Source organism: Pseudodesulfovibrio tunisiensis, from assembly GCF_022809775.1.
Taxonomy (GTDB): Bacteria; Desulfobacterota; Desulfovibrionia; order Desulfovibrionales; family Desulfovibrionaceae; genus Pseudodesulfovibrio; species Pseudodesulfovibrio tunisiensis.
The window spans coordinates 2,377,977-2,839,349 of sequence record NZ_CP094380.1 but is presented as its reverse complement, the minus strand read 5'-3'; the positions used below and the strand labels follow the sequence as shown (position 1 = coordinate 2,839,349).

At 61.1% G+C, this 461,373-nt stretch carries 383 protein-coding genes, 5 tRNA genes and 7 pseudogenes (2 of these 395 running past the window's edge); 218 read left to right on the top strand and 177 right to left on the bottom strand.

Annotation, left to right across the window (positions count from 1 at the left end):
- The 3 genes from MPN23_RS13595 to MPN23_RS13580 form a co-directional block, all read right to left on the bottom strand.
- A protein-coding gene (locus MPN23_RS13595) for a FecR domain-containing protein (RefSeq protein ID WP_279388672.1) crosses the window boundary here: on the bottom strand, positions 1–4,827 show its 5' portion. The gene continues 1,803 nt to the left of window position 1, outside the view; the window shows 4,827 of its 6,630 coding nt (coding positions 1–4,827); its start codon is at positions 4,825–4,827; its stop codon lies beyond the left edge, outside the window.
- A gap of 126 nt (positions 4,828–4,953) precedes the next feature.
- Complete coding sequence (locus MPN23_RS13585; protein WP_243544728.1) at positions 4,954–5,310, bottom strand: hypothetical protein; 357 nt, start codon at positions 5,308–5,310, stop codon at positions 4,954–4,956.
- Complete coding sequence (locus tag MPN23_RS13580; protein ID WP_243544727.1) at positions 5,297–6,580, bottom strand: terminase large subunit domain-containing protein; 1,284 nt, start codon at positions 6,578–6,580, stop codon at positions 5,297–5,299. Before MPN23_RS13580 ends, MPN23_RS13585 begins: the two co-directional genes overlap by 14 nt.
- A 54-nt stretch (positions 6,581–6,634) precedes the next feature.
- Between MPN23_RS13580 and MPN23_RS13575 the strand changes: the two genes are divergently transcribed.
- Positions 6,635–7,639: a tetratricopeptide repeat protein gene (locus MPN23_RS13575; RefSeq protein ID WP_243544726.1), complete on the top strand. Its 1,005-nt coding sequence runs from the start codon at positions 6,635–6,637 to the stop codon at positions 7,637–7,639.
- 5 nt (positions 7,640–7,644) lie between these two features.
- Here the strand turns inward: MPN23_RS13575 and MPN23_RS13570 are convergent, their stop codons facing one another.
- Entirely contained in the window at positions 7,645–7,860 is a 216-nt protein-coding gene (locus MPN23_RS13570; protein WP_243544725.1) for a hypothetical protein, read from the bottom strand.
- On the bottom strand, positions 7,857–8,267 hold the full coding sequence (locus MPN23_RS13565; protein ID WP_243544724.1) for a hypothetical protein: 411 nt from the start codon (positions 8,265–8,267) through the stop codon (positions 7,857–7,859). The genes MPN23_RS13570 and MPN23_RS13565 overlap by 4 nt, the downstream gene beginning before the upstream one ends.
- A 201-nt stretch (positions 8,268–8,468) precedes the next feature.
- Between MPN23_RS13565 and zupT the strand changes: the two are divergent.
- A pseudogene (gene zupT, locus MPN23_RS13560) lies at positions 8,469–9,301 on the top strand (zinc transporter ZupT).
- Positions 9,302–9,400: 99 nt separating this feature from the next.
- Positions 9,401–10,402: an asparaginase gene (locus MPN23_RS13555; protein ID WP_243544723.1), complete on the top strand. Its 1,002-nt coding sequence runs from the start codon at positions 9,401–9,403 to the stop codon at positions 10,400–10,402.
- A 414-nt stretch (positions 10,403–10,816) separates the two neighbouring features.
- On the opposite strand, the gene MPN23_RS13550 is transcribed toward MPN23_RS13555, so the two are convergent.
- Both MPN23_RS13550 and chrA read right to left on the bottom strand, forming a co-directional pair.
- Positions 10,817–13,240, bottom strand: a complete 2,424-nt coding sequence (locus MPN23_RS13550; RefSeq protein WP_243544722.1) for a methyl-accepting chemotaxis protein — start codon at positions 13,238–13,240, stop codon at positions 10,817–10,819.
- Between the two features lie 125 nt (positions 13,241–13,365).
- Positions 13,366–14,517, bottom strand: a complete 1,152-nt coding sequence (gene chrA, locus MPN23_RS13545; RefSeq protein ID WP_243544721.1) for a chromate efflux transporter — start codon at positions 14,515–14,517, stop codon at positions 13,366–13,368.
- Between the two features lie 119 nt (positions 14,518–14,636).
- Between chrA and MPN23_RS13540 the strand changes: the two genes are divergently transcribed.
- Positions 14,637–15,752 (top strand): AI-2E family transporter, encoded by a 1,116-nt coding sequence (locus MPN23_RS13540; protein ID WP_243544720.1) that lies wholly within the window; start codon positions 14,637–14,639, stop codon positions 15,750–15,752.
- Between the two features lie 7 nt (positions 15,753–15,759).
- Here MPN23_RS13540 and MPN23_RS13535 read toward each other — a convergent pair whose 3' ends face one another.
- The 3 genes from MPN23_RS13535 to MPN23_RS13525 all read right to left on the bottom strand — a co-directional run bounded on the left by MPN23_RS13535 (position 15,760) and on the right by MPN23_RS13525 (position 18,951).
- Positions 15,760–17,169: a sensor histidine kinase gene (locus MPN23_RS13535; protein WP_243544719.1), complete on the bottom strand. Its 1,410-nt coding sequence runs from the start codon at positions 17,167–17,169 to the stop codon at positions 15,760–15,762.
- Positions 17,170–17,258: 89 nt separating this feature from the next.
- Positions 17,259–17,894 (bottom strand): cyclase family protein, encoded by a 636-nt coding sequence (locus MPN23_RS13530; protein ID WP_243544718.1) that lies wholly within the window; start codon positions 17,892–17,894, stop codon positions 17,259–17,261.
- A gap of 13 nt (positions 17,895–17,907) precedes the next feature.
- Entirely contained in the window at positions 17,908–18,951 is a 1,044-nt protein-coding gene (locus MPN23_RS13525) for a tRNA dihydrouridine synthase (protein ID WP_243544717.1), read from the bottom strand.
- Positions 18,952–19,091: 140 nt separating this feature from the next.
- Here MPN23_RS13525 and MPN23_RS13520 point away from each other — a divergent pair, with 140 nt between their 5' ends.
- The 4 genes and pseudogenes from MPN23_RS13520 (at position 19,092) to MPN23_RS17225 (ending at position 21,327) form a co-directional block, all read left to right on the top strand.
- The gene (locus MPN23_RS13520; protein ID WP_243544716.1) at positions 19,092–19,862 is read left to right on the top strand and encodes a DUF4198 domain-containing protein; all 771 of its coding nucleotides are present in this window, start codon (positions 19,092–19,094) and stop codon (positions 19,860–19,862) included.
- Positions 19,863–20,318: a hypothetical protein gene (locus tag MPN23_RS13515; protein ID WP_243544715.1), complete on the top strand. Its 456-nt coding sequence runs from the start codon at positions 19,863–19,865 to the stop codon at positions 20,316–20,318.
- 126 nt (positions 20,319–20,444) lie between these two features.
- A pseudogene (locus MPN23_RS13510) lies at positions 20,445–21,047 on the top strand (metal ABC transporter solute-binding protein, Zn/Mn family); the annotation flags it as partial.
- Between the two features lie 94 nt (positions 21,048–21,141).
- Positions 21,142–21,327 (top strand): TroA family protein, encoded by a 186-nt coding sequence (locus tag MPN23_RS17225; RefSeq protein ID WP_424450055.1) that lies wholly within the window; start codon positions 21,142–21,144, stop codon positions 21,325–21,327.
- Positions 21,328–21,622: 295 nt separating this feature from the next.
- Here MPN23_RS17225 and MPN23_RS13505 read toward each other — a convergent pair whose 3' ends face one another.
- From MPN23_RS13505 to MPN23_RS13470, 8 genes are all read right to left on the bottom strand, one after another.
- The gene (locus tag MPN23_RS13505; protein WP_243544713.1) at positions 21,623–22,804 is read right to left on the bottom strand and encodes a ChaN family lipoprotein; all 1,182 of its coding nucleotides are present in this window, start codon (positions 22,802–22,804) and stop codon (positions 21,623–21,625) included.
- The gene (locus tag MPN23_RS13500; protein WP_243544712.1) at positions 22,801–23,559 is read right to left on the bottom strand and encodes a DUF429 domain-containing protein; all 759 of its coding nucleotides are present in this window, start codon (positions 23,557–23,559) and stop codon (positions 22,801–22,803) included. Before MPN23_RS13500 ends, MPN23_RS13505 begins: the two co-directional genes overlap by 4 nt.
- A gap of 76 nt (positions 23,560–23,635) precedes the next feature.
- On the bottom strand, positions 23,636–23,947 hold the full coding sequence (locus tag MPN23_RS13495; RefSeq protein ID WP_243544711.1) for a hypothetical protein: 312 nt from the start codon (positions 23,945–23,947) through the stop codon (positions 23,636–23,638).
- A 7-nt stretch (positions 23,948–23,954) separates the two neighbouring features.
- Positions 23,955–27,245: a PAS domain S-box protein gene (locus MPN23_RS13490; RefSeq protein WP_243544710.1), complete on the bottom strand. Its 3,291-nt coding sequence runs from the start codon at positions 27,243–27,245 to the stop codon at positions 23,955–23,957.
- A gap of 159 nt (positions 27,246–27,404) precedes the next feature.
- On the bottom strand, positions 27,405–29,012 hold the full coding sequence (hcp, locus tag MPN23_RS13485; protein WP_243544709.1) for a hydroxylamine reductase: 1,608 nt from the start codon (positions 29,010–29,012) through the stop codon (positions 27,405–27,407).
- Positions 29,013–29,189: 177 nt separating this feature from the next.
- Entirely contained in the window at positions 29,190–29,900 is a 711-nt protein-coding gene (locus tag MPN23_RS13480) for an SIMPL domain-containing protein (RefSeq protein ID WP_243544708.1), read from the bottom strand.
- A 98-nt stretch (positions 29,901–29,998) separates the two neighbouring features.
- The gene (locus tag MPN23_RS13475; RefSeq protein WP_243544707.1) at positions 29,999–30,934 is read right to left on the bottom strand and encodes an NAD-dependent epimerase/dehydratase family protein; all 936 of its coding nucleotides are present in this window, start codon (positions 30,932–30,934) and stop codon (positions 29,999–30,001) included.
- 11 nt (positions 30,935–30,945) lie between these two features.
- Complete coding sequence (locus tag MPN23_RS13470) at positions 30,946–32,703, bottom strand: ABC transporter ATP-binding protein (RefSeq protein ID WP_243544706.1); 1,758 nt, start codon at positions 32,701–32,703, stop codon at positions 30,946–30,948.
- Positions 32,704–32,986: 283 nt separating this feature from the next.
- On the opposite strand from MPN23_RS13470, the gene MPN23_RS13465 reads away from it, so the two are divergent.
- The gene (locus MPN23_RS13465; RefSeq protein WP_243544705.1) at positions 32,987–34,735 is read left to right on the top strand and encodes an N-acetylmuramoyl-L-alanine amidase; all 1,749 of its coding nucleotides are present in this window, start codon (positions 32,987–32,989) and stop codon (positions 34,733–34,735) included.
- A 378-nt stretch (positions 34,736–35,113) separates the two neighbouring features.
- On the opposite strand, the gene MPN23_RS13460 is transcribed toward MPN23_RS13465, so the two are convergent.
- The 3 genes from MPN23_RS13460 to MPN23_RS13450 are packed head-to-tail and all read right to left on the bottom strand — an operon-like array spanning position 35,114 to position 39,899.
- Positions 35,114–38,149: an efflux RND transporter permease subunit gene (locus MPN23_RS13460; protein WP_243544704.1), complete on the bottom strand. Its 3,036-nt coding sequence runs from the start codon at positions 38,147–38,149 to the stop codon at positions 35,114–35,116.
- Positions 38,146–39,258, bottom strand: a complete 1,113-nt coding sequence (locus MPN23_RS13455) for an efflux RND transporter periplasmic adaptor subunit (protein ID WP_243544703.1) — start codon at positions 39,256–39,258, stop codon at positions 38,146–38,148. Before MPN23_RS13455 ends, MPN23_RS13460 begins: the two co-directional genes overlap by 4 nt.
- Before the next feature lie 59 nt (positions 39,259–39,317).
- The gene (locus tag MPN23_RS13450; RefSeq protein ID WP_243544702.1) at positions 39,318–39,899 is read right to left on the bottom strand and encodes a TetR/AcrR family transcriptional regulator; all 582 of its coding nucleotides are present in this window, start codon (positions 39,897–39,899) and stop codon (positions 39,318–39,320) included.
- 311 nt (positions 39,900–40,210) lie between these two features.
- On the opposite strand from MPN23_RS13450, the gene nhaB reads away from it, so the two are divergent.
- Positions 40,211–41,836 (top strand): sodium/proton antiporter NhaB, encoded by a 1,626-nt coding sequence (nhaB, locus tag MPN23_RS13445; protein WP_243547395.1) that lies wholly within the window; start codon positions 40,211–40,213, stop codon positions 41,834–41,836.
- A 104-nt stretch (positions 41,837–41,940) separates the two neighbouring features.
- On the opposite strand, the gene MPN23_RS13440 is transcribed toward nhaB, so the two are convergent.
- Positions 41,941–42,558 carry a hypothetical protein gene (locus MPN23_RS13440; RefSeq protein ID WP_243544701.1) on the bottom strand — a complete coding sequence of 206 codons (618 nt, stop codon included), beginning with the start codon at positions 42,556–42,558 and terminating at the stop codon, positions 41,941–41,943.
- 225 nt (positions 42,559–42,783) lie between these two features.
- Positions 42,784–43,071 carry a DUF4911 domain-containing protein gene (locus MPN23_RS13435; protein ID WP_243544700.1) on the bottom strand — a complete coding sequence of 96 codons (288 nt, stop codon included), beginning with the start codon at positions 43,069–43,071 and terminating at the stop codon, positions 42,784–42,786.
- A gap of 389 nt (positions 43,072–43,460) precedes the next feature.
- On the opposite strand from MPN23_RS13435, the gene MPN23_RS13430 reads away from it, so the two are divergent.
- Positions 43,461–46,274, top strand: coding sequence for a DEAD/DEAH box helicase (locus MPN23_RS13430; RefSeq protein WP_243547394.1), 2,814 nt, complete (start codon positions 43,461–43,463; stop codon positions 46,272–46,274).
- A gap of 370 nt (positions 46,275–46,644) precedes the next feature.
- Here the strand turns inward: MPN23_RS13430 and MPN23_RS13425 are convergent, their stop codons facing one another.
- From MPN23_RS13425 to MPN23_RS13405, 5 genes are all read right to left on the bottom strand, one after another.
- On the bottom strand, positions 46,645–47,067 hold the full coding sequence (locus tag MPN23_RS13425) for a universal stress protein (RefSeq protein WP_243544699.1): 423 nt from the start codon (positions 47,065–47,067) through the stop codon (positions 46,645–46,647).
- Between the two features lie 73 nt (positions 47,068–47,140).
- Positions 47,141–47,755: a glycosyltransferase gene (locus tag MPN23_RS13420; protein ID WP_243544698.1), complete on the bottom strand. Its 615-nt coding sequence runs from the start codon at positions 47,753–47,755 to the stop codon at positions 47,141–47,143.
- Positions 47,756–47,776: 21 nt separating this feature from the next.
- Positions 47,777–48,514 (bottom strand): adenosylcobinamide-GDP ribazoletransferase, encoded by a 738-nt coding sequence (locus tag MPN23_RS13415; protein ID WP_243544697.1) that lies wholly within the window; start codon positions 48,512–48,514, stop codon positions 47,777–47,779.
- Complete coding sequence (locus MPN23_RS13410) at positions 48,511–49,323, bottom strand: SAM hydrolase/SAM-dependent halogenase family protein (RefSeq protein ID WP_243544696.1); 813 nt, start codon at positions 49,321–49,323, stop codon at positions 48,511–48,513. Before MPN23_RS13410 ends, MPN23_RS13415 begins: the two co-directional genes overlap by 4 nt.
- The gene (locus MPN23_RS13405) at positions 49,323–50,201 is read right to left on the bottom strand and encodes a YitT family protein (RefSeq protein WP_243544695.1); all 879 of its coding nucleotides are present in this window, start codon (positions 50,199–50,201) and stop codon (positions 49,323–49,325) included. The genes MPN23_RS13410 and MPN23_RS13405 overlap by 1 nt, the downstream gene beginning before the upstream one ends.
- Before the next feature lie 151 nt (positions 50,202–50,352).
- Between MPN23_RS13405 and MPN23_RS13400 the strand changes: the two genes are divergently transcribed.
- Positions 50,353–50,850 (top strand): PocR ligand-binding domain-containing protein, encoded by a 498-nt coding sequence (locus MPN23_RS13400; RefSeq protein WP_243544694.1) that lies wholly within the window; start codon positions 50,353–50,355, stop codon positions 50,848–50,850.
- 27 nt (positions 50,851–50,877) lie between these two features.
- On the opposite strand, the gene MPN23_RS13395 is transcribed toward MPN23_RS13400, so the two are convergent.
- Complete coding sequence (locus MPN23_RS13395) at positions 50,878–51,558, bottom strand: phospholipase A (RefSeq protein ID WP_243544693.1); 681 nt, start codon at positions 51,556–51,558, stop codon at positions 50,878–50,880.
- A 19-nt stretch (positions 51,559–51,577) separates the two neighbouring features.
- Here MPN23_RS13395 and MPN23_RS13390 point away from each other — a divergent pair, with 19 nt between their 5' ends.
- On the top strand, positions 51,578–52,168 hold the full coding sequence (locus MPN23_RS13390) for a hypothetical protein (protein ID WP_243544692.1): 591 nt from the start codon (positions 51,578–51,580) through the stop codon (positions 52,166–52,168).
- A 22-nt stretch (positions 52,169–52,190) separates the two neighbouring features.
- Here the strand turns inward: MPN23_RS13390 and MPN23_RS13385 are convergent, their stop codons facing one another.
- On the bottom strand, positions 52,191–52,955 hold the full coding sequence (locus MPN23_RS13385) for a TrmH family RNA methyltransferase (protein WP_243544691.1): 765 nt from the start codon (positions 52,953–52,955) through the stop codon (positions 52,191–52,193).
- A 194-nt stretch (positions 52,956–53,149) separates the two neighbouring features.
- Between MPN23_RS13385 and MPN23_RS13380 the strand changes: the two genes are divergently transcribed.
- A complete protein-coding gene (locus MPN23_RS13380) occupies positions 53,150–54,739 on the top strand; it encodes a lytic transglycosylase domain-containing protein (protein WP_243544690.1) in 1,590 nt (529 codons plus the stop codon).
- 85 nt (positions 54,740–54,824) lie between these two features.
- Here MPN23_RS13380 and glyA read toward each other — a convergent pair whose 3' ends face one another.
- Positions 54,825–56,093, bottom strand: coding sequence for a serine hydroxymethyltransferase (gene glyA / locus MPN23_RS13375; RefSeq protein ID WP_243544689.1), 1,269 nt, complete (start codon positions 56,091–56,093; stop codon positions 54,825–54,827).
- Positions 56,094–56,289: 196 nt separating this feature from the next.
- Between glyA and MPN23_RS13370 the strand changes: the two genes are divergently transcribed.
- Positions 56,290–56,934: a DUF2959 domain-containing protein gene (locus tag MPN23_RS13370; RefSeq protein ID WP_243544688.1), complete on the top strand. Its 645-nt coding sequence runs from the start codon at positions 56,290–56,292 to the stop codon at positions 56,932–56,934.
- Positions 56,935–57,037: 103 nt separating this feature from the next.
- On the opposite strand, the gene MPN23_RS13365 is transcribed toward MPN23_RS13370, so the two are convergent.
- On the bottom strand, positions 57,038–59,962 hold the full coding sequence (locus MPN23_RS13365; protein ID WP_243544687.1) for a PAS domain S-box protein: 2,925 nt from the start codon (positions 59,960–59,962) through the stop codon (positions 57,038–57,040).
- 108 nt (positions 59,963–60,070) lie between these two features.
- Here MPN23_RS13365 and MPN23_RS13360 point away from each other — a divergent pair, with 108 nt between their 5' ends.
- From MPN23_RS13360 to MPN23_RS13350, 3 genes are all read left to right on the top strand, one after another.
- On the top strand, positions 60,071–60,640 hold the full coding sequence (locus MPN23_RS13360; RefSeq protein ID WP_243544686.1) for an isochorismatase family protein: 570 nt from the start codon (positions 60,071–60,073) through the stop codon (positions 60,638–60,640).
- On the top strand, positions 60,641–61,987 hold the full coding sequence (locus MPN23_RS13355) for a nicotinate phosphoribosyltransferase (protein WP_243544685.1): 1,347 nt from the start codon (positions 60,641–60,643) through the stop codon (positions 61,985–61,987).
- A gap of 84 nt (positions 61,988–62,071) precedes the next feature.
- Positions 62,072–62,722 carry an IS1595 family transposase gene (locus MPN23_RS13350; protein ID WP_243547368.1) on the top strand — a complete coding sequence of 217 codons (651 nt, stop codon included), beginning with the start codon at positions 62,072–62,074 and terminating at the stop codon, positions 62,720–62,722.
- A 162-nt stretch (positions 62,723–62,884) separates the two neighbouring features.
- On the opposite strand, the gene MPN23_RS13345 is transcribed toward MPN23_RS13350, so the two are convergent.
- The 3 genes from MPN23_RS13345 to MPN23_RS13335 form a co-directional block, all read right to left on the bottom strand.
- Positions 62,885–62,962, bottom strand: a tRNA-Glu gene (locus tag MPN23_RS13345).
- 53 nt (positions 62,963–63,015) lie between these two features.
- Positions 63,016–63,091, bottom strand: a tRNA-Glu gene (locus MPN23_RS13340).
- A 3-nt stretch (positions 63,092–63,094) separates the two neighbouring features.
- A tRNA-Lys gene (locus tag MPN23_RS13335) sits at positions 63,095–63,170 on the bottom strand.
- A 194-nt stretch (positions 63,171–63,364) separates the two neighbouring features.
- Between MPN23_RS13335 and MPN23_RS13330 the strand changes: the two genes are divergently transcribed.
- The 8 genes from MPN23_RS13330 (at position 63,365) to MPN23_RS13295 (ending at position 69,328) form a co-directional block, all read left to right on the top strand.
- Positions 63,365–64,630 (top strand): phenylacetate--CoA ligase family protein, encoded by a 1,266-nt coding sequence (locus MPN23_RS13330; protein WP_243544684.1) that lies wholly within the window; start codon positions 63,365–63,367, stop codon positions 64,628–64,630.
- 120 nt (positions 64,631–64,750) lie between these two features.
- Entirely contained in the window at positions 64,751–65,656 is a 906-nt protein-coding gene (locus MPN23_RS13325; protein WP_243544683.1) for a substrate-binding periplasmic protein, read from the top strand.
- Positions 65,657–65,687: 31 nt separating this feature from the next.
- Positions 65,688–66,299, top strand: a complete 612-nt coding sequence (locus MPN23_RS13320) for a YigZ family protein (RefSeq protein WP_243544682.1) — start codon at positions 65,688–65,690, stop codon at positions 66,297–66,299.
- A 119-nt stretch (positions 66,300–66,418) separates the two neighbouring features.
- Positions 66,419–66,880, top strand: a complete 462-nt coding sequence (locus tag MPN23_RS13315; RefSeq protein WP_243544681.1) for a hypothetical protein — start codon at positions 66,419–66,421, stop codon at positions 66,878–66,880.
- 82 nt (positions 66,881–66,962) lie between these two features.
- Positions 66,963–67,565: a LemA family protein gene (locus tag MPN23_RS13310; RefSeq protein WP_243544680.1), complete on the top strand. Its 603-nt coding sequence runs from the start codon at positions 66,963–66,965 to the stop codon at positions 67,563–67,565.
- 104 nt (positions 67,566–67,669) lie between these two features.
- Positions 67,670–68,440, top strand: a complete 771-nt coding sequence (locus tag MPN23_RS13305) for a TPM domain-containing protein (RefSeq protein ID WP_243544679.1) — start codon at positions 67,670–67,672, stop codon at positions 68,438–68,440.
- Positions 68,441–68,451: 11 nt separating this feature from the next.
- The gene (locus MPN23_RS13300; RefSeq protein ID WP_243544678.1) at positions 68,452–69,090 is read left to right on the top strand and encodes a TPM domain-containing protein; all 639 of its coding nucleotides are present in this window, start codon (positions 68,452–68,454) and stop codon (positions 69,088–69,090) included.
- Positions 69,091–69,172: 82 nt separating this feature from the next.
- A complete protein-coding gene (locus tag MPN23_RS13295; protein WP_243544677.1) occupies positions 69,173–69,328 on the top strand; it encodes a hypothetical protein in 156 nt (51 codons plus the stop codon).
- Here MPN23_RS13295 and MPN23_RS13290 read toward each other — a convergent pair.
- Positions 69,280–70,083 (bottom strand): substrate-binding periplasmic protein, encoded by an 804-nt coding sequence (locus MPN23_RS13290; protein ID WP_243544676.1) that lies wholly within the window; start codon positions 70,081–70,083, stop codon positions 69,280–69,282. The two genes, MPN23_RS13295 and MPN23_RS13290, sit on opposite strands and share 49 nt — an antisense overlap.
- Positions 70,084–70,263: 180 nt before the next feature.
- On the opposite strand from MPN23_RS13290, the gene MPN23_RS13285 reads away from it, so the two are divergent.
- Together MPN23_RS13285 and MPN23_RS13280 are read left to right on the top strand one after the other, a co-directional pair.
- A complete protein-coding gene (locus tag MPN23_RS13285; RefSeq protein WP_243544675.1) occupies positions 70,264–72,726 on the top strand; it encodes a PAS domain-containing sensor histidine kinase in 2,463 nt (820 codons plus the stop codon).
- Between the two features lies 1 nt (position 72,727).
- Complete coding sequence (locus tag MPN23_RS13280) at positions 72,728–73,393, top strand: response regulator (protein ID WP_243544674.1); 666 nt, start codon at positions 72,728–72,730, stop codon at positions 73,391–73,393.
- Between the two features lie 77 nt (positions 73,394–73,470).
- Here the strand turns inward: MPN23_RS13280 and MPN23_RS13275 are convergent, their stop codons facing one another.
- From MPN23_RS13275 to MPN23_RS13255, 5 genes are all read right to left on the bottom strand, one after another.
- Positions 73,471–74,223, bottom strand: coding sequence for an SIR2 family NAD-dependent protein deacylase (locus tag MPN23_RS13275; protein ID WP_243544673.1), 753 nt, complete (start codon positions 74,221–74,223; stop codon positions 73,471–73,473).
- A 91-nt stretch (positions 74,224–74,314) separates the two neighbouring features.
- Positions 74,315–74,743 carry a thioredoxin family protein gene (locus MPN23_RS13270; protein WP_243544672.1) on the bottom strand — a complete coding sequence of 143 codons (429 nt, stop codon included), beginning with the start codon at positions 74,741–74,743 and terminating at the stop codon, positions 74,315–74,317.
- Between the two features lie 66 nt (positions 74,744–74,809).
- Entirely contained in the window at positions 74,810–75,613 is an 804-nt protein-coding gene (locus MPN23_RS13265) for a sugar phosphate isomerase/epimerase family protein (protein ID WP_243544671.1), read from the bottom strand.
- A 75-nt stretch (positions 75,614–75,688) separates the two neighbouring features.
- Positions 75,689–78,970 (bottom strand): efflux RND transporter permease subunit, encoded by a 3,282-nt coding sequence (locus tag MPN23_RS13260; RefSeq protein ID WP_243544670.1) that lies wholly within the window; start codon positions 78,968–78,970, stop codon positions 75,689–75,691.
- Positions 78,967–80,013, bottom strand: coding sequence for an efflux RND transporter periplasmic adaptor subunit (locus MPN23_RS13255; protein ID WP_243544669.1), 1,047 nt, complete (start codon positions 80,011–80,013; stop codon positions 78,967–78,969). Before MPN23_RS13255 ends, MPN23_RS13260 begins: the two co-directional genes overlap by 4 nt.
- Positions 80,014–80,312: 299 nt before the next feature.
- Here MPN23_RS13255 and MPN23_RS13250 point away from each other — a divergent pair, with 299 nt between their 5' ends.
- The 5 genes from MPN23_RS13250 to aspS all read left to right on the top strand — a co-directional run bounded on the left by MPN23_RS13250 (position 80,313) and on the right by aspS (position 86,889).
- The gene (locus tag MPN23_RS13250) at positions 80,313–80,819 is read left to right on the top strand and encodes a hypothetical protein (RefSeq protein WP_243544668.1); all 507 of its coding nucleotides are present in this window, start codon (positions 80,313–80,315) and stop codon (positions 80,817–80,819) included.
- Between the two features lie 13 nt (positions 80,820–80,832).
- Positions 80,833–82,677, top strand: a complete 1,845-nt coding sequence (locus MPN23_RS13245; protein WP_243544667.1) for a hypothetical protein — start codon at positions 80,833–80,835, stop codon at positions 82,675–82,677.
- A gap of 2 nt (positions 82,678–82,679) precedes the next feature.
- Entirely contained in the window at positions 82,680–83,504 is an 825-nt protein-coding gene (locus tag MPN23_RS13240; protein ID WP_243544666.1) for a hypothetical protein, read from the top strand.
- A 243-nt stretch (positions 83,505–83,747) separates the two neighbouring features.
- On the top strand, positions 83,748–84,989 hold the full coding sequence (gene hisS, locus MPN23_RS13235; protein ID WP_243544665.1) for a histidine--tRNA ligase: 1,242 nt from the start codon (positions 83,748–83,750) through the stop codon (positions 84,987–84,989).
- 73 nt (positions 84,990–85,062) lie between these two features.
- Entirely contained in the window at positions 85,063–86,889 is a 1,827-nt protein-coding gene (gene aspS / locus MPN23_RS13230; RefSeq protein ID WP_243544664.1) for an aspartate--tRNA ligase, read from the top strand.
- A gap of 421 nt (positions 86,890–87,310) precedes the next feature.
- Here aspS and MPN23_RS13225 read toward each other — a convergent pair whose 3' ends face one another.
- From MPN23_RS13225 to MPN23_RS13160, 14 genes are all read right to left on the bottom strand, one after another.
- Entirely contained in the window at positions 87,311–88,699 is a 1,389-nt protein-coding gene (locus MPN23_RS13225; RefSeq protein ID WP_243544663.1) for a peptidase U32 family protein, read from the bottom strand.
- Positions 88,700–89,133: 434 nt separating this feature from the next.
- The gene (locus MPN23_RS13220) at positions 89,134–90,171 is read right to left on the bottom strand and encodes an HD-GYP domain-containing protein (RefSeq protein WP_243544662.1); all 1,038 of its coding nucleotides are present in this window, start codon (positions 90,169–90,171) and stop codon (positions 89,134–89,136) included.
- An 84-nt stretch (positions 90,172–90,255) separates the two neighbouring features.
- Positions 90,256–90,486 (bottom strand): competence protein ComEC, encoded by a 231-nt coding sequence (locus tag MPN23_RS13215; RefSeq protein ID WP_243544661.1) that lies wholly within the window; start codon positions 90,484–90,486, stop codon positions 90,256–90,258.
- Between the two features lie 36 nt (positions 90,487–90,522).
- Positions 90,523–91,950, bottom strand: a complete 1,428-nt coding sequence (locus MPN23_RS13210) for a DNA integrity scanning protein DisA nucleotide-binding domain protein (RefSeq protein WP_243544660.1) — start codon at positions 91,948–91,950, stop codon at positions 90,523–90,525.
- A gap of 88 nt (positions 91,951–92,038) precedes the next feature.
- Positions 92,039–92,821, bottom strand: coding sequence for a KdsC family phosphatase (locus tag MPN23_RS13205; RefSeq protein ID WP_243544659.1), 783 nt, complete (start codon positions 92,819–92,821; stop codon positions 92,039–92,041).
- 56 nt (positions 92,822–92,877) lie between these two features.
- Complete coding sequence (locus tag MPN23_RS13200; RefSeq protein ID WP_243544658.1) at positions 92,878–94,098, bottom strand: ABC transporter permease; 1,221 nt, start codon at positions 94,096–94,098, stop codon at positions 92,878–92,880.
- Positions 94,098–94,775 (bottom strand): DUF3431 domain-containing protein, encoded by a 678-nt coding sequence (locus MPN23_RS13195; protein WP_243544657.1) that lies wholly within the window; start codon positions 94,773–94,775, stop codon positions 94,098–94,100. Before MPN23_RS13195 ends, MPN23_RS13200 begins: the two co-directional genes overlap by 1 nt.
- Positions 94,768–95,544, bottom strand: a complete 777-nt coding sequence (larC, locus tag MPN23_RS13190; RefSeq protein ID WP_243544656.1) for a nickel pincer cofactor biosynthesis protein LarC — start codon at positions 95,542–95,544, stop codon at positions 94,768–94,770. Before larC ends, MPN23_RS13195 begins: the two co-directional genes overlap by 8 nt.
- Positions 95,545–95,607: 63 nt before the next feature.
- Positions 95,608–96,360, bottom strand: a complete 753-nt coding sequence (gene larB / locus MPN23_RS13185) for a nickel pincer cofactor biosynthesis protein LarB (protein WP_243544655.1) — start codon at positions 96,358–96,360, stop codon at positions 95,608–95,610.
- On the bottom strand, positions 96,357–97,115 hold the full coding sequence (larE, locus tag MPN23_RS13180) for an ATP-dependent sacrificial sulfur transferase LarE (protein WP_243544654.1): 759 nt from the start codon (positions 97,113–97,115) through the stop codon (positions 96,357–96,359). The genes larB and larE overlap by 4 nt, the downstream gene beginning before the upstream one ends.
- A 14-nt stretch (positions 97,116–97,129) precedes the next feature.
- A complete protein-coding gene (locus MPN23_RS13175; RefSeq protein WP_243544653.1) occupies positions 97,130–98,548 on the bottom strand; it encodes an MATE family efflux transporter in 1,419 nt (472 codons plus the stop codon).
- A gap of 115 nt (positions 98,549–98,663) precedes the next feature.
- Complete coding sequence (locus MPN23_RS13170; protein ID WP_243544652.1) at positions 98,664–99,644, bottom strand: glycosyltransferase family 2 protein; 981 nt, start codon at positions 99,642–99,644, stop codon at positions 98,664–98,666.
- A gap of 69 nt (positions 99,645–99,713) precedes the next feature.
- On the bottom strand, positions 99,714–100,364 hold the full coding sequence (locus tag MPN23_RS13165) for an IS1595 family transposase (RefSeq protein WP_243547368.1): 651 nt from the start codon (positions 100,362–100,364) through the stop codon (positions 99,714–99,716).
- Positions 100,365–100,868: 504 nt separating this feature from the next.
- Positions 100,869–101,705, bottom strand: a complete 837-nt coding sequence (locus MPN23_RS13160) for a ChbG/HpnK family deacetylase (protein ID WP_243544651.1) — start codon at positions 101,703–101,705, stop codon at positions 100,869–100,871.
- A gap of 92 nt (positions 101,706–101,797) precedes the next feature.
- Between MPN23_RS13160 and MPN23_RS13155 the strand changes: the two genes are divergently transcribed.
- The 5 genes from MPN23_RS13155 (at position 101,798) to MPN23_RS13135 (ending at position 105,659) form a co-directional block, all read left to right on the top strand.
- Positions 101,798–102,301 carry a MarR family winged helix-turn-helix transcriptional regulator gene (locus MPN23_RS13155; RefSeq protein ID WP_243544650.1) on the top strand — a complete coding sequence of 168 codons (504 nt, stop codon included), beginning with the start codon at positions 101,798–101,800 and terminating at the stop codon, positions 102,299–102,301.
- A gap of 75 nt (positions 102,302–102,376) precedes the next feature.
- Positions 102,377–103,153: a class I SAM-dependent methyltransferase gene (locus tag MPN23_RS13150; RefSeq protein WP_243544649.1), complete on the top strand. Its 777-nt coding sequence runs from the start codon at positions 102,377–102,379 to the stop codon at positions 103,151–103,153.
- A 33-nt stretch (positions 103,154–103,186) separates the two neighbouring features.
- Positions 103,187–104,797, top strand: a complete 1,611-nt coding sequence (locus MPN23_RS13145; RefSeq protein WP_243544648.1) for an ArnT family glycosyltransferase — start codon at positions 103,187–103,189, stop codon at positions 104,795–104,797.
- A 189-nt stretch (positions 104,798–104,986) separates the two neighbouring features.
- On the top strand, positions 104,987–105,241 hold the full coding sequence (locus tag MPN23_RS13140) for a helix-turn-helix domain-containing protein (RefSeq protein ID WP_243544647.1): 255 nt from the start codon (positions 104,987–104,989) through the stop codon (positions 105,239–105,241).
- A gap of 10 nt (positions 105,242–105,251) precedes the next feature.
- Positions 105,252–105,659 (top strand): hypothetical protein, encoded by a 408-nt coding sequence (locus MPN23_RS13135; RefSeq protein WP_243544646.1) that lies wholly within the window; start codon positions 105,252–105,254, stop codon positions 105,657–105,659.
- A 408-nt stretch (positions 105,660–106,067) separates the two neighbouring features.
- Here the strand turns inward: MPN23_RS13135 and MPN23_RS13130 are convergent, their stop codons facing one another.
- The 5 genes from MPN23_RS13130 to MPN23_RS13110 all read right to left on the bottom strand — a co-directional run bounded on the left by MPN23_RS13130 (position 106,068) and on the right by MPN23_RS13110 (position 112,219).
- Entirely contained in the window at positions 106,068–107,093 is a 1,026-nt protein-coding gene (locus MPN23_RS13130; protein WP_243544645.1) for a type 1 periplasmic-binding domain-containing protein, read from the bottom strand.
- Positions 107,094–107,258: 165 nt separating this feature from the next.
- Positions 107,259–108,329, bottom strand: a complete 1,071-nt coding sequence (locus MPN23_RS13125; RefSeq protein WP_243544644.1) for a GGDEF domain-containing protein — start codon at positions 108,327–108,329, stop codon at positions 107,259–107,261.
- Between the two features lie 356 nt (positions 108,330–108,685).
- Positions 108,686–110,002 (bottom strand): ATP-dependent 6-phosphofructokinase, encoded by a 1,317-nt coding sequence (locus MPN23_RS13120; RefSeq protein ID WP_243544643.1) that lies wholly within the window; start codon positions 110,000–110,002, stop codon positions 108,686–108,688.
- Between the two features lie 116 nt (positions 110,003–110,118).
- Positions 110,119–111,135: a D-glycero-beta-D-manno-heptose-7-phosphate kinase gene (gene rfaE1 / locus MPN23_RS13115; protein ID WP_243544642.1), complete on the bottom strand. Its 1,017-nt coding sequence runs from the start codon at positions 111,133–111,135 to the stop codon at positions 110,119–110,121.
- A gap of 154 nt (positions 111,136–111,289) precedes the next feature.
- Positions 111,290–112,219, bottom strand: coding sequence for a ParB/RepB/Spo0J family partition protein (locus MPN23_RS13110; protein WP_243544641.1), 930 nt, complete (start codon positions 112,217–112,219; stop codon positions 111,290–111,292).
- Positions 112,220–112,316: 97 nt separating this feature from the next.
- On the opposite strand from MPN23_RS13110, the gene MPN23_RS13105 reads away from it, so the two are divergent.
- Positions 112,317–112,739, top strand: a complete 423-nt coding sequence (locus tag MPN23_RS13105) for a hypothetical protein (protein WP_243544640.1) — start codon at positions 112,317–112,319, stop codon at positions 112,737–112,739.
- A 48-nt stretch (positions 112,740–112,787) separates the two neighbouring features.
- Here the strand turns inward: MPN23_RS13105 and MPN23_RS13100 are convergent, their stop codons facing one another.
- The 5 genes from MPN23_RS13100 to MPN23_RS13080 form a co-directional block, all read right to left on the bottom strand.
- Positions 112,788–113,564, bottom strand: coding sequence for a ParA family protein (locus MPN23_RS13100; RefSeq protein WP_243544639.1), 777 nt, complete (start codon positions 113,562–113,564; stop codon positions 112,788–112,790).
- A gap of 414 nt (positions 113,565–113,978) precedes the next feature.
- Positions 113,979–114,986 (bottom strand): NAD-dependent epimerase, encoded by a 1,008-nt coding sequence (locus MPN23_RS13095; protein ID WP_243544638.1) that lies wholly within the window; start codon positions 114,984–114,986, stop codon positions 113,979–113,981.
- Positions 114,987–114,999: 13 nt separating this feature from the next.
- Positions 115,000–115,761: a slipin family protein gene (locus MPN23_RS13090; protein ID WP_243544637.1), complete on the bottom strand. Its 762-nt coding sequence runs from the start codon at positions 115,759–115,761 to the stop codon at positions 115,000–115,002.
- Positions 115,762–115,777: 16 nt separating this feature from the next.
- A complete protein-coding gene (locus tag MPN23_RS13085; RefSeq protein WP_243544636.1) occupies positions 115,778–117,100 on the bottom strand; it encodes an NfeD family protein in 1,323 nt (440 codons plus the stop codon).
- 82 nt (positions 117,101–117,182) lie between these two features.
- Positions 117,183–118,724 carry a YifB family Mg chelatase-like AAA ATPase gene (locus MPN23_RS13080; protein WP_243544635.1) on the bottom strand — a complete coding sequence of 514 codons (1,542 nt, stop codon included), beginning with the start codon at positions 118,722–118,724 and terminating at the stop codon, positions 117,183–117,185.
- Positions 118,725–118,937: 213 nt separating this feature from the next.
- Between MPN23_RS13080 and MPN23_RS13075 the strand changes: the two genes are divergently transcribed.
- The 3 genes from MPN23_RS13075 to MPN23_RS13065 all read left to right on the top strand — a co-directional run bounded on the left by MPN23_RS13075 (position 118,938) and on the right by MPN23_RS13065 (position 122,873).
- Positions 118,938–120,449 (top strand): ATP-binding protein, encoded by a 1,512-nt coding sequence (locus tag MPN23_RS13075; RefSeq protein ID WP_243544634.1) that lies wholly within the window; start codon positions 118,938–118,940, stop codon positions 120,447–120,449.
- Between the two features lie 86 nt (positions 120,450–120,535).
- Positions 120,536–122,473, top strand: a complete 1,938-nt coding sequence (locus MPN23_RS13070) for a methyl-accepting chemotaxis protein (RefSeq protein ID WP_243544633.1) — start codon at positions 120,536–120,538, stop codon at positions 122,471–122,473.
- Positions 122,474–122,558: 85 nt separating this feature from the next.
- Positions 122,559–122,873, top strand: coding sequence for a c-type cytochrome (locus tag MPN23_RS13065; RefSeq protein WP_243544632.1), 315 nt, complete (start codon positions 122,559–122,561; stop codon positions 122,871–122,873).
- 68 nt (positions 122,874–122,941) lie between these two features.
- On the opposite strand, the gene MPN23_RS13060 is transcribed toward MPN23_RS13065, so the two are convergent.
- Entirely contained in the window at positions 122,942–125,074 is a 2,133-nt protein-coding gene (locus tag MPN23_RS13060) for a Tex family protein (protein WP_424450054.1), read from the bottom strand.
- A gap of 241 nt (positions 125,075–125,315) precedes the next feature.
- On the opposite strand from MPN23_RS13060, the pseudogene dapF reads away from it, so the two are divergent.
- Positions 125,316–126,174: pseudogene (gene dapF, locus MPN23_RS13055) on the top strand (diaminopimelate epimerase).
- A gap of 7 nt (positions 126,175–126,181) precedes the next feature.
- Positions 126,182–126,955 (top strand): polysaccharide deacetylase family protein, encoded by a 774-nt coding sequence (locus MPN23_RS13050; protein ID WP_243544631.1) that lies wholly within the window; start codon positions 126,182–126,184, stop codon positions 126,953–126,955.
- A gap of 374 nt (positions 126,956–127,329) precedes the next feature.
- On the opposite strand, the gene MPN23_RS13045 is transcribed toward MPN23_RS13050, so the two are convergent.
- A complete protein-coding gene (locus tag MPN23_RS13045; protein WP_243544630.1) occupies positions 127,330–127,800 on the bottom strand; it encodes a FlxA-like family protein in 471 nt (156 codons plus the stop codon).
- A 198-nt stretch (positions 127,801–127,998) separates the two neighbouring features.
- Between MPN23_RS13045 and MPN23_RS13040 the strand changes: the two genes are divergently transcribed.
- Both MPN23_RS13040 and MPN23_RS13035 read left to right on the top strand, forming a co-directional pair.
- Positions 127,999–130,698: a bifunctional acetate--CoA ligase family protein/GNAT family N-acetyltransferase gene (locus tag MPN23_RS13040; protein WP_243544629.1), complete on the top strand. Its 2,700-nt coding sequence runs from the start codon at positions 127,999–128,001 to the stop codon at positions 130,696–130,698.
- A 3-nt stretch (positions 130,699–130,701) separates the two neighbouring features.
- A complete protein-coding gene (locus MPN23_RS13035; RefSeq protein WP_243544628.1) occupies positions 130,702–131,775 on the top strand; it encodes a glycosyltransferase in 1,074 nt (357 codons plus the stop codon).
- Positions 131,776–132,097: 322 nt separating this feature from the next.
- Here the strand turns inward: MPN23_RS13035 and MPN23_RS13030 are convergent, their stop codons facing one another.
- Entirely contained in the window at positions 132,098–132,487 is a 390-nt protein-coding gene (locus MPN23_RS13030) for a DUF3568 domain-containing protein (RefSeq protein WP_243544627.1), read from the bottom strand.
- A 198-nt stretch (positions 132,488–132,685) separates the two neighbouring features.
- Between MPN23_RS13030 and MPN23_RS13025 the strand changes: the two genes are divergently transcribed.
- The gene (locus tag MPN23_RS13025; RefSeq protein ID WP_243544626.1) at positions 132,686–133,135 is read left to right on the top strand and encodes a hypothetical protein; all 450 of its coding nucleotides are present in this window, start codon (positions 132,686–132,688) and stop codon (positions 133,133–133,135) included.
- A 27-nt stretch (positions 133,136–133,162) separates the two neighbouring features.
- On the opposite strand, the gene MPN23_RS13020 is transcribed toward MPN23_RS13025, so the two are convergent.
- Positions 133,163–134,518: a B12-binding domain-containing radical SAM protein gene (locus MPN23_RS13020; RefSeq protein ID WP_243544625.1), complete on the bottom strand. Its 1,356-nt coding sequence runs from the start codon at positions 134,516–134,518 to the stop codon at positions 133,163–133,165.
- 279 nt (positions 134,519–134,797) lie between these two features.
- Here MPN23_RS13020 and MPN23_RS13015 point away from each other — a divergent pair, with 279 nt between their 5' ends.
- On the top strand, positions 134,798–135,466 hold the full coding sequence (locus MPN23_RS13015) for an SPOR domain-containing protein (protein WP_243544624.1): 669 nt from the start codon (positions 134,798–134,800) through the stop codon (positions 135,464–135,466).
- Here the strand turns inward: MPN23_RS13015 and MPN23_RS13010 are convergent.
- Both MPN23_RS13010 and MPN23_RS13005 read right to left on the bottom strand, forming a co-directional pair.
- Entirely contained in the window at positions 135,453–135,740 is a 288-nt protein-coding gene (locus MPN23_RS13010; RefSeq protein ID WP_243544623.1) for an integration host factor subunit alpha, read from the bottom strand. The genes MPN23_RS13015 and MPN23_RS13010 overlap by 14 nt on opposite strands.
- Before the next feature lie 27 nt (positions 135,741–135,767).
- Positions 135,768–136,193 (bottom strand): HIT family protein, encoded by a 426-nt coding sequence (locus MPN23_RS13005; protein ID WP_243544622.1) that lies wholly within the window; start codon positions 136,191–136,193, stop codon positions 135,768–135,770.
- 369 nt (positions 136,194–136,562) lie between these two features.
- On the opposite strand from MPN23_RS13005, the gene MPN23_RS13000 reads away from it, so the two are divergent.
- The gene (locus tag MPN23_RS13000) at positions 136,563–137,717 is read left to right on the top strand and encodes a hypothetical protein (RefSeq protein ID WP_243544621.1); all 1,155 of its coding nucleotides are present in this window, start codon (positions 136,563–136,565) and stop codon (positions 137,715–137,717) included.
- Here the strand turns inward: MPN23_RS13000 and MPN23_RS12995 are convergent.
- Positions 137,714–138,133 carry a cereblon family protein gene (locus MPN23_RS12995; protein ID WP_243544620.1) on the bottom strand — a complete coding sequence of 140 codons (420 nt, stop codon included), beginning with the start codon at positions 138,131–138,133 and terminating at the stop codon, positions 137,714–137,716. The genes MPN23_RS13000 and MPN23_RS12995 overlap by 4 nt on opposite strands.
- A gap of 125 nt (positions 138,134–138,258) precedes the next feature.
- On the opposite strand from MPN23_RS12995, the gene MPN23_RS12990 reads away from it, so the two are divergent.
- The 3 genes from MPN23_RS12990 (at position 138,259) to MPN23_RS12980 (ending at position 141,434) form a co-directional block, all read left to right on the top strand.
- The gene (locus tag MPN23_RS12990) at positions 138,259–138,546 is read left to right on the top strand and encodes a hypothetical protein (RefSeq protein WP_243544619.1); all 288 of its coding nucleotides are present in this window, start codon (positions 138,259–138,261) and stop codon (positions 138,544–138,546) included.
- Positions 138,547–138,633: 87 nt separating this feature from the next.
- Entirely contained in the window at positions 138,634–139,758 is a 1,125-nt protein-coding gene (locus MPN23_RS12985) for an FIST signal transduction protein (RefSeq protein WP_243544618.1), read from the top strand.
- Positions 139,755–141,434, top strand: a complete 1,680-nt coding sequence (locus MPN23_RS12980) for a PAS domain-containing sensor histidine kinase (protein ID WP_243544617.1) — start codon at positions 139,755–139,757, stop codon at positions 141,432–141,434. Before MPN23_RS12985 ends, MPN23_RS12980 begins: the two co-directional genes overlap by 4 nt.
- Here MPN23_RS12980 and MPN23_RS12975 read toward each other — a convergent pair.
- Positions 141,416–142,102 (bottom strand): response regulator, encoded by a 687-nt coding sequence (locus MPN23_RS12975; RefSeq protein WP_243547392.1) that lies wholly within the window; start codon positions 142,100–142,102, stop codon positions 141,416–141,418. The genes MPN23_RS12980 and MPN23_RS12975 overlap by 19 nt on opposite strands.
- A 222-nt stretch (positions 142,103–142,324) precedes the next feature.
- Between MPN23_RS12975 and MPN23_RS12970 the strand changes: the two genes are divergently transcribed.
- Positions 142,325–142,975 carry an IS1595 family transposase gene (locus tag MPN23_RS12970; protein ID WP_243547368.1) on the top strand — a complete coding sequence of 217 codons (651 nt, stop codon included), beginning with the start codon at positions 142,325–142,327 and terminating at the stop codon, positions 142,973–142,975.
- Positions 142,976–143,090: 115 nt separating this feature from the next.
- Entirely contained in the window at positions 143,091–143,306 is a 216-nt protein-coding gene (locus MPN23_RS12965; RefSeq protein WP_243544616.1) for a hypothetical protein, read from the top strand.
- A 117-nt stretch (positions 143,307–143,423) separates the two neighbouring features.
- Here MPN23_RS12965 and MPN23_RS12960 read toward each other — a convergent pair whose 3' ends face one another.
- The 4 genes from MPN23_RS12960 to MPN23_RS12945 all read right to left on the bottom strand — a co-directional run bounded on the left by MPN23_RS12960 (position 143,424) and on the right by MPN23_RS12945 (position 146,698).
- Positions 143,424–143,924: a hypothetical protein gene (locus MPN23_RS12960; RefSeq protein ID WP_243544615.1), complete on the bottom strand. Its 501-nt coding sequence runs from the start codon at positions 143,922–143,924 to the stop codon at positions 143,424–143,426.
- Positions 143,925–144,154: 230 nt separating this feature from the next.
- A complete protein-coding gene (coaBC, locus tag MPN23_RS12955; protein WP_243544614.1) occupies positions 144,155–145,369 on the bottom strand; it encodes a bifunctional phosphopantothenoylcysteine decarboxylase/phosphopantothenate--cysteine ligase CoaBC in 1,215 nt (404 codons plus the stop codon).
- Between the two features lie 5 nt (positions 145,370–145,374).
- Positions 145,375–145,845, bottom strand: a complete 471-nt coding sequence (locus MPN23_RS12950; protein WP_243544613.1) for a hypothetical protein — start codon at positions 145,843–145,845, stop codon at positions 145,375–145,377.
- A gap of 163 nt (positions 145,846–146,008) precedes the next feature.
- Entirely contained in the window at positions 146,009–146,698 is a 690-nt protein-coding gene (locus MPN23_RS12945; RefSeq protein WP_243544612.1) for a hypothetical protein, read from the bottom strand.
- 156 nt (positions 146,699–146,854) lie between these two features.
- Here MPN23_RS12945 and queA point away from each other — a divergent pair, with 156 nt between their 5' ends.
- The 5 genes from queA to MPN23_RS12920 are packed head-to-tail and all read left to right on the top strand — an operon-like array spanning position 146,855 to position 150,594.
- Positions 146,855–147,970 (top strand): tRNA preQ1(34) S-adenosylmethionine ribosyltransferase-isomerase QueA, encoded by a 1,116-nt coding sequence (gene queA / locus MPN23_RS12940; RefSeq protein ID WP_243544611.1) that lies wholly within the window; start codon positions 146,855–146,857, stop codon positions 147,968–147,970.
- A gap of 3 nt (positions 147,971–147,973) precedes the next feature.
- On the top strand, positions 147,974–148,204 hold the full coding sequence (locus MPN23_RS12935) for a 4Fe-4S binding protein (protein WP_243544610.1): 231 nt from the start codon (positions 147,974–147,976) through the stop codon (positions 148,202–148,204).
- Positions 148,205–149,275 (top strand): 3-methyl-2-oxobutanoate dehydrogenase subunit VorB, encoded by a 1,071-nt coding sequence (locus MPN23_RS12930; protein ID WP_243544609.1) that lies wholly within the window; start codon positions 148,205–148,207, stop codon positions 149,273–149,275.
- Positions 149,276–150,046 carry a thiamine pyrophosphate-dependent enzyme gene (locus tag MPN23_RS12925; protein WP_243544608.1) on the top strand — a complete coding sequence of 257 codons (771 nt, stop codon included), beginning with the start codon at positions 149,276–149,278 and terminating at the stop codon, positions 150,044–150,046. It begins immediately after the preceding gene.
- Positions 150,046–150,594 (top strand): 2-oxoacid:acceptor oxidoreductase family protein, encoded by a 549-nt coding sequence (locus MPN23_RS12920; RefSeq protein ID WP_243544607.1) that lies wholly within the window; start codon positions 150,046–150,048, stop codon positions 150,592–150,594. Before MPN23_RS12925 ends, MPN23_RS12920 begins: the two co-directional genes overlap by 1 nt.
- A 76-nt stretch (positions 150,595–150,670) precedes the next feature.
- Here MPN23_RS12920 and MPN23_RS12915 read toward each other — a convergent pair whose 3' ends face one another.
- On the bottom strand, positions 150,671–151,084 hold the full coding sequence (locus MPN23_RS12915; RefSeq protein ID WP_243544606.1) for a DnaJ family domain-containing protein: 414 nt from the start codon (positions 151,082–151,084) through the stop codon (positions 150,671–150,673).
- Positions 151,085–151,271: 187 nt separating this feature from the next.
- Between MPN23_RS12915 and MPN23_RS12910 the strand changes: the two genes are divergently transcribed.
- From MPN23_RS12910 to MPN23_RS12875, 8 genes are all read left to right on the top strand, one after another.
- On the top strand, positions 151,272–151,565 hold the full coding sequence (locus MPN23_RS12910; RefSeq protein WP_243544605.1) for a hypothetical protein: 294 nt from the start codon (positions 151,272–151,274) through the stop codon (positions 151,563–151,565).
- Between the two features lies 1 nt (position 151,566).
- Positions 151,567–152,619, top strand: a complete 1,053-nt coding sequence (locus tag MPN23_RS12905) for a DUF2157 domain-containing protein (protein WP_243544604.1) — start codon at positions 151,567–151,569, stop codon at positions 152,617–152,619.
- Positions 152,620–152,690: 71 nt separating this feature from the next.
- Positions 152,691–153,791 (top strand): redox-regulated ATPase YchF, encoded by a 1,101-nt coding sequence (gene ychF / locus MPN23_RS12900; RefSeq protein ID WP_243544603.1) that lies wholly within the window; start codon positions 152,691–152,693, stop codon positions 153,789–153,791.
- A 520-nt stretch (positions 153,792–154,311) separates the two neighbouring features.
- Positions 154,312–156,243 (top strand): methyl-accepting chemotaxis protein, encoded by a 1,932-nt coding sequence (locus MPN23_RS12895; protein WP_243544602.1) that lies wholly within the window; start codon positions 154,312–154,314, stop codon positions 156,241–156,243.
- A 540-nt stretch (positions 156,244–156,783) separates the two neighbouring features.
- Complete coding sequence (locus MPN23_RS12890) at positions 156,784–157,500, top strand: ABC transporter permease (RefSeq protein WP_243544601.1); 717 nt, start codon at positions 156,784–156,786, stop codon at positions 157,498–157,500.
- Positions 157,501–157,528: 28 nt separating this feature from the next.
- The gene (locus MPN23_RS12885) at positions 157,529–158,293 is read left to right on the top strand and encodes an ABC transporter ATP-binding protein (protein WP_243544600.1); all 765 of its coding nucleotides are present in this window, start codon (positions 157,529–157,531) and stop codon (positions 158,291–158,293) included.
- 3 nt (positions 158,294–158,296) lie between these two features.
- The gene (locus MPN23_RS12880; protein WP_243544599.1) at positions 158,297–163,246 is read left to right on the top strand and encodes an FtsX-like permease family protein; all 4,950 of its coding nucleotides are present in this window, start codon (positions 158,297–158,299) and stop codon (positions 163,244–163,246) included.
- Positions 163,243–165,237: a DUF6785 family protein gene (locus MPN23_RS12875; protein WP_243544598.1), complete on the top strand. Its 1,995-nt coding sequence runs from the start codon at positions 163,243–163,245 to the stop codon at positions 165,235–165,237. The genes MPN23_RS12880 and MPN23_RS12875 overlap by 4 nt, the downstream gene beginning before the upstream one ends.
- A gap of 318 nt (positions 165,238–165,555) precedes the next feature.
- Here MPN23_RS12875 and MPN23_RS12870 read toward each other — a convergent pair whose 3' ends face one another.
- Positions 165,556–165,846, bottom strand: coding sequence for a hypothetical protein (locus tag MPN23_RS12870; RefSeq protein WP_243544597.1), 291 nt, complete (start codon positions 165,844–165,846; stop codon positions 165,556–165,558).
- Between the two features lie 11 nt (positions 165,847–165,857).
- On the opposite strand from MPN23_RS12870, the gene MPN23_RS12865 reads away from it, so the two are divergent.
- Both MPN23_RS12865 and MPN23_RS12860 read left to right on the top strand, forming a co-directional pair.
- Complete coding sequence (locus MPN23_RS12865) at positions 165,858–167,813, top strand: OPT/YSL family transporter (protein WP_243544596.1); 1,956 nt, start codon at positions 165,858–165,860, stop codon at positions 167,811–167,813.
- Between the two features lie 669 nt (positions 167,814–168,482).
- The gene (locus tag MPN23_RS12860) at positions 168,483–169,217 is read left to right on the top strand and encodes a class I SAM-dependent methyltransferase (RefSeq protein ID WP_243544595.1); all 735 of its coding nucleotides are present in this window, start codon (positions 168,483–168,485) and stop codon (positions 169,215–169,217) included.
- A gap of 100 nt (positions 169,218–169,317) precedes the next feature.
- On the opposite strand, the gene MPN23_RS12855 is transcribed toward MPN23_RS12860, so the two are convergent.
- From MPN23_RS12855 to MPN23_RS12845, 3 genes are all read right to left on the bottom strand, one after another.
- Complete coding sequence (locus MPN23_RS12855) at positions 169,318–170,319, bottom strand: MerR family transcriptional regulator (RefSeq protein ID WP_243544594.1); 1,002 nt, start codon at positions 170,317–170,319, stop codon at positions 169,318–169,320.
- Positions 170,297–170,518 carry a hypothetical protein gene (locus MPN23_RS12850; protein WP_243544593.1) on the bottom strand — a complete coding sequence of 74 codons (222 nt, stop codon included), beginning with the start codon at positions 170,516–170,518 and terminating at the stop codon, positions 170,297–170,299. The genes MPN23_RS12855 and MPN23_RS12850 overlap by 23 nt, the downstream gene beginning before the upstream one ends.
- A gap of 151 nt (positions 170,519–170,669) precedes the next feature.
- Positions 170,670–171,152, bottom strand: coding sequence for a hypothetical protein (locus tag MPN23_RS12845; RefSeq protein WP_243544592.1), 483 nt, complete (start codon positions 171,150–171,152; stop codon positions 170,670–170,672).
- A 252-nt stretch (positions 171,153–171,404) separates the two neighbouring features.
- Here MPN23_RS12845 and MPN23_RS12840 point away from each other — a divergent pair, with 252 nt between their 5' ends.
- From MPN23_RS12840 to MPN23_RS12830, 3 genes are read left to right on the top strand one after another with little or no spacing between them, the layout of a single operon-like run.
- Positions 171,405–172,112, top strand: a complete 708-nt coding sequence (locus MPN23_RS12840; protein ID WP_243544591.1) for a MotA/TolQ/ExbB proton channel family protein — start codon at positions 171,405–171,407, stop codon at positions 172,110–172,112.
- A 9-nt stretch (positions 172,113–172,121) separates the two neighbouring features.
- A complete protein-coding gene (gene tolR / locus MPN23_RS12835) occupies positions 172,122–172,532 on the top strand; it encodes a protein TolR (RefSeq protein ID WP_243544590.1) in 411 nt (136 codons plus the stop codon).
- An 8-nt stretch (positions 172,533–172,540) separates the two neighbouring features.
- Positions 172,541–174,022, top strand: a complete 1,482-nt coding sequence (locus MPN23_RS12830) for a dienelactone hydrolase family protein (RefSeq protein WP_243544589.1) — start codon at positions 172,541–172,543, stop codon at positions 174,020–174,022.
- Between the two features lie 6 nt (positions 174,023–174,028).
- Here MPN23_RS12830 and MPN23_RS12825 read toward each other — a convergent pair whose 3' ends face one another.
- From MPN23_RS12825 to MPN23_RS12805, 5 genes are all read right to left on the bottom strand, one after another.
- Positions 174,029–174,541 (bottom strand): AAA family ATPase, encoded by a 513-nt coding sequence (locus MPN23_RS12825; protein ID WP_243544588.1) that lies wholly within the window; start codon positions 174,539–174,541, stop codon positions 174,029–174,031.
- A complete protein-coding gene (gene pnuC, locus MPN23_RS12820; RefSeq protein WP_243544587.1) occupies positions 174,538–175,164 on the bottom strand; it encodes a nicotinamide riboside transporter PnuC in 627 nt (208 codons plus the stop codon). Before pnuC ends, MPN23_RS12825 begins: the two co-directional genes overlap by 4 nt.
- 51 nt (positions 175,165–175,215) lie before the next feature.
- Complete coding sequence (locus MPN23_RS12815; protein ID WP_243544586.1) at positions 175,216–175,452, bottom strand: hypothetical protein; 237 nt, start codon at positions 175,450–175,452, stop codon at positions 175,216–175,218.
- 84 nt (positions 175,453–175,536) lie between these two features.
- Positions 175,537–177,729, bottom strand: a complete 2,193-nt coding sequence (locus MPN23_RS12810) for a sensor histidine kinase (protein ID WP_243544585.1) — start codon at positions 177,727–177,729, stop codon at positions 175,537–175,539.
- Position 177,730: 1 nt separating this feature from the next.
- Complete coding sequence (locus MPN23_RS12805) at positions 177,731–178,318, bottom strand: DUF4390 domain-containing protein (protein WP_243544584.1); 588 nt, start codon at positions 178,316–178,318, stop codon at positions 177,731–177,733.
- A 178-nt stretch (positions 178,319–178,496) separates the two neighbouring features.
- On the opposite strand from MPN23_RS12805, the gene MPN23_RS12800 reads away from it, so the two are divergent.
- From MPN23_RS12800 to topA, 6 genes are all read left to right on the top strand, one after another.
- Positions 178,497–179,363, top strand: coding sequence for a LytR/AlgR family response regulator transcription factor (locus tag MPN23_RS12800; protein WP_243544583.1), 867 nt, complete (start codon positions 178,497–178,499; stop codon positions 179,361–179,363).
- A 108-nt stretch (positions 179,364–179,471) separates the two neighbouring features.
- Positions 179,472–181,388 (top strand): acetate--CoA ligase, encoded by a 1,917-nt coding sequence (gene acs, locus MPN23_RS12795; RefSeq protein ID WP_243544582.1) that lies wholly within the window; start codon positions 179,472–179,474, stop codon positions 181,386–181,388.
- Between the two features lie 65 nt (positions 181,389–181,453).
- Positions 181,454–181,852 carry a rhodanese-like domain-containing protein gene (locus MPN23_RS12790; protein ID WP_243544581.1) on the top strand — a complete coding sequence of 133 codons (399 nt, stop codon included), beginning with the start codon at positions 181,454–181,456 and terminating at the stop codon, positions 181,850–181,852.
- 33 nt (positions 181,853–181,885) lie between these two features.
- Entirely contained in the window at positions 181,886–183,070 is a 1,185-nt protein-coding gene (gene metX / locus MPN23_RS12785) for a homoserine O-acetyltransferase MetX (RefSeq protein WP_243544580.1), read from the top strand.
- Positions 183,071–183,676: a methionine biosynthesis protein MetW gene (gene metW, locus MPN23_RS12780; protein WP_243544579.1), complete on the top strand. Its 606-nt coding sequence runs from the start codon at positions 183,071–183,073 to the stop codon at positions 183,674–183,676.
- 171 nt (positions 183,677–183,847) lie between these two features.
- The gene (topA, locus tag MPN23_RS12775) at positions 183,848–186,256 is read left to right on the top strand and encodes a type I DNA topoisomerase (protein WP_243544578.1); all 2,409 of its coding nucleotides are present in this window, start codon (positions 183,848–183,850) and stop codon (positions 186,254–186,256) included.
- Positions 186,257–186,627: 371 nt separating this feature from the next.
- Here the strand turns inward: topA and MPN23_RS12770 are convergent, their stop codons facing one another.
- Positions 186,628–186,867 (bottom strand): hypothetical protein, encoded by a 240-nt coding sequence (locus MPN23_RS12770; protein WP_243544577.1) that lies wholly within the window; start codon positions 186,865–186,867, stop codon positions 186,628–186,630.
- A 119-nt stretch (positions 186,868–186,986) separates the two neighbouring features.
- Between MPN23_RS12770 and waaF the strand changes: the two genes are divergently transcribed.
- Both waaF and recQ read left to right on the top strand, forming a co-directional pair.
- Positions 186,987–188,033 carry a lipopolysaccharide heptosyltransferase II gene (gene waaF, locus MPN23_RS12765; protein WP_243544576.1) on the top strand — a complete coding sequence of 349 codons (1,047 nt, stop codon included), beginning with the start codon at positions 186,987–186,989 and terminating at the stop codon, positions 188,031–188,033.
- Positions 188,034–188,219: 186 nt separating this feature from the next.
- A complete protein-coding gene (recQ, locus tag MPN23_RS12760; protein ID WP_243544575.1) occupies positions 188,220–190,421 on the top strand; it encodes a DNA helicase RecQ in 2,202 nt (733 codons plus the stop codon).
- Positions 190,422–190,435: 14 nt separating this feature from the next.
- On the opposite strand, the gene MPN23_RS12755 is transcribed toward recQ, so the two are convergent.
- On the bottom strand, positions 190,436–190,759 hold the full coding sequence (locus tag MPN23_RS12755) for a hypothetical protein (RefSeq protein WP_243544574.1): 324 nt from the start codon (positions 190,757–190,759) through the stop codon (positions 190,436–190,438).
- A gap of 869 nt (positions 190,760–191,628) precedes the next feature.
- Here MPN23_RS12755 and MPN23_RS12750 point away from each other — a divergent pair.
- The gene (locus MPN23_RS12750) at positions 191,629–192,723 is read left to right on the top strand and encodes a glutamate synthase-related protein (protein WP_424450075.1); all 1,095 of its coding nucleotides are present in this window, start codon (positions 191,629–191,631) and stop codon (positions 192,721–192,723) included.
- A 243-nt stretch (positions 192,724–192,966) separates the two neighbouring features.
- Here MPN23_RS12750 and MPN23_RS12745 read toward each other — a convergent pair whose 3' ends face one another.
- On the bottom strand, positions 192,967–194,037 hold the full coding sequence (locus MPN23_RS12745; RefSeq protein WP_243544572.1) for a M24 family metallopeptidase: 1,071 nt from the start codon (positions 194,035–194,037) through the stop codon (positions 192,967–192,969).
- Positions 194,038–194,044: 7 nt separating this feature from the next.
- Complete coding sequence (locus MPN23_RS12740) at positions 194,045–195,406, bottom strand: protoporphyrinogen/coproporphyrinogen oxidase (protein WP_243544571.1); 1,362 nt, start codon at positions 195,404–195,406, stop codon at positions 194,045–194,047.
- 197 nt (positions 195,407–195,603) lie between these two features.
- Here MPN23_RS12740 and MPN23_RS12735 point away from each other — a divergent pair, with 197 nt between their 5' ends.
- The 3 genes from MPN23_RS12735 to pstA all read left to right on the top strand — a co-directional run bounded on the left by MPN23_RS12735 (position 195,604) and on the right by pstA (position 198,391).
- Positions 195,604–196,413, top strand: a complete 810-nt coding sequence (locus tag MPN23_RS12735; RefSeq protein WP_243544570.1) for a phosphate ABC transporter substrate-binding protein — start codon at positions 195,604–195,606, stop codon at positions 196,411–196,413.
- An 84-nt stretch (positions 196,414–196,497) separates the two neighbouring features.
- A complete protein-coding gene (gene pstC / locus MPN23_RS12730) occupies positions 196,498–197,421 on the top strand; it encodes a phosphate ABC transporter permease subunit PstC (protein ID WP_243544569.1) in 924 nt (307 codons plus the stop codon).
- Positions 197,422–197,470: 49 nt separating this feature from the next.
- The gene (pstA, locus tag MPN23_RS12725) at positions 197,471–198,391 is read left to right on the top strand and encodes a phosphate ABC transporter permease PstA (protein WP_424450074.1); all 921 of its coding nucleotides are present in this window, start codon (positions 197,471–197,473) and stop codon (positions 198,389–198,391) included.
- A gap of 74 nt (positions 198,392–198,465) precedes the next feature.
- On the opposite strand, the gene MPN23_RS12720 is transcribed toward pstA, so the two are convergent.
- Positions 198,466–199,356 (bottom strand): LysR family transcriptional regulator ArgP, encoded by an 891-nt coding sequence (locus tag MPN23_RS12720; protein ID WP_243544567.1) that lies wholly within the window; start codon positions 199,354–199,356, stop codon positions 198,466–198,468.
- Between the two features lie 103 nt (positions 199,357–199,459).
- Between MPN23_RS12720 and MPN23_RS12715 the strand changes: the two genes are divergently transcribed.
- The 3 genes from MPN23_RS12715 to MPN23_RS12705 all read left to right on the top strand — a co-directional run bounded on the left by MPN23_RS12715 (position 199,460) and on the right by MPN23_RS12705 (position 202,346).
- Positions 199,460–200,095: a LysE/ArgO family amino acid transporter gene (locus MPN23_RS12715; protein ID WP_243544566.1), complete on the top strand. Its 636-nt coding sequence runs from the start codon at positions 199,460–199,462 to the stop codon at positions 200,093–200,095.
- A gap of 126 nt (positions 200,096–200,221) precedes the next feature.
- Complete coding sequence (locus MPN23_RS12710; RefSeq protein ID WP_243544565.1) at positions 200,222–201,397, top strand: pyridoxal phosphate-dependent aminotransferase; 1,176 nt, start codon at positions 200,222–200,224, stop codon at positions 201,395–201,397.
- Between the two features lie 526 nt (positions 201,398–201,923).
- Positions 201,924–202,346 (top strand): DUF4079 family protein, encoded by a 423-nt coding sequence (locus MPN23_RS12705; protein WP_243544564.1) that lies wholly within the window; start codon positions 201,924–201,926, stop codon positions 202,344–202,346.
- A gap of 5 nt (positions 202,347–202,351) precedes the next feature.
- Here the strand turns inward: MPN23_RS12705 and MPN23_RS12700 are convergent, their stop codons facing one another.
- Genes MPN23_RS12700 through MPN23_RS12690 form a run of 3 tightly spaced genes read right to left on the bottom strand, consistent with a single transcriptional unit; the run spans position 202,352 to position 203,858 of the window.
- On the bottom strand, positions 202,352–202,528 hold the full coding sequence (locus tag MPN23_RS12700; protein ID WP_243544563.1) for a hypothetical protein: 177 nt from the start codon (positions 202,526–202,528) through the stop codon (positions 202,352–202,354).
- A 2-nt stretch (positions 202,529–202,530) separates the two neighbouring features.
- Positions 202,531–203,295, bottom strand: coding sequence for a purine nucleoside phosphorylase YfiH/LACC1 family protein (locus MPN23_RS12695; protein ID WP_243544562.1), 765 nt, complete (start codon positions 203,293–203,295; stop codon positions 202,531–202,533).
- Positions 203,283–203,858, bottom strand: a complete 576-nt coding sequence (locus MPN23_RS12690) for a 5-formyltetrahydrofolate cyclo-ligase (RefSeq protein ID WP_243544561.1) — start codon at positions 203,856–203,858, stop codon at positions 203,283–203,285. Before MPN23_RS12690 ends, MPN23_RS12695 begins: the two co-directional genes overlap by 13 nt.
- 157 nt (positions 203,859–204,015) lie before the next feature.
- Here MPN23_RS12690 and MPN23_RS12685 point away from each other — a divergent pair, with 157 nt between their 5' ends.
- A complete protein-coding gene (locus MPN23_RS12685) occupies positions 204,016–205,209 on the top strand; it encodes a pyridoxal phosphate-dependent aminotransferase (protein WP_243544560.1) in 1,194 nt (397 codons plus the stop codon).
- 185 nt (positions 205,210–205,394) lie between these two features.
- On the opposite strand, the gene MPN23_RS12680 is transcribed toward MPN23_RS12685, so the two are convergent.
- Positions 205,395–205,559, bottom strand: a complete 165-nt coding sequence (locus tag MPN23_RS12680) for a hypothetical protein (protein ID WP_243544559.1) — start codon at positions 205,557–205,559, stop codon at positions 205,395–205,397.
- Between the two features lie 146 nt (positions 205,560–205,705).
- Between MPN23_RS12680 and MPN23_RS12675 the strand changes: the two genes are divergently transcribed.
- Positions 205,706–206,590 (top strand): LysR family transcriptional regulator, encoded by an 885-nt coding sequence (locus tag MPN23_RS12675; protein ID WP_243544558.1) that lies wholly within the window; start codon positions 205,706–205,708, stop codon positions 206,588–206,590.
- Between the two features lie 21 nt (positions 206,591–206,611).
- Here the strand turns inward: MPN23_RS12675 and MPN23_RS12670 are convergent, their stop codons facing one another.
- The 3 genes from MPN23_RS12670 to MPN23_RS12660 are packed head-to-tail and all read right to left on the bottom strand — an operon-like array spanning position 206,612 to position 208,409.
- Positions 206,612–207,352: a hypothetical protein gene (locus MPN23_RS12670; protein ID WP_243544557.1), complete on the bottom strand. Its 741-nt coding sequence runs from the start codon at positions 207,350–207,352 to the stop codon at positions 206,612–206,614.
- 11 nt (positions 207,353–207,363) lie between these two features.
- On the bottom strand, positions 207,364–207,864 hold the full coding sequence (locus tag MPN23_RS12665) for a hypothetical protein (RefSeq protein WP_243544556.1): 501 nt from the start codon (positions 207,862–207,864) through the stop codon (positions 207,364–207,366).
- Positions 207,861–208,409 carry a hypothetical protein gene (locus MPN23_RS12660; protein WP_243544555.1) on the bottom strand — a complete coding sequence of 183 codons (549 nt, stop codon included), beginning with the start codon at positions 208,407–208,409 and terminating at the stop codon, positions 207,861–207,863. The genes MPN23_RS12665 and MPN23_RS12660 overlap by 4 nt, the downstream gene beginning before the upstream one ends.
- Before the next feature lie 190 nt (positions 208,410–208,599).
- Between MPN23_RS12660 and MPN23_RS12655 the strand changes: the two genes are divergently transcribed.
- The 3 genes from MPN23_RS12655 to MPN23_RS12645 all read left to right on the top strand — a co-directional run bounded on the left by MPN23_RS12655 (position 208,600) and on the right by MPN23_RS12645 (position 210,559).
- The gene (locus tag MPN23_RS12655; RefSeq protein WP_243544554.1) at positions 208,600–208,881 is read left to right on the top strand and encodes a hypothetical protein; all 282 of its coding nucleotides are present in this window, start codon (positions 208,600–208,602) and stop codon (positions 208,879–208,881) included.
- A gap of 30 nt (positions 208,882–208,911) precedes the next feature.
- On the top strand, positions 208,912–209,757 hold the full coding sequence (locus MPN23_RS12650; RefSeq protein ID WP_243544553.1) for a deoxyribonuclease IV: 846 nt from the start codon (positions 208,912–208,914) through the stop codon (positions 209,755–209,757).
- 85 nt (positions 209,758–209,842) lie between these two features.
- The gene (locus tag MPN23_RS12645) at positions 209,843–210,559 is read left to right on the top strand and encodes a class I SAM-dependent methyltransferase (RefSeq protein ID WP_243544552.1); all 717 of its coding nucleotides are present in this window, start codon (positions 209,843–209,845) and stop codon (positions 210,557–210,559) included.
- A 15-nt stretch (positions 210,560–210,574) separates the two neighbouring features.
- Here MPN23_RS12645 and MPN23_RS12640 read toward each other — a convergent pair whose 3' ends face one another.
- From MPN23_RS12640 to fdhD, 8 genes and pseudogenes are all read right to left on the bottom strand, one after another.
- Positions 210,575–211,903, bottom strand: coding sequence for a cyclic 2,3-diphosphoglycerate synthase (locus MPN23_RS12640; protein ID WP_243544551.1), 1,329 nt, complete (start codon positions 211,901–211,903; stop codon positions 210,575–210,577).
- A 51-nt stretch (positions 211,904–211,954) separates the two neighbouring features.
- On the bottom strand, positions 211,955–213,154 hold the full coding sequence (gene rocD / locus MPN23_RS12635; protein ID WP_243544550.1) for an ornithine--oxo-acid transaminase: 1,200 nt from the start codon (positions 213,152–213,154) through the stop codon (positions 211,955–211,957).
- 477 nt (positions 213,155–213,631) lie between these two features.
- Positions 213,632–215,882 (bottom strand): annotated as a pseudogene (locus MPN23_RS12630) (vitamin B12-dependent ribonucleotide reductase).
- A 179-nt stretch (positions 215,883–216,061) separates the two neighbouring features.
- Positions 216,062–218,458, bottom strand: coding sequence for a PAS domain S-box protein (locus tag MPN23_RS12625; protein ID WP_243544549.1), 2,397 nt, complete (start codon positions 218,456–218,458; stop codon positions 216,062–216,064).
- A 91-nt stretch (positions 218,459–218,549) separates the two neighbouring features.
- On the bottom strand, positions 218,550–219,494 hold the full coding sequence (locus MPN23_RS12620; RefSeq protein ID WP_243544548.1) for an IS1595 family transposase: 945 nt from the start codon (positions 219,492–219,494) through the stop codon (positions 218,550–218,552).
- A gap of 11 nt (positions 219,495–219,505) precedes the next feature.
- Positions 219,506–220,393 carry a formate dehydrogenase accessory protein FdhE gene (locus MPN23_RS12615; RefSeq protein ID WP_243544547.1) on the bottom strand — a complete coding sequence of 296 codons (888 nt, stop codon included), beginning with the start codon at positions 220,391–220,393 and terminating at the stop codon, positions 219,506–219,508.
- A 228-nt stretch (positions 220,394–220,621) separates the two neighbouring features.
- Entirely contained in the window at positions 220,622–221,836 is a 1,215-nt protein-coding gene (locus tag MPN23_RS12610) for a molybdopterin molybdotransferase MoeA (protein WP_243544546.1), read from the bottom strand.
- Positions 221,837–221,840: 4 nt separating this feature from the next.
- Positions 221,841–222,620: a formate dehydrogenase accessory sulfurtransferase FdhD gene (gene fdhD / locus MPN23_RS12605; protein WP_243544545.1), complete on the bottom strand. Its 780-nt coding sequence runs from the start codon at positions 222,618–222,620 to the stop codon at positions 221,841–221,843.
- A 124-nt stretch (positions 222,621–222,744) separates the two neighbouring features.
- Between fdhD and mobB the strand changes: the two genes are divergently transcribed.
- The gene (gene mobB, locus MPN23_RS12600; RefSeq protein WP_243544544.1) at positions 222,745–223,281 is read left to right on the top strand and encodes a molybdopterin-guanine dinucleotide biosynthesis protein B; all 537 of its coding nucleotides are present in this window, start codon (positions 222,745–222,747) and stop codon (positions 223,279–223,281) included.
- Positions 223,282–223,288: 7 nt separating this feature from the next.
- Here mobB and MPN23_RS12595 read toward each other — a convergent pair whose 3' ends face one another.
- Positions 223,289–223,753, bottom strand: a complete 465-nt coding sequence (locus MPN23_RS12595) for a rubredoxin-like domain-containing protein (RefSeq protein ID WP_243544543.1) — start codon at positions 223,751–223,753, stop codon at positions 223,289–223,291.
- 149 nt (positions 223,754–223,902) lie between these two features.
- On the opposite strand from MPN23_RS12595, the gene MPN23_RS12590 reads away from it, so the two are divergent.
- The gene (locus MPN23_RS12590) at positions 223,903–226,218 is read left to right on the top strand and encodes a bacteriohemerythrin (RefSeq protein ID WP_243544542.1); all 2,316 of its coding nucleotides are present in this window, start codon (positions 223,903–223,905) and stop codon (positions 226,216–226,218) included.
- 84 nt (positions 226,219–226,302) lie between these two features.
- Here the strand turns inward: MPN23_RS12590 and MPN23_RS12585 are convergent, their stop codons facing one another.
- Positions 226,303–227,214: a DMT family transporter gene (locus tag MPN23_RS12585; protein WP_243544541.1), complete on the bottom strand. Its 912-nt coding sequence runs from the start codon at positions 227,212–227,214 to the stop codon at positions 226,303–226,305.
- A 79-nt stretch (positions 227,215–227,293) separates the two neighbouring features.
- Positions 227,294–227,911, bottom strand: a complete 618-nt coding sequence (locus MPN23_RS12580; RefSeq protein ID WP_243544540.1) for a WbuC family cupin fold metalloprotein — start codon at positions 227,909–227,911, stop codon at positions 227,294–227,296.
- Positions 227,912–227,977: 66 nt separating this feature from the next.
- Between MPN23_RS12580 and MPN23_RS12575 the strand changes: the two genes are divergently transcribed.
- Both MPN23_RS12575 and MPN23_RS12570 read left to right on the top strand, forming a co-directional pair.
- Positions 227,978–228,742 (top strand): enoyl-ACP reductase FabI, encoded by a 765-nt coding sequence (locus MPN23_RS12575; protein WP_243544539.1) that lies wholly within the window; start codon positions 227,978–227,980, stop codon positions 228,740–228,742.
- A gap of 1 nt (position 228,743) precedes the next feature.
- Positions 228,744–230,015, top strand: a complete 1,272-nt coding sequence (locus MPN23_RS12570) for a GGDEF domain-containing response regulator (protein WP_243544538.1) — start codon at positions 228,744–228,746, stop codon at positions 230,013–230,015.
- 27 nt (positions 230,016–230,042) lie between these two features.
- Here the strand turns inward: MPN23_RS12570 and MPN23_RS12565 are convergent, their stop codons facing one another.
- From MPN23_RS12565 to MPN23_RS12555, 3 genes are all read right to left on the bottom strand, one after another.
- A complete protein-coding gene (locus MPN23_RS12565; protein ID WP_243544537.1) occupies positions 230,043–230,513 on the bottom strand; it encodes a 23S rRNA (pseudouridine(1915)-N(3))-methyltransferase RlmH in 471 nt (156 codons plus the stop codon).
- Between the two features lie 106 nt (positions 230,514–230,619).
- Positions 230,620–231,276: a metallophosphoesterase family protein gene (locus MPN23_RS12560; RefSeq protein WP_243544536.1), complete on the bottom strand. Its 657-nt coding sequence runs from the start codon at positions 231,274–231,276 to the stop codon at positions 230,620–230,622.
- A gap of 531 nt (positions 231,277–231,807) precedes the next feature.
- A complete protein-coding gene (locus MPN23_RS12555) occupies positions 231,808–233,628 on the bottom strand; it encodes an SLC13 family permease (RefSeq protein ID WP_243544535.1) in 1,821 nt (606 codons plus the stop codon).
- A gap of 208 nt (positions 233,629–233,836) precedes the next feature.
- Here MPN23_RS12555 and MPN23_RS12550 point away from each other — a divergent pair, with 208 nt between their 5' ends.
- On the top strand, positions 233,837–235,543 hold the full coding sequence (locus MPN23_RS12550) for a hydantoinase/oxoprolinase family protein (protein WP_243544534.1): 1,707 nt from the start codon (positions 233,837–233,839) through the stop codon (positions 235,541–235,543).
- Positions 235,544–235,547: 4 nt separating this feature from the next.
- A complete protein-coding gene (locus MPN23_RS12545) occupies positions 235,548–236,885 on the top strand; it encodes a histone deacetylase family protein (protein ID WP_243544533.1) in 1,338 nt (445 codons plus the stop codon).
- A 170-nt stretch (positions 236,886–237,055) separates the two neighbouring features.
- Here MPN23_RS12545 and MPN23_RS12540 read toward each other — a convergent pair whose 3' ends face one another.
- Complete coding sequence (locus tag MPN23_RS12540) at positions 237,056–237,700, bottom strand: peptidylprolyl isomerase (protein ID WP_243544532.1); 645 nt, start codon at positions 237,698–237,700, stop codon at positions 237,056–237,058.
- 42 nt (positions 237,701–237,742) lie between these two features.
- Complete coding sequence (aroE, locus tag MPN23_RS12535; protein WP_243544531.1) at positions 237,743–238,552, bottom strand: shikimate dehydrogenase; 810 nt, start codon at positions 238,550–238,552, stop codon at positions 237,743–237,745.
- 286 nt (positions 238,553–238,838) lie between these two features.
- On the opposite strand from aroE, the gene MPN23_RS12530 reads away from it, so the two are divergent.
- From MPN23_RS12530 to hisG, 6 genes are all read left to right on the top strand, one after another.
- On the top strand, positions 238,839–240,179 hold the full coding sequence (locus MPN23_RS12530; RefSeq protein ID WP_243544530.1) for a glucose-6-phosphate isomerase: 1,341 nt from the start codon (positions 238,839–238,841) through the stop codon (positions 240,177–240,179).
- 3 nt (positions 240,180–240,182) lie between these two features.
- Positions 240,183–241,607 (top strand): ATP-binding protein, encoded by a 1,425-nt coding sequence (locus MPN23_RS12525; protein WP_243544529.1) that lies wholly within the window; start codon positions 240,183–240,185, stop codon positions 241,605–241,607.
- A gap of 68 nt (positions 241,608–241,675) precedes the next feature.
- Positions 241,676–243,055 (top strand): sigma-54-dependent transcriptional regulator, encoded by a 1,380-nt coding sequence (locus MPN23_RS12520; RefSeq protein WP_243544528.1) that lies wholly within the window; start codon positions 241,676–241,678, stop codon positions 243,053–243,055.
- Positions 243,056–243,057: 2 nt separating this feature from the next.
- Positions 243,058–244,221 carry an ATP-grasp domain-containing protein gene (locus MPN23_RS12515; protein ID WP_243544527.1) on the top strand — a complete coding sequence of 388 codons (1,164 nt, stop codon included), beginning with the start codon at positions 243,058–243,060 and terminating at the stop codon, positions 244,219–244,221.
- A gap of 211 nt (positions 244,222–244,432) precedes the next feature.
- The gene (hisI, locus tag MPN23_RS12510; protein ID WP_243544526.1) at positions 244,433–244,807 is read left to right on the top strand and encodes a phosphoribosyl-AMP cyclohydrolase; all 375 of its coding nucleotides are present in this window, start codon (positions 244,433–244,435) and stop codon (positions 244,805–244,807) included.
- Complete coding sequence (gene hisG / locus MPN23_RS12505; RefSeq protein WP_243544525.1) at positions 244,807–245,685, top strand: ATP phosphoribosyltransferase; 879 nt, start codon at positions 244,807–244,809, stop codon at positions 245,683–245,685. The genes hisI and hisG overlap by 1 nt, the downstream gene beginning before the upstream one ends.
- Before the next feature lie 113 nt (positions 245,686–245,798).
- Here hisG and MPN23_RS12500 read toward each other — a convergent pair whose 3' ends face one another.
- The 4 genes from MPN23_RS12500 to MPN23_RS12485 all read right to left on the bottom strand — a co-directional run bounded on the left by MPN23_RS12500 (position 245,799) and on the right by MPN23_RS12485 (position 249,355).
- Positions 245,799–246,413, bottom strand: a complete 615-nt coding sequence (locus MPN23_RS12500; protein WP_243544524.1) for a hypothetical protein — start codon at positions 246,411–246,413, stop codon at positions 245,799–245,801.
- A gap of 92 nt (positions 246,414–246,505) precedes the next feature.
- Positions 246,506–247,051 carry a cyclic nucleotide-binding domain-containing protein gene (locus MPN23_RS12495; RefSeq protein ID WP_243544523.1) on the bottom strand — a complete coding sequence of 182 codons (546 nt, stop codon included), beginning with the start codon at positions 247,049–247,051 and terminating at the stop codon, positions 246,506–246,508.
- Positions 247,048–248,232 (bottom strand): potassium channel family protein, encoded by a 1,185-nt coding sequence (locus MPN23_RS12490; RefSeq protein ID WP_243544522.1) that lies wholly within the window; start codon positions 248,230–248,232, stop codon positions 247,048–247,050. Before MPN23_RS12490 ends, MPN23_RS12495 begins: the two co-directional genes overlap by 4 nt.
- Positions 248,233–248,353: 121 nt before the next feature.
- The gene (locus MPN23_RS12485) at positions 248,354–249,355 is read right to left on the bottom strand and encodes a glycosyltransferase (RefSeq protein ID WP_243544521.1); all 1,002 of its coding nucleotides are present in this window, start codon (positions 249,353–249,355) and stop codon (positions 248,354–248,356) included.
- A 119-nt stretch (positions 249,356–249,474) separates the two neighbouring features.
- On the opposite strand from MPN23_RS12485, the gene MPN23_RS12480 reads away from it, so the two are divergent.
- Positions 249,475–249,675: a heavy-metal-associated domain-containing protein gene (locus tag MPN23_RS12480; protein ID WP_243544520.1), complete on the top strand. Its 201-nt coding sequence runs from the start codon at positions 249,475–249,477 to the stop codon at positions 249,673–249,675.
- A 320-nt stretch (positions 249,676–249,995) separates the two neighbouring features.
- Here the strand turns inward: MPN23_RS12480 and MPN23_RS12475 are convergent, their stop codons facing one another.
- Entirely contained in the window at positions 249,996–251,492 is a 1,497-nt protein-coding gene (locus tag MPN23_RS12475; RefSeq protein ID WP_243544519.1) for a GGDEF domain-containing protein, read from the bottom strand.
- A gap of 220 nt (positions 251,493–251,712) precedes the next feature.
- On the opposite strand from MPN23_RS12475, the gene MPN23_RS12470 reads away from it, so the two are divergent.
- The 5 genes from MPN23_RS12470 to MPN23_RS12450 all read left to right on the top strand — a co-directional run bounded on the left by MPN23_RS12470 (position 251,713) and on the right by MPN23_RS12450 (position 256,783).
- Complete coding sequence (locus tag MPN23_RS12470; protein WP_341540076.1) at positions 251,713–253,368, top strand: glycosyltransferase family 4 protein; 1,656 nt, start codon at positions 251,713–251,715, stop codon at positions 253,366–253,368.
- 19 nt (positions 253,369–253,387) lie between these two features.
- Positions 253,388–253,831, top strand: a complete 444-nt coding sequence (locus tag MPN23_RS12465; RefSeq protein WP_243544518.1) for a 4Fe-4S dicluster domain-containing protein — start codon at positions 253,388–253,390, stop codon at positions 253,829–253,831.
- Complete coding sequence (locus MPN23_RS12460) at positions 253,828–255,591, top strand: aldehyde ferredoxin oxidoreductase N-terminal domain-containing protein (protein WP_243544517.1); 1,764 nt, start codon at positions 253,828–253,830, stop codon at positions 255,589–255,591. The genes MPN23_RS12465 and MPN23_RS12460 overlap by 4 nt, the downstream gene beginning before the upstream one ends.
- A 63-nt stretch (positions 255,592–255,654) precedes the next feature.
- A tRNA-Phe gene (locus tag MPN23_RS12455) sits at positions 255,655–255,730 on the top strand.
- 177 nt (positions 255,731–255,907) lie between these two features.
- On the top strand, positions 255,908–256,783 hold the full coding sequence (locus tag MPN23_RS12450; protein ID WP_243544516.1) for a restriction endonuclease: 876 nt from the start codon (positions 255,908–255,910) through the stop codon (positions 256,781–256,783).
- Positions 256,784–256,933: 150 nt separating this feature from the next.
- Here MPN23_RS12450 and MPN23_RS12445 read toward each other — a convergent pair whose 3' ends face one another.
- Complete coding sequence (locus MPN23_RS12445; protein WP_243544515.1) at positions 256,934–259,420, bottom strand: cytochrome ubiquinol oxidase subunit I; 2,487 nt, start codon at positions 259,418–259,420, stop codon at positions 256,934–256,936.
- A gap of 3 nt (positions 259,421–259,423) precedes the next feature.
- On the bottom strand, positions 259,424–260,464 hold the full coding sequence (locus tag MPN23_RS12440) for a hypothetical protein (RefSeq protein ID WP_243544514.1): 1,041 nt from the start codon (positions 260,462–260,464) through the stop codon (positions 259,424–259,426).
- Positions 260,465–260,611: 147 nt separating this feature from the next.
- On the opposite strand from MPN23_RS12440, the gene MPN23_RS12435 reads away from it, so the two are divergent.
- The 4 genes from MPN23_RS12435 to MPN23_RS12420 all read left to right on the top strand — a co-directional run bounded on the left by MPN23_RS12435 (position 260,612) and on the right by MPN23_RS12420 (position 266,276).
- A complete protein-coding gene (locus MPN23_RS12435; protein WP_243544513.1) occupies positions 260,612–261,385 on the top strand; it encodes a type III pantothenate kinase in 774 nt (257 codons plus the stop codon).
- 113 nt (positions 261,386–261,498) lie between these two features.
- Positions 261,499–262,788: a phosphopyruvate hydratase gene (eno, locus tag MPN23_RS12430; RefSeq protein WP_243544512.1), complete on the top strand. Its 1,290-nt coding sequence runs from the start codon at positions 261,499–261,501 to the stop codon at positions 262,786–262,788.
- A 63-nt stretch (positions 262,789–262,851) separates the two neighbouring features.
- Positions 262,852–263,646 carry a 16S rRNA (guanine(527)-N(7))-methyltransferase RsmG gene (locus MPN23_RS12425; protein WP_243544511.1) on the top strand — a complete coding sequence of 265 codons (795 nt, stop codon included), beginning with the start codon at positions 262,852–262,854 and terminating at the stop codon, positions 263,644–263,646.
- 146 nt (positions 263,647–263,792) lie between these two features.
- A complete protein-coding gene (locus MPN23_RS12420) occupies positions 263,793–266,276 on the top strand; it encodes an ATP-binding protein (protein WP_243544510.1) in 2,484 nt (827 codons plus the stop codon).
- 74 nt (positions 266,277–266,350) lie between these two features.
- Here the strand turns inward: MPN23_RS12420 and MPN23_RS12415 are convergent, their stop codons facing one another.
- Positions 266,351–267,520: a homocysteine biosynthesis protein gene (locus MPN23_RS12415; protein WP_243544509.1), complete on the bottom strand. Its 1,170-nt coding sequence runs from the start codon at positions 267,518–267,520 to the stop codon at positions 266,351–266,353.
- 251 nt (positions 267,521–267,771) lie between these two features.
- Here MPN23_RS12415 and MPN23_RS12410 point away from each other — a divergent pair, with 251 nt between their 5' ends.
- The 7 genes from MPN23_RS12410 (at position 267,772) to MPN23_RS12380 (ending at position 278,113) form a co-directional block, all read left to right on the top strand.
- Complete coding sequence (locus tag MPN23_RS12410) at positions 267,772–269,070, top strand: DnaA ATPase domain-containing protein (protein WP_243544508.1); 1,299 nt, start codon at positions 267,772–267,774, stop codon at positions 269,068–269,070.
- Positions 269,071–269,218: 148 nt separating this feature from the next.
- Positions 269,219–270,382: a DNA polymerase III subunit beta gene (gene dnaN, locus MPN23_RS12405; protein ID WP_243544507.1), complete on the top strand. Its 1,164-nt coding sequence runs from the start codon at positions 269,219–269,221 to the stop codon at positions 270,380–270,382.
- 3 nt (positions 270,383–270,385) lie between these two features.
- On the top strand, positions 270,386–272,779 hold the full coding sequence (gyrB, locus tag MPN23_RS12400; RefSeq protein WP_243544506.1) for a DNA topoisomerase (ATP-hydrolyzing) subunit B: 2,394 nt from the start codon (positions 270,386–270,388) through the stop codon (positions 272,777–272,779).
- Between the two features lie 148 nt (positions 272,780–272,927).
- A complete protein-coding gene (gene gyrA / locus MPN23_RS12395) occupies positions 272,928–275,372 on the top strand; it encodes a DNA gyrase subunit A (protein ID WP_243544505.1) in 2,445 nt (814 codons plus the stop codon).
- 138 nt (positions 275,373–275,510) lie between these two features.
- Complete coding sequence (locus MPN23_RS12390; RefSeq protein ID WP_243544504.1) at positions 275,511–276,305, top strand: tetratricopeptide repeat protein; 795 nt, start codon at positions 275,511–275,513, stop codon at positions 276,303–276,305.
- A 163-nt stretch (positions 276,306–276,468) separates the two neighbouring features.
- The gene (locus MPN23_RS12385) at positions 276,469–277,335 is read left to right on the top strand and encodes an SDR family oxidoreductase (protein ID WP_243544503.1); all 867 of its coding nucleotides are present in this window, start codon (positions 276,469–276,471) and stop codon (positions 277,333–277,335) included.
- A 4-nt stretch (positions 277,336–277,339) separates the two neighbouring features.
- Positions 277,340–278,113 (top strand): HD-GYP domain-containing protein, encoded by a 774-nt coding sequence (locus MPN23_RS12380; RefSeq protein ID WP_243544502.1) that lies wholly within the window; start codon positions 277,340–277,342, stop codon positions 278,111–278,113.
- A gap of 606 nt (positions 278,114–278,719) precedes the next feature.
- On the opposite strand, the gene MPN23_RS12375 is transcribed toward MPN23_RS12380, so the two are convergent.
- Positions 278,720–279,451 (bottom strand): hypothetical protein, encoded by a 732-nt coding sequence (locus MPN23_RS12375; protein WP_243544501.1) that lies wholly within the window; start codon positions 279,449–279,451, stop codon positions 278,720–278,722.
- A 166-nt stretch (positions 279,452–279,617) separates the two neighbouring features.
- On the opposite strand from MPN23_RS12375, the gene MPN23_RS12370 reads away from it, so the two are divergent.
- On the top strand, positions 279,618–280,490 hold the full coding sequence (locus tag MPN23_RS12370) for a DMT family transporter (RefSeq protein ID WP_243544500.1): 873 nt from the start codon (positions 279,618–279,620) through the stop codon (positions 280,488–280,490).
- Between the two features lie 481 nt (positions 280,491–280,971).
- Here MPN23_RS12370 and MPN23_RS12365 read toward each other — a convergent pair whose 3' ends face one another.
- Positions 280,972–281,328: a PilZ domain-containing protein gene (locus MPN23_RS12365; RefSeq protein ID WP_243544499.1), complete on the bottom strand. Its 357-nt coding sequence runs from the start codon at positions 281,326–281,328 to the stop codon at positions 280,972–280,974.
- Between the two features lie 398 nt (positions 281,329–281,726).
- On the opposite strand from MPN23_RS12365, the gene MPN23_RS12360 reads away from it, so the two are divergent.
- The 9 genes from MPN23_RS12360 to MPN23_RS12320 all read left to right on the top strand — a co-directional run bounded on the left by MPN23_RS12360 (position 281,727) and on the right by MPN23_RS12320 (position 291,492).
- Entirely contained in the window at positions 281,727–283,460 is a 1,734-nt protein-coding gene (locus tag MPN23_RS12360; protein ID WP_243544498.1) for an ABC transporter substrate-binding protein, read from the top strand.
- A gap of 73 nt (positions 283,461–283,533) precedes the next feature.
- Complete coding sequence (locus MPN23_RS12355; protein ID WP_243544497.1) at positions 283,534–284,565, top strand: ABC transporter permease; 1,032 nt, start codon at positions 283,534–283,536, stop codon at positions 284,563–284,565.
- 11 nt (positions 284,566–284,576) lie between these two features.
- The gene (locus tag MPN23_RS12350; protein ID WP_243544496.1) at positions 284,577–285,500 is read left to right on the top strand and encodes an ABC transporter permease; all 924 of its coding nucleotides are present in this window, start codon (positions 284,577–284,579) and stop codon (positions 285,498–285,500) included.
- Positions 285,501–285,564: 64 nt separating this feature from the next.
- Positions 285,565–286,659 carry an ABC transporter ATP-binding protein gene (locus MPN23_RS12345; protein WP_243544495.1) on the top strand — a complete coding sequence of 365 codons (1,095 nt, stop codon included), beginning with the start codon at positions 285,565–285,567 and terminating at the stop codon, positions 286,657–286,659.
- 1 nt (position 286,660) lies between these two features.
- Entirely contained in the window at positions 286,661–287,695 is a 1,035-nt protein-coding gene (locus MPN23_RS12340) for an ABC transporter ATP-binding protein (protein WP_243544494.1), read from the top strand.
- A 205-nt stretch (positions 287,696–287,900) separates the two neighbouring features.
- On the top strand, positions 287,901–289,178 hold the full coding sequence (gene purD, locus MPN23_RS12335; RefSeq protein ID WP_243544493.1) for a phosphoribosylamine--glycine ligase: 1,278 nt from the start codon (positions 287,901–287,903) through the stop codon (positions 289,176–289,178).
- 108 nt (positions 289,179–289,286) lie between these two features.
- The gene (gene purE / locus MPN23_RS12330; RefSeq protein ID WP_243544492.1) at positions 289,287–289,769 is read left to right on the top strand and encodes a 5-(carboxyamino)imidazole ribonucleotide mutase; all 483 of its coding nucleotides are present in this window, start codon (positions 289,287–289,289) and stop codon (positions 289,767–289,769) included.
- Positions 289,770–289,961: 192 nt separating this feature from the next.
- Complete coding sequence (locus tag MPN23_RS12325; RefSeq protein ID WP_243544491.1) at positions 289,962–291,068, top strand: DegT/DnrJ/EryC1/StrS family aminotransferase; 1,107 nt, start codon at positions 289,962–289,964, stop codon at positions 291,066–291,068.
- A 22-nt stretch (positions 291,069–291,090) separates the two neighbouring features.
- On the top strand, positions 291,091–291,492 hold the full coding sequence (locus MPN23_RS12320; protein ID WP_243544490.1) for a sugar 3,4-ketoisomerase: 402 nt from the start codon (positions 291,091–291,093) through the stop codon (positions 291,490–291,492).
- Between the two features lie 84 nt (positions 291,493–291,576).
- On the opposite strand, the gene MPN23_RS12315 is transcribed toward MPN23_RS12320, so the two are convergent.
- Together MPN23_RS12315 and MPN23_RS12310 are read right to left on the bottom strand one after the other, a co-directional pair.
- The gene (locus MPN23_RS12315; protein WP_243547390.1) at positions 291,577–292,260 is read right to left on the bottom strand and encodes a queuosine precursor transporter; all 684 of its coding nucleotides are present in this window, start codon (positions 292,258–292,260) and stop codon (positions 291,577–291,579) included.
- 103 nt (positions 292,261–292,363) lie between these two features.
- Positions 292,364–293,197: a hypothetical protein gene (locus MPN23_RS12310; protein WP_243544489.1), complete on the bottom strand. Its 834-nt coding sequence runs from the start codon at positions 293,195–293,197 to the stop codon at positions 292,364–292,366.
- Positions 293,198–293,411: 214 nt separating this feature from the next.
- Here MPN23_RS12310 and def point away from each other — a divergent pair, with 214 nt between their 5' ends.
- The 18 genes from def (at position 293,412) to MPN23_RS12220 (ending at position 314,398) form a co-directional block, all read left to right on the top strand.
- A complete protein-coding gene (gene def, locus MPN23_RS12305; RefSeq protein WP_243544488.1) occupies positions 293,412–293,909 on the top strand; it encodes a peptide deformylase in 498 nt (165 codons plus the stop codon).
- Positions 293,897–294,859 (top strand): methionyl-tRNA formyltransferase, encoded by a 963-nt coding sequence (gene fmt, locus MPN23_RS12300; protein ID WP_243544487.1) that lies wholly within the window; start codon positions 293,897–293,899, stop codon positions 294,857–294,859. The genes def and fmt overlap by 13 nt, the downstream gene beginning before the upstream one ends.
- A 6-nt stretch (positions 294,860–294,865) precedes the next feature.
- Positions 294,866–295,699, top strand: coding sequence for a DUF116 domain-containing protein (locus MPN23_RS12295; protein ID WP_243544486.1), 834 nt, complete (start codon positions 294,866–294,868; stop codon positions 295,697–295,699).
- Positions 295,700–295,779: 80 nt separating this feature from the next.
- The gene (locus tag MPN23_RS12290; protein ID WP_243544485.1) at positions 295,780–296,796 is read left to right on the top strand and encodes a DUF362 domain-containing protein; all 1,017 of its coding nucleotides are present in this window, start codon (positions 295,780–295,782) and stop codon (positions 296,794–296,796) included.
- Between the two features lie 752 nt (positions 296,797–297,548).
- The gene (caiT, locus tag MPN23_RS12285; protein WP_243544484.1) at positions 297,549–299,039 is read left to right on the top strand and encodes an L-carnitine/gamma-butyrobetaine antiporter; all 1,491 of its coding nucleotides are present in this window, start codon (positions 297,549–297,551) and stop codon (positions 299,037–299,039) included.
- 54 nt (positions 299,040–299,093) lie between these two features.
- Complete coding sequence (caiA, locus tag MPN23_RS12280; RefSeq protein ID WP_243544483.1) at positions 299,094–300,230, top strand: crotonobetainyl-CoA dehydrogenase; 1,137 nt, start codon at positions 299,094–299,096, stop codon at positions 300,228–300,230.
- 45 nt (positions 300,231–300,275) lie between these two features.
- The gene (gene caiB / locus MPN23_RS12275; protein WP_243544482.1) at positions 300,276–301,508 is read left to right on the top strand and encodes an L-carnitine CoA-transferase; all 1,233 of its coding nucleotides are present in this window, start codon (positions 300,276–300,278) and stop codon (positions 301,506–301,508) included.
- Between the two features lie 266 nt (positions 301,509–301,774).
- Positions 301,775–303,391, top strand: coding sequence for a crotonobetaine/carnitine-CoA ligase (gene caiC, locus MPN23_RS12270; protein WP_243544481.1), 1,617 nt, complete (start codon positions 301,775–301,777; stop codon positions 303,389–303,391).
- A 119-nt stretch (positions 303,392–303,510) separates the two neighbouring features.
- Positions 303,511–304,362 carry a MaoC/PaaZ C-terminal domain-containing protein gene (locus MPN23_RS12265; protein WP_243544480.1) on the top strand — a complete coding sequence of 284 codons (852 nt, stop codon included), beginning with the start codon at positions 303,511–303,513 and terminating at the stop codon, positions 304,360–304,362.
- 115 nt (positions 304,363–304,477) lie between these two features.
- Positions 304,478–305,251 (top strand): putative electron transfer flavoprotein FixA, encoded by a 774-nt coding sequence (gene fixA, locus MPN23_RS12260; RefSeq protein WP_243544479.1) that lies wholly within the window; start codon positions 304,478–304,480, stop codon positions 305,249–305,251.
- A gap of 10 nt (positions 305,252–305,261) precedes the next feature.
- Positions 305,262–306,203 (top strand): FAD-binding protein, encoded by a 942-nt coding sequence (locus tag MPN23_RS12255; protein ID WP_243544478.1) that lies wholly within the window; start codon positions 305,262–305,264, stop codon positions 306,201–306,203.
- Between the two features lie 813 nt (positions 306,204–307,016).
- Entirely contained in the window at positions 307,017–308,606 is a 1,590-nt protein-coding gene (locus MPN23_RS12250) for a sodium:solute symporter family protein (RefSeq protein WP_243544477.1), read from the top strand.
- A gap of 141 nt (positions 308,607–308,747) precedes the next feature.
- Complete coding sequence (locus MPN23_RS12245) at positions 308,748–310,034, top strand: FAD-dependent oxidoreductase (protein ID WP_243544476.1); 1,287 nt, start codon at positions 308,748–308,750, stop codon at positions 310,032–310,034.
- Entirely contained in the window at positions 310,031–310,318 is a 288-nt protein-coding gene (locus MPN23_RS12240) for a ferredoxin family protein (RefSeq protein ID WP_243544475.1), read from the top strand. Before MPN23_RS12245 ends, MPN23_RS12240 begins: the two co-directional genes overlap by 4 nt.
- A 261-nt stretch (positions 310,319–310,579) precedes the next feature.
- Positions 310,580–310,903: a YhdT family protein gene (locus tag MPN23_RS12235; RefSeq protein WP_243544474.1), complete on the top strand. Its 324-nt coding sequence runs from the start codon at positions 310,580–310,582 to the stop codon at positions 310,901–310,903.
- The gene (gene panF, locus MPN23_RS12230; RefSeq protein ID WP_243544473.1) at positions 310,900–312,369 is read left to right on the top strand and encodes a sodium/pantothenate symporter; all 1,470 of its coding nucleotides are present in this window, start codon (positions 310,900–310,902) and stop codon (positions 312,367–312,369) included. The genes MPN23_RS12235 and panF overlap by 4 nt, the downstream gene beginning before the upstream one ends.
- 459 nt (positions 312,370–312,828) lie before the next feature.
- Positions 312,829–313,536, top strand: coding sequence for a TetR/AcrR family transcriptional regulator (locus MPN23_RS12225; RefSeq protein WP_243544472.1), 708 nt, complete (start codon positions 312,829–312,831; stop codon positions 313,534–313,536).
- A gap of 244 nt (positions 313,537–313,780) precedes the next feature.
- On the top strand, positions 313,781–314,398 hold the full coding sequence (locus tag MPN23_RS12220) for an MBL fold metallo-hydrolase (protein WP_243544471.1): 618 nt from the start codon (positions 313,781–313,783) through the stop codon (positions 314,396–314,398).
- 128 nt (positions 314,399–314,526) lie between these two features.
- Here the strand turns inward: MPN23_RS12220 and MPN23_RS12215 are convergent, their stop codons facing one another.
- The 4 genes and pseudogenes from MPN23_RS12215 to MPN23_RS12200 form a co-directional block, all read right to left on the bottom strand.
- A complete protein-coding gene (locus MPN23_RS12215) occupies positions 314,527–315,573 on the bottom strand; it encodes a tetratricopeptide repeat protein (protein ID WP_243544470.1) in 1,047 nt (348 codons plus the stop codon).
- Positions 315,574–315,778: 205 nt separating this feature from the next.
- Positions 315,779–317,059 (bottom strand): glycosyltransferase family 4 protein, encoded by a 1,281-nt coding sequence (locus MPN23_RS12210; RefSeq protein WP_243544469.1) that lies wholly within the window; start codon positions 317,057–317,059, stop codon positions 315,779–315,781.
- Positions 317,056–318,224, bottom strand: a pseudogene (locus MPN23_RS12205) (glycosyltransferase family protein). The gene MPN23_RS12210 and the pseudogene MPN23_RS12205 overlap by 4 nt, the downstream one beginning before the upstream one ends.
- 166 nt (positions 318,225–318,390) lie before the next feature.
- Positions 318,391–319,500 carry a radical SAM protein gene (locus MPN23_RS12200; protein WP_243544468.1) on the bottom strand — a complete coding sequence of 370 codons (1,110 nt, stop codon included), beginning with the start codon at positions 319,498–319,500 and terminating at the stop codon, positions 318,391–318,393.
- Positions 319,501–319,614: 114 nt separating this feature from the next.
- On the opposite strand from MPN23_RS12200, the gene MPN23_RS12195 reads away from it, so the two are divergent.
- From MPN23_RS12195 to MPN23_RS12185, 3 genes are all read left to right on the top strand, one after another.
- Positions 319,615–320,397, top strand: coding sequence for a polysaccharide deacetylase family protein (locus tag MPN23_RS12195; RefSeq protein ID WP_243544467.1), 783 nt, complete (start codon positions 319,615–319,617; stop codon positions 320,395–320,397).
- Positions 320,394–321,254 carry a GNAT family N-acetyltransferase gene (locus tag MPN23_RS12190; protein ID WP_243544466.1) on the top strand — a complete coding sequence of 287 codons (861 nt, stop codon included), beginning with the start codon at positions 320,394–320,396 and terminating at the stop codon, positions 321,252–321,254. The genes MPN23_RS12195 and MPN23_RS12190 overlap by 4 nt, the downstream gene beginning before the upstream one ends.
- 604 nt (positions 321,255–321,858) lie before the next feature.
- Complete coding sequence (locus tag MPN23_RS12185; protein ID WP_243544465.1) at positions 321,859–323,673, top strand: BCCT family transporter; 1,815 nt, start codon at positions 321,859–321,861, stop codon at positions 323,671–323,673.
- Positions 323,674–324,048: 375 nt separating this feature from the next.
- On the opposite strand, the gene MPN23_RS12180 is transcribed toward MPN23_RS12185, so the two are convergent.
- Complete coding sequence (locus MPN23_RS12180) at positions 324,049–326,961, bottom strand: insulinase family protein (protein ID WP_243544464.1); 2,913 nt, start codon at positions 326,959–326,961, stop codon at positions 324,049–324,051.
- Between the two features lie 216 nt (positions 326,962–327,177).
- Between MPN23_RS12180 and MPN23_RS12175 the strand changes: the two genes are divergently transcribed.
- Positions 327,178–327,816, top strand: coding sequence for a peroxiredoxin (locus MPN23_RS12175; protein WP_243544463.1), 639 nt, complete (start codon positions 327,178–327,180; stop codon positions 327,814–327,816).
- Positions 327,817–328,285: 469 nt separating this feature from the next.
- On the opposite strand, the gene era is transcribed toward MPN23_RS12175, so the two are convergent.
- Both era and MPN23_RS12165 read right to left on the bottom strand, forming a co-directional pair.
- On the bottom strand, positions 328,286–329,194 hold the full coding sequence (gene era, locus MPN23_RS12170) for a GTPase Era (protein ID WP_243544462.1): 909 nt from the start codon (positions 329,192–329,194) through the stop codon (positions 328,286–328,288).
- Between the two features lie 481 nt (positions 329,195–329,675).
- A complete protein-coding gene (locus MPN23_RS12165; protein ID WP_243544461.1) occupies positions 329,676–329,966 on the bottom strand; it encodes a metal-sensitive transcriptional regulator in 291 nt (96 codons plus the stop codon).
- A 378-nt stretch (positions 329,967–330,344) separates the two neighbouring features.
- Between MPN23_RS12165 and MPN23_RS12160 the strand changes: the two genes are divergently transcribed.
- The 3 genes from MPN23_RS12160 to MPN23_RS12150 all read left to right on the top strand — a co-directional run bounded on the left by MPN23_RS12160 (position 330,345) and on the right by MPN23_RS12150 (position 334,854).
- Entirely contained in the window at positions 330,345–331,850 is a 1,506-nt protein-coding gene (locus MPN23_RS12160; protein WP_243544460.1) for a sodium-dependent transporter, read from the top strand.
- A 2-nt stretch (positions 331,851–331,852) separates the two neighbouring features.
- On the top strand, positions 331,853–331,957 hold the full coding sequence (locus MPN23_RS12155) for a MetS family NSS transporter small subunit (RefSeq protein WP_243544459.1): 105 nt from the start codon (positions 331,853–331,855) through the stop codon (positions 331,955–331,957).
- Positions 331,958–334,203: 2,246 nt separating this feature from the next.
- Positions 334,204–334,854 carry an IS1595 family transposase gene (locus tag MPN23_RS12150; RefSeq protein ID WP_243547368.1) on the top strand — a complete coding sequence of 217 codons (651 nt, stop codon included), beginning with the start codon at positions 334,204–334,206 and terminating at the stop codon, positions 334,852–334,854.
- Positions 334,855–335,555: 701 nt separating this feature from the next.
- On the opposite strand, the gene MPN23_RS12145 is transcribed toward MPN23_RS12150, so the two are convergent.
- From MPN23_RS12145 to MPN23_RS12130, 4 genes and pseudogenes are all read right to left on the bottom strand, one after another.
- Positions 335,556–337,193, bottom strand: coding sequence for an AMP-binding protein (locus MPN23_RS12145; protein WP_243544458.1), 1,638 nt, complete (start codon positions 337,191–337,193; stop codon positions 335,556–335,558).
- A 92-nt stretch (positions 337,194–337,285) separates the two neighbouring features.
- Positions 337,286–337,834, bottom strand: a complete 549-nt coding sequence (locus MPN23_RS12140) for a helix-turn-helix domain-containing protein (RefSeq protein ID WP_243544457.1) — start codon at positions 337,832–337,834, stop codon at positions 337,286–337,288.
- 207 nt (positions 337,835–338,041) lie between these two features.
- A pseudogene (locus MPN23_RS12135) lies at positions 338,042–339,689 on the bottom strand (AMP-binding protein).
- A 10-nt stretch (positions 339,690–339,699) separates the two neighbouring features.
- On the bottom strand, positions 339,700–340,260 hold the full coding sequence (locus tag MPN23_RS12130; protein ID WP_243544456.1) for a helix-turn-helix domain-containing protein: 561 nt from the start codon (positions 340,258–340,260) through the stop codon (positions 339,700–339,702).
- Positions 340,261–340,558: 298 nt separating this feature from the next.
- On the opposite strand from MPN23_RS12130, the gene MPN23_RS12125 reads away from it, so the two are divergent.
- The 3 genes from MPN23_RS12125 to MPN23_RS12115 are packed head-to-tail and all read left to right on the top strand — an operon-like array spanning position 340,559 to position 342,797.
- Positions 340,559–341,377 carry a tetratricopeptide repeat protein gene (locus MPN23_RS12125; protein WP_243544455.1) on the top strand — a complete coding sequence of 273 codons (819 nt, stop codon included), beginning with the start codon at positions 340,559–340,561 and terminating at the stop codon, positions 341,375–341,377.
- On the top strand, positions 341,374–342,021 hold the full coding sequence (locus tag MPN23_RS12120; protein ID WP_243544454.1) for an ABC transporter ATP-binding protein: 648 nt from the start codon (positions 341,374–341,376) through the stop codon (positions 342,019–342,021). The genes MPN23_RS12125 and MPN23_RS12120 overlap by 4 nt, the downstream gene beginning before the upstream one ends.
- On the top strand, positions 342,018–342,797 hold the full coding sequence (locus tag MPN23_RS12115) for an ABC transporter permease (protein WP_243544453.1): 780 nt from the start codon (positions 342,018–342,020) through the stop codon (positions 342,795–342,797). Before MPN23_RS12120 ends, MPN23_RS12115 begins: the two co-directional genes overlap by 4 nt.
- A gap of 7 nt (positions 342,798–342,804) precedes the next feature.
- On the opposite strand, the gene MPN23_RS12110 is transcribed toward MPN23_RS12115, so the two are convergent.
- From MPN23_RS12110 to MPN23_RS12095, 4 genes are all read right to left on the bottom strand, one after another.
- A complete protein-coding gene (locus tag MPN23_RS12110; RefSeq protein ID WP_243544452.1) occupies positions 342,805–343,953 on the bottom strand; it encodes a geranylgeranyl reductase family protein in 1,149 nt (382 codons plus the stop codon).
- Between the two features lie 158 nt (positions 343,954–344,111).
- A complete protein-coding gene (locus MPN23_RS12105) occupies positions 344,112–344,270 on the bottom strand; it encodes a hypothetical protein (RefSeq protein ID WP_243544451.1) in 159 nt (52 codons plus the stop codon).
- A 64-nt stretch (positions 344,271–344,334) separates the two neighbouring features.
- Positions 344,335–346,251, bottom strand: coding sequence for a molybdopterin-dependent oxidoreductase (locus tag MPN23_RS12100; protein ID WP_243544450.1), 1,917 nt, complete (start codon positions 346,249–346,251; stop codon positions 344,335–344,337).
- A gap of 579 nt (positions 346,252–346,830) precedes the next feature.
- On the bottom strand, positions 346,831–349,617 hold the full coding sequence (locus MPN23_RS12095) for an autotransporter outer membrane beta-barrel domain-containing protein (RefSeq protein WP_243544449.1): 2,787 nt from the start codon (positions 349,615–349,617) through the stop codon (positions 346,831–346,833).
- Between the two features lie 319 nt (positions 349,618–349,936).
- Between MPN23_RS12095 and MPN23_RS12090 the strand changes: the two genes are divergently transcribed.
- The 3 genes from MPN23_RS12090 to lepB all read left to right on the top strand — a co-directional run bounded on the left by MPN23_RS12090 (position 349,937) and on the right by lepB (position 353,615).
- Complete coding sequence (locus MPN23_RS12090; RefSeq protein WP_243544448.1) at positions 349,937–350,863, top strand: ACP S-malonyltransferase; 927 nt, start codon at positions 349,937–349,939, stop codon at positions 350,861–350,863.
- A 262-nt stretch (positions 350,864–351,125) separates the two neighbouring features.
- A complete protein-coding gene (gene lepA, locus MPN23_RS12085; protein ID WP_243544447.1) occupies positions 351,126–352,931 on the top strand; it encodes a translation elongation factor 4 in 1,806 nt (601 codons plus the stop codon).
- Positions 352,932–352,997: 66 nt separating this feature from the next.
- Positions 352,998–353,615 (top strand): signal peptidase I, encoded by a 618-nt coding sequence (gene lepB / locus MPN23_RS12080; protein WP_243544446.1) that lies wholly within the window; start codon positions 352,998–353,000, stop codon positions 353,613–353,615.
- 82 nt (positions 353,616–353,697) lie between these two features.
- On the opposite strand, the gene MPN23_RS12075 is transcribed toward lepB, so the two are convergent.
- The gene (locus MPN23_RS12075; protein WP_243544445.1) at positions 353,698–354,354 is read right to left on the bottom strand and encodes a cytochrome b/b6 domain-containing protein; all 657 of its coding nucleotides are present in this window, start codon (positions 354,352–354,354) and stop codon (positions 353,698–353,700) included.
- A gap of 3 nt (positions 354,355–354,357) precedes the next feature.
- A complete protein-coding gene (locus MPN23_RS12070) occupies positions 354,358–356,079 on the bottom strand; it encodes a tetrathionate reductase family octaheme c-type cytochrome (RefSeq protein WP_424450053.1) in 1,722 nt (573 codons plus the stop codon).
- A 243-nt stretch (positions 356,080–356,322) separates the two neighbouring features.
- Here MPN23_RS12070 and MPN23_RS12060 point away from each other — a divergent pair, with 243 nt between their 5' ends.
- Positions 356,323–357,012: a Crp/Fnr family transcriptional regulator gene (locus MPN23_RS12060; protein WP_243544442.1), complete on the top strand. Its 690-nt coding sequence runs from the start codon at positions 356,323–356,325 to the stop codon at positions 357,010–357,012.
- A gap of 85 nt (positions 357,013–357,097) precedes the next feature.
- Positions 357,098–358,585: an MltF family protein gene (locus tag MPN23_RS12055; protein ID WP_243544441.1), complete on the top strand. Its 1,488-nt coding sequence runs from the start codon at positions 357,098–357,100 to the stop codon at positions 358,583–358,585.
- A 544-nt stretch (positions 358,586–359,129) separates the two neighbouring features.
- Here the strand turns inward: MPN23_RS12055 and MPN23_RS12050 are convergent.
- Positions 359,130–361,985 (bottom strand): PAS domain S-box protein, encoded by a 2,856-nt coding sequence (locus MPN23_RS12050; RefSeq protein ID WP_243544440.1) that lies wholly within the window; start codon positions 361,983–361,985, stop codon positions 359,130–359,132.
- Positions 361,986–362,339: 354 nt separating this feature from the next.
- On the opposite strand from MPN23_RS12050, the gene MPN23_RS12045 reads away from it, so the two are divergent.
- The 9 genes and pseudogenes from MPN23_RS12045 (at position 362,340) to fliQ (ending at position 368,057) form a co-directional block, all read left to right on the top strand.
- Complete coding sequence (locus MPN23_RS12045) at positions 362,340–363,044, top strand: YggS family pyridoxal phosphate-dependent enzyme (RefSeq protein WP_243544439.1); 705 nt, start codon at positions 362,340–362,342, stop codon at positions 363,042–363,044.
- A gap of 23 nt (positions 363,045–363,067) precedes the next feature.
- Positions 363,068–363,830 (top strand): annotated as a pseudogene (locus MPN23_RS12040) (motility protein A).
- Positions 363,831–363,898: 68 nt separating this feature from the next.
- Positions 363,899–364,717, top strand: coding sequence for an OmpA/MotB family protein (locus tag MPN23_RS12035; protein ID WP_243544438.1), 819 nt, complete (start codon positions 363,899–363,901; stop codon positions 364,715–364,717).
- 2 nt (positions 364,718–364,719) lie between these two features.
- Positions 364,720–365,439 (top strand): OmpA/MotB family protein, encoded by a 720-nt coding sequence (locus tag MPN23_RS12030; RefSeq protein ID WP_243544437.1) that lies wholly within the window; start codon positions 364,720–364,722, stop codon positions 365,437–365,439.
- A gap of 82 nt (positions 365,440–365,521) precedes the next feature.
- Positions 365,522–366,007: a flagellar basal body-associated FliL family protein gene (locus MPN23_RS12025; protein WP_243544436.1), complete on the top strand. Its 486-nt coding sequence runs from the start codon at positions 365,522–365,524 to the stop codon at positions 366,005–366,007.
- A gap of 87 nt (positions 366,008–366,094) precedes the next feature.
- Complete coding sequence (fliN, locus tag MPN23_RS12020; protein ID WP_243544435.1) at positions 366,095–366,619, top strand: flagellar motor switch protein FliN; 525 nt, start codon at positions 366,095–366,097, stop codon at positions 366,617–366,619.
- A 1-nt stretch (position 366,620) separates the two neighbouring features.
- Positions 366,621–367,010, top strand: a complete 390-nt coding sequence (gene fliO, locus MPN23_RS12015) for a flagellar biosynthetic protein FliO (protein ID WP_243547389.1) — start codon at positions 366,621–366,623, stop codon at positions 367,008–367,010.
- Positions 366,988–367,752, top strand: a complete 765-nt coding sequence (fliP, locus tag MPN23_RS12010) for a flagellar type III secretion system pore protein FliP (protein WP_243544434.1) — start codon at positions 366,988–366,990, stop codon at positions 367,750–367,752. The genes fliO and fliP overlap by 23 nt, the downstream gene beginning before the upstream one ends.
- A 35-nt stretch (positions 367,753–367,787) precedes the next feature.
- Positions 367,788–368,057 (top strand): flagellar biosynthesis protein FliQ, encoded by a 270-nt coding sequence (fliQ, locus tag MPN23_RS12005; protein WP_243544433.1) that lies wholly within the window; start codon positions 367,788–367,790, stop codon positions 368,055–368,057.
- Positions 368,058–368,430: 373 nt separating this feature from the next.
- Here the strand turns inward: fliQ and rhtB are convergent, their stop codons facing one another.
- The 6 genes from rhtB to mnmL form a co-directional block, all read right to left on the bottom strand.
- Positions 368,431–369,057 (bottom strand): homoserine/homoserine lactone efflux protein, encoded by a 627-nt coding sequence (rhtB, locus tag MPN23_RS12000; RefSeq protein WP_243544432.1) that lies wholly within the window; start codon positions 369,055–369,057, stop codon positions 368,431–368,433.
- 35 nt (positions 369,058–369,092) lie between these two features.
- Positions 369,093–370,262, bottom strand: a complete 1,170-nt coding sequence (locus MPN23_RS11995) for a glycosyltransferase family protein (protein ID WP_243544431.1) — start codon at positions 370,260–370,262, stop codon at positions 369,093–369,095.
- Complete coding sequence (locus tag MPN23_RS11990) at positions 370,262–370,855, bottom strand: histidine phosphatase family protein (RefSeq protein WP_243544430.1); 594 nt, start codon at positions 370,853–370,855, stop codon at positions 370,262–370,264. The genes MPN23_RS11995 and MPN23_RS11990 overlap by 1 nt, the downstream gene beginning before the upstream one ends.
- The gene (locus tag MPN23_RS11985) at positions 370,855–371,994 is read right to left on the bottom strand and encodes a glycosyltransferase family 4 protein (protein WP_243544429.1); all 1,140 of its coding nucleotides are present in this window, start codon (positions 371,992–371,994) and stop codon (positions 370,855–370,857) included. The genes MPN23_RS11990 and MPN23_RS11985 overlap by 1 nt, the downstream gene beginning before the upstream one ends.
- Before the next feature lie 437 nt (positions 371,995–372,431).
- A complete protein-coding gene (locus MPN23_RS11980) occupies positions 372,432–372,929 on the bottom strand; it encodes a methylated-DNA--[protein]-cysteine S-methyltransferase (protein WP_243544428.1) in 498 nt (165 codons plus the stop codon).
- Between the two features lie 25 nt (positions 372,930–372,954).
- A complete protein-coding gene (mnmL, locus tag MPN23_RS11975; RefSeq protein WP_243544427.1) occupies positions 372,955–373,935 on the bottom strand; it encodes a tRNA modification radical SAM protein MnmL/YtqA in 981 nt (326 codons plus the stop codon).
- A gap of 167 nt (positions 373,936–374,102) precedes the next feature.
- Here mnmL and MPN23_RS11970 point away from each other — a divergent pair, with 167 nt between their 5' ends.
- The 14 genes from MPN23_RS11970 (at position 374,103) to MPN23_RS11905 (ending at position 387,118) form a co-directional block, all read left to right on the top strand.
- Positions 374,103–375,146, top strand: a complete 1,044-nt coding sequence (locus MPN23_RS11970; RefSeq protein WP_279388669.1) for a rod shape-determining protein — start codon at positions 374,103–374,105, stop codon at positions 375,144–375,146.
- 15 nt (positions 375,147–375,161) lie between these two features.
- Complete coding sequence (gene mreC, locus MPN23_RS11965) at positions 375,162–376,010, top strand: rod shape-determining protein MreC (protein WP_243544426.1); 849 nt, start codon at positions 375,162–375,164, stop codon at positions 376,008–376,010.
- Positions 375,991–376,479, top strand: coding sequence for a hypothetical protein (locus MPN23_RS11960; RefSeq protein ID WP_243544425.1), 489 nt, complete (start codon positions 375,991–375,993; stop codon positions 376,477–376,479). The genes mreC and MPN23_RS11960 overlap by 20 nt, the downstream gene beginning before the upstream one ends.
- Entirely contained in the window at positions 376,463–378,340 is a 1,878-nt protein-coding gene (gene mrdA, locus MPN23_RS11955) for a penicillin-binding protein 2 (protein WP_243544424.1), read from the top strand. Before MPN23_RS11960 ends, mrdA begins: the two co-directional genes overlap by 17 nt.
- Positions 378,330–379,436, top strand: a complete 1,107-nt coding sequence (gene rodA, locus MPN23_RS11950) for a rod shape-determining protein RodA (protein ID WP_243544423.1) — start codon at positions 378,330–378,332, stop codon at positions 379,434–379,436. The genes mrdA and rodA overlap by 11 nt, the downstream gene beginning before the upstream one ends.
- A 48-nt stretch (positions 379,437–379,484) precedes the next feature.
- A complete protein-coding gene (locus MPN23_RS11945) occupies positions 379,485–379,859 on the top strand; it encodes a bactofilin family protein (protein ID WP_243544422.1) in 375 nt (124 codons plus the stop codon).
- A 124-nt stretch (positions 379,860–379,983) separates the two neighbouring features.
- A complete protein-coding gene (locus MPN23_RS11940; RefSeq protein ID WP_243544421.1) occupies positions 379,984–380,406 on the top strand; it encodes an ATP synthase F0 subunit B in 423 nt (140 codons plus the stop codon).
- Between the two features lie 24 nt (positions 380,407–380,430).
- Complete coding sequence (gene atpF, locus MPN23_RS11935) at positions 380,431–381,006, top strand: F0F1 ATP synthase subunit B (RefSeq protein WP_424450052.1); 576 nt, start codon at positions 380,431–380,433, stop codon at positions 381,004–381,006.
- Complete coding sequence (atpH, locus tag MPN23_RS11930; protein WP_243544420.1) at positions 381,003–381,554, top strand: ATP synthase F1 subunit delta; 552 nt, start codon at positions 381,003–381,005, stop codon at positions 381,552–381,554. The genes atpF and atpH overlap by 4 nt, the downstream gene beginning before the upstream one ends.
- A 4-nt stretch (positions 381,555–381,558) precedes the next feature.
- Positions 381,559–383,067, top strand: coding sequence for a F0F1 ATP synthase subunit alpha (gene atpA / locus MPN23_RS11925; protein ID WP_243544419.1), 1,509 nt, complete (start codon positions 381,559–381,561; stop codon positions 383,065–383,067).
- Positions 383,068–383,083: 16 nt separating this feature from the next.
- On the top strand, positions 383,084–383,965 hold the full coding sequence (locus MPN23_RS11920) for a F0F1 ATP synthase subunit gamma (protein ID WP_243544418.1): 882 nt from the start codon (positions 383,084–383,086) through the stop codon (positions 383,963–383,965).
- A 16-nt stretch (positions 383,966–383,981) separates the two neighbouring features.
- On the top strand, positions 383,982–385,379 hold the full coding sequence (atpD, locus tag MPN23_RS11915; RefSeq protein WP_243544417.1) for a F0F1 ATP synthase subunit beta: 1,398 nt from the start codon (positions 383,982–383,984) through the stop codon (positions 385,377–385,379).
- 12 nt (positions 385,380–385,391) lie between these two features.
- Complete coding sequence (locus MPN23_RS11910) at positions 385,392–385,817, top strand: F0F1 ATP synthase subunit epsilon (protein WP_243544416.1); 426 nt, start codon at positions 385,392–385,394, stop codon at positions 385,815–385,817.
- A 359-nt stretch (positions 385,818–386,176) separates the two neighbouring features.
- Positions 386,177–387,118, top strand: a complete 942-nt coding sequence (locus tag MPN23_RS11905; RefSeq protein ID WP_243544415.1) for a DUF2806 domain-containing protein — start codon at positions 386,177–386,179, stop codon at positions 387,116–387,118.
- A 184-nt stretch (positions 387,119–387,302) separates the two neighbouring features.
- On the opposite strand, the gene MPN23_RS11900 is transcribed toward MPN23_RS11905, so the two are convergent.
- Positions 387,303–387,396, bottom strand: a tRNA-Sec gene (locus MPN23_RS11900).
- A gap of 151 nt (positions 387,397–387,547) precedes the next feature.
- Between MPN23_RS11900 and MPN23_RS11895 the strand changes: the two genes are divergently transcribed.
- A complete protein-coding gene (locus tag MPN23_RS11895) occupies positions 387,548–387,832 on the top strand; it encodes a hypothetical protein (RefSeq protein WP_243544414.1) in 285 nt (94 codons plus the stop codon).
- A 91-nt stretch (positions 387,833–387,923) separates the two neighbouring features.
- Here the strand turns inward: MPN23_RS11895 and MPN23_RS11890 are convergent, their stop codons facing one another.
- The 4 genes from MPN23_RS11890 to acs (MPN23_RS11875) all read right to left on the bottom strand — a co-directional run bounded on the left by MPN23_RS11890 (position 387,924) and on the right by acs (MPN23_RS11875) (position 393,564).
- Positions 387,924–388,691 (bottom strand): substrate-binding periplasmic protein, encoded by a 768-nt coding sequence (locus tag MPN23_RS11890; RefSeq protein WP_243544413.1) that lies wholly within the window; start codon positions 388,689–388,691, stop codon positions 387,924–387,926.
- A gap of 53 nt (positions 388,692–388,744) precedes the next feature.
- Entirely contained in the window at positions 388,745–390,067 is a 1,323-nt protein-coding gene (radA, locus tag MPN23_RS11885; RefSeq protein ID WP_243544412.1) for a DNA repair protein RadA, read from the bottom strand.
- Positions 390,068–390,093: 26 nt separating this feature from the next.
- Positions 390,094–391,428 (bottom strand): aminotransferase-like domain-containing protein, encoded by a 1,335-nt coding sequence (locus MPN23_RS11880; RefSeq protein WP_243544411.1) that lies wholly within the window; start codon positions 391,426–391,428, stop codon positions 390,094–390,096.
- Between the two features lie 153 nt (positions 391,429–391,581).
- Positions 391,582–393,564, bottom strand: a complete 1,983-nt coding sequence (gene acs, locus MPN23_RS11875; protein ID WP_243544410.1) for an acetate--CoA ligase — start codon at positions 393,562–393,564, stop codon at positions 391,582–391,584.
- Between the two features lie 403 nt (positions 393,565–393,967).
- On the opposite strand from acs (MPN23_RS11875), the gene MPN23_RS11870 reads away from it, so the two are divergent.
- From MPN23_RS11870 to MPN23_RS11850, 5 genes are all read left to right on the top strand, one after another.
- A complete protein-coding gene (locus MPN23_RS11870) occupies positions 393,968–394,912 on the top strand; it encodes a radical SAM protein (RefSeq protein ID WP_243544409.1) in 945 nt (314 codons plus the stop codon).
- 257 nt (positions 394,913–395,169) lie between these two features.
- Positions 395,170–396,513, top strand: a complete 1,344-nt coding sequence (locus tag MPN23_RS11865) for a glutamine synthetase family protein (protein WP_243544408.1) — start codon at positions 395,170–395,172, stop codon at positions 396,511–396,513.
- A gap of 262 nt (positions 396,514–396,775) precedes the next feature.
- A complete protein-coding gene (locus MPN23_RS11860) occupies positions 396,776–397,612 on the top strand; it encodes a class I SAM-dependent methyltransferase (protein ID WP_243544407.1) in 837 nt (278 codons plus the stop codon).
- Between the two features lie 139 nt (positions 397,613–397,751).
- Positions 397,752–400,625 (top strand): hybrid sensor histidine kinase/response regulator, encoded by a 2,874-nt coding sequence (locus MPN23_RS11855; protein ID WP_243544406.1) that lies wholly within the window; start codon positions 397,752–397,754, stop codon positions 400,623–400,625.
- 88 nt (positions 400,626–400,713) lie between these two features.
- Entirely contained in the window at positions 400,714–401,397 is a 684-nt protein-coding gene (locus MPN23_RS11850; protein WP_243544405.1) for a CBS and ACT domain-containing protein, read from the top strand.
- A gap of 612 nt (positions 401,398–402,009) precedes the next feature.
- Here the strand turns inward: MPN23_RS11850 and cobA are convergent.
- Together cobA and MPN23_RS11840 are read right to left on the bottom strand one after the other, a co-directional pair.
- Positions 402,010–403,518 carry a uroporphyrinogen-III C-methyltransferase gene (gene cobA / locus MPN23_RS11845; protein WP_243544404.1) on the bottom strand — a complete coding sequence of 503 codons (1,509 nt, stop codon included), beginning with the start codon at positions 403,516–403,518 and terminating at the stop codon, positions 402,010–402,012.
- A 233-nt stretch (positions 403,519–403,751) separates the two neighbouring features.
- Positions 403,752–406,418 carry a valine--tRNA ligase gene (locus MPN23_RS11840; RefSeq protein WP_243544403.1) on the bottom strand — a complete coding sequence of 889 codons (2,667 nt, stop codon included), beginning with the start codon at positions 406,416–406,418 and terminating at the stop codon, positions 403,752–403,754.
- A gap of 120 nt (positions 406,419–406,538) precedes the next feature.
- On the opposite strand from MPN23_RS11840, the gene MPN23_RS11835 reads away from it, so the two are divergent.
- Positions 406,539–407,783 carry a BPL-N domain-containing protein gene (locus tag MPN23_RS11835; protein ID WP_243544402.1) on the top strand — a complete coding sequence of 415 codons (1,245 nt, stop codon included), beginning with the start codon at positions 406,539–406,541 and terminating at the stop codon, positions 407,781–407,783.
- A gap of 175 nt (positions 407,784–407,958) precedes the next feature.
- Positions 407,959–409,845, top strand: coding sequence for a FapA family protein (locus MPN23_RS11830; protein ID WP_243544401.1), 1,887 nt, complete (start codon positions 407,959–407,961; stop codon positions 409,843–409,845).
- Positions 409,846–409,939: 94 nt separating this feature from the next.
- Here MPN23_RS11830 and dnaE read toward each other — a convergent pair whose 3' ends face one another.
- Positions 409,940–413,488, bottom strand: coding sequence for a DNA polymerase III subunit alpha (gene dnaE / locus MPN23_RS11825; RefSeq protein WP_243544400.1), 3,549 nt, complete (start codon positions 413,486–413,488; stop codon positions 409,940–409,942).
- Positions 413,489–413,709: 221 nt separating this feature from the next.
- Here dnaE and MPN23_RS11820 point away from each other — a divergent pair, with 221 nt between their 5' ends.
- Positions 413,710–414,960 carry an EAL domain-containing protein gene (locus MPN23_RS11820; protein WP_243544399.1) on the top strand — a complete coding sequence of 417 codons (1,251 nt, stop codon included), beginning with the start codon at positions 413,710–413,712 and terminating at the stop codon, positions 414,958–414,960.
- Positions 414,961–415,428: 468 nt separating this feature from the next.
- Positions 415,429–416,670, top strand: coding sequence for an SLC13 family permease (locus tag MPN23_RS11815; RefSeq protein WP_243544398.1), 1,242 nt, complete (start codon positions 415,429–415,431; stop codon positions 416,668–416,670).
- Positions 416,671–416,743: 73 nt separating this feature from the next.
- Here the strand turns inward: MPN23_RS11815 and MPN23_RS11810 are convergent, their stop codons facing one another.
- On the bottom strand, positions 416,744–418,126 hold the full coding sequence (locus MPN23_RS11810) for a M48 family metalloprotease (protein ID WP_243544397.1): 1,383 nt from the start codon (positions 418,124–418,126) through the stop codon (positions 416,744–416,746).
- Between the two features lie 188 nt (positions 418,127–418,314).
- Between MPN23_RS11810 and MPN23_RS11805 the strand changes: the two genes are divergently transcribed.
- The 7 genes from MPN23_RS11805 to selD all read left to right on the top strand — a co-directional run bounded on the left by MPN23_RS11805 (position 418,315) and on the right by selD (position 425,904).
- Entirely contained in the window at positions 418,315–418,791 is a 477-nt protein-coding gene (locus MPN23_RS11805; RefSeq protein ID WP_243544396.1) for a chemotaxis protein CheD, read from the top strand.
- Positions 418,788–419,651, top strand: a complete 864-nt coding sequence (locus tag MPN23_RS11800) for an HDOD domain-containing protein (RefSeq protein WP_243544395.1) — start codon at positions 418,788–418,790, stop codon at positions 419,649–419,651. The genes MPN23_RS11805 and MPN23_RS11800 overlap by 4 nt, the downstream gene beginning before the upstream one ends.
- A gap of 10 nt (positions 419,652–419,661) precedes the next feature.
- Positions 419,662–420,429, top strand: a complete 768-nt coding sequence (locus MPN23_RS11795) for a type 2 periplasmic-binding domain-containing protein (protein WP_243544394.1) — start codon at positions 419,662–419,664, stop codon at positions 420,427–420,429.
- Between the two features lie 54 nt (positions 420,430–420,483).
- Positions 420,484–421,248, top strand: a complete 765-nt coding sequence (locus MPN23_RS11790; protein WP_243544393.1) for a substrate-binding periplasmic protein — start codon at positions 420,484–420,486, stop codon at positions 421,246–421,248.
- A gap of 74 nt (positions 421,249–421,322) precedes the next feature.
- Positions 421,323–421,757 carry a PACE efflux transporter gene (locus MPN23_RS11785; protein ID WP_243544392.1) on the top strand — a complete coding sequence of 145 codons (435 nt, stop codon included), beginning with the start codon at positions 421,323–421,325 and terminating at the stop codon, positions 421,755–421,757.
- Positions 421,758–421,930: 173 nt separating this feature from the next.
- Entirely contained in the window at positions 421,931–424,750 is a 2,820-nt protein-coding gene (locus MPN23_RS11780; protein ID WP_243544391.1) for a bifunctional diguanylate cyclase/phosphodiesterase, read from the top strand.
- 104 nt (positions 424,751–424,854) lie between these two features.
- On the top strand, positions 424,855–425,904 hold the full coding sequence (gene selD, locus MPN23_RS11775; protein ID WP_243544390.1) for a selenide, water dikinase SelD: 1,050 nt from the start codon (positions 424,855–424,857) through the stop codon (positions 425,902–425,904).
- A gap of 150 nt (positions 425,905–426,054) precedes the next feature.
- On the opposite strand, the gene MPN23_RS11770 is transcribed toward selD, so the two are convergent.
- The 3 genes from MPN23_RS11770 to MPN23_RS11760 all read right to left on the bottom strand — a co-directional run bounded on the left by MPN23_RS11770 (position 426,055) and on the right by MPN23_RS11760 (position 428,644).
- Positions 426,055–426,816 carry an ABC transporter ATP-binding protein gene (locus MPN23_RS11770; RefSeq protein WP_243544389.1) on the bottom strand — a complete coding sequence of 254 codons (762 nt, stop codon included), beginning with the start codon at positions 426,814–426,816 and terminating at the stop codon, positions 426,055–426,057.
- Positions 426,817–426,888: 72 nt separating this feature from the next.
- On the bottom strand, positions 426,889–427,668 hold the full coding sequence (locus MPN23_RS11765; protein WP_243544388.1) for an ABC transporter permease: 780 nt from the start codon (positions 427,666–427,668) through the stop codon (positions 426,889–426,891).
- A gap of 1 nt (position 427,669) precedes the next feature.
- Positions 427,670–428,644 carry an ABC transporter substrate-binding protein gene (locus tag MPN23_RS11760; protein WP_243544387.1) on the bottom strand — a complete coding sequence of 325 codons (975 nt, stop codon included), beginning with the start codon at positions 428,642–428,644 and terminating at the stop codon, positions 427,670–427,672.
- A 297-nt stretch (positions 428,645–428,941) separates the two neighbouring features.
- On the opposite strand from MPN23_RS11760, the gene argS reads away from it, so the two are divergent.
- Together argS and MPN23_RS11750 are read left to right on the top strand one after the other, a co-directional pair.
- Complete coding sequence (gene argS, locus MPN23_RS11755; protein WP_243544386.1) at positions 428,942–430,585, top strand: arginine--tRNA ligase; 1,644 nt, start codon at positions 428,942–428,944, stop codon at positions 430,583–430,585.
- A gap of 21 nt (positions 430,586–430,606) precedes the next feature.
- Positions 430,607–431,296, top strand: a complete 690-nt coding sequence (locus tag MPN23_RS11750; RefSeq protein WP_243544385.1) for an SPOR domain-containing protein — start codon at positions 430,607–430,609, stop codon at positions 431,294–431,296.
- A 103-nt stretch (positions 431,297–431,399) separates the two neighbouring features.
- Here the strand turns inward: MPN23_RS11750 and MPN23_RS11745 are convergent, their stop codons facing one another.
- The 3 genes from MPN23_RS11745 to MPN23_RS11735 all read right to left on the bottom strand — a co-directional run bounded on the left by MPN23_RS11745 (position 431,400) and on the right by MPN23_RS11735 (position 434,641).
- Complete coding sequence (locus tag MPN23_RS11745; RefSeq protein ID WP_243544384.1) at positions 431,400–432,803, bottom strand: sigma-54-dependent transcriptional regulator; 1,404 nt, start codon at positions 432,801–432,803, stop codon at positions 431,400–431,402.
- A gap of 104 nt (positions 432,804–432,907) precedes the next feature.
- Positions 432,908–433,807 (bottom strand): TIGR01777 family oxidoreductase, encoded by a 900-nt coding sequence (locus MPN23_RS11740; protein WP_243544383.1) that lies wholly within the window; start codon positions 433,805–433,807, stop codon positions 432,908–432,910.
- 99 nt (positions 433,808–433,906) lie between these two features.
- Positions 433,907–434,641, bottom strand: coding sequence for a metallophosphoesterase family protein (locus tag MPN23_RS11735; RefSeq protein ID WP_243544382.1), 735 nt, complete (start codon positions 434,639–434,641; stop codon positions 433,907–433,909).
- 178 nt (positions 434,642–434,819) lie between these two features.
- Between MPN23_RS11735 and MPN23_RS11730 the strand changes: the two genes are divergently transcribed.
- Positions 434,820–437,504: a cobyric acid synthase gene (locus MPN23_RS11730; RefSeq protein WP_243544381.1), complete on the top strand. Its 2,685-nt coding sequence runs from the start codon at positions 434,820–434,822 to the stop codon at positions 437,502–437,504.
- A gap of 382 nt (positions 437,505–437,886) precedes the next feature.
- On the opposite strand, the gene MPN23_RS11725 is transcribed toward MPN23_RS11730, so the two are convergent.
- The 10 genes from MPN23_RS11725 to MPN23_RS11680 form a co-directional block, all read right to left on the bottom strand.
- Positions 437,887–438,354, bottom strand: coding sequence for a LysM peptidoglycan-binding domain-containing protein (locus MPN23_RS11725; protein ID WP_243544380.1), 468 nt, complete (start codon positions 438,352–438,354; stop codon positions 437,887–437,889).
- Positions 438,355–438,404: 50 nt separating this feature from the next.
- Positions 438,405–439,175: a hypothetical protein gene (locus tag MPN23_RS11720; protein WP_243544379.1), complete on the bottom strand. Its 771-nt coding sequence runs from the start codon at positions 439,173–439,175 to the stop codon at positions 438,405–438,407.
- Positions 439,175–441,589 carry a Lon protease family protein gene (locus MPN23_RS11715; protein WP_243544378.1) on the bottom strand — a complete coding sequence of 805 codons (2,415 nt, stop codon included), beginning with the start codon at positions 441,587–441,589 and terminating at the stop codon, positions 439,175–439,177. Before MPN23_RS11715 ends, MPN23_RS11720 begins: the two co-directional genes overlap by 1 nt.
- Positions 441,590–441,771: 182 nt before the next feature.
- Complete coding sequence (gene glpX, locus MPN23_RS11710; protein WP_243544377.1) at positions 441,772–442,755, bottom strand: class II fructose-bisphosphatase; 984 nt, start codon at positions 442,753–442,755, stop codon at positions 441,772–441,774.
- Positions 442,756–442,765: 10 nt separating this feature from the next.
- Positions 442,766–444,745, bottom strand: a complete 1,980-nt coding sequence (gene tkt, locus MPN23_RS11705; protein WP_243544376.1) for a transketolase — start codon at positions 444,743–444,745, stop codon at positions 442,766–442,768.
- A 26-nt stretch (positions 444,746–444,771) separates the two neighbouring features.
- Positions 444,772–445,212 (bottom strand): ribose 5-phosphate isomerase B, encoded by a 441-nt coding sequence (rpiB, locus tag MPN23_RS11700; protein WP_243544375.1) that lies wholly within the window; start codon positions 445,210–445,212, stop codon positions 444,772–444,774.
- Positions 445,213–445,221: 9 nt separating this feature from the next.
- Positions 445,222–445,536, bottom strand: a complete 315-nt coding sequence (locus tag MPN23_RS11695; protein WP_243544374.1) for a hypothetical protein — start codon at positions 445,534–445,536, stop codon at positions 445,222–445,224.
- Positions 445,533–446,393 (bottom strand): hypothetical protein, encoded by an 861-nt coding sequence (locus MPN23_RS11690; RefSeq protein WP_243544373.1) that lies wholly within the window; start codon positions 446,391–446,393, stop codon positions 445,533–445,535. The genes MPN23_RS11695 and MPN23_RS11690 overlap by 4 nt, the downstream gene beginning before the upstream one ends.
- The gene (locus MPN23_RS11685) at positions 446,390–448,129 is read right to left on the bottom strand and encodes a tetratricopeptide repeat protein (RefSeq protein WP_243544372.1); all 1,740 of its coding nucleotides are present in this window, start codon (positions 448,127–448,129) and stop codon (positions 446,390–446,392) included. The genes MPN23_RS11690 and MPN23_RS11685 overlap by 4 nt, the downstream gene beginning before the upstream one ends.
- A 215-nt stretch (positions 448,130–448,344) precedes the next feature.
- Entirely contained in the window at positions 448,345–449,391 is a 1,047-nt protein-coding gene (locus tag MPN23_RS11680; RefSeq protein ID WP_243544371.1) for a sigma-70 family RNA polymerase sigma factor, read from the bottom strand.
- Positions 449,392–449,777: 386 nt separating this feature from the next.
- On the opposite strand from MPN23_RS11680, the gene MPN23_RS11675 reads away from it, so the two are divergent.
- From MPN23_RS11675 to MPN23_RS11625, 11 genes are all read left to right on the top strand, one after another.
- Entirely contained in the window at positions 449,778–452,195 is a 2,418-nt protein-coding gene (locus MPN23_RS11675; RefSeq protein ID WP_243544370.1) for a homocysteine S-methyltransferase family protein, read from the top strand.
- A 110-nt stretch (positions 452,196–452,305) separates the two neighbouring features.
- On the top strand, positions 452,306–452,800 hold the full coding sequence (locus tag MPN23_RS11670; RefSeq protein ID WP_243544369.1) for a TlpA family protein disulfide reductase: 495 nt from the start codon (positions 452,306–452,308) through the stop codon (positions 452,798–452,800).
- A 1-nt stretch (position 452,801) separates the two neighbouring features.
- Positions 452,802–453,263: an N-acetyltransferase gene (locus tag MPN23_RS11665; protein WP_243544368.1), complete on the top strand. Its 462-nt coding sequence runs from the start codon at positions 452,802–452,804 to the stop codon at positions 453,261–453,263.
- A gap of 18 nt (positions 453,264–453,281) precedes the next feature.
- Positions 453,282–453,815: a hypoxanthine phosphoribosyltransferase gene (hpt, locus tag MPN23_RS11660; protein WP_243544367.1), complete on the top strand. Its 534-nt coding sequence runs from the start codon at positions 453,282–453,284 to the stop codon at positions 453,813–453,815.
- Positions 453,816–453,842: 27 nt separating this feature from the next.
- Positions 453,843–455,111: a DUF3426 domain-containing protein gene (locus tag MPN23_RS11655; RefSeq protein ID WP_243544366.1), complete on the top strand. Its 1,269-nt coding sequence runs from the start codon at positions 453,843–453,845 to the stop codon at positions 455,109–455,111.
- 301 nt (positions 455,112–455,412) lie between these two features.
- Positions 455,413–455,706 carry an AtpZ/AtpI family protein gene (locus tag MPN23_RS11650; RefSeq protein WP_243544365.1) on the top strand — a complete coding sequence of 98 codons (294 nt, stop codon included), beginning with the start codon at positions 455,413–455,415 and terminating at the stop codon, positions 455,704–455,706.
- On the top strand, positions 455,696–456,115 hold the full coding sequence (locus MPN23_RS11645) for an ATP synthase subunit I (protein ID WP_243544364.1): 420 nt from the start codon (positions 455,696–455,698) through the stop codon (positions 456,113–456,115). Before MPN23_RS11650 ends, MPN23_RS11645 begins: the two co-directional genes overlap by 11 nt.
- A 26-nt stretch (positions 456,116–456,141) precedes the next feature.
- The gene (gene atpB, locus MPN23_RS11640) at positions 456,142–456,834 is read left to right on the top strand and encodes a F0F1 ATP synthase subunit A (protein WP_243544363.1); all 693 of its coding nucleotides are present in this window, start codon (positions 456,142–456,144) and stop codon (positions 456,832–456,834) included.
- A gap of 70 nt (positions 456,835–456,904) precedes the next feature.
- Positions 456,905–457,210 (top strand): ATP synthase F0 subunit C, encoded by a 306-nt coding sequence (locus tag MPN23_RS11635; protein WP_243544362.1) that lies wholly within the window; start codon positions 456,905–456,907, stop codon positions 457,208–457,210.
- A 103-nt stretch (positions 457,211–457,313) separates the two neighbouring features.
- Positions 457,314–457,946 (top strand): redox-sensing transcriptional repressor Rex, encoded by a 633-nt coding sequence (locus tag MPN23_RS11630; RefSeq protein WP_243544361.1) that lies wholly within the window; start codon positions 457,314–457,316, stop codon positions 457,944–457,946.
- Positions 457,947–458,104: 158 nt separating this feature from the next.
- A complete protein-coding gene (locus tag MPN23_RS11625) occupies positions 458,105–460,474 on the top strand; it encodes a PAS domain-containing hybrid sensor histidine kinase/response regulator (protein WP_243544360.1) in 2,370 nt (789 codons plus the stop codon).
- Between the two features lie 12 nt (positions 460,475–460,486).
- Here MPN23_RS11625 and MPN23_RS11620 read toward each other — a convergent pair whose 3' ends face one another.
- Positions 460,487–461,373, bottom strand: the 3' end of a protein-coding gene (locus tag MPN23_RS11620; RefSeq protein ID WP_243544359.1) for a S8 family serine peptidase. It continues 1,516 nt past the right edge of the window; only the last 887 of its 2,403 coding nucleotides appear in the window; the start codon falls outside the window, past its right edge — the gene reads right to left on this strand; its stop codon occupies positions 460,487–460,489.

Here is a 461,373-nt window from a genome sequence, read left to right as displayed (position 1 = left end):
CTCGGACCCCATCAGGACCTCGATGCTGGACAAGGAGTCGGTGCCACCCTCTCCATCCGAAGCCGTGCCGCTCGCCAGATCCGCGACCACGCCGGATTCCGCGTTCACGTACAGGGCCGCGTCGGTGCCAGCTCCGCCGTTCAGGGTGTCGTCGCCTGCCCGGCCTTCCAGAGAGTTGTCTCCGCTGTCGCCGGTCAGGGTGTCGTCGAACATGGAGCCGGACAGCCCCTCGAAATTGCTGAACGTGTCCACGCCGTCGCTGCCCATGTCCACCGTGGACTGGGTCAGGTCCGCATTCACGCCAGCCCTTGCGCTGTGAAAGCCGAGAATGTCCATCTCGCCGGTGGAACCGCTTCCCCCGTCCAGATTGTCGCTGCCCAGACCTCCGTCGATGAAATTGTCCGAAGCATCGCCCACGATGATGTCGTCATGATCGGACCCGGTCACGTCCTCGATGGAGATCAGGGTGTCCGTGCCGCCCATGCCGTCGTCGGCCGTTCCCCCCGCCAGATTCACGTTCACGCCGGCCGTGGAGCTCTCGTATCCCACATGATCGTCGCCGCCGCCGCCTTCCATGGTGTCATTGCCGATCCAGCCGCTGAAGTCGTCGGATTCGTCATTGTTGCCGACCATGGAGTCGTTGCCGTCGGAACCTTCGATGCGCTCGACATTGGTCAGGGTGTCCAGAATGTCCGTACCCGAAACTTCCCAGTGATCCTGATTCCAGGTCACGGTCAGGTCCACGCCCTCGACCATCCAGTAGGACACGGAATCCCAGTCGTCCCCGCCGTCCACGGTGTCGTATCCCAACCCGGGCATGAATTCCTGATCGCCTGTCCCGCCCGTGAACTGGTCGTCATGATCCGAACCGATGATCTCGTCGATGTTGCTCAGGGTGTCGGTCTGCCCGTCCACGGTCACGGTGCCGGACCCGTCAGCAAGGTTCGCCACTATGCCGGTTTCGGAAAACTGGTAGGAGACCACGTCCCACCCGATGTCCGAGACATCGTCATACGCACTGCCGCCGTCGATCTGATCGCTGCCGCCCCGGTCGATGAAGATGTTCACCTTGCCGGAATCGCCCAGAAACGTATCGTTCCCCGTGGTGCCCTGAATGCCCTCGATGTCGGAGATGGAATCCGTGTACGAACCGTGCACCACGGTTCCGGCCTGAAGATTGGCGTTCACGCCGTCGGCCCCGGACTTCCAGTAGCTGGCCACGTCCAGTTCGCGGTTGTCGATGTCGTTGTCGCCGCCGTCCAGCGTGTCGTTGCCACCCTGCCCCTCGAAATAGTTGCTGCCGCTGTCTCCGGTGATGCTGTCATCGTACTGCGTGCCCTCCACGTCCTCCATCTGGTAGACGGCATCCGTGCCGCCCTGCCCGTCCGAGGCCGTGTTCTGGGACAGGTCCACGTTCACGCCGGTTTCCGCGTCGTAATAGGACAGGGTGTCCCGTCCCGCGCCGCCCCAGATGGAATCGTCGCCCGCGCCGCCGTCGAAACGGTTGTCTTCGGCGTCGCCCTTCAGGGTATCGTCATGATCCGAGCCGTCCACGGCCGCGATGTTGACCAGTTCGTCATGATCGCCCCAGCCGTCCACGGCCTGATACGAGCCGCCGAAATCCGCGCCGGTCAGGTCCACATGCACGCCCGTGGGGTCGTAGTAGTAGCCCGCGAGATTCTGGATGGAACCGTCCGTGGAACCGCCGTCAATGGTGTCGTTGCCAGCCATGCCCACAAACGCGTTCCACTGATCCGCAGCGCCGTGGAACACGTCCGCAAATCCGGACCCGACCGCCTTTTCAATGGAAGTCAGGGTATCGGTGCCGCCCTCGCCATCCGTGGCGTATCCATCGGACAGATTGACTTCCACGCCGGACGTGGCGTGGGTGTAGCGGACGCGGTCGCTGCCATCGCCGCCGTCGATCAGGTCATCCCCGGCCCGGCCGTCGAAATCGTTGTTCCCGGAATCGCCGGTCAGATAGTCCTGATGCGCCGAGCCTTCGACCCGGTCGATGTTGATCAGGATATCGGTACCGCCCTCGCCGTCCTGCGCCTCGTCAAGATGCAGATCGGCAGTCACGCCGGATGCGGCGTTGCGATACACGGCCCAGTTGTGCGTGCTGGTCCCGCCGTTCAGCGTGTCGTTGCCCGCGCCGCCTTCGAGCCAGTTGGTGTTGCCGTCGCCGATCAGGGAATCGTCATGCCCGGACCCGGTAACGGCTTCGAACCCGGACAGGGTATCGGTGCCACCCGCGCCGTCCGAGGCAATGCCCGTTCCCAGATTCACGACCACGCCGTTGTCCGCGGCAGCGTAGCAGGCCGTATCCGTGCCTTCCCCGCCGGTCATGGAATCGTTGCCCCTGCCGCCGGAGACGGTATCGTTCCCGGCCCCGCCATCCAGACTGTCGTTGCCCGAACCGCCGATGATCAGGTCCTTGCCGCTGCCGCCAGTCACGGCAAACTTGCCGTCCAGCTCCGCGGAACCATCCCAGGACAGGCCGTTGACTTCGGTCAGCATGGCGCCGTTCACGGTCAGCGTCTTCCCCGAGGCCACAAGGGAATCCACGGTCGTCACATGGGTTGCGGCATCCGCCAGATAGATGGCTTCGATGTTGGTGACGTGATCCAGTTCGTTGTCCCCGGTTCCGTTGTCCTCGTAGGACAGGGAATCGGTTCCGGCCCCGCCGTCCAGCGTGTCCTGATCGTTCAGGTAGGACGACATGCTGAACATGTCGTCGCCCTTTCCGCCGTACAGTCCGTTCGCCGCATCGTCCGCGCCGGAGAAGACATCGTCCTTGTCCGTGCCGATCACGGATTCGATGCTGATGAGCTCATGCAGGGAAGTGCCGTCCGTGGCCTCTCCGGTCTGCAGATTCACGGAAAATCCGTTGGTCATGCCGGAATAGTCCAGGGTATCCACATCCGCGCCGCCATTGTACACGTCGGTTCCGGCCCCGGCCTTGAGCAGATCATCGCCGGCTTCGCCAAGCAGTTCGTCGTCGCCGGTGCCGCCGTCCATGGTATCGTTGCCAGCGCCGCCGTACAGGATGTCCGTGCCAGCGCCGCCGAAGAGTTCATCGTTGCCCTCTCCACCGTCCAGCACGTCGTCACTTGCGCCGCCGTCCAGCGTGTCCGCGAGCTTGCCGCCCGTGATATCGTCCTGTCCGGAACTGCCCGTGATGTCGAACGAACCGTCCAGCTCCGCAGAGCCGTCCCAATTCAGGGACGTGGCGGATGCGCCATTCACGGTCAGGGTCTGGCCCGAGGCCACAAGGGAATCCAGCGTGACGACCGTGGTCACGGCCGCGCCCAGCACCACGGTTTCCACATTGCTCACGCCGTTGAGATCGGAGGAGGCCGAGCCATTGTCCGTGAATTGCAGGGTGTCGGTTCCGGTTCCGCCGTTGACCGAATCCGCGGAAGTCAGAGACTGGCCGAAATCAAGCAGATCATTGCCTTCCCCGCCGTCCACCACATCGTCACCGCCGTTCCCGGCCCTGAGCGTATCGTTGCCGCCAAGCCCCATCAGGTCGTCGGACTGCGTTCCGCCGATGAACTCGTTGGCTGACGCGTTCCCGGTCATGGTATTTTCGTAACTTTCCTGCCCCGTGACCTTCCAAACCGTATCCTCGAAGGTCTCGCGCGTTTCCTGATCCCCGGTCTTTTCGTAATAGGAAGGCGAAGCCTCCAGATTCACGGTCAAAGGCCCTTCGAAAACCTCGTTCAGATTCAGACTGGTCCGCTCCTGCTGTCCGGGATCAGTGCCCTGGTCGTCATCATCGTCATCGTCTTCAGGTTCGGGTGGCGGCTGGGGCGGCTGCGCCTGCGGGTCCTGAACCGGCGGCTGGGGCTCCGGAGCAGGCGGCAGAGGCGGAGTCGGATGAGAAAAGAATGTCTGTGTCACATCGAACGGCATGGGCATCTGCAAGGGATTACTCATTACGGGCACTCCGGACGGAAGCTGGCCCGTCTGTCCGGGCTGGCCGGGCTGTTCCTGCTCCTGCTGCCCGGGCTGTTCCAGCTCCTGCTGGCCGGGCTGCTCCAGCTCCTCTTCTTCACCGAGGGGTCCACCTTGCTGTTCGCCTTCCTCGTCCTCTTCGCCTTCCCCCTCACCCTCGCCTTCCTCGTCACCTTCGCCTTCGCCCTCTTCGCCGCCCTCGCCCTCGCCTTCTCCCTCACCTTTGCCTTCCTGCCCCTCGTCTTCCTGCTGATCCTGCTCATCTTCCTCGAAATCCGGAACGCCCTGCTGCAAGGCCTGCGAGGAAAGCTGCTGGAACCGGGCCAGATCCTGAGGCGAGGCCTGCACGACCGGGCCGAGGCCGATGGGCGTGGCCATGACCATGCCGCCGGTACGGGTAATGACCTGCACAGGGCCACCGGCCACAGGTTGCACCATGACCGGCTTGCCGTCGTATTCGAGGACCACGTGGGCTTCCTGTGGGCCGATCTCGTGGGCCGTGGTGGTGCCGCGAATGCCGATGGTGGCCAGCGGCGATTCCAGGCTGAATCCTTCGGGGTTCAGGTCCACGATCTGGCCCGTGACGGACCGGAACGTGCCCTGCACCATCTTGACCACCATTTCCCCGGCCTGCTGGTCCGGGTCGAACACGTATTCGTCGAGATGCACCTTGGAATTCGGTCCCTGAGACAGCAATGCGCCGTCCTGAAACGAAATTTCCACAGCGGATTTGGCTCCGGTGGAAATCACGTCGTCCACGTAAATGGGACTTCCCTGAGTCAGTACTCGGGCTCCGTCAACGCCTTCGGCACGGGCTTCCCCGTGGGCGATGGTAACGGTTCCGATCTGGGTATCGGCTTCGGGCATGGGCACCTCTGGAAATGGATTTTGCTATAATATATAGCACACCCCCCATAGTCCGACAATAGAAAATCCTTCCCGTCCCTGCCCCGCTCAGCCGGGACATTCCCCCGGCTCCACGCCCATTCCGCATCACACCCGCAACTCCATGACCTGAATCGTCAGCATGTTGCCGAACCCCATCAACCCGGCGAATCGACAGAGCTTTTCATCCACGTCAGTACCATGACCGGCCCGCATGCCGAGAATGCGAGCCTTGCCCAGTCTGCGCGTCTCGGCCCGAAGCCAGTTCAGATCGCGACGCAACTCCAAAAATACGGACTTTCTCCACGAATGCATTTCCAGATGCAACTCCACGGCGTCCTCCAGTTCCCGGATTGCCGCGTGACCATAGATGGCATCCCCCCTCCACAGCTCCAGCCAGCGATACCCGCAGTCCGGCACATGGGCCATGCTTCCGGGACGCGACGCCAATTCACGGACGCTCATGAGACCTCCCGAAGGGATTGAAATCATTGCTGGATCGGGACGGACGCACAGCCGGACCGGGCTGACGCAATCCCACGCACAGGTACCGGAACGCGTCCACGGCATGGCTGGTCCAGTCATGCAGCGGCGTGGCGGAAAAGTCGTTCATGCGGTCGTTGAACATCCGCCGATAGTTGCGCAGGGCCTCGATGCCCCGTTCGCAGGCATTCCGGTCGAACCAGCACAGGGGCAACGTGGTGCGCACCGCATTGATTCCGTCCTGCACCGGAATGTTCGGACAGATGTCGAACCGGATGCCCAGCGATCGCGCGGTTTCCAGCCGGGACTTGCCCGTGCCCAGCTCGCGCACGCGGATATCGTGCGGCGCGATGTGCTGGCCGAACTTGTAGCCTTTTTCATCCAGCACTCTGGCGTAGTGCTCCAGCCCCTGCCCATGCGCCTCGTAATAGTCCACAAGGGCGAGCACGCCGCCCGGCCGGGACTGGGCAAACCAGATGGACGTGGAATCGCTCATGCCGAGGTCCCACGCCGTATGCACGGGCAGGGACGGATCGTGCGGCACGTCCGTGATGCGGCCCTGCCGGTCGAGGTCCGCCATGATCGAACCGAAGTACGCACCCCGGATCGCGGCCGTGAAACTGCACTCGAACTCCTGTTCGTACTCCTCGGGACTCATCTCCCGGCGAGCGGCTTCCAATTCGGCAGGATCAAGCAGCCCGGTTTCCGAAGCTCGGTACATGGCTGCAAACCAGTCCGGATTCTTCCGCGCCCGGGTCCATATCTCGTACAGAGCGTTCTTCCCCTGCGGCGTGCCGATGAAGAGCGCCCAGCCCTTGCGGTCGGACAGGGCGGGCCGCACCACCTCGGACCAGACGCGATACGGCATCTGGGCCACCTCGTCGAACACCACGCCGTCCAGATACAGACCGCGCAGGGAGTCCGGATTTTCCGCGCCGAACAGCCGAATGCGCGCGCCGTCCGCAAAATCCGCGCGCAGTTCGCTCTCGTTGAACTTCACGTCGCAATCCGGGTTGCCCCGGCCGCAGTACTGCTTGAGATAATCCCAGACAACGGCCTTGGCCTGCTTGTAGAGCGGCGCAATGTATGCGCCGCGCCAATCGTCCACCCCGGCCTCCCGGGCCGCGCGGATCAGACGGTTCACGGACAGCACGGTCTTGCCGAATCGACGATGGCAGACCAGCACGGAAAACCGGGCAAGACTGCGCTCGATCTCGGCCTGATGCGGCCGGGGAACATACAGCGTATCCATTTGACTGACATCCTTGTTGTTGACGGGCCTGAACGGTCCGGGTATCCCCAAACCATGCGAGTTCCCGTTGTTTCCCTGTGTCTGATTCTCTGCCTGCTGGCAGGGCTTTCGGGCTGTGCCGGACAGCGCCAGCCCCACCCCGGTGCCACCCCCGACCCGGCCCGGTCCGAACGCATGCAGCGCGAAGCCGAGGCTGCGGAGGCGCTGGAAAAGGCCATGCAGCTGTATCACAACGGCGAATTTCTGGATTCCGAGGCAGCCGAGGCGTATCTGAGCCGGGCCATCGAACTGGACCCCACCGAATTGCGCGCCCGGTATTTCCGTGCCCTGACCCTTGCCGCGCTGGACCGCGAGCCCGAAGCACTGGAAGACGTGAACGCCATTGTGGAACGCAAGCCCGACGACCTTTCGGCCCGGTACCTGCGCGGCGTGCTTCTGTTCCGACGCGGGGACTTTCAGGCCGCGCTTGCGGATTTCTCCCACTGCGTCCGGCTGGACTCGGGGCTGGCCGAAGCCTATGCCCAGCGCGGGGCAGCCTATGCCAAGCTCAAGCGCTACGAGGATGCAGTGGACGACTTCACCCAGTCCCTGGCCATGTCGCCAGCCAATTACGAGGCCTATTTCAACCGGGGCCTCGCCAACATGGTGCTGGAACGCAACGAGCAGGCCCTGCACGACTTTTCCCAGGCCGTGACCCTGCGTCCCGACTCGCTTGATGCGATCATGGCCCGGGGCGAGATGCTCCTGCGCCTCAAGCAGTTCGCGACTGCGGCCAGCAATTTCCAACGCGCCGTGTATCTGGACCCGGCAAGCCATGTCGCGCTTTCCAAGCTGGCGGAATGCCTTGCCGGAACAGCCCGCTATGCCGAGGCTGCCGAAGCCGTGGCCAAGGCCGAGGCTCTTGCCCGGGCCGAGGACGATACCGAGGCCGAAGCCGGATACCGTACACGGTTCAGGACCTATGCGCGTGCCGCGAAGAATCCGCCCGCGCCCGAACCTTCCAGGCCGTCCGAACCAGCCAGCCCGGCCGAAACTCCGGAGCCTGCGCCCGCATCCTGATCCGCTCATGACCGGAACGCCTGAAGCACGAGACGGATGGTGATTCCGGCCACGGCCACGGCACATCCCCAGACCATGCGCTCCAGCGTGCGCAGCTTTTCCGCATGCGTGGGACAACGGCGCGACTCGTTGATCTCCCGGATGGCCTCCTGAATGGCCTTGACCCGCTCGTCGATGCGGATCAGCAGCGGCTCCAGATCGGGCCTGATTTCACCGCTCACTTTCCGCCTCCATGCATTGCCCCGCGAATGCCGCGCACGGCTCCGGGCAGATAGTCCCCGATCTTCTTCACGCCCAGCACGGCCGCCACGATCCAGAAGGTGATCCTGAGAAACCATTCGGGCAGGGCCTCCCAGGCCCGAAGCACTTCGGACGCGGCCTCGGGACAGAACCCGGACCAGATGAAAAAGCCGATCCAGGCAAAGAACAGCACGTCGTCCTTCCACCCCGCATTTTCCAACTGCTTCATCTCCCAGTCGTGATTGAATTCCCGATCCGACCTTGCAAGGCGCATCCGATTCTCCATGACAGCCTGCTTCACTTCCTGCTTCTGCCGCATGTGCCCGGTCACGCCTTCCACCGCAGTGGTCAGCAGTCCGGCAATGGCAGCCACGATTCCCACAGCCATGCGCGCTCCCGTTGCTGAAGGTTGTCTCTCCGGTCTCAGGCGAGCATAGGCCCGATTTTTCATGCAGGGCCGCACCGGGCGGTGCGACCGTGAAAAAGGCATGACAATCCGTGTTGACACGCCGGAACAAAGCGGGCCCGGAGGCACGATCTCCCGCGATGCGCGTGACGAAAATCCGGATTTCATGATAGGTTGGCGGGCATGGAGACAAACACCGTACTTTTCGCATTCGGCCTGACCCTGTTTGCGGGGCTGTGCACCGGCATCGGCAGCGCGCTCTGGCCTTTTTCACGCGCCAGACCAACACCCGGTTCCTGTCCCTGTCCCTGGGATTTTCCGCCGGGGTCATGATCTACGTCTCGTTCGTGGAAATCTTCGGCAAGGCCAGAGACGCACTCACCGGCAGCCTCGGCCAGGGCCCGGGAACATGGGCCACGGTGATCGCCTTTTTCGCGGGCATCGCGCTCATCGCCCTGATCGACAAGTTCGTTCCCAACTACGAGAACCCGCACGAACTCCACTCCATCGAGGAAATGGATCAGGGACTGGAAAACCTGCCGAAGAACGAGGCCCACGACTTCGGCAAGCTGCATCGCACCGGCATGTTCGCGGCACTGGCCATCGCCATACACAACTTTCCCGAAGGACTCGCCACATTCACGGCCGCACTCACGGACCCGGCCCTCGGCATCGCCATTGCCGTGGCCATCGCCATTCACAACATCCCCGAGGGCATCGCCGTGTCCGTGCCCATCTTCTACGCCACGGGCGACCGCAGGAAGGCGTTCCTGCTCTCGTTCCTGTCCGGCCTGTCCGAACCCGTGGGCGCGCTGTTCGGCTATCTGGTGCTCATGCCCTTTTTCACGCCCACGCTGTTCGGCGTACTGTTCGCGTCCGTGGCCGGAATCATGGTCTTCATCTCACTGGACGAGCTCCTGCCCGCTGCCGAGGAATACGGGGAGCATCACCTGTGCATCTACGGCGTGGTTGCCGGCATGGGCGTGATGGCCCTGTCCCTGCTCCTGTTCCTGTAGAACCGGGACTCGACAGAGCCGGTTTTTTGCGCCATGTTCCGAAACGGCCCTCCCCTGCCGGGGCAGGCAGCCCAACAATCTCCAACAAACGGCAACACGATGACCGAGACACGTTTACCCGGCGAAATTGCAATCTTTTTCACTGGCGGCACCATAGGCATGTGCCCGGTCAAGGGCGCGCACGGTGTGGCCCCGGGCGGGAATTTCGAGAACCTGCTGAGCGAGATGTCCCCGGACGAGAACCTGCGTCTGCGGCCCATCGACTGGTCGGACAAGCCCAGCCCGCACATGACGCCGCAGGACATGTTCCGGCTGGCCCGGGACGTTGAAGCCGCACTCGCCGAAGACTCCGTGCTTGGCGCGGTCATCCTGCACGGCACCGACGTGCTCGTGGAGTCCGCGTACATGTGCGATCTCGTGGTGGACTCGGACAAGCCCGTGATCCTGACCGGGTCCATGCGCTACTATTCCGAATCCGGGTACGACGGCATCCGCAACCTGATCAATGCGGTGCGCGCCTGCCTGCTGCCCCTGCCCCCGCGCACCGGAGCGTGCGTGCTCATGACCGACCGGCTGTTCGCCGCGCGCGAAGCGGTCAAGGTCAACTCCCTGAACGTGGGCGCCTTCGAGTCTCGCGAGGCTGGCGTCGTGGGCTATGTGGCCGGCACCTCGGTCGTGCTTGCAGGCTGCCCGCTCTCGGCACGGCCCAGACACAAGATCAGCCCGGCTGCCATCGAGCCGGACGTCATGCTGCTGACCTGCTACACCGGGATGAACCGATCACTTATCGATCATGCAAGAAGCCTTGGAATCAAGGGACTTGTCATTGAGGGCTTCGGTGCCGGAAACGTGCCGCCCGCCATTGTCCCGGCCATTGAGGACTGCATTCGGAACGGCATTCCCGTGGTGCTCGCCACCCGCTGCATCGAGGGCGGAGTCTGGCCCGTGTACGGCTACCCCGGCGGCGGGGCCGACCTGCTGGACAAGGGCGTGATCCTCTGCGGCAGACTCGGCGGTCCCAAGGCGCGCGTCCGACTCATGTGCGCCCTCGGACTCACTCGCGACATGAACGCCATCCGCGAACTCTTCGAGGAGGATTGAGGCAGGCCTCCGGCGGCTCAAACCCTTTGAAAAGGGTTTAAGAATCCTGAACTTTCCGGTTCTACGCCGCCTGCAAGGACAAGGGAGCTTGCAAGGCCCGTTCGGCGGCGTAGTTGAGCGCGGAAGGGCCTGACTTGCCCTGTCGAAGAACAGGACTCGGGGAAACAGGCAAAGGGAAAAAAGAAGTCTCTCTCTTTTGAAGCCACCCGTTTCGGAAATTTGAAGAGGCCGGAAGCATGTCCCGACAGGGCATGCATCCGGCCTCTTCAAATTCCCGGAACGGAATGGGGATCCAAGGGGCCTTGCTCCTTGGCGGGTCCGGGCGGCGCCCGGCCCCCCGGGATGGTCGCCGAAGGCATCGAAAAAAGCCGCCCTGCGCTTGCAGGACGGCTTTTCGTTTTTCGATATGCCGGATCAATCTCCGGTCTGCATTCTGCCGATGAGTTCCTTGAGTTCGTTGGCAAGCCGGGCAAGGTCTTCGATGGCCTTGCTGGACTCGTGCATGGCCGTGGCGGTTTCCGAGGAAATGATGTTGATCTCGTCGGTAGCGCGATTGACCTCGTCGCTGGTGGCGGACTGTTCCTCGGCCGCAGTAGCGATGGAGCTGACCTGCTGGGCGGACTGATCCACCACGTTCTGGATTTCCTGCATGGCCTGTCCGGCCTTGATAGCGAGTTCCGTGCTCTTCTGGACCGCGCCCACGGCGTCGTCGGTGGCGCGCACGTTCTGACGCGCCCCGCTCTGGATTTCGTGGACCGCGCTGCCGACCTGCTTGGTGGCGTCCATGGTCTTTTCCGCAAGCTTGCGGACCTCGTCGGCCACGACCGCGAATCCGCGTCCGGCCTCGCCAGCCCGGGCCGCTTCGATGGCCGCATTCAGGGCAAGCAGATTGGTCTGGTCCGCGATATCCTCGATGACCTGCATGATTGCACCGATGCCGTCGGCCTGCCGGTCAAGATCGGCCATGCTGGCCTTGAGCTGTTCCGAGCGCTCCTCGACCTGCCGGATGGAAGAGACGACTTCCTCGACCAATGATCCGCCTTCGGAGGCCATCTCGCGCATGGAATCCGCGTTTTCCGCAGCATCCGAGGCATTGCGGGCCACCTCCAGAACCGTGGCGTTCATCTGCTCCATGGCCGTGGCAGTTTCGGCAACACGTTCGCGCTGCACCTCGCTGCCCCGAGCGGCCTGTTCCACCTGTGCCGCGAGTTCATCGGCAGCCGAGGACAATTGTTCGGCAATGGTTTCGGAATCCCGGGCCACGGTCACGATGGCTTCGTGCTGCTGCATGGCACGCTGTTCGCTCTGCTTGAGCTCCGTGGTTTCGGTCAGGATCGTGAATGCGCCGATGAGCTTGCCGTCCAGATCCTTGAGCGGAGCGGAATCCACCAGCACGTGATATTCGCGCCCCTTGCGGCTGGTGCCCGAACTGGGAACGCCGATGCAGGCTTCGCCCGATGTCAGACATTCGGTCAGGCCCGTGGTTCGCGAGGCATCGCCGTACAGGAATTCGCTCATCTTCATGCCGATGAAATCGGACGGCTCACCCTCCATCTGAAGCAGATCGAGTTCCTGCTGATTGATGAAGGTGATGCGTTCGTCCAGATCAACCACGATGCAGGGCTGGGTCAGGCCCATGAGCAACCCCTGGGACATGCCGAGCTTGATCTTCATCTCCCGGGTCATGTCCTGAACCGCGTGGATGGTCTTGCCGATGCCGTCGTCCACGGCATAGTCGATGGTGGCGTCGTAATTTCCCTTTGCCGCCTCGTTGGAGAAATCGACAAGCTGCCGCAGCGGGCGAACCAGCAGATTGATCATGATGAAGATCACCAGACTGGCGACCAGCACGGCAACTGCGGCGATGATGCCACCCGTGGTCATGACCTTGACATCCACCCCGTGCATCATTTCATGGGCAGTCATGGAAAAGCCGTAGTACCAGCCCCACGGCTCGAAATAGCGGAGAAAAACGGCCTTGTCCTCGCCCTGAAAATCATAGCGGACCACGCCGTGCGTAACGCCCTTGAAGAATTCCCAGGCCGGGTATTCGGAAAGCTTCCTGCCTTCCAGAGAGGGATGCAGCGTGAACACGCTCTTGTCGTTGTAGATGAACCCGTACCCCTTGCCTCCGATCTTGGCGGCCTCCACGGCCTTGTGGAATTCCGGGGTAAGAATTCTGCGGCCCACGTAGATCACGCCCACGATGTTGCCCTTCCAGTCCTTGAGCGGCTTGTACGCGGTCTGGTACCAGGCGTTCACCACGTAGGCGATGCCGTAGTAGGTCTCGCCCTTCATGATGGTCTTGTACACCGGGCTTGTATCCGGGATGTAGGTGCCCACGGCGCGCTGGCCGTCGAGCTTCTTCACGTTCGTGGAGATGCGCAGGAGCTTTCCGGGCAGGACCTGAAAAATGGTGGCCGTGCCGCCGACCTTGGCCTGAACCGAATCCACGAGGTCATAGTTCTGGAAGACCTTTCTGGTGCCGAATTCCAGGGAAGGAATCGTGGCGGACTCCTTTTCCTTGGTGATCTGGTTCACCAGAGTCACGGAAACCGTATCCTCCAGATTGAGCCAGGGCGCGCCCTCGGCCTGAATGGCCTCCTCCATGAGATTGAGATCGGTCCTGACCTTGTCCGCCAGCAGATTGTGCTGCATCTCCATCATGGAATAGATGGACTCGGCAAATGCCTTCATGGATGTCTGACCGAGCGTTTCCAGTGAAGCCTGCACCTGCCAGAGCAGGGCCCCGGTCAGCAGGACGATGGACACCGCGACCATGCCCGCTGCGCCGAGTACAAGCTTGTAGCGAAACGACATTCTAGAGAACAACGACATAGCACCCCCGATGTTGATGGCTCCAACCGCCAGCGGCATTGTTCACGAAAAAAACCTTTAATGACTTAATTCACTTGTAGATAACTTGTAACGCAAGTGTCAACGTTCGCACGTTGATTGGCCGATCAAAACAGCAGGGGGGAAAGCGCGGCACAGGCCAACACCACCCAGAGGATGTCCACGCCCTTGCGCAGGGCCGCGAGCGCAGCCAGCGTGAAAAGCACCTCCAGCACTCCCCAATGCACGTCCATGGCAAAGCGGACGGTCACGGCGGCCATGAGCCCCACAAGGGTGATGAGGCTGCCGTGCAGCACGCGGCGCGCCACGGGCGATGCGGCCAGCCTGTCCGCAAACGGCGTGACCGCGCACAGAAACACCAGCGACGGCCCGAACACGGAAATCGTGGCCAGAATCGCGCCGGGAAATCCGGCCACGGCATACCCCACAAAGGTTCCGGTGATCACGATGGGCCCGGGAGTGAGCTGGCCCAGAGCAATGCCGTCCATGAACGTGGACTGGGACATCCATGCCCGGGCCTCCACGACTTCATGCAGCATCAGGGGCACGGACACATACCCGCCGCCAAACGCGAAGCTGTCGATCTTCATCATGAGCGCGGACAGGCCGAGCAGCTTCGGATCGATCGCGGCCAGAATCGCAAGCAGGCCGAGCAGCCCGGCCAGAAAGATCACGGCCCAGCGCAGATTGGCCCTTGCGCCCGAAACGTTCGATGGGGGTGGTCCGCCCTGATCCCGGCGAAACAGGAACACGGCGAGTGTGCACACCACGACCAGAGCAAGCACCGGGTCACCCTTGAATCCGAGCCATACCCCGGCAAGCACGGCAAGCAGCCATGCCCGGGCCGAATCCAGATACTTGCGGGAAAAATTGAATGCGGCATTGCCGATCAGCGCAATGACCACGAGTTGCAGTCCTGCGAATCCACTTCTGATCCAGACGATATCACGGGCCGAGAAATAGAGGACGGTCAGGCCGAGCATGAGCAGGAACGCAGGCAGGGCGAACCCGGAATAGGCGGCGAGCGCCCCCGCGCCTCCCCGAGCACGCAGGCCCACGTAGGCAGCCATCTGCATGGCCGTGGCCCCGGGAATGAGCTGGGTCACGGACATGCCCAGCCGAAAGGTGCCCTCGTCGAGCCACTCATGCCGCTCCACGGCCAGCCTGCGGATGTAGGGAATCATTGCCGGACCGCCGAATGCGGTCAGGCCGAGGCGAAAAAAACGGAAAAAGAGTTCGAGCAGGGAAGGCTTGATCATGCGTTCCTGCATGACACGGTGACCAGCGCATGGCAACTGTCGATCCGTCATCCCGGTTGAGAAAACGGTTCCCGCCTGCTACAAAATGCCGGAGTCCGCAATCACAACCGGGATACGCCATGTCCTTGCAAACGCCTTCCACCCTTGACCGTGTCGCCCGCATCTTTCTGTGGGCCGTGCTCGTGCTCGGTCTGCTCTGGCTGCTTCAGCAGCTTTCCGACGTGCTTCTGCCGTTTGCCGCGGCATTGGCGCTGGCCTACATGCTCAACCCGCTGGTTTCGCTGGTGCAGCGCGGGGTGAAGAGCCGAGGCGCGGCCGTGGGCCTGACTCTGGTCGGCGTCGTGGGCGGCCTCGGAGCAACCCTGTGGCTGGTGGTTCCGGTCATGGGCCGGGAGTTCGCGCGCATGGGCGCCCTGCTCAAGGGACTGGTCGGCAATTCGGAGCTGGCCCGCAAGGCCGCGGCCAGCCTGCCCCCGGACCTGTGGGAATGGCTGCGCGAACTGGTTCAGCGGCCCGAAGTGCAGGAATTCTTTTCGGATCAGGGATTCGTCAAACTGGCCGAGACAACGGCAAAAAAGGTGCTGCCCGGAGTCTGGGGCGTGATTTCGGGCACGGCGGACGTGGTTCTGGGGCTGGTGGTGATCTTCGTGGTGCTGCTCTATCTGGTCTTCCTGCTCGCGGATTTCGGCAGGATTCGAAGCGGGTGGAAGGACTATCTCCCGGAACGCTACCGCGATGCGACCGTGGAATTCGCAAACGAATTTCTGGACACCATGAACCGCTATTTCCGCAGCCAGTTCCTCATCGCCATGCTGACGGGAATCCTGCTGGCCACGGGATTCGCGCTCATAGGTCTGCCTCTGGGCATTGTTCTGGGACTGGGCATCGGCCTGCTCAACATCGCGCCCTACCTGTCCACCATCGGCATCCTGCCCGTGGCCTTTCTCGGGGCCGTGAACGCGCTGGAGGCCGGCCATTCGGTCTGGCTGGGAATGGGGCTGGCGCTGGGCGTCATGGCTGCGGTGCAGGTGATTCAGGACGGATTTCTGGTGCCGCGCATCCAGGGCAGGAGCATGGGCCTTTCCCCGTGGATGATCCTGCTTTCCCTGTCCCTGTGGGGCAAGCTGCTGGGTTTTCTGGGCCTGATTCTGGCCCTGCCCATGACCTGCCTGTGTCTGGCCTACTACCGACGCTGGCTGGACAGCGCGGGTTCAAGGCCGAAACCAACGGAATGAATCCGGATCACTCCGCAAACTGGACAAGCGGAAGAATGAAATGGAATTCGTTGGCCCCGTTGCGGTAGCTGTATCCGACCTTGCCGTGATGCAGTTCCACCACCTGCCGTACGAAATAGAGTCCCCGGCCTGATCCTTCCTCGCGCTGCACGTTGTCCGCGCGGAATCCGGGCTGGAACACGGTCATGGGATCGTCAAGCTTCAGGGGTGCGCCCGTGGTGGTGACCCACACCTTGACAGCGGGAACCTCCTTGCCGAAGAAATCCTTGATGATCTTCCAGCCGTAGGAAAGATGCTTGCCTCTGGAGCCATCCGGCAGGTTGCCCTCCTCCGTGTACTTGACCGCATTGGAAAAGAAATTCGCCACCACCTGGGAAATCAGGCCCCGGTCCATGACCACGCGCACCACCTGATCCGGCGGGCCGCCCAGTGCACACCCCACCTGTATGCCCCGGTCCTCGAAACTCTGGGCATAGCGTTCGAGCTGCGGCTCCAGCACATGGGTACGCAGGTTGTAGGCATGCTTTTCCAGCACATACCGACCTTCCTCGAAATGCCGCTGCCTGAGCAGGGTCTCCAGAAACATGCTCGTGGCTTCGTAATGGCGGTAGATTTCCTGATACTGGGCCTCGATGCCCGCCGTTGTCCGGGCCAGGGAGTTCCCGGTCCGGATGCAGTCGTCGCTGCCGCACTCGGCCATCAGGGCCAGCACTTCCTGCACCTGAAGATGCAGGTCCTTGATGCCGCGCTGCAATCGGTTGAAATACAGCTTGAAATACATGTTGGGCACGATCACGTTGTGCCCGATGTCCTGCACCAGATTCTTGATGAACGTGATGTGCTCCCGATTCCGGGCCCGAATGATGCGATGATGCAACTGGAACCCGATGCGGTTCACGTATTTTTCCAGAAACAGTTGGACATGGCCGGGCAGATCCCGGCAGGGCGAAAGCTGGAAATTGCCGATGATGTTGTGGGGAGGTTCAAAGGGGAGCAGGTCCGTGTACCCGGGATTGCAGGGAATGGGGATGAACATCGTGTCCCCGGCCTGAACCGGATGCTCGCGAAAGACTTCGTCCCAGCCGCGCGTGGACGGATGGACCGAGGACGGTCCCGAGGTCCCGGCAAGGGAAAAGGTCTCCTCGTCCTCCAGAATGTAGATGGCGCTGTCCAGATCGAACAGGATGCGGGGCAGCATCATGCACACGGCATAGAACATCTGCCGACCGCGCAGCTCCTGACTCAGCTCGAAAAAGATGTTCAGGGCCCGAACCTGAACCATGGAGAAGTCGTACCCGTCATAATCCGCCAGCTTGTCGCGGATGCGTTCGGTCACGTATTCGAAGCGTTCCTCGTCGCTGGACAGATAATGATACGGCTGTGCGATTTCGCCTTCGGGCGGGCCTGATCCGGCCATGGTGCCTCCGCTGCGGATTGAACAGGGGTTTGCTCGATTGTGCGAACTATACAGGCTCGCGAAAGGCGTGACAAGGACAAGCGGAAAAATCAGAACACGATGGCAGCGGCGCGCACCGGGGAACCGTCTCCCCCGGCGATCTTCAGAGGCAGGGCCGTGAACACGAACCCCTCGGACGGCAGTTCGCCCAGATTGGCCAGATTTTCCACGGCCACCAGCCCGGCGCCAAGCACCAGTCGATGCGCCGCGAAATCCCGGCTGTCCAAAGGGTCCGGACTGGGGAAGTCCATGCCGATTCCCTTGAGGTCCAGCCCGGCCAGATACCGGCAGGCCGTGGGCGTCAGGTACTTGTGGTCCCGGAAATACTCGGGCGCCCCCCATTTCGCGTCCCAGCCCGTGCGGATGAGGATGAAGTCCAGCCCTTCCATGCCGGCCAGAGGCGCGAAATCGTCCGCATCGATGAACCGGTTCGGGCTGTGCGTCAGGTCCAGCACCGCGCCCCAGCCCGCAAAGTTTGCCGGGCCGAGCCAGTCCATGGCCGGGGCCTCCGCATGCATGTGCGCGGCAATGTCCACATGCGTTCCCGAATGGGTGCTCATGGACAGATTCGTCAGGGAATACCCGTCCCGCCCGATTTCGCGGACGCGTTGCACGGAAACGCCGTCATCACCCGGATACACGGGCATGTCCGTGACCACGGTGTGGGAAAGATCGATCACGTGCATGGCTCTTCCTCCTTCAGGAAAACAGCAGCGCATTGGGCCGCCGGGAAATCGACATGTCCGGCCGCACGAGTTCGCACAGATTCTCGCGCATCGCGCCCATGGTGGTTCCCTTGCCCAGCCGGGACAGCAGGCTGTGGCCATAGGCGAAATTGGCCGCGTAGTAGATCAGGAACTTCCGATACAGCTTGATGGCGCGGGTCGGGTCGTAATGTCGCTCCAGACTGTCGCACACGCGCAGGCCCAGGTCCAGATAGGGATTGTCCGATTCCGGCACGCCGAGTCCGGTCCACTCGGCGAACAGCCACGGCCGGGCAACGGCCATGCGGCCTATGGACACGCCGTGACAGCCCGTGGCCTCCAGCATCCGGGCACAGTCATCGGGCAGACACACGTTGCCGTTGCCGATCACCGGGATGTCCACGGCCTCGCGCACCAGCCGGATGTGTTCCAGCTCGGGCGGCCGGGTCCGCCTGTCCGGGGCGACCCGGGGATGAAACACCAGACAGTCGACCCCGATTTCCTGAAAGCGCCGGGCCAGAGCCACCGCGCCCGAGGGATCGCTGTCCCAGCCCGTGCGGAACTTGACGAACATCGGAATGTCCACGGCCTCGCGAATGGCCCGGACCACGGCTTCGGCCCGGTCCGGATGGCGGAGCAGGTCGGCCCCGGCATGGCGCTTGACCACGCCGGACACCGAGCACCCCATGTTCACGTCCACCCCGAAGAATCCTTCCCGCTCCACGCGTTTCGCCGCCTCGGCCATTTCCCGAGGATCGCCGCCCATGAGCTGGCACACCAGCCGAGGCAGTTCCTCCTCGCGCCAGCGGAACACGCTCGACCGCGACGGCTTTTCCGTGGGCAGGCCCCGGGCCGTGCACATCTCCGTGAACAGCAGGCCGCACCCGCCGTATCCGTCCAGCACCTCGCGAAACGCCACATGTCCCAAACCGGCCATGGGCGCGAGCCACAGCCGGTTTGCCACCTGCCTGCCCCGGATTTTCAGGGGCCGGGCCAATTGCGCCACAAGCTCGGGGTCAATCGTCTCGAAACCGTTCATGCCCAAGCCTTTACGGCCTTTGCCCTTCCCAGTCCAGCTCTCCGAATAATTTGAACTATCATCCTTTCGTGTCTTTGTTGACATACGTTTTTTAAATTCGTAACAACAAACACCCTTTCAACCACAAAACGGAGTGTTCCATGAAAAAACGCATCGTCTTCACCCTGATGTTCGCTCTGGCCCTGCTCTGCGGTCCGGCCTCGGCACACGAATTCCTTCTCAAGCCCGTGCAATGTACCGCACAGAAAGGGGCCATTGTTCCGTTCAGCGTGGTTTCCGCACACGTATTCATGATCAGCGAGGAAATGGAACCTCCGGCGCAGGTCGAAGTCGAGATGCTGCTGGCCGGAAAGAAGACCGCCCTGTCCCTGACTCCGAACGAAGTGCTCATGACGCTGGACGGCCGCGTCGAGCCGCTGCATGAAGGCACCGCGATCCTTGCCGGACACCGCAAGGGCGTGATCTGGACCCAGACGAAGCGCGGCTGGAAGCAGGCTTCGAAAAAAGGCCTGAAAGGCGTGATCCACAGCGGCAAATACGAAAAATTCTGCAAGACCCTGATGACCGTGGGCAAGCCGGACAACGCATACGGGACCGTTGTGGGCCATGCTCTGGAAATCGTGCCCGTGACCGATCCGACGCAGGCAAAGCCCGGTGACGAGATCGAATTCACCTTCCTGTATCAGGGCAGGCCCTTTGTCCCGGAATCCATGGTCGCCACCTATGACGGGTTCACCCTCACGCCCAACACCTTTGCCTACTTCACCGAGCCCTACGGCGAAGGCCGGGCCAGGCTGAAGATCACGGCTCCCGGCGTATGGATGGTGCGCGTGCAGCACGTGCTGGACCAGCCCACCGAGGAGTACGACTCCCACGTCATGCGCGCGGTTCTGGCATTCGAGGTGAAGTAGATGTTCCGGATCATGAAATTCGCCGCCGTTCCGCTCGGGACGGCGGTCCTTGTCCTGACACTGACCACAGCCGCTCTGGCGCACGGCATGAACTACCACCTCGTGGACGGCACCGCCGCGATCGGATTCCGTGCGGCGTTTACCACGGGCGAGGCCATGTGCTTCTGCGAAACCGAAATATTCGCTCCCGACGAGCCCGAGTCCTATGCCTCCGGCCTGACGGATCAGGAAGGCAGATTCTTCTTCCAGCCGGATCGGCCCGGGGAATGGCGCGCCGTTGTCAACGGCGGCATGGGCCACAGGCTGGCCTTTGCCTTTCCTGTGGACAACGCAGGACATGCCTCGCGCCCGCAGGGTGACACGGGCGACGTTCCCCTCTGGATCAAGGCCGTGTTCGGTCTGAGCCTTCTTGCCAACCTCTTTCTCGGCCTCGGCCTGTTCCGAAGACGACCCTGATCAGGCCGCACACCTCGAGGTCCGGTCCCGCTCCGGCGGGACCGGACCGCCGGGAATCCGCCGACGTTGACACCGGCCCGCGAATTGGTCACATAAAAATGTTTTCATTCCTTGGAGGGATTCCCCATGAAACGTTTTGCATTGCTGACCGCGCTGTGCCTGATCCTGCTTCCGGCCCTTGCCCCGGCCCAGCCCCTGCCCGTGGTCACGGGCATTGAACCCGTCCAGTATTTCGTTCAGCGCATCGGTGGCGACATGGTGGACGTGTCCGTCATGGTCGGTCCCGGGGACGAGCCCCACAGCTACGAGCCCAAGCCCAGCCAGATGACTGCCATTGCCAAGGCCCGGCTCTACGTGGCCATCGGCGTGGGATTCGAAAACGTGTGGCTGCCCCGATTCAAGGCCGCCAATCCCGATCTCGCCGTGGTTCAGGCCGACATGGGCATCACCAAAATGCCCATGGCCGCGCACAGGCACGGGCACGAACACAAGGCCGAATCCGGGCACGGGCATGCCAGCCTCGACCCGCACATCTGGACCTCGCCCGCCCTTGTCCGAAACATCGCGCGCACCATCCACCTTGCCCTTGCCAAGACCGACCCGGCCAATCGCAAGGCCTACGAGGCCAACTACGAAACCTTTCTTCAGGAAGTGGACCTGCTCGACTCGGACCTGCGCCATCTGTTCGCCAAGGTGCCCGAAGGCGCGCCCTTCATGGTCTATCATCCGGCATGGGGCTACTTTGCCCGGGAATTCCACCTGAACCAGATTCCCGTGGAAAAGGAAGGCAAGGCGCCCCGCCCGCCGCGGACTGGCCGAGCTCGTGGACTACGCCCGGGCAAACAGCATCCGCGTCATCTTCGTCCAGCCCCAGTTCTCGGAGAAATCAGCGCGCATCATTGCCGACGCCATCCACGGCAACGTGATCAAGGCCGACCCCATGGCCCACGACTGGGCCGACAACCTGCGAAACGTGGCTGAAGCCTTTCGCAGCTCGTTCGGACAGTAAGGCCTTCGGCGACCCTCCCGGGGGGCCGGGCTCTGCCCGGACCCGCCAAGGAGCAAGGCCCCTTGGATCCCCATCTGTTTCCGGAATTGGAAGAGGCCGGCGGCATGCCCTGTCGGGACATGCCGCCGGCCTCTTCCAATTCCGGAAACGGGGAGACACGAAAAAACGTTCTTCTCCTTGCCCGTGTCCCCTGAATCACGTTCATCGACAGGGCAAAACGGACTGTTTCGCAAGACAGCGGGAAGTCCCAGTACGGTCAGACGCAAAGGATTCCTGAGCCGTTGGCGGCAGCCCGCTACTTCTTTTCCCCGAGTTTTCCGACATTCACGACAACGGCGTCGCAGCCGCGACGGATTTGGAACACGAGTTCCCGGTTCCGTTCATGGGCCTCGGCGCCTGCGCGATGCAGATCCATGAGTTGATCGAGCCGCACGGTTCCGGCCTGTTCCAACACGTCGCCGGGCCGGATTCCGGCCTTGTCCGCACGGGAGTCGCGCGTCACGGCCTCCACGAGCAGGCCACCGCGTCCGGTGGAGGAAATGGTCATGCCCATGCGTGACACATAGGTATCCGGGCTGTGGAAGAACACGTCCGCCTCGGCCGAATCGAACTCGCCGCCACGCCACGGCATGACCGTCAGAATGCGCGCCCCGGGATCGAACCGCCGGATGCGCCGGGCAATGCCCCAGCCATGTTCCACATGCCCGGCCCCGGCAATCACGAGCACGGGCCAGTCATAGCGTCTGTGCAGATTCACGGCCTGTTCCGCCATCTTGGAATCCCACACGGACTGGGCCAGCAGAAATCGGTCGCGCCGGGCCGGATCGTCCTCGCCCGGCTCCCCGTGCTGCTCGAACACCTTGTCGAGCATGGGTATCTGGTCCATGGACGGCATCACGATCTGCTCGGGCAGAAAGGTTCGTTCCTCATCGGTCAGGCGGCCCAGCCCTTCCCGCCCGATCTTTCGGGTCACGGATGGTGGCACGTTCAGTCCTGCCACCGGAACGCTGTTTCGCCGGGCGATTTCGAACAGGGGCGAGAACAGGGGAAAGGGATACCCCCACCTTGTTTTCCATTGCAGTTCCTCTTCCAGCGCCGCAACTTCCACCTGTCCCTTGCCAAAATCGTCCAGAATGTGCCGCATGTCCACGGCCACCATTTCCAGACCAAGGGAAATCGGTTTTCCCGAATCGGAAAACGCTGCGAGAAGGGCTTGCTGAACCTTGTGGTCCCCGATGTTCCGGTGCCCTTCACCGACAAGGATATACTCGGCATCATTGGCCATCTTCACCATTTCCGTGATCGCAAGACGCTCACCGTCCCTGGAGATGAAGTCGCCCCGCTGTGGCAGGAACGTCACGTCCAGAGGCGGCGGTGCAACGGTCCTGACGCAGGCCGAGGCCAGCAGGGAAAGGGACAGAATCAGCACCGGCAGCAAAGGCCGGAGGGTTCCGCAACATTCTTTGCGGTCATTCATGGATCGCTCCGTTGTTTTTTCAAGAAAAGCCATGCACGAGGCATGCGAATGGCCATGGACAACCCGGCGTCATCCTGTTGCGGCGGCTCGGGCAGGCCGGCCGGGTCGTTTCCGGCCAGAAACGCGGCGACTGCCAGAATCATGGCATCCGGGATGTCGTCATGCGCCACTTCCCTGACCAGACAATCCCGACGCACATCAGCATGAAAATCTCGTGCCCCGGGGATCAGGAATTCGAGGATGTCGAGCCGCTCCTCCACGCCGGAAGCATGCTTTTTCGAGTGAAGAAGAGGTGCGCCGACAGCCAGAGCAAAGCAAAGCTCCGGATGCGACTCCAGCACGTTTGCACGCGCTTCCGGATGCAGGGCAAGAAAGGAATCGACATCCTTTATCTTCGGTGCAATCATCCATGATTGCTTGGAAAAACCCTTACCGACAACTTGCCGATTTTTCTTGTTCGCCTCGGCCCACGACGTACAGTCCAGACAAAGTCTGGACATTGGTGAAAAGATGCTGGAGCTTCTTTTGCCGAGCAGCTTGCGGGCCAGCCGGTCCGCATCGCGCGCAGGAAGATCGGGGCCGGGAAGGCCGATGGGGATGTCCACCCAGATGGAGGCTGCATCGGCATGGGCAAGCCAGAGGGAACCGAAGTCCGGGTAGACATCGCCCCCGGACCAGAGTGCCCTTCCCTGTCCGCCTTCGACCCGGACGGCAAGCCATCCGGCGCGGCATCCGTCCACGCCAACGTGTTTCATGCCCGGCAGGATACCGGGACGCAGTGATCATGGCAATGCGGATGCACGGGAAAACAAGGCAGGAAAACACCGACAATCAGGAGGATCGCCCGAACCGCTGATCCATGAGCATGACGAGATGATCCCGTTCCCGGACAAACGCGGCATGCGCGGTGCGCACGCCCTTGTCCATGCCACAGGCCACGGCAAGTTCCCGGGCCCGGGCCGCAGCCCTGTGCGCGCCCACGGACGTGCATACGCTGCCCAATGTCCGGGCAATGCGCGCGGCCTGCTCCCGTTCCTCTCCGCCAACGGCCTGTTCCAGCTCCCCGGTCATGAGGTCCAGCTCGCGACGCGCGGTTTCCAGAAATCCCTGAAACGTGGCGGCGTCCACGCCCACGTCCTGCATGGCCTGCTCAGGCTCCCACACCACATCGTTGCGCGAGGAAGAGGAATCCGCAGCAGTGGGGCCGGACGCCGCCTCCGCCCCCCTCCCCGGACTCCGCAGCCACTTTCCGGACCGGATCCGCAGCAACCGCATCCCGCTCCCCGGTTGCAGTCGGCGGTTCATCCGTTGCCCCAGCCACATCCCCGACCAGCCGATTGATGATCCCGGTCAGCTCGATAAAATCCACGGGCTTGGCCACGTATGCGTTCATGCCCGCCTTGAGGCACCTGTCCCGGAATTCCTTGAGGGCATGGGCCGTGACCCCGACAATGGGAATGTTCGGATTGCGGATCGGCCCGCCGCTCTTTGCCGAGCGCACGGCCTTGGTTGCGGCGATGCCGTCCAGCACGGGCATTTCCACATCCATGAGCACCAGATCGTAATGGGCCTCCTTGAGCAGGGCCAGCACTTCCAGTCCGGTGGACGCAACATCGTATTCGTAACCAAGCTCCTCCAGCCGCAGGGTGGTGACCATGACGTTCACCTCGTTGTCCTCGGCCAGCAGGATGCGTACGGGCCTGCCCAGATTCACGGGTCTGGGCGCGGGTTCGGGCGCGGGTTCCGGCGCAGGGCAGGTATGCCCCTCGGTAAACCAGACCGTGAAGGAAAACGTGCTTCCGGTCCCGACCTTGCTCTGGACGCTGACATCGCCGCCCATGAGCCGGATCAGCTTGCGGGAGATGGCCAGCCCCAGCCCGGTGCCGCCAAAGGCGCGGGTGGTCTGGCTGAAGCTCTGGAAAATGGATTCCAGAAACTCCTCGGGGATGCCGATGCCCGTGTCGCGCACGCTCACGAAGATGCCCTGATCGCGCGGATCGTCCTTTGGCCGGGCCTCGTCCGCTGCGCGGGACACGCGAATGCGCACGTTGCCCCGGCGGGTGAACTTGATGGCGTTGCCCACCAGATTGACCACGACCTGACGCAGGGAAACCGGGTCGCCGTTCACGCATTTGGGCACGTCCGCGTCAATGGCCAGATCAAGGGCCAGCCCCTTCTGATGTGCCTGCACCTCCATGCCCTTGAGCGTGTTGCGCAGGTGGAACGGCAGGTCGAAGTCCACCTTGTCCAGTTCCAGCTTGCGCGCCTCGATCTTTGAGAGGTCCAGAATGTCGTTGATGATTTCCAGAAGATGCTCGGCCGAATCCTTGACCGTCCTGAGATAGTCCTTCTGCTCCCCGGAAAGCCGGGTCTGGAGCAGGATGTCGGTCATGCCCACGATGGCATTCATGGGCGTCCTGATCTCATGGCTCATGGAGGCCAGGAACTCGCTCTTGGCCCGGTTCGCAGCAACCGCATCCTCCCGGGCGCGCAGCAGTTCCTCCTGGGACAGGCGCTGTTCGGTCACGTTGTCCCACGCCCAGATCACGCCCTTGCCCAGTTCGGCGGGGTCAATGGCCTTGGCATACATGCGGCACCAGATTTCCCGGCCACCCTTGGCCCGGAAGGTCTGTTCGGTATAGAACTCGCCCGAGGTTTCCAGCGCATCCCGCGACGCGCGCATGAACATGTCCATGTCGTCCGTGGAATTGAGCAGGATGAACAGGTCGCTGCCCGCAAGCTCCCCGGACGCGTATCCGAATATTTCCGCGCCCCGCTTGTTGATCGTGGAAATGACCCTGTTGCGCGTCATGGCAATGCCCACCAGACTGTTCTCCAGAATGGCCTCGAACTTGGACAGGGACTGGCGGATGCGCGTTTCGGTCTCCTTGCGCACCGTGATGTCGCGCACGTTGGCCAGAATCGCGGGGGTCCCCTTGTAGGTGATGCGGTTCATGTGCATTTCCACGTCGAACTCGTGTCCGTCGTGGGGGCGCCGCGCCTTCCACTCCACGGCCTGCGCCCGGCCATTGATCACGGAACGCCAGATCGAGGAAAGACGGTACAGGGGATTTTCCCGGCTGGAATAGTCACGGGCAAGGGAAAGCTCCGAGGCCTCGATCTCGGACACGCCGTACATCTTGAGCATCCGGTCGTTGACTTCCAGAATCTGCCCGGAGACGGAGTGCAGAATCAGGGCGTCGTGGGACGCGTTGAACACGGTCCTGAGCATGGCCTCGGATTCCATGAACTCGCGGGTGCGCTCCTCGACCCGCAGTTCCAGATCCTGATGCGCCCGGCGCAGGTCGCGTTCCAGCTCCCGCCGACGATTCATGGTCACGACCAGAAACACGATGATCGCGGTCTGGATGCCGCCCAGCACCAGCACGGTCAGAATCTCGTCCCGATATTCGGAATACAGGGTGCGGGGCCGATTGATGATTTCACTGTCCTCGGGCAGCCGCGCAATGCTGATGTTGAAATGCCGCAGCATGGCATAATCGAACATGGGTTGGGTCCAGGTGGACCGGATTACCGGAATGTTGCGCGGATTTCTGCCGGAAAGCACGTGCAGGGCCATCTGGGCCATGGTCTGGCCCTGAGCATAGTTGCTGGCCAGCATGCCCCCGATGATGCCGTGATTCAGATCGTAATCCAGCAGGCCGTAGACCGGAAAGCGACTGTACGAGGAAAGGGCCTCGGCAGCCTCGCCCACGTCCAGAAAACGGCCGTCCCTGTCCCGAAAGAAGATGCCCAGCAGCACGATGGACCCGGGCGGCAGGTTGCGGACCTGTTTCAGCAGATCGTCCGTGGTCAGATTCCCGTTGTACTGGATATCCACGCCCGGAGGAAAATCCCGAAGCTGCTCCCGGATGTTGTCGGCCCATGCCCGGCCCGACGGGGTGTAGTCGTTGACCACGAAGACACGTCTGGTATTGGGATGCAGGCGCAGAGCCATTTCCAGAGTTCCCCGGGCGTCGAATTCCTCGGTCACGCCCGTGAACAGGGGATATCCGTCCAGTTGTTCCGGCTTGAAGAAGTTCACCCCGCAGAACACCACGGGCACCCCGGGAAACAGGGTGGCGTGATAGCGGCGCAGGAACTCGAAGGCATTGTTGTCCGTGGCCAGAATCAGATCCAGAGGCGTGTCCCGGTACTTGTGGGCGAACACCTCGGCCAACTGGCGCATGTACCGTTCGCCGAACAGCACGCGCTTGGTGTCCATGTTCTCCACATGCAGCAGGATGCCCGTTTCCTTGGGCCGCAGCACATCGGTCACGGCCCGAAGCAGTTCTTCGGTCCAGTGGAAGTTCTGATGATAGGAATTGAGCAGCAGAATCTGCTTGCGCTTGCCCTGTTCGGCACGGGCAGTCCCGGTTCCCGGGCAGAGCAGGAACACGGCAAGGCAGAACGCGAAAAGAATGCGGGCGTTGTTTTTCATGGCGTGCCGGGGTTGATCGGTACGCAAGGACTGTAATCGGAAGCCACGCGTTTATCAAGCAGCCGGTTTCCCTGTTCCGCATCGCCCCGATGACAATTCCGCAGAAAAAACGGGCGGACCGCAACCCGGTCCGCCCGCAATGAATCCGATGGGCCCGTATTATCCCAGAATGGCCTTGAGGTCCTGATCCGGCGTGGAAATGGGCTTGATGTCGTAGTTCGCCACCAGGAACTCCAGCACGTTCGGGGTGATGAACGCCGGAAGCGTGGGACCGAGGCGAATGTCCCTGATGCCCAGCGCCAGCAGGCTGAGCAGGATGGCCACGGCCTTCTGCTCGTACCAGGACAGGACAAGGGACAGGGGCAGATCGTTCACGCCGCAGTCGAAGGCCTCGGCAAGGGCCTGAGCAATCCTCACTGCGGAATAGGCGTCATTGCACTGTCCCACGTCCAGCAGACGCGGAATGCCGCCTATGTCTCCGAGCTTCTTGTCGAAGAACCGGAACTTGCCGCAGGCAAGGGTCAGGACAACGCAATCCTCGGGCACCTTTTCCACGAATTCGGTGTAGTAGTTGCGACCGGGCTTGGCACCGTCGCAGCCAGCCACCAGAAAGAAATGGCGGATGTCCCCGGCCTTGACCGCGTCGATCACGGTCCCGGCCACGGACATGACCGCGTCATGACCGAAGCCGACCATGACCGAGCCCTTGTCCGTATCCGCAGGGAACCCGTCCATTTTCAGAGCCTTTTCAATCACCGGAGCGAAATCCTTGCCCACGTGCGCAGCTCCGGGCCAGCCAACAAGTCCGGTGGTGAAAATGTTGTCCATGTAGGAGCCGGGCTTCTGGATGCAGTTCGTGGTCATGAGAATCGCCCCCGGGAACTCGGCGAACTCCTTCTGCTGATTCTGCCACGCCGTGCCGTAATGCCCGTGGAAATGCGGATGCTTCTTCAGCTCCGGATAGCCGTGACAGGGCAGCATCTCGCCGTGGGTGTAAATGCTGATGTCCTTGCCCGCGGTCTGTTCCAGCAGCATGGCCAGATCCTTGAGATCGTGCCCCGACACGAGAATGGCCTTTCCGGCTCTGGCACCCAGCGGAACTTCCGTGGGTACGGGATGGCCGAACGTGCCGGTATTGGCCGCGTCCAGCAGCTCCATGGCCCGAAGGTTGGCCCGGCCGCACTCCAACGCAGCCTCCACGCACTGTTCCAGAGTCAGGTCCGTGGACAGGGTGGCGGCAAGCAGTTCCTCGATGGAGGCATACAGGGCCGGATCGGACTGACCCAGAATCCGGGCATGATCCGCATAGGCGGCAACGCCCTTGAGACCGTAGATCAGGGTATGCTTGAGGGAGCGCAGGTCCGCGTTCGGCTCGGGATCGTTTTCCGGGCTGAAGCGCTCCCCCTGCGCCACCATGTCGGCCTCGGGAATCAGGGTGGCGGCCTCGGGCCAGTCCGGGGTCACGCCCTTTGCGGCCAGCCCGCCCTTGAGTTCCTCGCGCAGGGCCACGGCCTGACGCACCAGCGGCTCGAACCGCTCGGGATCGAAATTCACGTTGGTCAGGGTGGAAAACACGGCCTCGCACACGAAGACATCGGTCTTGTCCGTATCCAACCCGGCCTTGCGCGCCTCCACGGCAACCGCAGAAAGCCCCTTGCAGAAATGGATCAGCAAATCCTGCAACGCGGCCACGTCCGCCTTTTTCCCGCACACGCCGATTCTGGTGCATCCGCCCTTTGCCGTCTGTTCGCACTGGTAGCAAAACATGATTTCCGCTCCTCTGTTTCACGGTTTGTTTCGGTTCAATGCGTCCAGAATTACAGCCTGCAAAAACAATGGAACATGATTTGAGTCAAAAAAACGGACCCTGCGGCTTCCCTTTTTGCACGAAAAAAGGGCCGTCCCTTTCGGAACGGCCCGCAACTCCTCGAATTCAGGAAAAAACTAGTCTTCCAGAAAATAGTCGATGGTGGTGACCACCCTGACCTTCTTCACTTCCGGAGTGAACTGATCCCGATCCTGAAGGCTGAAATAGCCCTGACTGGCCCTGCGGATGGACCCGACACTGGAGCCGGAATCCTGGGCAAACTGCTTGGCGGCCTGCCGCGCGTTGCGCGTGGCCTCTGCAATCATGTCGGGCTTGATGTCGTTGAGCTTGGTAAAGGCGAATGTCGGCCGGTATTCCCAGTTCTGCACCAGCATGACTCCGCGCGACACCAGATCACCGGCAACGGACATGGCCTTCTTGATCTTGGCGATATCCCCGGACCGCACCGTAAGCAGGGCCTGGGCCGTGTACCGCTGGGGAGGCCGCTGATTGGGCATGTTGGCCTGATTGTCCGTGATGCGCGGCGCCGAGGTCAGGATTTCCGCGTCGCCAAGCCCCTGTTGCCCGAGAAACGCGATCACGGCCTTCTGGGATTCCTTGATGCGCTGGTCCAGCTCGGGCAGGGTGTTGGCCCCGGCGCTGAAGCTGATGGGCCACATGGCCAGATCGGCCGGGACTTCGCGCTCGGCCAGTCCCTTGACCGTGACGTACCGGTCCTGCGCCTTGAAATCCACGAGCGCATTGCCCAGAACCAGACAGCCCGCGACCATGCCTGCGGCCAGAAACAGTCCGGCAAGAGTGATGTGAAAGGAATATTTGCGTTCCATGTTGCCTCCGGTCATGCGGATACGTTTGACGTTCAGAAATCTTTTCCAGCTACAGGGGACACCCGGCCGGGGGAAAAGTCAAGAGGAGGCCGAACGGCTCAGCTCCTGCGCCGAATGTCAGCCACGATTCCGGCCACTTCCGAAGTCAGATCCCCTTCCGGTCGATAGCCGAGTTCCCGAATCCTGTCGCAATTCACGCCGAAGCTGTAGTCGTTCATGATGAGATGGTCCACGAGCCGGACATCCAGCATGGGCACGACGCGACGGATGGCTCCCAGCACATCGTCCACGGAATGCGTCGCGGTCGCCACATTGTAGATGCGTCCGTCAAAGGCGTCCTGTGCCAGAATCACCCGGATGGCCCGGACCGCATCCCCGATGTAGGCGTACGGCCTGCGCTGATGCATGGCCGAAGACCAGATCGTCACGGGTTCGCCGCGCACGGCCTGCTGGCAGAACTTGTGCACCGCGGTGTGGTAGCGCATGACCGGAGAGACCCCGAAGATGGTTCCCAGCCGCAGCACCGCGAACCGCAATCCGTCCCGTTCCGCCCGACGAGCCAGAAAAAGTTCCTCGCCCCTCTTGCATTCGGCATAGGGGCTCTGGGGATGAATCTCGGCTTCATCCTCCTCGCGCACCTCGGTCTTGCACGAACCGTAGACGGATGTGGACGAAAGGTGCAGCAGGGGCACTCCGGCCTTCACGCACAAATCCGCCATGCAACGGGTGTAGCCGAAGTTGCACTGCTCCAGTTCCTCGCGGCAGGCAAAACTGTGCGTGGCATCCGTGTTTGCAGCAAGGTGCACCACGGCATCCGGAACTCCCGCAGCCGAGAACCATGCACCGGAGCCATGGAAATCACTCCTGATCTGACGGATGTCCGCCCTGGCTTCGTGCGGCTGCCACGCCTTTCCCGAACGCGAGGCCAGCACCAGCCGGCACTCGGCCCCGGCCAGAGCCTGCGTCAGGGCGGCGCCCACGTATCCGCTGGCCCCGGTAATCAGAATGGTCTTCACGGCGGGAACGGCTGTCATGACGGCTCGGCCTACTCCTCTCCGAACTGCATGCGATACAGCTTGGCGTACAGGTCGCACCGTTCGAGCAGTTCCTCATGCCTGCCCTGATCCACGATCCTGCCATGCTGCATGACCACGATGGAATCCGCGTTCAGAATGGTGGACAGCCGGTGAGCAATGACAATGCTGGTGCGGTCCTGCATCAGATTGTCCAGCGCCTTCTGCACGATGCGTTCGGATTCGGTGTCCAGCGCACTGGTGGCCTCGTCCAGAATGAGCAGAGGCGGATTCTTGAGCAGGGCGCGGGCAATGGTCAGCCGCTGCTTCTGCCCGCCCGAAAGCATGGCCCCGCGCTCGCCGATGACCGTGTCGTAGCCATGGGGCTGCTCCATGATGAAATCATGCGCAAAGGCGGCACGGGCCGCGTTTTCGATCTGCTCCTGCGAGAATTCGCCGGGCGCATAGGCCAGATTGTTGCGGATGGTGTCGTTGAACAGAAAACTTTCCTGAGACACGATGCCCATGTTCAGACGCAGGCTGTCCAGCGTGTACTCCCGCACGTCGCGGCCGTTCAGGAAGATGCCGCCCTTGTCCGGATCATAGAACCGGGGCACCAGATTCACCAGCGTGGTCTTGCCCGAGCCGGAAGGCCCGACCACGGCCACGCGTTCCCCGGCCCGGATGGTCAGGTCGATACCGTCCAGAGCCGGACGATCCGCGCTCTGATAGGTAAAGCTGACGTTCTTCACGGCCAGTTCGTGGAACTCCGGCTCCAGCACCACATCGCCCTGATCCTCCTCCCGGATGTCGGGATTGTCGAAGATGTCGAACACGCGCTCGGCTCCGGCCAGAGCCTGCTGCAACGTGATGTTGTAGGAGCTGATCTTCTTGATGGGCTGATAGATCAATGCCAGGGACCCGATGAACGTGACCAGCTCGCCCGGAGTCATGTTGCCATTGATCACGTACATGCCGCCCGCGTACAGCACGGCAGCGCCGCCCACGGCGGTGATGAATTCCATGATCCGCGAGGAAAGCTCGCTGGCCAGCACCTGCTTGACCAGGGTGCGGGTCAGGGTCCAGATGTTTTTGCGGAACCGGCCCTGCTCCTTGCATTCATTGGCAAACGCCTTGATCACGCGAATGCCGTTGAAGCTCTCCTGCATACGCACGTTCACGTCCGCGATCTGGGACTGACCGCGCCTGCCCAGCTTGCGCATGCGTCGACCGAAGTAGACCACGGGCCAGATGGTGACCGGCAGGATGACCACGGACCATCCGGCCAGAACCGGATCGGTGTACACCGCGTATCCGACAAGAAAGAAGGTCTGCAAGGTCTCGCGCACCAGCATGATCACGGACGGCGCGCTCATGCGCAGCATGGACACGTCGTTGAGCACGCGGGACATGAGCATGCCCACCTGACTTCTTTCGAAATATCTGGAAGGCAGCCGCACGATCTTCTTGTACATGTCGAGCCGCAGATCATTGAGCACGAACAGGCTGGTCGTGTTCATGACATAGGTCTGCAAAAACCGGAACACGCCCTCCACGCTGTACAGGACCACAACGCCCAGCACGCACAGCTTGAGCATGGACACGTCCTGCTTGACCAGCACATTGTCAATGACATGCTTGCCGATCCACAGGGTCAGAGCCGAGGCCGGGGACACGATCAGTCCGGCCACAAAGGCCAGAAGCATACGGAATTTATAGGGCCAGAAATACCCGAGGCATCGAAACAGCAGATGCCGATTGCTGAATTTGTGCAATTTTTCCTGGGGCAAAGAAATCTCCTTGATTGGGCCGCGCGGACCACGCGCTGCGATACCATGCTTCCTGTAATGACTCCGGCCCGGATAGTAAAGCCCGGAACACTGTCCGTCCCTGCCCGATCAGGCGAAAAGTCGAACAACGGCAATTCGGACTCGCCGCACCTTTTTCCACAGGGCTTCGATTCTGTTCTGGACTTTTTTTAGATTTTTCCCGAGAATGCGCCAATACTGTCAACAGGAAGGCCCGGATCGATCCGGGCTCGATCGGATACCGGACCGCAACCCGCGTCCAGCCATGAAACACACCCGGACTTTCCATCCTGCGGGCCTCGGCGCCCTGCTTCTCTGCCTGGTGATCTTCATCTCCGGGGTCTCGGCTCACGCCGAGTCCGCCAAGTACTGCTTCACCAAGGGCTATCAGGAATTTCACGCGCTCAAGAAAACGCGTACCAAGAAAAAATACCGTTCGAACTGGCTCAAGGTGGAAAAATGGTTTTCCCGGGCGCTCAAGGCCGACCCGGACGGCTCCTTTGCGCCCAAGTCCCTCTACTATCTCGGTCGGGTACACGAAGAACTCGGCGTCCAGAGCGGCAGGAAATCCGATTTCAACCGGGCCGAGGACTATTTCGGAAGGGTTGTCGCCCGGTTTCCGCGCCATGGCTGGGCCGACGACTGCCTCTACCGCCGGGCCGTGATCCGCTACAAGCGGTTGAACGACCGCAAGGGCGCACGGCAGGACCTTGCCAAAATCATCACCCAGTATCCGCGGGCGGACATGTATTCCCGCTCCAGGACCCTGCTGTCCCAGCTCGGCGGATACAAGTCCGCAGTGGCCGCGGCCAAGGCATCCCAGAAGCCCAGGCAAAAGCCGACACCCAAAAAGACGACATACCGGGCTCCGGACCCGTCCGGTCAGGCCCATCTGGATCAGGTGCGGTTCAAGTCCAGCGACGACTACACCCGCGTGGTTCTGGAACTCGACGGACGCTCCAAGTACCGCTACCAGCTTCTTGCCCCGTCTCCCAAGCACAATCGGCCCCACAGGCTCTACATCGATCTGGAAAACTCCCGGCTCGGGCACGACGTTCCGGCCAGCACCACGGTGGCGGACGGCCTGCTCAAGCAGATTCGCGCCGGCCAGTTCGACAAGTCCACCACCCGCGTGGTTCTGGATTTCCACGCCCTGCGCGAATACAAGGTCTTTCCTCTGGACAACCCGTTTCGCATCGTGGTCGATGTGTATTCCAACGGAGACGAGACCCCTGTCCCGGCTCAGGCCAGGACCGGCATCACCCCGAAAAAGGATTACCGCCCGCCCAAGGGCAGCAAGCGCATGGCCGGAGACCTGCTGGAACAGCTCGGTCTGACCGTCCGCACCATCATGCTGGATGCCGGACACGGAGGAAAGGACCCCGGCGCCGTGGCAAACGGCCTGCGCGAAAAGGACGTGAACCTCAAGTTCGTCAAGCTCCTCGGCAGGATGCTTGAGGAAAAGGGATTCCACGTTCTGTACACGCGTTCCACGGATACCTTCATCCCCTTGGAACAGCGTACCGCTCTGGCCAATGCCAAGAAGGCGGACATGTTTCTGTCCGTGCACTGCAACGCCAACCGCAACAAGCGGGTGCATGGTCTGGAAACCTACAGCCTGAACCTTGCCAAGACCAATGCGGCCGTGCGCATCGCGGCGCGGGAAAACGCAGTTGATCCGCGCAGCATCAGCGATCTCCAATTCATCCTCACCGATCTGATGGTGAACTCCAAGATCAAGGAAAGTCAGGATCTGGCCAGCGACGTGCAGAAACAGACCGTGTCCTACGTGCGCCGCAAATGGCAGGTCAAGAACATGGGCACCCGCGAAGCCCCGTTCTACGTGCTCATGGGCGCACGCATGCCCTCGGTGCTCGTGGAGCTCGGCTACCTCACCAACCGCACCGAAGCCAAACGGCTCAGGTCCGACAAGTACCTGACCTATCTCGCCCGCGGCATCGTTCAGGGAGTGATTGCCTACAAAGGCAAAATCGAACGGTATGCCATGAAATAGCAATGCCTCCGGCGGCCCCCCCCGGGGGGCCGGGCTCTGCCCGGACCCGCCAAGGAGCAAAGCCCCTTGGATCCCCATCCTGTCTTGAGAATTCGAAGAGGCCGGATACATGCCCTGTCGGGACATGCATCCGGCCTCTTCGAATTCTCAAGACGGGGTAGCTTCAGAAAAACTTGCTTCTTCTTCTTTTGCCTGTTTCCCCTGAGTCCTTTTCCTCGATAGCGCAATCGCCCGCTTTTCCGCATCGCCCTACGCCGCCATACGAGATGGACAAGTTCCCTCATCCTCCACAGGCGGCGTAGAACCAGAAAGTTTGGGAGAGTCCAGAGAACCCTTTTCAAAGGGTTCTCTGGTCGCCGAAGGCAATCACTCCTCTTTTCAGTTCGGGTTCCGGACCTTGTGGAACATGACGTAGAGCACGGGCACCACGATGAGGGTGAGGACTGTGGCAAAGGCCAGCCCGGACATGATGGTGACGGCCATGGCCGAGAAGAAGGCGTCCGCCACCAGCGGGATCATGCCCAGAATCGTGGTTGCCGCGGCCATGGTCACGGGCCGGATGCGGCTGATGGCCGAATCCACGACAGCCTGATACGGGGGCTTGCCCGCAGCGAGTTCCAGCTTGATCTGATCCAGCAGCACCACCGAGTTCTTGATCAGCATGCCGGACAGGCTGAGGAAGCCGAGCAGGGCCATGAATCCGAAGGGTTGCCCCGTGACGAGCAGACCGAGCGTCACGCCGATTACGGCCAGCGGCACGGTCAGCCAGATGATGAGTGGCAGCCGCAGTCCGTTGAAGAGCATGACCGTGGCCAGAATCATGATGAAGAAGGGCAGGCCGAGGCTGGCGGCAAGGGTTTCCTTGGCGTCGCGCGAGTCCTCGTATTCCCCGCCCCATTCCATGGTGTAGCCTGCGGGCAGCTCGATGGCCTCGATATCGGCCCGGATGCGGTTGTGCATCTCGGACGGCAACCCGGTTATCGGTTCGCAGCAGGCCGTGACGGTGAGCATGCGGTTGCGGGTGCGCAGCAGGCCATAATCGGTCACGGTCTCGAACCCGGACACCACTTCCTCCAGCGGCATCATGCGTCCGGCCACCGGACTGAACACCTGCACGTTGCCGATTTCCTCCACGGAAAGGCGTTCACCCTCGGGCGGACGGACCACGATGGGCAGCAGCTTGTCCCCCTCGCGGTATACGCCCACGCGGGAGCCGGAAAAGTTCATTTCCAGCGCCTTGGCCAGATCGGGCCGGGTCACTCCGGCGCGCTTGGCCTGCGCATCCGAGATCACGGGCTTGACAATCTTGACCGGCTGCCGCCAGTCGTCACGCACGGATTCCGCATTGCCCGTGTCGAGCATGATCTGCTGGGCCTGACGTGAAAGGTCGCGGAGCACGAGGGTGTCCGGTCCGCTGAACCGCACCTCGATGGATGCGTCGCGGCCCGGACCGAGCTTGAACTTCTTGAACTTGGGCTCCGCGTCCGGATATTCGTCGGCCACGCGCAACTTGTAGTCCGCCAGAATCGCGTCGATCTGCTCATAGTCCTTCACCTCGATCAGCAGCATGCCGTAGGAGGTGTTGGGATTCTCCGGAGGATAGGTCAGGATGAAGCGCGGCGCGCCCTGACCCGAAAACATGGTCACGGACTTGACCCGGTCGTCCTTGAGAATCTTCTGCTCGATCTCGCCAAGATCCTGGACCGTGGCGCGGATATCCGTGCCCTGCGGCATCCAGTAATGCATGAAAAAGCGCGGCTGGGTGGAATCCGGGAAAAAGCTCTGTTTCACGAATCCGAACCCGAAGATCGCAGCCACGAGCATCACGCCGAGCACGCACATGGTGGGCACGCGGTGATGCAGGCAGAAGGTCAGGAATTTCCTGTAGCTCTGATACAGCCTGCCCGCATAGGGATCGTCACCCTGCGTGGCCTTGGGATGCAGAAACATTTCGCAAAGCATGGGCGTGACGGTCATGGCCGTGATCCAGCTCATCATCAGGGAGATGAAGAGCACGATGAACAGGGAACGACAGAATTCGCCCACACTGTCCTGACTCAGACCGATGCCGGCAAAGGCCATGATCGCGATGATGGTTGCGCCGAGCAGAGGCCATTTGTTCTGATCCACCACGCCGACCGCGGCATGAAGGCGATCCTCGCCCTGCTGGTAGCGGATAAGGATGCCTTCCACCACCACGATGGCATTGTCCACGAGCATGCCCAGCGCAATGATGAGCGCGCCGAGGGAAATGCGTTCCAGGGCCACGCCCGCCATCTGGATGAAGATGAACGAACCGCAGATGGTGACAAGCAGGATGACCCCGATGAGCAGGCCGCTCTGCATGCCCATGAACAAAAGCAGGACCACGATGACGATGACCACGGCCTCGACCAGATTGAGGACGAAGGAGTCCACGGCCTGCTCCACGCGCTGGGGCTGGTTGTAGACCCGGTTGATATCCATGCCCAACGGGGTCGCGGCCCTGAGTTCGGCCAGACGCGCGTCAACAGCCTTGCCCAGATCGACCACGTTGCCGCCGGAGACCACGGAAATGCCCAAAGCCACGGCTGGTTTGCCGTTGTAATGCATGACCTGTGAGGGCGGATCGGCATAGCCGCGCGTGATGTGCGCAATGTCGCGCAGAGGCACCACCTTTCCCGTGGCCGTGTCGTTGATGAGCAGGTCCCCCAGACTCTCCACGGACGCGATTTCCCCGGTCGGGGATATCTCTATGTATTCCCTGCCCACGCGGACCTTGCCGGCGGGAACCACTAAATTACGGTCGGAAAGGGTCGTGAACACGGTATCCAGAGACAGGCCGAGCTGACTCATGCGCGCCCGGGAAATTTCAACGAACACGGTTTCCTGCTGCTTGCCCCAGAGCGTGACCTTGGCCACGTTGTCCACAAGAAGCAGTTCCTTGCGCAGAAACACGGCAAAGTCCTGAAGATCGCGCTGGGAATAGCCCTCCCCGGTCACGGCGAGCAGAATGCCGTACACGTCGCTGAAATCATCCACCACAAGGGACGGCCCGGCTCCGGGAGGAAGCTGGGCCTGTGCATCGCCCACCTTGCGCCGCAGTTCGTCCCAGACCTGTGGCAGGGTCTTCTTGTCAAAGGAGTCCTGTATCTCCACGGTCACGATGGACTGGCCCGGGTTGTTCTGGGACGTGACGCGTTTGAGCTGGCCCAGCTGCTGGGCCGCGCTTTCCACGACATCCGTGACCTCGTCCGCCACCTCGGCGGGCGTTGCCCCGGGATAGTTGGTGATGACCAGTGCCTTCTTGATCGTGAATTCCGGGTCCTCGAGCCGGGACATGTCCAGAAAGGACACGGCTCCGCCGACAAGCAGGGTCAGGGTCAGAACAATGGAAACGGTTCTCTTGCGAATGGAAAATTCCGCGAGGTTCATCCCCTGCCTCCGATGCGACCCTTGAGCACCTTCACCTTCTGGCCTTCGGACAGATAGCTCACCCCGCAGGACACGATGGTGTCGCCGGGCTTCACGCCCTGATCCACCAGAAATTCATCCCTGACAATGCGGCCGACGTTGACCTTGCGGCGAGTGACCGTGTTGTCCGCTCCCAGCACCCAGACATACATTCCGTCCCCGGGTTCGCCCTGAACCGAGGAAACCGGAATGGACACGAGATGCGCACCGTCTGCACCGGGCAGATCGCCCGACACCTGAGCGGTCATGCCCGGATGAATGGACAGCGTCTCGGGATTGGCCATGGACAGGGTCACCTGATAGGTCTGGGTCTCGGGATTGGCCTTGGTCTGAAACTCCTTGATTTTCAGGGGAAACGCCTGACCGGGATAGGATTCGAACCGAGCCTCGGCATTCACGAATCCGGTTCCTTCGCCGGAAAACGCGCGAATCCAGACCGCTTCGGGCACGTCGATTTCGATGTCGAGCGACGCGATGTCTTCGAGCTGGACAATGGCCTCCTTGGCCTGCACGTATTCGTGGTTGTCCACGTATTTCACGGCGATGGTACCACTGTAGGGCGCTTCCAGACTGGTATACTGGAGATTCAGGCGAGCGCGGCGCAATTCCTGTTCCAGAGAACGCACATTGGCCCGGCTGGTCTCGAACGTGCTTTGGGCCGCATCGAATGCAGCCTGTGCAATGGTGTCGGATTCGAGCAGGGCCTTGTTGCGCTCGTAGTTGAGTTTCGCCTCGTTGAGCACGGAACGCAGTCCCTGAAGCTTGGCCTCCAGATCGGCAACGGCAGCCTGATAGTCCCGCTGGTCCAGCATGGCGAGAATCTGCCCCTTTTTCACGAAATCGCCTTCGCGCACGTCGAACTTTTCGATCTGCCCGGCCACGCGAAAGGCCAGAGCCACTTCCCGGGTCGCCCTGACCTTGCCCGGGAATGTCCGCTGCTCCGGACCGGACTGACCGGACACCGTGAAGACGCGAACCGGGCGAATGGGGTCGGCCTTTTTCACCTCTTCCTTGCACCCGGCAAGCAGAAGGGCGACAACCAAGCAGAAAAACAATGCTTTCCTGTTCATATTCTGTTTCCTTTCATCACGTTAATCAATCAGTTGATTAGATTTCAGGTCAAAAAAAATTATGCCATGAACTGGGGAATGCCGTTTTTGGCGATGCCGCTTATGGCTTCGGCATAGTGTTCGGCTTTCTGCGGATCATCGATGTTTGCGCCGCCGCCGAGCAGATAGTCGGAAAAGATCATGCCCACGATGATGGTGAAGGTGATGTGTCGAAATGATGCCGCCTTTTCCTTGGCCATGCCGATGCGGTCCAGAAACGAGGAAAACCGCATCCATCCGTACTCGTCCAGATCCTTGCGCAGGTCGGCCAGTTCGGGCTTGTCCCGGTTCAGTTCCCGCAGTCCCACCAGATAGATGTCCCGATTCTGTCTGGCATTGTCCAGCCAGAGGTGCACGGAATTGTCGCACAGGTCGTACAGGTCCCGGGCATTGGAAATGGAGCTGTCCAGAACCGAATTCACCTCGTCCGCGAACTTGGCGAAGATTTCCCGAAGCAGGCCGGTCTTGCTGCCAAAATAGTAGGAAATCATTGCGCTGTTCACGCCAGCCTCGGCCGCGATCTCACGAATCCCCACAGTGTCGTAGGAGTTTTCGGCAAAGAGTTTGGCCGCAGCCTTGAAAATCTGTTCGCGCTTGGTCATACAGGGCAACTAATCACTCGATTAGTCACTGTCAACCGCTTTTGCGATTTCCCGCTTCTTTTTTCAATATTCCAATGGGTACGAAATGGAATTCCCACTGATCAAGGTCCGCCGGAAAAAGTCGTGCCGAGAAGGCAAAAAACTTGACTGTTTTACTAACAATTCAGGATGTTGCAATGTTCTATACAACGAAAGGCCGCGCTACTCCTGATTATCTGGACGAATTCCTTCAAACCGGGTAAGTACGATACGGCACTGCTGTACGCGAGAAAAGGAGTTTACAATTGGCACAGACGTCTATTATCCAGGCCATGGGTGGCAATTTCCTCGGAAATGCCCCGGGATGGTACAAAAAGGCCATTCTCGGTTTTCTGGTCCTCAACCCCATTCTGCTCTACACGGTAGGCCCGTTCATCACCGGCTGGGTGGTGATCGGAGAGTTCATCTTCACACTGGCCATGGCGCTCAAGTGCTATCCGCTGCCTGCAGGCGGTCTTCTGGCCCTCGAGGCCGTGGCGCTGGGCATGACCAAGCCCGAAACCGTCTACCACGAAGCCCTGAACAACTTCGAGGTCATCCTGCTGCTCATCTTCATGGTGGCGGGCATCTACTTCATGAAGGACTTCCTTCAGTTCACCTTTACCCGCATTCTGGTGAAGGTCCGATCCAAGATCGTCATTTCCCTGCTGTTCAGCTTTGCGGGCGCACTGCTGTCCGCGTTTCTGGACGCATTGACCGTGACTGCGGTGATCATTGCCGTGGCCTACGGGTTCTACAATGTCTACCACCGATTCGCGTCCGGCAAGACCATGACCTGTTCGCACGACCTGTGCAGCGACACGAACGTGGCCAAGGACAAGGACCGCGCAGACCTGATGCAATTCCGGGCCTTTCTGCGCAACCTGATGATGCACGGCGCCGTGGGCACGGCCCTTGGCGGTGTGTGCACCATCGTGGGCGAACCGCAGAATCTGCTGATCGGCTCGGAAATGGGCTGGCATTTCGTGGATTTCTTCATTCGCGTAGCCCCGATTTCCATGCCCGTGCTTGCCACAGGTCTGCTGACCTGCATGGTCGTGGAGAAGTTCAAGCTGTTCGGTTATGGCGTGGAAATGCCGGGCAACATCCGTTCCCATCTGCTGGAAACCGCCACGGAAATGGAAGCCAAACGTGGTCAGGCCGGCAAGGCGAAGATCATTGCCCAGGCACTGATCGGCATCTGGCTGGTTCTGGCGCTGGGCTTTCACCTTGCGGCCGTGGGCCTGATCGGCCTGTCCGTCATCGTGCTGCTGACCGCGTCGAACGGCTACATCGAGGAACACCAGCTCGGCAAGGCGTTTGAAGAAGCCCTGCCCTTTACCGCGCTGCTCGTGGTCTTCTTTGCCATTGTGGCCATGATCCACGACCTGCATCTGTTCAAGCCGGTCATCAATTTCGTGCTGAGTCTGGAAGGACAGGTGCAACTTGCCGCCTACTACAGCGCGAACGGCATTCTCTCCATGATCTCGGACAACGTGTTCGTGGCGACCGTGTACGTTTCGGAGACCAAGATGCACTTCGTGCAGATGCTGGGCGCAATTCCGGGCATCGGCATGACCGGCGAACAGCTCATGGACCTGCTCACCGATCCGAATCGCATGCGCGCCGACGTGCTGGCGACCCTGCCGCAGGCCGCAGCGGATCAGGCGGCAGCGCTCATGACCCAGTTCGACAAACTGGCCGTGGCCATCAACACGGGCACGAACATCCCGAGCGTGGCCACGCCGAACGGTCAGGCCGCGTTCCTGTTCCTGCTCACCTCGGCGCTGGCTCCGGTCATCCGGCTGTCCTACGGCCGCATGGTTGTTCTGGCCCTGCCGTACACCATCACCATGTCTCTGGCCGGTCTGGCCGCGACCTGGTACATGGATTCCATTCTGGCCTTCTTCGGAGGCTAATCCCGCACGACATGCAAGAGCCGGAACCCCCGCGCCGAGGCGCGGGGGTTCTTTTTTCCCGGGGTGTGCGGGGGGTCCCGGGATCGGCGTGTGCGGGGTCCAAATCAGACCTGGACTGTATCCGGGGTGATCTGGGGGGAAGGAAAAGGCTGCCCTTCGTGTTCGGGCTGTCCCTGAGCCAGTTCGCGGCGGACCTGCTGGAGGTCGATGACCCTGGGAGCCACCAGGGAGAATCCGCTTGCGTCACACCAGTCGTGCCGATTGGCAAACTGACCGTCGTAGCGCACCTCGTCCAGAATGAAATAGTTGGGCTCGCCCATGATGCGGTCCCATTGGTGCACCATGAAATCGAACTTCGAGGGATCGAACGAACTGACATTGTCCCACTTCCAGGAGAAGCGGCATATTTCATTGTCAAAGCCGAGCACGCACAGGAACTTGGCCTTGCTGTCCAGATACATTCTGCGGCGAATCTTGAGGGGATCGGTCGTGATCTGATCGTAATCCACCTCAACAGGCTTGCCGTCCACAGTGATATCGATATGGCATTCGTCGTCTATCTTCATACCCCAAGTGGCCGTGTTGCCCTTGCGCCACCAGTTCAGCGGCTTCATGGAATAGACTTCGGAACCATACTTGGCGATCTTTTCGGCGGTCTTCGTGGATATGGGATGCAGCGCCAGGTCGCAGGACCGGCCGTGTGCTGTAAAAACGAGTTCCATCTTGAATCCTCCTTGATTGGATTGCATACCCCCCGTGGATACCCGGATTCTTTGCACAGGATGTGCCTGAAATTGTTTTTGCGAAAAATTGCACGAAAAAAACCGTTTTTTTGCACGAAAAAGCGGTTTTTTCCGGAAAATATAGCGATAATTACGAAACTGGCTGAAATCGCGCGGATCAGGCAACATGAAGTCGCATTGCGCAGAGAGGAGACGAAAATCCGTTTATTCCGGGCGAAAAGGAGGGCGCCCCAGATGCTGCATGGGGACGAGCTCGCGAATGCCCCCCAGAAACGCGCGCATCTCCCGTTCCTGATGCGGAGAATAGCGAAGCAGCAGGGTTCCCTTGAACCGATTCACCACAGTAAACATCCCGAGATTGTCACACCCCTCCAGCAGAAAGCGGAAAAGCGCGACTTTCGACGGATTGATGCGGACATACATCCGCCGCGATTCGTCCGGCGCGGGCGGCAAGGGCCGCTTGCGGTACTTTCTTCGGGATTTCATGGCCATGCGTTTTCACCTTCATCCGATTTGGCCGCAAGGACTCGATCCACCACGGCACGGGCACAAGTGTGCAGAGAGATTCCCGCGAAAGCAAGCGGAATCTGGCTTCCGGCGACCAGCTCCCCCACCTTTGCTTCGGCCCGGACTGAAAGGTCTTCGGACGTGGCAAAATCAGCGTCCAAATTCGCTGTCCTGCGGATTTGTCGTGAAAACTTCTTTGGATTCTTCAAAACTTTTTAAGTCTACGCCGCCAACAAGGGATGAGGGAACTTGCTGGCGGCGTAGTTGGCCGAGGAAAGCAGAGCTTGCCCTGTGGGCATCCTCCGTACTACCATCCGGGCCTCGTGGAATCCTCAGTCAGCGATTACGTTTCTTCCCTGCTCCAGTCCGAGAGCATGGCTCCGCAGGTGGCGGATCATCGGGAGCTGCCCGGAAAGGAGGCCAGGTTTGCCGAGCCGCGCCGTCCCTTTGCCGCGCCTGTGCGACAGGCTCTGGACATGCTGGGCATCGAGACTTTGTACGCGCATCAGGCCGAGGCCGCGGATCATGTCCGGGCCGGGCATCACGTTGTGGTGGCCACGCCCACGGCCAGCGGCAAGACCTTCTGCTACAATCTGCCGATCATGGAACATTGTCTGGGCGATCCCGAGGCGCACGCCCTCTACCTGTTTCCGCTCAAGGCGCTGGCGCAGGACCAGCTGCGCGCGTTCAACGAACTGGCCGGACTCATGCCCGGGGAGCACAGACCCACGGCCGCCATCTATGACGGGGACACCACCCAGTACAAACGCGGGAAAATCCGCAACGATCCGCCCAACGTCATCCTGAGCAATCCGGAAATGGTGCATCTGTCCATGCTGCCGCATCATGCGTCATGGGCCTCGTTCCTCTCCGGGCTGACCCACATCGTGGTCGACGAGGTGCACACCTACCGGGGCGTTATGGGCTCGCACATGGCCATGGTCTTCCGCCGTCTGCTGCGGCTGTGCGAATACTACGGAGCTCGGCCCACCTTCATCTTCTGTTCCGCCACCATCGGCAATCCCGTGGAACTGTGCCGCATGCTCACCGGGCTGGACGTGCATCCGATCCTCGAATCCGGGGCTGCGCAGGGTGGACGGCACATGATCTTTCTGAACCCGGACGCGGGGCCGGCCAACGCCGCGATCCAGCTCCTGCGTTCCGCCCTCGCTCGAAACCTGCGCACCATCGTCTACTGCCAGTCGCGCAAGCTCACGGAACTCATCGCGCTCTGGGCCACGGAAAAATCCGGAAAATACAAATCCCGCATTTCCGCATACCGGGCCGGATTTCTGCCCGAGGAACGGCGCGAGATCGAATCGCGCATGGCTTCCGGCGAGCTGCTGGCCGTGATCTCCACGTCCGCGCTCGAACTGGGCATCGACATCGGCGGGCTCGACGTGTGCATCATGGTGGGCTACCCGGGCACGGTCATGGCCACTTTGCAGCGCGGAGGCCGGGTCGGTCGCGCTCTCCGGGAATCCGCTGTGGCACTCGTGGCTGGCGAGGATGCACTGGACCAGTATTTCATGCGTCATCCCGAGGATTTCTTTTCCCGCCCGCCCGAGTCCGCCATGCTCAATCCGCACAACCCCGTGGTCATGGACCGACATCTGATCTGCGCTGCCGCGGAACTCTCCCTGCGGCCCGGGGAATCCTTTCTGCGCGAGCCGGAAATCGGGGAGCGCGTGCGTGAACTGGTCGCGTCCGGCGACCTGTTCGAGGTGGAAGACGGCGATGTGGTCTCCCATCGCAAGCGGCCGCACCGGGACGTGGACCTGCGCGGCGCTGGCAAATCCATGCACATTCAGGACTGCACCGGCAACCCGGAAAAGCCCGCACTCATCGGCACCATAGACAATCATCGCGCCTATCGCGAAGCGCATCCCGGAGCCGTGTATCTGCATCGCGGCCAGACCTACGTGATCACGCACATGGACCCCGGCACACTGACCGTGAAGGCCGAGAAGAAGCGTGTGGGCTATTACACCAAGCCGCGCGGGTCCAAGGACACGGAGATTCTCGAAGTGCTGGATTCGGGCCCCTGCTTCGGCACTGCGGTCTATTTCGGCAGGCTGCGCGTGACCGAACGCATCACAGGCTATGAAAAGCGGTCCGTGCGCGGGGGCAAATTGCTGGGCATCATGCCCCTTGATCTGGAACCGCTGGTATTTGAAACCGAAGGCATGTGGTTCGAGATTCCTCATGCCGTGCGCCAGCGGTGCGAAGAGGAATTCCTGCATTTCATGGGCGGCATCCACGCGTTCGAACACGCGGCCATCGGCATGCTGCCTCTGCTGGTCATGACCGACCGCAACGACCTCGGCGGCATTTCCACGCCCATGCACGAACAGGTGCAGGGTGCGGCCGTGTTCATCTACGACGGCATGCCCGGCGGCGCGGGCCTGACCCGTCAGGCCTTTCGCAAGGCCGAAGAGGTATTGGAGACCACGCTCAGAACCATCACGGAATGCCCCTGCGATCTGGGGTGCCCGTCCTGCGTGCATTCACCCAAGTGCGGGTCCGGCAATCGGCCCATCGACAAGCGCGCGGCCCAGTTCGTGCTGGAGGCCATTCGCGCGGGCGACCCGGCATCCGTCAAACCAAGGGAGATCGACGTGCAACTGCCCGGACTCATTCCCACCCGGCCCGAACCCGAACGCTATGGCGTCATCGACATCGAAACCCGGTACTCGGCCCAGGATGTGGGCGGCTGGAATCGCGCGGATCGCATGGGCGTGTCCATTGCCTGCGTGTATGATTCCGAAACCAAGAAAATGGCGGATTACGAACAGGAGCAACTCGACGAGCTGGTCGCGCATCTGCAAAAGTTCGATCTGGTCATCGGATTCAATCACGTCAAGTTCGACTACGCAGTGCTGGCCGGTCTGCATCCCTTCAAATTTCGAGAACTGCCGAGTCTTGATCTGCTCATCGAGGTGAAGAACCGGCTCGGATACCGGGTCAAGCTCGACAACATCGCCCAGGCCACCCTGAACGTGGGCAAGTCCGCAGACGGGCTTCAGGCCCTTGCATGGTGGAAGCAGGGTCGGCTTGATCTCATCACCGAATACTGCCGACAGGACGTGGCCGTCACCCGCGACGTGTATCTGTACGGACGGGAACACGGGCATGTGCTCTTCACCAACAAGGCCGGACAAAAGGTCAAGGTGCCCGTGGACTGGTAGGGGGAATGCCTTCGGCGACCCTCCCGGGGGGCCGGGCTCTGCCCGGACCCGCCAAGGAGCAAGGCCCCTTGGATCCCCATTCTGTCTTGAGAATTCGAAGAGGCCGGATACATGCCCTGTCGGGACATGCATCCGGCCTCTTCGAATTCTCAAGACGGGGTGGCTGGCTTCAAAAAAAACTTCTTTTCCCTTTGCCTGTTTCCCCTGAGTTCTGATTTCTCGATAGCGCAATCGTCCGCTTTTCCGCATCGCCCTACGCCGCCATACGAGCCGGACAAATTTCCTCATCCTCCACAGGCGGCGTAGAACCAGAAAGTTTGGGAGAGTCCAGAGAACCCCTTTTCAAAGGGTTCTCTGGTCGCCGAAGGCATCACTTGACCACAAGGACCGGGCAGCGCGTGGTGTTCAGGACCTTGTGGGTAACGGACCCGAGCACGAGTCCTTCGAGTTCGGACTTGCCCTTGGAGCCGATCACGATCACGTCGCACTGTTCGGCCCGGGCAACATCGCCGATGACCTCGGCCACGTTGCCGCCCACGACCATGTCCTGATGGTCGATCTCCGCCTCAGTGAGCAGAGTCTTGTACGGGGCAAGCACGTCAGCAGCGCTCTTGTTCAGAAAATCGTGATATTCCGTGGCATTGGGTTCACCCAGCCCGGCCGGAACCCGGCGACGGACATACAGGATGACCACGGAAGCATTGAAGGATGCGGCGATGTCGATGGCCATGTGCGCGGCAGCGTCGGAATGGCTGGAGCCGTCAACCGGAAGCAGGATCTTCTTGATATTCATGATCGTCCTCCTTGTTGCCTTTCCTTTCCTGTATCAGGCAACCCGGAGAGGATGTCAACGCCGCAACCCGCGATCAATTCAGGAATTCCAGCAGTTCCTCGACCATGTCCGCCGTGCTGAAGGTCTCCATGAGCGGATCGAATCCGGGCATGAGCGCAACCCGAGCATGATCCGGAACAACCTTGAGCTGATCAAAGACGTTCCGATCATCCCCGGAACGGAAGATCACGCGATCGCAGGAGCGCAGCCCGGCCCGATACATGCCCTTGGCCACATTGAACCGGATGCGGCCCCGGAATCCGCCGGAGCGGTTCAAAGTCGAGCCAAGGTCGGTGACGATGGAGGCCACGCGCCGGACATGGGCGAGACGCGCACCAAGCGAACCGTAGGTCACGGGCTTGATGCCCGAGGAGATGACGCAGTCCGGACGAATGCGGCCGTAGATTTCCTTGAGGTGGAACAGGGCCGTGAAATCGGCAAGGGGATTGAGCCCGCCCTGCCTGAGCGGGAAAAGATGATGTTCCGAGCCAAGGGCTTCCAGATGCGCGGCCGGGTCCTGCGCCTGCGGATCGAGCATGGGCGGGGCCAGGGTATGCACTTCATGCCCCCGATCCAGCAGTTCCGGGATCAGGGGGGTCCAAAGCGCGGCAAGAGAGGTTGAGGACGAGGCGGTGACAGCGAGTTTCACGGGGAAGAGACCTCCGAAGGATCAGACGAAAAGCAGACAGCCGAGACAGGCGCAGCATTCTCCCAGCACGATGGCGCAACCGAGGAAATCCCCGTTCACGCCTTCGACTCTCTCGGCCAGCCGATACAGGGGCACCACGGCCACGGCGGACAGGAACATGCCTGCCAGCGCGCCCAGCGGACCGGCCATGAACGCGCCGAGAACCAGGGTGATCAGGCCGGAAATCAGGGCCACGGACAGAGTTGCGCCGTCCATGTGCAGCTTGCCCAGACCGGGCCGGGCCAGGTGCCGGGCCATGTATCCCAGTCCCACGCAGGCAGTGCGCCCGGCCACGAACGCCCAGGCAATGGCCCAGTATGCACCGACATCCAGAAGAGAATGATACAGCACCACCAGACCGAGGCTGGCCATGACCATGGAAAGTACGCCGAACGCGCCGCTGCGGCTGTCCTTGACCACGGACCAGAAGCGCTCGGGCGAAGTGTGTGCGGTCACGCCGTCGAACACGTCGGACAGGCCGTCCATGTGCAGGCCACGCGTGAGATAGACGTTGCCGAGCATGAGCAGCCATGCCTGCACCCAGGTGTGGGAACGGAACAGGCCAAGGGCAATGGGCACGACCAGCACCAATCCCAGAGTCAGTCCCACGAACGGCATGCAGGCCATGCCACGCCGGAAGTCCTCGTCCGGAATGGTACGGGCTGGAACCAGACGAGTCATGAAACTCAAGGCATTCACATAGCTGCGAAACGGATTCATTGCTGCTCCCAGACAAAGGTGATCGCGTCCCCGGACCGCAGGCCGAATCGCTTGGCCGCGGACCTGAGGTTCACGGATAGTTCCAGAAAGCCCTGACTGCCTGCCAGCAGGCCGGGATCGCCGGGTCTTAGTTCTCCATAGGTGCGGACCTGCCGCAGGTCAACGGTTTCCGACGTTTCGAACAGCAGGTTGCGCACATGATCCAGCGGACCGGGCGGAATATTGAGCACGCAGTTGCCGAACCGATCCACGTGCAGGATGCGGGCATGGGCGAATCCCGGGCCGATGTTCGGCCTGATCCAGTCCGGCCGCACAAGGGAATCCGTGGGAATCTCCGTGCCCAGTTCCGCGGGATTGCCGCCCATGGCGAGCCATGCGGCCAGCGGCGCAAACACGTCCCTGCCGTGAAAGGTGTCCGAGACCTCGGTGCGGGCATGGCGCGCCCGGGTCATGTCGAATGCGCGAAACCCCTGTTCGCGCTCCAGCAGCAGACCGAGCAGGCCGTTGTCCGGTGCCAGAAACACCTGCCTGTCCCGAGTCAGGGCCACGATGCGGCGATCCGTGCCCACGCCCGGATCGACCACGGACAGAAAGACGGCGTCCCCGGGAAAATATGGCGCGGAAGCCGCCAGAAAAAAGGCGGCCTGGGCAATGTTGAAGGACTCGACCTCATGGCAGATGTCCACCACCTGGCAGGATGACGCCAGCCGGGTCAGCACGCCCTTCATCTGGCCCACATAGGGATCGGCCAGCCCGAAATCCGAGATCAGCGCAATCACGCGCCCCTGTTTTCTTTCGGATGCAAACATCAGTAGATCTTCCTTGAGGAGAATCCCCTGCCGAACACGTGAAACCCGGAGCCCACGATGGTGAACGCATCCGGGTCCGCATTGTAGACGAGTTCCTCGAGCTGCTTGAGCTGAATGGAGCTGACCATGGTCAGGATCACTTCCTTGTCATGGCCGGAGAATCCGCCCTTGCCCTGCAGAATGGTCGCGCCCCGGTCCAGCGTGGTGAGAATGCGGTCCAGAATGTCCTTGGGCCTTTCGGAAATCACGATGACCATCTTGCGCTCGCTGAACATGGACATGACGTATTCGATGGCAAAGGAGATGATGAAGGTCATGGCCAGCGAATACAGGACCATGTGCGGGTCCATGCATGCGAACGCGCCGAGAAAGACCAGAAAGTTGAACCAGAATTCGAATGCGCCCATGGAGAGGTTGAACCGCTCCTTGAATATCACGGCCAGAATGTCGGCCCCGCCCGTGGACCCGAGGCTGCGCAGGGTGATGCCCACGCCCGCCCCGAGCATGCCGCCAGCCGTGATCACGGCCAGCCACAGGTCCGGAAAGACCAGAGCGGCGTCGATCAGCTCGATGAATGCGGAAACCGCGAACATGCCGTACAGGCTGTACAGGAAGAACCTGCGGCTCACGAACAGCCAGCCCAGCGCGAACACGGGCAGATTGAGCAGAAAGAACCATTCGCCGGTGGTCACGTCGGTGAACACGTAATGCATGAGCAGGGCCAGCCCGGACATCCCGCCGGTCAGCAGGTTGTTGGGCAGGGCCACGGCCTTGACCGAAAACGCGATCAGCCATGATCCCGTGGTCAGCAGAAACAGGTTCCAGACAGGCCCGAACGTCCATTCGCGGATGCGGGCTTCGAGATTCTTTTTTTCCATGCAGCTCTCCGACACACACTGTTATCCGTTTTCCCGCAGCCTGAAAAGACTTTGGCGCCCTGCCCGGAACAGGGAGACTTGCTTTTTCCTCCGTCGGTCGTATGAATTGGAAAACGGCTCGCCATCATCCCTTTTTTCGGAGGAAGCACATATGAAAATGACTGATCTGGCTCCCGAGCAGGACTGGAAGGCCTTGCAGCAGGAGCTTCGCGACACCTACGGATTCAATGCGGACATCATGGACGCCGAAGGCAGAAGGCTGTTCGGCAGCAGTTGGGGCAACGACCTGTGCCGGGCCATTCACGACGACAGGCAGGCATTCGGAGCGATCTGTCAGCCCTCGGGCCAGATGTTCACCCACCTTCTGACCTCGGGCAGGACGGCCTTTGCCGAGGAATGCGACGGCGGCATGCTGCGCATCACGGTTCCGGTGATCCGAAACAACGAACTGGTCGGCGCGGTCGGCGGCTGCGGTCTGCTCCCGGACGACGGCGAAATCGAGGAATTCATGATCCGGATGTCCTCAGGCATGGACGAGGCGACCATTGCCAAGCACGCCGGAACCGTTGCCCCGGTCCAGCGCGCCAGGGTGGACGAAATCATCGCCCGCATCGAACGACGCATCCGGGAGATCACGGCCGAGGCATAGTTTCCGGCCCCCTGCCGCCCCGATCCGCTATCTGACGAGGGCGAAGCCGATGCGCCAGCGGGTGTCGCGCTGGTCGTAGCGGATCAGGCTCTCCCCGTATCCGGTGAAGAACTGGGCGTGCAGGTACAGGTTCAGGTTCTCGTCCAGCTTGCGCCAGAGCGGATAGGTGGCGTCCACCTGAATCGAGCCCTTGTCCCAGGCAGTGCCCTTGCGCAGGTTGGTGGACAGTGCGAGCCCGTCCTCCTGCCCGGCCTGAAGCCGCAGGTCCATGTAGCCCCGGTAGCGGTGCATGTCCGGGTTGTCGCTCATGTCGCCCACATAGGTCCATATCTTGGGCGAAGCCAGAAAGTACCAGTCCCCGATGTCCGGGAACTGGAACGTGGGTCTCACGTACACGATGTTCAGGCTCCGGGACCTGTCCCCGCCCTGTCCGTTGGATTCGTGCTGGAAGCCCGCGGCAATGCCCAGCCGCTGAAGCCAGGACGGCAGTTCCATGTCCACGGCCTCGTCGTAATAGAAGAGCTCGGGCTTGTACGCACTGTCCTTGAACGGCTTGGAATCCCCTTCCCAGTCCCAGAACGAGGTCTGGGTGTAGCCCAAGTACAGCCGGGCCAGCCACGGATTCCGTGTGGCCCACGAGCCTTCGGGATTGAGGAACCGGTACTTGAAGCTGAACTGGAACTTGGCTTCGGACGGGTCCGGCCCCACACAGGAAGTACATGGGTTCGTGCGTGAAGAAATTTCGGGTCACCGCATTCAGGGGCGCGTCTCCGCCGGGATTGTGCCTTGCCTCGGCCACGGGCTCCGGGTCGCTCCACGATTCCTGAACGGGCACTGCTTCCATCCCGGGTTCCACGGCCGGGGCAGCCGCTTCGGACACGGAACCGCCGACCGCCAGCACCACGGGATGTGCGCCCAGACCGCCGGGGTCCAGCACGGCCTGCCCGGACACGCCCGCAGGCACGGCCATTTCGTACCGCACCTTGACGAATCCGCCCGGAGCAAGGGTGCGCTCCCCGGCAACGATCCCGCCTGCCAGCGCAAGCTTCACGGAATGCACGGTCTGCCCGAAGCGCAGTTCGCCCTTCAGGGTCCGGGGAATGCGCGTGGACAAGGCCCCATCCGTGGGGTTGGTCACGAACAGGTCCACGTCGGCAATGCGTCCGGCAGTCACGCCGGGCCGGACCGAGGCCACGCTTTCCACAAACGCGGCCCGAGCCTCGACACAGGAGAGAATCAGAAAGAGAACAGCCAGCAGCACGGCCCTTCGCGGCCCGAAATGGATGGTCATGCGTTCCGTCCGAATGGTCGATTGTGAAAAGAAAGAATCCGGTTCGCGACTATTTCCCGGTCTGGCGGGCAAATTCCGAAACCAGAATGGCTCCGGCCTGCGCCACGTTCAGGGAATCGAAATCCCGGGCAAAGGGAATCTCGATGTCATAGTCCCCGTACTTGGCCACGCCCGGGCGGATGCCCTTTTCCTCGTTGCCGAGCACGAGCACGGCCGGGGCCTTGAACTCGGTCTCGAAGGCATTGCCGGAAATGTCGCTCTTCTGGGCGCAGTAGATGGTCAGGCCGCTGTCCGCGCACTGCTGCACGGCCTGCGCCATGTTCCCGGCCTTGGCCACGGGCAGCTGGTTGATGGCTCCGGCGCTGGAGCGCACCGCACCGGTGCCGAGATATGCGCCATGGTGACGGCAGACGATGATGCCCGCGCCGCCAAGGGCGAAGACCGTACGCGCCAAAGCGCCCACATTGCCCGGGTCCTGCACCTGATCGAGCGCCACGATCAGCGGGACAGGGGCACTGTGCACCATGTCGATCAGTTTTTCCAATGGCGTGTATTCCAGAGCCGCACATCGGGCGGCAACGCCCTGATGATTGCCCCGGTACATGCGGTCCAGATCCTTGACCGGAACCGCCTTGAAAGGCACTTTCCGCTCCCGGCACAGCGCAATGATTTCCTCAAGGTGCCTGTCGTGTCTACCCTTGCGGAAATACACGAAATCCACCCTGCCCGAATCACCTTCGAGCAGTTCCAGAACCGGCTTGTTGCCCACTATGTACAGCTTGCCGTCACCGGCCTGCCTGTCGTTGCCCTGCATGCTTGTTTTCGTCCGTATGCTTTGCGCGACGGATCATTCCACCCCGCATGGCCCGACAACTAGACTAGTTGCGCCGCTATTGCAATCCGGCAAAAGGTGGGATAGCTGTTTTTCATCACAGACCTGATCAAGACATTGTCTAGACTTCCCACTGCCCAGGAAATCTGTTAGGGCGAACGGGAATGGAGGTACGTTTGGAATCTCTCAAATGGCTGCGCATCCTGACTCTGGCCCTGCTCCTGGCTGGCTTTTCGGGCGCGTGCACCCCGAAACAACCGGTTGATCCGGCCCCGGAATCCGAGGCATCCGTGCCTGTGGACGCCGAAGCCCTTGAACCGGAAGTGGCCGAGGAGCCCCCGGCGGAAAGCGTCGAAGACCTGACCACGACGGAACAGGCCGTGCTCAATGCGCGCTTCGGCCTGCTCTTCGACCTGGAACCCCACGAAAACAAGGCAGTACAGAAGTACTTTTCCTTTTATACGCACAAGGCCCGCAAGACGTTCGCCCGCTGGCTGGAACGGTCCGAGCCCTACCTGCCCTATGTGCGCAAGGTTTTCACCAAATACGGCCTGCCGCAGGATCTGGTCCTGCTGCCCTTTGCCGAGTCCGGATACAACGTCAAGGCGTATTCCTGGGCCGGAGCCGGGGGCATGTGGCAGTTCATGCGCGGCACGGGCAAGCTCTACGACCTGCGCAGCGACTGGTGGATCGACGAACGCCGCGACCCGTACAAGGCGACCGACGCGGCAGCGCGCCATCTCAGGGACCTGCATGACAGGTTCGGAGACTGGTATCTGGCCCTTGCCGCGTACAATGCGGGTGAAGGCAAGATTTCCCGTGCGCTCAAGCACGCCAAGTGCAACGACTTCTTCGAGCTTTCCGAGAAGAACCGCAAGCTGTCCCGCCGGATTCGCCTCAAGGCGGAAACCAAGAACTACGTTCCCAAGTTCATTGCGATTTCCAAGATTTTCCAGAATCTCGACACACTGGGCTTCGACCCGGTGAGCTGGGACCGGGAAGTGGAAATCGTGCCCGTGGAAGTGCCGGGCGGCACCGACCTGCTGGCTCTGGCTGGCGCGGGCGACATGTCCTGGCGCGAATTCCACGAGCTGAACCCGGCCTTTCGCCGTCAGGTCAGCCCGCCGCACTGGAAGACCACGGCCTATCTGCCCGTGGACAAGGCCGACAGGATGATGGCCTATCTGGCGGACCCGGGCTCCCGGCCCTATGCCGGATACGTTCGCTACCGCGTGCGCTCCGGGGATTCCTGGTGGCGCATCGCCCGTCGCTACGGCGTGCCCATCAGCGTGCTCAAGAAGGTGAACAACACCCGGTCCAACACCCTGCGTCCGGGCCAGCACGTGATGATTCCGGGCCGCGGCTCCCGGACCTCGATCGCCTCGGCATCGTCCCAGCGTCGCGCTCTGGCCGTGAAACGCGGCAACTACGTGGTGCACAAGGGCGACACCCTGTGGTCCATCTCCCGGGCGTCCGGCGTATCCGTGAACACGCTCAAGCGTTCCAACGGACTGCGCTCCAGCCGTCTGAAGATCGGCCAGAAGCTCTACATCCCGAACCAGTCGGGCAAGGCCACGCGCACCGCGGCCAAGGAAGCCCAGAAGGTCAAGAGCAATCTGGTCAAGTACAAGGTCCGGCGCGGCGATACCCTGATCGGCATCGCACGCAAGTTCGGCGTCACCGTCAGCGAACTCAGACGGTGGAACGCCCTGAATTCCCGGGGTACCATCTATGCCGGGCAGCGCCTCAAGGTCTACGTGCGCTGATCCGGTTCCCGACCGACATGCAGAAACGGCCCTTTCCGATCGGAAAGGGCCGTTTTTTTTCGACGGAAAATCCGTTCGCTGCGGACTACGGCTCCTCCTCCACGCCGGGGACCGGAAACTCACGACAGAAAGCCTCGACCTCGGCCCGGATCGCATACCGCTTTTCCGGGTCCTCGGCATGACGCAGCACATCCAGCATCCAGTCCGCGATGCGCTCCATATGCTCCGGGACCATGCCCCGGGTCGTGACCGCGAACGTGCCCAGCCGGATTCCGCCCGGGCTGTCGTGCGGGTCCGCATCGCCCGCAAGCGGCTGCCTGCCGACGGAAATGCAGACCTTGTCCAGCAGCTCCTCCGCACTCCTGCCGTCCAGCCCCACCCCGGTCCGGACATCCGGCACCAGCATGTGGCAGTCCGTGCCGCCGAAAAGCAGGGGAATCCCGGCCTCGCGCAATACGGCTTCCAGAGCCCGGGCATTGGCGACCACGTCCCGGGCGTATTCCTCGAAACCGCCGTCCAACGCCTTTTTCAGGGCAATGGCCATGCCTGCCACCGCATTCATGTGCCGCACGTCCCGGCCTTCCGGGGCCAGCGACTCGTCCACGGTCCGGGCCAGTTCCGAGGTGCAGAGCACGATGCCGCCCCGGGGACCGCGCAGGGATTCATGCGCCGAAGTCACCATCACGTCGATGCCGTGGTCGAACGGATTGGCCATGACCTTTCCGGCAATGAGTCCGGCGCAATGGGACACGTCCGCAAGGGTCAATGCCTCCACCTCGTCCGCAATGGCCCTGAAGGCCGCATAGTCCGGGTCGCGCGGATACGCGGAATCATGACACAGGATCAGGCCGGGTCGATGCTTGCGCGCCAGTCGCCGTACCTCGTCATGATCGATGGAGCCGTCCGCAGGATCAGGCGCATAGTGCACGAACTCGAACACGCGTCCAAGCCGGGAGGCCGGACTTTCATGCCCGGCCAACACGCCGTGCGGGGCCATGGCCAGTATGCCTGACCCGGGCTTGACCAGCCCCAGAAGCACGGCCTGCACCAGAGCCGGACCGAACAGGGACCCCACCGCAGCATGCCCGCATCCGAACAGGCGGCACGCGCGATCCCGGGCCAGTTCCTCCAGCGCCTCGGCATTCCGGCGATCGCGAAATTCGCCCCGGCCCAGATACCCGTCGGAACAGATGTTGGACAGCACGCTGCCCAGAGCGCACAGCACCTCGGGCCAGGCATGGTTTTCCGACGGAATCAGCTCGATGCCGTCGCGCTGGCGGCGTTCTTCGCTGCGCAACAGCTTGTGGACCCTGGGATCATAGTGCCGAAGCAGCACGCAGTTGTGGGAACGCATGACACCTCCTTGCGAGGACGGAAAGACATCCCGGCCGGACGCGAAACATCCGCACCGACCGCAAAAAACAGGAACCGGATACTATCCCGGCTATCTCCGCCCGGTTCACCTGTCAAGGGCTTTTGCCCGGGCTTTACTCGCCCCGCCATCCGAGCTAGATTCCCGGGAAATCAAAACCTCGTTCCAAGGAGCTGCAATGAAACGGATTGTCCTGTTCGCCTTTGTCGCGGTCGCGCTCATGGCCGCCGGATGCGGAAAAGCCTACTACGCCACCATGGAAAAGATGGGCTATGAAAAGCGCGAGATCATGGCCGACCGCGTGGTGGATGCGCGCGACGCCCAGCAGGACGCCAAGGAACAGTTCGCGTCCGCTCTGGACATGTTCAAGTCCGTGGTCAACTTCAACGGCGGCACCCTTGAGGAAAAATACGAGACCCTGAACGACGAATACGAGGCAAGCGAAGCCCGGGCCCAGAAGGTGCGGGACCGCATCGAATCCGTGGAGGACGTGGCCGAGGCGCTGTTCGACGAATGGCAGGATGAAATCACCCAGTATTCGAGCGCCAAGCTGCGCCGCTCCAGCCAGGCCAAGCTGGCCGAGACGCAGAATCGCTACAACCGCCTGCTCCGGGCCATGAAGCGCGCCTCGTCCAGGATGGACCCGGTGCTGGCCGCGTTCAAGGATCAGGTCCTGTACCTGAAGCACAACCTCAACGCCAAGGCCATCGCGGCTCTGGAAGGCGAACTCTCCGCCATTCGCGGGGACGTGGACGTGCTGGTGCGTGAAATGGAGAAATCCATTGCCGAGGCCGACGCGTTCATCAGGACTCTGGACCAGTAGCAGCCTTTTTCCAAACACGAAGGGCCGTCCGCTCGCGCTATCCCCCTTGCGCGAACGGACGGCCCTGTTTGCACACGCCGGTCCGCGTGTTGGCCCAAACGCATCAGGTCCGCAACACGTTGCGGTTGATCACGCCGGACAGCTCCTCGAAATCCACGGGCTTGGCAATATAGTCGTTCATACCCGCGTCCAGACAACGCTCCCTGTCCCCGCTCAGGGCATGGGCGGTCAGCGCCACCACGGGCACGGTGGCCTTGTCCCCGAACCGCTCGGCATTTCGCAGGGCCCGGGTTGCCTCAAGCCCGTTCATACCCGGCATCTGGATGTCCATGAGCACACAGTCGAACTCGCCGCCCTCCATGGCTGCCAGAGCCTCGCCCCCGTTGTTCACGGCCGTGGGGCGATGCCCCAGCTTTTCCAGAAAACGCACCATGGCAATGCGGTTCACTGGATCGTCCTCGGCCAGCAGAATGCGATAGCCGGGCTTGCCATTGGCCGACCATGCCGTGTTTCCCGACATTTCCTCCACCAGTTGCCGAGGAATGCCCGTGGCCACGGTCACGTACACGGACGTGCCCATGCCCGGACTGCTTTCAAGGGAGATGGTCCCGCCCATGAGCGACACCAGCCGCCGGACAATGGACAGGCCCAGCCCGGTTCCGCCGAACTTGCGGGTATGGGAGCCATCAGCCTGCCGAAACGGCAGAAAGACCTCGTCCAGCTTGTCCTCGGGAATGCCGATGCCCGAATCCCGGACCACGAACAGCAGACGCAGGGGCTGACCGGCGTCCAGACCGAGCAGGCTTGCCTCCACGGTCACCGCGCCCTGTTCCGTGAATTTCACGGCATTGCCGATCAGGTTGAACAACACCTGCCGCACCCGGCCCCCGTCGCCCATGAGCAGTCTGGGCACTGTCGGGTCCACCTGAAACCGGAAATCCAGCCCCTTATCCCCGGCCTTTTCGCCAAAGACGTCAATGACGCACTGCACCACTTCGTGCAGGGAATAGGGCTGGAAATCAGCATGCATGGCCCCGGCCTCTATGCTGGAGATGTCCAGAATGTCGGAAAGCAGGGTCACCAGATGCCGCCCGGACGTGATGGCGATGTCGGTCAGCTCACTCTGATCCGGTTCCAGCGAGGAATCCCGGAGCAGTTGCAGCATGCCCATGACGCCGTTGAGCGGCGTCCGGATTTCATGGCTCATGTTGGCCAGGAATTCGCTCTTGACCCGGCTGGCGGCCTCGGCCACCTCCTTGGCCTTGCGCAGCTTTTCCTCGGCCTGCTTGCGCTCGGTCACGTCCTGCACAATGCCCAGCATCCTGACGGGCCTGCCGCTCCCGTCGAAATGCACGTTGCCCTGCTCATGCACCACGTGAACGGCCCCGTCGCGGAGCACGATGCGGTGATCCAGCGAGTACACGCCCCCCGAACCGATGACCTCGTTCACGGCCTCGCCCACCCTGTCCCTGTCATCCGGGTGCACGATGTCCAGAAAGGTCGCATAGGACGGGGAAATTTCGCCCGGTTCCAACCCGAAGATGCGGTATATCTCATCCGACCACGTCAGTCGTCCTTCCACGAAATCCCATTCCCAGCTTCCGAGCCGGGCCACGGCCTGCGCCTGCGCCAGCACCCTTTCGCTTCGCTCCAGCGCCTCGAAGGCCAGCTTGCGCGGCGTGATGTCCGTTACCGAGGCAACCTCGCCCACGACCTCCCCGGCCTCGTCATGCACCGGGCTGAACGCCATGTGCGCAAAGATGCGTTCCCCGCCCCTGGCAAGCAGTTCGTACTCCCTTCCTTCCTCTCCTGCCCCGTTGTCCTCTCCGCGATTCCGGCGAAACGAATCCTGCGCCTGCTGGTCCATGAAATGGAACATGTGTCGCCCTTCCATTTCCCCGACTTCGTACCCAAGCATCGCGGCCATGCGCCAATTCACGTACTGGGTGAATCCGTCCCGGTCCATGCGCCAGATGCCCTCGTTCAGATTCTCCACCAGAGTTCGGTACTTGGCCTCGCTGCCAGCCAGTGCGGTTTCGGCGCGCTCCCGTTCCAGCATGTTGCGACGCAGTTCGGTGTTGGCCCGCCGCAGAGCCAGATGCCGCCATATTCCGGCAAGAAAGAGCACGATGATGGCCGTGCCCGCGGTCAATCCGGCCACGCGAGTACGATTCCAGTAGGGTTCGGGCCTGCCGTACCACTTCACGTAAATGGCCTTGTACGGCGCGGACCCCACAAAGACATGCACGGCCTCATCCAGCCGGGCCAGCAGTTCGGGATTGTCCAGCGCCACGCCGATGCCTCGCTTGATCTCCTTCAGGGGCATGCCCACGGAACGAATCTGGTGATCCACCTTCATGGACCGGGCCAGATGCCAGACAACGGGCTCGGGGTACACGATGGCGTCCACGTGCCCGGCCAGCAGCTTGAACAGCAGGTCCGGAGGATCACGCGCGATATCCAGCGTCACGTCCGGCGCATCCCTGAGCAGGGCGTAGCCTATGTTGTTGGAAATGACGCCAACGGTCCGTCCGGCAAGGTCGCCCGGAGTCCGTATGTCCTGATAGTTCGTGCGGACGAACAGACGCACCGGAAAGGTCTCCACAGGCAGGGTGAAGCCCATGTATTTCGCACGGCGCTCCGTGATGCCCACGTTCGGCACGAGATCGGCCTCGCCGCTGCGCATGGCCGCAAGCACCCCCTTCCAGGTGGGGTACACGCGATATTCGATCCGAACCCCGGCCATGGCCGCGACATGATCCATGATTTCAATGGCGAATCCGCCGGGCTTTCTCTGCTCATCGAGCATGAACTGTGGCGGAAAATCCCGGGGAATGGCCGCGATCAGCGGCGCACCCGGGTCGGAACCGGAATCGCCGCTTTGGGCGAACCCGAATCGAGGCAGAGCCGAAACGGCTACAAACAGTATGAAAACAGCCAGTTGCAAGGCGCGCACTTCGTCCTCCCCGGATGTGGTCTGAAGATGAGGCGCGTTCTCCCCATACCCGAAGCATACGACTCCGATCATCGCGCGATATGATAATTGCGGAACCGACCCGATGAAAAAATAATGCCCGCCCGGCTCCGAAACCGGGCACCATGACCACAACAGACAAACGCCGACCATGGAGGCACCATGTCCGAACCTGAAACCATGCTCGGCCCCGGCGACGGGGTGCTGGCCGTGGACATCCAGAACTGCTTCTGCCCGGGCGGGGAACTGCCCATAAAGGACGGACACGAAGTCGTGCCGGTCATGAACCGCTGGTTTCGGGCCGCGCAAAAGGCCGGGGTGCCGGTCTATCTGAGCCGGGACTCCCATCCCGAACGGCATCCCAGCTTCCGGGAACAGGGCGGGCCGTGGCCGTCCCATGCCGTGCACGACAGCCCGGGCGCCCGTTTCCACCCGGACCTGACACCGCCGCCGGACGCGGATGTGGTGATCAAGGGCACCCGGTTCGACATGGACCAGTATTCCGCCTTTCACGAGACCGGATTTGCGGCCCTGCTGGCACGAGACAACGTCCAAAGGCTGTTTGTGGGTGGATTGGCGCTGGACGTATGCGTGAAGGAAACGGTATTGGACGCTGTCAGCCTCGGATTCGAGGTTCACGTAATACTGAAAGCGACTCGCCCGGTGACTCCCGAAGGCGGCAGACAAGCCGTCCTGGAAATGCAACGCGCCGGAGCAATCATGGAGGAATAGATGAAATCCAGCTTCAGGGCCGGACCGTGCCCGGCCCTGCTCACCGACCTGTACGAATTGACCATGGCTCAGGCCTATTGGCGCGAAGGCAAGCAGGGAAATGCCGTCTTCAGCCTCGCCTGCCGATCCCTGCCCGAATGCCGCAACTACATTGTGGCCTGCGGTCTGGACGACGTGCTCGACTATCTGGAACACTTTGCCTTTTCTTCGGCAGCCCGGGCCTATCTGCGCTCCCTGCGCCTGTTCTCCGAGGATTTTCTCGACTGGCTGAAAACCGTGCGCTTCACCGGCTCGGTTCGCGCCGTGCCCGAAGGCACGCCCCTGTTCGGAGGCGAACCCATCCTTGAGATCGAAGGGCCCCTTGCCGTGGTGCAACTGGCCGAAACCGCGGTGCTCAACATCGTGCACGCCCAGACTCTGGCCGCGTCCAAGGCCTCGCGCATTGCCTCGGCAGCCCGGGAAAAGCATGTCGCGGATTTCGGTCTGCGCCGCATGCATGGCGGAGAGCGTGCCACGACCCGGGTCGCCCGGGCCTGCCACATCGCGGGCATCGCCTCCACGAGCAACGTGCGGGCCGGGGCCGAGTTCCACCTGCCCGTGACCGGCACCATGGCGCACAGCTATGTGCAGTCGCATGCAACCGAACTTGAGGCATTTCGGACATTTGCATCCATGTATCCGGAAACGACCCTGCTCGTGGACACCTACGACACCCTGACCGGGGTGGACAACGTGATCCGCCTTGCCGAAGAGCTGGGCGAAGCGTTCCGCGTCAAGGCCATCCGCCTCGATTCCGGCGATCTGGCCGAGCTGTCCAAGGCGGCTCGCGCCAAACTGGATCAGGCCGGCCTGTCCCATGTCTCGATCTTTGCCAGCGGCAATCTGGACGAATACCGCATCCGCGAGCTGCTCGAACAGGGCGCGGCCATTGACGGTTTCGGCGTGGGCACGCTCATGGGCGTGTCTGCGGACGCCCCCAGTCTGGACATGACCTACAAGCTCACGTCACTGGACGGACAGGACTGCATCAAGTTGTCGACCAACAAGATATCCCTGCCCGGTCCCAAGCAGATATTCCGCGTCATGGAACACGGCCACGCAGTACGCGACGTGATTGCGGGCAAGGAGGAATCCCTGCCCGGCATTCCCCTGCTGCATACCGTGATGAAGAACGGGGAACGCATCGCTCCGGCTCCGACCATCGCGGAATCCCGGGAGACCGCACACGCCGAGCTTCGCACCCTGCCCGAGGAAATCCGCGAGCTGGCCCCCGCCGCCTACCCCGTGGAAATCAGCGCAGGCCTGCTCGACCGGCTGGAAGCGTTTCGAAAAAAAGACGAAAAGTAGTCAAACGAAAAGGCCGGGACGAACGTTCCGGCCTTTTTTGTTTGGGGCTGTACCAGATAACTCCGTTGGGGTATCGGTATGGCAATGCGAAAGAGCCGTTTAGATCGCAAGAAGCAGCTCCGTTTGATTGAGCATTTTGTAGCTGGGACAACAGCACGATGTGCCGCTGATCTGGTCGGTGTGAACTTCAAAACGGCTGCGTACTATTTTCACCGGCTTCGTGAAATTATAGCCGAAGAAGAGTCCAGCGAAGGAATGGCTTTCGGCGAATTTGAAGTTGATGAAAGCTATTTCGGCGGCAGACGAAAGGGCAAACGTGGTCGTGGGGCCGCAGGGAAAGTGCCGGTGTTCGGAATTCTTAAAAGAGGCGGGAAGGTATACACACAGGTGATTCCCGACGCCAAGGGCAAAACGTTGATGCCGATTATCCAAGAGAAGATTCAGCCCGACAGCGTCGTTTACTCAGATTGCTGGTACGGCTACAATGTCCTTGATGTGTCCGAGTTCAAGCACTTCAGGATCAACCATTCCAAGCTGTTCGCCGACAGCCAGAATCACATCAATGGGATTGAGAACTTTTGGAACCAGGCCAAGCGTCACATGAGAAAATTCAACGGCATTCCGACCAAGCATTTCCATCTCTTTTTGAAGGAATGCGAGTGGCGTTTTAACAACAGCAATCCGCGAAGCCAACTTAAACAGTTGAGACAGTGGGTTAAGAAGCATATGGGCTAGTTATCTGGTACAGCCCCTTTTGTTTTTTTTGGGGAAAGATGAGGGACGGGCGCCAGCCTGACGAGCTGTGCCGGGTGAAGCAATTCGTCGCCGACTGAGCGCCCCGAGTCTCTCCCTCAAACGCAGAAAAGCCTTCCGCTTCGCGAAAGGCTTTTTGCATTCTGGCGTCCCCAAGGGGATTTGAACCCCTGTTAACGGCGTGAAAGGCCGACGTCCTGGACCAGGCTAGACGATGGGGACCTGGGTATGAAAGAGGCGGTCGCGCCGTTGCGCAAGACCGCCCCGGAAATTCGTGGCGTCCCCAAGGGGGTTTGAACCCCTGTTGCCGGCGTGAGAGGCCGGAGTCCTGGACCACTAGACGATGGGGACACTTGGTGGGTCGTACTGGGCTCGAACCAGTGACTCTCTGCTTAAAAGGCAGATACTCTACCAACTGAGTTAACGACCCGTTCGAAGGCATGTACAAATATACACAGAGCCGCCATGTGTCAACAAGAAATTTGACTGGGTACTCCTCGTGCTTTTACTGCTTAACATGTTGTTTTATATGGTAAAATCATTTTTTTGTTGCAAAATTGTTCACAGTTGGTATGATGCCGACCCACTTTGTGAGCAACAATATCCGCAATCAGGAGTGCAAATATGACCAGAAAAGACCGTACTGAGGGAATCTATTCCCGCCGCGAGGTGCTGGACGAGTCCGAGCGCAGGCAATACAGCCTGCTTCAGCTCAAGGAACTCCTCAGCTACGCATACCGCTATTCCGAGGACGTGAAGAAGCGCTTCGACCGCGCCCAGTTCAACGTGGACAAGTTCAAGTGCCTGAACGACATCAAGCACATCCCCATCATCAAGAAGAAGGAACTCATCTTCCTCCAGTCCATGGGCCCGCGTCTGGGCGGCCTGCTGACCAAGGACCTCGGCGAGCTCAATCGCGTGTTCCTGTCTCCCGGCCCGATCTTCGACCCCGAGGACCGCGTGGAGGACTACTGGGGATGGACCGAAGGCTTCTACGCCGCAGGCTTCCGTTCCGGCGACCTGTCGCAGATCACCTTCAACTATCATCTGGCCCCGGCCGGACTGATGTTCGAAGAGCCCCTGCGCAACCTGTCCTGCGCCGTGATCCCGGCCGGTCCGGGCAACACGAACAGCCAGCTCGACATCATGCAGAAGCTGCGCGTCACCGGCTATGTCGGCACGCCCAGCTACCTGATGCATCTGGCCCAGAAGGCCGAGGAAATGGGCCTGTCCCTGCGCAAGGACCTGTTTCTGGAAGTGGCGTTCGTCACGGGCGAGAAGTTCTCGGAAAAGATGCGTTCCACTCTGGAAAAGAAGTTCGACTGCATCATGCGTCAGGGCTACGGCACTGCGGACGTGGGCTGCATCGGCTACGAATGCTTTCACAAGGACGGCCTGCACCTGTCCAACCGCGCGTACGTGGAAATCTGCCACCCGGACACCGGCATTCCCCTCAAGGAGGGCGAGGTCGGCGAAATCGTGGTCACGGCCTTCAACAAGACCTATCCGCTCATCCGTCTGGCCACCGGCGATCTGGGCTATCTGGATTCCCGCCCCTGCCAGTGCGGCCGCACCAGCCCGCGTCTGGGCGGCATCGTGGGCCGCGTGGACACCACGGCCCGCATCAAGGGCATGTTCGTGTACCCCCATCAGGTGGAACAGGTCATGGCCCATTTCGAGGACGTCAAGCGCTGGCAGATCGAGGTCACCAACCCCGGCGGCATCGACGAGATGGTCCTGTCCATCGAGGCGGGCCAGTTCAATCAGGAAGATGAACTGCTCCACCTCTTCCGCGAGAAGATCAAGCTCCGCCCGGTGCTCAAGGTGCTGGCCCCCGGCACCCTGCCCCCGCAGATTCGTCCCATCGAGGACAAGCGTACCTGGGACTAGCCCGGACGCCTCCACCAAACCATTCGCGGCCCGCAGGCCTGACCTGCGGGCCGTTTTTTTCTTCCTCAAAAAAAATTCTTCGCCTTGCCATAGTATTCAAAATGCCATATTGGGCGGCACATGAAACGAAAGTTCGCCCTTCTTCCGCTTGTATTCACGGCCCTGACGTTCTGCATGACCTCATGCAGTCCTGCCGAAGCCGAGGCTGACGATGCCGAGCGCAAGGGGAAAAGGACCTTGATCCGACTCGCGTACGAGGACAAGACCAATCCTCCGCGCTTCCTCGGCTCGGGGCTGACCGTGCCTGCCAGAACCCCCGGCATGACTCTGGAGCTGATCAATCTCGCGGCAGAACGCCTCGGCCTTGAAATCCACTACCGGCGCATGCCGTGGAAACGCTGCCTCATGCTTGCGGACAGCGGTGAAGTGGACGGCATCTTCCACGCCAGCTACAAGGAATCCCGCTCGATATGGGGCGCCTATCCCATGAAGAACGACAGGCCGGACCCGAGCCGCAGCCTGTTCGAGCAGGTCTATGCCCTCTATGTGCGCAAGGATTCCCATGTGCAATGGAACGGCGTCACCCTGTCCGGCCTCGACGGCCCGGTGGGCATCACGCTGGGCTATTCCATCCAGTCGGACCTCGAAAAACTGGGAGTGCACACCGCTCCCCTGACCAGCCAGATGAAGAACCTTCAGCGTCTGGCTCAGGGACGCATCGGGGCCTATGCCGATCTGGAAACCATGACCGATCCGCTGATCCGGGCCAATCCCGAGGAATTCGGCAACATCGTCAAACTCCCAATCCCGCTCGAAACCAAACCCTACTACCTGCTTTTCTCCAGAAGATTCACGGAACGCCATCCCGGGCTTGCGGAACGGATATGGGACACCTGTACCGCACTCATGCACTCCGAGGAATTCCGCGGCATCTGCCTCCGCTACGGCGTCCCCGACCTGTGCGGCGGCAACCGGACCGACCGCCCCGGACGAACGCTTCGCCACTTGCCCTGCCCCTCGCATTGACCTTGTCGGCACGCCCCTTTACAACCCGGACATGGCGGACAGATACCTGATTCCGGCCCGGTCCCACCGGGTCGAGCAAACCATCAAGCGCAGCCGTTTTCTGGCAACCGCGACCCATGCCCCGAGCGCGGACGAAGCCAGGGCGTTCATCAACGCGATCAAGGCGGAATTTCCGGATGCCACCCACAATTGCTGGGCGTTTGCAGCCGGGGCTCCGGGCGACACGGCCAGCGTGGGCATGAGCGACGACGGCGAACCACACGGCACGGCAGGCAGGCCCATGCTCAACACGCTCCTGCATTCGGACGTGGGCGAAATCGCGGTGGTGGTCACCCGATATTTCGGCGGTACAAAACTCGGCACGGGCGGACTGGTACGCGCCTATTCCGGCATGGTGCAGGCGGTTCTGGAAACCCTGCCCACGCGCGAAAAGGTGGAGACCGTCACCCTGCTCGCATCCATGCCCTACAATGCGGTCACCCGGTTCAAGCTCCTGCTCCCGGACCATGAGGCCGAGGTTCTGGAGGAGACCTACGGCACGGACGCGGAATTTCTCCTGTCCCTGCCCGAGGAACGCGCAGACGGCTTCCGGCTTGCCCTGACCGAGCTCACGGACGGCAGAGGAACCGCCGAGCCGGTCTGATTCCCGGCCATGCGCGGAAAACCGTTTCCCGCGCATGGTTGCACTCGGCCACGAAATATGGGTATCCTATAGGAAATCATCGCATTACGGAGACGAACCGCTAGCCCAAAGAAGGTGACATGGCCAACAGGAAACTCCGCGCCATCTACAAGGACCTCACCGACAGCATAGACACCGCAAGGGAAGCCGCCCTGTTCGAAGTCAAGGAACTGAAACAGGATCTCAACGAACTGCAACGGCACCTTTCCGGCCGAAAGAAATCCACGGACATTCAATCCGACGACATCATCCGCTCGGCCTATGAAATCGCCCACCGCCTGCGCCACATGCGCACGCAGCAGGCCGTGCTGGCCCGCATGCAGGACGTGGCCGACGAGACCGAAGCCCTGACCTATCTGGAATCCCGGGGCGCAAAGCTGCTGAAGAAGCCTGCGGGCTGGCATTTCCAGACCACGCAGGAACGCTTTCTGCTTCACGAGAACGATCCGGTGGCGGCAGCCGCGGAACTGCGCCGGCTTCTGGCTGCGGGCAAACGCAGAAAACGGCCTGCCGGCAAAGCAAAAGCCGCCGCCAAAAAGTAGCCGCGATTTCCCTTGACTTGCCCGGCGGGGTCATTATTGGTTTGCATACCTTGCAACCCGTAACCCTTTTATCGAGAATCCAATGATCAAACGCATTCTTTCCGCCGTGCTCGCTCTGGGCATGGCCGTCATGCTCTCGGGCTGCGGCTACAACGCCATGCAGCAGAACGAAGAGGAAGTTTTCGCCGCATGGGGCAATCTGGAAGCCGCGCTCCAGCGCCGCGCCGATCTGATCCCGAATCTGGTGGAAACGGTCAAGGCTGCGGCCGCCCATGAAAAGGACACGCTCACGGCCGTGACCGAGGCCCGGGCCAAGGCCAACCAGACAAGAATCTCCCCGGACATGCTCTCGGACAAGCAGGCGCTGGCCAAATTCCAGCAGGCCCAGAGCGGCCTGTCCTCGGCCCTGTCCCGACTCATGGTCGTTGTGGAACGCTATCCCGCCATCAAGGCCAACCAGAACTTTCTGGGGCTTCAGCACCAGTTGGAAGGCACGGAAAACCGGATCACCGTGGCGCGCACCCGATACAACGAAGCCGTGAAGAAGTTCAATTTCTCCATCCGCAAATTCCCCAACTCCCTGACCAATTCCATTGCTCTCAATCTGGAGCGCAAGGAATTCTATCAGGCTGACGAGGGAGCCAAGACCGCGCCCAAGGTCGATTTCGGCGGCAGCAAGAGCTAGCCGTCCGGAATCCGGGACACGGCCTTCACGCCTGTCCCGAGACCTGCGCCAACCTTTTTGCGCGGCTCCCCGCCTTCGGGCGGGACGGGCCGCCGGGGGAACCCATGCAGCAAAAACACACCATGGTGGCGGCACCGGCCGTTCTGCTGGCCGCCATCCTGCTTCTGGGCGCAACGCAAGCCAGCGCTCTGGACGTGCCGCCCCTGAGCGGGCGCGTCAATGATCATGCGAACATGATCTCGCCCCAGGCCCGGCAGCAGCTCGAACGCCAGCTCGCGGAGCTGGAAGCGTCCGACTCCACTCAGGTGGTCGTTCTGACGGTTCCCTCACTCGAAGGCGACAATCTGGAAAGCTTTTCCATCCGCGTTGTCGAGGCATGGAAGCTCGGCCGGAAGGACAAGGACAACGGCGTGCTCTTTCTGGCCAGTCGGGATGATCGCAAGATGCGCATCGAGGTGGGCTACGGTCTGGAGGGCGTGCTCACGGACGTCCTGGCCGGGCGCATTCTGGACCTCGCGGTCAAGCCCCGGTTCAAGACCGGAGACTTTGACGGCGGATTCCTGGTGGGCGTGCAGGCCATCGGCATGGCCGTGCGCGGGGAGTTCAAGGGCACGGCCCAGACGGTTCGCAAGAAGAAATCCGGCGGCGCCCTGCCCCTGATTCTGCTACCTCTGGCATTCATCGTGTTTTCCCAGATGTTCGGCGGACGCAGGCGCGGCGGGAGCAGCGGTCTGCTCGGCCTGCTCTTCCTGTCCTCCATGCTGGGCGGCGGGCGCGGACACGGCTCGGGCGGCGGTTTCGGAGACGGCGGTTTCGGCGGATTTTCAGGCGGTGGCGGCGGCTTCGGCGGCGGCGGAGCCTCGGGAGACTGGTAATGGGAGGCGGCATGAAAGACCTGGCACAAACATTTCTGACAACCGAGGAACAACGCAGGCTCGTCCAGTGCGTGCAGGAGGTCGAGACGCGCACGGCCGGAGAGATCGTCCCGGTCATTGCCGGGAACAGCTACGACTATCCCCGGGCCTCGGCTCTGGGCGCACTGCTCATGGGCACCCTGTGCGGCGTGCTCGGGACCCTGCTTTTCGACCATGAGGACATGTGGTTCTTCCTCGGCCTGTTTCTTGGCGCGTATGCGCTCTCCTACTATCTGCTCTCCCTGCTGCCCATGCTCAAGCGGCCGCTGATAGCCCGGCGCGAGATGGACGAGGAGGTCGAGGAGGCGGCCATCACCACCTTTTTCCGGCACGGCCTGTTCCGCACGCGCGACGAGACCGGCATTCTGATCTACGTGTCCGTGTTCGAACGCAAGGTCTGGGTACTGGCGGACCGGGGCATCAATGAAAAGGTCGATCCGGCCGAGTGGAAGGAAGTGGCGGACATGGTCACGCGCGGCATCCGCGAGGACCGGCCCGGCGAAGCCCTGTGCGAAGCCGTGGCCCGATGCGGCGAGATCATCACCGAACATTTTCCGGTGCGCCCGGACGACGTGGACGAACTGCCGAACCTGATCGTGGAAGGGAAGTAGTCCCGGATTTCACGCAAACGCCACGGCATCGCCGTATTGCTGCAACACGGCTCATGTCTTCTGTACCCGGAGGTATGGAAGCATGAGCCGTTTTCTCGTCCTGATCGCGATTCCGGCCCTTCTGGCCGTGCTCGCCTGTCAACGCATCCGGCAGGGCACCAGCCCGAATGCGGACCTGCTGGCCGAGTGCTACGGCTGGCTGGAATCCGGCCCCGAGGATTCGGAGGGTTCGAGGTAGCCGTCAAGCACGGTCTCGTAGTCGACCTGGCTCCGTGCACGCTCCAGAGCGCGGGCATAATCGCGTACGACCGCATCCGGCACATCGGGATGAAACACGGTAAAGAGTCCGACCTTTTCCCCGGGCACATCCACCACGCGAAACCGTTCCACTTCCGCCTTCCCGGCCCCGTAGACAATGGATGCCCTGTCCGGCGAGAACACGGCATCCACCCTGCCCTGAACAAACTTGCGCAGGTTCTTTTCCGTGGCGTATCCTCCGGCAATCAGATCGAAACGGGCCTTGCTGCGACGCAGAAACGGAACGATCCACGCGCCCTGCACGAACCCGATGCGCATCCCGTCCACCTGTTCCGGGCGGGTGAGCCCGCCGGTCAGCGCGCCGGACCGCACCAGCAGGGCGGGCCGCATGAATCCGAACGGTTCGGGCGGATAAACGAACCGGCCCTGTCGCTCCCGGGTTCTGGCCAGCAGCAGCACGGCATCGTACCACCCTTCCTCGAACCGGAACATGAGCCGGGAAAACGGAATCGGCCCCTGAATCAGCACCGAGGCGTCCATGTGCGGGGCAATGTGCTTCGACAGGTATTCCACGGCGGCACCGGCAGGTTCGCCGGACTCGCCGCGCATGGCGTGGGGCTCGAATGCGAAAAAGCCCACCACCAGATCATCCCGGGCCCACGAAAGGCCCGGGGCAAAGAACGCCGCCACGCACAGCAGAAAGAACAGGACCCCGAAAACGGGACGATTCCGCATTGAAACAGGATAGGCGAACGCCGCATTCCGGTCAATACGCCCACCCCGGCAAGGAGATGGGAAAACATGCCAACCCCGCTTTTCTTTCCGCGCGCAATCGGGTAACTTTTCCCCAGACCGGGTCAAGAGTACATCCCCTTCTCCCGATCGCGGACATTTGACCCGAGCACGCACCACCGCATGACACACACCCGACACAAAGACAGCCCGGAACCGGACAGGGCCGAAGACCTTTTGCAGCGCATCCCGGACGCGTTCCGGGGCACGTTCATGGCTGCGGGCATTCCCATGGCCATCCGCAATCTGGACCTGAAGCCGATCATCGTGAATCAGGCCTATTCCGACATCTACGGCTACGGTCCCGAGGAATTTCAGGCCATGGCCGTGAACACGGTCCTGCCCGTGGAGACCTACCGCCTGTACATGGACGAAATCCGGCCGCGCGTACTGGAGGGCGGCTACTGGGAAGGCGAGTACCGCCTGCGGGACAAGGAGGGCCGCCCCTTTGCGGTCTGGGCCAGATTCGACCCGGTCACGGATGATTCCGGGGCCACAACGCACGTGGTTTCGGTCATGCGCGATGCGTCCGCAGCCATGCGGCTGCGCAACGCCCTTGCCCAGACCGAACGCCACCTGAACTTTCTCACGGCCAATGCCAGCGACTGTCTGTTCCGGGTGCGCTTTTCGGACGGACGGTACGACTTCGTTTCCCGGACCGTGGAAACCATGACCGGATACCCCCGGGAAAGGTTCCAGACCACGGATGCCATGCTCCTGACCATCACCCCGAGAAAATGGCGGCCCACGCTCATGAAATGGTGGGCCGAACTGCAACAGGGCAAGGTGCGCCCCTCCTATGAATCCCCGGTCCGACACAGGGACGGGTCCACCCGCTGGATCAACCAGCGCGTGGCTCTGGAGCACGATCTCCACGGCATTCCCATTGCTGCGGAAGGCATCATCACGGACGTGACCGAACGCAAGGAACACGAGGAGGCGCTTCAGGAAAGTGAAGCCCGGTTCCGTTCCCTGTTCGAGGACTGCCCCATCTCCCTGTGGGAGGAGGACCTTTCCGGCCTGAAAACCCATTTCGATACACTCCGGGCCCGGGGCGTCACCGATTTCCGCAAGTTCTTCACCGAGAATCCCGACGAACTGGCCACCTGCGGCCCTCTGGTCAAGGTCGTGGACGTGAACCGGGCCACTCTGGACATGCTCAGGGCCGATACCAAGGACGAGCTTCTGGGCAATCTGGACAAGGTGTTCACCGAGGAATCCATGGACACCTTCCGCGAGGAAATGATCCTCCTCGCCTCGGGCGGCACAGCCTATTGCGGAGAAATCACCCACCGCACCCTTGCCGGGGAAACCATCTGGGTCATGGTCCATTTTTCCGTGCCCCCGCAGTATCGGGACAAGCTCAGCCGCGTGATCGTCTCGCTGCAGGACATGACCCCGCGCAAACGGGCCGAACTCGCCCTCAAGTATTCCGAGGAACGCTACCGCGTACTCGTGGAAAACGCGCGGGAAGGCGTGATGGTCATTCAGGACAGCGAGGCCAAGTTCGTGAACGAAGCCCTGCACTCCATGCTGGGGTACAGCCCCAGCGAGCAGCTCGAACTGCTGCCGGGCAGATTCCTGCATCCGGACGACCGGGAAACCGCAACGGAACAGGCGCACCTCACCCTGCAGGGCAGAAAGCAGGGACCGCTCGGCCCGTTCCGCATCCAGACCCGCGACCAGTCCCGGAAATGGGTGCACCTGTCGGTCAAGCCCATTGTCTGGGAAGACCGCCCGGCCCTGCTCAAGATCGTGACGGACGTGACCGAACACAAGGAGCTGGAAGAGGAACTCCGACGCGCCCACGCCGAAACCGAGCAGCGCGTGTGCGACCGCACTGCCGAGCTGGACGCGGCCAACGCCCATCTGCGCGACGAGATTGCGGAACGCAGGCAGGCCGAAGCCCAGATTCTTTCCCTGACCCAGCAGCTCCTGCGCATTCAGGAAAACGAACGCCAGCGCATTTCCCGCGACCTGCACGACAACGTGGCGCAGGACCTGTCCTCCATGGTCATCGGCATGGCCACCCTGTTCGACGGGTACGACGACATTCCCGATGAGGTTCGGCAGCGCGGAGCGGCCATTGCAAACGTGATGCGCCAGTCGGTTTCCTCGGTGCGCCACATTGCCTATGGCCTGCGCCCCCCGTCCCTGGACCAGCTCGGCCTGTCCCGGGCGATTTCCCGGCATTGCAACGACGTGGAGGAAAAGTACGGCCTGCGGGTTGACTTTTCCGCTGCCGGGGTTGACAAGATCAGATTGGATTCCGACACGGAGATCAATGTATTCAGGATGATACAGGAATCCCTGAACAATGCGGTCAAGCACTCGGACGCGAACCGGGTCAAGGTGCGCGTGCTGGGCAGCCATCCGGACATTCTGATCCGGGTGGAGGATGACGGCCGGGGATTCGACGTGAAGCAACGCATGGCTGACGCGGCCGAGGAACACCACATGGGCCTCAAGAGCATGGAAGAACGCGCCCGACTGCTGGGCGGCACCATGAACATCCGCTCCCGGCAGGGCGCGGGCACCAAGATCGCATTCCGAATTCCGTACGAACATCCGAGGAGGCAGCCCTGACATGGATATCATGATCGTGGATGACCACCCCCTGTTCCGGGAGGGTCTCAAGACCATCATCAGCCGCGACCCGCGCTACCGCGTGGTGGCCGAGGCAGGCAACGGCAGAGAGGGAGTGGCCCAGGCCCGGGAACACAGGCCGGACATCGTGCTGGTGGACATTTCCATGCCCGGCAAAAACGGCATCCAGATGATCCGGGAACTCAGGGACGTGCTTCCGGCAGGAAGATTCATCATCATCAGCATGCACTCCGAGGCCGACTACATCGTGGAGGCGTTCCGGTCCGGTGCTTCCGGCTACATGGTCAAGGAATCCGCCGCATCCCAGCTCCTGCGCGGGCTGGACACGGTCGCGGCCAACGAACTCTTTCTGGACAACGCCCTGTCTCAGGAGGTGGTATTCAAACTCCTTCAGAACAGACAGAATCCCGAGGCCTCGCCCGAGGACACCTATTCCAGCCTCACGCCCCGGGAGCAGGAGATCATGCGCATGCTGGCCGAAGGCATGTCCACCAAGGAGATTGCCGGGGCCCTGTTCATCAGTCCCAAGACCGTGGAAAACCATCGTTCCAACCTGATGCGCAAGCTCGGGCTGCAATCCACGTTCGAACTCATCCGCTACGCGGCCCGGCTCGGCCTGATCGATCTGGACACCTGGACCATCTGACCGCCTCGCAACCACGAAAAGCCGCCTGTCGTACATCCACGGCAGGCGGCTTTTCTTTTGCGTTCCAAGCAGACGCGTCAGGCGTGCCGTCCGACCACCTCTTCCACGAGCATGGGCAGCATGGTCCCGGCCTTGCCCTGAAGAAAGATGTCGGTGGTGCCGCGCGTGTACCCGGTTTCCTGCACGTTGATCTCGATGACCGTGGCCCCGGCATTGGCGGCAACCCGGGGGATGCGTCCCGCAGGCATGACCTCGCCGCACGTGCCCACCACAAGGCACACGTCCGCCTTTTTGGCCAGCCTGGTGGCCTCGGTGTGCACGTCAAAGGGGATGGCCTCGGAAAAGAACACGAAATCCGGCTTGAGCAGCCCGCCGCAGTTCGGGCACGGCGGAGGCAGGGTTTCCAGCGAAATGGACGCGGAATCGAAGAACATGCGGCAGTCCATGCACTGCATGCGACGCGTGGACCCGTGATACTCGTACACGGTGCGCGACCCGGCGGCCTGATGCAGGCCGTCTATGTTCTGGGTGATCACTGCCGCAAGTCTGCCCATGTCCTCCAGCAATGCCAGTGCCTGATGCGCGGGATTCGGCTCGGCCCGGGCCAGCTCGTCGAAGAATATCTTCCTGAGCAGGGGCCACACTTCTTCGGGATGTTGTCGGAAATAGTTCTTCTCGAACTTTTCCGGATCGTATCTGGACCAGATGCCACCCGGTCCCCGAAACGGGGGGATGCCGGATTCCACGGAAATTCCGGCCCCGGTAAAGGCTATGGCCAGCCGGGCCTGTCCAAGAATCCGGGCCGCGTTTTTCAAGGCGTCATTGGACATGTTCCTTCTCCGAATAATGTGGTGTCGGAAACTTTCCGATCATCCACTTTCCATTTCAAAACGGGCTGTTGAGATCGCGACGATTCCACCTCTATGCATGTTGTCCGGCCCAGGCCGCAATATCCCCGGCCGACATGGCCCCGGACTGGCGAGCCACTTCCCGGCCGCCCCGGAACAGGATCAGGGTGGGCACGGACCGGATGGAAAACCGCGCGGCAAGCGCCTGCTCCTGCGAGGTGTCCACCTTGGCCAGTCGCATTCGCGGATACAGATAGGCTGCGGCCTCGCCAAACTGCGGCGCCATCATCTGGCACGGACCGCAGGTCGGGGAAAAGAAATCCACAAGCACGGGCACGTCGGAACGGCCCACCTGTCTGTCAAAGGAATCCCGAGTCAGGGACAGGGGGGAAGGCTGGAACAGCAGGGAACCGCACTTGCCGCAGGTGGCCTCGGGCTCCCTGCCCTGCGCCACGCGGTTCACGGCGTTGCAGGAAGGGCAGACAATATGCTGGGTGGTCATGACATCTCCTGTGGTTTCCCTGAATGATAGGCTTTTTTCACGCCGAAGCAAGGGAAACGCCCGTATTCAGCCGCCCAGTCCGGCCAGAATCCCGCGCCGCAGCCGGTCCAGAAGCCGTACCGAATCCTCCACGGAATCCGGAAACGCGGCAGGCTCCAGCTCCAGCGTCAGATACCGCTGATACCCGCGCTGCGCGAGCCGGGCCAGAAAATCGGCCAGAGGCAGACTGCCGGCCCCGGGCGTGAGATGTTCCTGATACCCCTTGGCGTCCGAGTAGTGCACGTTGAACAGCAGGCCTTGCGGCACCTTGTCCAGCGCCGCAAGCACGTCCCGACCGGACACGCCCATGTGACACACGTCGAAGGTCAGACCCACGTTCTTGTCCCGGCACTGATCCATGAGCCGTTCCAGCGGGTCGCGGGCAAAGGGCGAAGCCTCGGCCCACGGCATGTTTTCCAGCGAAAACTCCACCCTGCCCTTGGCATCCAGCAACAGAGGCAGGTCATGCGCCTTGGCAAACCAGCGGTTCTGCACCAGCGCGGACAGCCGCGAACCGGGCGGATGCATGGTCACGTGGGTGGCACAGTCCAGTGAATTGGCAATGTTCGTGGTGGCCTTCCACGAATTGAGCATCCCGCCCCATCGGGTCCAGTTGCGGAACGGCGCGTGCAGGCTGCGCACCGGACAGATGCCGGACACGCGATCCAGCTCCGGCCCCGGAGCCAGATCCGGAGAATTCACGATCAGTTCCAGCCCGGCGAATCCCGCTTCCCGAGCCATGGACGCGATGGAGGGCAGCGGAAGATGAAACAGGCTTCCGGTGGAAAGCAGCAGAACAGGGCCTGCCGATGTTGCCGACGAGTCGCTCATGCTCCCCCTGTCCGATGATGCGCGCCCACGCGCAAGGATAATTCCGGGGAAAGGCGTTCCCTGCGCGGTGAACGGCTATTGCCCTTCCGCAGCCTCCCTGTCCCCGCTCTCCCTTTCCGCATTCCTGCTGCCGAAGAGTGCGTAATACCCGCACGGCACCACGATCAGGGTAAAGGCCGTGGAGGCGACCAGCCCGAAGATGAGCGCCCATGCCAGCCCGGAAAAGATCGGGTCCAGCGTGATGGGCCATGCGCCGAGCGCGGTTGTCAGGGCCGTGAGCACGATGGGTCGCAGCCGCACGGCCCCGGACAGGGTGATGGCCTCGCGCAGCGGAGTCCCCTGCGCCATGGTCTTGCGGATGAAGTCGATGAGCACCACGGAATTGCGGATCACGATGCCGCCCAGCGCGATCATGCCGATCATGCTGGTGGCCGTGAAGAACACGGGATCGGCATACCCGCCGACCTCGGTCCCGGCCACCACGTTGAGCAGCCAGAACCCGGGCAGGATGCCGAGTACGGTCAAGGGCACTGCGGACATGATCAGCAGCGGCAGCAGAAACGAGCCGGTCTCCGCCACCAGCAGAACGAAAATGCCGAGCAGGGCCGCAGCATTGGCCAGACCGAGGTCGCGGAACACGTCCAGCGTGATTTTCCACTCCCCTTCCCCGGCCCAGTCCACGGACACGCCCGGGGGCATGGGATCGTCCCGAAGCCGGGATTGCAGGTCGAGCACGGCCTCGCCCGGCGGGATTCCCGCGGTCTCGGCAAACACGTAGGCCACGCGCTTCAGGTTCTTGTGCTGGATGGGCTGGTCCTCGACCCGCTCCACGAACTCGCCCAATTCGGCCAGTGGTACCATGCTCCCGGTCGGAGTCTTCATGCGCAGTTCGCCCAGCGAATCCGGCCCGGTGCGCAGGGATTCGGGCAGAATCACGCGCACTGGCAGGGGCTGGCGTTCATGCGGCTGGTGCACGTGCGCCACCACGTCCCCGGACAGGGCCATGCGCAGCGCGTCCACCACGTCCGAGGCCGACACCCCGTGCAGGGCCGCCTTTTCCTTGTCCAGCACGAAATCCACCATCATGCGCGGGGCCTCGGCAGACACGTCCACGTCCACCACGCCATGCTGCTCCCGCATGAGCCCGGCCAGATGCTCTGCCCCGGCCAGCAGCACTTCGTGAGCCAGCCCGGGCGAGCCGTACACCTCGGCCGTGAGCGTTGCCATCACGGGCGGTCCGGGCGGGGTCTCCACCACCTTGACCACGGCGCCATGACGGTCGGCAATGGCCTGCAGATCGCGCCGCATGCGCAGGCCGATGGCATGGCTCTGCTCCGCCCGGTCCGACTTGTCCGGAAACCCGATGCGGATGTCCGCCAGATTCGACTGCGTACGCCAGAAATAGTGACGGACCATGCCGTTGAAATCCATGGGCGAGGGATCGCCCGCATAGGTCACCACGCTCGTGACCTCGGGCACGGTGCGCAGATACGCCTCGAAGTCGCGTACCACCCGGTCCGTACGTTCCAGCGACGTACCCTCGGGCATGTCCACCACGAGTTGCAGTTCATTCCTGTTATCAAACGGCAGCATCTTGAGTGGCACCAGCCGGAACACCACGAGCAGACCGCAACCGACCAGTCCGAGCACGATGCCGCCCAGAAGCAGCCTGCGGTTGCGCGGCGCGCCCAGAAACGGGGAAATCAGGGCCGAATACACGGCGAGCAGACGCGGACTGGCCTGCGGAGTCTCGACCCGGGATGCGGCTACCTGTGCGCTCGGGGCGCGGTTCTTCAGCAGCAGATACGCCATCCATGGCACCACGGTCAGCGCGGCCAGCGTGGAAAAGGTCACGGTCAGAGGCACGTTCGCGGCCATGGGCGCCATGTACGGCCCCATCATGCCCGTGATGAAGAACAGGGGCGTGAACGACACGATGATTGCCAGCGTGGACATGATCACGGGCGGCAGCACCTCGCGCACCGCGTCCAGCGTCGCATCCAGCGGTCTCTTGCGGCCCATGAGAATGTGCCGCTGGATGTTGTCCACGTTGGTGATGGGATCGTCCACCACCAGCCCGAGGGACAGGATCAGCGCGAACAGGGTCACGCGATTGATGGTATATCCGAGCAGCAGGTTGGCAAACAGGGCCAGGGAAAAGCTCATGGGCACGGCCAGCGCCACGACAAGGGCCTCGCGCCAGCCAAGGGCAAAGGCGAGCAGCGCCACCACCGTGACCACGGCAAGGGTCAGGGACGTGAGCAGCTCGTTCACCTTGGCCTGTGCGGTCTCGCCGTTGTTGCGGATCACTTCCATGCCCACGCCCGCAGGCAGAACCTCGGCCCGGAGCCGTTCCAGCCGCTCCAGCACGGCGTCGGCAACCGCAACCGCATTGGTGCCCTTCTTCTTGGACACGGCCAGTGTCACGGCAGGCCGCGACGGCTGCGCATCCTCCCTGCCCAGCGCGGACAGATACGCATCGGAAAAGGATATCCGGGAATAGTTGTCCGGCTCCTCCGGACCGTCGATCACGTCGGCCACGTCCCGCAGATACACGGGCCTGCCCTCGAACACGCCCACCACAAGGTCGGCGGCATCACTGGCCGAAAGCAGGAAGGACTGACTCACCACGCGGGTCTCCCGATCCCGGTTCACGAAGGTTCCGGCAGGCAGGGAGCGGTCCGCGCCCCGAAGCGCGGCAGCCACTTCACGAGGCGAGACATTGAACCCGGCCATGCGGTCCGGGCGGATGGTCACGCGCACCTCGCGGCTTCGGCCCGAATGCAGGCTCACCCGCGACACGTCCTCGGTCTCGGCCAGCCTGTGAAACAATTCCTCGGCCATGCGCCGCAACGCATGATCGTCATACTGGTCCTCGTAGCCATGATCCGCGTACAGGGTCACGACCACGATGGGCACGTCGTCGATCTCCACGGGCTTCACGCCCCAGCCCGAGACAATGCCCGGAGCCATGTCCGCGTTCTTGAGGATGGTGTTGTGCAGCTTGATCAGGGAATCCTCGCGATCCTCCCCCACGAAGAACCGCACCGTGGCGGCCGCGGAATCCTTGCGGGAAATGGAATACACGTATTCCACGCCATCGATCTGCCAGAGCAGCCGTTCCAGCGGCGCGGTCACGAGTTTTTCCACCTCCTCGGCGGACGCGCCCGGCACCTGCACCACCACGTCGGCCATGGGCACCACGATCTGCGGTTCCTCCTCGCGCGGCGTGAGCAGCACCGATGCCACGCCCAGAATCAGCGAGGCAAGGGCCAGCACAACGGACATGCGCGAGGTCAGGAAATAGCGGACAATGGACGGAATCACGCCGCGCGGGCGATCGGATTCGCCGGTCATGACCGCCCTCCGCCCACGCCAAGGGTTTCGCCGCCGGACAGGCCGGACAACACCTCGATGTCGTCGCCGTGACGCTCGCCGGTGCGCACGTAGGCGTTCCGCCAGCCCGATTCGGTCCTGATCATCACGGTCTCAAGCTGGCCCACGCGGGTCACGGCCCGGTCCGGCACAAGCACGGCCTCGGTCTCGCCCACCGGAACCATGAGTCTGCCGAACATGCCGGGATACAGCCCCGGAGCCGGCGGCAGGCCGACCTTGACCAGAAAGGATCGGGTCACGGGATCGGCAAGGGGTTCGATCTCCTCCACCATGCCGCGCAGGTCCCCTTCGCCCTCCAGCGCGGACACGATCACGGGCAGGGTATCGCCGATGCGCACCCGGGCGATCAGCCCTTCGCGCACCATGGCTTCCAGCCGCAGGGAACCGCCGGTCTGCAACACCAGCAGAGGCTTGCCCGGAAACGCCAGATCGCCGGGTTCGGCCTCGCGCCGGGCCACTTCGCCGTTTTCCTGAGCGCGGATCGTGGCATATCCCAGATCGATTTCCGCCTGCTGCACCAGTTCGGAGGCCTCGGCCACGCGGGCCTGCGCCCCGGTCACGCCGTCCCCGGCCTGTCCCAGCGCGGCTCTGGCCTGAGCATGGGCGGTTTCCGCCTGTTCCATTTCCTCGGCAGTGACCACCTTCTGCTCATGCAGACGGCGCATGCGCTTGTACGTGGATTCGGCCTTGGTTGCCGTGGCCCTGGCCGAGGCAAGTCCGTCCCGCGCCTGTCCCAGCGCACTTCCGGCCGAGGCAAGGGCCTGACGTGCGCGTTCCAGCCGGGATTCCAGAGCGCGGCTGTCCAGCTCCACAAGCGGATCGCCCTTGGCAACCCGATCCCCGGGGCGAACCAGCACCTTGAGCACCCGGCCCGTGACCTGCGCCTCCACCCGGGTGTCGGTCTTGGCCTGCACCGTACCCACGGCCTCGTGCCAGCGTGGCAACCGAACCAGCCGGGTTTCCACGGTTTCCTCGGGCGCGTAGGTCCGGCCTTCGCCCTTCACGGCCTCCGGACCATTCCCGGAGCAGGCCGTCAACGCGGCAATCAACAACAGACAACAACAAGCCGACCGAACATGCATTACGGACATCCCTGTTTGCATTTGAAACACATCGTTGCAACACACTGCTTCCCCTGACGTTACCTTGTCCTGCGCGGGATGAAAAGAGGATTGACGGATTTGCGGAGTTCTCCCGGCCGTATCAACAACACGAAAAAACAATCTTTGATTCGATACCGACTTGCTGTATTGTTCCTCTGTTCATCACTTCATTCGCCCCGAGCCGGGGCAAGGAGGACGCCATGTCCCGCATACGTCGAGCCTGTCTCGGTCTCGCCCCCCTGTTCACTCTTCTGGCAACAGCCGGAATCGCGCTGGCCGAGGAAAGCACCAAAACCACGGCCACCAGCCCGGACGCTCTGGGCGCTGCTGCGGACATCCTGATCAAGGTCTTTGTTCTGGCCACGGTGCTGGAAATGGCCTTCACCACGATCTTCAACTGGAAATTCTTTCTGGAACGGTTCCACGACAAGGGGTGGAAAACCCCGATCATGGTGATCACCATCTTCTTTCTTTGCAGAAACGGAGAACTGCACCTCTTTTCCCGGATCATCACCGAGCTGTTCGGCACGGGGCATCCGGTGAACACAAACGTGGACTGCATGCTCTCGGCCCTGCTTCTGGCCGGCGGCAGCGGCGGCATCAACACCCTGTTCACCAAATTGAAGATGCGCGACCCCAATGCAGTGCAGCAGCGCGCCGATCATCTTCAGGCGGCACTCAAGGCGCAACAGGCCGCAAAGAAGTAACGGAGGGAACTTCATGGACACCGCAACCCTGATCCTGTTCGCCATTCGGGGGGCCGCACGTCTGGGACAGGAAGCACATACCGCGTATGTGGACATGACCCGCAACCGCGACCTGATCCTGCCCCTGCCCGGCGACGACGCCACCCTGAGCCGCAACGAGGCGTTCGCGTTCTTCCGTTCCGAGCAGGGACGGCAGTTCGTCGAGGGAAACGGCCCTGTCGCGCCCCGGTCGTGGCTGGCCCTGTCATGGCTTCGCACTGCGACCGGCCCGGCCCACATGGACGCGCATCCCGAAGAGGCGGAAAAGCTGCCTGCCCTTGCCCGCGAGGCCCTTGGCCTGATCGAAATCCACGAACGCGACACGTTCCCGCCCAATCGCTCCGGCATGTCGCGGGACGACCTTGTTGCACTGGCCTCGGTCTCGGGCTGGGAAGCCGGACTTTCCGCTGCCACGCCATTCCAGCGCATGGCCGGAACCCTTGTGGAAATCGGGGTGGACTACGCCCTGCTTGAACCCGGCCTGTTCGACACCCGATCCTCCACGGGCCGCGCCCTGCATGCGCTGGTCACCGGACTGGACAGCGTGGACTTTGCGCGCGGCAGTATGGAGGAACTTCCGGCCCGGCTCTTTGCCGTGGCTCTGGAAACCGCATCCCTGCACCCGGATGCATTCTGCGGCGGGGCCAACACCCGGGAACTGGTGGGCGCGACCGCTGGCAGACTGGCCGAACTGGTCACCGAGCGGTCCGAAGCCATTGCCGAGGATTCCAGCCTGACCGCCACCCAGAAACGCGACAAACGCACCGATCTGGGCGAATGGAGCGAACTCGTGTTCCGGGGCGTGCTGGACGCGGCAGGCTCGACCGCCCTGTCCGACCCGGGCCGATTCCTCGGGGTACAGGGCGTGGCCAGTCAGGAGCTGGTGACCGAGGTGGGCAACGGCGTACTGGAACTCATGCTGCAAGGCGAAAGCGTGAGTCTGGACCCGATATTTGCCCGGGCCGGAACCGAACGGCTGCTGCGCACTGCGCTGGACGTGGTAGCGAGGCACCCGCGTCTGGTCACGAACACGAATCAGGCCGGGGTCAACGCCATCCTGTCGTCCGTTTCCTCCGAGCTGGTGAAAAAACAGTCCCTGCTCGCCCCGGACATGGTGCCGGAAGTGACCCGGCTCATTCTGGAAAAAACCGGGGACAACCTGAACCTGCTCTGGCCGCAGGCTCCGGCCCGGCCCGAAACCAATCTGCTGATGACTGCGGCCACGGCCACCCTGTCCGCGCTCTCCGCACCGGACGGGTCTGCCCCGTGGCACCCGGACTTCACCCGGGAAGACCTGCTGTTCGTCATGGAAACCGTGTTCGACGAGGTCAATGCCAACCCGGGCTGGATCACGGACGACAACCAGTACCTGAACACGGCCCTGAAACGCGCGCTGGCCGAGACCGTGACCTGTTTCAAGCGGCAGGACGTGACCATTTCCGGGGACACTGCCGCCGTAATTCTGGCCGACGTGGTCAAGGGAGTGGCGTTGCAAAGGGAACTTCTGCACGGCATCGACTATCATGACGAAGTCAGGACCGTGGCCGGGGCAGCCATTGACGCGGTGGTCCACACCCTGTTCAAGGCCGATCCCAAGGTGAAATGGCAGTTGTGCCGGGATGAGACCCTGACCGCCATCATTTCGGTCCTGTTCGAGGAACTGGCCGAATCCAGCTCCGATGAACAGGCCGTGAGCACGCTCCGCAGCATTGCGAAAGACCTTGCCACGGAAATCAAATCGGGCCGCGCCCTTGATCTGGACGTACTCCGGACCGTGGCTCGCGAACGGCTGGGCATCAGGCCCGCACTGGAGGCATGATCATGCAGCATCGACACGCATGCACCCCTGTCCGCCTTGTCGCCGTCCTTGCGATCACGATCCTGCTCGCGGGTTGCGCAGGCATCAGCCAGCTTCGGCAGGCACAGGACGCGTTCAACGAGGCATCCGCTCTGGACCGGGCCGCATTCCATGATCCGAACGTGATTGCGGACAGCGGCGACCTGACGCAAGCCGTGACAGCGGACAACAATTCCCGCGCCCTGTACGCCAGCGCACTGGCCAGTCTGGAAAGCATGGGGGACAAGGAAACCAGGACGCTGAAACAGAACCGGCTCTACGGCACGGCTCTGACTCTCAAGGCCCTGACCTGCTGGAAGCTGGGGTTGCATGATCAGGCCATTGCCGTGTGCGACGAGGCGAGCCGCACCCCGGAGGCACTCATCAAGCGGGACCGGATTCTGCTGGACCTGCTGCCCTCGCTCGTGACGCTGGACGAAACCCTGCCTGTGTTCAAAGGCATGGAATCCGGCTCGCAGGCCGAACTGGACAAGGCCCGCACCACGATCATGAGCCTGCTGAACGAGCGCAGGCTTGCCGAGATCGATCAGGCCATTGCCGAGGCCGATGATCCGAAGCTCAAGCTCTATGCACTGGAAATCAAGCTCCTGTTCCTGAACCGCCAGTTCCGCACCGTGACACGGGCCACGGCAGTTCAGCCCGGGGCTGACGATCCCGTGGTGATCAACGCTCAAAAGGCCCTGACCGCGATGCATGCGCAGGCAAGCACCGTGAATCCGACCAAGGCGACCGAACTGGCTCTGAAGTGGAGCAGGAAATTCAACTTTGCCGTAAAAATCGAACCATGATTGCCTGAAACGCCATTTCCATGAACACGCGGCCCGGATGCGCAGCAACGCGTCCGGGCCGCTTTTCTGCGGCAAAAACGCATGAACCGATGCCCGGTCACGAGTTTTTTCCCTCTGTTCACAACAACCGCAAATCCTTGCCCGGCGCGGGATCGGACGCAGGCTTGTTTTGACAATCCGGGCAGGATGGTCTAACCACAGTCGATTCCAGCTCAACGCTATTTATAGGATTTTGAACAAATCATGGCCAACATTCAGAAAATCAAAGGTTTTGTTGATCTTTTCCCGGAAGAAGCCGCCAAGTTCTCCTTTTTGGAAGCCCAGGCCCGGGACATTTTCACCCGCTACGGATTCGGCGAGCTGCGCACGCCCATTCTGGAAAAAACCGAACTTTTCCAGAAATCCATCGGCGAAGACACGGATGTGGTGGGCAAGGAGATGTTCACCTTTCCCGACCGCAAGGGCCGTTCCCTGACCATGCGCCCCGAAGCCACCGCCGGTGTGGTGCGCGCGTTCGTGGAGTCCAAGACCCATCAGCCGGGCAGGATTTCCAAGTTCTTCTCCTTTGGTCCCATGTTCCGGTACGAGCGTCCCCAGAAGGGCCGCCAGCGCCAGTTCCATCAGCTCAATGCGGAACTCTTCGGTGCGCCCGAACCGCAGGCCGATGCCGAACTCATCCTCATGCTCAAGAGCTTTCTGAATTCCATTGGTTTGGAAAAGCTGGAAATCGAGCTGAACTCCCTTGGCTGCCACGATTGCCGCCCGGCCTACAAACAGGCGCTGGTGGACTACTACAAGTCCAAGGACAAGGAAAATTTCTGCGAGGACTGCCAGCGTCGCATGGAGACCAATCCCCTGCGCGTGCTGGACTGCAAGGTGCCCACCTGCAAGGAGCTGGTGCAGGACGCGCCCTCCATCACCGACCATCTGTGCGAGGAGTGCAAGGCGCACTTTGCGGACGTCCGGGCCATTCTGGACGACGCAGGCGCTGCCTACACGTTGAATCCCCGGCTGGTGCGCGGTCTGGACTACTACGTACGCACCACATTCGAGGTCACCAGCCACGACATCGGGTCCCAGACCGCAGTGGCCGGCGGCGGTCGCTACGACGGCCTGATCAAGTCCCTTGGCGGACCGGACTGCGCAGCCACGGGCTTTGCCTGCGGCATGGAGCGTCTGGCCCTGCTGCTGGAGGAAAAACAGCTTCAGCAACCCGACTTCTATCTGGCCGTGGTGGACAACCGCGCAGCCAATGACGCCATGCTGTTCGCCCAGCAGCTCCGGGACAAGGGCCTGCGCGGCGAGGTCAGCTACGCAGGCGGCTCCATGAAGAGCCGGATGCGTGCTGCCAACAAGTCCGGGGCAAGGACCTGCCTGATCATCGGCGGCGACGAATTCGACAACAAGACCGTGACCGTCAAGGACATGGCCGGGGAAGGCGGGCAGGAAACCATGACCCGCGACGCCTACCTGAACCAGTTCTAGACGACGCAACCACAACGACTTCCCGGGAGCCGAAAACCGGCCCTTTTGGAAAATATCGAGAGACGGAGAGAACATGTCTGACATCGAAGAGCGGGATTACGAAGAATACAGGGTGATCGAGGACCTTGGCGGCTGGCGCAGGACCCACACCAACAACCAGTTGACCGCGGCCAACATCGGCGAAACGGTCTGCCTCATGGGCTGGGTTCAGTTCCGGCGCGACCACGGCGGCCTGATCTTCATCGACATGCGCGACCGCGAGGGCCTCACTCAGGTGGTGTTCAGCCCGGAGCGCAATCACGACGTGCATGAACGCGCCCACGCCCTGCGCACCGAATACGTGCTCGCCATCAAGGGCGAAGTGCGCGCCCGGCCCGAGGGCATGGCCAATTCCAACATGGTCACCGGCGAAATCGAGGTCGTGGTCGACGAATACAAGCTTCTCAACACCTCGGAAACCCCGCCGTTCTCCATCGAGGACCGCGTGGAAGTCGGCGAGAACCTGCGCCTCAAGTACCGTTTTCTGGACCTGCGCCGTCCGTCCCTTGCCAAGAATTTCATCATCCGCAACAAGGCTGCCCAGTCCGCACGCCGCTTTCTCGACAATCTGGGCTTCCTCGAGATCGAGACCCCGGTGCTGACCAAGTCCACGCCCGAAGGCGCACGCGACTTTCTCGTGCCCAGCCGCGTGAATCAGGGCCAGTTCTACGCCCTGCCCCAGTCCCCGCAGCTCTTCAAGCAGATGCTCATGGTCTCGGGCATGGATCGCTATTTCCAGATCGTGAAATGCTTCCGCGACGAGGACCTGCGCGCCGACAGGCAGCCCGAATTCACCCAGATCGACATCGAGATGAGCTTCACCGATGAAGCCCAGATTCAGGACATGGCCGAAGGACTGGTCAAGACCATGTTCCGCGAAACCATCGGCGTGGAGCTGCCCGAGACCCTGCCCCGCATGACCTTTGCCGAGGCCATCCGCGACTATGGTCTGGACAAGCCCGACGTGCGCTTCGACCTCAAGCTTCAGGAAGCCACGGACATCTTCCGCGGCGGCGGCTTCAAGGTCTTTGCCAATGCCGAACTCGTCAAGGTGCTGCGCGTGCCCGGTGGCGGCGTGCTCTCCCGCAAGGAAATCGACGACTTCACCAAGTACGTGGAAATCTACGGCTCCAAGGGCCTTGCCTGGATCAAGGTCAAGGAAAACGGCGAATGGCAGTCGCCCATCGTCAAGTTCTTCTCCGACGAGGAAAAGACCAGGCTCGCCGAGCTGACCCAAATCCAGCCCGGCGACATCCTGTTCTTTCAGGCCGGTCCCGCAGACATCGCCAACACCGCACTCGGCTATCTGCGCGTCAAGCTCGGCGAACGCTTCGAGCTCATCGACCACTCCCAATACGCGGCCCTGTGGATCACGGACTTCCCGCTGCTCGAATGGGATCCCGAAGCCAAACGCTGGGTGGCCCGCCACCATCCCTTCACTTCGGCACAGCCCGGCCAGCTCGACACTCTGGATTCCAATCCCGGTGAAGCGCTTGCCCGTGCCTACGACCTCGTCATCAACGGCAACGAGGTCGGCGGCGGCTCCATCCGCATCCATACTCCGGAACAGCAGGAAAAAATGTTTGCCGCCCTTGGCATCGATGATCAGGAAGCCCGCGAAAAATTCGGTTTCCTCATGGATGCGCTCAAGTTCGGCGCGCCCCCGCACGGCGGCATCGCCTTCGGTCTGGACCGGCTCGTCATGCTCCTGACCGGCGCCAAGTCCATCCGCGACGTCATCGCCTTCCCCAAGACCCAGAAGGCAACCTGCCTCATGACCGAAGCGCCCGGCGAAGTCTCCAATGCCCAGCTGCGCGACCTCGGCATCCGACTGCGCGAAAAGAAAAAGGAAGAAGCCTAACCCGCTTCCAACAATATCAACGAAGAAAAGCCGTCCCTCAAGGGACGGCCTTTCTTCGTTGATGCCTTCGGCGACCAGAGAACCCTTTGAAAAGAGGTTCTCTGGACTCTCCGAAACTTTCCGGTTCTACGCCGCCAGTGAGGGATGAAGGAACTTGTCCGGCTCGTTGGCGGCGTAGTTGGTTGCAGACTGCCCACCTTGCCCTGTCGAAAGACAGAACTCAGGGGAAACGAACGGACAAGAAAACTTCTTTCACCACCGGACCACCCGTTTCGAGAATTTGAAGAGACCGGATGCATGTCCCGACAGGGCATGTATCCGGCCTCTTCAAATTCCCGAAACATATGGGGATCCAAGGGGCCTTGCTCCTTGGCGGGTCTGGGCAGAGCCCAGCCCCCCGGGAGGGTCGCCGAAGGCCCTCCTATTCCAGATCGTCCAAATCCCACGCAGCTCTCAGAAACATGCCGGGCGCGAGTCCGGGGAGATCACAGACGAGCACGGCTTTCTGGCCGGGATGGGACACGGTCACCCCTTCGCCCTCGTCATTTTCAAGGGCATAGCCTTCGGGCGTGATGCGCGGCCGGTTGAGACCGGGAAGAATGGCTTCAATGTCCTTTGCCGCATTCCAGCGCGCCTTGATCTGGACCAGCCAGCGGCCCGGGCCTGCGTTTTTCAGAATTCGGGCCAGCACCGGCCGTTTTTCGGACTCGTCCGGCGGCAGGGCAATGGCCCCGCGCCTGTCCGGATCGAAAAAGCCGGTGGTCAGGGGCCGGGAAGCGGCATTGACGAGCTCGGGCAGATACTTTTCCGCGCGAAACTCGTTGCTGCGAATGTCGTTCAGAGCGGTCCGATAGGCGTCCACGACCTGCGCGAGATAGGAGGAACTCTTGGTGCGGCCCTCGATCTTGATGGAAGCCACGCGCATGCGGGAAAACCACTCCAGATAATGTAGCAGACACAGGTCCTCGGCAGCAAAGAACTTGGTCCAGCCGCCATGATCCTGCGCAATGGACAGGGCCGGGTCGGCCGGGGTCTCCTGCGGGGTCTCGAAGGTGAATTCGTCGGACGGCTCGTCAAAGGTGAATTCGGATGCGGGTTCCGTGTCCTTGCCGTACTCCTGAATGACCCAGAGGTCTTCGCCGGGCCGGGTGCGCTCTTCGAGCAGGATGGCCTTGGGCCGGTATTCGTAGCGGCAGGGATGGGAGCACTGACCGAGATTGCCGGGCCTGTCATTGAGCATTGCGGACAGATAGCAGCGTCCGGACACGGCCATGCACATGGCGCCGTGCACGAACACCTCGACTTCCATGTCCGTGATCTCGCGGCGGCAGATGGCGAGCATCTGCATGAGCTCCTGCGACCGCAGCTCGCGGGCCACGTTCACGCGCCGCGCGCCTATCGAGGCCCAGAAGCGCACGGTTTCGCTGTTGGAAGTGTTGGCCTGCGTGCTGACGTGCACGGGCATATCCGGCAGATGGGAACGCAGCATGGCGATCACGCCGGGATCGGCCGCAATCACGCCGTCGGGCCGCAGCTCGGCCAGCAGGTCCATGTACTCGCGCACCTGCGGAATCATGTCCTCGCGCGGATACACGTTCAGGGTGAAATATATCTTCACTCCGGCAGCATGGGCACGTTCAACGGCCTGAAACAGCTCGTCGCGGGTGAAGCCCCCGGCCCCGGCGCGCAGGTTCAGAGCGCCGCCGCCCAGATACACGGCATCCGCACCATACAGGATGGCGGTTTCCAGTTTTTCCATGTCCCCGGCGGGAGCAAGCAGTTCGGGAGCGAATCGAGGAGAATCGGGCATATGCGGCCATCCGTTTTTTTGACGTGTTTCAGTGCATGGCAGAATACATGAAACCCGCCCCGGACGCCAGTGCGAGACCTGCGACGCAAGACCGGCAGGAGGGACGGACCACCCGCCCCTCGCTGAACCGGAGAGCCGCAGAGTCCGGGACAATCCCGGACCCGGAAAATCATAACCCCTTTTCCCGCCACAAGCCCGGAACGGGCGAAACAGGCAGGAAAAGGGAGGGACATTCCCTATTGACGCTTTGGGGAAAAATCAAGTGAAAAAACGCCGAAATCCCTTGTCAGCATTGAAAAAAACGGCACTGCCGGATACTTCGCGGCATCAATATCCGATGCCGGTCGGCACAATCGTGATCAGAGATCACGCCCCTCACGAAGTAATCACATGAATTAAATGGATTAAATTACGATCATCACGTTTGCGTCACCTCAGCTTGCGACCGAGGGGACCGCATTGAGCAACCGGACCAGTTTCCGGGCCACGGACTGGTCATAGACCTTGTCCTGCTTGAGGATTTCCGCCGCAGCATGCAGGGGCGGACGCGCCGGGCAATGCGGCCGGTCCGTGATCATGGCCACATAGGAATCCGCAACCCCGGCGATGCGGCCCAGCTTGCCGATCTGCCGATCCCTGAGCCGATTCGGGTAGCCAGTGCCATTCAGCCGCTCATGGTGCTGAATGATGGGCTCCACGATCTCCGGATTGACAAGATTGAGTCTCCCCGCGATTTCGAATCCGGCAAGGGGGTGCTCCTGTACCCTCCGCTGTTCGCTGGGAACGAGCTGCATGGACTTCTTGTCGGACAGCATGCGGGAAACCCGGCTCATGCCGATATCGAAAAGAAAAAATCCCAGTCCGACCGGATGCATGCGTTCCAGCGGCACGGGCTCGCCCTCGCATTCCAGAAAAATGGCCAGAGCCATGAGCGCGGCATTCAGCCGCTGCCGGGCTGCCAAAGGCGTGCAATGCACATGGTGCACCACCCTGCGCATCCGGGTCGAGTCCTCGATCAGATAGAGACACAGGGTCTCCACAATGCGGTCAAGGTTGTCCAGCTCCTGCGGCATGGGCTGCTGGAACATGGCCTGCTGCCGCTGGCCCAGACTCTCGATGAGCACGTGGGACTTTTCGTTCCATGTCAGGTTGGGATCATCCAGAGCCGCATCCAGATTGCGGGACAGGCATTCGGTGTATGCCCTGATCTGATTGCGCGAGAAGAACAGCTTTCCGGCCTCGCTGAGAGCGTACAGGGTTCCCCTGAGCCGCGTGTGCACCTCGGCGCCGCAGCGATAGATCGGGCTGAGAGTGCCCGCACTCTCGCGCCAGCGGTACAGGTCCACGGGATAGCTGTGGTCCGGGAAACAGTCCAGAGTGCAGGGATCGACCTGATTGTACTCTTCGGTATTGGGCTCGTCCGGACAAAGCGATTCCTCGGGCAGGTCGAGGTCGGCTGGCATGAAAATCATAATTGCATTCCGATATGGCTGAGACGTTGTGCGGGCAGATTTTCCGCCCAGACTATACCTGCCGTGCCATGATGTCGAACATTTTTACCGCCAGAGCCAGACATACAGCACCGCAACCAACCACAAAACGCCTGCCGAAACCGCTGCCACCGGGATCATCCACCACTTCAGGGCAATGGTCCGCCCTTGCAGCCGAAAGGTCCCGCAACAGGAAAAAAGGCTCAGAATCATTTGCACAAGCAGCCCGGAGGCCGCCACTGCAGGCAGGGCCAGAAGCCAGAACACGGGATCGGAAAGCCAGAAGTCGGAATGCATGAAGAACTCGCTGAGACACCAATTGACCGCAACAGGTCAGCCCATGATCCACTCGGCCAGAAGCGGCGGCGTGGGACACCCCCGGATATGCTCGAACCGGCACTGGGCCGTGAGTTCCACCCCGTTCCTGATGAGGGACACGGGCCGATCCGAGGAAACCACCACCACGAGGATGTCCTCGTGCTCGGCCGTGAAGCGCAGCGCGGAATTGAAGCGCGCGCCTCTGGCCCGATTTTCCCCGGGCACGGAACGGCCATCCATGAGACACCCGAACCCGTGCAGCTTCAGATCCCGGCCGATGTGCAGGGCGCCGTCCACCTTGGCGAGTGAACAGGCCAGCTTGAGCTGCCCGGAATCCGTGAGATTGAGCGGGGTCTCGAAATGCTGCCCGGCCATGTTGAGCGGCTCCCGATGCAGGTCCAGCACCAGAGCACAGCCGTGGCGCAGGTCGCGCACCCGGTTCACGAGCATGGTGGCGATCTGCATGAGCGAATGCTGATCTTCCAGACTCATGTCGGTTTCCAGAAGCTGTTCCTCGACCTGCACCAGATTGGCACGGCGATTCGAGGAATTGAAGCTGCCGTCGGAAAAGCTGCACACCATCTCGTCCTTGAGCCACAGGAACCCGTGCATGCCGCTGAACTGGGCCGCAAGATACGCGCCGGGCATGGGACCGATGGCAATGCCCATGACGGTCCGCCCGTCCGAGACAAGCACCCTGCCGGACCGCTCCACGGCCTGAAGCAGCTTGCGCACATGCTTGTGGTCCGCCATCTGCGGCCGCTCGTAGTCCGGGAATCGGCAGATGAACCGCACCTGATCGAGCTGGTTCGGTTCCACCACGACCATGCGCCCGCGCGGCCACGCCCCTTCCTCCCGGGTGGCGGAAATGCCAAGGACCGCGTCCAGAAAGGGATAGACCCTGATCTGGGTATCAAGCCAGCCGAGACGACTGCGTTCATCCACAAGATAGTCGCGCACGGCATGCACCGCGCAATGCTGAAGCATGTACCCGGCCGCGTCGATGTTGGTCACGTCCTCGGTCTCGTAGTTCTGGGAAAAGAGCCGGACAGCGTATTCCATCCACCGTTTCGTCGGTCCCAGCGAACACATGTCCGGGTGCTCCTCGGTAAACCAGACCTGATAGGCCACGCTGCGGGTGCGCGCGCCATAGGCCACGACCCCGGCCATGTCCAGACGGTTGTAGTGGTCCTGATCCAGAAAGACCACTTCCGGGGAATCAATGGGCACACCACGCCATCGTGCGGAATAGAGATAGAAATCGCGGAGTTTCGGTTCATGGCCGCGCAGCAGGTCCTGCGGATCGTAGATGCGCGGCGCGCCGCCGTGCTCGGTGCAGTAGATCAGCGCCACCCGGCTGGGCTGGGAGAAATGGGACAGACCGTCCCGAAGCCCGTCAAGGATGTGGAAGATGCACACGCTCTCGAAATGCCGTCCAGCCATGCCCTCTCCATGCGTTGGGCTTCGCGCAGTATGCGGAAACCTTTACTGATAGTTGGCTGAAAATCGGCTGAATGTCCAGATGGCACCGCTACTTTGCGAAAAAACGGTTCAGAAGGTCGGCGAGTTCGCGCACGACGCCGTGTCCGCCTCTGGCCCGGGTCACGTGATGCGCCAGCGCGAGAATCCGCGGATAGGCATCCGCAGGGGCCACGCGCACTCCGGCAAGCTGCATGGCCGCAAGATCGTTGACATCGTTGCCCACGTACAGCACCTCGCCCGGGGTGATGTTCCGGGTCTCGGCCATGGTTCGCAGGGCCTCGGCCTTGTCACGCACGTCGTGCGACACTTCGAGGCCGAGCTTTTCGGCCCGGGCGCGCACCACGGGATTGGGCTCGGTGCTCAGGATGACCTGCTCCAGCCCGAGCCTGCGGATCATGCCCACGCCCAGCCCGTCGCTGCGGTTCGCGGCCACGGATTCGGTGCCGTCCTGAGCCACGAACACACGGTTGTCGGTCATGACACCGTCGAAGTCGTACACGACCAGCCGCACGCGCCGAAAATCCACGCCGCAGTCCACGGCGCACAGGGTCTCGCTGTCCAAGCCGTGGAATTCCAGACAGTCCCCGGACCGCACGGACACAATGCCCGCCTCTGCCAACCGTTCAGCAAGGATGTCGATTTCCGCGCAAAAGAACCGCAGGGCCACACCCGCCAGAGTCATCCCCTGCCCGGATTCGAGCCGAAAACCGAAACCGCCGGGCAGGATCACGGAAACGCCATTGCCGTCGCGCTCCACGACCGCGCCCGGCAGAAGCGCGTAGAAATCGCCGGAGGCGGATGCGTCGTTCACCAGAAATCGAAATCCCGTCATGCCCTGTTCTCCTTTTGCAAAACACCTGACACGCCATTGATGAAAATCGCTGCGAGCTACACCTTGAGCACGTCCAAAATCTGAATCCGCGCGGCCTGCCATGCGGGATAGGCCCCGGCAGCCACGCCAAGGACGAACGATCCGGCAAGGGTGCCGAGCAGACTTGCGGGCAGGAGCACCAGCGGCAACCCGGCCAGCGAGGACAGGGCAAACACCAGAACGACCGTGATCAGCACGCCGAGCGCACCGCCGGTCCCGGCCATGAGCGCGGATTCGAACAGGAACTGGCGCACGATGTCGCGCCGCCTGCCGCCCACGGCCCGACGCACTCCGATCTCCACCCGCCGGGAGCGCACAACGAGAATCATGATGGACAGGATGCCCAACCCGCCCACGGCAAAGGACACGCCCGAGGTGATGCCGCCCAGCGTCTGCATCAGGTCCAGAGCCTGCTGCTGCAACTGGATGGCGTCTCTGGCGGACATGAGGCTGAAATCCTCGTCATCGCCCCGGATGTTGTGCCGTCGGCGCATGATGTCCCGCGCCGAGTCCTCCACCATGGCAAGCGTGGCGTCCCGGGCAAGACGCAGAAACACCCCGCTGATCCAGTCCTGATTGCTGGCCCGGCGCATGTACGTGCTCAGAGGCAGAAAAAAGGTCTCGTCCTGATTCTGGCCGGACACGTCCCTGCCCTTGGCCTCCATGATCCCGACAACGCGAAATCCCGCGCGATACACATACACCATCTGCCCAAGGGCGCTTTCCGGATGGGTGAACAGCCGGGTGGCGATCTCCCGGCCCAGCACGCAGACCTTGGCCCGCTCCCGCACCTCTTCCTCCGTGAAAAAACGGCCCATGTCCGGGCGAAAACTGCGGATATCCTGATAGTTCGGATAGGTGGCCACAATCATGGCCGTGGTGGCGGCTCCATTGCCGCGCACGGGCATCTCGCCCCAGTGAAACGGAGTTCCGTCGATCACGGACGGCACGCCCGCAATCAGGGCCCGGGCATCGGCCAGGGTGAAGGTTCGGACCATGCCCCTGAACCGGATGCCGCCGTGCTTGGAGAATCGGCTGCTTCCGGCCACCACGGCATACAGATTCGGCCCGAGCTTTTCCGCCTCGATCTCGGCGTTGCGCACCATCATGCCGGAAACATGCTGCACCCCGGTAAAGGCCAATGCGCCCAGAAACACGCCGAGCATGGCCAGTACGGCCCTGAGCTTGTGCGCGGCAAGGGACGACACCGCAATGCGCAAATTCAGGGGGATCAGCATCACGCCTCCGTTCCGGGATACCTGTCCCGGTTCCATGCCGCGTTGCCGTTGAAGATCAGTTGCCAGAGCCGTTCAAAGGCGTGCCCGGTATTGTTCTCGTCCTGCGGATCGGCCAGCACAAGGGAAAGCGCGTACTCGTAAAAGGCCCGGGGACGGGTGCGGATGCGCTCGCGGGTCACGCAGAAATTGCCGGTGGCGGCCCGGGCAATGAATTGGACGGGCGGTTCGGCCTGAAAAAGATGTCCGAAGATTTCCGCGACCGGAATATCCCTGCCCCACCCGGCCCAGCGTCCCCGGTTTTCGGGCTTGCGCAGATCGTGCGGTCTGCCCAGACCGTCGCACTTCAGTCGGAACCAGGCCAGCCCCTTGAACGGGGTGCCCCGATCCGCAACATCCGCAATGATCCTTCGCAGATCATCCACAGTGGCGCGACCGTGATCCGACAGATGATCAAAAGGGTCGCCCTGCACGAACGCGGTGACAGGGGCAAGGGTGTCGTATTCCCGGACGATGTGGGTGAGATAGGTGTGGGCCTCGCGGCCGATGTTCGGCAGCGGCACTGCCCCGGGAAAGGGGTCGTCGCTCTTGTCGTAGATCAGGAAGGGATATCCCAGCTCCCGGAGCCAGGACACATCCTCTCGATATCTGGCCACGATCACGCGAACATCATCAGCCATGCGCATGCTCCCTGACCATGGGCTGAACAGCAACCGACTCCAGAACGAATGCCCGCACATAGGTGGGCTGCTCGTCGCAGGAGCGCCCGCCCGAGCCGTAGCCCACGGCCCGAACCGTGCCCAGCGGCAGGGAGCCGCATTCATCCGCAAGGGTCCGCAAGACGGCCAGTCCCGTGGGCGTGGCCCGCTCCATGCCGCAGGGAGTGGCAAACACGGCCAGCCCCGTGGCAAGCTCGGCGCAAGCCGGTGCAGGAACAGGCAAAGTGCCATGCGCGATCTGCACGAATCCGCTGCCCAGATCCACGGGCGAACACACGATCCGATCCACGCCCAGCGCCTCGGCCAGAACCATTGATCCGCAAATATCCGCAATGGTATCCACAGCCCCGATCTCGTGAAAATGAATCCGGTCCACGTCCACGCCGTGCACCTTGGCCTCGGCGCGGGCCAGCAGTTCGACCGCTTCGAGCGACCGGGACGCGGCGCGTTCGGGCAGCTCGCTGGCCTCAATGATGCGTTGCAGGTCCGAAAGCGTGCGCAATGGCTGGTCTTTTGTCTGCACCACGTCCACGTGACGGGTGCTGATATGACTTACGGATTTGCAGGAAAACTCCAGATGAAACCCGTCCAGTCCGAGACGGGCCAGTTCGGATTGCAGGAAATCGAATCCCGCGCCCGGGCCGTCCAGTTCCTCAAGGGCATGGGCCATGGAGGCAAGGAGCATGTCCCCGCTCACGCCCGTGGAACAATCAAGATACAGGTACTTCAAGCAAAACTCCGATACTCAGGCATGCTGTCGCGTTGCACGGTCGATTCACCCGACGGGTATACGTCATTCCCGGCCCGGGGCCAAGGTGCGGGCATTGATCTTGTGGGCGAGGAACCCGGCTCCGAAGCCGTTGTCGATGTTGACCACGCCGATGCCGGGTGCGCACGCATTCATCATGGCCAGCAACGCGGCAAGTCCCCCGAAATTCGCGCCGTAGCCCACGCTGGTGGGCACGGCAATGACCGGGGGCTCGGACAGGCCGCCCACCACCGAAGGCAGCGCGCCTTCCATGCCCGCCACGGCAATGACCGCACCGGCTCCGCAAAACGAACCGGCCACGGAAAACAGCCGATGGATGCCGGCAACGCCGCAATCGTAATGCCGTTCCACGTTCGACCCGAGGAATTCCGCTGTTTGCGCAGCCTCCTCGGCCACGGGCGCATCGGACGTGCCCGCGCTCACCACCACGATGCGGCCGGATCGTCTGCTGGCCCCGCCCTTTTGCAGCAGCCGGGACACCGGGTCGTATTCCACGTCCTTGAGCACGGTCCGCACGGCCTCGGCATGGGCCGGGGTGGCCCGAGTGCCCAGCACCGCGCCGTTTTCCCGATCCAGAACATCAAATATTTCAGCGACCTGCTCCGGAGACTTGGATTCGCAGTACACGACCTCGGGCCCGCCCGTGCGCTTCTGCCGATGCACGTCGAGCCGGGCGCACCCTGCGTCCAGAAACGCGTGGTCCAGCACCTGCCGCTTGAAATCCTCCCGATCCATCCGACCGGACAGCAGCTCGTCCAGCAATGCGTCCATGCTCATGCGTCCCACTCCCTGAAGCGACAGTCCGCAAACCCGAGCCTTCGGGCCTCGCTTCGAACCATATCCCCGTTTTTCTGCATGATGCGGGATTCCCGCGCCGGAAATTCCACGGTGGTCACCAGATCATCACACCGCGCCCTGACCCGGGTAACGCCCAGATTCTTCACGGTTTTCTCCATGCATTCCACCTGATCCAGAGCGCGTCGCGACAACCGGATGTTCACGGGAATGCGCGTGGCCAGACAACTGTCGGACGGTGCATCATGATTGGGCAACTTCAGTTCCTTTGCCACGTCGCGAACCATGTCCTTGGACAGTCCGCACGACTCCAGCGGCGACAGTACGCCAAGCTCACGGAGCGCCCGCCTGCCGGGCCGGGCCGGATCGTCGTCCGCATTGGTGCCGTCCACGATCGCCGCATGATCGCCCAGCGAGCGAATCGAGGCAAACACGGCACGCTTGCACAGATAGCAGCGATCCGGGCCATTCGCGGCAATGGCCGGGTCCGCCAGCAGATCAAGGCGCACCTCCTGATGCGGAATCCCGATGCCTGCGGCAATGTCCCGGGCCTGTTCCAGCGATGACGCGGACTGGAATCCGGTATTCGCGGTCACGGCCCGAGCGCGGCCCGGCAGCGCCCGATGCGCGACGCAGGCCACCGCGGAACTGTCCACCCCGCCGGAAAAGGCGATCAGGACGCGATCATGCTCCTTGCCGAGCCGAACCAGATATTCCTGCAACGCACGCAATGCCATGGGGACATGGTAGCCTACGGTCGCGCCGTGTCAATGCGTTCCCCGGGCACGGACGGTTCATCCTCGATGACCTGCATCCTGCGCCACGGTCCCTTGACGTACCGATAGCGCAGCACGCACATGAGCAGGACCACATAGGCGTACAGGCAGGCCCAGGGCACATGCACGCTGTGATATCCGGCCATGTAGAGCAGAGTCAGGGGCAGGACCATGCCGAAGATCGAGGACAGGCCGATGGACCACATGATGAACCGGGTATCGCCCGCGCCCTTGAGTGCGCCCGCATGAATGATGCAGACCGCGTCCAGCAGGGTGAATCCGGCCACGTAGCGCAGCAGCACCCTGCCCAGTTCCAGAATGGGCGCGAATTCCGCGTCGCTCATGCCGCGGGTGCGGAATATCTCAATGAAGAAATCCGGAAACACGAGCAGCAGCACGCCCACTCCGCCCATGTACACCCAGGCGATGTGCAGGACGCTGGTGGTGGCATAGGCCGCGCTCTCCGGGGACTTCTTGCCCATGGCCTGCCCCACCATCACGCTCACGGCAATGGACATGCCCACCATGGGCAGATAGGCCACGTTGTCCAGCGTCATGCCGATGTTGGATGCGGCCAGCTCCACGGTGCCGATGCGACCGACCATGAACACGAAGAACGAGACTGCGAACATGTCCAGAAAAAACTGGACGCCGCCGGGCAGACCGAAACGCAGAAAACGGCGGAACAGCTCAGGATCAAACCGCCAGCCGGACCAGACCTTGAACGTCTTTTCGTTCCGTTTGCGGAACACGAGCAGGGCAAAGCACAGGGCCGAAAACACGAAACCGCCGACCGTGGCAATGCCCGCGCCCCGGATGCCAAGCTCCGGAAACGGGCCAACCCCGTTGATCAGACAGTAATCCAGCGGCACATTCAGTATCGCGCCTCCCAGATTCACGAGCATCACGGGCTTGGTCATGCCCCGGCCGGAAAAGAAGCAGGCCAGAGCCACACCGATCAGATACGGGCCACCGCCGTAGCAGAGAATGGAGTAGTAGACCTCCTCCAGCTCGCGCACCTCCGAGGCATGGCCCACCAGCTCGAACAGGATGTGGGAATTCAGGCCGAACAGAATGAGTATCAGATAGGCGGGCAGGCAGAACCACAGGGCCTGCCACAGGGACGCGCCCACACGCTCCGGCCGTCCGGCCCCGGTGTACTGGGCCACGAACACGGCAGCGTATTCCACCACGCCGAGAAAAAAGGACACGAACAGGAAGTTCATGACTCCGGCGGGCAAGGCCGCGGCAAGGGCATCCATGGAATAGTTGCCCAGAAATATCCGGTCCGTGGTGGTCATGACCATGTGCGAGGCCATGCTGACCACCAGAGGCAGACCGATGGCGAGCGCTTCCCTGTATCCACCGGGCGCGCTCCAACGTTTGACGAACATATCGTTTTCCTCTTGCAGCCCGGCGTCATGACGCGGGCTACGGGCTGAAAAGTCGGTACAAGCTAAACAGGCGGCCCCTGGGCCGCCTGTCGAAAATCATCATTTTTCGCACGGATCAGCCGTTCGTTTCCTGCTTTTCTCCACCTCGGACCACCTCGCGTACGGCATAGGGCTTGGCCTGAAGCACGGAATCCAGAGTATCGCCTATGGCCTCGAGAATGAATCCGGTGGACATGAAGCCGAGAGAGGCCAGATACAGCAGGATGGCCCCCATGAACGGAGGTCGGGTCCCCATGTGCACGCCCAGAAACACCTTTTCGAACAGTACCCAAACCATGAGCGCGGACGCGAACAGGAACAGGGCCAGACTGATGCGGCCGAACAGGTACACGGGCCGCTGCTTGAAGGAATTCTGGAACCACAGGCTCACGATGTCGAACAGCACGTCGATGCTGCGGCTGATGCCGTAGTGGCTCCGGCCCGCAAAACGCGGCGGCGCGGACGTGGGCACCTCGGCCACGGCTCCGCCCATGCGGTAGATGATGGCGGGCAGAAACCGGTGATGGCCCTCGCGCAGGTGCATGGAGCGAGCCATGTCCCCGTCAATGCAGGAAAAGCCGCCCATGTCGTGAATCTCGCAGCCGCTGGCCTTGCGGATCATCCAGTTGGCAATCCGGCTGGGCACCAGACGCAGCCACTTGCTTTCGGAACGCTTCTGGCGCATGCCCGAGACCATGTCGTACCCCTCGCGCATCTTGTTCACGAGCGCGGGAATCTCCTCGGGCCTGTGCTGAAGGTCACCATCCATGATCACCACGTACCGGCCCCGGCTGTGCTGGATTCCGGCATAGATGGCGTTGCACTGGCCCCGGTTGCGGGACAGGAACACGCCCACCAGATTCGGATCCTCGGCGCTCAGCTCCCGGATGATGCTCCCGGTGCGGTCCGTGGACCCGTCATTGACCAGCACGATCTCGTGGCTCCACCCTTCCTTGCGCAGGGTTGCGGAAACACGGCTGTGGAACTCGCGGATGCAGAGTTCCTCGTTGTGCATCGGGGTGACGATGCTCACTTCGATATTCTTATGGCTGCTCACCTGAATCTCCGTCAAAATGGATGACGCAACGTCATCGAAAGGTATTACATAAGGGGCTGTACCAGATAACTAGCCCATATGCTTCTTAACCCACTGTCTCAACTGTTTAAGTTGGCTTCGCGGATTGCTGTTGTTAAAACGCCACTCGCATTCCTTCAAAAAGAGATGGAAATGCTTGGTCGGAATGCCGTTGAATTTTCTCATGTGACGCTTGGCCTGGTTCCAAAAGTTCTCAATCCCATTGATGTGATTCTGGCTGTCGGCGAACAGCTTGGAATGGTTGATCCTGAAGTGCTTGAACTCGGACACATCAAGGACATTGTAGCCGTACCAGCAATCTGAGTAAACGACGCTGTCGGGCTGAATCTTCTCTTGGATAATCGGCATCAACGTTTTGCCCTTGGCGTCGGGAATCACCTGTGTGTATACCTTCCCGCCTCTTTTAAGAATTCCGAACACCGGCACTTTCCCTGCGGCCCCACGACCACGTTTGCCCTTTCGTCTGCCGCCGAAATAGCTTTCATCAACTTCAAATTCGCCGAAAGCCATTCCTTCGCTGGACTCTTCTTCGGCTATAATTTCACGAAGCCGGTGAAAATAGTACGCAGCCGTTTTGAAGTTCACACCGACCAGATCAGCGGCACATCGTGCTGTTGTCCCAGCTACAAAATGCTCAATCAAACGGAGCTGCTTCTTGCGATCTAAACGGCTCTTTCGCATTGCCATACCGATACCCCAACGGAGTTATCTGGTACAGCCCCTTACATAATACTATAGGCCGTCTGCCGCCCAAGGCAAGCCCGGTGCCCCCCGCAGCAACGCCGCAATCGGGCCGTTTTCAGCTCCGTACAGACTACTCAAAACGGTTCGAGTACACGACGCAGGGTGCGGGCAGGCCCGACACGCATTCTTCCATGCGCGAGGGGTTGCCCGAATCGCAGCAACGCCGCAATCGGGCCGTTTTCAGCTCCGTACAGACGGCTCAAAACGGTTCGAGTGCAAGGCGCAAGATGCGGGCAGACCCGACGCGTATTCTTCCATACGCGAGGGATTGCCCGAATCGCAGCAACGCCGCAATCGGGCCGTTTTCAGCTCCGTACAGACTGCTCAAAACGGTTCGAGTGCAAGGCGCAAGATGCGGGCAGGCCCGACGCGTATTCTTCCATACGCGAGGGATTGCCCGAATCGCAGCAACGCCGCAATCGGGCCGTTTTCAGCAGTCTGTTAGCGCAGGTGGCCGAAATGGACAAGCTCCGCGCCAATGTCGCGGAACATTGCCAGCCATTCCGGGTCACTCAGGGCCTCGAGTTCGTCCTGCCACTGGGAGGCAACGCGCATGGCTCCGTAATCCGGGGAAATGGGCGGATCGCCGGGCAGGGACAGGCCGGGATGGCAGCAAATCTCCACGATGTCAAACCTGCGTCCGGCCATGGCCTTGCGAAACCGGTCCGGGGTCAGGTTCGCGCCCTGATCCGCTATGCCCCAGATGGAATCGGGCCATGCCATGCCTTGGGGTCTGCGTTGAAACAGGCTGCACAGCCGGAGAAACTTGGTGCGGATTCCGCCCTTGTCCAGACGGGTCAGGCCGGCACATTCCACGGGTCGACGCATCCAGCCGATACCGTAGCGTCTGGCCACGCGTCCGGCGGCCGCTGTCATGGCGGGCCAGGCATGGATGTGCTTTTCGCTGTCCACGTGCGTGGGCACCACCCCGGCCTTGAGGATGCGGTCCACCTGACGCCCCCATTCCAGCTCCACCTGCTCCATGTCGATCCTTCCGGCAAGGAAACGGGTGAAAAGCGTGGTGTAGTCACCGAGAAACAATCCGGTACTGCGGTCCACCAATGTATGCACTTCCTGCCACGGGCTCACTGGCCTGCCGCGCAGGATATTGAGATGCACGCCGAGTCCCACGCCCTTCAGCTTCAGGGCCTCGTCCAGATCCGGACCATTGGCCATGACCGTTGCCGAGGTGACTATGCCCGCCTCGGACAGGGTTTCTATGCCGCGCCGCACTGCCGGGTGCAGCCCGGCGTCGTCCACGTTGACTATGACTTTCATGGCTTCCTGCTACGCTGATTTCGACAGCCCCGCAATTGCGGAATCCGGCAAGATTCCTCTTGCCGGACAAAGCACAGCCTGCTATCCATCCAATGAACAGCAAGCTATACGTTTATACCATCATCATGGAATTCAAAGACAATACTTCATTTTTTGCGGAACTGGGCCGTCTGCACCGGCTCTATGTCCACAGTGTGGCAAACCGGCTGGCACCCCACGGCATCCGACCGGGATATCTCTCGGTGCTCCACTTTCTCTGGCAGCGGGACGGCCTGACGCAGACCCGACTTCGCGAGCTCGTGGACGTGGAACAGGCCACCCTGTCCAATACGCTCAAACGCATGGAACGGGACGGGCTTATCACCCGGGAGCCGAATCGCGAGGACCGACGCATATCCCTTATATGGCTTACGGGCAAGGCCCGCGACCTGCATCCGGCCGTGGACACGGGCAGGGCCGACCTGCGATCCGTGGTCAACAAGGGACTGTCCATCAACGACATCCGGTATTTCCGGCGCATCATCCGCCAGATGACCGAGCATCTGGAGGCCGACCTCGCGGACCCGGCCCTGGTGCTGACCGACGTCGTCGAGTAACCCCACGCCCGGGTTGCCAATCCCGACGAGCATGGGTAGAAGCATTCAGCGCAAAAAACAAAGGTGGACCATCTCATGAGCCGACACGTCAACATCATCATCAGCGGTGAAACCGTCCGCAAGCACCCTCGGGATGTACGAAAGGACGACATCATCAAGGGAATGCTCCCCCCTACTCCGGCTCGAATATTCGAAGCCAGCGCAGGGAGCGCCATTCTTTCCCGGGAACTTCAGGATACCGGCCATGATGTGACCATCTCCAATTATCACCGCCTCAACTTTCCCGGGCTAAAGGAAATCGAGGTGGATTTGAACAAGGACATCCCCCTGCCAGACGCATCGTTCAACGCGATCATCTGCCGGGAGGTCATCGAACACGTGGAATCCGTGCCGCACACCCTGCGGGAGTTCAACCGCCTCCTCAGGCCCGGGGGCACTCTGGTGCTCACCTTTCCCAACAGGCTGCACATCCGTTCGCGCTTCTACCACGTGCTGACCGGATTCTACCGGGGCATGCAGTCTCCCATCAACCTGGACGTGCCGTTCGGCGAAGGACACGTCAATCTGATCGGGTATCCGGAAATGGACTATTTTCTACGCAAGTTCGGATTCGAACCGGGCGAGGTATCTTCTTCCTTTTATCAGGCAACGGACAAGCTGCTGCTTGCACTGCGTCCCCTGATCCGTCTGACCACACGCTTCTACCTGCTCAACTACAAGAAGCATGCGCAGGAGCATGAGAAAACCAAGCCCGACAACATCGCCTACAACACGAAAATCGCGGACATCCTGACATCCAAGCCACTTTTCATAGGCAAGGACGTGATCGTTTCCGCGCGCAAGACCCTGTAGCCGCCCGGCATGGTCCGGGCCAACGGAGCCGTTGTGTCCAGCATATTGAAAAGCATCGAAAAACACCCGGCGCTCTGGGCGCTGTGCCTCATTGTCCTGCCGACTCTGGCCCGGATCGCGTTCGTGGCGTCCGGCCAGCTCAATCTGGTGCAGGACGAGGCCCAGTACTGGGACTGGACCCGAAACCTCCAGCTCACCTACTATTCCAAGGGCCCGCTCATCGCCCTGATCATCAAGACATGGACTTCGGTGTTCGGCAATACCGAACTCGGGGTGCGGTTCGGCTCCATCATCGGGTCGGTCATGACCCAGTGCGTGCTGTTCTACTGCATCGCCAAGTACTGGCGCAAACCCGTGGTGGCCGCGGCAACCCTGCTGATCTTCAACACCATGCCCCTGTTCGTGGCGCTGGGCCTGCTCATGACCACGGACAACTCGTTCGTGTTCTTCTGGACCGTGTGCCTGTTCAGCCTGTACCAGTCCGCCCTGCCCAGAGAATCCATATTCCACGGGCCGGGCCAGCCCCGGACCGTGCCCTTCGTGGTCATGGCCGCGAGCTTCGGTCTCGGCATACTGGCCAAGTACACCATGCTCGGCTTCGCAGGACTGGCCGTGGTCTCGGCCCTGATCATGAGCGTGAGCCAACTGCTGCCACAACGCTACTGGCGACGGCTGCTGCTGGCATTGACCGCAGGCGTGATCATCGGCTTCCTGCCCACCCTGATCTGGAACATGCAGAACGACTTCGTGGGCTACAAGCACGTGTTCTACCTGATCGGGGTCAAGGGCAAGCAGGCGGCCCAACTCATCCGGTTCGACCGGTTCCCGGAATACTTCGGGTCCCAGCTCGGTCTGGCGCTGCCATGGTGGCTGGTCTTCGCCTTCATCGCGGGCGTACCGGCCGTGCGGCAGGCGCTGGACTTCCGCAGCAACCGCAGCTCCCACAACGAAAGCCAGCCCGACAAGCGGCAGGCCATCATCCTGTCCGTGTTCTTCTGGCCCATGTGGCTCTTCTTTCTGGCCTGGAGCTTCCACGCCAAGGTCATGCCCAACTGGACCACGGTCTCCTATGTTGCCGGGGCCATTCTGGCCGCCTTCACCCTGACGCGCTACATGGCCGCATCGCGCAGCAAGGCCCGGAAATGGGCAGGCGGCTTCACCTGGGCCAGTCTGATCATCCTGACGCTGGCGTTCAGCTACCACGTCCTGCCCCTGCCGGACAGCCTGAACATCACGCACCGGCTCAAGGGCTGGCAGGAACTCGGCGACACCGTGGGCGAGCTGGCGGAAACCAAATTCAAGGACCCGTCCAAGGTCTTCTTCTTCAGCGACCTGTACGACATGACCGCGGAACTGTCCTTCTACGTGCCCGGCCAGAAGCGCGCCTATTGCGCGTGGATCGATGACCGCCGCATGAATCAGTACGACCTGTGGCCCGGTCCGCAGGACAGGAAGGGCTGGGACGCGGTCTTCGTGCGCAAGCACCACACCGGCTCGCATCCCGAAGTGGCCAAAATGTTCCGCAAGATTTCGGAACCCATGTACATAACCACCACGTACAATGGCCGCCCGGCCAGAAAGTTCACCCTGTACCTGTGCTATGGCTATACAGGATACTGGCCCGAGCATCCGGGACGATATTAGGAATTCCCCCTATTATTTTTCAGCCCCGAACATGGTACATCCTCGGACGGTTTCCACAGCCGTCCGGGATGTTAAATCTTTTGCATTTTGTAGAGTATATCTAGATTTCAATGCGCCACAATGCATTCTGTTGACAATTCATGACACCCTGTGACAATGGATGAATCAGAATAGTCGGACTGTGGCATTATGGACAAACACGACACTTCCAGGACGCCGAAACTGCTGACCGTGCGGGAGGTCGCCGACCTGTTGCGCGTACATCCGCGCACGGCCTATCGGCTCGTGTCCGAGGGAAGCATCGGGGCGATCAAGATCGGCACCCAGTGGCGCGTGCCCGAGTCCGCCCTGATGGAATATATCGAGCGGGGTTTGCGGGAGTCGAGTCCCGGCCGGAAAAAACGGGACAAAGACCCTCGGCAGTACAAACTGCCTATGGAGTAAGGAGGCGAGGATGGGAAAACACGGCACGGACACTGGTCAGTTCGGCACTGACCCGATCATGAAGGTCAGGCTTCGCAACGATTTCGGGGATGATCTGCCGATCACCGGCCACCTCATCGGCGAGGAAATGTTTTTCGACGAGTCCACGGGAATGCTGACCATTGAAAAGCTGTATCAGACCGAAGACGAGCACCTCGGCTACAGCATCAACTCCGCCATTGGCCATTCCCGGGAACGACGGGCCTATGAATTGCAAATGAACGACCACTCCTGCATCGCCTCGAACGGCTCCCTGCGCCTGCAACTCGACACCGACGACCTCTTTGAACTGCTTGCCCTTGCCCTTGCCTCGGAACGCAAGGAGGAAAGCTCCCAGGTCACGGAACAGCTCCGCCGCCAGCTCGCCGCCAACGAATAGCTCCGCACTCCGCATCCTTTTCCGAAACGGGCCGCCAGAAGGTGGCCCGTTTCGTTTTGCCGACACTCCGCCCACCCTGTTGGCCAAGGGGCAGTCCATGCATCGGCTCACGAAGCCGAAAATTCCTTCCTCGCCCAAGGAACAACTTGTTGTCCAAGGTCCATGCATTCGTCTCGGTTTCGTAACAGCAATCAGGCATGCTGATTCGACTTTGCAACCCCTTTTGCTGCAGGAGTCACCATGATCCGGTTTGCCCACCACCGCTATACGTCGGCATGCACAACCCACGAATTCGCGGCGCCCCACAAAGATATCCAACGTACTACAACAGACATGGTTGTCGTGGGCTCGGCTGCGGTCGCCCTTGCCGCTCTGGCCCATGCGGGCAGTATCGGGATTTTCCAAGTATCAGGATTTCCTGCGTAAACGGCGCACCGCTGTCAGAGTCAGCACGAACACGCCAAAGGCCAAACCAAGCCCCGGCACCCATGTCATGCCTGCCCCGTCATCATCCGTTTCAGGAAGCGGCAACGGATTCACGGTTCGGCTGTTGGCCGGCAGGTTTGCCCTGCCCAGTCCGTACCGCGCCAGCGCGGCAAGATCATAGACAGGCTGCGGGCGCACCGTGTTCACCGGGATTTCCGAAGCCTGTTCGCCGTTCAGGATGCGCCGAACCACCTCGGCAACGGCCCTGCCCTGACCGATTCCGTCCGCGATAACGCCTCCGGCTGGTCCCTGACCGAAATCATGCCCGAACAGGGCGAAGATCGGGGCTCTGGACTCGCGGGCAATCTTGCCGACCATGGGCTCACCATGCCCGGTCGTTGCGGGATCGCCAAAGCCGCAATACAGCACTGCACTGCGGCTCGGCAGGCTGGACACGATCTCCAGCAGTCCGGCTCCGGAAAGTTTCTGTCGTCGGCCCGGTTCATGGCCGGGAAACCTCAACTCGATCCGATCGGCCCAGGGGGCAAAGGCCCGTGCCGCTTCCCGACGCAATCGAGCCCCTTTCACGGTCTCTGCCGTGATCACCGCAATCAGTCGCGTTTCCGGCAGCATGGCGACCACGGCCTGAAGCGCGGCGCCCATGTCCGGGCTTTCGATCACGCCCGTGCAGTCGCCGCACCATGCCATCCAATCCGCGGACGGTCTTTCCATGTTGCAGAAAACCACGGGCACATCTGCAAACAGATCGTCCCGATGGCGCACCAGAAACGAGAATGCGGCAGCTCCGTCTGCCACGACCGCATCCGGTGTCCAAGCGGCGCAGGTCGTCCTGAGCCGATCGTGTTGCAGATCGAAATACTCCTCGTCCTCTCCCCTGTCCGCGTCCAGAGCCTCCCGGCGCAGGATCGCGCCCGGCCCGATGCCCCGGGCAAGCCCCTGTACCAGATTTTCGGCCCAGAACGAATTCAGCGCCCCGGAATGCAGCACGGCAATCTCCGGCGCATTCCCTTGCCCTGCCAGGGCGTGAATTGGGAACAGACAGAAAAAAGCAAGGCCCCAGCATCCGGGACTCAAGAGGATTCGCATCCGGAAGGCAAGGGAATGAAAATGCATCGGAACCAATCGTCAGCCTTTACTGTCAGTGGAATAGAGTCAATCGACACTTATCGATTTGCTTTCTTTCTCATAGGCGACGACCCGATTCCGGCCCGACCGCTTGGCCGTGTACATGGCGGAATCCGCAGCCCGGACAAGGTCGCTGCTGTCCCACCCCTTCTGCCATTGGGCCACACCGATGCTCACCGTGAACTGGATGGGACGCTCCCCGAGCTGGCCGTCGGAACGCACGCGAAAGTCGTAGTGCTCCACGTCCGCACGGATGGCCTCGGCCTTGAGCACGGCCCTGTCCAAAGGCATGTTGCGCATGACCACGACCAGTTCCTCGCCTCCATACCGAGCGGAAAAGCCCTGATACTGCACGGCATGGGTCGCCATGATCCTTGCCAGCGCCTTGAGCACGTCGTCCCCGACCTGATGCCCGTGGGTGTCGTTCACGTTCTTGAAATGGTCCACGTCGATCAGCATCATGCTCAAGGGTGCGGGCTGCTTGCGCTGGGACAGCACCGAATCGTGCAGGTAGGCGTCCAACGCACGGCGGTTGCGCAGCTCCGTGAGCAGCGGATCGAAATTCGCGGTGCGTTCGAGCATCTGAGCTTTTGCCTGAAGCTCCCGCGATTCCTCGCGAAATTCAATAATCAGTTCCTGAAACATGTCCCGAACCTTGGAGACGATAAACGACGTATCCCCGCCCGCCTCGATCACGTCCACGGTCTGTTCCTTGAACGCATCCAGCTTGCGATTCTGGCGTTCGCTTGCGCCCTGCATGGACCCGATGACCTCATTCATCTCATTGAGCAATCGGGTCGCGGCACGCTTTTCCTCGGCCAGTGCCTTTTCCAGCTCCAATGTGCCGATGGTCTGCATCAGGTACATGTCCAGCATGGCCAGCACCTGCTCGAAATGTTCCCGGGAAAAATCCTTGCGCGCCAATTCGGCAAACATCTCGCGCTGAATCTCGCCCTTCTTCTCGTCCGAATACACGCTCAACTGCCGAAGTATGTTGCGAACGAAAAGCACTATCGCCAGCCAATCCGGGTCCGCATCTATGCCAAAATTCTTCAGGATGTTGGGAAGTTCTCCCATTCCATTGCAATTTTTCATCATATGAGCATCTCCTGCAGCGAAGGTACGGGCACTCCACGGATTATGGATTCGTTCCACAAATCACTATGGCAAGTTTCACAATGCCGGTAAAGAGACAGATTTGCGGAATTTCATCTTTGAAGGGCCTTCGGCGACCCTCCCGGGGGCGGGTCGGGCCCTGCCCGGACGCGCCAAGGAGCACGGCCCCTTGGATCCCCATTCCGTTTCGGGAATTGAAAGAGCCCGGAGTCATGCCCTGCCGGGACATGCCTCCGGGCTCTTTCAATTCCCGAAACAGGTGGTCCAAAGGATTCTCTTTTTTGGGTTGTTTCCCTTGAATGATTTTTCCACATCTCCCCATGCTGCCAAAGGCAGCATCACTTTCCATTCCGGCAAGCGAAATAGCCTGCCTGTCCGGTTGTTTCCACCACGGATCGCCAGTAGTCGGAGGAGAGGTTGAGCTTCTTGCGCTTGGCCGTGACCAGCGGCAGCGGCAGATGCACGAGCGAAGACTTGAGCAGGGACACGACCATGCCGGTCTTCCCGGCCATGGCGGCATGCACCGCGCTCTGGCCCAGAAATCCGCAGTAGATGCGGTCATTTGCATTGGCAGGCACGGACCGGATGATGTAGCTCGGATCAATGAACTTCATGACCAGATCACGCCCATTGTCCTTGAAGTGCTGCTTGATGCGCTTCTTGAGCAGGGTGCATATGTCCGCGAGCACGGGATTGCCCGAGGCGTCGCGCTCCCGGGTTCCCTCCACGAGATTCTGGCCCGCGCCCTCGGCGCAGACGATCAGGGCATGCCCACGGCAGTCCAGACGGCGCTCCAGAGCGGCGAGAAACCCGTTCTCCCCTTCCAGTTCAAAGGGACTTTCCGGGACGAGCACGAAATTGACTTCCTGAAGCGCCAGTGTGGCCTGTGCTGCAATGAATCCGGATTCGCGGCCCATGAGCTTGACCAGTCCCACGCCGTAGTCGACGCCCGTGGCCTCGACATGTGCGCACTGGATGGCCTCGGTGGCCTTTTCCACGGCCGTGTCGAAGCCGAAGGAGCGGGACACGAAATTGATGTCGTTGTCGATGGTCTTGGGGATGCCGATCACGGAAATCTTGCGGTTGCGTTTGGAGATTTCGTCAACAATTCCGGAAGCGGCGCGCATGGTGCCATCGCCGCCGATCATGAACAGCACGTTCACGTTCATGCGTTCGAGGGAGTCCACGATATCCACGGGCGACTGCGGCCCGCGCGACGAGCCGAGAATGGTTCCGCCGAACTGATGGATCGAGGACACGGCCTCGGGAGTCAGTTCCTTGACGCTGTATCCGTGCTCCGCAATGAATCCCTTCAGACCGAAACGGATGCCGAGCACGCTGCGGATTCCGTAATGATAGAAGGCCTCCATGACCACGGCGCGAATCACGTCGTTGATGCCGGGACACAGGCCGCCACAGGTGACGATGGCGCATTTGGTCTTGGACGGGTCGAAATACAGCTTTTCGCGCGGCCCGGCCTTTTCCATTTTCAAAGGAAGCGTTTCCGCATCCAGTTCGGACAATTCTTCGGACGTCAGCATCAGCTTGATGGGCTTGCTGTCATCCGTGAACCGTACAGGCGTCATGGGATTGGGAATCTTGGCCGTGCCGAGATTCGGAATTTCCGTGTCTATGCAAATGGGCTTCCTGGACATTCACGCCTCCTGACACGCACGGGCTCCGGTTGGCTCAGAATGAATTGAAGAACATTGCGGAAAACAGCCAAACAGCAGAATTCATGCGTGATATCTGTTGCAATGAATTGTGTTCATCAAGCGCTTTTCCATTGCTCGATGCTCGGTTCCGGCAGCTCGTTCACCGCTTCGAGCAACTCGGAACGGGAGGTGGAGGCGGCACCGACCTGCCCCACCACGATACCTGCGGCATAATTGGCCACGGTGCAGGCGGTAAGCAGGTCGCTTCCGGCAGACAGGGCCAGGGCCACAGTTGCAATAACCGTATCCCCGGCACCAGTAACGTCAAACACTTTTTGCGCAAAAGTCGGAATCCGGCACACATGGTCGCGTCCCTCGAACAGGGCCATGCCGTCGCCGCCAAGGGTGATGAGCAGGTTGTGGCAGTCCAGCCGATCAAAGAGCAGCTCCCCGGCACGCACCACGGATGCCCGGCCATCCACGAGAATGCCCGCGCCCTCTCCGGCTTCCTTGGTATTCGGGGTGAGCAGGTCCACGCCCGTGTACAGGTCGTAGTTCACGGTCTTGGGATCCACCAGCACCAGAGGACGCGGCGAGGTCTCCGCGACCAGCGCCATGAACCGATCCATGAACTCGCGGGAAATGAACCCCTTGCCGTAGTCCGACAGAATCACGACCGGATATTCCGCAATCTCGGCTTGCAGATAGTTGAAGAGCTGATCCAGCGAATCCTGCCCGAGGGGGGCGGACCGCTCGTGATCCACGCGCACCACCTGCTGATTTTGCGCCATGATTCTGGTCTTCTTGGTGGTGGGTCGATCCGATTCCCGAATCAGTCTGGTGGCAATGTCCGCCCGAACGCACAGGTCCTGCAGTATCTTGCCGTCCGGGTCATTGCCCACGGCAGCGACCAGCAGGGGCGAGCCGCCCAGAGCTGCTATGTTCCGGGCCACGTTTCCGGCTCCGCCGAGCACCACGTTCTCATCGCGCACACGCACCACGGGCACCGGAGCCTCGGGCGAGATGCGATCACACTGCCCGATCAGATAATGGTCAAGCATGAGGTCGCCCACAATCATCACCCTGTGTCCGGCCAGCGCCTTGACCGCTTGTCTGATTTTGCTGAGAGGCATATCTATTTCGTTATCCTGGCTGTAGATTTTTTCTTGTTCAGGCACATGATCAGCACCTGTACCGACATGGATTTCCGCCCGGCATCCGGTCGGGATTCTCATGAGCGGATCACGAACCGCAAACACTGCAACATGTTTTCCGCGGGGCTACGCCCTATTCCTCCGAAAATGTGATCCCCAATTTCTCGGCAAAGGACCGCAATGTCTCTTCGTCCTTGTACTGAATCGTAATCCTGCCCTTTTTCGGCGTTCCGGACATCTTCATCTGCAATCCTTCCAAACCGAACTGCTGGGAAAACGCGCCCTGAAATGCGTCCAGACGGGGATGCAGCGGTCTGGGGGCCTGCCTGGAACGCGCGGTCCCGGCCTTGCCCACCTCTTCCGCACCGGGCAGTCGCTGGTGTTCCTTCCAGAACGCGGCCTGTGCCTCGGCCTGACGCACGGTCAATCCGTTTTCCACGATGCGGCGATGCAGTTCCGACTGGGGCTCGGCTTCGGCCACCATCATCAGCGCTCTGCCGTGGCCTGCGGAAATTTCGTTGTCCTGAATGGCGGTACGGATCGATTCGGGCAGGTTGAGCAGACGCAGGGAGTTGGCAATTGCGGATCGGCTCTTGCCCACCTGACGGGCAAGCTCGTCCTGACTCAGACCGAACTGTTTCTGCAGCTGCTGGTAGCCGAGCGCCTCTTCAACAGGATTCAGGTCCTCGCGCTGCAGATTCTCGATCAGGGCAATGGCCAGACTTTCCTGATCGGTCATTTCCCTGACAAGGGTGGGAATCTCGGTCAGCTTGGCCAGCTTGGAGGCGCGCAGCCTGCGTTCGCCCGCCACGAGTTCATATCTGCCGTCCCTGAGAGGCCGGACCAGCACGGGCTGGAGCACGCCGCGCGTACTGATGGAGGCTGCCAGGTCCTCAAGCGCCTCCGGGGCAAAGGTTCGCCGGGGCTGGTGCGGATTGGGAATGATGTTCGAGACCGGAACCATGAGGATTTCCGAGGAATCCGTTCCCTTGGCCTCTTCCTCGCGCACGCCGCCGAGCAGTGCGTCCAGTCCGCGACCCAATCCCTTGTTACCTAACGACATCTGCAACTCTCCTTGCGTTTGGCACTTGCCCCCTTGGGCCGGAATGCCTATAACCCGGACGGATGATACGTATAACGCAACCGAACCGGAGATTTTCATGTCCAATGAGCATGTCACCGAATTGTTTGACGAGCACGGCAACCTCATCGGAGCCCTGCTGAACGCCGAGGCCTGGATCACGGTAAAGAAACACGTCACCAAGGAACTCGGCTGCGCCGCGCCCGAGCCGGAAAAACCAGAACCCGTTGCCGACTGGGAGCTGCTCAAGCAGTACTGGGACTTTCCCTACCCTGTCGACATGGATGTGACCTGCGAATGTTGCGGCAACCAGACCGAGGACTGGTCCGCCGACGAACCGCGCAAGTTTCGACTCTCCTCGGCCAATCTGGCCGGACTGGTATCCTTCACCTGCCAGACCTGCAAGGCCAAGATCGTCAAAAAACATTTCAAGGATTACATCAAGGCCGAATGCTCGCCCTATCAGGCTGAGAAAACGGCCGGCAAGGAAGGCCGCTACTAATCGCCCCGCCCTGCAAAGCGCCTCCCGATTTCTTCGGGAGGCGTTTTTTCATGCCGCGCCCACGGTGTGACTCCTCGCCACTTCCTGCGCCAGAGCCAGATAGGCTTCCGCGCCCTTGGATTTTATATCGTAATTGATCACGGGCTTGCCAAAGCTCGGCGCCTCGGAAAGCCGTACGTTGCGGGGAATGATGGTCTCGAACAGATGCTGGGGGAATGCCCTGCGCACCTCGTTCTTGACCTGCCAGGAAAGCCTGTTGCGGGCATCGTACATGGTCAGCACCACGCCGAGGATGTCCAGATCCTGATTGAGCCGCTTGCGCACCAGTTCGTACGTCATAAGCAACTGCGCAATGCCCTCCAGTGCGTAATACTCGCACTGAAGCGGCACCAGAAGCTCGTTCCCGGCGCACAAGGCATTGACCGTGAGCAGTCCGAGCGACGGTGGGCAGTCGATCAGAATGTAATCGAATTCCCCGTCCACCTCCATGAGCAGGTCCTTGAGGTAGTATTCCCGGCCCAGCTTGTCCACAAGCTCCAGTTCCGCCCCCACAAGATTCTGAGTACCGGGCAGAATGCGCAGAAACGGAATGCCGGTTTCGTAGATGGCCTTGTGAATGTTCTTTGGTTCGAACAGCACGGAGTAGACGTTTTCGCGCTGGTCCTGAGGATAGAACCCCAGACCGCTGGACGCGTTTCCCTGAGGATCGCAGTCCACCAGAAGCACCTTCTGCTCCATGACGGCCAAGGACGCCGCAAGATTGACCGCTGTGGTGGTCTTCCCCACTCCGCCTTTCTGATTGGCAATGACAATGCGTCTAGCCACGAAAAGTCCCTCTCTTTGCTCGTCGTCAACGTTGACCGGATGATGATCACTGTTTCACGTGAAACATTCTCATGATCTGATCATCACTGTTTCACGTGAAACAATCGCAGTACGCCTGCCCTGTGGGTAGAACGAAAACAGAATCTTGGCAAGATGCAAAACCGTTTTTCACGTCAACGGAAGCAAAAAAAACAGAGCTGAGGCATCAGCCCGAACAACGAAATTCTGCCCAAAGTCACTCCGTTCCTCCCCCCTGATTCCTCCTGAGTCGGAAAAGGGGAAACCCGGCCTTTCTCTCTTGTTTCAGGCACAAAAAAACGGGGACGATCCTGAGACCATCCCCGTTGTCTGCTCGCTTTTCCCGCTGCAACTCACGCCGTGAGCACGGCATGAACGATCACACGGGATCACAGACTATGCCTTGTAATAGTCGCGATACCACTCGATGAATTTGGTGATGCCGTACTCGATGGTGGTGTCGGGCTTGAATCCCACGTCGCGCACCAGATCGTCCACGTTGGCCTCGGTGGCCGGAACGTCGCCGGGCTGCATGGGCATATAGTTGTAGATGGCTTTCTTGCCCACGACCTTCTCGATGGTCTCGATGTATTCGGAAAGCTCGACCACCTTGTTGTTGCCGATGTTGTACACCCTGTACGGCACCGAGCTGGAGCACGGGTCCGGGTTGTTGCCGTCCCAGTCCGGGTTGGGCTTGGCCGTATTGGCAACCACGCGCACCACCCCTTCCACGATGTCGTCGATGTAGGTGAAGTCTCGGCGCATCCTGCCGTAGTTGAACACGTTGATGGGCTTTTCCTCGATGATGTTCTTGGTGAACAGGAAAAGCGCCATGTCCGGCCTGCCCCAGGGGCCGTAGACCGTGAAGAAGCGCAGGCCCGTGGTGGGCAGATCGTAGAGATTGCTGTAGGAGTGGGCCATCATCTCGTTGGATTTCTTGGTGGCCGCATACAGGCTCATGGGATGGTCGACGCCCTTGTGCGGAGACAGGGGCATCTCGGTGTTCAGGCCGTAGACCGAGCTGGACGAAGCGTACACAAGGTGTTCGACCTTGTTGTGACGGCACCCTTCCAGCACGTTGAGAAAACCGACCACGTTGGAATCGATGTAGGCCTTGGGATTCTCGATGCTGTAGCGCACGCCTGCCTGCGCCGCGAGATTGACCACATGGGTGAACTTCTCGGCAGCAAACAGATCGGCCATGGCCTTGTCGTCGGCCAGATCGATCTTGACGAAAGTGAAGGCCGGGGACTGCTTGAGGATGTCCAGCCGGGCCAGCTTGACGTTCACGTCGTAATAATCGTTCAGGATGTCGAGGCCGACAACCGTGTGGCCGTCCGCCAGAAGACGCCGGGACAGATGGAACCCGATGAATCCGGCGGCGCCGGTGACAAGAATCTTCATTCCGTGGTTCTTCCTATTTTGTTTCAGTGTCCTTCCTGCCCGGGGACAGGATATTGAGAAGGTCCAGCGGGACCGGGATGACCGTGGCGGTCCTGCTTTCGGACGCCATTTCCCGCATGGTCTGCAAATATCTGAGCTGCAGGGCTTCGGGGTACGCGCTGATGATCTGGGCGGCTTCGGTCAGCTTGGATGCGGCCTGAAACTCCCCTTCCGCTCCAATGACCTTGGCGCGGCGTTCGCGCTCGGCCTCGGCCTGCTTGGCCATGGCGCGCTGCATTTCCTGCGGCAGATCGATGTACTTGACCTCCACGGTGCTCACCTTGATTCCCCACGGGTCGGTGTGCTCGTCCAGAATGGTCTGGATCTGGGAGTTGACCTTGTCCCGGTGGGACAGGAGTTCGTCAAGCTCGACGCCACCACATACGCTACGCAAGGTGGTTTGGGCAAGCTGGGAGGTCGCGAACAAAAAATCCTCGATTTCCAGAATCGCCTTGACCGGGTCCACCACGCGGAAATAGACCACCGCGTTCACCTTCACACTCACGTTGTCCCGGGTAATGACATCCTGATTCGGCACATCAAGGGTCAGGATGCGGAGCGAGACCTTGGTCATGCGATCGACGACCGGAATCAGGATGATGAGTCCGGGGCCCTTGTGACCGATGCAGCGGCCAAGCCGAAAAATCACTCCCCGTTCATATTCGTTCAAAACACGCAGCGCGGACGCCAGAAAGGCGATAACCAACCCGAGAATGATGACAGCAGGCAAATACATGGGTGTCTCCTTTGTCTCAGCCCTTGTCCTGCAAGGGTTCCTGAGCCTTCGGCACGATTTCGAGCTTCAGGCCGTTTCTTGCGATTATCTTGACCTTTGACCCGCGGGAAAGGGGAAAATCGCTCAGAGCCCCCTTTGCGGCCCAAATTTCGCCTCTGACGAAAATCTGACCGGAATTTCCCTCCCATTGACGCACTTCCCCGACCAGACCGACCACATCGTCGCGCATGGGCGACGGTCTGCGCTGGGCGCGGACCACCAGAGTGACGAGCAGGATCATGACCAGAGAGATCAGGGCAACGGGCCAGACGATGAACGAGATGGGAATGCTGATGGTGCCGTATTCATCCCGAAACAGGATGACCGATCCGAGAAACAGGGAGACCACGGCGGCCACGCTGAGCATGCCGTAACTGGTTATCTTGATCTCCAGAATGAAAAGCACCAGCCCGAACAGGATCAGGAGCAGCCCGGTGATGTTCGTAGGTAGCACGGACAGGGCGAACAGGGCCAGCAGCAGGCAAAGTCCGCCGAACACCCCGGGGAAGACCGTGCCCGGATGGGTCAGTTCGATGAACAGGCCCATCATGCCGCCGAGAAGCAGCAGATACGCGATCTGGGGATGCAGAAGCCAGGAAAGGAACTCGTGCCGAAACGTGGGCACGAATCGGGTCATGCTCAGATCGGCCTCGGAAAAGGTCAGGGTATTGCCCTTGAACAGGATGCCCTTCTCCCCCGCCTTGACCAGAAACTCGTTCACGGACCGGGCCACGAATTCCACCACGTTCTTTTCCAGCGCCTCGGAATCCGTGATGCTCACGCTGTGGCGCACCGCATCCGAATACCATGCCGCATTCCTGCCGTGCGACTCGGCCACGCCACGCACCAGGCTCTCCATGTCGTTGACCACCTTGGAGGCCATGGTCTTGTTGATCTCCTCGCCCCCCAGTCCCACGGGCGAGGCCGCGCCAATCGTGGTTTGCGGCGCCATGCCCGCCACGGCCGAGGCCGCGACCAGAAACACGCCGGCCGACGCAGCCCTTGCCCCGGGCGGACCGACCCACACGGCCACGGGCACAGGCGCGTTGAGCATGAGCTTGACCATGTTGCGCATGGACTCGCCGAGGCCGCCGGGCGTGTCCAGCCGGACAAGCAGCAGGTCGTGCCCCTTGTCGCGGCACTCGGCAAGCGCGTCCTGAAGCAGCTCCTCGGAAGCCGGGGATATCGCGCCGGAAATCTCGACTTCCAGCACGGAAACCGCCTCGGCCAGAGATTGCCGGGGCAGAAAAAGGAACAGGAACAGAACCGCCAGAGTCAGCAGCAACCGGATTTTCTTCATGCCGGGCCTCCTCGGATTGGTACCACCATACACCGATTCTGGAGACCATGAAAGGATTGCCGATGAAAGGGGAAAAAACGCCCTACCCCACGGGGTCGCCGCCACGGTCCATGGTGCGGTACATCACGGCCTCGGCAAGGTGGTCCACAGTGATGTCGGCCGCAGGCTCCAGGTCCGCGATGGTCCGGGCAATGCGCAGAACCCGGGTGTAGGCCCGGGCGGACAGGCCGAGGGATTCCACGGCCTGACGCAGGAATTCACCGCCCTTGTCCCCGATGGGACAGAAACGCTCCAGCGATGATCCGGTCAGGTCCGCATTGGTGCGCAACGGCAGATCGGCATAGCGGCGGGTCTGGATTTCCCGGGCCGCAAGGATGTGCTCGCGCATTGTGGCGGAATCCAGCCCGTGGCCGGTGCGGCGCAAATCCTCGTAGGGCACGGCAGGCACGTCCACATGCAGGTCGATGCGATCCATGAGCGGACCGGAAATGCGCGTGCGGTACCGCTGGATGGCCAGCGGCGTGCAGGTGCAGGGATGGCGGACGTCCGTGAGATAGCCGCACGGACAGGGATTCATGGCGGCCACAAGCATGAAGTCCGCTGGATAGGCAAGGGAGACCATGGAGCGGGAAATGGACACCCGACCATCTTCGAGAGGCTGGCGCAGCACCTCAAGGGCATTGCGCTTGAACTCGGGCATCTCGTCCAGAAACAGCACGCCCCTGTGTGCCAGCGAGGCTTCGCCGGGCCGGGGATACCGCCCTCCCCCGGCAATGCCCACGTCGGAAATGGTGTGATGCGGAGTGCGGAACGGCCGAGTGACCATGAGGGCGCGATCCTCGGGCAGCAGTCCGGCCACGGAATATATCTTGGTTACCTCAAGGGCCTCGTCGAATTCCAGAGGCGGCAGCACCGTGGGAATGCGCTGGGCCAGCATGGTCTTGCCACTGCCCGGGGGCCCGAGAAACAGGATGTTGTGATTGCCGGCCGCAGCGATCTCGATGGCACGCTTGGCATGTTCCTGTCCCTTGACCTCGGCGAAATCCAGCAGAAAGGTCTGGCGTTCGGCCCAGAGCGTATCGATGTCCACCTGCTCGGGCCTGATTTCCTCCTCGCCGAGCAGAAAACGCGCCACCTGACCGAGATTGTCCGCCGGGATGACCTGAAGCCCCTGCACCACCGAAGCCTCGGCCGCGTTTTCCCGGGCCACGATCAGCCCCTTTGCCTGCGCGGCCCGGGCCGTGACCGCCAGAGGCAGCATGCCGGGCACGCCCTTGCACTCGCCTGTCAGGGACAATTCCCCGGCCATGAACCACCCTTCCAGCGCCTCGGGCGGGAGCATGCCCACAGCTCCGAGCAGTGCCACGGCCAGCGGCAGGTCATATCCCGAGCCCTCCTTGCGCACGTCGGCCGGGGCCAAATTCACGGTCACCCGTGCGGGTGGCAGCTTGTACCCGGAATTGCGGAGCGCGGAAAAGACCCGTTCCTTGGCCTCGCGCACTGCGCCGTCCGGCAGACCGACCATGGTGAAGGCGGGCAGGCCGGACCGGGAAAAATCCACTTCGAGTTGCACCTTGAAGGCATCGATGCCCATGAGGGCTGAACTGGAGACGTTTGCGAGCATGAGAGACAGCACCGGATGAATGTTGAACGCGAATACAGGGATTCTTGTACAGCCTGACCGGGAACACTGCAAATATTCATTGCACTTTGCTTTTGTCTGGTGTCGAGAGGCAATGATGGCGCAAGGCATTGACCAAAACGCGGCAAGCCTATACGTGAAGCGATACCATGCAGTAAATCCCACTTTCAGCGTAGTGAATAAGGAGAAGCGCCCGTGCCCCATTCGTCCGAACACGAACACCTCTTCCTCGCCAGACTCACTCTCCCGGTCAGCAAACTCATGGTTCGCTCGGCCGTGGCCTGCGCCGAACAGGTTGCGGCCCTGCTCGGACTGGCCCCAAAGGCAGGATTCGGACTCAAGGTCGCAGTGGACGAGGCATTCTGCAATGCCGTGGAGCACTTTTCCGGCCCCGTGGATCAGGAAGAGCGCATCCATCTCGAATTTTCCGTGCAGGACGGCAGTCTGGTGGTTTCCCTGCGCGAAAGGGGCATCCCCTTCGACCTGAGCCGAGCCGAACGCTACACGCCGGACACGCCCGAAGGCATGAACCAGCCCGGTCTAGGCATGCTGCTCATGCATCAGGGCGTGGACTCGGTCGAACTCTTCGTGCACGGACGCGAGGGCAAGGAAACCCGGCTGACCAAAAAACTCGCCTACGGCAGCATTCCGCCGGGACTGATTCCGCGGAAACGACCCGACAGACGAAAACAGCGGCCCACCGTGCGCAACGCGGACATCAGGCCCGCCACGATCCCGGAGCTGGCCGAAGTCTGCCGACTGGCATGGCGATGCTACGGATTCACGCAGGAGGCATTCCTGTACGATCCGGACGCCCTGACCGAAAAGGTGCGCAGCGGAGAATTCAAGTCCATCGTGGCCGTGGACCCGAAAAGTGGCAACATGGTGGGCCATGTCGGCCTCAAGTATCACGATCCGGAAGTACGCGTGCCGGAACTCGGCCTTGCGTTCCTCGATCCGGGCTATCGCTGCCCCGGACTGTCCAACAGCATGGCCAAGGTCGCGTTCGCACTGGCCCGGGACAACGGAGACGCAGGCGTGTTCGACTGCTCGGTCACCACGCACACCTTTTCCCAGAAGGCCATGCAGGAATACTTCGGCTCCCGGCCGTGCAATCTGCTCATGGGCATTGCCGCGTCCGGACTTCAGGCCCGGGAACTGGCCACGACGCAACAGGAAAAAGGGTCGGTCATGAGCCACTACCATGCATTCGACCGGACCCCGGCCACGGTCTACATTCCGCAACGGCATCAGGACATGGTCCGGGAAATCCACGAATGGCTGGAACTCCCCAGAACATTTGGAGAAACAAACGGGATTCCGAAGTCCGGACACTCGGACGTCCTGATCATTCCCCTGCCCGAAGAGCTGAATGCAGCATTCATCGTGGTCCGTTCCATCGGCCCGGAAACCGTTGCCGAGCTGACCAAGGCCTCACGCGAATGCCAACGCAAGCGGCTGGACGCGGTCTATGCGTTCCTGCCCGCCTCTACCCCGGGCTGTCCTGCGATCGCGGACGCATGCGAGGACCTCGGATTCTCCTTTGCCGGGGTCATGCCCCACATCCACGACCACGGAGATCGACTGCTCATGCAACGAGTGGACATCCCCCTGGATACCGGGGCGATCCGCGTCTATGGCGACATGTCCAGAAAACTGCTCGACCATGTCCTGAACGATGCCGAACGCGTCCGCGAGCACCGCTAGCCATCGGGCAGTGTGCCCCCTCCTATAATTGTCAATCCGGTTTTCCTTCCGGAAACCGTGGACCATAGCCCCAAAAGGAGTCTGCCATGGGAATTCGAGCCAAGATACTCCTCCCGCTGCTGGCGATCGCCATCGTCATGATCGGCATCGGCTTTTCCAGTTTGAACAGCCAGTTCGACAAACTGAAGCAATCCTTTGTCTCCCTGATCATGGAAGGCAGTGTCGCAGACACGCGTCAGGCCATGACCGAGATGTCGAAGAATGCACTGGAACAGGCCTCGCTCTTCAGCCGGATGCCCGAAGTCGTTGCCGCGTTCAACGTGGCCAACACCGGCAACATGGATGATGAAAGCGACCCCAGACTTCAGGAGGCCCGGGACATGCTTCGCCAGTCCCTTGCTCCTGTGCTGCAGGGTTACAGGGAGGCCATGGGCACGGATTTCAAGGTTCACTTCCACCTGCCCACGGCCCGGAGCCTCGTTCGCATGTGGCGGGAGAAACAGGCCAAACGCAATGGGAAATGGGTGGATGTGTCCGACGACCTTTCCGGCTTCCGCAAGACCGTGATCGACGTGAACCGGGACAGGAAGCCCTTGCAGGGCATTGAGCCGGGCCGGGGCGGATTCACCATCCGGGGCATGGCTCCGATAACCGCACCGGACGGAACCCATCTGGGGTCGGTCGAGGTGCTGATCGGCTTCGACCAGATTCTCAAGTCCATGGAAAAGGACGGGAAAATGAAGACCCTGCTCTACATGGACGCCTCGCTGCTTCCCATCACCACCAAGCTTCGGAACGCCGAAAGCAATCCGGTCAGGGACGGAAAATACGTGCTGGTATACGGACTGGAAAACACCGAGACCAGAGCCCTTGCGGCCACGGACCTTCTGGCAAGGGGCATGGAAGCCCCAACCGTGAGCATCGAACAGGGCAAGGGACTGGGCGCGTTCCCGGTCCCGGACTACCGGGGCCGCAAGATCGGCACCATTGTGCTTGCTCTGGACATCGCGAAACAGGAAGCCATGGTCGCGGCCGGGATGTGGATAGTGGGACTGGTCATGATGCTGGTCATCGTCCTGCCCATTCCCATCATCCTGCTCGTGGTGAACCGCTCCGTGAAGCAGCCCATCGAAAAATGCACGGACATGGCCGCGCGGATCGCGAAAGGCGACCTGCGACAATCGCACGTGGAAGAGCGCCGGGACGAAATGGGCCTGATCATGTCGGCCATGGCGGACATGAGCCGCAACCTGCAAGGCACCATCCGGCAGGTACGGGAAGTCTCGGACCACATGGCCGGGGAATGCACCACGCTGGCCTCGGCCAGCGACTCTCTGGCACAGGGAGCGAGCATGCAGGCAGCCGGACTGGAACAGGTTTCCTCCAGCATGGAACAGATGACCGGAAGCATCCACCAGACAGCGGAAATCGCCGACAGGACCAGAGGAATCGCCCAGAAGGCCGCAGCGGATGCGGAAAATGGCGGCTACGCCGTGCAGCAGACACTGGAGGCCATGGAAAGGATCGCCGAGGAGATCGGCATCATCGAGGACATCGCCCGTCAGACCAACCTGCTGGCCCTGAACGCGGCCATCGAGGCGGCGCGGGCCGGAGAGGCGGGCAAGGGCTTCGCCGTGGTCGCGGCCGAGGTGCGCAAACTCGCGGAACGCAGCGGTCAGGCAGCGGCAGGCATCAGCGAACTCTCCTCGTCCAGCGTGGCTGTTGCCCGGAAGGCCGCGTCCCTGCTCAGGCAGATGGTCCCGGACATTCAGGAGACCGCCGAACTCATTCAGGAGATATCCGCGGCCACGCAGGAACAGAACCGGAGCGTCTCCCTTGTGGCCAAATCCATGCAGGACTCGGAGCGGACCGTGCAGCAGAACGCCGAAACAGCCAGAAAGGTGGCCTCGGCAGCTTCGACCCTGTCCGGTGATTCCGACGAATTGCAGGGCACCATCAGCCTGTTCCGGATCAACGGCCGGACAAAGGCCCTGCCCGAACAGGCCGAAAAGGTCGAAAAATAACCCACAGGCTTGCGCAAAGCAGGTATCGTATGACAATCTGGAAACAGGAAGGATTCTTATCCGAAACCGAATCACGAGGTATCCGATGAAAAAGATGTGTCTTGTTCTGGCGGCAATATGCGTTTTCGCCGTGACCTCCGCTCTGGCAATGGATGCGGACACGGCCACCTTGTACAACAAGAAATGCGGCAACTGTCACGGCAAGGACGGGGCCAAGACCTCGGGAGCCAGCGGCGGCGTGGCGCTCAAGGGCCAGAGTGCCGCGGAAATCGAAAAGAAGCTCAACGGCTATCTGGACGGGACCTACGGCGGCAAGAAAAAGAAAAGCATGGCCCGTCAGGTCAAGAAGCTGGACCCGGAACAGATCAAGGCGCTGTCCGAGTACATCGGCACACTGTAGCCGACGCGAACGCACGAAAAAACCGCCGCCCGAAAAAAACGGACGGCGGTTTTTCCTTCATATATGTATTAGTTCTGCGGAACGCCCTTCATGGACAGGCTGATGCGGTTGCGCTTGCGGTCCACGTCCAGCACCTCGACCCGCACTTCCCGACCGGCAGCCACCACTTCCGAGGGGTCGGCAACATACCGGTCCGCAAGCTGGCTGATGTGCACCAGTCCGTCCTGATGCACACCCACGTCCACGAACGCCCCGAACCGGGTCACATTGGTCACGATGCCGGGCAGCACCATGCCCTCCTCCAGATCGGAGACCGCGTTCACGTTCTCGGCAAAGGAAAACGCGCTGAACTCGGCGCGCGGATCGCGGCCGGGCCGGGCCAGCTCCTCCATGATGTCCCTGAGCGTGGGCAGTCCCACGTCATCCGAAACATAGTCCTCGATCCGCACCCGCTTCCGGGCATCGGCATCTGCCACAAGCTCGGCGACCGTGCAGCCCGCATCCGAGGCCATGCACTCCACCAGCTTGTACCGCTCCGGGTGCACGCCGCTCGCGTCCAGCGGGTTCTTTCCGCGCACACGCAGAAATCCCGCGCACTGCTCGAACGCCTTGGGCCCGAGCCTCGGCACCTTGAGCAACTGTCTGCGCGTGGCGAACGGGCCGTTCTCCTCGCGATACGCCACGATGTTCCGGCCCAGAACCGGGCCGAGACCGGACACGTAGGCCAGCAGCTCGGCGCTGGCCGTGTTCAGGTCCACGCCCACCCGGTTCACGCAGGTGGACACCACGTCGTCCAGCGCCTTTTTCAGGGCGGTCTGGTCCACGTCGTGCTGATACTGCCCCACGCCAATGGACTTGGGCTCGATCTTGACCAGTTCGGCCAGCGGGTCCATGAGGCGACGGCCGATGCTCACTGCGCCGCGCACCGTGAGATCAAGGTCGGGAAATTCCCGGCGCGCCACTTCCGAAGCGGAATACACGGACGCGCCCGACTCGTTGACCAGCACCACGGGCACGCCCGGATTCAGACTGCGCACAAAGGCCTCGGTTTCCCGACCCGCAGTGCCGTTGCCCACGGCCACGGCCTCCACGCGGAATCTTGCGCACAGGTCTCGCAAAGTGGACGCGGCCTTTTCCTGCTGCCCCTTGGACCCGGTGGGAAAAATCGTCGTGTGATGCACCAGCGCGCCCTGCGCATCCAGCACGGCCAGTTTGGCGCCGGTTCGAAAGCCCGGATCAAGCGCCAGTATCCGCTTCTGCCCGAGCGGCGCGGCCAGCAGCAGTTCCCGGAGATTCGCGGCAAAAACCCGGATGGCCTCGGCATCAGCCCTGAGCTTGATCTCGGCGCGCACCTCGTTTTCCAGTGAAGGGCCCATGAGCCGCTTGTACCCGTCCTCCACGGCCATGCCCACCTGTTCGGCAGCCGATCCCCGGCCCCGAACCACACCGCCCTGGAGCAGACCCACGGCTTCATCCACCGGCGGACGCAGACTCAGGGAAAGCATGCCTTCGCGCTCGCCCCGAAACATGGCCAGCACCCGATGCCCGGGCACGGACCTGAGCGGCTCGGACCAGTCGAACCAGTCGCGATAGGTCGCGCCCTCCTCTTCCCTGCCCTTGGCAACTCTGGACACGAACGCACCGCGCTTGACGAACAGCACGCGCATGGCGGCCCGGGCCTTTGCATTCTCGCTCACGCGCTCGGCAACGATGTCCCGCGCTCCGGCCAATGCGGCAGCCACGTCCGGCACATCCCTTTCCGGATTCACGAAATCCCGGGCCAGCCTGCCCGCATCCTTGTCCTGACCGGAAAAGATCGCATCGGCCAACGGCTCCAGCCCGCGCTCCCGGGCCATGGTCGCCCGGGTCCGGCGCTTGGGACGATACGGCAGGTACACGTCCTCCAGTCCGGCCTTGTCCCGGGCCTTTTCCACCTGAGCGCGCAACTCGCCGGTAAGCAGGCCGCGCTCCTCCAGCGAGGAAAGAATCGCGGCGCGCCGCTTGTCCAGCTCCTCGAGCTGCTCCAGCCTGTCGCGCACGGCAGCCACGGCCACTTCGTCCATGGCTCCGGTGGCTTCCTTTCGATAGCGCGCGATGAACGGGACTGTTGCGCCCTCGCGGATCAGGTCGACAACGGCCCCCACCTGTCCGGCGGGGCGGGAAAGTTCCCTGGATATCATGGAAATATGCGTCTGGGTCACGTTTCTTCCTTTTGGATGGCTTGCAATGGAAACACAACTTCAGCCGGAACAGGCCGCAGGTCAAGCGCGTTCTTTTCCGATTCCGGGACAAAGGAAACCACCCCTGCCCGGTCCACAATTGCATGTGCAACTTGACAACGGCACGGTTTCCAACAAGGATTCCGTGGACGGGGCGTCACCATCGCACGGCCGGACCCGGACGTGCGGCTTTTTGGCGCATGCAAGACATCGGAGTGACTCCATGAGCATATTCGGCAGGAGCATCCCCTTCTACAAGATGCAGGGATGCGGCAACGACTTCGTCGTCATCGACAACCGCGAGGCCGAAATTCCCCGGGAGGACATGAGCCTCTGGGCCCGCAAACTCTGCGCACGGGCCTTCGGAATCCACGCGGACGGCGTCTTCTTTCTGGAAGAGACGCCCAAGGACAGCGGCCTCGACTTCCGCTGGCATTTCTACAACAGCGACGGCAGCCGCGCCGAAATGTGCGGCAATGCCTCGCGCTGTGCCGCACGTCTGGCCCATGCCATCGGGCTGGCCCCGGCACAGCATGTTTTCGGCACCGACGCAGGCCCGATTCATGCCCGCGTCATACTGGACGGCCCGGACGCAGGACAGGCCAAGGTCCAGCTCACCCCCCCGAAAGACATCGACACGAACATCTCCCTGAACGTTGACGGCAAGCCCCTGACCGTACATTTCGCGGACACCGGCGTTCCCCATGCCGTGATCTTCGTGGACGACGTGCAGGCCGTGGACATTATGGACCTCGGTCCGAAAATCCGCTACCACGATCACTTCTCCCCGGCCGGAACCAATGTGAACTTCGCCCAGGCCGTGGACGAGAAAACCTCTGCTGCTGCGCACCTACGAACGCGGCGTGGAAGCGGAAACATACGCGTGCGGCACGGGCGCGGCGGCCACCCAGTTTCTGGCCAACCGCCTCGGTCTGACACACGAAACGGCCCGGCTCACCACGACCGGCGGCGAAGTGCTCACCGTATCTCTGGAACAAGGCAACGTTTTTCTGCAAGGCGCCGCCGAACTGACGTTCAAAGGCGAACTCTACCTCGAACCCCTGGGCCTGGCCCGCTCATAAAGTGACTATGAACAACAAACCCAATATTTCCGCTGTGTGGTCCGATCCGTCCATCAACATGGAAGCCTGGGGCATGTCCCTGGGCCAGAGCCTGCCTTCCGGCGTGGTCGTCTTCTTCCGCGCCGACGACATCGGGGTTCCGGACGACAACTGCCACCGCATGATCGAAACCTTTCGCGAATACTTCGCGCCCCTGTGTCTGGCCGTGGTGCCCTCCTGGCTGGACGAGAAAAGCTGGAAAACCCTGCGCGGCTGGACCGGCGACTGGGACCTCTGGTGCTGGCATCAGCACGGCTGGGCACATGAAAACCATCAGAAGGATGGCAAGAGCTGCGAATTCGGCAGCGACCGCCCTCTGGCCGACAAGATCGCGGACATCAAGGCCGGACGCGACAAGCTCTCCGCCATCATGGGCGACGACTTCCAGCCCTTCTTCACCCCGCCGTGGAACCGGATCGACCCGGAAACCGGACAGGCCCTGGCCGACCTCGGCTATATCGCGGTCTCCCGCTCCTCCGGCGAAAACGAGAAAATTCCCACCCCGCCGTCCCTGCCCGACCTGTCCGTGAACGTGGACCTGCACACCCGGCGGGAAATCGACCCGGTTCAGGCTCGCTACGCTCTGGAACAGGATTTCGTGAATGCGTCCGAAACAGGCCGCGTGGGCATCATGCTCCACCATCAGCTCATGAATGAAACCGCCTTCCGCTTTCTGGCAGGACTGCTCCTTGGCGTCACCTCCGGCAGCTGCCGCACCGTGCACCTCGGCGACCTTTTGTAGGGAAAATGCCTTCGGCGACCAGAGAACCCTTTGAAAAGGGGTTCTCTGGACTCTCCGAAACCTTTTGGTTCTACGCCGCCTGCAAGGGATGAGGGAACTTGTCCGGCTCGTCTGGCGGCGTAGGGAGCTGCGGAAGAGCGAAAGTTTTCGCTATCGAAGAAAAGAACTCGGGGGAAACAGGCAAAGAGAGAAGAACAAATATCTTTCCTGAAGCCCCCCGTCTTGAGAATTGGAAAAGGCCCGGTGAATGTCTCGACAGAGCATTCATCGGGCCTTTTCCAATTCTCAAGACACAATGGGGATCCAAGGGGCCTTGCTCCTTGGCGGGTCCGGGCAGAGCCCGGCCCCCCGGGAGGGTCGCCGAAGGCATTCTCCTAGAAGGACCCCACGGAATTGCCGAACCCGGCAGCCCGGGTGCCGCCGCCCTTGGCCATGCCTTCGCCCTTTGCCTTTTCCTCCATGGCCTTGTTGAGCTGCTCCTGCATTTGCATGAGCTGTGCGCGCTTGTTCTGCAACTGCTTTTCCTTGACATCCTCGGGCAGGCTGCTCTGCTCAAGCTCCTTGATTTCCTTTTCCAGCTTTTCGATCTCCTTTTTCAGTCGATCGATCATCTGCTGCACGGAATCGCCGCTTTCCGAACCGCTTGCGGACGCGGAAGCATCGCCGCCCTTTTCGGCTGCGGCAAGGGCCCTTGCTTCAAGGGACAGGGAAATCCGATCGCCCTGATCCGGCTGCTTCTGTTCCTGCACGGATTCGGACAGGGTCTTTTCGCCGGGCTGCGGTTCGACCTGAAGCGAACCGTTGAACTGGTTGGCCAGCGGCCCGAGAGTGCTGTCTATGGACATGGAAAATCTCCTTTGCCGCTCGGCAACAGCGGCGCATATCCTGAAATCGGACGTTCATGCATGTTTCTTTAGGGGCGGGGACAACATCCGTTCCTGAAAAATGTTCCGCAAGACGTCGATCGAACGGGAGTTGGCCCCGGAGGAAAAAAGCGGTAACGTGACTCAAGCCGTCCACACGCTCCAACCGATGAGGGCCGAATGAGCACCACCAATCTGGAATATCTGTTCAATCCCAAGTCCGTGGCCGTTATCGGTGCCACAAACGATCAGGCCAACGCTGGCAACATCGTGATGCGCAACATCATGGCCGGAGGCTTCATGGGCCCGGTCATGCCGGTCAGCGGACAGGCCGAGGCCATTGCCGGGGTACTGACGTACAAGTCCGTGAAACACCTGCCCAAGTCTCCGGATCTGGCCATTGTGTGTTCACCGCTGGACGAGGTGCCGGAGATCATCCATTCCCTCAAGGACCGGGGCACGCGCTGCGCCGTGCTCATGGGATCGGGTTTTTCCCGCATGAGCCGGGACGAGCGCGAGGACGTGAAGACCACCATCGCGGGCATTGCCAACTCTCCGGATTTTCGTTTGCTCGGTCCCAAGAGTCTGGGCTTCATGGTGCCATCCATCCATCTGAACGCATCACTGGCCCATGCCACGGTCGGCCCGGGCAAGACCGCATTCATTTCGCAGTCGGACTCCCTGTTCGCCACGGTTCTGGATTGGGCCGTGGCCAAGGGCATCGGGTTTTCCTACATGGTGGCTCTCGGCAGCCGCATCGACGTGACCTTTGCCGACATTCTGGACTATCTGGGGTCCGATCCCCTGACCCGGTCCATCATGCTGTACGTGGAGTCCATCAAGGATGCGCGGGAATTCATGTCCGCAGCCCGGGCCGCCTCGCGCAACAAGCCCGTGCTGGTCATCCGGCCGGGGCAGGCGCTGGACACGGTGCTAGGCCACATGAAACTGCTGGAGACCGGGGACCTGCCCCTGTCCGACGCCATCTACGACGTGGCCTTCCGCAGGGCGGGCATGCTGCGCGTGGACGCCATCGACGGCCTGTTCGACGCGGCCCAGACCCTGGCCCAACCCAAGCCGGTGCGCGGCATGCGGCTGTCCATTCTGACCAACGGCACCAGCGCGGGCATCATGGCGGCGGACAGACTCATTGCCGGAGGCGGCACGCTGGCCGATCTGGAAGACGAAACCGTGGAGGCCATCGACGCACTTCTCGGCAAGTCCGCATGGTCGCGGGACAATCCCGTGGACATTCCGTTCAATGCGGACGGCAAGGCGTACAGCGACGTGCTCAAGCTCCTGCTCAAGGACAAGGGCTCGGACGGTGTGCTGGTCATGCATGTGCCATGGGCTTCCCAGCCGGACGAACGCATTGCGCTGGCTGTTTCCCAGTCCCTGAAACGGGTACGGCGCATGGTGCTCACGGCCTGGCTCGGATCGGGCGCGGCAGAGCGTTCCCGGGCCGTGTTCCGCGAGGCGGGCGTCCCCACCTATGACACGCCGACCCATGCGGTACGGGCGTTTCTGTACATGGCCGAATACCAGCGCAACCAGGAGCTGCTCATCGAGACGCCGGACTCCCTGCCGTCGGACTTTTTTCCGGACACGACCCGGGCGCGGGAAATCGTGACCAGAGCATTGGAGGAGAACAGAAGCGAACTGACCGAACCCGAAGCCAAGGACGTGCTGGCCGCGTACGGCATTCCCGTGGTGGAAACCCGGGTTGCGGTTTCCGCCAGGGACGCGGTGATCGCGGCGGACGAGCTCGGATATCCCGTGGCCCTGAAACTGCGCTCTCCGCAGGTGCTCCAGCCTTTCGACGTGGGCGGAGTGCTGCTTGATCTGGAAACCCCGGAACGGGTGTGGGAGGGCGCGGCCTCGATTCTGGCCCGTCTGGCCCGGGAACGGCCCGATGCGTATGTGGAGGGCTTCACGGTCCAGAAGATGGGCCGCCGACCCGGTGCGCACGAACTGTTCATGTCTGCGGACGTGGACCCGGTGTTCGGCCCAATCATTCATTTCGGCCATGGCGGCATGGCGCGGGAAATGATTCAGGATTCGGCCCTGACCCTGCCGCCGCTCTCCATGAGCCTTGCCCGGGAACTGGTGGGCCGCACCCGCATAGCTTCCCTGCTGCGTGGCACCCCGACCCAGCTTCCTGCGGACGTGGACGACATCTGCCTGACCCTGATCCAGCTTTCGCAGATGCTCATCGACGTGCCGCAGATCGAATCCGTGGATCTGAATCCCCTGTATGCGGACAGCGAGGGTGTGCTTGCACTGGGCGGCAAGATCACGGTGGCCCCGTTCGATGGGCACGGCGAGGAACGGCTCGCGATCCGGCCCTATCCGCGCGAGCTGGAGGAATGCGTTTCCCTCAAGTCCGGCCGGCATGTCACGATCCGGCCCATCCGGCCCGAGGACGAGGACACGCACAAGGTGTTTCTGGAGCGACTCACGGACGAGGATTTGCGCCTGCGCTTTTTCGGCGTGGTACGCCGGGACTTCGATCACAAGGATCTGGCCCGGTTCACGCAGATCGACTACGACCGGGAAATGGCGTTCATAGCCACGGCACAGGACGAGGACGGCAGCCCCGAAACACTGGGGGTGATGCGCACCTCGACCCGGCCCGACAACTCCGAGGCGGAATTTGCCATCGTGGTGCGTTCGGACATGAAGGGCGAGGGATTGGGAAGCCTGCTGTTCGAAAAGGGCCTCCGCTACACCCGGGAACGCGGCACGGCCGTGCTCATGGGCCAGACCATGCTGGAAAACAAGGCCATGCAGGGGCTGGCGCGCAAGTTCGGGTTCACCATCTCCCCGGACCGGCACGACGAGGACCTGGTGGACATGATGCTGGCTTTCGATCAGGATTAGCCCATGTCCGTGATCCGCATCCATTCCGGTCTGGAACGCCGTGGCGGCGCCTCGCGCGTGGCCCGGCTGCTCTGCCGCGCCCTGAAGGCTCTGGATCGGGACGTGCACTATTCCTGCGAATTCGCGGAATCCCCGGACGCGCCCCCGGCAATGCTGGCAAAGGATGTGGGAGCCAGTCTCTCCCCGGACGACATCCTGCACCTGCACGCCACGAGCGACTGGAGCGCACTGCTGGCCGGACTGCCGGAAAAACGCAAGGTGGTCATCACCCTGCACGATGCCTCCCTGCTCTCCGGGGGGTGCGTCGTTCCCCTGAACTGCGACGCATTCGCCCATGGGTGCGTCGATCCCTGCCCGCACGGATTTCCCGAAGCGCGCGCACTGCGAGCCGAACGGCTGGCCCTGCTCCGCCGGGTCCGCCCGGTACTGGCCGCGCCCTCCCGCTGGATGGCGGACATGGCCGAGTCCGCGACCGGCCTGCCCGTGACCGTGATTCCCAACGGCATTCCCTGGCCCGAGGACATTCCCCGCAAATCCGCAGCACGCAGGGAACTCGGCATCCATCCCGCGGCCCGGATCGGCCTGTTCGTGGCCCACGGCGGCCAAAAGGCGGCCTACAAGTCCGGCCCGCAATGGCAGGAACTCTGGCAGCGCATCAGCAAACAGGTTCCCGGCTCCCTTGCCTTTGCCGTGGGCGGAGACACCGAGGAACGGCAGGGCAACCTCCTGATCTGGCCCTATGTGGAACGGGGCGTGCTTTCCCGGCTCATGGCCGCGGCCGACGTGCTTCTGTACCCCACGCGCGCGGACAACCACTCCATGATCATTCTGGAGGCCATGTCCTGCGCCCTGCCCGTGCTCTCCTATGCCGTGGGCGGCGTGCCCGAACAGATCGGCAACCGCGAAACCGGCCTGCTCGTGCCTCCCGGCAATGCGGACGCATTCGTGAACGCGGCAGTTTCCCTGCTTGCCGACCCGGTCCGCACCCGGCAACTCGGCAGCAACGCCTTTGATCAGGGCAAGGCGAAATTCCGTCTGGAACGCATGGCTGCTGGGTATCGCAAGCTGTACCGCTGAGGCAAAGAAACAGACCAGTCAATCACACCCAATGGTCATAAAGGGAGCGCTGGAAAAAGTGGAAAAGAGTCATATCGCAACACGGCCGCATCCTTCAGACGCGCCTTGAGCCGCCCGGATCGAACGACTGTTTCCATTCCTCCCCGATGCACTCCCACCGATGCTCCCGAAGGGGAAATTGGCCCCTTATCCCCTTGTCCTATCCATTTGCAGAGGACAAGCCCACCGCGCCTTCCCCGATTGTCTCTCCTGAAAAAAAGCCGGTTTTCCGCGACATTTTGGCGGAAAACCGGCTGAAAAGGCCCAAGGGCGGAATGGTCGGCTACAGCTTGCGGGCGATGGCGTTGTGCAGCCTGCGGGAATTGGCTTCGTCGCCGAGCAGGCCGATGCGGACGGAAATTTCGGTCTGATTGTCTCCGACCAGCTTCATTCTGATCCACACCGTGTCATCGCGATATTTTCCGGTGATGGCCCCGGATGTGCCGTCCTTGGAAATCTCGGTGACGGCAATGCCGAAATCACGACATGCGGCGCGGGAGGCATCGAACGCAAGGTCGATGCCGGTGTGGTAGTCGCGCTTGAGAAAGCCGTGCATGTAGACATAGGTTCCGGCAGCGGAAGCCCCGCCCACGATCAGCGCGCCGCATCCGGCCAGACCGGACAGGGTCGCAATCACGCACAGGGCCGCAATCAGTTTCTTCAAATGGGTCATGACTCCTCCTGTAGGATGGGATATCTAGCCTCGGCCGGGCGGAAAATCAACATTGTGCAAGGGGCAATCGAAAATTTCGTGCAAAAACGGAACCCTGTGCAAAGTGGCGTACCACGACGGTTTCCCTGTTGCGAAACCCGTTTCCCTGAGCTAGGGTGCCTCCGGTTCCGACCTCAACAAACATCGACGACTCGCACAATGAAACGCGCCATCCCATTCATATTCCTGCTGGTACTTGTCCCCACCCTTGTCAGGGCCTCCGGCCACAACGACATGCTTGGCCGCATGGCCGAACATTCCGAGATCAAGGCCATCGCGGTGATCAAACGAGTACAGAACCTGACCTGTTACAGCGACGGGTCGTTCAAGCACGTGCATTTCAAACGCATTTACGCCATCACCCCGGATACCCCGAAATCCTTTGTGGGCGGTTGCCGCGATCTGGATCAACGCTGGCAGCGGCGATCCAAGGAATTCATCTATTTCCGTCCGATTCCCGGGCAGAAGGTCTATGTCACGGTTTCCTACAACGGCGGAGCCATCACCAGCTTCACGCCCCTGACCCCGGATCTGGAAAAAGCCGTGCGCAACGATCCCTACAGCCTGTACTACGAAGACGGCAAGGCGCGGATCAATCCCGGGGAATGACAACCGGTTGCAGGAGGTCTGAATCAATCAGATACGGACAAGGCTCTTGAGTCGTCCCGCCTCTTTCCAGTTGAACCCGCCGGGCACGCACGGCCAGACCGAATTGTTCTGGAACACGGGTTCGTCCCGAAGCGGATACGGGCTGACACGACAGGCCTCGTCGAAAAGCCGACTGCCCGGAATGGGCGTGTAGAACGCGAGATGCGGCCGGAATCCGAACGATTTGACGTGCTCCACGGCCCGTTCGGCCTGTTCCACGTCCTGCCCCGGCAATCCGTACAGAATGTACACGCCCACGGTTTCCAGCGAAAATCCCGCATCCAGCAGATTGCGCGCCCCGGCCTCCCACTCCTGCCGGGTGAGCTTCACGTCCCGTCGCGAATCGAAATCCGTTGTCTCCAGTCCCAGCCGCAGGGTTTTCACGCCCGCGTCCCGCAACCGTCCGCATACTTCCGGGGACAGCCTGCGGATATGCACGGCATTGGGGGTATGCAGCCGCGCGTCCGGGCAGTGTTTGCCGAGTTCGGCCAGCAGGGGCCAGAGCCACTTGTCGGGATTGACCAGCAGCGCATCGTCGTAGAAAGCGAAATCCCGGACACCCCGTTCATATTCGTGGCGCACCGCATGCACGGCCCATTGCGGCCCGGCCTGACAAAAGCCCGGAAACAGCACGTTGGACGCGCAGTATTCACAGTGGAAGGGACAGCCGCGCGAACCGAGAATCGGTGCGAACTTCGGTTCCTCGTACAGATCGAGTGCCAGCGTCAATCCGGCCCCGGGCGGCAGAAGGGGCGCCTCGCGATCCAGCAGGGACCAGAGCCGGGACCAGTTGTCCGGCCGCTCCAGCGCACCCTGCATGACCATGTCCGCACCGGAGAACTGCCGGGCATGATCCGCACAGAGCGTGGCATAGGCCCCGCCCAGCAGCACGGGAACGCCCGGCCACAGCTCGCGGGCCATGGTCACGGCCTCGAACGCCCCCGGATACCAGTAGGTCATGATGGACGTGATCAGCACCATGTCCGGCGTTGGATCCAGTGCGGCCAGCGCGGTCTTCACCCGCGTTTGATCCAGTCCGTAGCGGCCGTAGCGTCTGGGAATGTGTTCCAGACCCTCCGGATGGGCCAGTTCCTCCTTGGGATAGTGCCCGGTGCCGTAGCGTCTGGAGTCGGGCCACGGCTCGTCCGCCCAGGTCTGATGCAGACAGTCCATGAGCGCCACGTTCGCGCCCGCGCCGCGCAGGGTATCCAGACAGGAAAGCAGTCCGGCCGGACGCGACCAGAAATTGAATGCCGCGAAATCGTGAATCCACGGGTTGATGCCGAGAATGCGCGGTCCGTTTCCGCCGGACCACGGAATATGGGGAAAACTGGGCAAAGACATGGGACGGACCTACTCCGATCCGCGCATGCGGGCAAGGGGGGATCGGATTGCCGGGAAACCCGGCCTTGCGGAATCCGGGTTCCCTGTTGTATTCCAAAGAAAATCCAGTAAATCTGAATCAGGCCGAATCCAAGGGAAAAACTCCGCACCGAGGCTGCGCATGAATGCCGGGCGGAGCAATCGGCGCACAGGCGCGCATTTCCCGCGGAAGGCCCGACAACCACTCGCCGGACGCAAGGCATGGCAATGCCGCTGTCCGGCCCAAGGCATGGAGCAGACATGAAACGGATCACCCTGACAAGCGTCCTGACGGCTCTGGCCGCATGCATGGCCCTGAGCGGCTGCATGCGCCAGCACATCCAGTCCGCGCCCCCGGCCCGCACTCCGGCCGAATCCCATGCGGCACAACCCGCTCCGGCTCCGAAGCCGGCCCCTCTGCCCGCGCCCAGGACCGAAGAGCCGGGCATCATCGAGGAAAACTATACCGTGGACGCGCCGGCGCAGGCCGAACAGGCCGAACCTCTGCACGAGGCCGATCTCGGCGAGGAAAACCTGCCCGAGGCCAGGCCCGCTGTTTCCGAACCAGCGGAAGCCCAGCCCGAAGCGACTCCGGCCGAAGCCGGAGAACCCGAGGCACAGGCCACTCCCGCAGCCGAAGAAGCCAAGGCCGAAGAGACCGTGGCCATTGCCGAAGCGCAGGACGCGGCCCCGGCAGTGGAAGGGGCTTCCCATTATGTACAGGTCGGAGCGTTTTCGGATGTGACCAACGCGAACAGGGTGCTCGCCCGCCTGTTGCAGGACGGATATGACGGCTCCAAGCTGGTCAAGACCGATGACGGTCTGTTTCGCGTGCAAGCAGGTATCTTCCCGGACGGGGATGCCGCCCGGGAAGTGATGGAAAAGCTGAAGGCGGAGTTTCCCGCCAGCTTCGTGCTTACCGCTGATTGAGTTCGGAGCGGAACTTGCGGGAGAGCCGGAACACGACCACCTTGCGCGGCGGCAGGGTGATCGACTGGCTGGTCTGCGGGTTCCGCCCCTTCCTGGCATCCTTGTCATAGGCTTCGAACTTGCCGAAGCCGCTGATCAGCAGCGCGTGGTCCTTTTTCACGGCCGACTTCATGATGCCCAGGATGTCTTCGACGAGATCCTTGATCTCGGCCCTGTTGCTTTCGGTCCGCTCGTAGATGTAATCCACAATGCCGGCTTTGGTCAGGGTGCTCATAACGCCTCCACTCGATAGGTTGCGAAACTACCCGCTCATGGCGGCGATGTCCGCCGCGAGTCTGGTCATTTCGTCGTTGTTTTCGTATGGGGCCTGGGGCCACAACTCCAATCCATCGTCCGTGAAGCGCGGGATCAAGTGGAAGTGGGCGTGGTGCACGAGTTGCCCTGCCGCTTCATGGTTGTTCTGCATGAGATTCAGGCCATGGGCGCCCGTGGCCTTGATCACGGCGTTGCCCACGGCTTTGAGCGCCGCGGTCAATTCGGCCCCCATTTCCTCGGGAATGTCCAGGAGCGTGGGATAATGCCCTTTGGTCACCACCAGTGCATGCCCGGGACAAACCGGGGCAATGTCCAGAAACGCGAACACGTTCTCGGACTCGTACACCTTGGCGCAGGGGATTTCCCCGCTCACGATTTTACAGAATATACAGTCGGAATCCTTGGGAATCATGCCTTTCCTCCCCCCGCGCGTCCAGAAATAAAACCACATTGGCGGGGATATGACGCTAGTTACTCGGGACTTTAGCCGAGAAAGCCAGTTAAATCAAGTTGCTTCGGTTTTTTTAATAAAACGGTCATTCAAGGAAGTCTAGAAATATTCTGAAAACCCGGGTGGTTGCCTATGGCGACTATTTTTCTGAGAACAATAATTATAATGTCCACAATGGGTTGAAGGTTGGACCAGATGCAAAACCCGACCTTTTCAGTTCCGGGAAGACCTGTGCGAATCCGGCCTGTTCCCTCCTCCCGCGTCCCTGATTTCGCCCTTTCGGGACAGTCTGCATTTTTCATTTTTCCAATGGGCTGATAGAAAGCGGACATGAGCGAAAAATGGACGTATTCCCTTGCACTGCTTCTGACTGCGGGGCTGCTGCTTTCCGGCGTGGTTCCAATGGCTGGTAGCGCCCGGGCAACGGAACAGCACCCTGCGGAAACGGACCACGTTCCCGAGGAACCGCCCTCCCCGGGCGAAACGCAGGGCGATGCTCTGGAGGCATACCGGAAAACCCTTTCCGACAAGGTCATTGCCTCGGCCGAATGGCTGGACAGCTTCTTTGACGACGAACGCTACCGGGAGACCACGAACAAAACCTGCCTGCGCATCCGGCTGTCCCCGACCCTCACGCGCAGCCAGCTCCGGCTCGACTCCTACGTGGACCTGCGCCTGCTCCTGCCCAACACGGAAAAATGGCTGCTGCATGCGGGCGGCGATCCGGACTCCGAGCAGCTGTACGGTTCGTCCAGTCTGGACGAGGCCGAACGCGACGCCAGCGGACGCGACGAGCGCAACGGATTTCTCGGGCTGGAAAACTTTCTGGCCGACACCCGCACCCGAAACGTGGGCTGGGGCGGCGGCGTCAGCTTCCGCAATTCCGGCGTGGTACCCTACGCATCTCTTGCGTGGCGGGAACTCGTGGAATTCGACCACTGGGACCTCAGAATCATGCAGCGGTTCCGGGGCTATGCCGACACGGGAGTGGAATCCCGCACCACCGTGGATTACGAATGGCCCATCGACCGCAGGCACTTCCTGCGTGTCACGGGCGGAGCCCTGTTCAAGGTGGACGATCCTGCGCAGAACTATGACCTGAACGTGTCCCTGTACCGCCCCCTGACCACGCGCCGCGCCGTGAACATCAAGCTGAGCAACGGATTCCGGGACGCGCCGGGCAAACCTCTGTATCTGGAAAGCACGCGGCTGGATGTGGAATACCGGAGAGAATGGCGCGAATGGTTCCATGTCAGCATCATTCCGCAGGTGGCCATGTACGAGAGCCGGGATTTCGAGCCGGAACCGGGCATTCGGCTGGATTTCAACATGCGGTTCGGATTCATGGAGAAGGAAAGCTTCACCACGCCGTTCGACGAAAAGCGGAAGCGCAGGGAATTGAAGACGCAGGAGGATCGGGAAAAGGCCCTGAAAGAGGCGCATGAAAAGTTCATGCAGCGCAATTCCGGACAAGGGCCGGACTAGTCGGCAGCGTTCCGGACTTCGACCAGTTCGGCCAGAATCAGGCCGTAGAACCAGAAGTCCTTGCCGGAAAAACGCCAGCCCATATGCGAACCGCACCCGGCGCAGACCACGATCTGCCACGCATGTCCCGCAAACCACGAGAATTCCGTTGAAAGAGCGGACTGGGTGCGAAGATTGCGCGCCGCGCCAAAGCAGCCCAGTTCGAAGATCAGGCCATGCGGATTGAAGAATACGTGCCTGTGCTCGCCGTTCACCCGGATGCGGCTGCGGTCGCTGGTGATGTGCGTGCCGCAGGTTCGACATGCCAGACGCACCCCGCCGAAACCGGAATCCGGGCCGGAATCCGATCGGGGCACCTCCCCGGCTCCAGGTGGCGGAGTTTGCAATTCGCGCAGAACCGTTTGCGTCGTCTCCATGTGGTCATGCCTAGCCGACCCAATGGAAAATGGGAAGCTCGCCTTGACGCGACCGCATCCGGTACGGCACTTCAAGGGAAGGAAGTCCGGCAAGCCGGACCGCACCCCTTATCCCGGGAGGCAGCATGAAATCCGCTTCAACAGCGCACCTGCGGCTGTGCGACGCCTGCTGCGATGCATCCGGCACGGCCAAGGAGATGTTCAAGACCGGGGGCTGCACCTGCGACATCTGCGGCTGGGCCTGCAAGTGCTGCGGCGATCAGGGCAGGCAGTTCGTGAACAGCATCCCGGTCCGCGTGATTCCGGATCAGGGCTGGGCTGCGCTTCAGGAACGCAACCGCAGAAGTCTGCTTCCTCTGGATTGGGAAGCCCTGTTCCTGTGCGGCCGCGAAGATTCCGCAGATAATAAATGAACCCCCGGCTGTTCCCGGCTATTTTCAAGGCATGATCCCGCCTTGTGCGGGAATCGGGCAGTAACAAACCTCGACCCCGGGCATGCCATGCGTATCCAGATCGACCAGACCGGAACTCTACAGGGATTGGAGGACCTCCTTGCGACCATGGACGCGGATGCGGACGTGCAAAGCGTTCTGGTGCTGGCCTGCGCGGAAAACGGGTTCATCCCGGAACAGGTCGATCCCCTGCTCCGCCGGATGGGCAAACCCGTGTTCGGCGGCATCTTTCCCAACGTCATCCATGACCGGGAGCTGCTTTCCAAAGGCACGCTGGTCGCGGGATTGCGCACCCGGGCGCACGTCCACTCCATCCCCGGGCTGAGCGATCCCGACATGGACTATGAATCCCTGCTGGAACGGACCGTGCCCGAAAATGCCGGGCTCAGGACCATGCTCGTGCTGGTGGACGGCACGTCCTCGCGCATTTCCGCGTTCATCGACGGCCTGTACTCGATCTTCGGGCTGGAGGTGAACTATGTGGGCGGCGGCGCAGGCCAGTTCGATTTTTCCCCGGCCCCGTGTCTGATGACCAATCAGGGACTTGTGCGGGACGTTGCCGTGCTGGCCGAACTGGAGGCAGTCAGCGGCGTGGGCGTGAGCCACGGCTGGAAAAGCGTGGCCGGACCGTTCAAGGTCACGGAATCCACAGGTCCGCTTCTGCATTCCCTGGACTGGCGGCCCGCGTTCGACGTATATCGCGAAGCCGTGTTCAGCCTGAACGAACCGGAAATCGAGACCGTTGATTTTGCGAACTATTCCAGAGCCTATCCCCTTGGCGTATCCCGGCTCGACGCGGAGATGGTGGTGCGCGACCCGACAAGACGGCTTGAGGACGGCAGTCTGGTGCTTGTGGGGGAAATTCCCCGGGGCAGCTATGTGGACGTGCTGTCCGGAAATCCGGATTCCCTGATCCGCGCTGCGGCAATGGCGGTCCGATGCGCATCCATGTCCCTGCCGGACAAGGCCGAGCCGGACGCATGCCTGTTTTTCGACTGCATCACCCGCGTCCTGTTTCTGGGCGACCGGTTTCACGAGGAACTAGCTGCGGCAAAATCCGCGGAAATCCCGGTTGCCGGGGCGTGCTCACTGGGTGAAATTGCCAACAACGGCAAGGAATATCTGGAGTTCTACAACAAGACTTCGGTTGTTGCCTTGCTGGAGGATGCGTGAGGAATCTCCTTCGCGAACAGATATTCTTCGAAATCGCCATGTCGCTGGGCAACAGTCTGGACATGGACGCCATGCTTCGGGAAAGCCTGCCCACGTACCTGCGCAAGCTGAACTGTCTGGCCGGGCTGGTGGTGCACGCACGGCACGAGCCGGACGGCTCGGTCCGGCCGGAAGTCCGGCACGCCATCCCCCGCCGTCTGAACGACAATCCCGCAGTCCGGTCGGTGCGCGCCATCCTTGCCGAACCGTCCACCAGCCGGGAATGGCAGGAATTCGCCGCATCCCTGCCCCTGTTCGGCCGAGTGGGCGACATGGCCTACCACATCATGGATCTGCCGGAATTCGGCGCGATCGTGCTGATCAAGAGCGGCGAGGCCTTTGACGCCCCGGTTCTGCTTTCGCTTCAGGACATCAACGTCAAGCTCGCCCGGGCATGCGTTTCCTGTCTTCAGGCCGAACACACCGAAGCCATGAACCAGGCCCTTCAGCATGAGATCGAACAGCGCAAGAAGGCCCAGGAAAACTTCCGGCGCATCTTCGAGGAGGCGCTGGAAGGCATTTTCCAAGGCAGGCCGGACGGCTCTCCCATCAATGTGAACCCGGCCATGGCCCGCATCTTCGGCTATGACGACCCGGACCATTTCCTGCGCGAAATGCGCTCGTTCAAGACGCGCTACCTGCATCAATCCGATCGGAACAGGTTCGTTGCCCTGCTGCGGGAGAAAAGGGCGGTAGCCGGATTTGAAGTGGAAATGCTCCGCCGCGACAACACGCCCATCTGGGTGGCCATTTCCGCACGGATCGTCGAGGAGCCCGAAGACGAAAATTTCGTGGAAGGCATCGTGGATGACATCACCCTGCGCAAGCAGGCGGAGCAGGAACTGCGGCAGGCCAAGGAGGAAGCCGAAAAGCTGAATCGACTCAAGACGGATTTCCTGTCCACGGTCTCCCATGAACTGCGCACGCCCCTGACCTCGATACTGGGCTTCACCAAGATTCTGGGCCGCCACTTCAAAAAGGCGACCTGTCCTTCGGAGTGCAAGTTCTCGGGACTGCCCGTGAACCGCATCGCCTCGAATCTGGACATCATCGAGACCGAGGGCCGCCGCCTCACCGAGCTCATCAACAACGTGCTCGACCTGACCAGACTCGAAGCGGACCGTTTCGACTGGCACATGGGTGAAGTGGACATGAACAACGTGGTGGAGCACGCAGTGGAGGCCACGCGCGTGCTGTTCGAGGAAAAGGGGCTGAAGCTGGAGCTGCATGCGGACCGGCTGCCCGAAGTGAGCGGGGACAGGGACAGGCTGATTCAGGTCTGCGTGAACCTGCTCTCCAATGCCGTGAAGTTCACGCCCGAAGGCGAGGTGACGGTCACGGCAAGAGCCGGGGAAGGAGAAATACTGGTGGAAATCCGGGACACGGGCATTGGCGTGCCGCCCGAGGAAACCGAAATCATTTTCGACAAATTCCGCCAGCTTGGGGACACCCTGACCGAAAAGCCGCGCGGCTCGGGCCTCGGGCTGCCCATCTGCAAGGAAATCGTGGAACATCACGGCGGACGCATGAACGTGCGTCCGGCCCCGGACAGGGGCAGCGTGTTCTGGTTTTCCCTGCCCGTGCGAAAGGCCGGGGAACCGAACCCGGCCGACCCGTATCAGGCCCGGAACCTGTAGCCCACGCCGCGCACGGTCTCGACCCGGTCGGCATGCGGACCGAGCTTCTGGCGCAACCGGCGCACATGCGTGTCCACTGTGCGCGAATATCCCTCGAAATGCGTGTCCCAGACCGTGTCCAGAAGATGGTCGCGGGTCTGGACCTTGCCCTGCCCGTTCACCAGCTCGGACAGCAGCTTGAACTCCGTGGCCGTAAGCTGGACCGGCTCGCTGTCCACGCTGACCTGATGGGCCTCGAAATCGATGCGCAGCCCATCCTGTTCCCAGATCATGGGCGCGACAGGCTCGGCCCCGCCCGACCTGCGCAGCACGGCCTTGATGCGCAGGGCCAGTTCCCTCGGGCTGAACGGCTTGACCACGTAATCGTCGGCCCCCAGCTCCAACCCCACGATGCGATCGATCTCATCGCTTCTGGCCGTGAGCATGATGACCGGGATGCGGCCCAGTTCCGGGTCCTGCTTGAGCCTGCGGCAGACTTCGAGACCGTCGATGCCGGGCAGCATGATGTCGAGCATGACCAGATCCGGCCGAAACGAGTGCGCCAGTTCCAGCCCGGTCCGGCCGTCCTCGGCCGCGGCAACCTCGAACCCGGAGGCGGTCAGGTTGTACCTGAGCAGTTCGCGGGTGTCGGTGTGATCCTCGACCACGAGTATCCTGTGTGACGTCACCATCAACTCCTTGTGAAAGAATCGGAACGCGATTGCAATACCCGAACGCGGCAGCAACTGCATGACGATTGCGTCACGTTTTCGCGATCCTCATAGCACGATTGCCGAATTCCGGGCAAATCCCGGCGACCCGGGCATGCGCAAAAACGCTCATCCTCCTGTTCCCCCGTAAAAAAAGGTAGGGGCTGTACCAGATAACTCCGTTGGGGTATCGGTATGGCAATGCGAAAGAGCCGTTTAGATCGCAAGAAGCAGCTCCGTTTGATTGAGCATTTTGTAGCTGGGACAACAGCACGATGTGCCGCTGATCTGGTCGGTGTGAACTTCAAAACGGCTGCGTACTATTTTCACCGGCTTCGTGAAATTATAGCCGAAGAAGAGTCCAGCGAAGGAATGGCTTTCGGCGAATTTGAAGTTGATGAAAGCTATTTCGGCGGCAGACGAAAGGGCAAACGTGGTCGTGGGGCCGCAGGGAAAGTGCCGGTGTTCGGAATTCTTAAAAGAGGCGGGAAGGTATACACACAGGTGATTCCCGACGCCAAGGGCAAAACGTTGATGCCGATTATCCAAGAGAAGATTCAGCCCGACAGCGTCGTTTACTCAGATTGCTGGTACGGCTACAATGTCCTTGATGTGTCCGAGTTCAAGCACTTCAGGATCAACCATTCCAAGCTGTTCGCCGACAGCCAGAATCACATCAATGGGATTGAGAACTTTTGGAACCAGGCCAAGCGTCACATGAGAAAATTCAACGGCATTCCGACCAAGCATTTCCATCTCTTTTTGAAGGAATGCGAGTGGCGTTTTAACAACAGCAATCCGCGAAGCCAACTTAAACAGTTGAGACAGTGGGTTAAGAAGCATATGGGCTAGTTATCTGGTACAGCCCCAAAAGGTATTTTCAGTTCAGCCATAAAGTCAATGGCATTTCGGGCCGATACAAGGGGAAACACCCGCACGCAACCCGGAGAACAAAGGCGGCCCCTTCATGTATTATTACGGATTCGACAAGAAATTCCCGTCCGGGAACAAATACTGGAGCATGTATGACGATCAGCTCATCGGCATGCTGTTTTCCAAGATCGTGAACAAGACCCTGAGCACGGATTCCATCGAGTCGGACACGCTGGAACTGACCGACGACATGGTGAACAACCTGTTCGACCTGTGCCTGTACATCAACAAGGATTGTCACGAGTGCTGAGCACTCCGTAGAACGCAAGCCCGACCGAAAGGTCTTCATGTCCATTGAGGGCGCGGCCCGAAAGGAACGGTTCCTTCCGGGCCGCGCCCTTTTGAAATTCCGGAAATCGCGACGGCGTCAGATCTTGATCCTGGTCAGCGCCTCCACGGCAAGCTGCTGCTCGTGCGGCAGCCTGTCCACCAGTTCGGACAGGGACGGAAGCAGATAGATCGAGGCATAATCCAGATGGAAAAACGAGGCCCCGGGGTCCGCATCCGGCAGAATCACGTTCAGCGCATCCCTGCCGAAGCAGGCGATGTACGGGCATTTCCAGAGCTGCCAGCCGTTCCAGAACATGGTCGGGTCCGGGTGCAGATCGGTCCCGGCATTGGCGGCCACGGGCCAGAACACGCTGGAACCCTTGGGCCACGCCAGATAGGGAATGATGTTGTGCAGCACCCGGGAACGGCCCCGGTCCACGTGGCCGCCCAGATCAAGCCCGAGTTCATGATAGGTGACCAGCACCTTGGGCGACTGCGGTGGCCTTGCCCGAAGCAGATAGGTTGCCCACGGTTCCGGGAAGTTCGGATCAGTCGTGCCCTTGCGCTGCGGCTGCGGCGCAGGCCGATTCTGTTGCACCGGAGCCTGCTGCGCCCGGAATTGCTGCGGTGCCTGCCGGGGAGCCTGCCGCTGTGTCGGCGGCTTCGGCTGTCGCGCATTCGACGGCTGTGCAGGTTGCTGCGGCTGGCGTCCGGACTGCGGTTGCGGTGCGGGCGCGGTCTGCTGTTCGCGCACGGCACGGGCCCGGTCCGGAGCATACAGAAACTCCAGACCGGAACCGAGCCACGGCCTCAAATGCTCGGGCGTGTTCAGTCGAGAAGAAGGTGATCCCATAACCGCCACGCAACTTCGGTTTTGGACAGAAGGGGCCAGTGCTCCTTTCTGCCGCTGCGATGCAGCACTAACATCCGGTTGGTGGCCGTGCCGAATCCGCTGCCGTCCGAGGACACGTCATTGGCCGCGATCATGTCCAGATTCTTGGCTTCGAGCTTGCGCGCGGCCTCGGCCTCGACATTGGCGGTCTCTGCCGCGAATCCCAGCAGCATCTGTCCGGCCTTCTTGACCTTGCCCAGAGACTTGAGAATGTCCGGATTGGTCTCGAACTGCACGGTCAGGCCGTCGGTGCCGGTCTTCTTGAACTTCTGGTCGCCGAAGGGAACGGGCCGGTAGTCGGCCACGGCCGCGGAACAGCAGCCGATGTCCGCATCCGGCCATGCTTCGCTGGCCGCCTCGTACATTTCCCGGGCCGAGTTCACGTTGGTGACCCGGATGCCTGCGGGAAAGGTCAGGCCGCAGGGCCCGGCCACGGCATGCACGTCCGCGCCGCGCAGATACGCGGCAACGGCCAGACATGCGCCCATGGTGCCCGAGGACGGATTGGACCAGAAACGGACCGCGTCCCAGGATTCGCGCGTGGGGCCGAGGGTGACCACGACCTTGCGTCCGGCCATGTCCTGCGGCGAGATCGCCTTGAGCACGGCCAGAAGGATTTCGTCCACCTGCGCAAACCGTCCGCTGCCCGTGTCGCCGCAGGCAACGTGCCCGGAGTCGGGACCAACGCGGGTGTAGCCCATTTCCCCGAGCATTTCCCAGTTGCGGCGGGTGGCCGGAGCCTCCCACATCTTCGGATTCATGGCCGGGGCAATGATCTTGGGGCCGGGAAAGGCCAGGGCCTGACACGCGAGCATGTCGTCGCCAAGGCCGAAGGCGAGCCGGGCCATGGTGGTGGCGGAAGCCGGGGCAATGACCATGGCGTCCGCAAGCTGTCCGGGTTCCAGATGGCCAAACGGCGATTCCGCGCGCGCATCGAACATGGGCCCGTATACCGGGGACGCGCCCAGCGCCTCGAATGCGAGACCTCGAACAAATTCCTCGGCCCCGGGGGTCAGGGTTGCGGAGACCTGCAGGTCGGCCCGGATCAGGGCGCGGAGCAGGTCGAGCGCCTTGTAGGCGGCAATGGAACCGGTCACGCCGAGATGGACACGCTTGCCCATGAACCCGGCGAATTGATAATGACGTTGCATGATTTCTACTTCAGGGAATGAGCGTCCTTGGTCTCCACGGCAATGATGGTGGTTTCCACGTTGCCGAATCCGTCCTGGATCTGGACAACCGCGCTCTTGTTGAATTTTTCAAAGGACAGCACGGCCAGTTTGCCCGCGCTCACGTTGCTCTTGAGCTGCCAGTTGTCCTTGGCCATGTTGTTCAGGAAGAACTGGGACAGTTCCGCGGCATGCACGCGGCCCTTGAACTTCATGATCGCAGCCCGGAACTTGGGATTGTCCAGCTTGTAGGAATCCTCGTCCACCTTGCCCAGCTCCTTGGGGATGAGGATGTCGTCGAAGTCGTAGTAGTAGTTGGGTTCCTCGTAGGCCTGCTGCATGGAGCCGTCCGGCGGCGGCGCGGTTTCCGTGCCCGCGGACGAGGTGCCCGTGGTGGTGCAGGCGGCCATGATCACGACCATGGCGAGGGGAAACAGGGATTTGAACAGTGAACGCATCACGTCCTCCTTGGGAAAGGTCTGGGTTGTCATCGCTGTCTGGTATGTACACGGAGCCGCACGGATTGAAAAGCCCGAGGCAGGGGGAAGAGAAAATCGGGGGGAGCGGAAGCCCAAATCGTGAAACGGACCGACTCCATCGGGAGGTTTTCGGCAATCCGGCCTATTCCGAACCGTTCCTGAGCCGATCGATCTTTTCCTGAAGAAACTTTTCCATTTCCCGGCGATCCTTGCGCAACCGCACCAGCTCGGATTCCAGAATCTGGAGCTTGGCCTTGATGTCCGAGGTGTCGAAGGAGAGCTTGAGCGCCATTTCCTCGATCTCGGCGTCCTTCTGTTCCAGCGCGCGGGTCTGCTCCACGATCTCCGGGGGCAGCTCATCGCCCTCGCCCGGGAGCTGCTTCATCTTCTTCTGGCTGCGCGCCAGAAGCACGAATGCGGACTTGAGCTTGAGGATGTCGTCCTGCTGGCGTTCGATCATGGTCTTCTGGTTGGCGATCACCTCCATGCAGGACGTGACCTTGGAGACCATTTCCGTGAATGCCGCGGCAATGTCCGAGGCAAGGGAATCGTGCGACTGGGTCGGGACAGGGGAGCGGGGTTCGGCGTGCTCCACATCGATGGTGCGCGGGAATTCGCTTTTCAGCGCATCCTCGATCTCCACCGTGACCTTGCCTTCGCCGTACAACCGGGATACGCGCTCGAACACCGTCACCGAGTCCTCGGGGTACTTGGTGACGCGGCCCATCTTGCGTCCGCCCAGAAAATCCTTGAACAGGGAGGCGTACCGCCGGGCCGTTGGCGCGGGAATGCGTGTTATTTTGGCTATCTCAGCCACGGAAAGCCAATTCATGTAGTATGCAATATCATGAATCCCGCCAATAGCAACCCCCGGGCCGGAAATGGGTCTGTTGAATACAGCTTCCCGGAATTATTGGAAAACAAAAGAATTCACATAAAATCCATGGTATGGTTATAGTCTGTGGGCCCTGGAGGAAACCCTACTTTCATGCAAAAAAATCCCGATTTTCAACTCAAGAGTTACGATTACGAGCTGCCCGAGGAGCGCATTGCCCAGCAGCCCGCGGACAAACGCGACCAGTCCAGACTGCTGGTTCTGGACCGGGACACCGGAAAGCGAACCATTGCCTCGTTCCACGATCTCAAGCAGTTCCTGCCCGAGGGCGCACTGCTCGTGGCCAACAATTCCCGCGTGATTCCCGCACGCATCTTCGGTTCCAAGCCCACGGGCGGCAAGGTGGAATTCCTGCTGCTCACGCCCCTGCCCCTGATCGAGACCAGGGAGGAGGACGGCTGGAAGACCGCGCGTGTCGAAGGACTCCTGCGCGCGTCCAAGACCCCGAAGCCCGGGACGCGCATCACCTTTTCCAACCAGTTCAGCCTGACGGCCGAGGAACAGGGGCATTTCGGCCGCTGGGCCGTGGACCTGAAATGGCGCGGCGATCTGGAGGAGCTGTTCACCAGCATGGGGCACCTGCCCCTGCCGCCCTACATCAAGCGGCCGGACACGCCCGAGGACGCGGAACGCTACCAGACCGTGTATTCCAACACGGACAAGATCGGGTCCGTGGCCGCGCCCACTGCCGGGCTGCACTTCACGCCCGAACTGCGCACGGAACTGGCCGATGCCGGATTCGAATGGGCCGAGGTCACGCTCTACGTGGGTTACGGCACGTTCAGCCCGGTGCGCTGCGAGGACATCCGCCGTCATCAGATGCATCATGAGTACATCGAGGTGAGCGCGGAAACCGCAGCGGCCATCCGCAGGGCAAAGGCCGAGGGCAGGCCCGTGGTGGCCGTGGGCACGACCAGCGCGCGCACCCTGGAAGGCATGTACCGCGAGCTGGCCGAAGTCGGAGAATTTTCAGGAGAAACAGACATTTTCATCATGCCGGGATACCGGTTCCGCGTGGTGGACTGCCTGCTGACCAACTTCCATTTGCCAGAGTCGTCCCTCATCATTATGGTATCTGCTCTAGCTGGGAGGAAGACCATCCTCGACGCATACGGTTTCGCTCTGGAAAACGGGTTCCGCTTCTTTTCCTACGGCGATGCCATGTTGATACGGCAGGGCGCGGGAGAGCGCCCCGCAAAACAGGAGTGAGCAATGTCCCGAATCGAAGTCCAGGAGGACAGATGCAAGGGGTGCCTGCTGTGCACCACGGTCTGTCCCGTGAACATCATTGTCCAGTCCGACAGGTTCAACGCCAGCGGCTACAAGGTCGCGGAAGTGCCTGAACAGGACAAGGACAAGTGTACCGGATGCGCGTCCTGTGCATTGATCTGCCCGGATGTGGCCATCAAGGTCTACAGAACCCCGAAGAAAGGGGGGAAGTAAATGACGAAACAGCCTGAGAGAATCTTCATCAAGGGGAACGAGGCAATCGCACGCGGCGCGCTGGCAGCGCAGTGCAAATGCTTTTTCGGCTATCCCATCACCCCGCAGAACGACATTCCCGAATTTCTATCCAAGGCCATGATCGACGCGGGCGGCGACTTTGTGCAGGCCGAGTCCGAAGTGGCTGCGGCCAACATGGTGCTGGGCGCGGGCGCGGCAGGCATTCGTGCCATGACCTCGTCTTCCAGCCCGGGCATTTCCCTGAAGCAGGAAGCCATCTCCTACATGGCCGGCTCCGAGATTCCGGCGGTCGTGGTCAACATGACCCGCGGCGGCCCGGGACTGGGCGACATCGGCCCGGCACAGGGCGACTACTACCAGTCCACGCGCGGCGGCGGACACGGCGACTACCGTCTGTTCGTGCTGGCTCCGGGCACGGTGCAGGAAGGCTACGACATGACCATTCAGGCATTCGACATCGCCTTCAGATACCGCACTCCGGTCATGATCCTTGGCGACGCCATTCTCGGACAGATGAAGGAACCCATCGTGCCCTGGACCCCGGAAAACGTGGACCCGGAACCGGGCGCGGCATGGTGCATGAACGGCAAGACCCCGGATCGGGAAAAGCGGCTGATCAAGTCCCTGTTCCTTGAGGAAGGCGCGCTGGCCGGTCAGAACAAAAAGCTCATGGCCAAGTACAAGGCATGGCAGGATCTGGTGGAATACGAGGCCTTCGAGACCGAGGACGCGGACCTGATCGTGTGCGCGTTCGGTTCCATCGGCCGCATTGCCAAGTCCACGGTGCGCTCCCTGCGCGCGGCCGGACACAAGGTCGGCCTGTTCCGGCCCAAGACCCTGTTCCCGTTCCCGAGCGCTCCGCTTCTGGAGATGGCCAAGCAGGGCAAGCGGTTCCTGACCATTGAACACAACCTCGGCCAGATGGTGGACGATGTTCGTCTGGCCATTCGCACGGTTGCCGACTCGGACTTCTTCCCGGTCCTTCCCGGCAACCTGCCCACCCCCGACGAATTCGAGGAGCCGATCCTCAACTGCCTGGAGGGGAAGTAGATGTCCGAAATGCAAGAAAAACTCGTTTTCGACAGACCCGAAGTCGTCATTGACCGGCCCACGCACTACTGTCCGGGCTGCCACCACGGCGTGGCGCACCGGCTGGTGGGCGAGCTGCTGGAGGAGATGGAGCTGGTGGACAGGACCCTGCTCGTCACGTCCATCGGCTGCTCGGTGTTCCTGTACAACTATCTGAATGTGGACGCGGTGGAAGCGCCCCACGGACGCGCCCCGGCGGTTGCCACCGGCGTGAAGCGCGCCCGGCCCGACAATTTCGTGTTCGCCTATCAGGGCGACGGCGACCTCGCTTCCATCGGCATGGCCGAGATCATGCACGCTGCCAACCGCGGCGAACGCATTGCCGTGGTGTTCGTGAACAACACGGTGTACGGCATGACCGGCGGCCAGATGGCCCCGACCACCCTGATCGGCCAGAAGACCACCACCTGCCCCGCGGGCCGCTGCCGCGAGCACGAGGGCATGCCCATCAAGATGACGGAAATCCTGTCCACGCTGGGCGGCGTGGCCTTTGCCGCGCGCGGTTCCCTGAATTCGGTCAAGAACATCCGCAAGGCCAAGAAATACCTGCGCAAGGCATTCGAATGCCAGACAAAGGGACTGGGCTTCGGCTTTGTCGAGCTGCTCTCGGCCTGCCCCACCAACTGGAAGATGACTCCGGTGGCCGCAAACGAGCGCATCGAAAAGGAAATGATCCCGTACTTCCCGCTCGGCGTGTACAAGGACGCGACCGAGGAAGGAGGCGCCTGCTAATGTCCAGATACATCGACACGATCATAGCGGGCTTCGGCGGTCAGGGCGTGATGCTCATCGGCAACCTGCTGGCCTACGCCGGCATGAAGGACGGCCTGAACGTGACCTACATTCCGGTGTACGGTCCGGAAATGCGCGGCGGCACGGCCAATTGCACCGTGGTGCTGTCCGAGGACGACATCGGATCGCCCATCATTCACTGGCCCTCCAGCCTGATCATCATGAATCGGCCCTCGCTGGACAAGTTCCAGCCCCGGCTCAAGGACGGCTGCGTGAACATCATCAACTCGTCCCTCGTGGACATGAGCCTGGCCGACACCGAGCGTGTCAACTGCATTGCCGTGCCCTGCAACGAGATTGCGGACAGGATCGGCAACACCCGCATGGCCAACATGGTTGCCATCGGCGCATACATCCAGGCCACGGGCATCATCCCGCTCGAGGCGGCCATCGACTCCCTCGAAAACGTGATCTCCGCCCACTACCACCACCTGATCCCCAAGAACGCGGAAGCCATCCGCGCCGGGGCCGAGGTCGTGGCGGGCTAGCCCGAACCATATCCGAATGAAAAAAACGGCCGGGGCATGCGCTCCGGCCGTTTTCCTTTTCCTCTGTCTCGGGAAACTATTTCCTTCCGCTGTCGCCCTTGCCGAACTTCTTCTCGGCAAGCTTCATCTTCTCCACGATGCGCGGATAATAATCGTCCTTGTCCTGCAAGGAGATCGGCCGCTTGCGTCGTTCGTTCATGCGCATGATCATCACGTCCAGCTTGTGCATCTGGCGGTAGCGTTCGCTCTCGTCCTCCAGATGCTCCAGCATGTCGATGGCGCGGTTGATCTCGCGTTCCTCCAGAACCTCGGCAGGCAGATGCCCCGAGCTTTTGAGGATGCGATAGGCCATGCGCAATTCCGGCGGCAGATGTTCGGCCTCGTCCGGCGGCAGGGGCTTTCCCGCGCCTTCAAGGTTGTCGAACTGGCCTTCCCGCATGGCCTTCCGGATTCGTTCTTCCGAAACGATCTGGGCAAACAGCAGACTCATGCGCCCCATATTCCCCTTCCCGGGCGCGATTGTCAAAACCTGCCTGTTTCAAGGCCATGCGCTGCAAGGCGCAGAAAAAGGGCCCGCCCCGGGCTTTCCGCACCTTCGAGGTGTTCGGATTTTCTGCGGACCGGGCCCATGCGACTCCGGTGATGACAATCAGCCCCATTCCGACCTATGATGCGGCATGCCAGCAAACACCGCATTGGAACTGCTTACCGCCTATCGGGAAAAGGCCCGCCGGAACCCTTCGGCGGACAGACGGACCCTGTTCAAGTATCTGCTCTGGGACCGATTCAGAAACCGCATGATCCTTGACGAGGACATCGAGGAAATGGCGGCCGCGTCCCGCAATCTCTGCGAACTGACCTTCCGGGTCATTGCCCGGGAAAAGCCGCACATGGCCGAAGGCCGTCTGGCGCAGGCCGTGCGCGACCAGCTTCGGCAGTTCTTCACCCTGAACGCACCGGACGAAGTATAGCATGAAATTCACCCTGCATGACCTGAACAGGGCCGTGGAACAGGACATCCTGTCCCCGGACCAGCGTGACGCATTCCTTCGGATGGTGGACGACAACCGCGACCCGGAAGCCGAGTTCACGCCGTCCCATGTACTCTACTATTTCGGCGCGCTCGTGGTCATGGCCGCTCTGGGCTGGTTCGTGACCGATGCCTGGGACAAGCTCGGCGGAAGCGGACTGCTGGCCGTGGCCCTCGGGTACGCTGCGCTCTTCCTGCTGATCGGCAAACGGCTCTGGAAAAAGGGGCTTGAGGTGCCGGGTGGGCTGCTGATCACGGCAGCCGTGGCCATGACGCCTTTGGCCGTGTATGCGGCGCAACGCCTTCTGGGCTGGTGGCCGGACAGCGATCCCGGTGCGTATCGCGACTTCTTCCACTGGGCCAAATCCGGCTGGGTGGGCATGGAAATCGCCACCATGGCAGCCGGACTGCTCGCCCTGCGCTTCTTCCGCTTCCCGTTCCTGACCCTGCCCGTGGCCGTGGCCGCATGGTTCCTGTCCATGGACGCGGTGGGATTCGTGTACGGCGCGGGGTACGACTGGGATGACCGGGCCGTGGTTTCCCTGTGGTTCGGACTGGTCATGATCGCGGCAAGCTTTGGCGTGGATCGCCGCTCTCGGCTGGACTACGCGTTCTGGGGCTATCTGTTCGGCGCGCTCGCGTTCTGGGGCGGATTGTCCGTGCTGGACAGCAATTCCGAGTGGTCGAAATTCGGCTATTTCGTGGTCAATCTCGTGATGATGGGATCGGCCCTGCTGCTGCGGCGCAGGATATTCCTGATTCTGGGCGGCATCGGTGCGTTCGGGTATCTCGCGCATCTGGCCTATTCCGTGTTCGAGGATTCCCTGCTGTTTCCGTTCACGCTCAGCGCAGTGGGACTGGGCGTGATCTGGCTGGGCATCCTGTGCCGACGCCATGCCGCATCCCTGACCGCGCGCGTGGAATCCCTGATTCCGGGGCCGCTGCTCCGGCAACTGCCCGCATGGCGCGACAGTTCCCGGAACTTGCATGATTGACGGATCGCATGTACTGAGGGTCCTCATCTTCGGACAACATATTTTCCATCGTATATATTCAGGAGCAGACAATGGCTTTGAGCATAGGCATCGTGGGCTTGCCGAACGTGGGCAAATCCACGCTCTTCAACGCTTTGACCAAGGCGCAGAACGCGGAAAGCGCGAACTACGCCTTTTGCACCATCGAACCGAACAAGGCCGTGGTTCCGGTCCCGGACGCACGCCTTGCCAGGCTGGCCGAACTGGTCGATCCCCAGAAACTGGTCAACGCCACCGTGGACTTCGTGGACATCGCGGGTCTGGTGGCCGGCGCAAGCAAGGGCGAGGGCCTTGGCAACAAGTTTCTCGGCAACATCCGCGAGACGCAGGCCATCCTGCACGTGGTGCGCTGCTTTGACGATGACGACATCGTGCACGTGGCCAACTCCATCGATCCCCTGCGCGACATCGAGATCATCGAAACCGAACTGATCCTTTCCGATGTCCAGACGCTGGAAAACCGGCTGGCGCGCATGGAAAAGATGCTCAAGGGCGACAAGTCGCTGGCTCCCATGGTGACCGCGGCCAAGGACATCCTCGAACATCTGGACAAGGGCGAGCCTGCCGTGACCTTCCCGGGCATGGACAACAAGGGCGTTGCCGAGCTCCTGAGCGAAGTGCGTCTGCTCACGTCCAAGAAGGTCATCTACTGCGCCAACGTGGACGAGAACGGCCTTGCCGAGGACAACGACTACGTTGCTGCCGTGCAGAAGCTGGCCCAGGAGCGGGGCGCGGAATTCGTCAAGATTTCCGCTCGCATGGAAGAGGAACTGGTCGGCCTTGAAGACGAGGAATATCAGGAATTTCTGGAATCCTACGGCGTGACCGAAGCCGGTCTGGACCAGATCGTGCGCACCAGCTACGGCACCCTCGGCCTGATCAGCTATTTCACGGCCGGTCCCAAGGAAGTCAAGGCGTGGACCATCCACGACGGCGACAAGGCCCCGCAGGCCGCCGGAGTCATTCACACGGACTTCGAACGCGGCTTCATCCGCGCCGAGGTCATCAGCTATGACGACTACGTCCGCCTTGGCTCCGAGTCCAAATGCCGCAGCGAAGGCGTGCTGCGCGTGGAAGGCAAGGAATACGTGGTGCGCGACGGCGACGTCATGCACTTCCTGTTCAACGTCTAGCCCCTCGACTCGAATCCGCAATCAAGGGCGGCGCGTTCCAAAAGGAACGCGCCGCCCTTTTTCCAACCGCTTTCACGCATGGAGACGGACAATCGTCCGCCCTTCCTCTGCTGCCCACGATTTCCTCTCGCAATCAGCCCGACATCCAAAGCTTCCAACCAACCGTTCATTCACAATACCGATTAGTTACCGTAAAGTTTGCGAATAATAATCATGTGGCTGAACTTTCTTTGCCACCCCCTGTACAGAACCGGATTGGTGGCGTATGCCGACTTTTGAACACCCTAAAATCATGAACCTTTTCATAAACAAATGTTTAATATAGAAGACCACATCAAACAGGAGGCGGGCCATGTTTCGAAGTTGGAATCTCACTCAGCGAATATTATTCCCCATTATTGGCGTCGTAGCCCTTGTTCTGGCAGGACTCACCTGGTTCAGTGCATGGAAAATCAGCGAGATATCGAGAAATGATGCACGCTCGCTGGCTCAGGAAATGGGCGCACGATATGCGAATGAAGTGCAAGCAGACATTGAGACCGGTCTGGACGTGACACGCACGCTGGCCGCGACATTCGAGGCCATGGCAGCGGAACAGGGGGGATGGAGCCGGGAGGCCGCCAATCGCATTCTGCGCCGCACGCTGGCCTCGAACCGCAAGTTCTTCTCCATTCAGGCCACATTCGATGGCTCGGTCATGACCCGGGGCGAACGCAGCGGCGGCGAATACGCTCTGGAGTTCGTGCGTGGCGACGCCCGGAGCGCGGCCCGCAACCTGAGCGGATATCGTGATCAGGAATGGTACCGGGTGCCCATGCAAACCCAGGGCCCGGTGCTCACCGAACCCTACCGGGATCGGACGCTGGGCACGACGCAGGCCACTGTGGCCGCTCCCGTGACAGTGCAGGGACGAGTGGTCGGCGTGGTGGGCATCAACTTCGACCTCGGCAGTCTGGAAAACATGGTTGCCGACATCCGCCCCTATGAAACGGGCTATGCGTTTCTGGCCTCGGCCCGCGGGGAAATCGTGTCCCATCCGCGCAAGGAGCGCATCGGCAAAAGCGTGGCCGAATTTTTCGATCGCGAAATCGGTGCCGCCATTCTCGACAACGTGAGCAAGGGCAAAGGCAGCGAACAGTTCGAAAGAAAAAGCGGCATCTATTACCGCTTTCAACCCGTACACGTGGACGGGCTGTCCTCGGTCTGGTCCATTGCCGTGGCCATGCCCCGGGCAAAGATCGTTGCCGCTGCGGACAGGACCATGTTCATGAGCATTGGTCTGGGTCTGTGCGGATTGATCCTGCTCGTCGTGGTGGTGGTCTTCACGGTGCGCAGTCTGTGCGTGCCCCTGAAGCGCACCATGCAATTCGCCCAGCATGTTGCCCGAGGGGAATTCGACACGACTCTGGACGTGCATCGCGGGGACGAACTGGGCATTCTGGCCGATGCACTGCGCAACATGGTGGACAGTTTGGAAACCATGGTCGAAACCGCGCGGGAAAAGACCGAAGAGGCCGAGCAGCAGACCGAGGCGGCCCAAAAGGCGACGGAACGCGCGGAACAGGCGCGCAAGGAAGCGGAAAACGCCAGACGCGAAGGCCGACTGCATGCAGCCCAGCAGCTCGAAGTCATCGTGGAACAGGTGTCCTCCGCATCCACCGAGCTTTCCGTGCAGGTCGAGCAGGCCAGCCACGGAGCCGAAGATCAGACCCGGATGACCAGTGAAGCCGCGACCGCCATGTCCCAGATGGGTACCGCAATCCTGGAAGTGGCCCAAAACGCGGGCTCCGCAGCCAACAGCGCGGAAAATTCGCGCGAACAGGCCTGGCAGGGGCAGAAGATCGTGTCCGAACTCGCCCAGTCCATCGGCGCAGTGCGCACGCATGCCCGGACCATGACGGAAGACCTGAACATGCTGGGCGACAAGGCCAGCAACATCGGGCGCATCATGGGCGTGATCAGCGACATTGCGGACCAGACCAACCTGCTCGCCCTGAACGCGGCCATCGAGGCTGCCCGGGCCGGAGACGCCGGTCGGGGATTCGCCGTGGTGGCGGACGAAGTGCGCAAGCTCGCGGAAAAGACCATGGTCGCCACCAATGAGGTTGGCGAGGCAGTCAGGGACATTCAGGACGGGACCCAGCTCAGCATCCATGCCATGGAATCCACGGCCGAGGCTGTGGTCGGCAGTACCACGATGGCGGACAAGGCCGGAGCCGCTCTGGCCTCCATTGTCGATCTGGCCGAGGAAAACGAATCCGAGGTGCGGGCCATTGCCACGGCCTCGGAAGAGCAGTCCGCCGCAGGCGAGCAGATCAATGTCTCGGTTCAGGAGGTCTCCGAAGTCTCCCGGGAGACCGCACAGGCCATGAACGAATCCGCCACGGCCCTCGCCGATCTGGCCCGCCGGGCACACGATCTGGAACGCATCATCGCGGAACTCAAGCAGTAGGAGGAAGAATGCCTTCGGCGACCCGAGAAACTTTGATTCGGCCCGTCCTGGGCCTCACCCTTCGGGCGCTGCAAAGCCAGCGTCCAAATCCGCTGTCCTGCGGATTTGTCGAGAAAGGTTCTCTGGACTCTCCAAAGCTTTCTGGTTCTACGCCGCCTGTGAGGGATGAGGGAACCTGACCGGCTCGTTTGGCGGCGTAGGGAGCTGCGGAAAAGCGGACGATTACGCCATCGAAAAATCGGAACTCGGGGGAAACAGGCAAAAGAGGAAAAACAAGCCTCTCTTTTGAAGCCACCCCGTCTTGAGAATCGGGAAAGGCCCGGTGAATGTCTCGACAGAGCATTCATCGGGCCTTTTACGATTCTCAAGACACAATGGGGATCCAAGGGGCCTTGCTCCTTGGCGGGTCCGGGCAGAGCCCGGCCCCCCGGGAGGGTCGCCAAAGGCATTCCTCCTCATATGGTTTTTGCGAAAAAATCACACCGGTTCGATATGCATACCCTTGTCATGAATCCGTGTTGCGCATAGGATTGCGGCAAAATGGATACTCGACCGACAAACGGGGCACACCCGGGCGGTTCGATTCTGGGCAGACCTGTGGGCGAGGTTTCTCGGCTCATTTCCCTGTCCTGGTCCAAATCGCTCGAGATCAGCTTCAGGAATCTGCGGGTCCGGTTTTTCCGGTCCATGATCACGGTTTCCAGTCTGGTGCTGGCCGTGTCGTTTCTGGCGTTCGTGCTGGTGAATCTGGATATTGCCTCGGGCCTGCTGGCCGGAGGCGGATCGGATGCGGCACGCGCACTGTCGCTGGCCGGATTCGACGTGAACCCGGACGCGGGCAGCGTGGCCATGTCCGCCAAGGAACGGTGGATCGTGATCCTGTCCCTGCTGGTCTGTACCGTGGGCATCGTGAACGCGCAGCTCATGTCCGTGACCGAACGGTTTCCGGAAATCGGGGTCATGAAATGCCTGGGCGCGCTGGATTCCATGATCCTGCGGCTGTTTCTGCTGGAAGCGGCCATGCAGGGACTGGCCGGAGCCGGAGCCGGAGCACTGCTGGGCACCGTGGTATCGCTGCTGGCCGGACTGGCGCGTTTCGGAACCGGGGCGGTGGTGCATCTGCCGCTCTGGGACGCGTTCGGGTCCATGGGGCTGGCCGTGCTTTCCGGGTGCGGCCTGAGCCTGGTCGGGGTGCTGTATCCGTCCGTGCTTGCGGCCCGCATGACGCCCATCAAGGCGCTCCGGGCCGAACACTGATCCGAAATCCGTACAGCAAGGGACTGGCATGAATCAGGAAAGGCGCACCATCGTCAGGGTCGTGGGGGTCCGCAAGAGCTTCCGCATGGGCAAGCTGGACGTGGAGGCGCTCAAGGGCGTGGATCTGGAGATATTCGCCGGGGAATACGTGTCCATCATGGGCCCGTCCGGCTCGGGGAAATCCACGCTGTTCAACATGATCGGCGGTCTGGACAAGCCCACCGAGGGCAAGGTGTTCATCGACGAGGTGGACATCTCCCAGCTCGACGCCTACGAGCTGGCGTGGCTGCGCAACCGCCAGATCGGCTACATATTTCAGACATTCAATCTCATCCCGGTCATGACCGCGCTGGAAAACGTGACCCTGCCCATGACCTTTGCGGGCATGAACGCGGACGATGCCGTGGAAAAGGGCATCGAACTGCTCGGGCTGGTCGGACTGGGGTCCCGGTTTCAGCACAAGCCGCTGGAGCTGTCCGGCGGCCAGCAGCAGCGGGTTGCCATTGCCCGGTCACTGGCCAATGATCCGGCCATCGTGCTGGCGGACGAGCCCACGGGCAATCTGGACCTGTCCACGGGCGAGGAGATCATCGAACTGCTCAGGATGCTGTCCGCGGAACGCGGGGTGACCATCATTTCCGCGACCCACGACTACAAGATGCTGAACGTGTCCGACCGCGTGGTCTGGGTGCGCGACGGGCAGGTGGATCGCGTGGAGCGTCGCGAGGAACTGGACATCACCGTGGGCGGCATCGGCGGTGGAAAATCCACGCCGGACGGACAGAGGAGCTGAGCCATGCGTGTCTGCCGCGCCATTGGCCCGTGCCTGCTCTGTCTGGGGCTGCTCCTCATGCTGGCGGGACAGGGACGCGCGGCAGACAGCCGTTTCCTGCATTCGCTCGTCGAGCTGGGCGACCGTTCGCTGGGCACTCCCGGGCTTGCCCGGGCCGCTGATCTGGTGGAAGCGGAATTTCGCCGCGTCGCGCCCGAGAACAGCCGGTTCGGACGGCAGGCCTTTCATGTGCCCGCGCTGGAGGAAGGCGGCGCGTGGTTGATTCCGGCGGAGTCAGGCAAGGTCATTACCCTGAAGCAGCTCCGGGTCAATGCGCTGAGTCCGGGCGCGATCGAACCGCCCGGACTGGACGGCCCCCTGATCTACGCGGGACAGGGACGGACCTCCGATTTCAACGGCATGGAGGTGCTGGGCGCAATCGTGCTGCTGGACATGGATTCCGGCAAGAATTGGAACAATGCGGCCCTGCTTGGCGCACGCTCCCTGATCTTCGTGGCCGGAGCCGAGGAATCCGGTCCGGTTCCCCGTGCCGTGTTCAATCCCAAGTTCGAACTTACTCCCGTGGATCTTCCCATGTTCTGGATGTCCCGGGCCGAGGCGCGCGAGGCATTCGGCACGGGTTTTTCCCTGCTCGGCCCCCATGAACTGGGCCGCGCCCGGATTTCTTCCCGGGCCGAGTGGAGCAATGTGGAGGCTCACAATGTCTGGTGCCTGATTCCGGGCACGGATCGGGAGCGGGAACTGCTTGTTCTGGAGGCCTTCTACGACACCGGCTCATGGGTGGCCGGAGATGCGCCCGGCGCGGACGAAGGGACATCCATTGCCGAACTCGTGGAGCTGGCTGCCATGCTGGGCAGACAGCGGCCGGAACGATCCGTGCTGCTGCTGGCCACGGCTGGTCGGGGATCGGCGCAGGTCGGCATGCGGGAATTCACGTGGGGGCTGGTAACCAAAGGCGCGGACCTGCGTGAACGCCGGGACGAGCTGGAAACCCGGGTGAACAATGCGACCCGGGTACTGGAACTGCTGAACTCCGGGAACCCGTTTTCCGATGCGGCCATGCAGGACCGGGACACCGAAGCCCTGCTCAAGACCGCATTTCGCACCGTGGTGCGCAATGCCGAGGACGACCTGACCAATGACCTGATGCGGTTGCGGCTCATGGCCAATCACATGGGCATGGTGCCGGGCGTGAACGGTCCCGGCATGATGCACAACGGAATGCCGATCCCGGGCATGGGCATGACCCGGACGGACATGCCCGGCATGGGCCGGGACGGAAGGATCAGACGGCTGGCTGCACGGCGACGGGCGCTCAAGAGCATGAATTGGGTGCAGTCCACAGGTCCGGGCATTGCTCTGGACAAGCGGGAACGCGCCCTGCTCCGGGATTTCTTCAGGGACGTGGCCCGGGATCAGACGGAGATTCTGGCCGATGCAACGGGGCAGCTTGCGGACATGGCCTCAGCCCTGGAACTGCGCGAGGCGCTGGACGGACGGTCCATCGTGGCACACGTGTCCCTGTATCTGTCCAGCCACGGCAGAGGCGTGGGCGGATTCGACAAGGGGTGGCTGTACGACCTGATGCCGGACGTGAACCGAACCGCGTTTCTTCGGCCCATGGACGCCGTGGTCAAGGACGTGGTGGCCGGCCTCGGGGACGAGGGGCGCGATCTGTTCCACGATACGCTGCGGCCGGGGCGCAGGGCGTGGCAGGGATTTCTGCCGGACAACCCGGAACTGGGCGCGGAACCCATGGCCCTTGCCGGTTTCCCGGCCATAACGCTGGCAACGGTCTTCGACGTTCGCCCGGCATGGGGCACGCCGCAGGATGTGCCCGAACGCGTGAATTTCGCCTACCTGAAACAGCAGTCCCGCCTCGTGTCCTCACTGGTTCGCGGGCTGGCGAACCGGCCCGTGGAGGATGCGGGCGAACGCGGGAAGAACCATTTTTCCACACTCACGGGCCGCGCCAACCTGCTGCGAAAAGGCGAAGTGTTCCCGGACAGGCCGGGCACGGACATGGTGGTGCTCGCTTTCCAGTGGACCACGCGGCTGTACGGCATGGTGGACACGGGCGGACATTTCCGCATTCCCGGACTGGCCGACCGCAAGGTGAGCTACCACAAGGCCGTGATCGAGGGCTTCCGGTTCGATCCGCTCACCGGGCTGGCCGCGTGGGCCATCGACAAGCCAAAGACCGGCAAGGACGCGTATCGGGTCAAGATCAAACGACGTGTGCAGGCCACGGACCTGATCCTGTTCGGCTGCGCCCAGACCACGGCCTTCAGCATGATCGAGCCACGCACCTTCCGCTATCTGTACCGCCCCATGCTCATCGATGCGCGCACCGAAGCCCCGCCCGTGAGCTACTGGTACAGCCGCATGGACACCCGGTCCTCCACCCTCGGCACGCTGTTCCTCGAACCGGACACGCCCGTGAAACTCACCCTGTCCGACACCGTGCTGGACAGGAAGGTGCTGTTGCTCAACGCCCGGCCCGACGATCCGCAGGGAAAGGGATATGTGGCCCGGAACTGGCCCGTGATTCCGCTTACGGAATACCGGGCGGCGCGCGACATGTGGAGCCTGCTGGAGCCGCGCATTTCCAGCCTGGAGGAACGGGGCATCATCAATGACCGCATCCGCGAACTGCGACGGCTGGGCCGGGATGATCTGGAACGGGCCGAGGCGTTTCGTTCGGCACGAATCTGGGACGAATTCCTGGAGGCGTCGCGAGCATCCCTTGCCAAGGCCAGCCGGGTCTACGGAGACGTGGACAAGACCCAGCGCGACGTGCTCATCGGCGTGCTGTTCTACGTGGCCCTGTTCGTGCCGTTCGCCTACTGCATGGAGCGGCTGTTCTTCTCCTTCGTGGACATAAAGAAGCGCATTGCCGCATTTCTGGGATTCCTCGGCCTGATCATCGGGGTGGTGTACATGGTGCATCCCGCGTTTCAGCTCACCTACAGCCCCATGGTCGTGATTCTGGCCTTCTTCATTCTGGCCCTGTCCCTGCTCGTGGCCATGATCATCTTTCTGCGTTTCGAGCGGGAAATGGTGGAACTGCAGAAGCGGTCGCGTCACGTCAAGCTGTCCGGGATCAGCCCGGCTGCCGCATTTGCTGCGGCGTTCCGGCTTGGCGTGGGCAATCTCAAGCGCAGGCCCGTGCGTACGTTTCTGACCTTTCTGACCCTGACCATCCTGACCTTCACCATCATGAATTTCACCACCGTGAAGTCAGTGCGTCAGAAGGGATGGGCCAACTTCAGCCCGCACGCCACGTACACCGGGCTGTTCATGAAGTATTTCAATTGGACAGACCTGCCCGAGGAAGCGTTGGAAGTGGTGGAAAACGCGTTTCGCGGCTCCGGGGTCGTGGCTCCGCGCACATGGTATGACGCCAGCGGAATCACCGGGGACAAGTCCCGCGCCCCGGACATTCCCGTGACGCGTGAAGGGAGGGAGGCTCTTGCGCGCGGACTGGTTGGCCTGTCCGCAGCAGAGCCCGAGGTCAGCGGCATGGATCGCATTCTGGTCAAAGGCCGCTGGTTCCGGCCCGGGGAGCGGCATGTGGTGCTGCTGCCCGAACGCATTGCCGAGGCCGTGAACGTCGACCCGGATGATCCGAGACGCAGCCGGGTGGACGTGTGGGGCGTGCCCCTGACCGTGGTGGGCGTGTTCAGCGATCAGGGATTGCGCGACAACCCGGATCTGGACGGCGAGCCCATCACGCCCATCGTGTTTCCGAACCTTGCGGCCTCGCGAATGAGCGAGGTCGAGGCCGAGGCGATCGAGGACGGCGAGGACGTGATGTCCAGCGAATCGCGGTACCAGCATATTCCGGGCTATGAAACCCTGATCATTCCGGCCCGGGACATGCTCAGGATTCCGGCCGGGCGGCTCAAGGGCATCGCGATCCGGGCCGGGGCCGAGGCTCGTGCCGTGAGCGGCGAACTGGGCGACAGGTTCGGCATGCTTCTGTTCCGGGGCGGCCCGTCCGGCACGTCCCTGTTCTATTCCGCGGACGCGGTCAGCTATTCCGGGGTCTCCAACATTTTGATTCCGCTGGCCATCTCCATTCTCATCGTGCTCAACACCATGATCGGGTCGGTGTACGAGCGCAAACCCGAAATCGCGGTCTACACATCCGTGGGGCTGGCTCCGCCGCACGTGGCGTTCCTGTTCATTGCCGAGGCCTTGGCCTTTGCCGTGATTTCCGTGGTCGCCGGATATCTGGTGGCGCAGGGCGCGGCGTTCTTTCTGGCCGGGACTCCGGTCTGGGCGGGCATGACCGCGAACTATTCATCCACCTCGGGCGTGGCCGCCATGGTGCTGGTCATGGGCGTGGTTCTGCTGTCCGCCGTGTATCCGGCGCGGGTTGCCGCGCGCATCGCCATCCCGGACGTGAACCGCTCCTGGGTCATGCCAAAGGCGCAGGGCAACACCCTGACCGTGGTGCTGCCCTTCCTGATCAAGCTCGGGGAACAGGCCAGCGCAGGCGGTTTTCTGGTCAACTACTATCAGGCGCACTACGACGTGTCCCACGGCGCATTCTGCACGGACGACATGCAATGCGGGTTCCTCGACATCAACGAGGACAATCTTGCGGACGTGACGCATCATCTGGAGGAACTGGCCCGGAACGACGTGTGCTTCTCCCTGAAGCTGCGCGTGTGGCTGGCTCCGTTCGACTTCGGGGTGCGGCAGCAGGTGCGGCTCATCTTCTGCCCGTCCGATCTGTATTCCGGATTCCGTCAGGTCAAGGTGGAGCTGACCCGCGAGGCCGGGGAGCACAAGGCGTGGGAAAACCTGAACCGGACCTTTCTCAACGATCTGCGCAAGCAACTGCTGGCATGGCGATCCCTTGACGACGAGGCCGTGAACTCGTTTGCCGATGATCTGGGCACCACGCTCGACCGGGAGCGCAAGGCCATGGAGGACGCGAAATGACCGGGCATATCCGTTTGCGCGCCGTGCTGGTCGGCCTGATTCTGGGCATCGGCCTGTGCGTGGCCGCGCCCTTCAACACCGCCATGCTCGGCAACACCCCGCTCGGGGGCGGGCATTTTCCGCTGGCCCCGTTCTTCATTGCGGCATGGCTGTTCGCACTCTGCTCGCTTCAAGCCCGCATCACGAACGGAAAGCCCGCGCTGTCCGGCGTGGAAATCGTGGTGATCTGGGTGCTCATGGTCCTGTTTTCGGCCATTGGCTGGGCCGGGCTGGCCGAAACCTTTTTCGTGAACATCACGGCCCCGGCCCGGTTCGCCAACGACGACTACCGCTGGACCGAAGTGCTCGGTCCGCTGTTGCCCAAGGCATGGCTCCCGTCCGACCCGAACGCGGTACAGACCCTGTACGACGGGCTGGACAATGGCCGCGCCATGTCCGTTTCCCAGATCGTTTCCCGCGTGCAATGGAGTGCATGGCTCGGGCCGCTCGGCGTCTGGTCCCTGTTCATTCTCGGTTCGTTCTTCGTCATGCTCTGCCTGATGCGGCTGTTCGGTCGCCAATGGGTGGTGAACGAGCGCGTGATGTTCCCGCTGGTGCGCGTTCCCCAGCTCATGGGCGAGGCGCTGGATTCCCGCACACTCGGCGCATGGTGGGCCAACCGCTACCTGCTGGCGGGCCTGCTCATGGCCGGGAGCCTGCACCTGCTCAACGGGCTGCACTGGTATTTCCCCAGCGTGCCCGAACTGCCCACGCTGGTGCTGGCGGGCAAGTACTTTCCGAAATTCGGTCTGTTCTCGGGCTTTCACAAGCTCAAGATATATCTTGTCCCTGCCTTCATCGGGTTCGCGTTCCTGACCACGCGCCAGATATCCTTTTCCATGTGGGTGTTCTACATTCTGGCCGGGCTGCTCTTCGGCCTGCTCTACGTGCTGGGCTGGCAGCTCCCCGAGGCTGCGCTCGGCGTGACCTTCGGCCCGGACCTGATCCGTCCGGAACGCGCCCAGACCATCGGGGCCTATCTGGTCTTCTTTCTCTTTCTGTGCTGGCTGGCCCGGCACCATCTTCGCCATGTCCTGTGCAGCGCGATCCGGCCGCTCTGCCCGGCACTGGAAGGCATGACCCCGGATGTGCCGCAGGAATGGCATCCGGCAATCTGGCCGCTGGTCGGCCTGCTGCTCGGACTGGCCTTTCTCGTGGGCTGGTGCCTGTATTTCGGCCTGCCCCTGCTCGCGGCGCTGGCCCTGCCCGGCGCGTTTCTCGTGGTCACGCTGGTGGCCTCGCGCGCCGTGTGTCAGGGCGGACTTCCCTATTTCACGCTGACCGCGGCCCCGGCCGATGCACTGGTGGGCTGCTTCGGCACAGGATTCTTCGGTGCGGCAGGCATTGCCGCCACGGCAGTCATGCAGAAAGTCCTGTTTCTGGACATGCGCGAGGCCGTGGCCCCGACATTGTTCCATGGCGCAAAGGGTGCGGAATCCGCGGACAACCGCAAGTATCTGCCCCTGATTCTGGGCGTCGCCCTTGTGCTGGCCGTGGCCTGCGCATTCGGCACCATGCTGTTCATCGGGTACAAGTACGGCCTGCGCGAACTGAATCTGGACTGGGCCACGCAAACCGTACTCGCCAACTACGAAAGTGCGCAGCAGCTCGTGGACGTGCCGTCCGGGCCGAACCGCTGGACCGTGATCTACACCCTTGCAGGAGCCGGGATCATGTTTTTCCTGATCCTCTGCTACTACCGACTCCCCTGGTGGCCCCTGCACCCGCTGGGATACGTGGTGGCCTATTCCTCGGGCATGCACATTCTCTGGTTCAGCTTCTTTCTCGGCTGGTTGTGCAATCATCTCTGCCTGCACTATGGCGGCACCAGTCTGTTCAACCGGGTCCGATTCCTGTTCATCGGCCTGATACTCGGCGATTTTCTGGCCGGCGGAGCCTATGCGCTCCTCGGTCTGTTCACCGGAACCGTATACAGCGTGTTCCCTTTGTGATCATTGAATGAATCGGGGGAAACCTTTTGAAAAAGGTTTTCCCCCGTACCCCTTCTTCCCAAAACGTTCTGGCTGCACGCCGCCACAAAGGGGAAAGGTCCACGAAAAAAAAACTGGCGGCGTGCGGAAGAGAAAAAAGTTAAATTTTTCAAGATTTTTTTCTCTTTCCCAAAACGCCGCATGAATTTTTTTGCGTTTGCATGGACTTTCAGCGGCGTTTTCGCCAAAAAGTTTCGGATTCTTGAACCCTTTTCAAAGGGTTCAAGCCGCCGGAGGCAGACAGGAACCGGAACCGTGTGCAACACGTTCCCCCTGTAATCATTGAATTAATCGGGGGAAACCTTTTGAAAAAAGGTTTTCCCCCGTACCCCCTTCCAAAACGTTCTGGCTGCACGCCGCCACAAAGGGAAAAGGGGCACGAAAAGAAAACTGGCGGCGTGCGGAAGAGAGAAAAAGGTTGAATTTTTCAAGAGTTTTTTCTCTTTCCCAAAACGCCGCATGAAATTTTTTGCGTTTGCACGGACTTTCAGCGGCGTTTTCGCCAAAAAGCTTTGAAGAGCCACGAGAAACTTTCTCGAAAGTTTCTCGTGCCGCCGGAGGCAACCTCACACGGAGGCATCGTGTACGACGACAAGGAACTGAGGGAATACCGGGATCTGCTCAAGCCGCCCGAGCAATTCGAGGAAGGCTTCGACTGGAAGACGGTCGTTGGCGCGATCTTCATCGGCTTCCTGATGATGCCGGGTTCCATGTACCTGCAACTGGTGATCGGTCAGGGCATCGGTCCGGCCGCGCGCTGGGTCACGATCATCCTGTTTGCGGAGATCGCGAAACGGTCGTACACGCACCTGAAACAGCAGGAAATATTCCTTCTCTACTACATGGCGGGCGCGGCTCTGGCCTCGCCGTTTCAGGGGCTGCTCTGGAACCAGTACCTTGTGCAGTCGGACGCGGCGCGCATGCTCGGCCTGACCGAATTCATTCCGCACTGGGTGGCCCCGTCGCTCGGGTCCGGCTCGTATCTGGAACGCACCTTCCTGCACCGGGACTGGCTGGTGCCGATACTGCTGCTGGTGGGCGCACAGCTCGTGCAGCGCATCGACCATTTCGGACTGGGCTACAGCCTGTACCGCATCACGTCGGACGTGGAAAAGCTGCCGTTTCCCATGGCTCCGGTGGGCGCGCTCGGCACCATGGCGCTGGCCGAGTCGACCGAGGACCGCAAGACCGGATGGAAATGGCGCGTGTTTTCCATCGGCGGGGTGATCGGACTGGCATTCGGATTCTTCTACGTACTGTTGCCCGCCCTGTCCGGGCTGCTGTTTCAGGAACCCATCCGCCTGATACCGATCCCGTGGATCGAACTGACCCGACACACCGAGGACATTCTTCCGGCAGTGGCAACCGGTCTGCAATTCGATCTGGGACTGGTGTTCGTGGGCATGGTCCTGCCGTTCTGGGCCGTGATCGGCGGTCTGCTCGGCCTGATCGTGACCTTCATTGCCAACCCGGTTCTGTACGAACACGGCATCCTGCACCGCTGGCATCCGGGCATGGAAACCGTGGAAACCGTGTTTGCCAACAACTTCGATTTCTACATGAGCTTCGGCATCGGGCTGGGGCTGGCCATCGGACTGGTGGGCATCTATTACGTGGCCAAGTCCTTTCACAAGGCTACGGGCGGGCTGGATTTCTCGGCCCTGTTCAATCCGCCGAAGGGGAGGGGCGACATCAATTTCTGGGTGTCCATCGCCATATACGTCGGCTCGACGCTCGCCTACATCGGGCTGTGCGTCTGGCTGGTGCCGTCATTTCCGTGGATATTCTTCGTGGCCTACGGCTTCATCTACACGCCCGTGGTGTCGTACATCACGGCACGCATGGAGGGCGTGGCCGGACAGTTCATCGCCCTGCCCATGGTCCGGGAATTCTCGTTCATCGCCGGGGCCAGGTTCTTCGGCTATCAGGGCATCGAAATATGGTACGCACCCATACCCATCCACAACTACGGCGAAGCCACGGTCCAGTTCCGCCAGATCGAACTGACCGGAACCAGCCTGCGCGGCATCATCAAGGCCGAACTCGTGGTGTTTCCCGTGGTCATGATCGCGTCCCTGCTGTTCTCGCAATTCCTGTGGCAGCTCGCGCCCATCCCGTCGCCGCAATATCCGTTCGCACAGGAACTCTGGCATCTTCAGGCCCTGAACACGCTGCTCATGCAGACCTCGACGCTGGAAGGCAATTCCCTGTTCTTCGAGGCCCTGTCCGGCCCGGTGGTCATGTCCGGCCTCGGCCTCGGACTGCTGCTCTACGGTGTGCTCAACGTACTCGGCCTGCCCGTGCTCCTTGTCTACGGCGTGGTGCGCGGCCTCGGCCAGTCCACACCACACGGCATGATCCTCGAAGTCATCGGCGCACTGCTCGGCCGCTTCTATTTCCTGAAGAAATACGGCAAGGAATGGCGACACTACGCCCCGGTCCTGCTCGCCGGTTTCTCCTGCGGCATGGGCCTGACCGGCATGTTCGCCATGGGTTGCACCCTGATCCTCAAGTCACTGGGAAGATTGGCGTACTAGGAAGAAGTGGGGCCTCCGGCGGCCCTCCCGGGGGGCCGGGCTCTGCCCGGACCCGCCAAGGAGCAAGGCCCCTTGGATCCCCATTCTGTCTTGAGAATTTGGAGAGGCCGGATACATGCCCTATCGGGACATGCATCCGGCCTCTCCAAATTCTCAAGACGGGATGACTTCAAAAGAAAAACTTCTTCTCTTCCTTTGCCTGTTTCCCCTGAATTCTGATTCCTCGATAGCGCAATCGCCTGCTTTTCCGCAGCTCCCTACGCCGCCAAACGAGCCGGACAAGTTTCCTCATCCCTTGCAGGCGGCGTAGAACCAGAAAGTTTCGGAGAGTCCAGAGAACCCTTTTCAAAGGGTTCTCTGGTCGCCGAAGGCATTCCCCTCCTTGTGTCCATACTCGGCAATGGTGTACATCCGGATATCGACGGATTTCCGGGGATGTGACCATTGCCCGCGCCGGGCGAACTCTGCGGGACATGATCGACGTGGCCGCGCCTCTGGACAAGAACACCTGGGTCGCCCTGCTCAGCGCCGCCGGATTCAGCGGTTCGGATATGTACCGCTGGCACGTGCTGTTCGAGCGCACTGCCCGAAGGCGAGATCGCGGGCATCGGGGCCAAGGCAAGGGCGCCTCACGAGATATGCAGCGTGAAACGCGCATCGGAGAATTTCATGGAGATGTTTTTCAGGATATACGAAGGGTTGGACCGCGAAGGGCCGGGCAGTTTTCAGTGTACGGCACAGGCCTTCGCCCTGTGCCGCGAGTCCATGCCGCCCCGGCCCCGAATTCTGGAACTGGGGTGCGGTTCGGGCGGGGCGACCATTGCCCTTGCGCAGGTATCGGGCGGTGATGTCACGGCAACGGACGTGTACAAGCCCTATCTGGATCGCGTGGTGCAGCACGCAGAACAGGCTGGAGTGGCCGACCGCGTGCGCGTGTTGAACCGGGACATGGCCAGGCTGGATTTCGAGCCCGAAAGCTTCGACCTGATCTGGTGCGAAGGCGCGGCCTACATCATGGGCGTGGACGCGGCCCTGAAATACTGGAAGGGGTTTCTCAAACCCGGCGGCTGCCTCGTGTTCAGCGATGCGGTCTGGTTCACGGACGACAGGCCCGGCGAACTGATCGGCTTCTGGAAGGAAGGGTATCCGGCCATGCGCACGGCCAAGGCAAACGAGGAGGCGGCCCGCGCCGCCGGATACACGGTGCTTGGCGGGTTTCGCATTCCGGATTTGTGCTGGGAGGAATATTATGCGGACGTGGAACAACGCATGAACAGGGTTGAACCCGAATATGGCGCGGACCCGGATGGCAGGGCCATCATCGACGCAACCCGCGTGGAAATCGCCCTGTATCGCAAGTACCCGGAGGCATGCGGGTATCAGGTTCATGTGCTGCGCAGGTAGATGATTTTCCGATTGAAAAAGACAGCGCGCAAAAAAAGGCCGAAACAGAATCTGCTTCGGCCTTTTTCTTTCAGTTGGAAATGCGAATGGCAACGCGCGGCTATGCTCCGTCCTTCACCTGTTTGAAGAAAGCCTGCAAAAAGGCTTGCGACGTGGGTTCGCCGTTCACGTCCACCTTGGAGAACAGAACCACAAGATTGCCGCGCGGAGTGGTGGTGCTGGAAAAATGCAGTTCGTGGCAATCGCCGTCCGGCGCGTCCAGAGTGTAGACCCATGCCTTGTCCCGGCGGCTCCAGAAGGTGGATACGCCGGCTTCATGGCTGCGCTTCTCGATGATTTCCACAAAGCCCTTCAGCGGCAGACGACCCGGAACGCCCAGGAATTCGCCCTTGTCGTTGTGGATGACCACGGGCGTTCCCAGAAACGCGTCCGAAGGGCGCTCCGGGCAGTCTTCGCCGTCCCGGCATTCGGCCTTTTCCGCCGAGTCGAAGGAATAGGATTTCACTTCCCCTTCCTTGCCGCGCACGGTCACGACCTTGCGCCTGGGCTGCCGGGCTGTCTCCGGTTCGGGCGGTTCGGATGCCGTTCCCTGGGGGGAGGTGGGCGCGGCAGCCGGAGCCTGTGCCAGAGAAACCAGAATTTCCGAAAAGTGCTCGCGGTTTGCGGTTTCTATTTCCATGAGCCGCTCAATGGCGGTCTCCAGCTTTTGCAGCCGTCTGTCGGCCTTGGCCTGAGCCGTGGCCAGCGAGGCCATGCCCTGCATCATCTGACCTGCGGTATGGAAGAACTTTTCCATGTATTCCGGGGAAAATACCCCGACCCCGCCAGCAGGGCGGGGCTGGGCGGGCCGACCGCCGTTTGCACCGCCGTATTCCTTGAAATGCTCCTTGAGCACCTTGTGGGTCTCGCCCACGGACATGCCCTTGTTGAAGCAGTCCCGAATCCTGAGGCAGACGTCGCCCGCCTCCCTTCTGAACCGGATGGGCTTGCCGCGCGTGGCCACGGGAATGAAGCCGGGGAACTTGCGGCGATAGCTCTTGATGGTGGTCTCGGAAACCTCGCACAACTCCGCGAGGCTCTTATGCGTAAAGGTGTCTGACATGACGCTCGCTCGATGGGAAATTGAAGGTTCCGGCAACAATGCTCGGTGCGATGGCAAACCGCCTGGCCCGGTACCGGAGCCGGGGATTCCAGATGCAGGACGCGGCCTGAGACTGCGTCCGCAACAGGGCGATCCGGTTGAACTTTCCGAGCCTCACCACCGCCCTGCCGGGTACGCGCGCTCCGATGATCCGGATCATTGCAGCCCTCCTGCATGATATCGTCACTTTTGATTCCGATGTAACCAATCGAAATATCTGGAAACGAAACTTATCGATACCTTATTGAGAAAAAGTCTGGAGGTCAAGAGGAGCACACGGAAAAACACGAAAAAACGGTTTGCGGAACACCCTACATGGTATTGATCAGGGATTTGCCCGTGGTGCCCTTGCGGCGCAGGGTTTCATAGGCGCGCACGTCCTTGTCCAGCTTGGCCAGAATCGCGTCCATGAGATCGCGACGGGTGGCGCGGCGGACCGGGGTTTCCAGACTGGAACCATCCGCCAGTTCCACGCGGACCTCGAACAGCATCTCGCTGTCCGGCGTGACCTTGCGATAGGAATCCTGAACCGAAACCGTGACCAGTACCCGACGGAAATCGCCGTTGTGCCGTTTCACGTAGCGCAGGAGCCGGGAGACCTCCCGGGACGTGTAGTCACGTTCCTGCAAATCGCCCAGAAAACGGATCTTGCGCGACGCCTCGCGGCTGAACATGGACTCGCCCCTGTTCGTGAGATCGAGACTGAAGAAGATGCCGAGCATGGTCAGGGCAAGCAGGGCGAGCAGGATGTTGCGGGTCTTTTCCTGCGAAGCTGATTTGCGTTTGCGGGCCATGCCACCTCCTGTTGGTTCCCGTAACGGCACGACTGCTTATACGGTAAAGCCCCGGATATGAAAAGCAAGCCGGACCGGACCTGCCGGGGGGGGGGCTCGGAAGTGGAGGCCCCCTTGCCGCCCATCGCCTCCAACCGCTGGAAATGACACGCCTTGATTTCAGCTGCGACCTTGCAATATCTCGGTCGGGGGATTACACTCCCGGGCCAAAGGCTTGCCCGGCCGGGCACGAACCCGAACCACGGAAGTTCCATGAACCTTCTTCCCGACAGCGACATTGTCACGCTGCTTTCCGGCGCCACCCTTGCGGTGAAGCTGGTTCTGCTCTTTCTGGCCTGCATGAGCCTGTGGAGCTGGACCATCATCTTCCTCAAGTTTCTTTCCATCGGCGTGGCCCGACGCAAGGTCGCGCGAGGATATGACGCGTTCGTGGCCGCGCACGACCTGACCTCCGGGCTCAAGGCTCTTGGCGGACGGGACGCATCGCCTCTGGCCCGGGTCGGGGTGCTGGCAGTCAGGGAATTCCGGCTGCTGGAACGGGCCGAAGTCAATCGCGAACGCAAGCGCATGCTGGCCAAGGATACCCTGCGCCGCGTGCTCAGGCAGGGCATCAGCAGGGAAATGCGTTCCCTGACCCGCAATCTGCCGTTTCTGGCCACCTGTGCCAATGCCGCCCCGTTCATCGGGCTGTTCGGCACGGTCTGGGGCATCATGCATTCCTTTCACAGCATCGGCCAGCAGCAGTCCGCAGCGCTGGCCACGGTTGCCCCGGGCATTTCCGAAGCGCTGGTCGCCACGGCCATCGGCCTGCTCGTGGCCATTCCCGCAACGATTTTCTACAACTATTTTCTGGGCAAGCTCAATGAAGTGGAGTCCGGGATGGTGGATTTCGCAGGCGCGTTCCTGAACCGTGCGGAACGCGAAATAGCCTGGGCCGAAAAGGCCAAGGCCGGGAAATAGGAGCCGCGCATGGCGATCAGGACAGGCGGCGGCTATCTGAACGAGATCAACGTCACCCCGTTCGTGGACGTGATGCTGGTGCTGCTGATCATCTTCATGGTCACGGCTCCGCTCATGACACAGGGGGTGGAAGTGGACCTGCCCACCACGCGCACCGTGCGCAACCTGCCGCAGGACAGCGATCATCTCGTGCTGACCGTGAAACGGGACGGCAGGATGTTTCTGGACGAGTATCAGGTGGATTTCGAGGAATTGCAGGACCATCTCAGACGGCTGGTGGCGAACCAGAAAAAGCAGCTTTTCCTGCGTGCGGACAGGGAAGTGCCCTACGGCACCGTGGTCAGGGTCATGGGCGAGATCAAGGGCGCGGGAATTGATCGGCTCGGCATTGTGGCCGAACAGGAAAAGGACCGGAAATAGGAAGCTCCATGCGCGTTCTCAGCTGGATACTCTCCCTTCTCTTTCACGCAAGCGTGGCATTCGTGCTGATTCAGGCCGCCACGCTCGCTCCGGTTCGTCCGCCCGAACTCATGCAGGTGGACCTGACCGTGGAGGAAAAGCTGCCCGAGCTTGAGCCGTGCCCTCACCCCGTGCCGGTTCCGGTCAAGCCGGAAAAGCCGGTGCCAGCCGAGGCTGCCCGGCCTGCGCCCCTGCCCATGGACAAGACCGTGATGCTGGACGATCAGGTTGCGCCACCGCCTCCGCCCGAGGCCGAAGCCATCGAATCCCGGCCCGCACCGCCTCCGGACGTGACGGAGATCAGCCCGGTCAAGCGCGGGGAGGCCATCCCCACGCACGAGGCCACCAGAGAGGAATACGAGGAGCACGCGGACGCGGAAAAGGTCTACGTGCGCAAGACCGACCATCTGGCCCATCGTGGCGCGGAAGCCCGGTTCGGGCGCATGCTGTTCGCGGACTACTTCTCCTATTCCTCGGACGAGTTCTCCGGGCATTTCCGCATCAGCGACGAGCGCACCATTTCCATCATCGATGCACGCGACACCAAATACGGCCGCTTTCTGCTCTACGATTCCAAGACGGGCATCCTGCGGCGGCTCAAGATGTTCAGCAAGTACATCTACACCATCGGCCCGTCCGTGCACGAGGACGAGCCCATTGTGGGATCGGTCACGTTTCTGGCCAAGAACGACCGCATCGACAAGTTCATCCTGCTGCTGGACGGCGAGCGCATCGCCAAGTTTCCGAACAAGATTCACATCCGCGAAAAGGGCATCCGCTTCACCCGGGGCAAGGCCGCGCTTGAAGGGTTCCAGACCCTGCCGCCCGAGGGGGCGGGCCATCCCGGCGGGGTGATCCTGTCCGGGCCGGAATGCGTGCCCGAACGGCTGGTGCAGGGCTTTACCCGCGCGCTTGGCAAGAACGGCTCGGCAAGCCTTGCCTTTGCTCCGCGCGGCTGCGGAGAAAACGCCTCCCGCAGCTCGGCCCGGCTGGACGTGCTGGCCGGGGATGCGTCCGCTGCGCTGGACATGCTGGCCAGAGACCCGGGCGTGGACACGAAGCGCCTCGGATTCATTGCCATGAATCACGGGGTCGCGCCCGCACTGCTGGCCCTGCAAAGTCCGCATGAGACCCGGGCCGCGTTTCTGGTCTGCGTGCTGGACGATTTCGCGCCCGTGGAGGACATGCCCGGTCCGCGCGTGCTGAACAGTCTGGACATCCCGTCCCTCTGGATCATCGGCGGCCGCGACACCACGCGGTGGAACGCCCTTGTCGCCGCGCTCGAAGCTGCGCGCGACAAGGTGCACAAGCCGATTTCCATCGTGATTGCGCCCCTGAGAAAACGAAAGGATCTGGAACAGGCCAGAGGCGAAAACTCCGGCTGGCTCGAACACGTTGCCGAAGGCCATGCCCGGCTCATCAGCTCGTGGCTTGCCACGCTGAAGGAATAATCCCCTCTACAGAAGCGCGTCGATGATGTGCAGCGCCTGTTTCAGGCGTGTTTCCGGCAGCCCGGAAAGTTCGGTGAAGGAGAGACCTCTGCGTTGCAGCTCCTCGCGGAACAGGGCCTGCATGTATTCGCGGCCTTCGGGCATGTCGCGCTGGCCGTCCGAGACCCACGGCACGTCAATGGCACAGAGCAGGTAGTGATTGTAGACTCGCCTGTCGAGCTGTTCCTCGATCCAGACCGGAGACTCGCCGTAATAGTGATGGTTGTAGACCACGGACGACAGGATGTTGGTATCGCAGATCAGGGGATTGATGCCGGCGCGTTCCAGCGCGATTTCTCCGGCCACCTGTCCCCGGGCAATGGGTTCGGCATCGGCCAGGGTCAGGACGCCGCGGTTGGCAATGAAGTAGTCCCGCAGATATTCCGGGGCCACGGGCACGCCGTAGTGCTCGCCGAGAGCGCGGGCCAAGGTGGTCTTGCCCGTGCATTCGGACCCGGTCAGTACGATGCGGACGGTCATGCCACGGCCTGTCCGGCGCGCATGGAGCGCAGCCATTGCACGAATCCCACCCCGGCCATGATCGTGTATACGGCCATGAGCACGCCGTATCCGGGCCAGCCCTTGGCCTGATAGATGAAGATGTAGGCCACGTCCGCCGCGATCCAGAGCAGCCAGTTTTCCAGATACTTCTTTGCCAGCAGATACTGGGCGATCAGACTGACAACGGTGGTCACGGTGTCCCACCACGGGAACGAGGCGTGCAGCACGTATTGGGAGAGCAGGCCCAGCGGAATGGTGGTCCCGATGCCGATCAGGCCCAGCCGCGTCCAGAGTTTCCTGTCCACGGACCGGACCGGGAGCGGGGTGCGGTCCTGACCGCCGCGCAGCCATTGGTACCAGCCGTAGAAGCCGAGCACCACGTAGACGAATTGCAGGAATGCGTCCATGTAGAGCTGCCCCAGAAAGACCACGACCATCCAGATGCCCACGCTCACGATGCCGAAGGGCCAGCAGAGCGGGTTCTGGCGGACGCTGAGAACGATGTAGACGAGTCCGGTCAGTGTGGAAATGCGTTCGGGCCAGCCCATGGCCTGCACGAACTGGACGACGAACGTGATGATTCCGGCAGCCGATTCGGCCATGCGGATACTCCGTGAATGCGCTGGAAGCCCCGGTATGCGGAGCCGGGGTTGCTACTGTACTTCGGTGCCCTGATCCGGGGTTTGTCCGCCTCCGGCCAGCAGGTCGAGCTTGCCCTTGAATATCAATTTGGTGGCGAGTTCGTCGGCCTGTTCCGCCACTTCCATGAGCCGCTCCAGAAAATCGAGAATCGCGTAGCGGCGATCCTCGTCCCCGTTGTCGAACTCGAACTGGCAGTCGCCGGACTTGAAATATTCCTCAAGGCGATTGAGGTAGTCGGTGTCGATCATGATGCGTCTCCGTGCTGAGATGAGTTATCCGCGTCTTGGTAATACGGGACGCGGCATCGTGCAAGCCGGGACAGGATCATGCGGCTACCTGTCCGGCAGCTCCACGAAGAACACGGTGCCCGAGGGAACTCCGGCCCGGGCGCGCACCTGTCCACGGTGGTCCGCGATGATGGAGCGGACAATGGTCAGGCCGAGTCCGGTACCGCCCTGCTTGCGGGTGTAGTATGGCTCGAACAGGCGCGAGGAATCTCCGGGCAGGCCCGGACCGTTGTCCGAGACCGTGACGCTGACCAGTCCGGTGCTTGCGTCGTGGGCCGCGCGCACCATGACCTCGCCGTCCTTCTGGCCTTCCAGCGCTTCGGCCGCGTTGGTGAACAGGTTGATGAACACCCGGCGCAGGGCCTCGCGGTCAAAGGGAAATTCGTCGATGGGCGTGAGAAATTCCAGATTCCACCGGACGGCCCGGTGCGTGTTCGCGAACATGCCCACCACTTCCTCCAGCAGGGGCGCAAGGTAATCCGGGCGGGGCTGGACCTCGGGCAGCTTGGCATAGGCCGAGAACTCGCTGACCATGGTCTGGAGCCGTTCCACCTGACTCACGATCAGGCTGGTGCAGTCGTCGAACACCTTTTCATTGACGTTTTCGCCGTACTTGCGCTGAAGCCGCTGGGCCGACAGCTTGATGGGCGTGAGCGGATTCTTGATCTCGTGCGCAATGCGCCGGGCCACTTCGCGCCATGCCGCGAGCCGCTGAATCTTCTCCAGCTCGGTGATGTCCTCGAACACGGCCACGTGTCCGGCCTCGCCCCGACCGGAGGCGCGCAGGGACACCACATTCACCAGCACCTTGACCATGCGGTCGCGCACGGGCAGATCGAACTGCCGCTGCCACAGGGTGCCGGGCTTGCCAGCCACGGATTTCATGGCCTCGCGCATCATGTCCGAGAACTCGCCGGAAAGCAGGTCGTCCGGCTTCTTGCCGATCAGGAACGCGCCGGGCACGCCCAGAATTTCCTCGGCAGCATGGTTCACGGTGCCGATGCGGCCGTCCGCGTCCATGGAAATGACCCCGGCGGTAATGTTGTTGAGCACGGCCTCCATGTACTGGCCGCGCCGCTCCAGCTCCTGATTCTGCTGGGCAAGGCGCTCGTTGGCCTTCTGGATGGAGGCCTGGCTCTGCTGAAGGTCTTCGGCCATGCGGTTGAACGAACGGACCAGAAAGCCGAGTTCATCCCCGGACGTGTCCTCCAGACGCACGGAAAGGTCGCCGCGCGCCACGCGTTCCGTGCCCGCGGCAAGGGCCTGCACCGGTGCGGACAGTTCCTTTGCCAGCCGGAAGCCGAACCAGATCGCCCCCAGAATGATGAGCATGGCCATGACCCCGAGGGTCAGATACAGGTTCATCTTCCACGGATACTTGCGTGTCTTGAGCTTCTTGTATTCGTCCAGACCGCGCACGATCTGGTCGAGGCGGTGAAGCAGTCCCTGCCCCACGGTCTCGCCGAGCACCAGATAGCCGGTGCGGCCTTCGTCCACGGGCGTGACCCCGAGCACGAGGTCGCTGCCGGGCTTGGGAATGATGGTGGTCCACGAACGCGGATCGGCCTGAAGACTCTGCCAGTCGATCTTGTTCTTGATCTCGGGCCATGCCTCGTCCCACTGGATGGAAGCGTGGGTGTTCTGCTCCTGTCCCTCGGGCGTGATCACGCCCACGAGACTGAGGTCGTACTCCTCGAACTTCTGGGCCAGATACTTGTTCATGGCCCTGCCGCCCCAGGCGTACTCGCGCTGGACAATGTCCTCCAGCATGTTGTTGCCCCGGTGCTCCAGCCGCTTCTGCGCCGAGGCGTAGAACGCGCGCCCCAGCTCCAGCGCCTGTTCCATGGACTCCTCGACCTGGCCCTTGAACCAGTAGTCCACGGATGTCTGCACGAACTTGACCGAGACCATGTAGATCATGGCCGTGGGGATCAGGGAAAGGGAGATGAACGCGAGAACGAGCCGGGTGCGCAGCTTGGACCCGAGCACGCGGCGGCGACGCTCCAGCAGCAGCTTCACCGCGTTCCGGCCCACATAGAAGATCATGGCCAGCAGCAGGACCACGTTCAGGATCAGGAGGTTGAGAATCAGGTAATAGTCGCTGCTCAGGTATTTGAGCTCAAGCCAGGTCAGGCCGATTATGAACATGAGGAACACCAGGGCCAGCGCATATTCGTACCTGCGCCGTTTCCGCTCCTTGCCGGAGGTCGGGCTGATCCTGATGGTGTTCTGGTTCATGCTAGTACTTGAATGTCAGCTCGAAGGTGGTTCCGGCCCCGGTGTCCCACGACCAGAAGTACAGATACCGGGTCAGTCCCCGGGGGGCATCCGCCTCCACGAGGTCCACGGCCAGCCGCAGGGAATACGTGGAGCCGCGAATCAGCCTGTCCCAACTGCCCAGTCCCACTTCCAGCGTGCTCCATCCCCTGTCCAGCAGCGCGTTCATGTCCGTGTCCCTGATTTTTTCCCCGTTGCCGGGCAGGGTCAGGCCATATTCCCGTTTCAGGGAATCGTAGGACAGGGTGCTGGACAGCTCGGTTTCCGCAAGCGTGGAATCCAGCCAGTAGTCCGAAACCCGGTACAGGGCCACGTCGCACCGCAGCTCGATGTCGGACCCGTTTTCCAACTCCTGACGCAGGTGACCGAGATCCTTGACCATGACCCCGAAACGGGCTGCCAGCGCGCCGTCCTTGTTGGCCAGGGCGGGCGCGGACAGGCTCAGGGTCTGGGCCGATGCGCTCAGGGGCGATATGCACAGGAGGGTCAGGAACACGGCCGCGATTGCAAACGAGCGCCCGAACCTCCGGGGAATTTCTGGTGTCAGCATCTCTTCCGCATGTATCAGCCCGGGCTGCAAAGAACAAGCGGCCCGGGTTCTTCCGCCCGGCGCGGTCCCAAGCACATTCCTTTTTCGCAAACTTGCGCACGAACCGGTTTACGGGTAGGGAAATAGTTGAAAAGAACGGGAATATCCTGTTCCCGTGCAGACAGGACCGGTAGCCGCCATGCCCAAGCTCAAGACACTGTTGGTCCATCCGGACCCGGAAGTCCGCGCCGCGTTGCGCCGCGAGCTGGACGACGTGCCGTTTCTGCAGGTGCTGGGCGAGGCCGTGACTGCATACGAGGCCATGGAGCTGCTGGAGGCCATTGCCTACGGCGTGTTCTTCGTCTCCACGGAGCTGCCGGGCGAAACCAGCGGCATCGAGCTGGCCCAGATGCTTGCCGGGCGCAAGGCCAGACCGGCGCTGGTCTTTCTGTCCGACTCCGAGACCCGGGCCTATGCCGCGTTCGAACTGGGCGCCACGGACTATCTGCTCTGGCCGCCCGCACCGGGCCGGTTCTCGCGAACCATAGACCGGCTCCAGTCGTTCAAGTCCCGGTTCCGGGAGATTCCGGCCCCGTCCGCATCCGCCGTGCCCGAACCCGACGACAGCGGGGACGAGCACACCGTGCAGCTTCCCCTGCCCGACGAGGAGCAGGACACCTTTCTGGAAGCGCTCAGGACCGCATGGGACCAGACTGCGAACCGGGTGCCGGAGATCGAGAAGCTGGCCGTGTCCCAGGACGGGCGCACGTTTCTTGTTCCCTATTCCCAGATCATCTTCGTGGAGGCGTTCGAGGACTACTCCTACGTGCACACTGCGCAGCAGAAGTTCCTGACCTCGTACCGGCTCAAGAATCTGGAGGATCGGCTCGGGCCGCACCGCTTTTTCCGGGTGCACAGAAAATATCTGGTCAATCTGGACATGGTCACGGAAATCGCGTCCATGCCCGGATCGAATTTCATGCTTCGCACGGCGGGCCGCACGCGCATCGAGCTGCCCATCAGTCGTCGTCGCATCGGCGAATTGAAGAAGATCATCGGTCTGTGACCGCTTACCCTCCCGCCCGGACCGCTGACCGAATAAAAGCGGCCCGGCCGGGATTTTTCATGCGTAATACGCTCGCACGGACAGGTTTCGAAGAGCGAGGAGGCATATATGGATCAGTCAGGCGCTTTGGACAGCCTGTTGCAGGAGGAGCGGGTCTTTCGCCCCCTGCCCCAGCTTGTCATCGAGGCCAACGTCAATCCCCAGGAGCTGGACGCGGCCCGCAAGTTCGCGGCCATGGACCCCATGGGCTACTGGGAGGAAGCGGCCGACGAACTGGACTGGTTCAAGAAATGGGACCAGGTGCTCGACGATTCCCAGTCCCCGTTCTGCAAATGGTTTCCGGGCGCGCGCTGCAACATCGTGTACAACGCGCTGGATCGCCACATCGAGACCGCCAACAAGAACAAGCTCGCCCTGATCTGGGAGGGCGAACCCGGCGACACCCGGAAATACACCTATTTCGAGCTGTACCGAGAGGTGAACCGCTTTGCCAACGCCCTGCGATCCCTCGGCATCCGCAAGGGCGACCGCGTGCTGCTCTACATGCCCCAGCTCCCGGAAACCATGATCGCCATGCTGGCCACGGCCAAGATCGGGGCCATTCATTCCGTGGTCTTTGCGGGCTTTTCGGCCAAGGCCCTGCGCCAGCGAATCAACGATGCGCAGGCCAAGCTGCTGATCACCACGGACGGGTTCTATCGCAACGGGCGCATCATCCGGCTCAAGGACACGGCTGACGAAGCCCTGATCGGGGCCTGCGCCGACTGCGTGGAATCCATGGTCGTGGTCCGCCGCTGCAATCTGGGCGTGGACATGGTGGACGGCCGGGACTTCCACTACGACGATCTGGTGCGTCAGGAGCGCAACGAGGCGCCCACCGAGGTCATGGATTCCGGAGACCCGCTGTTCCTGCTCTACACCTCGGGAACCACGGGCAAGCCCAAGGGCATCGTGCATTCCCACGGCGGCTACATGGTGGGCGTGCACCGCACCCTGACCACGGTGTTCGACATCAAGCCGACCGACATCTTCTGGTGCGCGGCTGATCCGGGCTGGGTCACGAGCCACAGTTCGGGCGTGTACGGCCCGCTGCTGGCCGGGACCACCTCGGTCATGTACGAGGGCCATCCCAACTATCCGCAGGCCGACCGGCTCTGGTCCATCGTGGCGCGTTACGGCGTGACCATCTTCTACACCGCGCCGACCATGATCCGCATGCTCATGCGCTTCGGCACCCAGTATCCCAAGGGACACGACCTCTCCAGCCTGCGCCTGCTCGGCACGGTTGGCGAGACCATCAGCCCCGAGGCGTGGATATGGCTGTACAAGAACATCGGCCGGTCCGAATGCCCTGTGCTCGACACATGGTGGCAGACCGAAACCGGCATGTTCATGCTCGCGCCCCTGCCCATCACCCTGCTCAAGCCCGGGTCCGTGACCAAACCCCTGCCCGGGGTGGAGGCGGACGTGGTGGACCGGAACGGCGACCCGGTCGAGCCGGGCAAGGGCGGCCTGCTCGTGCTGACCCGGCCATGGCCTGCCATGATGACCGGGCTGTGGAACGACGAGGAGGGCTACCGCGAATACTGGGAAAAGATTCCCGGCAGGTACTACGCGGGCGACGTGGCGCGCAGGGACGAGGACGGCTACATCTGGATTCAGGGCCGTGCCGACGACGTGATCAACATCGCGGGGCACCGCATCGGCCCGGCGGAACTCGAAGCGGCATTCTGCGTGCATCGCGCCGTGAGCGAGGCCGCGGTCATCGGCGTGCCCGACCGCATCAAGGGCGAGGCAGCCAAGGCCTTCGTGGTCCTGCATCACGGATTCGAGCCGGACGATGATCTGATCAGGGACCTCAAGCGCACCGTGCGCAACGAGCTCGGCCCGGTCGCGGTGATCAAGTCCATTGCCTTTTGCGACAAGCTGCCCAGAACCCGGTCCGGCAAGATCATGCGCCGCGTGCTCAAGGCCGAGGAACTCGGTCTCGATCTCGGCGACGTGACCGGGCTGGACGACGAATAGGCTGGTCTTCCTCCTCCCGGCAGCAAAGGGAAAACCGGAAGCGCTTCCTCAAGGGAGAAACATGCATGGTGATACTTCGGGCGTTGCTGCTGCTTCTGATTCTGCTGGTCGCGTGGGACGTGGCCTGGTGGATGGGCGGCGTGGGCCCGGCAAGCCCCCGGACATTGAAGCTGGAAATCAACGAGGGCAGGGCCCCGGTGATTCTGGACGTGCGCACCCGGGCGGAATTCGAGGCCTTTCACATTCCGGGCGCGATCAATCTGCCCATGCCCCCGGATCAGGCCGATCTGGAACGGGCCGTGCCGGACAAGGCCATGCCCGTGGTCGTGATCTGCATGACCGGGCACCGTTCCCCGCCCATTGCCAAGCTGCTTCAGCGCGAAGGCTACACCAACGTGCGCAACCTGACATGGGGCATGACCGCATGGAAACTCTTTGGCGGCGAGACCGTGTCCGGGCATTGACCGGACACGCTGGCCGGGCTTATTGAAGCGTTCATGAGCGAATACGTGGACGGTCTGGACACGGGCGCATCCGTGGGCCGGGTCGAAAAGCAATACTACACTTTCGGCGAGGACGGCCAAGGCATCGTGCTGGACAGCGGACGCATGCTCGCGCCCGTGACTCTGGCCTACGAGACCTACGGCTCCCTGAATGCCGACGGAAGCAACGCCATTCTGGTCACCCATGCCCTGACCGGGGATTCCCACGCCGCAGGCTACTATTCGAAGGAAGACCCCAAGCCCGGCTGGTGGGACATCATGATCGGCCCGGGCAAGCCGCTGGACACCAACCGCTTCTTCATCATCTGCGCCAACGTCATCAGCGGCTGCATGGGCTCCACCGGCCCGGGATCGGTCAATCCGGCCACGGGCAGGGAGTACGGCATGGAATTCCCGGTGGTCACCATCGGGGACATGGTCCGCTGCCAGCGCAGGCTGATAGACCATCTGGGCGTGGACAGACTGCTGGCGGTCGTGGGCGGCTCGGTAGGCGGCATGCAGGTGCTCGAATGGTCGGTGCGCTATCCGGATCGGGTCTGTGCCGCCATCCCCATGGCCACCACGGTCAAGCACTCGGCGCAGGCCATCGCGTTCAACGAGGTCGCGCGGCAGGCCATCATGGCCGACCCCAAGTGGAATCACGGCGACTACTACGGCACCGGGGAACGCCCGGAACTCGGCCTGGCCGTGGCCCGCATGATCGGCCACATCACCTATCTTTCCGACGAATCCATGCGCCGCAAGTTCGACCGCAGGCTTCAGGATCGCTGCGAACTTTCCTTCGACTTCGAAGCCGACTTTCAGGTCGAGAGCTATCTGCGCTATCAGGGCAACAAGTTCGTGGAGCGGTTCGACGCCAATGCCTTCCTGTTCCTGACCAAGGCCGCGGACTACTTCAATCTGGAGAACGAGTACGGCAACGGCTCGCTCGTGGCCGCATTTTCCCGCGCCACCTGCCGCTATCTGGTGCTTTCCTTCACCTCGGACTGGCTCTATCCGACCTATCAGTCGCGCATGATGGTCAAGGCCATGAAAAAGAACGGGCTGGACGTGAGCTTCTGCGAACTGGAGGCCCCGTGGGGACACGACGCGTTCCTGCTGCCCAACCCCCGGCTCGACAGCCTGGTTACCGGATTTCTGGACCGCATCATCGCGGAATGCGTCTCGGGAGACAGATAGATGAGATTCGACCTGCAAGTCATTGCTTCCTGGATCGAACCCGGGAGCCGCGTGCTCGACCTCGGCTGCTCCACGGGCGCACTGCTGGCCCACCTCAAGCACGAAAAGCAGGTGCAGGGCGTGGGCGTGGAAATCGACGAGAACGAGGCCGGGGAGGCCATTGCCAAGGGATTGACCGTGATCCATGGCGACATCTACGAGGAGATCGAGGACTACCCGGACAGCCATTTCGACTATGTGCTGCTCTCCCAGACCCTGCAACAGGTCTACTCCCCGGAACGCCTCATCCATCAGATGCTGCGCGTGGGCGATCGCTGCATCGTGTCGTTTCCGAACTTCACGCACGTGAAGAACCGCTTCCAGATGTTCTTCACCGGCCGCGCCCCGGTCTCCAAGGAGCTGCCCTACCAATGGTATGACACGCCGAACATCCGCGTCATTCCCATTGCGGATTTCCGCAGGTTCTGCAGGCGGCTGCACGTTCCCATTCTCAAGGAAGTGGCCATTGCCACCCACCACCACGATTCCAAGGGCCGCGTGGTTTCGTTCATGCCCAATCTGTTCGCCACGTTCGGCATATTTCTGCTGGGCAAGCCGGAAGCGTGAAAACGACTTCCGGCCTTTTCTTGAACCCCCATGTTTCGGGAGAATCTCCTGATTCCATGAAAAACATTTGTGATTCACTCCCGGCACACTGCCCCGATCCGGCCCGGCCCTTACAGGGCCGGAACAAAAAGGGGGTTGCCAGCGGCCCGTCGAGTGGATATGAGGCATTCCATGCCAAAAGATTTGATCATCGTCGAGTCACCCGCCAAGGTGAAGACCATCAGCAAGTTTCTGGGGAAGGACTACATCGTGGAGGCCTCGGTGGGCCATGTCCGCGACCTGCCCACCCGTGACCTCGGAGTTGACGAGGAACACGACTTCACGCCCCAGTATGAAATCATCAGGGGCAAGGAGGATGTGGTCAAGCGCCTGAAGTCCGCCGCATCCAAGGCCCGGAAGATATATCTCGCGCCTGACCCGGACCGCGAAGGGGAAGCCATTGCCTGGCACGTTGCCGCGCTCATTTCCGATGACAAGAAGGAAATCCAGCGCATTCAGTTCAACGAAATCACCAAGCGCGCCGTGCTCGAGGCTCTGGAACATCCCCAGACCCTGAACGAGAATCTGTTCGACTCCCAGCAGGCGCGCCGTGTTTTGGATCGTCTGGTGGGCTACAAGATTTCCCCGATCCTGTGGAAGAACATCAAGCGCGGCATTTCCGCCGGCCGGGTCCAATCCGTGGCCCTCAAGCTGCTGGTGGAGCGGGAAAAGGAACGCCGCGCCTTTCGCGCCGACGAATACTGGCCGTTCAAGGCCAATGTGGCCGGAGCCAATCCCCCGCCGTTCTGGGTGGAGATGCACAAGCTCGACGGCAAGGCGATCAAGCCCGGGGTCAATCACATTTCCACGGCCGAACAGGCCGACGCCCTGACCGAGGAACTGGAGAACGGTTCGTTCACCGTGGAATCGGTTCAGGAAAAGCAGCGCAAGAAAAGCCCGGCCCCGCCGTACATCACGTCCACGCTCCAGCAGGATGCGAACCGCCGTCTCGGCTATTCCGCCAAGAAGACCATGAGCGTGGCCCAGCGGCTGTACGAAGGTGTGGAGCTGGGCAAGCTCGGCACCACCGCGCTGATCACCTACATGCGTACCGACTCCGTGCGCATTGCCAAGGACGCGCAGGAAGCGGCCAAGGAGCTGATTCTGGACAGGTTCGGCGGCGACTACTATCCGCCCAAGCCTCGCGTCTTCAAGACCAAGGGCGGCGCTCAGGACGCGCATGAAGCCATCCGCCCGGTCGACGTGACCCTGACCCCGGACGATGTGAAAAAGCATCTGCCGCAGGATCAGCACAGGCTGTACAAGCTCATCTGGCAGCGGTTCGTGGCCTCGCAGATGGCTGCGGCCTCGTTCTGGGATACCACCGTGCTGGTGGCGGCCCCGCGCACCCTGTGGCGCGCCAAGGGCGAACGCCTTCTGTTCGCGGGTTTTCTCGCGGTCATGGACCGGCAGGGCGGCGATGCGGAACTGCCCAAGCTGGCCGAAGGGGAAGTCCTGAACGTCGAGGAGCTGAAAAAGGAACAGAAGTTCACCCAGCCCCCGGCCCGGTACTCGGAAGCCTCGCTGGTCAAGACCCTTGAGGAACTGGGGATCGGCCGACCGTCCACGTACGCGGCCATCATCTCCACGCTGATCGACCGCGAATATGCCCGGCTCGAGGAAAAGCGGTTCGTGCCCTCCGAACTCGGCTTCACGGTCAGCGACATGCTTTCCGACCATTTTCAGGACCTCATGGACGTCAGCTTCACCGCACGCATGGAGGAATCCCTGGACAACGTGGCCGAGGGCAAGATGGACTGGGTCGCCCTGCTCAAGGATTTCGGCTCGGGCTTCTATCCCACTCTGGACAAGGCCCGGACCGAGATGTCCAAGGCCAGTCAGGCCACGGATGTGGTCTGCGACAAGTGCGGCAAGCCCATGGCCGTGAAGTTCGGCAAGACCGGGGAATTCCTCGGCTGCACCGGGTTCCCGTCCTGCCGCAACATCAAGAATTTCACGCGCGACGAGCATGGCGAAATTCAGGTTCAGGAGCGCGAGGAGCCCGAGGACACGGGCGTGGTCTGCGACAAGTGCGGCCGCCCCATGGCCGTGAAGCAGAGCCGACGCGGCGAATTCCTCGGCTGCACCGGGTATCCGGACTGCCGCAACATCAAGAACTTCATCCGCAATGCGGACGGGGTCATCGAGGTGGTGGAAGCGGAAAAGCCCAAGGTCATGGGCGTGTGCCCGGAATGCGGCGGAGAACTGCTCCTCAAGCAGGCCCGCACCGGCAGCCGGTTCATCGCCTGTTCCAACTACCCGGACTGCACCCACGCCGAGCCCTTTTCCACGGGCGTTCCCTGCCCCGAGGAAGGCTGCGACGGCCACCTTGTGGAAAAGTCCTCCAGACGCGGCAAGATTTTCTATTCCTGCGTCAATTACCCCAACTGCAAATATGCGGTCTGGAACTGGCCCGTGGCCGAACCGTGCCCCAAGTGCCAGCATCCCATCCTCGTCCGCAAGATGGACAAGGAAAAGGGCGAGGTTCTGGCCTGCCCCCAGAAGGGCTGCGACTACATGCGACCCGTGGACGAAGAATAGGGCCTTCGGCGACCCTCCCGGGGGGCCGGGCTCTGCCCGGACCCGCCAAGGAGCAAGGCCCCTTGGATCCCCATTCTGTCTTGAGAATTCGAAGAGGCCGGATACATGCCCTGTCGGGACATGCATCCGGCCTCTCCAAATTCTCAAGACGGGGTGGCTGGCTTCAAAAAAGACTTGTTTCTCTTCTTTTGCCTGTTTCCCCTGAGTCCTTTTCTTCGATAGCGGAAGCTCCTGCTTTTCCGCATCTCCCTACGCCGCCAAACGAGCCGGACAAGTTCCCTCATCCCTCGCAGGCGGCGTAGAACCAAAAAGCTTTGAAGAGCCCCGAGAAACTTTCACGAAAGTTTCTCGGGTCGCCGAAGGCATTCTTCCTAGCTTTCCGCGTCTTCGAGCTTGTCTGTGATGATGGCCGCGTCTTCGGGCCGGGACTCGACTTCGAGGGCTTTGGAGCCGCCATGGCAGGAGAAGCCGTCGGGGCGCAGGGACACGTAGCCTGCGGAGAGCACCTTGGTGTAGGGCATCTGTTCGCGGAAATCGCGGTGATCGATGCGATTGGGAAAAATGATGGGAATGGGTGCGCCGGAAAAGTCTTCGAACATGATGTACTTCATGGTGGTTCTGCTCCTGCTGATTTGCCGCCGGGGAGCGGCTGTCCCGGCATGGTAGAATGAACAGGCTGCCGAGATCAAGTCGTTGCCAGCGCGGCAAGGACAGGATACACGGTGAGGCCATGGCTGACTATGCGAAAATAGGTGTGTGGCAGACCGCGTTCCTTGGCGATGCGGTACTGACCCTGCCGCTGATTGCGGCGCTCAGGCAACGGTTTCCCAAGGCGGAAATCCATTTTTTCGTGCGCAAGGGCGTGGATTCCCTGTTTCGGGCACAACCCGAACTGGCCTCGGTGCGCGTGTTCGACAAACGCGGGGAGCACAAATCCCTGTCCCATGCCGTGAAACTGGGCCGGGAACTGGGTCGGGAGGGCTTCGACCTCTGGATTTCCACGCACGCAAGCTTCCGGTCCGCACTGGTTGCCGGGTCGTCGGGCATTGCGCGGCGCATCGGCTACCAAAGCCCGTGGTTCAATCGATTTGCCTACACCGAGACCGTGGACCGCAAGTTCCGGGAACTGGCGGAAATCGAACGGCTCTTTCAGCTCGTGAAGCCGCTGGGCATCGAAACGCCCGCACCAAAGGCCCGCATGGTGCTGCCGGACACCGCAACCGCGGCCGCCGCAACATTTTGGGAAAGGCATTGCGCGGACGAGCCGGTGCTGGGCATCCATCCCGGCTCCACATGGCCGACCAAATGCTGGCCCGTGGAATATTTCAGCGAAATCGCGTCGCGCGCGGCAAAGGCCGGGGCAACCGTGCTGGTCTTTGCCGGACCGGGCGAGGAAGACGCAGCACGGACCGTAATCCGGGACATGGCCGAGGATGCGCCACGCGAACGCGTGCACGATCTATCCGGCGCGCTTTCCCTGCCGGAACTCGCCGCCTACCTGAACCGACTGGACGCATACGTCACCAATGATTCCGGCCCCATGCACATAGCGTGGATGCAGGACACCCCGGTCGTGGCCATGTTCGGCCCCACGGTCCGCGAACTGGGATTCTTCCCGCGCGGTCTGGGCGCTTCGGTCATGGAAACCGAACTGTCGTGCCGTCCCTGCGGTCTGCACGGCCCGAAGAAATGTCCCGAGGGACATCACCGCTGCATGCGCGACCTGACCCCGGACCGCGTCTGGCCGGATGTGGCCGCCAAGCTGGGTTTGATTTAGCAGGCTGTCTCAAAACGGCGATCTGCGGCGTTGCTGCGGAAAGGGCAGACTCTCGCGTATCGGAATACGCGTCGATCCTGTCCTTTTCTTGCGCCTTGCATCCCACCATTTCTGAACGGTCTGTCAGCGGACAAAACCTCCCGGGTGCGGATTGCGTTTCCCGGGTCGATACCCTACTCTCCGCGCATGTCTTCACCGCTCGACGTTCTCCAATCCACATTCGGTTTCGATTCCTTCATCGGGCTTCAGGAGCCCGTGATCTCCCACATGCTTACGGGCGGGGATGCGCTGGTCCTCATGCCCACGGGCGGGGGCAAGTCCCTGTGCTACCAGATTCCCTCCATTCTGCGCCACGGAACAGGAGTGGTGGTATCGCCGCTCATCGCCCTGATGCAGGATCAGGTCAGCGGACTCACCCAGATGGGCGTTCGCGCCGCATGCCTGAATTCGTCCCTGAATGCGGAACAGGCGGGCATGGTCTGGCGCGATCTGCACGCCGGGAATCTCGATCTGCTCTACGTGGCTCCGGAACGTCTGTGCCGACCGGATTTCCTTCATGAACTGAGTCAGGTGCCCATTGCCCTGTTCGCCATAGACGAGGCACATTGCGTTTCCCAGTGGGGCCATGATTTCCGGCCGGAATATCTGCAACTTTCCGTATTGCGCGAACAGTTTCCGGGCGTGCCCCGGCTTGCGCTCACGGCCACGGCCGATGGCCCGACCCGGCGGGACATCCTGCGGCATCTGCAACTGGACAACGCCGAAGTGTTTGCCACGGGATTCGACCGTCCCAACATCAGCTACACCATCCTGCCCAAGAAGAATCCCCAGCGCATGCTGTTGCGGTTCATTCAGGAGAATCATCCGGGCGACGCGGGCATCGTGTACCGCATCTCGCGCAAGAAGGTGGAAAAGACGGCCGCGTTTCTGGAAAAGAACGGAATTCCGGCCCTGCCGTATCATGCCGGGCTGAACAAGGAGACCCGCGCCGCGAATCAGGAACGGTTCATGCGCGAGGAAGGCATTGTCATGGTCGCCACCGTGGCCTTCGGCATGGGCGTGGACAAGCCCAACGTACGATTCGTGGCGCATCTGGAGCCGCCCAAAAGCCTTGAGGCCTTTCATCAGGAAACCGGACGCGCCGGACGTGACGGCCTGCCTGCGGATTCCTGGATGTGCTTCGGTTTGCAGGACATCGCCATCATGCGCTCCATGATCGAAAACGGCGAGGCAGATTCGGAACGCAAGCGGATTGAGCATCGCAAGCTGGATTCGATCTTTGCACTGCTGGAAACCCCGGGCTGTCGGAGACAGGCTCTGCTCGGCTATTTCGGCGAGGACATTCCGCCCTGCGGCAATTGCGACAACTGCCTGCATCCCGTGGAAACATGGGATGGCACGGTGGCGGCGCAAAAGGCACTGTCCAACATCTTTCGCACCGAACAGCGGTTCGGGGCACGTCACCTGGCCGATGTGCTGGTGGGCAACACCACGGAACGCATCCGCCGTTTCGGACATGATGCAGTGTCCACCTACGGCATTGGCAAGGACATGAGCGTGGAACAATGGCAGTCCGTGTACCGCCAGCTTGCGGCAGCCGGACTGCTGACCGTGGACATGGAGGGCTTCGGCTCGCTCAAGCTGAACGAGCAGAGCTGGCCCGTGCTGCGCGGAGAACGGGAAGTGCGGTTCCGCACGGACCCGGTCCTTCCCAAGCGGAAAAAGGCGGCCAAGCGGACCAAAGCCGTGCGGCTGGCCCAAGGCGACGTGCTGTCCACGCCCGAGGCCGAAGCCCTGTTCGAGGCATTGCGCACGGAACGGCTGCGCATTGCCCGGGATCAGGAGGTACCGCCCTATGCCATCTTCCCGGACCGTACCCTGCTGGAAATGGTGCAGTATCGCCCGCGCGATCTGGATGAAATCGGACTCATGTCCGGCATGGGCTCGCTCAAGCACAAGCGGTTCGGCCCGGATTTCGTGGACGTGCTCAGAAACCATGAAGCCGAAAACGGCAGGCCCGACACCGTGCCGCCCCTGCCCGAGGACCGTGCGGAAAAACGCGAGAAGCGACGCGAAAAGGCCAGGACCCTGTCGGAAACCGCCCGGGAAAGCCTGACCATGTTTCGCGATCTCGGCGACGTGGAAGCCGTGGCCGATGCGCGCGGCCTCAAGTCCTCCACGGTCTGGGCCCATCTGGGCCAGGCCTGTGCACTGGGTGAAATCGCGGTCGAGGACGTGGTGAAGCTGCCTGACGACGAATTGCGCCACATCCGCAACACCCTGTCCGTGTTCCGCTCCAAGGGCGTGGTTTCCATGACACCGGCTCACGAGGCGCTGGAAGGCCGCTATTCCTTTGATGTTCTGCGCGTGATCCGCTCCTCCATGTAGCCGTGTTTCCCTTTTCATTGCGGCATGGTGTTGAACGTCCGCAAAAAATGGGGTCTTCGGCAGTTGCTGCTCGGCCAACCTGCTGCAATTTCGGCATTTCCCGTTTGCTCAAGGCCGTGTTCTTCCTTGGGTGCGAGGTTTTCACCCGGGCAGGCAAGGCGATTTTCTGCTCGTCTGCCCTTTCGAGGCGCAAAAATTCCGGGCAAAGAGAGCAAAACTCGTTCGAACAGTCCATGAAAAAGCCTTTGGGCCAAAAAAAACGCATTTTTTTTCATTTTCCCTTTTGAAGGTTTGAGTTTCCATTCTCCAAGCCGTTTTTCCCACCTGATCCTGATCAATGCCCGGGTATCACAGACGATAGTCCCACGTAAGCTCGCGAATATTTGCTTTTTCCATCTACCTCCCCCTTTGTCATTCGTTGAAACGCATTATTTTGGCGTTCGTGCTGATTCCCGGCAATGAAAGACGGTTTCCAGCACTGAAAAAACGGATTCCGCGCATGAAATTCTGCGCTGGTTTCAAATTGTATCGCTTTTTTCACTTTCAAACGCTTTTTTTGCAAAGCAAAAAGTCTATTTTTGCCATTTTTGTTATAAAAATGGTAGTGACAACTGGTCAAAGCACTGCTAATGGTCAAAAACTTCAAATTTACCGCTATGTGTAGGGAGAGAACATGACGAATTGGCCAAAAAGTAATGACGTTCTTGGAAGCGCGAATCGAGGCAATGCCATCGAATCCGGGTTGTGCACTCTTTGCCGGGCGGACTGTCAGGGGAAATGTGAAACCTGGCTCTCCTCGCTCCGGGGACGCGAAGTGCTGTATCCTCGCGACTTCGGTCTGGTCACCGCTGGCAGCGGCAACACGACCCATGTGGGCGTGTCCTACAACTCGCTGCGCGTGCAGGGGCTGAACTACGGTGCCATGGGCTCCAACGGCACGGAACAGGATCTGCTGTTCACGGACGTGAGTCTGGAGACCGAGTTCGGTGCCAAAGAAAAGACCAAGTGCCGCGTGCCCTTCATGACCGGTGCACTCGGTTCCACCTTCATCGCCGCCAAGTACTGGGATGCTTTTGCCATCGGCTGCGCTCTGGTGGGCGCGCCCATCGTGATCGGCGAGAACGTGGTCGGCGTGGATCGCAAGTCCGAGATCAGGAACGGAAGAATTTCCAAGGCTCCCGAGCTGGAGCGCCGCATCGACACCTATATGCGGTATTATGACGGGTATGGCGCGATCATCGTGCAGATGAACGTGGAGGATACCCGCAACGGCGTGGCCGAATACGTTGCCGAAAAGTACGGCGACAAGGTCATCCTCGAACTGAAGTGGGGGCAGGGCGCCAAGAACATCGGCGGCGAGATCGAGGTCACCAGCCTCGAATACGCCACCTTCCTGAAGAAGCGCGGCTATCTGGTCGATCCCGACCCGGAAAAGCCCGAGGTGCAGGAAGGCTTCAAGCGCGGCTCCATCAAGCATTTCGCACGCCACAGCCGTCTGGGCTACACCAACCTGAACACCTATGCCCAGGTGCACGACGAGTTCATGACTTCGGTCAACTACCTGCGCAAGCTCGGATTCAAGCGCATTTCCCTGAAGACCGGCTCCTACGGCATGGAAGCGCTGGCCATGGCCATCAAGTTCGCGTCCGAGGCCGATCTCGACCTGCTGACCATGGACGGCTCGGGCGGCGGAACCGGCATGAGCCCCTGGAACATGATGGAAAGCTGGGGCGTGCCCTCCATCCTGCTGCATGCCAAGGCGCATGAATACGCCACCCGTCTGGCTGCCCGCGGCAAGCGCGTCGTGGACATGTCCTTTGCCGGCGGCTTTGCCAAGTGCAGCAACATCTTCAAGGCGCTCGCCATGGGCTCGCCCTACACCAAGCTCATCTGCATGGGCCGCGCCATGATGATTCCGGGCTTTCTCGGCTCCAACATCGAGGGCGTGCTCTACCCGGACCGCCGGGAAAAGGTGCACGGCAACTGGGACAAGCTGCCCGCCGGCGTTGCCCGCTACGGCCAGACCCCGGAAGAGATCTTTGCCTGCTATCAGGACGTGCAGAAGAAGGTGGGTCAGGAAGAGATGAAGAACGTGCCGCTGGGCGCAGTGGGCATCTGGTGCCTGGTGGACAAGCTCTCCGCCGGCCTTCAGCAGCTCATGGCCGGAGCGCGCAAGTTCGAACTGGACCAGATCAGCCGCAACGACATCGCCTCGGGCAACCGCGAAACCGAACGCGAGACCGGCATACCTTTCATAACCGACGTCATGGACGAGACAGCCAAGAAGATTCTCGACATGTAGTTCAGTCGGTTCTGGAACACTCCGCCAAGAGACCCGCGCCCCGGCGCGGGTCTCGGCGTTTCAGGGGAGGACGGGACCATTCCCTGTTCCCCCAAATTCTCAAGACGGAATGGGGATCCAAGGGGCCCTGCTCCTTGGCGGGTCCGGGCAGAGCCCGGCCCCCCGGGAGGGTCGCCGAAGGCATTGAAAAAAGGCCGGGACTGATTTCCAGTCCCGGCCTTTTTCGATTGATATGTGCGGCAGCTACATGACGCGGCAGCCGTCTTCGGTGACGAGCACCTGGTATTCCCAGCGGATGCCGCCCCATTTGATGTCGTAGAGGCCGGGCTCCACGGTCACGACCATGCCGGGCTTGAGGATGCCCTTGGCAAGTCGGCTCAGGCTCGGGGGTTCGTGGGTCTCCAGACCAACGCCGTGTCCGAGTCCGTGGGTGAAGAGATCGGCCACGCCTGCGTCCTCGAAGACCTTGCGGGCGACCTTGTAGGCTTCCACGTATTCGAGGCCGGGCTTGATCACGTCGATGGCGGCCTGCTGTGCGCCACGCACCAGATCCATGGTTTCGCGGAAACGGTCGGACGGCGTGTCCCCGATCCAGAAGGTACGGGTCTGGTCCGAGTTGTAGCCGTGCAGGCGACAGCCCGCGTCGATGAGCACCAGATCGTTTTCGCGGACCTTTTCGTTGCCGGGCCGGGCATGCGGCAGGGCCGCGTTCGGGCCGACACCCACGATGGTGGAGAAGGCGAGTTCCTCGGCACCGTTTTCGCGGAAGAAGCGTTCCACTTCCCGGGCCACTTCGACTTCGGTCTGGCCGGGCTGCAGAAAGGTTGCCATGTGCTCGAACATTTCGTGGTTCAGGCGCATGGCGTCATCCATGAGCCGGATTTCCTCGGCATCCTTGATGATGCGCAGTTCCTCGACAAGGCCGTCAATGGCCGTGAGGGACACGTGCTCGATCAGGCGTTCGTGGTCGAACAGGTGAAAGGCCTTGGGCTCGAACGCGAGATTCGAGACCTTGTGGTCCTTGAGGAATCCGCCCACGGTGCCGAACTTGTCGCCCGTGTACACGCAGATGTTTTTCGGGTCCCAGACCTGTGCCGCCGCATCCGAGTAGCGGGGATCGGTGAAAAGATAGTCGTCGCCGTCCGCAGTGATCACGAGCCAGCCCGAGGACTCGTTGCACTGGGCGTCATGCAGCTCGAAGCCGCTCAGATAGAAGCGGTTGGCCGCATGGGACACGAGCAGGGCCGGGATTTTCCGTTCCGAGAGCAGCTGCTTGAGATTTTCCCTGCGCTGCCGGTAGATCGCATTTTTCATAAGAGCATCACTTCCATGAGTAGGTGGTTTCCGGTTCGCCGGCGACCATGCGCTGCGCCCATTCCACGCCCTGCATCACGGAGTGGTCCATGTTGGCCACTTCGTACTTCCAGCCGCCGAAGCGGCCGCGCGAATAGATGTCCAGCGCCTCCAGCCTCGGCTGGATCGCGGCAAGGGCACTGTTTCGTTGCAGGCAGGGCACGGGGTAGCCGTAGTCCACGGCAATTTCCCATTTCGTGACGATGTCGGGAACGCGTCCCGCATCGAGCATGTCGCTGTTTATCAGACCGGAGATGGTCCGGTCCATGAGTTCATCCAGATTTTCCGGCTTGTGATCCGACCAGGAAGTCTCGCACATGAACGCGAGCTGCTCCCCGGGACGAGCCACGTTGTTCGGAGAATAGTTGTGGAAATTCGTCACCCTGTAGAACGGGGAATCGCTTTCCGGGAAATACATCCAGCATCGGGAATTGTGGTCCGCCTCGCTCTGCATGTCCAGCCCGACCCCGCCGACGTACACGGAATTGTGCGTAAGCCGGGCAGCGGCCTCCCTGAGTTCGGCATCGGGCGAGATCAGCCATTTCCCGGCCAGCAGATCAAGGGGCGCGGTGTTCAGAAGAAAGTCGTATTCCACGACCTCGCCCTGCACCGTGCGCACGGTCCGGGCTGCCGCGTCGATTTCCACGACCTTCTGCCCATAGCGGATGCGGTCTTCCAGCCGTGCTGCCTGTCTGCGGAAGATTTCCCCGGTGCCCCCGTGCAGAGGGAATTTGAACGTGCTGTTCGGCCCCCACGCCACATCGTCACACTCTCGGAGGATTCGTTCCAGCACCATTTTCAGATCAACCACACTGACCCGCTCGCCGATCCATGAATACTGCATGAGTTCGAGCGGGGTGGCCCAGACCTTGAAGTTGTAGGGCAGCATGAAATATCGGGCAATGCCCGGGCCGAACACGTGCAGAATCCATTCGCGAAAACTGGTCGGGGGCTCCTCGGGACGGTTGCCGGGCAGCAGGCCCTCCACGCATTCCCAGCGCGGGCCTTCGGGCAGGTGGCGCACGTTGTTCTGGAAGGGATACGGCACCCATGAGGAACAGGTGCGCACCCAGGATTCCCGCTGGTGCTCCAGCCGTTCGTCACCAAGCAAGTCGTCCATGAGGTCGTCGAAGTATTTATAATGCGAAAATACCACATGCCCGCCAATATCCCACGTAAAACCGTGGGAGTCGGTAAAGCTGGCGGCAAGGCCGCCTGCGTGGTCGTGGCGTTCCAGAATCAGGAAGTCGTCTTCCCCGAGTTCCCTGAGCCTGCGGGCCGCGCCCAGTCCGGTGGGGCCTGCCCCGATGATGAGATATTTCGTTTTCATGGATGTCTCCGCATGGTTTCCGGGGGAATAATTTGCCAATCGGGAGAAATAATCAAGTAGTGTGCCACCGGAGGAATGTTGCAGGTGTCACTCAGGTTTTGCCTGCGCGTCACGCACCCGTAACACGGTTTTGCTAGTTGTTTTCCACGCAAATGAGGCCGACCAGACCCCAAAATATTCTGAGGAAGGACAACATCATGAAAAAACTGAGTGTTTTTGTACTGACCGTCGTGTTTGCCATTGCTTCCACCGTGGCCTTTGCCGGCCAGATTCGCGTCAAGGGCTCCACCACCGTGGACCCGGCCATGAAAAAGCTGGTGGCCGCGTATCAGAACAAGACCCCGGGCGTGACCTTTTCCATCTCCGCCACCGGCTCGGGCGACGGAGCCAAGGCCATCATCAACGGCACCGCGGACATCGGCATGATGTCCCGCGACATGAAGTCTGCCGAGGCCGAAAAGTGCAAGGCCAACGGCGTGACCCCGGTCCAGTACGTGATCGCCCTGGACTGCCTCGTGCCCATCGTGCATCCCTCCAATGCAGTGAACGGCCTGACCACGGCTCAGCTCAAGGACATCTATCAGGACAGGATCCGCGACTGGAAGGACGTGGGCGGCAACAAGGGCATGATTGCGCTGTTCTCCCGCGAGACCAATTCCGGCACCTACGAGGTGTGGCACAAGAAGGTCATGAAAAAGGAAGACGAATTCGAGATGGTCTCCCGCATGCCGTCGAACGCGGCCATGGCCGCCAAGATCGCGGGCAACAGGAAGGGCATCGGCTACGTGGGGCTGGGCTTCCTGAATCCCAGAATCAAGCCGCTGACCGTGGACGGCGTGGAAGCCAACATGCAGAACGCCATCAACAAGTCCTACCCCCTGTCCCGCGGCCTGAATCTCTATACCCGCGACACCGTGTCCGCCGAGGCCAGGGCGTTCATCGACTTCACGCTGAGTCCGGAAGGCCAGAAGCTGATCGAGGAAGCCGGATTCGTTCCGGTCAGGTAGCGGAATCGGCCTGAACAGACAGACAAACGCGCTTCCGCCAGGACGTTCGGCGTCCCGGCGGATCGGCGCGCCCAAGGACGGCTTATGCTGAACAGACATGCCAGGGAAAAAATCATCAAGGGCTTTTTCTTCTGCTGCGCCAGCCTTTCGATCATTGCGCTGGGCCTGATCATGTACTTTCTGTTTTCCGAGGCCCTGCCCACATTCACGGGCTTCGACGCCGTGGGCGAACATCATGCGGGCGTGCCCATCCTCGACTTCATTTTCGGGGACAAGTGGAAGCCGGTTTCCGAGACGCCGCAATGGGGCATTCTCCCGCTCATCGCCGGGTCCGTATGCGTGACCGCACTCTCTTCGCTCATCGCCATTCCGCTGGGCATCATGACCGCCATCTATCTGGCCGAAATCGCGCCCAACAAGGTGCGGGAAATCGTGAAGCCGCTCATCGAGCTGCTCGCGTCCCTGCCTTCGGTGGTCATCGGCTTTTTCGGGCTGGCCGTGGTGGCTCCGGTCATGCTGGAACTGTTCGACATCCGTTTCGGGGTCAACATGCTCAATGCCTCGATCATGCTGGCATTCATGGCCGTGCCCACCATCACCTCGGTGGCCGAGGACGCGATTCATTCCGTACCGGGCGAACTGCGCGAAGGCTCGCTGGCCCTTGGCGCGACCCGGTTCGAGACCATTGCGCGCGTCGTGCTGCCCGCATCCCTGTCCGGTCTGTCCACGGCCGTGATTCTGGGCATGTCCCGATCCATCGGCGAAACCATGGTCGTACTCATGGTGGCAGGCGGCGCAGCCATGATTCCGGGATCGATCTTCGACCCGGTTCGGCCCATGCCCGCAAGCATAGCCGCGGAAATGGGCGAGACCAGCTTCGGTCTGGAAATGCACTATTTCGCGCTGTTCGCCATTGCGCTGGTCCTGTTCGCGATCACGTTCCTGTTCAACCTGCTGGCCGACCACATTGCGCACAAGTACAAGCAGGTCGGCTCGGCGTCCCTGTAGGATTTTTTCATTTCAACGCCACCACAGTGGCGGAGGAGCAATGACGGAAATGACCGAAGCAAGCGTGAACATGACCGGTTCCGAACACGCGGCCCGCCACCTGTTCCGGCGCAAGGCGACCCAGGAGGTCTGGTTCGGGCTGTTCCGCGTGGCCGTGGCCCTGAACGGTCTGGCCCTGTTCACCATCGTGGGCTACATGGTCTACTACGGCCTTCCGGCCATCAGTTGGGATTTCCTGACCGGCATGCCCACGGAAGGCGGGCTGGCCGGAGGCATCTTCCCGTGCATCGTGGGCACGTTCTACCTGAGCATGGGGTCCATGATCCTTGCCCTGCCGCTGGGCGTTGCCGCAGCCATCTACCTGCACGAATACGCACGCCCCGGGCTGGCCATGCGCATCATCCGGCTCTGCATCAACAACCTTGCGGGCGTGCCGTCCGTGGTGTTCGGCCTGTTCGGCATGGCGTTCTTCGTGGCCAGCCGCGATCTGGGCGGTCTCGGTTTCGGCGTGTCCATCCTGTCCGGCTGCCTGACGCTGGCCGTGCTCATCCTGCCCGTGATCATCGGCACGTCCGAGGAGGCGCTTCGGTCCGTGCCCGACACCTACCGCGAAGCCTCGCTCGGCCTTGGCGCGACCAAGTTCCAGACCATTTTCCGGATCGTGCTGCCTTCGGCCCTGCCCGGCATCATGACCGGGTCCATCCTCTCCATCAGCCGTGCGGCCGGAGAAACCGCAGCCATCATGTTCACGGCAGCGGCCAGCTACAATCCGACATTGGCCAGATCCATCTTCAACGAGGTCATGGCCCTGCCGTATCAGATATACACCCTGTCCGTGTCCTCCACGGACCCGGAAGCCACCATGCCGCTTCAGTACGGCACCTCGCTGGTGCTCATTGCCCTGGTGCTCGGCATGAACCTCGTGGCCATCGTGCTGCGTTCCAAACTGCGCAGGAAGATGTCCAAATAGTTTTTCGCCTCACCCCGGAACCAGACCGGATCGCCAACATCGCGATTCGGGCTGTTCTGCGTGTGCCACGCTGATCAGGGTTGGCGGAGCCGCGAACGCGCGCCTCGTGCCAAGGCGGCGGAAAATCCCTTGAGCAGGGCGGAATCCAGTCCCCAGCTGTGCCAGTACAGGGGAATGGGCAGGACCATGTCGCCAACCAGATTGACCATGCGCCCGGCCCGGATGTGCTCCAGACAGTCCTCGTCCGGCAGCATGCCGCTCACCTGTCCGGTCAGCACGAAATCCGGAAATTTGCCCGAGGACGGCACATACGCGGTGGGGTGGCCGGAAACCGTTTCCCCGAAGGCCTGCTCGAACAGCTTGACGTGCAGTTCATCCTTGCGGTTGTACAGCATGATCGGCGCGTGCGCCGCAGCCTCCCGGGTGAATCCGTTCGGAAACCAGCGCGTTGCATACGCCGGTGTGCCGCACAATCGATAGTCCATCACCCCGAGAAATTCCACGCGGCAGCCCTGAAACGGTTCGGGCCGCGCGCTCACGCAGCCCAGCACCTCGCCGCCGCGCAACAGCTTGTGGGTCTCGTCCTGATCATCCACGGACAGATCCAGCAGCACGGATTCCGCCTCCAGAAAATCCTGCACCGCAGGCAGGAACCATGTGACCAGGCTGTCCGCGTTCACGCCCACGGGCAGGACCGTGAACCCGCTGCTGCCCGGGCCGATGGTCGAGGCAAGGTCGTCCTCCAGCCGCTTGACCTGTCGGTAATGCCGAAGCATGTCCCGGCCCGCCGGAGTCGGACGCGGTGGGGTGGAACGCACCAGCAGGATGCGGCCGGACTGTTCCTCCAGCTGCTTCACGCGCTGGGACACGGCCGACTGGGTCAAGTGCAGGGACTGGGCCGCCTTTTCGAATCCGCCGCAACTGACCACTGCGGCGAATGCTTCCACGAGTTTGTAATCGAGCATGAGGAAGTATTAGCAGAACTACTGCATCATGCGAACAATGAATTTCCCTTACGGCCCGGTCCGAGCTATGCACTCGTCCAGAACATCATTTCGGAGGAGAAACATGGTTTCCACGGCATATGTGCAGGGTTTGGCAATGGGCGGAGGGTTGATCGTGGCCATCGGCGCGCAGAACGCGTTCGTGCTCACGCAGGGGGTGCGGCGCAACCATCCCCTTGCCGTGGCCCTGCTCTGCATCCTGTGCGACGCGGTGTTCATTTCCCTTGGCGTATCCGGTGTGGGGACTGCTGTGGCCGCGAATCCGATTCTCGGTGAAATAGCGGCATGGGGCGGTGCGCTTTTCCTGTTCTGGTACGGCTGGGGGGCCATGCGGTCCGCGATCCGGGGCGGGCGGCTGGAAATCGGCACGGATCAGGGCGACACCCTGCGCCGGACTCTGGCCATGACGCTGGCCGTGACCCTGCTCAACCCGCATTTCTATCTGGATACCGTGGTGCTCATGGGCAGCATCAGCGGCCAGTATCCCGCGCCCGACCGCTACTGGTTCGGGTCCGGGGCCATAACCGCATCCCTGATCTGGTTTGCCTGTCTCACACTCGGCGGCGGCCTGCTTGCCCCGCTCTTTCGCAAGGCCGTCACATGGCGCGTGCTCGACTCCGTGGTCTGCCTGACCATGTGGTATCTCGCTCTTTCCCTGACCAGAAGTGCACTTGCCGGAGGACTTGGCGTGGCCGGATAGGAAAATGCGCGCGGATGACCTGTTCCACATACGGATTTACGTCCGTGGGGATTTGCACTATGGGAACACGGAGGCGGGAGCAACGTTTTTCGCGGTCCAATCCAACAAAAAAGCAGGACATTCGACATGCGCATTTCCGACAGACTGGCCAGGATCAAGCCGTCCGCAACGCTGGCGGTGAACGCCAAGGCACAGGAACTCAAGGCGCAGGGCAGGGAAATCGTGAGCCTTGCCGTGGGTCAGCCCGATTTCGGCACGCCGCCGCACGTATGCGACGCAGCCAAGCAGGCTCTGGACGAAGGCTTCACCAGATACACCCCGGTTCCGGGCATTCCCGAGCTGCGCGAGGCCGTGGCCGGGTATTACGATCGGTTCTACGGAGCAAAGGCCGAGGGCGCCAACACCATCATTTCCAACGGCGGCAAGCAGGTGCTCTACAACCTGCTCATGGCCCTGATCAATCCGGGCGACGAAGTGCTCATCCCTTCGCCCTACTGGGTGAGCTATCCGGCCATGGTCCAGTTGGCCGAGGGCGTTTCCGTGTTCGTGCCCACCACCCCGGACCAGCATTTTCTGGTTTCCGTGGATGATCTGGAACAACTGCGCACGGATCGCACCCGCGTGCTGATCCTGAACTCGCCGTCCAACCCCACGGGCTGCTGCTACACGCAGGCCCAGCTCGACGACATTGCGGCGTGGGCGCGGCAGCATGACGTGTTCATCATTTCCGACGAGGTCTATGACCGGCTGGTGTACGATCCGGCCACTCCGGCCTCCCTGTCCAAGCTCTGGGAGGCGCATCCGGAGTCCATCGCCATCGTGGGCGCGCTGTCCAAGTCCTTCTGCATGACGGGCTGGCGCGTGGGCTACGCACTGGCGCACGAGGAACTGGTCAAGGCCATGGTCAGGATTCAGGGCCAGTCCACCTCCAACATCAATTCCGTGACCCAGAAGGCGGCGCTGGCCGCGTTGTCCGGCTCCTGGGATATTCTGGACGACATGAAAAAGGCGTTCGTGCGCCGCAGGGACATGGCCTACGACATCATTGTCAATGGCTGGGGCGCGACCTGTCCCAAGCCGGACGGCGCATTCTATCTGTTCCCGGTCCTCAAGCAGTTCTACACCCCGGAAACCCCGGATTCCGCGTCCATGTGCACCAGGATTCTGGAACAGGCCGGCGTGGCGCTGGTCCCGGGTTCCGCGTTCGGCGACGACGACTGCATCCGCTTTTCCTATGCCGTGGACGACGACGTGTTGCGTTCCGCGCTGGACAAGGTCGGCAAGGTGCTGACCGGCAAGTAGCCCCTGCACTGCCGAAAGAAGACAGGACAGGCCCGGAATCGTGCGATTCCGGGCCTGTTTTCATTGGATCGGAGGGGGGAATGCCTTCGGCGACCCTCCCGGGGGGCCGGGCTCTGCCCGGACCCGCCAAGGAGCAAGGCCCCTTGGATCCCCATTCTGTCTTGAGAATTCGAAGAGGCCGGATACATGCCCTGTCGGGACATGCATCCGGCCTCTTCGAATTCTCAAGACGGGTTGGCTTCAAAGGATATATTTGTTTTTCTCTCTTTGCCTGTTTCCCCTGAGTTCTTTTCTTCGATAGCGAAAACTTCCGCTCTTCCGCAGCTCCCTACGCCGCCAGACGAGCCGGACAAGTTCCCTCATCCCTTGCAGGCGGCGTAGAACCAGAAAGTTTCGGAGAGTCCAGAGAACCCCTTTTCAAAGGGTTCTCTGGTCGCCGAAGGCATTCTTCCTCCGAAAAGACGGGAAATTTCTCATCACATGAGGTAGGGTGGAAGGCAATATCCATCAGTCGACGGGAGGCGCGATGCTTTGGCTGCACCCCATTCTGCAGGTTCTGGCCACGTTCGTGGCGCTTTATGCCGGGTATCTCGGAATGGAGCGTTTTTTGTCCCGGCACCTGGGCAAACGGACGCAATTTCTGTGGAAACGGCATGTGGTGGTCGGAAAGATCGCCCTGTGCACCTGGCTGGCGGGATTGGGCGGTGGCATGTTCGCGGCCAAGCTCAAGTGGTCCGTGATGCTGGTCACGGGTCAGCATTACAAGGTCGCGTTTCTCATGCTTCCCCTGATCCTGTTCGGGCTGGCTTCGGGGCTGTACATGGACAGGTGGAAACGGAAGCGGCTGGTTCTGCCCCTGCTGCACGGGCTGGGCAATCTTCTTCTGCTGTTTCTGGCGTTCTACCAGTTCCGCACGGGCTGGGCCGTGATCCGCGATTTCATTTTATGACGGTCCTAGTCCCGGACGAACGAGGTCACGATGGACATGGCTACCGTGATGATGAGGATCACGAGCAGGATGTTCGTGGTTTTCTGGCGATTGGCCGCGCGTTTGGATTTCGATGAAGTGATCTGGCCGGTTATGAACAGGATGAGCACAAGAATGATGATGAACTTGGTCAGAATGCCCACGCCTACCCCCGTATCCAGATGATGCCTGCCTGACGGCCCGTGATCGGGTTCCCGCCCATGCACGCCTTGCGATAGGAAAAATAGGTTTCGCACCGGGTCCGGGTGCACAGGTCCACGCCGAAGATGCGATCCGGACGCAGCCCCGCGTTTTCCAGCTGGTCGCGCGTCAGCCGCCACAGGTCCATGGTCCGGGTTTCCTCGTTGAAGTAGTTCCGGAACTTCGGGCCGAAATCCGTTTCGAAATTCACGAATTCCGCAGCATCCGGTCCCAGACTCGGGCCGCGCACCGCAAAGATGTCTGCCGGGTCCAGACCGTAGTGGTCGCAGAACCGGGCCACGCCCGATCCCGGAAAATCGCACAGATTGCCGCGCCAGCCCACGTGCAGGGCCGCCACGTGCCGACCGTCCGCATGGGCCAGCAGCACGGGCTGACAGTCTGCGGTCTTGATGACCAGAGCCTGCCCGGGCCGGGCCGTGGCCAGTCCGTCCCCGTCCAGTGTGGCACGGGCCTCGGGCGCGTCCGGGGCCGGGTCGAAATGCATTGCATCCCCGTGAATCTGGTTGCATTCGGTCCATGATTGCAGGCCGAGCCGATCGGCAAGCAGAATGCGATTGCGGGATACGGCCTCGGCCTCGTCACGCACGTCATAGGACAGATTGGCTCCGTCATGCGGCGGCTCGCTCACTCCGCCCAGGCGGGACGTGAACGCACAGCAGACAGCGGGAATGCCGGTGAAATGAAACGGGGTATACGCTATGGGCGCCATAGTTCGCGATCCGTGCAGACAAGGGTTACGGGCTGGTCCCACTCTTCGGTGGGCAATTCGTCGACAAGCTGGAAATCATGGGCAATGCCCACGGAAACGGTTGCGCAAAAATCCTCCGAGGCCAGCAGGCGGTCGTAATAGCCGCCGCCGAAGCCCAGACGGAAACCGTGACGGTCGAACCCCACGCCCGGCACCAGCACCATGTCCGGACAGCAGGACTGCACGGCCGGGCAGGCCTCGGCATCCGGTTCCATGATGGAATACATGCCCGGCGTCAGGTCGCATTCCCGATTCACGCAGGCCAGGTCCATTTCCCCGGGCCGGTCCGGTATGCAGCGGGGCAGAAGCACGCGCACTTCGCGCTGCCACAGGTCGGCCATGAGCGGCCGGATGTCCGGTTCGTTGCGCACGGGCCAGTAGAGCAGCACTTCCCGGGCATTGCGCCACGCATCCAGCGAACGGATGCGTTCCACCACGCGCAGGCTGGCCTCGCGCACGGTTTCGTGCGTCAGCCCCTGTCGCCTGTCCAGAAGCGATTTGCGCAGATTTCCCTTGCTCTTCATACGCTTTCATCTACCACGCCCGGCCCGGACAATCCAGCGCGGGCAGACTCGGCCCCTGCCGGGATCACGGTTCGGACCGGATTTGCGTTCATCGTCTTTCAAACCGATCGGATATTCCGTATGGTGTCCGCGCAATCGAAAACCAAGGAGAGTGGATATGGAATTGCTTGCTTCCCAGATCAACGGATATATGGATCACGCATCCTGGATCAGGAAGATGTTCGAAGAAGGCATCAAGATGAAGAAACAGTTCGGCGAGGACGCGGTCTGCGACTTCAGTCTTGGCAATCCGGACCTGCCGCCGCCGCCCGCCATTGCCGAGGGGCTGGCCGAGCTGGCCGAGCATGCGGACGAGCCGTTTTTCATGGGCTACATGCCCAACTTCGGCTATCCGGACGTGCGTCAGGCCCTGGCCGAACAGGTCTCCCGCGAACAGGGCATGTCGGTTGCCGGGGAGAATCTGGTCATCACCTGCGGCGCAGCCGGTGCGCTGAATGCGTTTTTTCGCGCCGTGCTCGATCCGGGCGACGAAGTGATCACGCCCGCGCCCTATTTCGTGGAATACGGCTTCTACTGCGAAAACCATCAGGCCACGCTCAAACCCGTGCCGTCCAAGCCCCTGACCTTCGAGCTGGATCTGGAAGGCATCAGGGCCGCCCTGACCGACCATACCCGCGTGGTGCTCATCAATTCGCCCAACAACCCCACGGGCGCGGTGTATTCCCGCGAGGAACTGGAAGGTCTGGCCGCGATTCTGGAGGAGCACAACAAGGGACGCAAGCGGCCCGTGTTCATTCTGGCGGACGAGCCCTACCGCTTCCTGTCCTTTGACGGTGCGGAAGTGCCGAGCCTGCTCGACATCTATCCCTATTCCGTGGTGTGTTCGTCCTTTTCCAAGAACCTGTCCATGGCAGGAGAACGCGTGGGCTATGCCTGCGTGAACCCGGTCATGCCGAACTGGGACGCCATGGTTGCGGCCATTGTCATGACCAACCGCATTCTCGGGTTCGTCAATGCCCCGGCCCTTGCCCAGAAACTGCTGCGCAAGGCGCTCGGCAGCGGCGTGGACAAGAGCATCTACGAGGAACGGCGCGCGGCCATGGCCGAGGTGCTGGACAACGCGGGCTACAAGTACACCATGCCTCGCGGCGCGTTCTACTTCTTCCCGGAAGCCCCGGGCGGAGATGACGTGAAGTTCTGCAGCGTGCTTCAGGAACAGCGCATCCTGGCCGTTCCCGGCACCGGATTCGGCTATCCCGGCTATTTCCGGCTGTCCTTCTGCGTGCCCGAAGTCATCATCCGCAGGGCGCGGAACGGCTTTGCCAAGGCCATGGAAAACATGAAGCAATGAAGATGTCCGCCGGCAGGTGGCCGAATGGTCCGATTTGGGACCCGGCCCCTTGCCGGACGGAAAAAGGATAAAAAAAAACGGCGCGACTGAGAGGGAGAGACGTCGCGCCGTTCCTTTTGGAACCTACCGGGCAGTGGTTTGGGGGAGACTGCTGACGGTAAATTCCGTACCCGTTGGAAATATATCTAAATGAGCTGGGAAATGCCCACTGACATCATGAAGGACATGCCTGTCCAGAAAAGTACCTTGAGCACCCCGCCGGCCTGATTCTCATAGGAGTGCAGTCCGGTTGAGTCCTCGGGCTGAAACAGATACAAGAACGAAAACGTTTTCTTTCGGGCCACGCGCATGGAAATCCTCCTTGTGCTCGGGTATCCTCAAGGGATGACTTGTACATATGCCTGCGGGCATACGATCGTCCAATAACAATGCGTGAAGCCAGTCATAAGCAAATCTTATAACGAAGCATCCACGCGGGCCACAGGACATTTTTGCAATGGAACTCTATCAGCTTCGGACGTTTGTGGCAGTGGCCGAGGAAGGCAATTTCACCCGGGGGGGCAAGCGTGTGCACGCGACCCAGCCCGCAGTGAGTGCGCATATCAAGGCATTGGAACAGGAGCTTGGCATCCGGCTTTTCGTGCGCACCCCGCGCGGCGTGGAACTGACCGATGCGGGAACGGCTCTGGTGGGCGAGGCCGAAGGCGTGCTGAACGCCGCGGAATCCCTGCTGCGCAAGGCCGAAACCTTTCGGGGCGAACTCTCGGGCACGGTCTCCATCGGCCTGTGCACCACGCCCGGATACCTGCGCGTGGGCGAATTGCTGGCCCACATGGCCGAACACCATCCCCGGCTCAAGCTCAGGCTGTCCCAGAGCCCGACCGTGAACATCCTTCAGGACATGGAGGAAAAGCGGCTGGACGCGGGCTTCGTGTTCTGGAAGACCTCGCGCCACGATCTGGAGACCCTGCCACTGGCCAGGCCCGAATATCACATTGTCGGCCCGGCCTCGTGGAAGGAGACGCTGGACACGGCCGGCGCAGAGGAGCTTTCCAGCCTGCCATGGGTGACCACCCCGGAAGGCAGCCTGTTTCAGGAAATTCAGGACTACATCTGCAAGAAGCACGGCATAGCTCCGGAACACACCATTGGCGCGGATTCCGAAGAGCTCATCCGTCAGATCATCATCGCGGGCAAGGGCCTTGCCATCATGCGCGACGACGAGGCCGAGGAACTCAAGGCCGCCGGACACCTTGCCATCTGCCGCTCTCTGGGCAGCTATCCCGTGGATGTGGGATTCGCCTATCGCGCGGCCAAGCGCGACGACCCGGCCCTTCGCGCCCTGCTCGAAGGCGTCAAGGCCGTGTGGAATGTGGAATAGAGTGGCAGGCTGTCCGGGCAGCTATTCGAGCACGTCGGCCAGAATCCCGGACGAGGCGTAGGGAATGGTGCTCCCGTTCACATCCCGTTCGCCCTGCACCGCATAGGTGGACGCGAACAGGTTGGTCGGGGAAAGCTTCATGGAACCTCCGGCTCGCACGGCCAGAGGCGCGGCAATGGAGAAGTCGCGAATGCGCACGTCCGCGTCCGCGACTTCCGCGGTAAAGGCAAAATCCCGGCACATCCGGTTGCGCGGCAGAATGAGCTGCTGCGAACGCAAATCCACCCAGCCCTTTTTCGGCAGCACGGCCCCGGCAGGCAGAAACAGGCTGCCCGAGGCATGGAGCTGTCCCTGATAATCGCCGTGCCCGAACAGATAGGTCAGATTGAGTTCCCCCTCGAACTCGAAACGGCCGTTGCGGTATATCCCGAGCGTGCACTGCGGTCCGCCCGTATCCAGCCGGACCTTGGCCAGAGGCGAATTGCCCATGCGCACGTAGGCATGCTCGAAACGAAGCACGCCCGGCATTCCGGCCGCAGCCACCTCCAGATTCACGAGCCGGAAGCTCAACGGCCCTTCCCGGTCCATGGATTCCCAGCTGAATCCGGCCGAGGACAATTCCTCGTCGAAACGGACCAGAACCGATGTCCACAGCTTGTCCCACGGCATGAACAGGGCAATGCCGAACGCAAAGCCGGCAAGGGCAAGCACAAGAATCGCCAGAATGCGCGCGGGTGTGGTCCTTGGCGTGGGCAAATGCATGACGATCGTCCCTATCGCGCCAGCACCAGCCGCAGGTCGGCCAGTCTGGGGTCGCTCTGGTTGCGCGTGAGCTCGCACCGGGGATACTGCAATCCGGCGCGATCCCGAAGCCCGGCGAGCAGGGCCACGGTTCTGGTCAGGGGCAGGGCCTCGAACTCCGCCTGAAACGCCTTCTGCCCGTCCTCGGTGGTCGTGGGACGCAGGGACATGAGATTCGGATCAAGATCAAGGGCATCCACCACGACCCAGACGGCCTTGTCCACGGGCTGATCCACCAGATCGCCCTGCCGGGCACGCAGCGTGTTCACTTCGTTGGCGATCACGGCAACTGCCCCATATCGTTCCTTCTTCTTTTCAATGCTCTCGGCCAGACTGCCCGTAAGCAGAAACAGGGCAATGAACAGGCCCAGCATGGTCAGGGCCATGCCGACAAGGGAAAGTCGAAAGAATCGCTGCTGTTTCAGGGGATTCCATTTTTCCCAGAAATATCTGTCGGTCCTGTCCCGGCTCATCGCAACTCCACGGAAAGGGAAAAACTCACGCCGCCCAAAGCCTGTTCGCGCCGGGTCAGCCGGAATTCGTATTTCTCATTTTCGTCCAGAGCCGCAAGATAGTCGTCGAACCGCTCCTCGTGCGGACCGAAGAACCCGGTCGCCGTGGCGGACCGCCGGTCCACGGTCAGGGATTCCAGACGCAGGGAGTCCATGGCCGGTCCGCCCAGCGCTTCGATCACGCTCAGGGGGTCCAGACCGATGCGGCGCTGGGCCGTGAGCTTGCCCTGCTCGAACTGGAGCCGACCGAACGGGCTCTGACCGATATCCTCGCCAAGGACCGAGACATAGAGCCGGCGGGTCTCCCGGTCCAGATCGTCCGCCTGAACATGATGAGCCAGATAGCGCACGCCCTGCCCGGCGCAGAACAGCAGGCCCACGGCCACGACCCAGACCATGGCGCCGAGAAAACGCGCCGATGCCCGGTACGGATCGTACGCGGGCGCGGCCGGACCTCTTCCGGATGCGGGATGCCTGGACGGCTTGATGCGGGGCTGGGACGTCACGACTTTTCTCCATGCGGAATGTACTGCAAAGCCGCGTCACGGGCAAGGGCCCTTGGGGCAAGGGAAAAAACCGGGAAAACATGGCCGGAACGGACGGTTCCCGCATGAATCTAGCCCTTGCCCTTTGGCCCATGGCTATGTATGGAAAGCCCTGCCGCAAAGGCGGCAAGACCAATATAGGAGATGCAACGTGGCTTCCACCGTAGACGAAATCACCATCAATTATTCCGAGGACGGTCAGCTTATCGTCCAGGAACTGGACAAGGTCGTGCTGTCCAAGGGCGCATGGACCACCATCCTGTTCCGCTATCAGGATTTCAACCGGGCCAAACAGGAATTCGGTCCCGAAAAATACACCATCCGCCGCTACCAGAAGGTTGACGGCACGTATCGCCCCAAATCCAAGTTCAACATTTCCAGCAAGGCTCAGGCCGAGAAGATCGTCGAAGCCCTGAACGGCTGGATCAAGTAGAACGCGGTTTTTCACGGGAGGGGGTTTACCGTGTACCTCGGGTCGCACATGTCCATTGCCGGGGGCCTGCACAAGGCTTTCGAGCATATCCGCAAGGTGGACGGGACCGCCCTCCAGATATTCACGCGCAACCAGCGCCAGTGGACGATTCCGCCCCTGACCAACAGGGATGCGGACCTGTTCCGCTCGGCCTGGAAGGCGTGGGGCGACTATCCGATTGCCGCCCACGACTCCTATCTCATCAATCTCGCCTCGGGCAAAGTCGAGCAGGCCGAGCGGTCCATGAACGCATTCAGCGAGGAGCTGCGCCGCATCGAGACTCTGGGCATTCCCTTTCTGGTGACGCATCCCGGCTCGCATCTGGGCGACGGCCCGGACATCGGGCTGGACCGCTACGTGCGCAATCTGGACCGGGCCATTGCCGAATCAGGCACGGCCTCGGGCATGATCCTGCTGGAAACCACGGCAGGACAGGGCACCAATCTCGGTGCCAGTTTCGAGGAACTGGCCCGGATCATCAAGGCCTCGGACCATGGTTCGCGTCTGGGCGTGTGCTATGACACCTGCCACACCTTTGCCGCAGGCTACGACATCCGCACCCCCGAGGCATACCGCGCCACATTCGACGAATTCGACCGCGTCATCGGTCTGGACCGGCTGCGCTTCTTTCACGTGAACGACTCGAAACATCCGCTCGGCTCGCGCAAGGACCGCCACGAACACATCGGGCAGGGGCACATCGGCAAGGACGGCTTTCGCAACCTCATGCGCGATCCGGGCTTTTCCGAGGTCCCCAGGACCCTGGAAACCCCGAAGGGCAAGGACCTGTCCGAGGACGTGCACAACCTTTCGGTATTGCGCGCACTTGCCGCGTAGCCTCGGGAGCCCGACCTATTTACACAGCTCTCCAACATGGTACAGTCCTTCACGGGTGGGCCTGACCCCCGCCCAAGGAGCGAGCATGTCCTGGAACCCCGAGCACTACGAAGACTGGTTCAAGACCCCGGAAGGGCAATACGCTCTGGACCGCGAAATCCGGCTGCTGGAAAGCGTGATTTCAGGCTGGCCCCGGCGTTGCCGCAAGCTTCTGGAAGTGGGCTGCGGAACCGGCCTGTTTCTGGAGGCGCTCTGGGAAATGGGCTTTGACGTGTCCGGCGTGGACAGGGATCTGGAAATGCTGCGGACCGCGCGCGCCCGGCTCGGCCACCGGGCCGACCTTCAGATGGGCAACGGCGAGCATCTGGCCTTTGACGACAACCAGTACGACTACGTGTTCCTGTGGTCCGTGCTGGAATTCGCGGACGAGCAGGAAGAGATGCTTGCGGAAGCGGCGCGGGTTGCGGAAAAGGGCATTCTCGTCGGATTTCTGAACCGCTGCTCCCTGTACTACCACCTGAACGTCAAGTCCGATGACGGCCCCATGAGCAAGGCCTCATGGCTCTCCTGGCCGGAAATGCGCGACATGGTCTTCCGTGTTACCGGATATCGCCCCACGGTCGCCCGTTCGGTACTGCCCGGCCCGCAACAGAGCTGGAAGACAACAGGCGTGGCCAATGCCGCAAACCGACACATCTATCCGCCATGGGTCGGGGCATTCGTGGCCATGCGCGTGGACTTCAAGGGGGTACGTCCCCTGACCCCGCTGCCGGCATGGCGTTCCGAACCGGAAATGGGCTGATCCGGCCGTTCCCCTTCATTTTTCCATGGTTTTCCCGGCCCATTCCCGAATCGCGTCCGCAAGCGTGGGCGTGGAATTGTCCCGGTATTCATAGCGCACATGCGCCACGGGCCTGCTGATATTCAGCAGCCCGGTCAGGTCGATGGGCGTGCCCGAGATCACAAGGTCGCAATCCGCCGCATTGATGGTGTTTTCCAGATCGCGCATCTGCGCCGCGCCGTACCCCATGGCCGGAAGCACGGTGCCGATGTGCGGATAGCGTTCGAACACCCCGCGCAGGGAACCCTGCAGAAACGGCCTCGGGTCCACCATTTCCCGCGCCCCCATGCGCTCGGCGGCAATGGAGCCCGCGCCAAAGGTCATTTCCCCGTGCGTCAGGGTCGGGCCGTCCTCCACCACAAGCACGCGTTTGCCCCGGATCATGTCCGGATCGTCGGTCGTGATTGCCGAATCCGCCCGAATGATCACGGCGTGGGCATTGCACGCCCGGATGTTGCGGCGCACGGTCTCCACGTCCTCGGGATTCGCGGAGTCCACCTTGTTGATCACGGCCACGTCCGCCATGCGCAGATTGGTTTCCCCGGGATGATAGCGCAGCTCGTGCCCGGCCCGGTGCGGGTCCAGCACCACGATGTGCAGGTCCGGCCGGTAGAACGGGGTGTCGTTGTTGCCCCCGTCCCAGATGATCACGTCCGCCTCCTGCTCGGCCCGCTCCAGAATCCGGGCATAATCCACGCCTGCATAGATGATCCCGCCCATGCGCACCACGGGCTCGTATTCCTCGCGCTCCTCGATGGTGCAGTGATGCGCCTCGAAGTCCTCGTATTTCTCGAACCGCTGCACCGCCTGTCGTGTCAGATCGCCATAGGGCATGGGATGGCGGATGACCACGGCACGGCGGCCCATGTCCCGCAGGATGCGCCAGACCTCGCGGCTGGTCTGCGACTTGCCGCAGCCCGTGCGTACCGCGCAGACCGAGATCACGGGTCTGTTGGCCTTGATCATGGTATAGGGCACGCCCGCGATCATGAAATCCGCGCCCGAGGCCGTGACCACGGACGCCTTGCGCATGACCTCGGCATGGGAAATGTCGGAATACGCGAACATGACCAGATCAACGCGATTTTCCCGGATCAGCCCGGCAATATCCGCGTCCGGCACAATGGGAATGCCCTCGGGATACGCGTCCCCGGCCAGCTCAGACGGATATCGGCGACCGTCGATGTCCGGAATCTGCGTGGCCGTGAAACAGACCACGTTGTAACGCGGGTTGCCCCGGAAATAGACGTTGAAGTTGTGGAAATCCCTGCCTGCCGCTCCCATGATGATGACGTTCTCGACCATGTTCCGACTCCTGAATTTCGCAAGCAATGCAACGGGGAATGCGCTGTCCGGCTATGCGGACAGGATGGGCGCGGCCCGGTCCACCGCCCAATCCACCTGATCCCGGGTAATGACCAGAGGCGGGGCAAAACGGATGATGTCGTGATGCGTCTCCTTGCAGAGCAGCCCGGCCTGCCTGAGGCGTTCGCAGTACTGGCGCGCTCCCCCGGCCTCGGGATGGAATTCCACGGCCAGCAGCAGCCCTTTGCCGCGCACCTCCCGGATATCGGGATTTTCGATCTCCCGCAGCCGGGACAGAAAATGGTCGCCCATGCGCGCAGCATTGCCGATCAGGCCCTCGTCGACCAGCACGCGCAATGCGGCCCGGGCCACGGCGCAGGCCAGCGGATTGCCCCCGAACGTGGACCCGTGTTCCCCGGGCTTGAGCACGCCCAGTATCTCGGTATTGGAAAGCACGGCCGACACCGGATAAAACCCGCCGGACAGCGCCTTTCCAATCAACGTCAGGTCGGCTTCGATGCCCTCGTGCTCCTCGGCCAGCAGTTTGCCGGTGCGGCCCAGCCCTGTCTGGATTTCGTCCAGTATCAGGGCTATTCCCGCATCGTCGCAGATGCGCCGCACCTTGCGCAGGTATCCGTCCGGCGGAATGATCACCCCGGCTTCGCCCTGGATCGGCTCCACCAGAAACGCGACCGTATTGTCCGTGATCGCGTCGGCCAGCGCCTGTGCATCGCCATACGGAATCACCCTGAATCCGGGCGTGAACGGCCCGAAGTCCGTGGTGGACGTGGGGTCCGTGGAAAAGCTGATGATGGTGATGGTGCGGCCATGAAAATTGTCCGCGCACACGATGATTTCGGCCTTGTTCTCGGGGACGCCCCGGACCAGATACCCCCATTTGCGCACGGCCTTGATCGCGGTCTCCACGGCCTCGGCCCCGGAATTCATGGGCAGCACCTTGTGCGAACGGGTCAGGTCGCACAGCTCCCGATACAACAGCCCGAGCTGATCGTTGCGGAACGCGCGCGAGGTCAAGGTCAGCCGCTCGGCCTGCGTCTGCATGGCCGACAGTATGCGCGGATGACAATGCCCCTGATTCACGGCCGAATACGCGGAAAGGCAGTCCATGTACTGGTTGCCATCCACGTCCCACACCCATACGCCACTGCCGCGCGAAAGCACCACGTCCAAAGGCTTGTAGTTGTGCGCCCCGTACTGGTCCTCAAGCTGGATGTACTCGTCAGCCCTCATGGCCTGCCTCCCCTCTGTTCGATTGACAAAACACACTGTCCGGACATGGGAATTCACTCAGTACACTCCCATTGCCCGCCCCTGTTGTCAATGCGGAGGAAGAGGCCTTCGGCAACCCTTCCGGGGGGCCGGGCTCTGCCCGGACCCGCCAAGGAGCAAGGCCCCTTGGATCCCCATTCTGTCTTGAGAATTGGAAGAGGCCGGATGCATGCCCTGTCGGGTCATGCATCCGGCCTCTTCCAATTCTCAAGACGGGGTGACTGGCTTCAAAAAAACTGCTTTTCCCTTTGCCTGTTTCCCCTGAGTTCTGATTTCTCGATAGCGGAAGCTCCTGCTTTTCCGCAGCTCCCTACGCCGCCAGACGAGCCGGACAAGTTCCCTCATCCCCCACAGGCGGCGTAGAACCAGAAAGTTTAGGAGAGTCCAGAGAACCCTTTTCAAAGGGTTCTCTGGTCGCCGAAGGCATTCTTCTTCGTCCTAGCCGCATTTGGTATAGCCGCAGGCCTTGCAGATGTTGCAGCCTTCCTCGAAGACCAGGGGTTCGCCGCAGTCGGGGCAGACTTCATGCGTCAGGGAATTGCCGTGGATGGGCACGTTTTCGCCGCGCAGGTAGCGGGTTTCGAACACGAGGGCGATGGCATCCGGGATGGACTTGACCAGATGCTTTTTCATGAACTTGGGATTTTCGCCGCCAATGCCCTTGAGCTGTTCCACGATATCTCGCACGGTCACGCCGGATCGCAGGGCAAGGGACACGAGCCTGCCGATGGCCTCGGCCTTGGCCGTGATGGACCCGCCGGACTTGCCGATGGTGGCGAACACCTCGAAGGGCTTGCCATTCATCTCGTTGATCGTGAGATACAGCGCACCGAGTCCAGTCTCGACCTTCTGGGTGAACCCGTAGATCACGTCCGGCCGGGTCTGGACCTGCGACTTGGCCTTTTCCGCCTTGGCGTCCTTTTCCTTGTCTCCGTCGCCGGTACAGAGCACCTGCGAGGTCTTGGACCCGTCGCGATACACGGTCACGCCCTTGCAGCCGTATTCGTAGGCCTTCCAGTAGATGTCCCAGATTTCCTCGCGCGTGGCCGCGTTGGGCAGGTTCACGGTCTTGGAAACCGCGTTGTCCGTGTATTTCTGGAATGCGGCCTGCATCCTGAGATGCCAGAGCGGTTCGATGTCCATGGACGTGACGAACACTTCGCGAATGTCCTCGGGCAGGTGCTCGATCCGGCGGATGGACCCGACCCGGGCCACTTCCTCCATGAGCTTGGAGCTGTAGGCGTCCGCCTCCTTGAGCGCGGCCTCGAAGTGGGGGTTGGTCTCCACGAGCTTGTCGTTGTCCATGACATTGCGCACGAAGCTGAGCGCGAACAGGGGTTCCACGCCCGAGGAGCAGCCCGCGATGATGGAGAGCGTGCCCGTAGGCGCGATGGTGGTCGTGGTGGCGTTGCGGTAGGGGCCGAGATTGGCCTTGCCGAACACGGAATCCGCATAGGCCGGGAAAGGACCGCGCTCTGCGGCCAGTGTCTTGGACGCGGATCGGGCCTCGTCGTGCATGAACTTCATGACGCGTTCGCCAAGGTCCACGGCCTTCTGGGAGTTGTAGGGAATGCGGAGCTGATAGAGCAGGTCGGCCCAGCCCATCACGCCCAGTCCGATCTTGCGGTTGCGGCCCACGGTCTCGGTGATCTGATCCAGAGGATAGCGGGACGCGTCGATCACGTTGTCCAGAAAGCGCACGGACAGATGAATGGTCTGCTTCAGGCCGTCCCAGTCCACTTCGCCATCCCGGCCGTTTTTGCCTCTGGCATGGAACAGGCCGAGATTGATGGAGCCGAGATTGCAGGCCTCATAGGGCAGAAGCGGCTGCTCCCCGCACGGGTTGGTGGATTCGATATCCCCCTGTTCCGGCGTGGGATTGTCGCGATTGATGCGGTCGAGAAACACGATGCCCGGGTCTCCGGACTCCCATGCCTTGTTCACGAGGATGTTGAACACCTCGCGTGCATTGAGCGTATCCTTGACCTTGCCCGTATGGGGCGCGATCAGGTCGTAGTCCTCGCCCTTTTCCACGGCTTGCATGAAGCGCTCGGTCAGAGCCACGGACAGATTGAAATTGTTCAGCTCGCCATCCCGTTCCTTGGCCTTGATGAATTCCATGATGTCGGGATGGTCGATGCGCAGAATGCCCATGTTGGCTCCGCGCCGGGTGCCGCCCTGCTTGATCTGCTCGGTGGCACAGTTGAAGATGCGCAGAAAGGACAGCGGGCCGGACGCCACGCCGCCCGTGGACCCGACCCGGGAATCCCTGGGCCGCAGCCGGGAAAAGGAAAAACCCGGTTCCGCCACCGGATTTGTGGATGATGGCCGCGTGCTTGACCGCGTCGAAAATGCCCTCGATGGAATCCTCCACCGGCAGCACGAAACAGGCCGCAAGCTGGCCCAGATCGGTCCCCGCATTCATCAGGGTCGGGGAATTGGGCAGAAAGCGGTAGGAGGTCATCAGATCATAGAATTCCCGGGCCAGTTTTGCAGGCGTGTACGGAGATTTTTCGTACTTGGCCTCTTCCGCGGCAATGGCCGCGCCAACCCGCCAGAACATCTCCTGCGCGGTTTCGAAAGGCAGCCCCTGGGCGTCCTTTCGAAAGTAGCGACGAGACAGAACTATCTTGGCGTTTTCGTTGATGATTGGGGCGGGCAACTTGGCGGGCATCTTTATTTCCGACATGAGATACAACTCCTAACGTACTGAAAAGAAAGACTGTTTTGACCAAAAACGCCATCATCCCCTGATGGCGTTAGAGAATCTCTAGACTAGCCGAAGGGGAAAAAAAAGGCCAGCCGAAAAACTCGACGCAAAGGAAAAAGCCGATTTTTCGGACAAGAACATCTAGGAATCATTCGCAATTATTTCTTGGGTAGCAGAACGGTTATGCGGGTGGTGGTCGAATCCGGGACATCAAGTCTGATGTCTCCGCCGAGGGTGGTGGTCACGAGCCGCGCGGTGTACGTGCCCAGTCCGGTGCCGCGCTTCTTGCCGTGGGTCACGTACTTGTCGAAGAAACGGCTGCGGATGGCAGCGGGAACCGCACCCTTGTTCGAGACCACGATGCGGTGCCGGTCTCCGGTATGCAGATCCACGTTCACGGTTTCCCGATCGGGAGAAGCCTCCACCGCGTTGCGAACCAGATTGGAAAGCAGGGCATAACCGAGGATTTCCTCGCAGGGCACGGAAAACACGTTGTTCGGGCCGACAGGCTTCCCGGACAATGTCATGCTCAGGCTGACGTTCTTGGCACGCAGCAGCGGTCCGAGCTCCTCGCCCACGGTATCCAGCACGCGCAGCAGGTCCACGCGCTGCAAGGTCGGGAGATAGGAGCCCTCCTCCATCTTGTACAGGGCGTGCGACAGGTTGATGAGCCGGACCATGCGATCTCCGGCCTGCCCCACGCTGTCCACAAGTCCGCGCTGGGAGTCGGTCAGGTTTTCGGCATTGCGCAACAGCTTGAACAGGGTCTGCGTAGCCAGGGCCGGGGACTTGAGATCATGCCGGATCATGCGTTCCACATCGTCGCGCAACGCCTCCAGCCGCTTGCGCTCGGCAATGTCCTGCACGAACGCGATGACCATTTCGTTTCCCTTGAACGACAATCGGTAGGCCGTGACCTCGATGGGCAGCAGCCCGGACTTGCGGGTCAGGCCGGTGCGTTCCATCACCACCTTGCCCTGCGCCTTGATCGTGGCCAGCAGTTCGGGCCACGCATCCTGATCCAGATCCGCATCCAGATCGAGCACGCGCAGGCCGCTCATTTCGGCCCGGGAATAGCCGAACATTTCCATGGCCGCGATGTTGGCATAGTCGATGGAGCCGTCGGGCTTGAGCCGGAATATGGCCACTGCCGCGTTGTCCATGGCGAACTGTGTCAGGCGAAGCTCCTCTTCGGCCCGGACGCGGTTGGTCACGTCCGTGCCGAAGGAAACCATGGCCAGATTCGTGCCTCGCGTGGCAATGGCGCTGTTGCGCCACAGAATGTGCCGCAATTCCCCGCTTCGGGTGAGGATCGGATTCTGAAAGGTATCCTGCACGCCCTCGCCCGCTGCCATGAGCCGGGCGAATTCCTCGCGAACATAGGGAAAGCGTTCCCGGGGCACCACCACGTCGAACCAGTCCTTTCCCGCAAGTTCATCCCGGGTATAGCCGGTGATGCGTTCCCCGGCGGCATTGAAAAGCTGCACCCGGCCCTCGGAATCCAGTCCCACGATGATCACGTCCGTGGACTCGATGATCTCCCGGTTGGTGATCATGGCCTCGCGCAGCCGATCTTCGGCAAGCTGGCGCATGCGCACCTCGCGTGCGAGCCTGCGGTTCCAGAACAGGAAGACGGCCAGCACGAACACGGCGCCGCCGCCCACGTAAAACGCGATGCGCCACGAATGGGAGCGGTCCACCCAGTCGCGGGAACGCATCACGCTCCAGTAGTCGTAGATTTCGCGGCGTTCCGCCTGGGAAATGGTATCCAGAGCCCGATTGACCAGATCGAGCATTTCGGGCCAGTCCTTTCGCACGCCGATGGAAAGCTGGTAGTTGTACTGGGTGATGGCCGCCACCTTGAGGGTGGTGAATCCGGCCTGTCGGCTCACGAATTCCACGGAGGCCTGCGGCGCCACATAGGCATCCACCTGCCCGTTGGCAACCGCGCGCAGCCCGGCCATGGACCCGGTCACGGGAAGCAGTTCCAGCCCCGGGTAATCCTTGGCAAGACGCAGGTGCGCCAGATGGCCCTGGCCCACGGCCACGGAGCGTCCCCGAAGGTCGTTCAGCCCGGCAATGAAGGGAAAGTCGCTGCGGGTCACGACCACGATGGGCAAAAGCAGGTAGGGGCGGGAGATGAGCAGTTCCCGACTGCGTTCCGGGGAATTGGCCACCACGGAAACCAGATCGACTTCCCGGGCCTTGGCCAGTTCCAGAAGCGACTTGAAGCTGCTGGCAATGATCTGACGCGGCTTCAAGCCGATGCGTTGGGTCACCAGAGCCATGTAGTCCGCAACCATGCCCTGCATCCGGCCGTCCTCACCCCGGAAGATGACCGGCGGTGCATCGATCATGAATCCGATGCGCGGATTGGGATGGGCGGCGAGAAACGCTGTTTCCTCGGGAAAAAGCTTCAGGGCATTTCCCTCCAGCTCGGGCCGCAACTGCTGGGCCGCCGAAGTCCCGGGCCAAACCGCAGACACGGCCAGAACCAGAAGCATGGCTGCCCAAACAGCCCGAAACAGTCGGAATCGGCGGGAATCCGGGTTCATCATTTCCCTATAGGGCTTTTTTCCCCTCGGGATACATGATTTTTTGCATCCGTTTTCAAAAAAAAATAACGGATCGGAAAATCGAAGCGCGCTACCCCGTTTTTGCTCCAAGGTCGGGCACGAGAGCGCAAAGTCGGGAAACCAGAGCCTCGAATATCTGGGACTCGCGGTTGTTGTAGCGGAATTCCAGCTCCTTGAGATACAAGGGGAACCGCTGGCAGGAAATGCCCCGGAACTTCTTGAGCCTGCCCCGGGCGAATCGCCAGAAGCTGTCGTTTCTGGCATCGATCATGGGTGGTTCGTCATGGCGGCGGATGATTTCGTACGGCAGGGACTCGTTGCCGCAGAACACCAGTGCGTCGTAATCCTTGTACCTGTCCGTGTAGACGAGGTTGCCGGCCCGCACCAGCTTGAGCCGGAAGTTCATGTGGAAATGAAACACGGTTTCGGCCTGGAATCCGGGCACCAGATCGATGAATACCAGTCCGTCCCGATGCAAAATGCCGTAGACCGGAATGGTGTCCATGCGCATGTCCTTGGGCCCGCCCGTGAGACGGGTTCCCTTGAGATAGGAATTCAGCCCGGTTTCCGGGCCCATGAGCTGGGTCGCGTCCGGGGCATGGGCCAGAATGGCGAACCGGAGCGCGGTCAGGGCCTTGTACACGGTATTGTAGGACAGGCCCAGATCCTGCTTCATCTGATGCACGGTGCGTTCCTGCATGAAGAGCCGGGTCAGGCCGATCCATTCCGTGCAGGAAAGCGCGCCGTTGTTGATCCAGCGGCCGGAAAAGGGCTGGAACGTGTACTTGCAGGAAGAGCAGCGCAACCGCTGGCCGGACAGGGTGTATATCTTGCGATTGCCGCAGCGGGGGCAGTAGGGTTCACCCCCGGGCCAGCAGTGGGCGAGCAGGAACTCCCGGGCCCGCTGCTCGTTACGCAGCAGGGCCTTGATATTGTTCGGGTACTGTTGTTCCGCAAAGGCGGGAACCGCATTGCCGACAATGGCGGGATCATATTCGCAGCGCGCCGCTTCCATGATGTTCTCTCCTAGAATCCCCAGGCCGAGAGCGTACCTCGCCGATACCCCTGATCCATGGCCACGTAATCCAGAACAAGGGAGTCGAGGTCGTCCAGCACCGGGAGCGGGACCCGATCCAGGGCCCGGAAATCAATGGTCTTGATGTATGCCTTGCAGGTCTGGCACACATCCACGCGAAAACCCGGTTCCTGTTCCACCGTGAAAAAGGTCAGTTTCTTCTGGTCGTCCTCGCCGCAGACCGGACAGGCAATGCGCCGCACCCGGAACTCGTGGCGACAGAACGAACAGGTCATGTGCCGAAATCCCTCCCGCTGGCGCAGGGACGAGATCAGGGGCAGGGAGCCGCAGATCGGGCAGGAGCCGTTATGCCATGTGGTCACTTCGGGCAGCCGCTCGGCCAGCAGCTCCGCGGCAACCTCGATGGACGGACCGAGCGCTGCCGCAGCCAGAAACCGCGTCAACTGGGGCGCCTCCGGCGTGACCTGCGACCATTTTTCGAAAAATGTCGTGTTCTCGGAAAAATACGCATCGAACAGCTCGTCCGGGACAAGCTCGTTCTTCTGCAGGGCTTCGGCCAGCAGCGCCGCGCCCTTCTGCATGGGCATGTCACCCCGACCGATCAGGCCGAACACCTGATCCAGCAGATTCCGGGCCTGTTCGCGGTCATGGGGAAACGCGTCCCGGGCCACCAGCGGCACGCCCCGGATCACGTCCTCGCCGGACGCGCAGGCCAAATCCTCGGACAGGGACACCGAGGCCTGTTGTCTGGCCGAGAGCTGCATGCGTGCCACATCTTCGATCAGGTTGACCAATTCTCCGGGCAGCGCCTGCTTCGCCTTGATGTGGGCGATCTTCGACTCCATTCTGCGGCCAGCTTCCTCGTAATCGTAACTCATGAATACCTCGCGTTTCTCCGAATATGCCGAAACGCTAGGTTTCAGACTCAGACGTGCCAACGATTCCAGACCTGCTCAAAGTTTGGCACCAGCCTTTGAACAAGTCAAATCATTTCGAGAAAATAGAGCAACCTATTTTATGTCTTTTTGAGCATAATGATATGGTTCAAGACCAGCGGCATCCAAGGGATGGCGCCACTTCTGCCTCTTTCATAGATAATATCTATCTTACGAATAGAAAAGGGGGGAGAGCGCCGGAGCCGAATCTCCGGGGGCAAGGGCCGTGCCCGGAGCAAGGGGCAGAATTGCGTTTGCCCGGGACAGGGAAAGAAGCACGGGAACATTCCGGCCGATCAGGGGCGAGGCGGTCAGCCGCGCATTTTCAAGACGCACGGCGCAGGGAACCAGCCACTCCAGTCCGGGCTTGGCATACAGGGAATCCGCAAGCTCGACCCGAAGAGGCGAAGACGGAGCAAACCCGGCCATGCCGCGCAGCACGGGCAGGACCAGAGCATGCATGCAGGCGAACACCGCACCGGGCGGACCGGGCAGGCTGACCATCAGGGTGGTGTTGCGCATGCCCGCGAAAACGCTCTTGCCCGGGCGCATGGCAACGCCCTGGAACAGCGGTTCGAATCCCGCGCGCATGGCGGCGTTCGCAGTGAAATCCCGTTCGCTGCGGCCAGTGCCGCCCGAAGTGATGATGAGAGCGGGGGCAGGCTCGCGCACGAGTTCGCGCATCAGGGCGTCGGGATCGTCCCTGACCGGGATGGCGGATTCCACCACGGCTCCGGTCCGTGCGGCCAGTCCCGAGGCCAGCACCAGATTGTCGGCAGGAATGCGGCCCGGCCCGGCCTGATCCGGCGGGGCCAGTTCGCTGCCCACGGCCAGAATCCGTACTGCGGGCGGCTCGTGCACGGAAACCAGCGGCGTGCGGGTTCGTGCGAGAACGGCTGCGGCCTGAGGTGTGACCGAACCGCCTTTGGCGAGAATCAGGTCATGGGCACCAATGTCCGCGCCGGGACCGGACGTGAACCAGCCGGGTCGAAGCGGCGCAGTCAGGATCAGGGAACCGGACTGCTCCCGGACATCCTCTTCCGCAACAACACAGTCCGCCCCCGAGGGCAGGGGCCCACCCGTAAGGATGCGCACGGCCGTGCCGGGTTCGAGCGGCTCGGAGGATCGGGTTTCCGCATGAATCTCGCCGCGTATCGCCAGAACTGCCGGGGCAGCGTCGGAAGCCTGTGCCGAATCCCGGGCGGCCAATGCGTAGCCGTCGCGCAGGGACACGGCCTGTTCGGGCACCGAGACTCCGGCAAGCATGTCCGCAGCAGCGGCCAGCCCCACGGCGCGGGACGGAGGCAGTTCCACGACGCGACTCGGGCGCACCCGTTCCATCAGCCGTTTCACGGCCTTTTCCCGGGTGATTTGCGTCAGCGTCATGTTCCTAGTCCTGTATGCGTCCGGGGTCGTTGTAGACCCAGAAGCTGTCGTGCTTCACATTGCCGATGAGGGTGACTCCGGTCTTGCGGGCCAGTTCCACGGAAAAACTGGTTGCCACGGCCGTGGAGATCATGACCGGAACTCCGATGCGCACCACCTTGAGCAGGATTTCCGAGGCCACGCGGCCCGTGGACACGATCATCTTGTCGTCCACGCTCACGTCTTCCAGAAAGCACTGGCCGCAGATCATGTCGATGGCATTGTGTCTGCCGATGTCCTCGCGAAAGAAGAGCATTTCGGTGGGGGTGCACAGGGAGGAATTGTGGCACCCGCGCGTGGCCGTGTAAAGCGTGGACCGCTCGTGCAGCTCCCGGGCCAGAGACAGCACCTGTTCCGGGGTGACGCGCACGTCTCCGGAAAGCCGCCGCCGGGAAATGGTGGTCACGTTGCGGCCGAAATTCGTGCCCTTGCCGCAGCCCGAGGTGATGGACCGTTCCATGACCCGGTTTTTCCACGGATCGTTGCAGGTCTCCACCTCGGCCACAAGCCGATCTTCCTGTTCACGCACGGTCAGGTCGGTGATCTGGTCCGGATCGGAGACAAAGGCGTCGGACTTGAGAAAGCCCACGGCAAGGTATTCCGGGTGCTTGCCCGTGCACAGCAGGGTCACCACCTCGCGGCCGTTGAGCATGATGGTCAGCGGCACTTCGCGGATGGACCGGATCGGGGTCGGGGTAAACCCGTTCGGACCGTATTGTTTCACTTCATAGGATAGGGAGTCCATGTCTTCCTCCGAACATTCCCGGGAACCCATGGCGTTTTCCCGTATCTGCGGTTATAGAAAAGGAGTCCGGCGCAGGGCAACGCCCGGGCAATTCCCCAGACTTTCACACCCGAGGGAGGAAAGCATGACCAAGGTCGTCTGCATGGTGGGCAAGAAGAAATCCGGAAAGACCACGTTCATCGAAAAGCTCGTGCCCGCGCTGGCCCGACTGGGCGTATCCGTGGGCACGGTCAAGCACGACGCCCATTCGTTCGACATGGATCATGAAGGCAAGGATTCGTGGCGGCACCGCAAATGCGGGGCCGAAACCGTGGTGGTCTCTTCCCCGGCCCAGGTCGCAATGATCAGGAGCGTGGAGCGGGAAATGTCTCTGGAGCAGATTGTGGACACGTATTTCCGGGATCGGCATCTGGTCATCGCCGAGGGGTATTTCCGATCGGATTTTCCCAAGATGGAGATTTTTCGCCCCGAGGCACACGACCTGCCCCTGTGCACCCGGTCGATTGCCGGGGAAAAGCAGCTTCTGGCCATGATCACGGACAAGCCGACCGATGTCGGGGTGCCGACCTTTTCCCCGGACGATGCCGAGGGCGCGGCCCAATGGCTGGCCCGGCATCTGCTCGGCTGGGTGGCCAGCGGCATGTGGTCCGGGGAAAAATGAGGCCGGTCTAGTCCACGGTCTGGAATTTCTCCCGGACCGCGTCGCACACCGGGCACCGTTCCGGCGCCATGTTGCCCTGCGCCACGAATCCGCAGATGCGGCAGACGTGCAGCCCGGTTTCGGACAGGGAATCCGCCTTTTCGGCCAGTGCCTTGTGGTTCATGGCGGTCTTCAGAAACTGGGACAACGCGGCCTCCACGGGCGTGGCGCCTTCCTCGCCGGCAATGGCAACCCCCTCCCTGTACTCGTCGATCCAGCCCCGCAGGTCCTGAAGCGTGTCTTCCAGATTGGTGTCCGTATCCCCGATGCGCCCCCTGAGCAGCATGAGCGCTCTGGACGCATGCGTGTGCCGCGCCAGTGCCAGGGCGCGAAAGGTCCTTGCCGCCCCGGGCCTGTTTTCGCGTTCGGCCCGAAGCGCGTGCATTTCATTGGCTGCCGCAGCCACGGCTTCCGTGACATAGGCCCTTTCCAATTTTTTCCCAACTCTGTTCCATGCTAATTGCCTACCTATAAAATAATGAATACTATTGACGAAGGGGAAGCGGAATGAGATTGCTTGCGGATGTGCGCCATCTTGGGCGCATTCGCATATTTCTTCAACCAAATTCAGAGAAGCAAACCATGAAAGGCACGATCAAATTCAAGCTGATTCTGGGATTCGCCGTCATTACCCTGATTCTGGCCGCAGTCGGCATCAGCGGATATCACGGCGTCACGCAGGAACAGAAGGCGCTGGAGCACCTGCTCACCAAGAGCCTGCCTCTGGTCACGGCGGCCGAGGACATCCGGACTCTGGGCCTGAACCACCGCATATACGAAAAGGACTTCTTCATGGACATCGGCAGCCCTGAGAAGCAGGCCGAAGCCGTGCGCAAGTTCAACGCCGAATCCGAAAAACTCCTCAAGACCCTGGCCTTTCTGGAGGAACAGAGCCGCGAGGAAGCCAGTCTTGCCAAGCTTCAGCAGCTCATTGCCGGGCTTGACGAAAAATACGCCGCCTACAGGAACGGCGTGTTCTCCACCATGGAGAGGGTGCGCAACGATCCCTCCATCACCTCGGAGCAGGCCAATGCCCTGCTCACCCCGTACAAGCAGATCACCTACGACTTTGCCCGGGACGTGGACCTTGTTTCCGCCACAGTGAGCCGGTTCATGACCGACAGAGGCAAGGAAGTCATGGAGACTGCCGACTTCGAGGCATACCTGATTCTCGGGCTGCTCGTGGCCGGACTTCTGGCCGCGATTCTGGCCGGATATCTCAGCGTGCGCGCCACCATCAATCCTCTGGGCCGCATGGTCCGGTTCGCCTCCGCAGTTGCGGGCGGCGATTTCAAGGCCCGGGCAGAAGGCGTGTTCACCGGCGAAATGGGATTGCTGCGGCAGGCCGTGGACACCATGCTCAAGACGGTTTTCGACAAGATCGAGGAAGCCGAGGAAGCCGCGGACAACGCGGCCAAGGCTGCGGACGACGCGCGTCGCGCCCAGGCCGATGCGCAGGAAGCCAACATCCGCAACGAGGCCCAGAGCCGGGGCCTGCTCGAAGCGGCCCAGCGGCTGCGTGATCTCATGAGCAGCCTGACCTCGGCCACCGAGGAGCTCTCCGTACAGGTGGAACAGGTGGCACGCGGCGCGGACGTGCAGAATGCACGCACCACCGAGACCTCCACGGCCATGGAACAGATGAACGCCAGCATCATGGAAGTGGCACGCGGCGCTGCCGAGGCCGCGGAAAATGCCGAGGCCGTGCGCGAAAAGGCCCAGTCCGGCGCCGGAGTGGTGGCGGATGTGGTCTCCTCGGTCAACGACGTGGAAACCCATTCCATGCGCATGCAGCGCAGTCTGGAATCCCTCGGCGAACAGGCCGAGGGCATCGGCAAGATCATGAACGTGATCACGGACATTGCGGACCAGACCAACCTGCTCGCCCTGAACGCGGCCATCGAGGCGGCGCGCGCTGGCGAGGCCGGACGCGGTTTTGCCGTGGTGGCCGACGAAGTGCGCAAGCTCGCGGAAAAGACCATGCAGGCCACCAAGGAAGTGGGCGACGCAGTCTCTGCCATCCAGAACGGCACCCGCGACAACATGAAGGAAATGCAAGGCGCGAATCAGGCTGTTTCCACAAGCGCGGATCTGGCCCATTCCGCCGGAGAAGCTCTTGAAGAGATCGTCCGCTACATCGAGACCAACACCGGCCAGATCCACACCATTGCCACGGCTGCCGAGGAACAGTCCGCAGCCAGCGAGGAAGTGACCCACGCTCTGGACGAAGTAAGCAGCATTGCCGATGAAAACGCCCACGGCATGTCGGAATCCGCTGTTGCCCTGCGCGAACTCGCTTCCCTGACCGAACAGATCAACGTGGTGATCGAGGGCATGGCCAGCGGCGATGCCGCAGCTCTGGAACACGCGGCCGCGCAGTTGTCCGCTCCGATTTCCGCTTCCCGCCCCGCATCGTACGCGCCCAGACCGTCCGCATCCCGTCCTGCGCCGACCACGGCGTCGGCAGCGGCCAGACGCAGACCGTCCACCGGCAATCTCATGGACTGGGACGAAAGCTTTTCCGTGGGCGTGCGCGAGATAGATCAGCAGCACAGGAAACTGTTCGATCTGGTCAACGCACTGCACAAGGCCATGCGCACGGGCAAGGGCAGCGACATTCTGGGCAAGGTGTTCGAGGAACTCCGCGAATACACGGTCCATCATTTCGCCCATGAGGAATCCCTGTTCGAGGAACACCACTATCCGGCCATGATCGGCCACCAGAAGGAGCACACCAAGCTCGTGGATCAGGTGCTGGAACTGGAAAAGGAATTCAAGGCCGGACGCGCGGCCATCACCAACGAGGTCATGGAATTCCTGCGCAACTGGCTCGTGAACCACATCAAGGGCACGGACAGGAAGTACGGTCCGTTCCTGAACCGCGCCGGAGTGCGCTAGGCCTTCGGATCGAAAATCAGTCGCTTGAAGGAAAAGGCGCCCCGCAGAAAACGGGGCGCCTTTTTTGTGTCGAAAAAAGGTTGGCTATGGTCTGAGCTGGCTGAAAAGCATGCCCGCGAGCATCAGGCCGCAACCGATCATGGCGCGGACCGTGAGCACTTCGCCGAGCACCAGACAGCCGCCGATGACCGCGAACACGGATTCCAGACTCAGGATGATGGCCGCATGCGCGGGTTGCGCGTCCCGCTGGGCCAGCACCTGAAGCGTGTAGGCCACGCCCACGGAAAGCAGGCCGCCATAGAGAATGGGAATGGCTGCGCCCTCGAGCCCGGCAAGGGTGATCTCCTCGGTGGCAACCGCGCCGATCAGGCTGAGCACGGCGCAGGCCGCGAACTGGAGAGAGGAAAGCTTGACCGCGTCGCAACCGTCCATGCCCGGGGAGAGCTTGCCCACGATGATCACGTGTCCGGCCCAGAACAATGCGCTGGCCAGCACCAGCATGTCCCCGAAGGACACGCTCAGGCCGCTGGTCACGGAGAGCAGATACATGCCGGCAACGGCCAGTCCCGCGCCGACCCACGTGCCCAGTCCGGCTCGCTGGCCGAAGAACAGGCCCATGAGCGGCACCAGCACCACGTAGAGTCCGGTGATGAATCCGGCCTTGCCCGCAGTGGACGGTTCCAGCCCCAGCGCCTGAAGCTGCGGTCCGGCAAGGCCGATCTGCTGGAGCGTGGCTCCGGCGAACAGGGCCAGCCCCAGAATCAGGCCGCCCCGGACCAGACGTTTTCGATCCGTGGCGGCAAAGCCCGGAGCCCTGCCGCGCTCCATGCGGCGAAACAGGGGAACGAGTGCCACGGAACCGAGCGCAAAGCGCACTCCGTTGAACGTGAGCGGTCCCACATGGTCCATGCTCATGCGCTGGGCCACGAAGGCGAGCCCCCAGATGGCGGCGGTGACGAAAAGCAGCAGGTCGGCACGCAGGGTGCGTGTATTCATGATCTCCCTCCCGGAAACCCCTTTGCATACGGGGAATCCTCTGGAGAGGCAAGCGCGCCCGACCGGGAAAAAACGGCTGCTAGGACGGCTGCTCCACTTCGGGTTCGGCCTGCTCGCTCATGATGCCCTTGATCAGGTCCACGAGATATTCCACGGCCTCGGGCGTGCCCTCGGCCGGGGCCCATTCCGGGATGTCCTTGTCGTCGGTCCGGGAATACGGCCCGTCCTTGACCTCGAAGAGCAGGGTGTCCGGCTTGAACGCGAAAAAGGTGTGATACACGCCCGGGGCCACGTCCACGCCGAACACGGCGGTGCCGGGCTGCACGATGAGGTGGCTGGTCACGTTGCCGGTTTCATCGAATTCGATGAACAGCATGCCCCCGGAAATCACGAGCACGGTTTCGGACTTGTCCGGATTCCGGTGCCGATGGGGCGGGATGTAGGTGCCGGGCTGCAACGCGTTGAACATGCGGTGCAGCGACTCCCCGTCATGCTTGTGCAGGGGCTGGATCATCCGCTTGCGCGGGCTTTCCCTGGACAGACGCAGGAGTTCGCTGACCATTTCCAAGGTGATGGGCACCACGTCCCCGGACGGCGGTTCCAGAGCCAACGGGTATTTCTTGTCTATATCGCTCATCATGACGTGGTAGCCCTGCACAGGGGAAATGGCAAGCCGGACACGATGTTTCCCGGGCATGTCGTCTTCTCATTGCCCGGATTCCCCGGCGCAGGTATGGTGAAGCAAAAGTCCAAGGAGCAGCGCATGCTTTTGCAAGGAAAAAAGGCCCTGATATTCGGCGTGGTCAATGACCGCAGCATTGCCTACGGCATTGCAAGGCAGTTCCGGGAACACGGCGCACGCCTCGGGTTCAGTCATGCCGCCGACCCCATCCGCAAGCGACTGGAGCCCATTGCCGAATCCCTGGACGGGGAAATGCTGTTCAAGTGCGACGTGACCAGCGACGAGGACATTGCGGCCGGGGCCGAGCTGGTACGCGGGAAATGGGGCGGGGTGGATATTCTTGTCCATTCCATTGCCTATGCCAACCGCGAGGACCTCAAGGGCCGGTTCATCGACACCAGCCGCGAGGGCTACCGCATCGCGCTGGACATTTCATCCTATTCCCTCGTGGCCCTGTGCCGGGCCTATGAGCCGCTGCTTTCCCCGGGCGCATCCGTGATCACCCTGAGCTACTACGGCGCGGGCAAGGTGGTGGCCAACTACAATGCCATGGGCGTGGCCAAGGCCGCGCTCGAAGCCTGCGTGCGCTACCTGTCCGTTGATCTGGGCAAGAGCGGGGTGCGCATCAACGCGATTTCCGCAGGCCCGGTCAAGACCATGGCGGCCTCGGCCATTTCCGGGTTCGGCACCATCCTGTCGCGCATCGAGGAAAAGGCGCCCCTGCATCGCAACATCACGGTGGACGACGTGGGCAGGAGCGCGCTGTTTCTGGCCTCGGACCTTTCCTCGGGCACGACGGGCGAAGTGATGTTCGTGGATTCCGGCTACAACATCATGGGCGTGTGACGTGTCCCGCGCACGCAGGACCCTTTCCGTGCTCGTGGTGCAGCAGGAGGACTACGAGCGAAAAAGGCTGGCCGAACTGCTTTCCGGCGCCGCCGCCGAGGTGCGCACGGCCCGGGACGGTCGCGAGGGCCTGAACCGGTACCATGCGGCCGAACCGGACATTCTGGTCACGGACATTCTTCTTCCGCGTCTCGATGGACTGGACCTGATCCGCGCCGTGCGCCGGGACCGGGCCGACGCCCAGATCATCGCCACATTCGGGCCGTACAACCCCAAGACCCTGCTTCAGGCCGTGGAGTGCGACGTGCAGGCCTTCCTGCGCCTGCCCGTGAACCCGGGCAGACTGCTGGCTGCGGTCCGCCGCTGCGCGCGCAACATCGCCATGCACCGCAGACTGGCGCAGGCCGACTATTCCCTGCGCCACATGCTGGACCTGTTTCCCGGTCCGGCGCTTCTGGCCCGGGGCAACGACGTGGTGTACGCCAACCGGCGGATCTGCTCCTTTTTCGGCCATGCGGACCATGAGGCCATGTCCCGGCTTGATCTGGGGATCGAGGATTTTCTGGTCAGCCTGAACCATGAACCGTATTCCGGTCTGCCCGGGGAATGGATCGACGCCATCGTGAACGATCCGCTGGACCGCGAACACGTGGTGCAACTGGAAAATCCGCGCACGCCCTCGGCACGCCCGTCCGCGTTCGCCGTGACCTTCAACCCGTTTCCGGATTCGGATCTGCGCGTGTTCACGTTTCAGGACGTGAGCGAACTGGAGGAGGAAAAGGCCCGTCTTCGGGACGAGGCGTCCACGGACCCGCTCACCCGCGCCCTGAATCGCCGCAGTTTTCTGCGTCTGCTGGATCGGCACATGTTTTCGGGCAAGCCGTTCTCCCTGATCATGTTCGACATCGATCATTTCAAGTCCATCAACGACACCTATGGCCATGACGTGGGCGACGCAGTGCTGCGCGAGATATCCGCTCTCGTGCGGGAAAACATCCGCGAGACGGACACGCTGGCCCGCTGGGGCGGGGAGGAATTCATGGTGCTTGCCGGAAACTCGGCCCCGGACCGGGCCGCGCACGAGGCCGAACGCCTGCGCAGCGCCGTGGCCGAATTCGCGTTCACGGGCGTGCCCGGACAAATTACGTCCAGCTTCGGCGTGGCCCGCCACGTCTTGGGCGAGGATCAGGAAACCCTGCTCAAGCGTGTGGATCAGGCCCTGTATCAGGCCAAGGAAAACGGACGAAACAGAATCGTTCTGGATGAGAAATAGAAGGCCGGGCGAGTCGATCACGCACGCCTAGTCGTGGTGGTACGGCATGTTCTTCTGAATGGTGGCTGCACGGTAGAGCTGCTCAAGAAGCATGACTCGGGCGAGCTCGTGGGGGAAGGTCATGTCGCTCAGGCGGATGGCGAAGCGGGCCTGCTTCCTGACCTCGTCGGACAGGCCGAAGGGACCGCCGATGACGAAGACCGGTCGCTGATTGGGGGCGTCGGTCCATGTCTGGAGCTTGGCCGCGAACTTGCGGGACGTGAACCGTTCACCGTGTTCGTCCAGAATGATCAGGATGTCGCCCTTGCCCACCTTGGACAGGATGGATTCACCTTCGCGTCTGCTCTTTTCCTCGGGCGGCAGCTTGCCGGGCGCGTCCCTGATCATGTTCTCTTCCAGCTTGTGGAAGCGCGACAGCTTTTTCCAGTACAGCTCGCACCCTTTTTGGGAAAAGGGTTCCTTGAGCTTGCCCACCCAGATGAATCCGATCTTCGACATCAATACCTCTGAAAACGATTGAAAGAAGCAGCAAGGAGCACAGGACGCACCTCGGGAGACCGATCCGCGCCGGCCTTCGCGAGAACGCAGCCTTGCAGGCGCCTTGCTAGATGCTCATGAGCCGTGCGTTCAGTTCGGTCCCGTCCCAGTCCACGCGAACGTATCCGCCGCCCGCAAACATGCCCGGGTTGAAGACCGGAGTGTTGCCGATCATGTCCATGCCGGTTCCCTCGTGAATATGCCCGGTCAGGACCAGATCGGGTTTTGCCCGTTCAATGAAGACGCGCACGGAAAGACTGCCCACATGCGTGCCGTCCGGAAGCATGTCCAGTCTGGTGTTGCGGGGCGGCTCGTGCACGGCCAGAATCAGCCTGTCGTACTGCTCGGCCAGGGAACGGGTTCGATCCAGCCATTCGCCCAGGGTTTCGTCGTCCACCTCGCTGGGCGTGCCGAACGGGGTTCGCGCGGACATGCCCACGCCCATGACGCCCAGCCCGGGCGCGAGTTCGCGGACCTGCAGATGCAGATTCATGCCCTTGCCCGCCAGATACTCGGTCACGTCGGTTGTGTCCATGTTTCCGAGCTGGGCCAGAATGTTGGGATTGCGCGCCGCAATGGCGGAAATCACCCTGTCCGCAGCAACGCGGTCGCCCCGGTTGGTCAGGTCGCCCGTAATAATGATCCCCTCGGCCTCCTCCAGATCGGGAATGCTCTCCAAGGGGGTGATATGTTCGTGAATGTCTCCGAATGCTATCCAGTACATGTGCGCCTCCTTGATCTGCAACGGTATACCATATTGCCGGGAAACCCAAGGTTGGCCTTGCAAACCCCGAACAAAAGGAATGCAAGGCGCAAGAAAAGGACAGGATCGACGCGTATTCCGATACGCGAGAGTCTGGCCTTTCCGCAGCAACGCCGCAGATTGCCGTTTTCAAAACCGGCTGTCTCGAAATGGTGAGATGCAAGGCGCAAGGAAAGGGCAGGATCGACGCGTATTCCGATACGCGAGAGTCCGGCCTTTCCGCAGCAACGCCGCAGATTGCCGTTTTCAAAACCGGCTGTCTCGAAATGGTGAGATGCAAGGCGCAAGAAAAGGACAGGATCGACGCGTATTCCAATACGCGAGAGTCTGGCCTTTCCGCAGCAACGCCGCAGATTGCCGTTTTCAAAACCGGCTGTCTCGAAATGGTGAGATGCAAGGCGCAAGAAAAGGGCAGGATCGACGCGTATTCCGATACGCGAGAGTCTGGCCTTTACGCAGCAACGCCGCAGATTGCCGTTTCGAGACAGCCAGCTAGAGAGGCCAGAAGAACATGACCGCTGGCACGGCCACGGCCGTGACGATCACGGACACGGGCAACCCCACGCGCCAGTAGTCGCTGAACTGGTAGCCGCCCGGGCCCATGACCAGCGTGCAGGACTGGTGTCCGATGGGCGTGAGAAACGGGGAGGAGCAGGCCACGGCCGTGAGCATGAGAAAGGTGTCCGGGGACGCGCCCAGTCCCTTGGCCACGCCGATGGCAATGGGCGCCATGAGCACGGCGGCGGCCGCATTGTTGATGAGATTGGAAAGCAGCATGGTGCCCACGCAGAGCACGGTCAGGATCGCGGCGGGCGGCAGACTGCCGGAAAACGACAGGAGCGCCCCGGCCAATGTGTCGGCTCCGCCTGTTGATTCCAGCGCCGTGCCCAGTGGCAGCATGGCCCCGAGCAGCACGATGACCGGCCATTCCACGCTGCGGTACACGTCGCGCATGGTCAGGACGCCGGTGAAGAGCATGCCCAGCACGGCCAGAGTCACGGATATGGACACGTGCAGGACATTGAACGCGGTCAGCAGGATGGACACGCCGAAGATGCCAGCCGCAAGCAGTACGGGCCGGGGCGAACCGAACGCCAGTTCCCGGCTGGCAATGGGCATGCATGCCAGCCGCCGGAACGCCTCGGCCAGCACGTCGGCCCCGCCCTGCACCAGCAGGATGTCTCCCGCCTTGAACCGGGTGGCCTTGAGCCGGGAACGCACGCGTTCGCCCCGGCGGGACACGGCCAGCACGTTCACCCCGAACCGGGTCCGCACCCGAAGTTCGCGAACCGTGCTGCCGATGAGCGGAGAGTCCGTGCGCACCACGGCCTCCTGAAATTCCATTTCCGCGACCGAAAGTTCCCGGCCTATCTGCACGTCCGAGCACGCCTGCCGGTTTTCCGCCAGAATTCTGGAACAATGATCCTTGGAACCGCCCAGAAGAAATCCGGTCTTCTGCAGAAATTCGTCCAGAGTCTCGCTGTCCGCCTCGATGACCAGCACGTCGCCTTCCCGAAGCTGTTCATTGGGCGCGGGCATGTGCGGATGATCATTTCCGCGCAGCAGACTGACGTACACCGCGTCGGTCTCGTGGAACGCCTGCACGTCGACAAGGGGACGGCCTGCATGGGGCGAACCTTCGGGCACCACCAGTTCCGTGAGGTAGGCATCCATGTCGAAGAGCTGTTCGCGCGAGCCCTGTCCCTTGCGCACGGGCAGGAGCCGCCAGCCCAGAAAGGTGATGAACGCGCCCGCAACCACGGCCACGCAGAATCCCACGGGCGCGAAGTCGAACATCCGGAAGGGCGCGCCCAGCTCGTTGTCCCGAAACCCCGCGATGATCAGGTTGGGCGGAGTGCCGATGATGGTGATCTGGCCGCCGAGCAGGGAGGCAAAGGCAATGGGTATGAGGTAATAGGACGGGGATCGGTCCGCGCGCACGGCCAGCCGGATGGCCACGGGCATGGTCAGGGCCAGTGCGCCCACGTTGTTCATGAAGGCCGAGGCCACGGTCACCACCCCGACCAGCGCGCCAAGCTGCACGTACATGTTCGAGCCGAACCGTTCGATCCATGTGGCCAGCATGTCCACCAGCCCGGCCTTTTCCAGACCACGCGAGACCACGAGCACCATGGCCACGGTAATCACGGCCGGGTCCGCGAATCCGCCGAACACCTCGGACGCGGGTATCAGCCCGGCAACAGCCACGACCATGAGCGCGATCATGGCAACCACATCGTATCTGGGCCGTCCGTACACGAAGAGCACGAGGGCAAGGGCAAGGGTTCCGAACACGATGAACTGGTCGAGCATGGGGCCGCCTTTGGCTGAAGTCCGGGAAAAGGGCACTGTTCCAGAATGAATCAGAATCCGACTGATTCGTCAATCCTGCAAGGCCTTCCCGATCCGCTGTTCCGGACCGTTCCCCGAATCCGAGGTGCCGTTCGCCGAATCCCGGGTTGCCTCGTGTTCGGGCCGATGCTAGTCAACGGCAAGGCTTGGAAAAAAAAGCGAGGCACACATGTTACTCGGCATAGACGTCGGCGGCACGCACACGGACGCGGTCGCCGTGAAGGTCGATCAAGACGGGGCGCGCGTGATCGCGTCCTGCAAGGTTCCCACCCGGCACCACGATCTGATGTGGTCCATCGACACGGCTCTGGATGCCATTCTGGAGCAGGTGGACCGCAACCAGGTCTCGCAGCTCAACCTTTCCACCACGCTTTCCACCAATGCCATCGTGGAAGGAAAGATCGAGGACGTGGGCGTGCTGGTCAGCGCCGGGCCCGGCATTGATCCGCACAACTTCATGCCCTGCCGCGATTTTCACGTCATCGACGGGTCCGTGGACCACCGGGGCAACGAGATCAGGGCGTTGTCGCGCGAGCAGCTCGATCAGGCTCTGGCTTCCTGCCGGAAGAACGGAGTGCGCGTATTCGCGGTGGTGGGCAAGTTTTCCACGCGCAATCCGCGCCATGAGAACGCCATGCGTCGGGCCGCGTGCGCCTGCGACGATGACGCCCGGTGCGAGGCCGCGGATTTCGTCACGTCCGGTCATCAGCTCGGCGGAGCCCTGAATTTTCCGCGCCGCATTGCCACGGCCTATTTCAACTGCGCAGTGTGGCGGCTGTTCAACGAGTTTGCGGACGCGGGCGAAGCCTCCCTCAGGGAAAAGGGACTGGGCGACGTCACCGTGAACATCCTCAAGGCGGACGGCGGCACCATGCCCCTGAGCCAGTCGCGCACCCTGCCGGTGCAATCCATCTTTTCCGGCCCGGCAGCCAGCGTCATGGGCATTGTCGCCCTGACCGACATCTTTCACGACTCCGTGATTCTGGACATCGGCGGCACCACCACGGACATTGCGGTGTTTGCGGACGGCGCGCCCCTGATCGAACGGGACGGCATCCACATCGGCTCGCACCCCACATCCGTGAACGCGCTCAAGGTCCGGTCCATCGGCCTTGGCGGGGATTCCGCGGTCTCGATCATTGGCGACGAGGTCGCTGTGGGCCCGAACCGGCTCGGCCCGCCCGTGTCTCTTGGCGGCGAACGGCTCACCCTCACGGACTGCCTCAATTTTCAGGGGGCGTGCGAGGTGGGCGACACTGCCGCCTCGAAGCAGGCCGTGGAACGGTTTGCCGAGGCGCATACCATGCCTGCGGACGCGCTTGCGGACCGGGCCGTGGAATACGCTGCACGCAAAATTCATGACGAGACCCGCGCCCTTGTGGACGAGATCAACTCCAAGCCCGTGTACACCATTCACGAGCTGCTCGAAGGCAAGCGCGTGGTGCCGCGCAAGCTGTATCTCATGGGCGGTCCGGCCCAGGCACTGCGCGATCCGGTCTTCCACCAGTTCAAACTGTCCACCGAGGTTCCCCCGAACTACGGGGTGGCCAATGCCGTGGGCGCGGCCCTGACCCGCACCACGTGGGAACTGGAACTCTTTGCCGACACCCAGCGGCACGTGCTGTTCATCCCCTCGCTCTCCTACAGGGAAAACGTGCCGTCCGGCTATGATCTGGACGCGGCGCGCGAGGACGCGGTGAACCAGCTCGTGATGCAGCTCGACTCGCTGGGCGTGCGACTCAATGCGGAGGACGCGAAGATCACCCATGCGTCCAGCTTCAACATGATCGACGGATACGAGCGCGCGGGCAGGAACATCCGCGTGAAATGCCAGGTGCGGCCCGGAGTCTCGGCCACGCTGGCAAAGGAGGCGTAAGCCCATGCTCAAGGCGGAAACCAGCCTCGGCATCATCTTTTTCCCGGCATTCGACTGGGCCATCTCCCCGACACATCCGGAACGCGAGGAACGGCTGCTCTACACGCAGGACCAGTTGCGCGAGGAAGGCATCTTCGACATCGAGGGCATCGGGGAATACAAGCCGGACGTGGCGTCCGTGGAGGACGTGGAGCGCGTGCACTTCTGCTTTCCGGACGTGGACGCCGTGGCCACGCGGTCGCACATGATCTCGGCGGGCGGGGCCATGAAGGCCGCGGAACTCGTGATGAGCGGGGAACGCAGACGCGCCTTTGCCATGACCCGGCCCCCGGGACATCACGCCATGAAGGTGGTGCACGGCTCGCGCGGGTTCTGCAACATCAACATCGAAGCCGTGATGATCGAATCCATCCGCGAAAAGTACGGGCACAAGCGCATTGCCATCGTGGACACGGACTGTCATCACGGGGACGGCACGCAGGACATCTACTGGCACGATCCGGACACCCTGTTCATCTCCCTGCATCAGGACGGGCGCACCCTGTATCCGGGCACGGGATTTCCGCAGGACATGGGCGGCCCCACCGCACTGGGCCGGACCCTGAACATCCCGCTGCCGCCCAACACGTCGGACGAGGGATTCCTCATGGCCGTGGAACGCGTGGTCCTGCCCATCCTCAAGGACTTCAAGCCCGATCTGGTCATCAACTCCGCAGGACAGGACAACCATTTCACGGACCCCATCACCAACATGAACTTCTCGGCGCAGGGCTATGCGGCCATGAACGAGATGCTTGCCCCGGACATTGCCGTGCTCGAAGGCGGATATTCGATTCAGGGCGCGCTGCCCTACGTGAATCTGGGCATCTGTCTGGCCATGGCCGGGCTGGACTATTCCCATGTGCGCGAGCCCAACTACGAGCCGGAGCGGATTCGGCAGGACCAGCGCACCACGGACTACATAAACAAGCTGTGCGACGTGCTGCCCGAACTGTACTTCAATCCCCCGCCGTTCCAGGGCGGCGACCGGGACGGGCAGGGCGTGATATCCGGGGACGTGTTCACCCGGCGCAAGAACATCTACTACGATACGGATGGCATCAGCGAGAACCAGCAGGAAACCCTGCACCTCTGCGACCAGTGCCGGGGCGTGTACAAGGTGGAGACCAGCTCGTCCAGCAATCCCCTGAGCCTTGGCGTGGAAATCCCGTGGAACGCCTGCCCGCACTGCCGGGAGCTGGGGCACCGCCTCGTGGAGGAAGCCCAGCTCAAGGGCGGGGGCTATCGCTACATCCAGCTCATCAACCGCAAGGACAGGGAATACCTGCGCTACGGTTTCTGAAGCACGGACGAAAGAATACCGCGTGTTTTCCCTTCCCGTCCTGAAGGCTGTCGAGAAAGGTTCGAATGTCAGGCGCGCAAAAAAAGGCAAGCCCGACGCGTATTGTGCATACGCGAGGGTTTGCCTTTTCTTGCGCAACGACGCAATCGGGCCTTTATCGGCAGCCGAGGCTATTTCGGCTGATAGGCGCGGATGAGATAGACCGGCTTGACCGGCACATCCTGATACAGGCCCGAGCGTCCGGTCTTGACCTGATGAATCTTCTCCACCACGTCCATGCCCCGGATGACCTTGCCGAAGACCGTGAACCCGGGCTTCTGGTGCATGGTCTTTTCCTTGAAGCTGTCCTTGACCAGCCCCTGATTCAGGGCCGCGTTGTCCGCGGCATTGAAATAGAACTGGCTGGTGGCGGAATTCACGTCCCCGATGCGGCGGGCCATGGCAATGGTGCCCTTGTCGTTCAGCAGGGAGTTGTTGGCCTCGCTGGCAATGGGGCCGAGGGTGCGCTTCTTCTTCATGGGAAATTCGAAGCCCCCGCCCTGCACGATGTCGATGCCGCCCTTGCCCGGCTTGGAGCGCACCACACGGTGAAAGATGGTGCTGTCATAGAACCCGTCGTTCACGTAGCGCAGAAAGTTGTCCACCGTGATCGGGGCCTGTTTGGGGTAGAGCATGACGATGATCCGGCCCATGGAGGTTTCCATCACCACCACGGGGTTCGGACCGGCCTGTGCCGCGTTCGGGCCAAGGATCGTGCCCGCGAAAAGCAGCAGGGTCAGGGTCATGGCAAAAAGGGAAACGCGAATGCATTTCATGGCAAACCTCGTTCTCGTTTTGGTGCTGCTTCGGGCAGCCGATTAGCGGGCGAGCTTGTTCAGGAGGACTTCCCGGGCCGCGGCCTCGTCCAGCCTGTGTCCGGTCCAGAGTTCGAACTGGGCCAGTCCCTGATTCAGGAACATGTCCAGCCCTGAAATCACGATGCACTTCGCCTTCCTCGCCTGCCTGAGCAGCAGGGTTTCCAGCGGATTGTAGACCATGTCGTACACCACGGCGTTTTCCGGAAACCGGTTTCCGTCCCATGGGGACTGATCCCGGAATTCCCCCTGCATGCCAAGCGGCGTGCAGTTGACGATGAGTCCGGGCGATTCCTCGGCGCGCATGTCCCAGTCCACATACCGGACAGCGAAGTCATGGGCAATGGATTGCGCCCGGGAGCGCGTGCGGTTGGTCACGGCCACTTCGGACACGCCGAGCTCCATGAGTCCGGCCACTGCGGCCCGGGCCGCGCCGCCCGATCCCATGACCAGAGCGGACTCGGGCAGGGATTCCAGCTTGACGAGCGGGGCGATGAATCCGGCCACGTCCGTGTTTTCGCCGCACAGGCGGTCCCTGTCCCAGTACAGGGTGTTCACCGCGCCCACGGCCTTTGCCCGGTAGGTGAGAAAATCCAGATGCTCCATGACCGCCTGCTTGTGCGGAATGGTCACGCTCAGGCCGTGAATCGGGGTTTCCCGAACCTGATACATGAAATCGTCCAGTTGCTCCGGCTTCGTGGGCCAGACCTGATATTCGCAGTCCAGGCCAAGGCCCTGAAACCCCCAGTTGTGCAGGGCCGGGCTCATGGTGTGGCCGAGCGGCCAGCCGATAATGCCGTACTGTCGGGTCATGCGTCCTCCGGTCCGGACTATATGCCGCACCTGCCGGGAAATTCAAGCCCTTGGGAGGACCGGAAATCCGGGTATTTTACCTTGACGGAACACTCCATTTTCATTGGAAAAATTCATTTCCGCAGTTGACAAGCCGCACAGGTTCATGGGTAGACCCTGCCGGAAGCCGGAAAAAGGGTGCCCGGTTTCAGGCTTTTCTTTTCGCGAAATAATGGTATTCCTCTTCGGAAGACCTGATCATCGGAATATCATCGGCAAAGCCGAGAACATGCCCCGGAGGTGCCATATGTCTGACGTTCTGGATTGGAGCGGAGCCGCGCTGGAAAAGCTGAACACGGCCCCGTACGAAGCGGCCGTAGGCCGCATGGCCGAACACCTGCGCCAGGAAGTCGGCGCCGGAAGGCTTCCCTTCCTCTCCATGCCCTACATGAACGCGCTCAAGGCGCAGCTTCAGGAGCTGAGCCCGCTGCTCAAGACCTTCGACCACATGCTGCTGCTCGGCATCGGCGGGTCGGCTCTGGGTGCACGGGCCCTGCAAAAGGCGTTTTTTCCGCAGCAGGACCAGCCCGGACACAGCGGTCCGTGTCTCTGGATCGCGGACAACGTGGACGCCTACGCTCTTGAAGCGAATCTGGCCAAACTGCCCCCGGAAAACACCGTGGTGGTCACGGTTTCCAAATCCGGCGGAACCATCGAGACCGTGGGCCAATACTTCATCGCCAAGGAATGGATGCAGGAAAAGCTTGGCGACGCATGGCAGGAACACATGATTCTGGTCACGGACGAAAAACAGGGCTATCTGCGCGAGGAAGCCGACAGATTCGGCATTCCGGCCCTGCCCGTGCCCGACAATCTCGGAGGCCGCTATTCCGTGCTCTCGGCCGTGGGCCTGATTCCGGCCCAGTTTCTGGGCATGGACGTGTGTGCCCTGTTCGACGGCGCAAGGGACATCGCCGCCAGGCTTGCCGCGCCCGATCTGGACGCCGGAACGCTGGAGGCACATCCCTCGTTCCAGCTCGCGGTCTGGGGCGCATCCCTGATGGACGCGGGTTTCGACGAAATGATCTTTTTCTCCTACATTCCGCTCTGGGCCTGCTTCGGGGACTGGTTTGCCCAGCTCTGGGCCGAGTCTCTGGGCAAGGAAGGCAAGGGCAGCCAGCCCATCCCGGCCATCGGGGTCACGGACCAGCATTCCGTGAACCAGATGTTTCTGGATGGCAGGCGCAACAAGGCCTGCCTGTTCCTGACCTGCCCGAATCTGCCCGCAGGGCCGAAATTCCCGGCTGACCTGCCGGAAAAATTCGGGTATGTGGCGGGCAAGGACTTCGGAGAACTCATCCAGGCGGAGGGTCTGGGAACGCGCATGGCCCTGAGTGCCAGCGGGGTTCCCCTTGTGGAAATCCGCCTTGAGCGCGACGAACCGAGGCAGGCGGGCAAGCTCATTGCCCTGCTCGGCGCAGCCACGATTCTCACGGGCTGGCTCATGGGCATCAATCCGCTGGACCAGCCTGCCGTGGAACTGGGCAAGCGTCTGGCAAAGGCGCGGCTCGGCGCGGACGGGCTCAAGGAGGAAAAGGCCGATCTTCAGGCCTTCCTCACTGCGGACAGGGACATACGGGAGTTGTAATAGTTGCATCAGGAACCCATATACGGGGGCAGGCCTCTCCAGATAGTGAAGCTCCTCACGTGGACGCTCTTCATCATCATTCTGGGGTTCAGCCTGCTCCTTTCCGTTTTCATCTCCAAATACGCGGAAGGCACCCTGCTGGAAAAGCAGGAGGAATTCGGGCTGCTGCTGGCCGAGAACGTGAGCCATCAGGTGTTCACGCGCTTTGTCATGCCCACGGTCTACCGCTATGGCGGCATCCGGCTGCGTCACCCGGACCAGTTCGACAATCTCGATCAGGTGGTGCGCTCCACCATTCACAGCTTTCACGTCACGTCCCTGCGCATCTATGACGCGGAAGGGACCATCACCTATTCCCTGAACAAGGACGAGGTGGGCGAAAAGAAGGGGCCGCTCTACCGGATCACCCACACCTGGGACACCGAGGAATTCAGTTCCGAAATCATTGCCAACGTGTCCAAGTTCATGGCCCTGTTCCGCATGACGCTCCAACCGGGCAGCCTCACGCTCCGGGCCTACTATCCGCTCCGGGCCGAACGCAGCCTGACCGAGATGAGCGAAAACCCGATCATGGGCATTCTGGAATTCCAGCAGGACATCACGGACGACTACAAGGCCATCCTCAACTTCGAGCGGCTGGTCATCGCCTTTTCCCTGCTCACCTCGCTGGGCCTGTTCTTCATCATTCTCGTGGTCATCCGCCGGGCCGAACGGCTGCATCTGGAGAACCTCCGGGAAAAGGAACGGTACGAGCGCGAGCTCATGCAGCAGGAAAAGCTTGCGGGCATGGGCCGCATGGTCTCTGGCGTGGCCCACGAGATCCGCAATCCGCTGGGCATCATCTGCTCCAGCGCGGAACTCATCCTGAAAAAGGCGCGCAAGGATCAGGCCCCGAATCCCCGGCTCATCGAAGCCCTGTTCGAGGAGGCCAAGCGACTGTCACGCACCGTGACCGAATTTCTGGACTATGCCCGCCCCAGACAGCCCGTGCGTCGGCCCGTGGACGTGTCCCGGCTGCTGGAGCAGGTGTCCGTGTTTCTGGAGCCGGAATGCGAAAAGCTGGGCGTGACCGTGGAACGCGACTATTCCGGAGACGTGACCACGCAGGGCGACAAGGACCTGCTCTACCGCGCCTTCTACAACATTCTGGCCAACGCGCTTCAGGCCATGAACGGCCCGGGCGCCATCCACATCACGGCGGTGCGGGAGAACGGCAACGTGCACGTGACCATGCTGGACTCGGGGCCGGGCTTCGATCCCGAGCATCTGGAGCAGGTGCGCGACCCGTTCTTCACGACCAAGGATTCCGGCACCGGACTGGGGCTGGCCCTTGTCAGCACCATTCTGGAAAGCCACGGCGCATCCCTGGACCTGTCCAACAACGCGGACGGCGGAGCCAGGGTGGACATGATCTTCCCTGACCAGTAGAACAGGGAACCTCGCCCGAGAATCCGGGCGGCAAACCGAAATCCATTCAGACACAAAGGCCGCAGACCATGTCCGCGAACATACTCATACTTGACGACGAAAAGAACTATCTCCTGATTCTGGAAAGCCTGCTCGAAGACGAGGGGTACAACGTGACCGCCCTGGCCGATCCGGAAATGGGCATGGCCTATCTCGAGGAATCCGAGGTGGACGTGGTGCTCACGGACATGAAGATGCCCAGGATGACCGGGCAGGACGTGCTGGAGCGGGTCAAAAAGAATTATCCGCACATCCCGGTGCTGATCATGACCGCGTTCGGGTCCATCGAGGCGGCCGTGGAAGCCATGCGCATCGGCGCGTTCGACTACATCACCAAGCCGTTTGCCAACGAGGAAATGCTGCTCTCCCTGTCCAAGGCCGTGCAGTACGCCGAAACCCAGCAGGAAAACGTGCGGCTCAAGCGCGAGATGCGCGAGCGGTACGGCAAGGGCAGCATCATTGCCCGGGGCAAGGGCATGGAGCAGGTGCTGGACATGGTGGACCGGGCCGCGCCCAGCAGGTCCACGGTCCTGATTCTCGGCGAGTCGGGCACGGGCAAGGAACTCATTGCCCGGGCCATCCACAACTCCTCGCCACGCCGCGACCAGGCCTTCGTGTCCGTGAACTGCATGGCCCTGAATCCGGGCGTGCTGGAATCCGAGCTGTTCGGCCATGAAAAGGGCTCGTTCACCGGGGCCACGGCCATGCGCAAGGGCAAGTTCGAGCAGGCCAGCAAGGGCACCCTGTTTCTGGACGAGATCGGCGAACTGACCCCGGAATTGCAGGTCAAGCTGCTGCGCGTGCTTCAGGAACACCAGATCGAACGCGTGGGCGGCGCCGAAACCATTGACGTGGACATCCGCATCGTGGCCGCCACCAACAAGAATATTCAGGAAGCCGTGGCAAAGGGCGAATTCCGCGAGGACCTGTTCTATCGCCTGAACGTGGTTTCCCTGTTCCTGCCCCCCCTGCGCGAGCGGCGCGAGGACATTCCGTTGCTGGCCGCGCATTTCCTGGAAAAGTATTCCCGCATCAACGGGGTTGAATTCAAGGGGTTCACCTCGGCGGCCATGGATTACCTCACGGCCTATGAATGGCCGGGCAACGTGCGCCAGCTTGAAAATGTGGTGGAGCGGTGCACGGTCCTGACCCGGGCCGACGTGATCGACGCGGACGACCTGCCGCCCGAGATCAAGGACGAGGAAGCCCAGTTCAAGAGCGCGGTCGATCTGCTGCCCTCGCGTCTGAATCTGGCCGAAACCATGGACAGGATCGAAGGCGCGCTCGTGCGCCGAGCTCTGGTCAAGGCGGATTTCGTGCAGGTCAAGGCCGCGGAAATGCTCGGACTCTCCAAGAGCAACCTGCAATACAAGCTCAAGAAATACGAATTGGCAGGCAAGGCCAAGTAATCATGATAGTTCCCGACTACCCCTATGTTTCCGACTTTCTGAAGGCGTCGGTCTCCGCGCTCGGCATCGACGTGCTGGACACCGCCCCGGCACGCGCCCTGCTGGCCGGTGCAGACGTGCGCTTTGCGTCCCGCGACGAACTGGCCGACCGCATCGCCAGAGGCGAGGCCGTGTACACCAATTCCGAAAACAGTCTGGAAGCCGTGCTGGACGCAGCCGGAGATTCCGCTCTGGCCCGGCGCATCGAGCTGTGCAAGGACAAGGCCGCGTTCCGCGAGGCCCTTGCCGGGCTGTATCCGGATTTCCGGTTCCGGCGCGTGCCGCTGGAAGAACTGGAATCGCTGGACGTGACCGCGCTGCCCAAGCCGTTCGTGATCAAGCCGGCCCGGGGATTCTTCAGCCTTGGCGTGCATCCCGTGTTTGCGGACGAGGAATGGCCCGGCGTGGTCAAGGCCATCCGCGAGGAAACCCGGACCATCAATCAGGACTATCCCGAGGCCGTGGTGGACCGCGCCATGTTTCTGGCCGAAGAGGCGTTGCAGGGCGAGGAATACGCCATTGACGCGTATTTCCGCGCCGACGGGCAGGCCGTGATCCTGAACGTGTATCACCATGTGTTCCCGTCCGCGGACGATGTGAGCGACCGGCTCTACTACACCTCGGAAACCATTATCCGCGAAAAGCTGCCCCGGTTCCGCGAGGCTGTGCAGGCCATTGGCAAGACGCTGGATTTCCGCGACTTCTGCATGCATCTGGAAGTGCGCGAGGACGCGAGCGGCAACGTGGTGCCCATCGAGGCCAATCCCCTGCGCTTTGCAGGCTGGTGCGTGGCCGACCTGTCCTGGTTCGCATGGGGCTTCAATCCCTACGAATACTATTTCAGGGGCATGGAACCGGACTGGGACGCGATCCTGAAGGAACGCGGCAACATGATCTATTCCATGTGCATCGGGGACGTGCCTCCGGGCGTGGACCGCAACGCCATCGAATCCGTGGATTACGACGGATTTGCCGACCTGTTCCATTCCGTGCTGGAATTGCGGCGCATCGATCACACGGCCTATCCCGTGTTCGCGTTTGCCTTTGCCGCCACGCCCGAATCGGAAATGGACGAGCTGAAAAAGGTGCTGTCTGCGGATTTTTCACACTATCTGCGCATGAAATAGCAACAACGGCAAAAATGTTCGCAAGGGCGGCCCCTGCATCGGAAATCCGGTGGGGGCCGCCTTTTTTCATGCGTTCCAGCCCCTTGCCCGGTTTCATGACAATGCGGAAACACCTGATATCCCTTGGTTGCGCTTCATGCGGCCATTCGGTATGTAATTCTGCTCCGCTCCACATCGGCGCGGAAATATTCCATCTGATACGAGGTACCGCATGATCAGACCAGACTTTGAAAAGATGAACGGATTGGTCCCGGCCATTGCGCAGGATGCCGAAACCGGCGAAATCCTGATGATGGCCTACATGAACGAGGAAGCATGGGACAGGACACTGGAAACCGGCGAGGCCCATTACTGGAGCCGCAGCCGACATACGCTATGGCATAAGGGCGGTACCTCGGGCCATACGCAGAAGGTGAAGTCCATCCGCATCGATTGCGACGACGACACCCTGGTGCTTCTCATCGACCAGATCGGCGGCGCGGCCTGTCACAAGGGCTACCGCAGCTGTTTTTTCCGTGAACTCAAGAACGGCGAGGTCCGCGAATGTTCGCCTCTCGTCTTCGACCCCAAGGAGGTCTACAAGTAATGTCCGAACCATATCTCAGACTCGGTGTGCCCAAGGGCTCTCTTCAGGATGCCACCATCAACCTGTTTGCCAAGGCGGGCTGGAAGATCAAGCTGCACCACCGCAACTATTTCCCGGACATTGACGACGACCGCATCAAATGCTCGCTGGCTCGAGCGCAGGAAATGTCCGTGTACGTGGAAAACGGCACGTTCGACGTGGGCCTGACCGGCAGCGACTGGATCAGCGAGAACAATTCCGACGTGGTGGTCGTGGACGATCTGATCTATTCCAAGGTGTCCAACCGCCCGGCCCGCTGGGTGCTGTGCGTGAACGGCAACTCCCCGTTCAAGCGGCCCGAGGATCTGGAAGGCAAGAAGGTGGCCACCGAACTGGTGGGCTTTACCAAAAGCTATTTCGAATCCCTTGGCGTGAACGTGGACGTATCCTTTTCCTGGGGCACCACCGAAGCCAAGGTCGTGGAAGGGCTGTGCGACGCCATCGTGGAGATCACCGAGACCGGCACCACGATCAAGGCCAACGGCCTGCGCATCATTGCCGAACTCATGCAGACCAACACCCGGCTCATTGCCAACAGGGACGCCTGGGCCGACCCCGAGAAGCGCAAGCTCATCGAGGAAATCAACCTGCTGCTTCAGGGCGCACTGCGCGCGGACAAGATGGTCGGCCTCAAGATGAACCTGCCCAAGGACAAGCTCAAGGACGCGAACGGCTCCCTGCCCAGCATGACCTCGCCCACCGTGGCCGAGTTGCAGGACCCGAACTGGCTGTCCGTGGAAATCATGGTCGAGGAATCCGTGGTGCGCAAACTCATCCCGGAACTCAAGGCCCTTGGCGCGGAAGGCATCATCGAATACCCGCTGAACAAGGTCATCTAGTTCAGTCGGTTGCCATGGATACGAACATCAGGCGTCCCGCCCCGAAATGGGGTGGGACGCTTTTTTCATTTTGACGGGCCGCATCCGGCGGCATGAAGGAATGGAGACAACTCCTATTTCTTGTTTCGCTCCTTCTCTTCCTTTTCGGGTCCCTTCACATCCAAAAGATGTTTTCCAAACGAAAAGAGCGCCTTGTCCACGGCCCGGGTCTGCTTGGAGACTCCCTCCCAATCCCTGCCGTCGCCGTTGGACTTTTCCCTGAACAGATTGAAGAACGGAATGTATTCCTCAACGTATGCCATTGAATACGCCGTATAGGAACTGGGAATCTCCTCGATTTCTCCGGTTTTCAGATACTTCATGGCGCGATAGACATGCTGGTCGAAGATGGGAAAACTTTCCGGATGGTTGCAATGGAGCCAGAACGCAGGCCAGATGGTGGTTCCACAGGTTTCGAAATACTGGCGAAGTCCCTCATGGTCTTCCGGTGAAGTCGGAAGCGGGGAATACTTTCGATACCTGTCGATGGCCTGAGGTTGTTTTCCGTACAACTCCCGTCCGTTTTTCCATTTGAACAACTCCGATATCTTTTCGTCGTTCAATTCACCCTTCATGTTCTCAAAGTATTCATGGTCAGGGTACACATAAAATTTTTCCCAGAAATTGATGAAGTCTTCCTGAGACACCACAGCATGGGAAGGGGTCGGCGTTATAATATAGAAATGCATGCTCTCTCCTTGGCGTGAAACACAACTGTTATACAGAACGTTCTTTTAATTGATGAACAGCATGTCTGCAAGGAGGGAAAGCCGTTTTTCGCTCAACCGTGCTCTCTGACCCGGCTCAAGGCCAATGCCAGGGCTGTGGAAAGCTTGATCATTTCGCTGTTGCTCTTGCGGATGGTGCCAGCCATGCGGCGGGCAAGCACGAGGAGCAGACGCGCGCCAAGCGAGGGTTCGCGCTCCACGAATTCGAAAAACGCCTGTCGGTCCGTGACCAGAAAATCCGAATCCCGGACAACCGCGACCGTGGCCGAACGGGTGTCACGGTCGATGAGCGCGATTTCTCCGAACACCGGGAACTCCTCGCCCTCCAGCGTGGCCAGTACCTTGCGCGGATTCTCCACATCCAGAATGGGCAGATGCATGTCCCGGACGAGCATGGATTTGCTCACCCGGACCCTGCCCTGAATCAGGATGTACATTTCGTCGCCTTCCTCGCCCTCGGTGATGAGCTCCTGCCCGGCTTCAAGGGACATGGGCCGAAACAGCGGCCTGATGCGGTCCAGCGCATTCAGGGACATGCCCCGGAACAGGGGAATCGCGCTCCAGTCCAGATCGGGAATGCGGTCGCCCGAAGCCGTCATCGCGCCTCCCCGGGATTGAGGTAGAGCACGCCGTCATAGGCTGCCAGCGGCTCGCTGTCCGGGGGATTGGCCAGAATGCGCGGCCCGCCCTCGCCCATGCCGGTTTCCTGTCCGGCATTGCGGAACAGCTCCATGATGAACTGGTCCAGCGCGGATTCCTGATCCAGAATATCCTCAAGAGACACGTGCCTGCTCTCCCGGCACAGGGCGAGCGGCAGTCGACCGGCAGCGCGGTACCCGGCCAGCAGATCGCCCCATGTGCGCGCCCTGTCCTCGCCGTCCAGCCGGGAAAACTGCAGATGATTGGAGCCGCGCAGCCCCAGCAGTTCCTGAAGCAGGGTCCACATGGTCGGATTCGCGCCCATGAGTCCGAGCACAAGACTGGTGAGCTGGCCGCGCACCAGAATCTCGTTCACTCCGGCGCGCAGCAGATGCTTGCGGTTTTCCTGAAGCGACACCTCGCCGTAGAGAGGCACCTGCGGCGCCAGTTCGCGCACGGCAAGGGCTGCATGCAGGATTTCCTGATCCGCTTCCTTGGCTGACTGGGTACGCCCCTGCGTCAGCAGATAGACCACCTTGGCCAGATCCGGCCGCGCCTTTTGCAGCACGCTTTCCTGTGCCACCGGCCCCCACACGAAATGCAGGCGGTCGCCCATGTCCAGATGAAAGGCGATGGCGTCGCGTTCGTCCTGCGGCAGGCTGTTCACCAGCACCAGCGGCGTGTCGGCCCGCTCGTCGCGCGTTTGCAGCACCCCGGAATCCCGGAGCGCGTCCACCAGTTCCGGGCCGAAATCGTTCCAGCCCACGATGACCACGTGATTTGTCAGATTCACGGTGAGCAGCCCCTTGCGTTTTCTGGCCTTGCGCTCCACGAGCATGGACGCCAGATTTCCGGTCAGCGTGCTGACCAGACCGATGCCGCAGATCATCACGAACACGCCCATGATCCTGCCGCCCGTGGTGGCGGGCACCATGTCCCCGTAGCCCACGGTGGTCAACGTCACCACGGCCCACCACAGCGCGCCGAACATGTCCGTGACCTGCCCGTGCGGGTGCAGTTCGAAATAGTAGAAGCCCACGGTACTGCCCGCAAGCAGCGCCAGAATCAGCCCGGCGAGCTTGCCGAAAGGTGTGCGCACCCATGACAGAAACGTGGTCCATGCGGCCGAAACGGTTTCCACGAATCACTCCTGCGGATGTTGCTTCCTTTTCGGGAAGTTACCTCAGGATATGACTGATGACGGAGATGGAGTCAATGGAAGGGGTGAAGGAAAAACTCCGGACGTTCCCGGCAGCAGGTCGTTATTTTCGGGCAGTCTGCTCAAGGGAATCCCAGAGCGCGAGCACGGCACGTTCCTGCTCCTGCACGGAATAGGCCCGGGCCGTTGCCCTTGCCGCGTCCACACAGGCCACATGTTCCGGAGAACGAACCTCGGCCCATTTCATCATGGTTTCCAGACTCAGGGCCGCGTCCAGCACATCGCCGTCCGCGCACCACAGGCCGTTGCCAGCCCAGTCCACGGGCCGCAAATCCACCATGGGCGCGTATCGCCCGGGCAGGGCCTGCCGCATGTAGTCCCAGCCGCCAAAGCCCGCATAGCCCACACAGGCGCAGCCGCAGGCCATGGCTTCCAGCGGCGGCAGAGGGCATCCTTCGGGAAATCCGGTCATCAGGAACACGTGGGCCTTGCCCAGTTCCCGGGCCACGCCGAACGCGTCCATGCCCTGAATCTCCACCCAGCGCACCCGGTCCGGGCCGTTGCGGTGTTCGAAAATCGCCCGAATCTGCGCGGCCAGCGCCTTGTTCTTGCGCGGCATGTATGCCACGCGCACCGGCCCGTCCGGCTTGGCCTCGGGCGCGGCAAACAGATCGAGATCAATGCCGGGCCGCAGGGTCGGGGTCGGCCTGCCCGTGCTCAGTTCCACGAATTGCGAAACCGGATCGGACACGCCCACGAATTCCACGGGCAGCCTGTCCCACGTCACGCCCGGAGGCAGAGACGAGAACAGGTACGCCCAGTTCTGCACGTAGCTCACGCATCGGGCGCGCGCCTCAAGGCCCGGCATCAGCGCATTGGCCCAACCCTCGGGAACGAGCCACACGTCGCCCGCCTCAAGTCGCATGTCAGCCCATTCCACGACCGGGGCCGCGTCTTCCAGTCCGGCCGGTCGCCAGCCCGTGCGCTCCCGGGCCACAAGGCAGACCTCGCGCCCGGCCCGATGCAGAATGTCCGCGATCTGGCGCAGCACGGTAATGCCGCCGGTCGGCCTGCTCACAGGGGGAAGAAAGATATGCGTTTTCATGCGTGCTCCGGTTCCGGTTCGAATGCCATTGCAGACCACAAACCCGCGTCTTTGGCAAGATCACCCCTTGCCCGAATCCGCTTCATGGTTATCATGAAACAAAACCAAAGGAGAATCCCATGCCCACCATCAAAATCAACGGCATGAGCTGCCAGCATTGCGTCAAGTCCGTGACCGAGGCCCTGCAGCAGATCGACGGCATAACCGACGTCAAGGTCGATCTGCTCGCCGGAACTGCTACGTATGACGAGGAGAAATCGGTTGATCCCGCCACCGTGCGCGACGCCATCATCCGCATCGGTTTCGAGGTAGCGGAGTAGGGAAGAAAGGCCTTCGGCGACCCTCCCGGGGGGCCCGGGCTCTGCCCGGACCCGCCAAGGAGCAAGGCCCCTTGGATCCCCATTCTGTCTTGAGAATCGAAAAAGGCCCGGTGAATGCTCTGTCGAGACATTCACCGGGCCTTTTTCGATTCCCAAGACGGGGTGGCTTCAAGAGAAAAGCTTGGTTTTCTTCCTTTGCCTGTTTCCTCCGAGTCAAATTCCTCGATGGCGGAAGCTTCAGCTTTTCCGCATCTCACTGCGCCGCCAAGACGGGCCGGGCAGGTTCCCTCGGCCCTTGTTGGCGGCGGAGAACCAAAAAGCTACTGCGAGACCGAAATGGTTTCCGGTTGTCTGCCGGACACGACCGTCATGTTGCGGCCGTTGTTCTTGGCCTGATACAGGGCCTTGTCCGCCTTGATCACGAGGTCCTCGTCGCGGGACAGGCTGCCGGCCTCGACAGAGGCAACGCCGATGCTGGAAGTGACCGTGAATTTCCGGCCCTCGGATTCGAAACACACGTCGGCAATGCGGGCGCGGATGCGTTCGGCCAGCATCCAGGCGTCCTGTTCCGAGGTGTGCGGCAGCAGGACCACGAATTCCTCGCCGCCGTAGCGTGCGGCAAGGTCGGTGGAACGCAGGCTTTCCGTCAGGATTTCCCCGACCTTGCGCAGCACCGCATCCCCGGCCTGATGGCCGTAGGTGTCGTTCACGTTCTTGAAATGGTCCAGATCCACCATGAGCAGGGACAGGTCGTGACGGTAGCGCTGGCGGCGCTTGAGTTCGTAGACCAGCCGCTCGTCAAAGGTGTGGCGGTTGTAGATGCGGGTCAGTCCGTCGTGATCCGCGCGCAGCTTCACTTCCTTGAAGAGCATGGCGTTGCGCAGGGCCAGTCCCAGATGGTTCACGGCGGAACGGAAGGTTTCCACCTCGTCCTTGCCGAGACGGTATTCGGGCTCGCACAGCAGGGCGAGACAACCAAAGGACTCCTGCCCTGCGGTCAGGGGCATGACGACCAGTCTGCCGTCTTCCGGGCCATGGTTGAACTCCGGCCTGCGGGCCGGGTCCACATGCCCGATCTGAAATTCGTTGACCGGACCGCCGCCAAGGGTTGCGGCCTGGGCCATGAGCTGTTCCACCCAGCGGCTTTCCACGTCCGGCGTGGCCTTGCCATTCAGGTAGAGTTCCACGTCCACGGCATATCCCTCGTCCCGGCGCTGCCAGAACGCGGCATGGAGCTGACGCACGGGCAGAATCAGCTCAAGGGTTTCCTTGGCATTCATCAGGATGGTGGCGGGTTCCAGACTTTCGTTCGCGGACGCCAGAATCTTGTTCAGGAACATGAGCTGATCGGTCTTGCGGGCCAGCAGTTCCCTTTCCAGCAGGATTTCCTCGGTCATGCGGTAGATGTCCGAGTACATGCTGGTCACTTCCTTGGCGCGAAACACCGCGTCCTGCACCTTGTTGCGGCTCAGGGGCGCGCGGATCACGGTGAGAAACCCTTCCTCCAGCACCTTTTCCAGACTCAGATCGTCCTCGTTTTCCTGAATCAGGATGCGCTGGGTATTGGCCAGCGTCCGGTATTCGTTCCTGCGGAATTCGGGAATATCGTTCCAGATGCGCCACGGAATCCAGGTTGCGGTGGGCTTTTCAGCCTGTCCCAGCTCCTTTTTCCACGGGAACCTGCCCGAGGGAAAATTGCGCAGGAAAAAGCCGGGGCCGATCGCGGTCTCGATCTGCTGCCGCTGCAACTCGGTGAGGCCCAGTCCCCACATGAGTTCGGGCCGTCTGCCCCGTCTCAGCGATCGTGTTTCAGCCATGTCTCCATCTCCTTGAACGTCAAAACCATGACGCGGAAAAACTTCCGCACAGGTGGTTGAGCAAAAACAGGGCCAACCGTATCGACTTGCGGAAAATTGAAATGAAAAGGACTGGAATAGCGAATCAATTTATCGTGGATCGGTGCGAACCATTCCTGAATGCGGCAGAAACTTCCCTGATCCGCACACGGTTGGCATTGACAAAAGGAGCTACCCCTGTTTGACCAATGACATGACAGGGATAAAAAGAGTATGGGCGACTCTGGACCCGTTTTTCGAATCCGGCCCGGTACTGGGCCGAAAAGTGGCCAATGTCCGGTTTCTGGATGCGCTGCTGAACCGGGATTCCTTTGACGAATATCATTTCTTCCTGAACGATCGGGGCATTTCCGACGCACTGCGGAAACATCTGGAACACACGCGGCCCAGGCTGGTCGCATCCGGACGCATCCGCCTTCGCGACCGCAGGGAACTTCCGTCCGCACTGGCCGACACCCATTACCATTGTTTCCATCAGTCCGACTGCATTCTGTGGCAGCCGCACCTGATCCGGCTGCGCAATCAGGTGGCCCGCGACATCTTTCCCGTTACCGGCACCATCCATTCCCTGAGCTACGCGGATTTCGGCGAGGCGTTTCTGCGCCATCTCCAGCCCGGCACCACGGGCAGGGATGCCATCGTGTGCACCTCGTCCGCAGGCAGAACCGCTGTGGAAAACTTCTTCCTGTATCTGCGGGAAAACCACGGCCTTTCCCGGAAACGGTTCCCGGCCCCGGAGCTGGCCCTGATTCCCCTTGGCGTGGACGCCTCGGCCATGACTCCGCCCCGGACAAGGCAGGGGGACATGGTCCGACTGCTCGTGTTCGGCAGAATCTCCCACTATTCCAAGATGGACCTGCTGCCCCTGCTGCGTGCCCTGCACCGGGCCGGAGCCGAGGGAATCGACCTGTCCGGCGTGGAACTGGTGCTGGCCGGATGGGTGGATGACAACGACGATTTCACGCCCGCACTGCTCGATCTGGCCACGAACATCGGGCTCCGGCTGCGTCTGGAACGACGGCCCGACGAACAGCGCAAGGCAGAGCTGTTCCGCGAGGCCGACATCTTCGTGTCCATTGCGGACAATCCGCAGGAAACCTTCGGCATCACCCTGCTGGAGGCCGGGGCGTTCGGCCTGCCCGTGGTGGCCTCGGACTATGACGGCTACCGGGATATCGTGGTCCATGGCGAGACCGGACTGCTCGTGCCCACGCTCGGCCCGGCGCGTACCGATGATCTCGACCCGCTGGCGCCGCTCCTGTTCGACAACCAGTATCATCTGCTGCTGGCCCAGCGCACGGCCGTGGACGTGCCCGGACTGGCCTCGGCCCTGATCCGGCTCATCCGGTTCCCGGAACTGCGACAGGCCATGGGCATGGCCGGGCGAAAGCGGGTGGAAGCCCATTTTTCGTGGGACAGCGTGGTGGAACAGCACGAAATCCTGTGGGACAGACTGCGGGAGATTCCCGTGGACAGGGAAGCCCTGCGCAATGCGGCCCAGCCCCAGCAGATTCCGTATGGCAGGGTGTTCGGGCACTACGCCTCGCATCAGTTGGGGCCGGACATCGTGCTGACGACCGGACGCACCGGGCACGCATTCTACCGTGGCCGGGATTTTCCGCTCCTGTATTCCGGACTGGTAAATTTCATTGATCCCGAAGCCGCACGCAAACTCGCGTTTCTGGCACGCAAGCCGGTCCGCTGCGAAGAGCTTGTCCGCAAACTCCGTGAAATATTTCCGAACATTGCCGCTCAACAAGCGGAAAATCATATCCTCTGGGCCGTGAAGCACGACATACTGGAAGTCGTGGCCCCGGAGGAAAACACGGGTTTTTGACAACGGAGGCATGAGACGAATGAAGATTATGCGAGCCACGCGAATGGAGCGATGCATCGGCTGCCATTCGTGTTCCCTGGCCTGCTCCCGGCAGGTTCATAAGGTGTTGTCCTGGAACAAGGCAGGCATCCGCATCGCCTCGTCCGGCGGCCTGAGCACCGGATTCGAGGCACGCGTCTGTCTGGCCTGCGACCCCGCCCCCTGCGTGGCGGCGTGTCCCACGGGCGCGTTTTCCCAGCGCAAGGGCGGCGGCGTGATCCAGAAGCGCAACCTGTGCATCCGCTGCGGCGAATGCGCCAAGGCCTGCCCGGTGGACGCTATCTTTCTGGATCATCAGGTCAATCCGTACGTGTGCATCCACTGCGGCCGCTGCATCCCCTACTGCCCGCACGACTGTCTGGAAATGGTGGAGGTGCCGGAACGGCGCAACGGCTCGAACAAGGACAAGGAGGTGGCGTCATGATCCGCGACTACTTCCGCGTCATGGTGGTGAATCTGGGCACGGGCAAGGCAAACATCGTGGAACGGGGCGGTCGGAACGAGGTTCTTGGCGGAACCGGACTGGCGGCCCGGCTGTTTCAGGAATTCGGCCATGCGGACCGGCCATGGAACGACCCGGATCAGCCCATGATTCTGGCGATCGGCCCGCTCACCGGCTACTACCCGCTCATGAGCAAGACCTGCTGCTCGTTCAAGTCGCCGTACCACGACCAGTACGCCGAGAGCTATGCAGGCGGCAAATCCGCACTCTCCCTGCGTTTCGCCGACCTGGACGCCCTCGTCATCACCGGCAGGGCCGAGCGGCTCACCGCCCTGTGCGTGGGCTCGCGCCGCGTGGAGCTCAAGGACGTGGAATACCTGCGCGGATTCGACGCCCTGAGCACGGGCCGCGCCCTGCGCAAGATGTTCCCGGGTTCGGGCCGACGCAGCATCCTGCGCATCGGTCCGGCAGCGGAAAAGCTCAGCACCTATGCCTGCATCAACGTGGACACCTACCGACACTTCGGCAGGCTGGGCGGCGGCACGGTCATGGGGGTCAAGAACCTCAAGGGCATCTGCATTCTGGGCGACCGGGGATTCCCCCTGCCCGAGGGCAAGGCGTATCCCAAGCTCTACAAGCACATATTCGAACAGCTCACCTCAACGGAAATGATGAGCAAATACCACGGCGTGGGCACTGCCGTGAACATCAGCCCGCTCAACGGACTGAAGAGCCTGCCATGGAAGAACCTGCAACAGACGTCCTCGCCCCATGCCGAACGCATTTCCGGCGAGACCTTTGCGGACGAAACCCTGCTGCGCAATGCGGCCTGTGCAGGCTGTCCCGTGGGCTGCATCCACGTGGGATTCGTGCGCGAGCAGTTCCAGACCAACAACCAGTACCTCTACCGTCAGGTGGCCTATGATTACGAGCCCATCTTTGCGGTGGGCGGCATGCTTGAGATCATCGAGCCGGGCGAGGTGCTGCGCGTGCTGGACGTGATCGAAAAGGAAGGGTTCGACTGCATGAGTTGCGGTGTGGCACTTGCCTGGGCCACCGAGGCGCTGGAGCGCGGCGACATCTCCGAGGACGAAACCCTGCTTCCCCTGAAATGGGGCGACGCCGAAACCTACATGAAGGCCGTGGAACTGCTCAGCCAGCAGGAGAACGAGTTCTATTCCCTGCTGGCCCGAGGCACCATGCGCGCCGTTGCCCGCTATGGCGGGGGCGACTATGCCTGCGTGCTGGGTCAGGAAATGGCGGGTTATGCCACGGGCGAAGTCTTCTTCGTGTCCGAGGCGCTGGGCTTCCGCCACGCGCATCTGGACGCGGGCGGATATTCCTGGGACCAGAAGCACGAGGAAAAGGATGTTGACGCGGCCCTGAAATTCCTTGTGGAGGACGGACGCAAGCGCATCATCCTGAACTGCATGGTCGGCTGTCTGTTCTCGCGCGGGGTATACACGGAAGCCCTGCTGGACGAGGCACTGGAGGCCGTGGGCTACACCGATCTCGCCACAGGCGTGGACGAAATTGCCTTCGAAGTCCAGAAATTGCGCTGGCGCGTACGCATCTCCACGGGCTACGACCCGCGGACCGTAAAAATACCCAAGCGTTACAGCGAGATAACCACATGGAAGGGCCCGCTGGACACCGAATACATGGAAGCCCTGCGTCAGGGATTCGCCCAAAGGATCATGGAGCTCGGCGCGCCACTTCCCGAGGATGCCCCGGAAAAATGAGGGTTTTCTGAAAAAGTGCTTGCCAACCCCATCGGGTTTCGCTAAACACAACTCCTCACCGGCGCTCAGGTAGCTCAGTCGGTAGAGCAGGGGACTGAAAATCCCCGTGTCGGCAGTTCAATTCTGTCCCTGAGCACCATTGAAAACAAAGGCTTGCAAACAATACGTTTGCAAGCCTTTTGTTTTTTGATCTTCCAAATTTCTTTTTTCAACTATCCACATACGATTGCATTTCTTCTTTCAGAATAGGTGTTTACTGGTTGATAGCTAATTGTTATGGATCAATTAAAACTTACCAATAACCACCTATATTCCCATGAAACAAAAATATCCTGAATTTGTTCAATGGTTTGCTCCTTTACTGGATGCCCTCAGAGATTTGGGGGATTCTGGAAAACCAAGAGAAATTTCTGATAGAATTGCTAGAAAGTTAAATCTGCCAGACAAAATTCTTGACGCAGTAAATGAAAAATCAGGTGGAAACAAATTTTACAATCAAGTGGCTTGGGCAAGGCAATACCTTGTATGGGAAGGTTTGCTTGATTCTTCCAAATATGGGACATGGAAACTGACAGATGAAGGCAAAAAAACTCATCTAACGGAAAATGAAGCCTATCTGATAGTAAGAAAATGGCAAAAAATTAAGCAGCGAAAACCCAAAAATGAAACATTTAAAAAAACAAATAAAAATGAAATCTTTATTCCTCATGAAGAAAATGGCAGCTCTGACTTTTTAAATCTTGATTTAATCGATGTATTACGTTCTTTGTCGCCTGATGGATTCGAAAGAATATGCAAAGAAGTTCTCCGAGAATCGGATTTTGAAAATGTTGAAGTTACCAGAAAGGGTGGAGATGAAGGAATAGATGGATTTGGAACTCTAAAAATAAATCCCTTCGTTTCTTTCAAAGTTATATTCCAATGTAAACGTTACAAAAAAGGCAATACTGTCAGTAGAGCACAAGTTGGCGATTTTCGGAATGCAATGATTGGAAGAGCAGAAAAGGGGATTATGATTACCACCTCAACCTTTAGTCAAGAAGCGATAAAAGAAGCAAACAGAGATGGAGCTGATAAAATAGAATTAGTTGATGGAGAAAAACTTGTTGAAATGTTTGAAAAGGTAGAGCTTGGACTGACAAAAAAAACTGTATATGAAATAGATCACGCTTTTTTTAGTAAATTCAAGTAATCTAGATCGATAATATAATCTCCTCTCCGCCGCCCAACCACCACTTTCAAACTCCCTCCATCCTCGCGGCGGCGGAAAGTCAAAAAGTTCAGGAGAGTCCAGAGAACCCCTTTCAAGGGGTTCTCTGGTCGCCGAAGGCATTCTCCCCCTTTATTCCAATCCCATGCCCGGATGATGTATGGGCATGTCCATCATTTCCACATGGCAGACCGTGCAGGTGCCCTGCGAGCCGAAGGCCTGGGCCTCGCCCATGTACTGTTCGGGGTGGATGTTGTCGCGTTCCGTGGCCGGATAGATCACGTGCGGGCTGCCGTGGCAGGATGCGCAGGCAATGGCGGCCATGTCGCCGTAGCGGTTGACGTAGAGTTCCTCGGGGTCGGCGGCCCAGACATTGAAGGCCGTGAACTCGGACGGGGCCTCGAAATCCACGTGACAGGTCAGGCAGTCGGGCTGCTGCAACCACGGCTGGCGCGGATTGATCTCGTCAGCCGATTCCACGTACTGAGGCCGGAGCATGGCCAGCCGCGCCGTGGCATACGGCTTGTCTTTTTCCTGTTCGGCCTTGAGCAGACCGATGGCGTGATCCTCGATGTTGCCGTGACAGTCGGCGCACTCGAAGGTGTCGCCGTGCCGTCCGCGCAGGGAGCCGTCCGGATGGCACTTGAGACAGGAGTGTTCGGAATCGCGGCCCGACAGATAGATGGCGTGGAACCCGTGCATGGCTGCGGACAGGTTGGGCTTGTCCTCCTGCCCGGCGGCATTCTGCGAGGCGTCGTCGTGGCATTCCACGCACAGAATCTTCGCGCCCCGGGTTGCGCGCTCCACATGGTTGGTGCGGTTGATGCGGTCGTGCACGGCAAGGATATTCAGGGCCGTGTCATCGGCAATGTTGCCGTCCCTGGCCCGGGAACCGCCGTGACAGGACCGGCAGCCCATGAGCTGGGACGTGGCCGGAGTGAATTTCGTCGTGGCCAGCACCTCGCCGGTCTCGGCCACGCGCGCTTCCAGCGTGACCACGGGCAGCGGCTGATACGGGTCCACGGACGGCAGAAAATCCAGTTCCGCCTCGAAGATTCCCTCGTCGCCACCGCCAAGCACACCTTCCGGTCCGTTCTCGACCGTGAATCCGATCTCCACGCCCTGCGTGATCACTTCGGGAGCGGAATCCCGACGCACGAGCTGGGCGCGAATGGCAGTACCGGACGGCATCAGGGTCCAGTACCGGGAATCCGCGACAAAATGCATGCCTTCCCGGCCCCAGGCCAGAAGCGCGAATTCCGCGCCATCGTCGAAGGGCGCGGGCGAAACGGGTTCGTCGGAAATGGCCGTGTCGGACGCGGCACGATCCGGATGCAACTCTTCCGCAATGTAGCGCGCAAGGGCGCGGCGTTCGTCGGGTTTGCCCACAAAGGGCGGCATGTACACGCTGACGCTGCCCATGCCTGACAGGAACGCATCCATGGAATCCGCATCCGCATAGGGCGCGGTCAGGGGCAGGATGTCGTTCATGGGACCATCAATGGAATGGCAGGACGCGCATTCGAGCTGGTACAGGAATTCCCCGACCTGCCGTTCATTGTCGTCCGTGATCTCGCGCAGGTCCGGCGGGGTCCATTTGGCGTGGGCCAGCACGCCCTCCTGATTCAGGACAGGCACCTGCGCCTTGAGTATGGAATTGGAATAGACCACGTCCCAGATCAGGTAGGGCTTGCGCGCGGCCTCGCGCATGGACTCGAACGAACCCATCAGGCCAAGGCCGAACAGCATGACCACGAGCGCCAGCGGAAAACTCACGGAACGCGGCAGTTTCACGGCCATTGCCAGTGCGCCGAGCACCACGAGCGGGCCGAATATCCAAAAGAATTGCATGTAGGTGGCCACGCGCTGCGACTTGGCCATGACCATGGCGTACTGGGGTTCGGGCAGGGCCTGAATGTACCACCAGCCGCTCAGGGCCAGCAGCACGAATCCGGCAATGGTCCACAGGGAACAGACGCGCACCGTGGAAAGGCGCGTGGCCTCGTCCGGGATGCGCGTTGCCGTGACATAGCCGAACAGTCCGGCGCACACGGCCGCGAAAAAGGTGCGGAACACCACCTGCGGCCAGAACGTGGGATTGAAGAAGCCGTCCCAGAAGCTCCGGGTTTGCAGCCATTCGCCCGGGGTGAGCATGAATCCGATGATCCCGGTGATCAGGAACAGGGACAGCCAGCCGAACACGGCATAGAGCCAGCCCACGATGATGTGATCCCGGCGATTCATTTTTTCCCATGCATAGTAGTAGACCAGCAGGGCCACGATCTCGCCCAGAAAGCAGACCCATTCCGTTGCCCAGCCGAACACGAAGGACTTGATCAGGATGATGGTGGGCTGGGGCGCGAGCAGGGAGATGCTCAGCCAGATGGCCACGCCCGACACCGCGCCAAAGGCCATGGTCAGGACCAGAAAGAACTTGGTGTGCCTTTTGGCATAGTCCAGCAGATGCGGATTGCCCGAGCGCGCGGCCGCCATTTCCGTGAGCACCAGAAACAGACCGCCGCCCACGGCAAAATGGGCCACGTACACATGCAGGGTGGAGATCAGGGCGACCCAGAAGCCGCCGCCGAGAGTCGCGAGTTTCCAGATGGGATATTCCATGAGCTAGGCCCTCCCCTGCGCCTTGAAAAAGAGTCGCACCATGTACCACATGAGACCGCCGCCGATGACAAGGGAAATCAGGAACAGGTAGAACGGTCCGTACTGGCCGGTCACGGGCATGGATTCGATCCTGAACCACGGCTCGATGGACAGGGTGCGCACCCAGTGGCGCGTGATGGCCATGAACAGGACCGTGAGCGAGGTCCAGACCGCAGCGGACCGGACCTTGCCCTGAAATCCCGCGCTCAGAAGCAGGCCCGCGCCGATCAGGGACGCGACCAGCGAGGCCGTGGCCGGAATGCTGCCGCCGAGAAACGCCTGCTGCACGCGCGAGGGCAGGGCGAACAGGAACCAGAGGCCGATGCCCAGATTGACCAGCGTGGCCGAGGTGAACCACTTCATGCCCACGCGCACGTGATGATCATTGCCCTTGTGCTCGCCGAGCAGGGCCGTGAACAGCCCGCCAAGAGCCAGAGTCGCGGCCATGAAATGCAGAAAGCGCGGATACAGGGTCGGATCGCCGAAGTTCAGGAACGATCCCATGTGATTCGTGAAATATTCGCCCCACAGGTCCGGCACCAGCATCAGGGTCATGTTGTTGGAGAACATGAAGCCCACGAACACCAGCGCGGCAATGGTCAGGAAGAGCAGCAGGTTGCGCGACGCGCCAAGCGACTCGAACCGGAACTTGAAGAAATAGAAGCCGAAGTAGGCCAGCATCAGGGCAGCGGTCACGGACAGCCACCAGCCGCCCATGAGCACGGAGCTGACATAGTCCAGATGCCCGTAATTGGTCTGAAGGAACAGGAGCGGAGCCACCCCGAAGTTGATGGTCAGGGCGATGAGGGGCGGCAGTTTCATGCCCACGTCCCGGGCAAGCCCGGTATCGCCCCGCAGGGCCTGGACCAGCGCCACGGCCGCCGAGCCAAGGGTCGCGTTCATGAACAGGATGTGCACGGTAAATGTTGCGATAAGCAGCACGTCGATCCACGCCCAATGCACGGGAATGGGTTCGAGCGCCGGGATGAGCATTGCCGGATTCATGGTTCCCTCCTTGGTATTCCAGTTCGGAACAATAGGATAATCCCGCGCCGCCGACAACCGGAGGCATCATTATTTCCTGCCCGTGCGTCTTGCCATTTGCCGAAGATGCGGTACACACTGCGTCAAGCCAACAGCCACGGAGGAAACATGTCCACAATTCTGCTGTTCGACGCAGGCAACACCAATACCAAGATCGGGGTTGCCGATGAAAACGGACTGGGCGCGGCATACACCCTGCCCACGCGTCCGGCCAACACCAATGACGACTGGGGCCTCAAGATCGACGTGATCCTGCGGCGCGAAAACGTGAAGCCGTCCAGCGTGGAGGCGTGCGTCATCTCGTCCGTGGTTCCGCCGCTGGACCCGCTGCTCACGCGCATGGCCCGGCGGTTCATGGACTGCGAAGCCCTGTTCGTGCCTGCGGACCTGCCCCTGCATCTGGAAAACCGCTATGCCCGGCCCGAACAGGTGGGCGCGGACATTCTGGTTGGCTGCGCCGCTGCCCGGCGCATCAGCGACCGCAAGGACCTGATCGTCATCGACTTCGGCACGGCCACCACCTTGGCGTGCGTCACGGACACGACATTTCAGGGCGGCCTGATCTGCCCGGGCGTGCTGTCCTCGGCCCGAGCCCTTGCCGGAGACACGGCCAAGCTGCCCAAGGTGGACCTGCGCGTGGGAAATACCGAGCTCACATGGGGCCGCTCCACGGCGGAATGCCTGAATCAGGGACTGGTGTTCGGATTCGGGGCCATGATCGAAGGGCTGGTCGCCCGGCTGGCCAGACAGATGGAAACCGAACCGTACGTCATGGCCACGGGCGGACTTGCCCGTTCCATTGCCGAGGTCTGCCCGGCCATCCATCATCTGGAACCCGATCTGGTCATGAACGGGCTGTGGAGCGCGTACTTTGGAAAATAACTGTGTCCGGCACAGCGCTGCCGTATACATTTGTGCACCGTGCGAAATTCGTCTAGAATTCCCGCACACCAATAATTGGAATTGCAAATTGTCCTCATAAAAGGAGACGGATCATGAGCACGATTTCCGGCGTATGGGCCAGGGAAATCCTGGATTCCCGCGGCAACCCCACCGTGGAAGTGGAAGTGATGCTTGAATGCGGCGTCATCGGCCGAGCCGCCGTGCCCTCCGGGGCGTCCACCGGCACCCGCGAAGCCCTTGAGCTGCGCGACAAGGAAGAGCGCTACAACGGCAAGGGCGTTCTCACTGCCGTGGAAAACGTGCGCGGCGAGATCGCCGGAGCCGTGGTCGGCATGGACGCGACCCGTCAGGTTGCTCTGGACAACGCCATGATCGATCTGGACGGCACCGAGAACAAGGAACGCCTTGGCGCCAATGCCATTCTCGGCGTGTCCATGGCCGCTTCCCGCGCGGCTGCCCGCTACCTGGGCCTGCCCCTGTACCAGTACCTTGGCGGCGTGAACGCCAAGCTGCTGCCCGTGCCCCTGATGAACGTGATCAACGGCGGCGAACACGCCCCCAACAATCTGGACATCCAGGAATTCATGCTCATGCCCGTGGGCGCGGAAACCTTTGCCGAAGGCCTGCGCATGGGCGCGGAAGTCTTTCACAAGCTCAAGGGCATCCTGTCCAAGGACGGCCACGTGACCAGCGTGGGTGACGAAGGCGGGTTCGCACCGAACCTGAAATCCCATGAGGAAGCCTTCCAGTACCTGATCCGCGGCATCGAGGCCGCCGGGTACCAGCCGGGCCGCGACATCTGCCTGGCCATCGATGCGGCTGCCAGCGAGTTCTACAAGAACGGCAAGTACGTGCTGGCCGGCGAAGGCAAGGAATTCACCGCTGCCGAACTCGTGGACTTCTATGCGGACCTGACCCAAAAGTTCCCGCTGGTCTCCATCGAGGACGGCCTTGCCGAGGGCGACTGGGACGGCTTTGCGCTCCAGACCGAAAAGATGGGCGACCACATCCAGCTCGTGGGCGACGACATCTTCGTGACCAACCCCGACATTCTGGCCGAGGGCATCGAACGTGGCGTGTGCAACTCGATCCTGATCAAGCTGAATCAGATCGGCACCGTGACCGAGACCCTCGACACCATCGAGATGGCCAAGAGCGCGGGATACACCACCGTGGTTTCCCATCGCTCCGGCGAGACCGAGGACAACTTCATCGCCGACCTCGCCGTGGGCGTGAATGCCGGCCAGATCAAGACCGGCTCGGCCTCCCGCTCCGACCGCCTCGCCAAGTACAACCAGCTCCTGCGCATCGAGGAGGAACTGGACGAGGACGGCATCTACTTCGGCCCGATTCTGGGCGAATCCTGGTTCGAATACGAATAGCCCTCGAAATTCCATCGAGAAAAAAACAAGGGGCCGCTCCGCAAGGGGCGGCCCCTTTTGCATGTGAAACAGGACCTGAAGGCTCGCCGCAGCCTTGAAATCCGGCTGAAGCGGAACGCGACTCCGATGCGGCAAAATTTCGCATTTACCGAAAACGTGAGTTCGTGTATCCACGGCTGGATGAACGAACAGCACCCCTCTCCGGAAGCGGTTTCCCGAGCGGCACAGGCCCTTGGACGCGGGATCACGGATGCGCAGGCCGAGCTCGTGGCCGCGTATCTGCACCTGCTCATCAAGTGGAACAGGAAGATGAATCTGGTGGGCAAATCGGACTGGCGCACCGTGTTCGACACCCTGATCGTGGATTCCCTATTTCTTGCGGATTTTCTGAGCGAACTGGATCTGCCGGAAAAACCGCTCAGTCTGGACCTTGGCGCAGGAGCCGGCCTGCCGGGCATTTCCCTGCGCGCCCTGTGGACGGACGGAGACTACTGGCTGGTGGAGGTGCGGGAAAAACGCGCCGTGTTCATGAAGATGGCGCTGGGCCGACTCAGGCAGGCAGGCACGGACGTGTTCCACGGCAGGGCCGAGGACGCGCTCTCCCGGCTGGAAGCCGCCGGACATCGCGGCACGGCCGACCTTGTCCTGAGCCGGGCGTTCATGCCGTGGCCCAAGCTGCTGGAATTCGTGCGGCCCATGCTCCGTCAGGACGCGGACCAGTGCGGCACCGTGGTCATCATGTCCAATGATCCGGCCCCGAAAAACGAGGAACTGCCGTCGGGCTGGAAGCTCGGCGACGTGGCCTCCTATCCCGCGGCAGGCTCGGAACGGTTCTTCTGGGCTGTCCGCCCCTGCTGATTCTTCCTGAAAAATCGAAAAAGGACCTTGGCCCGGGCGTGATTGCACGTTCGGGCCGATTTTATTTCTAACGCGGTTGTCATTCTTCCGGCTTATGGCATATTCGATATGGCCGACCGATTACCCGGAGGGAAGAAAGCCGCATCATGTCACATATCAGCTCTGCCATTCGAACCGCTTTTCTTGCGCTCGCCCTGATTTTCCCGGTTGCGGCAACAGCCCGGGCCGAACACGGCATGTCCGCGCCCCCGACAACCTGTCCTCCGCCCGTGGTGGCGGCCGTGCTGCGGGATTTTCCTCCCCTGTATGCCCGAGGCATGGGCGGAAGCCCCCAGGGATTCGCCATCGATCTTTTCGAACAGGTCTGCGCCCGGGCCGGCCTGTCCCCGAAATATCTGTTCGTCGCCAATTGGGACGAGGCTCTGGACGCAGTGCGCTCCGGACGGGCGGACTGCATTCCGGGCATAGGCATAAGTCTGCCCCGAAAAACGGAATTCCGGTTGACCCGGGTCATGGAAACCGTGCCCGTTTCCTGTTTCGTGCGCCGGGACAACCAGACGATCAAGGGCCCGGACGATCTCGGCGACAAGCATGTGGCTGCAATCGACCAGAGCGCGGCCATGACCCTGCTCGTGCACGACCCCAGCATACGGCTCAAGCCGTTCCCGTCCATTGACGCGGCCCTGTTCAGCCTGCTGGCCGGGGAATCCGACGCATTCGTGTTTCCGGCTCCGGTGCTGTGGAAAAAGGCCCGGCTGATCGGGGTGGACGACCGCATCAAGGTTGCTGGCGCGCCACTCATGGAACTCAAGCGTGGCTATCTGCTGCGCAAGGATGATGCGGTTCTGGCCCGGAAACTGGACAATGCTCTTGCCCATGTGGTCGGCTCGGAAACGTACCGAACAGCCTACCTGCACTGGTACGGCAAGCCCAGCCCGTTCTGGACCACGGCGCGCATGGCCACGGCAAGCGTGTTTTCCGTGATCCTCACCCTGTGCATCATGATCCTCTGGCGGTACAGATCGCTGCGCTCGGTGCATTCGGCGCTGGAACGCTCGCTGGAGGCCAGAACCCTGGCGGAAAACCGTCTTCGCCGCAGCGAGGACCGTCTGGTCAAGGCCCAGAAGCAGGCCCGGCTCGGATATTTCGAACGCGATCTGGCCACCGGACACTGCGTGTGGTCCGATGAAATGTTCCGCATCATGGGACTGACTCCGGGCTGGGATGAACCGGACTTCGCCCATTTTCTGGAACGGATTCACCCGGAGGACCTGCGCCGGTTTCTGGATGCCGTGGAACAAGCTCGGCACGGGGGCGATCCCTTCGACATGGAACTGCGCCTGCTCTTCGACAACAGGACGACCCGATACGCGGACTGTCATGCGGAAGTGGAATTCGAGGAGGACGGCACCCCGGCAAGGGTGCGCGGATCGTTTCAGGACATCACGGACCGCAAGCACATCGAGGCCGAACTGGTGCAGGCCAAGGATCGGGCCGAGGCCGCCAGCCGATCCAAGAGCGAATTTCTGGCCAACATGAGCCATGAACTGCGCACGCCCCTGAACGGCACATTGGGCATGCTCCAGCTTCTGCGCATGGAGAATCTGGAGCACAGGCAGCGCGAGTACGTGGACATTGCGCTCGGCGCCTGTCGGAGCCTGACGCGGCTTCTTGGCGACATTCTGGACCTGTCCAAGGTGGAGGCCGGAAAAATGGATCTGGTTTCCGCGCCGTTCCTTCTTTCCGAACTGCTGGACACGGTGCGGGCCACCTTTGCTCCCATGGCCGCGGACAAGCGGGTCGAGATCAGAATCTCCATGGAAAAGACCGTGCCGGACGAACTGGTCGGGGACGCCATGCGGCTGCGCCAGATCATCTTCAATCTCGTGGGCAATGCCCTGAAGTTCACGGATGCCGGACACGTCCGGGTGGAAGTGAACTCACTGACTCCGCGCAGGGACAATGAAGCCCGCCTGCTGTTCACGGTCGCGGACACCGGCATAGGCATTTCCGAGGACAAGCTGGCCGAAATATTCCACCCGTTCACCCAGGCGGAATCCGGGCCCGCCAAGCAGCAGGGAACAGGACTCGGCCTGCACATCGTGAAGCGGCTGTCCGATCTCATGGGCGGCAGCGTCTCCGTGACCAGCACGCCGTCCGTGGGCACCACCGTGCACTTTGCCGTGGGCCTGACCCGGGCGGAACACATCCGCAGCAATTCGGACAGGTCCTGCCCGGACACGCCCGAACCGGGCCGACGCATCCTCATTGCCGAGGACGACCGGGTCAACCGTCTGGCCCTGTCCGGATTCGTGGAAAAGCTGGGCCATGTCCCGGTCTGCGTGGAAAACGGCAGGCAGGCGCTGGACAAATTGTCCACGGAACAGTTCGACTGCGTGCTTCTGGACGTGCAGATGCCGGTTCTGGACGGTCTGGAAACCATCAGCTTCATCCGCAATGCCCACGAATTCAGGGAAATGCGTGAAATTCCCGTTGCCGCGCTCACGGCCCGGGCCATGCGCGGAGACAGGGAGGAATTTCTTGATGCGGGCATGGACGCCTATGTTGCCAAACCCGTGGATTTCGAGGACCTGAAACGCGTTCTGGGCATGCTGCTCTGCCGGAAGTAGCCTCTCCTCCGCCAAACGGAAAACAGGGTGCTCCCCGACAAGGGAACACCCTGTTCGCAACCTGTTCAAACAGCTTAAATGCTTTCTATTTCTTCCTGCGCTTCCGTGAGCAGGAACTTGCCGTCCTCGATCCACTTCCTGAGCTTGTTCGCAATCTCCAGAGACAGGGAATAGCTGGTGACCGGAACCGTGGCGGTTTCCTTGCCGTTCACGGTAATGGAACCGGAACGCAGCTCCTCGAACGTGGCATGGCCGAGGATGCGCGGCAGGCCGTTGGGATAGTCGTAGCCGTAATCCTTGATGGGCATCTGGATGTCCGCGTCGGACACGCCCGTGAACCACGCCATTTCCTCGTTCAGGATCGGAATGGGAATGCCCACGCCCACGGCAAGGGAACAGCCGTAGCCGATCACGCTCAGACCGCGCACGTAGCGGGCGTCCATCTTCTTGAAATCGCCCTTGACCATCAGGGTTCCTGCCCCGGAGGTGGGGATGCCGCGTTCGTTTCTGGGCGGCTTGCGCACATGCTGCGTGCCCGCGCCGAGCACATAGCCGGTGCCACCGCCGAGGAAGATGCGGGTGCCCAGTCCGATGGTGCGGAAATACGGGTCGTTGAACAGCGGGGAAAGCGAACCGGACGTGGCGAAGTTCGCATTGCCGCAATTGGGCTTGAGCGGGCCCATGTAGGTATAGATGGTGCGGCTGGTCAGGTTCACCGCGCAATTGTAGTTCTGGTAGCAGTTGCGCGGATTGAGCATGACCGCGTTGGGCAGATCGGCAAGGGTCACGTCCTTGGACAGCTCGCGGCGCGGATAGCAGTCCGTGCCGTAGGCCAGGGCGCGCAGATGCACGGCACGACCGCGCAGCAGGTCTTCCATGACATGGGCACCGCCGTAGAGGAACCTGCCGGGCTTGACCTTGTTCAGGGCATCATCCTCGGAAGGTTCCGTCGCACCGAGATAGGCATCCACGGCAGCCAGCCCGGAATAGCACGGCACATTGTTCAGCCACATCTTCGAGACCTTCATCACCGGGGGCTCCTGACCGATGTTGAAGAGCAGGCCGGAAGAGCACATGGGCGAGAACGTGCCCGTGGTGACCACATCGACTTCCCTTGCCGCGCGGACCTTGCCCTCGCGTTTCACGATCTCGGTCATTTCCTCGGCATTGACCACCACGGCCTTGCCTTTGCGGATGCGTTCGTTGATCTCAGCGATGGTCTTGTTCACTTCGAAATGAGCCATGTACAGAACCTCCGAAGAGCGCGTCGCCGCGCCGGTATGCACCATGTTTTCAACAGGAATGGCATCATGTCCGAAAACCGCATCGAAATCAAACGGAATTATCCGTGAAATGGCAGGTCAACGCTTGGCTTCGGGACGATTTTAGGCTATGAAAACTGTGGAAATCAGGGGTGGTTCGAACAGTTTTGGCCCCTTTTTTTTGTGCAGCAAAATCAAACTGTTGAAAACAACATCCGGAAACGACTTCCATCGTGAAACAGGCTCTCAGAAAACACCTCCTCCAAACCTGCACCGAAGCCGAACTCCAGCGTTGGTACGACCCGCTCCAGATCGACTACTCGGAAGAGAGCAAACGCCTTGTCGTGGGCTTCCCGCACACGTTCTTCGCAACCTGGTTCGAAAACGAGGTTCAGGACAAGTTCGAGGCCCAGCTCAACAACTTTCTCGGCGCGGGCTACCTCATCGGCTACAGGAACAACGGCGCTTCCGGCCATTCGCGCGCGGTCGCGCCCCGGGAAGTGGTCAAGAAGATCGACTTTCCGTTCGGCAGTGAATTCACCTTTGAAACATTCCTGATCAACAAGAAGAACTATTTTCCCATTGCCTCGGCAAAGGAAGTGGCCAAGCAGTCCGGCACCCTGTTCAACCCGTTCATCATCTGCGGGGGAGGGGGATCGGGCAAGAGCCACCTGCTCAAGGCCGTTGCCAATGAGATCAGCAAGAGCGCGGATTTTGCGAAGATGCTGGTCGGCTCCATGGACGAGCTCCATTCCCTGTACTCCATCCGGTTCCGGGGCGATCCGTTCCGGGCGCGCAACCATGTGTTCGACTACGACTACCTGTTCATAGACGACTTTCACAAGGTGCGCGAATATCCGGCGTTTCAGCAGGAACTCGTCAACATCTTCAATCACTTCTACGACAACAAGAAGCAGATGGTCATAGCCTGTCGCGACAAGATCACGGGCTACGACTTCCTGGACGACAATCTCCAGTCCCGCCTTGGCTGGGGCCTGATCGTCACCCTGAAGGAGCCGGACCTGGAAATACGGGTCAACTACATCCAGCAGCAATGCCGTCTCAAGAAGCTCCAGCTCGGAAAGGAACAGATGCTGACCCTTGCCCAGCGGTTCACGGATTTCCGCTATCTGCAGGGCATCCTGCTCAAGCTGTTCGCCTTCCGGGAACTCGTGCACAAGGACCTGTCCCAGAAGGATTTCGAACACATCCTGAGCAACACCGAGGAAAAGGCACACGACGACCTCACGCCCAAGCGCATCCTCGGTGTGGTCAGCGAACATTACAATGTGCACGTCAAGGAGCTGATCGGCACGAAACGGCACCAGAACATAGCGCTGGCAAGGCAGGTAGCCATGTACCTGTGCCGTTCCCTGCTCAACACATCCTACCCGTCACTGGGCAGGACCTTTGGCGGAAAGGACCACAGCACGGTTCTGTATTCCGTAAAAAAAATACAGGAATTGCAGCAGGATGATGAGAAAATGAAACAGGTGTTGAAAACTTTGAAGAGAAAGTGTCGCATGTCGTGAACAATTGGACTCCGAACACGTTGGCGGTGCGGAATGTCACTAACTCCAGACAATTCATGTTCGAAATAAATTCAAATAAAACAAACTTTTATCACGGTTGCGCACAAAGGAACCGAGTCAATAAATTTCAATAAGGGAGAATCTTTTTATGTTTTTGAAAGTGAACAGAGATGAAATCATTGAAGGCCTCCAGAAGTCCTCGAACATCATCCCGGCCAAAACCGGAGCCGCCTTCCTGCGCACGATCTGGCTTCAGTGCGAGAATGGCGGCCTGAACATCATGAGCACGGATTCGAATCTGGAATTCCGGGGAACCTATCCGGCCGAGATCACCAATGAGGGACTTGCCGGTGTCTCGGGCAGGGCCTTCTATGATCTTGTGAAGCAGCTCAAGGGGAATCAGGGCGAGCTGACCCTTGCCCTTGAAGGGGACACCCTGCAGGTCAAGCAGCAGTCCCGAAGCTACAAGTTCCCGGTGAACGACGTGGAGTGGTTCCAGAAGTTCTCCAGCTTCCCGGAAGAGGGCACCGTGTTCTGGTCCGGCGACTTCCTGCACGAGATCATCGACAAGATCGGCTTCTGCATTTCGGACGAGGATTCCATGGAGGCAATCGCGTGCCTGTACATGGCTCCCCGCGAGAAGATGGGCCAGAAGGTGGTCGAGGTCTGCGGTCTGAACGGCCATCAGTTCGCCATGTTCAACTTCGTGAACGACGACATCTACGCCATGCTCCCGGAAGGCGGCATCCTGATCCAGAAGAAGTACCTGGCCGAGCTCAAGAAGTGGCTCACGGCCGAGGAGATCGAGCTGGCCATCAGCGACAAGCGGCTGTTCTTCCGCACCGCAAATCAGGGCGAGACCTTCAGCCTGCCCCTGTCCTACTACCAGTACCCCAACTACCAGAACTTCATGAGCAAGCTGGATGACGAGGGTGTGTCCACGCTGGAAGTGGACCGGCTTTCCCTGGTGGACGCCCTGGGCCGCATCGGGCTGTTCAATACGGATTCCAACCGCTGCGCCTACTTTACCTTTGGCTCCACGGACGTTACAGTGTCCGCCCGGGGACAGGAGACCGGCGCGGCTCAGGAATCCCTGGACGCCACTTTTTCGGGCGATCTGGAGCGTATCGCCTTCCCCACCAGGAACCTGATTGACATCCTGAACCATTTCAATTCCCCCACCGTGAAGTTCACCCTGACCGGTACCGAGGCGCCGTGCGGCATCTCCGGCGAGGATGACCGCGACTATCTGGTCATTCTCATGCCCATGATGATTCAGGAGGAAACCTACTACGTTGAGGAAAACGCCTAGATTATGAGCGAAAACAAATATACAGCAGAATCGATTACGGTCCTCGAAGGGCTTGAGGCGGTCCGCAAGCGTCCGGCCATGTATATCGGGTCCACCGACATACGCGGCCTGCATCATCTGGTCTACGAGGTCATCGACAACTCGATCGACGAAGCCATGGCCGGGTATTGCGACAAGATCAAGGTCACCCTGCACATGGACAACTCGTGCACGGTCAGCGACAACGGCCGCGGCATTCCCGTGGAAATCCACCCCAAGGAAGGCATTCCCGCGGTGCAGCTCGCCATGACCACGCTGCATGCGGGCGGCAAGTTCGACAACGACTCCTACAAGGTGTCCGGCGGTCTGCACGGCGTGGGCGTGTCCTGCGTCAACGCCCTGTCCGAGTTCATGGAAACCACGGTCAAGCGCGACGGCACCACTCACCGCATGACGTTCGAACGCGGTCGGCCCACCACGGCTCTGGAGGAGGTCGGCCCGGCCCACTCCACCGGCACCACACAGCGCTTCCGTCCGGACGAGGAAATCTTCGAGGTCAACAAGTTCGACTTCGAGACCCTGAAGAAGCGCTTCAAGGAGCTGGCCTACCTGAACTCCGGTCTGGAGATCGAGTTCAAGGACGAGCGGTCCGGCGAGCGCGAGGTCTACAAGTTCGAGGGTGGCATCAAGAGCTATGTGCGCGACCTGAACTCGGGCCAGAACACCATCGGCGAGATCATCTACGGTCAGGGCGAGTCCGAGAACATCATTCTGGAATTCGCGCTTCAGTACACCACGGCCTACAAGGAAAACACGCACACCTTTGCCAACAACATCCGCACCATCGAGGGTGGCACGCATCTGGCCGGTTTCAAGACCGCACTGACCCGCGCCATCAACAACTACGTGCAGTCGGCCGACCTGCCCAAGAAGCTGGTGGCCAAGCTGTCCGGCGACGACGTGCGCGAAGGCCTGACCTCGGTCATTTCCGTGAAGCTGCCCGATCCGCAGTTCGAGGGCCAGACCAAGACCAAGCTCGGCAATTCCGAGGCCGCCGGTCTGGTCGCGGCATTGATGTACGAGAAGCTGAACACGTTTTTCGAGGAGAATCCCAAGGAAGCGCGGACCATCATCGAGAAGGTGGTGGACGCGGCCCGGGCACGCGAGGCCGCAAGAAAGGCCCGCGATCTGGTCCGGCGCAAGGGCGCGCTGTCCGACAATTCCCTGCCGGGCAAGCTCGCGGACTGCCAGTCCAAGAATCCCGAGGATTCCGAAATCTTCCTCGTCGAGGGTGATTCCGCAGGCGGTTCGGCCAAGCAGGGCCGCGACCCCAAGCATCAGGCCATCCTGCCCCTGCGAGGCAAGATCCTGAACGTGGAAAAGACCCGCTTCGACAAGATGCTGTCCAACAAGGAAGTCCGGGCCCTGATCACGGCCATGGGCATCGGCATCGGCAACGGGGACGACGAAAAGGACTACGACAAGCTGCGGTATCACAAGGTTGTGATCATGACGGACGCCGATGTCGACGGATCGCATATCCGCACCCTGCTGCTGACCTTCTTCTTCCGCCAGTACCCGGACCTCATCGATCGAGGCAACCTGTACATTGCCCAGCCGCCCCTGTACCGCGTGCACAAGGGCAAGTTCGAGAAGTTCATCAAGGACGACGAGGAGCTGGACGATTTCCTGCTTTCCCGGGCCGGAGCCGACATCCGCGCCAAAGCCACCAATGGCCGGGAGTTCACGGGCGAGGAACTGCTCGGACTCATGGAAGAGATTCGCGCCATCCGCGGCAAGATGTCCGAGGCCGAGCTGGCCGGCATCGAACGCGGCCTGTACATGGCCCTGATCAACTACAAGGTGCGCATCAGCTTCACGCATTTCGACAGGCATGACGCCGAGGAGTTCAAGAAGGATTTTCTCGAACACGGCTTCAGGACCGAGATCGAGGTGGAGCACGACGACGAGGCCGAAAAGGACCGCACCTACGTGACCTTCGAGAACGAGAACGGTCACCGCAAGCGTCTGGCCATGGAGTTCTTCCATTCCAAGCTCTACAAGCAGGCCTACATGGCGCTGGAAAAGTTCCGCGAGGAATGCGGCGGCTACAGGTTCAGCCTGATCTCCGGAGAAGAGGAGCGCGAGATCTCCGGCCTGTTCCATCTGTACGACGAGGTGATTGCCGAGGCGCACAAGGGGTGGAACATCCAGCGGTACAAGGGTCTGGGTGAAATGAACCCGGAACAGCTCTGGGAAACCACCATGAATCCGGAAAAGCGGTCCATGCTTCAGGTCGGCATCGAGGATGCGGCCGCGGCCGACGCGATCTTCTCGGACCTCATGGGCGACAACGTGGAGCCGAGGCGCGAGTTCATCGAACGCAACGCTCTGGCCGTCCAGGAGCTGGACATCTAACGGACTGAGGCGCGCGGCGGCATTCCGTCCGCCGTGCGTCGCGTGATATTTTGCCGTTCCGCAAGACGGACGGCGCATTGTTTTGATACCTCGGAGGCCGAAACCGGCCTTCGCCGCGGAAGGTTTCCGCGGACTACCCGGAGGGAGAATGAGCGACACGATCACCATTGAAAGCGAACTGAAGAAAAGCTATCTCGAATATTCGCTTTCCGTCATCATCGGGCGCGCCATCCCGGACGTGCGCGACGGGCTCAAACCCGTTCACCGGCGCATTCTGTACGCCATGCACGATCTGGGAAACAGCTACAACAGGGCCTACAAGAAATCCGCGCGCGTCGTCGGTGACGTCATCGGTAAATACCATCCCCACGGCGACTCGGCCGTGTATGACGCCCTTGTGCGTCTGGCCCAGGACTTTTCCATGCGCGACATGCTCGTGGACGGTCAGGGCAACTTCGGTTCCATCGACGGCGACTCCGCGGCAGCCATGCGTTACACCGAGGTGCGCATGGCCAGGCTTACCAGCGAATTTCTGGGCGACATCGACAAGAACACCGTCGATTTCCGGCCCAACTACGACAACTCGCTGCAGGAGCCGGAAGTCCTGCCCACCAAGGTGCCCAACCTGCTGCTCAACGGCACGGCAGGCATCGCGGTCGGCATGGCCACCAACATTCCGCCCCACAATCTTGGCGAGCTTGTGGACGGCACCGTGCATCTGCTGGACAACCCGGACTGCGAGATCGAGGATCTCATGCAGTTCATCAAGGGCCCGGACTTCCCGACCGGCGCACTGGTCTACGGCGGGCAGGGGCTCAGGGATGCCTACACCACGGGCCGCGGTTCCATCCGCATGCGCGGCGTGGTCGAGGTGGAGGAGCACAACAAGGGCAAGAAGCAGTCCATCGTCATTCGGGAAATTCCCTATGCCCTGAACAAGTCCTCGCTGGTCGAGAAGATCGCCCAGCTCGTGCACGACAAGAAGATCGAAGGCGTGTCCGACCTGCGCGACGAATCCGACCGCAGGGGCATCCGCGTGGTCATCGATCTCAAGCGCGGCGCCATTCCCGACATCATCATCAACGCGCTCTACAAGTACACGCCGCTGGAAACCTCCTTCGGCATCAACATGATGGCGGTCGTGGGCAAGCGGCCCATGCTGCTGAATCTCAAGAGCGTGCTGGAATACTTCCTGGAGCACCGCCGCGAAGTGGTCATCCGGCGCACCCGTTTCGATCTGGACAAGGCCGAACGCCGGGTCCACGTTCTGGAAGGCCTGCGCATCGCGGTGGACAACATCGACGAGGTGGTCAAGCTCATCCGCGCGTCCGCATCCGTGGAAGAGGCCAGAACCAACCTGATGGAACGGTTCGAGCTGTCCGAGATTCAGGCCAAGGCCATTCTGGACATGCGACTCCAGAAGCTCACCGGACTGGAACGCGACAAGCTGCTGGAAGAACTGGCCGAGCTCATGAAGAAGATCGAGTACTACCGCTCCATTCTGGAGAACGAGGACGTGCTCAAGTCGGTCATCCGTCAGGAACTGGTCGAGATCAAGGAAGGCTACGCCACTCCGCGCAAGAGCCAGCTGCTGGCCCACGATCCCAGCAGCATCGACATCGAGGACCTGATCGCGGACGACGAAGCCGTGATCACCCTGTCCAAGCGCGGCTACATCAAGCGCGTGCCCCTGTCCAACTACACGGCCCAGCGCCGGGGCGGAAAGGGCATCGCCGGTGTGCAGACAGGTGATGGCGACTTCATTCACACCTTCCTGCTGACCACGAACCATCAGTTCCTGCTGCTGTTCACCAACTTCGGCAAGATGTTCAAGATCAAGGCGCATCAGGTGCCGGAGGGCAGCCGCTACGCCAAGGGTGCGCATGTGGCCAACCTGCTGCCGCTGGACAAGGACGAATACATTGCCACGGCCCTGTCCCTGCGCGAATTCGACGCGGATCGCTACTTCCTGTTCGCCACGCGCAAGGGCATGATCAAGCGCACCAGCATGGAGCAGTACCAGAACTGCCGGACCACGGGCATCAAGGCCGTGAACCTCAAGGATGGCGACGAGCTCATGATGGTGACCGAGGTCAATCCCGAGGCCGACGCCATGCTCATCACGCGCGACGGCACCGCGATCCGGTTCAACATCAAGGACGCGCGGCCCATGGGCCGCGCCACTGCCGGCGTGAAGGGCATTGCCCTGCGCGGGGATGACGAGGTCGTTTCCCTGGTGGTGTCCGGCGATTCCGAACGTCAGGAAGTGCTCACCGTGTCCGAGGGCGGATTCGGCAAGCGTACCCATATCGAGCAGTATCGGGTCCAGAGCCGCGGCGGAAAGGGCATTCTGAACATGCGCCTGACCAGCAAGACCGGCAAGGTGCTCGGTGCCAATCTGGTCAACGAGAGCGACGAGGCCATTCTGCTGACCTCGGGCAACAAGATCATCCGCATGAAGGTGTCGGAGATCAGCCTGACGCGCGGTCGTGCCACGCAGGGCGTGCGTCTGGTCCGCATGGACGAGAAGAACGCCGTGGTCGGTTTCGACCTCGTGCGGGACGACGGCCTGAACGAGACCGAGGAAAACTAGGCTCTTCAGCCTGTTTCAGACGATGACGCGGCGCGCAACACAAACTGTTGCGCGCCGCTTGCTTTTTTTCGCCGGAACAGGGAAATTGGTCCGGCCGCGAGCGAGCGGCAAATTCTTTTCGGGAGTTTTCGTATCCGCATGATTCGCACATATGCTCTGGCCCTGTTTGCGGCCCTTCTGATCTGCCTGTCCGGCTGCGGACCGAATGACGCGCCGGGCATGAAGGACATTCGGCAGGCCCGGGAAGCCTATTCCAAGGGGTTTTTTCTGGAAGCCGAAAAGGGATACGAACACTATCTTCAGGATCAGCCGCAGGGAAAGTTCCGCGAGGAAGCATGGGAACGGCTTGCGGAAATATCCATTGCCTACAAGGGCGATCTGGAGCGGGCCGTTGTCCTGCTTGAAGCCATGTATCTGGAACTGGGCCGGGACAATGAACTTGCCTGGAAGGTCATGTCCCAGCTCGGCGATGTGTACGACCAGCTTGGTAACTGGGCCAAGGCTCTGGAATCCTATGAAAAGTGCCTTGCCCATGCCGCTGGCGATCCCAAGGCCGTGGCCGACACCCAGTTGCGCATGGCCAAGCTCTACCGCAGGCAGGGCAACTTCGACCTTGTGGCCGCCACGCTGGAAAACTGCGCGGACACGGCCAGCGATCCGCAGGCCCGGGCACGGTGCCTGTACGAACTGGCCCAGAGCTACAGCTTCATCAATTCCTGGAATCAGGCCAAGAAATCCCTTGAACGGCTTCTCGTCCTCGATGGCGCAGACGAGGAAATTCGTGCCCTTGGCACCTTCCTGCTCGCGGACATCTACGAGGCCGAACGCGAATACGCCAAGGCCCGGGAACTGCTCATGTCCATCCGCGAAACCTATCCCAACCCCAAGGTCGTGGAATCCCGGCTCAACTCGCTGGATGCCCATGCGCAATAGCGCCCATTCCTGAATCTGCGCATTTTCCGCACCTTTCCGCCTTGCCCGGCTTTTCATTTTTCCCACGGACTGTTAGGCATTTCCGAGCAATGAACAACTCACCGGAGCGGTTTGCGGCCGCATTGCGGTGCGTGGATCACTCATGCAATCTCCGGAGGTGGATATGAAACGGATTTTCGTGGCCGGTGCTGCCGGCAACATGGGCAGGGAAGTCGTCAGGGAACTGAAGGAACGCGGTCTGGAGCCCGTTGCCGGAGTGCATTCCCCGGACAAGGCGGACGCCTTTGCCCAGCAGGGCATTGAAGCGCGCACATTCGATTTTCAGGACACGGACACTCTTGAACAGGCCATGCAGGAGTGCGACGGCCTGTTTCTCATGAGCCCGTTCAGCCAGACGCTGGCCCGGTTCGGGAACAATGCGGTCAAGGCCGCCAAAAGTTCGGGAGTGAAGCACATTGTGCGCGCTTCCGGATACGGAGTCAGCTCGGATGCGCACTGGCGACTGGGCCGGGAACTCGGCATGGTCGATCAGTATGTCGAGGATTCGAAAATCCCGTTCACCATTCTGCGGCCCAATCATTTCATGCAGCTCTTTTCCGGCGTCTACTGCGCGTCCATTCGCGAGAACGGCGTCATTGCCGTGCCCGAGGAACAGGCAAAGATCAGCTACATCGACGTGCGCGACATTGCTGCCTGCGTTGGGGCCGTCTTTGCCGATTCCGAAGCCCATGCCGAACGCACCTACGCCCTGACCGGGCCCGCCCCCCTGTCCCTTGCCGACGTGGCCCGGCAGATTGCCGAGGCTTCGGGACGTGATGTGCGCTACGATTCCGTGCCCGAGGACGACTATGTGCGTGCGCTCAAGGATTCCGGACTGTCCGAATGGAACGTGAGCATGCTCGTCAGCCTCACCCGCGTGGTCAAGCTCGGACTGGCTGCCAACGTGACCCATGCCGTGGAACACCTGACCGGCAGGCCCGCGCGTACCTTCGCGGATTTCGTCCGGGAAAACGCGGCTGTCTGGAAGTAGGGTCATGATCCCGCTCAAGGGCCGGGAAAACCTGCTGCGGCTGATCAGGGAAATCGCCGGGGGCACGTATTCCGACGATATCATGGAACTGACCGGCCCGGGCTATCCCCCGGAAATTCGGGAAATCGCCGAGGCCGTGGGCATGATGATGGTCCGCATCGAGGCAAGGGAATATCACCTTGAACAGCTCGCCGAGCAGCTCAAGGCCAATTCCCTCAAGACCGTGACCGCCATTGCCACGGCCCTTGGCGAACGCGATGCCTATACCGCCGGGCACGGCGACCGTGTCGGCGCGTATGCGGCCCGGCTCGGCCAGCGGCTCGGGCTGGATGCCGACACCGTGGAACAGCTTCGCATTGCCGGCATCCTGCACGACATCGGCAAGATCGGGTTCAGCGACACCATCTTTTCCAACGAGGACACCAGCCTGAACAAGGACATGCTCCTTGAGATCCGCAGCCATCCGCAATGGAGCTACAACATCCTTCAGGATCTGGATTTTCTCGGTCCGGTCCTCGAATACGTGTACGACCACCACGAACGGCTGGACGGCAAGGGCTACCCGCGTGGTCTGCGCGACGGGGAAATTCCGCTCGGCGCGCGCATTCTTGCCGTGGTGGACTGCTTTGACGCCATGACCACGAATCGGCCCTATCAGCCCGGACGAACGCCCCAGCATGCCCTTGCCGTGCTCGGCGAAATGGCCGGAAGCGCTCTGGACCCGGACGTGGTGGAGGCGTTTATGGACGACATCGAACAAAACGGCATGGAATCCTAGGCATTTTGCCCCGAGCGGGGCGATTGCTGCGTTGCTCAAAACCGCTGGCGCCTCGCGTACTGATGTACGCGTCGGCTTCAGCGTTTTTTCGCGCCTTGCACTCGCCCCACCCGGAGCAAAATGCCTTTTTCGCATGGTGCAAGGGGGGAGGGCTTGGTGGTTCGCGTACGAGTGTACGCGTGGGCTTCAGCGTTTTTTCGCGCCTTGCACTCGCCCCACCTGGAGCAAAATGCCTTTTTCGCGTGGTGCAAGAGGGGAGAGCTTGGTGGTTCGCGTACGAGTGTACGCGTCGGCTTCAGCGTTTTTTCGCGCCTTGCACTCGCCCCACCTGGAGCAAAATGCCTTTTTCGCATGGTGCAAGAGGGGAGAGCTTGGTGGTTCGCGTACGAGTGTACGCGTGGGCTTCAGCGGCTTTCCGCGCCTTGCACTCGTCCCACCCGGAGCAAAATGCCTTTTTCGCGTGGTGCAAGTGGGGAGGGCTTGGTGGTTCGCGTACGAGTGTACGTGTGGGCTTGGGCAGCTTTCCGTCCCGCTCGGAACAGTGTTTTCTGTTCCGAGCGGTTTTTTTGCCTTGAGGCAAGGATTCGTGTGCGGTTTTTCCCGACCTTACATGGTGTCGTGCATGGTCAGGGAAAGGTCCCCGCCGTTTTCCCTGTAGTCGGCCCAGGTGTCCAGAAAGTCGTTGCTGAGGACGATTTCCAGATTGTAATCCATGTCGGTCTGGAAAAAGGAGGCAAGCTGCAATGTCCTTGCCGTGTCGTTGTACTCGAAGTCGAATTCGGTGCTGGTCAGGTTGGCCGTGAACGCGAGCAGGGTATTCCTGTCGCCGCTGCCGTCGCACTTCACCCATTGCCGTACAAGGTTGTCCAGATTGATCCGAATCGTGTTCGTGTTCTGCATGAGGCAGGCTGCGGCAACCTTGCAGAACAGCGTAACAAGGCTGCCCAGTTCAGCATGCGGGTCGGGGGCCTCCCTTTCGGCTTCGGGCTGCTCGAAGTTTTCCAACTGGTCCTTCAGTTCATGTTCCATTGCGAAATAGTTGCGCATGTAATCCTGATTGTACACGATGGATATTTCATCATTTTCAATCTCGTATGCATCGATGAACGGCGTTTCCATGGCCTCGCCATTCACTCTGTTCACGAAGGGAGTGTCCCTGACGTGATCCAGGCATTTCAGGAACATGCCCCTGTCTCCATTGCCGCCCTCGTTTTTCCAGCCGTCAATCAGGGGGAAGATGGGCGCTTGGAAACGGTTGGTTTTTTCGGAATGGCAGTGCTTCATGAGCTTCAGGAGTAGGTCGAGCAGGGGGTGTACCTGTTTCTGTGAAGGAGTCATGACGACCTCCGGGGGATAAGGTGAATGGGATGATGGGCATGCGTTCTGCTGTATTATGGATTCGATTTCATGTGACAACAACAGAAAACTGTCCTGTTTTCGCCGTGTCACGCCGCTCGGCATCTTTTGCTTGAGGCTCGTGCGCGAACGGCCTAGGCTCCTGCGCATGCTTCGGATGCTTTCCCCGGGCGTCAGGTTCATGCTTCTCGGCGTGACCCTGTTCTGTCTGGGGTCTCTTTTGGTCAAGATTGCGGGCCAGCGTCTTCCGGCCTCGGAAATCCTGTTCTGTCGCGGCGTGATCGGACTCGGCGTGTGCTGGAGCATCCTGCGCCGGACCGGGGTCGGGGAATCCCTGCTTGGCAACCGCCGCTGGCTGCTCGTGTTTCGTGGTCTGTTCGGATTCCTGTCCCTCTACTTCACGTTTCAGGCCATGATCCTGCTGCCTTTGGCCGACTCCATGACCATTGTGCAGGCCCGGCCCGTGATCATTGCGCTGCTCGCCGCCATCTTCCTGCACGAGGCCATGTCCGGCCGGACCATCATTGCCATGTTCATCAGTCTGGCCGGGGTCGCCATCATCTGCCGCCCCTCGTTCCTGTTCGGCATGGCCGATCCGCTCGATCCCGCGGGCGTGGCGCTCGCCCTTGCCGCCATGGTCGTCTCCGCCATGTCCATCGTCACGGTGCGCGCCCTGACCAGAACCGAACATCCCGCCATCGTCATGATCTACCAGCCCTATGCCACCGTGCTTGGAACCCCGCTCATGGCCGCCACATGGGTCATGCCGCAGGGCTGGGAATGGGCCATGCTGCTCGGCGTGGGACTGCTCATGAACGCGGGCCAGTATTTCATGACCCGGGGCTACGCCCTTGAACCCGCAGGCAGACTCTCGGCCGTGGGCTACATCCAGATTGTCGAAGCCGCCTTTCTGAGCTGGCTGTTCCTTGATGACGCCCCGGACATCTGGACCTGGGCCGGGGCCGCACTCATCATCGGCGGTACCCTGTACATCGGGCAGCACAAACACCATGAGGAATAACGGCAATCTGATCGCGATTTCGCAATAATGCAAATTGGAAAACCACGGTTTATTTGTTCAAAACTGCATGAAAATTCATCGGATGGTTGAAAACAGAATTTTATTCTGATTTAAGATTGCCTTCGGCGACCAGAGAAACTTTCGTGAAAGTTTCTCTGGACTCTTCAAAGCTTTTTGGTTCTACGCCGCCAGCAAGGGAAAGATGGCTTCAAAGGCCGTTTGGCGGCGTAGGGAGATGCGGAAAAGCGAGAACCTGCCCTGCCGAAAAACAGGACTCGGGTGAAACAGGCAGTTAAAAGATGCCCCCATTTTCTTTTGGACCACCCGTTTTCCGGAAATCGAACAGCCTGAGAAATGTCCCGACAGGGCATTTCTCAGGCTGTTCGATTTCCGGAAAACAGAATGGGGTCAAGGGGAGGTCCGTCCCCTTGCGGGTCTGGGCAGCGCCCAGCCCCCCGGGAGGGGCCGCCGGAGGCATTTCTTACATCTTCCTGAAAACTTGCATGAGTTCGTCATCAATATCGTCGGCTTCGTGGGCATTGAGTTGAACGAGTCGGTGGAGAAAGGTGAAGGAGAGCTCGTCGATATCGGTGAATCGCATGGCTGCGTCCTGTCCCTGAGCGCGCACGATTTTGCCTTCGACCACGATGCGCACGCCCGGGGAGAGGGGGAGATGCAATTCGCAGAGCGTGCCGATGGGGCAGTCCTCGCAGCCGCGCAGGAGGGCTCCTCGCAGGCTGAGGTTCAGGGTTTTGACGGGCGTGACCACGTCATCCACGGTGATGTAGGCATCGAATTCCGCGTCCACGCGCGTGCCGATTCGTTTTTCCCGACTCATGGAGTCCTCCTTGCGATTTTAGGGATAGCATATGTGCGAGTTGGTTTCCAAGATGCCGTGAATTATAATCATCGGCTGGAAACAGAGCGAAAAGGTGCCTTCCTTGCGTTTTCGCCCATAAAGGTATAGAGCAATTCGTCCCGTTTCCAATCCGACGATCGTTCTTCGGTGTTTTGTGCGGCTTTTTCATCCGACTTCACTGGTTTGCCTGTCGGAAACGGGCTTCGGGACGTTTTTTTTCGCTGAATTGCGGAGAAAAAATACTGCGTTTCGTGGAATCAGCGCCTATAGTACGCCTGTTATCTGATCTTTTCCGAAACATCCGACGCCTTTGAAGACGGCAATTCCGTTTTACGGGGGAGGCGCGGACAGCTCATCCGAATGAGGAGGGAACGAGCATGCGAAAGATTTTACTGCCCCTGATCGCGCTCTGTCTGATGGCGACCACGGCCCTGGCCGCCACGAGCAAGGACACGTTCGTGTTCGAGAGCTACGGCACGGTCCGCAGCCTTGACCCGGCGTGCGCCTACGACGTGGTGTCCCATCAGCGCATCATGAACATTTACGAGTCCCTGATCTTTTTCGACGGATCGGCCACGGACAAGTTCGTGCCCGTACTGGCCACGGAAGTGCCGACCATGGAAAACGGCGGCATCTCCGACGGCGGAAGGACCTACACCTTCAAAATCCGCAAGGGCGTCAAATTTCATGACGGTAGCGAGCTGACTCCCGAGGACGTGGCCTACTCCATCAAGCGTCACATGATCTGTGACCAGGAAGGCGGCCCCATGTGGATGATGCTGGAAGCCCTTGTCGGCGTTTCCACCACCCGCGAGAACAACAAGCCCATCCCCGGCATTTTCGAGAAGATCGACAAGGCCGTGGAAGTGAAGGGCGACACCGTGGTGCTGCATCTGCCCAAGCCGTTCCCCCCGCTGCTGGCCGTGATGGCCTACTCCTACGGCGGCGTGGTCATGGACAAGGAATGGTCCATTGCCAATGGCTGCTGGGATGGCGACATCAGGAACGCCGCCAAGTTCAACAATCCCGCCTTCGGCGCCGAGCCGCTGCACAAGATCGCCAATGGAACCGGCCCCTTCAGGATGCTGAAGTGGGAACCCTCCAAGGAATTCATCTTCGAGCGCTTCGACGGCTACTGGGGTGAAAAGCCGGCCCTGAAGACCGGCATTGCCCGCTACAACAAGGAATGGAGCTCCCGCAAGCTCGCCCTGCAGAATGGCGATGCGGACCGCGTGATGCTGGACACCCAGTATCTCGAGGAAGTGGAGCACATGGACGGCGTGACCGTCACTTCCGTGCCGCAGCTTTCGGTTTCCGGCGCGCTCTTCTGCCAGAACATCAATCCCGTGGGCAACCCGAGCATCGGTTCCGGCAAGCTGGACGGCGAGGGCATCCCCACTGATTTCTTCTCCGACATTCACGTGCGCCGCGCGTTCCTGCACTGCTTCGACTCCAAGATGTACGCCGAGGACGTGTGGAGCAACAAGGTGATCATGCCGAGCAGCCCGAACGCCAAGGGTCTGCCCTATCAGATCGACGTGCCCACCTACGAGTTCGACATGGAAAAGGCCGCTGCCGAGATGAAGCAGGCCTTTGGCGGCAAGGTCTGGGACAAGGGCTTCAAGATGGTCATCACCCACAACACCGGCAACGCCCAGCGCGAGGCCGCGGCCCACATGCTGGCCGAGAACGTGATGAGCCTGAACCCCAAGTTCGAGATCGAGGTGCGCAACGTGGACTGGAAGGACTACACTGTTGCCTACCGCAAGTTCATGTACCCCATCTTCATCATCGGTTGGGGCGCGGACTTCCCTGATCCGGACAACTTCCTGTTCACCTTCATGGGTTCCAAGGGCGTGTACGGCAAGTACATGGCCTACAAGAACGAGGAATGCGACCGCCTGCTCAAGGAAGGCCGTTTCGAGATCGATCCTGCCAAGCGCCAGAAGATTTACGAGCGCATCCAGAACATGTGGTACGAGGACGCCCCGGGCTGCATGATCTACCAGAAGATCGACAACTTCGCCTACCGCAGCAACGTCAAGGGTTTTGTCCCGCATCCGATGTTCGACCAGGAATGGGAGAACCTGAGCAGGATTCACAAAGACTAGAACCGGTTACATGGCCGATTAAACCGCGTGCCCCGAAAGCCGATTCGGCTTTCGGGGCACGATTGATACCATTATGACCTCATACATACTTAGGCGCCTGATCTTTCTGGTGTTCGTCCTGTTCGGGGTGTCGGTACTCATTTTCGGGCTGCTCATGACATTCAGCCCGGAACGCCGCGCCGCAGCATACGTCACCACCCCCCAGCAGGCGGAAAACATTCCCAAGCTCGTCGAACAGTACGGGCTGAACAAACCGTTTCATGTCCAGTACGTGCGCTGGGTCAAGGAAGTGGCCGAAGGCAACCTGGGCTGGTCCCTGGTGGCGGCTCGGCCCGTGGCCGAGGCGTTCTGGAACTATTTCCCCACCACTCTCGAGCTGAACCTGTTCGCCTCGCCTCTTGTCATCATCGTGGGCATATGGCTAGGCACCCTATCCGGAGTGAACCGGGATACGTGGCTCGACCACACCACCCGGATAGGCGCCATCATCGGCTGGTCCCTGCCGACCTTTCTGTTCGCCCTGGTTCTGCTCATGGTCTTCTATGGCTACTTCGACCTGTTCCAACCGGGTATCATCTCGGACAAGATTTCCCTCTGGGTCGCCAACAATCCCGACGAATTCACCCGCTATACCGGCATGTATTCCGTGGACGGCATCCTGAACGGCCGTCTGGACGTCACCCTGAACGCCATATCCCATCTGGTGCTGCCGGTCCTGACCCAGGTCATCGTTGTCGTGGCTCTGCTCATGCGTGTCATGCGTTCCGGCATGATCGAGGAAATGAACAAGGACTACGTGATCACGGCACAGGCCAAGGGCGCGGACTCCAAGACCATCTACAACAAGCACGCCAAGCGCAACGCCATGATTCCGGTCATTACCGTGGCCGGGCAGCTGGTGGCCCTGTCCATGGAAGGTTCCATTGCCGTGGAAGTGGTCTTCGGCAGGCAGGGCATGGGCTGGTGGCTGGCCGAATCCGCCACCCAGCTCGACATGCCCGTGCTCATGTCCGTGTGCATGTTCATCGGCGTGGTCTTCGTGCTGTCGAACCTGATCATCGACATCATGTACGCGTACATCGACCCGAGAATCCGGCTCCAGTAGAGAGTAGATATATGGAAACAACAATCGAAACCACACAGGAAGATCCCAGGCTGCGCGAGATCAAGTTCACGCTGCGCCGGATTTTCCGGAACCCGTCGGCCATCATCGGGTTCACCCTGCTGCTGTTCTTTCTGGGCGTGGCGTTCAGTGCGCCGTACATAGCGCCGCCCAAGTACGACCATGCCCCGTACAAGATGCCTCACAAGGGGTATTCCCCGACCCCGAAGGCACCGTCCGAAACCCACATCTTCGGCACCACCTCGGGCCAGTACGACATCTTCTACGGCGTTGTGTGGGGCACCCGCACCGCGTTCAAGATCGGTCTGTTCGTCGTGGGCATCGCCGGTGTCATCGGCATTTCCCTCGGCATACTCGCGGGCTATTTCGGAGGCTGGTTCGATGAATTGCTCATGCGATTCGTGGACATAGTCTGGTCAATACCAACCCTTGTGCTCGCAATGACCATAGTGGTCGCCTTCGGGCGGGGGCTGGAGAACATCATGATCGCCCTGGCCCTGGTCGAATGGCGATGGTACGTCCGCGTGATCCGCTCGGAAGTGCTCAAGCTCAGGGATCAGGAATTCGTGCATGCGGCCAAGCTCATGGGCGTGTCCGACTTCAAGATAATTTTGCGGCACATCCTGCCCAACTCCATCTATCCTGTGCTCATCATGGCCTCCATGGACATGGGTTCCATGGTCATTTCGGCCTCGTTCATGAGCTTCGTGGGCCTTGGCGCTCCCAAGGGCTATGCGGACTGGGGGCAGATGGTCGCTCTGGCGCGCAACTACATCGTGGGACCGCCGGACGATCCCTTCAAGTTCTGGTACACCATCGTTTTTCCGGGCATCTGCATCATCCTGTTCGTGCTTGCCTGGAACCTGATCGGTGACGCCCTGCGCGACGCCTTCGATCCCAAGCTGAGGCGGAGGTAAGTCATGGCGGCATTACTCGAAGCAAAGATCTGATCTGACCACGAACTTCTACACCTATGAGGGCGTGGTTCGTGCCTTGAACGGCTTTTCCCTGTCCATCGACCATGGCTGCACCTTCGGCCTTGTGGGCGAATCCGGTTGCGGCAAGTCCGTGACCGTGCGTTCCATGATGCGGGTCATCCAGTCCCCGGGCAAGATCGAGGGCGGGCAGGTGCTGTTCCGCGAGACCGAGAACAGCGAGCCCATCGACCTGCTGTCCCTGTCCGAAGAAGACATGCAGAAGGTGCGCGGCGATGCCATTTCCATGATCTTTCAGGAGCCGAACGCGGCCCTGAACCCGGTCATGACCATTGGCGATCAGGTGGCGGAAAGCTTCCTGTTCCACCGCAGGAAGAGCCTGTGCGAAAAGATATCCGCGGACATGGGCGAGGGCGGCAGGACCTATGGCATGCTGACTCCGTTCTATCGCGCGGTGTACGGCATGGCGGCCAAGGACCCGGATTCCCCGGCCCTGCGCCTGCTCGGCCGGATTCCCGTGCTCAAGCACTGGGACAGGCTGCTGAAGAAGGAAGCTCTGAAGCGGTCCATCGACATCATCGGCCAGCTTGGCATCGCCAACCCCGAAGAGGTGGTCACGCGCTATCCGCACAACCTGTCCGGCGGCATGAAGCAGCGCATCGTCATTGCCATTGCGCTGGCCTGCCATCCCACGCTGCTCATCGCGGACGAGGCCACGTCCAATCTCGACGTGACCGTGCAGGCCCAGATTCTGGAGCTGCTCAAGGAACTCAAGCGTTCCCGCATTTCCTCGATTCTGCTCATCACCCACGACCTCGGCGTTGTGGCCGAGACCTGCGAAAAGGTGGGCGTGATGTACGCGGGCAACCTGTGCGAGACCGGCGAGGTCGAGAAGGTATTCACCAATCCGCTGCATCCCTACACGCAGGCATTGCTCAATTCCGTGCCCAAGTTCAGTCAGGAAGGCGCGCTCCAGTCCATCGAGGGCAGCGTGCCCAACCTCGTGACCCCGCCCCCGGGCTGCCGGTTCCATCCGCGCTGCCCCAAGGCCATGGATGTGTGCCGTCAGGATCGTCCGTCCCTGTTCGAGGCCGAACCGGGCCATTTCGTGGCCTGCCATCTGTACGGGGAGGGCAAATAGCATGGAAAAGATATTCGAACTCAAGGGATTGCAGAAGCATTATCCCATTGTCGGCGGCGTGCTCAAGCGCCAGATAAATTCGGTCAAGGCGCTGGACGGGCTGGATCTGGACATCTACCGCGGCGAATGTCTCGGCGTGGTCGGTGAATCCGGCTGCGGCAAGACCACCACGGGCAAGGCCATCATCCGGCTTCACGATCCGACTGCGGGACAGGCCATCTACTATCCCAAGGACGGCGATCCCGTGGACATCGCGTCCGTGTCCCTGTCGCGCATGAAGCACATGGGCATCCGCAACCGGCTCCAGATGGTGTTTCAGGACCCGACCACGTCCCTGAATCCGCGCATGCTCATCAAGAACATCATTGCCGAACCCATTCGCGAGCGCGAACATCTGTCCGCCCGCGAACTGGAAGCCAAGGTCGTGTCCATCCTCGAAATGGTGGGCCTGTCCGGCATGCACGTGATGCGCTATCCGCATGAATTCTCGGGCGGTCAGCGTCAGCGCATCGCCGTGGCCCGTGCCATTGCGGCCGAGCCGGAATTCATCGTGCTCGACGAACCCACCAGCGCGCTCGACGTGTCCGTGCAGGCGCAGATTCTGAATCTGCTCGACAGCCTGCGCAAGGACCTGGGCCTGACCTTCCTGTTCGTCACCCACCATTTGCTGGTGGTCAAGTACATCTCCACGCGCATCGTGGTCATGTATCTGGGCAAGGCCATGGAAGTGGCCGAGACCGACGACCTGTTTGCCACGCCCATGCATCCCTACACCCATGCGCTGCTGTCCGGCATTCCGAATCCGGACGTGCACTCCGATGCGCACCGCATCGTGCTGGAAGGCGATGTGCCCAGCCCCATGAATCCGCCGCAGGGCTGCCGTTTCCACACCCGCTGTCCGTTCTGCATCGACGAATGCCGCAAAACCGAACCCGAGCTCGCGGACGTGGGCAACGGCCACAAGGTCGCGTGTCATCGCCGCGATCAGGTCATGCAGCTGGTCAAGGAAAATTACGGTCTGAGAAAATACAGCTAGGACCGATTGTTCATCGAACATGCAAGGCGGGACGCTTTTGAAGCGTTCCGCCTTTTTTTCAGGAGAAAGGGCATGTTGCCGCAATTCCATCCCGGGCTGTCGGTTTTCACGGCTTGTGTACCGCATGCATGAACCTTGATAAAAGGGCCGATTTTCCTTACACCGGGAACACATTTCCACAGCAAACCCGTAGAGGGGGATTCCGATGAAGATTTTGGTTGTCGGTTCAGGTGGGCGCGAGCACGCCCTGTGCTGGAAGCTGGCCCAGAGCGCCAAGGTCGATCAGATTCTGTGCGCGCCGGGCAATGGCGGCACTGCGCAGGTCGGTCGCAATGTGCCTGTCAAGGACGACGACATTCCCGCGCTGGTCAAGCTGGCCCGTGACGAGGAAGTTGACCTGGTCGTGGCCGGTCCCGAGCTGCCGCTGGTGCTCGGCATTCAGAACGCACTGGAAAAGGAGCAGATTCCCTGCTTCGGTCCCAATGCCTATGCCGCGAATCTGGAAGGCTCCAAGGCGTTTTCCAAGAACGTGATGCACGAGGCCGGAGTGCCCACTGCCGCGTTCCGGGTATTCGACGAATACGAGGCTGCTGCCGCGTTCATCAGGAAGAAGGGCGCGCCCCTTGTGGTCAAGGCCGACGGTCTGGCTGCGGGCAAGGGCGTTGTGGTGGCTTCCACCACCGAGGAGGCATTGGAAGCCGCGGAAAACATGATGGTCAGAAAGGCCTTTGATGCCGCTGGCGACCGCATTGTCGTCGAAGAATGCCTCAAGGGCGAGGAAGCCTCGTTTCTGGCGTTCTGCGATGGCCGCAACTATGCGCTCCTTCCGTCCTCGCAGGACCACAAGGCCGTGGGCGAGGGGGATACCGGCCCGAACACCGGCGGCATGGGCGCGTACAGCCCGGCTCCGATCCTGCCCGAGTCCGAATATGCCGCAACCGCGGAACTCGTGATCCGGCCCATTCTCGAACTGCTGGCGTCCAAGGGCCAGCCCTTCAAGGGTGTGCTCTACGCCGGACTGATGATGACCGAGGACGGCCCGTCCGTGCTGGAATACAACGTGCGGTTCGGCGATCCCGAATGCCAGCCCCTGCTCATGCGGCTGGATACGGACATCGTGGACATCATGTTCGCGTGCATCGACGGCAGGCTCGATCAGGTCGAGGTCAAGGTTCGGCCCGAGACCGCGTGCGGCGTGGTCATGGCAGCCGAGGGCTATCCCGCGTCCTATCCCAAGGGCATGGAGATCACCGGACTGGACAAGGCCGACGCGCTGGACAACGTCAAGGTGTTTCAGGCCGGAACGCGCGAGCAGGACGGACGCATTCTGAGCTCCGGCGGCCGCGTGCTCTGCGTCACGGCGCTGGGTCGCGATCTGGCCGAGGCACGCAAAAAGGCCTACGAGGGCGTGGATCTGGTCCACTTCGACAAGAGCTATTTCCGACACGACATAGCGGAAAAAGGTCTGAAAAGAATGAAATAACGAACAGGCGTCCTTGCAACCGGGGACGCCTTTCGAAATTCAGCCTTGCGCATTCCCGGGCGGGGGATGTGCAGAACCGGAAAATTCCTGGACATTCAAGGAGTGAACATGGCTCAGGTAGCTGTTTTCATGGGTTCGCTTTCGGATGAGGACAAGATGCGCCCCTGTGCGGATCTGCTCAAGGAACTGGGCGTTGACTGCGTATTCACGGTCACGTCCGCGCACCGCACCCCGGAACGCACGGCCCGGCTCGTCTCGGAGCTTGAAGCCGACGGGTGTCAGGTGTTCATCTGCGCAGCCGGACTGGCCGCGCATCTGGCCGGAGCCGTGGCCGCCAAGACCATCAAACCGGTTCTGGGCGTGCCCCTGACCGCGTCCCAGCTCGGCGGCATGGACGCGCTGCTTGCCACGGTCCAGATGCCCCCGGGCTACCCGGTCGGCACGCTGGCGCTGGACAAGGTCGGCGCGAAAAACGCGGCCTGGCTTGCCGCACAGATCATCGCGCTCCATGATCCCGAACTCGCCGAACGCCTCAAGGCCGCACGCGACAAGTTCAAGGAAGACGTGGAACGCGCTGCCGCTACTTTGTAGATGAAGAATGCCTTTTGGGCGGTCTGGGGAACCTCTTTCGGGAGGTTCCTCTTGTTTCCGCAGCATCCATTGCGGCTTGTCTTGGGTTTGCCTTTGCCCTACAGTCGGTAGGCCTTGTTGCTTTCCTCGGGCCGCTGGATAGGCATGAGCTGTTTGGGTGTACTTTTCCACTTTTTTCTCTGTGAGTTAGACATGAGCGCCGCTGTAATTCCCTTTCTTGATTTGAAGAAGATCAATGACAGATTTCGAGACAGGATAGACGAGTCCGTGAACGGGATTCTTGATTCGGGCTGGTATATTCTCGGCAGCAGGGTTGCCGCATTCGAAAAGGATTTTGCCGCCTATTGCGGAACTGGCGAGTGCGTCGGCGTGGGAAATGGTTTGGATGCGCTTGATCTGATTCTCAACGCATACGGGATCGGTCCCGGAGATGAGGTGATTGTCCCTTCCAACACATTCATAGCTTCAGTATTGGCCATATCCGCCAACGGAGCCACTCCCGTGTTCGTGGAGCCGGACCCGGCCACGTTCACGATCGATCCAGCAAGGCTTGAAGTCGCGATTACGGAAAGGACCAGGGCTGTCATGGCCGTTCATCTGTACGGACAGGTGTGCGACATGGCGTCGATCAATGCCGTGGCCGAAAAATACGGTCTCAAGGTCATCGAGGATGCTGCCCAGGCTCATGGGGCCCTGTTTCAGGGAAAACGGGCGGGAAATCTGGGAGATGCCGCAGCCTTTTCCTTTTATCCCGGAAAGAATCTCGGTGCCATGGGCGACGGTGGAGCCGTGACCACGAATGATGCGGAACTGGCGGCCAGGATTCGGGGGCTCGGCAATTACGGTTCATCCCAAAAGTACGTGCATGAGGCCAAGGGCAGGAATTCGCGGCTGGATGAACTGCAGGCTGCCGTGCTTTCAGTCAAGCTGCCCTTTCTGGATCTGGACAATGCGCATCGTCGGCGCATAGCATCCCGTTACAGAAGTAGGGTCACGAATCCGGCGATCCAGTTGCCTGCCGAGGTGCATGGAGCAGAAGGGCATGTCTATCACCTGTTTGTCATCCGGTCGAAAAACAGGGACGGACTTCAGCAATATCTTTCGGAAAAAGGTATACAGACGCTCATTCACTACCCCACAGCCATACACAGGCAGGGCGCTTACAGGGAATTTGACGAGGCTGATCTGCCTCTGGCGGAACAGCTTGCCGCAGAAGTGCTTTCCCTGCCCATGTCCCCCGTGCTTTCGCTTGATGATGCGGACAGGGTTGCTGCGGCGCTGAATGCGTGGCGCGGTTAATCTGGACAACGTGGTAAACAACATGAAGAACATAGATTTTCTACGGTTCGACGTCATGGGCGATGACCGGGGCGCTCTTGTTGCTCTTGAGCAGTTCAGGCAGATTCCGTTCGACATAAAGCGGGTGTATTACATTTTTGACACACGGCACGGTGTGGATCGCGGCAAGCATGCCCACAGAAATCTCGAACAGGTGCTGATATGCGTGAACGGCAGTTGCACCATTGTTCTGGACGATGGAAGTTCCGTGAAAGAAGTGAAACTCGATTATCCGGATCAGGGGTTGTACATCGGGAAAAACATCTGGCGGGAAATGAAAAATTTTTCCCAGGGCTGCGTGTTGATGGTGCTTGCCAACCAATATTATGACGAGCACGAATATATCAGGTCGTATGACGAATTTAAGCAAAGTCTGAAGTCATAGCCCTCCTGGCAGGTAGTGCAAACCAGAACGGGCCGCCGCGCAGACAACTGCGTGGAGGTCCGTTCTGGCTTGAAATGGTCGAACCTATGCTTGCGCGGTATCTCCGGGGATGATCTTTCTGGCGAGATAGATGAACGGGGTGTCGAGCACGGCCACGGCGATCTTGATGACGTAGGTGGAGAGCAGGATTTCCCAGAACACGTTCATGGGGAACATGCCGTAGAAGGCGATGGTGCAGAAGACGGCGGAGTCGAGAAACTGGCTCAGCATGGTGGAAGCGTTGTTGCGCAGCCAGAGCAGGCGGGAGCCGGTGCGTTGCTTGATGGCGTGGAAGGCCCAGACATCGTGGAGCTGGGATATCAGGTAGGCGGCAAGGCTGGCCAGAGCAATGCGCGGCATGAAACCGAACAGGGCCGCGAGATGCGGGTGCGCGAAATCGTTGGCAGCGGGCTGAAAGTAGAGCGCGGCCTGCATGTATATGGTCATGAGCAGCAGGGTGATGAATCCGAGCAGCACGCCTTTCTTTGCCTCTTCCTTGCCGTGGAATTCACTGAGCAGGTCCGTGGACAGAAACACGCTGGCATACAGGATGTTGCCCAGCGTGGTGGTCAGTCCGAACAGCTCCACGGTCTTCATGACCTGGATGTTGCAGAGAATCAGGTTGAAGGCGAGCAGGCTGAACAGCCCCACGCGTCCGAAAAAACGATAGATCAGCAGGACCATGCTCAGGTCGACCAGAGCAAATCCCATCCAAAGCGCTTCATTCATGGCCCGTGCCATGCCCGGATTTCCGGCCATGGTCAAGGATTATCACTTTGCCCGGGTGTGGCGATGCCTTTCGGTTCGGCGTGGTGGAATGCGCGGGGTGCGATCAGATCACGGCTTCGGTGAGCTGCGGTTCCGGGGCCGGAATCGCGCTGTATGCGGCAAGGGCTCTGGCCGTGGTGGTCCGGGTCGGATCGGACTGCTGATCAAGGTCTTCCTTGAGTGAAGTCAGGCCCGCCTTTTCCTCCAGCTCCTTGCGGAACTGGTCCAGCATTTCAAGGGTGGGGTCCTTTTTCTGGCTTGCGGTTTCTGCGGATTCGGAAGCCTGAATGAAGAATCGCTGATTCAGGTCCCGAGTCGCATTTGCGCCGTCCTGCGCGGCAACGGCATGAAAGATTTCCTCGGACCCGTTGTCGAAGTAGTCGTTCAGGGCCTCGTTGATTCCGGAGTTGAACCGGGCCATGGCCTCGTCTCCGGCCGCAATGCCGAAATTGCGGTCGATGAAGCGCAGGGTGTTGAGCAGGCCGTTGCCCAGCCCGTCCTCGTTCACGGTGTCCGAGGTGTCCTGAAGGATCATGCCGGCGGCGGCTGCTGCGGTTTCGTCTCCGAACCGCTCGCGTACCCAGTCCATGGTCGCGGCAAGGGAATCGTTGAGGGCGGCCGGGTCCTTGACCTGTCCGGTCTCGTCCGCCTGGAGGTCCATGCGGCGGATGATTTCGTCGGAGAACGTCCGGCCCAGGGTCTGCGGCCCGGCCGCCACCCCTTGTTCCCGGGCCTGCGGGGCTGCGGGTGCAAGACCGTTTTTTGCGGGCGAAATCGCGTGTCCGAGCCTCAGGCCCGGCCCGGCCTGATCCGCGGTGCGCGGAAATGCCTGCCTGCCCGAAGTGTCCGCCTTCTGCATCAAGGCGTAGTTGAGATTGCCCGCCTGTATGATCATCATGGGTCCTATCGGAAGGCGGAGGAAATTCCTTTAGGCATGAGTTTCGGAAAAGTATTCGGCGAACCGGCTGGTTGGGTTGAATTTTTACCTCCGAGGTTCGCTTTTTGAAATTCCTGCCTTATTATTATATGAGACACCATCATTGCCGCACCGCGCAGCGGACTGCGGTGCGTTTTCCGAAATGAACAAGCTGGTGCATTGCGCCGGAGGGTATATGAAACTGGATATCTGCACGTGGCCTGATCCGGTTCTGGCCAGAAAGGCCGAACGCGTGACCGAGGTGACGCCCGAACTCAGGGAACTTATCGAAAACATGGTGGAAACCATGTATGAAGGCGACGGCGTGGGCCTTGCCGCGCCTCAGGTGGGCGAGTCCATCCGTCTGATCTGCGTTGACCAGACCGGCCCCAAGGTGCGCGAGGATTTGCGCGTGCTCATCAACCCGGAGATCGTGGAATGCGGCGGCGAGGTCGAATCCGAGGAAGGGTGCCTGAGCTGCCCGCAGTTCGGGGCCAAGATCAAGCGCAAGGAGCGGGTCAAGGTCACGGCCATGAATCCCGAGGGCGAGGATGTCTGCATCGAGACCGACGGATTCCTTGCCATCATTCTCCAGCATGAGATAGACCATCTGGAGGGGACCACCATCGTGGATCGTTCCAGTCGCCTGAAACAGGCCATGTATCGCAAGAAGGCCGCCAAATGGACCAGATAGATTTTCCCAAACTTCGCATTGTCTTCATGGGCACCCCGGATTTTGCCGCAGAGAGCCTCAAGGCCCTGCTCGGCTTTGAAGGGGCCGAGGTCGTTGCCGTGTATACCCAGCCCGACCGTCCGTGCGGACGCGGCAGGGTGTGCAAGCCGTCCGCCGTGAAACAGGTGGCTCTGGAAAACGGCATCGACGTGTTTCAGCCCGTGAACTTCAAGGAACGGAAGGACGTGGACCAACTTGCCGCGCTGGAGCCGGATGTGCTCGTGGTGGCGGCCTACGGCCTGATTCTGCCCCAGTCCGTGCTGGACATTCCCAGACTGCTGCCCCTGAACGTGCACGGCTCCCTGCTGCCCCAGTGGCGCGGCGCGGCCCCGATCCAGCGCGCCATCCAGAACGGCGACATCGTGACCGGCATTTCCATCATGCGCATGGAGGCCGGGCTGGATACCGGCCCGGTCATGGTGCAGCGCGCCCTGCGCATCGGGCACAACGACCATGCCGGAACCATTCACGACGAGCTGGCCGCCCTTGGCGGCATCTGCATCGTGGAGGCGCTGGCCCGGCTGGTGCGCAAGGATTACGAACTCAAGCCGCAGGACGATTCCCTGGCCACGTATGCGGCCAAGCTGGAAAAGAGCGAAGGCGAGATCGACTGGAGCCAGCCGGTCAAGGACATCCACAACCGGATTCGGGCCATGCATCCCTGGCCCGGCGCGTATTTCCAGTGGACCCGGCCCGACGGCAAGCCGTTGCGCCTGAATGTCCAGCCCGGGGAGATCAGTCAGGAGACCGCACCGGCCGTGGCTCCGGGCACCATTCTCGGCGAGATGGACGGCAAGCTGGCCATTGTTGCGTCGGACGGCATCTACCTGACTCCCGGGGTCAAGCCTCAGGGGAGGAAGAACATGGACGCGAGCGCGTTCGCCTGCGGATACATGAAGGATTGCGATTAGCGACGTATGCAGCATCCCAAAAGCGTGCGCAAGGCGCGCAAAAGACTCTTCATCGCCTTGATCAGCGTGGCCTGTTTCGTGATGTGCCTCGCGTTGACTCTGGCCTGGCTCATCCCGTACGTGGGATTGGAAAACATTCATCCGGCTGCCAAGTGGCTGCTGGGCGGCATTGTCTTTCTGCTCGGCGCATTGGTCTGCGTGGCCTACTGGGGACTGTTCCTGAACATCGTGCTCAAGCGGCCCCTGCCCGGAGCGCAGCGGTTCCGGGGCCTGACGGTCAAGCTGTTCCTGCCGCTCATGGTGCTGCTCGGGCGGGCCTTCGGCATTTCCAAGCCCGCAATCCTGCTGTCCTTTGTCAGCGTGAACAATGAACTCGTGCTGGCCGAGGCCGGGAAGTATCTGCCGGAAGACATTCTGCTGCTCATGCCGCATTGCCTGCAGAACAGCCGGTGCAACCGCCGTCTGACCTACGACATCAACAACTGCAAGCGGTGCGGCAAGTGTCCGATCGCCGGGCTTCTGGACCTGCACGACAAGTACGGCGTGCATCTGGCCATTGCCACGGGCGGCACCGTGGCGCGGCGCATCGTGGTCCAGCTTCGACCGCGCATGATCATTGCCGTGGCCTGCTACCGCGATCTGTCCAGCGGCATTCAGGATACCTATCCCCTGCCCGTGTACGGCGTGCTCAACGAGCGGCCCCATGGTCCGTGTCTGGACACCACGGTTTCCATCGAGGAGTTGGAAAAGGCCCTGCATCGTTTCCTGTATCCGGAATATCTCGAAGGAAAACAGGGGACCGGCAAGACCATCAGCACGGCTCAGGGCGCTTCCCGCTGACCATCCGTTCCGCACTTCCCTTCTTCTAATATACATCCCTCCCGCTCCGGTCGTATCACGGAGGCAGGGAGGGATTTTTCATGTCCGAGACAGGTTTTTCCTCCGTGGTGAGCCGTCGCAGGTGCATTCGCAGCGCCCTTGTGCTGGGCGCGGGGCTGCTGGCCGGACTGTCCCTGCCGCACAAGGGGGACGCCATGCCTGCATCACGCGTGTACGTGTACAAGGGAACCGATCCGGCAAGGGCGGTCCCGGCCCTGCTGGAGCGCTTCGGGCTGGAGGATTTCCGTACCCTTTCGATCGGGCTCAAGGCCAACGCCAACAGTGCGGATCCGTTCCCGGCATCCACATCCCCGGAAACGCTGCACGCCCTTGTGACCGCGCTTCAGGGCGCGGGGTGCGGCCCGATCACTCTGGCCGAGCGCAGCGGCATGGGCACCACCCGGGACGTGCTGGACGCCACCCGCATCCTGAGCGTGTGCCGGGAACTCGGCGTGTCCGTGGTGGACATGGATGAGCTCGGCATGGACGGATACGTGCATTACGAGCCCGTGGGGTGTTCGTGGAAGCAGGGATTCTGTCTGGCGCGCGTCTTTGCCGAGGCCGAAGCCGTGGTGCAGACCTGCTGCCTCAAGACGCACCGGTTCGGCGGTCATTTCACCATGTCCCTGAAAAATGCCGTGGGCGCCATTGCCAAGCATGACCCCGACACCCGTTACAACTACATGCGCGAACTGCACGCCTCGCCCCTGCAGCGGCTGCTCATCGCGGAAATCGGGCTGGCGTTTCGCAGCGATCTCATTCTCATGGACGGACGATTCGCCTTTACCTCGGGCGGGCCGGACAAGGGGGAACTGGCCGCACCCGAACTCATGTTCGCCGCGTCCGATCCCGTGGCCATGGATGCGGTCGGAGTCGCTGTCCTGCGTCTGCTCGGCACCACGCCGGAAGTGGCGGAAGGTGCGATTTTCGAACAGGAACAGATTCACCGCGCGGCCCGGCTCGGCCTTGGCGCAACCTCGCCAGCCGGGATCGAGCTGATTCCGGTCAATGGCGAAGCCTCCGGAATGGTCGAACGGATCAGAAAGGAGCTGGGATAGGCGATTCATGCAGCGGACACCCTGTCCGCATCGCTTTCGGCAACGGTTCAAACAACGACATTTTCATTTGACTTCAGTCGGATGACCGGGCTGTGAAGGCTTTCACATTGCCCGGCCCCTTGTTGCTGTGCGGCACAAGCAGCGACTGCCCGAAAGAGTTCCGGCATTGCTGGAATGGCATATCCATGAATTTGGATATGCTATTTTTTTCAGGATGTTGCGTGTGGTTCACTCCGGCAGGCCAAGGTTGCTTCATTGAATGGTGCGGAAGTTGTTCGGGGCAGGGTGAACAGCTGGGGAAGTCCATGTGCAAAGTGAACGCTGGTCATTTTTTGACGCGATTAAATTGTCTTTCGATATGAAACAATCTTTTTCATGTCGATATTTGTCTATAATCGCGAGTATCCCGCCTCCGAATTCCGCATTTTGGAACAAGTATAACTTTTCAAAATAAGTGTTTTTTTCTCTATTTTCCAGACTCTGATCATGATTTTTTAAAAAATGCGATTGCAAAATGATCACGATTATGCAAAAAATCACAAACACAGATTCGGACAAGTCAGGAGGACATGCTGGGGAAAAGAAATTTCGCCAGCCGAGGACGCTGGCAGCATTGCATGCGGAGTTCCGACGGATCGGCGGCCATGGGGGGCCTGAAGCCAGGCTGGGGCCACGAGCTGAGGAACTGTTAGGAACGATATTTTAACCATCAGTTGGAGAATTTCCGGATGAAACCCGAGAAAGCAAAGAAAGTGACTATTGATCCGAAGGTGTTTTTCCCTTCGCTGATCTTCGTGGGATTCCTCTCGTATCTGACCGTGCGGGATCTGGATGCCGCGAACAACGCCATCAACGCCCTGTTCCACTACGTGACCTACTCCTGGGGTTGGGCCTTCGAGTGGTACATGATCGTCATGCTGGCCGGTTGGTGCTGGATGGTTTTCGGCCCCTGGAAGAACAACAAGCTTGGTGACGAAGCGCCCGAATTCAGCACCGCGAGCTGGATTTTCATGCTGTTCGCGTCTTCCACGTCCGCCGCAGTCCTTTTCTGGGGCTCCTACGAGGCCTACTGCTACGTGGCCACCCCGCCTTTCGGATTCGAACCCTTTTCCGCCACTGCGCAGGAATATGGTCTGGCCTACAGCCTGTTCCACTGGGGACCGCTGCCCTGGGCCGGTTTCGGTTTCTTCACCGTTGCCTTCGGCTACTTCCTGTTCGTGAAGAAGATCAACGTCATGCGCCCCAGCGGCACCCTGGTTCCGCTGCTTGGTGAAAAGCACTGCAAGGGCCTTGTCGGCGTGATCATCGACAACCTGTACATCGTGGCCCTGATTCTCGCCATGGGCACCAGCCTTGGTCTGGCCACTCCGCTGGTCACCGAGTGCATGCAGTACCTGTTCGGCATCCCCCACACCCTGGGTCTCGACGCCGCGATCATCTCCTGCTGGATCGTGCTCAACGCCATTTGCGTGGCCTTCGGTCTGAACAAGGGCATGCGCCTTGCCTCCGACTTCCGCAGCTACCTGTCCATCGGTGTTCTGCTGTGGGTCCTGTGCCTCGGCGGCACCACCTTCATCGCCAACTACTTCACCGACTCCATGGGCGTGCTGCTCGACCGCTTCGGCCGCATGCTGCTGTACACCGACACCATCGGCGGCGGCGGATTCCCGCAGGGTTGGACCGTGTTCTACTGGGCCTGGTGGGTCATCTACGGCATCCAGACCTGCCTGTTCCTCGCCCGCATCTCCAAGGGCCGTACCGTCCGCGAAGTGTGCGTGGGCATGGTTGCCGGCCTGACCGCCACCACCTGGTTCATGTGGACCGTGCTGAGCGGCAACACCATGGATCTGATCCGTCGCGGCGCCATCGACCTGACCCATCTGGTGGGCGAATACGGCGCACCTCGTGCGGTCATCGAGACCTGGGCCGCTCTGCCCATGCCGACCTTCACCATCGTGATCTTCTTCGTGCTGTGCTTCATCGCCACCCTGACTCTGGTGAACGCCTGCTCCTACACCCTGGCCATGTCCACCTGCACCGAGGCTGACGGCTACTCCGAGCCCCCTGTCTGGGTCCGCGTGGGTTGGTCCGTGCTGGTCGGCGTGATCGGCGTGACCCTGCTGGCTCTGGGCGGCCTCAAGCCCCTCCAGACCGCGATCATCGCTGGCGGTTGCCCGCTCTTCTTCGTCAACCTGATGATCATCTGGTCCTTCCTCAAGGACGCCAAGAAGAACAACTGGTAATTTAGCCAGTAGAAAATAGTCGATAACCTAGGAAAACCTAAAGGAGAATTCCTCATGGATTTCAATCTTTCCGAAGAACAGGAACTGTTTGTCGCCGCTGTCCGCGAGCTCATGACTCGTGAGAACTGGGAACCCTACTTCGTGGAGTGCGACGAAAAGCACGAATATCCCATCCGCTGGGTCAAGGAACTCGCCGAACTCGGCATCGACACCATGCTGCTCCCCGAGGAGCACGGTGGAATGGACGCCAGCATGGTGACCCTGACCGCGATCTGGGCCGAACTCGGCCGCCACGGCGCTCCGACCTACGTCCTGTACCAGCTGCCCGGCTTCAGCACCATCCTGCGCTGGGGCACCCAGGAGCAGATCGACAAGATCTTCGCCTACCGCGGCACTGGCGAGCAGATGTGGAACTCCGCCATCACCGAGCCCAGCGCCGGTTCCGACGTGGGCAGCCTGAAGACCACCTACACCCGCAAGAACGGCAAGGTGTACCTGAACGGCCAGAAGTGCTTCATCACCTCCAGCGCCCATTGCCCGTATATCGTGGTCATGGCTCGCGACGCGGATTCCCCGGACAAGCCGGTCTTCTCCGAGTGGTTCGTGGACATGAGCAAGCCCGGCATCAAGCGCAACCAGCTCGACAAGCTCGGCCTGCGCATGGACAGCTGCTGCGAACTCGTCTTCGACAATGTCGAGCTCGAGGAAAAGGACCTGTTCGGTGAGGACGGCAACGGCTTCAACCGCGTGAAGGAAGAGTTCGACGCCGAGCGTTTCCTGGTTGCCTGCACCAACTACGGCATTGCCCTGTGCGCCTACGAGGACGCCGCCAAGTACGCCAACCAGCGCGTGCAGTTCGGCGAAGCCATCGGCCGCACCCAGCTCATTCAGGAAAAGTTCGCCCACATGGCCATCAAGATCAACAGCATGAAGAACATGCTCTTTGAGACCGCCTGGAAGTGCGACAACGGCACCATGACCTCCGGCGACTCCGCCATGTGCAAGTACTACTGCGCCAACTCCGCCTTCTACGTCGTGGACACTGCCATGCAGGTGCTCGGCGGCATCGGCGTGACCGGTCACCGCGTGGGCCGCTTCTGGCGCGATCTGCGCATCGACCGTCTCTCCGGCGGTTCCGACGAAATGCAGATCCTGACCCTGGGCCGCGCCGTCCTGAAGCAGTACCGTTAAGGATTTCGGCGAACATTCGCCGTTTCAATACAAGGATACGTCACAATGACCAAGAAGTTGCAGACCCCCAAGTTCGGACCGCTGTCCGGCATGCGCGTCGTGTTTTCCGCCATCGAGATCGCCGGTCCCTTCTCCGCACAGATGTTCGCGGAATGGGGCGCGGAAGTCATCTGGATCGAGAATACGGCCTACGCCGACACCATCCGTGTGCAGAAGAACTACCCCGAACTGTCTCGCCGCAACCTGTACGCTCTGTCCATGAACATCTTCAAGGACGAGGGCAGGGAGGCTTTCCTCAAGCTGATCGAGACTGCGGACGTGTTCATCGAATCCAGCAAGGGCCCCGCCTTTGCCCGCCGCGGCATCACTGACGAAGTGATGTGGGAGCGCAATCCCAAGCTCGTCATCGCCCACCTGTCCGGCTTCGGCCAGTACGGTGACGACGAGTACACCAATCGCGCTGCCTACAACACCATCGCCCAGGCCTTCAGCGGCTACCTGATTCAGAACGGCGACAAGGATCAGCCCATGGCGGCGTTCCCGTACACTGCCGACTACATCTGCGGCTTCACCGTGACCAGCTCGGTTCTGGCTGCCATCTACAATGTGCAGAAGACCGGCAAGGGCGAAAGCATCGACATCGCCATGTACGAGGCCATGCTTCGCGTGGGCCAGTACTACATGATCGACTACTTCAACGGTGGCGAAATCTGCCCCCGTCAGGTCAAGGGCCGCGATCCCATCTGGGCTGGCTGCGGTCTCTTCAACTGCAAGGACGGCTACGTCGTCACCGAAGTCGTGGGCGTGAACCAGATGATCGAGATGTTCAAGACGCTGGGCATCGAGCATCTGCTCGGCACCGAGGAAATTCCGGAAGGCACTCAGCTCATCGCTCGCGAGAATCGCTACGCCGAGGAGTTCGAGGGCGGACTGGAGAAGTTCTTTGCCGAACGCAACGTCGAGGAAGCTCTCGCGGCTCTGGGCGAAATGAAGATCGCCGGCGCCAAGGTGCTGGAGTTCACCGAACTGGAGGACAATCCCCAGTACATCGCCCGCGAGTCCTTCACCGAATGGGAGACCCTGTCCGGACGCAAGTTCAAGGGCCCCAACGTGATGCCCAAGTTCAAGAACAACCCCTGCAAGGTGTGGCGTCCCATGCCGAATCAGGGCATGGACACCACCGACATTCTCAGCGAGATCGGCTACTCCGAGGAGCAGATCAACGAACTCGCCGAGAAGAAACTCGTGAAAATAGGCGAAGCCCCCAAGAAGAACTAAGGGGCCGATAAAAGAGAGGTTCAGCGGATTGTTCAAGGGGTGCAGTGCATGTGGCCCGAAACGCCACGGGCACCCCTTGCTCTCCTGCTTGCAGGGGGAAGGCTGTTTCGGCCATACCGCGGCAAGGCACTCCTGAACAATCCGCAACCTCCCGGCGCAAATCACAATTATTGACAAGTACCAATTTGACAGCCCTCGACGCGCTGTTCATCAGTTTGCGCTGCCGAGGCACGGCTCTGCCAGTTGCTCAATGACGGGGAATTGACATGGATATCATAGGCGACAGGACATTACGCCAGGTTTGGGACGGGCTGGCCCAACGCCATGGCGCAAAGACCGCGCTCGTTTTCGAGTCCACCTCGGGCGAGACGAGCGAATACACCTACGCCGAACTGAACGGCGAAATAAACCGGGCCGCGAACCTGTTTCTCGGTCTCGGCGTGGAAAAGGGCGACCGCGTCGCCGTCCAGCTGCACAACAGCCCCGAATTTCTGGCCGTCTGGTTCGGCCTTGCCAAGATCGGTGCGATCATGGTCCCCATCAACGTGCACTATCTGCACGGGGAATCCCTGTACATCCTGCAGAAGTGCGCCCCTCGGTTCATCGTCGCGGAAGAGCGGTTCGCCCATCAGTACGAAAAGATGATGGAGGAAAAGACCGTTGCCCTGGAAGGCATTCTGATCGCCCGGGAGCCTGTTGGCCGGGAATTCCCCGGTGCGGAAAATTTCAGCAGGCTGCTGCGCGAGCAGTCCGCGGAACTGGAACGGGTCGTGCCCCTGAGCAGCAGCGACACTGCGGAAATCCTGTTCACCTCGGGCACCACCTCCAATCCCAAGGGCGTGGTCATCACCCACTACAATCAGGTCTTTGCCGGTCATTACACCGCGTGGCAGTGCAATCTGCGCGAGGATGACCGCTTCATGACCATGATGCCCTCGTGCCACATCGATTTCCAGTGCACCGCAGCCATGCCCACCTTCACCATCGGCGCGACCTTCATCCTTCTGGAAAAGTACAGCGCCCGCAGATTCTGGAGGCAGGTCTGCCTGCATCGCGCCACGGTCACGGAATGCATCCCCCTCATGATCCGCACCCTGATGCTTCAGCCGCAGCAGGTCTGGGAAAAGGACCACTGTCTGCGCGAGGTCATGTTCTTTCTCAACATTTCCGAGGCGGAAAAGGACGCATTCATCGAGCGGTTCAATGTCCGCCTGTTCACCTCCTACGGCATGACCGAGACCATCGTGGGCATTCTGGGCGACTGTCCGGGCGCGGAACGTCGCTGGCCCTCCATCGGCCAGACCGGCCTGTGCTACGAGGCCAGGATCGCGGACGAGGCCGGCAACGAGGCCGCACCCGGGGTATTGGGTGAAATCCTGATCAAGGGCGAGCCCGGGCGGACCATTTTCCGGGAGTACTACGAGGAGCCCGAGGCAACGGCCCGGACCCTGACCAGCGGCGGCTGGCTCCACACCGGAGACAAGGGGTACATGGACGAGGACGGATATTTCTATTTCGTGGATCGCAAGCAGAATCTGATCAAGCGGTCCGGCGAGAACATCTCCAGCACGGAGATCGAGAATTTCCTCGTGACGCATCCGAAGATCGTCGACGCTGCGGTTGTCGGTATTCCGGACGATATCTGTGACGAGGCTGTGAAGGCCTTTATCGTCGTCAAGGAAGGGGAGACCCTCACTGTGGAGGATGTCTTCGATTATTGCACCGAACACATCGCCAAGTTCAAGGTGCCTTCTTCCATTGAAATTCGTACAGACTTTCCCAGAACCTGCACCGGAAAGGTGCGGAAGAACGTCCTCAGGGACGAAGCCGTTGCAGCCTGTGCCGCTTCTCGCGATGCGCAGGGCAATGTGCTGGTGAACTAGGGAACGACGGGAAAGCCGAGTGCTGAAGACGGTGAAGTCCATTCTGTTTGCTGATCATGTTTAGTTATTAATCACTTGTCAAAAATTAAACATTGTCTTCAAGACAAAGGAGAACTCCAATGGCACTGAAATTGGACATGCAAGGCAAGACCTACGGTCCGTTCATGCGGGATTACGATTTCCGTGAACTGAGCCTGTTCGCCATCAGCTGCGGCGCCGGTTTCGACGGCAAGACCGACCTCGAGTACGTGTACGAAAAGGACATGAAGATCCTGCCGATGTTCGCTGCCATGCCCATCGTTGACAGCGAAGTCACCAAGACCATCGACTACGGCTTCAACTGGGGCGGTTCCCTGCACTGGGGCTTCGACCTCCAGTTCCACCAGCCCATGACCGCACTGTCCGGCACCCTGCGCACCGAAGTGCTGCTCAAGGGCCTGTACGACCGTGGCGAAGGCCGTGGCCTGCTGGCTCAGCACATCGGCGACACCTACGACGAGAACGGCACCAAGCTGTTCACCAACGAGAGCTGGGACTGCGCCCTGTACGACGGCGGCTGGGGTGGCCCCAAGGCTCCCAAGGACATCGTCGAGATTCCCGATCGCGAGCCCGACTTCGAGGTTGTCGAGACCGTGGCCCTGAACCGCGCCCTGATCTACCGCCTGAACGGCGACTATCATCCGCAGCACATCGACTGGGCCTACGCCCAGGAATTCGGCCATCCCAAGCCGAACCTGCATGCGGTGAGCACCGCTGGTCAGGCCTGCCGCCACATCATCTCGACCATGATTCCGGGCGAGCCCGAGCGTCTGACCCGTTTCAAGACCCGTATCACCAAGTCCCTGTACCCGGGATGCACCGCCAAGACCCAGATCTGGAAGTGGGACGACAATTCCGTTCACTTCCGTGTCATCGATGCGGAGAACCCCGAGATCGCTTACCTCAACTACGCTCTGGCGGAGTGGAAGTAACTGAACTGTTAACGGCCTCCGCATCCGGATCTTCCGGGTGCGGAGCCGATTGCGGGAAGAGTCGCACCCTTCGGGATGCGGCTCTAAAGCACTAGATAAGACAGGATGGAGAAGTATGAAAATCATTGTTGGTTGTAAACTCGTCCCTGAAGAGCAGGACATCGCTGTTCAGAAGGACGGCGCGCTCGACCTGAGCAAGGCCGCTCCCAAGATCAGCCAGTTCGACCTCAACGCTGTCCAGGCTGCCGTTGATATCAAGGGCATGGTCGGCGAAGGCACCATCACCGCCCTGAGCATGGGTGGCAAGGAGCTGGAAAACACCAAGGCCCGCAAGGACATTCTGTCCCGCGGAAACGATGAGCTGGCCGCCGTCATCGACGAAGGCTTCAAGAATGCTCTGCCTCACCAGACCGCCAGGGTGCTGGCTGCCGCTGCCGAAAAGATCGGTTTCGACCTGATCCTGTGCGGCGACGGTTCCGGCGACCTCTATGCCCAGCAGGTTGGCCTGCGTCTGGGCGCGGAGCTGGAAGTGGCCACTGTTTCCGGCGTGAGCAGGATCGTGTCCGCCGAGGCCGGCAAGCTCGTGGTGGAGCGCGCTCTGGAAGACGAAGTGGAAGTGCTGGAAATCGCCCTTCCCGCTGTCGTGTCCGTGTCCGCCGACATCAACGAGCCCACCATTCCCGGCATGAAGGCCATTCTCGCCGCTTCCAAGAAGCCCGTGAATGCCATGTCCGCTGCGGATCTGGGTCTGGAAGCCGATTCCGCCCTGGTGGAGCTGGTCGAGGTCAAGGCCCCGAAACAGAAGGACCGCAAGAACATCATCGTTGAAGGCGACGCCGAGGACAAGATCGCCGAATTCGTGAGCAACTTGCGCAAAGTGTTGAACTAGGGGGAATGAAATGAGCAAGTTTTCCAACGTATGGGTGTTCAGTGACGCGGCCTCCCGCCTTGCCGAAGTCGTGGCCGGTGGCCTCGAGCTCGGCGAGCAGGTTTCCGCTTTCGTGATCGGTTCCCAGGATGACGTGGCCGCTGCCTTCTCTTACGGCGCCGCCAAGGTCTACCATCTTGGCGAGGCCGACTCCGCCCGCATTGTCGAGAATTACGCCGACACCATGGCCAAGGTCATCGCCGAAGGCGGTTCTTCCCTGGTGCTGCTGCCCTCCACCCGCCGTTCCAAGGCTCTGGCTTCCCTGCTGGGTGTGCGCCTGAATGCCGGTGTCATCACCGAGGCTGCCGAGATCGAGGCTGCCGAGGGTTCCGTGCAGGCCAAGCACATGGTCTACGGCGGTCTGGCTCTGGGTGCCGAGAAGATCACCTCCGAGGTCGCCATTCTCGTGGCTGCCGCCGGTACCTTTGCCGCTGCCGAGGCTGACGCCTCCCGCTCCGGCGAGACCGTTGCCGTGGATTTCGTGGAGCCCAAGGCTTCCGTGAAGTGCATCGAGCGTCGCGCCAAGGAAGGCAGCAGCGTGGACCTGAACAAGGCCAAGCGCGTTGTTTCCGTGGGCCGCGGCATTGCCAGGCAGGAAGACCTCAAGCTCGCCGAAGAGCTGTGCTCCGTGCTGGGTGCCGAGCTGGGCTGCTCCCGTCCCATCGCCGAAGGCGAGAAGTGGATGGAGCAGGAGCGTTACGTCGGCATTTCCGGCGTCATGCCCAAGCCCGAAGTCTACCTGGCCCTGGGCATCTCCGGTCAGATTCAGCACATGGTCGGTGCCAACGGCGCCCAGACCATCGTTGCCGTGAACAAGGACAAGAATGCTCCGATCTTCCAGTTCGCCGACTACGGCATCGTGGGAGATCTCTACACTGTGGTTCCCGCACTGATCGAAGCCTTCAAGGCCTAGCTCAAGAGTGCATGGGTGGGGCCGGCTTGCTGACGACGCGGCAAGGCGGTCCTGCCTGCCACGGGAAAAAACGGAGGAAATGAAACAGGGTAGCTGAAAGCAGAGAACAGACTTGAGCGCGATGCCATGAGCGGAGCGCTTTTCGGAAGGCCGCAATTCGGGCCGCGTCACACGGCGCGCTGCCCGGGCAGGATCGCAGGACATGCATATCGTTCCCCATGAAATTTCCTCCACCGGAATATGCATCTTGCGGTAAAGCCGGACCTGGTTTACGACGCTCGGGTCGTCTCGGACCGGATTTCCGGTCGGGACCTCGGGGAAAGACATACTTCCGAAGCCCGCTTTACATGATGGCGGTCATGGTCAGAGCGGTCCATCCGATTCTCCTGTTCCTGTTCAGCCCCTCCAATTTGCATTGCCATTATTGATACGAACGCGTCAGACGGCGTTCCCCCACCTTGATGAGTGGCGTTTCCGGTGACTTTCCGGACAGGCCTGCCCATCACATGACGTCTGACAGCGGAAACAACAACGTGAGCCGCATCCACGCAGCAACGCGATTTTGCGTGGACGCGGAAAGGCATATCCTCTCTGCAGCATGGACCTCATGAACGCGCGAAGGGCCGTTGGAGAGGGAAAAGGAATGGTGACTCTCAATGGGTGAATTGATTTTCTCGCTATTTGTCGGCGCATGTATCGCTGCGGTCGGCTTGTTCATGAACTGGACTCTGTACCGGGAAGAAAAGAAACACGGAACAAGCGGAAAACAAGGATAACGGGAGCTGCGTTGTGAGTATATATACAATTGGAGTCATGGTCAGTGTTTTAATTTACATTCTGATCGGCTCCTATGCCGGACGAAAGGTCAAGGGGGTCGAGGACTACTACGTGAGTGGCCGCAATGCCCCGACCATCCTGATTACCGGAACCCTGTTCGCTTCCATGCTGAGCACCAACGGCTTCATGGGTGACACCGCCTACTGCTACGGCGGCAACATCACCACCATGATCCTGCTCAACACCTTGTGCGCCTGCGGCTACATTCTCGGCCCCCTGTTTTTCGGACGATACATTCGTCGCGCCAAGGTCAACACCATGCCGTCCTATTTCGGCCAGCGCTTCAACAGCCGACGCATCCGCCGGTTCGCCGGGCTGACCACCATCGTGTCTCTTGCCGCGTATCTGCTCAGCGTGATTCAGGGCACGGGCATCCTCATGCAGACCCTGCTCGGATACGACCGCATCACCTGTCTGGTCATCGCCTGGTTCTGCATCACCTGCTTCACCATGTATTCCGGGTCCAAGGGCGTCATCCTGACCGACACCCTGATGTGCATCTTCTTCCTCATCGCCACCATGGTTGCCGGGCCGTACGTGTTCAGCGCGGCCGGTGGTCTGGGCGATCTGGTGGCCAATCTCGCGGCCAATCCCAACACCCCGGAAGGTCTGCTCGACTACCACGGCAACACTGGCGGCGGTTCGGTGTTCGACATCGTGTGGTACGCGGTGACCATGGGCATCATCTGGCTCATTGCGGTGAGCGTCAGCCCGTGGCAGGCGGGCCGCAACCTCATGGCCAGAAACGAGCACGTCACGTTCCGTTCCGGAGCCGTGTCCTGCCTGCTGACCATCTTCTTTCTCTTCTATCTGTATGTGATGGCCATCTCCATGATCCAGATCAATCCGGGCATGGCGCAGCCGGAACAGGTCATCATCTGGGCCGCGACCGAGGTCATGCCCAAGTTCATCGGCGTGCTGCTGCTCACCGGCATCATGACCGCCGGACTTTCCTCGGCCTCCACGTTCCTGTCCGTGATCAGCTTCAGTCTTTCCAGCGATGTCCTTGATCTCGATTTCAAGAGCGAGGCCAGCCATCTGAACTTCACCCGCATCATGGTGCTGGTGGTGGGCGTTGTCGCCCTTGTTCTGGCCTGCCTGAACCTGTCCACGATCCGGATCATCACGTGGTTCGCCAGCACCATTCTGGCCGCTTCGTGGGGATACGTGGCCTTTGCCAGCATCTGGAGCAGAAAGCTCACCGAGCGCGGTGCATACTACGCCATGGTCGGCGGGTTTGCGGGCTACTTCGTCTGCAAGCTGCTCAAGGAACTGGCGGGTGTGCCGTTCAACAACATTTTCGATCCGTTCTTCATCGGCGTGGTCGTGAGCGTGGTGCTCGGCATTCTGGGATCCAGAGGCCAGACCCGTTCCCGTGAGGAAACCGAATTTCAGGCCGGTCTGCATGTCATTCCCCGAGGGGAAACCCTTGTGGCCGACTATCGCCGGGACAGGATTTACGGCTGGCTTCTGGTTTTCGCGGGCGTGGCGCTTTCCACGTTTCTCATCATTAACTGGGCGTTGCCCTACAATGCCATTCTCGGCAGGGAGGTCCTGCCGTTCTGATTCCCGTGAGCAGGGGAGAGGGGTTTTCGATAATCAGCAAATACTATTGGGATGGTACGGCTCTTGATTCGTGTATGGGGGGCCGTTTCGAGAAAACAACCAACATCTCTTTGGCCTATGTGCCCTTGTGTGAGGTAACCGATGTCTGAAGACAAATTTGATGCAATTGTGGTGGGTGCCGGTCTGGCCGGATGCACCGCCGCCTATCTGCTGGCCCAGGCCGGGTTGGAAACGCTCGTGATCGAGCGCGGCAACTTCCCGGGTGCCAAGAACATGACCGGCGGTCGGCTGTATGCCCACAGTCTGGAAAAGATCTTCCCGAACTTCGCGGAAGAGGCTCCGGTGGAGCGCTGCATTGTCCACGAGAAGATTTCCTTCATCGACGAGACCCGCAGCACCACGCTGGACTACGCCTCTCCCGAGGCCGGTGATCCCGCGAACCGCTCCTACTCGGTCATGCGTTCCAGCTTCGACCAGTGGCTGGCCGAAAAGGCCGAGGACGCCGGAGCCAGCATCGTGCCCGGCATCCGCGTGGACGACCTGATCGTGCGCGACGGCAAGGTCTGCGGCGTGATCGCGGCTGGCGAGGAAATGGAGGCCGATGTGGTCATTCTGGCCGATGGCGTGAACTCCATCCTCGGCGAAAAGCTCGGTCTGGTTCCCAAGGTCAGCCCGCACCACTGCGCCGTGGGCGTGAAGGAAATCATCCAGCTCAGCGAACAGCAGATCAACGACCGCTTCGGCTGTTCCGGCAATGGCGGCGCTGCCTGGCTGTTCGCGGGCATGCCCTCCGCCGGCTACATGGGCGGCGGCTTCCTGTACACCAACAAGGAATCCGTGTCTCTGGGGCTGGTCTTCGGCCTGCACAACGTGGCCGAAGTGCGCAAGAGCGTTCCCCAGATGCTGGAGGACTTCAAGAACCATCCCACGGTCAAGCCGTTGATCGAGGGCGGTTCCTCGGTTGAATACTCCGGCCACGTGGTGCCCGAGGGCGGACTCGCCATGCTGCCGAAGATGGTGGCCGACGGCGTGCTCATCGCGGGCGACGCAGCCGGTCTGTGCCTGAACGTGGGCTACACCGTGCGCGGCATGGATCTGGCCATCGCTTCCGGCGAAGCCGCTGCCAATGCCGTGATCGCGGCCAAGGAAAAGGGCGACTTTTCCGAGGGCTCCCTGTCCTCCTACAAGAGCGCGCTGGAAAACAGCTTCGTGATGAAGGACATGGAACTGTACAGGAACCTGCCGGGTTTTCTGGACAACACCCGCATGTACAACGAGTACCCGGAGATGGTGACCGGCATCATGAACGACCTCTTCACCATCAACGGCGCCTCCGCGCCCCTGCGCAAGAAGGTCATGCCCCATCTGAAGAAAGTCGGTTTCATGAACCTGATCAAAGACGGTTTCAAAGGAGTGAAATCCATATGAGCGACGCAGTGAATGTCGATGTGAAACTGGGCGTCAACAAGTTCTTTGTCGACGAAGGCAATCCGCATATCGAACTCGTGGAGAATCCCGATCCCAAGGAGTTCGCCAAGCTCGAAGCCGCATGTCCCGCCGGTCTGTACAAGAAGGACGAGAGCGGCAACATCCACTTCGACTACGCAGGCTGTCTGGAATGCGGCACCTGCCGCATCCTGTGCGGAAATACCATCCTCCGCAAATGGGAATACCCGAACGGCACGTTCGGCGTTGAATACCGTTACGGCTAGACAGCCCGACGCAAAGAAGGGTACCCAAGTGTCCGTGAATGCAGCCATGCAAGCTCGAAGGCACCATGCCGAGGAGCATTACTGAGAACGACCCTTTCTCCAGCCCCGGGCTGAGGAGAAACGGGAGCTTTGCCGCGCGACGACACTTGCACACACCCGCACCATGACGAAAACTGATACAGGCAACGTTCTCCGACGTTGCCTGTATTTTTTGTCCGGAGCCGGGAACAACCTTGCCCGCACCCCGTGAGGAATTGCGTTATGAGAGAGAAAAAGCAGGACTGGCGTTACGCCCAGGCCAACAAGGAGGCCCTGCTCGCCCTTGGCGCGTACGGTCTGTACTTCATCTGGTGGTACGCGTTCGCCTATGGACTCGGCGACAGCGACCCGGAACAGTATGCCTATGTTCTGGGACTGCCCGAATGGTTCTTCTACAGTTGCATCGTGGGCTATCCGCTCATCACGCTGCTGCTCTGGGCCATGGTACGCCTTTTCTACAGGGACATGCCGCTTGACGGCGAGTCCGGCGATCCCGACGGGAGCGTGCCGCCCGAGGAGACCGGGCGCGGGAGGGACGCCATATGACCGCGAATTCGGAAATCATGATTCCGGTGGCACTGTATCTGGTCCTTTCCTTTGCCGTGGCCCTGTGGGCCAGAAAAAAGGCAGCAGCAAGCAGTTCCTCGCAGGGATTTCTCGAGGACTACTTCATCGGCGGCAGGTCCATGGGCGGGTTCGTGCTCGCCATGACCATCATCGCCAGCTACACCAGCGCGAGCAGCTTCGTGGGCGGCCCGGGCGTGGCCTATCGTCTCGGCCTGAGCTGGGTTCTGCTGGCCATGATTCAGGTGCCTACCACCTTTCTGACGCTGGGCGTGCTGGGCAAGCGGTTCGCCATGGAGGCCCGGCGCACCAATTCCGTGACCCTCACGGATTTTCTGCGCGCCCGGTTCAAAAGCGACACCGTGGTGGTGCTCTGTTCCGTGGCCCTGCTCGTGTTCTTCATGGCCGCCATGCTCGCCCAGTTCATCGGCGGCGCGCGTCTGTTCCAGTCCGTGACCGGATATCCGTACATCGTGGGACTGGTCCTGTTCGGCATTACCGTGGTCGTGTACACGGCGATCGGCGGATTTCGGGCCGTTGTCCTGACCGATGCGATTCAGGGCATGGTCATGGTCGTGGCCGTGGTGGTCGTGCTCATGGCCGTGATCGAGGCTGGCGGCGGCATGGAGCAGTGCGTTGCCACGCTCAAGAGCATCGATCCCGGACTGATCACGCCGACCGGGCCGGACAATGCCGTGCCCCAGCCATTCATTCTCTCGTTCTGGGTGCTGGTGGGCCTTGGCGTGCTGGGCCTGCCCCAGACCACGCAGCGATGCATGGCCTATCGGGACTCCCGCGCCATGCACGACGCCATGATCATCGGCACCCTGATCATCGGGTTCATGATCCTGTGCGCGCATCTGGCCGGAACGCTGGGCAGGGCGGTGTTTCCGAATCTGCCTGCGGGCGATCTGGCCATGCCCACCCTGATCGTGGAGCTGCTGTCACCGACATGGGCGGGCGTGTTCATTGCCGGGCCGCTTGCGGCCATCATGTCCACGGTGGACTCCATGCTGCTGCTGGCCTCGGCCGCGATCATCAAGGATCTGTACGTGCACTACAGGCTCAAGGGCGATGCCTCGCGCATGACCCCGGTCAGCCTGCGCCGCATGAGCCTGATTTCCACGGCGGTCATCGGGCTGATGGTCTTTTTCGCGGCCATCGAGCCGCCGGACCTGCTGGTCTGGATCAACCTGTTCGCGTTCGGCGGGCTGGAAGCCGTGTTCCTGTGGCCCATCGTGCTGGGATTGTACTGGAAGCGCGCCAATGCGACCGGGGCCGTGGCCTCCATCGTGGTCGGCTGCGGCACCTTCTTTGCCCTCAGCATCCTGAAACCGGCCATGGGGGTGCGGCACGCCATCGTGCCCACCACATTGGCCGCGCTGATCGCGTTCACTGTCGGAACGTATTTGGGAAAGCCGGTCTTGGCCGACTTTGACAAAAGATAGAAAAAAGAATAACATATAAAATATCGTGTGTCTTGCCCGGCAGGACGGGCAAGACGCGCGTCAATCCGGTCGGGGGGCCGGAGCAGCATTGCAGCGGCATGTGCGGGCGGCCGCGGAGCCGAATCGACAACGTCGGTTTTTCCATGGCGGTCGCAATGTTTCGGGGAGAAGGGGTTCCCTGTGTGCTGGATCGTGTTGTGCCGTACGTTCGTCAGGCGCAGGGCGTGAAGATGGTTGCACGCAAAACCAAATCCCGCAAATCTGCCATGCTCGCGCATGGCGAAACCACTCCCTTTCAGGGAAGTCTCAACTTGCGCAGTATTAGCCTCCGGAGTGCTGATGGAAGCTCTGATTTCGGTCCTTGACCGGGATTTCGTGGAAAAGAAATCGAGTAGATGTTATCAGGCTAGTGTTTGTTGTGAATGTGAGAGAAGAGTATAAAAGGTATTGAAGAAAGCCATGCAGACATCTCAGGACAGACTGAAGCTCAAGCAGCAGCGCACCATAAAGTTCTTTATCGAAGCGGCCAGGGAGATCATCGAGAAAGAGGGCATCGATGCGGTAACGATCCGCAAGGCGTCGGATATTGCAGGATATTCCAGCGCGACCCTCTACAATTATTTCGACAATCTGCCGCATCTGGTCTTCCTGGCCACCATGAGTTATCTGGACGAGTATCATGCGGCATTGCCCGCGTATCTGGCCAAATGCGAGAACTCCATCGAATGGTACATGGCCATCTGCAAATGTTTTTCCGAGTTCGCGTTTGCCGATCCCGAAGTGTACGAACTGATCTTTTTTACGCACAGCGATGAAAAACTTGAGGAATACACGCACCAGTACTATGATCTTTTTCCGGAAAAGGTGGTGCAGGATTGGCCCAGGCCGTTCAACCAGTTCTTCAACATCAACAACATGTATGCGCGCAACCGGGTCATGATGGACTATTGCGTGGAAGAAGGGTTCTTCACCACCGAAGGCACCGTGGATTTTCTCGACGTGAGCCTCCGGGTCTTCAAATCCATTCTGCAGGACGTGCGCAGCGGCGAACTGGACAGGGAAACCGCTGTCAGTCTGACCATGAAGTACTATTTCCAGCTTCTGGGCTGCTACATGCTGCCCGGCCATGACAGGGAGCTGGAACGGGTCATGGAACGCTGGAGCTAGCATTTCTGCGGTTCAAGCGAACGAGCGTACAGCAAAAAGTGCGTTGACCTTGGCTCGGGAATATCTATTGTAGCCCGTACCACATGGATTGTCCGGTCCGAACGCAGGCCCGGAAGCACGGATTTTCATGACAATCATGTCTTCCGGCAATCGTGACGCCATTCGTCGGGCGGCAGGGAAATCAACCTTGCTCCGCAATCCATGTTGGCGTCTTTATTCAGGATAAGCTTTTCGAGGAGAGATAATGCAGATTCGGATCATTCCCCTTGGCCCGTTGCAGACCAATGGTTTCCTGCTTTCCGACAATGGAAAGGCCGTGTTCATCGATCCGGGCGACGATCCGGCAAAGGTGCTGGAGCTCATCAAGTCCGAAGGTCTGGAACTGACGCACGTGCTCATCACCCACATCCATCTCGACCATTTCTACGGCGCGACCAGACTGGCCGACGAGACCGGAGCCGAGGTGCTGGTGTATGAAAAGGACGCCTTCCTGATCGAGGAAGAGGTGCGCAACGGCTGGGAAATGGGGTATCCCGAACTGGAAAAGGAATTCACCTACACCCCGCTCGAACTGGGCGAACAGGAATTTCTGGGCTGCAAGTGCGTGGTCCTGCCCACCCCGGGCCATACCCCGGGCAGCGTGACCTTCCATTTCCCGGACGAAGGCGTGGCCTTTGTGGGCGACCTGATCTTTGCCCGCTCCGTGGGCCGCACCGACTACACCGGCGGCAATACGCAGGATCTCATGAACTCCATCCGCACCCACATCTTCACCATGCCCGAGGAAACCGTGCTCCTTCCGGGCCACGGCCCGGCCACCAAGGCCGGCGAGGAAAAGGAACACAACCCCTTTTTCAAGTAGCCCGCATGGACCTGTAGAAAACGAAACGGCCCGGCATCTCGCGAGATGCCGGGCCGTTTTTCTTGTTTGTGTCGGAGTGAGTCCCTGTGCTCCTGCCTCACTTGAGGCCATTGCCGTCAGGACGCGAATCATCTCAGGACAACGCAGAGTTCATTGTCTTCCTGCTTCATGTTGTGGACGCGCATGTTTCGAGTCTGTCCGTTTACCTCAATGCGATTGTCTCCTGCCCATTCACGACTTCCATCCTTGGACTTGGCATAGTAGAAAAAGCCTCTTCGGGAAGTGGAGACTTTGAAGCCGTTGGAGGAGAATGTCATATACTTGCCCGGAGGAATTTCCCAAATGCCATCGGAGAGCAGTTTGTCGGAATCCATCGGGCTGTAATAGGCAAGCCAAAGCTGCACGGTATGCGAGGTGGTGTTCTTTAGCTCTATGGCCATGCCGGGGTAGCAGGTTTCGGAATCGTTTGAGTAGTAGTATTCCCTGGTGTCCGCATTGAAAAGAAGATTTCCTTTGGTATCGTGAATGTTGGATCGGAATATGGCTCCATTCCAATCGATTCTTACATCTGCCTTGAATATGTCCTTGCCGACGCGAGTGATGTTTTTTGCGTAGCAATCAATGTTTTGTCCGCCAAGAAAACATTTGTCGACGATTGCTCTGCCGATGCTGGCCAGTTGGGATTCGAGCATCTCTTCATAGAGTCTGCTCAGATTTGATTTCAGCTTGTCTTGAAATCTGGCGGGAATCAATTCCGCCACTTGTTCGTACAATTCGACGGTATTGATCTCTTTGGCAATGAGCCAGGTGCATTCGCCCGAGTATTTTCCATGCTTGAATTCATCCAGATATTTCTCATAATCCCGTACGTCGCGAGATTCCCGGGCAATTGCCCACAGGGCATCCTCCCTGTATTGGCTGTCGGGATACATCGACAGAAAATTCCTGTATGATTGCTCGGAGCCTTTCATGCTCAGCAGTTTCCATGATGCATCGACCACATGAATACCCTCAGGGAATTCTCTTATATAGGATTCGTATGCATCGCGTGTTGCCAACGAATTGGTGAGAACCCAAGCCTCTCTTTCCTTTTTCGCATTGGAACATCCGAGCAGAAAACAAAAGGCCAGACATGGTATGAAAAATATGGTCAGGCGTTTTATCTGGTTGGGCACTTTTCAACTCCTTGCGATGAGTAGGAATACCTGTTGGGATCATGAGGTCAGCGGCATTGCCTGACGTACCATTCGATTTGCGGTCAAGAAGAAGTCAAAGGAAATATTGAAAAACGACGATCGAATACAACAAAACAATGTGTCTGTCTATCAATCGCCATGATTCATGTGAACGGATTGCCGGGATTTGGTTTCCAACAGTCCGTCAGTTCCCGGCTCTCGGCACGCCGTGTGCCGCGTAGATTTCGCCGAGCTCGCGGATGAGCTGCTTGTTGTCGAACACGGCGCGGACCTTGTCGATGCCGGCCGGGATGAGGCGGGCGCGCAGGGGCGCGTCTTCCAGAATGCGGCGGATGTTGGCGGCCAGGGCTGCGGGGTCGTTCGGGGCGCAGAGCAGGCCCGTGGATTCGTGTTCCACCATCTCCGGCAGGCCGGATACCGTGGTTGCGGCAACCGGAACGCCCACGGCCATGGCCTCGGCCACCACGTTGGGAATGCCGTCCCGGTCCCCGTCCTCGGCCTCGCGGCAGCCAAGGGCAAAGCAGTCCGCAGTGTGCAGCAGTCGGATGACCTGATCATGCGTGATGGTGCCGGGCAGGGAGACCACGTGCTCCAGTCCGAGATCGTGAATCAGGGCCGTGATGCGCGGTTGTTCCGTGCCTTCGCCCACCAGTGTGTAGCGGAAGTCCATGCCCTGATCGCGCAGGAGCTTCAGGGCGCGCAGCACCGTGTCCAGTCCCTTTTTCGGCACGAATCTGGCCACGGTCAGGATGTCGTAGGGTGGCATTGCCTGCACGGATTTGCCGTTGGGCGAGAACAGGTCCAGATTGATGCCGTGGTACACGCAGTGCACCGGCCTGGCATTGTGGCAGATGGTACGCAGGTGCAGCTCGTTGTATTTCGTGCAGGTGACCACGAATCTGGCCATGTCCAGCTTGTCCAGAATGCGGCGCGGGTCCTGCGTATAGATATCCTTGGCATGGGCCGTGAAACTGAACGGCACATCCGTGAAGATGGCCGCGTACATGGCCACCGTGGTCGGGGTGTGCGCAAAATGTGCGTGCAGGTGCGCCAGATCGATGTGCTCGTCCTCCACGGTCTGGGCCAGATATGCGCCCTGAAGGATGTGCTTGACCCATGTATGCACCTTGGGGGCCAGCGCGAATCGCGTGCGCATCAGGGCCAGCCCCTTGCCGAATCGGCGCGGATGGCGCAGGGCGAACCGGAAGGTCTGGCGCAGGAGCGCGGGCAGCCCCTTGATCATGGTTTCCGGCAGATACGTGACCCGGGCCCTGATCTCCCTGATGGAATCGTGGGTGAAGTTCTCGCGCGGCGCGCGCATGGAAAAGATGTGGATACGGAATCCCATCCGCTCCAGCAGCCGTATTTCATTGGATATGAAGGTCTCGGAAATGCGGGGGTACCCCTTCAGGACCATGCCGAGGGTACCAGCGGAATTCCCGTCGGAATCCGGATGTCGGGTCATGAACATTCCTCGCGGAACCGGGCTATGCGCTCGCGCATCACATCCAGCCCGGTCATGGGAAAATTGCTGATGGCGTCGATGTAGGGTTCGGGGCGGTTGAGCAGGGTGTCAAGTTTTTCGCGCATGCGTTCGGGCGTGACCTCGCCCCACCTGATGTAGTCGCACAGGCCGCGTTCCCGGAATACCCGGGCCCGGATGAGCTGTTCCTCGCGCGGCATGTCGCGCGGGATGACCAGCGCGGGTTTGCGCAGGGAAAGTATCTCGCACATGGTGTTGTAGCCGCCCATGCTCACCACCACGTCGGCCAGCGACATCTTCTTCTCGATGTTCTTGACGAACGGGGTGATGCGTACCCGCACGGCCCGGGCGCGGTCCGCCAGCTCGTCCAGCTTGCTCGGGGCCAGAAACGGTCCGGTGATCATCAGGGTTTCGAAGTCCACGGTGCCGTTGGACTCCAGCATGCGCAGATACGTGTCCAGCACGTCGTATCCGTCGCCACCGCCCCCGATGGTCACGAGCACCTGTTTGGCCTTTTTCCGGCCGTTGCGTCTGCCCGGCCGCTTGCGCGGAATGTAGCCCGTGAACACGGTCTTGGCCGCAATGTCCTCGGGAATGGCGTACTGTTCGATCGCGTCATACAGGCACTGCTCTCCGTAGACCCAGACTTCGCTGTACAGCTCGCGCAGCACATCTGCGAATTTCTTGCGCTTCCATTCCGCACGTGTGCTTTTCGCACTGTCCAGCACGTCGCGCAGGCCGCATACGACCTTGGAGCAGGGCAGGTGCTTGCGCATCCATTTCAGGGTGGGCATGACCTCGTTCTTCAGCCCTGTGGGCACCTTGTCCACGATGAACAGGTCGGGCTTGAAGGTTTTTGCCGTGGCCGAGATGATGTTTTTCCTGATGGAAATGGCGTGCTTGGGGTCCACCTTGATGGAGTGGGGCACATACAGGGAATTGCTTTTTTTATCATGCCGGGCATGCGCACGAAATCGATGCCCTGTGGAAAGGAGAACCGGCCCACAATGGGCGAGCCCGTGACGATGAGGATGTTCACCCCGGGTTCGGCAAGGTGCCGGGCGATGGCCATGGTGCGCCGGATGTGCCCCAGACCATAGGTGTCGTGGGAATACATCAGGATATCGTAGGTGCCGGGTTCGTGCATATGGAATCACGCGCCAGGGGCGCGGGCTGGTTCATTTCTGTTTTTCCACAGGGCTCCCATTCCCTCCGGAAGTAGCCAGCACGTTACCTGCATGACGAATTTCTGTCTACAAAAGGTTTAAGAAGGTTGAATATTTTATACTCTTGAGGATACTATTTCCGTGTGTTCAGGCAGTTGGCACGATGCGCAGGCTGATGCCCGGTTCGAAATCCGGGGCCGGATCCAGTATGCCCGCAAGATTGGCGCGCAGGGTCTCGGACTCCGGAGCCGCATCCAGACCGCGCGCAAACAGGTCCGCAGCCTCGCCGCGTTGGCCCTGCTTCCATGCGGCAACGCCCAGATTGTTGAGTACCTGCCCCAGTCCGGGGCGCAGCGAATCCGCCTGTTCCAGCTCGGCACGCGCGTTTTCCGGGTCGCCCACCACAAGGTACTGCACCCCGTTCACCATGTGCTGCTGAAACGGTTCCAGCCGGAGGTGATCCAGCCCTCGGCACGGACAGCGCCGCACCCGGCACGGTTCGTCGCCATCCAGCAGGGTCACGTCCTCCATGACGTTGCCGAGCACGGTCTTGTCGCCCGGGCAGCGGAACACGGTGCCGTCCGGTTCCATGCGCAGCAGAGTGCGTCCGGCCGAGCAGGGGATGCCCTCGAAATTGTAGGCGATCTTGCGTCCCTGTTCCGGAAAGTCCGCAAATACGGCCCGGCCCTGTTCTCCGTATGCCTCGGGATACCGTCTGCCCTCGTGTCTGCCCTTGAAGGGCCGGGGCGTGATGCGGATGTCGTGGGAAGCGAAACGGGCCGCGTCCTCGTGATAGCGGTCCAGCAGGTCGGGATGCACCACGTAGTTCACGATCACGTTGAAGCCCTTGTCCAGCAGGAGCCGTGCGTTTTCGATGAACGCGGGCACCCCCTTGACGCGTTCCCGTTCCGCAATGTGCAGGGCCACGTACAGATCGTCCACCCGGTCCGGGTCGATGCGTTCGGCAAAGTCCCGCACCTTGGACGAGACCGACAGATTGGTGTCTACGGCGATTCTATGCTCTGCGGAGAGAGCCGCGCAGATATCCACGAATTTCGGGTAGATGAACGGCTCGCCTCCGGTCATGCCCACGGTCCATTTTTCGTTGGTTGCGGACAGGAAATCCAGAATGCGTTCCACGGGAAGCGTGGTCTCGACAGGGGTGTTGTCATGCGGGAAGTAGCAGTATTCGCAACGGAAATTGCACTTGCGCGTCATGTTCCACAGCAGGTTGTTCACAGGGACGTGCGGGTTCATGGAAACCTCCGCAGCCACACTGCCATGGCACAGGGAAAAATGCCAGCAATTCCATTGGCGTTTCTCTATAGGTTCTGATAAAAGGGCGTGGCTGCCACCCCCAGCGGAGATGCCATGACCTCGAACGCGCTTGTCCCCCTGCTCAAGGAACTTGACGCCTGGTCCCTTGCGGGCCGGGATGCCCTGTTCTGGTGGCGGGACGACGATGCCGCACATCCCTGTCCGGAACTGGACGAACTGCTGAACATGACCAACAGGTACGGTGCGCCGTGCGGGCTGGCTGCGATTCCGGCCCGGGTCGGCGAGCCGCTGGCGCGTCGGCTGGAGTCCGAACCGCTGATCTGGATTCTCCAGCACGGGCTGGCCCATGTGAATCATGCGCCCAAGGGCAACGGAGCATGGGAGCTGGGCTTGCACCGTCCGCTGCCTCAGGTGCTGGCCGATCTGCGTCAGGGCAGGGACATCCTGTCCGGTCTGTTCGGCAAACGATTCGTGCCCGTGGTGGTGCCGCCGTGGAACAGGATGGATCCCGCGCTCTGGCCCGAGTTGCCCGGGCTGGGCATTCGAGGCGTTTCCGCAGGCTACCGCAGGTCCGGGCCGACGCCGCCTCCCGGCGTACGCGTGGTGGGCGTGCCCTGCGATCTGCTCGACTGGGAGAGCGGGCAGGCGCGATTCAGCGGCGAAACCCGGTGCGTGGCCGATCTGGTGGAGCATCTTCAGCGCAAGCGCACCGGCGAACATGACCCGCTGCTGCCGTCCGGCATTCTCACGCATCATCTGGAAATGGACCGGGCGGCATGGAATTTCTTCGAGACACTGGCAACCGCACTGGCCCGGCATCCCGCGGCACGCTGGGCCGTACCCCCGGAAATCTGGCCCGAGGAGGCAAGGACATGAACCCCATCATCCGCAAAGCCGAACGCGAAGACGTTGTCGGCATCTGCCGATTGCTGCATTCCCGCATGAATCCCGAATTTTCCATGGAACGCTGGCTCGGCCTGTTCGCTCCGGACTGGTGTGCGGACAACCCGGACATCGGTCTTGTCGTCGAGGACGACGGGGCCATCGTGGGATTTCACGGACACATCTGCTCGTCCCGTCTGATCAATGGCCACCGCGAACGGTTCGTGAACTTCACGTCCTGGTACCTGATGCGCGAATATCGCGGGCAGGGGTTGGGCAGCGAGCTCGTGCGTCTTGCCGCGTCCGATCCGGACGTGACCTATTCCGTTGTTTCGCTTTCGCCAAAGCGCAGGGAACATTACAGGAAGCTCGGTCTGGACGTGCTGGAGGAGGAGCGTCTGCTCTGGAAAAAGGACGGCCATGCCTATGACAATCTGGAAGTGGTGGCCGATCCCGAGGAAATTCGGCGGCAGGCCAATCCCAATGAGCTTCGGGTGTTCGAGGATCATCAGGGATTCTTTGCAACTCCGGTACTCGTCACCACGCGTTGCACGCAATGCCTGCTTCTGCTTTCCCGGGCGCTCAAGGGCGACGATGTCCTGTATCACGACGTGCTGTACCGCTCCAATGCCCGGCTGTTCTCGGATCGGGTGCACGACATTGCCGAGGCGCTTCTGCCCGAGGGCAAATGCGTGCTGGCCGCGGATCGCCGGTTCGTGGACAACGACGGCCCGGGTGCGCAGGTCGAGCGCATCAAGGCCCCGCGCTTCTGCAAGTCCTCTCGCGTGGCCCCGGCCGACATTGATCTGGCCTATTCCGAAGTCGTGCTGCTGGGGCTCAAGCTGGACTAGCAGGGTGCCTGTCGCCGGGCGTTGAAGAGGCCTCCGGCGGCTTGAACCCCTTTCGGGAAAGGGGGTCAGGATTCCCCAAAGCTTTTTGTCGAAACCGCCGCAGACTGTCCGTGCATGTGCATGGGCTGTTTGCGGCGGTTTTGCGTGGATTGGTGTGGTGTTTCAGGGCATGCGATCCGTTGCCCCCTGTTTCTCCCCATTCGGGGAGAATTTGTCTTGTTGAAGAAGGAGGCAGAGGGGGGAGGCCTTTCCAAAGCCTTTTGTCGAAGCCGTCGCAGATTGTCCGTGCATGTGCATGAGGCCGTTTGCGGCGGTTTTGCGGTTCGTGGAATCCTGATGATTATAATTGTGTTCTTCCTGCCGGGATCATTTAATAAATGAGGAAAGGCAGGAGGTTGAATGCTTGCTGGGTTTCGACTTTTTGATTGTTGGCGGATATTGTGCGACACTTTCGCCTTGGATTGGCTTGTTGTGCGGTGTTCGGTTGCGTCTCTTTTTCCCCATTCAAAAATTGACTTTCCTGTTCACGGTATGTGTTGAAACCGGAAGCAAAGGGCGAATGCCTTTTGCGGATAGGGCTGCGTTGTCGCGGCAGAGGTAGTGTATGGCGAAACGGCATCAGCGAAAGAAAAGAAAGAAAAAGGAACTGTCCTACAAGCGCAAGGCCATACACATGGCGAGCGAGCATTGGGAGCACGAGCGGGAAAAGGCGATCAGCGATCGGCAGCAGTTCCGGGGGCTGCAGATCGTGCCCACGTCCAGCTACTACGACCAGTCCCATGGTCACAAGCCCGGGGAAAACAACTGGTCCGGATTCGGATTCGATCTGCATCCCCAGGTCTCCCTTGCCGCCGGCGGGCTGGTCCTGCTCTTCATCGTGCTGACCCTCACGTTTCGCGAACAGTCCGCAGCCATATTCCAGCACCTTCTGAACGGCATCGGCGACACCTTTGGCTGGCTGTACATTCTGGCTGCCAATTTCTTCATCATTTCCATGCTGATCATCGCCATGAGCGATTTCGGCAAGATTCGCATCGGCGGGCCGGACGCCTTGCCCGAATTCTCCACCTTCAGCTGGTACGCCATGCTCATCAGCGCGGGCATGGGCATCGGCCTGATGTTCTGGAGCGTGGGCGAGCCCGTGTTCCACTTCATGACCCCGTCGCCCATGTTCGACGTGCCGCCGGAAACGCCACAGTCCGCTCAGGTCGCCCTCGGACTCACCTATTTCCACTGGGGCATCCACCCCTGGGGCATATACGCCCTTGTCGGTCTGTCCCTCGCCTTCTTTGCCTACAACCGGGGGCTGCCCCTGACCATCCGGTCCATCTTCTACCCTCTGCTCGGCGACAGAATCTACGGATTCTGGGGCAATCTCATCGATGTCCTGTCCGTGCTCGCCACCCTGTTCGGGCTGGCAACGTCTCTCGGACTTGGCGTGAAGCAGGTCTCCTCGGGCCTGAACTTCCTGTTCGGCGTGCCCGATACCGTGGAGGTCGCGGTGATTCTCATCGTGGTCATCACCCTGCTCGCCGTGGTGTCCGTGGCCGCCGGGCTGGACAAGGGCGTCAAGACCCTGAGTCTGGCAAACATGTACACCGCAGCCGCGTTCATGATCTTTCTGCTGGCGGTCGGCCCCACGGTCTACATCCTCAAGGCATTCACCCAGAACATCGGCTTCTACATCCAGAACCTGCCCCAGCTCAGCTTCTGGGTGGAGACCTTCTACGGAGCCGAGGGCAGCCACTGGCAGAACCCGTGGACCATCTTCTACTGGGGCTGGTGGATATCCTGGTCTCCGTTCGTGGGCATGTTCATCGCCCGCATCTCCAAGGGCCGTACCGTGCGCGAGTTCGTGCTCGGGGTCATGATCTTCCCCACCATCCTGTCCTTTCTCTGGATGTCCTGCTTCGGCGGTTCCGCCCTGTGGCTCCAGATCACCGGAACCGCCAGCCTTGCGGATGCGGTCACCTCCAACGTGTCCACGGCCCTGTTCGTGATGCTGCAGAGCTTCCCCTTTACCAAGATAACGTCGTTCATCGGCATTCTGCTGGTCAGCATCTTCTTCATCACGTCCTCGGATTCCGGCTCGCTGGTCGTGGATCACCTCACGTCCGGCGGCAAGCTCGATTCACCCGTGGCCCAGCGTATTTTCTGGGCCCTGGTTGAAGGGCTCTGCGCTGCAGTTCTGCTCCTCGGCGGCGGACTCGTCGCCCTGCAAAGCGCATCCATTGCCACCGGGTTACCCTTCACCCTCGTGCTGCTCGTGATGTGCTACAGTCTGTATCGCGGTCTGAAAGAGGAAAGCTACCACGCTCGCATCATCGACAAGATGCAGCCCAAAACCCAGAAGATCGAAATCCCCATGGCCCCGGATGCACCGCCTGCAAAAAGTGCGCGGAAAAGGAAACGTCCGTAGGGAGAAAATGCCTTCGGCGACCCTCCCGGGGGGCCGGGCTCTGCCCGGACCCGCCAAGGAGCAAGGCCCCTTGGATCCCCATTCTGTCTTGAGAATTGAAAAAGGCCCGATGAATGCTCTGTCGAGACATTCACCGGGCCTTTCCCAATTCTCAAGACGGGGTGGCTTCAAAAGAAATTTTTCTTCCTTTGCCTGCTTCCCCCGAGTTTCTTTCTTCGATAGCGAAAACTTCCGCTCTTCCGCAGCTCCCTACGCCGCCAAACGAGCCGGACAAGTTCCCTCATCCCTTGCAGGCGGCGTAGAACCAGAAAGTTTCGGAGAGTCCAGAGAACCCCTTTTCAAAGGGTTCTCTGGTCGCCGAAGGCATTTCTTTTCCTACAATACCGGAGTTTTCACGAATTCCAGTTCGGATGCGTCCATGCCGGGTTCATGGCCGAGCACGCAGACCGCGCCGTTTTCAGCGGTCAGGCGCACGGCCTCGGCAAAGTCGCGGAAATCCTGTTCGGTAACGGCAAGGGCCTGATCGCGCAGGGTCTGGAGGTATTCGTCGGTCTGGCCGGACAGGTGCCGGGCAAGGGCGGTATAGCCCTTGGCGTCGGGCAGCATGTACTGATCGAGCTCGCCGATTGCGCCGATCACGGATTTTTCGAGTTCGTCGCGGGAGAGTTCGAGATTGGCCAGATGGTCGGCTGCCGCGTCATAGGCGGTCAGGGTTCTGTCCAGATTCGGATCGCGATAGGAGATGAAGGACAGGGTGCCGCCCAGCCGGTCCACGATGCAGAAGGAACCGTAGGCCCCGCCCTGCACGCGCACGCGTTCCCAGAGGTAGCCGGTGCGCAGGAGCTTGTTCACGGCCTGTGCCGTGCCGGTGAAGGCGAAGCCGAGTTCGGCCACGTTGCAGCTTTTGCCCACGTAATTGACCTGTGCCGGGATGGTCATGCCTTCCACGGCGGGCAGGTCCATGGGCGCGCGTTCCTGTGCGGGCGCATCCTTTTCCGGCAGGCAGTCCGCAATGGCGGCCAGTTCCGGTTCAAGGGCGCGGAATCCGTCCGCATCCATGGTCGCGTTGAGCAGCAGGCCGTTCTTGCGCAGAAGCAGGGACCGGAATTCCTCCAGTTCCTTGGCCACGCGGCGGAAATCGTTTTCCACGCGATCTCGCAGGGTACGCAGGAAGAACAGGTTGCTCACGCCGGAGATCATTTCCTCCATGGCATGGGCGCGATGCGAGCGGGCGCGCAAACGGGTGGCCACGACCTGATGCCCGGACGGCACGATGCGCTGTTCGACGCGCGCCACGGCCTCGGACACGATCTGGCGGAAGCGGTTGCGGTCGGTCAGCTTGGCCGAGGTCAGGACCTCGCGCAGGATTTCCGCCATTTCGGCGGCGTGTTCGTGCGTGGCCTTGGCCCGGAGAATGAGCCGGGAGCCTGCAATGTCGGAATCCAGAATCGGGGTGTTGTGAATCTGGCCCCAGATGCCGCCGGTGATGCGCGCCACCCATTGGGAGAATTCCACGTAGCCGCGCTGTTCCGTGCCCATTTCCAGCAGGGCGCGGCTGAAGACCGAGGCGTATGGCAGCAGCCGATCCGGAATGCCGGACATGTCGAACGCGAGGTCGAGATAGGCAATGCCGTTGGTGTGCAGTTCGTGGAACAGCACGGGCGCGCCGGAAGCGGTGCGTTCCTCGGTGGGGATGAGCTGATTCTCGCGCGGCAGATCGGCCACGGCCAGCCGGGGAATGGTCGCCAGTGCCTCGGGCGCATCGGGTTCGGCCTGAAGCCGCATGAGCTCGGCGGCCTCGTCCATGACGCGCTGCACATCCTGTTCGGACATGGCCTTGCGCGCCGCATCCAGACGGGCGCGTTCCTCGGCAGCCAGCGTCCTGGCCAGCTTGTGGTCCGGGTCGAGCTGCACCGTGGTGCGATGCGGGTTGTGCAGGAACAGACGGGCCAGCAGTTCCTCGAAGATTCTTTCGCCCTGTTCCAGCCATGCCTTGATGTTGCGCAGCGGCTCCTCGAAGGGCAGCAGCACGAAGGGATCACCCTCGGTTCCGTCCTCGCTGTCGTACAGCCAGGTGGACAGGGCCTGAAACATCAGGGACAGGCCGCGCGGATAGGAACCGGAGTTGTTTTCGCGCAGATCGAATTCCACGGAATTGACCGCAGCTTCCACGTCCATGGGATCAATGCCGTTTTCCACCAATTCCTTGATGGTGTGGAAGATCAGGGATTCCACCTTGATGGCGTTGGACGGGTGAATGCCCTTGAGCCCCACGGAAAAGAACATCTGGCGGATGTCCCCTTCCAGACCGACCCCGGCCAGATCTTCGCCCAGCCCGGAATCCATGAGCGCCTTGCGCAGGGGCGAGGACGGCAGTCCGATCAGGATGTGATCCAGAATGTGCAGGGCCAGATTCAGGTTTGCGTCCGCAGTCTCGGCCAGCATCCAGTTCACGGTGAACATGCCCTTGGAAAGGCGTTCGGACGCGGGATACGGTTTTTTCACGGCCACGGCGTCGGCAAAACGGGGCTGAAGCGGCACGCGGGTTCCGGTCACATCAATGCGTTCGTACCGGGAAAATTCGCGGTCCAGAATCTCCAGCCGCTTGTCCGGATCATCGTCCCCGTAGAAAAAGGCGTAGGCATTGGACGGATGATAATGGGTGCGGTGGAAGTCCATGAACTTCTCGAAGGTCAGGTCCGGGATCACGGCCGGATCGCCGCCCGAATCAAGGCCGTAGGTCGTGTCCGGGAACAGGGAGTGCTGGGAGTATTCGTAGAGCAGGGAATCGGGCGAGGAATACGCGCCCTTCATCTCGTTGAACACCACGCCCTTGTAGGACAGGGGCTTGTCCGCGCCCTCGGTCTCGTAATGCCAGCCCTCCTGACGCAGGGTGTTTTCCGTGAGTCGGGGATGAAACACCGCGTCCAGATACACATCCACCAGATTGTAGAAATCCGCGACATTGGCGCTGGCCACGGGATAGCAGGTCTTGTCCGGAAAGGTCAGGGCGTTCAGAAAGGTCTGGAGCGACCCCTTGAGCAGCTCCACGAACGGCTCCCGAACCGGGTATTTCTCCGAGCCGCACAGTACCGAATGCTCCAGAATGTGCGCCACGCCCGTGGAATCCTCGGGCGGGGTGCGGAAGCTGATGCCGAACACCTTGTTTTCGTCATCGTTGACCACGGAGAGCACCCGAGCTCCGGTTTTGGCGTGGCGGTACAGCACGGCCGTGGAGGCCAGCTCCGGTATTTCCATTTCGCGGACTTTCTCGAAACCGTATTTCATATGCTTCATCTCTCCAGCTTGTTTTTTCATGGCCATGGGTGCGGGCGCGGCGCAGGCCGTCCCGGCTTCCACTCCATACACTATCAGGCCCGAGCCTTCAAAGCGCGATGAAATGCAAAAAAAACTTGACGACTGCTTTCCCTGTGCTTAGAAATACTGAAAATGGCAATCATTCCTAGATAGGAAATCGAAACACGTTTCATAAGGAGAACGAACATGAGCTGCGGACATGATCACGAACACGAGGAAATGCTGGAATTCGCCAAGGTCGGGCAGAAGGTGCCCGAGTTCACGCTGGAAGCCTTTGATCCCGCCGAGGGCGCGTTTGCCGAGGTTGATCTGGGCGAGCTGCGCGAACAGGGCAAATGGGTGATCCTGTTCTTCTATCCTGCGGATTTCACCTTTGTGTGCCCCACGGAACTGGCGGATCTGGCCTCCCGGCATGCCGATCTGGTCAAGCTGGGAGCGGAAGTGGTTTCCGTGTCCACGGATACCAAGTTCACGCACATGGCCTGGAAGGCTGACGAGCGCATGCTCGGGGATGTGAAGTTCAGGATGGCCGCGGACCCGACCGGCGCAGTGTCCCGCTTTTTCGACGTGTGGGACTACGAAACCGGGCTGGCCCTGCGCGGCACGTTCATCATCAACCCCGAAGGCGTGCTCGTGTCCTCGGAGGTCAATTTCTACAACGTGGGCCGCAATGCGGACGAACTGTTCCGCAAGATGGAGGCCAACACCTACCTGATCGACCACCCGGCCGAGGCCTGCCCGGCCAAATGGACCCCGGGCGAAAAGACCCTCACCCCAGGCGAAAAACTGGTCGGCAAGGTCTATGAGGCCCTGAACGACGAATAGACATATCTCGCAACACAAGCCGTCACACTCCAGCTTCCTGTTGCAACGCCACACCGCCGCCCCGACCTCACCCGGTCGGGGCGGCAATGTCTTGATGGGCCTTCGGCGACCCGAGAAACTTTCGTGAAAGTTTCTCGGGGCTCTTCAAAGCTTTTTGGTTCTACGCCGCCTGCGAGGGATAAGGGAACTTGTCCGGTTCGTATGGCGGCGTAGGGAGCTGCGGAAAAGCGGACGATTGCGCTATCGAAAAAAAAGGACTCAGGGGAAATGGGTAAAGAAAGAAAAGCAAGTTTCTCTTTTGAAGCCAGCCACCCCGTCTTGAGAATTGAAAAAGGCCGGATGCATGTCCCGACAGGGCATGTATCCGGCCTTTTTCAATTCTCAAGACAGAATGGGGATCCAAGGGGCCTTGCTCCTTGGCGGGTCCGGGCAGAGCCCGGCCCCCCGGGAGGGTCGCCGAAGGCCTCTTCTAGTCTCCGAGGCCGAGGGCGCGCAGAAAGCCGGGATCTTCGGTCCAGCCGGAGCGGACCTTGACCCAGAGTTCGAGGTGCACGCGCGTGCCGAGCAGTTCGGCGATTTCCTTTCTGGCCTGGGTGCCGACGGACTTGAGGGTTTCGCCCTGCTTGCCGATGATCATGCCCTTGTGATTCTTCTGGGACGTGTAGATCACGGCATTGATGATGGTGCGATCCTCTTCGGGCTGCTCTTCCCATGCTTCGATTTCCACGGCCGTGGAATACGGAAGCTCCTGACGCAGATGATAGAAAAGCTTTTCGCGGATGATCTCCGAGGCCATGAAACGGAGCGGCACCGTGGAAATCTGGTCTTCCGGGTACATGGGCGGCCCGTCGGGCACATGTTCCATGATCTTGGACAGAAGCGCGTCGGTCCCTTTGCCCTTGAGCGCGGAGATGGGGAAGATTTCGGCTCCGGGCCAGAGTTCTGCCGCGCGTTCCAGCACGGGCAGGAGCTGGGCCTTTTCCTTGAGTCGATCCGCCTTGTTGATGGCCACGATCACGGGCCGTCCGGCCTGATCCACGGGTTTGACCAGCGGTGCGATCTCCTTTTCCAGCAGATGGGGCTTGGACGCGTAGAGTGCGCCGTCCAGCATGACCACGACCATGTCTGCGGTGGCCATGGCGTTCCATGCCGATTCCAGCAGGAACCGGTTCATGCGGCCGCGAAGCCGGTGAATGCCCGGGGTGTCCAGAAACACGACCTGAGCGTCATCCGTGGTCAGGATGCCGCTGATGCGGTTGCGCGTGGTCTGGGGCCGGGGCGAGACAATGGCAATCTTCTGGCCCAGATACTGGTTCATGAGAGTGGACTTGCCCGCATTGGGCGGCCCGATCAGGGCCACCATGCCGAATTTATGCATAGTTTTCTGCCTCCGCAATGCTTCGGTCCACACTCGGTTCGTGTCCGGTTCATTGCCATGGATGATGTTTCGATTGACGTCCCGGTCCGGGACACCCCCGCCTTACAGGTCTTGGGCCGGGAACTCAACGATAATCTGTCGAATAAAATTTTTCACCTTTTTCCGGCTTGCCCCGAATCCTGCCAGACAAATCCGACTTTGCGCTTTGGCAACCCACTGCGCCGCCATGCAAACTCCCTCACGCCTTTCAGGCGGATAGCGGCAAAACGAACAGGAGAGCCCGGAGCTTTCCATGAAAAATGGTCTGGTCACCAAAGCCCCCATTCTCCGAAAGGCCTGAATCCGGGCCGCCCATCGGAGGTGTGGAAAGGTGGTTCGGGCGCAAGGCGCAAGCCCGAGGCAGGGCCGACGCGTCCCCTGATACGCGAGGCGTTGCCGCAGGCACAGCAACGCAGCAATCGGGCCGTCTCCGCCCCGCTGGTCAGCCGTCGATGAAGTTGGTGACGACCTTGACGGCCTTTTCCATGGATTCCCGCTGCCCGTCCGGATTTTCCGCGCATTCCGCGTGGCAGCGCAGCAGATAGCGCTTGAGCATGAGCTTGGCCGAGGATTGCAATGCGGACCGCACGGCCCGGACCTGAATGAGCACGTCTTCGCACTCCTTGCCTTCCTCGATCATGCGCTGAATGCCGCGCACCTGTCCCTCGATGCGCCGCATGCGCGCCAGCACGTTCTTGGTGATCGCTTCCTGTTCCGGTGTGGTGTCCTGCATTGCGGTCTCCTTTTGGCGGGCCGATCGACGAGTCGATACCATACCCGGGTACACAATGCATCATACGGGCTTGGGCCTTGGCGGGCAAGCCCGGAAGCGGAATCCGGCCGAGCGCCCACTGGAATCGGACCATGAAACCATTTTTTTATGGGTTTTCAGCAAAATAAAATGCGTAAAAGTACGGCAGGAACCAACAAAAATTCAAAAACGGACAAATAAATTTTCGCCTTTGCAAGTATGGGACTGGACTTTGCCCACAGAGTTTCCTATGTCAAACGCCTTGCCTGTGCGTGTCCTACCCGTCGCGCGCAGGTTGTTTTATCACCCGTTGGAACGGTTCCGAAAGGAATCGAGATGTATTACAAGGAGTTGGTTGATATGAGTCAACGTGAGACGTGGGGGTCCCGGACCGGGTTCATCCTGGCGGCCGTCGGTTCTGCCATCGGTCTGGGCAACATTTGGCGGTTTCCGTACATGGCGTATGAGAATGGTGGGGGAGCCTTTCTCATTCCGTACATTTTCGCCATGCTGACCGCCGGCATTCCGTTCATGATCATGGAATTCGGCCTTGGGCACCGGTATCGCGGCGCCGCGCCCAAGATTTTCGCTTCGCTCAATCGCCGCTGGGAATGGCTTGGTTGGACGCAGGTCCTGGTGGCTTTTGCCATCGCCACGTATTACGTGACGGTTGTCGGCTGGTCCATTTCCTATTTCGTGATGTCCTTTACCCAGGCATGGGGACCGGACACCAAGTCGTTCTTTTTCGGAGAATATCTTCAGCTCGGCGGCAGCCCGATCAAGCTCGGCTCGATCGTGTGGCCGATCTTCTTTGCCAACACCGCAGCCTGGGCCGTGGTGGCTCTGGCCATTTTCCGCGGCGTGCGCAAGGGCATCGAGAAGCTGAACAAGATATTCATGCCCGTGCTGTTCCTGCTGGTGCTGGTGTTCATCGCCCGCATCGCATTTCTGCCCGGTGCCACGGACGGCTTCAACTGGCTGTACAAGCCGGATTTCTCCGCCCTGACCAACTACAAGGTCTGGGCCGATGCCTACGGACAGATTTTCTACACCCTGTCCATCGGCTTCGCCATCATGCTGTCCTATTCCAGCTATCTGCCCAAGAAGTCGGACATCAACAACAACGCCTGCATGACCGTGTTCATCAACTGCGGCTTTTCCATGCTCGCGGGGCTGATGATCTTCGGCGTTCTCGGCTACATGGCTGCCCAGCAGGGCGTTGCCATCGATCAGGTCGTGAGCTCCGGCGTTGGTCTGGCCTTCATCACCCTGCCTGCGGCCATCAACCTGCTGCCCATGCCCTATGTGCTGGGCCCGCTGTTCTTCCTGTGTCTGGTGCTGGCCGGCCTGTCCTCCATGATCTCCATCGTGGAAGCGGTCGTGTCCGCCATCATCGGCAAGTTCGGCTGGAGCCGTACTGCGGCTGCCGCGCTGGTCTGCGGTCTGGGTTTCCTCGCCTCCGTCATGTACACCATGAACGGCGGCCTGTTCCTGCTGGATATCGTTGACCACTTCGTCAACAACTTCGGCATCATCGGCTGCTGCCTGATCGAAATCATTCTGGTTGGCTGGTTCTGCAACCTCGAAGTGCTGCGCAAGCACATCAATGCCACGTCGGAATTCAATGTGGGCGACATCTGGAAGGTGGCGCTGCGCATCGTGACTCCCATCGTGCTGGGGTACATCACCCTGTCCAACCTGATCGGCGACCTGAGCAACAACTACGGTGATTATTCCACGCTGGCCCTTGGCGTATGCGGATGGCTCGTGCTGTTCGGCATGGTCATTCTGGGCGTGGGGCTGCAGTTCGAAAAGGGCGTGCACACGTACGCTCTGGTCAACGACGAATTCACCAAAAGGAAGTAGTCATGAGCATTGAATCCATCCTGATGATGGCCTTCGGCCTGACCCTGACCTGGGGCGGAGCCAGCCTCTGCATCCGCAGGGCCCTGAAAGGCTCGCCTGAAGACTAGATTCGCGACAACATAACGCTGTGCAACAGATCGCCCCGGTATATCCCCATACCGGGGCGATTTTTTTTGAGCCCTCGCAAGCCGAAATCCGGTTTGGGTAAGGAATGTTTGACATGGTGTGATGAGCTCCCTCGGCCCAACCAACCTTTCACCGTTTCCCTTTGATCGAGGCATCCATTTTTGTGGCGGACGCACGGCAGAACAGCCTTGATCAAGTAGGAAACGCGCACGGCCGGGGCGGTCCCAAAAGGCGGCTTTTGATTACTTTTATCCGCCTTGGAATAAAAGTAATTCGCCCGGGAAGGGCGAAATCCCCACCAAACAAGATGGTAAAGCGCATACGGCGAATTGCTTCGCCCGGCACGGGGGACCGAGCTGGTGCACCCCCATCTCTTCAAGGCGCGTAGCCGCGCCGCCTTTGCCGTGCCATCTTGGCAGGTGAGGATTTCGCCCTTCCCGGGCGAGTTCATTTTTTTGTTGAGGCAAAAAAATAAACGAAAAAAAAGCCTCTACGCACTGTGCTCCCGCCTCCCTCGGGCAGGAACCAGTAGCGACCTCTCGCCGGGCGATTGCGACGTTTCCTGCGGAAACCGCATCGCCCCGGCTTCGGTCGCTTCAACTGGTTCCAACCCTCGTGAGCCGAAATTCGGTCTAAGTAAGGAATATTGTTCCGGGCGTGAGAGGTCGCCTCACCCCTACCAAGCTCCCTCGGCCCAACCAACCTTCCACCGTTTCCCTTTGATCAAGGCATCCGTTCCTGCGGCAAACGCACGGCAGACCAGCCTTGATCAAGTAGGAAACGCGCACGGCTGGGGCGGTCCCAAAAGGCGGCTTTTGATTACTTTTATCCGCCTTGGAATAAAAGTAATTCGCCCGGGAAGGGCGAAACCTTCCCTCAAAAAGCTGGCGCGCAGTTGACGGCGAATTGCTTCGCCCGGCACAGCCCGCCAAGTTGGTGCACCCCCATCTCTTCAAGGCGCGTAGCCGCGCCGCCTTTGCCGTGCCATCTTGGCGGGTGAGGATTTCGCCCTTCCCGGGGCGAGTTCATTTTTTTGTTGAGGCAAAAAAATAAACGAAAAAAAAGCCTCTACGCACTGTGCTCCCGCCTCTCTCGGGCAGGAACCAGTAGCGCCCTTTCGCCGGGCGATTGCGACGTTTCCTTCGGAAACCGCATCGCCCCGGCTTCGGTCGCTTCGACTGGTTCCAAGCCCTCGCGAGCCGAAATTCGATCTGGGCAAGGGACAGTGTACCAGATGTGAGAGGTCGCCTCACCCCTACCAAGCTCCCTCGGCCCAACCAACCTTTCACCGTTTCCCTTTGATCGAGGCATCCATTTTTGTGGCGGACGCACGGCAGAACAGCCTTGATCAAGTAGGAAACGCGCACGGCTGTGGCGGTCCCAAAAGGCGGCTTTTGATTACTTTTATCCGCCTTGGAATAAAAGTAATTCGCCCGGGAAGGGCGAAACCTTCCCTCAAAAAGCTGGCGCGCAGTTGACGGCGAATTGCTTCGCCCGGCACAGCCCGCCAAGCTGGTGCACCCCATATCTTCAAGGCGCGTAGCCGCGCCGTATTTGCCCTGCCATCTTGGCAGGTGAGGATTTCGCCCTTCCCGGGCGAGTTCATTTTTTTGTTGAGGCAAAAAAATAAACGAAAAAAAGCCTCTACGCACTGTGCTCCCGCCTCCCTCGGGCAGGAACCAGTAGCGACCTCTCGCCGGGCGATTGCGACGTTTCCTGCGGAAACCGCATCGCCCCGGCTTCGGTCGCTTCAACTGGTTCCAACCCTCGTGAGCCGAAATTCGGTCACGGTAAGGGACATCGCGCAAGGCGTGACAAGTTCCCCCGGCCCAACCATCTTTCCACCGTTTCCCTTTGATCAAGGCATCCGTTCCTGCGGCGGACGCACGGCAGACCACCCTTGATCAAGTAGGAAACGCGCACGGCCGAGGCGGTCCCAAAAGGCGGCTTTTGATTACTTTTATCCGCCTTGGAATAAAAGTAATTCGCCCGGGAAGGGCGAAACCTTCCCTCAAAAAGCTGGCGCGCAGTTGACGGCGAATTGCTTCGCCCGGCACAGCCCGCCAAGCTGGTGCACCCCATATCTTCAAGGCGCGTAGCCGCGCCGCCTTTGCCGTGCCATCTTGGCAGGTGAGGATTTCGCCCTTCCCGGGCGAGTTCATTTTTTTGTTGAGGCAAAAAAATAAGGGGCTGTACCAGATAACTCCGTTGGGGTATCGGTATGGCAATGCGAAAGAGCCGTTTAGATCGCAAGAAGCAGCTCCGTTTGATTGAGCATTTTGTAGCTGGGACAACAGCACGATGTGCCGCTGATCTGGTCGGTGTGAACTTCAAAACGGCTGCGTACTATTTTCACCGGCTTCGTGAAATTATAGCCGAAGAAGAGTCCAGCGAAGGAATGGCTTTCGGCGAATTTGAAGTTGATGAAAGCTATTTCGGCGGCAGACGAAAGGGCAAACGTGGTCGTGGGGCCGCAGGGAAAGTGCCGGTGTTCGGAATTCTTAAAAGAGGCGGGAAGGTATACACACAGGTGATTCCCGACGCCAAGGGCAAAACGTTGATGCCGATTATCCAAGAGAAGATTCAGCCCGACAGCGTCGTTTACTCAGATTGCTGGTACGGCTACAATGTCCTTGATGTGTCCGAGTTCAAGCACTTCAGGATCAACCATTCCAAGCTGTTCGCCGACAGCCAGAATCACATCAATGGGATTGAGAACTTTTGGAACCAGGCCAAGCGTCACATGAGAAAATTCAACGGCATTCCGACCAAGCATTTCCATCTCTTTTTGAAGGAATGCGAGTGGCGTTTTAACAACAGCAATCCGCGAAGCCAACTTAAACAGTTGAGACAGTGGGTTAAGAAGCATATGGGCTAGTTATCTGGTACAGCCCCAAAAATAAACGAAAAAAAGCCTCTACGCACTGTGCTCCCGCCTCCCTCGGGCAGGAACCAGTAGCGGCCTCCCGCCGGGCGATTGCGACGTTTCCTGCGGAAACCGCATCGCCCCGGCTTCGGTCGCTTCAACTGGTTCCAAGCCCTCGCGAGCCGAAATCCGGTCTAAGTAGGGAATACTGTTCCGGGCGTGAGAGATCGCCTCACCCCTACCAAGCTCCCCCGGCCCAACCAACCTTTCACCGTTTCCCTTTGATTAAGGCATCCGTTCCTGCGGCGGACGCACGGCAGAACAGCCTTGATCAAGTAGGAAACGCGCACGGCTGTGGCGGTCCCAAAAGGCGGCTTTTGATTACTTTTATCCGCCTTGGAATAAAAGTAATTCGCCCGGGAAGGGCGAAATCTTCCCTCAAAAAGCTGGCGCGCAGTTGACGGCGAATTGCTTCGCCCGGCACAGCCCGCCAAGCTGGTGCACCCCTATCTCTTCAGGGCGCGTAGCCGCGCCGTATTCGCCGTGCCATCCTGCAAGGGAAGGGCGAAACCTTCCCTGAACAAGCTGGTGCGCAGTTGACGGCGAATTGTTTCGCCCGGCACAGCCCGCCAAGCTGGCACAGCCCCAGACAAAAAAACGGCCCTTCCATGCGGAAGGGCCGTTTTTTGTCTTCAATGATCGCCGCCGAACGACTACTTGTATTTCTTCATGTCGTTGGCGCGGATTTCCGCACGCTTGATCTTGCCGGAGATGGTCTTGGGCAGCTCGTCCACATACTCCACGATGCGAGGGTACTTGTAGGGCGCGGTCACGCTGCGGACCTGCGCCTGAATGGATTTGGTCAGTTCCTCGGACGGCTCGTAGCCCGGGGCAAGGACAATGGTGGCCTTGACCGCCATGCCGCGCACCGGGTCGGGCACGCCGGTCACGGCGGCCTCCACCACGGCCTCGTGGGTGATGATCGCGGATTCGACCTCGAAGGGGCCGATGCGGTAGCCCGAGCTCTTGATCACGTCGTCGGTGCGGCCCATGAACCAGAGGTAGCCGTCCTCGTCGGCCCATGCCTTGTCGCCGGTGTGATACCAGCCGTCGAACTTGACGGACGCGGTCTTTTCCGGCTCGTCCATGTAGCCGTCGAACAGGCCCAGCACGGGCTTGTCGATGCGGATGCAGATTTCGCCTTCCTCGCCGAGAGGCACCTTGTTGCCTTCCCGATCCAGCAGGGCGATGTCCCAGCCGGGCACGGGCTTGCCAATGGACCCGGGCTTGGGCTTCATGAACTTGAAGGTCGCCACCTGCAACGTGGTTTCGGTCTGGCCGTAGCCCTCGTAGATGGACAGGCCCAGCGCCTCCTTCCATGCATCGAACACGGAATGGTTGAGCAGCTCGCCGGCCGTGGTGCAGTGGCGCAGGGAGGACAGGTCGTATTTGGACAGATCCTCGCGCACAAGGAACCGGTAGATGGTCGGCGGAGCGCAGAACGTGGTCAGCCTGTTGTCGGCCATGACCTGAAGCAGCTGTTCCGGGTGGAACTTGCCCCGGAAATCCCAGACGAAAATCACGGCTCCGGCCATCCACTGGCCGTAGAACTTGCCCCAGACCGACTTGCCCCAGCCCGTGTCCGACACGGTCAGGTGGATGTCGCCGGGCTTCAGATCGTGCCACATCACGCCCGTGGTGTAGTGGGAGAACGCGTAGCCGTAGTCGTGCAGCACCATCTTGGCCAGCCCCGTGGTGCCCGAGGAAAAGAAGATGACCATGGGGTCGTCGCCGCCGGGCGCGTCGTCCGGGCGCGGATATTCGGGATCGCCGCCCTGAAGCAGGGTCTCGTAGTCCTCCCAGCCCTCGTGCGGCTCGGAATCGCCCATCTGCACGCACAGGCGCAGATTGGGGCAGTCCGCGCGCACCTTGTCCACGCGTTCGGCCACGGAGTCCTCGCAGATGAACAGGCTGACGTTGGCGTAGTTCACGCGCTGGCGGATGTCCTTGGACGTGAGCAGGGACGGGGACGGAATGGGGATCGCGCCGATGCGGTGCAGGGCGAGCATCACGGTCCAGTACTCCACCCTGCGGAACAGGATGAACATGACCCGGTCGCCCTTTTTCACGCCTTTGGCCTTGAGCGCATTGGCCAGCTTGCGCGAGGTCTGCTGAAAAAATCCGAAATCGAATTCCCGGCGGTTGCCCTTGTCGTCCACGTGGATCAGGGCCAGCTCGGCCGGGTCCTTGTGGTCCAGAACGTCAAAGGCGAAATTGAAGTTTTCCGGGCAGTCCAGAACGTACTGCTCGCGAAATTCCTTGTAGTCGTTGAAATGTTTCTTGATTTGCATGTTGCTGTATCTCCGTGATTCTTCAGGGTTAACCTTGATCTCTTCGCCAAACAGGGGGTTTGGAACGGGCGGACCTTTGTTTCAGGTCAGCCCTAAAGAATCACGTCGAGAAACACGGCTTCGTTGCCGCCCATGCCACGCAGGGCGTGGGGCGTCTCCGAGTTGAAGTAGATGGAATCGCCGGGCTCCAGCTCAAGATATTCTTCGCCCATGCGCATTTCGAGACGGCCTTCGAGGATGTAGATGAACTCCTGTCCCCGGTGGCTGGTGTCGGTCATGGTGTCGCGTTCCTTGGCCGGAACGCGGATCAGGAACGGCTCCATTTCCCGGCCCACGAACTTGTAGCCCAGACTCTTGTAGTCGTAGTCCTTGCGTCGGTCCACGGAGAACCCTTCGCCCTTGCGCACCAGCGCATAGGATTTGAGATGGGGTTCCTTGCCCGAGATGAGCGTGGTCAGGTCCACGCGGCAGAGCCGGGACACGTCCAGAAGATACCCCACGGGTATTTCCTCGGTGCCGGACTCGAACCGGGTGACCTCTTCCGGGGTGCGCCCGAGCAGATCGGCCATTTCCTCGACCGTCCACCCGATGTCATCCCGAATCCCCGCCAGCCTCGGAGCAATGTCCTTGTACTGCTCCATTGCCTGCTCCTTGCGGGCTTTCGCCCGATTGGGAAGTTGTGAAAGGATTCGAAGCCGCAGCTCCGCTTCAACCTCTGGTAATCGCGATCCGTACGGGATGCAAATCCCGCGAGTACGGTTTTTTTCGGACCTGAATCCGAAAAAGCCGGGGAAACGGACCCAATTCGCCCGTTCCCCCGGCTTGTTCGCGAATATTCGTGGTGAAAACTACGCGTCCGGGAAGAGTTCGCCACCCAGTTCGCGCAATTTGTATTTCTGGATTTTTCCGCTTGCCGTCATGGGGAATTCCTCCACGAAGGCAACGTACTTGGGAATCTTGTAGCGCGCGATCCTGCCGCGGCAGTAGTCCTTGATGTCCTCGGGATGCAGGTCCGCGTCCTCCTTGAGGATGATGAACGCGCCCACTTCCTCGCCGAGCCTGCCGGACGGCACGCCCGCCACCTGGATGTCGCTCACGCCTTCCATGGTGTACAGGAATTCCTCGATCTCCCGGGGATAGATGTTCTCGCCGCCGCGGATGATCATGTCCTTGAGCCGGCCCGTGATCGAGAGATAGCCGTCATCGTCCATCACGCCCAGATCGCCGGAATGGAGCCAGCCGTCCCGGTCGATGGCTTCTGCCGTGGCCTTGGGGTTGTTGTAGTACCCCTTCATCACGTTGTAGCCCCGGCAGCAGACCTCGCCCTGCACGCCGTGCGGGCATTCCTCGCCGGTTTCCGGGTCTGCCACGCGCACTTCCACGGCAGGCATGGCCGCGCCCACGGATTCGGTCATGTGCTTCAGGGAATCGCCGATCACGGTCTGGGTCATGACCGGGCTGGACTCGGTCAGGCCGTAGCAGATGGTGATTTCGCGCATGTTCATGCGGTCCATGACCTTCTTCATGACTTCCACGGGACAGGGCGATCCGGCCATGATGCCGGTGCGCAGGGATGAGAAATCGAACTTTTCGAAGACCTTGTGTTGCAGGACCGCGATGAACATGGTGGGCACGCCGTACACCGCCGTGCACTTTTCCTGCTCGATGGAGATCATGACCTGCAGCGGGTCGAAATCCTCCAGCACCACCATGGTCACCCCGTGGTTCACGCAGGCCAGCACGCCGAGCACGCAGCCGAAGCAGTGGAACAGGGGCACGGTCAGGCAGAGCCGGTCCGTGGGACCGAAGTTCTGGTTCTTTCCGATCCAGTAGCCGTTGTTGCCGATGCCCCGATGCGTGAGCTGCACGCCCTTGGGAAAGCCCGTGGTCCGCGGACGTGTACTGCATGTTCACCACGTCGTTCGGGTCCAGCTCGTCCTGCCGCGCCTGATATTCCTCGTCCGTGACCATGGCGGAAAGCGCCATGAGTTCGGGCACGGAATACATGCCCCGGTGCTTGTCCGGGCCGAGATAGAACACGCGCTTGAGGTGCGGAAACCTTTCCGTGTGCAGATGTCCGCGTTCCTGCTGACGCAGTTCCGGAATCAGCTCGTAGGTGGTGCTCAGGTAGTCGTGATCCCGGTACCTGCCGATGATGAACAGGTTTTCGGCCTCGGAATTCCGGAGCAGAAATTCCAGCTCGTGAGTCCGGTAATGGGTGTTCACGGTGAGCAGGATGGCGCCGATCTTGGCCGTGGCGAACTGGAGCGTGATCCAGTAGGGCACGTTGTTGGCCCAGACAGCCACCTTTTCGCCCTTTTTCACGCCCAGCGCCATGAGCCCCTTGGCCATGTCGTCCACCTGATTGGCGAACTCGCGATAGGTCAGGCGGTAGTCGCGGTCCACAAAGACCACGGCCTCGTTGTCACCGTGCTTTTCCACGGTCTCGTCCAGCAGCTGGCCGAGAGTGATGTCGCGTACTTCGGGTCGAGTCATGCCGTCCCCCCTATTCCGGAAAATACAGGACAGCGTAGATTTCGGCCTTTTCATCGCCCACGCAGCGCACGTTGTGCGGCACCACGGAGTTGTAGTAGACCGAATCGCCCGCTTCGAGCACGGACTCTTCCTTGCCGTAGATCACGGCCACCCTGCCGGACTGGACCAGAATGAACTCCTCGCCCTCATGGGAGCTCAGCGTGGTGTCGTCTCGGGTCTCAGGCAGTACTTCAATGAAAAACGGTTCCATGTGGCGGTCGGTCTTGCCGCGCCCCAGAGAGTGATATTTGAAGCCGGCCGTTCCGCCGGCATGCATGGTCATTTCTTGATCTCGTTCATCCAGCCGCACGATCAGGGGATCGCGGCTCACTTGATCGTCCAGAAAAGTGCCCAGACGCACACCCAGTGCGCGGGCTATCTTGAGCAGCGGCCCAAGGGACGGATAGTTTTCGTTTTCCTCGACCGCTGTGAGAAATTCTTCCTTCAGTCCGGTTCTGCCAGAGAGATCCCTGATGCTCAGTTCCTGTTTTTCACGGTAATTCCGGATGCGTTTACCGATCTTCCTCTCCATGTCCTCAGTCTCCTTTCCGACCCGCGCAAAGGCGGTTTCGAGTAAGTAATTCGGAAATTGTATGTAAACGGCGGCGAGCAGCAGGACGGGCCGGCAAAAAGGCGGCAACGCCCGAACGGCCAGCGTCGGCAGTCTGCGCAAGGCTCGTTCCGCCGGGAATCGACCCAGTTACCGCAAAGCCGGACAAAAGTCGATGATATGCATGGCCCGGGATTTCCACGGGACGCGGTTGCGTTCCGTACTGGCGCAGTGTAATTTTGAACCGGCCCGGAACATGAAAATCAACGCGAGGACAGCGGTGTCTGATACAGAGAAGAACAAGGTTGCCCCGGACGAGGCCATACCGGCCGCGGAAATCCCCGCGGACGTGAAGCGGGACAGGATTTCCGGCGTGTTTTCCACCCAGTCCGTGGACAAGATCGGGACCGGAACCACGGTCCGCAAGACCATCCTCAAGACCTACTGGTTTGCCGAGGAAGGTCCGACCGACCCGGAAAAGGGCCGCACGATTCTGGTCCAGCCCCTGAACAAGAACAACATCCCGTCCGGTCCCAAGGACGAGGTGCCGCTCGGCGATTTTCTGGAAAAGTTCAGCCCGGAGCTGGAGTTCTACCAGAAGGAGGTCTTTCCCAAGCTCAAGGAGCTGGATGCGACCCTGAAACGCGCCGAGGAACAGCGCGAGCAGGGCGCGCTGTACAGCGCCCAGTTCGAATACGAGTCCGCCCTGAACGTGGACGAGGAAAACGTGCGCGCCAACTTCGGGCTCGGCCTGACCTACATGGAGCGGGGCGACACCACCAAGGCCAACGACATCTTCCAGCGCGTGGTCTCTCTGGACGCGGCATTTGCCCCGGACCACAAGCATCTGTTCAACGAATTCGGCATAAACCTGCGCAAGTCCAGACTCCTTGATCAGGCCGTGGACTACTATGCCCGCGCACTGGAGCTGGTGGAAAACGACGAGAACCTGCACTACAACGTGGCCCGGGCCTATTATGAAAAGGGTGAAATGGCCCTGTGCCGCGAACATCTGGCCAAGGCTCTGGAAATGAATCCGAATTTCGAGGAGGCCCAGCAGTTTCTGGCCTATCTCGACAAGCAGGCCGAGGAGCAATGATCCTTTCCCTGTCCAGCGTGACCTTTGCGTATCCGGGCGGCCCGGAGGTGTTGCGGAAGGCCGAGCTGGACATCCCGGAAGGCGCGTACGCACTGGTGCGCGGTCCGTCCGGGGCCGGAAAGTCCACCCTGCTGCGGCTGTTCTGCCGTCTGGAGGAACCGCTCTCCGGCATTGTGCGCTTCCACGGCACGGACGTGCGGGACATGGCCCCTGCCGATCTGCGGCGCAGGGTCGCCTATGTGCAGCAGACTCCGACTCTGGTGGACGGCTCGGTGCGCGACAATCTGCTGCTCCCCTTCTCCTTTCGGGCCAATGCCGGGCTTGTACCGCCCACCGATGCGGAACTGGCCGAGCAACTGGCCGGATTCCTTCTGGACATGCCGCCGGACCGCAACGCACGGGAGCTGTCCGTGGGACAGGCCCAGCGCGTGTGCCTGATCCGCAGCCTGCTCCTGCATCCCGAAATCCTGCTCATGGACGAACCCACGTCCGCTCTGGACGCGCGCAGTGCCGACGTGGTGCTGGACATGGCGCAACAGCTTCATGAACGCGGCAAGACCATTGTCATGATCTCCCATTCCGAGGCAGCCCCGCCCGGAACCTCCATGGTGCTGCATCTGGAAAACGGCAGGGTGACCGCATGACCGGAATCATCGAGATCGGGCCGCTGCAACTGGGATTGTGTCTGGTTTTCGTGCTGGTGGCGGCTGGCGCTTCCATTGCCCACGGGCTGGGGCTGGGCAGGGATCTGCTGATCGGCACGGTGCGCTGCTATGCCCAGCTGTTCATCATGGGATACGTGCTGAAATTCGTGTTCGCCCTGCGCATGAGCAGCCTGACTCTGGGCGTGTTTCTGGTCATGGTGGCGGCAGCCGCGCAGATCATTCGGGGCAGGGTCACGGAAAAACGCGTGCCGTTCGCCCTGCCCGTGTTCGTATCCATGTTCCTGACCTATTCCCTTGTCTCCTATCTCGTGGTGGGCGTGATCGTGGGCGCGAAACCGTGGTGGAACCCGCAGTACTTCATTCCGCTGGCAGGCATGATCGTGGGCAATTCCATGACCGCCATTGCCATTTCACTGGAACGGCTTCTGTCCGACCTCAAGGCCCGACGCGGCGAAGTGGAAATGCGCCTCGTGCTGGGCGCGGACGTGCGCGAGGCAAGCCGGGACATCCTGCGTTCCGCAATCAGGGCGGGCATGATTCCGTCCGTGAATTCCCTGATGGGCGTGGGGCTGGTGTTCCTGCCCGGCATGATGACCGGTCAGATTCTCTCGGGCACGGACCCGCTCATTGCCATCCGCTACCAGATCGTGGTCATGCTCATGCTCGTGGCCTCCACCTGTCTCGGCGTGCTCATCACCACAGCTCTGGTCCGGAAACGCTGCTTCACCCCGGGGCAGGCCCCGGTCATCCGCTAGAAAACGATCAGAAATCCCATTTCTTGCGCCGCAACCATGCGTACGACCGAATGCCGTGCACCATTTCGGCCAGTCTGGTCGTGGACGTGTTCACGAACAGTCCGAGAGAGCCCGGTCCCATGCGCTTCATGGTCTTGAACAGCAGCCAGCGCAGACGCCCGGCATATTCCAGCTCGGGCAGCAGCGAATGGTGGAAGCGGCGCACATAGGCGGCCCCGGCCCCGGAATCCGCAGCCCGGGCAATGGCCCTGCCTGCATACCAGCCCGAACACATGGCAAAGAAGATGCCCTCGCCCAGCATGGGTTCCACCAGCCCGGCCGCGTCTCCGGCCAGCAGCACCTTTGCCCGCGCAGGCTGATACAGGAAATTGCCGTAGGGCAGAGGATGTCCATGCAGGGCCAGGTCCTGCACCCCCTCTATCTTGAGAAAATCAAGATATTTTCTGAACAGCCCGGCAAAATTGCATTTCTTCCAATTCAGCCCGCAAATGCCCACAACCACTCTGTCCCTGTTGGGAAAGACCCAGCCGTACCCGGCATCAAGAAATCCAACATGCAATTCAGGATGAGCCACGGGTCTGGGAAACGCCTGCAGGGGCAGGGAAATCTCGATGGCGGCGGCCATGAACCTGTGCCAATGGTTCCTTTGCTTGCGTGGCAGTTGCAGACTTTTGCGCACCACGCTGTTCACCCCGTCCGCTCCCACGATGTGGCCGGCCTGAAACGTACGGCCCTGCGCGGTTCGGACAACCCCGCTGTGCGCATCGCATTCCACGACCCGCTCCCCGGGCAGGACCTTGGCCCCGGCATGAATCGCGCATTGGAGCAGCGTGTGGTCGAAATCGCGGCGGTTCACGAAATGAAAGGGAAACGGCAGTGGCCCGGCACTGAGCACCTTGTGCCCGGCATGAATGGAGTAGCGTTCCGAAACATGGTTGATCACGTTTCTGCGGATGAGCTGTTCGGCGGTCAGGCCGAACGTGGCTTCGAGCAACTGCATGGATTTCCATGTCAGCAGCCCGCCGCAGAGCTTGGGGCGGGGCAGTTGCGCACGGTCCAGCATCACCACGGATCGTCCGGCTCTGGCCAGCGCGGTTGCCGCGGCGCAACCGGCCGGACCGCAACCGGCAACAAGTACGTCACATCGGGTGGTCATGGGCATTTCCTGTACACTGCCGACGCGGCACAGGCAAGAATGTCACGATGCAAGCACCGGGAAAAATGCGGAATCGCCCTTGAGAAAGGGAGGGGAAACAGGTGCGCCGATGCCCGATCCCGTCCTGCCGGGCATCGGCGCACATTCGGGACAATCGGCTATTCGAACGCCTTCCTGGCAGCGTCCTTGGCATCGTCCACGGTCTGATCGATCTTCTTGCCCGCCTTTTCGGCAGGGCCTTCCTCGCTGCACCCGAACGCAGGCAGCATGAATGCGAGAATGCAGGCCACGACAACGATTTTCTTCCACAGCTTCATAGGGTCACTCCTTCCCTTTGATAGGTTCTTGCCAGTTTTGTATACGCCCGAAACCGCAGATCGGTCACTCGGGATTTTCAAGACGGCAGCACTGGCTGTAATAGGCCGCGCCGTCGCCCATGTCCGTAAGACGCGGCTCGATCACGGCATTGGGGTTGTGGCCGAACATCAACCAGCCGCCCCGGCGCATGATCACGACGCGGGGATGCAGCCCTTCCACGGTTTCCAGCGCCACCTGCATCGATCCCATGGGCGTGACCAGATACGTATCCCGCGCCGGGTCCATGGCGGCCCACGCCGGATTGCTTCTGGCAACCCACACCTTGGGAATGCCGCGCTGGTCCTTCTCCGCCATCTGGGAATGCTGGGCCGAACCGCGTACCAGCGAAAGCAGTTGCAGAGGATATTCCGGATCGCGCTCCGGTTCCGGATCGAGTTTTTCGGGAAAACGGTACAATCCGTCCGCATGACCGAATTGCAGATCCGGAAACGCGATTTCTCCATGCGGTCCCCGGACAAATCCGTTCCGCCTCAGTTCATCCAGTGAAAGCCCGGAATCGGCCAGCGCCGTGCGCAGGCAATCGTCCGGTGCGGGAAAGGATATGGCCGGAGACAGTCGCGCCCCCAGATCGGTCAGCATGTCGAAATCCGTGCGGCATGCTCCGCGAGGTTCCACTGCCTTGGCCGACAGATTCACGAAGTCGTGCAGGCACGAGCCGAGCACGTCCTCCCGCTCCGGGGCAAAAGCCGGGGGCAGAATCACGTCCGCACACAGGGCCGTGTCGGTCATGAAGCCATCCACGACCACCACGAACGGATCGGCAAAGGCCATGGCCGCGCCGACCGCGTCCGGAATCTGGTTGACCACGTTGTGGGCATCCACCCAGATGAAGGATACGGGCGGATCGGCCCGGTTCAATTCCCGAACCAGATCAGGCAGCAGAAAACTTCGACGCTCCGGTACATCCTCGGGCCGTACCTCCCGGCCATCGCGCAGAGCGTTCCAGCGTCCGAAATTGCGCGTGGAGGAAATGTTGAAATACCCGCCTGCGCCCGGCCTGCCCACGTTGCCGGACAGCATGATCAACGCGTTGATGAACCGGAAGTTCTCCCCGCCGAACACGTGCCGCTGGGTTCCCCAGCCAAGGAGCGTGGCGACCGGAGTCTCGTCCGCATACCATTCGCACAGCATGTCCAGATCAGCATGCCGCACCTCGCAGGCCGAGAGCAGTGCGTTTTCATCGCAGGAACGGATCAGGTCCAGAAATGCATCCGGCGCATATGTGCGGCGCAGCACGCTCTTGCGGATGCGACCCATTTCCAGCAGCCTGCGAATCACGGCCGCAGCCAGAAAACGGTCCGTGCCCGGACGGATCATGACGATCTCGTCGGACAGGTCGCGGTTGCCGTCTCCGCCCGGGGAAATGGAAAGCACAGGTGTCCCGGCCTTGCGCGCCCTGCCCACCAGTTCCTGCATATGCACGGAGCTTCGGCTCAGGTCCCTGCCCCAATTCACGATGCGTCCAGCTTCGAGAATCTGGTTCGGGTCGTTCATGTCCAGCGCGCCGAAATCGCGCAGGCACGCCTCGATTCCGGTGTCGTCGCACAGGGCTCCGTGATGCGTGGACGCCCCCAGCGCCTCGAAAAAACGGGTGGACGCCTTTGCCAGAACACCCCGGGAGCCATATCCGTGAATATGCAGCATGGCCTCGGGCGTTGCCTGCAAAGCCTGAATCCTCCCGGCGACCAGATTCAGGGCCTCATTCCAATCAGCGCTTCGTAACCTGCCGTTTTCCTTGATTAACGGTTCAACAATACGCTCGTCGGAGTCCAGTCTTTCAAGGGTGCGTTTCCCCTTGGCACAACAGAATCCCCGGGTGAACGGATGGTCCGGGTTGCCGCGAACCGCACGCTTTTTCGAATCAATGATCAGCGAACAGCAGTCCGGGCAGTCCAGCGTGCATGCGGATATGGTTTTCATCACGACTCCTTGCCGGGGTGGGAATTCCCCCAAAACTTTTTGGCTGCACACCGCGGAAAAGGAGGAAAAGACCAAAGGGAACGCATGCGGCGTGCGAAGATGACGTTCTGCCATCCTCTTATTCCATGCAAAAACATGATCCGCAAGTCGTCAGTCGATCAAGACCCTCCCGGGCCAGCTTCGGAACCGGAAAGGGAGAAAATGCCTTCGGCGACCCTCCCGGGGGGCCGGGCTCTGCCCGGACCCGCCAAGGAGCAAGGCCCCTTGGATCCCCATTCTGTCTTGAGAATTGAAAAAGGCCCGATGAATGCTCTGTCGAGACATTCACCGGGCCTTTCCCAATTCTCAAGACGGGGTAGCTGGCTTCAAAAGAGAAACTTGCTTCTTTTCCTTTGCCTGTTTCCCCCGAGTTTCTTTCTTCGATATCGAAAACTTTCGCTTTTCCGCAGCTCCCTACGCCGCCAGACAAGCCGGACAAGTTCCCTCATCCCTCACAGGCGGCGTAGAACCAAAAAGTTTCGGAGAGTCCAGAGAACCCCTTTTCAAAGGGTTCTCTGGTCGCCGAAGGCATTTCTTTTCTTAAAAGGCCCACTTGGCGCGGAGCCATGCGCCGTGATCCTGATTCTGGTCGGACATTTCGCCGGCATAGCCAAGCTGGAAGGTCCAGTCGCCCTTGATCATGGAGACGAACGCTTCGAGGTTGGCGGCGGTCAGGTCGCTCTTGGAGTTGACCGTGACAGGAGTGGCTCCGGGCACGGACTGGGTGGTCGAGGTCGAACCATCGGTCAGGGTCTGACGCAGTCCTGCGTACACGGACGGGACGAGCGTGAAGCCGTCGCATTCGATGTTGCGCATCCAGCGCAGACCCGCGTTGGCCTGCAACTCGTGATCGTCGAGCGTATTGTAGGTGGTTCCGGTTCCGCCCGTGACCTTGGTGGTGTAGCGATCGCGATGAATCCAGATGTGCGTCAGGCCGAGGGTCGGCATGAAGATGTTGTCGTCGTATACGAACTGGTAACCGCCGAGGATGCGATTGACCGAGCCGAAGCTCTCGTAGTCGGCCTTTTCGCGGTCGGTCAGGTTCACGCCGGTCATGCCCTTGTAGTCGTGCAGGGTCAGATACGGGGTGATGGAACCGCTAAGCAGCCACTTGCCCCACAGCTTGCCTGCATGCACGCCGAGGGTGAACAGGTCCTGATCCTCGCTGTTCCGGGTGTAGCCGCTGCCGTTGAAGTCGATGCCTGCGCGGCCGTAGCCGCCGTGGATGCCGAGTACGGTGTTGTCGTTCTGGTATTCCCAGCCAAGGGTCAGGCCGCCGACCGTGGCTTCATAGCCCATGGGCGAACGTGTGGACTTGGACCAGGAGCCGTAGGGCATGGCGAACACGTCATGGTTGCCCTTGTCCTCGGGCAGCACGCCCCCGCCGATGTCCGTGGCCGTGGTGCGCGCATCCGCAACCATGACCGGGGATTCGTTCTCCGCGAGCATGGTCTGGGCCAGCGACTGCATCATGGCGTTCGTGGCCATGCGGTTCTGCACCACGTTCACCGCATTCATGACCGACAGTTCGGCCACTTCCGCGGACACGTTGGAGGAGGACTGCTCAGGCTTGTAGTCGAGACGCACCGTGTCGTCGGCGCGGCTGTCGCCCTTGGTGTAGGTGACCACGTAGTTCGGATTCGGGGTGGACATTGTCCCCCATTTGCCGTTGATGGCTGCGGTACCGTCCATCCCGAACACTGTGTAATCGGTTTCGTATTTCGTTCCTTCAACCTTCAGCGGCGTATTTGCCAAATCCAGGGTCGCGCCATTGTCAACAAGAATGGATGGGGTGGTCGGCGTGCCGTCAAGGGTGAGGGTGTATCCCTCAGCCAGAGTGGCCGTGCCGCTGGCAATACGCATTTCATAGCCATTGCCCGTGGTCAGCAGCTGGCCGGTGTTGGTGATTGTCACGGACTTGTTGCCAGCATCAACCCTGATGCAGGCTTCGGAACTGGTGATTGTTCCGGTGTTTTTCACATCCACATTGCCCGTTGCCAGTATTCCGATTTTGGCGGCGATTTCACCGGAGTTGGAAGCTTGGCCGCTTTCTATTTCGATTCCGGTGTCCGCTGAGATCGAGCTGTAGTTGCGGGCAGTGCCAGAGGCAACCTTGATTCCGGTTTTGGCATTGCTGATCGTTCCGTCGTTGATGACATTGCCAGATCCCACATCGATGCCTGTTTCGGAAGCCGAGATGGTGCCGGCGCTTTTGTTGGTGACAGAGTTGCTGCCAGTTGTGGCGTTGACCTTGATTCCGACCTTGGCATCGGTTATCGCGCCGGAGTTGATGGCTTCGCCTTTCACCATCTCGATTCCGGTCTGAGAAGCCGAAATGGAACCTTCATTAGTGATGTAGCCTTGGGAAGCCACCTTGATTCCGACATCGGTGGCAGTTATCTGACCGGAATTCTCGACCGTACCGCTACCCATCTCGATGCCGGTTTCGGCCTTGATGGTGCCACAAGACCCACTGTTTTTTATGTTCGAGACAGTACCGGAATCGGCCTTGATGCCGATCTTGGCGTCAGTTATCTGACCCAAATTCTCGACCTTGCCGTCTCCCATCTCGATGCCGGTCGCGAATCCCGAAATCGTACCGTTGTTGGTACTCGTTTGGTTCTCGTCACCCTTTTGGATCACAACGCCAACGCTTGTCTCGGCTGATCCGTCAGCTGTGATGTTGCAGTTTTCGCCATTGTAGAAATAGGCATCGTCGCCGGTCATGCGAACGCCCACATCCGAGGCCGTCACCGTGCCGTAATTATTGAATTCGCTGTTGTCACCGGAAAGTTCGGCTCCGGTTGTGGCAGTGATTGTGCCGTTGTTATCAACCTTGGCGTTGTCACCGGAAAGTTCGGCTCCGGTGTCTGCCGTAATAGCTGTATTCTTGCTGAGCTTCACCGTGGTGTCAGCCTGTTCGGAAACAACGCCGCAGGTGCTTCCACTGCCGTTGGTTAGTTTAAGGCTACCGTTGACGATGGTGACCTTGGAACCGGCCTTGTCGGTTCCGGTAAGGCGGACCCCGTAAAGATTTTTCTTGGTTTCCGACGGGTCGACCGTTCCCGTAACCTCTCCATCAAAGTTCACGGAACCGTTATTCACGCTACCGGAGACGATGCTGAAGGAGTCGGTGGCCCCATCAGGCGTTGCAAAATCGTCTTTTGTAAAATCGGTTTTGGTGCTCTCCCCGCCTATGGTCTGGGGGGTGCCTTCGCCAAGCACGTATGCCGATTCGGCAAGCGCGATTCCCGGAAGGGCCAGCAGGCCGCACAGGGACAGAGTTCCTACGAACGTTCGCATGGTATCGAGTTTGCGTTTCAACATTATTGCTCCTGAAAATGTTTTTGAAATCCGGATGAATTCTACATGGTAGAGATATCCCTTTTATATGTAAAGGGTTGTCAGGGCATGGATTGTTCCGGCGTCGACTTCGGGCGAAATCCGCATCATGACACGCTTTGGCGCATGTTTTTCATAATGGGCCGGATGAAATCGCATTGTCGAACCCGCGCCGCCTTCCTGCTCTGCCTTTACAGGCGAAGGGTATTTTCGTAGGAAGGCAATGCCCGCGCACCCTCTGGGGAAATCGGGAGCGCGGAGCAGCCGGGCAATGGGAGTTGCCCTGAAATCAAGGAGATTTACCATGACGAAACTCGCCATTCTTTTTCCGGGACAGGGGTCTCAGGAAAAAGGCATGGGCCGCGACGTGGCTGAAAAGCTCGACGAGGCCATGGACCTCTGGAAGCTCGCCGAACAGGAATCCGGGCTGCCGCTCCGGGAAATCTACTGGGACGGCGAGGCCGCGGACATGGCCGACACCCGCGCGCTTCAGCCCGCGCTCACCGTGGTCGATACCAGCCTGTGGCTCTGTGCCAGAGGCAAGCTGAATCCGGCCGCGGCCGCCGGGCACAGTTTGGGGGAATTCGCGGCTCTGGCCGCTGCGGGCGTGCTGTCCGTGAAGGATACGATCAGGGCCGTGGCCCTGCGCGGCAGACTCATGGCCGAGGCCGGACGCGAAGGGCAGGGCATGACCGCCGTGGTCAAGCTGGGCCGCGAAGCCGTGGAGGACATCGTGTCCACCGTGGTCAAGGCCACGGGCGGAGAACTGCGCATCGCCAACTACAATACGCCAGCCCAGTTCGTGATCAGCGGCGAGGAGGAACCGCTTCTGGCCGCCGGGGTCCTGGTCAGGGAACAGAAGGGCCGGGCCATTCCTCTGGCGGTTTCCGGCGCGTTCCACAGTCCGCTCATTCAGGAGGCGGCCGACGAGTTCGCCGCATTCCTGAACACGCTGGAATGGAACGCCCCTGCGTTTCCGGTTTTTCACAACGCCACCTCCCTGCCCGAGAGCGATCCCGAGCGGATCAGGGACATCATGCAGAAGCAGATGACTTCCTCGGTGCTCTGGATTCAGACCATGGGCAACATGTTCGATCAGGGCATGCGCGGCTTTGTCGAGATCGGTCCCAAGGGCGTGCTGAGAAAGATGCTCGCAGCCAATCTCAAGGGCCGGGAAGAGGACTGGGAGGCAAACGCACTGGCCAGTCTGGAACAGATCGACGCCCTGTAATCCGGCATGTCGCCACGAAAATGCAGCGCCGTCCCGGGAACTTCGGGACGGCGTTTTCCTGTCCGGCCGCCCGGAATCGCTACTGCGTAGCACGGCTTTTTCATGGCAGATGACGGGCATGAACCCGGGGCTTGCACAGGGCCGAACACCGTATATATTAGACAGGCGCGGACAAATTCCGTACAAGACTCCACCGAAGCGCGCGTGAAACGCAGTGTGCGTGCGCGATCAACGTGTATTTCGCCCTCAAGTCAGAGAGCTTATGAGCAAGACGGACAATATCAGAAATTTCAGCATTATTGCCCATATCGACCATGGCAAGTCCACGCTGGCCGACCGCATTCTCGAACTCACCGGCATGGTGTCGGATCGGGAGAAGAAGGACCAGTATCTGGACAAGATGGAGCTGGAGCGCGAACGGGGCATCACTATCAAGGCCCAGACCGTGCGCATTCCGTACACGGCTCCGTCCGGGGAAAAGTACGTCCTGAACCTGATCGACACCCCGGGTCACGTGGACTTCAGCTACGAGGTCTCCCGTTCCCTTGCCGCGTGCGAGGGCGCGCTTCTGGTCGTGGATGCGACACAGGGCGTGGAGGCCCAGACTCTGGCCAACGTGTACCTTGCTCTGGACAACGACCTTGAGGTCATTCCGGTCCTGAACAAGATCGATCTGCCCAGCGCGGACCCCGAGGCCATTGCCCACGAGATCGAGGAAGTCATCGGGCTGGACTGTTCGGACCCGATCTCGGTTTCCGCCAAGACCGGCATGAACGTGGACAAGGTTCTGGACGCGGTGGTCAATCAGCTGCCCGCGCCCAAGGGCGATCCGGACGCGCCGTTCAAGGCCCTGATCTTCGATTCGTGGTACGATTCGTATCAGGGCGTGGTGGTGCTGTTCCGCATTTTGGACGGCCAGCTCAGAAAGGGCGAACGCATTCGCATCTTTTCCACGGGCAAGGATTTCGAAGTCACCCGGCTCGGCGCATTCATGCCCGAGGCCGTGGACATCAAGACCATGGGACCGGGCGAGGTCGGATTCCTGTGCGCCAGCATGAAGGAACTGGGCGACGCACCCGTGGGCGACACCATCACCAAGGTGGAGAACCCCGTGGCCGAGCCCTATCCGGGCTTCAAGCCGGTCAAGCCCATGGTGTTCGCGGGCATCTATCCCGTGGAACCCGCCGAATACGAGACCCTGAAGGCGGCGCTGGAAAAGCTCCAGCTCAACGACGCGGCCTTCACCTACGAGCCGGAAGTCTCGCAGGCGCTGGGCTTCGGATTCCGTTGCGGCTTTCTGGGCCTGTTGCACATCGAGATCATTCAGGAGCGGCTGGAGCGCGAGTTTCAGGCCAAGCTCATCACCACGGCCCCGTCCGTGGTCTACAAGGTGGACACGGTCAAGGGCGAGTCGCTGGAGATCGACAACCCGAGCAAGCTGCCCGACCCGACCAGTATCGAGACGATTTTCGAGCCGTTCGTGCGGCTGGAAGTGCACGTGCCCAACGAATTCGTGGGCGCGGTCCTGGCCCTGTGCGAGGAAAAGCGCGGCATCCAGAAGAACATCGGCTACCTGACCGAAAATCGCGTGGTCATCACCTACGAGATTCCCTTTGCCGAGATCATGTACGATTTCTTCGACAAGCTGAAGTCGTCCACCAAGGGCTACGCGTCCCTTGATTACGAGATCATCGACTATCGCGCCGCGGACATGGTCCGGCTGGACATCCTGATCAACGGCGATCCCGTGGATGCGTTCTCCTGCATCGTGCACAGGGAAAACGCGGCCCGCATCGGCCGCAGTCTGGCCCTCAAGCTCAAGCGGTCCATTCCGCGCCAGCTTTTCGAGGTCGTGATTCAGGCCGCCATCGGCAACAAGATCGTGGCCAAGGAGCGCAACGCGCCCTTCCGCAAGGACGTGACTGCCAAGTGCTACGGCGGCGACATTTCGCGCAAACGCAAGCTTCTGGAAAAGCAGAAGGAAGGCAAGAGGCGCATGCGCCGCATGGGCAACGTGGAGATTCCGCAGGAAGCCTTCCTGTCCGTGCTCAAGGCCGGGGACGACTAGCCCCCTTGCATTCCCCGCCCCCCACGCCTTGCCGGGCCGGGGACGCAACCCAAAACGAGACTGCCCATGACTACTGAAAAAAGTTCCCTGCGCGACACGTTCGAGGCCATTGCCATCGCGCTTGTCCTGGCTCTGATCATCCGGGCCTTCGTGGTTCAGGCCTTCAAGATTCCGTCCGGGTCCATGCTCGACACCCTGCAGATCGGCGACCACCTGCTGGTCAGCAAGTTCTCCTACGACATCCGGCTGCCCAGCAACATCCTGCTGGACACCACGGGCGGCAAGGTGATCGTCAGGACCGGAGACCCGCAGCGCGGCGACATCATCGTGTTCAAGTTTCCCGAGGACGAATCCAAGGATTTCATCAAGCGCGTGATCGGCCTGCCCGGCGAGACCATCGAGGTGCGCGACAAGGTCGTGTACATCAACGGTCAGCCCCTGAACGAGCCCTACGTGCTGCACACCAAGTTCACCAATGCGCCTATTCGCGACAACTTCGGGCCGTACACCGTTCCCGAGGGCCGCTATTTCATGATGGGCGACAATCGCGAAGGCTCCTACGACTCCCGCTGGTGGGGACCGGTGGCCCGCGAAAAGATCGTGGGCAAGGCCCTGTTCATCTACTGGTCATGGGAATCCCTGACCAACATCCGCTGGGACCGCATCGGCAACGTGATTCACTAGGGCCGGTTGCCGAAACCGATGAGGAAATGAAAGGGGAAGCCGAACGGCTTCCCCTTTTTTTCGTTGTTGCGAGGCCTCGACGCTACGGGCGTTCGACCTTGCGTTCCCATTCCTCGATTTCTTCCTCTTCCGGAACTTCCTCCCAGCCCGAGAACATGGCCGCCACATGGGCCGTGACCGTATGGCCCGTGGTGGTCATGTACAGGTGGACCAGCAGGAAGATGAGGATGGCGAACGCGCCGATCATGTGGATCAGGGCCACCATGTCCAGAGTCAGGAACCCGGCCACGCCCCAATCGGTCCAGTCGTTGTAGCCCCAGTAGAGCAGGCCCGTGATCATCTGGAGCGGCAGCAGCACTGCGGTCAGCCCCAGATAGGTCAGGCGCTGCATGGGGTTGTGCTTGGCGTCCTTGCGCTTCTGCACCGGATGCGGCTCGCCCCTGAATATGCCCGAGGCATAGTACCGGATCACTTCCAGCAGCTTTTTGGACGTCGGCGCATACTGCTTGTACTCGTGGGTCACGAACAGCCAGAACACGATGAACACGAACAGGATCAGCCATGTCAGGCCGATGGTGTTGTGCAGGTCCACGGCCTTCATGAACCCGAGCAGGTCGATGGTGCCGTGCACCTCGAATCCCGTGGCGAGCAGAAGGATGATCAGGATGGCCTGAATCCAGTGCCAGAACCGCTCGAACTTGCTGTACAGGTATATCTTCTTCATCTTGTGTCCGGTCATGGCCTACTCCTCCTTGCGCTTCAGGCCGGCAACGAAGCGCATGATCCCGTGGATGATGACGGCCACAAGGGACGCGCCCACGCCGAACCAGCCTGCCGCGTCCACGACCTTGAACGAGTCGCGCGCAGGCATGTAGAACCCGCCCAGATTCTTGAGGCGGCTATCGGTGCGGCTGTGGCAGGCGCTGCACTGAAGCGCATTTTCGCGCGGGGCCACCATGTGGGTGGTGGGGAACACGTACGCGGTCTGCACGAATCCGTATTCGCCGCTGTAGGGCTGACCAACGTATTCCATGCCCGCCCTGATGGAGTTGTTCCAGTCGAAGTGCTTCCAGAACGCGGTCTTGTCGTCCTTGCCCTTCGGGAAGAGGTGCGGCACCACCATGACCTTGTTGACCTTGTCGTACGGAGTCAGGCCGCGGTGCACCTTGAAGGGCATGATCCGGGCATTGGGATTGTCGCGCGAGCCGTTCGGCCGGTTCAGCCAGACCTCGTGCGTGGGGTCGATGCGGTCCTTGATCGTGATGTGGGACAGGGTGCCGTCATACCAGTAGTATTCCGGAACCACGTTTCTGGCCCACTTGAATTCGCCCTTCTTCTTGTCGAAGATCGGCTTGCCGTCCTCGCCCTTGACCTTGGCCTTGCCGTCCATGAGCTGTCCGGCCTTGGACCAGTCCCACCACATCTTGGTGGGTTGCGCCCGGGCGTATTCCGGGATGTGGCATGTCTGGCACGCCACCTTGTCGGTGTGGTCGTTGAGCTTGGCATCCATGCCCCGGATGTGCGGTTCGGTGCCGTGGCAGGATTCGCACATGATCTTGTCGCCCAGATCGTCCTGAAGCAGGCTCTTGCGCTCTGCCGCGGCCGGGCGACCGTAGATGCGGCCCGCTATGTGGTGGGCCTTGGTGGTATGGCAGCGCGTGCACTGGAATTCCTGGCCACCGGTCTCCTGCGAGCCCATGTGCACATCAAGCTGCTTGCCGGGCCTGGTGATGGAGGAGTCCAGGTCCCCGTGCTTGACTGCGTCGCCCCCGCCACCGAAAAAGTGGCAGGTGCCGCAGTTCCTGCGTGAGGGAAGGCCCACGCTCTGGGACACCTTGGCCCAGTCCGGGGCGTAGTAGGTCTTGCCGTTGCCCTTGAAGAGCTTGCCCTTCTGCCTGTCCGGATTTTCCGGGTCCGCGATCCACGGCGCGGGATATCCGGATCCGGCGGGAAACTTCTTGTAGGTGCCGGTCTGCTCGTGACAGACCAGACAGTCGATGCGATTCTGGGAGGCAAAGTCGAAATGCTTGTCCTTCCATCCATAGCCGGCGTGACAGGAAGTGCAACGAGCCTCGTTGCTTGCCACGTTGATTCAGAAGTTGTTGACGGAAATGCCGCCCTTGCCGAATTCGCCCGGCTTGCCATCGTCCTCCAGATCGCGCCATGTCCAGTGAATGGTCTTGTGGAACTGGTCGCCCGCCTGATTGTGACACTTCAGGCAGGTGGCGGTCACGTCCTCGGGCTTCATGGTCTTCAGGGTTTCCGCGTCGAACTGGAGTTCCTTGAACTTGCTGTGATCCGCGGTTCTGGTGCGGACCAGAGGCTTTGCCTTGGTGGCCTGAATGGCCATTTCGCGCCCCGGGGCCGATTCGTGGTCCACTGCGGCGAACCCCTGTCCGGCCGCGGCGATCCAGAATACGGCCGCGAGCAGACAGAGCGCGCCTTGCCGCATGAATCCGTGCATTGAGCACCTCCTGGTCATCCTGTTGCATGCCCGCTCCCCATCCGGTTTCGTTCGAACGCGCGGGACACGAGAGACACGATTACCTTTCCCATACCTTTTTTTCATGAGTTTGACACATGATAATCAGGGAAATTCCAACGGGTTCCCGGATGTTTCAGCTCCTCGTGTCAAAATCCGGCCATGGTGGCAATCATGATTCATATATGAGATACATGCGGAAAAAGGTCATTGATCGAGATCAACATGAGCGGAAAAAAGACAAGGAATCTCAAGGCCCGGCTTGCCGAGCTGGAATTCTTCAAGGGCGTGTCCGGCGAACAGCTCGACCTGTTCTGCGCCAATGCCGTGGAAACCGCGCATCAGCCCGGCGAGGTGATTGTTTCGGAAAGGCAGAAGGTGCGCGGCTTCTTTCTGCTCGTCAGTGGTCGGGCCAAGATGTTCAAGACCTCGGCCCGGGGCAGGGAGCAGACCCTGTACTTCTTTTCCCCGGGCGAACCCTTCTGCCTGTGTTCGGCGTTTCATGCCGAACATTCGCCTGCGAGCGTGGCCGTGCTGGAGCCGTCGAGCATCGTGTCCCTGTCCATGTCTGCATTCGAATCCATTGCCGGGCAGGACCCGGCCCTGCTGTTCAACATCGTGCGCGTGCTCTCCACCCGGCTGCGCCAGTCCATGGAGCTGATCGAATCCCTGTCCCTGCGGGAGATTCCCCAGCGCGTGGCCGCCTACCTCTCCCATCTGCCCCGAACCGGCGACGCACGCATCCATCTGCCCATGACCCATCGCGAGCTGTCCAAGATCATCGGCGTCACGCCCGAGGCCCTGTCCCGAACCCTGCGCCGCATGGCCGATCTGGGCATGCTCACGGTCAAGGGCCGCGCCATTGCCGTGCTGGACGAACAGGGGCTTGCCGACTGCATGGACAACGGCCTCTAGTCTTTCCCCACGGGTTTTCCGGTTGGATTTGTTCGGAATACGTCGTACTGTGACGTATCCTGAAACCGGCAACCCGGTGCTGCGCATGAAGAAAACGCATATCCTGCTTGGTTCGGCCTGTGTTCTGGCCCTGATTCTCGGGGGCGCACTGCTCCTTTTCGTGGCGAAAACCCCGGATACCGGGGATGAGCCGCCCAGTCTGGCGCGGATCATGGACCCGTGGAAGGGCGATCTGGACGACATGGTCAGGGAACGCCGCCCGGTCCGTGTGCTGGTCAGCTACGACAAGACCAATTTCTTCATGGTTCGGGGCAGAATGCGCGGGCTGGAATACGAACTCATGCGCGGGTATGAGAAGCATCTCGGCAAGAGCGGTCCCAGGTTTGGCAAGACCGCGCGCGTGGTGTTCATTGCCGTGCCTTTCGACAGGCTCGTTCCCGCCCTGCTGGAAGGCCGGGGGGACGTGGTGGCTGCCGGCCTGACCGTGACCAGAGACCGGGAACGCAAGGTGGCCTTCACCGAACCCTATCGCACCGGAATCCGGGAAATCGCTGTGGGCGCCAAGGACGCCCCGGCCATCGGCACGCCCGAGGATCTGGCCGGAAAGACCGTGTGGGTCATGGCCGGGAGCAGCTACAAGCCGCATCTGGAGACCTTCAACGCGGAATTGCGTCAGCGGCATCGGCAGGCCGTGCGCATCCGGGAGGCGGATCAGGGGCTGGCCACGGAAGACCTGCTGGAAATGGTCGATGCCGGGATCATCGACTATGCGGCCTGCGAGGCGCACCGGGCCGAGTTGTGGCATCGGGCGCTGCCGGACACGCGTCCCTACGTGGACGCGCCCTTCAGCGCCGGGGACAGTCTGGCATGGGCGGTGCGGCCCGGGGACCGCAAACTGCTGGAAAGCCTGAACGCCTATGCGGCCCGGGTGCGTGAGGGCACGCTCATGGGCAACATGCTGTTCAAGCGCTATTTCGAGGACCGCAATCTGGTCAATCCCGTGGCTGTCAGAGAACGCAAGCTGCTGGCCGAATACGCGCCCCTGTTCCGCAAGTACGCGGACATGTACGGGTTCGACTGGCTCAAGATCGCGGCCATGGCCTATCAGGAATCCCGATTCGACATGGGCCGCAGGAGCAGCAAGGGCGCAGTGGGCCTGATGCAGATCAAGCCGTCCACGGCCGCCGATCCCAACGTGAACGTGCCGGACGTGACCACGCCCGAAGGCAACATCCACGCCGGAGTCAAGTATCTGCGTTTTCTCAAGGACCGCTATTTTTCCGATCCCTCCATCCCGGAGCAGGCCAGAGTGGATTTTGCTCTGGCCGCATACAACGCGGGCCCGGCCCGCGTGAACGAACTCCGGACCCGGGCCGGGAAAATGGGCCTTGATCCGAACCTCTGGTTTCGCAACGTGGAATACGCGGCCTATGAGACCATCGGCGCGGAAACCGTGACCTACGTGGCCAAGGTGCTCATCTACTACGCAGCCTACCGGACCATGAATCAGGTGCTGGAGGAACGGGACGCGGCCCGCGAAAAACAGGGGCTTTCTCCGGAAAACACCTTCTGACAGGCTGTCTCAAAACGGGGATCTGCGGCGTTGCTGCGAAAAGGCCAGACTCTCGCGTATGGGAATACGCGTCGATCCTGCCCCTTTCTTGCGCCTTGCATCTCCCCATTTTGAACCAGCCTGTTTTGGATGCAGGGAATCTGCGGCGTTGCTGCGAAAGGGCCAGACTCTCGCGTATGGGAATACGCGTCGATCCTGCCCCTTTCCTGCGCCTTGCATCTCCCCATTTTGAACCAGCCTGTTTTGGATGCAGGGAATCTGCGGCGTTGCTGCGAAAGGGCCAGACTCTCGCGCATGGGAATACGCGTCGATCCTGCCCCTTTCCTGCGCCTTGCCTCTCCCCATTTTGAACCAGCCTGTTTTGGATGCAGGGAGTCTGCGGCGTTGCTGCGAAAGGGCCAGACTCTCGCGTATGGGAATACGCGTCGATCCTGCCCCTTTCCTGCGCCTTGCATCTCCCTCTTTGGGGGCCAGCCTGATTTGCTGCCGTGGTGGTCCGTTTTTTTCCGAAAGGGGATTGTCGAGCCGATTGTTCTGCGGAAGATCAGATATTCTGCTCCGGACATGGAATGCGTACCGTGAATACTGCGCCGCCGTCGGGCCTGTTCTGCACGCGAATTTCGCCGCCAAGCTTGTCCGTGACCATGGAATAGACGATCGCCAGCCCCTGGCCCGTTCCCTTGCCCACGGGCTTGGTGGTGAAGAAGGGGTCGAAAATGCGGTTGCGCGCGGCATCGGGGATGCCGGTCCCGGTGTCGGCCACGCGAATTTCCGCCCAGTCGTCGATCCGGGCCGTGGTGATGAGAATCTCGCCCTTTTCTCCGGACTCCCCGACCACGTCGCCCACGGCATGGGCCGCATTGACCAGCAGGTTCAGGATGATCTGGTTCAGATCGCTCGGAAAGCAGGGAACATTGTCCATGCCGTCACCGTATTCGGTCCTGACATCGGCCACGTACTTCCATTCGTTGCGTGCCACCATCACGGTGTTGGCCACGGCCTCGTTCACGTCCACGGGCTGCATCTCGTCCTTCTGGTCGGAATGGGCGAACACCTTCATGCTCCGCACGATGTCCGTGACCCGATCCAGCCCGGATTGCGCGTCCTCCAGAGCCGAAGGCAGTTCCGTCACCACGAACTCCAGATCCATTTCCTCGGCCTGGTCCCCGATTTTCTCGATGATCCGTTCCCTTTCCGCGGGAGCGGCCCGGACCAGCTCGAAAGCCTGCTGGGCCAGAGGGAGCAGGCTTTCGACAGAATCGCCGAGAAAGCGGACATTGTCGCCCACGAACTGGAGTGGCGTGTTGATTTCGTGAGCCAGTCCCGCCGAGAGCTGGCCGATGGACTCCATCTTTCGTGCCTGCTGAAGCTGGTTTTCCATCTTCTTCTGTTCCCGGATGTCGAAGACGATGACCAGACGTCGGTTCCGGGTTCCGGTCAGGGCCGGAATCACGGTCATGCGGACCGGAATGCAGGAATCGTCCGGCAGGCACAGGCGCATGTCCTCCCAGGTGCGCAGGGCGCATTCCGAATCCAGGGCGCAGGGCTCGTCGTTCGGGAAATGCCATTCAACCACCTCGCCCACGGGCCGTCCGATCACGGCAGCCTGTTTCCGGTCCACCAGTTGCGCGGCGCGTTCGTTCATGTCCAGCAGGGTGCCGGTTTCCGTTTCCACCACGAAAATGCCTGCGCCGATGGCCTCCAGAATGCGTCGCTGCGTCTGTTCGCTTTCCCGGAGCGCGGCCTGTGCGTGGCGCTGTTCGGTCACGTCCTGCACCGTGCCGATCATGCGGACCGGCTTGCCGTGCTCGGTCTGCACGGATCGGCCTTCCTGACGCACGGTCTTTTCTCCGCCGTCCGGCAGAATGACGCGGTGCTCCACCGTGAACCGGTTGCCGCTCGTCAGGGCGCGGTCCATGGCCGCCACCACCCGTTGGCGATCCTCGGGATGCACATAGTCCATGAACGCGGCATAGGATGGCGCATCATGCTCGGGATCCAGCCCGAATATGCGGTACATTTCATCGGACCAGACCAGGGAATTGTCCGCAACGTGCCAGTCCCAGTTGCCCAGCTTGGCAATGGCCTGCGCCTGTGCCAGAGCCTCCTGCGCCCGCTTCTGTTCGGTCACGTCCAGATGCGTGCCGGAAAGCCGGACAGGCTTGCCCTTGCGGTCCCGGGCCGTGACCTTGCCCCGGGTCAGTATCCAGCGCCAGGCCCCGTCGCTGGCCCGCAACCGGATGGTGACGTCAAAGGAGGAGGCGCTTCCGTTCAGGTTCCTGTCCACAGCCCCCCAGATCACGTCCCCGTCCTCCGGATGCAGCAGATTCCGGAAGGTTTCCGGAGTCTGGGCGAGATTTCGGAGGTCGTAGCCCAGCATGGACGCCCAGTTGGCTCCATACACCACCCGGTCGGTTTCGAGATTCCAATCCCAAGTGCCCAGTCCCGCGCCGTCTATGACCAATTCCAACCTTTCCTTGTTTTCGCGCAAGGCGTGTTCCGCCTGAATCCGTCCGGATATGTCCGTGACGTAGGCATAGCCGAATTCCTGTCCCTCGTACTTGAATCGATGCGCCACCACCTCCACGTTCAGCCGTGTGCCATCCTTGCGTATATGGACGGTCTCCACGACGATTCTCCCTTCGCGTCCCGCCTTGCCCCAGAGATCGTAGAATTCCTGCGGAGAGAGTTTGCCCTCGATGTCCATCAGATTCAGGGACTGCAGTTCCTCCCGGGTGTACCCGAGCAGGTCGCACATCCATGGATTGGCGTAGAAGATGGTGCCGTCCAGCTGCATGCCCAGCATGCCGATGGACGCATTCTCCTCGGCGAATCGGGACATGAGCAGCTTCTTTTCCGCTTCCTTGCGACGGGAAATGTCAGTGACGAATCCGAATCCGAAGGTCTCTCCCTCGAATTCCACGAGATGCTGGAGCACCTCCACCGGGACAACCCTGCCGTCCCGCGTTGCGTGGGTGGATTCGAACCTCCGGCTGCGGACCATGCGCAGGGTTTCCACGTATGCGGCCCAGGCTTCGCGACGAATGGGCACGGAAATGTCCCAGACGTACATGGCCTCGAACTCCTCGCGCGAATATCCGAGCATGGCCGAGGCCGCATTGTTGGCGTAGAAGAGACGGCCGTTCATGTCCGCGCCGTAGATGGCCGTGCCTGCGTTGTCCAGCAGGTACTGGGCCCGTCCCAGTTGGGTCTGGATTTCCTGCTGTAGTCTGATCTGCCTGCGCAACTGGGCGACGTTCCAGAACAGGCAGACCGCGAGTATGCCCCAGCTCGCGGCCACCAGCAGGTGCACCAATTCCATGGTGTCATGATCGTCGTGCGGAATGAGATAGACGGAAATCACGGAAGACAGACCCAGGACAAGGGCGAACGCCAGCATTCCGATGAGAAATGTCGGAGACAGCGGGGAGGGTAATCTGTTCCGTTTCAAGATGATCGGGCGTGCGCGCATGCCATTCAGAATATCACTGAAGCCGTCCGTCTCCATTATAAAAGAAACGAAGGAAACTGTCCGGTTCATTTTAGATAATATCTAGACATAACGGTCCGAAAAGACGGCATTTTTGTGGATTTCCCCCACATGTGACGGGATTCCGGCTGGTTACATGGGAAAAAAACGTGTAAATACTGAGGCAGGCGGTTTGAAAAACACGGTTTTTTTCAGTTGTTCGGTAAACTAAATATGGAACGGGCCGATAAGCGGATAGGCACAAGGCCCGGATATGATACGAATATGAATGACACAATGACGCTGACGGACAGGCTGGCTCTGGTTCGTCGGGAGATTGACGAGGCGGCAAGGGTGGCCGGGCGCGCGCCCGAAGACGTTACTCTGGTGGCGGTGTCCAAGCTGCATCCTGCGGAAAGCATTCGCACGCTGGCCGAGGCCGGACATGCGGACTTCGGGGAAAACTACGTGCAGGAGGCCACGGACAAGATCGAGACGCTGGCCGGGCTGGACATCCGTTGGCATTTCATTGGCGGGCTTCAGTCCAACAAGGCCAGATTCGTGGCTGGCAGATTCAGCCTCGTGCACAGCGTGGACTCGATCAAGCTGGCCAAGGCGTTGAACAGGAAGGCGGAAACTCTGGGCATCGTGCAGGACATCCTGCTTCAGGCCAGTCTGGCCGGGGAAGAGCAGAAGTCCGGGGTGGAGCAGCAGGGGCTGAACGAACTGGCCGACGCGGTCATGGAGATGAACGGGCTGCGGCTTCGGGGTCTGATGACCCTGCCTCCGTTCTTCGACGAACCCGAGGCGGCGCGGCCCTATTTCGCCCGGCTCCGGGAACTGCGCGACGCACTGGAACCCCGGCTTGGCATTTCCCTGCCGCACCTGTCCATGGGCATGACCGGGGATTTCGTCCCGGCAGTGGAAGAGGGCGCCACGCTGGTGCGCATAGGCACGAAGATTTTCGGGCCAAGGCCCTGTAAAAGATAACCTGAATCGGATAAGGAACGGGTATGGATCTCGGGACCGTCATAGGCATCGTGCTCTCTTTCGGCTTGGTCGTGGCCGCCATCCTGACAGGCTCCAGCCTGATCGTCTTTGTTTCCATCCCATCCTTTCTCATCGTCATCGGCGGCACCATTGGCGCGGCTCTGGTCAACTTTCCCATGGGCTACGTCATCGGCGTGATCGGGGTCATCAAGAACACGTTCTTTTCCAGTCTGGACAACCCGGCCGACATCATCGAGCGGTTCAAGGACTACGCCAACCGCGCCCGCCGCGAAGGCATCCTGTCTCTGGAACCCCTGATCAAGGAAATCGATGACGACTACATGCGCAAGGGCCTCCAGCTCACGGTGGACGGTCTGGAGCCGTAGACCATTCAGGAGATCATGGAGACCGAGATTTCCTATCTGGAGGAGCGGCACGCCAGCGGTGCGGACGTGGTGGCCCAGCTCGGCGTGCTCTGCCCGGCCATGGGCATGATCGGCACGGTCATCGGTCTGGTGCAGATGCTCCAGACCATGTCCGACCCCAGCACCATCGGCCCGGCCATGGCCGTGGCCCTGCTCACCACCCTGTACGGCGCGATTCTCGCCAACCTCGTGTTCAACCCCATGGCCGGCAAGCTCAAGGCCCGGAGCAAGGAAGAAGTCCTTGCTCCGGGAAATGATCATGGAAGGCATTCTCGCCATTTCCAAGGGCGAAAACCCGCGCATCATCGAGGAAAAACTCAACAGCTACCTCCCGCCCAAGGACAGGCTGGCTTCGGACTAGCCCGCGACGGCGCAACGAATCGCGGCTTTCCGACAGCCTGACGACTCGGGACGGCAAGGGAAAGGCACATGGCCAAGAAGAAGAAAAAGGTCCTCTGTGAGGAGATGCCCCCGTGGCTGATCACCTTCACGGACTGCATGACCCTCATGCTGACCTTTTTCGTGCTTCTGGTCAGCATGGCCAAGGTGGACGAACGGCGAAAACTCATCGTGCTCGGCTCCATCATCGGCACCTTCGGCTGGCACGACAAGAGCTACGAGGTTTTTTCGCGCAAGGATACCCGCCGCACCGTGGAGCCCGGTCCCATTGATTCCGGAGACCTCGAGCCGCTCAAGCCCCTGATGTGGGAAAATGCCGAGGACGACCTGCGCTTCGAGTCCAACAGGTTCGTGCAGGTGCTGTCCGTGAACGCGGACGTGCTGTTCGCGCCTGCTTCCGCCACACTGACCCCGGACGGCGTTGCGCTTCTGGACCGCATTGCCCCGGTGCTGCTTCGCGCCCAGTACCCCCTGCTCATTGCCGGGCATACCTCGGAACTGCGCGATGAACTGGGACTCAACTACGAACCGGGCGACGACGAACGCGTGCCCGATCTTTCGTGGAAACTTTCCCTGAATCGTGCTCTGGCCGTATATCGTCACATGCTGGATGCGGGCATGCCCGCGGACATGCTTCGGCTGGAGGGATTCGGCAAATACCTGCCCAAGGCGCCCCAGACCAACGCGGAAAACCGTCGCCTGAACCGGCGGGTGGACATCGTGCTGGACAAGCGCAGCCTGCGCATGGGGCAGGAGGTGCGCGAACTCGCCCCGGATCGCGTGCCCGCGGACGACGGCACCTTTGACGTGGACGGGTTCATCTTCGACCTGAACCGGCCCGGAGGCTAGGCATGGCCAAGAAGAAAAAGAAGACATGCCCGCCGCTGGCGCTCTGGCTGGTCACGTTCTCGGACCTGACCACGCTGCTGCTCACGTTTTTCGTGCTTCTGCTCTCCATGTCCTCAATGGACAATTCCCTGATCACCACCGTGACCCTGACCACGGGCGACCTCGGGCTGCTGGACAAGCGCGGCTCGGGGCGTGCCTCGGCAAAGGAGCGGCTGGTCGCGGAACTCATGGACAAGCCATGGGAAGTGCTGGACAAGAAGGACCGCATCAAGGACCTGCTGTTCCCGGACGAAATCCTGCCGCCGGACATCGATCGGCAGGAACTGGACCGGAATCTCGACATTCTGGCCAAGCCCGACGGTGTGGCACTGGTGTTCACGGACAACCTGCTTTTCGATCCGGGCTCGGGCGAACTGTCCATTGCGGGCAGGGCGCTCATCGACCAGCTCGTGCCTCTGCTTTCCCTGAATCCGGCCCCGGTCAACATTGCGGGCTACACCGATTCGACCGAGGACGCACCCTATGCCCTGTCCGGAGACAGGGCGCTGGCAGTGCTCGCCTACCTCGTACAGGCAGGCATCCCGGACAGGCGGTTCTCCCTGTCCGCATACGGCGCGGCCTTTCCCGTGATCGACCGATACGGCAACCCGCTGGACACGGCCATGAACCGGCGGGTGGAAATTCTGCTCAAGACGGCCCGGCCCGTGGGCGGATACATTTAGCTTCGCGAAACGCTCTGGAAAACCGGACCGTTTCACGCTATGAATGATCAGGACAACGAATTGAAACAACAAGGTGGTTCCCGTGGCTGACGCAGAACTCCAGGAAGAGAAAAAGAAAGGCGGAATGCTCAAATGGATCATCATCGCGGTGGTGCTTCTGGCCTTGGCCGGAGGCGGCTATTTCGCGTATACGCAATTCTTTGCGGCTCCGTCCGAGGAAAACGCAGCGCAGGAGGACGAAGCTCAGGTTCCGGCGGAGCAGCTTGAAGGCCAGCTCGTGCCCCTGCCCGTGTTTCTGGTGAATCTGGCCGATCCTCTGGGGCGACGCTATCTCAAGCTCGGGCTGGAAGTGGAGATCAAGGACGCCGAAGCGCAGGCCGCCATGGACAAGAGCATGGCCAAGATCAAGGATTCCCTGCTGCTCCTGCTTTCCAGCAAGACCTACGACGAACTTTCCACCATGCAGGCCAAGATCGAGCTCAAACAGGAAATCGTGGATCGGCTGAACCAGATCATCGGCAACGGCAACGTGCTGCGGGTCTACATCACGGAAATGGTCATCCAGTAAGTTGCACGCATTTTGCAATCCTTTCTTCGGACCGTCCGGTTTCAGACGGTCATGCGTGTGAACAACCTCTGACAAGGTGTGGCGACAATGAGCGACGATCAGGATAAACTGGCGCAGGAATGGGCTGACGCACTGATGGACGGCGGCGACGTTCCCGACCCGGCCGCTGCCGGGGACGGCCCGCCGGACGACGAGGCTTTGGCCGACGAATGGGCTGCCGCCCTTGCGGATCAGGAGCAGGACGAGGTCCGAAACGAAAAGGAACAGGCTTTTCTGGCCACCCAGACCAAGGACGCGGAGTTCCGGGACATGACTGCCGAGGCCAAACAGCAGGCCAATGTCTCGTCCGGCAAGCGCGATCTGGATTTCATTCTGGACATTCCCCTTGAGGTCTCGGCCGAACTGGGCCGCACCCGGCTGCTCATCAACGAGCTGCTGCAACTCGGGCAGGGGTCTGTGGTGGAGCTGAACAAGCTCGCTGGCGAACCGCTGGAAATCTACGTGAACGGCAAGCTCGTGGCACGCGGTGAGGCCGTGGTTATCAACGAGAAGTTCGGCATCCGGCTGACCGACATCATCAGCCCGATCGAACGGGTGAAGCAGCTTGGCTGACGTGGGATTTGCGGCGGAACACGCTGCCAAGGCAATGGAGCTGCCTGCCGTGGACACGGGATCGACCATCCTGACCATGGCCGGCTATCTGTGCCTGCTTTTGGCCCTGCTGTTTGCGGTCTACTACATGCTCAGGCGCTACGGCCCCAAGGGGCTGGGATCGGCCCGCAATGGCGCGGGCCCGCATCTGCTCGGCAGACTCATGCTGGGGAATCGGCAGAGCGTGGCCGTGGTCCGCTACCGCGACAGGGAACTCGTGCTCGGCGTGACCGAACAGAACATCTCTCTGCTGGCCGAGACCGAGGCAGGAGACGAGCCGCCCGAATCCGGGCCGAATTTCGCATCCGTGCTCAAGAGGAACAGGGACGATGACGGCAAAGACTCGAAATAGCCTGCTGCTTCTGGCCGGGGCCGCACTGGCCCTGCTGCCGTGCCTTGCCTGGGCACAGGAGCCCATCATCCCCAAGCTCAGCATGCAGCTCGCCGCGGGACAGGCCGAGCCGGAAAGCGTTTCCGTGCTGCTGGAGCTGCTCTTCCTGTTCACGATCCTGAGTCTGGCTCCGGCCATAATGCTGACCATGACTTCGTTCACGCGCATCATCGTGGTCTTCCACTTTCTGCGTCAGGCCATGGGAACCCAGCAGATGCCGCCCAATCAGGTGCTTGCCAGCCTCGCCATATTCATGACCTTTGCCATCATGTACCCCGTGGGCAAGGCCATCAATGACACGGCGCTGCAACCGTACCTGAACGAGGAAATCGGGTTTCAGGAAGCACTGGACCGCGCTCAGGAACCGGCCCGGGAATTCATGTTCAAGCATACCCGGGAAAAGGACCTGTCCATTTTCTATTCCATCACGCAGGAAGACAGACCCAAAAGCCGCGCCGAGGTGCCCACGCTCCTGCTCGTGGCCGCGTACACCATCTCCGAACTCAAGACCGGCTTCACCATCGGATTCCTGATCTACATTCCCTTTTTGATTCTGGACATGGTCGTGGCCTCGATCCTGCTCTCCATGGGCATGATGATGCTGCCGCCGGTCATGGTGTCCCTGCCGTTCAAGATTCTGCTCTTCATTCTCGTCGATGGCTGGAACCTGCTCATCGGTTCCCTTGTGAACACCTTTCAATGACGCCGCAGCGTCGCAAACCGCAGGAGTAGTGCGCCATGACGCCGGAATTCGTGGTCGGCTTCGCCAGACAGGCCATTGAAATGACCCTCACCATATCCCTGCCCATGCTCGGCATCGGCATGGCCGTCGGCATCTTCGTCAGCGTGCTTCAGGCTGCGACCCAGATTCAGGAAATGACCCTCACCATGGTTCCCAAGATCGTGGCCATCTTTATCGCACTGCTCATCGCCTTCCCGTGGATTATGGACAAGATGGTCAATTATACCAGAGATCTCTTTCTCAATTTGCCCAATTATATCAAGTAGGCCTCTGGCGGCCCTCCCCGGGGGCGGGGCTCTGCCCGGACCCGCCAAGGAGCAAGGCCCCTTGGATCCCCATTCTGTCTTGAGAATTTGAAGAGGCCGGATACATGCCCTGTCGGGACATGCATCCGGCCTCTTCAAATTCTCAAGACGGGCTGGCTGGCTTCAAAAAAACTTCTTTTCCCTTTGCCTGTTTCCCCTGAGTTCTGATTTCTCGATAGCGGAAGCTCCTGCTTTTCCGCATCTCCCTACGCCGCCAGACGAGCCGGACAAGTTCCCTCATCCTCCACAGGCGGCGTAGAACCAGAAAGTTTAGGAGAGTCCAGAGAACCCCTTTTCAAAGGGTTCTCTGGTCGCCGAAGGCATTCTTTTCTTCCTACGCCGAGCGTTGCGCCGAGGCGAGAGCGAGTCCGGCACCGACGAAGAGGGTGCCGAACACGCGGTTCTGTGTGCGCACGCGTCCGGGCGTGGCAAACCATGCGCGAGCGGACCGGGCGAGCAGGGAGAAGCCGACCATGACGAGCGCGTCGATGATCAGGGTGGTGGCGCCGAGGAGCGCATACTGGGGAATCTGGGGCAGTGCCGGGTTCACGAACTGGGGCAGAAACGCGGCAAGAAAGATGATGGATTTGGGATTGCTGATGTTGACGAGCATGCCGTTTCGCACGAGCGCGAGCCCGGAAATCCGGGTGCACTGGTCGTGTGCGAGATCAATGGCCGAGGCTTCGCGCCATTTCTGGATGCCGATCCATGCGAGATAGGCCGCGCCAACGTACTTGAGCGCAGCAAACGCCCATGCCGAGGAGGCCACGAGCGCGCCGAGTCCGGCAGCGACGAGCATGATGTGGATGGACAGGGAAATCTGCAATCCCAAGGTGTTGAAGAGGGTCCGACGAAACCCGTGCGACAGGGAACAGCTCATGGTCGAGACCGACCCGGCTCCCGGGGCAAGGCTGAACACAATGCAGGCCGCGACAAAGGTCGACCAGGTGGCAAAGGTCATGGGCTCTCCTTCCGGCAATTTGTTACAGGCCAGCCCTACACAAAGTCGTTTTTCAAGGCAAGCGAACGCAGCAGGGCCGCACTGTGTGCGGCTCCGTCCAGATTCACGCCATGGTGCACCGTCGGACGGTCCAGCGCCTGTTCCATGCGCCGGGCCAGCCTGTCCGGATCAAGTTCGTCGGGTTCCAGCATGGTGAGCGCGCCGTGTTCGGCCAGACGTTCGGCCCGCATGCGCTGTTCCCGATTCCGGGCAAACGGCAGCACCAGACCATGCGTGTTCGCAGCCAGCAGGTTCATTACGGTATTGTATCCGGCCAGACTCACGGACAGGTCCGCCGCGTCCAGCCATGCGGGAAACCGCGTGGAAAATTCGCGAATGTCGATCCAGTCCGCATCCCGGGCCGAGGCTTTCAGAGCTTCCAGTTCCTCGGTTTGGGCATGGGGGCCGGGAAACACGACCAGCCGATGAGGTCGGCGTCCGGCAAGTGACCGGGAAGCCGTTACCGCAGCCAGCAGAAGGTCTCGGCCCACGTTGGACCCGCCAGCACTGACAACGATCAGAGGCATGTTCCCGACTGCCAGTTCCCGACGCAGGCTTGAGCCGGAACCGGATTCGGGCCGGGGCGTGACGTATCCGGTGTAGTGTGTCGGAATCATGATGTCCGGGGTTGCGGGAAAGGTTTCCTCCAGCCGGACAAGGGCCGGGTCCGCATGCACCAGCAGCGTGTCGAACAGCGGATTGAGCACGGACAGCACCCGGCGTTCGAACTTGGCCTGATCGGTTTTTTCCACCAGAATGTCCCGCAGGCTGCATGCAACGCGGCACGGGCCGGATTCGCCTTTCCGGATCGTCTCCAGCATGGGCAGCAGCTCGAAGCCGAATTTCCTGCGGCCAAACGGAAACAGTTCCACCAGAAACACGTCGGGCCGCTCCCGGCGCATGATGTCGGCAAGCATTTGCTTGCGGCGATTCAGCGTGTCGTCCACGTTCATGCCCGGTTCCAGCGGAATGAATCGGGAAAAGGTTTCGTCCATCATCAGGCCGGGCAGTCGTTCGTGGCGCATGTTTGCGGGGCAGGTGAAACGCACGTCCGCACCGCCCGTGACAAGGACCACCTCGTCCGGGGCCAGTGCCCGCGCAATTTCCAGCGTGCGAAAGAAATGGCCGACTCCGAGCACGTGCTGGCAGTAGATGACGGTCTTCATCACAGTTCCATGTTCAACTGCGCCAGATGCAGGGCCTTGCCGTCATGCTCCAGCCTGTGCAGACGATAGCTTTTCAGGATGTTTCGCGAACCGGGCATGTATGGCGAGCCGGAAAGATGATGCGCCAGACATTTGATCACGCCGTTGTGCGTGACCACGAGCACGGTTTCGTCCGGGTGGGTCCCTGCCACCTCCGAGAGTGCGGCGACGGCCCGTTCCAGCACCCGGGCGCGGCTTTCGCCATTGGGCGGGGTGAATCCGAATCCCCGGGCTTCCTGTTCGCGCACGCTGTCGCGCATGGCTGCCATGCCCGCCTTGCTCGCTCCGGTCCAGTCCCCCCAGTCCTGTTCGGCCAGTCGTGCATCCTCCTGCACTTCCAGACCGAGGAACATGTTGGCCAGTCGCGCGGTTTCCCGGGCGCGTTCCAGATTGCTGCACAGGATGCGATCAAGTGGCCGTTCACGCAGGCGTTTGCCCCAGAGTCGGGCCATGTCCCGTCCTTCCTCGCACAGGGGAACATCGAAAGTGCCTTGCAATCGTTTCTCCCGATTCCACGTGGTCAGGCCGTGACGCATGAGCAGAAAAGTCGTCATCAGGATTCTCCGGTACGGCCGCAGATTTCCGCCATGAGTGCGGCCATGTCTCGACAATTGGTCGTCATGTCGTGTTCCCGTTGCACATGGTCCGGTGCGCGGCTCGCCAGTTTTTCGCGCAATTCCGTATCCGTGAGCAGCCGTTCCAGTCCTGCCGTGAATTCCGGGCGCGTGGTCGAGGTGATGATGCCGGACGTGCCGTGGCACACCACCTGAGGCGCGCCCTCGTCGTCCGTGGCCACCACGGGCAGGCCGCATGCCTGTGCCTCCAGATAGACCATGCCCACGCTTTCCTCCAGCCCGGGGAATGCAAAGACGTCCGCCGCACTGTACAGACCGGGCATGGCCTCGCGGTCCACCATGCCCGTGAAGATCACCCGGCCCGGCAGCTCGGTGCGGGCCAATGCTTCGATTTCGCCCCGGCGCGGACCGTCCCCGGCAATGACCAGTCGCAGTCGCAACCCTTTGGCCATCAGCCCGGCACAGGCGCGGATCACCCAGCGCACGCCCTCGACCTTGACTCCGGAGCGCAGCATGGCCGCGGTCAGCACCACGGGTTCATCCCCGGCCTTCCACGTCGTGCGCAGCCGCTCCCGGGCCTCAAGGTCGCGTCGGAACATGCCGTTCGCCAGTCCGGGCCGCACATAACTGTATTTCGTGGGCGGCAGCAGGCGCGAACATCCGTCCATGTCGTTCATGCGGTTGCAGAACACATGATCGGCAGCGAGCATGGCCCGCCTGTTCAGCCGGTATCCGGGCCATGTCCTGAGCTTTCTGCCGCGCGAAGGCGCATGGGATGCCTGAAACAGGAAGTACGGAATGTCCAGACTGGAGCTTCCCAGCGGCCCGAACACGTCCGGTACCTTGTAATAGCTGCCGTAGCTCAGCCAGCAATGCGCGTCCTCGGCCACGTCGATCATGTCCCGCAGCGTCAGTCCGGCGCGAGCCCATCTGCCCGGATGCCAGTATATCCATTTGGACGGATAATGCGGCAGCACGATGATCTCGTGCCCGTGCTCCTCAAGAGCGCGGCACAGGTCGCGGGCAATGGTCACATCCCCGGAAATCCGGGGGTGATTCAAGGGCTTGAATGGTGTGCAGAACGCGATGCGCAAGAATACCTCCACAGGACGACTCATGCGCCGTCCGATATCCGGATGTACACCATTGCCGGGTATGGGCACAAGGAGGGGAATGCCTTCGGCGACCCTCCCGGGGGGCCGGGCTCTGCCCGGACCCGCCAAGGAGCAAGGCCCCTTGGATCCCCATTCTGTCTTGAGAATTGAAAAAGGCCCGATGAATGCTCTGTCGAGACATTCACCGGGCCTTTTTCAATTCTCAAGACGGGCTGGCTGGCTTCAAAAGAGAAACTTGCTTTTCTTTCTTTACCCATTTCCCCCGAGTTCTTTTTTTTCGATAGCGAAATCTTTTGCTTTTCCGCATTTCCCTACGCCGCCAAACGAGCCGGACAAGTTCCCTCATCCTTCACTGGCGGCGTAGAACCAAAAAGTTTAGGAGAGTCCAGAGAACCCCTTTTCAAAGGGTTCTCTGGTCGCCGAAGGCAGTAAAAACGCATTCATGCGCCGCGGTCCTGATTTTCATCGGGTAGCGCGCCTTCGTGTCTGAGCAGGAAGGCCTTGAGGTCCAGGCCGCCGGAACCGGAGAAGCCGGTCAGTTGTCCGTTGCTGCCGATCACGCGGTGGCAGGGGTAGACCAGCGGCCAGGGGTTGGTGGCCATGGCCCGGCCAATGGCGCGGGCGGCCTTGGGGTTGCCGGAGCGGGCCGCGAGCTGGCCGTAGGTAAGGGTGGTGCCCGAGGGAATCTGGCGCAGGGCGTGGAGCACGGTTCGGTGAAAGGGCGTGAGCCTGTCCATGTCGAACGGCAGGTCGGGCCAGATCACGGTCCTGCCTGCCACGTAGTCGTCCAATGCGATTTGCAGGGCGCGGGCATGCCCGGAAGGCGAGGGCGTGGAGGCGAGGCCTTCGGACCAGGTTATGTTCAGCCGGTCCAGAAGCGGGCCATTCCAATGGAGGATCAGGGCCAGAGGGCCGGAAATGATGGTTTCGGTCGTCATGGTGTTCCCTTTGCCTGTGGGGTGGTTACTCGCTGGCGGCGAAGTCCGGGGAAAAATGCGGGGATGGTCCGGATTCCGCGCCGTTGCGCTTGCCCTGCCAGATGTCGCTGCGTTCCAGATGATCGCGCACCGCATTGTGCAGGGCGCGCATGTTCCCGGCCCAGTCCGGGGCAAGATGTTCGCCCGGGGCCGGGTTGCCGTTGAGTCGGTGTATCACGGTTTCGGGCCGGAGTCGCATCAGGGCGCGGCCCAGCATGTCCAGATATTCGGCCTGCGTCAGGGGCGTGTATTCGCCTTCGCGCCACATCCGGGCCAGCGGCGTGCCTCGGCATACATACAGGTTGTGGAACTTCACGCCGCGCACGGGCAGGGCGTTGATGAAATCCACGGATGCGAGAAATTCGTTCGCGCTTTCATGGCCGTTGGGTGAGGGCAGGCCCGCCATGAGATGTGCGACCACGGAGAGCCCGCGGTCTGCCGCGGCCCGAGCCGCATTGGCGAAATCCTGCGCCGTGTGTCCCCGGTTGATGCAGGCCAGTGTGGCGTCGGACGCGGATTGCAGACCGAGCTCCAGAAAGACTTCCCGAACATGAAGGGAGTCGCGCAGGTCCGCGAGCAGCGCGAGCTTTTCCGCATCCAGACAGTCGGGCCGGGTGCCGATGCTCAGGGCCGCGATGCCGGGCAGACCCTTGAGTTCGTCCAGCACGCGGGCGAGCTTGTCCACCGGGCCATAGGTGTTGGAATAGGATTGGAGATAGGCGATGAAGCGGCGCGCCTTGTAGCGTTTGCCGATGCGTGCGGACCAGTGCGTCCACTGGTCGGTCAGGGACATGCCCTGTTCCAGCATGCCCGAGCCCGAGCCGCGCGGATTGCAGAACACGCATCCGTGCCGCGAGATGGTCCCGTCCCGGTTGGGACAGGAAAATCCCGCGTCCAGCGGAATCTTCTGCACGCGCTCCCCGAACTGCTGCCGGAGGTGGGCGGAAAGGGCGAAATAGCGGTTCATGTGCGTTTAGAAAAAGTTGAGAAATCTTCTTCGACCCGCGCCCCGACTATTGATAGACGTAGGCACATTTGGTACGAAGCACAAATTGCCTCAGTAAGCTATCGCATCCCGCCGAAGTTGGAAAGCGGGGTGTTTCGCACATAAATCCGAAGGGAATCGGGGGATAAATGGGTAGTCTGCTCAACAGAATCATCGGCTCATTCTCCAACGACCTCGCCATCGATCTCGGGACCGCCAATACGCTCGTCTATGTGAAGGGCAAAGGCGTCATGCTGTCCGAGCCGTCGGTCGTGGCCGTGAAGAAGGACTCGCGAGGCGGCAAGACCGTGCTCGCAGTCGGAGCCGAGGCCAAGAAGATGCTTGGCCGCACACCCGGAAACATCGTGGCGATCCGGCCCATGAAGGACGGCGTCATCGCCGACTTCGAGGTCACGGAAGCGATGCTCCGGCATTTCATTTCCAAGGTGCACAACAGCCGCAGACTGGTCCGTCCCCGGATCATGATCTGCGTGCCCACGGGCATCACGCAGGTGGAAAAGCGCGCGGTGCGGGAGTCCGCCCAGTCCGCCGGAGCCCGCGAGGTGTACCTCATCGAGGAGCCCATGGCGGCCGCCATCGGTGCAAACCTGCCTATCACGGAACCGACCTCCAACATGATCGTGGACATCGGGGGTGGCACCACCGAGATCGCGGTCATCTCCCTGTCCGGCATCGTGTACGCCCGGAGCGTGCGCATTGGCGGCGACAAGATGGATGAAGCCATCATGCAGCACGTCAAGCGCAAGTACAACATGCTCATCGGCGAATCCACGGCCGAGCAGATCAAGATCAACATCGGGTCCGCCTATCCCCTCGGGGACGAGGAACCCGTCATGGAGGTCAAGGGCCGCGATCTGGTCACGGGCATTCCGCAGAATCGCCCCATCACTGCCGAGGAGGTCCGCGAGGCCATCAGCGAACAGGTGGAGGGCATTGTGCAGGGCGTGCGCATCGCACTGGAACAGACCCCGCCCGAACTTGCTGCGGACATTGTCGACCGAGGCATCGTGCTGACCGGCGGCGGCGCACTGCTCAAGGGGCTGGATCAGCTCCTGCAGCACGAGACCCAACTGCCCATTACCGTGGTGGACGATCCCCTGACCGCCGTGGTGCTCGGCTCGGGCAAGGCACTGGACAACGTGGACATCTACAAGGACGTCACCACTGACTAGCCGGAACGGAAAAGCGTGAAAAAGCCCAGGAAGATCGCCGCCGTGATCGTGGCGGGTCTCTTCGTGTACCTGAGTCTGTACACGTGGAACCTGCGTACAGGGCACCTGGACGCTGTTTCGAGCTATACCGGACTCGATGTCTCGGGCTGGATCATCCGGCCCGGGCAATGGGTCGCGAGCAAGGTGGTCGGGTTCTGGGAGCGCTACGTCTATCTGGTCGGCCTCAAGCAGGAAAACGACGAATTGCGCGAGCGCCTCGCCGAGCTCCAGCAGAGCAACATGCTGCTGGGATCTCAGGCGCGCTCCGCGGAACGGCTGGAACGGCTGCTCGGCTTTCGGCCTCCCGAAGGCTGGGAGGCGAGCGGCGCGCGCGTTGTGGCCCATCGCATGGGCCCGGCAGGCGTACTCGCCACGGTCAGCGTGGACAAGGGAGCGTTTTCCGGCGTGGAGAACGACATGCCCGTGGCCTCGCTGGACGGCCTTGCCGGACGCATTCTGCGAACCGGTGCCGACAATTCCCAGATGCTGCTGATCACGGACCCGAACAGCTCCGTGGCCGTGGTGGGCGAGACAAACCGTTCGCCCGGCATTGCCGTGGGGCAGGGCTATGGCAAGCCTCTGCTCGTTCGCTACGTCAACCTGAACGCCGAGATCGAACCGGGCGAGCTGCTGGTGTCCTCGGGTCTGTCCGGGGTGTTTCCCAAGGGACTGCCCGTGGCGCGCGTCGCCAAGGTGCAGCGGTCCGACATATCCCTTTTCCTCTCCGTGCAGGCCGAGCCCCTTGTGGACGTGGCCGGACTGGAGGAGGTGCTGCTCCTTTCGCGTTCTGTCAGGGAGGATCACGATGCGGCGCAGGGGGAATAGTCTTCAGGCCGTCCTGTGGTGGGCGGGGTACACGATTGCCGGGGTATGGGTGCACAAGACCGTTCCCGGCATCGACGTGTTTGCGCCCGGTATTGTCCTGAGCATGCAGGAACAGGGAGGCTTCCGTACTTTCTGGCTCGGGTTCGTCTGGATTCTCGTGCTCGAGGGCATGGGCAACCTGCCGTTCGGCTACGGCGTGGCATGGTATTCCATGCTGGCCGCGTTCTTCATTGCCGGACGCTGGCTGTTCGAGGCCCGCAGCATTCTTTTCATGTGCGTGATAGGTCTGGGGCTGGGGGTGCTGCATCCGGCCCTGACATGGTTTGTCTGCATGCTGGGCGGCATTGCGTTTCCCATGCGCGAGGCCGTGCTGGAAGGCGTGCTTCAGGCCGTGGTTTTTCCCATTGCATGGGTCTTTGCGGACAAGCTGTTTCCCCGGGGGTTGAGGCAGGATGTCGCACCTTTATGACACCGATGACAAGCATCCGCCGAAATCCGGGCTGGTTCTTCTCCAGACCCTGATACTCGTGCTGTTCTGTCTGTTTGCCATGCGGCTCTGGTATCTCCAGATCCACAAGGGGGACGAGTATGCGCGCAAGGCCCGGGACAACCAGCTCCGCAAGGAATTCATTTTCGCGCCCCGCGGCGTGATCCGCGACCGGTCCGGCGACCTGCTGGCCGTGAACGAACCCGCCTATGCCCTGGGGCTGGTCCGCGAGGACTGCAAGGACATCGACGCCACCCTGCAACAGGTTTCCACTTGGACCGGGGCGGATTTCGAGGAATTGCGCGACCTGTACCGCAAGCGGCGCAGGCGCGTGAAGCCGTTCGAACCGCTCATCCTGATTCCGGACCTCACCTTTGAACAGCTTGCCCTGATCGAGATCAACAAGCTGCGCTGGCCCGGGCTGGAAGTGCAGGTCCGGCCCCGCCGCAAGTACATGTACGGCAAGCTGCTGGCCCATATTCTCGGTTACGTGGCCGAAGCCAATGAAGAGGAAATGGCCAGGGATCAGGAACTTGCTCTGGGCGACTATGTGGGCAAGCTCGGGCTGGAACTCATGCTTGAGGACCAGCTTCGCGGCATCAAGGGACTGCGCCAGTTCGAGGTGGACGTGAACGGCAGGCGGCTGGAGGATCGGATTCTCAAGCACCCCCGCGCCGGGCATGAAGTTTCCCTGGCCATTGATCTCGGTCTGCAGAAGCTGGTCATGGACTGGCTCAGGTACGAGGCCGGAGCCGTGGTGGTCATGGATGCGGATACCGGGCAGCTCTGGGCTCTGGCAAGTTCGCCGTCCTACGATTCCAATGATTTCAGCTCCGGTCTGACTCCGGAGCAGTGGCGAAAGCTGCGGGACGATCCCATGCATCCCATGCAGAACCGGCCCATCCAGTCCGCATACCCGCCCGGGTCCACGTTCAAGCACGTGGTGGCCGGAGCCGGTTTGCAGTATGGGGCCATGGACCCCCGGGAGACCGTGTACTGCTCGGGATCGACCACGCTGGGCCGCCATGTCTTCCGCTGCTGGAAGAAATGGGGGCACGGTCGCGTTGATCTGGAGCGCGCGCTGGTGGAGTCCTGCGACGTGTATTTCTACAAGCTCGGCAAGAAGCTGGGCGTGGACCGCATGAGCGAGTTCGGGGCCGCTGCCGGATTCGGCAGGCCCACGGGCATCAACCTGCCCCATGAAAAGGCCGGGATCATGCCCACGCGCCAGTGGAAGCGCCGCCGGTTCGGCGAGCCGTGGCAGGGGGGCGACAACTACAACATGGCCATCGGTCAGGGGTATACGCTGGTCACGCCGTTGCAGATGGCCCGGTTCTACGCGGCCATGATCAACGGAGGCAAGCTCATGAAGCCCGTGCTGGTCAAGGACGAGAGTCCGGTGGTGCAGGCCCGGCTGCCTCTGGACGGGGAGCAGGTCGGCCTGCTCAGGAAGACCTTGATCGAAACCGTGCGCAATGCGCGCGGAACAGCCCGCAGACTGCGTACCAGGGGCGTGATCGTGGGCGGCAAGACCGGTACGGCACAGGTGGTGCGGCTCACGGACGAACTCAAGGCCATGAAGGACGAGGATATTCCGTACAAGTACCGCGACCACGCCTGGATGGCGGCAACTGCGGAAAAGGATGGCAGGCGGTTTGCCATTGTGGCCATGGTGGAGCACGGCCTGCATGGCGGGTCCGGAGCCGGGCCCGTGGTCAAGGCCGCCATCGATTATCTTTTCACGGGCAAGGTGCGCAAAAAGCCCCAGCACCTCATCGACCGCGCTCTTGCCGCGCAAAAGGCGGACGGCACCCTTCCCAAGGGGGATTCCAATGGCATTTGACAGGCGGCTTCTGCTGCATATCAACTGGGCTCTGCTCGGTCTGGCCGTGGTGCTTTTCCTGTGCGGGGTGCTCAACCTCTACTCCGCCAGCGGGTTTCGGCTCGAGGACGGCATGAGCGTGGCCCCGTACTATCGCAAGCAGCTTCTCTGGGGGCTGCTCGGCATGCTCGGCATGGTGACCTTCATGGTCATCGACTACCGCCATCTCAAGACCATTGCGTGGCCCCTGTTCTGGATTACCGTGGCCCTGCTCGTGTCCATTTTCTTTGCGGGCAAGACCATCTACGGAGCACGCCGCTGGCTCGACCTCGGATTCATGAATTTCCAGCCCAGCGAACTGGCCAAGATTTCCGTGCTGGTCGTTGGTGCGCGCATACTTTCCCGAGAACGTGAAAAATTGGACTTTCTCCGGCTCGGGTATGTTCTGGGCGTTGGGCTCATCCCTGCCGGGCTGGTCATCAGGCAGCCTGATCTGGGGTCCGGCCTGTCCATTCTCATGCTGCTCGGCGGCATGATCCTGTTCCGGGGCGTGACTTCCCGGGTTTTCAAGACCGCGCTGGTTACCATCCCCTGCCTGCTTCCGCTCGGCTGGTTCTTCCTGCACGACTACCAGAAGCAGCGCATCCTGACCTTTCTGGACCCGACCAAGGACCCCCTCGGCTCGGGCTACCACATCATCCAGTCGGAGATCGCCATCGGTTCCGGCCGGTTCTGGGGAAAGGGATTTCTGGAGGGAACCCAGTCCCAGCTCCGGTTTCTGCCGGAGAAGCACACCGACTTTGCCGTGGCGGTTTTCGGCGAGGAATGGGGCTTTGTCGGAACCATGATCCTGCTCGCGCTATTCTGCTTTTTTCTTTACCAAATGGTCGTGATCGCGCGCGATGCCAGAGGGCTTTTCGGCAGCTATCTTGCCGCTGGAGTGTTCTTTTATTTTTTCTGGCAAATCCTCATAAACATGGGTATGGTTCTCGGGCTTATGCCTGTGGTCGGCATACCCCTGCCGTTCATCAGTTACGGAGGGAGCGCGACCCTGGTTAATTTTTGCCTTGTCGGGCTGGTCCTGAACGTGTCCATGCGAAGATTCCTCTTCAAGTAGACAGTGCAGGACCCCCTCGGCCTGAACTCGATCGGAGGAACATCTTTTATGGCGAGAGACGAAATCAACGCGTTTTTGGGTGCGGGAACCAACTACCAGGGAAAATTGCACTTTCAGGGCGCAGTGCGCATTGATGGCAATTTCCAGGGCGAAGTTGTCTCGGACGGAACGCTTGTCGTCGGCCAGGAAGCTGTTGTCGAGGGACAGGTCAGGGTCGGCCAGCTGGTCCTCTCCGGGAGCCTGCGCGGCGAGGTGGAGGCAAAGGAGCGGGTCGTGCTCCACAAAACGGCCAATTTGCAGGGGGATATCAGGACACCGATCCTGGTAGTGGAGGAGGGAGCGATCCTTGAAGGGCAGCTCAGCATGGGCAGCCCGGAATCCGCTCCAGCCAAGGTTTCCGAAGAGGATTCCACGAGTCTGTAAGCAAGGTCTTCAGCGTTGCTCGAGACCGTGTCAAAACCCAAAAAGGCTTTGACACAATCCCCGAAATTGGGTAAACGCCAGTGACTTTGCGCTAAAATTCACAACCTCTCGGGGGGCACTAGGTATGGTTATACCTGACAAAACCATTTTCATCCAAGGGGCGAACTTCCTCATCACGGTCTTCGTGCTGAATGTTCTGCTCATCAAACCCATTCGCGAGATAATCAAGAAGCGGAAAGGGCTGATGGCCGATCAGATGGACAAGATCGAGGACTTCAACGCCAAAGCCGGGACCAAGCTTGAGGATTACGAGGCGCAGATCGCCGAGGCTCGCAAGCAGGGGACCGAGATCCGCAACCAGATCAAGGACCAGGCTTCCGCTGAAGAGCAGAAGATGATGTCCGTTGCTGGTGCCGAGGCTGCCGACACCATCAAGGCCGCCCGGGCCGAGATCGAGTCCCAGGTCAAGGCCGCCAAGGACCTGCTGTCCAAGGACGTGGAAAAATACGCTGCTCAAGCCACGGACAAGGTCCTGGGTCAGGCGTAGTCGAGGTGTAAGGAGGGTTTCATCTTGAAACGGGTGTATGTGATTTTAGCGGCCCTCGCCACAGTGGCTCTTTTCGCCACCATGGCCGCCGCCAGTGACGGGCACGGAGAACTCTTCACCGCCGCCAAGGTGAAGGATTACGCATTGCGTATGATCAACCTGCTCATCTTCCTGGGTATTCTCTGGAAGTTTGCGGGTTCGAAGATCAAGGAGTTCTTTGTCGGTCGTCGCGACCAGATCAAACAGGACCTGGACGATCTCCAGAACCGTCAGGCCGAAGCCGAGAAGAAGCTCAAGGAAGTGGAATCCGGCATCGCCAACATGGAACAGGAGAAGCAGGCGATTCTGAGTGAAGCCAAGGCACAGGGTGAGGCCATGAAAGAGGCCATCATCGCCAAGGCGGAAAAGGACGCCGCAGCTCTGGCCGAACAGGCCAAGCGCACTGCTGCCAACGAGGCCACTGCCGCCATTGACGCCATCCGTGCGGAAATGGCCGACATGGTGATCGAGGCCGCGGAAAGAATCGTGCAGGAGAAGTTGAGCGACAAGGACCACGACAAGCTCGTGGATGACTATTTAACAAAGGTGGTGCTCAATTGACCGGTAACGTAGTATCGCGCCGCTACGCCAAAGCCCTGTTCGCCATAGGCACCGCCAAGGGCGAGGCTGACCTCAAGGCGTACGGCGACCAGCTCATGGAACTGGCCGGGGCCCTAGAACAGTCTCCCGAGGCTTTGGGCTTTTTCCGCGACCCCACCTTCAACACGGAAGAGAAGAAATCCGTGTTGACTCGCATTATCGAAAAGATGTCGATGGATCAGATGGTCCGGAACTTCTGCGACCTGCTGGCCGAAAAGGGCCGTCTGGAGCAGATTCCCGCCATCGCCTCCGACTACAAGGATATGCTTGATGTCGCACAGGGCATCGTCACGGGCGAGCTCGTGACCGTCAAGGAGCTGAGCGAGGAGCGCAAGACCGAGCTCAAGGGGCGTCTGGAAGAGAAGGCAGGCAAGAAACTGGAACTGGCCTTTGCCGTGGACAAGGACATCCTCGGCGGCGTTGTTCTCAAGATCGGGGACAAGGTTCTGGACGCCAGCCTGAGGGCTCAACTGCAGAATTTGAAGGAAAATATTAAAAGGGGTGAGTAGGGCCATGCAGATTAAAGCGGAAGAAATCAGCAAAATCATTCAGGACCAGATTCAGAATTATGAATCTCGCGTCGAGATGAGCGAAACCGGCACCGTGCTCTATGTCGGTGACGGTATTGCCCGCGTTCACGGCTGCGAAAACGCCATGGCCATGGAGCTGCTGGAATTCCCCGGCGGTCTCAAGGGCATGGTGCTGAACCTGGAAGAGGACAACGTTGGTGTCGCCCTGCTCGGCGATGACACCGGCATCAAGGAAGGCGACCCGGTCAAGCGTACCGGCATGATCTACTCCGTGCCGGTCGGCGACGGTGTCATGGGCCGCGTCGTGAACCCCCTGGGCGAACCCATTGACGGTCTCGGACCCATCGAGTCCAACGAAATCCGCCCGGTTGAGCTCAAGGCTCCCGGCATCATCGCCCGCAAGTCGGTTCACGAGCCCTGCTACACCGGTCTCAAGGCCATTGACGCCATGACTCCGGTCGGCCGCGGCCAGCGCGAACTCGTCATCGGTGACCGTCAGGTCGGCAAGACCGCTGTCGGCATCGACGCCATCCTGGCTCAGAAGAACACCGACGTGCACTGCTTCTACGTGGCCATCGGCCAGAAGAAGGCGTCCGTCGCCCTGGTTGCCGACGTGCTTCGCAAGTACGGCGCCATGGAATACACCACCATTGTTTCCGCTACCGCTTCCGACCCCGCGCCGCTGCAGTTCATTGCTGCGTACACCGGTGCCACCATGGCGGAATTCTACCGTGACAACGGCAAGCACGCGCTGATCGTTTACGACGATCTTTCCAAGCAGGCCACGGCCTACCGCCAGATGTCCCTGCTGCTCCGCCGTCCCCCGGGACGTGAAGCTTTCCCCGGCGACGTCTTCTACCTGCACTCCAGACTGCTGGAACGTGCCTGCAAGGTGAACGACAGCCTGGGCGCCGGTTCCCTGACCGCCCTGCCCGTCATCGAGACTCAGGCAGGCGACGTGTCCGCGTACATCCCGACCAACGTCATCTCCATTACCGATGGTCAGATCTACCTGGAGCCCAACCTGTTCAACGCTGGTGTCCGTCCGGCCATCAACGTCGGTCTCTCGGTTTCCCGAGTCGGCGGCTCCGCGCAGATCAAGGCCATGAAGCAGGTTGCCGGTACTCTTCGTCTCGACCTCGCCCAGTACCGCGAGCTGGCCGCCTTTGCGCAGTTCGGTTCCGATCTGGACAAGGGCACCCAGCAGAAGCTGAATCGTGGCGCCCGCATGGTCGAGCTGCTCAAGCAGCCCCAGTACCAGCCCCTCTCCGTTCAGGAGCAGGTTTCCATCCTGTACGCCGGAACCCGCGGCCTTCTGGATGACGTGGAAGTGGAGTCCGTGCAGAAGTTCGAAGCCGAGTTCCTCGAGTTCATGCGCAGCGCCAAGGCTGACGTGCTGAGCGAAATCGCCGAGAAGGAAAAGATCGACGATGTCGTGGAAGGCAAGCTCAAGGCTGCCATTGAGGAGTTCAAGAAGGGCTTTTCCGCCTAAGTCAAAGGGGTAATTGATGGCTTCGTTACGAGACGTCCAGAATCAGATCACTGGCGTCAAAAAAACCAAGCAGATCACCAAGGCCATGAATATGGTGGCCTCGGCGAAGCTCAGAAACGCGCAGAGCCGCATCGAGCGGTTCCGTCCGTATGCTGACAAGTTCTACGAGATGCTTGGGGATTTGGCGGCCGGTGCTGACGAATCGGTGCACCCGCTGCTGGAAAGGCGCGAAGAGGTCAAGACCACGGGCATTGTGGTCACGACTTCGGATCGCGGCCTTTGCGGCGCGTTCAATTCGAACATCATCACCATGGCCATGAAACTGGCTGCCGAAAAGACCGCCGAGGGCAAGACCGTCAAGGTCTACTGCATCGGCAAGAAGGTCGCAGATGCGTTCCGCAAGACCGACTATGAAGTCGTTCGTCAGGAGCGCGACGCCATGACCCACTTCGATTTTTCCCTCGCCGCGAGCGTGGGCAACGAAGTGATCGCCGCCTATCTGGCTGGCGAGCTTGATGAGGTCAGCGTCATTTACGGCGAGTTCCACGGCATGGCAAAACAGATCCCGGTCACGCTCGATGTCCTGCCCATCACCTCGCACGAGGCTGAAGCGGGCGAGGAATCCGAAGGCGCTTCCGGCGACTACATATACGAACCTTCCGTCGAAGGCCTGCTGGCCGAGCTTCTGCCTCGGTTCATCAAGGTTCAGGTGTATCGCGGCCTGCTCGACACTTCCGCTTCCGAGCATGCTGCGCGCATGGCCGCCATGGACAACGCCACCAAGGCGTGTGACGACCTGACCGAATCCCTGACCTTGCTGTTCAACAAGACCAGGCAGGCTGCCATTACTGGCGATCTTATGGACATTGTCGGCGGCGCTGAAGCGCTGAACGGATAAAAGGGGGCTTTAAACAATGGCAAATGTAGGTAAAATCGTTCAGGTTATCGGCGCCGTTGTCGACGTCGAATTTCCTGAGGGCAAACTGCCCAACATTCTCACCGCGTTGGAAATTCAGAATCCCAACAATGACGCTGCGCCGAAGCTGATCTGCGAAGTGGCCCAGCATCTGGGTAACAATATCGTGCGCACCATCGCCATGGACGCGACCGACGGCCTTGTCCGCGGCATGGGCGCCACCGACCTCGAGTCCCCCATCACCGCGCCTGTCGGTTCCGGTTCTCTTGGCCGCATCATGAACGTCGTTGGCGAGCCTGTTGACGAGATGGGCGACATCGACGCCGTGAAGCGCCTGCCCATTCACCGCGCGGCTCCGGGCTTCACCGAGCAGAACACCAAGGTTGAGCTGCTCGAAACCGGCATCAAGGTCGTTGACCTGCTCATCCCGTTCCCCAAGGGCGGCAAGATGGGCCTGTTCGGCGGCGCAGGTGTTGGCAAGACCGTTATTCTCATGGAAATGATCAACAACATCGCCAAGCAGCACGGCGGCATCTCCGTGTTCGCTGGTGTTGGCGAGCGTACCCGTGAGGGCAACGACCTGTACCACGAAATGAAGGAAGCCGGCGTTCTGGAGAAAGCCGCATTGGTGTACGGCCAGATGAACGAGCCTCCGGGAGCCCGTGCCCGTGTTGCTCTGACCGCTCTGACCTGCGCGGAATACTTCCGTGACGAAGAAGGCCAGGACGTGCTGCTCTTCATCGACAACATCTTCCGCTTCACCCAGGCCGGTTCCGAGGTGTCCGCACTTCTGGGTCGCATGCCTTCCGCGGTTGGTTACCAGCCGACTCTGGGCACTGACCTTGGTGGCCTGCAGGAGCGCATTACCTCCACCAACAAGGGTTCCATCACCTCGGTTCAGGCCGTTTACGTGCCCGCCGATGACTTGACCGACCCCGCGCCGGCCACCACGTTCTCGCATCTGGACGGTACTCTGGTTCTGTCCCGTCAGATCGCCGAGCTCGGCATCTACCCTGCGGTGGACCCGCTGGACTCCACGTCCCGCATCCTCGACCCCAACGTTCTGGGCGCCGACCACTACGCCACCGCGCGTGAAGTGCAGTCCGTGCTCCAGAAGTACAAGGACCTCCAGGACATCATCGCCATTCTCGGCATGGACGAACTGTCCGACGAGGATAAGCTGACCGTTGGCCGCGCCCGCCGCATCCAGCGTTTTCTGTCCCAGCCGTTCCACGTCGCCGAAGTCTTCACCGGCGTTCCCGGCGTGTACGTCAAGACCGAAGATACTGTTAAGGCGTTCCGCGACATCCTTGACGGCAAATACGATGATCTGCCCGAGCAGGCCTTCTACATGTGCGGCGGTATTGAGGAAGCCATCGAAAAGGCCAAGAATTAAGCGAGGTAGCTCATGGCTAAGACGCTGAACCTTGAGATTGTCACTCCAGACCGGAAGGTACTTTCCGAGGAAGTGGAGTATGTCGGCGCCCCCGGCGTACTCGGTGAGTTCGGCATTCTGCCGAATCACGTTCCTTTCCTTTCCGCTCTTGGTATTGGCAACCTCCATTACAAACAAGACGGCAAGGCGCACTTTGTCTTCGTCGCCGGTGGGTTTGCGGAAGTGAACCACAACAAGGTCACTGTGCTGGCCGAAGTTGCCGAAATGGCCACCGAGATCGACATTGACCGTGCGACCAAGGCCAGAGAGCGCGCCGAATCCAGGGCCCAACAGGCCAAGGAAAAGCTCGACCACGCGAGAAATCAGGCTGCCCTGCAGCGGGCCATTGCCCGCATCAGCTGCCAGACCCGTGGCCGTGAAGCCGGCACCTGCTCCTAGAGCCTGGCTCACCCAATAAAACAAAAAGGCGGATCGCATTGCGGTCCGCCTTTTTTTTGTTGTGCCCTGCAAAGTCGCTGCATTTGCCTTTGGCTATGCCTTGACTGGAATTTAGTTGTTTTTTTACTGCTCATTTTCCAAAAAAGGATCGTTTTCTCATGAAGAAACCGAGAGTTCGGGATAGCGTGGCCGTATGGGACCAGAAGGTTATCATCATGGGGGGACAATAGTTATGGATGGACTCAGACCGTACTATGTCCACTGGAACGACGGGTGTACCTGTTTGTCCGGTGGCGTCTTGCAATATTGTATATCAGATGACAATATTTCGGCGCACCAACCCAAATGAGGAAGAAGCCATGACTGAAGAACTTTCCCCTGTAAAAGTAGATGTTAAGCTCGACGCTACAGAATCAGCAAATACAGTTACCCAAGGTCTTCGCAAAGGGGTGGCCAAGCTGTTCAATGCGATGATGGGTAAACGGTTGGCTAATGTTGAGTACTTTCAAAAGCTCACAGCAGCGCAGGCTGAGAAAGATTGTTTAGCCATCGCTTCAGGGCAGGCTGAATTCCGTGACCAAGAATTGATTCACACCAACTCTCTTCCTCCGATTCGAAATCAAGTGCTGCAAATTGAAGCTGAACAAGAGATGCGGAATCTTGCAGAAAACATGCGCGAAGCCTGTGTTGCCCTCGCAGATGTGCCGGATGAGGAAATCTCCGATAAAGACATTGAGCCGGATTTCTTCGCTCGTTGGCGTAGAGAGGCGAAAGTAATCGGAAATGAAGATCTGCAAAGGATTTGGGGAAAATTACTGGCGGAGGAAGTAAAAAGGTCAAGCTCCATTTCAGTTCGAACTTTAGATGTCGTAAAAAATTTGAGCAGAGATGAGGCTGAGTTGTTTTGCAAGCTCGCAAGTTATATTGTAGATGGTGCTTTTATCGTTTGTCCACCAAGGAACAGTGGAGTTGCGTACAAAAATATATATAGCGAGATCGCTAAGATGGTAGAGTGTGGAATTGTGGTTGATTCTACAGGGCAAGCTGAGTACGAATCGAACAAGAATTTGCTATTGACGAATAAGAAAGTAGCAGTGATGCATAAGTATTTTGTTGTAAATCATGATCCAAATAAAAAACTTGTTTTTATTGGCGCTGTTTTAACTAGAGCTGGGGTTGATTTATATAAAATAGCAGACTTTGATCCTATGCTAAAGTCGAATTTTAAAGACTTTTATGAATGCATAAATGACAATTCAACTGTCAAAATACATCCTGTTTTGCAGGGGGGGGGGGCTTAAGTGCCCCGATCTATCCTGAAATGGTTACAGATGAGGGGGCGTAGTCAGAGTTTCTGTTTACATTTATTGAATGATTTTGGCCTAGAATTGTCCTGGTCTGTGCTGCAAGAATAGGGTGTTGCGTGTCAGAAAAACAAGAAAGGCCGCCGGATGCATGTCCGGCGGCCTTTTTCATTTGAAATCTTGGCGGAAGCGTACAGGAGTCGAACCTGCCCGTGACATCACTGCCACACATTGGTTTTGAAGACCAAGCGCCACACCGGTGACGAAACGCTTCCGTGGTGGCAATGTGAGTAGCAGGTTTGGCCGGGGCGGGCAAGGGGCCGGGATTGCGACGGGATTCGGCACTGGTGTACAAGGGCGCGGGAGTCGCGTACAAGAGAACTGGTGTCCAGTGTGCGAAAATCGTTTCGAGCAAGGGAGGACGGCATGAACTGGTTGCTGAAATGCGTGGCCGCGGGAATCGTCGGCGGCATGGTCTGGATCGGCGCGGCCGGGGCTGCGGATGTGGGCGATGCGGTGAAGCGGAACTGCACTTCCTGTCATTCGGCCAAGCGCATCTGTCTGAACATGGGCGTGAAGGATACCGGGGCATGGAAGGGCACGATTGCCCGCATGATAGGCAAGGGAGCGCGTCTGGACCCGGGCATGACGGACAGCGCGGCCCAATATCTTGCCGGACAGAAGCGGAATGCCAGTCCGCTCTGCAACTGACGGATCGCCTGAAAAACGCGACCTGCCAAATTGCTGCAAAAGTGCAAGCCCTCGCGTATTGCTGCGCGGCGGTCTTGCACTTTTTTTGCGTCTATTGTTCCTCGATGCCGTAGCGTTCGAGGATGCGGGCGAATGTGCCATTGGCGCGGATTGCGGCAAGACCGCGATTCACGGTCTGAATCAGTGGCTCTGCTCCCGGTGACGATCTGGGCGCAATCACGTGCAGGGTGGTCACGGTCAGTGGCGTGTGCGTGGCTGCGAATTCGTATTCCCGGCCCGGAAACAGCTTGCGGATCAGGAACCAGCCCACGGCCTCGCTCTGGGGCGCAAGATCGACCCAGCCGCGTTCCAGCTTGCGAAAGGCGTGTTCATCGCCGTAGCCCCAGTCCATGCGCAGGTCCGCCTTTCGGAAATCCGTTTCATAGAAATAGCCGAGATTGCCGGACACGATGTAGCCCTTGAGGTCCTTCAGCCCGGTGAAATCGAAGTCCTTGAGTCGGTCTCGGCGATAGAAGAACACGCATCTGGATTGCAGGATCGGATCGGAAAACAGGAAGGCCGGTTCCATGGTCGGGATTCTGGCCCACGGAAAACTGGCCTCGGCATCGCCTGCGTCAAGGGCGAGGCGGCAGCGCGGCCATGGCAGAAACGCGAATTCGCCCCGCAGGTCTTCCGCTTCCAGAGCCGCGCGCACGATTTCCGCAGCCGCGCCGTTGCCCGGCATGTATTCCATGGAATAGGGCGGCCATTCCCCGGCCACGAGCCGGACTTCCCGTCGCTCCTCGGCATGGGCCGGGAGACAGGCAGCCGCAAGGACCGCGAAAAGGCTCAGAAGAAGCGGAATCGCGTGTCGGATCATCCCGAATACCTAACCTACCTCGTCACAATGTCAACGGCGTGTGGCAGGCTGGATCACGACTTGCCGAACAGGGTGCGCTGCAGGTCGGCCAGCGTGGCGCAGGTGTCGGCATGGCACGTCGGATCGTGCCCGAGGCGCATGGCCTGCTTGAGCCGCGTTTCATGGGCCGACACGGGCCGGACCTGTCCGTTGAGGTCGATCTCTCCCCAGAACACCGAGGATTCGGGCAGGGGCTGGTCGTAGAACGACGACAGCACTGCCGCAACAACCGCCAGATCAAGGCCCGGGTCGCGCGTGGCCAGCCCGCCGGAAATCTTGGCGTAGATGTCGTAGCCGCTCAGGTTCAGGCGCAGCCGCTTTTCCAGCACGGCCAGCAGCAGGTTCAGCCGATTCGTGTCGAACCCGAGGGCTGTGCGGCGCGGAATGGTCAGGAACGTCTTGCTGACAAGGGCCTGCACTTCCACGGCAAAGGGGCGTTGGCCATCCACGGCCATGGCCATGGCCGTGCCCGAAAGCGAGGGGTCCCGCTGGCCCAGAAAGAACGTGGACGGGTCTTCCACCACGCGCAATCCCTCCTGCTCCATCACGAACACGACCAGTTCGTCGCTCGGGCCGAACCGGTTCTTGAGCACGCGCAGGATGCGGGAGAAATGCTTTCGGTCGCCCTCCAGATACAGCACGGTGTCCACCATGTGCTCCAGCAGCTTGGGCCCGGCAATCTGGCCGTCCTTGGTCACATGGCCGACCAGAATCAGGGTGGTGCCCGTCTTCTTGGTCTTTTCCACCAGTTCGGCGGACACGGCGCGCACCTGACTGACCGAACCGGGAATGCCGTCGGCCAGCGGGGAAGCCAGAGTCTGGACCGAATCCACGATGAGCAGTTCCGGCGGATTGGGACCGTCCAGCACGGCCAGCGCATCCTCGACCTTGTTGGTGGAGACTGCCATGAGCCCGGGACCGAGCAGGCCAAGGCGTTTGGCGCGCGATTTGAGCTGGGGCAGGGATTCCTCGCCCGAGAGATAGACCGCGCTGTTGCCGCGTCCGGCCTGGGTTCCGGCCAGTTGCAGCAGAAGCGTGGACTTGCCGATGCCGGGTTCGCCGCCCAGCAGAATGGCCGCGCCCGGAACCAGTCCCTTGCCCAGCAGATTGTCCAGCGCCTCGATGCCCGTGGGCCGGGCCTGAAGGTTTTCGGCCTTGAGGTCCTCAAGCGGGCGGGGGGCATTGGTGGAGGCCGCCGCGCCCACAGGACGCGAGGATTTCGACTCCACGGTCACGGGCTCCAGCGTGTTCCATTCCTTGCACTGAAGGCATTGGCCCTGCCAGCGCGGGGTGCGCGCTCCGCAGTTGGAGCAGCGAAAGATTTCCTTGGTCTTCATGATGTCCCCCTTGCCAGAGGTAATAGTCAGCCGCGTTTGAGCGTGTCGCGCAGGGTGGCGAGCCCGCGTTCCAGTTCCTGAAGCGTGCGTGGCGAACTCAGGGCCGCGCGAACACCGCATGGGGCTGGCGTCCGTCCAGCCGTGAATCTGCCCGCCGGAGAAACGGATATGCCGCGTCTGGCTGTTTCGCGGCAGAAATCGTCCGGGGTCCACGGTTCGGGAAGATCAATCCACAGGAAGTATCCGTGTTTTGTCGTGCGAATGTCCAGCTCTTCCAGAATTTTTCGCGCGGCATCGCTGCGCAGCATTGCCGCGCTACGCCGTTTTTCCGCGATGCGGTCCGCAGTGCCGTCCTCCAGCCAGAGCCTGACCAGCTCCAGATGCACCACGGGCGGCGCGCCCACGGTGTCGGCAAGGCAGCGTTGCAGGGATTCCACATAATGACGCGGTGCGCTTGCAAAGGCTGCGGCCAGTCCATCCGAAAGAGGCATGGTCATGTCTGCCACGAAAAAGGCGCGCTCCGGGATCAGGGCGGTCACGGGCAGCGGATTGGTCCCGGCGTGGGCATAGGGATCGTCCTCGATGACCAGCAGGTCCTGCCTGTCAGCGACTTCGGCAATGGCGGCGCGCCGGGGGGCGTTCATGCTGGCCGTGGTCGGGTCCTGACATCCGGGCATGACGTGCACGGCCCGGATCGGGTGTTTGGCGCAGGCCGCGTCCAGCGCGTCCGGGAGCATGGAATTTTCATCGCACGGGATCGGGACCAGACGCACGCCGGTGCGTCGGGCCATGTCCCGGATCAGGGGCGAGACCGTGTCGGTCACGGCCAGCCGGTCGCCTTTTCGGAACAGTACGGAGAACAGCAGGGTCAGGGCGTGCAGGCGGTTGATGCACGGGACAACGGTTTCCGGGGGCGTGGGCAGGCCCCAGCGTTCGAGCCAGAGGGAGCCGGTTTCCCGGTCGCGCATGCGCCCGCCCGGAGGGGGCGGGCGCAGCAGCGTACCGGCATTGCCCGACCTGGCGATTCCGCCAAGCGCCCCGGCAATGTCCGGGGTGGGGGGGGATATCGGCAGGACCCGGTCCATGCCGATCGGAGTGGGGCCGGAAAGACCGGGGCCACGTGAGGCTATGTACGTGCCCCGGCCGGTTTCCCCTCGTACCAGTCCGCGCCTTGCGGCTTCGGCATAGCCCCGGGTCACGGTACCCACGGTTACCCCCAGGCGCTCCGCCAGACAGCGGTGCGTGGGCAACCGAAACCCGGGGCCTATGCGTCCCGCGCTTACATCCTCTTCAATGACGTCGGCAATTGCGAGGTAGCGCGGACCGGGAAATCTTTCTATGTCAGGTCGCCACAATGTCATGATGACGATAGATACAATTTACATAAAATTGTGTCAATCGCAACAGAAAAATCGTGACATCGACGAAAAAATCATGGGCCGCGGGCATGAAGAAACCGCCCCTGCCGAAGCAGGAGCGGTTTGCTGCAATCAAGGGATGGGAAGTGGCGCGGATCAGCTGATGAGGTCGCGGTTGCCTTCGATCAGGTCCGTGACCACGCCCGGATCGGCCAGAGTGGAGGTGTCGCCGAATTCGGTGGAGCCTTCCACGATCTTGCGCAGCACGCGGCGCATGATCTTGCCGGAGCGGGTCTTGGGCAGTCCTTCTGCGAACTGGATGAACTCGGGAGTGGCAATGGGGCCGATTTCCGTGCGGACCCAGACCTTGAGTTCCTTCATGAGTTCGTCGGTGGGTTCCTCGTCGGACTTCAGGGTCACGTACGCGTAGATGGTCTGGCCCTTCACGTCGTGGGGCATGCCCACCACTGCGGCCTCGGCCACCTTGGGATGCGCCACGAGCGCGGATTCGATCTCGGCCGTGCCCATGCGGTGGCCGGACACGTTGATCACGTCATCCAGCCGGCCCATGATCCAGAAATAGCCGTCATCATCGGTGCGCGCGCCGTCCCCGGATTCGTAGGCGCCCGGAAAGCCCGCAAAGTACGTGGACTTGTAGCGGTCCGGGTTGCGCCACACGTTGCGGAGCATGCCGGGCCACGGCTTGTCGATGATCAGGTGTCCGCCTTCGTTGGGCTCTGCCGGGGAGCCGTCGCGCCGAACGATCTTGGCGGCCACGCCGGGCAGGGCGCGGGTTGCGGAACCGGGCTTGAGCGGGGTTGCATAGGGCAGGGCCGCGATCATGATGCCCCCGGTCTCGGTCTGCCACCATGTGTCGGTAATGGGCAGTTTCCCCTTGCCCACGTGCTCGTGATACCACATCCACGCTTCCGGGTTGATGGGTTCGCCCACGGACGCGAGCACGCGCAGGGAGCTCATGTCGTGCATGTCGGTCCATTCCGTGCCCTCGCGCATCAGGGCGCGGATGACCGTGGGCGCGGTGTAGAAGATGTTGACCTTGAACTTGTCCACGATGCGCCAGAACCGGTCCGGCTTGGGATAGCTGGGCACGCCCTCGAACATGACCGAAGTGGCGCCGAGGCAGAGCGGGCCGTACACGATGTAGGAATGGCCCGTGATCCAGCCGATGTCCGCAGTGCACCAGTACACGTCCTCGTCCTTGACGTCGAACACCCACTGTGTGGTGTGCGCCGCATAGGTCAGGTAGCCGCCCGTGGTGTGCAGCACGCCCTTGGGCTTGCCCGTGGACCCGGAGGTGTAGAGGATGAACAGCGGGTCTTCCGCGTCCATTTCCTCGTACGGGCAGTCCGCAGTGATGTCGTCGGCCGCGATTTCGTCATGCCACCAGTTGTCCCGGCCTTCCACCATGTCCACGTCCAGATTGCCGCGATTGACCACGACGACCTGCTCCACGCTCGGGCAGCCGGTCAGGGCCTCGTCCGCGTTCTTCTTCAGGGGAATGGTCTTGCCTGCGCGCAGCACTGCGTCCGCCGTGACCAGCACCTTTGCCTCGCAGTCCTGAATCCGGGACTGGAGCGCAATGGCCGAGAAGCCCGCGAACACGATGGAATGCAGCGCGCCGATGCGGGTGCAGGCCAGCATGGCAATGGCCAGTTCCGGAATCATGGGCATGTACAGGGAAACGCGATCCCCGCGCTTCACGCCCTTCTTGCGCAGCACGTTGGCAAACCGGCACACCTCGGTGTGCAGCATCTGATAGGTGTAGACGCGCACGTCCTCCTCGGGCTCGCCCTGCCAGATGATGGCCGCCTTGTTGCGCCGCCCGTTCTCCAGATGGCGGTCGAGGCAGTTGTAGGCCACGTTGGTCCTGCCGCCCTGAAACCATTTCACCTCGGGCTTGTGGAAATCGTATTCCAGCGTTTTGTCCCAGTCCGAGAACCACGTGACCAGTTCCCTTGCCCGGTCGGACCAGAAGCCTTCGGGATCCTGCTCGGCCCGCGTGTATGCGGCCTCGTATTCGTCCATGCTCTTGACCCATGCCTGTGGCTGCATGGATTCGTCGGGTTGAAAGAGCCTTCCCTCCTTCATCATGCTTTCGATCTTTTTCTCTTCACTCATGTTCGCTCCCTTGATCTGATTCCGTCGGTATTCCGAAAAAACCGCTTCATGGTCCCGGCGGGCCGCAATCCCCCCGGTGAAAAACGGGAATGCCACTCATAGACCGTTATCCTCTATCCGAGACAGGTTTGCAACAGGCATCATTTTTCCGTGAACGGTTTCAATCCGGCCGGTGAACGGCGAACGGCATTCACCGGCATGTGGGCAAGGGGCTGTTTCGTCAGGGGGGAATCCCTGCCAGTCGGCAGTGTCTGCCGGTTCGGACCTTTCTCCGGCCTGCTCCGGAAGGCGGATTCGGACGGGGCGGTCCGGTTCGGTGAATGGTCGGGACGGGCGGACGACCGGAACATGATTTTTTCAGGCCGTCGTTGTCCTTTTTCTGCTGCCCGCGTACTGTCGGAACATGTTTCCCGCCTATCTGGCCCTGCATCGATCCGGCGAACTGGCCGAGCGCGCCCGTCGCGCCGTGGAGCGGCTTGCTTCGTGCGACCTCTGCCCCCGGCTGTGTGGCGCGGACCGGACCGCCGGACAGGTCGGTTTCTGCGGAGTGGGCCGAAAGGCCGTGGTGGCCGCGTTCAACCCCCATTTCGGAGAGGAAGCCGTGCTGGTGGGCGAACGCGGTTCGGGCACGGTGTTTTTCGCCGGGTGCAATCTGGGGTGCGTGTTCTGCCAGAACCATGACATCAGTCACGAGCCGGACGCGGGGCTTCCTGCAACCCCGGCGGAATTGGCCGGGGTCATGCTCGAACTCCAGAAGCAGGGCTGCCACAACATCAACTTCGTGACCCCGTCCCATGTGGTGCCGCAGATACTGGAAGCCCTGCCCATTGCCGCGGATCACGGGCTGCGTCTGCCGCTGGTCTACAACACCGGTGCGTATGACACCGTGGAGACGCTCGAACTGCTGGACGGCGTGATCGACGTCTACATGCCGGACGTGAAGGTGTGGTCCCGGCATGTCGCCGGGGAGTTCCTGCTGGCCGAGGACTACCCGGAGCGGGCGCGCGCCGCAGTGCGCGAGATGTTCCGGCAGGTGGGGCGGCTGGCAACGGATTCGGACGGGGTTGCCATGCGTGGCCTGCTGGTGCGGCATCTGGTCCTGCCGGACGATCTGGCAGGCACAAAAGACTGGATGCGCTTCCTGTCCGGGCTTTCTCCGGGCGTACACGTCAACATCATGGGGCAGTATCGCCCCTGTGGCCGCGCAGGCGAAATTTCCGGGTTGGATCGGATTGTGACCAGATGTGAATACCTGCGTGCCGTGGAGGCGGCAAAATTGGCGAAATTGGCCTGTTTGGACCCTGATTGCGTTGATACACTGGAGAAAATGGGCAGAAAATTACATTAATGTAATCATATTTTAGTTTATAATTACAAAAGTTAGCAAAGTCTTGACAAAAATGTGTCGGTCTGTAACCTCTTGTCGCGCTTGCTTTTGCGAAAAATGTTATAATTTACCGCGAAAAAATGGCTATACAGAATAGCCTGTGAGCGTAACAGCCCGTCATGCAAGGATATTCATTTTTTGGCACGAGGGTTGTTAGTAGGGCAGATCGTTGGGAGTTAACAGACTGGCGTCAAAAACCTATTTTGGGAGGAAAATACATGGACATCCCTGTTTTCAACTGCAAGAACGCCGATGACGTGATGAAGGCTGTCAAGGACTACAATGTCAGCTTCATTCAGTACTGGTTCGTGGACATTCTGGGTACGCTCAAGAGCTTCCAGATCACGCCCAACGAGCTGGAAGCCTCGTTCGAGGAAGGCATGGGCTTTGACGGTTCCTCCATCCTCGGCTTCTGCCGCATCGACGAATCCGACATGGTGGCCATGCCCGATCCCACCACGTTCCAGATCTGCTCCTGGCGGCCCACCGAGCGTCCCGTGGCGCGCATGTTCTGCGACGTGGTCAACCCGGACGGCTCCCCGTTCGCGGCCGACTCCCGCTACATCCTGAAAAAGGTTCTGGCCCAGGCTGCCGAGAAGGGCCACACCGCCTATCTCGGACCCGAGCTGGAATTCTTCCTGTTCGCGGACGACACCGACACCGAGATTCTGGATCACGGCGGCTACTTCGATGCTCCGCCGCTCGATCTGGGCAACAACATTCGCCGCGAGATCATTTTTGCTCTGGAAGGCATGGGCATTCAGGTGGAATATTCCCACCACGAGGTTGCCCCGTCCCAGCACGAGATCGACCTGCGCTATGCCGAAGCCCTGAAAATGGCGGACGTGGCCATGACCTACCGCGTGGTGGTCAAGGAAGTCGCCCGCAAGCACGGCTGCTACGCCACCTTCATGCCCAAGCCCATCTTCGGCGAGAACGGTTCCGGCATGCACGTGCACCAGTCCCTGTTCAAGAACGGCAAGAACGTTTTCTACGATGCCAACGACGAGTTCAACCTGTCCGCCGAGGGCAAGAGCTACATCGCCGGCATTCTGAAGCACGCGCCCGAGTTCGTGTGCGTCACCAACCAGTGGGTCAACTCCTACAAGCGTCTGGTGCCCGGCTACGAGGCTCCGGTGTACATCGCGTGGGCCCGCCGCAACCGCTCCGCTCTGGTGCGTGTGCCCATGTACAAGCCCGGCAAGGAAGCTGCGACCCGCATGGAACTGCGCTGCCCGGATCCGGCTGCCAACCCGTACCTTGCCTGGGCCGTGCAGATCGCTTCCGGCCTCAAGGGCATGGAAGAGGGCTACAAGCTGGTCGAGCCCGTGGAAGAGGACATCTTCGACATGAACGAGCGCCAGCTCAAGCGCAACAAGATCAAGTCCCTGCCCGGCTCCCTGTACGAGGCGGCCATGACCCTGAAGAAGTCCAAGTTCATGAAGGAAGTGCTGGGCGATCACCTGCACTCCGCCCTGGTCGAGAACAAGCTTGCGGAATGGGACGAATACCGCACTCAGGTCACCGAGTACGAACTCGACAAGTACCTGCCCATCCTGTAGCCGAACATATCACAGCCATCACCGTCCTTCAGGTCCCGGTCGCATCCTGCGGCCGGGACCGCTTTTTTCCGGGCGGAATCCGGAATGCCTTGACGTGTTTCCCGTCTTGCGGATAGGAGGGAGCATCATGCGCGACTAGCCTTTCCCTGGCCCTGTTTTCCGAGAGGGCCGCACGATTCGACCCTGTACGGCGACGGGTGTTCCCGTTCGTCATTTTTCTCGTATTCGAGTTTCCGGCCCTGCCGGAAGAAAGGATGGTCCCATGACTGACACTTCTCTTGTTTCCCTATTGAATCAGGCCCCTGATTTTTCCGATCCCTGGGGGGAGAATCACAAGATTCCGTGGAATGATCCCGCGTTCAGCAGGCGCATGCTGCGCGAGCATCTGACGCAGGACCACGAACTTGCCAGCAGAAGCCGCGTCCGAATAGCTGCGCAGGTGCGGTGGCTGCACGAACGCGCCCTTGGTGCGCAGCCCGGTCATGTCCTGGATCTGGGATGCGGCCCGGGACTGTATGCGTCCGGGCTTGCCGATGCCGGCCATGCCTACACCGGGCTGGATTTCGGTCCGGCTTCCATCAAGTACGCCGAAGCGCATTTCCGACGTCCCGGACAGGTCCGGTTTCGGCTCGGTGATGTCCGCGAACTGGATTTCGGCAGTGGTCATGATCTGGCATGCATGCTTTTCGGCGAGTTGAACGTGTTTTCTCCCGAGGATTGCCGCGCCATAGTGCGCAAGGCGTATCATGCCCTGAACCCGGGCGGAGTCCTGCTGGTGGAGGTGCATTCCCCGGACGCGGTGCGCGACTCGGGCCGGGGCGAATCCTGGCAGGCCTGCGAGTCCGGCCTGTTCTCGGATTCGCCGTACCTGTGCCTGACCCGCAACCATTGGAGCGAATCCCTGCGCGTGGCGCGCCAGACGTTTCACGTGATCGAAATCGGGACCAGAGCCCTGAGCACGCATCACAGCACGATGCAGGCCTATTCCCGCCGGGAGTACGATGATCTGCTCATCAATGCCGGGTTTCATGATCCCCGGTTGCGGGAATCATGGCCCGGCGGCCATGCCGGACTCTGGCTGCTTTCGGCGGTGCGTTAGCTGGGCGAAATCTGCCGCCCCGGTTGCATGCAATGACATGAAGCCCGCTTTGGCGGGCTTTTTCCGTTCCGGCGGTTGAGGTTCCGCGCCGCACGGGGTAGATGTCAGACATGATGCGTAAAAATGCCGGAGCTGTTTCATGCGTGTGACCGCCGTGGTGGGCCGGGACGTGGACCGCGATGTTCTGGCCGGGGCACTGGCCGGAGTCGACGCGCATGTGTCGCGCCATGCCTCGGGCGTGTCCCGCGGGGTTCGCCAGTTGGACAGACATCCTGCGGACCTGTTTCTGGTGGCGCCGGATGCGGCCGACGGGACATGGCCCCGGGCCGTGCGCCGGGCAGTGCGCGAATACGCGGTAACGGTTCTGGTGCTGGGGCCGGACAATGCGGGATGGCGCACGGATGCGCTGGATGCCGGAGCCTGGGCCTATGCCGAGCATGCGGACATGGAGTCCGGCAGGCTTGCGGACATGGTCGGGCTGATTGCGCGTTGCGTCGAGGCCGAGGCGCGGGCCGACCAGTGCAATTTCATCAACGATTGGGTCGAGGAGACCGGGCGGCTCGCTTCCTGGTGGACCCGGGATGACGGGAGCGTGGTCTTTTCCCGGGGCATGGCAGCCCTGTTCGGATGCCGTCCGGATGAACTGGGAGACGGTCTGGCTGCCCTGCGGGAATTCGTGCATCCGGACGACAGGGCCGTGTACGATCAGGCGGGCAAGGCCACGTTCAATGAAAAGTGGCCCGTGGATTTCGAATACCGCATTGTCACGCCGCAGGGACAGGTCCGGCATCTGCACGTGAACCGGCGCGTGGAACTGGACGACGGGGGCAATCTTGTCCGGGCCTACGGTCTGGCCCGGGACGTGTCCTCGCGCAAGAATTTCGAGGAGTTTCTTCATACGCGCGACGCCCTGCTTCAGGTGGTGAGCCGCTTTGCCGGCAGTTGCCTGCGCGGCGGGGACCGCGGCGACGCCATGGATTCCATCGTGCGCACATTGGGCATGACCGCGGACGTGACCCGCGTCTTCATCTGCCGTCGCAGAGCCGACATGCCTGCGGGGTGTGCGGTTTCCCTGGAGTTCGAATGGGCTGCCCCGGGCATTCCCGTGCTGACCGGTCAGCCGGGCATGGATGGCCTTTCCCTTTCTCCGGCCTATGATCGCTGGCAGGAATCCCTGCTCGCGCACCATCCCATTGCCGGGCACGTGCACAATTTTCCGGAGGCCGAGCAGGCCCTGTTCGACGGTTCCGGCGTGCGTTCCCTGCTGCTGGTGCCCGTGTTTTCGGGTGACGAGTGGTGGGGCTTCATCGGGTTTTTCGAGCACCGCAGGGAACGGGACTGGCTTCCTGCGGAAATCGAGGCCCTGACCATGGTGGCCGATCTGCTCGGGTCCGCGATTCTCCGGTCGCGCATGGAGCGTCAGCTTCGCGAGGCCAACGAGGCTGCGGAAGAGGCCAAGCGCATGGCGCTGGACGCCAGCAAGGCAAAGAGCCGCTTTCTGGCCAACATGAGTCACGAAATCCGTACGCCCATCAGCGGCATTCTGGGCATGGCCGAGATGACCATCACCACGGGACTGACCCCGGAACAGCGAGAACATCTGGACATGATCCGGGATGCGGCCCGCTCCCTGCTTGCCGTGGTCAACGACATTCTCGACATCTCCAAGATCGAGGCGAGCAGGATGGAGCTTCGCCCGGTCCCGTTCGATTTTCGCAGGGAACTGGAAACCACGCTCAAGCCGTTCGAGCCGCAGGCCAAGGCCGGGAATCTGGTCTTTCTCTGGAATGTGGCCGACGATGTGCCCGCGCATCTGGAGGGCGACCCGGAACGCCTCGGTCAGGTGCTGCGCAATCTCGTGGGCAACGGGCTGAAGTTCACGGAACGGGGGCTGGTCGAGCTTTCCGTGGGCGTGGCCGAACAGGTCGGCGACCAGATCTGCCTGCATTTTTCCGTGCGCGACACGGGCGAGGGCATTCCCGAGGACCGGCTCGAGGACATTTTCGACAGCTTCACGCAGGTGGATTCCTCCATGGGCAAGCGGCATCAGGGAACCGGACTGGGGCTGGCCATTTCCCGGGAGCTGGTCGCCATGATGGGCGGAACCGTGAGCGCGGAATCCGAGCCGGGCCGGGGCAGCGTGTTTTCCTTCACCGCGTGGTTCGGCATCACCGACAAGGTGCCCGAGGCCGCGCCCGAGCAGAAGGAACCCTTGCGCCCTCTGCATCTGCGACTGCTTCTGGCCGAGGACAATCCCCTGAACCGCAAGTTCCTGACGCATTTTCTGGGCATGTTCGGCCACGAAGTCACGGTGGCGGGCAACGGCCGGGAGGCTCTGGACCTGCTGGAGCGGACCGAAAGGCCGTTCGATCTGGTGCTCATGGACGTGCAGATGCCCGAGATGGGCGGCATCGAGGCCACTCGGGCCATTCGCGCGCACAAGGGCAGACGTGTTGATCCGAACATTCCGATAATCGCCCTGACCGCCTATGCCATGAAGGGCGACAAGGAGCGCATGCTGGAAGCGGGCATGAACGACTACGTGAGCAAGCCCGTGGACATGAAGGAGCTTTCCGCAGCCATTGCCCGCAATGTGCGCCGTCCCGGGGATGATTCCAAGGCTGCCCCTGCGAGGAGCGGGAGACGGACGGAACGCGTCTCGGAGCCGCAGGTTGCGGATGTCGACATGGACGCGCTCGCGGAACGCTTTCAGGGCAACACCACCCTGCTGCGCGACATTCTCAAGCTGTTTCTTGCCGAGGCCTCGGACAAGCTGGACATGCTGGAGAGCGGGCTGCTGCGCTCGGACCCGGACGAGGCCGGGGCTGCCCTGCATTCCATGGCCAATCTGGCGGGCCATGTGCTGGCCATGCCCCAGATGCAGAAGGCCCGAAGTCTGGAACGGCTCTGCATCAAGGGCCGCATGGCCGAAGCCGTGGACGACATTCGAGCCCTGAAAGAGGAATTTGCCGGACTCGTCATTGCGGTCCGGCGGCAGATCAGAACGCTGTAAGTCGAGTTTGATTGCTTTTTTGCGTTGCACTCAGTACAAGGATTGACCCGGAGTTGCACCCGGCGATTATCGAGCAGGAGGGAAGAATATGCTGGTCAGAGATTGGATGACCCGGAACGTGATCTCCCTGGGCGTGAATTCGTCCATACTTGATGCCGCTGAAATTCTGCGGGAAAAGAACATTCGCCAATTCCCGGTGATCGATTCCGAGGGCAGGCTCGTGGGCATTGTCTCGGACCGCGATGTCCGGGACGCCATGCCTTCCAAGTTCGTGCCCGGCGACGGAGCCGTGGACCTGAAGAGCGGACTCTACACCCTGACGGCCGGGGACGTCATGACCCTGGACCCCATTGTTGTGGCCTCGGACACGGCCATGGACCTTGTGGCCGAACTCATCGTCAAGCACAAGATCGGCGGCATTCCCGTGGTGGACGGAGGCACGCTCTCCGGCATCATCACGCAGGCCGACGTGATGCGTTTTCTCTGCACGGCCACGGGCTGCCATCGCGGCGGCATCCAGTTTGCGGTGCGCCTGCCCGCCAAGCCCGGCCCTCTGGCCGAGCTGCTTCGCGATGTCAAGAACCAGAATCTTGCCTTCAGCAGCGTCTTCACTTCCGCGGATGTGGAACGCCCGGGCTTTCGCCACGCCTACGTGCGCGTGAGCGACATCGGCGACCAGCGCGTGGACAAGGTGGTCGAGGCGCTTCAGGCCAAGTACGACCTCATGTACTATGTCTACGAAGGCGTGACCGTCGACCTTTCAGACAGTTGAAAAGCGGGCAATCGCTGCGTTGCTGCAAAACGCTCAAACCCTCGCGTATCGGAATACGCGTCGGTCTTGAGCGTTTTTTGCGCCTTGCGCTCACCCGCTTTTGAACTGCCTGAATGTGTGTTGCAAAGCGGGCAATCGCTGCGTTGCTGCAAAACGGGCAGACTCTCGCGTATCGGAATACGCGTCGATCCTGCCCGTTTTTTGCGCCTTGCGCTCACCCGCTTTTGAACTGTCTGAATGTGTGTTGAAAAGCGGGCAATCGCTGCGTTGCTGCAAAACGGGCAGACTCTCGCGTATCGGAATACGCGTCGGTCTTGAGCGTTATTTGCGCCTTGCGCTCACCCGCTTTTGAACTGCCTGATTGTGTGTTGCAAAGCGGGCAATCGCTGCGTTGCTGCAAAACGGGCAGACTCTCGCGTATCGGAATATGCGTCGATCCTGCCCGTTTTTTGCGCCTTGCGCCTTTTGGTTCCCGGATTGAGTTGACGGTGCGAAACGGGGGAGCCTGATGCAGAGGTCTGTCTTCGGAAAACAGTTTTTCTGCCATGAAAAAAAACGCTGCCCGGCCTGTGATCAGGTCGGGCAGCGTTGGCTTGTCTTGTCGAAAGGACGCTATTTTGCGGCCTTGAGCAGTTCGGCCACAAGGCCGGGGATGGTGTAGTCCTCGGGTTCCACGTCCACGGTAAAGCCGTATTCGTGCACGGTCTTCGTGGTGATGGGGCCGATGGATGCGATTTTGACTTCCGGGTGCTGCTTGAGTTCCTCGGCAGGAAGCAGCTTGAAGAAGTTGTGCACCGTGGACGAGGACGTGAAGGTCACGTAGCCGATCTCGCCCTTGTTCATGGCTTCGCGCACTTCGTCCACGTCGGACTTGGCCAGACGGGTTTCGTACACGGGCAGGACATGCACGTCGCAACCTGCCTCGCGCAGGGCGTCGGGCAGAACCTCGCGAGCCTTGAGCGCTCTGGGGATCAGCACGGACTGGCCCTGAATGCCGAGCTTGAGCAGTCCTTCCACCACGTGTTCGGCCACATACTTTTCCGGGATGAAATCCGGATTGATGCCCCGATCGCGCAGGGCGTCTGCCGTGGCCGGGCCGATGGCCGCCACCTGAAGGCCACCCAGAATGCGGGAGTCCAGCCCGATTTCCGCGAGCTGTTCCCAGAAGAATTTCACGCCGTTCACCGAGGTGAACACCAGCCACTGGTACCGGGCGAGCTGGAGAATCGCGGTTTCTACCTCGTTGTAGTCGTCCAGATGCTCCACGGAGATGGTGGGGAACTCGTGCACGCATGCGCCGTGGCCGCGCAGGGTGGCCACGAGGCCGCTGGCCTGTTCGCGTGCCCGGGTCACGACCACGCCTTTGCCCAGCAGCGGCTTTTTCTCGAACCAGTTCAGTTTGTCGTGCAGGGAGCAGACCCCGCCCACGATGATGATGGACGGCGCCTTGAAGCCGCGTTCGGCCGCGTCCGCAGCCACGTTTTCCAGCGTGGAAAGCATGGACTCCTGAGTGCAGCGGGTGCCCCAGCGCACCAGAGCCACGGGCGTGTCTCCGGCTCTGCCGTTGTTCATCAGGTTGTCCGCGATCATGGGCAGATTCTTCACGCCCATGTAGAAGACGAGGGTGGACGTGGACTTGCCGTAGACTTCCCAGTTGTGGCCGGATTTTTCCTTGGTCGGGTCTTCGTGGCCCGTGATGAAGCACACGCTGGTGGTGTGGTCGCGATGGGTCACGGGAATGCCTGCATAGGCCGGAGCCGCCACGCCTGCGGTGATGCCGGGCACCACCTCGAAGTCGATGCCGGCTTCCACAAGCTCCTCGGCCTCTTCCCCGCCGCGTCCGAAGACATAGGGGTCGCCGCCCTTGAGACGGCAGATGGAACGGCCGGACCGGGCCTTTTCAATGATCAGTTCGTTGATCTTGTCCTGCGGCAGGGTGTGGTCGCCGCCCTTCTTGCCCACGTACAGGATTTCGCATTCGGGCTTGCACCACTTGAGGAAATCCCGGTTTGCCAGATAGTCGTAGATCATCACGTCGCATTGCTCGATGATCTCCTTGGCCCTGAGAGTCAGCAGTCCGGGGTCGCCAGGACCTGCGCCTACGAGAAATACTGTTGCCATACAAGTGCCTCCGGCGGCTTGAAAACCCTTGGAAAAAAGGGCTTCTGGAGTTTCCGAATCGTTTTGGCGATCTCTTTTCGGTCAAGGCACGGACCGTTCGGTCTCGTTCCCTCTACGCCGCCCTGCATTTCCGACTGTCCCTCGAACCTTCCGGCGGCGTAGAACCGGAGAGCTCCGAAAAGGAGTCCGGGGAAAAACTTCCTCGGAAGTTTTTCCCCGGAAATATCGTCATGCTACCCGACCAGAGACGCGAGGCGTTCCTTGAGCTGGGTGAGCTTGTTCTTTTCCTCTTCCATCTCCGCCATCTTGGCCTTTTCCCCTTCCACGACCTCGTCGGGCGCGTTCTTGAGGAAGCCGGGGTTGGACAGCTTTTTGGAAACGCCGGTCATGGTCTTTTCCAGCTTGGTCAGGTTCTTGTCCAGACGGGCGAGTTCGGATTCGAAGTCCACCACGCCTTCCAGCGGCACGTAGATTTCGTTGCCCTGCACCACGCCGGTGCCGGAGGCCTTGGGACCGTTCACGTCCGGGCCGATCTCGATGGACTCGATGCGCGCCAGCGACTGGATCAGCGGAATGTTGGCCTCGATGATGGCCTTGTCCGCGTCGTTCACGGTCCTGATGAGCAGGTTCAGCTTCTTGGCCGGTTCGATGAGCAGCTCGGTGCGGATGTTGCGCACGCCGGATACCACGCCCATGAACAGTTCCATCTCGGCTTCGGCGGCCTGATTGCGGCACTCGGGACACATGTCCGGGAAGGGCAGGGTCGCGATGTCGTCGGAGCGGTCGTCGCCTTCGGGCCGGGGCAGGGCAGACCAGATTTCCTGGGTGATGAACGGGGTCACGGGGTGCAGAATCACCATGATCTCGGACAGCACGGTCCAGAGTACCTTCTGCGTGCGGGCCTTGGCTGCCTCGTCCTCGCCGTACAGCGTGGGCTTGATCATTTCCAGATACCAGTCGCAGAACTCGGACCAGATGAACTTGTACAGTCCCTGGGCGATTTCGTTGAACCGGTATTCGCGGGTGGCCTGTGCCGCGGATTCCTTGAGCTCTTCGAGCCGGTGCAGAATCCATTTGTCGGCAAGGGTGTCCGCTTCGGTCACGCTCACGGCCGGGATGGTGTCCGGCAGGTTCATGAGCGCGAAACGGGCCGCGTTCCAGATCTTGTTCATGAAGTGCTTGTAGCCTTCGATGCGCTTTTCCGAGAGCTTGATGTCGCGGCCCATGGCGGCAAAGGAGGTCAGGGTGAACCTGAGCGCGTCCGCGCCGTACTTTTCGATCATGTCCAGCGGGTCGATCACGTTGCCCGTGGACTTGGACATCTTCTTGCCCTTTTCATCGCGCACCAGCGCGTGGATGTACACGTCGTGGAACGGCACTTCCTCCATGAACTGGAGGCCCATCATCATCATGCGGGCGACCCAGAAGAAAATGATGTCGAAGCCCGTGACCAGACAGGACGTGGGGTAGTACCTGGCCAGCTCCTTTGTCTCGCCGGGCCAGCCCAGCGTGGAAAAGGGCCACAGCGCCGAGGAGAACCACGTGTCCAGCACGTCCTCTTCCTGCGTGATGCGCTTGCTGCCGCACTTGGAGCAGACCGTGGGATCGTCGATGGCCACGGTCAGTTCGCCGCAGTCCTCGCAGGTCCATGCCGGAATGCGATGGCCCCACCATATCTGGCGGGAGATGCACCAGTCGCGGATGTTGTCCAGCCAGTCGTAATAGGTCTTGGTCCAGTGCTCGGGGTAGATCTGCGTTCTGGCCGGAACCGCGGCACGCGCCTTTTCCGCCAGCGGCTTCATGGAAACGAACCACTGGGTGGAGACGTGCGGCTCGATCACGGACTTGCAGCGGTAGCACACGCCCACGTTGTGCGCGAGGTCTTCGATGCCGAGCACGCGGCCTTCCGCGTCCAGCTCTTCGAGAATGAGCTTGCGCGCGTCCTCGATGCTCAGGCCCTGATAGCGTTCCGGGGCGTTCTCGTTGACGAGTCCGTCCTCGTCCAGCATGGAAATGACTTCGAGGTTGTGCTTGCGGCCCAGTTCCCAGTCGTTCATGTCGTGGGCCGGGGTGACCTTGAGGCAGCCGGTGCCGAATTCGATGTCCACGTACTTGTCGCCGATGATGGGCAGGGTGCGACCGATGATGGGCAGGATGGCTTCCTTGCCGATCAGGTGGTTGAAGCGGTCGTCCTCGGGGTTCACGGCAATGGCGGTATCCGCGAGCATGGTTTCCGGGCGGGTGGTGGCGATGGTCAGGGTGCCGGAACCGTCGGCCAGATCGTAGCGGATGTGGTGCAGCTTGCCGGGCTTGGCCTCGCGCTCGACCTCGTCGTCCGCAAGCGCGGTGTGGCAGCGGTTGCACCAGTTGATGATGTAGTCGCCCTTGTAGATGAGGCCCTGTTCGTAGAGCTTGACGAAGACTTCGCGCACGGCCTTGGCGCGGTCCTCGTCAAAGGTGAAGCATTCGCGGGTCCAGTCCACGGACGCGCCCATGCGGCGGATCTGGTTCAGGATGTGGTCGCCCTTTTCCTTTTTCCATTCCCACACGCGCTCGATGAATTTCTCGCGGCCCAGATCGTGGCGGGTCTTGCCCTCGGTCTTGAGCTGGCGTTCAACGACGTTCTGGGTGGCGATGCCTGCATGGTCGGTGCCGGGCACCCAGAGCACGTTGCGGCCCTGCTGGCGGTGGAAGCGGCACAGGATGTCCTGAAGCGTGAGGTTCAGGGCGTGGCCCATGTGCAATACGCCGGTGACGTTCGGCGGCGGGATCACGATGGAATAGGGATCGCCCCCATCCTCGGGGTCTGGGGTGAAGGTTTGGGAATTTTCCCAATGTTTCTCCCACTTGTCTTCAACATCCCAAGGCTCGTATCCCTTGGCCAGCGTCGGTCGCGTCATTGACTTCTCCTTTTATGCGATAGGCGGCAGGAGGCCCGCCCTGAAAATTCAAGGTCTTGTTCTTGCCGTTTGGCACGGCCCTTGTTAGCGTGCGGACTACCCTCATAGAGAGCTGAACATATGTCAAGCATCCATATATACTGGGACGAATCACACTTCTGGGGGCTTCTGCTCAGGCGCGCGCTCGAAGCATGGGGCGTGCCCCACAGGCTCGTGCGCGGCACTGAAATAGCTCAGGGCGCGCTGGCTGGCAAGTCCCGGCCGCAGGCGCTTGTGGTGCCGGGCGGCCGTGCCCGGGGCAAGGCCGACAGGCTTGGTCCGGAAGGCATGAACGCGGTTCGCGAATACGTGCGTTCCGGCGGCACCTACATCGGCTTCTGCGGCGGCACCGGACTGGCCCTGACCGGAACCCACGGCCTTGGCCTTTCGCCATGGTCGCGCCGTGGCTACAGGAATCGGCTTCATCATTTTCTTTCCGGCCATGTTCAGGTCGATCTTGCCGCGAGCAGCGATCTCGTGCCCGACGAACTGGGCGATTCCGCCCTGATTCCGGTGTGGTGGCCCGGCCGTTTTGCCCAGGCCGACAACGACGGGGTCGAGGTGCTGGCCCGCTACAACACGCCCGGTCCGGATTTCTGGGTCGCGGACCTGAATCTGCGCACCCTGCCCAAGGGCACCATGGCGGACTGGGAAGCCCTGTACGGCATCCACATCAACCCGGATTTTCTCACGGGCCTGCCCTGCGTCACGGGCAACAGCTACGGAAAGGGACGGGTGTTCCTGAGTTATGCGCATCTGGAAACCCCGGCCTCCCGGGACGCGAACCGCTGGCTCGGCCACATCCTGTCCCGCGTGCTGGGCACCGAAATCGGGCACGAGCCGGTCCCGGCATGGGTGGTGGCGTCCCGGCCCGTCCGCTGGCAGGATCCGGTCCTGATGGCGGCGCGCAAATCCCTTGAGGACATCATCGAGACCGGGCGCAACCATTTCCTGCTGTTCTGGCGCAACTCCTGGCTTCTGGGCTGGCGCCGGGGCATTCCGGGCGCGGGCATCAACAGTCTGTATTCCCTTGTCTGCGAATCCCTGGCCCGGCTGCCCAATGATTCCGCGCTGGAATACTGGGAGCGCACCGGTCCGAAATTCCGCGTGCTCATGGAACTGCTGGGCAGCGGCCTGACCGGGTATCTTCTGGCCGAACGGCTCGCCATGACCGTGTTCCACTCCTCGCCCGAGGCTGTCTCGCCTCAGGCCCTGCGCGAACAGCGGCGCGCCCTGTTCGGCCTGCCCCCGGAACCGGGTGGCATCCACGCCGATCTTGTCTCCATGCTTGAGGAACTCTATTGGCGGCTCTGCACCACGGTTTAAGAACGTTTGTGCAGACTAACGCCGTTGCACATTCTGTTTTTTCCGTGCTATCGGTATTGAAATAGGCGGTTTATTGGATTCCCGGATGTGTCGATCCAGTGCGTCGGTCTGTGCGGGCCGATTGCGCATGACGTGCATCTTCCGATACATATTTCAATAAAAAAGACAGGTTGCAATGGATGCGCGTTTCCGTTTCGCCATGTCCGAAGATGGCATGAAACTGGGCGTGAACCGGTACTTCCCGGCCGAGGGCGGGGAAGGACCGTCCGTTGCCCTGTTGCGTCGGCAGGTGCTCCAGGCTGGCGTGGACCTTTCCGGGCTGGATTACGACGAGGCCGCTGCCGAGCGCATTGTGCAGGCCGTGCAGACCGGGCGCGAGTTCCGGGGCATCGTGCTGGTCCGGGGCGTTCCGGTGCAGGAGCCCGAGGATGCCCGGCTCGTGGCGCTGGGCAATCTGGACTATCCCGTGTTTCCGGGCGACGGGTTTGCCCGCAAGTATCCTCCCCTGACCGCGGCGCCGGGCCGAACCATCAGTGGTCAGGTGCTGCCTCCGAAATCCTCGGCCGTTCCCAGGGACATCCCCGTGGAAATGGGGGACAACGTCGAGCTTGATCCCCTGACCAATGCCTATGTTTCCACCATATACGGCATGGCCCGTCTCTCGGACGGCGTCATCTCCGTTGACCCGCTCTTCCGCATTGACGAGGACGAGGTTACGGTCTCATCCACGGTGTTTCACAAGGATTTTCGTGGCAACCGCATGTCTTCCGCGCGTCTGGAAAAGGAATTGCGCGACATCGGGGTCGCCATCGACGTGGAGCTGGGCGCCATCGACAAGGCCATTGCCCGTGCCGAGGCAACGGGTCAGCCCGTGCACGACGTGCCGATTGTTCAGGGCAAGTACCCGGTCCCGGGCAGGGACGGCTGGCTGGAATATCTGGTCTCCACCCGGGAGGATACCGGGCAGGAGGACGAGTCCGGTCGGCTGGATTTCCGAAACAGGGGTGCATATCCCATGGTGGAGGCGCAGCAGACCATTGCCCGGCTGCACGGCCCGACACAGGGACAGGGTGGCATCGACATCTACGGCAAGACCATTCCGGCCAGCGGCGGCCGGGAGCTCGTGATCCATCTCGGAGAAAACGTCATGCTGCTTGAGGACAAGGTCACGTTCGTGTCCAGGGCCAAGGGCATCATGGTCATGGAAAGGAACGTGCTGTCGGTCAACGATTGCCTGCTCATTCGGGGCGACGTGGACTATGGTACGGGCAACGTGGTGCTGGAGCACGGATCGGTCAGGATTCTCGGGTCGGTGAACGAGAGTTTTTCCGTGAGCGCGCCAAAGCATGTGGTCGTGGGCGGATCCGTGGAAAGCGCGACCATCACGGCCGGGGGGTGCGTGGAGGTCTCGGGCGGCATTCTCATGCCCAAGGGCGGACGCATTCGGGCCGACGGCGACGTGGTCACCGGATACGCCACCAACGCGCGCATCGAGGCGGGCGGGGATGTGCACATCGTCAACGAGGCGACCAATTCCTACATCCATGCGGACGGCAGGATTGTGGCGCTCAAGGGCCATGGCATCATCCAGGGCGGGGAAACCGTGTGCGCCAAGGGGGTGGAAGCCAAGGAAATCGGCTCGGACATGGGCGTGATCACGAAGATTGCGGTGCGCATCGACGAGCCAGCGGACGAGGAACTGCGTCAGGAACGGGCTCGGATCAAGGAAGCCATCCGCAAGATCGACGAGACGCTGGGCTGCGGTCAGCCCAAGGAAATTCTGGCCCGCACGGCCCGGGACAAGCGGCACAAGGTCGCGGCCGTGATCAGGCATCGCATCAAGCTGATCGAGCGGCGCAAGGCCATCAGCGAGGAACTGACTCGGATGGCCCTTGTCCGTCAGGAACGGCTGGCCGGCATCAGGATTCGCGTGCATCACCGCATCAATGCGGGCACGGTCATCCAGTTCGGGGCCAAGCACGTCCAGATCAAGAAGAACATGGACGCGACCGTCATCTACTGGGACCCCGCAACCAGCGATCTTGTGTTCGGTTCGCTGTAGGGGGGGGGGCTTTCGATATTTCAAAAGCCGAGGGCGACGCGGATAGCTATCCGCGTCGCCCTCGACGTCTTTCTGCTTGTGATTTGCGTGAGCCCTACGCTTCTCCGGTCTCGACCTTGTCGCGCATGATTCTTGCGTCGCCGTTCTGCCATTTTTCGATGTCGCGCCAGAAGTCCGTGCACGGCATCACGCGCCAGCCGTGGCCGAGTTGCAGGGTGATCACGGAGTCCCTGGTGATCACGCCCAGATTGACCATGGTCTTGCCCGGGTATCTGCCCATGATGGCCTTCAGGGCCTCCAGATGCTTTTCATTGGCGTTGCGTTCGCCGATCCACAGGGGAACCGGCTTGTCGCTGCCCGCCACTGCGTCCGCAAGATACATGACCTTTTCCGCCAGCAGTTTGGCGGATTTGGGTGCGCCTTCGGGCGCGTTCGGGTCCTCGCGCTTGTCCACCTTGCCCTCCACCAGCAGGGCGCGGTCCTCGCCGAGCAGGTCGCGCGCCACCTCGTAGGTGTTGGGCAGCATGGTGATCTCGCCGGTGCAGGTCAGGTCTTCGGCCTCGCAAAAGGCCATGGGGTCGCCCTTCTTGGTGATGTGCTGCTTGAAGCTCGGGATGATCACGGCCACGCGCACGATGGTGCCGTCCGGAATGTCCTTGCACTGCTCCAGCGTGGTGGTTCGCAACCGTTGCATCTCCTGACGGTAGGCCAGCAGGGGATGTCCGGTCAGGAAGAAGCCGAGCACCTCCTTTTCCAACTGGAGCTTGACCCGGTCCTCGTATTCCTCGGCATGGGAGGTCTCCGGGCTGAGGCAGGCGGCGTTGCCCGAGGCCTCGCCGTCCTCGCTGCCCAGCATGTCCAGCATGTTGAGCATGCCGGATTCCTTTTCCTTGGCCTTTTTCTGGCCCATGGACACGGCCTTTTCCAGATCCTCGATCAATCCGGCGCGCGTGCATTTGAAGCAGTCCATGGCCCCGGCCTTGATCAGGGATTCCATGACGCGCTTGGTCACGCGGCGCAGGTTCACGCGCTGGCAGAAATCGAACAGGTTCAGGAATTCGCCGTTTTCCTCGCGTTCGGCAGCGATTTCATTGATCGCCTCTTCGCCGACGTTCTTGATGGCGGCCATGGCATACAGGATTTCTCCGTCGCGCACCGAGAACCGGGCCATGCCCTGATTGATGTTCGGCGGATTGACCTTGATGTCCATGTCCCGGCACGAGTTCACGTACATGATGATCTTTTCCGTGTTGTTCATTTCCGTGCTCATGAGCGCGGCCATGAACTCCACGGGGAAATGGGCCTTGAGGTACGCGGTGTAGTAGGAGATCAGGGCATAGGCTGCGGAGTGCGACTTGTTGAAGCCGTACGCCGCGAACTTTTCCATGATGTCGAAGATGTTGTTCGCGGTCTTGTCGTCGATCTTGTTTTCCCGCGCGCCTTCCAGAAAACGCTGGCGGTGCTTGGCCATTTCCTCGGCAATCTTCTTGCCCATGGCCCGGCGGAGCAGGTCGCCCTCGCCCAGCGAGTAGTTGGCCACGATCATGGCCGTGGCCATGACCTGTTCCTGATAGACCATGACGCCGTAGGTGGATTCCAGCGTCTCCTCCAGCGACGGGTGCGGGTAGGAGACTTCCACCTCGCCGTGCTTGCGCTTGATGAATTCCTCGACCATGCCCATGCCCAGCGGACCCGGGCGGTACAGGGCGAGCATGGCCACGAGGTCCTCGAAGCGGTTGGGCCGCAGCATCCGGAGATACTTGCGCATGCCCGAGGATTCCACCTGGAACACGCCGTCCGTGTCGCCGCGCGCAAACACCGAATAGGTCTCGGGATCGTCCAGCGCCAGCGTGTCGAGGTCCGGGGCCTTCTTGCCCTGCTCGCGGATGATGTCCAGACAGTCCTCGATCACGGTCATGGTTCTGAGACCCAGAAAGTCGAACTTGATCAGGCCGACCTTTTCGACCTTCTTCATGTCGTACTGGGTCACGATTTCGCCCTTCTTCCCCTTGTACAGAGGAAGATATTCGACCATGGGCTTGTCCGAGATCACCACGCCGGCCGCGTGGGTGGACGCGTGCCGGGCAATGCCCTCGAGTCGTGTGGAAATGTCGATGAGTTTGGCGATCTTGGGGTCCGCGTCCACCATCTGCTGGAGTTCGACCACGCCCTTGACCGCGTTGGGCACGTTGATCTTGGCCTTGTCCACGCCAAGGAGCTTGCCCATGAGTGCAGGATCGTCCGGGATGAGCTTGGCAATGCGGTCGGTCTCGCCAAAGGTCATGCCCATGGCGCGGCCCACGTCCTTGATGACCGCCTTGGCCTTCATGGTACCGTGCGTGGTGATCTGGGCCACGTGGTCGTGCCCGTACTTGCGCGCGCAGTACTGCACCACCTCCAGACGGCGGCGTTCGCAGAAGTCCACGTCGATATCGGGCATGGACACGCGTTCCACGTTCAGGAAGCGTTCGAACAGCAGATCGTACGGCAGGGGGTCGAGGTTGGTGATCTTCATGGACCAGGCCACGATGGACCCGGCTGCCGAGCCACGGCCCGGCCCCACCGGAATGCGGTTGTCCTTGGCCCAGTTGATGAAGTCCTGCACGATCAGGAAGTAGGCTGGGAAGCCCATCTCCTTGATGACGCCCAGTTCGTAGTCCAGCCGATCCCAGTATTTCTTTTCGTCCACCTCGTAGGTGAGGTTGTCCAGCCGCTTCTGCAGGCCGTTGCGGCACAGGTTCTCGAACTCCTCCTCCAGAGACACGCCCTCGGGCAGCTCGTAGACCGGGAAGTAGTAGTTGCCCATCTCGATTTCGAGATTGCACTGTTCGGCAATGCGCTGGGTGTTGGCAATGGCTTCGGGCACATGGGCAAACGCGCGCTCCATCTCCTCCTGCGTCTTGAAATACAGTTCCCTGGTTTCCATGCGGAACCGTTTTTCCGAGTCCACCGTGGTCTGGGTCTGGATGCAGAGCAGGAGGTCATGCGCCTCGTAGTCGTCCGCGGTCAGGTAGTGGCAGTCGTTGGTGGCCACCAGCGGCAGGTCGGTCCGTTCCGCGCACTGGATGAGCAGGTCGTTCAGCCGCTCCTGCTTGCCGATGCCGTTGGACTGGAGTTCCAGATAGAAGTTGCCCGGGAAGATGTCCGCATAGGTGCGGGCCATTTCCACGCCCGCATCCAGCCCCTCGTTCATGAGCACGCGGGGCACTTCGCCCGCCAGACACGCGGACAGGGCGATGAGGCCTTCGGAATACTTGTTCAGCAGGTATTTGGAAACGCGGGGCTTGTAGTAGAAGCCTTCGAGGCAGCCCAGGGAAACCAGCTTGAGCAGGTTCTTGTAGCCGCGCTGGTTCTTGGCCAGCAGCACGAGGTGGAATCCGCTCTTGGCCTTTTTGGATTCATGGGCCTTTTCATCGTCGATGTCGCCCGGCGCAACATACACCTCGCATCCGATGATGGGCTTGATGCCCATTTCCATGGCGGCCGCATAGAAGTTCACGGCCCCGAACATGGTGCCGTGGTCCGTGATGGCCACGGCCGGCATGCCCAGGTCCTTGGCCCGGTTGAGCAGGTCGCCGATGCGGATTGCGCCGTCGAGCAGACTGTAGTCCGTATGGACGTGAAGATGAACGAATTCGGACATGATGCCCCCGTTGGAAGTCTTTGGAAGATGTCAGGTATAGCGTGTTTCGGTCCGGTTGAAAACAGGCGGTTCCGGGTGGGGCACGGATGGGAAAATCCCCCATTGACCGGTTCCTGTACGGGCGTTATGGGAAACATTCTCGAAATTGACGGGACGTCCCGCAGGGCAGGCGGGGCCTTTTTCATCTTGCAAGGACGGCTTTTCAACGCAGGGGGTGCGCCATGGCCGATGGGTCTGTGCCCGCAGTGAATGAACCGGAAGTGCTCCGCAGCCTCGAATCCGGAGCCATCCACACCTATTTCCAGCCCGTGGTTTCCATTCCCACCCGCTCCATCGTCGGGTTCGAGTCCTTTTCCCGGGGCGGGAACGGAAAGGCGTGCCTGCTGGACGCATCCGCACTGTTTCATCGTGACCTCAGCCCCGGCACCAAGGTGGCCGTGGACAGGGCGTGCCGAGGGTGTGCGCTGGACCAGTTCAAGCCGATCTTCACCCGACACCGCAAGATGCTCCTGTTCCTGAACGTGAATGCGGACATCCTGCCGCATGTGGAAGCCGGGTCGGATCATCTGGCCGAGCAGGCAAGGAAGGCGGGCGTGGCCCCGGAAAACGTGGTCATCGAGTGCAACATGGCCCACAGCGACAAGCCGCTGCTGGCCCTGTTTGCGGAACTCTACCGGGCCAAGGGGTTTCGCATCGGCATTGACAATGCGGGCGTGGGTCAGTTTCATGCCCGGTGCATCACGGACATCCGGCCGGATTTCTTCAAGCTCAACCAGACCTTTTTTGCCGAGGACCAACGCACCGGCTTTTCGGGCTGGGCTCTGGAGAATGTGCGTCGGATCGCGGACCGGGTCGGGACCATTCTGGTGGCGCAGAACGTGGAGACCGAGGCCGACTCCCTTCGACTGCTCAACGCCGGGGTCACCCTTCAGCAGGGCTACTACTATACCAAGGACGACTCTGCCGTGGGCAATGATCCGGCCAGAATGTTTCTGGGCAAGATCGCCTATACCTACGACAAGTACAAGAAGACCCGGCGGCAGCAGGTGCGGCGCAGGAAGGAGCGGTTCGATGCCGCGTTCAAGACCGTGGCTTCGGCCTGTGCCCGGCTTGCCTCCTGCCCGGAGCATCGTTTCGAGGCCGTGGGCGCGACCGTGCTGCGTTCGTGCGATCATGCGATTTCCCTGTTCGTGCTCGACGAAACCGGGGAACAGGTCACGGACCGCATCCACCGCCATTGCCGCCATGACGACGCCGTGGACATGTGCAAGCTGCTCGGCTCGGAAAAGGGCGTGGACCACGCGGTGCAGGATTATTTCCTCCATCTGGACATGGGCTACGAAAAATTCGTGACCCCGCCGTTTGCATCCCCGTTCACCGGGGAGCAGTGCCATCTGCTCAGTCGGCCCTTCTACAACAAGGAGGGGTTGCGTTTCGTGCTCTGCATGGAGATGCAGGCTGTTGAAAAATGACGATCTGCTGCGTTGCTGCGGAAAAGGCAGACTCTCGCGTATCGGAATACGCGTCGATCCTGCCTTTCCCTTGCGCCTTGCATCCCGTCCTTTTTGAACAGCCTGATCTTTTGTTGAAAAATGACGGTCTGCTGCGTTGCTGCGGAAAAGGCAGACTCTCGCGTATCGGAATACGCGTCGATCCTGTCTTTTCCTTGCGCCTTGCATCCCGTCCTTTTTGAGCAGTCTGATCTTTTGTTGAAAAATGACGGTCTGCTGCGTTGCTGCGGAAAAGGCAGACTCTCGCGTATTTGAATACGCGTCGATCCTGTCTTTTCCTTGCGCCTTGCATCCCGTCCTTTTTGAGCAGCCGGATTTTCCGGGAGCGGTTGAGGGGAAGCTGTTGACATTCCAGCCCGAAACCGTTTCATTGCCGGAACGTGGGGTCGCGTTTCGCAAGCCCGGTGAACAACGGCAAAGGAGCCTTTCTTGGACGCATTCGGTGGCATGGCCGACTATCTCTGGCACAGGCTGCCCCTGATTCTGCTTTTTGCGGGCGGGTATCTGGTGTTCCGGCTCATGGCCGCGACCCGGCTCACGGATGCGTTCGTGAACTGGAGTCTGCGCCGCAGCCATGGCCGTGCATCCGTGCTGCTGCTCTACATCATCGGTGCGGCGACCGCGCTGTCCTCGTTCATTCCCAACGCCATCACCGTGCTCACCCTGCTGCCCATCCTGCGTCGGCTGGACAACGGGTTTGCCCGGCAGGGCGTGCCCGGCATGACCACGGTGCTCATGCTTGCGGCCATCTATGGCGCACAGCTTGGGGGCATGGGGTCCATGATCGGGTCTCCGGCCAATGCCATCCTGATCGGCGCACTGGATTTCTTTCAGGTGCCGGGTCGCGATCTCATCAACTTCTTCAACTGGTTTCTCTGGTCCGTGCCGCTGGTCGCCATGCTCGCATTCATTGCGTGGGGCGTGGCCTGTCTCGGTCTGCCTGCCGAGGCCCGGGGCCGGTCCGTGTCCCTGCCCGGCCTTGATCGGGAGCCGGTCACCCGCCGTCAGCGTTATGGTGCGGCCCTGTTCTGGTTCTACATGGGATTCTGGATTCTGGAGGCCGTGCTTCGCGCCGTGCTGCCCGGATTTGCGGATGTGTCCCCGTTGGCCTGTCTCGGGTTTTCCGGCCTGTTTCTCTATCTGGTGTTCCTGCGTCCGGCTCCGGCCTCGCCCTACGGACAGGGGCCGCTGCTTGCGCCTTCGGACATGCTTCGGGGCGTGCCGCGCCGGGGACTGATCTTCATTCTGGCTCTGGCCGTGATCTTTGCCGCGGTGAAGCTTCTGCATCTGGACGCCCGGGCAGCCGAGCTTGCCGCAACCCTGCTTCAAAACACCATGCCCGGCCCGGTCCTGTTTCTGCTGGTGGTGCTGGCCGTGATCTTTCTGACCGAGGCGCTTTCCAACACCGCAGTGGTGGCCGCGTTCTTCACCATCGGATTCTATGCGGCACAGGCCCATGGCATGGACCCGCTGCCGGTCATGATCGGGGTGTCCATCGCCTCGACCTGCGCGTTCATGACGCCCATTGCCACACCGGCCAATGCCCTTGCCTTCGGCGAGATGCAGGGCGCATCCCTGCGCACCATGCTCGGGCTCGGGTTCCTGCTCAACCTTGCCTGCGCCGTGGTCATCACCTTCTGGCTCGGGATGATGCTTCCCCTGATCTACTGAAGAAAAAGCCGCGCAGCCCCGGTGTCGGGATGGCGCGGCGGAAAATCCGGGAAAGCCGGATCAGTGGCGGAAATCAGCAGTACGGTCCGGCGAACGGATCGGGAACCGGGTACTTGCTGGCGGACTTGATGTAGCCCCACTGCACGAGGCGGCCATAGGCGTACTTGGCCTCGTTGCCCTGATTCACCTGCTGGAGAAAGCGGTAGTATTCCCGCGCAGCCTGATCGAAGTGGGACATGCCTTCCTGGGAGAGTCCCTTGAGAAAGATGGTCAGGGGGTTTCCGGGCAGGGATTGTTCATAGACGTTCAGGTCCGCAAGCGCGGCCTCGTATTTCTTCTCCCGCAACTGGACCAGCCCGGCGAGCTGGCGCGCCTGCGGTTCGGTCGGATATACGGCCTTGGCCTTGTCCGTGTAGGGCTGGGCCTTTTCCGGCCTGTTCTGCGCAAGCTGGCATTTGGCCATCATGAGCAGGCCTGCATAGTCGGTGGGCGCAGCCTTGAGCGCCTTTTCGAAGCTGGTTTCCGCATCCCCGAACTTCTGCTGCCCCATGCATTTCTCGCCTTCCTGCATGCTGTCTATGGCCGGCTTGATCTTTCGCAGGGACGCAGTGTTGTCCATGTACCGCTCCCGGTACACCAGATATTCGGACGAGGATGCGTATTTCGTGGTCACGCTTTGGCGGGCCGTGGCCAGCCGTTCGCTGCTCATGGGGTGGGTGGCGAACATCATCTGTACCGCGCTCGGCTTCTGGTCGTGCTGTTCGTTGAGCATGTCCATGAGTCCGACCATGCCGTCGGGATTGTATTCGGCCCGGGTCATGTATTCCATGCCAAGGGAATCGGCCTGCCGCTCGTCGTCCCGGCTGTAGTGGGCCAGCAGCGCGCCTGCGCCGATGCTGCCCAGTCCGGCGGCAAGGGGCGCGAGTTCCCTGCTGGCAATGCCCACGGCAGCCACGCCCACGCCCGCCACCATGGAGACCATGGCCGCCTTGCTCATGCGCGAGGCCGTGTGCCGGGCATTGACGTGTCCGATTTCGTGGCCCAGCAGTCCGGCCAGCTCGGCTTCATTGTCCAGCTCCAGCATGATGGACCGCGTGGCGCCGATGCTGCCGCCCGGAAACGCATAGGCATTGACGTACGTGGCGTTCAGGCACCGGAAGGAATAGGGCATGTCCGGCCTGTGCGATTTCGAGGCCAGTCCCGTGCCCACGTCCGTGATGTACTGGTTCAGGGCCGTGTCCTGCACTGCCCCGTAATCCGCGGAAAACTGGTGCGGGGACTGCTTCCTGTCCACCTGTATCTCCTCGGCCTCGGACATGAGCATGATCTGGCTTTCGCCCGTGACCGGGTTCTTGGCGCAGCCCGCTGCCACGGCCAGTGTGCCGAGGCCGGCAGCCTTGAGAAAGTCGCGGCGTGACCACGGCTTGATCCATTGCTGGTTGGGATAGTGCGACATGGTTTGCTCCGTTTTTCGTCTTCCTGTTTTCCGTACCGCATATCCGGGCCGGTATTCAACCTGTGCAGCACGGTTTTTCGGGAGAGGGAAACGCATTCCCGGCTGGCGCAAGGCCGCGAGTTGCGGTATGCTGGCGGTTCGCCAAAGACTGTGCACCACATGACCAGCATACACGGACATCCTGTGAAATGAGCCTGCTCGTCGTCAACATCTCGGACATGAAGTCCTCGGCCTGCGCCGCGGACATTCTGGTGACCTATTCCCTTGGCTCCTGCCTCGGCGTGACCGCGTACGATCCGGTTGCGCGTGTTGGCGGACTGATCCATTGCCTGCTGCCCAACGCGGTGGGTGCGCGGGAAAAATCGCGCAGGAATCCCTTCACGTTCGTGAATACCGGAGTGGCCATGATGGTCAGGAAATTGATCGACAGGGGAGCGGAAAAGCATCGGCTGGTCTTCAAGGCCGCCGGAGGGGCGAACATGCGCAACGACACCCTGTTCAACACCGGAGCCAGAAACTTTCAGGAGCTGGAACGGCTGCTCGGGCGCAACCGGGTGAAGCTGGCCGCGCATGATGTGGGCGGCACCAAGCCCAGAACCGTGTTTCTGTACATGGACTCGGGACGCGTGGTTGTCCGGTCCCGGGGCGAGGAGTCGGAATTATGACCCGGAAACAGGAGATTCTGCACCGGGCCGAACGCATCCTTCTGCTGCCTGCGTGCACGCAGAAGGCGCTGCAACTGCTGGATTCGCCGGAGGCCGATTCCGAGGATCTGGCCCGGCTCATCGAGTTCGATCCCGGACTGACCGCCAATCTGCTCAAGATCGTGAACGCATCCCGGTTCGACGCGCCGGTCTGTTCGGTGCGGGATGCGGTGGGCGCGTTCGGCAGCGGGATGATCATCCAGTTCTTCGTGAGCACGGGCGTTGTTCCGTTTTATGTACAGAAGATAGAGGGCTATGATCTGGCACCGCACATGCTCATGCAGAGTTCGGTCACTGCGGCCCTGTGCGCCGAGGAGCTGGGCCGCGCCCTTGGCATGGGCGTGCCCGGCCACACCTACACGTCCGCGCTGCTTGCCGGAGTGGGCAAGCTGATTCTGGGCGCGTACGTCAAGGTCGAGGCCCGGCCCATTCTGGACCTTGCGGCCCGGGAGGGAATCGGGTTCGACGAGGCCGAGGACCGGATTCTGGGCATCAATCATGCCGAGGTGGGCGCGTGGCTGCTGGAGCGGTGGCGCGTGCCCGGCCCGATCGTGCGCGTGGTGCGGCATCACCTCCGGCCCGAGCTGTGTCCGCAGGTGGACCCGGTCCTTGATCTTGTTCATGCCGGAATGGTCATGTCCAAGATGATCGGGCTGGGGCTTGGCGCGGACGGTCTGAACTACATTCCCTCGCGTGTCGTGATCGACAGGCTCGGCCTGACCCCGGAAGTGGCGGACAGGGTGAGCGCCGAAGTCGTGGAACGGCTCGGTCCGCTGAACGACCTGTTTCTGGAGTGTGCGGACACGAACTGCCTGCTGTAGGAGGGGCTTGATGCGTGGCAACATCCTGTTCGGATTGCGGATTTGTCTGCTTGTCTTCTGGGGCGCGACGGCCCTTTGCGCGACTCCGGTCATGGCCGGAAAGACCGTGGTCGCATGGTGCTACTATCGGACTGAGCCGTTCGTGACCGGGAAGGGGCAGGGACTGGCCCATGATTTCGTGAAAATGCTCAATGAAAGAGCGGAAGGACGTTTTCTGTTCACACTGGCGTTTCTTCCTCGCAAGCGCATAGATCAGCGGCTGGAATATCATGAACCGGGAGTGGTGCTGTTCGTGAATCCGATCTGGATGAACGACCCGGACGAGGAGCGGTACCTGTGGACCAGCCCGATGCTTCGGGACCGCAATGAAATCATTTCCAGTGCAAGTCGTCCGGTGGAATACGCCGGAGTGCCGAGTCTGTTCGGCCTCAAGCTCGGCGGGGTCTTCGGTCGCAGATATGCGCCGTTGGAACAGGCCGTGGCCACGGGCGAAATCCTGCGCGAGGATTCGGCCAGTGCGCGGCTGAACCTGCTCAAGGTGGCCGAGCGGCGGGTGGATTTCATCACCATGCCCCGCAGTCAGGCCATGCCTTTGGTCAAGTCGCTGAAAATCGGGCATCGGTTGCATTTTTCCAGCAAGCCACTCTTTTTGTATACACGCCATGTCCTTGTGACCAGAGAGTTGCATGACGTGTACGCGTTTCTCGAGGATTTCATGAGGAAGATTCCGGATGACCCGGAGTGGAAACGCATTCGGGAAAAGTACGAGGTTGAGTGACAGGGGCATTCTAATGGAGCGGACATTGCTTTGCCGATGTGGTCTAATCGAGCCATGAAAACCGGTTGTCGCGGATATGCCTTCGCGCTTGCGGCCCTGCTCCTCGCCTTTTCGGGCTGGCAGTTGTCCGCGCGCGCCGAGCAGGCCGTGACGGTCTGGAGCTACCACCATACCGTGCCGTTTCTGGAAGAGGGCGGAGGCGGCCTGAATCGGGATTTCGTGGAGATGCTCAATGCGCGGGGCAGAGGGCGGTTCCGGTTCCTCCTGCATTTTCTGCCCAGAAAACGCATTGACATGGAACTGGACCGGGGCGAGCCGGGCGTGGTGCTGTTCGTGAATCCGGAATGGATGCGGGATTCCGGCAGGACTCGCCATCTGTGGACCGGGCCGTTTCTCATGGATTCCGACGAAATCATTTCGCGCAGAAGCAGACCCGTTGAATACGCGGGTGTGGAAAGCCTGACCGGGCTCAAGCTCGGCGGCATGCTGGGCTGGAAGTACGATCAGTTCGAAGAGGCCTTTTCCCGGGGCGACATCGTGCGCGAGGACACGGCCGAGGCCCGGCACAACCTGCTCAAGCTGATCGAGGGGCGCGTGGACTTCGTGGTGTTTCCGCGCGTGCAGGCCCTGCCTCTGATCAAGGCCATGGGGGTGGCGGACAGGCTGCACTTCTCGGCCCGGCCGCTTGCTCCGTATGCGCGGCATGTGCTGGTGACCCGGAATTTGCCGCATGTCTTCGAATTTCTGGAGGAAGTGCAGCAATCCCTGTCCGAGGATGCCGAGTGGCAGCGGCTCAGGCAAAGGCATGGTCTTGAATGATCCGAGCGTACCAGGCGCGAAAATCGCGGTTTTGGTCATGGACACCGGAAGAGTCCCGGTGTATCAGGCCCGCCATGAGAACCACTCGAGACAGAATCAGACATACCATTCTTTTTGAAGTGCTGGGCCTGTGCCTTTGCACGCCCCTTGCTTCGTGGGTGCTGGACCGGCACGTGACCGCAATCGGCCTCATGGCCGTGGTGATTTCCCTTACCGCCATGGTTTGGAACTACCTGTTCAATCTGCTTTTCGACCATCTTCTGGTTCGGTCAGGCAGACCCGTGAACGTGCGCCCGCCGTGGATGCGGTCCGCGCACGCCATCCTGTTCGAGACCTCCCTGCTCGTGTTCACCGTGCCGTTCGTGGCCTGGTGGCTGGAGCTCGGTCTGATCGAAGCCTTTCTGACCGATCTGGGATTCGCCCTGTTCTATCTGGTCTATGCCTATCTGTTCAACTGGGCGTATGACGTGGTGTTTCCCATGCCCTCCCAGGCCGGGGAACGCGCGTAACCTGTTTTTCCGTTTTTTCAGCCGGGTAGTGCATCAAGCATGCGCTACCCGGCTTTTTTGCGTTTTCCGCATGGATAATCATACCTTCGGGTTGACGAAAACCCTGAATTGAGGAGAATATCGGGAAGCATGCCCGCCATGGTGGCGGGTCCGGATTTCCTCAGGCGGAGCAAATGGATACGGACAACGAGCAGAAAGTCTTTCTCGACGCGTTCCACCACTCGCCCATGGCAATGGTGATTGTCTCGTCGCGCGGTGAGTTCATTCACGTGAACAATCGGTTTACCGAAGCCACGGGATACGGGCTGGGCGACATGCCGGACATGCGTTCCTGGTTTGCCCGGACATATCCGGAGACCGGGCAGCAGGAGGCTCTGCTTGCGGGCTGGATGGCCATGGCCGAACAGGAAAAGCCCGTGTCCGAGGTCCTGCCGGTGACCTGCCGGGACGGGAAATCGCGCATCTTCCGATTCCGCAGCGCCTTTTCCGGGGGCTTTGCCTTTCTCTCTCTGGAGGACGTGACCGGAGAACGGCGCAATCTCGACCTTCTGGTCCGTTCCGAACGCAATTTCCGAACCATCTTCGATTCCACCACGGACGCCATTTTCGTGCACGATGCGGAAACCGGACGCATTCTGGAGACCAATCAGGCCTTTCTGGACATGTACGGGTATGCGCGCGAGGAAGCGCAGGATGTGAGTGTCGGCGATCTCAGCCAAAACAGGCCGCCGTATAGCGTGGAAAACGCCATGATGATTCTGGCCGAGGTGCGCAAGGGCAAGACCTCGCAGTTCGAATGGCGTGCCCGGCGCAGGAACGGGCAGCTTTTCTGGGCCGATCTGGTGGCCCGGCCCGTGACGCTGGACGGGCAGGAACGCATCATCGTGGTGGCCCGCGACGTGACCGACCGCAGGGAGGCCGAGGAGGCGCTGGCCGAAACCGCGGAAAACTATCGCAGCGTGTTCAACGCCACGTCCGACGCCATCGTGATTCAGGAACCGGATTCGGCCATGATCATCGACGCGAACCGTGCCGCGGCCCGGATGCTCGGCTACTCCCGACGCCAGTTGCGGCGCATGACCGCCCCGGAGCTGCTGTCGCAGGAGCCGGAACAGGCCCGGGAAATGGTCCTGAACGCATTCGATCAGGTGCGCACGCAGGGGAGCCGCACGCTGGAGCTGCAACTGCGTCGCAAGGACGGCACTTCGTTCTGGGTCGGGCTGTCCATCCGCCACGCACGCATCGGCGGCCAGTGGCGCATCATTTCCGTGGCCAGGGACATTGACGAGCGCAAACAGGCGGAAAACAAGCTGCGCCTGTCCTCCGAGGTCTTTTCCCAGAGCGCGGACAGCATCGTGATCACGGATGCCGAGAATGTCATTCTGGAGGTCAACAGGTCCTTCACGCGCATCACCGGCTATTCGGAATCCGAGTGCATCGGCAAAAAGCCGAGCCTGCTCAAGAGCGGTCGCCACGGCGCGGATTTCTACAGGGAAATGTGGACCTCCATCTGTGAGACCGGGTACTGGTCCGGGGAAATCTGGAACCGCAAGAAGAACGGCGAGATGTTTCCGGCGTGGCTTTCCATTGCCACGGTCCGCGACCGGGACGGGGCCATCATCAATTTCATCGGCACGTTTTCCGATCTGTCCGAGGCCAAGAGGGCCGAGGAATCCATCCACCGCCTGCATTATTACGATCTGCTCACCGGCCTGCCGAACCGCGCCCTGTGTCTGGATCGGCTGGCGCACGACTTTCAGCATTCGGACCGGGACAACTCCTTTGCGGCCGTGCTGGTTCTGGGACTGGACGGGTTCAAGACCGTGAACGAATCCCTTGGCATAGAGGGCGGGGACGAACTGCTGCGTCAGGTGGCGGAGCGTCTTGATCAGACTCTGCCCGGGGTGCAGTCCTTTGCCCGGCTCGGCAGCGATACCTTTGCCGCGATTGCCGGGGACATCAAGGACCCGGGCGACGTGGCCGCTGTCATCCGGAAGATGCAGCAGTCATTTGCAAGTCCCTTTTACGTGGGGGCAAACGAGGTCTTTCTGTCCGCCTGCATCGGCGCAAGCCTGTATCCGCAGGACGGGGATTCGCCGCAGGCCATTCTGAACAATGCGGAAAACGCCATGCGCCGGGCCAAGGCCAATGGACCGAACAGCTACGGCTTCTTTGCCGCGGGAATGGCCGAGGAGGCCTCGGAACGGCTGCATCTGGAAGCGGACCTGCGTCGGGCGCTCGAACGGGGGGAGCTGCTGCTGCACTACCAGCCCAAGGTCAACGTGTGTACCGGGGCCATCGAAGGCGCCGAGGCGCTGGTGCGCTGGAACCATCCGGAGCGCGGCATGGTGCCGCCCTTCAAGTTCATTCCCTTTGCCGAGGAGCGCGATCTGATCCATTCCATCGGGGAATGGGTGCTGCGCCGGGCCTGTCGCGACTGTCTCCGCTTTCGCGAGGTCGGGCATCCCGGCCTGTGCGTGGCCGTGAACATTTCGCCCAAGCAGTTTTTCGAAGGCAGAGTGGATTCCCTTGTCCGGGACGTGCTTGCGGATACCGGGCTGCCCGGAGAATGCCTTGAGGTGGAGATCACCGAGCAGATGCTGGTTTCCGACATGGAGCGCACCAAGCAGACGCTGGTTCGGATCAAGGAACAGAACGTGTCCATTGCCGTGGACGACTTCGGCACCGGATATTCCTCGCTCAGCTATCTGACCAGTTTTCCCCTGACCACGCTCAAGGTCGACCGATCCTTTGTCATGGACGTGGTGGAGAATCGGGACAGCGCGGCAGTGACCGGGGCCATCATTTCCATGGCCCGCAGTCTGGGACTGGGCGTGGTGGCAGAGGGCGCGGAGACCGCCGAGCAGGTGGCGTTTCTGCATGAACGCGGCTGCGTCACGGTGCAGGGATACTACTATTCCCGGCCCGTGCCTCTCGAGGATTTTCTGGAGTTGCTCAAGACGCCGTTCCCTCCTTTTGCGCCTCCTGCCTGATTCGCCGGGAGGCCAGTCTTTTCCGTCATGCCCCCCCGGGGTTTTCAACGATTCCGGATTGGTGTAGGCATGGGCGTCAACAACACGTGATTATGGGAGGTACCATGCCGAAATACCGGCTGGTGAACATGGTCAAGGCTGCTGGCTGAGCAGCCAAGATCGCTCCGGGGGACCTGGAGCAGGCACTTTCCGGGCTTGCGGCCCGGCACGACACTCGTGTCCTTGTGGGAACGCCCGGGGACAACGAGGACGCCGTGGTGTTGTCCTTTCCTCCGGGAAAGGCCCTGGTCCAGACCGTGGACTTCTTCACTCCCACCGTCAATGATCCCTACCGTTTCGGCCGCATTGCCGCGGCCAATGCCCTGTCCGATGTCTATGCCATGGGCGGCGAGCCCTGGTCCGCCATGAACATCGTGTGCTTTCCGGTCAAGAAGCTGCCTGCCGACGTGCTGGCCGAGGTCCTGCGAGGCGGGGCCGACGCCCTTGCCGAGGCCGGGGCCGTGCTGGCTGGCGGACACAGCGTGGAGGACGACGAGATCAAGTACGGGCTGGCCGTGTCCGGCATCGTGGACCCGGACCGCATCGCCTCCAACCGGGGGGCGCGGCCCGGCGATCATCTCTATCTGACCAAGGCCGTGGGCACGGGCGTGCTCACCACTGCGGTCAAGGCTGAATGGGACGGGCACGAGGAAATGGAGGAGCTGCTCTTCCAGACCTCGGGCCGACTCAACCGCGTGGGCGGGCAGGTCATCCGCGAACTCGGCCTTGCCGGAGCCACGGACATCACCGGGTTCGGCCTTGGCGGCCATCTTCTCGAACTTGCCGAAGCCAGCGGCGTGCGCATGGAAATCGCGGTCCACAGCGTGCCTCTGCTTGATCATGCGCTGGAGCTCGCGGGCATGGGACTGCTTCCTGCCGGGAGCATCTGCAACCGCAATCACTACCTGTCCAGATTCGATGTCGCATCCGGGCTGGACCCGCTGCTCGTGGACATGATCTTCGATGCCCAGACCTCCGGCGGACTCGTCCTGTGCGTGCCTCCCGAAAAATCGGAGCAGGCTCGCGACATGCTTGAACAGGGCGGCGACCTTGCCGCGCGCATCGGCACGGTGCTGCCTGCCCGGTCCGGCGCAGGAACGATTTCCCTCGTCTAGAAGAACGTCTTTGGCGGCCCGAACCTTTCTGATTCGGGCCTCATCTCGAAAATCACTGTCTTGGCTGCCGGATTCCCGAAAGGGCTTTTCCGGGCGTCTGTCGCGTTCGGCGGAGAGCCGCGCTGCGGATGGCTCTTCGGGAACAGGCTGTCAGTTCATCTCGTTCCAGAGCAGTTCCATGATTTCCTTCTTGATGGCGGCGAATTCCGGCAGGACCGTGACGCGGTGGTCGCGGGGCCGGGGGATGTCCACGGTGATGGATTTGGTGATGGTGCCGGGACGGCTGGACATGATGTGGATGGTGTCGGCCAGCAGAATGGCCTCGTCAATGTCGTGGGTGATGAACAGGACCGTGGCCTTTTCCTCGCGCCATACGTCCAGCAGCAGATCCTGAAGCTGGAGCCGGGTCTGGGCGTCCAGTGCGCCGAAGGGTTCGTCCATGAGCAGCATGTCCGGGCTGTTGGCCAGAACCCGGGCAATGGCCGTGCGCTGCTTCATGCCGCCGGAAAGCTCCTTGGGCAGGGCGTTTTCGAAATCACCGAGGCCCACGAGCTTCAGATACTTGCGGGCAATGGCCGCGCGTTCCTCGGCAGGCATCCTTCTGATGCGCAGGCCGAATTCCACGTTCTTGCGCACCGTGAGCCACGGAAACAGGGTGTAGGACTGGAATACCATGCCCCGATCCGCGCCCGGTCCCTGAATGCGACGGCCATCGATCACGGCCTTGCCCGTGCTTTCCTTTTCCAGCCCGGCCACGATGTTCAGCAGGGTTGACTTGCCGCACCCCGAAGGTCCGACAACGACCGCGAATTCGCCCTCGGCCACTTCGATGTCAATGTCCTGCAATGCGGTCACGGTCTTGTCGCCCGAGCCGAAAACCTTTCCCAGTCCCTGAATTGCCAGTTTGCTCATTGTGCTGTCGCGTATGGTTGCGGATCCTGCGGAAAACGCGGGGAAATCCCATGCCGGGATTTCCCCGCGCCGCTATTTGACGGTCTTTTCGCTCCACGGAACCGTGATTCGGGTCAGGAGCTTGAAGCTCCAGTCCGTGATCAGGCCCAGAAGGCCGATGATGATCAGGCCCGCGAAGATGCGGTCGATGGCCAGAAAGCGCTGCGCCTTGAGAATCATGTAACCCAGCCCCGAGTTCGCGGCCACGAGTTCGGCCACCACCAGATAGGTCCATGCCCAGCCGATGGTGATGCGCAGGTCGTCCATGATCCCGGGCAGCGCGCCGGGCATGAGCACCAGCCGGTAGGTCTGGCTGCGGCTCGCGCCCAGCGTGGCTGCGGCGCGGGACAGGTCCCCGGGCACGGCGGCCACGGTGTCGGCCACCATGAGCACCAGCTGGAAGAAGGTGCCCAGAAAGATGACCATGAACTTCTGGAAGTCCCCGATCCCGAAATACAGCAGGGTCAGGGGCACCAGAGCCACCACCGGCAGGTAGCGCGCGAATTCCATGATGGGCTGGCACAGCGCGGCCCAGCGTCGGGACGTGGCGATCAGCATGCCCATCGGCACGGCAGCGGCCACGGCAAGGGCCCAGCCCACCATGACCCGGTAGGTGGAGTCCCAGGCATACTGCCAGAGTATGCCTTCCTCGTGCATCTTGCCGAAGGCGAGCAGTACGCTGTGGGGCCGGGGCAGGAACAGGGCCTTGACCGCGCCGGAATAGGACAGGGCGCACCACAGGCCCAGCAGGACGGCAAAGGACAGCAGGGCGAGCGAACGGCCCGCCATTTTCGCGCGAAGGGAGTCGGACATGTTACTTGGCGGCTTCCTTCACGTAGACGTCCGAAATCATCGGGGTCACGTCCGCGTCCTTGGCAATGATGCCCTTGGCGCGCCAGAACGAGCCCGCGCGTTCGGCCACTTCGAAGATGGAGTTCGGAGCGGACTTGTCCATGAAGGACAGGTTGCCCTTGCGTCCGTAGAAGGTCACGCCTCCGACCATGTCGGCCACGTCGTCCCGGCTTTCGCCAAGGCCCTTGGCCATGATGGCGTTGCCCTCATCCGGATTGGCCCGATACCAGTCGATCGCCTCGAACCATGCGCGAGTCATGGCCAGCGGCGCTTCGGGGTGCTCCTTGATGAATTCGTTGCGCATCATGAACACGTCCACGATGGTGCGGGGATAGTCGGCCGAGGAGACCAGAATGTGGCCGCCCTCGCGCTCGATGGCCTTGGAAAGCCACGGTTCCCAGGTCACGGCCGCGTCCAGTCGGCCGGCCATGAAAGCCGCGCCCGCGTCCGATGTGCTCATTTCCAGCACATTGACCTCGGATTCCGGAATGCTGTTCTTTTTCAGCACGCTGAGAAAAAAGAAGTAGGACGAAGCGCTCTTGTCCAGCCCCACGGTTCTGCCCCGAAGGTCGGCCACGGTCCTGATGTCGCCCGAGGCGATCAGGCCGTCGCCGCCCGAGGATTCGTCCATGGCAAAGAGCAGGGTCTCGGCCGTGCCCTTGGCATAGTGGATGATCTCGCGGTCCAGCACGTTGCCCAGCGCATCGATGTTGCCCGTGGCCATGGCCGCAGCATACTGGGACTCGTCCTCGATGATCATGATGTCCACGTCCAGACCGTACTTGTCGAACATGCCCTTTTCCTTGGCAATGTACAGCGGGGCGTAGCCAACCCAGGTGCAGAAGGCCACCTTGACCCTGGTCTTGGCAGCAAGGGCTGCGGAAGCGCACAGAACCAGACTCAGGCAGATGGCGAGCGCAATGGAAAACCGTTTCATGGGAACCCTCCTCTCTGTGTGAAAACGTCTATTTTGCCCGGCAAGGCGAATAGCAAGGCATGACAGGCATTTGCAAGCCCTTTTTTCCATGTTTCAACGCCGCAAATGTATAGTCATTTCACCTATGGGGCCGACACAACACGTGAATAGGTTTTCGCATATAGCAAATAAAAGACAAGCGCAAAAAACATGAATCATGATATTGCGTCCGGGAAGACCCTCCGTATTATGACTTGGAGACCGGGGCCAAACATGCTACAGCCAGCCCCACGAACTTCACAGGAGAACAACGCACACATGAGAGCGAAACAACATCTTGAAGCGGCCCTCAAGGCCGTTTTGGACCATAACGGTTGGGAATGGCCGGAAAAAGCCGTGGTGGAACCGCCCAAGGACCGCCAGTTCGGGGACATGTCCGCCAATGTGGCCATGATGCTGGCCAAGCAGGCCAGAAAGGCCCCGCGCGCCATTGCCGAAGATATTTCCAACGAACTGGCTTCCGATCCGCTGATCGAGAAGATCGACATTGCCGGACCCGGGTTCCTGAATTTCACCTTTGCCCCGTCCTTCTGGCAGCAGACAGCCCGCGTGGTGCGCGAGGCCGGAGACGCCTACGGCGATTCCGAACTGGGCAAGGGCGTGCGCGTACAGGTGGAATACGTTTCCGCCAACCCCACCGGCCCCCTGCACATCGGGCATGGCCGCGGCGCAGCTCTCGGCGACAGTCTGGTTCGCATTCTGGACAAGGCCGGATACGATGTGGAGGCCGAATACTACATCAACGACGCCGGACGGCAGATGCTCATCCTTGGCGGCTCGATCCTGTACCGCGCCCGCCAGATCAAGGGCATGGACCCGGAAAAGCCCGAGGACCTGTACAGGGGCGACTACATCCGCGACATTGCCGCCGATCTGCTGGAAAAGCATCCGGACCTGCTCGACATGCCCGAGGCCGAGGCCTTGGAAATCTGCAAGGTCTACGGCAAGGACGTGATCCTGGAGACCATCAAGACCGACCTCAAGGCCTTTGGCGTGCGCCACGACGTGTGGTTCTCGGAGAAGTCCCTTGTGGAAAAGGGGCTTGTGGAAGAGACCTTTGCGGATCTGCGCAAGTCCGGGCTCGGCTTCGACAAGGACGATGCGTTCTGGTTCAGGGCCACGGAGTTCGGCGACGACAAGGACCGCGTCCTGCGCAAGTCCAATGGCGACACCACCTATTTCGCATCCGACATCGCCTACCACGACAACAAGTTCAAGCGCGGCTTCGACATCGTCATCGACATCTGGGGTGCGGACCATCACGGGTACATCCCGCGCATGGACGCGGCCTGCGAGGCGCTGGGCCAGAAAGGCAAGCTGCACGTGATTCTTGTCAATCTGGTCAACCTGCTGCGCGACGGACAGCCCATTGCCATGTCCACCCGCGCCGGCCAGTTCGAGACGCTGGAGGACGTGGTCAAGGAAGTGGGGTCGGACGCGTCCCGATTCATGTTCCTGTCCCGCAAGTCCGATTCCCGTCTGGATTTCGATCTGGAGCTGGTCAAGCAGAAGACCATGGACAACCCGGTGTACTACGTGCAGTACGCACACGCCCGCATCCGCTCCATGATGCGCAAGGCCGGGGAACAGGGCAGGCAGCCCGCTGCGCCCGAGGACGCAACTCTGGCCCTGCTGGACACGAAATACGATCTCCAGTTGCTCCAGATGCTGGACCAGTATCCGGACTTCGTGGAGAGCGCGGCGCGCAGCCAGTCTCCGCATGTCATCTCCACGTTCCTTCAGGAGCTTGCCGCAACCCTGCACAGGTATTATACCAACGTGCATGTGCTCTCTGCCGAAGACGATGTGCTGGCCGCCCGGCTCCTGCTGCTGGACTGCGTGTCCGGCGTGATCCGCAACGGCCTTTCCCTGCTCGGCGTTTCCGCGCCCGAGTCCATGTAACCCCAGCGGAACGGACTATGTATGTCGGAAGATAGGAAAAGGAAGTATCAGGTCAAATTCCCCAAGCTCGACGCAAAGAACAAGACCTACACGTTCACCCTGTCCCTGCCCGGGCTGGTTTCGGCCATTGGTGGCGCAGTGGTGGCCCTGACCTTCTTTTTCGTTCTTGGAATACTCATCGGCCGGGGCTATCGGCCCGAGGCGGACGTGCCCCAGCTCGCCAGAATCATGCCCTCCAAGGTGCATGGACAGGTGCAGGCCGTTGCCCCGGAACAGCCCGAGGTGCTCAAGGCCGAGGAACTGGACTACCCGGAACAGCTTGCCAAGGCGCCGCAGCAGCCGCTCGCGCCCAAGCCAAAGGCCCAACCCGAGCCAAAGGCCGCGTCCAGGCCTGCCCCCAAACCGGAAACCGAGGCCAAGGCCCTGCCCGCTGCCAAGGCGCAGACGGAACAGCCCGGTGCGCCGGTCTATGCCTACGTGTATCAGGCCGCGTCCTTTCGCAAGCTGGACATGGCCGAGAAGCTCAGGAAGCAGCTGGCCGCTGCCGGACTGAATTCGCAGATCCAGTCCGCCGAGGCCAAGGGCACCACGTGGTATCGGGTCAATGTCCTGCACACCGGCACCGAGGCGTCCACCTCGACCATGAAGGCCGCGCTGGCGCAGTTCAAGATCAGGAAGCCGCTGCTCAGGGGCAAGACGCAGGTCCAGTAGACAGGCCGGGGCTCGACTCCCCGGATTTTCACATGCCTGAAACAGTGGGCGGCCCGGAAGATGCGCATCTTCCGGGCCGCCTTTTCGATTCTGCGGGAAATGGCTAGTCGGTCTGGATGTTGTAGGTCTTGAGCTTGCGGTACAGGGAACTGCGTTCCAGCCCCACGTTCCGGGCGAGCTGGGTCACGTTGCCGCCGCATTCCCTGAGCTTGGCCTCCAGAAAGCGGGCCTCGAATTCGGCGCGGGCCTGCTTGAGATCGTCCGGGCCCTGGGCAATGACCGCGTCCATGTCCTCGGGCTCTCTGGAAACGGCAGGCTCTTCCTCGGCCGTGGCCCTGACCGCCTTGAATTCCGGGGGCAGCTTGTCCGCACCCACGGTTTCTCCGGCAAACAGGATGAACATGCGCTCCACGAAATTCTTGAGCTCGCGCACGTTGCCGGGCCACGGGTAGACGCGCAGCACGGCCAGTGCCGAGTCGTCGAACGCAATGGGCTTGAATCCGTGCCGCCGGGCAAGCATGTCCGTGAAGGCGTCGATGAGCAGGGGCACGTCTCCGGCTCGGTCGCGCAGGGGCGGCAGTTCCAGCGGGAAGACCTTGAGCCGGTAGTACAGATCCTCGCGGAATCGTCCGTTCTCGATCTCCTCCAGCAGATTCTTGTTCGTGGCCGCAATCACGCGCACGTCCACCTTGATGGTCTTGCGCCCGCCCACGTGCTCGAACCGCTGCTCCTGAAGGATGCGCAGTATCTTGGCCTGCGTCTTGAGGCTCATGTCCCCGATTTCATCCAGAAACAATGTGCCGCCGTCCGCCAGTTCGAACTTGCCTTCCTGCGCCTTTTCCGCGCCGGTGAATGCGCCCTTTTCATGGCCGAACAGTTCGGATTCGATCAGCTCCTCGGGAATGGCCGCGCAGTTCACGGCCACAAGGGGCTTGTCCGCGCGTTTGGACTGGTCGTGGATGGACCGGGCCACGATTTCCTTGCCCGTGCCGTTTTCTCCGGTGATGAGCACCCAGGCGTCCGTGGGCGCGACCCGGGAGATCACGTCCTTGAGCGCGCGGATGGGCTCGGACTCGCCCGTGATGCGCACGGGTTGTTCCGAGGAAATGCGGGTGCGCAGGGCACGGTTTTCCAGCCGCAGCCGGGAGAACTCGATGGCGTTGCGCGTGGTGGCCACCACCTTTTCAAGGGACAGGGGTTTTTCGATGAAGTCGAACGCGCCCTTTTTCAATGCCTGCACTGCGGTCTCGATGGTGCCATGCCCCGAGATCATGATCACGGGCAGGCCCTCGTGATTCTCGGCCACACGGTCCAGTACCTCCAGCCCGTCCATGCCCGGCAGCCAGATGTCCAGAAAGACAAGGTCCGGGTCCTCGCTTTCCAGCAGTTCCAGCCCCTGTTCCCCGGATTCGGCCTCGATGATGTCGTGGCCCTCGTCCTCAAGGATGCCACGCAGGGAAAATCGAATGCCTTCCTCGTCGTCGATGATCAGTATCTGTCCGCTCATGGGGTCTCCTGTGGGGGCTGTTGAACAAGGGCGATCTGTCGCAAGCGCGCGGAACTCCGCCTGGCTGTTGTAAACAAGGCCGGGCCATGATTCAAGGCCGGAACTCAGTCGAGCAGGTCCTGCAGGGCCGGGGCGAGTTCGGGAAAGCGGAACTCGAAGCCCGCCTCAAGCAGTCGCGAGGGCAGGGCAAGCTGGCCCGAAAGCAGCACCTCGTCCGCCATTTCCCCGAACAGCAGCCGCAGGGCGAATGCCGGGGCCGGAAGCCATGACGGCCTGCGCATGGCCTCGCCCAGAGTGCGGGCGAACTTGCGGAAATTCACCGGGGTCGGCGCGGTCAGGTTGTAGGGCCCGCTTGCGGAATCGGTCTCCATCAGGAACCGGATGGCCCGGACCTGATCCAGCATGTGTATCCACGACACGCCCTGTCTTCCACTGCCCACCGGGCCGCCCGCGAACAGGCGAAAGGGTGGCAACATGCGTTCCAGCGCCCCGCCGTGGCCCAGTACCATGCCCGTGCGGATCACGGCTCGCCGTACACCCAGATCCTCCAGTTCCCGGGTGGACGCCTCCCATTCGCGCGTGACCGAGGCCAGAAATCCGGTTCCGGACTCCGTGGACTCGTCCACGGGGTTGTCGTTGCGCGGTCCGTAGAAGCCCACGGCAGACCCCTGAATCAGGGCGGCGGGTTTCCTCTCCGAATTGCGTATAGTTTCCACAATCCGTTGCCCGGCCCGAATCCGGCTGGACAGGATGCGTTCCTTGACGGATTCGTTCCAGCGACCGGACGCAATGTTGCTTCCGGCCAGATTCACGATCACGGATGCGTCGTCCAGAAATTCGGTCCACCCGTTGTCCCAGGGCATGCCGATGACTCCGCTGTGGAACGTTTCCGCGACCTTGGACGGCGAGCGGGAAAGGATCACGACCTCCCAGCCGTGCGCAACGAGTTCCGCGCTCAGATGCCTGCCGATGAACCCGGTTCCTCCGGCGATGATGGCTCGCATGGCGACTCCTTTGGGAAAGATTGCAGCGTGAAAAGGATATCACGCAACCATGCGCCGGGCCAGCGTGATGCCGTTATTATTCCCGAAGATCGCGCGGCGTCACCACAGTCGCTGGGCAAACATGCGGTGGATGCCGACCTCCCTGATGCGGGCTGCTGTCCGGGCAATGTCATAGGCCACGAAGCGCATTTCCAGTTCCCGGGTCCCGGGATCGAACAGGCCGTACTTGGCGCGGTTGTCCCCGTCCCTTGGCTGGCCCACGGCCCCGATGTTCACCAGATGCCGCAGGTCCGGCTCCAGCAGGACAACTCCCTGCCGCAGGGGATGTTCCGCGACCGAGGTGCCGTTGAACGTGAATCGCGTCAGATCATGGGTGTGGCCCACGAAGCAGATGCGTTCCGGAAAGCTGCCGAACACCGGAGCGAGATTGGTGCGTACCTTCCACAGATACGTGACCGGATCGTCGGGCGGCAGGCCGTGCACGAACCGGCAGCCGTCCACGACCAGCGCCTTGGGCAGGGATTCGCACCATTGCCGGGAGTCCGGGGAAAGCAGTTCCGCATTGCGGCGCAGCGCGTCCCGGGCGAACTGGTTCATGCGGTTCAGGTAGATCAGGTTGAGCAATGCCTGCTCATGGTTGCCCATGACCGCCATGGCCTTGCGTTCGCGCAGCAGACGCACGCACGCGTCCGGGTCCGGGCCGTACCCGATGCAGTCCCCGGTCACCACCACCTGTGCGGCCGAGTCCCGGGAATCCAGATCGTCAAGCACGGCCTCCAGCGCCGCAAGATTGGAATGCACGTCCGAAAGGACCGCAATGCGCGTTTCACCCATGCGTCCGAGACTACACCCGAACCTGCGTGCGCGGCAAGCCGGGGCCTGCGAACCAATGCGCCGGTCTTGCCGCGCTCCGGGTTTGCAGGTACAACACGGGCAGTCTTGAAAATCTTTAGAGTCCGTGTCGTCCCGGGAATTTCGATTCGCAGGCGGGGCGGACACAGCGGGGCCATTCTTGAAACAGAGCGTATTCGCGGGCATTCCCGACATTCTGGACGAACAGCGGTTCGCCCATGGCGGCAATCTGCGCAAACTGGCCGAGCAGGCCGGATGTGCGCCGTCCGACATCCTCGACTTTTCCGCCAGCATCAATCCCCTTGGCCCGCCCGCATGGCTGGGGCAGGAGGTAGGGGCCGCGCTTCAGGACGTGGACCACTACCCGGATCCGGACAACATGGATCTCGTCATGGCCGCGTCCGATCGCTACAAGGTCTGGCCAACCCAGATTCTTGCGGGAAACGGCGCTTCGGAACTGCTGTTCGCGGCCGCCGGGCTGGGCGGCTTTCGGCAGGCCGTGATTCCCTCGCCTTCCTATGTGGACTATGCCCGGGCATGCAAGGCGCACCGTCTTGCGGTCAGGGATTTGCCCATGCGCCGGGACAACGGGTTTCAGGTGGATTTCCCCGCGCTCGGCCCGATCCTGTGCACCCCGTCCGTGGTGTTTCTGGCCCGGCCCAACAATCCCACGGGCACCTCGTTCAGTGCGGCGGACCTGCGCGAAGTCGCGGAAATGTTTCCCCAGTCCCGATTCATCGTGGACGAATCCTTTGCCGATTTTCTGCCCGAGGACGCGGACAGGCTGGTGCGCGACCGTCCGGACAACGTGATCACCATCGTGTCCCTGACCAAGTTCTTCGCCATTCCGGGCCTGCGTCTCGGACTGGCATTTGCCCGGCCCGACATCATTCTCAAGCTGCGGAAGCGCATTCCCGCATGGTCCGTGAATTCCCTTGCCCAGCGCGTGGGCGCGCGCTGCCTGCGTGATACCGACTACGCTGCGCGCACCCGCGAGCGCACCTCTCTGCTCCGGCAGGAACTGGCCGCAGGATTGCGGCAGGTGCCCGGGCTTCGCGTCCTGCCCGGCGAGGCCAATTTTCTGCTCTGCCGCGTGGACCGCGTGGGCCGGGACGGCAGCGAGCTTGCGGATCGTCTTTTGCGCGAACACCGCATCGCCATCCGTTTGTGCGTGAATTTTTCGGGATTGGGCAGCGAGTGGTTTCGCGTGGCCGTGCGCAATGAAAAGGACAATGAACGGCTGATCCGCGCGCTGGAAGCCCTGTCCGGCACGGCCCGGCCACCGCTGGTCAAACGGGAACGCCACACCCCGGCCATCATGTTGCAGGGCACCAGCTCCAATGCGGGCAAGTCCGTGCTCACTGCGGCCCTGTGTCGCATCCTGCTTCAGGACGGGTATGACGTGGCCCCGTTCAAGGCCCAGAACATGTCGCTGAACTCCCATGTCACGGACACGGGCGGGGAAATGGGCCGGGCGCAGGTGACGCAGGCCATGGCCTGCCGCATGAATCCGGACGTGCGCATGAACCCGGTGCTGCTCAAGCCCGGGTCCGACACCGGATCGCAGGTCATTGTCATGGGCAGGCCCGTGGGCAACATGAACGTGTCCCAGTACGTGCGCTACAAGCCGCAGGCATGGGACGCGGTCAAGTCCGCCTACGACTCCCTTGCCAACGAGCACGAGGTCATGGTGCTGGAAGGCGCGGGCAGTCCGGCCGAGGTCAATCTCAAGCATCACGACATCGTGAACATGAACATGGCCCGGTATGCGGACGCGCGCGTGCTTCTGACCGGCGACATCGACCGGGGCGGGGTGTTCGCGTCCATCGTGGGCACCATGCAGCTGCTCACCCCTGCGGAACGCGCCATGGTCGAAGGGTTCGTGATCAACCGCTTCCGGGGCGACGCAACCCTGCTGGAACCCGCGTTCGGCCAGATGTTCGAGCACACGGGCAAGCCCATTCTCGGCGTGGTGCCGTACATCCACGGCCTTGGTCTGCCCGAGGAGGATTCCGTTTCCTTCAAGGAAGGGTTCCGGCCGGACGAGTCCGACAAGTTCCCGCCCGACCAGTGCGTGGACATTGCGGTGATCGATCTGCCGCGCATTTCGAATTTCAACGACATCGATCCGCTGTACGCCGAACCCGACGTGCGCGTGCGCGTGGTGTCCTCGCCCCACGAACTGGGCGATCCCGATGCCGTGATCATTCCCGGGTCCAAGTCCACGGTGCCGGACATGAAGGCCCTGCGCGGCGCAGGCATGGCTGCCGCCATTCGCGAACTGGCCGGAGACAGTCACCGAACCCGCATCATCGGCATCTGCGGCGGGTTCCAGATGCTCGGCGAACTCGTGGACGATCCGCACGGGCTGGAATCCGAATCCGCGCGCGTGGATGGCTTCGGGCTGCTTCCGGTGCGCACCACGCTGAGCCCGGACAAGACCCTGAGCCGTACCTATGGCGTGCATTCCCGGTCCGGTCTGCGCGTGCACGGCTATGAAATTCATCATGGCCGAACCGCGCCCATGAACGATTCCCTGCGCGTGGCCCTGCGCGACAATCAGGGCGATCCCCTTGGTTTCGGCAAGGCCGATGGCCGGGTCTGGGGCACCTATCTGCACGGCCTGTTCGATGCGGACGAGTTCCGGCGCTGGTTCATCGACCAGTTGCGCATGGACAAGGGGCTTGATCCGCTCACGCAAGTCCAGACCGCCTTCGACCTTGAAGATGCGCTGGACAACCTTGCGTCCATTGTGCGCGAAGCTCTGGACATCGACGCGCTCTATCGCACGCTCGGGTTGCGTGGCCATTGTCGGCAGGCCAGTCTGTTGTACAAGCTCTCGTAAGCGGGGGAAGGCCCATCAGCGATTTTCCCGAAGCGGGAAGGCCTTCGGCGACCCTGTGCGAAGCAGGGAAGGCCTTCGGCGACCCTGCGCGAAGCAGGGAAAGGCCTTCGGCGACCCTCCCGGGGGGCCGGGCTCTGCCCGGACCCGCCAAGGAGCAAGGCCCCTTGGATCCCCATGTTGTCCCGAAAAGCGGCAAAGGCCCGGGGAATGCTCTGTCGAGGCATTCCCCGGGCCTTTGCCGCTTTTCGGGACGGGGGAGGCAGGAAGAGAGCGGCTTTTGCTGTTTTTTACGCCGAAGCAGGGGGAGGGCTGGTGCCGGGGCACAAAAAAACGCCCCGCGTTGGCAGGGCGTTTCGTATGCTTTGCGCTGAAAGGGGCCGGATTAGAAGCTGTAGCCCAGAGCGGCGCGCATTTCGGCCGGGATCATGGCGTCTTCGCCAGGTTCCAGAGCCTTCCAGGCAGCGCCGGCCTGCTTGCGTGCGGCCTTGACTTCTTCGAGGTCGAAGCCGTAGCGGGGAATCTCGAACTGCTGGCCTGCGTAGATCAGGTCCGGGTTCTTGATCTGGCCGCGGTTGGCCTTGTAGATCAGGGGCCACATGAAGGGATCATTGTAGATGTGCTTGTATTCGGAAATCCACCACAGGCACTCGCCCTTGGTCACGGTGTGGGAGACCGGCAGGGCATCGTATTCGGCCTTGTAGACCTGCATGGGGTCGGTCACAACTTCCTGCTCGACCACGACTTCCTTTTCCTCGACCACGACGACTTCAGGCTCGGTCTTCACCTTCTTGGAGCAACCCCAGGCGAAAACCATGCACAGGGCGATCGTCAATAAAATCAGCTTTTTCATCACGGCCTCCTAAAATTTCCTTTTCAAGACAAGCCAGCACGTTCCACTGGCTATGTTTGTATTCTTCGAGCCCAATTATCAATTATTTTCTTTTCTTGCAACACCAATCTGCTTGAGGGACTCAGCCGGAAGGCCTGCTCCAGAGCCTCGGAAGCCTCCTTGATCCAGCCTCCCCGGCGCAGGCTCTGACTGGCCAGCACGTACATGCGCTCGGTCTCGTTTCCGTACAGGGCGGCGATGAGCTGGTCGTAATCCGCGCCGAACACCTCGCGCACGAGCTCGTTCTGGGAAAAGATGAATCGGGCCAGCAGAACGTTGTCCCGGTATCGGGTCAGGTACGCGGGCAGGAGCTGGCGGCATTTGTCCATGATGAACCGGATGCGTTCGATCTCGCGGCTCATGGATTCCTCGGTCTGGTTCAGAATCTGGATGAGCTCCCGGCCCATGGCGCGGTCCGCGTCCGTGAATTCCGAATCCGTGATCTTGTGGAACCACGGAGCATAGGTCTGTTTCTGATACGCGTCTTCCTTGAGCTTGAGGGTCTCGTGAAAGATGTAGCCCATGGCCCAGTCCAGAAACTGCCCGGCCAGGATTTCGTCCGGGTCGTTGCGGAACACGTGGTGGGCCGTGTCCTTCATTCGCCAGAGCAGCCCCTTGTCCATCTCGTTGCCGAGCAGGTTCTGCAGCACGGCGAATTCCACATTCCCGTTTTCATCGAACAGCTGAAACTGTCCTTCCAGCTCGTGGCAGGCCTGACAGAAGTTGCGGAACAGGTTGCGGACGAATTCGGGCAGTTTGGCGCGTATCCATGCTTCAGACATTACTTCCTGTCTCCGGGCACGGCCAGTTTGGCCAGCTCTGCCAGCCGGTCGTCGGCCCTGCGGTAGATGGTTCCGAGGGGGAATTTGCCGTTCTTGCTCCGGGTTCCGGCGCGCACGCCCGTGAGAATCTGCATGGCCTCCTCGATGGTGCGGACCGGGAAGATGTGGAACTTGCCGTCGCGCACGGCCTCGACCACCTCTTCCTTGAGCATGAGGTTGACCACGTTGTCCCGGGGGATGATCACGCCCTGCGTGCCGGAGAGCTTGCGGCGGCGGCAGACTTCGAAGAATCCCTCGATCTTCCGGTTTACCCCGCCCACGGCCATGATGGCCCCGGACTGGTTCACCGCGCCGGTAAAGGCGTAGGAAAGGTTGATGGCCACCCCGGACAGGGCCGAGAGCAGGGACGCCAGCTCCGCGCCGGATGCGGAATCGCCCTCGATGCCCGCATAGCTCTGTTCGAGGCACAGGCTGCCCGTGAGCACGATGGGCTTTTTCTGGGCGAACAGGCGCACCAGATAGCTCTTGATGATCATCATGCCCTTGGTGTGGATCGGGCCGCCAAGCTGGGCTTCGCGCTCAAGGTCCAGAATGCCGCCGTGCCCCACGCCCACGGTGCAGGAAATCTGGTGCGGCAGGCCGAATTCGTAGTCCCCGAACATGGTCACGGACAAGCCGTTGGCCCGACCCGTGGCAAAGCCCTGCGTCTCGACCTTGATCACCTGGCTGTCGTAGTCGGACAGGAATTCCTCTTCGTAGAGGTTGGCGCGGTAGTCCCGGGCCTCCACGGCCTGACGCAGCACTTTCGCGTCCACCATGTCCCTGCCCTTGAGCGCGGCCATGGCCGAGGCCTCGATCATGCGTTCCCGGACCAGCGGCATGTACAGGGACAGCTCCTTCTGGTCTTCGGCCAGTCTGGATGCGAAATCCAGCAGCCCGGCAAGGGCGTCGCGCGTGAATGGGCGGACGTCGGATTCCCGGGCGATGCGGCCGATGACCGACAGATAGTGCCGGATGTTGGCGGCCGTGCGTTTGACTCTGGGCTGGAGATGGGCCTTGAGCTTGAAATACTTGCTGAACCGGTCGTCGCCCATGAGCAGGAGTTCGTAGTGCTCGTCCGTGCCGATGAGGATGACGCGCATGTCCAGCGGCACTGGCTGGGGCTGGATGGTCCGGGCGCGCACCTGATCCGGGTCCACCGGGTCCTCGATGCGCGAACAGCCCGCGCGCAGGGCACGGAGCAATCCTTCCCACGAATTGGGATTGCCGAGCAGGTCTTCCATGTTCAGGAGCAGGAATCCGCCGTTGGCCTTGTGGATGGACCCGGCCTTGATCAGGGTGAAGTCCGTGTAGAGCGCGCCCATCTCGGCCTCGCGTTCGATGCTGCCCAGCAGGTTGAAGGACGTGGGATGATCTTCCACGATCACGGGTGCGCCCTTGGTCTTGCCGTTGTCCACGAACAGGTTGATCTCGAACCGGGTGAAGAAGTTCTCTCCGCCTCCGGACGCGTCCTGAAGCAGGCTCGACACGTTCTGTTCACGGGGCAGGAACTCTTCCACATTGTCCACCACCTCGGTTTCCAGCGCGTCGAAATAGTCCTTGAGCCCGGGCGCGGATTCGAATTTTTCGCGGATCTTGGCAAAGCTCTCGTCCAGAACCGTGCGCGCGGTTTCGCGTTGCAGGTCCATTTCCTTTTCCCGCAGCCCGACTTCGATGCGGTTGATGGAGCGCAGGATGGTCGTGACCTTGGCGAGCAGTTCCTCGCCCTTGGCCTTGAGTTCCTTGCGCAGGCCGGGCTTGAGCTTGTCGTAGTCCGCGTCGGAAATGACCTTGCCTTCCACGATCGGGGACAGGGTGAGCACGCCCTCGTCATCCACGTTCAGATTGAAGTTTTCCTTCTGGGCGATCTTTTCCATGCGTGCGAACAGGTCGTCGCGCTTGGTGTTGAATTCCTTGAGCAGCCGTTCATGTTTTTTCTGAAAGGCTTCCTTTTCGAACCGGGCCGGAATTTCCTGACGCACGGCGGTCATGGCCCTGGCCTGCGCCGCCTTGAACTTGCGGCCTGTGCCTGCGGGCATGGCCACGGCCAGGGGCGTGTCCGGGTCCTCGAAATTGTGCAGGTAGACCCAGTCCGACGGCGCGGGCGCCTGTGCCGCCTTGGGCTCCAGAAAGTTCTTCACGAAATAGGTGCGGCCCATGTTCGGCTCGGCCGACACGTAGACGTTGTGCTCCCGGTCCCGGATGGCCAGAGCCATTTCCAGAGCCTGTATGGCCCGGGGCTGGAACTTGGAATAGGCGTTGCTTTCCGGGATTTCCCGGCTGTCCCGGAACGGTATCTTTTCCGGTTCCATGGCGGCGCGCAGTTTTTCCGCGGCAAGGCCCTTGGGAACGGCGGTGGTATTCTTTTCGGTCATGTTGTTTCCAGTGTATCAGATTTGCCCGGCCCGGCAAACGGTTCGGACTGCCTGTTGTCTACGGGGTTTCGCTCGCGCTGTCATCAGCAACCGCATGCTCCGGTCCACCCTGTTGCGGATGCAAAAAAAGGCCGGGACTGCGAGCAGTCCCGGCCTTGCTTGGCATTGTGTCGCGGGTCGGCCTAGTCGTAGTCCACCGCGCTGAAACGCATGAGGCTGTCCCAGTTGTGGATGGCCTCGATGTAGCGGATGGTGCCGGTCTTGCCGCGCATGACCAGGGACGAGGTCTCGGCCCCGCTGCCGTGGTACTTGACGCCGCCCAGGAACGTGCCGCCGGAAATGCCGGTGGCAGCGAAGAACAGGTCGTCGGACTTGACCAGATCGTTCACGGTCAGCACGCGACGGGCATCCAGACCGAAATCGGCCAGAGCGTTCTTCTCGTCCTGCTTCTGCGGGTCGAGCTTGGCAAACATCTCGCCGCCCATGATGCGGATGGCAATGGCGGACAGCACGCCCTCGGGGGTGCCGCCGGTGCCCATCATCACGTCCACTTCGCAGCGCGGGTCGATGGCCATGAGCGAACCCGTGATGTCGCCGTCGGTGTGCAACTGGATGCGTGCGCCGGCTTCGCGGATTTCGCTGATCAGCTTCCTGTGGCGGGGCTTGTCCAGCACGAACACCACGAGGTCGTCAACGTCCTTTTCCAGGGCGCGGGCGATGAGCTTGAGGTTGTGTCCGACCGGGGCTTCGATGTCCACCACGTCCTTGGCTCTGGACGGGACAACGAGCTTCTGCATGTAGAAGCTCGGGCCCGGATCGAACATGGAGCCGGACGGGGCCACGCCAACAACGGAGATGGCGTTGGGGCGGCCGAAGGCGAGCAGGTTGGTGCCCTCCAGGGGGTCGACGGCGATGTCGACCTTGGGACCTTCGCCCCTGCCCAGTTTCTCTCCGTTGAAGAGCATGGGCGCGTCGTCCTTCTCGCCTTCGCCGATGACCACCTTGCCTTCGATTTCCAACGTGTTGAAACACAGGCGCATGGCGTCGACGGCCGCCTGATCGGCAGCGATCTTGTCTCCTCTGCCGAGCCAGCGACCGCATGCCAGAGCAGCGGCTTCAGTGACGCGGACCAGGTCCAGCGCGAGATTCTTTTGCGGCGCTTCCATGATGTTACTCCTAATATTTCTCTCTGATCATCCGGGCAAAGTTCTCGGCGGTGAAACCATATTTCTCCGCCAGCTCCTTGCCGGGAGCGGATTGTCCGAAGTGGTCGAGGCCGAGCACCAGTCCGTCGCAGCCCACGAACTTGTGCCAGAGCTCGGTCCTGCCGGCCTCGGCTGCGGCACGCGCCGTAACCTCGGGAGGCAACACTTCTTTTTTATACGATTCAGGCTGTTCGTCAAACAGTTTGAAACTCGGGACGCTGACCACGCGCACCTTGCGCTTGAGCAGCTTCGCGGTTTCCAGGGCCAGGGACACTTCGGAGCCGGATGCCAGAAGGATCAGGTCCGGGGTGCCTTCGCAGTCCTGCAGGACGTATGCGCCGCGGCGCACGCCGTCCTTGACCGAGGGATGCTCGGCCGGGTCGAATACGGGCAGGCCCTGACGGGTGAGCAGCAGCACCGAGGGGTGCTTCTCCTGCTTCAGGGCGATGTCCATGCACACGGCGGTCTCAAGGGCGTCAGCGGGCCGGAGGTCGATGAGCTCCGGGATCAGGCGCAGGGAGCTGACGTGCTCAATGGGCTGGTGCGTGGGGCCGTCCTCGCCCACCCAGAAGGAATCGTGGGTGAACACGTACAGGACGGGCAGTTCCTGGAGCGCGGACATGCGGATCGCATTGCGGCAGTAGTCCGAGAACACCAGAAAGGTGGCGCCGAAGGGCAGCAGGCCGCCGTGCAGCTGCATGCCGTTCATGATGGCCGCCATGGGGAATTCGCGTACGCCCACGGCCAGATTGCGGGCTTCGTAGCCGTCCACCGCGAAGTTGCCGAAGGTCTCGCGGAACTTGTTGGTCTGGTTGGACGGGTCAAGGTCGGCGGAACCGCCGATCAGGTTCGGGAGCTGCTCCATGATCGTGTTCAGGCAGGCGCCCCATGCCTTGCGGGTGGCCACGGAATCGCCGGGCGTGAACTCGGGCAGCGTGAAATCCAGTTCCGAACGCGGGGTCATGATCTGCTTCCACAGGGTCGCGAACTCGGCGTCGTCGGCAAGGCGCGCGTCCAGCACGGCCTTCCAGTCCGCCGCGTTCTTGCGCATGCCGTCGAAACGGGCGCGGAAGTGGGCGATCACGTCCTCGGGAACGAAAAAGGATTCGTTTTCGGGCAGGCCGAGCTTCTTCTTGGAAGCCGCGATCTCGTCGGCCTTGAGGGGCGCGCCGTGGGTGTTGTGGTCGCCTTCCATGGTGGCGGTGCCCTTGGCCATGACCGTGTTGCCGATGATCAGGGTCGGCTTGGAGCTTTCCAGCCGTGCGTCCTGAATGGCCTTGCGAATCTGGTCGTGGTCGTGGCCGTCCACCTCGATGACCTGCCAGCACATGCCCTCGAATATCTTGCGATGGTCGGTGCAGTCCACGCGGCTGGTGGGACCGGCGAGCTGGATCTTGTTGGAGTCGTGGAACACCACGAGCTTGCCCAGTCCCCACAGACCGGCCAGAGAGGCCGCGCCCATGGCAATGGGTTCCTGCAGGTCGCCGTCCGAGGCAAGGACATAGGTGAAGTGGTCCATGACGTCCGCACCAAGCCTGGCGCGCAGGAACGCTTCGGCAGCGGCAAAGCCCACGGACATGGCAAAGCCCTGACCCAGAGGACCGGTGGTGGCTTCCACGCCCGGAGTCAGGTGCACTTCGGGGTGGCCCGGGGTCAGGCTGCCCATCTGGCGGAAGTTCCTGAGATCGTCCATGCCCAGAAACCCGTTCAGGTGAAGCAGGCTGTAGAGCAGCATGGATTCGTGCCCGGCGGACAGGATGAACCTGTCGCGATTGAACCACTGGGGATCGTCCGGGTTGAAGTTCAGGAACTCCGAATACAGAATGGTGGCGAAGTCCGCGGAGGACATGGCCCCGCCGGGATGGCCGGAGTTCGCCTTGGCAACGCCGTCCATGATCAGGCCTTTGACAACGGCAACGGTCTTTTCGGCCATCTGGGTTTCATTCGTCATTTTGTGTGACCCTTTTGAAAGTGGTTTTATTCGGCAACCGTGTCGATGAGGTCGATGCGCCGTCTGTGGCGATCGCCCTCGAATCCGGTTTCCAGAAATGCCTTGAGAATGCCGAGAGCGAGGCCCTGCCCGACCACGCGCTCGCCCATGCACAGGATGCGGGCGTCATTGTGGCCGCGCGCCATGCGGGCCGTGAATTCGTCCGTGCACAGGGCCGCACGCACGCCCATGCGGTTCGCGGTCATGGACATGCCCTGGCCCGTGCCGCAGATGAGCACGCCCAGCAGGTCGTGGTCCGCCTTGACCGCTTCGGCCACCTTGGCCGCGAAAATCGGGTAGTCGCAGGAATCCGTGCAGTCCGGTCCCATGTCGCGGACGTCGAAGCCCCAGTCCTTCAGGGCCGCGATGCACGCCTGCTTGAGGTTGAATCCGCCGTGGTCCGAGCCGATGATGATGGTCTTGCCCATTTTTTTCTCCTAATCCCGTTCGGCCTGTTCGCGCAACTTGGCCATGCGCTGTTCCCGATCGCGGGCAAGTTCGGTCCCGAGTGTCTCGATCTCGGACTTGAGGAACTCGATCTGCTTCAGGCTCATTTCCTTTTCTTCCATCTTGCCTCTGGGAGCCTCGGCGATGCGCCCGAGAAGGGCATATTCCTGTTCCAGCTCTTTTTCAAGGCGACTGATTTCAAAGCGCCGGACCAGGCTCCGGCACAGCCATTTCATTTCTGCGAGCCACGTCCTGAGCCCGAGCAGAAACAGTTCGGGCAGGGATTCCTTGCGCTCTTGGGTCATGATGTTTCCTCGATAGTGCGGGCGGTTCCGCCGTTTTCCGGTTCGGGCAGCCCGTCCAGCCGACGGACCTGGGTGTTTTCCGGCAGGATCAGTTCCATGGCAGATTTCGGCCAGGACGCATCGCGCAGCTCGCGCGATCTGATCCGCAGGACGCCCTTTTCCCCGGTGTCGAGCATAAGGGTAAGTCGGCCCGGCAACTGGGGAAACGCATCGCCTTCCTCATACTTGTTGACCTCCAGCCGCCAGGTTTCGGCTTGTCCGGCCGTACCGGAGGTGCGGCCCTCCAAAACCATGGGGCGACCCTGCCTGTCAAGGTGAACCCGCAGGACTTTCCGGTTCGTCACATCGAAAACATACCCGTCGGGCACGGTTTCGGCACGTTGGAACGCATCCGGGACAAGCCCGGAAAAATCCCCGGCAAGCACCCGGCCGAGCTGGGTCAGGGAAAAGGGAAAGGGCATGCCCAGACGCGTGGCGCCGAGCACCGGGTCAATGTGCACGTACGCAATTTCCGAGTCCGGGTAGTAGGCAAGCAGGCCGTCCGGTCCCTGTCGCAGGTGGGCAAGGATGCGGCCCATGCCCGCGGCCACGTCCAGTCGCATGGGCCCGTCAAGGTCGCCCCACAGGGTCGTCACGGTGCGGTTGGTGCGCCGGGTCGGTTCCACGCGGGTATAGTAGAGGCTGGCGTTCACGGACAGGCCGCGCGCCTCGGATGGCTGGCAGTAGTGGGTGCGGAACAGGCTCCATGCCCGGCCCGGATTGTCCGCATCGGGCGGACCGATCCGCTTGACCGCGCAGCCCGCGGCCAGCAGGCACAGGCTCAGGGAGAGTATGCGGATGCCTGCGTTCATGGTCATAGGGAATTCAGCTTGCCGCGCACCCGGTCCGGATGCTCGGTCTTGAGTTCAAGGGATTTGCGGTAGCCCTTGCGAGCCGCCTTTGCGTGTCCGGCCGCCTTGGCAATGTCGCCGTAGTGTTCCCATATGGTGGCGTCCCTGTCCTCCAGTTCCACGGCCTCCTGAATGCGCTGCCATGCCTTGGCATGTTCGCCGCGCTTGAACAGGACCCATGCCACGGAATCCATGATGTAGCCGTTGCCCGGTTCCTGACGGGACGCGTTTTCCACCAGCACGAGGGCTCGGTCCAGATCAAGCCCTTCCTCGGCAAGGGTGTAGCCCACGTAGTTCAGGGCGTTGGCATTGTCCGGGTGCTTCTTGAGCACCTTTTCCATGACTTCGAGGCTGGCCTTGCGGTCGCCGGTGCGATCCAGCAGCAGGGCCAGCTCGTACATGATCTCCGGGGTCTCGCCCAGCTTGGCCGCGCCGTCGCGCAGCACAGCCATGGCTTCCCCGATGCGGTTGTTGCCGGACTGGATCGCGGATTCCAGAATGAAGAATTCCGGACCGTCCGGGAACAGGCGCTTGCCCTTGCGCGCCTCGGCCAGAGCCTTGTCATATTCGCCCATGGCGTTGAGAAGCTGGGCGCGGAAGCGCAGGGCATGGGGGTAGAAGCGGTCGTCCTCGTGCACCTTGTCCAGATTCCTGAGGGCCTTGGCCGGATCGTTTTCCCCTTCGTTGGCAATGACCGCCTTGTAGAAATGGTATTCCGCCGGAATATCGCTGCCCGTGGCGAGCCTGTCCAGAACCGTGGAGGCCTGTGCATAGAACCCGTCGTTGATGAACACGAGCACCGAATCAAGAATGAAGCTCTTGGTGGGCGGGCCGGACAGGGCCGTGTCCAGCGCCTTGGCGATGTTGTTCAGCTTGAGGTTCAGGTTGATGAGCCGCAGCCGCACCTGAGGATGGTCCGGCTCCTGCTCCAGAATGCGGACATAGGTTTCCTCGGCCAGCACGTAGTCCTTCATGATTTCGTACTGGTAGGCGAGTTCGGCCATGGCCTCGGTGAATTCCGGGTCGGCCTTGACCGCGCGCTTGAGATTGGCCACGGCCTGCTTGCCCATGCCCAGCATGGCCTGCGCCCGGCCCATGACGTACAGCCCGTCCGGGGAGCGGTCCGCGGACGGCACCTTCTTGAGTTCGTCCAGCGCCTGAGCCGGACGGCCCGCGTCAAGGAGCATCTGTCCGAGCTGCTCCCGGGCCGCGTGATCCCCGGGTCGGTCGGAAAGATAGGATTCCATGATGGCCACGGCATCGTCCACGCGGCGTTCCATCAGATAGGAATTGGCCAGATACACGGTGAGCATCCGATTGTCCGGGAAGCGGTCCAGCCCCTGCCGCAACGCCTCGCGGGAGCCTGCCGCGCCCTCGTCGTTCCAGAGCAGGGCGGCCTTTTCCAGATACAGCTCCGGGGTCGGGGCCGCATTCAGGACCTGATCCAGAGCCTGACGGGCCTGTTCGCGCAGGGCTCCGATCTCGGCCCTGGATGCGCCGGAACCGGCCTGACGTTGCAGCTCCTGCGCCAGTTCCTGATAGAGCAGGTAGTTGTATGTGACCGAGGCCTGTTCGCTCATGGGCTGGGGCGGCGCCGGGGGCGCGGTCTGTTTTCCGGCACAGGCCGAAAGGGTCAGGGCCGCGAGAAGGAGAAGTCCGGCCGCGAGCGTGCGGTGCAGAGAATTGCCTTGGTTTTGTTGCATGCGTCCTTTCCTGGTTGTGGCCTGTCCGACCGCGCGGCAATGAGCCGTCGTGCTGCCGGGCTGCCCGGCAGACTGGTGAAAACCGCAATGTGTTGCGACGTCCTGAAAAGTCTCCCCCTGCGCACTGCCTGTGCGCTCCGGGCTTGAACTCTTCCGGTGCCCTGCCTTTCGCCCTTTTCGAACAGTCTGCCTTTTCCGTTTTTCCAACAGGCGGTCTAATCCTGCTCCAGTATCCAGTCTCTGGAAAAGTCCTTGACCGATTCCGCGAGATGTTCGCGGATTTTTGCCAGCAGCCGCGCCTCGATCTGGCGCACGCGCTCCCGGGTCACGCCGAATCGTTCGCCGATTTCCCGGAGCGTGACCGGGTCGTCCGACAGCAGGCGTTCCTCGAGGATGGCCAGTTCCTTGTCATTGAGCTTCGGCTTCACGGCCTTGATGTTGTCCATGAGCAGCTCGAGGAGCTGGTCGTTGGCAATGGACTCCTCCACGCCCGGTCCGAGGGAGGGCAGGAAGTCCATGCGCGTTGCGTCCGAATCCTCGCCCAGAGGCGTGTTCAGGGACAGATCGTTTCGGGACAGACGCAGGTCCATTTCCTCGATGTCGGCCTCGCTCACGTTGAGGTTCTCGGAGAGCACCTCTGTGGTGGGATCGAAGCCCAGGGTCTGGAGCCGCTGGCGCTCCTTGTTCAGGTTGTAGAACAGCTTGCGCTGGGTCTGGGTGGTGCCGATCTTGACCATGCGCCAGTTGTCCATGATGTACTTCAGGATGTACGCCTTGACCCAGAACGCGGCATAGTACGAGAACTTGATGCCCTTGTCCGGGTCGAATTTGGTCACGGCCTTCATCAGGCCCACGTTGCCTTCCTGAATCAGGTCCAGCACGTTCTGCATCCAGCGGCGCTGGAAATCCATGGCGATCTTGACCACCAGCCTGAGGTGCGATGACACGATCCGGAAGGCCGCGTCCTGATCATTGGCCTCCTGCACGCGCTTGGCCAGGGCGTATTCCTCTTCCGGGGCCAGCATGGGAAAGCGTGCGATCTCCTTGAGATACATCTGCAAGGGGTCGCGCACCCCGACCTCCCGGGAGGAGGAGCGGGTCGGAGCCGGAAGCCAGTCGTCCTTTTTTTCGGCCTTGGCCGGAGGATTGATCGGCACCGCATGGGTGTCCGTGATTTCGCCGTCGCCAATGTCCACGATGTCGTCGGATTCGACTTCGGGGGAATCGTCGGTTTCAACAAGTATGTCTTTTGTGGAAGTCATCGGGTTTATCGGAGCAGGCGCGCCGCGACCGCATGGAATCGCGTTTTCCCGCGGAATCGTCTCCACGCGGGGAATACCGTCGGAATGCGGTCTTTCAACGGCCTGGCTTTTTTGTGTTTTCAAACGAGGGGCCGCGCTTTTTCTTCAGCGTGTCACAGTTCCCGTTCAATTCATATTATTGAAGCAAAAGGGGAGGGTATAGTTTTTGTTTGTTCTTTTCAATGTTTTTCAGTACCCGCAAACAAGAGGGAAGCGCAAGGATGCATCGGAAAAACCTCGGTATCAATATCTTGCTTTTTCTTCGTCCTCAAGCTATATGCGAATATCTTGATATATCAATAGCGGTCTTCCGGTACAGCCCGGACCGACCTGGGAGGGAGGATTTCGTGCCTGATTTTCGAGCCATACTGAACGACCGGAAAATATACTTTTTCGACGGCGGATTCGGTGCCCTGCTTCAGGGACGCGGCATGCCTGCGGGCGTTTCCCCGGAGATGTGGGGACTGGAGGAGCCGGATGTGGTGCGCTCCGTGCACCGCGACTATTTCGAGGCGGGCGCGGACATCATGACCACCAACACCTTTGGCGGCACGCGGCCCAAGCTGCCCGCCGAGGTGGACGTGTTCGACCTGAACCGCCGCATGACCTCCATTGCCCGGGAAGTTGTGGGCGACAACGCATTCGTGGCCGGTTCGGTCGGCCCCACCGGCCTGTTCGTGGAGCCGCTCGGGCCCCTGACCTTCCGGGAGCTGGTCGAAATCTTCGAGGAACAGATCAGGGGGCTGGTCGCGGGTGGTGCGGACCTGATTCTGGGCGAGACGCATTTCGATCTGGCCGAGGCCAAGGCCGTTGTGGTGGCTGCGCGCCGGGTGTGCGATCTGCCCGTGGGCATTTCCATGACCTTCGAGAGCACGGCCAGCCTGACCGGCACCTCGCCGCTCACTTTCGTGGACACCATGCAGAACATGGGCGTGGACATGGTGGGCACCAATTGTTCGGCCGGCCCCGAACAGATGGTGGAGACCCTCAAGGCGTGGGAATCGCGGCTGGAAATTCCCATGTTTGCCGAGGCCAACGCAGGTCTGCCCGAACTGGATGACGAGGGCAATACCGTGTTTCGGCTCGCGCCTGACCCGTTCGTGGCGCAGGCCGTGAAATTTCTGGATCACAGCGCCAAGTTCATCGGCGGATGCTGCGGCACCACCCCGGACCACATCCGCGCCCTGAGAAGCGCGGTGGGCGACCGGCCGTGGCAGCGTCCGGAAAGGACCGACGATGCCCAGCTCGTGCTTACGTCCCGGGCCGTGAGCGTGCCCGTGGGGTTCAACCATCGCGGCGTGATCATCGGCGAGCGCATCAATCCCACGGGCAAGAAGCAGCTTACTGCGGAATTGCAGGAGGGCGTGTTCACCGAGGCGCTCCGGTTTGCCTCGGAACAGAGCGAACTCGGTTCCCCGGTTCTGGACGTGAATGTGGGCGCGCCTCTGGTGGACGAGACCGTGCTGCTGCCCGATCTGGTCAAGGCGCTGGTTGGTCAGTTCACTGCGCCCCTGTCCCTCGACTCCACCAACATTGCGGCTGTCGAGGCCGCGCTGTGGAACTATCCTGGCTCGCCTCTGGTCAATTCCATCAGCGGCGAACCCGGTCGCATGGAAGAGCTCGGCCCCCTGTGCAAGCTGTTCGGTGCGCCCTTCATCCTGCTGCCCATCGTGGGCAGGAAGCTTCCGGTCACGGCGGCGGAACGGCTCGAAGTGATCGAGGGATTGCTGCGTCAGGCCGAGGACATGGGCATTCCCCGGCGACTGATCATGGTGGATGCGCTGGCCCTGACCGTGTCGTCCAAGCCCGAGGCCGCGCGTCACAGTCTGGAGGTCATGCGCCATTGCCGCGACGCATGGAACCTGCCTACCACCATCGGGCTGTCCAACATTTCCTTCGGCCTGCCCGCGCGCGAACTGCTCAACAGCAACTTTCTGGCTCTGGCCATGGGCTCGGGCCTGTGCTCGTTCATTGCCAATCCGAATTCCGCGCGTATTCAGGAGACCCTGCATTCCGTGGAGGTGCTCCTGAACCGCGATGCGCAGGCCGAGAAGTTCATTGCGGCCTATGCGGACTGGAAACCGGGCGCGGGCGGGGCTGCCGCTCCGGGCCGGGGCGCGGATCAGGCCGGTGGCGGTGCGGAAGGCTCGCCGGTCAAGGCTGCCGTGATCAAGGGCGACAGGAACAACATCGTGTCTCTGGTGGAAGTCGAGCTGGACAATGGCACGTCCGCCCTGCATATCGTGAACGAACTGCTCATCCCCGGCATTCTGGAGGTGGGCGACAGGTACGAGCGCAAGGAATACTTTCTGCCCCAGCTGCTTCGGTCCGCCGAAACCATGCAGACCGCGTTCGCCCGGCTTCAGCCTCTGCTGGAGGAAGCCGGGGGCGAGGGCGTCAAGCCCGTGGTGATCATGGCCACGGTGGAGGGAGACATCCACGACATCGGCAAGAACATCGTCTGCCTGATGCTCCGGAATCAGGGCTTCGAGGTCGTGGATCTGGGCAAGGACGTGCCTGCGGGCCGCATCGTGGATGCCGCGGCCGAGCACAAGGCCTCGGTCATCGGCCTGTCCGCGCTCATGACCACCACCATGGTGCGCATGGAGGACACGGTGAACCTGCTCAGGGAGCGCAACATGGACTGCAAGGTGATCATCGGCGGGGCCGTGGTCACGGAAAAATTCTGCAATGCCATCGGCGCGGACGGCTGGAGCACGGACGCGGTTCAGGCCGTCAAGCTCGCACAAAGGTTGACGCAATAGCCCGACTCGGGATACCCGAACGCGGACCCGGTGGAAAACCCGCCGGGTCCGCGCTTTGATTCGGCAACGGAGTTTGCTACACTGCATGGACCAAACAACGAGGTGACCTCATGACGCAATTCAGGCGGATGGCCGCTGTCCTGACTCTCGCCTTTGCCCTGACCGTGATCGGGGCGTGTTCCGGCAATGGTGCCGAAACCGCCGCGACCGAGGATTTTCCGCACATGGGCGTGGCCGAAATGAACACGCTTCTGGCCGATTCCCAGGGAAAGCCCGCCATCGTGGTGTTCTGGACCACATGGTGCCCGGCCTGCAAGCAGCAGCTTCCGGAACTGGAAAAACTTCTGGCCGAACGCGGGGACGACATTTCCATTCTGACCGTGTCCCTGGACGAGAAGCGCGAGGCTCTGGAAAAATTCTATGCCGGGAAAAAGCCCGCTCTGCCGACCTATTGGGGTGACGGCGAGCTGGCCAGGGCCTACGAAGTGCAGGCCATTCCCAAACTCGTGGCCTTTGACCGGGACGGCAAGGTCGTGTTCTCCCGGCCCGGAGCCTTCCCTCTGGGAATGCTGCGGAAGCTGGCCGATCAGATAGCAGGAAACTGACATGGGCGACATACGCAAGGCGACTATCCGGGACGTGGACAGGATTCACGGCCTGCTCATGAACGTGCACGAGCACGACGGGCTGGTTCTGCCCCGCTCCAAGAGCCAGCTGTATTCCCATCTGCGGGATTTTTTTGTTGTGGCGGAAGAGAACCGGGTCGTGGGGTGCTGCGCCCTGAATCTCATATGGGACAACCTTGCCGAGGTGCGGTCCCTCGTGGTGGACCCGGCCATGCGCGGAAAGGGCTACGGCCGCGACCTTGTGGACGCCTGCCTGAGCGAGGCCGTGACTCTGGGCACATTCACGGTGTATACCCTGACGGACAAGCCCGCGTTTTTTGCGCATCTGGGTTTTGCCGAGGGGGACAAGGACAAGCTGAATCAGAAGATCTGGGCGGATTGCCTGAACTGTCCCCGCTTTCCGGATCATTGCAACGAAATTGCAATGATCATGAAACTGTAACCGAAACCGGCAGGAATCATGGCGCATAAACTGACTCCTTTCATCACGGCCGAGGAAATCCGGGAACGGCTCGACGTTCTGGGCCGGGAAATCGCGGCCAGCTACGAGGGCGACGGTCCTCTGGTCTGCGTGTGCGTGCTCAAGGGCGCGTTTCTGTTTTTTTCCGATATCATTCGCAGGATCGACAAGGACATAGAGGTTGATTTCGTCCGGCTGGCCAGTTATGGCAACGCTTCCTCCCGCAGCGAGGACATCGTTTTTTCCAAGGACATGGAGATTCCGGTGGAGGGCAAGGACGTGCTCATCATCGAGGATATCGTGGACACGGGCCACTCCATGGACTTTCTGGTGCACGTGCTCAAGCGGAGAAATCCGAAGAGTTTGAAAATTTGCGCGTTTATTGATAAACATGAACGGCGCGAAGTCGGCATTACGGTTGACTTCGCCGGTTTCAAGCTCAACAAGGGCTTCATCGTCGGCTATGGACTGGACTACGCGGAGCGTTACCGCGAACTGGACGGCGTGTACGAACTGTCCACGGAAAGCCTGTAGCCGCGCAACGATCCCGGAGTCGCCGCCATGATCATTACCTGTCCGAACTGCCAGACCCGGTACAATCTGCCCGAGGATCGTCTTGCCCCGGGTGGTTCCAAGGTCAAGTGCTCCAAATGCGCGCACGTGTTCAAGGCCGCGCCGCCCACCGACACCCCCGAGGAAGAGGTGGAATCCCTGCTTGAGGACGAGGGGGCCAAGCCGCACGCGGACGCGGATCAGGCCTTTGCCCGGGAGTTCGACGAAGCCATGGGCCAGGATACAGTGGAGGAATCCGCGACGGAAAAGCCGACTCCGGCACCTGCGCCCGAAGAGCCTGCATCCGAGCCTGCATCCGAATCTGAAGAGGAGGAGCCCTTGGAGGAACCGTCTTCGGAATCCGAAGACGATGCCTTTGCCGATGTGGACGACCTGTTCGACGATGCCGCGGACTCCGCCGAGGAGGCCGAGGAAGGGCCCGGACCCGATGCCCCGGCCAGGGATACCGTCTTCGAAGGCGACGAGGACGACCTGTTTGCGGACGAGGATGGCGACGAGGACGACGATTCCCTGTTCGAGGACGGGGAGGACGACGAGCCCGGCGACGACCTTTTCGAGGATGGCGACGACCAGGAGCTTGAGGACGACGGGGACGAGCCCGAGGACCTCGGGCTCGATCAGGGCGGATTTTCTCTGGATGGCGACAGTGAGGAAAAGCCCGAAAGAAAGAAGGGCGGTAAATCCCTTGGCTGTCTGATCGTGCTGCTGATCCTGATTCTGGGTTCGGGCGCAGCCATCTATTTTCAGGCATGGAAGCTGTTCGGGCTGGACCCGGCGCAATATTTCCGCAACGTGCCCTATGTTGGCGCGTGGTTTGCCGACGAGTCCGCGACCACGGACGTGGAGCCGGGCGAATCCCCGGCCGAGCGGCTGCGCAAGATCGAGCTCAAGAACGTCAAGCAGTATTACGTGGTCAACGAGAAGTCCGGCAATCTGTTCGTGGTCGAAGGCAAGGCCGTGAACCGGTTCTCCACGCCCAAGGAGCGCATCCGGGTCGAAGTGGCCCTGTACGATGCGCAGGGCAATGCCCTTGCCACCCGTGACCTGCTGTGCGGCAACGTGCTGTCCCAGTTCCAGCTCGAGGTGCAGACGCGCGAGGAGATCGAGCAGGGGCTTCAGTCCGAGGTGGGCATCCTGTCCAACAACACCTTCATCCGGCCCGGTTCGGCCGCACCGTTCATGGCGGTGTTCTTCGAGCCTCCGGCCGAGGTCAAGGAATTCATGGTCAAGGTGGTGGACGCGGCAGACCCGGAATAGGGAGCGCGGACGCAGAATGTTCTGAACGGACACCGAAGCCGCATCGCGTGGCTTCGGACTCGTTCCGCCGGGAAATCGGCGTTAAAAAATGTGCGGATTCACAAGTGGTTGAGAGACAGGGCTTTTGCGCCGGACACGGACGTGCTCCGGGCAGAAAAACGCGTGGAAAAATGAAAAACGCATTGACGTGAAAGCTTGGCATATGGTACCTCTCCTCCACTTGTGAAGGAATGCACGAATGCTTTTCCGGGACGGCTCTCCTCCGGAGCCGAAAGGAAAAATTCCTTCATGAGGTGCATGGATGCGCTTTTTAAAAGACGACAGAATAAAGACCGTCGTACAGGTCGGTTCCACTGCGGGAACGCTGGGACTGCATTTTGTATCCGGTACTGTCGTTGGGCTGGTCATCGGCTATTATCTCGACAAGTGGCTCGGGACCGAACCGTGGATGACCATGATCTGGGCCCTGCTCGGCATCATGGCCGGATTCAAGATGGTCTTCGAGGACGTGAGAAAACTGCAGATGCGTGAAGAGGCCCGCAAAAAGCAGCAGCAAGGTTCTTTGAAACAGGAAAACGGGGAGCATGATGCGTAAACTCAATCAGATGGTCGAGCGGCTTCTTGTCAGGAGCGGGTTCGCCCATCCAGAGGTTCGCGTCATTGTTCGCAACCAGATTTATGTGTCGCTGGGGACCTCTTTAGCGATCATGCTGGTGCTGGCATGTTCTCCGTGGGCGCTTGCCTACGCGGCGGGCGCGGTCCTCGCGACCGTGAATTTCTGGGCACTGGCCCGCATTGCCCAGCAGCTTGTGTACGTGCGCAAGGGCGCGCCGTTCATCCTGTTTGCGATTTTTATGGGAAAAATGGTTCTGAGCGGGTTGGCCCTCTACTGGCTGATCGGAATCGTTCGAATTCCCATATGGGGGTTGGTAGCCGGGCTCGGCACGGTGGTGGCGAACATCGCTGTTTCAAACCTGGTGCAAATGGGGCGTAAGAATGCCTAGCTTGATTTCTAAGGAGGCGTAAGGATATGGGTTTCGCAGGCGGTTTACCGCATCCCCTGTTGTACATGGATATGCTCAACTCCGCGTTGGGCACCCACATTCCCAACCACGTGCTGTACATGTGGCTGGCAATGGCTATCCTGTTTTCTCTCGGACTGCTCGTTCGCGGCAGCCTGAAACTCGTCCCCGGCGGCATGCAGAACCTCTTCGAGGTGATTGTGGGCGGCCTGGAGGACTTTGTCGTTACGAACCTCGGTCAGGAAGGCCGTCGTTTCGTTCCGCTGCTGGTGACCATCTTCATGGCCATTCTGGTCATGAACTACATCGGTCTGGTCCCCGGCTGCGACGCGCCCACCGCCAACATCAACACGAATGCGGCCATGGCCGTCATCGTGTTCCTGTTCTATCAGGGCGTAGGTATCAAAAAATGGGGCTTCGGCTACATCAAGCACTTCATGGGCCCGGTCGGCTTTCTGGCCCCGCTCATGCTGATTCTGGAACCCATTTCCCACATCGCGCGGCCGCTCAGCCTGACGCTTCGTCTGTTCGGCAACATCCGCGGTGAGGAAATCGTTCTGATTCTGCTGTTCATGCTGGCTCCGGTTCTGGGCACCCTGCCGATGTACTTTCTGTTCATGCTGGCCAAGACCATCCAGGCATTCATCTTTTTCATGCTGACGATGATCTACCTGCAGGGCGCCATCGAGCACGCACATTAATTCGTGCTGGACAATCATGGGGAAATGGTCTTAGACCAAAACAATAATTGATTTGTTGGAGGAAACTTACATGAAAGCTGCTAAGATTCTGTTGACGACTCTGGCCATGGTGCTGACTGCTTCCGCTGCCTTCGCCGCTGGCGATCCCGCCATCATGTCCGCCAAGGCTTACGCCACTGCTCTGGGCATGGGCATCGCTGCCGGTCTCTGCGGTATCGGTCAGGGCATGGGCCTGAAGGGCGCCTGCGAAGGCATCGCCCGCAATCCCGAAGCTGGTGGCCAGCTGACCACCACCCTGATCCTCGGCCTCGCCTTTGTCGAGTCCCTGGCTATTTACGCTCTGGTTGTCAACCTGATCCTGCTCTTCGTTGTCTAGTTGGATCGGTTTATTGAATGAAAAGGGGAGGCCCCCGGCCTCCCTTTTTCGAGTCAGGTCTTGTTAAAAAATTCACATGACTGGACTCGGAAAAGGTTCGTATATGAAAAGTGAACACATTCCCAAGGCCACGATAGGGCGCTTGGCGGTATATATCCAGGTTCTTCAGAACCTCCAGCGGGACGGCGTCGAAGTCATATCTTCGGAAAAGCTGGCCCGCGCCTGTTCTGTGAACTCCTCCCAGATCAGAAAGGATCTGGCGTATTTCGGTGAGTTTGGCGTTCGCGGCGTCGGGTACTATGTGCAGGAGCTCATCTCGTCCATCAAGCAGTCCCTCGGTATCGACCGGGTATGGAACTGCGCCCTGATCGGCGTGGGGAGTCTGGGTACGGCCCTGCTCAAGCACAGTCATTTCTGCGAGCGCGGATTCTGCATCAAGGCGGCGTTCGACTGCGACCCCGACAAGATCGGGCAGGAAGTCGCGGACATGGAAATCGTGTGTCCCACGCACATCAAGGAACGCGCCCCGGAGCTTGGCCTGGAGATCGGCATCATTACCACGCCGCCGGATCGCGCCCAGCGCGCCGCCAACCATCTCGTCGAAGGGAACATCAAGGGGATCATCAACTTTGCTGCGGCGCGCATCAATGTTCCGTCGCATATCCCCGTTGAGTACGTCGACTTTTTCGACTCCCTCTACTCGCTGGCCTTCCAGATCACCCTGGGCGGAAGCTAGTCGACAGGAGCCTGATTTTTTCGTGCAGGCGGCGTCCGGTACCTACTGGACGCCGTCTGCTTTGTTGCGTCCGGCGACCGGCGCTTCCCCAAAAATAACAGCCCGCAATCGCACCGTGGCGTATTGTGCCGGGGAAACTGCCAATACCGGGTGATGCCATGGTCGATGACGCGAAAAGGACACGGGAAGAGCTGATCAGGGAGCTGGAATTCCTGCGAAGGGAAAACCGGAACCTGCGCGGGCGCGGAACCGAATACTTTCGGGATTTCTTCGAACGCGCGCCTCTCGGATACCAGTCTCTGGATCGTGACGGGCGAATCCTCGAGGCGAATCAGGCATGGCTGCAACTGCTCGGCTACGAGCAGTCCGAAGTCCTTGGAAAGTGGTTCGGGGAATTCCTGACACCGGATTCGCGGGAACTGTTCAAGGGCCGTTTTCCCCGTTTTCTCGAGATCGGCGAAGTCCGCAACGTGATTTTCGAGATGGTTCGCAAGGATGGTTCCCTGCTGCTGGCCGCGTTCGACGGACGTGTCGGCCATGATGAGCAGGGCGGTTTTCGGCAGACCCACTGCATTCTTCATGATGTTGGCGAGGACTGGCGCGGCAGGGATGCCCTGCTGGAGAGCGAACACAATTATCGGACACTGTTCGAGAACTCCGTGGTCGGGCTGTACCAGTCCACCCCGGACGGCAGGTTCGTGAACGTGAATCCGGCTCTGGCGACCCTGCTGGGCTATGGCTCGCCGGAAGAGCTCATGCAGTCGATCGCGTGCATCGGTCAGGAACTGTATCCAGAGCCTGCGGACAGGGATCGGCTGCTCAGGGTGCTGCGGGAAAAGGGCGAGATTCTCGGCCATGAAACCCGGTTCCGGCGCAAGGACGGGTCCGAGGTCTGGGTTTCCGAGAATGCGCGGGCCGTCCGGGACGAAAGCACGGGGGAACTGTCGCTGCTGGAAGGGTCGCTTGTGGACGTGACCGCAAGGGTGCTGGCCAATCGCGAGCTGCTGCATTCGCAAAAGCGGCTGCATGCCATTCTCGACGGCATTGACGCGGATGTGTACGTGTCCGATCTGGAGACTCACGAGGTGCTGTTCATCAACAAGCACATGGTCGAGACCTTTGGCGAATGTCTGCCGGGCGTGCCCTGCTGGAGCCACTTCCGCAACGATTCCGGACAATGTTCCCATTGCCGGAAACCCTGGCTGCTGAGTACCGGGGGCAAGGATGCGTCCACCGAGGTGTACGAGGGGTTCAACCCGATTTCCAAACGGTGGTATCTGAATCACGACCGTGTCATCGAATGGCTGGAAGGACGCCTTGTGCACATGCATCTTGCCGCGGACATCACCCGGCTCAAGCGCATGGAGGAGCAGCTCACCCGGGCCAAGGCACAGGCAGAGCAGGCAAGCCTTGCCAAGAATGAATTTCTCGCCAACATGAGCCACGAAATCCGGACGCCTCTGAACGGGCTGCTCGGCATCCTGCAACTGCTGCGGTTCTCCGACCTGACCCCGGAACAGCGGAATTATCTGGGGCTGGCAATGAAGTCCGGGCGCGGCCTGCTGCATGTGCTCAACGACATTCTGGATCTCTCCAAGGTCGAGTCCGGCAAGGTTGAACTGGAGGAAACGGATTTCGAGATCGGGTCGCTCATGGATTCCGTGGTTTCGGTTTTCCGGCATCCTGCGGAAAAACGCGGAGTGCAGTGCTCGTGGGACATGGACCCGGGGCTGCCCAACTGCTTTCGCGGGGACAAGGGACGACTTCGCCAGATTCTCTTCAATCTGGTGGGCAATGCGGTCAAGTTCACCCAGTCCGGGCGTGTCCGCGTCGAGGGATATCCTCTGGGCCAGACTCCGGACGGCAGGACCCGGTTGTATTTTGAAGTGGATGATTCCGGCATCGGCATTCCCGAGGACAAACTCAAGGCCGTGTTCGATCCCTTTTTCCAGGTGGATGGCTCGTACACGCGCAAATATCAGGGAACCGGCCTCGGCCTTGGCATTGCGCGGCGTCTGGTCGGCCTGATGGACGGCAACATGTCCATTTCCAGCGAAGAGGGGAAAGGCACCAACATCGCCTTTTGCGTCACGGTGAAGTCAGCCGGGCAGGCAGAATGCGAAAGTTGCGCCTATCCGCTGGCTTCCCTGCCGCGGGTTACGGGGTTGCGCATCCTTCTGGCCGAGGATGAGCGCATAAATCGCGTTGTGGTCGAAAGGCTGCTCAATCAGCTGGGCCATGTCTGCGTGTGCGTGGAAACCGGGGAGGATGCACTGGATCAATTGGGCCGCAAGCAGTTCGATTGCGTGCTCATGGACATTCAGATGCCGGGCATGGATGGTCTCGAGACCACCCGGGCCATTCGGTCCGATCTTGATCTGGAGATTCCGGTCATTGCCCTGACAGCCCATGCCATGCAGCAGGATCGCGCTCGATTTCTGGAGGCCGGAATGAATGGGTACGTGCCCAAGCCGTTCGAGGTCGGTGATCTGGAAGCCGAAATCCAGCGCGTGATGCGCCGGGATTGATCCGGATTTGAATCAGACCAGCGCGATGCTGTCCGCCTGAACATCGTCCCCGGCGATTTCCGCAATGGTGATGGCGGCGCTGTCCCCTGTTCCGTCAGCATCGTAATACAGCGTGTCCGCCTCGAAGACGAAACACGCCTCGTTCACATTCATGTCCATCAGGCTGGTGAAGAAATGGTCTGCGTCCAGAAAGCCCGTTTCGGACCAGCCGAATTCCGCATGGGAAAAGGCGAAGAGGTCCTGCCCCAGAGTGAAGTCGAGCACGGTGTCACCACCCTGATTCGTGCTCTGGTACAGGAACACGTCCGACCCGGTTCCGCCCGTGAGCTTGTCCTGTCCTGCTCCGCCGCACAAGGTGTCGTCACCGCGCCAGCCGAACAGCTGGTTGTCCGCAAGGTTGCCGACAAGCGTGTCGTTGCCGTCCCCGGCGTGCGCATTCTCAATGGTGGTTCCCCAGGCAATGGTCAGTTCGGTCCCGTCAATGATGCTGGTTTCTCCGGCCCGCAGGTCAATGAGCGAATCCGTGGAGCAGGCCGAGGCATTGATGGTGTCGATCCCGGCATTGTCGGCCAGCTCGGCGCGCAACGCGTCCTGCGCTGCGTGTTCCCCGAATTCGTCCGTGAACACGTACAGGTCGTTGTTGTCCTGCGGAGCGCCATGCAGGGTCAGGGTCCAGTCTTCCAGCGTGTGTTCCGTTCCCGTGACCAGATCCCATGCGGCCAGTCGCCATTCGCCGGAGGACAGTTCGCCCCGGCACTGGGTGGAGCCGAACAGGGCGGTCAGGGAATGCATGCCGCTCTGCTCGATTCCGGCATCCCATTCCGAGGGCGGGGTGTATAAAAGCCAGCTCTCCGTGCCGGACGGAGAATACAGGGCCAGAGCGAGCTGTGATGGCACAA

What these genes read in the sequence shown, in the direction of transcription:
- MPN23_RS13585 (WP_243544728.1), bottom strand. Translation starts at nt 5,310, where the DNA reads ATGAGCGTCCGTGAATTGGCGTCGCGTCCCGGAAGCATGGCCCATGTG.
- MPN23_RS13580 (WP_243544727.1), bottom strand. Translation starts at nt 6,580, where the DNA reads ATGGATACGCTGTATGTTCCCCGGCCGCATCAGGCCGAGATCGAGCGC.
- MPN23_RS13575 (WP_243544726.1), top strand. Translation starts at nt 6,635, where the DNA reads ATGCGAGTTCCCGTTGTTTCCCTGTGTCTGATTCTCTGCCTGCTGGCA.
- MPN23_RS13565 (WP_243544724.1), bottom strand. Translation starts at nt 8,267, where the DNA reads ATGGCTGTGGGAATCGTGGCTGCCATTGCCGGACTGCTGACCACTGCG.
- MPN23_RS13555 (WP_243544723.1), top strand. Translation starts at nt 9,401, where the DNA reads ATGACCGAGACACGTTTACCCGGCGAAATTGCAATCTTTTTCACTGGC.
- MPN23_RS13550 (WP_243544722.1), bottom strand. Translation starts at nt 13,240, where the DNA reads ATGTCGTTGTTCTCTAGAATGTCGTTTCGCTACAAGCTTGTACTCGGC.
- chrA (WP_243544721.1), bottom strand. Translation starts at nt 14,517, where the DNA reads ATGATCAAGCCTTCCCTGCTCGAACTCTTTTTCCGTTTTTTTCGCCTC.
- MPN23_RS13540 (WP_243544720.1), top strand. Translation starts at nt 14,637, where the DNA reads ATGTCCTTGCAAACGCCTTCCACCCTTGACCGTGTCGCCCGCATCTTT.
- MPN23_RS13535 (WP_243544719.1), bottom strand. Translation starts at nt 17,169, where the DNA reads ATGGCCGGATCAGGCCCGCCCGAAGGCGAAATCGCACAGCCGTATCAT.
- MPN23_RS13530 (WP_243544718.1), bottom strand. Translation starts at nt 17,894, where the DNA reads ATGCACGTGATCGATCTTTCCCACACCGTGGTCACGGACATGCCCGTG.
- MPN23_RS13525 (WP_243544717.1), bottom strand. Translation starts at nt 18,951, where the DNA reads ATGAACGGTTTCGAGACGATTGACCCCGAGCTTGTGGCGCAATTGGCC.
- MPN23_RS13520 (WP_243544716.1), top strand. Translation starts at nt 19,092, where the DNA reads ATGAAAAAACGCATCGTCTTCACCCTGATGTTCGCTCTGGCCCTGCTC.
- MPN23_RS13515 (WP_243544715.1), top strand. Translation starts at nt 19,863, where the DNA reads ATGTTCCGGATCATGAAATTCGCCGCCGTTCCGCTCGGGACGGCGGTC.
- MPN23_RS13505 (WP_243544713.1), bottom strand. Translation starts at nt 22,804, where the DNA reads ATGAATGACCGCAAAGAATGTTGCGGAACCCTCCGGCCTTTGCTGCCG.
- MPN23_RS13500 (WP_243544712.1), bottom strand. Translation starts at nt 23,559, where the DNA reads ATGAAACACGTTGGCGTGGACGGATGCCGCGCCGGATGGCTTGCCGTC.
- MPN23_RS13495 (WP_243544711.1), bottom strand. Translation starts at nt 23,947, where the DNA reads ATGCAGGACGTGGGCGTGGACGCCGCCACGTTTCAGGGATTTCTGGAA.
- MPN23_RS13490 (WP_243544710.1), bottom strand. Translation starts at nt 27,245, where the DNA reads ATGAAAAACAACGCCCGCATTCTTTTCGCGTTCTGCCTTGCCGTGTTC.
- hcp (WP_243544709.1), bottom strand. Translation starts at nt 29,012, where the DNA reads ATGTTTTGCTACCAGTGCGAACAGACGGCAAAGGGCGGATGCACCAGA.
- MPN23_RS13480 (WP_243544708.1), bottom strand. Translation starts at nt 29,900, where the DNA reads ATGGAACGCAAATATTCCTTTCACATCACTCTTGCCGGACTGTTTCTG.
- MPN23_RS13475 (WP_243544707.1), bottom strand. Translation starts at nt 30,934, where the DNA reads ATGACAGCCGTTCCCGCCGTGAAGACCATTCTGATTACCGGGGCCAGC.
- MPN23_RS13465 (WP_243544705.1), top strand. Translation starts at nt 32,987, where the DNA reads ATGAAACACACCCGGACTTTCCATCCTGCGGGCCTCGGCGCCCTGCTT.
- MPN23_RS13460 (WP_243544704.1), bottom strand. Translation starts at nt 38,149, where the DNA reads ATGAACCTCGCGGAATTTTCCATTCGCAAGAGAACCGTTTCCATTGTT.
- MPN23_RS13455 (WP_243544703.1), bottom strand. Translation starts at nt 39,258, where the DNA reads ATGAACAGGAAAGCATTGTTTTTCTGCTTGGTTGTCGCCCTTCTGCTT.
- MPN23_RS13450 (WP_243544702.1), bottom strand. Translation starts at nt 39,899, where the DNA reads ATGACCAAGCGCGAACAGATTTTCAAGGCTGCGGCCAAACTCTTTGCC.
- nhaB (WP_243547395.1), top strand. Translation starts at nt 40,211, where the DNA reads ATGGGTGGCAATTTCCTCGGAAATGCCCCGGGATGGTACAAAAAGGCC.
- MPN23_RS13440 (WP_243544701.1), bottom strand. Translation starts at nt 42,558, where the DNA reads ATGGAACTCGTTTTTACAGCACACGGCCGGTCCTGCGACCTGGCGCTG.
- MPN23_RS13435 (WP_243544700.1), bottom strand. Translation starts at nt 43,071, where the DNA reads ATGGCCATGAAATCCCGAAGAAAGTACCGCAAGCGGCCCTTGCCGCCC.
- MPN23_RS13430 (WP_243547394.1), top strand. Translation starts at nt 43,461, where the DNA reads ATGGCTCCGCAGGTGGCGGATCATCGGGAGCTGCCCGGAAAGGAGGCC.
- MPN23_RS13425 (WP_243544699.1), bottom strand. Translation starts at nt 47,067, where the DNA reads ATGAATATCAAGAAGATCCTGCTTCCGGTTGACGGCTCCAGCCATTCC.
- MPN23_RS13415 (WP_243544697.1), bottom strand. Translation starts at nt 48,514, where the DNA reads ATGAATCCGTTTCGCAGCTATGTGAATGCCTTGAGTTTCATGACTCGT.
- MPN23_RS13410 (WP_243544696.1), bottom strand. Translation starts at nt 49,323, where the DNA reads ATGTTTGCATCCGAAAGAAAACAGGGGCGCGTGATTGCGCTGATCTCG.
- MPN23_RS13405 (WP_243544695.1), bottom strand. Translation starts at nt 50,201, where the DNA reads ATGGAAAAAAAGAATCTCGAAGCCCGCATCCGCGAATGGACGTTCGGG.
- MPN23_RS13400 (WP_243544694.1), top strand. Translation starts at nt 50,353, where the DNA reads ATGAAAATGACTGATCTGGCTCCCGAGCAGGACTGGAAGGCCTTGCAG.
- MPN23_RS13385 (WP_243544691.1), bottom strand. Translation starts at nt 52,955, where the DNA reads ATGCAGGGCAACGACAGGCAGGCCGGTGACGGCAAGCTGTACATAGTG.
- glyA (WP_243544689.1), bottom strand. Translation starts at nt 56,093, where the DNA reads ATGCGTTCCCACAACTGCGTGCTGCTTCGGCACTATGATCCCAGGGTC.
- MPN23_RS13370 (WP_243544688.1), top strand. Translation starts at nt 56,290, where the DNA reads ATGAAACGGATTGTCCTGTTCGCCTTTGTCGCGGTCGCGCTCATGGCC.
- MPN23_RS13365 (WP_243544687.1), bottom strand. Translation starts at nt 59,962, where the DNA reads ATGATCGGAGTCGTATGCTTCGGGTATGGGGAGAACGCGCCTCATCTT.
- MPN23_RS13360 (WP_243544686.1), top strand. Translation starts at nt 60,071, where the DNA reads ATGTCCGAACCTGAAACCATGCTCGGCCCCGGCGACGGGGTGCTGGCC.
- MPN23_RS13355 (WP_243544685.1), top strand. Translation starts at nt 60,641, where the DNA reads ATGAAATCCAGCTTCAGGGCCGGACCGTGCCCGGCCCTGCTCACCGAC.
- MPN23_RS13350 (WP_243547368.1), top strand. Translation starts at nt 62,072, where the DNA reads ATGCGAAAGAGCCGTTTAGATCGCAAGAAGCAGCTCCGTTTGATTGAG.
- MPN23_RS13330 (WP_243544684.1), top strand. Translation starts at nt 63,365, where the DNA reads ATGACCAGAAAAGACCGTACTGAGGGAATCTATTCCCGCCGCGAGGTG.
- MPN23_RS13325 (WP_243544683.1), top strand. Translation starts at nt 64,751, where the DNA reads ATGAAACGAAAGTTCGCCCTTCTTCCGCTTGTATTCACGGCCCTGACG.
- MPN23_RS13320 (WP_243544682.1), top strand. Translation starts at nt 65,688, where the DNA reads ATGGCGGACAGATACCTGATTCCGGCCCGGTCCCACCGGGTCGAGCAA.
- MPN23_RS13315 (WP_243544681.1), top strand. Translation starts at nt 66,419, where the DNA reads ATGGCCAACAGGAAACTCCGCGCCATCTACAAGGACCTCACCGACAGC.
- MPN23_RS13310 (WP_243544680.1), top strand. Translation starts at nt 66,963, where the DNA reads ATGATCAAACGCATTCTTTCCGCCGTGCTCGCTCTGGGCATGGCCGTC.
- MPN23_RS13305 (WP_243544679.1), top strand. Translation starts at nt 67,670, where the DNA reads ATGCAGCAAAAACACACCATGGTGGCGGCACCGGCCGTTCTGCTGGCC.
- MPN23_RS13300 (WP_243544678.1), top strand. Translation starts at nt 68,452, where the DNA reads ATGAAAGACCTGGCACAAACATTTCTGACAACCGAGGAACAACGCAGG.
- MPN23_RS13295 (WP_243544677.1), top strand. Translation starts at nt 69,173, where the DNA reads ATGAGCCGTTTTCTCGTCCTGATCGCGATTCCGGCCCTTCTGGCCGTG.
- MPN23_RS13290 (WP_243544676.1), bottom strand. Translation starts at nt 70,083, where the DNA reads ATGCGGAATCGTCCCGTTTTCGGGGTCCTGTTCTTTCTGCTGTGCGTG.
- MPN23_RS13285 (WP_243544675.1), top strand. Translation starts at nt 70,264, where the DNA reads ATGACACACACCCGACACAAAGACAGCCCGGAACCGGACAGGGCCGAA.
- MPN23_RS13280 (WP_243544674.1), top strand. Translation starts at nt 72,728, where the DNA reads ATGGATATCATGATCGTGGATGACCACCCCCTGTTCCGGGAGGGTCTC.
- MPN23_RS13275 (WP_243544673.1), bottom strand. Translation starts at nt 74,223, where the DNA reads ATGTCCAATGACGCCTTGAAAAACGCGGCCCGGATTCTTGGACAGGCC.
- MPN23_RS13270 (WP_243544672.1), bottom strand. Translation starts at nt 74,743, where the DNA reads ATGACCACCCAGCATATTGTCTGCCCTTCCTGCAACGCCGTGAACCGC.
- MPN23_RS13265 (WP_243544671.1), bottom strand. Translation starts at nt 75,613, where the DNA reads ATGAGCGACTCGTCGGCAACATCGGCAGGCCCTGTTCTGCTGCTTTCC.
- MPN23_RS13260 (WP_243544670.1), bottom strand. Translation starts at nt 78,970, where the DNA reads ATGACCGGCGAATCCGATCGCCCGCGCGGCGTGATTCCGTCCATTGTC.
- MPN23_RS13250 (WP_243544668.1), top strand. Translation starts at nt 80,313, where the DNA reads ATGTCCCGCATACGTCGAGCCTGTCTCGGTCTCGCCCCCCTGTTCACT.
- MPN23_RS13245 (WP_243544667.1), top strand. Translation starts at nt 80,833, where the DNA reads ATGGACACCGCAACCCTGATCCTGTTCGCCATTCGGGGGGCCGCACGT.
- MPN23_RS13240 (WP_243544666.1), top strand. Translation starts at nt 82,680, where the DNA reads ATGCAGCATCGACACGCATGCACCCCTGTCCGCCTTGTCGCCGTCCTT.
- hisS (WP_243544665.1), top strand. Translation starts at nt 83,748, where the DNA reads ATGGCCAACATTCAGAAAATCAAAGGTTTTGTTGATCTTTTCCCGGAA.
- aspS (WP_243544664.1), top strand. Translation starts at nt 85,063, where the DNA reads ATGTCTGACATCGAAGAGCGGGATTACGAAGAATACAGGGTGATCGAG.
- MPN23_RS13225 (WP_243544663.1), bottom strand. Translation starts at nt 88,699, where the DNA reads ATGCCCGATTCTCCTCGATTCGCTCCCGAACTGCTTGCTCCCGCCGGG.
- MPN23_RS13220 (WP_243544662.1), bottom strand. Translation starts at nt 90,171, where the DNA reads ATGATTTTCATGCCAGCCGACCTCGACCTGCCCGAGGAATCGCTTTGT.
- MPN23_RS13215 (WP_243544661.1), bottom strand. Translation starts at nt 90,486, where the DNA reads ATGCATTCCGACTTCTGGCTTTCCGATCCCGTGTTCTGGCTTCTGGCC.
- MPN23_RS13210 (WP_243544660.1), bottom strand. Translation starts at nt 91,950, where the DNA reads ATGGCTGGACGGCATTTCGAGAGCGTGTGCATCTTCCACATCCTTGAC.
- MPN23_RS13205 (WP_243544659.1), bottom strand. Translation starts at nt 92,821, where the DNA reads ATGACGGGATTTCGATTTCTGGTGAACGACGCATCCGCCTCCGGCGAT.
- MPN23_RS13200 (WP_243544658.1), bottom strand. Translation starts at nt 94,098, where the DNA reads ATGCTGATCCCCCTGAATTTGCGCATTGCGGTGTCGTCCCTTGCCGCG.
- MPN23_RS13195 (WP_243544657.1), bottom strand. Translation starts at nt 94,775, where the DNA reads ATGGCTGATGATGTTCGCGTGATCGTGGCCAGATATCGAGAGGATGTG.
- larB (WP_243544655.1), bottom strand. Translation starts at nt 96,360, where the DNA reads ATGAGCATGGACGCATTGCTGGACGAGCTGCTGTCCGGTCGGATGGAT.
- larE (WP_243544654.1), bottom strand. Translation starts at nt 97,115, where the DNA reads ATGGCATTGCGTGCGTTGCAGGAATATCTGGTTCGGCTCGGCAAGGAG.
- MPN23_RS13175 (WP_243544653.1), bottom strand. Translation starts at nt 98,548, where the DNA reads ATGTTCGTCAAACGTTGGAGCGCGCCCGGTGGATACAGGGAAGCGCTC.
- MPN23_RS13165 (WP_243547368.1), bottom strand. Translation starts at nt 100,364, where the DNA reads ATGCGAAAGAGCCGTTTAGATCGCAAGAAGCAGCTCCGTTTGATTGAG.
- MPN23_RS13160 (WP_243544651.1), bottom strand. Translation starts at nt 101,705, where the DNA reads ATGAAAGTCATAGTCAACGTGGACGACGCCGGGCTGCACCCGGCAGTG.
- MPN23_RS13155 (WP_243544650.1), top strand. Translation starts at nt 101,798, where the DNA reads ATGAACAGCAAGCTATACGTTTATACCATCATCATGGAATTCAAAGAC.
- MPN23_RS13150 (WP_243544649.1), top strand. Translation starts at nt 102,377, where the DNA reads ATGAGCCGACACGTCAACATCATCATCAGCGGTGAAACCGTCCGCAAG.
- MPN23_RS13140 (WP_243544647.1), top strand. Translation starts at nt 104,987, where the DNA reads ATGGACAAACACGACACTTCCAGGACGCCGAAACTGCTGACCGTGCGG.
- MPN23_RS13135 (WP_243544646.1), top strand. Translation starts at nt 105,252, where the DNA reads ATGGGAAAACACGGCACGGACACTGGTCAGTTCGGCACTGACCCGATC.
- MPN23_RS13125 (WP_243544644.1), bottom strand. Translation starts at nt 108,329, where the DNA reads ATGATGAAAAATTGCAATGGAATGGGAGAACTTCCCAACATCCTGAAG.
- MPN23_RS13120 (WP_243544643.1), bottom strand. Translation starts at nt 110,002, where the DNA reads ATGTCCAGGAAGCCCATTTGCATAGACACGGAAATTCCGAATCTCGGC.
- rfaE1 (WP_243544642.1), bottom strand. Translation starts at nt 111,135, where the DNA reads ATGCCTCTCAGCAAAATCAGACAAGCGGTCAAGGCGCTGGCCGGACAC.
- MPN23_RS13110 (WP_243544641.1), bottom strand. Translation starts at nt 112,219, where the DNA reads ATGTCGTTAGGTAACAAGGGATTGGGTCGCGGACTGGACGCACTGCTC.
- MPN23_RS13105 (WP_243544640.1), top strand. Translation starts at nt 112,317, where the DNA reads ATGTCCAATGAGCATGTCACCGAATTGTTTGACGAGCACGGCAACCTC.
- MPN23_RS13095 (WP_243544638.1), bottom strand. Translation starts at nt 114,986, where the DNA reads ATGAAGATTCTTGTCACCGGCGCCGCCGGATTCATCGGGTTCCATCTG.
- MPN23_RS13090 (WP_243544637.1), bottom strand. Translation starts at nt 115,761, where the DNA reads ATGTATTTGCCTGCTGTCATCATTCTCGGGTTGGTTATCGCCTTTCTG.
- MPN23_RS13085 (WP_243544636.1), bottom strand. Translation starts at nt 117,100, where the DNA reads ATGAAGAAAATCCGGTTGCTGCTGACTCTGGCGGTTCTGTTCCTGTTC.
- MPN23_RS13080 (WP_243544635.1), bottom strand. Translation starts at nt 118,724, where the DNA reads ATGCTCGCAAACGTCTCCAGTTCAGCCCTCATGGGCATCGATGCCTTC.
- MPN23_RS13070 (WP_243544633.1), top strand. Translation starts at nt 120,536, where the DNA reads ATGGGAATTCGAGCCAAGATACTCCTCCCGCTGCTGGCGATCGCCATC.
- MPN23_RS13065 (WP_243544632.1), top strand. Translation starts at nt 122,559, where the DNA reads ATGAAAAAGATGTGTCTTGTTCTGGCGGCAATATGCGTTTTCGCCGTG.
- MPN23_RS13050 (WP_243544631.1), top strand. Translation starts at nt 126,182, where the DNA reads ATGAACAACAAACCCAATATTTCCGCTGTGTGGTCCGATCCGTCCATC.
- MPN23_RS13045 (WP_243544630.1), bottom strand. Translation starts at nt 127,800, where the DNA reads ATGTCCATAGACAGCACTCTCGGGCCGCTGGCCAACCAGTTCAACGGT.
- MPN23_RS13040 (WP_243544629.1), top strand. Translation starts at nt 127,999, where the DNA reads ATGAGCACCACCAATCTGGAATATCTGTTCAATCCCAAGTCCGTGGCC.
- MPN23_RS13035 (WP_243544628.1), top strand. Translation starts at nt 130,702, where the DNA reads ATGTCCGTGATCCGCATCCATTCCGGTCTGGAACGCCGTGGCGGCGCC.
- MPN23_RS13030 (WP_243544627.1), bottom strand. Translation starts at nt 132,487, where the DNA reads ATGACCCATTTGAAGAAACTGATTGCGGCCCTGTGCGTGATTGCGACC.
- MPN23_RS13025 (WP_243544626.1), top strand. Translation starts at nt 132,686, where the DNA reads ATGAAACGCGCCATCCCATTCATATTCCTGCTGGTACTTGTCCCCACC.
- MPN23_RS13020 (WP_243544625.1), bottom strand. Translation starts at nt 134,518, where the DNA reads ATGTCTTTGCCCAGTTTTCCCCATATTCCGTGGTCCGGCGGAAACGGA.
- MPN23_RS13015 (WP_243544624.1), top strand. Translation starts at nt 134,798, where the DNA reads ATGAAACGGATCACCCTGACAAGCGTCCTGACGGCTCTGGCCGCATGC.
- MPN23_RS13010 (WP_243544623.1), bottom strand. Translation starts at nt 135,740, where the DNA reads ATGAGCACCCTGACCAAAGCCGGCATTGTGGATTACATCTACGAGCGG.
- MPN23_RS13005 (WP_243544622.1), bottom strand. Translation starts at nt 136,193, where the DNA reads ATGATTCCCAAGGATTCCGACTGTATATTCTGTAAAATCGTGAGCGGG.
- MPN23_RS13000 (WP_243544621.1), top strand. Translation starts at nt 136,563, where the DNA reads ATGAGCGAAAAATGGACGTATTCCCTTGCACTGCTTCTGACTGCGGGG.
- MPN23_RS12995 (WP_243544620.1), bottom strand. Translation starts at nt 138,133, where the DNA reads ATGGAGACGACGCAAACGGTTCTGCGCGAATTGCAAACTCCGCCACCT.
- MPN23_RS12990 (WP_243544619.1), top strand. Translation starts at nt 138,259, where the DNA reads ATGAAATCCGCTTCAACAGCGCACCTGCGGCTGTGCGACGCCTGCTGC.
- MPN23_RS12985 (WP_243544618.1), top strand. Translation starts at nt 138,634, where the DNA reads ATGCGTATCCAGATCGACCAGACCGGAACTCTACAGGGATTGGAGGAC.
- MPN23_RS12970 (WP_243547368.1), top strand. Translation starts at nt 142,325, where the DNA reads ATGCGAAAGAGCCGTTTAGATCGCAAGAAGCAGCTCCGTTTGATTGAG.
- MPN23_RS12965 (WP_243544616.1), top strand. Translation starts at nt 143,091, where the DNA reads ATGTATTATTACGGATTCGACAAGAAATTCCCGTCCGGGAACAAATAC.
- coaBC (WP_243544614.1), bottom strand. Translation starts at nt 145,369, where the DNA reads ATGCAACGTCATTATCAATTCGCCGGGTTCATGGGCAAGCGTGTCCAT.
- MPN23_RS12950 (WP_243544613.1), bottom strand. Translation starts at nt 145,845, where the DNA reads ATGCGTTCACTGTTCAAATCCCTGTTTCCCCTCGCCATGGTCGTGATC.
- MPN23_RS12945 (WP_243544612.1), bottom strand. Translation starts at nt 146,698, where the DNA reads ATGAATTGGCTTTCCGTGGCTGAGATAGCCAAAATAACACGCATTCCC.
- queA (WP_243544611.1), top strand. Translation starts at nt 146,855, where the DNA reads ATGCAAAAAAATCCCGATTTTCAACTCAAGAGTTACGATTACGAGCTG.
- MPN23_RS12935 (WP_243544610.1), top strand. Translation starts at nt 147,974, where the DNA reads ATGTCCCGAATCGAAGTCCAGGAGGACAGATGCAAGGGGTGCCTGCTG.
- MPN23_RS12930 (WP_243544609.1), top strand. Translation starts at nt 148,205, where the DNA reads ATGACGAAACAGCCTGAGAGAATCTTCATCAAGGGGAACGAGGCAATC.
- MPN23_RS12925 (WP_243544608.1), top strand. Translation starts at nt 149,276, where the DNA reads ATGTCCGAAATGCAAGAAAAACTCGTTTTCGACAGACCCGAAGTCGTC.
- MPN23_RS12920 (WP_243544607.1), top strand. Translation starts at nt 150,046, where the DNA reads ATGTCCAGATACATCGACACGATCATAGCGGGCTTCGGCGGTCAGGGC.
- MPN23_RS12915 (WP_243544606.1), bottom strand. Translation starts at nt 151,084, where the DNA reads ATGAGTCTGCTGTTTGCCCAGATCGTTTCGGAAGAACGAATCCGGAAG.
- MPN23_RS12910 (WP_243544605.1), top strand. Translation starts at nt 151,272, where the DNA reads ATGCCAGCAAACACCGCATTGGAACTGCTTACCGCCTATCGGGAAAAG.
- MPN23_RS12905 (WP_243544604.1), top strand. Translation starts at nt 151,567, where the DNA reads ATGAAATTCACCCTGCATGACCTGAACAGGGCCGTGGAACAGGACATC.
- ychF (WP_243544603.1), top strand. Translation starts at nt 152,691, where the DNA reads ATGGCTTTGAGCATAGGCATCGTGGGCTTGCCGAACGTGGGCAAATCC.
- MPN23_RS12890 (WP_243544601.1), top strand. Translation starts at nt 156,784, where the DNA reads ATGGATACTCGACCGACAAACGGGGCACACCCGGGCGGTTCGATTCTG.
- MPN23_RS12885 (WP_243544600.1), top strand. Translation starts at nt 157,529, where the DNA reads ATGAATCAGGAAAGGCGCACCATCGTCAGGGTCGTGGGGGTCCGCAAG.
- MPN23_RS12880 (WP_243544599.1), top strand. Translation starts at nt 158,297, where the DNA reads ATGCGTGTCTGCCGCGCCATTGGCCCGTGCCTGCTCTGTCTGGGGCTG.
- MPN23_RS12875 (WP_243544598.1), top strand. Translation starts at nt 163,243, where the DNA reads ATGACCGGGCATATCCGTTTGCGCGCCGTGCTGGTCGGCCTGATTCTG.
- MPN23_RS12860 (WP_243544595.1), top strand. Translation starts at nt 168,483, where the DNA reads ATGGAGATGTTTTTCAGGATATACGAAGGGTTGGACCGCGAAGGGCCG.
- MPN23_RS12855 (WP_243544594.1), bottom strand. Translation starts at nt 170,319, where the DNA reads ATGTCAGACACCTTTACGCATAAGAGCCTCGCGGAGTTGTGCGAGGTT.
- MPN23_RS12850 (WP_243544593.1), bottom strand. Translation starts at nt 170,518, where the DNA reads ATGATCCGGATCATCGGAGCGCGCGTACCCGGCAGGGCGGTGGTGAGG.
- MPN23_RS12845 (WP_243544592.1), bottom strand. Translation starts at nt 171,152, where the DNA reads ATGGCCCGCAAACGCAAATCAGCTTCGCAGGAAAAGACCCGCAACATC.
- MPN23_RS12840 (WP_243544591.1), top strand. Translation starts at nt 171,405, where the DNA reads ATGAACCTTCTTCCCGACAGCGACATTGTCACGCTGCTTTCCGGCGCC.
- tolR (WP_243544590.1), top strand. Translation starts at nt 172,122, where the DNA reads ATGGCGATCAGGACAGGCGGCGGCTATCTGAACGAGATCAACGTCACC.
- MPN23_RS12830 (WP_243544589.1), top strand. Translation starts at nt 172,541, where the DNA reads ATGCGCGTTCTCAGCTGGATACTCTCCCTTCTCTTTCACGCAAGCGTG.
- MPN23_RS12825 (WP_243544588.1), bottom strand. Translation starts at nt 174,541, where the DNA reads ATGACCGTCCGCATCGTACTGACCGGGTCCGAATGCACGGGCAAGACC.
- pnuC (WP_243544587.1), bottom strand. Translation starts at nt 175,164, where the DNA reads ATGGCCGAATCGGCTGCCGGAATCATCACGTTCGTCGTCCAGTTCGTG.
- MPN23_RS12815 (WP_243544586.1), bottom strand. Translation starts at nt 175,452, where the DNA reads ATGATCGACACCGACTACCTCAATCGCCTTGAGGAATATTTCAAGTCC.
- MPN23_RS12810 (WP_243544585.1), bottom strand. Translation starts at nt 177,729, where the DNA reads ATGAACCAGAACACCATCAGGATCAGCCCGACCTCCGGCAAGGAGCGG.
- MPN23_RS12805 (WP_243544584.1), bottom strand. Translation starts at nt 178,318, where the DNA reads ATGCTGACACCAGAAATTCCCCGGAGGTTCGGGCGCTCGTTTGCAATC.
- MPN23_RS12800 (WP_243544583.1), top strand. Translation starts at nt 178,497, where the DNA reads ATGCCCAAGCTCAAGACACTGTTGGTCCATCCGGACCCGGAAGTCCGC.
- acs (WP_243544582.1), top strand. Translation starts at nt 179,472, where the DNA reads ATGGATCAGTCAGGCGCTTTGGACAGCCTGTTGCAGGAGGAGCGGGTC.
- MPN23_RS12790 (WP_243544581.1), top strand. Translation starts at nt 181,454, where the DNA reads ATGGTGATACTTCGGGCGTTGCTGCTGCTTCTGATTCTGCTGGTCGCG.
- metX (WP_243544580.1), top strand. Translation starts at nt 181,886, where the DNA reads ATGAGCGAATACGTGGACGGTCTGGACACGGGCGCATCCGTGGGCCGG.
- metW (WP_243544579.1), top strand. Translation starts at nt 183,071, where the DNA reads ATGAGATTCGACCTGCAAGTCATTGCTTCCTGGATCGAACCCGGGAGC.
- topA (WP_243544578.1), top strand. Translation starts at nt 183,848, where the DNA reads ATGCCAAAAGATTTGATCATCGTCGAGTCACCCGCCAAGGTGAAGACC.
- MPN23_RS12770 (WP_243544577.1), bottom strand. Translation starts at nt 186,867, where the DNA reads ATGAAGTACATCATGTTCGAAGACTTTTCCGGCGCACCCATTCCCATC.
- waaF (WP_243544576.1), top strand. Translation starts at nt 186,987, where the DNA reads ATGGCTGACTATGCGAAAATAGGTGTGTGGCAGACCGCGTTCCTTGGC.
- recQ (WP_243544575.1), top strand. Translation starts at nt 188,220, where the DNA reads ATGTCTTCACCGCTCGACGTTCTCCAATCCACATTCGGTTTCGATTCC.
- MPN23_RS12750 (WP_424450075.1), top strand. Translation starts at nt 191,629, where the DNA reads ATGCGGTATTATGACGGGTATGGCGCGATCATCGTGCAGATGAACGTG.
- MPN23_RS12745 (WP_243544572.1), bottom strand. Translation starts at nt 194,037, where the DNA reads ATGAAAAATGCGATCTACCGGCAGCGCAGGGAAAATCTCAAGCAGCTG.
- MPN23_RS12740 (WP_243544571.1), bottom strand. Translation starts at nt 195,406, where the DNA reads ATGAAAACGAAATATCTCATCATCGGGGCAGGCCCCACCGGACTGGGC.
- MPN23_RS12735 (WP_243544570.1), top strand. Translation starts at nt 195,604, where the DNA reads ATGAAAAAACTGAGTGTTTTTGTACTGACCGTCGTGTTTGCCATTGCT.
- pstC (WP_243544569.1), top strand. Translation starts at nt 196,498, where the DNA reads ATGCTGAACAGACATGCCAGGGAAAAAATCATCAAGGGCTTTTTCTTC.
- pstA (WP_424450074.1), top strand. Translation starts at nt 197,471, where the DNA reads ATGACCGAAGCAAGCGTGAACATGACCGGTTCCGAACACGCGGCCCGC.
- MPN23_RS12720 (WP_243544567.1), bottom strand. Translation starts at nt 199,356, where the DNA reads ATGCTCGATTACAAACTCGTGGAAGCATTCGCCGCAGTGGTCAGTTGC.
- MPN23_RS12715 (WP_243544566.1), top strand. Translation starts at nt 199,460, where the DNA reads ATGGTTTCCACGGCATATGTGCAGGGTTTGGCAATGGGCGGAGGGTTG.
- MPN23_RS12710 (WP_243544565.1), top strand. Translation starts at nt 200,222, where the DNA reads ATGCGCATTTCCGACAGACTGGCCAGGATCAAGCCGTCCGCAACGCTG.
- MPN23_RS12705 (WP_243544564.1), top strand. Translation starts at nt 201,924, where the DNA reads ATGCTTTGGCTGCACCCCATTCTGCAGGTTCTGGCCACGTTCGTGGCG.
- MPN23_RS12695 (WP_243544562.1), bottom strand. Translation starts at nt 203,295, where the DNA reads ATGGCGCCCATAGCGTATACCCCGTTTCATTTCACCGGCATTCCCGCT.
- MPN23_RS12690 (WP_243544561.1), bottom strand. Translation starts at nt 203,858, where the DNA reads ATGAAGAGCAAGGGAAATCTGCGCAAATCGCTTCTGGACAGGCGACAG.
- MPN23_RS12685 (WP_243544560.1), top strand. Translation starts at nt 204,016, where the DNA reads ATGGAATTGCTTGCTTCCCAGATCAACGGATATATGGATCACGCATCC.
- MPN23_RS12680 (WP_243544559.1), bottom strand. Translation starts at nt 205,559, where the DNA reads ATGCGCGTGGCCCGAAAGAAAACGTTTTCGTTCTTGTATCTGTTTCAG.
- MPN23_RS12675 (WP_243544558.1), top strand. Translation starts at nt 205,706, where the DNA reads ATGGAACTCTATCAGCTTCGGACGTTTGTGGCAGTGGCCGAGGAAGGC.
- MPN23_RS12670 (WP_243544557.1), bottom strand. Translation starts at nt 207,352, where the DNA reads ATGCATTTGCCCACGCCAAGGACCACACCCGCGCGCATTCTGGCGATT.
- MPN23_RS12665 (WP_243544556.1), bottom strand. Translation starts at nt 207,864, where the DNA reads ATGAGCCGGGACAGGACCGACAGATATTTCTGGGAAAAATGGAATCCC.
- MPN23_RS12645 (WP_243544552.1), top strand. Translation starts at nt 209,843, where the DNA reads ATGTCCTGGAACCCCGAGCACTACGAAGACTGGTTCAAGACCCCGGAA.
- MPN23_RS12640 (WP_243544551.1), bottom strand. Translation starts at nt 211,903, where the DNA reads ATGGTCGAGAACGTCATCATCATGGGAGCGGCAGGCAGGGATTTCCAC.
- rocD (WP_243544550.1), bottom strand. Translation starts at nt 213,154, where the DNA reads ATGAGGGCTGACGAGTACATCCAGCTTGAGGACCAGTACGGGGCGCAC.
- MPN23_RS12625 (WP_243544549.1), bottom strand. Translation starts at nt 218,458, where the DNA reads ATGAACCCGGATTCCCGCCGATTCCGACTGTTTCGGGCTGTTTGGGCA.
- MPN23_RS12620 (WP_243544548.1), bottom strand. Translation starts at nt 219,494, where the DNA reads ATGGAAGCGGCGCGCTGCGAATATGATCCCGCCATTGTCGGCAATGCG.
- MPN23_RS12615 (WP_243544547.1), bottom strand. Translation starts at nt 220,393, where the DNA reads ATGAGTTACGATTACGAGGAAGCTGGCCGCAGAATGGAGTCGAAGATC.
- MPN23_RS12610 (WP_243544546.1), bottom strand. Translation starts at nt 221,836, where the DNA reads ATGACGCTGACGCAAATCACCCGGGAAAAGGCCGTGAAACGGCTGATG.
- fdhD (WP_243544545.1), bottom strand. Translation starts at nt 222,620, where the DNA reads ATGGACTCCCTATCCTATGAAGTGAAACAATACGGTCCGAACGGGTTT.
- mobB (WP_243544544.1), top strand. Translation starts at nt 222,745, where the DNA reads ATGACCAAGGTCGTCTGCATGGTGGGCAAGAAGAAATCCGGAAAGACC.
- MPN23_RS12590 (WP_243544542.1), top strand. Translation starts at nt 223,903, where the DNA reads ATGAAAGGCACGATCAAATTCAAGCTGATTCTGGGATTCGCCGTCATT.
- MPN23_RS12585 (WP_243544541.1), bottom strand. Translation starts at nt 227,214, where the DNA reads ATGAATACACGCACCCTGCGTGCCGACCTGCTGCTTTTCGTCACCGCC.
- MPN23_RS12580 (WP_243544540.1), bottom strand. Translation starts at nt 227,911, where the DNA reads ATGCCCGGGAAACATCGTGTCCGGCTTGCCATTTCCCCTGTGCAGGGC.
- MPN23_RS12575 (WP_243544539.1), top strand. Translation starts at nt 227,978, where the DNA reads ATGCTTTTGCAAGGAAAAAAGGCCCTGATATTCGGCGTGGTCAATGAC.
- MPN23_RS12565 (WP_243544537.1), bottom strand. Translation starts at nt 230,513, where the DNA reads ATGTCGAAGATCGGATTCATCTGGGTGGGCAAGCTCAAGGAACCCTTT.
- MPN23_RS12560 (WP_243544536.1), bottom strand. Translation starts at nt 231,276, where the DNA reads ATGTACTGGATAGCATTCGGAGACATTCACGAACATATCACCCCCTTG.
- MPN23_RS12555 (WP_243544535.1), bottom strand. Translation starts at nt 233,628, where the DNA reads ATGCTCGACCAGTTCATCGTGTTCGGAACCCTTGCCCTTGCCCTCGTG.
- MPN23_RS12550 (WP_243544534.1), top strand. Translation starts at nt 233,837, where the DNA reads ATGTTACTCGGCATAGACGTCGGCGGCACGCACACGGACGCGGTCGCC.
- MPN23_RS12545 (WP_243544533.1), top strand. Translation starts at nt 235,548, where the DNA reads ATGCTCAAGGCGGAAACCAGCCTCGGCATCATCTTTTTCCCGGCATTC.
- MPN23_RS12540 (WP_243544532.1), bottom strand. Translation starts at nt 237,700, where the DNA reads ATGAAATGCATTCGCGTTTCCCTTTTTGCCATGACCCTGACCCTGCTG.
- aroE (WP_243544531.1), bottom strand. Translation starts at nt 238,552, where the DNA reads ATGACCCGACAGTACGGCATTATCGGCTGGCCGCTCGGCCACACCATG.
- MPN23_RS12530 (WP_243544530.1), top strand. Translation starts at nt 238,839, where the DNA reads ATGTCTGACGTTCTGGATTGGAGCGGAGCCGCGCTGGAAAAGCTGAAC.
- MPN23_RS12520 (WP_243544528.1), top strand. Translation starts at nt 241,676, where the DNA reads ATGTCCGCGAACATACTCATACTTGACGACGAAAAGAACTATCTCCTG.
- MPN23_RS12515 (WP_243544527.1), top strand. Translation starts at nt 243,058, where the DNA reads ATGATAGTTCCCGACTACCCCTATGTTTCCGACTTTCTGAAGGCGTCG.
- hisI (WP_243544526.1), top strand. Translation starts at nt 244,433, where the DNA reads ATGATCAGACCAGACTTTGAAAAGATGAACGGATTGGTCCCGGCCATT.
- hisG (WP_243544525.1), top strand. Translation starts at nt 244,807, where the DNA reads ATGTCCGAACCATATCTCAGACTCGGTGTGCCCAAGGGCTCTCTTCAG.
- MPN23_RS12500 (WP_243544524.1), bottom strand. Translation starts at nt 246,413, where the DNA reads ATGCATTTCTATATTATAACGCCGACCCCTTCCCATGCTGTGGTGTCT.
- MPN23_RS12495 (WP_243544523.1), bottom strand. Translation starts at nt 247,051, where the DNA reads ATGACGGCTTCGGGCGACCGCATTCCCGATCTGGACTGGAGCGCGATT.
- MPN23_RS12485 (WP_243544521.1), bottom strand. Translation starts at nt 249,355, where the DNA reads ATGAAAACGCATATCTTTCTTCCCCCTGTGAGCAGGCCGACCGGCGGC.
- MPN23_RS12480 (WP_243544520.1), top strand. Translation starts at nt 249,475, where the DNA reads ATGCCCACCATCAAAATCAACGGCATGAGCTGCCAGCATTGCGTCAAG.
- MPN23_RS12475 (WP_243544519.1), bottom strand. Translation starts at nt 251,492, where the DNA reads ATGGCTGAAACACGATCGCTGAGACGGGGCAGACGGCCCGAACTCATG.
- MPN23_RS12465 (WP_243544518.1), top strand. Translation starts at nt 253,388, where the DNA reads ATGAAGATTATGCGAGCCACGCGAATGGAGCGATGCATCGGCTGCCAT.
- MPN23_RS12460 (WP_243544517.1), top strand. Translation starts at nt 253,828, where the DNA reads ATGATCCGCGACTACTTCCGCGTCATGGTGGTGAATCTGGGCACGGGC.
- MPN23_RS12450 (WP_243544516.1), top strand. Translation starts at nt 255,908, where the DNA reads ATGAAACAAAAATATCCTGAATTTGTTCAATGGTTTGCTCCTTTACTG.
- MPN23_RS12445 (WP_243544515.1), bottom strand. Translation starts at nt 259,420, where the DNA reads ATGGAATATCCCATCTGGAAACTCGCGACTCTCGGCGGCGGCTTCTGG.
- MPN23_RS12440 (WP_243544514.1), bottom strand. Translation starts at nt 260,464, where the DNA reads ATGAATCCGGCAATGCTCATCCCGGCGCTCGAACCCATTCCCGTGCAT.
- MPN23_RS12435 (WP_243544513.1), top strand. Translation starts at nt 260,612, where the DNA reads ATGTCCACAATTCTGCTGTTCGACGCAGGCAACACCAATACCAAGATC.
- eno (WP_243544512.1), top strand. Translation starts at nt 261,499, where the DNA reads ATGAGCACGATTTCCGGCGTATGGGCCAGGGAAATCCTGGATTCCCGC.
- MPN23_RS12420 (WP_243544510.1), top strand. Translation starts at nt 263,793, where the DNA reads ATGTCACATATCAGCTCTGCCATTCGAACCGCTTTTCTTGCGCTCGCC.
- MPN23_RS12415 (WP_243544509.1), bottom strand. Translation starts at nt 267,520, where the DNA reads ATGGCTCATTTCGAAGTGAACAAGACCATCGCTGAGATCAACGAACGC.
- dnaN (WP_243544507.1), top strand. Translation starts at nt 269,219, where the DNA reads ATGTTTTTGAAAGTGAACAGAGATGAAATCATTGAAGGCCTCCAGAAG.
- gyrB (WP_243544506.1), top strand. Translation starts at nt 270,386, where the DNA reads ATGAGCGAAAACAAATATACAGCAGAATCGATTACGGTCCTCGAAGGG.
- gyrA (WP_243544505.1), top strand. Translation starts at nt 272,928, where the DNA reads ATGAGCGACACGATCACCATTGAAAGCGAACTGAAGAAAAGCTATCTC.
- MPN23_RS12390 (WP_243544504.1), top strand. Translation starts at nt 275,511, where the DNA reads ATGATTCGCACATATGCTCTGGCCCTGTTTGCGGCCCTTCTGATCTGC.
- MPN23_RS12385 (WP_243544503.1), top strand. Translation starts at nt 276,469, where the DNA reads ATGAAACGGATTTTCGTGGCCGGTGCTGCCGGCAACATGGGCAGGGAA.
- MPN23_RS12380 (WP_243544502.1), top strand. Translation starts at nt 277,340, where the DNA reads ATGATCCCGCTCAAGGGCCGGGAAAACCTGCTGCGGCTGATCAGGGAA.
- MPN23_RS12375 (WP_243544501.1), bottom strand. Translation starts at nt 279,451, where the DNA reads ATGACTCCTTCACAGAAACAGGTACACCCCCTGCTCGACCTACTCCTG.
- MPN23_RS12370 (WP_243544500.1), top strand. Translation starts at nt 279,618, where the DNA reads ATGCTTCGGATGCTTTCCCCGGGCGTCAGGTTCATGCTTCTCGGCGTG.
- MPN23_RS12365 (WP_243544499.1), bottom strand. Translation starts at nt 281,328, where the DNA reads ATGAGTCGGGAAAAACGAATCGGCACGCGCGTGGACGCGGAATTCGAT.
- MPN23_RS12360 (WP_243544498.1), top strand. Translation starts at nt 281,727, where the DNA reads ATGCGAAAGATTTTACTGCCCCTGATCGCGCTCTGTCTGATGGCGACC.
- MPN23_RS12355 (WP_243544497.1), top strand. Translation starts at nt 283,534, where the DNA reads ATGACCTCATACATACTTAGGCGCCTGATCTTTCTGGTGTTCGTCCTG.
- MPN23_RS12350 (WP_243544496.1), top strand. Translation starts at nt 284,577, where the DNA reads ATGGAAACAACAATCGAAACCACACAGGAAGATCCCAGGCTGCGCGAG.
- MPN23_RS12340 (WP_243544494.1), top strand. Translation starts at nt 286,661, where the DNA reads ATGGAAAAGATATTCGAACTCAAGGGATTGCAGAAGCATTATCCCATT.
- purD (WP_243544493.1), top strand. Translation starts at nt 287,901, where the DNA reads ATGAAGATTTTGGTTGTCGGTTCAGGTGGGCGCGAGCACGCCCTGTGC.
- purE (WP_243544492.1), top strand. Translation starts at nt 289,287, where the DNA reads ATGGCTCAGGTAGCTGTTTTCATGGGTTCGCTTTCGGATGAGGACAAG.
- MPN23_RS12325 (WP_243544491.1), top strand. Translation starts at nt 289,962, where the DNA reads ATGAGCGCCGCTGTAATTCCCTTTCTTGATTTGAAGAAGATCAATGAC.
- MPN23_RS12320 (WP_243544490.1), top strand. Translation starts at nt 291,091, where the DNA reads ATGAAGAACATAGATTTTCTACGGTTCGACGTCATGGGCGATGACCGG.
- MPN23_RS12315 (WP_243547390.1), bottom strand. Translation starts at nt 292,260, where the DNA reads ATGAATGAAGCGCTTTGGATGGGATTTGCTCTGGTCGACCTGAGCATG.
- MPN23_RS12310 (WP_243544489.1), bottom strand. Translation starts at nt 293,197, where the DNA reads ATGATGATCATACAGGCGGGCAATCTCAACTACGCCTTGATGCAGAAG.
- def (WP_243544488.1), top strand. Translation starts at nt 293,412, where the DNA reads ATGAAACTGGATATCTGCACGTGGCCTGATCCGGTTCTGGCCAGAAAG.
- fmt (WP_243544487.1), top strand. Translation starts at nt 293,897, where the DNA reads ATGGACCAGATAGATTTTCCCAAACTTCGCATTGTCTTCATGGGCACC.
- MPN23_RS12295 (WP_243544486.1), top strand. Translation starts at nt 294,866, where the DNA reads ATGCAGCATCCCAAAAGCGTGCGCAAGGCGCGCAAAAGACTCTTCATC.
- MPN23_RS12290 (WP_243544485.1), top strand. Translation starts at nt 295,780, where the DNA reads ATGTCCGAGACAGGTTTTTCCTCCGTGGTGAGCCGTCGCAGGTGCATT.
- caiA (WP_243544483.1), top strand. Translation starts at nt 299,094, where the DNA reads ATGGATTTCAATCTTTCCGAAGAACAGGAACTGTTTGTCGCCGCTGTC.
- caiB (WP_243544482.1), top strand. Translation starts at nt 300,276, where the DNA reads ATGACCAAGAAGTTGCAGACCCCCAAGTTCGGACCGCTGTCCGGCATG.
- caiC (WP_243544481.1), top strand. Translation starts at nt 301,775, where the DNA reads ATGGATATCATAGGCGACAGGACATTACGCCAGGTTTGGGACGGGCTG.
- MPN23_RS12265 (WP_243544480.1), top strand. Translation starts at nt 303,511, where the DNA reads ATGGCACTGAAATTGGACATGCAAGGCAAGACCTACGGTCCGTTCATG.
- fixA (WP_243544479.1), top strand. Translation starts at nt 304,478, where the DNA reads ATGAAAATCATTGTTGGTTGTAAACTCGTCCCTGAAGAGCAGGACATC.
- MPN23_RS12255 (WP_243544478.1), top strand. Translation starts at nt 305,262, where the DNA reads ATGAGCAAGTTTTCCAACGTATGGGTGTTCAGTGACGCGGCCTCCCGC.
- MPN23_RS12250 (WP_243544477.1), top strand. Translation starts at nt 307,017, where the DNA reads ATGGTCAGTGTTTTAATTTACATTCTGATCGGCTCCTATGCCGGACGA.
- MPN23_RS12245 (WP_243544476.1), top strand. Translation starts at nt 308,748, where the DNA reads ATGTCTGAAGACAAATTTGATGCAATTGTGGTGGGTGCCGGTCTGGCC.
- MPN23_RS12240 (WP_243544475.1), top strand. Translation starts at nt 310,031, where the DNA reads ATGAGCGACGCAGTGAATGTCGATGTGAAACTGGGCGTCAACAAGTTC.
- MPN23_RS12235 (WP_243544474.1), top strand. Translation starts at nt 310,580, where the DNA reads ATGAGAGAGAAAAAGCAGGACTGGCGTTACGCCCAGGCCAACAAGGAG.
- panF (WP_243544473.1), top strand. Translation starts at nt 310,900, where the DNA reads ATGACCGCGAATTCGGAAATCATGATTCCGGTGGCACTGTATCTGGTC.
- MPN23_RS12225 (WP_243544472.1), top strand. Translation starts at nt 312,829, where the DNA reads ATGCAGACATCTCAGGACAGACTGAAGCTCAAGCAGCAGCGCACCATA.
- MPN23_RS12220 (WP_243544471.1), top strand. Translation starts at nt 313,781, where the DNA reads ATGCAGATTCGGATCATTCCCCTTGGCCCGTTGCAGACCAATGGTTTC.
- MPN23_RS12210 (WP_243544469.1), bottom strand. Translation starts at nt 317,059, where the DNA reads ATGACCCGACATCCGGATTCCGACGGGAATTCCGCTGGTACCCTCGGC.
- MPN23_RS12200 (WP_243544468.1), bottom strand. Translation starts at nt 319,500, where the DNA reads ATGAACCCGCACGTCCCTGTGAACAACCTGCTGTGGAACATGACGCGC.
- MPN23_RS12195 (WP_243544467.1), top strand. Translation starts at nt 319,615, where the DNA reads ATGACCTCGAACGCGCTTGTCCCCCTGCTCAAGGAACTTGACGCCTGG.
- MPN23_RS12190 (WP_243544466.1), top strand. Translation starts at nt 320,394, where the DNA reads ATGAACCCCATCATCCGCAAAGCCGAACGCGAAGACGTTGTCGGCATC.
- MPN23_RS12185 (WP_243544465.1), top strand. Translation starts at nt 321,859, where the DNA reads ATGGCGAAACGGCATCAGCGAAAGAAAAGAAAGAAAAAGGAACTGTCC.
- MPN23_RS12180 (WP_243544464.1), bottom strand. Translation starts at nt 326,961, where the DNA reads ATGAAATACGGTTTCGAGAAAGTCCGCGAAATGGAAATACCGGAGCTG.
- MPN23_RS12175 (WP_243544463.1), top strand. Translation starts at nt 327,178, where the DNA reads ATGAGCTGCGGACATGATCACGAACACGAGGAAATGCTGGAATTCGCC.
- era (WP_243544462.1), bottom strand. Translation starts at nt 329,194, where the DNA reads ATGCATAAATTCGGCATGGTGGCCCTGATCGGGCCGCCCAATGCGGGC.
- MPN23_RS12165 (WP_243544461.1), bottom strand. Translation starts at nt 329,966, where the DNA reads ATGCAGGACACCACACCGGAACAGGAAGCGATCACCAAGAACGTGCTG.
- MPN23_RS12160 (WP_243544460.1), top strand. Translation starts at nt 330,345, where the DNA reads ATGAGTCAACGTGAGACGTGGGGGTCCCGGACCGGGTTCATCCTGGCG.
- MPN23_RS12155 (WP_243544459.1), top strand. Translation starts at nt 331,853, where the DNA reads ATGAGCATTGAATCCATCCTGATGATGGCCTTCGGCCTGACCCTGACC.
- MPN23_RS12150 (WP_243547368.1), top strand. Translation starts at nt 334,204, where the DNA reads ATGCGAAAGAGCCGTTTAGATCGCAAGAAGCAGCTCCGTTTGATTGAG.
- MPN23_RS12145 (WP_243544458.1), bottom strand. Translation starts at nt 337,193, where the DNA reads ATGCAAATCAAGAAACATTTCAACGACTACAAGGAATTTCGCGAGCAG.
- MPN23_RS12140 (WP_243544457.1), bottom strand. Translation starts at nt 337,834, where the DNA reads ATGGAGCAGTACAAGGACATTGCTCCGAGGCTGGCGGGGATTCGGGAT.
- MPN23_RS12130 (WP_243544456.1), bottom strand. Translation starts at nt 340,260, where the DNA reads ATGGAGAGGAAGATCGGTAAACGCATCCGGAATTACCGTGAAAAACAG.
- MPN23_RS12120 (WP_243544454.1), top strand. Translation starts at nt 341,374, where the DNA reads ATGATCCTTTCCCTGTCCAGCGTGACCTTTGCGTATCCGGGCGGCCCG.
- MPN23_RS12115 (WP_243544453.1), top strand. Translation starts at nt 342,018, where the DNA reads ATGACCGGAATCATCGAGATCGGGCCGCTGCAACTGGGATTGTGTCTG.
- MPN23_RS12110 (WP_243544452.1), bottom strand. Translation starts at nt 343,953, where the DNA reads ATGACCACCCGATGTGACGTACTTGTTGCCGGTTGCGGTCCGGCCGGT.
- MPN23_RS12105 (WP_243544451.1), bottom strand. Translation starts at nt 344,270, where the DNA reads ATGAAGCTGTGGAAGAAAATCGTTGTCGTGGCCTGCATTCTCGCATTC.
- MPN23_RS12100 (WP_243544450.1), bottom strand. Translation starts at nt 346,251, where the DNA reads ATGAAAACCATATCCGCATGCACGCTGGACTGCCCGGACTGCTGTTCG.
- MPN23_RS12095 (WP_243544449.1), bottom strand. Translation starts at nt 349,617, where the DNA reads ATGTTGAAACGCAAACTCGATACCATGCGAACGTTCGTAGGAACTCTG.
- MPN23_RS12090 (WP_243544448.1), top strand. Translation starts at nt 349,937, where the DNA reads ATGACGAAACTCGCCATTCTTTTTCCGGGACAGGGGTCTCAGGAAAAA.
- lepA (WP_243544447.1), top strand. Translation starts at nt 351,126, where the DNA reads ATGAGCAAGACGGACAATATCAGAAATTTCAGCATTATTGCCCATATC.
- lepB (WP_243544446.1), top strand. Translation starts at nt 352,998, where the DNA reads ATGACTACTGAAAAAAGTTCCCTGCGCGACACGTTCGAGGCCATTGCC.
- MPN23_RS12075 (WP_243544445.1), bottom strand. Translation starts at nt 354,354, where the DNA reads ATGACCGGACACAAGATGAAGAAGATATACCTGTACAGCAAGTTCGAG.
- MPN23_RS12060 (WP_243544442.1), top strand. Translation starts at nt 356,323, where the DNA reads ATGAGCGGAAAAAAGACAAGGAATCTCAAGGCCCGGCTTGCCGAGCTG.
- MPN23_RS12055 (WP_243544441.1), top strand. Translation starts at nt 357,098, where the DNA reads ATGAAGAAAACGCATATCCTGCTTGGTTCGGCCTGTGTTCTGGCCCTG.
- MPN23_RS12050 (WP_243544440.1), bottom strand. Translation starts at nt 361,985, where the DNA reads ATGCTGGCGTTCGCCCTTGTCCTGGGTCTGTCTTCCGTGATTTCCGTC.
- MPN23_RS12045 (WP_243544439.1), top strand. Translation starts at nt 362,340, where the DNA reads ATGAATGACACAATGACGCTGACGGACAGGCTGGCTCTGGTTCGTCGG.
- MPN23_RS12035 (WP_243544438.1), top strand. Translation starts at nt 363,899, where the DNA reads ATGGCCAAGAAGAAGAAAAAGGTCCTCTGTGAGGAGATGCCCCCGTGG.
- MPN23_RS12030 (WP_243544437.1), top strand. Translation starts at nt 364,720, where the DNA reads ATGGCCAAGAAGAAAAAGAAGACATGCCCGCCGCTGGCGCTCTGGCTG.
- fliN (WP_243544435.1), top strand. Translation starts at nt 366,095, where the DNA reads ATGAGCGACGATCAGGATAAACTGGCGCAGGAATGGGCTGACGCACTG.
- fliP (WP_243544434.1), top strand. Translation starts at nt 366,988, where the DNA reads ATGACGGCAAAGACTCGAAATAGCCTGCTGCTTCTGGCCGGGGCCGCA.
- fliQ (WP_243544433.1), top strand. Translation starts at nt 367,788, where the DNA reads ATGACGCCGGAATTCGTGGTCGGCTTCGCCAGACAGGCCATTGAAATG.
- rhtB (WP_243544432.1), bottom strand. Translation starts at nt 369,057, where the DNA reads ATGACCTTTGCCACCTGGTCGACCTTTGTCGCGGCCTGCATTGTGTTC.
- MPN23_RS11995 (WP_243544431.1), bottom strand. Translation starts at nt 370,262, where the DNA reads ATGAAGACCGTCATCTACTGCCAGCACGTGCTCGGAGTCGGCCATTTC.
- MPN23_RS11990 (WP_243544430.1), bottom strand. Translation starts at nt 370,855, where the DNA reads ATGACGACTTTTCTGCTCATGCGTCACGGCCTGACCACGTGGAATCGG.
- MPN23_RS11985 (WP_243544429.1), bottom strand. Translation starts at nt 371,994, where the DNA reads ATGAGTCGTCCTGTGGAGGTATTCTTGCGCATCGCGTTCTGCACACCA.
- MPN23_RS11980 (WP_243544428.1), bottom strand. Translation starts at nt 372,929, where the DNA reads ATGACGACCGAAACCATCATTTCCGGCCCTCTGGCCCTGATCCTCCAT.
- mnmL (WP_243544427.1), bottom strand. Translation starts at nt 373,935, where the DNA reads ATGAACCGCTATTTCGCCCTTTCCGCCCACCTCCGGCAGCAGTTCGGG.
- MPN23_RS11970 (WP_279388669.1), top strand. Translation starts at nt 374,103, where the DNA reads ATGGGTAGTCTGCTCAACAGAATCATCGGCTCATTCTCCAACGACCTC.
- MPN23_RS11960 (WP_243544425.1), top strand. Translation starts at nt 375,991, where the DNA reads ATGCGGCGCAGGGGGAATAGTCTTCAGGCCGTCCTGTGGTGGGCGGGG.
- mrdA (WP_243544424.1), top strand. Translation starts at nt 376,463, where the DNA reads ATGTCGCACCTTTATGACACCGATGACAAGCATCCGCCGAAATCCGGG.
- rodA (WP_243544423.1), top strand. Translation starts at nt 378,330, where the DNA reads ATGGCATTTGACAGGCGGCTTCTGCTGCATATCAACTGGGCTCTGCTC.
- MPN23_RS11945 (WP_243544422.1), top strand. Translation starts at nt 379,485, where the DNA reads ATGGCGAGAGACGAAATCAACGCGTTTTTGGGTGCGGGAACCAACTAC.
- MPN23_RS11940 (WP_243544421.1), top strand. Translation starts at nt 379,984, where the DNA reads ATGGTTATACCTGACAAAACCATTTTCATCCAAGGGGCGAACTTCCTC.
- atpA (WP_243544419.1), top strand. Translation starts at nt 381,559, where the DNA reads ATGCAGATTAAAGCGGAAGAAATCAGCAAAATCATTCAGGACCAGATT.
- MPN23_RS11920 (WP_243544418.1), top strand. Translation starts at nt 383,084, where the DNA reads ATGGCTTCGTTACGAGACGTCCAGAATCAGATCACTGGCGTCAAAAAA.
- atpD (WP_243544417.1), top strand. Translation starts at nt 383,982, where the DNA reads ATGGCAAATGTAGGTAAAATCGTTCAGGTTATCGGCGCCGTTGTCGAC.
- MPN23_RS11910 (WP_243544416.1), top strand. Translation starts at nt 385,392, where the DNA reads ATGGCTAAGACGCTGAACCTTGAGATTGTCACTCCAGACCGGAAGGTA.
- MPN23_RS11905 (WP_243544415.1), top strand. Translation starts at nt 386,177, where the DNA reads ATGACTGAAGAACTTTCCCCTGTAAAAGTAGATGTTAAGCTCGACGCT.
- MPN23_RS11895 (WP_243544414.1), top strand. Translation starts at nt 387,548, where the DNA reads ATGAACTGGTTGCTGAAATGCGTGGCCGCGGGAATCGTCGGCGGCATG.
- MPN23_RS11890 (WP_243544413.1), bottom strand. Translation starts at nt 388,691, where the DNA reads ATGATCCGACACGCGATTCCGCTTCTTCTGAGCCTTTTCGCGGTCCTT.
- radA (WP_243544412.1), bottom strand. Translation starts at nt 390,067, where the DNA reads ATGAAGACCAAGGAAATCTTTCGCTGCTCCAACTGCGGAGCGCGCACC.
- MPN23_RS11880 (WP_243544411.1), bottom strand. Translation starts at nt 391,428, where the DNA reads ATGACATTGTGGCGACCTGACATAGAAAGATTTCCCGGTCCGCGCTAC.
- acs (WP_243544410.1), bottom strand. Translation starts at nt 393,564, where the DNA reads ATGAGTGAAGAGAAAAAGATCGAAAGCATGATGAAGGAGGGAAGGCTC.
- MPN23_RS11870 (WP_243544409.1), top strand. Translation starts at nt 393,968, where the DNA reads ATGTTTCCCGCCTATCTGGCCCTGCATCGATCCGGCGAACTGGCCGAG.
- MPN23_RS11865 (WP_243544408.1), top strand. Translation starts at nt 395,170, where the DNA reads ATGGACATCCCTGTTTTCAACTGCAAGAACGCCGATGACGTGATGAAG.
- MPN23_RS11860 (WP_243544407.1), top strand. Translation starts at nt 396,776, where the DNA reads ATGACTGACACTTCTCTTGTTTCCCTATTGAATCAGGCCCCTGATTTT.
- MPN23_RS11855 (WP_243544406.1), top strand. Translation starts at nt 397,752, where the DNA reads ATGCGTGTGACCGCCGTGGTGGGCCGGGACGTGGACCGCGATGTTCTG.
- MPN23_RS11850 (WP_243544405.1), top strand. Translation starts at nt 400,714, where the DNA reads ATGCTGGTCAGAGATTGGATGACCCGGAACGTGATCTCCCTGGGCGTG.
- cobA (WP_243544404.1), bottom strand. Translation starts at nt 403,518, where the DNA reads ATGGCAACAGTATTTCTCGTAGGCGCAGGTCCTGGCGACCCCGGACTG.
- MPN23_RS11840 (WP_243544403.1), bottom strand. Translation starts at nt 406,418, where the DNA reads ATGACGCGACCGACGCTGGCCAAGGGATACGAGCCTTGGGATGTTGAA.
- MPN23_RS11835 (WP_243544402.1), top strand. Translation starts at nt 406,539, where the DNA reads ATGTCAAGCATCCATATATACTGGGACGAATCACACTTCTGGGGGCTT.
- MPN23_RS11830 (WP_243544401.1), top strand. Translation starts at nt 407,959, where the DNA reads ATGGATGCGCGTTTCCGTTTCGCCATGTCCGAAGATGGCATGAAACTG.
- dnaE (WP_243544400.1), bottom strand. Translation starts at nt 413,488, where the DNA reads ATGTCCGAATTCGTTCATCTTCACGTCCATACGGACTACAGTCTGCTC.
- MPN23_RS11820 (WP_243544399.1), top strand. Translation starts at nt 413,710, where the DNA reads ATGGCCGATGGGTCTGTGCCCGCAGTGAATGAACCGGAAGTGCTCCGC.
- MPN23_RS11810 (WP_243544397.1), bottom strand. Translation starts at nt 418,126, where the DNA reads ATGTCGCACTATCCCAACCAGCAATGGATCAAGCCGTGGTCACGCCGC.
- MPN23_RS11805 (WP_243544396.1), top strand. Translation starts at nt 418,315, where the DNA reads ATGAGCCTGCTCGTCGTCAACATCTCGGACATGAAGTCCTCGGCCTGC.
- MPN23_RS11800 (WP_243544395.1), top strand. Translation starts at nt 418,788, where the DNA reads ATGACCCGGAAACAGGAGATTCTGCACCGGGCCGAACGCATCCTTCTG.
- MPN23_RS11795 (WP_243544394.1), top strand. Translation starts at nt 419,662, where the DNA reads ATGCGTGGCAACATCCTGTTCGGATTGCGGATTTGTCTGCTTGTCTTC.
- MPN23_RS11790 (WP_243544393.1), top strand. Translation starts at nt 420,484, where the DNA reads ATGAAAACCGGTTGTCGCGGATATGCCTTCGCGCTTGCGGCCCTGCTC.
- MPN23_RS11785 (WP_243544392.1), top strand. Translation starts at nt 421,323, where the DNA reads ATGAGAACCACTCGAGACAGAATCAGACATACCATTCTTTTTGAAGTG.
- MPN23_RS11780 (WP_243544391.1), top strand. Translation starts at nt 421,931, where the DNA reads ATGGATACGGACAACGAGCAGAAAGTCTTTCTCGACGCGTTCCACCAC.
- MPN23_RS11770 (WP_243544389.1), bottom strand. Translation starts at nt 426,816, where the DNA reads ATGAGCAAACTGGCAATTCAGGGACTGGGAAAGGTTTTCGGCTCGGGC.
- MPN23_RS11765 (WP_243544388.1), bottom strand. Translation starts at nt 427,668, where the DNA reads ATGTCCGACTCCCTTCGCGCGAAAATGGCGGGCCGTTCGCTCGCCCTG.
- MPN23_RS11760 (WP_243544387.1), bottom strand. Translation starts at nt 428,644, where the DNA reads ATGAAACGGTTTTCCATTGCGCTCGCCATCTGCCTGAGTCTGGTTCTG.
- argS (WP_243544386.1), top strand. Translation starts at nt 428,942, where the DNA reads ATGAGAGCGAAACAACATCTTGAAGCGGCCCTCAAGGCCGTTTTGGAC.
- MPN23_RS11750 (WP_243544385.1), top strand. Translation starts at nt 430,607, where the DNA reads ATGTCGGAAGATAGGAAAAGGAAGTATCAGGTCAAATTCCCCAAGCTC.
- MPN23_RS11745 (WP_243544384.1), bottom strand. Translation starts at nt 432,803, where the DNA reads ATGAGCGGACAGATACTGATCATCGACGACGAGGAAGGCATTCGATTT.
- MPN23_RS11740 (WP_243544383.1), bottom strand. Translation starts at nt 433,807, where the DNA reads ATGCGAGCCATCATCGCCGGAGGAACCGGGTTCATCGGCAGGCATCTG.
- MPN23_RS11735 (WP_243544382.1), bottom strand. Translation starts at nt 434,641, where the DNA reads ATGGGTGAAACGCGCATTGCGGTCCTTTCGGACGTGCATTCCAATCTT.
- MPN23_RS11725 (WP_243544380.1), bottom strand. Translation starts at nt 438,354, where the DNA reads ATGAAAAAGCTGATTTTATTGACGATCGCCCTGTGCATGGTTTTCGCC.
- MPN23_RS11720 (WP_243544379.1), bottom strand. Translation starts at nt 439,175, where the DNA reads ATGTCTGAAGCATGGATACGCGCCAAACTGCCCGAATTCGTCCGCAAC.
- MPN23_RS11715 (WP_243544378.1), bottom strand. Translation starts at nt 441,589, where the DNA reads ATGACCGAAAAGAATACCACCGCCGTTCCCAAGGGCCTTGCCGCGGAA.
- glpX (WP_243544377.1), bottom strand. Translation starts at nt 442,755, where the DNA reads ATGGAAGCGCCGCAAAAGAATCTCGCGCTGGACCTGGTCCGCGTCACT.
- tkt (WP_243544376.1), bottom strand. Translation starts at nt 444,745, where the DNA reads ATGACGAATGAAACCCAGATGGCCGAAAAGACCGTTGCCGTTGTCAAA.
- rpiB (WP_243544375.1), bottom strand. Translation starts at nt 445,212, where the DNA reads ATGGGCAAGACCATCATCATCGGCTCGGACCACGGCGGATTCAACCTC.
- MPN23_RS11695 (WP_243544374.1), bottom strand. Translation starts at nt 445,536, where the DNA reads ATGACCCAAGAGCGCAAGGAATCCCTGCCCGAACTGTTTCTGCTCGGG.
- MPN23_RS11690 (WP_243544373.1), bottom strand. Translation starts at nt 446,393, where the DNA reads ATGACCATGAACGCAGGCATCCGCATACTCTCCCTGAGCCTGTGCCTG.
- MPN23_RS11685 (WP_243544372.1), bottom strand. Translation starts at nt 448,129, where the DNA reads ATGCAACAAAACCAAGGCAATTCTCTGCACCGCACGCTCGCGGCCGGA.
- MPN23_RS11680 (WP_243544371.1), bottom strand. Translation starts at nt 449,391, where the DNA reads ATGACTTCCACAAAAGACATACTTGTTGAAACCGACGATTCCCCCGAA.
- MPN23_RS11670 (WP_243544369.1), top strand. Translation starts at nt 452,306, where the DNA reads ATGACGCAATTCAGGCGGATGGCCGCTGTCCTGACTCTCGCCTTTGCC.
- MPN23_RS11665 (WP_243544368.1), top strand. Translation starts at nt 452,802, where the DNA reads ATGGGCGACATACGCAAGGCGACTATCCGGGACGTGGACAGGATTCAC.
- hpt (WP_243544367.1), top strand. Translation starts at nt 453,282, where the DNA reads ATGGCGCATAAACTGACTCCTTTCATCACGGCCGAGGAAATCCGGGAA.
- MPN23_RS11655 (WP_243544366.1), top strand. Translation starts at nt 453,843, where the DNA reads ATGATCATTACCTGTCCGAACTGCCAGACCCGGTACAATCTGCCCGAG.
- MPN23_RS11650 (WP_243544365.1), top strand. Translation starts at nt 455,413, where the DNA reads ATGCGCTTTTTAAAAGACGACAGAATAAAGACCGTCGTACAGGTCGGT.
- MPN23_RS11645 (WP_243544364.1), top strand. Translation starts at nt 455,696, where the DNA reads ATGATGCGTAAACTCAATCAGATGGTCGAGCGGCTTCTTGTCAGGAGC.
- atpB (WP_243544363.1), top strand. Translation starts at nt 456,142, where the DNA reads ATGGGTTTCGCAGGCGGTTTACCGCATCCCCTGTTGTACATGGATATG.
- MPN23_RS11635 (WP_243544362.1), top strand. Translation starts at nt 456,905, where the DNA reads ATGAAAGCTGCTAAGATTCTGTTGACGACTCTGGCCATGGTGCTGACT.
- MPN23_RS11630 (WP_243544361.1), top strand. Translation starts at nt 457,314, where the DNA reads ATGAAAAGTGAACACATTCCCAAGGCCACGATAGGGCGCTTGGCGGTA.
- MPN23_RS11625 (WP_243544360.1), top strand. Translation starts at nt 458,105, where the DNA reads ATGGTCGATGACGCGAAAAGGACACGGGAAGAGCTGATCAGGGAGCTG.